We start from the raw sequence: 456,006 nt of genomic DNA, 5'->3' as shown, positions 1-456,006 counted from the left end.
ACCGACCTGGTCTCCATCGAGCGCTACAAGACGATCCGTCAGGCCCTCACCCTCGCCCTGCGCTCCGGCTTCTCCCGGATCCCGGTCACCGGCGAGAACGAGGACGACATCGTCGGGATCGTCTACCTCAAGGACCTGGTCCGCAAGACCCACATCAACCGCGAGTCCGAGGCCGACCCGGTCTCCACCGCGATGCGCCCCGCCGCCTTCGTCCCCGACACCAAGAACGCCGGGGACCTGCTGCGCGAGATGCAGCGGGACCGCAGCCATGTCGCCGTCGTCATCGACGAGTACGGCGGCACGGCGGGCATCGTCACGATCGAGGACATCCTGGAGGAGATCGTCGGCGAGATCACCGACGAGTACGACCGCGAGCTGCCGCCCGTCCAGGAGCTGGAGAACGGCTGCTACCGGGTGACCGCCCGCCTCGACATCGGGGACCTCGGCGACCTCTTCGGACTCGACGAGTACGACGACGAGGACGTCGAGACCGTCGGCGGACTGCTCGCCAAGGCGCTCGGCCGGGTCCCGATCGCCGGTGCGTCGGCCGTCGTCGACCTGCCCGACAGCCGCAAGCTCCGGCTCACCGCCGAGTCCCCGGCCGGCCGCCGGAACAAGATCGTCACGGTGCTGGTGGAGCCCCAGGAGAAGGAAGCGGAGACGGAGGCGGTATGACGCCCGAGCGGCTGCGCGCCTTCTGCCTGGAGTTCAACGCGAGCGTGGAGGAGTTCCCCTTCGGCCCGGAGACCTCGGTCTTCAAGGTGCTCGGCAAGCTGTTCGCGCTCACCACGCTGGACGCCCGGCCGCTGACGGTCAACCTCAAGTGCGACCCGGACGAGGCGATCCGCCTGCGCGAGGAGTACCCGGCGGCCGTCGCGCCCGGCTGGCACATGAACAAGCGCCACTGGAACACGGTGACCGTCTCCGGCGTCCCGGACAAGCTGCTGCGCGAGCTGATCGAGGACTCCTACGACCTGGTCGTCGCCGGCCTCCCGAAGGCGGAGCGGCTCCGGCTGGACCGGCCGTAGGACGTACGCGTACGAGAGGGGCCGGGGCGCTTGGTCCCGGCCACCCGGCCGCTTCGTATGCTCGTGCCATGACCGACACCACCAACGCCGCCGGCCTCGACGCCGAGGACCGCAAGATCGTCACCCTGGCGCGCAGCGCCCGCGCCCGCAACGGGGTGGCCGAGGGCGCCGCCGTACGCGACGAGACGGGACGTACGTATGTGGCGGGCACCGTGGAGCTGGAGTCGCTGAAGCTGAGCGCCCTGCGGACCGCCGTCGCGATGGCCGTCGCCAGCGGCGCCACCTCGCTGGAGGCCGCCGCCGTGGTCTCCGCCGCCGAGACCCCGGCCGACGAGGACCGTGCCGCCGTACGGGACCTGGGCGGGCCGGAGACCCCGGTGTTCCTCGCGGGCCCGGACGGCACGCTGCGGCTGCGGGTCACGGCGGGCTGACGGGACGGGTCCGGGGGACGATTCCGTACGGCCTCGCGGCGCGCGCCGCGGCCGGACCCTTCCGGCGTGCCCCCGGCGTGCCTTCCGGCGCCTTCGCAGGGCCCTTCCGCCCGCCCCTCCGGCCCGCCCGGGCGGACCGCTGTACGGGAGCGCCGCCGCGATCGGGGAGAATGGTCGCCATGAGCGCTCGCCCGAACCAAGAATCCGCTGCCCCGCAAGCGGAGACCACCTCCCCCCACCGGGCCGGCTTCGCCTGCTTCGTGGGCCGCCCCAACGCGGGCAAGTCCACCCTCACGAACGCTCTGGTCGGTCAGAAGGTGGCGATCACCTCCAACCGCCCCCAGACCACCCGGCACACCGTGCGCGGCATCGTGCACCGTGACGACGCGCAGCTGATCCTGGTCGACACCCCCGGCCTCCACAAGCCGCGCACGCTCCTCGGCGAGCGGCTGAACGACGTGGTGCGCACCACCTGGGCCGAGGTCGACGTCATCGGCTTCTGCCTGCCCGCCGACCAGAAGCTGGGTCCGGGCGACAAGTACATCGTGAAGGAGCTCGCGGGGATCAAGAAAACCCCCAAGATCGCCATCATCACCAAGACCGACCTGGTCGAGTCGAAGGCGCTGGCCGAACAGCTCCTCGCCGTCTCCGCCCTCGCCGACGAGCTGGGCTTCGAGTGGGCCGAGATCATCCCGGTCTCGGCGGTCGAGAAGGAACAAGCGGCGGGACGCAGTCCCTCGGACAAGGGCGGCGGTGGGCGAGGGGCAGGCCAGGTGAGCCTGCTCGCCGACCTCATCGCCCCGCTGCTCCCGGAGAGCCCGCCGCTCTACCCGGAGGGCGACCTCACCGACGAGCCGGAGATGGTCATGGTCGCGGAGCTGATCCGCGAGGCCGCGCTGGAGGGCGTACGCGACGAGCTGCCGCACTCCATCGCCGTCGTGGTCGAGGAGATGCTGCCGCGCACGGACCGTCCGGCGGACAAGCCGCTGCTGGACATCCACGCCAACGTCTACATCGAACGCCCCAGCCAGAAGGGCATCATCATCGGCCCGAAGGGCAAGCGGCTGAAGGAAGTCGGCACGAAGTCGCGCAAGCACATCGAGGCGCTGCTCGGCACGCCCGTCTTCCTGGACCTGCATGTGAAGGTCGCCAAGGACTGGCAGCGCGACCCGAAGCAGCTGCGGAAGCTGGGCTTCTAGCCGCGCCCGGACAAGTGCGCCGGTCTCACGCGCCCTCCTTGAGGACGCGTGAGACCAGCGTGCGCTGGGCCCCGGTCAGATCGGGGTCAGCGCAGTACACGGTGCGGTCCCCGACCGTGATCCGGTAGCGGAACCCGTCCGGCACCCCGGACGGCGGCGCGTCCGGGGTGGTGGCGAGGACCTCCTCGGCGAGCGACTCCCACTCCACCGCGTCCTGACTGCCGTCGGTGTCGACCTCGTGGTGGCGGGAGATGCCGGCGAAGCCGCCGGTGCGGGTGACCTGAATACGCATGGGGTCCTGTCTGGCCGGGGGCGGTCGAACGCTGGGGGCCTGCCTCGTGGGCCTGCCCGCCTACGCGATGAGCCTGCCCTCCTCCGTGGTGGCCACGCCCCCTACTCCGTCTCCACCCCCACCTCGGACCAGGCCTTCAGCACGGCCTCCTTCTCGCCGCGCTCCCCGAAGCGGTCGCCGGCCGCCGCGACCGTCAGCCTGGCGAACTCCGCGAAGTCCGCGGTGGCCGTCAGCACGCCGCCGGTCAGCACGTCGAACCAGATCTGCCCGGCCCGCTCCCAGGCGTTGCCGCCCAGTGCGGTGGCCAGGAGGTAGAAGGCGCGGTTGGGGATGCCGGAGTTGATGTGGACCCCGCCGTTGTCCTCCTCCGTCTCGACGTAGTCCTCCATCGACGCGGGCTGCGGGTCCTTGCCGAGCACATCGTCGTCGTACGCCGTGCCCGGGGCCTTCATCGACCGCAGGGCGTCCCCGCTGACGCGCGGGGCCAGCAGCCCGGCGCCGATCAGCCAGTCGGCCTGCTCGGCGCTCTGGCCGAGCGAGAACTGCTTGACCAGAGCGCCGAAGACGTCGGAGACGGACTCGTTGAGCGCGCCCGACTGGCCTTCGTAGCGCAGGTTGGCGGTGTACTGGGTGAGGCCGTGGGCCAGTTCGTGGGCGATGACGTCGATGGCGTAGGTGAAGTCGAGGAAGATCTCTCCGTCACCGTCGCCGAAGACCATCTGCTCGCCGTCGAAGAACGCGTTGTTGTACTCGTGGCCGTAGTGGACGGAGCCGATGAGCGGCAGGCCCTTGCCGTCGATCGAACTGCGGCCGTAGGCGGAGAGCAGCAGTTCGAAGGTGGCGCCGAGTCCGGCGTACGCGCGGTTGACGCTGGCGTCCGAGGTGGGCTTGTCGCCCTCGTCGCGGACCTTGGTGCCCGGCAGGGATGTGCCGTTCTCGCAGTCGTACAGGGTGCGGTGGGGCTTGGTGGGGACCGCGCCCGCCGTGGGGGTGGCGGGCGCGGCGGCGAGGGCCGTCAGCCGACGGCGGTTGCGGCGGAGGCCGTCGGCCTCCAGGGTGCGGCGGGCCGGATCGGCGAGCCGGGCGTCGCCGGAGTGCGACAGCTTGTCGAGGACGTGGGGCGGCACGATGGTGCAGAAGACGGGGTGGGGCCCGTCACCGTTGGTTCGAGGGTGCATGAAACGACTGTGGCACTCCGTCACCGCACTGTCACCGGTTGCGACGATGATTGACGAAATGGAGTGATGAGTCATCGTTTTCCCCTCATCGATGCCCGGTCCCGCATACTGATACGGACCGACACCCCGGGCCACCCTCGGCTAGGCTCGTCGCATCATGCGTTTCGGGCTGCTTCTCCTTAGCTGCCGCGGCGAGGGTCTGTAGTCGTAGGCCGACCCCCTCCCCGCGGAGTCTGGTGTTGCCACGACACCGTCGGCCGACCCCATGTCGGACCCCGAGGAGCCTTACGTCATGACCGCCGTGAACCCCGCGAGCAACGCTGTGGGCCGCCCCACCCCCATCACCAACGCGACGCAGCTCCAGAAGCCGTCCGGGATGCCGGTCCACAAGTACCGCGGTTACGAGGCCGTGGACATCGCCGACCGCACCTGGCCGGACAACCGGATCACCGTGGCGCCCCGCTGGCTGTCCACCGATCTGCGCGACGGCAACCAGGCGCTGATCGACCCGATGTCGCCGGCCCGCAAGCGCGAGATGTTCGACCTGCTCGTACGCATGGGCTACAAGGAGATCGAGGTCGGCTTCCCGTCCTCCGGCGAGACCGACTTCGCCTTCGTCCGCTCCATCATCGAAGAGGGCGCGATCCCCGAGGACGTGACGATCTCCGTCCTGACGCAGGCCCGCGAGGAGCTGATCGAGAGGACCGTGGAGTCGCTGGTCGGCGCCCGCCGGGCCACCGTCCACCTGTACAACGCCACCGCCCCCACCTTCCGCCGCGTCGTCTTCAGGGGCTCGCGCGAGCAGGTCAAGCAGATCGCGGTGGACGGTACGCGGCTGGTCATGGAGTACGCCGAGAAGATCCTGGGCCCCGAGACGGTCTTCGGCTACCAGTACAGCCCGGAGATCTTCACCGACACCGAGCTGGACTTCGCCCTGGAGGTCTGCGAGGCGGTCTGTGACGTCTGGCAGCCCGAGGAGGGCCGCGAGATCATCCTGAACCTGCCCGCCACCGTGGAGCGCTCCACGCCCTCCACCCACGCGGACCGCTTCGAGTGGATGTCGCGCAACCTGACCCGCCGCGAGCACATCTGCCTGTCGGTCCACCCGCACAACGACCGGGGTACGGCGGTGGCGGCGGCCGAGCTGGCGATCATGGCCGGTGCCGACCGCATCGAGGGCTGCCTGTTCGGCCAGGGCGAGCGCACCGGCAACGTCGACCTGGTCACCCTGGGGATGAACCTGTTCTCGCAGGGCGTGGACCCGCAGATCGACTTCTCGCAGATCGACGAGATCCGCCGCACCAGCGAATACTGCAACCAGATGGAGATCCACCCGCGCCACCCGTACGCGGGCGACCTGGTCTACACCGCCTTCTCCGGCTCCCACCAGGACGCCATCAAGAAGGGGTTCGACGCGATGGAGAAGGACGCGGCGGCCCAGGGGAGGACGGTCGACGAGATCGAGTGGGCCGTGCCGTACCTGCCGATCGACCCGAAGGACGTCGGCCGCTCCTACGAGGCCGTCATCCGCGTCAACTCGCAGTCCGGCAAGGGCGGTATCGCGTACGTCCTGAAGAACGACCACAAGCTGGACCTGCCGCGCCGGATGCAGATCGAGTTCTCCCGGATCATTCAGGCCAAGACCGACGCCGAGGGCGGCGAGGTCACCCCGACGCAGATCTGGTCCACCTTCCAGGACGAGTACCTCCCGAACGCCGGGAACGCCTGGGGCCGCATCCAGCTCCGCTCCGGCCAGACCACGACCGACACCGACGGCACGGACACCCTGACCGTCGAGGCCACCGTCGACGGCGTGGACACCGTCCTGACCGGATCGGGCAACGGCCCGATCTCCGCGTTCTTCGAAGCGCTCCAGGCCACCGGCATCGACGCCCGGCTGCTGGACTACAGCGAGCACACGATGAGCGAGGGGGCCAGCGCCCAGGCCGCCTCGTACATCGAGTGCGCGATCGACGGCAAGGTGCTGTGGGGCATCGGCATCGACGCCAACACCACCCGCGCCTCGCTCAAGGCGGTCGTCTCGGCGGTCAACCGCGCCTCGCGCTGATCCGGCCGGACGCCCCCGTCGTACGGAGGTCCGCTTCGACCCCGTACGGCAGCAGTCCCGGAACCCCGACCGTCCGCTCCGGGCGGTCGGGGTTCGGCCATATTCCGAGGGTTGTGGCCTCCGGGCTACTGACGCCGCATCGTGGATGTGGCTAACATCACGTCCAACACACGGCAATGTTGCCGGAGCGTTACGGAGGTGTGCGACGTGCGGTCAGCCAAAGGACAACGCGCTCTGAGGCCGGTCTTCTGCGGCATCCGCACGGTCTGGGACGCCGTCGGCGACGGCGCTTTCTTCTGCCCCGGCTGCGGCGGCGACCGCAACTACCGCCGCCTGACCGGCCGCCGACGGCTCACCGTCCTCGGCATCCCGCTGGCCCGCCGGGGCGAGACCGGGCCCGTCGTGGAGTGCGCCGCCTGCCGCGCCCGCTTCGCCCCTGACGCCCTGGACCACCCCACCACCACCCGGTTCTCCTCGATGCTCCGGGAGGCCGTCCACACCGTCACCCTGGCCGTCCTCGCGGCCGGCGGGACCACCTCCCGTACGGTCCTGGACACCGCCGTCGGGGTCGTACGGGACGCCGGACTCGACGACTGCACCCAGGAGCAGCTGTACACCGTGGTGGAGGTGCTCGCCGCCGACACCGGCTACGGCTCCGGGTCCGACCCGGCGGCCGAGGCGTGCGGCCCGACCCTCGCCATCGAACTCCACGAGGTCCTGGCCCCGCTCGCCCCGCACCTGGCCACCGCCGGCCGCGAGTCGGTCCTCCTCCAGGGCGCCAGGATCGCGCTCGCCGACGGCCCCTACAGCCCGGCCGAGCGCGAGGTCCTGACGACGGTGGGCGGTGCCCTGAAGCTCCCGTCCGACGACACCGCCCGCCTGCTCGCCGCAGCGGCCCGCACGCCCTCCTAGGGGCTCCTGAAGGCGAACGGCCGTCCGGGTGTGCGCGACAATGGCCCCATGAGCTTGTTCCGGGACGACGGCGTCGTGCTGCGTACGCAGAAACTGGGCGAGGCCGACCGGATCATCACGATCCTGACCCGGGGCCACGGCCGGGTCCGCGCTGTCGCCCGGGGGGTGCGCCGCACCAAGTCCAAGTTCGGCGCCCGCCTGGAGCCCTTCTCCCACGTCGACGTGCAGTTCTTCGCCCGGGGCAGCGAGCTGATCGGCCGGGGCCTGCCGCTCTGCACCCAGAGCGAGACCATCGCCCCGTACGGCGGCGGGATCGTCGCCGACTACGCCCGCTACACGGCGGGCACCGCGATGCTGGAGACCGCCGAGCGGTTCACCGACCACGAGGGCGAACCGGCCGTCCAGCAGTATCTGCTCCTCGTCGGCGGCCTGCGCACCCTCGCCCGGGGCGAGCACGCGCCCCATCTGATCCTGGACGCGTTCCTGCTGCGCTCGCTCGCGGTGAACGGGTACGCGCCGAGCTTCGAGGACTGCGCCAAGTGCGGAATGCCGGGTCCCAACCGGTTCTTCTCCGTCGCGGCGGGGGGCGTCATATGCGGTGACTGCCGGGTCCCCGGCAGCGTCGTACCCTCGGCACAGGCACTCGAACTGCTGAGCGCGCTGCTCAGCGGCGACTGGGCGACGGCGGACGCGTGCGAGGCGCGTCATGTCAGGGAGGGGAGCGGGCTGGTGTCCGCCTATCTGCACTGGCATCTGGAGCGCGGCCTGCGCTCGCTGCGGTACGTGGAGAAGTGACGCGGGCCCTGAAGCACGTCAAGCGGCGACGCGGTTCGTAAAGAAGTGACACAGGGAGACTGAGAACCTCATGGCAGTACGCGGGATCCTCGGCGGCCGTAACCGGCGCACGTACAAGACCCCCGAGCCGCACCCCTCGGGCGCGACGCCTCCGAAGATCCCCGGCGAGCTGGTGCCCCAGCACGTCGCCGTCGTGATGGACGGCAACGGCCGCTGGGCCAAGGAGCGGGGTCTGCCCCGCACCGAGGGCCACAAGGTCGGTGAGGGCGTCGTCATGGACGTCCTCAAGGGGTGCATCGAGATGGGCGTCAAGAACCTCTCGCTCTACGCCTTCTCCACGGAGAACTGGAAGCGCTCGCCGGACGAGGTGAAGTTCCTGATGAACTTCAACCGCGACGTGATCCGCCGCCGCCGCGACGAGATGGACGAGCTCGGCATCCGGATCCGCTGGGTGGGCCGCATGCCCAAGCTGTGGAAGTCGGTCGTCCAGGAGCTCCAGGTCGCCCAGGAGCAGACCAAGGACAACGACAAGATGACGCTGTACTTCTGCGTCAACTACGGCGGCCGCGCCGAGATCGCGGACGCCGCGCAGCGCCTCGCGCAGGACGTGGCGGCCGGGAAGCTGGACCCGTCCAAGGTCAACGAGAAGACGTTCCAGAAGTACATCTACTACCCGGACATGCCGGACGTGGACCTCTTCGTGCGCCCCAGCGGCGAGCAGCGCACCTCGAACTACCTGATCTGGCAGAGCGCGTACGCCGAGATGGTCTTCCAGGACGTTCTGTGGCCGGATTTCGACCGCCGGGACCTGTGGCGGGCCTGCCTGGAGTACGCCCAGCGCGACCGCCGCTTCGGCGGGGCGGAGGCGGTGGAGGCCGGCGGGAAGTGACGTGGAAGGAGGGCGGTCCGGTACACGTACCGGACCGCCCTCCTCCTACGTTCGCGCGTTTACTTCTTGCTCGCGGCGCACTCCGCACAGGTGCCGAAGATCTCGACGGTGTGCGCGACGTTCACATAGCCGTGCTGGGCGGCGATCATCTCGGCCCACTGTTCGACCGCGGGCCCTTCGACCTCCACCGCCTTGCCGCAGAGCCGGCAGACCAGGTGGTGGTGATGGTCACCGGTGGAGCACCGCCGGTAGACGGCCTCGCCCTCGGTGGTGCGCAGGACGTCGACCTCACCCGCGTCCGCGAGGGACTGGAGGGTCCGGTAGACCGTGGTCAGGCCCACGGAGTCGCCGCGGTGCTTGAGAACGTCGTGCAGCTCCTGGGCGCTGCGGAACTCGTCCACCTCGTCGAGGGCCGCCGCCACCGCCGCCCGCTGCCGGGTGGACCGGCCGCGTACCGGCGCTGCGTTCGTGCCACTGATCGGCGCCGTGGCCACAGGTGCCTCCTCGTGTCGCCCGTACATGTGTCGGGCCATTGTGCCAGCCCGCCCGGGCGCCGCACTCAAACGCGCACGTCACCCGAGGACCGGCGGGCCGCCGGTACCTCCAGGGTGCACTCGGCCCCCTTCGCCTCGCTCGCCCGGGCCCGCCGTTTCGCCAGCGGGGCGGCGAGCGCGGTCAGCGCGACGAACACCGCGATGGCCAGCAGCACGATGGTCGCGCCCGGCGGGACGTCCTGGTAGTACGAGGTCACCGTGCCGGTCAGGGTCACCGCCGTGCCGATCACCACGGAAAGCACGAACGTCACCTTGAAGGACTTGGTGATCTGCTGCGCGGCCGCCACCGGCACCACCATCAGCGCGCTGACCAGCAGCAGCCCGACGACCCGCATCGCGACGGTCACCGTCACGGCCGCCGTGACCGCGACCAGCAGGTTCAGCACCCGCACCGGCAGCCCGGTCACCCGGGCGAACTCCTCGTCCTGGCTGACCGCGAACAGCTGCCGCCGCAGCCCCACGGTGACCAGCACCACGAAGGCCGCCAGCACGCAGATCGCGATGACGTCGGAATCGGAGACGGTGGAGAGCGAGCCGAAGAGGTACGAGGTCAGGTTGGCGTTCGACCCCGTGTCGGAGAGGTTGATCAGCATCACGCCGCCCGCCATGCCCCCGTAGAAGAGCATCGCCAGGGCGAGGTCGCCGCGCGTGTGCCCGTACCAGCGGATCAGCTCCATGACGACCGCACCGGCCACCGCGACGGCGGTGGCCATCCAGACGGGGCTGGTGGAGAGCAGGAAGCCGAGGCCGACGCCGGTCATCGCGATGTGCCCGATGCCGTCGCCCATCAGGGCCTGGCGGCGCTGCACCAGGTAGATGCCGATGGCGGGCGCGGTGATGCCGACCAGGACGGCCGCGACGAGCGCCCGCTGCATGAAGGGAGGGTTCAGGAATTCGAGGAACATCAGGTCAGCAGTCCCGTCCGTACGGGCTCGGCGGCCGCGTGGGGGTGTACGTGGTCGTGGCCGGGCAGCGCGTGCTGGCCGAGCGCCTCGGGCGGCGGCCCGTCGTGCGTCACGCAGCCGTCGCGCAGGACCACGGCCCGGTCGATCAGCGGCTCCAGCGGGCCCAGCTCGTGCAGCACGAGGAGCACGGAGGTGTTCAGGGCCACCTGCTCGCGCAGGGTCGCCGCCAGGATCTCCTGGCTGGCCAGGTCCACCCCGGCCATCGGCTCGTCCATGATCAGCAGCTCCGGCTCGGCGGCCAGGGCGCGGGCGATCAGGACCCGCTGGTGCTGCCCGCCCGACAGGGCGCTCACGGAGTCCTTGGCGCGGTCGGACAGGCCCACCAACGCGATGGCCCGGTCCACGGCCGCCCGGTCCGCCTTCCCGGGCCACCGCAGCCGCGTACGGGCCAGCCGGCCCGAGGCGACGACCTCGCGGATGGTGGCGGGCACCCCGCCTGCGGCCGTGGTGCGCTGGGGCACGTAACCGATCCGGCCCCACTGGCGGAAGCGCCGCAGCTCGGTGCCGAACAGTTCGACGGAGCCGCCGGTGAGCGGGACCTGGCCGATGGCGGACCGTACGGCGGTGGACTTGCCGGACCCGTTGGCGCCGAGCAGGGCGACGACCTCGCCGCGGCGCACGGTCAGGTCCACCCCGCGCAGCACGGGACGCGCCCCGAGGGTGGCCGTGGCGCCACGCAGGCTGACGACGGCCTCGCGGGCGCCCGCAGGGCCGCCAGGGGTGCCCGCGGGCACAGGCCCGCGGGTGGTGCCCGCAGGGCCGCCAGTGGTGCTCTCACGCTCCGGCATGAGCGCCTCCGATCCGAACTTCACAAGTGGTGCGGGTCACTTCGCGCCGAGTGCCTTCTGCAACGCGGCGAGGTTGGACTCCATGACCTCGATGTAGTCAGCGCCCTTGGACTTCTTCGTGATTCCCTCCAGCGGGTCCAGGACGTCCGTCTTGAGACCGGTGTCCTTCGCGAGGGTCTTCGCCGTCCTGTCGCTGGCGAGCGTCTCGAAGAAGACCGTGGTGGCCTTCTCCTTCTCCGCGACGGTGTGGAGCTCCTGGATCCGGGCGGGGGTCGGCTCGGCCTCGGGGTCGATGCCCGCGATGCCCTGCTGGGTGAGCCCGTAGCGCTCGGCGAGGTAGCCGAAGGCGGAGTGGGTGGTGATGAAGGTCTTGGTGGCGGTGTTCTTCAGCCCGGCCTCGTACGCCGTGTTCAGCTTGTCCAGCTCGCCGACGAGGGCCTCGGTGTTCTTCTTGTAGTCGGCGGCGTGGTCGGGGTCGGCCTTCTCCAGGGACTTCCCGACACCCTTGGCGACCTCGGCGTACTTCACCGGGTCCAGCCAGATGTGGGGGTCGGCGCCGCCGTCCTCGCCGTGGTTGTGGCCGTCGCCCTCTTCGTGGGCCTCTTCCTCGTGGCCGTGCTCGTCCCCGTGCTCGTCCTCGTGCTCATGGTCGTGGCCGCTGACCTCGGCGCCGTGGTTCTCCAGCGTGGTGAGGGTCGCGGCGTCGACGGTGTTCTTCACACCGGACTGCTTGATCGCGTCGTCCACGGCGGGCTGGACGCCCTTGAGGTACAGCACGTAGTCGGACTCGCTGATGGAGCCGATCTGGCGGGGGGTGAGCTCCAGGTCGTGCGGCTCCACGCCCGGCTTGGTGAGGCTGGTGACGGCGACGTGCTCGCCGCCGATCCGCTCGGCCAGGAACTGCATCGGGTAGAACGACGCGGTCACCTTGAGCTTGTCGCCGTTGCCTCCGTCCGCTGCGTCGGAGGTGGAGCAGGCGGAGAGAGCGGTCAGACCGAGGACGACTGCTCCGGCGACGGCGGTGGTGGGTATGAGGCGGCGTACGTTCATGACAGTCATTTTCAACAAAAGTGGAAACGATTGTCAACAAGGCTGATGAGATGCCCGGAAGATCACATAGCGGCTGCCGGGCGGCTCCTCGCGCCCGCACCGATTTGATCCAGGGGGTGCGCGCGCCGGTAACCTGAATCATTCGCCGTTCGTCATCGTCGTATGAAGAGAGCACCGTGGCCGCCGACAAGATCGACACCATCGTCAGCCTGAGCAAGCGCCGTGGCTTCGTCTACCCCTCCAGTGAGATCTACGGTGGCCAGCGCGCCGCCTGGGACTACGGGCCGCTGGGCGTCGAGATGAAGGAGAACCTGAAGCGCCAGTGGTGGCGCTACATGGTCACTTCGCGCGAGGACGTGGTCGGTCTCGACTCGTCGGTCATCCTGGCCCCGGACGTCTGGGTCGCCTCGGGCCATGTCGCCACCTTCTCGGACCCGCTGACCGAGTGCACCTCCTGTCACAAGCGCTACCGCGCCGACCACCTGGAGGAGGCGTACGAGGAGAAGCACGGCAAGCCGCCGGTCAACGGCCTCGCCGACCTCAACTGCCCCAACTGCGGCAACAAGGGCACCTTCACGGAGCCCAAGGAGTTCTCGGGCCTGCTCTCCACCCACCTCGGCCCCACCCAGGACTCCGGCTCCATCGCCTACCTGCGCCCCGAGACCGCCCAGGGCATCTTCACCAACTTCGGCCAGGTGCAGCAGACCTCGCGCAAGAAGCCGCCGTTCGGCATCGCGCAGGTCGGCAAGTCCTTCCGGAACGAGATCACTCCGGGCAACTTCATCTTCCGGACCCGTGAGTTCGAGCAGATGGAGATGGAGTTCTTCGTCAAGCCGGGCGAGGACGAGGAGTGGCAGCAGTACTGGATGGACCAGCGCTGGAACTGGTACACGGACCTCGGCATGCGCGAGGAGAACATGCGCTGGTTCGAGCACCCGAAGGAGAAGCTCTCCCACTACTCCAAGCGCACCGCGGACATCGAGTACCGCTTCCGCTTCGGCGGCAGCGAGTGGGGCGAGCTGGAGGGCGTGGCCAACCGCACCGACTACGACCTCAAGGCCCACTCCAAGGCCTCGGGCACCGACCTCCAGTTCTACGACCAGGAGGCCGGCGAGCGCTGGACGCCGTACGTCATCGAGCCCGCGGCCGGTGTCGGCCGCGCGATGCTGGCGTTCCTGCTGGACGCCTACATCGAGGACGAGGCGCCCAACGCCAAGGGCGTCATGGAGAAGCGCACCGTGATGCGCCTCGACCCGCGCCTGGCGCCGGTCAAGGTCGCGGTCCTGCCGCTCTCCCGCAACCCGCAGCTCTCGCCGAAGGCCAAGGGCCTGGCGACGGACCTGCGCAAGAACTGGAACATCGAGTTCGACGACGCGGGCGCCATCGGCCGCCGCTACCGCCGCCAGGACGAGATCGGCACCCCGTTCTGCGTGACCGTCGACTTCGACACCCTGGACGACAACGCGGTGACCGTGCGCGAGCGCGACACGATGAAGCAGGAGCGCGTCTCCCTGGACCAGATCCAGGCCTACCTCGGCGCCCGCCTGGTCGGCTGCTGACGCTCCCGTACGCCTCTGTAGGCGCGTGAGGCCCCCGGTTCCGGGTACGGAACCGGGGGCTTCGTCGTACAGTCCACCGGAGCCCCCGCCGCCGTCCCGGGAGGTACGCGATGCCGTCGATCACCACCAGCAAGGTCACCAGATGGGACCAGCACGGCCGTGAACACGTCGTGCAGGTACGGAAGTCGGGCATGTCGCGCGAGCTGACGTGCTCCACCTGCGGCTGGCGCCGCTCCGCGCAGTTCCTGCCCTGGCTGAAGGCCCAGGAGCACCTGACCGAGGCCCACCAGGCGACGGTCGACCCGACCGCCTGAAAATCTGGTGCGGGGTGCTCCGGCAGCGGGGTACCGTTCCGGCATGTCTTCGTTCTTCCAGATCTACGAGTGAGAGCGCGGCGGGGGTCCGACCACCCGCCGCCCACCGGACCGGCGGATCGACCGGATCGATCTCGATCACCCGATCACTTCCTTCCTCACTTCTCACCACGAACGGGAGAACGCCGTGGCCAAGAGCCGCAACAACCTTCTCGGCGTCGGCGGACAGCGCAAGAAGCTGTCCCGCGCCGAACAGCAGGGCGCGGGTTCCGCGCGAGGGGCCGACCGCAAGGCGGCCGAGGACAAGAAGCAGGAGCTCGTACGCAAGATGCGCGAGCGCGCCGAGGCCCAGGCGGCCACGACGGCCGCCGAGCCGGGCGGGCAGGACACGCCGCCCGCGCAGAGCTGACGCCTGAGCGGTAGTTCGTACGAAGGTGGGCCCGGATCACGGATGATCCGGGCCCACCGCCGTACGGGCCGCCGCGCGCTTGAGCGCCCCGTCACTCGTACCGGTACTTCAGCGAGTCCGCCTCCACCTGTTCGATGTCGGCGATCGTCAGCTCCGGCATCCGCAGCTGGGCCAGTGTGACCTCGGCCGAGGTCGGCTGGGCGTCCGCGGGCAGCCACTGCTCCGGCTTCCAAGCCCCGCTGCGCAGAAGGGACTTGGGGCAGTGGGGGTAGACCTCCTCGATCCCGACCACCAGCGCACTGGCCGGCGGCTTGCCCACGGCGGTCAGCTGGGAGAGCAGCTCCGGCCGGGTGGAGACGCAGGCCCGGCCGTTCACCCGGAGCGTGGTCGTGCGCCCGGGGATGAGGAACAGCAGCCCGGCCCGTCCGGTGGCGATGACGTTCTGCAAGGTGTCGAGGCGCTTGTTGCCGGTCGCGTCCGGTATCGCCACCGTCCGCGCGTCCAGGACGGAGACGAACCCGGCGGGGCCGCCGCGCGGGGAGACGTCGCAGTTGCCCTCGGCGTCCGCGCTGGCGACCAGGACCAGCGACGAGCAGCCGATCAACCGCTGCGTCTGCTCGGTGAGTTCGGTCATCTGCTTGCGTACGGCCGCGGCGCCGGGAAGCTCGTACGCCTGGCGCAGCGCCTCCTGGTCGCGCATGGCGTCGTGGCGGAGCGAGTCGAAGGCGCTGCCGGTAAGGGATGTCGTCATACGTGTGACCCTAACGAGCCGTCCGGTGATCGAGGCGGACCCCTGCCTCCGGCCACCGGCGGCACGCCTTCGGCGCCGGTCTGTACGGAGCGCTGGGCATCGCCCCCGAGGACCACACGGTCCGCGCGGCCCACGACGCGGAGTGCCTGGGCTTCTACGGGGTGCCGCAGGCCGACCAACGCGGAGTGGGCGTCGTGGGGATCTCTTTCGGTTGCGCCGATGGCCAAGATCCACTTTCGCGACAGGGTCTAGCCGGTCGTGCCGTCAAGCATCTCGCGCAGGATGTCCAGATGGCCGTTGTGGCGGGCCGTCTCCTCGGTGAGGTGGAGGAGGATCCAGCGCAGGTCGACGTGGAGGCCGTCGCGGATGGTTCCCACGGCCCGCTCGTCCAGGTCGTGTGCGGCGACCAGTTCGCGGTAGCGGGCGCTCTGTTCCGCGTACTCCTCCAGCAGCTGCGTGAGCGGGAAGCCGACGGCGACGCGCATCTCGCGGTCGGGGTCCTCGTCCGTCATGGGGGACCGGTCCTCCTCGCCGAGGAAGACCACCTCGAACCAGTAGTTCTCGACCCAGCGGAGGTGGTTGATCACTCCGCTCATGGTCATCAGCGGTGAGCCCGGCAGGAGCGCCTTGCGTTCGTTCTCCGGGGAGACGCCGGCGCACTTGGCGCGGGCGGTCTCCCGCGCGTAGTCGAGAAACGTGGTGAGCTGGGTGCGATCGTCCCACGCGGGCGGTGTGTCATCGATTCCGGTCATCGCGCGAAGCGTCCCCGATCACCGCGCCCGCTGTCGAAGTTTTTACCGCCGGACCCCGGCCTAACCCGCCCCGCCCCCTTCCCTGCGCTCGGGGAACAGATGGGGGTGCTGCTCCGCGAGGACCCGCATGATCGCTTCGTCGGTGGGGTCGGTGACCTCCCAGCTGTGCCCGGACGGGTGCCGGGCGAAGAGTCCGCACGCCTCGCCACGGGAGTCGAGGGCGGTACACCAGGGGAGGGGCACCAGTTCGGTGCGTTCGGTGTTCCACCGCGCCCAGACGGCGCCGCCGTGCCGACCGCCCTCCTCCCACAGCATCGCCGCGTGATCGGTGTCCTCGTGGTCCTGGTGGTTTTCGTGGCCCTGGTGTTCCTCGCCGAGTTCGCAGAGGAGGTGTCCGGGTTCGGGGCGGTGTCCGGGGATCGACAGGGCGATCACGTGGTCCGGGGGCGGGAGCAACACAACGGCGGTGCACTGGTTCATGGTTGGGGCCGCTCTCGGGGATCGTCGTTCACGTCGCCGGAGGTGACCGGTCCGGCGAGCAGGTCGCCGAGCGGGTCGGTCACGTCCCAGGAGTGGGGTGCGGTGTGGCGGTCGAAGAACGCGCACTGCAACACGGAGTCGGTGGCGAAGGTGCGGAGTACGGCGGGGCACCAGGGCACGGCCGCGATCCGGTGGACGCGGTCGGTGCCGCTGCCGGTCCAGAAGAACCAGAGGGCGGGCCGGTGGGGCGCCTCGGCCGGTGAGAGGAGTGCGGCGTGCTCGGTGTGGGTGTCGTGTTCTGCGAGTTCGCACAGGAGGTGGTGGTCCGGGGTGAAGACGCTTGGCGGGTCGTCGGGCCCGCCGTCCATGGTGACGAGGGCGGTCAGCACGTCGCTGAGGGGAGCCCGGGTCACGGCGGTGCATTGCAGCACGTCGGTCTCTTCCGTGGAGGGCCTACAGATGGTCGGCCAGGCGGCCGCGCCACCCGGCGAGGGTCAGGCTGAGCCCGACCGCCGGGTCGACGACGGTGAGCAGCAGGGGGAATCCGGCTTCGAGGGCCCGTATCGCGTCGTCCTGGCGGGGGCCGTCGGTGGCCCAGAACCGCAGCCTTTCGGGTGCGTCGGAGCCGTGGAAGCGGACGGGCCGTACGTCGCCGGGTGAGGCGTCCCGTACGGCACTTCCGTGTCCGTCGGCGAGGCGGAGGGCCTGTCTGCGGAGCCAGAGGAGGGCGAGCCGCCGGTTGCGTACGGTGACTCCGCCGAGCGAGGCGAACCGCTGCCCGACGGTCACGGTGATCTCGGCGGCGTAACTCGCGCGCCTCACGCGGCACGCTCGTGGTCGCCGTGCCGGATCAGGGCCTTGAGCCGTTCGGTCGCCGCCTCGATCTCCTCCACCATGGCGGTGCGGGCCGCGAACCGGTCGTGGAGCGCCGCGTCCAACTCGGCGCAGAACAGGGCCCGGTAGGCGGGGTCGGACTCGATGCGTACGAGTTCGGCGAAGGGGGTTTCCCGAACGGCCGGGCGCCGGGTGAGCGCCCACATGAGCCGGGGGAGCCGGAGCCGCAGATGTACCTCTGCGGCCCCCAGGGCGAGGGCGAGCCGAACCCGTGACCGGGCGAGGGGCCTGCTCACAGCACCTCACCCCGACTGCGGGCGTTGGCCCGCGCGGTACGGGCGCGGAGCAGCTCTATGGGAAGCGCGGGGCGTACGTGCCGGGGCTCCACCTCCCACTCGCGCCCGCCGCCGACGGGGCGCAGGGACCAGTAGAGGCCGGCGACCCCTCGGAACTCGCCGACGCGGTTGCTGCGGCTGGTGTCGGCCAGGAGGGTGCCGGGGGCGGGCAGGTCAGGGGGTGGTTCCTCGGGAATCGGACGAGCGTTCACGCCGTACATCATTCGCGCCTCTCTGTAGCTGAACGGCTACCGGGGCGATTCAGAGTGACCTACCGTGAAGAACCCTTCAACTGACTGAAGTTGAAGGAAGGGACAGGGGGCGCGGCATGGCCAACATCAAGCAACTGAACCCCGAGAGCAGCCCGCAGGCTGCCTTCGGTGCCCGTATCCGGCGATACCGGGAGGAGCGGGGGTGGAGCCAGGATGTGCTGGCCCCGAAGATCGGGTACTCCAGTCAGCACATTTCGGCCGTGGAAACTGTTCGCAAACCGCCGACTCTGCGGTTTTCGAGGAAGTCTGACCAGGCATTTGGTACGACAGGCACGGCGGATTCCTTCGAGCGCGAGTGGGCCGAAATGCGCAACGGCTCGCTGCTGGAGGGCTTCCCGGAGTACGTGGGGTACGAGGGCCGGGCAGTGGAGATCAGGTTGTTCGATGTCGGTCTCGTTCCTGGGCTGTTGCAGACGCCGGACTACGCTCGGGCTGTGGCCTACGGGCACGTGGAACGAGGCTCCATCACCTACGAACAGGCAGACGAGCGAGTCGCGTTCCTGGAACAGCGGCAGGCGGCCCTGGTGCGCTCGCAGCCGCCGATGATGTTCGTCGTCATGGACGAGAGCTGCCTCCATCAGGCGGTCGGCGGTCCGGAGGTCATGAACGCTCAGCTCCGACGGCTGGAGGAGATGTCCGCGCGGCCCAACTGGATCATCCAGGTGGCGCCGTTCAGCCTCGGCGAGCGCAGGGCGTTCTACCTGCCGGTCAACCTGCTGACCATGGCCGACCGGTCCATCGTCGCGTACGCCGAATCGCAGGCGCAGGGCTACGTCGAGCGTGAAACATCGGTAGTGGCACCCATGTTCACGACCTACCATCAACTTCAGGGCGAGGCGCTGTCGAAGACGGCGTCTGTGGCCAAGATCAGCAAGCTGCGAAAGGGCACCCCGTGAAGACCGAATCCCCCCGTTGGTTCAAGTCCTCGTACAGCGACAACGGCGGCAACTGCATCGAGGTGGCCGCCAACCTCGTCGCCTCGCGGGGCATCGTCCCGGTTCGCGACTCCAAGGACGTGGATGGCCCGGTCCTCGACGTCCGTACCGCCGCCTTCTCCGCGTTCGTCGCGGGCGTGCAGGCCGGGAAGTTCGACGCCGCCTGACCCCTGCCGGTCCAGCGCCGCCCCACCGTGCCGAGCATGGTGGGGCGTTCTGCTGTCCGGGGAGGACCGGAGTCCCGCCGAACCCCTGACTTTCGGAGGTCGGAAATGGACCCGTCCCGCCGTAGCGTGCTGGGGGTTGCCCTGTTCTCGGTCGTGCTCACCGTGCCAGACCGGCCGGAGGCAGTGGGCCCGTATGGAAGCCGTGCAGCGCGGAGTCCGTACGCGCATCGGCTGCTCCGACGTGCACACGGTCGCCGCGATGACTGAGCAACTCTCGGCGATGGACGACCGGTTCGGAGTTCGCACTGCCCGCCCGCTCGCCGCTGCGTTTCTGGTGAACACGGCCGTGCCGTTCCTGCGGACCAGCGGGCCGGAGGACGTACGCGAGGCGAAGATGTCGGCGGCGTCGGACCTCTGCTGCCTCACGGGTCACATGGCGGTCGACGAAGGACCGCACGGGCTCGCGCGGCGCCAGTGCCTTCGGGCGCTGGAGTTGGCCGGAGCGTCGGAGGATCACCTGACGTTCTGCACCACGCTCCGAGGGGTGAGCGTGCAGGCTGTGGCCCTGGGACAAGGGCCGGTGGCCCTGCGTCTCCCGGATGCCGCAGCGGCGGCGTCGCGGAATCCAGCGACTGGCGTACGAGCAGTGGGGGTCCGGACGCTCTGTCTGGGAGGCCGAATTCGGAACCGGGACCAGGTGGAGGTGCGCGAAGGTGCTGCCTCCGAGAACGTGACGAGGACGCTCGGCCTGGAGGAGGGGGAGAGCGCGTGCATCAGGAGCCGGAGATTCGTACTGGACGGCAAGCCGGTGCTGCTGGCGACCTCGTACCTCCCCGCCTCCCTGGTCGCGGGCTCGGCCATCACCCAGCGGGACACCGGTCCGGGAGGCCCTCTGGCGCCCGCCTCGCCGGGTCGTCCATGGTGGGGCTTCCTGCTACGGAAGGGGCACCCCGTGAAGACCGAATCTCCCCGTTGGTTCACGTCCTCGTACAGCGCGAACGGCGGCAACTGCGTCGAGGTGGCCGCCAACCTCGCCGCCTCCCGCGGCATCGTCCCGGTCCGTGACTCCAAGCGCGTGGACGGCCCGGTCATCGACGTTTCCGCCGGCGCGTTCAGCGCGTTCGTGGCGGGCGTACAGGACGGGAAGCTCGGCACCGTCTGACCGTTGCCGGTCCAGCGACGCCCCACCGTGCGCGGCATGGTGGGGCGTCCTGCTGTCCGGGTACCACCAGCGTTCCGCCACGCCCCGGAGGGCGGCTCCCGACGGTGCCGCGCTCGCCGGGTACGTCGGGAAGTCCGTTCCGGTTGGGGAGGTTCTCGTGGTCCCGGCGGCTGACCGTCCCGGTGGGGCTAACGTCATGCGCGGGTCCAGTGCTTGTTGAGCGGTGACACCGCTCGGCGGACCAGGGCCTGCTCCTCCGTACGTGTTCCGCACCCAGAACCGACGACGCAAGGGGAATCGATTCCATGACGGTCACAGCAGCACGCCGCACCATGTCACCGCGTCGCTCCGCCGCCCGCGCGGCGGCCGTGGCGGTCCTGTCCGCCGCCGCGCTCCTCGGCAGCGGTCTCACGGCCCAGGCCGCCGCACCCGCCCGGACGACGGGCGGGGCCGTGGAGCTCGCGCCGGCCGGTGTGCTCGCCACCCAGTGCTACTACAGGGTCAACGCCAGCGGCGGCCTGCTGATCCGCAGCGGTCCCGGCACCAGTTACTCGGTCGTCGGGTCCTACGCCAACGGCGCCACGATCCTCGCGGAGGTGTCCACCACCAACGGCTTCCGCAAGGTGGGTACCAACCGCTGGGTCTCCGCGGCCTACACCGCCCGTGTCGGCGGCCTTCCCTGCGAGTCCTGACAGGGGGACCCGCGCCGAGGACATCGTTTCCCCGGCCATTCGACGGGCCGTCGTCCGCCGGAAATCCCTCCGGCGGCCCGCTTGTCTTCCGGGCTGCGACCAGGGGGCGGCGCTGACCTGAAACCGGGGTGGAGCGAGACCTTTCGCTCCACCCCGGAAGTCGCTCCGTACGTCTGCCGGAGCGGCGCGCGGAGGGCTCTTGCCCCGAGGGTCCGCCCCGAAGACTCCTGCGGAACACCTCCCGCGATTGGTCCAGACCAAATAGGGTGTGGCTGGCTTTCTCCCCGATCGCCCCTCCCTCCCGCCCGAGGAGACACCGGTGTTCACCAGACGTGCCGCGCTCGCCGTCGCCCTCGCAGCCCTCGGCTCCGGCGCCCTGCCGACCGCCACCGCCGCCGCTCACCCTCGCTCCCCGGCCACCGCGCCCGTCGCCGTACTGCCGCGTCCCACCGGCCGGCACTCCGTCTCCACCCGGTCCCTGCCGCTCACCGACTTCGGGCGCCCGGACCCGTTCGCCTCGCGGCCCGGGCCGCGCAAGCTCATGGTCCAGCTCTGGTACCCCACCGGCTCCCCGGCTCCCGCGCCCCACCCCCGTAACCCCGCCGTCCCCTACACCGACCCGGGCACCGCCGCAGCACTGGAGGCCGACTGGGGGATGCGGCCGGGTGTGCTCAAGGGGGTCGGGACCCACGCACGGGCAGGAGGCCGACCCGCCCCCGGGACCCGGTCCGCCGTGGTGCTGAGCCACGGGCGCGGCGCCTCGCGCATCCTCACCAGCGGTCTGGCCGAGGAACTCGCCTCCCACGGGCACCTCGTCGCCGCCGTCGACCACACCTACGACGCCGCCGCCGTCCGCTTCCCCGACGGCCGCCTGGTGCTCGGCGCCCTGCCGGCCGAACCGGACGACTGGGACGCCCAGGACCGGCTGGAGGTCGCCGTGCGCGCCGCCGACCTGCGCTGTGTCGCCGATGCGCTGGGCCGTCGCCGCCGCCCTCTCGCCGGGGTCGCCGTCCACCGCATCGGGCTGCTCGGCCACTCCCTGGGCGGGGCCGCCGCTGCCGAGGCCATGCGGACCGACCGGCGCTTCGTCGCGGGGCTGGACCTGGACGGCGGCCTGTTCGGCACCACCGTGCCCGAGACCGGACTCGACCGGCCCTTCCTGCTGCTCACCTCCTCGCCGGACCACGAGACATGGGCGAAGTGGCGGGCCCACCACCGCAGTTGGGGCCGACACCTGCACCTCGCGGGCGGCGGTCACCTCTCGGCCACCGACGTACCCGCACTCGCGGACGCCGCCGGGCTCCGGGAGCGGTGGCCCGAGCCGCTGTTCAGCGACTACCTCGGCACGATCGCCCCGCACCGCGCCGCGACAGTCACCCGCGCCTGCACCACCGCGTTCTTCGACCGGTTCCTGCTGGGACTCCACCGCCCGCTTCTGGACGCGCCCGGCCACCGCCACCCCGAGCTCCGGTTCCTCTGGACGCGGGGGACCTGAACCGGCCGGGAGCCGACGCAGGGGCACAGGGCGAGGGGTTTCTTGGCCGTATGCGGTGGGCGGGTCAGACTGTGGGCGGCCTCCCACCCGCCCTCGGGCCTCCCGCACCCCTCCCCGTCAGGAAACGCCGTGTCCCACACCTCCGCCGACCCTCGGGAAATCAGCCCCGCCCCGCGCACCGGCTCCCACCGGTTCTCCCCGGTGATCAGCCGCATCGCCGAGGAGATGGCCGCCCTGACCGACCACGGCACCCCGGCCGACTACATACCGATGCTCGCCGGTGCCGACCCCCGGCGGTTCGGCATGGCCGTCGCGGAGCCGGACGGGACCGTCTACGGGGTCGGCGACTGGCAGCAGCCGTTCTCGACGCAGTCCATCTCCAAGGTCTTCGCCCTGGCCCTGGCGCTCTCCCTGGACGGCGAGCAGCTCTGGCGGGGCGTGGGCCGCGAACCCTCGGGCAACCCCTTCAACTCCCTGGTGCAGCTGGAGTACGAGAACGGTATCCCCCGTAACCCGTTCATCAACGCCGGTGCCCTGGTGGTGACCGACCGGCTCCAGGCCCTGACCGGGGACGCGGCGGGCCAGGTGCGGGAGCTGCTGCGCGCGGAGAGCGGCAACCCCGCCATCGACTTCATGCCGGAGGTCGCCGCCTCCGAAGCGGCCTTCGGGGACCGCAACGCCGCGCTCGCCCACTTCATGGCCTCCTACGGCAACATCACGCTCCCGGTCCCCACCCTGCTCGCCGCCTACTTCCGCCAGTGCTCCATCGAGGCCTCGTGCGCGGACCTGGCCCTCGCCTCGGGGTTCCTGGCCCGGCACGGCGTCCGGACCGACGGCTCCGCGCTGCTGACCCGCAGCCAGGCCAAGCAGGTCAACGCGGTCATGCTCACCTGCGGGACGTACGACGCGGCAGGCGAGTTCGCCTACCGGGTGGGGCTGCCGGGCAAGAGCGGCGTCGGCGGCGGGATCATCGCCATCGTGCCCGGGGTGTGCACCCTGTGCGTCTGGAGCCCGGGCCTCGACAGGCGCGGCAACTCGGTCGCGGGCGTCTCGGCCCTCGACCGCTTCACCACACTCACCGGGCTGTCCGTCTTCTGACGCGCCTTCTGCCGTGCTGCCGGCGCCTACCTGGTCCAGAACTGGCGCGGTGCGAAGCCCTTCCACCGTAGCCAGCGCTCCGTACAGACGGTCCGCTCGGCCTCGATCACGACTTCAAGGCGACGAGACGGTACCGCGGGTCCGGGCGGGGCGTGTCCTGGTCCGGTAGGGCGGCGAGGCGACGGCGTACACCGGCCACCTGGTCCGGGGGCGCGTGGGTGCACCAGGAGACGTAGCCCGCGTCGATCGCCTCGCGCCACCTGCGGGGGCTGCGGCCCTGCCCGATGCCGGGGAACACCGTCCGGCCGGCCACCGCCGGTCCCCGCTCCGTCGCCCAACGGAGCACCCGGGGGGAGCTGTCGGGCACCTGGGGTGCGTACCGGTGCCGTAGGTCCGCCGTCACTCGGGCGATGTCGCTGTCCTCGGCGAAGTATCCGTCGTTCTTGTCGACGGTGGTGATCAGCACCCCGCCCGGCCGCAGCACCCTGGCCGCCTCGGTCAGCACCGCTTCCGGGTCCGGCAGCAGATGCAGCAGCCAGACGGTCACGACGGCGTCCACCGCGTCCGCCGCGGCCCGGGCTCTCGGTTCGCCGCCTCGGGACGCGTCGTAGTGCCGGGCCTCGTCGTCGTAGCTGAGCATCCCTCCTCTGTCCCGGCGCTTGCCGGGCGCCGCCGGTGGCCGCCGGGCTCCTCCCACCGCGGACCGTCGCGGTTTTGAACCGCCCTCCGGGGGCACCCGGCCGCCATGGAAACCAACGGCCCCACCGAAGAAGCGACGGTGACCCAGGGGGACGAGCACCATGTCCTCCTCAGCGCGGACACCAACGGCGACGGGAAGCCCGACGTGTGGATGACGGACACGACCGGTGACGGCGTCGCGGATCTCTACCAGTTCGACACCACCGGTGACGGGAAGATCGACGTGACGGTGGTCGAAGGGGCGGAGGAGCCCGGCACCGACCGGCTCGTGGTCGAGGGCGACGGCGGCCACCCCCAGGAGGCCTAGGCCGCACAGCGGGCGGAAGCTGAACGGCGGGTGCCGCTCTCGCCGTGCTCTGCCCCTCCCGCCCAACCTGACGGCCCGTCTTCTCCCGTACTCAGCAGGCCACTTGAGCGTGCCGGGCCCATACCGGGGCAGCAGTCGGATGAAGCGACCGGCAAGATGCCCGGCCTCGGGCCGGGGGAGAGTGAGGAGACGTACCCGTGAGCGAAGTGTGGGGGTTCGGAGAAGGCAGCGGCTATGCCGCGGATCTGCCGCTGGCGGGTTTCGACGTCGAGGCCGCCGACGGTGTCATAGGGCATGTGGAACGCCAGGACGACACACCCGGTATGCAGCACCTGGTGGTCGACACCGGGGTCTGGAAGTTTGGCCGGAGCGTGCTGATCCCGGCCGGTGCGGTGACCGCCGTCGACGCCGAGGCGCGGACGGTGAAGGTCGCGCCGTCCCGGGACGAGATCAAGGCGGCCCCGCGGTTCACCACCGACAGCGAGACGACCGACCACGGCTATCTCTCCGAGGTCGGCGCGTACTACCTCTCCCTGCGCGACTGAGAGGTCCCTGCGTGCCCGAGGCTTCCTGCGCGTCTGAGCGCGGAGGGCGGGGATGACAACACGAAGCGGTGCGGCCCCCGGTGGCGGGGAGGGCCGCACCGCTGTCGTCGTACGGTGACGGCGGGCCTCAGAGCCTCTCGATCCAGATGGTGCGGAACCTCGGGTTCTCACCGGGGTCTCCGTGGTCCTGCAACATGATGTGACCCGGTGCGGGGCCCTCCGGGCGGCCCGCACCCGTGGGACCGGCGATGGCCACGTCGTCGTGGACCAGCTCGCCGTTCCACCGCAGCGTCACCCGGGCGTCCTCCGTCTTCCTGCCGTCGCTGTCGAAGCGAGCGGCCCGGAACTCGATGTCGTAGCTCTGCCAGGTGCCGGGCGGGGTCGCCGCGTTGACGTCCGGGGCCTTGCGCAGATAGATCGCCCCGGCATCGTCCTTGGCGGGTACGTCGACCCCGAAGGACTCCAGCACCTGGAGCTCGTAGCGCTCCTGGATGTAGACCCCGCTGTTGCCCCGGGCCTGCCCGGTGACGTCCGGCGGGTAGTCCGGCTGGTACCACTCGGCGTGCATCCGGAAGTCGCCGAACTTCTCCTTCGTCCGGATGTCCCCGCCGAGCGACTCCATGGAGCCGTCCGCCACCGGCCACCTCGCCGGACCGCCGTCCTTCGACTCCCAGGCGCCGAGGTCCGAGCCGTCGAAGAGAGTGGTGCGCTCCGTCGGGGTGACGGTCAGGTTGTCGAGGTTCACATGGCCGTCGTCCTCGGGCTCGTACGCGTAGGTGATCGTGTTGGCACCCTTGCGCAGCGGCACCGACTCGACGTGCGTCGCCCAGGTGTTCCAGGTGACGGTGGAGTCCAGCCAGATCTGCTGCCGCCGCTCACCGTTGACGTAAAGGGTCATCGACCGCGGCTTCGGCTCGGGGTCGGCGTTCTGCCCGTTCGCGTAGCGCAGCGCCAGATCGTGCTTCCCCTCCTTGCCGGCCCGTACGGCGAAGGTGGTGCGGGAGCCCGGCTCCCAGTTGTTGTCGACGAAGCCCGTGCCGGAGTACCCGGAGTGGTTGTCGTTGAACTTGGTGCCACCGGCCAGCGAGGCGGACTCCGCCTCGTACACCGGCGGCGCCTTCGAGCCGTCGGGCAGCGTGTTGAGGCTGTACCACGCCTCGGTGCTCCACAGCTCCTCGCCGCTCGTAGCCGCGAACGGGCGCGGTGACCGCACATGCACCACGTGGCCGGGGCGCAGGCCGTCCATCTTCAGCGTCACGGTCCTCCGGTCCCCGGAGAGCGTCGCCGAGGTGACGTCGAGGGTCTTCTCGTCGGCCTTCGGGCCGCCGTACCTCGGGGTGGCCACGTAACGCCACTGCTGCGCCTGGTACTTGGCCGCCAGATCCTCGGCGGTCTCCTCCGACAGCGGCTGCGTGTATTCGATCTCGAAGCCGCCCTCCACCGCGCGCATGGCCCGCATGTCGAAGGCCTGGTCACCGGTGAGCGACAGCTTCTGGAGGCCGAACTTGAGCTTGCCCTCCTGGCCCCAGTTCCCCGAGTCGCCGATGCCACCGGCGTAGATCGCCCCGTCCGGTCCGAGACTGATCCGGTTGACCCCGGCCTCCAGGCCCTGCGTCATGCGGAACACCGCGCCCTGGTACTCGCCGCCGACCTTCTCCAGGTACGCCCGCTGGAGGCCGCCGTAGGTCACGTCGCCGAACACCATCTGCCCGGCGAAGGGCCCTTCGGGCAGGAGGAGGGGATTGCTCGGAGAGTTGGAGATCTCACCGTGCGGCAGCCACAGCACGGGCTCGGTCACCGGCTGGTCGTCGTGGACGCCGTCCGGGTTCGTGTGGTGGTTGTAGAAGGCGCCCTGCTCGATCCGGACCAGCTTCGACGTCGGCACGTACGCGCCCTGGTTGTCGGTGGCGAAGATCTCGCCCTCGGGGCCCCAGCCGAGGCCGTTCGGCGTGCGCAGCCCCCCGGCCACGTAGGACACCTCGCCGGTCTCCTTGTCGATCTTCAGGGTGGAGCCGCGGTCGGGCACGTTCTGCGGGTCCTGGGTCGCGCCGCCGGGGACCATGGCGATGCCCGTGCTGACGTAGAAGTTCCCCTTCTCGTACAGCAGCCCGAACGCGAACTCGTGGTAGTTGCCGCCGAACGGCCAGGTCGCGATCTTGCGGTACTCGTCGGTGACCTCGTCACCGTCCTCGTCGACCAGCGCGGTCAGGCCGTCCTTCTCGGAGACGTAGAGGGTGCCGTCCACGTACTTGAGGCCCATCGGTTCCAGCAGGTTCTCGGCGACCAGCTTCGTGGTGACCTTCGACGGGTCGGTGGCACCGGTGACGTTGTCGAGAAGGTGGACCTGCCCCAGCCGGCTCTCCCGGCTGCCGCCCCAGGTGCTGACGGCCAGTCGGCCGTCGGGCAGCCAGTCCATGCCGGTGACCTGCGGTTCGAAACCGGCGGGCCGCAGGTCGGTCAGCGTGTAGTCGGGGTGGACCCCGGCCAGCGGCAGGCCGTCGCCCGGTGACTCGTCGATGCCTTCGCAGAGCTTGCGGCCCGGCGAGGTGACCCGGGTGACGTCGGCGTCGGTGCTCAGCACCGAGGTGGGCACGACGGAGAACGCGCTCGCTCCGGGGGGCCGCCACTCCAGCAGGAGGCGCTGGTCGTACTCGCCGTCCCAGTGGTCGATCCGCAGGGCGTGGTGACCCTCGGTCAGCTCGGCCGAGCCCTCCTTGGGCCGGGCGCCGTGCTTGCCCCCGTTGTCGATGATCTCCGCACCGTCGATGATCAGCCGGGACCCGTCGTCGCTGGTGATGCGGAAGTCATGCTTCCCGGCCGACTCGACGTCGAGGTACGCGGTGACCTCGGTGACGAACTTCCCGTCCATGCCGAAGTCCTCGGCGGTGGTCCAGTCGATCGTCGGCTTCAACTCGTCGACGTTGGGCGTCTGTCCGGGCTTGAGCGTGCAGAAGTCCTCCAGAACCATCTGTACGTCGAACACCCGCATGGTCACGCCCGGTTCCTGCGGCGGTAGGTCGGGGGGCTGAGCGGCTGCCTGGCCCGGGGCGAGGGACACGAGCAACAGGGCGGAGACGAGTACGGCCAAACGCCGCATGGGCCTTCCTCCTTGAGGACGGAGGCAGCCGGCTGTCCGGTGGCCGACGGGCTGCCGTTCACAGTGAAGGGCAGCCCCGACGGAAAAGGCAACAGGTGGGTAAGCGCTTTCTGTTTTATCGTTGCAAAGATGATGAAGGTGATGGGGATTCGATCATCAGCAGGTGCGTCGGGGCAGTCCCGTCCGAGGTGAAGCGGTGCTGGGCAGGCGGACAGAAAGCGCTGTCCTTCCAATCCGCTTCCGTCACGCTCACGCCACCGTGCGCGGCAGCCGCAGGCTCAGCCCGGTCGTCAGCGCCACCGCCGCCAGCTGCACCAGCAGGGTCACGACCAGCGCGTCCCGCATGCCCAGGCCCGGCACCAGCGCCAGGAACAGGGTGCCGAGCGTGGCCACCCCCAGAGCCAGCGCCGCCTGCTGCGTCGTCGTCATCACGCCGCCGCCCACCCCGGCCTTCTCCGGCGGTACGTCGGAGAGCACGATCCGGAAGAGTACGGGGAGTTGGAGACCCTGGCCGAGGCCGGCGACGGCCACCCCGGGCAGCAGACCCCACAGGCCGAGCCCCTGCCACTCGTAGCGCACCGTGAGCACCAGCACCACCACGCCCACCGCCTGGATCAGCCCGCCCGCCGTGACGACCCGGGTGCCGTAGCGGCGGATCAGGCGGGGACCGGCGAGCGAGGCCCCGAAGAACGCCAGCGCCATCGGGGCGAGCGAGAGGCCGGCCGCCGCCGGGCCCATCCGCAACCCCTGCTGGAGCGCCACCGCGATCACGAACATGAAACCGCCGAACCCGATCGAGAACGGCACCACCAGCGCCAGCCCCCGCCGCAGCGAGTCCAGCCGCAGCAGGCTCGGCGGCACCAGCGGTACGCGGCCCAGCCGGTCGGCCCGCCGCTCCACCCGGTAGAAGGCGTACGCGGAGAAGGGGAACAGCCCCAGCGACACCCAGGTCCACAGCGGCCACCCCGCCGCCCGCCCCTCCGTGAGCGGGGCCAGCAACGTCACCAGGGACAGCGCCAGGAGTAGCGTTCCGGGTACGTCGACGGGGGCGGGGCGCTCCGACCGGGTCTCCGGCACCGCGCGGACGGCCAGGACCAGGCCCACCACCGCCACCGGCACGTTCACCAGGAACACCGACCGCCAGCCCGCGCTCTCGCCGAACACCGAGGACATCGGGGCTGCGGCGATCAGCACCCCGCCCAGGATCTGGCCCGCGACCATGGAAAGCCCGGCCGTCGCCCCGTACAGGCTCATCGCCCGGGCCCGGCGCCGGCCCCGCGTCGCCGCCTGGATCGTGGCCAGCACCTGCGGCAGCATCAGCGCGGCGGCGGCGCCCTGGGCCACCCGGGCGCCGACCAGCGTCCAGGCGTCGGGGGCGAGCCCGCAGGCCAGCGAGGTGATCCCGAAGGCCGCCATCCCGATCAGGAACAGCCGGCGGCGGCCCATCATGTCGCCGAGCCGGCCGCCGAGGACGAGGAGGACGGCGTACGCGAGGCCGTACCCCGCGACGACGAGTTCGAGCAGGGCCGGGCCCGCGTTCAGATCGCGGTCGATCGTGGGCAGGGCCACGTTGACGATGAAGAAGTCGATGAGCGGGAGCGCGGCGCCCAGCAGCACGGTGAACAGGCCCAGTGTGCCGAGCGCGGGGGAGGGGTGGTCGTGGTGGCGGACGGGGGCCGTCGTCCGGGCCGCCGTACCGAGGGATGTGTGTACGGATGATTCACTCACGCTGTCGACTGTGCCGCCCATCCCAGCCTGGTACCAGAGTCTGTTTATCCTGGTACCAGCGCTACCTGGCAACAGGCCGGGAGACCCGGCACGCTGGAGGCATGACGACCATGGCAGCCGAGTCCCTGCTCGCACCGGACAGCACGCGGACCGCGTCCGGGAGCGGTGCCGCGTCCGCCGCCGAGATCCGGCGGCACGAGCTGGCCGCCTTCCTGCGCAGCCGCCGCGAGCGCATCACGCCCGAGCAGGTCGGTCTCGTACGCGGCCGTCGGCGCCGTACGCCCGGGCTGCGCCGCGAGGAGGTCGCCCAGCTCTCGGCCGTCGGCGTCACCTGGTACACCTGGCTGGAACAGGCCCGGGACATCCAGGTCTCCGCCCAGGTGCTGGACGCCCTCGCCCGCGCGCTGCTCCTGGACCCCAGCGAACGCGCCCACCTCTTCGCGCTCGCCGCCGCCCCCGACCCGGCCCCCGGCACGGAGTGCCCCACGGTCACCCCGGCGCTGCGGACCATGCTGGAGCAGCTGGACCCCATTCCGGCCTGCGTCCAGAACAGCCGGTACGACGTCCTCGCGTACAACCGCACCTACTCCCGGCTGCTCTGCGACCTGGACGCGCTGCCGCCCGAGGACCGCAACTGCCTGCTGCTCGCCTTCACCCACGACGACTGGCGGGCCTCGATCGTCGACCTGCCCGAGGTCACGCGGATGATGGCCGCCAAGTTCCGCGCCTCGATGGCCGGGCACCTGGCCGAGCCCGCCTGGAAGGCGCTGCTGCACCGGCTGGAGACGCGGTCGCCGGAGTTCCGGGAGGTGTGGGGGCGCCACGAGGTGGTCGACCAGCGGGGGAGGACCAAGTACATCCGCAACGCGCGCGTGGGGCTGCTGCACGTGGAGCACACCAACCTCTGGCTCGGCCCGGCGAGCGGGCCGCGCCTGGTCAGCTATCCGCCGGTGGACGAGGAGACCCGCACCCGGCTGGAACGGCTGCACCGGATCGCCCTCGCCGCGGGCTAGAGCTAGCGCCGTCTGGGACTCGTACGGCTGGGGTTTGGGCCGCCCCGGGACTCGTGCGGCTACAACTCGCCCCGCCCCGAACTCGTACGCCCAGAACCTGCCCCGCCCCGAACTCGTACGCCTAGAACTTGTCCAGCCACACCACGATCCCCGTGTGGCCGCTCAGCACCGCCGCCGTCCCCGCCCGCACGGCGGCCGCGCACCGGGGGCCGGTGAAGGAGGCGGGGTCGTACGTCGAGGACGCGCCGAGGCCCTCCCCGCGGAACGACGCCCCCGACCAGTCCACCGCCGTCACGTTCTCGGTGGGTTCGGCGAGTTCCGCCCCCACGATCAGGAACTGCTGGGCGAGATGGCTCGGGGTGACGGTCGCCAGGGGGTCGATCAGGTCGTTGCCCGCGCTGATGACGAGGTCCGGGCGCATGTCCATCGCCCTGACCACGGCGGGGAGAAGGTCGGCGGGGCCGGACGCGGTCACGGTCCGCAGGGCCACGTCCTCGTCCTCCGCCCACTCCTCCACCGCCGTCACCAGCGTCTTCGTCGGCCGGTCGCCGCCCGCCGTGAGCAGGACGACGCGCATGCCGGGCGAGGGGCGGACCCCCGCCCACGAGCCGGGGCGGGGCGTGACCGTCGACTCGGGCGCCGGTGACGCCTTCGTACCGATGAACTCCGCGCCCAGGGCACCGACGGCGGACGGGCTGGGGCGCGGCTTCGACCAGTCGTCACCCGAAGAGCATCCGGTGAGCAGGGCGGCGGCCACCACCAGAGCGGCGGCGGCCAGGGGCTGGCGGTGCAAGGCGATCGTCCTCCGGGAAGGGAGCCGCGGCGGGGCGGGTCACTCCATCCTGCTCCTGAGTCCCCGGCGATCTCCATCGCTCCGCCCGGCATCGAACGTTTGTTTCTCCACACTTCGTTGAGCCGTCGTCACCGGTTCATCCGCGACCAGGACGGTGCACGGGCAACCTCAAGGAGCCCCATGTCGCCTCGTGTCCGCCGACCGCTGCTCGCACTCGCCGCAGCGGTCCTCGTCCTTCTCGGCCTGGTCCGGCCCGCCGCCGCCCATGGCTTCACCTCCACCGTGTACGCGCACGTCACCTCCGTAGGCGACAGTTCGCTGAGGACCGAACTGAAACTGGAGTACGACCTTCTCGTCGTCTCGGCCGCCGACGCCGGGTCGAACGACCCGCTCTTCCGCACCGGAACCGACGCGTTCGAAGCCGGGGACGCCGACGCCCAGGCCGCGGCCCTGAACGCCCACCGCACCACAGCCGTCGGCTACGTCACCGAACGCCTCGCGGTCACCGCGGGCGGCGCCGCCTGCGAACCCGCCCCCGCCGGAACGTTCCGGATGGGCGAGGAGGAGGGCGTGCCCTACGCGCTGCTGGCCCTCGACTGGGCCTGCCCCGAACAGCACACCCCGGGGCAGTACGAGATCCGCAGCGGACTCTTCCCCGACTCCGAGGGCTATGTCACCGGTACGAAGACCATCGCGACCTACGCCGTCGACGGCCGCACGGGAAGCGCCGCACTCGACGCCGGCCACCCGTCCTTCTCGATCGGCCAGTCCTGGCCGGAGCGCTTCTGGGGATTCTTCCGGCTCGGCGCCGAGCATCTGCTGACCGGGACCGACCACATCCTCTTCCTGCTCGCCCTCATCGCGGGATCCCGGCGGACCCGCGAAGTCGTCCTCGCCGCCACCGCTTTCACCCTGGCCCACTCCGTGACGTTCATGCTGGCCGCACTGGGGCTGGTCGACGTCCCGGCGGACCTGGTGGAGCCCGTCATCGCGCTGTCCATCGCCGTGGTCGCCGGCTGGCACCTCTGGCGGATCCGCGGGCGCGGCACCGACGCCACGGAGCTCCGGGCGAGGGAGGGGAACGCGGGGCTCCGCGCACCGGAGGGGGACCGGGGCGGGCTGGACCGCGCAGGCTGGATCCGGCTCGGCGTCGTCTTCGGCTTCGGCCTGGTGCACGGTCTCGGCTTCGCCGACGCGCTCGGCATCGAGGCGGCCTGGTCGTGGACGCTGCTGTGGTCGCTGCTGGTCTTCAACATCGGCATCGAAGCGGTCCAACTCGCCGTCATCGCTGTGCTGTTCCCCCTCCTCCTGCTGCTGCGGCGCCGCTCGGAGCGGGCCGCCCTGTGGGCCACCGGCGCGCTGTCGGCCGGGGTCGCCGTCATGGGGCTCATCTGGTTCGTGCAGCGGGTGACGGAATCGTAGAAGCCGCAGGCGGCACTGGTGTTCAGCCCCGACCGGGCTCACATTCGGGCGGCGTTCACCTGGCTCCGAGATCGTGGCGTCCTTCCCACGCATGTGTATGGCACACATGCACCGTTCCTCCACAGAAGAATCGACACTTCATGAGATCGAACTCTTCCCGGCCGGCCCGAGGGTCCGCGCGGCACCGGATGGCCACCGCCACCACCGCCGCGTTCCTCGGACTGACCCTCGCCCTCTCCGGCGGACAGGTCACGCCCGCCGCCGCGGCCGAGTCCTCCACCCTCACCGGCATCGTCCTGGGCGTCGGCGCCAACGAGACCCAGCGCACCGTCAGCTGGTACTCCTCCGCCGACACCGCCCAGAAGGTCCAGCTCGCCCCCACCGCGCAGCTCTCCGGGGGCGCGTTCCCCGCCGACTCCGCGACCTTCGACGCCCTGGGCGCCAAGAACATCCCCGGCAGCGGCGGCTACAACCACCGCGCCACCCTCACCGGGCTCAAGGAGAACACGGCCTACTCCTACCGGGTCGGCTCCGAGGGCAACTGGTCCCCGGCGTACTCCTTCGCGACGCAGGACTTCGAGGGCGAGTACGACTTCCTCTTCCTCGGCGACCCGCAGATCGGCTCCTCCGGCGACCTGGCACAGGACCAGGCCGGCTGGCAGGCCACGCTGGACGTGGCCACCAAGGCCAACCCGAAGGCCGAGATCCTGGTCTCCGGCGGCGACCAGGTCGAGAAGGCCGGCAACGAGGCCGAGTGGAACGCCTTCCTCGCGCCCGACCAGCTGCGCCAGTACCCGTGGGCGGCCACCATCGGCAACCACGACGTCGGCAGCAAGGCGTACGACCAGCACTTCGCGACGCCGAACACGGACCGCTCCGCCGCGCTGTACGCCAACGGCAACCCGGCCTCCGACACCTCCGGCGGCAACTACTGGTACATCTACAAGGATGTGCTGTTCATCGACCTCAACAGCAACAGCTACGCCACCTCCCAGGGCGGCGGGGGCGACGAGGCGCACACCAAGTACGTCACCGACGTCATCGACCAGCACGGTTCCGAGGCCAAGTGGAAGGTGCTGGTCTACCACCACTCGATCTACTCCCCGGCCGCGCACGCCAAGGACAAGGACAACAAGGTCCGCCGGGTCGACTTCCCGACGACCTTCTCCAAGCTGGGCGTCGACATGGTCCTCCAGGGCCATGACCACAGCTACTCCCGCAGCTACCTCATCAAGAACGGGCAGAAGGCCGACCCGAAGGAGCAGCCCGGCGCGGCCGACGTCTACCCCGGCCCCGGCGGCGTCCTCTACGTCACGGCCAACTCGGCCTCCGGCTCGAAGTATTACGACATCACCGCGCCCGACTCCAGCGGCACCAGCGGCGAGGGCAACGGCGCCGACCCGCTGAACCCGGGCAGCTACTGGTACAACTCGGTCCAGAACCAGGAGCACGTCCGCAGCTACGTCAAGGTCCAGGTCCGCAACGACAAGCTCGTCGTGGAGAACATCCGCAGCGGCACCTGCGCGGCCCCCAACTCCCAGGTCTCCAAGGGCGACTGGTGCAAGAACACCACCGCAGCCCAGCCCGTCGGCTCCGTCGTCGACAAGGTGAGCGTCCACCCGTACAACGGTGACGGCCAGTCCCTCCAGGTCAACGTGCCGAAGCCTGCTCCGGGCGAGTTCGGCTGGACCATCGACGGCTACAACGGCCTGGTGGACCTCGGGACCGCCAAGGAGGAGAACGGCGACCACTTCACCGCCTCCGGCAAGATCAACCCCATCCTCGTCTCGGACACCCGCCGCTCGCTCTCCCCGTGGGCCGTCTCGGCCGACGTGAGCCAGTTCAAGGACGCCCAGAAGACGTTCGCGGGCTCCTACCTCGGCTGGACGCCGTACGTCCTCGACGAGGGCGCGGGCGCCAAGGCCGGTGCGCCGGTCCCCTCCGGCTACGACGGCAAGGGTGAGGGCCTGGCGGTCTCCCGCGGCCTCGGCTCCGCTCCCCAGGGGCACGCCCGCGGCACGGCCAAGCTGGGCGCCGACCTCGATCTGAAGATCCCGGACTCCGTCCAGAAGGGCGGCTACCGCGCGACCCTCACGATCACCGCGCTGAGCAGCTGACCCTCCCCGCTCCACCGGTGTGGCAGGCCCCGGTCCGCCGGAGCCTGCCACACCCCCGTTCCGAGAGAGACCCCAGATGTACGCACCGGCACCCCTTCCCCGTACCGCCCCCACCTCCCTCGCCGCGTCCCTTCTCCGCGCCGTGGCCCTCGCCCTGCTCGGGGCCCTGGCGTTCACCTGCGCGTCCACCGGACCGGCCCGGGCGGCGGAGGGCGAGGTCACCTGGACGGTACGGACGGCGTCGAACGGCTTCGGGGACGACCGGCCGAGCTTCAGCCACAGCGTCAACCCGGGCGGTGAGATCGAGGACGCCATGGTCGTCGCCAACCACGGCACCGAGCCTCTGCGACTGGCGGTCTACGCGGCCGACGGCTACACCACCGGGAAGGGACAACTGGACCTCCTCACCCGGGAGAAGAAGTCCTCCTCCGTGGGCGCCTGGGTCCACACCGAGAACAGCAGCGTGGTGATCGCCCCCGGCAAGAGCGCCGAGATCCCGTTCACGGTCAAGATCCCGCGCAACGCCACCCCCGGTGACCACGTGGGCGGCATCCTGACCTCGCTCAAGCAGCCCGGCGACGCCGAGGGCATCGCGGTCGACCGCCGCCTCGGCATCCGGATCAAGCTGCGCGTCAGCGGAGCCCTGAAGCCCACCCTGGCCATCGAGGACGCGCACGTCGCCTACGACGGCTCCGCCAACCCCTTCGGCCGGGGCGACGCCACGGTGACCTACACCCTCCACAACACCGGCAACGTCCTGCTCTCCGGCGCCCAGAAGGCCACCCTCACGGGCCCGTTCGGGATGCTGAGCACCGACGCCCCGGCCATCGCGGCACCGCCGGAGCTGCTGCCCGGCGAGCGGTGGAAGGTCACGGTCCCCGTCCACGACGTCACCCCGGCGTTCCGCCTCACCGCCGATGTCACCGTCACCCCGCTCATCACCGACGCCGCCGGCTCCACCACCCCTCGCGACCCGGTCCGGGCCACGGCCACCGGCTGGGCCGTCCCCTGGGCCCTGCTCCTGCTCGTGCTCCTCGTCCTGGCCGCGGCCACGGCGGCGTACGTCCTCATCCGCCGCGCCCGCGCCCGGCGCGGCCGCCAGGAGGACCGGCGGGTACGGGAAGCCGTGGAGCAGGCCCTGCGCGAGAAGGCGGGCCGACCGGCCTGACCGGAACGGCCGCACCACATCGCCGCGATCGCCGGGCCGCCGTGTCAGCGGGGAACTTCGGGGCACCCGAGGAACAGGCCGGTCCACATCGGGATCGGGTCTCGGAGCGACCGTCCCGAAGGAGTGGCAGATGACTACGCAGTACGGCAACCAGCCGACCGGTCAGCAGCACCCCGGCGCGCCTCGGCGCGGGGCGAGCGGCAACGTGTTCAGCATCATCGCGATCGTCCTCGGCGTGATCGGGTTCATCGTCCTGCCGATCGTCTTCGCCCTGGCCGGCCTCGTGATGGCCATCATCGCCAAGACCGTCCGGCACGAGCGGCTCGCCACGGTCGCCATCGTCGTGAGCGCCGTCGGACTGGTGGGCGGCATGGTCTTGGGCGCGATCTTCGCCAACATGTGAACGAGCTGAACGACGCGGAGGAGCCCGAGGCGGACAGCGCCTCGGGCTCCTGGTGTGCTCGGCCTCAGGAGGCCGTCCGGGTGCGGGGAGTGGCAGGGTGGTGCCCATGTCCAGCGACCGCCTCATGCGCATCCACAGCCCCGAGTTCCAGGCCATGGCCGACCGGGTCCTCCGCGTCACCGAGCTGACCTCCCGGCTGAACGTCCTGCCGTTCGAGGACGAGGAGGGCAAGGCAGCCCTGTTCGCGCAGATCCTCGGCAGGCCGCTGCCGCCGAGGGTCACGGTCCACCCGCCCTTCTTCACGGACCACGGCCTCCATCTCGACCTGGCCGAGCGGGTGTTCATCAACCAGAACTGCACGTTCCTGGACTACGCGGGAATCCGGCTGGACGAGCGCGTGATGGTCGGCCCGAAGGCCACGTTCATCACGAGCGGCCACCCGGTGGACCCGGAGGAGCGCCGCCACTACCTCACGGGCGGGCCCATCCACGTCGAGGAGAACGCCTGGATCGGCGCCGGCGCCACGATCCTGCCCGGGGTCACCATCGGCAAGGACGCGGTGATCGCGGCGGGCGCGGTGGTGGCCGAGGACGTCCCGGCGGCAACCTTGGTGACCGGCCCGAAGGCCACGGTGAACCGCCGGTGGTGAGGGGCCTCCAGGCTCGGGGGACGCCGCCCTCGGCGCTTCCGTACGGGCCGGGCACTGTGCGGCACCGGACCTGAGGCGATCACTCCTCCGGTGATCGCAACGACGCCTCAGGGGCGGTGGGGCCGGACGTACTCCACGCGGACCGTGCCCGGCGCGTACGGCAACTGCTGCTTACCGGTGAGCAGGGCGTCGGCGGAGGTGTCGTTCAGGAGGTAGCGCCGGAAGAAGGCGGTCGTGTAGGCGGTGGTGATGCGGCGTTGGGCCGCCTCGTCCAGCCCGCGGTGTTCCTGCTCCTTGCCGTCCTGGGAGAGGCAGTGTCCGGGGCGCCCGGGGACGGCGTCGTTCTTCGCGCCGACCTGTCCGCTGCGCGGGGACCACTGGGTGTTGACGTAGTTGTGGTTGCCGCCGGTCAGGGTGATGCCGTGCAGAGGTGCCCGGTTCTTCGTCCTGTTCCAGTCGATGTACCTGCCGGTGTTGACCTGGTCGCAGGTGCCCCACAGGACGGCGAGCGGAACCTTGGTGACAGGTTCGTTGTCCCAGGTCGCGGTGGGGGCGAGGCCGAGAGCGGCCTTCACCTTGACGCCCTTGGGCCAGGAGGCGTGCCGGCCGTCGGAAGCGTGCTGCATCACCCCGCCGCCGCCCATGGAGTGGCCGAGGGTGCCGACCCGGCCGAGGTCCACACGGCCGGTGAACTCCGCACGGCTCACCTTGCCAGTCCGCGTGTCCTTGAGCTTGCCCTTCAAAGGCCCTTTCCCCAGGGAGAGTTGCCGCCACAGCTCCAAGTGCTTGTCGATCAGGGCGGCGCGGGCCTCGTACACCGAGGGGGCTTGGCCGCCGCTGGTCGCGTTGATTCCGTTGGCGCCCATGGAGACGACGACGAAGCCCTGCCGGGCGAGGGTCCTGGCCAGGTAGTCGTAGCCGGAACTGCTGGGCAGGGGAGCGACTTTGCCCCGGCAGGGCCAGGACCACAGGGGGTCGGCCGCCTTCTCCACGAGCCTCTGCCGGCGTGCCACCTCCGCCTCGTCACCGGCCTTCTCGGCTTCGGCCAGCGCCTTCTCCGCGGCTTTCAGCCGGGCCTGCGCCTTGGCGTCCGCGCAGGTGTGCCACAGGCCGTGCTGCATCACGATCAGGGGGTGCTCACCGCGTCCGAGATCCTTCGGATAGTGGACGACGGCGGCGAGTTCGGTACGGCCCTTGTAAGGAGCGGGCGGGGTGAAGGCCCGTTGGCCGAGGTCGTACCGGACCTCGCCCACCTTCCGGGCTGCCGGACGGGCCGTCTCCTGACCGGGCCGGGGGCTGGGAGCTGCTTCTCCTGCCGATGCCGCCAGGGGCGCGACCGCTGCCGCCGCGACCGCCGCCACGGCGGCGATCCCGGCGGTGCGGGCTCTGCGGCCGGGCTTCGCGGAGAAGAGCGGCCTGCGGTGTTTCACCGTCATTCGGTGTCCTGCCTTTCGGGTCGTCTCCGGTCGTCGCGGGCGGGTCGGCACATGGCCGGCACGCCGTCCCGGACGCCTGAGGCTCGCCATTGTCGTCATCGCATGTCAGCGACCTGTCAGGACGCTGTCGGAAGGTTGTCCGCTCTCCTGGCCGCCGCTCGTCCGCCAGGGCCAGGCGCCGGTCGTGCTGGTGGACGGCCGCAAGGTCCTGGTCCTGGACCGGCTCGGTGAACGCCTGTTGCCGTACCCGAGCTGCCCGCCCGGTGGTGCGTGGGTGCCCGGCGCGGATGCTCAGCGGCGGCGTCGGACGCCTCGTCCTCGCAGCCTGGTCCTGGCGGTCCATACGGCCGCTGCCATGAGGAGAACGCCTGCTGCCCCGATGCCGAGAGGCAGCAGACGGCCATGTCCTTCGCCGCTCCGGGGCACCGCCTGGGGTGTGCGCGGTTCGTCCGCGGCGCGGGTGGCGGGTGATCCGGTCGGTTCGGACGGCGGCGTGGCACTGCGGCCGGCCGGGGGGACCGGAGGTGCGGATGCGCCGGACTTCCGGAAGGCGTCGTCGACGAAGGCCAGCACCTGGTCGTGCAGGCGTGCCCCGGCAGTGCCGTCCTCCATCATGTCGACGCCGTGCACATGGCTGTCGAGGACGTGGATCTGCTTGTCCTTCGCGCCGGACGCCTTGTGCAGGGCCCGTACTTCGTCGACGAAGGTCTGGTCGCCCGTGGCGGCGGCGAAGAAGGAGGGCACCGTCACCTCGGCCAGGCCCGGGAGCGGGTTCATCGCCGGGAGTGCGCGGGGCGAGGACAGGATGAGCAGGCCGACGAGGCCGGGGATCCCGGGGGCGGCGGTCGCGGTCGCGGTACCGCCCATGGAGGCTCCGCCCGCGAGGATGTGTGTCGCGCCCCGGTCCCTGAGCTGCTGGACCGCGGCTCGGACGTCCCGGTCGAAGTGCAGGTTGTCGGCCCTGCCGCCGCGCTCGGAAGCCCCGCCGCGCACATTGCGCTGGTCGTAGACGATGACCTGGTGGCCGGTGGCGGCGAGCTCCTTCGCGAACGCCAGCCAGCTGCATATGTTCCAGCCGTTCTCGTGCGAGAGGACCACGCCCCGCGGCCCGCTGCCCAGAACGAGACCGGACAGCCGGACGCCGTCCGCAGCCGTGAAGCTGACCGCCTTGCCGTGCAGCCGCTTCGGTACGCACGCGTTGACGGGAACCTCCTTCCGCGACGGGCTCTGCTTCAGGAGGGCGGGGCCGACCGGGTGTGTCCACCGCTGGGGAGCGGACTGCGCTGCCGCGGAGGCCGGAGTGCCGGGCAGGGCGAGCGGGCCGGCCAGACCGAGCAACAGGGTCAGCGAGAGGGCACCGGGCGCGCGGCGGGCCCGGCGGGCGGAAGGAGCGATGGTCATGGCTCCTTGGTAGTCGAGTCGTGTCAGGGAGTCGTCAGGGTCCTGCCTGATTCCGGTAGGGAGGACGTCAGCAGCAGGGGCATAGCGGGAGGAACCGGATAGGTAGTGGTTTCTTCTGACTTACGATCGTCACCATGCGTGCACACATCCTGGTCGCCGAGGACGACCGAAAACAGGCCGAGCTGCTGACCCGCTATCTGGAGCGCGAGGGGCACACCGTCCGGACCGTCCATGACGGCCGGGAGGCACTCGACCAGGTCCGCCGGCGGGAGCCCGACCTCGCCGTCCTCGACTGGATGATGCCGCGGGTCGACGGGCTGGACGTGCTGCGCGTCCTGCGCGCCGAGGACCGTGAGCTGCCGGTCCTGCTGCTGACCGCCCGGTCGACCGAGGACGATCTGCTGCTCGGCCTCGACCTCGGTGCGGACGACTACATCACCAAGCCGTACAGCCCGCGGGAGCTCGTGGCCCGCGTACGTACGCTGCTGCGCCGAACGGCACGGGGCGGTCCGTCGCCCGCCGACGAGAGCGACCTGCGCGTGGGAGCGCTGCGGGTCAGCCCCGAGCGGCACGAGGTCACGGTGAACGACCGCCCCGTCGAGTGCACGCCCGGAGAGTTCCGGCTGCTCGCCGCGATGGCCGCCCGGCCGGGGCAGGTCTTCACCCGGGACCGGCTCCTCGACGTGCTGGACGGCTTCGGCCACTACACCACCTCCCGCGCGGTGGACATGCACATCATGAACCTGCGCAGAAAGACCGAGGACGACCCCCGCAGCCCACGTCGGCTGGTCACCGTCTTCGGGGTCGGCTACAAACTCCTGCCGCCTGACGGCACCGAGCAGCCCGGCAAGGCCGCGTCGGCGCGTCCGGTCGAAGAACAGGCATCGGCCCGTCCGATCGGAGCACAGGACGGGGAAACCAGCGGTGAGAGCGTTGCGGGAGCCACGCGTGCCGAATCCTGAACCGTCCGGCCGAGTGCCCCTGCACAGGAGGCTGCTGTTCCGGCTGTTCCTGGTCTCCGCCGTGGTCGGGGCGTGCAGCGTGGCGGCCACGGCCTGGCTGACCGCGCGGACGGCGACCGGGGCGATCGAGAGGGAGCAGGGGCAGATCGCCGCCGACGACGCCCGGATCCGCGACCGGCTCCTGGGGTACGCGGCCACGCACACATCCTGGGACGGCGCCGGCCCCGACGTGCGCCGCCTGTCCGAGGAGACCGGCCGGCACATCGTCCTGGCCTCACTCGACCAACAGCTCCTCGCCGACTCCGCGCCGCACACCTCCCCTCCTCCCGCACGATCGGCGGCCGTGCTGGACCCGCTCGCCCTCGACACCGCCCCCCTCGACGCGGCCTCGCCCGGCACACACGGCACCGGGGACCGGATCGACCCCCGCGCGGTGGGGCCCTACCGCCTTACCGAGGCCGAACGCACCCGTCTGGCCCGCTACGCCGAACAAGAAGTGGCGTGCCTGGAGAAGAACGGGATCAAGGCCGCCGTCGACACCGCCCCCAACGGCCGCCCCACCATCCGTCACCTCGGCCGCTCCACCACCCCCGGCCCGGCCCCCCTGTGCGAACGGGTCCTGGAACGGACCACGACCGACACGGAACGCAGGGCCCTGGACCAGCTGGACACCCTCGTGGCCGCGTGCCTGCGCGGGACCGGCATCTCCGGCATCCGCGTCGGCCCCGACTTCTCCTGGTCCACGACGGCGACCGGCACGACGGCGGCGAACAGCGACGACATCACCTCCTGCGTCGCGCAGAGCCGCCGCGAACAGCTCAGGGCCCACGTCGCCCCACCCGCCAGACTGTCCCTGGGGCCGACCACCGGAGCCGAACGCACCGCCTTCGGCCTCTCCTCCCGCAGCACCGCCGAAGTCGCCGGCCTGGCGGCCCTGGTGTTCGCCCTCTCCATGGGCGCCGCACTCCTCGCCGCCTCGCCGGTGGTCCGGCCACTGCGCCGCCTGACCCGCGCGGCCCAGCAGCTGAAGACCGCCGACAGCGGCGCGCCCGTACCCGTCCGCGGCCACGACGAGATCGGCAGGCTGACCGCGGCCTTCAACGACCTCTCCGAACACCGTGCGCGGCTGGAGAGCCAGCGCAAGGCCATGATCAGCGACATCGCCCACGAACTGCGTACGCCGCTCAGCAACATCCGCGGGTGGCTGGAAGCAGCCCAGGACGGCGTCGCCACGGCGGACGCCGCGTACATCGACTCCCTCCACGACGAGGCCCTTCTGCTCCAGCACGTCATCGACGACCTGCGCGACCTCGCCGCCCTGGACGACGGCCGGCTCACCCTCCACACCGAGCCGACCCTCCTACGCCCTCTCCTCGACCAGGTCGCCGCGGGCCACCAGGCCCGCGCGCAGGCCGAGCGGATCACCCTCGTCGTCGACGCGGACGAGGACCTGTGGCTCGACGCCGACCCCGCACGGCTGCGCCAGGCGGTCGGCAACCTCGTGACCAACGCGATCCGGCACACACCCGTGGGCGGCACGGTCACCCTCACCGGTCACCCCGCCGACCAGGATGAGACAGCTCCCGGCACCGGCGCGGGCGTCCGCATCGAGGTGCGCGACACCGGCCCCGGGATCGCGGAGGACGGCCTGCCGCACGTCTTCGACCGCTTCTGGCGCGCGGACAAGTCCCGCACCCGGCAGTCCGGCGGCAGCGGACTCGGCCTCGCCATCGTGCGCGACCTCACCGAGCTGCACGGCGGCTCGGTGAGCGCGACCAGCGAACCAGGACACGGCGCCCTGTTCGGACTGTGGCTGCCCAGCAGGGACGAAAGCCGGAACCGGGCATAGCCCGAAGGGACGGCGCCTACGGGGCCGGAGGGTTCCGGTGAATTGTTTTCCCGCCAGAGCGACAACCGTCACAACCACGTTGCCTGCTGGCGTCATGAGTAATTTCCAGGGAGTGGCGGGGGCCCGAACTCAACGTCTCACGGCCCCCACTGTCCTTGGTGTGATGAAGCGGCCGGTGTCGGGGGCGTAGTGGCGGGCCGCGAAGTGGTAGAGGCCGGTGGGACCCCGGCAGCCGCCTGGCGAAATATGGATACGATATGCGCGGAAATCAGCCCCACTCGCTGCGGAATGCATATGAATCCAAGGCTATGGGGCTTATCTCTGCAAGGCCTGCAAACTCATCCGAAATGGAGAATCGGCAACGCCGTCCACGTCTGTTGCGATCAGGCCCGTCCGCCCTTCCCCCTCTGGATGAAAAAATACCCCACCATCGAGATGCATGCGATAATCGCCAGGAGTCCCCACCCTCCGCTATTTCCCGAGATAATCAGAAAGATCGAAAAGGCTACACCCAGAACTGCAAAAACGGCCGCAATCTGCACATACCGCTTGACGGCAGCCCGCTGCTCCATCGTCCATCCGACATGCGGCTCCGACATGCTGAATCCCTTTCCGTTGCCGGGCGGGAGAGGGGACCCTCTCCCGCCCGGAACTTTATCTATCCGCTGACAGCGGTAGATGCTATTTTTCCTGCGCTCAGTCCGGTGGGGTCCTGTCAGCCGCCGACGAAGCGGTAGGGCTGGAAGGCCCGTTCACTCGTCGTAGCGCGCAGCGCACCGCGCGAGCTGTGTGCATACAGCTATCCGGCTTGGCTCTGAAATGAGGTCTGTAGCCTCACTTTTTCAGAATTGACCGAGCTTTGTAGAGCACTAGGCCGATGGCGATCGCTCCGCCGGCGATCATTGCCGCAGTGCGAAGTCCCGGGTGTGCGTCACCCGCGATGACACTCACAACTACCGAGGCGACCAGGAACAGCACCGCCACGGGCACATAGAATGGTGGGGCGCCTTGCTCGGCCATATCTTCTCCCCTTGTCCGTCAGCAGTTCTCTGAGAAACCGCAGCCGACTGCCACAGCCAGCCCCGTCTGAGCCCCGACAAGCCCCACGGCAGTGAGGACTGTCAGAGACGCTCCGCCTGTGGGGATAGCGGCAGCCAAACCGACGACGGCGATCGTGGTGTTGATGGTGTCCATGACCGACCACAGCCCGGTGGGGTCGATGCGGTTGACCGGGTCGCCTTCGGCGTAGAGGTAGGGGTTCTTTTCCTGGCCGGAGGGGTCGGGGGTGGTGAAGCGGCCGATGTTGGGGTCGTAGTAGCGGGCCGCGAAGTGGTAGAGGCCGGTGGGGTCCTGGTAGCCGCCGGCGAAGCGGTAGGGCTGGGGGACCTGTTCGCTCGTGGTGGCGCGTTGGACGCCGCGCGGGCTGTAGGCGTACGTGTTGACCTTCGTGCCCGCCTCGTCGGCCAGGGCGACGACCGAGCCGAGTGCGTCGGTCAGGTAGTAGTGGTTCTTGCCCCCGCGGGTCATGGAGTTCAGCGTGCCCCCGGGTTCGCGGTTGAATCCGGTGTCCACTCCGGCCGTTGAGGTGGCGGAGAGGCCCAGCGGCCCGTTGTGGAAGAACGTGTCACCGAGCTTGATGCGTTCGGACTGGTCGGTGGAGCCGTACTGGCCCGCGTACGTCTTCCCGCCGGTCGTGATCGACGTCATCTGGGAGTGGTCGGTCCACTTGATGCCGGTGCGGGTGGTCTCGGGGGTGGAGGCGGCGGCGGTCTCGTTGCCGATCTGATCGTAGGACCAGTTGGCGGTTGAGCCGTCCTTCGCGGTGATCTGCTGGGCGTCGTTGATCGTGTACGTGGTGCCGCGCGGGCAGCCCTTGTCGACACCCTGGGAGGTCAGGTTCCCGGCGAGGTCATAGCAGTACTGCCAGGAGGCGTTGAGCGTGGAGCCCTTGTTCTCCGCCGCGTACGAGAAGCGGCCCGCGCTGTCGTACTCGTAGCTCGTCCTCGTCCCCGCGACCGCGTCCGTCGTGGTGCGGATCTTGCCGCCGTCGGTCGCGCCGCCGGTTCCGTAGCCGTAGGTGTAGGCCAGGTCGACCAGGGTGCCCTTGGGGCTGGTGGCCTTGATCTTCTCCGGGCGGCCGGACTTGTCCGGGGTGACCGTGTGCACCGTGTTGCCGGGGTACGTGGTCTTCGTGCGGACGTCGTTCTTGTTGTACTCGTACTTCGTGACCTTGCCCTGGGGGTCCTTCAGCTCGGCGAGCTTGTTGACCTTGTTCCAGGTGTAGTCGGTCAGGCCGGCCGGGTCCTGGTAGGTGTCGACGTTACCCGCCGGGGTGTAGGCCAGGACCGTCTGCGAGCCGTTCTGCAAGGTGCGGACCGTCTCGCGGGAGAGCGGGTCGAAGGCGTACTTGATCACGCCCGCGCCGTCCGAGCGCTGGACGAGGTTGCCGTCGCCGTCGTACTCGTAGATGACGGCCTGGTAGTTGGAGGAGTCGGCCTTCTTGACCCGGTCCCGGTGGTCGTAGGTGTAGACGACCGTGACGCCGCGGGCGTCCTCCACCGTCTCGGGGCGGCCCAGTGCGTCGTAGGTGTACGTGGTCGTGCCCAGCGGGGCCGGGGCCTTGACCGTCGTCAGGTTGCCCTTGGCGTCGTAGGTGAAGCTGGTGGCGACCGACTTGGACGCGGTCATCTTCGTGGTGACCTTGCAGACCTGGCCCTCGAAGCCGCCGCAGGTGGGGGTGGCGGGGTTGCGGTCGAAGGACTGGTTGCCGCCGCCCGTGCCCTGGACGGCGACGGACTTGGTGTTGCCCGCCGTGTCGTAGGTGTAGTTGGTCTTCTCGTTGTCCGCCGTCGTCATGCTGCCGGGCAGGTCCGTGCCGGCGATCGTCTGGTAGCCCGTGACGATCGCGGTCGCCCCGGTGGGGAGGGTGGAGCCGGTCGGGTTGTTGCGGGAGTCCCAGCCGTACTTCGTGACATTGCCCGGGGTGCTGCCCACGCCCAGGGCGTCGGTCGCCGTGTCGATGTTGTGGTTCGCGTCATACGTCCTGGAACGCGTCTGCCCCAGCGCGTCGGTGACCTTCGTGACCCGTCCGTCCGCGTCGTGCTCGTACTTCGTGGACTGCTGCTCCGGGTCGGTGACCGCCGTCGTACCGGCGGTGTCGTGCGAGGTGGCGGAGTGGGCGTAGGTCCAGGTCGGGCCGGTGTGGCCGGAGCCGTTCAGCTCGGTGGCCCGGAGCATCGAGGTGACGCGGTTCTCACCGTCGTAGGTGAAGACCGTCACCCGGCCGTCGGGGGTGGTGATCTTCGTGAGGCGGTTCGAGGAGTCGTAGCCGAAGAGCGTGGACTTGCCCTCGGTGTCCGTCGTCTTCGCCAGGTCACCGGCCGCGTTGAGGTCGAAGACAGCGGTACGGCCCGTGTGGTCCTTGGCCTGCCACTGGTTCGGGTACGTCTTGACCAGGTCCACCCACCGCCCGGAGCGGCTCTCCGTGATCTTGAAACCCTTGTGTTCCGCGCCCTCGTCGTGCTGGGTGACGGTGATGGCGCCCTTGTTGCGGTCGGTGACCTTCGTCAGCGTGCCGTACTGGTCGTAGGTGTCCTTGGAGCCGGACTTGCGGTCGGTCAGCGTGTACGTGCCGTCCGCGTTCTTCTTCAGGTCCTTGGAGTACCCCTTCGGCGTGGTGAAGGTGCCGTCGGTGTTCTTCGTGAAGGACGCCGCGTCCCCGGTGGCGCCGAAGAGCACCACTTCGTTCGCGTACAGGTCGAGGTAGCGCTCGTACTCCTGCCACCACCGCTGCGAGACCTTCCCCCACGGGGCGTCCAGCGAGTTGTACGTACGTGCCAGCCGCAGCTTCTGGCCGACCCCCGCGACCTCGAAGTCGGTCGCGGCGAGCATCAGGTTGCCGTTCGACAGGTCGATCCTCGCCACCAGCGAGTCCGTGACCCGGACGTCGGAGATCTGGTGCCAGGGCACCGCCCCCTGTCCGCGCGGCACCCAACTGCGTACACCGACCGACGAACGCGCCGTGGACGGCGACCCGCTGTCACCGGCCCCGGCCCGCTCCTTCTGCGCGGCTTGCCAAGCGGCCTCCGCCGCTGACGGAGCGGATGGCTCCTCGTTGCCCGGGGGCCTGTTGGTGCCGACCTTGACCGGTGGTACGGGCTCCGGATCGGCCTTCTTGCCCCAGACCGAGACCGCTGCCGGGGCCGGAGCGGGGTCCTCGCCCGGCGCGGCCAGCGCCGGCAGCGCGGAGGCCCCCAGCGCGGCCACCACCAAAGCCGCCGTCAGGGCGGTTCTGTGAGATGTACGAGATGTACGGGCACGCCGAAACGGCGTGCCGGAAGCACGCGAAACCATGCGATCCCCCCGCGGGATTCGTGGACGCGGTGACCGTTGCGATCACCGGAGCGGCACACGCTGCCACGCGGTCTTCACGCGACACGAACAATTTCTCGACGGGAAACGCGTAAACGGGGCAGAACAAGCCGACTTCGGTGTCCGGTTCATCCCTGAACGGGGTCGCGCCCGGCATCTCTTTCCATGTGGCAACTGTTTCGGCATCAATGAAACGGGGCCGAAAACCGACCACGCGCACGACCGTTTCTCGCGTTCGAACGCATGAGCAATCAAGGTCGGGCGGAGCAGCAGAGGCGAGAGCGCAAGGTGAGAGCGCGTGGTGGGACGGGGGATCATGGAACAGGGCGGATCGAAGGTGAGACCCGGGTGTCGCAGAACCGACCGCGCCGCCCGTTTGGCCCGGACCTCTCTCTGCTGGGCGCATGCCATCGCCATGGCCCTCACCGCGGCCGAGCTCGTGTTCCGGCCGCCGGCCGCGTGGTGGCCCACCGTGTGGATGGCCCCCTGGGTGCTGACCGGTGTGCTGCTCGTCGCGTGGGCGCTCCTGCGGGCCGCCCAGAAGCCCCGGCTCCGGCACATCGACCGGCCCGACTGCTGCGACGGACCCGGTGGCAGCGACGACTGCGACGACCCGCCCGGAGACCATGCCGAGGGCTACGGCCGCGCCGCGTGACCACGACCCCCGGACGCCACGGCGGCCACCCCTCCGGCGTACGCGACAATGGAGCAATGACCACGCTCGCCCCCGCCCTCCCGCAGCTCCGTATCGGCCCGCACACCGTGCAGCCGCCGGTGGTGCTCGCGCCCATGGCCGGTATCACCAACGCCCCGTTCCGGACGCTGTGCCGGGAGTTCTCCGGGGGCAAGGGGCTCTTCGTCAGCGAGATGATCACCACGCGGGCGCTGGTGGAGCGCAACGAGAAGACCATGCAGCTCATCCACTTCGACGCGACCGAGACCCCGCGGTCGATCCAGCTGTACGGAGTGGACCCGGTCACCGTCGGCAAGGCCGTCCGCATGATCGTCGACGAGAACCTGGCCGACCACATCGACCTCAACTTCGGCTGCCCCGTCCCCAAGGTCACCCGCAAGGGCGGCGGCTCCGCGCTGCCGTACAAGCGGCCCCTGCTGCGGGCCATCCTCAAGGAGGCCGTCACCGGCGCCGGGGACCTCCCCGTCACCATCAAGATGCGCAAGGGCATCGACGACGACCACCTCACCTTCCTGGACGCGGGGCGTATCGCCGTCGAGGAGGGCGTGACCGCCGTTGCCCTGCACGGCAGGACCACCGCCCAGCACTACGGCGGCACCGCCGACTGGGACGCGATCGCCCGGCTCAAGGAGCACGTCCCCGAGATTCCCGTCCTCGGCAACGGGGACATCTGGTGCGCCGATGACGCCCTGCGGATGATGCGCGAGACCGGGTGCGACGGTGTCGTCGTCGGGCGCGGATGCCTGGGGCGGCCCTGGCTCTTCGCCGATCTCGTGAACGCCATGGAGGGCAGCGCGACCCGGCACGCGCCCACCCTGCGCGAGGTGGCGGACGTCATGGTGCGGCACGCGACGCTGCTGGGGGAGTGGATCGGCGACGAGGCCCGTGGCGTCATCGACTTCCGTAAGCACGTGGCCTGGTACCTCAAGGGCTTCGCGGTCGGCTCCGAGATGCGCAAGAAGCTGGCCATCACCTCCTCGCTGGAGGAGCTGGCCGGTCAGCTGCACGAGCTGGACCTCGACCAGCCCTGGCCGGACGGCGCCGACGGGCCGCGCGGGCGCACCTCGGGCAACAACCGGGTCGTCCTGCCGGACGGCTGGCTCAAGGACCCGTACGACTGCGCCGGTGTCAGCGCCGACGCGGAGCTGGACACCTCCGGCGGCTGAGCCGGTACGCGTACGGGAGAGCTCAGCCCGCACGCGGCAGGGCTCAGCCCCGCACGTCCGGCCCCGCCCTGCGCTCCAGCGGCGCCGCCCCCGCCGAGTTCATCACGTTGAAGACCACGCTGCCCGCCCGGTAGCGGTCGTCCGTCCACTCGATGGCCCGGCCCGCCGCCGTGTACGTCAGGTGGCGCTGGCGCAGCAGCGGGCTGGCCCGGCGGACCTGGAGCAGGCGCGCGTCCTCGCTGCCCGCCGCGACCGCGTCGATCAGGTGCTCGCCGTGGTGCGCGACGATGTCCGCCCGCTCCGCGATGCTGTCCATGATCGAGACGCAGTCCTCCGGCAGCGCCAGGACGGCCGGGGCCACCCAGTCCGCGTACACCGTCCGCTCCACCATCACCGGCTCCCCGTCCAGCCACCGCAGCCGCAGGACGTACAGGACCTCGCTGCCCGGCTCCGCGTCCATGCGCTCGGCCTCCTCGTCGGTGGCGGGCCGCACGGTGCGGGTCAGGATGCGGCTGGCCACCTCGCACCCCATGGCCTGCGCCCACTGCGCGAAGCTGTTGAGCTGCTGGAAGCTCTGGCGTCGCTCCTGGCGCAGGACGACCCGGCGCGCCCCTTGGCGGGAGCCGATCAGGCCCTCCGACGCGAGCAGCGCCACCGCCTGGCGGACCGTGCCGCGCGAGACCTCCCAGCGGGCGGAGAGGTCGCTCTCGGACGGCAGCCGGGAGCCGAGCGGGTAGGTGCCGGTGCGGATGGCGTGCCGCAGCGACTCGGCGATCTCCCGGTAGCGCGTAGCGCCCACACGTCCCCCTCGGCCGTCCATGCGCAGGATGCGCTGTGTACAGGTCCGCTCTTCGGTGACGGTCCTGCCGCTCACTCTAGCGTCGTCGCAGCCCGTTTCGATGCGAGGTCGTTATCTACCAGAACCCCTGGATAGTGCGCTTTTCTCTTCCCGCCCTCTTGCGGCGGTAGACATGGGACGTTAACTTCCCGGACACCTGGCCCGGGCGAACTGGTGCCAGCTTGTATGAACAAGTGGCCCTCACGCTTCGCTTCTGGGAGACCTACCGTGCGCAGAGCTCGACCCCGTCCCCGTATTCGTGCCAACAGCCGTGCCGTTGCCGCCCTCGCCCTCTCCACCGCCGCCCTCACCGCCCTCACCGCCTGCGGTGCCGCGCCCGAGGAGAAGGCCGAGACCGGCGCGAACGGGGTGAAGTCCACCGAGGCCACCTCGGCCGCCGACTTCGGCGGGCTGGAGAAGCTGGTCGCGGCCGCCGAGAAGGAGGGCGAGCTCAATGTGATCGCGCTGCCGCCGGACTGGGCCAACTACGGTGAGATCATCAAGAGCTTCCAGGCCAAGTACAAGGTCAAGATCAAGAGCGAGAACCCCGACGGCTCCAGCTCCGACGAGATAGCCGCCGTCAAGTCCCGCAAGGGCCAGAAGCGTGCCCCCGACGTCCTCGACCTCGGTATCGCCTTCGCCCGCAGCGGCGCCTCCGAGAACCTCTTCGCCCCGTACAAGGTCGAGTCCTGGGACAAGATCCCCGACAGCCAGAAGGACGCGGACGGCCGCTGGTACAACGACTACGGCGGTTACGTCTCCATCGGCTGCGACGCCGCCCGTATCAAGACCTGCCCCGAGACCTTCGCGGACCTGCTGAAGCCCGAGTACAAGGGCAAGGTCGCCCTCAACGGCAACCCGACCAAGTCCGGCTCCGCGTTCGGCGGCGTGTACGCGGCGTCCCTGGCCAACAAGGGCTCGTTCGGGGACATCCAGCCCGGCATCGACTTCTTCGGCAAGCTGAAGAAGAGCGGCAACTTCATCCCCGTCGAGTCCACCCCGGCCACCGTCGAAAAGGGCGAGACGCCGATCAGCATCGACTGGGACTACCTGAACGCCGGGTACGCCGACCAGTTCAAGGGCAAGGGCGTCGACTGGAAGGTCTCCGTGCCCTCCGACGGCGTCTACGCCCAGTTCTACTCGCAGGCCATCAACAAGGACGCCCCGCACCCCGCGGCCGCCCGCCTGTGGATGGAGTACCTGTACAGCGCCGAGGGCCAGAACCTCTGGCTGAAGGGGTACGCCCGCCCGGTGCTGCTGCCCGCCATGACCGAGGACGGCACGGCCGACAAGACCTTCGTCACCAAGCTCCCCAAGGTCGAGGGCACCCCGTCCTTCCCGAGCTCCGAGGAACTCGACAAGGCCAACGCCACGCTCTCCGAGAACTGGGACAAGGCCGTCTCCTGATGACCCCTTCCCACCCGACCGCCGCCCCGGGACCCGGGGCGGCCGCTGTGAAGGCCGGTGGCCGTACGCGCCGCCGCCGGCCGCCCCGCGCCTGGCTCGGGGCCCTCCCGCTGCTCGTCTTCGCCGGACTCTGCTTCGGACTGCCCGCCGGCGCCCTGCTGTACGGGGCGATCACCCGTACCGACGCGGTCTCCGGCACCACCGAGTTCACCGGCGAGCACCTGACGCGCTCGCTCCAGGGCCCCTACCTCACCTCGCTCACCGGCAGCGTCCAGCTCTCCGCCCTGACCGCGGCCATCGCCACCGTCTTCGGCGTGCTGATCGCCCAGGCCGTCGTCACCTCCCGGCGCGGCTCGCTGCGCGGGGCCGTGCTCACCGCCTCCGGCGTCCTCGCCAACTTCGGCGGCATCCCGCTGGCCTTCGCCTTCGTCGCCACCCTCGGCATCTCCGGTGTGGTCACGCAGCTCGGCCACCTGGACGCGCTCGGCTGGAACCTCTACTCCTTCACCGGACTCACCGTCATCTACCTCTACTTCCTCATCCCGCTCATGGTGATCGTCGTCGTCCCGGCGCTGGACGGGCTGCGCCCCCAGTGGCGCGAGGCCGCCCGCAACAACGGCGCCACCGCCTGGCAGTTCTGGCGGTACGTCGGACTGCCGGTGCTGGCACCCTCGCTGCTCGGCGGGTTCGTCCTCCTCTTCGGCAGCGCCTTCGCCGCGCACGCCACGGCCGCCGCCCTCGTCGGCGGCTCCGTACCGCTGGTCACCCTGAAGATCGCCGACGCGCTCTCCGGGAACGTCCTGGTCGGCCAGGAGAACGTGGCCCTGGCGCTGAGCCTCGACATGATCGTGATCGCCGGACTGGTGATGGCGGTCTATCTGCCCCTCCAGCGACGGAGCTCCCGATGGCTGCACTGACCACCGCCGCCCCCGAGGCCTCCGTCCCGGCGCCCGCGCCGGTGAAGGCCCGCCGCACGCGCCCCCGCTACTGGCGCGGAGCCGTACTGGCCGTCGCCGGGCTCTACTTCGTCACCCCGCTGCTCTCCTCGTTCGTCTTCACGGTTCACGTACCGAACCAGGGCCTCACCTTCGAGGCGTACAGCGGCATCCTGTCGGCCGACGGCTTCACCGAGAGCCTGTTCCTCTCGCTCTCCCTCGCCGCCGCCACGATCGCGCTCGCCCTGCTGCTCGTCGTCCCCGCGCTCGTCGCGGTGCGGCTCGGGCCGCCCCGGCTGCGGGCCGTCGTCGAGATCGTCTGCATGATGCCGCTGGTGGTGCCGCCGATCGCCCTGGTCACCGGGATCGCCACCGTGCTGCGCTGGGGGCCCGACCACTTCTCGCGCACCCCGCTCTACCAGACCTTCCTGGCCGTGCAGAACGAGTCGTTCCCGGTGGTGCTGGTCCTCGCCTACACCGTGCTGGCGCTGCCGTTCGTGCACCGCTCGCTGGACGCGGGGCTCCGTGCCGTCGACGTACCCACGCTGGTGGAGGCGGCCCGCAACTGCGGGGCCGGCCGGTTGCAGGTGATCGTGAGCGTCATCCTGCCCAACCTGCGCTCCTCGCTCGCCGGGGCCTCCTTCCTCACCCTGGCGCTGGTGCTCGGCGAGTACACCGTCGCCTCGCTGCTGGGGTTCCGGCCCTTCGCGGTGTGGATCGTCACCGTCTCCGGCGCCGAGGCCCGGATGTCGGTCGCCGTCTCGCTGCTCTCCCTGCTCATCACCTGGGCCCTGCTGCTCATCCTCTCGCGCGCCGGAACCGGGTCCTCCGCCTCGGCCACCGCGATCCCGGCCGGTCCGGCCACGGTGACCCCGGCCGTCGACACCCAGAGCGGAACCGGACCCGCCGCCCCCACCTCCGTACCCGGCAAGGAGTAGCCACCCATGTCAGCCCTGCCCACCGCCGCCCCCCGCCCCGAGCCGGCCGAAGCCGCCGCGCGGGAAGGACGGGACGTCACCGGAGCCCGGGTGGAGTTCCGCTCCCTGCGCCGGGCGTTCGGCCCCACCGTGGCCCTCGACGGCCTCGACCTCACCGCCGAACCCGGCGAACTCCTCGCACTGCTGGGCCCCTCCGGCTGCGGCAAGACCACCGCGCTGCGGGTCCTCGCCGGGTTCGAGCAGCCCGACTCGGGCGAGGTCCTGGTCGACGGCGAGGACATCACCCCGGTCCCCGCCAACCGGCGCGACGCCGGGATGGTCTTCCAGTCCTACAGCCTCTTCCCGCACCTCAACGCCCGCGACAACGTCGCCTTCGGCCCCCGGATGAAGGGCGTGGCCACCGCCGAACGTCACGCCACCGCCAACGAACTCCTCGAACTCGTCGGCCTCCCCGCCCACGGCGACCGCTTCCCGCACCAGATGTCCGGCGGCCAGCAGCAGCGCGTCGCCCTGGCCCGCGCGCTCGCCCTGCGCCCCCGGGTCCTGCTCCTGGACGAGCCGCTCTCGGCACTCGATGCCAAGGTCCGGCTCACCCTGCGCGAGGAGATCCGCCGCCTCCAGCTGGCGCTCGGGATCACCACCATCTTCGTCACCCACGACCAGGAGGAAGCCCTCTCCATGGCCGACCGGGTCGCCGTCCTCAACGCGGGCCGCCTGGAGCAGTGCGCGCCCCCGGCCGAGCTGTACGAGCGCCCCGCCACGCCCTTCGTCGCCGAGTTCGTCGGCACCATGAACCGGGTGCCGGGGCAGCTGACCGGCGACGGTTCGGTGGCCGTCGCGGGTGCCACCCTCCCGGTCGACGGGGACATCCCGGCGGGCCGGGGGCCGGTCGACGTCCTCATCCGGCCCGAGAACATCGGTGTCACGGCCGACGCGGACGGTACGGCCACGGTCGTCTCCGCCTCCTTCCTCGGCTCGGTCACCCGGGTCCTCCTCGACCTGCCCGACGGCGCCGCGATCAAGGCCGACCTGCCGTCGCGGGACGCCACGGAGCTGGCTCCCGGGGTACGGGCCCGGGTCACCCCGGTCCGCCGCCCGGTGCTGGTCGTGCCCGTACGGGAGACGGCTGCGGAAGCCGCGACCTCCGGCGACAAGGTGGACGCGTGAGGACGACCGCCCCCGCCGCCGTCCTCTTCGACATGGACGGCACCCTCGTCGACACCGAGGTGCTCTGGTGGGAGACGGCCCGCGAGGTCGCCGCAGGCCTCGGCCACCGGCTGAGCGACGCGGACGGCCCGGAGGTCGTCGGCCGGGCCGTCGCCGACACCGCCGCTCATCTGATCGAGGTGACCGGCGGCGACTCCTCCGCGCTCGCCGACACGGCCGCCGAGCTGACCGACTCCTTCTTCCGGAAGGTCGACGCGGGCGCCCCGCTGCGCCCCGGGGCCGCCGCCCTGCTCGCCTCCCTCGAAGGCGCCGGGGTGCCGTTCGCCCTGGTCAGCGCCTCGCCCAGGAGTGTCGTGGACGCGGTGGTGGCCGGGGCGCTGGCCGGGGTGGACTTCGCCTTCACGCTCTCGGCCGACGACACCGTACGGACCAAGCCGCATCCGGACCCGTACCGGGCCGCGGCCGAGCGGTTCGCGGCCGACCCCGCCGCCTGTGTGGCGGTGGAGGACTCCCCGGACGGCACCGCCTCCGCCGATGCCGCCGGGTGCGCGGTGCTGGTGGTTCCGTCGCTGCTCCCGGTCGCCCCAGGGCGGGGTCGGACGTTCGCCCGTAGCCTGGAAGAGGTGGACCTCGCGGTGCTGAGTGACTGCCTGGGACGTCCCTGAGGCGTCCGAATCCTGAAATTCAGGGTCCGAAACCAGCGTGATTCGCGCCACCCTTGATCGGGGGTGCGCTCAGATGAGCGTTATGGCGGTGGCTGCACTTCTGGAAGACCTGGCACTCAGTGCCACGTAACAGCCTTCGAGAAGTGTACTCAGGTGCGGAATGGTCCGCTCATATGAGAGCTGAGGGTCAAGAAATGGCCATGCTGCCTTCAGGAGCTGAACGGAGAGCCGCAGCCCGCCCGCCGGTGAGTTTCTTTAGATCTGCTGGCGGACGGGTGGTTGCGGCCGCATGACGACCAAGTGGACGTACCCATACACCTTAGATCTGGGTATGTTCCTGGCCGTCAGGGCAGCCACCGCGTCCTCGAGGAGTCGAGACCCGTGTCGGAAAACAAAGATCCCCAGAAGTTCGTCTACGACTTCACCGAGGGCAACAAGGATCTGAAGGATCTTCTGGGCGGCAAGGGTGCCAACCTCGCCGAGATGACCAACCTCGGGTTGCCCGTCCCTCCGGGCTTCACCATCACCACCGAGGCGTGCAAGGTCTACCTGGAGAGCGGGCAGGCACCGAAGGCGCTGCGCGACGAGGTGAGTGCGCACCTCGCCGCGCTGGAGACCCAGATGGGCAAGCAGCTCGGCCAGGCCGACGACCCGCTGCTGGTCTCCGTCCGCTCCGGCGCCAAGTTCTCCATGCCCGGCATGATGGACACGGTCCTCAACATCGGCCTCTCCGACGCCTCGGTGGCCGGCCTCGCCACCCAGTCCGGTGACGAGCGCTTCGCCTGGGACTCCTACCGGCGCCTCATCCAGATGTTCGGCAAGACCGTCCTGGGTGTCGACGGCGACCTCTTCGAGGAGGCCTTGGAGGACGCCAAGTCGGCCAAGAAGGTCACGGTCGACACGGACCTGGCCGCGGCCGACCTGAAGAAGCTCGTCAAGCAGTTCAAGAAGATCGTCCAGGACCAGGCCGGACGCGAGTTCCCGCAGAACGCCCGGGAGCAGATGGACCTGGCCATAAACGCGGTCTTCGACTCGTGGAACACCGACCGCGCCAAGCTCTACCGCCGCCAGGAGCGCATCCCCGGCGACCTCGGCACAGCGGTCAACGTCTGTTCGATGGTCTTCGGCAACCTCGGCCCCGACTCCGGTACGGGCGTCGCCTTCACCCGCGACCCGGCCAGCGGCCACCAGGGCGTCTACGGCGACTACCTCCAGAACGCGCAGGGCGAGGACGTCGTCGCCGGTATCCGCAACACGGTGCCGCTCGCCGACCTGGAGTCGATCGACAAGAAGTCGTACGACCAGCTCATGCAGATCATGGAGACCCTGGAGAACCACTACAAGGATCTCTGCGACATCGAGTTCACCATCGAGCGCGGCCAGCTCTGGATGCTCCAGACCCGGGTCGGCAAGCGCACCGCCGGTGCCGCCTTCCGGATCGCCACCCAGCTCGTCGACCAGGGCCTGATCGACGAGGCCGAGGCCCTCCAGCGCGTCAACGGCGCCCAGCTCGCCCAGCTGATGTTCCCGCGCTTCGACGACGAGGCGAAGACCCAGCTGCTCGGCCGGGGCATCGCCGCCTCGCCGGGTGCCGCCGTCGGCAAGGCCGTCTTCGACTCGTACACCGCGATCAAGTGGTCCCGCTCCGGCGAGAAGGTCATCCTGATCCGCCGCGAGACCAACCCCGACGACCTCGAAGGCATGATCGCCGCCGAGGGCATCCTGACCTCGCGCGGCGGCAAGACCTCGCACGCGGCGGTCGTGGCGCGCGGCATGGGCAAGACCTGTGTCTGCGGCGCCGAGGAGCTGGAGGTCGACACCAAGCGCCGCCGGATGACGGTGGGCGGCAAGGTGATCGAGGAGGGCGACCTCGTCTCGATCGACGGCTCCACCGGCAAGGTCTACCTGGGCGAGGTACCCGTCGTACCGTCGCCGGTCGTCGAATACTTCGAGGGCCGGATGCACGCGGGCGCCGACGACGCCGACGAGCTGGTCGCCGCCGTGCACCGGATCATGGCGTACGCGGACCGGGTGCGCCGGCTGCGGGTGCGGGCCAACGCGGACAACGCCGAGGACGCGCTGCGGGCCCGCCGCTTCGGCGCCCAGGGCATCGGGCTCTGCCGCACCGAGCACATGTTCCTCGGTGAGCGCCGCGAGATGGTCGAGAAGCTGATCCTGGCGGACACCGACGACGAACGCGAGAGCGCGCTCGCCGCCCTCCTCCCGCTCCAGAAGGCCGACTTCATCGAGTTGTTCGAGTCGATGGACGGGCTGCCCGTCACCGTACGGCTCCTCGACCCGCCGCTCCACGAGTTCCTGCCCGACATCACCGAGCTGTCGGTACGTGTCGCGCTCGCGGAGTCCCGCAAGGACGCCAACGAGAACGACCTGCGCCTCCTCCAGGCGGTGCACAAGCTGCACGAGCAGAACCCGATGCTGGGTCTGCGCGGGGTGCGCCTGGGTCTCGTCATCCCCGGCCTGTTCGCCATGCAGGTACGGGCCATCGCCGAGGCCGCCGCCCAGCGCAAGAACGCCAAGGGCGACCCGCGCCCCGAGATCATGATCCCGCTCGTCGGTACGGTCCAGGAGCTGGAGATCGTCCGCGAGGAGGCCGACCGGGTCATCGCCGAGGTCCAGGCGGCCACCGGCACCGACCTGAAGCTGACCATCGGCACGATGATCGAACTGCCGCGCGCCGCGCTGACGGCGGGCCAGATCGCCGAGGCCGCCCAGTTCTTCTCGTTCGGCACCAACGACCTGACCCAGACGGTGTGGGGCTTCTCCCGCGACGACGTGGAGGCCTCGTTCTTCACCGCGTACCTGGAGAAGGGCATCTTCGGGGTCTCCCCGTTCGAGACGATCGACAAGGACGGCGTCGGCTCGCTCGTACGCAGCGCCGTGGAGGCCGGCCGGGCCACCCGCCCGGACCTCAAGCTCGGTGTCTGCGGCGAGCACGGCGGTGACCCGGAGTCGGTGCACTTCTTCCACGAGGTGGGCCTGGACTACGTCTCCTGCTCGCCGTTCCGCATCCCGGTGGCCCGGCTCGAAGCGGGCCGGGCGGCGGCGCAGTCGCGCGGGAGTGACAGCCGCTGATGCGGTACGTATGACCAACTCCGGTGATTTCCAAGGGAATTGGGCCGAGTCCCTCACCGTCCCGCCACCCTCGTGAGATCTCCGGAACGCCGAGAAGCGGCGGCACCCTGTGCGGGGGTGCCGCCGCTTCGCCTTGCCTGCGGAATATGTGGTGGCCATCGCCCGGGAGCGGAACCGGAGGAGAGGCGAGGCGGAACCGGAGTCGGGGCCGGAGCGGAATGCGCGCTACCGATGTGTCCTGGCACACATTGCTTCGTTTAATGCGCAAAGAAGTGTGGGTAGCCATCCGGTGGACCGGGGTGCGGTCCATGGATCCCCACCCATGGACCGCACCCGGCTTACCCCCGTCGGGTACGGAGCCGCACCGTCGCCCGCCGCCGCCGAACACACAAAGCCCCCCACGGCCTTCACGTGCTCATCCGGCGGGCACCGGATGCGTACCCGACGTCGTACAGCTTTTCGGGTGAAGCGGAACGGGGCGAGACGTTTCACTTCTGGCCGAAACCCCGTGGTGACCTCCTGTGACGGTCCGCATACCCTTCGGTGGGGGCAATTGCGGATGCAACAGGTGGGGGAGCGGTGCTGCGTATCCATGTGTCCAGGCTGGACCTTTCGCGGGTGCGGATGGCCACGAGACCGGACGCGTTGTGGGAAACGATTCTCAGTTTTCACCGGCTGAGGGACCGGCGGGCTTCGACGGTGTTCGGGAAATGGCGGACCGAAACACGGGCTCGGTTGAATGGTGAAGCACAACTGCTGGCGGCGGTCGTCCCGCCCCGCGGCTATTTCCCGGATTTCCTGACGCCCTCGCAGGAAGGCGCCGAGCCTTTCGGACTCGACGTCGGAATGGAGGCCCTGCGCGACACCCCCGCCGACCGCATCCGCCGCGAGCTGGACCTGATGGCGGCCGGACGGCGGCGGCAGCGGGGCGTACGGGGACCCGGCGGCCCCGACGCGGGCGCAGGGCGGATCACGGCCGCTCTGCCCGCCGCGCTCTCCGAGGGCCGCGCCGAGCCGCTGGCCCGGCTCATCAGCGCCCTGCGCAGCTACCACGACGCCGCCGTGGAGCCGTACTGGCCGCACATCCGCGCCTCCATCGAGGCCGACCGGGCGGTGCGGGGCCGCGCGCTCCTGGACGGCGGGGCCGACGGGCTGCTGGCCACCCTCCCGCCGATGATCCGGTGGCGGGCACCCGTGCTGGAGGCGGACTACCCGGTCGACCGCGACCTCTATCTCGACGGGCGCGGGCTGCTGCTCCAGCCCTCGTTCTTCTGCCGGGGCACCCCCGTCGTCTACCGCGACCCGTCGCTCCCGCCCGTCCTCGTCTACCCGGTCACCCACCCCGGCGCCCCGGAGTTCGCCGAGCCCGGACCCTGGCTCGGCCGCCTCGTCGGCCACACCCGCTCCGCCGTCCTCCAGTCCATAGGCAACGGCTGCACGACCAGCGAACTGGCCCGCCGGGCCGGGGTGTCGCTCGCCTCCGCGAGCCAGCACGCCTCCGTCCTGCGCGAAGCGGGCCTGGTCCTGACCCTGCGCCACGGCAGCTCGGTGCTTCACACGCTGACCCCGCTGGGCGGCTCGCTGCTCCGGGGCGGTGCCCCGCTCGCGCTGTCCTGAGTGCGGGGCCGCCCGGCACCGGTGAGAACTTGTTCGCGGTACGGCGATGAGTTCCGGGCGGCCCCGCCGTCTACCTCTTCGAAAGCGCCGGACGGACCACTGCGGCGCACGACGGAACGCAGGAAGAGGAAACGACCATGGCTCAGATGATTTTCGTGAATCTGCCGGTGAAGGACCTGGAGACCACGAGGGGTTTCTTCGAGAAGCTCGGCTATGCCATCAATCCGCAGTTCAGCGACGACAAGACCGCGTGTGTGGTCATCAGCGACACGATCTTCGTCATGCTGCTGACGGAGCCGCGCTTCAAGGAGTTCACCAAGAAGGATGTCGCGGACGCGTCGAAGACGACCGAGGTCATCCTCGCCCTGAGCGCCGACAGCCGCGAGAAGGTCGACGAACTCGCCGACGCGGCGCTGGCGGCCGGCGGGTTCCCGGCGGGCGAGACGCAGGACCTGGGCTTCATGTACGGCCGCTCGTTCCAGGACCCCGACCACCACATCTGGGAGGTCATCTGGATGGACCCGGCCGCCGCCGAGGGCGAGGGCTGAGCCGGAAGGCGTGCGCCGGGGCCGGCGGGGGAGCCCCGGCGCACACCGGACGTCAGCTGCGGAACGGGCCCGTCACCTCGTACGTGATGCCACCGGACGAGCTGCCGCTGGTGCCGCGCTGCGAGGAGAAGTAGAGCCGCCTGCCGTCCGGGGAGAACGCCGGACCGGTGATCTCCGAACCGGACTGGCCGGTGATCCGCAGGAACGGGGCCACCGTATCGTTCGGCGTGATCAGGCAGATCTCCATGTTTCCGCCGTCCTCCGCCACGTACAGATCGCCGGAGCCGGCCCGGGTGACGTTGTCGACCCCGGTGAGCGGGGCCGAGCCGCCCGTCACCAGCGAGGCGTCGTACGTCAGGGAGATCGACGAGGTGTTCGCGTTGTACGCCCACACCCGGTTGTCGCCCTTGGTGGTGAACCAGCAGGTGCCCGCCGCGTAGAAGCAGCCCTCGCCGCCGTTGAAGACCTTGGCGCCGGAGACCTGGTGGCGGGTCTGGGTCGAGGAGGCGGCCGGGTCCGGAACGTTGGCCCAGGTCACCGGGCCCGAGGTGGCCGTACCCGCCACCAGGACCTGGAGCGTGCCGCTGGACAGGTTGCCCCAGGTGGTGGGGCGGAAGCGGTAGAAACGGCCGTCGGTCTCGTCCTCGGTGAGGTAGATGTAGCCGTGGTCGGGGTCCGCCGCTGCCGCCTCGTGCTTGAACCGGCCGAGCGCGGGCCGCTGCACGGCCGCGTTCACGCCCCACGGGTCGGTCTCGTAGACGTACCCCCGGGTGACCTCCTCGCAGGAGAGCCAGGTGTTCCACGGGGTGGAGCCGCCCGCGCAGTTGTTGTTCGTCCCCGACAGGATGCGGTACGCGGACGTCACCGTGCCCGAGGAGTTGAACCGCACGGCGCTCGCCCCGCCGCCGCTGCCCGAGGAGACCTCGGCGTTGGAGACGTAGATCCAGCCCGAGCCGTCGGCGTAGGTCGCCCCGCCGTCGGGGGCGCTGTGCCACCGGTACGACGTGCCCGACACGGTCTGCCCCGACCGGGCGATGATGCGGCTGGTGAAGCCGCTCGGCAGCTGGATGCCGTTGCCGTTGGCCGCCTGTAGCGCGCCGTACGGGCCGGGGGCCGGCTGGGCGGGTGCGGCGGAGGCGGCGCCGCGCCACAGGGTGCCGCCGAAGGCCGCCGCCGAGGTGCCGACCACCGCCGTGCGCAAGAAGGTCCGACGTTCCACGATCACTCCACGGATGAGTGAGGGCCCGCCGCTCCGGACGGACCGGCGGGTCGCGCGTCAGGACTGTAGGAGTACGCAGTTGACGGGGCGTCAATTCCGGGTGAACGGCAGGGGGATGGGGATGGGCCGCCCGGTCGCCCGACCCGGGTGCGGGCCGGCCGGTCGTGCGGCCTCGTCCGGGCCGACCGGTCGTGCGGCCCGCACCGGGACCGGCCCGCACGGGTCACTCCACCCGCACCGCGTACACCGGCACCGAGACCTCCTCGTCGTCCAGGCGCATCCCCGTCGCCAGGTCGAAGCGCTGCTTCGGCAGGGGCGAGGCCACGAACGGCCGCCCGCCCGCCGAGCCGAGCAGCCCGCGGGAGAGGACGTACGCCCCGGTGAACGGGTCCCGGTTGCCGATCGCGCGCACCACCCCCGACCGGTCCCTGAACAGGGCGGCCGGACCGCCGTCCGGCAGCAGCACCGCGACGCCGCGCCCGGGCTCAGCCGGTCCAGGCCGCAGGCGGTGAGCCAGCCATGACGACCCGGGCCCCCGGCGGCCGGGGTCAGCCCGCGCGCGGCCAGGGACTCCAGGAACGGCCGGCCGACCATGCCGTGCCCGACGAGGACGAAGACAGGGGCGGGGGTCGGGGGTGGGGGCGGTCGGGATGGTGGTGGCGTCCCGCATCTCAGTGGCCTCCGTCGTCGGCGAGCAGGGGGGAGCGGATGGAGTAAGGGGAGCGGACGGAGCATGGGCGGGGGGTGGAGCAGGGGCGTGGGCCGAGCGTGGGCGGCGGGTGTTACCCGGCCGCATCCCGCCGGTTTCCCGGGCGGAACCGTGCGCTCAGCGCGCGGCGGGGGCGCCTGTGATGACCACGGGCGGCGCGGAGGCGGCCTCTGCGCACACACCACCGGCGGGCGGGAGGCGGCCTCTTGAGGACCACCGGTAGACGGCCCGTGGTGCGGACAACGGCCGTCGTGAGAACCGCCGGCGGGCGCCCGTCGTACGGGCCACGGACCCCGTGGGAACCACCGCCGACCCGCCCCTTAGTGTCAAGAACATGCCCGACATCACCCTCACCACCCTGGTCCTCCTCTGCCTGGCCGCGGCCGCCGCAGGCTGGATCGACGCGGTGGTGGGCGGCGGCGGGCTGCTGCTCCTGCCCGCCCTGCTGCTCGGCCTGCCGAACGTGCCGGCCGCCCATGTCCTCGGCACCAACAAGGCCGTCGCGATCGTCGGCACCTCGGGCGCCGCGATCACCTATGCGCGGAGGGCCCCGGTACAGGTGGGGCTGGCGGTACGGGTGGGGCTGATGGCGCTCACCGGGTCGATGGCCGGGGCGTTCTTCGCCGCCGGGATCAGCAGCGAGGTGCTACGCCCGGTGATCATGGTGGCGCTGCTCGGGGTCGCCGCCTTCGTCCTGCTGCGCCCGTCGTTCGGCACGGCGGCGGCGGGCGACACCGACGCCCGCCCGGTCACCCGGGCCCGGATCGTCACCGCGATCGTGCTGGTCGGCGGCGGGATCGGCTTCTACGACGGCCTGTTCGGGCCGGGCACCGGCACCTTCCTGGTCCTGGCCCTCACCGCCGTGCTCCACCTGGACCTGGTGACCGCCTCCGCCACCGCCAAGATCGTCAACGTGTGCACGAACGCGGGGGCGCTGGCGATGTTCGCGTACCAGGGCACGGTCCTGTGGCAGCTGGCCGCCCTGATGGCCCTCTTCAACCTGGCGGGCGCGATGGCGGGGGCGCGGATGGCGCTGAGCCGGGGGAGCGGCTTCGTCCGGGCGGTGCTGCTGACGGTGGTGTTCTCGCTGGTGGCGAAGTTGGGCTACGACCAGTGGACGGCGTAGGAACGTGCCTCGGGCTCACCGCACATCGGTGAGATGGGCGTAGGCCACCACATTGCCCTGGTAGCCGGTCTCCTTGGAGAACCCGCCGCCGCAGGTGATCAGGCGTAGCGAGGCGTGCGGGGAGTCGCCGTAGACGCGCTGGTCGGGGAAGTCCTTGTTCTCGTACACCTCGATGGCGTCGATCGAGAAGACGGCGGTGCGCCCGTCCTCGCGGACGACCTCGACGCGGGTGCCCTTGGTGAGGGCGCCGAGCGCGTAGAAGACGGAGGGCCCCTCGGCGTTGTCGACATGCCCGGCGACGATGGCGGTGCCCTTGGCGCCGGGCGGGACGCCGTCGGCGTACCAGCCCGCGAGGTTGCGGTTCTCGTCCGGCGGGACGTCCAGGCTGCCGTCGGCCCCGAGCCCCAGCCGCATCATCGGCGCGTCCACCTCGATGCTCGGGATGCGGATGCGGACCGGGTCGGAGGGGTGCAGCGGTTCGGCGACCGGGGAGCCGGGCTGGAGCTGGGGCCCGGCGGCGAAGGCCTGGGCGCTGGAGGGCTGCGGCGGGATCAGCTGGTCGCCGGAGCCGTTCTGGACGAGCCAGACACCGCACAGCACGGCGATGCCCACCAGCCAGCCCCTGGCTTTCTGCGCGCTCTGGGACACGTCGTCGTCCTCGTAAGCCTGGTGAGTCTCGGATCGGGGGCGATGCATCGGTGCCGATGGATCGAGGGTGATGGATCGGTGCCGATGGATCGCGGGCCATGGAGCGAAGGCGGGCCGGGCGCGCTCGGGGACGCGCCCGGCCCGGTCGGTGCGAGGGCGCGGCAGGGCTCCCTCGGTGTCCGTGAGCCCGTGAGCCCGTGAGCCTGTGGGGCCGTGGACCCGTGAGCCCATGAGCCCGTGGGCTCAGCTGCCCTCGGTGGACTCGGTCCGGCGGCGCAGCAGCCACAGACCGCCGACGGCCGCCATGCCGATCACGCCGACGCCGAGGGCGACCTGCGTGGAGTTCGGCTCCACGCTGCCGCCGACCCCGGTCCGCACATGGCCGGACGGGCGGTCGTGGTCGGGCCTGTCGTGCTTGCCGCCGCCGATCACCTTGAGGTCCCCGACGGCGTCCTTGCCGTTGTCGCAGGAGACGACGATCTCGTAGACGCCGGGCCGGGTGTCGTGCGGCACGGTGAACTGGCCGACGAGCACCTCCTTGTGCGTCCCCTTGCGGACCTCGAAGTCCCCGGCGTCCAGGGAGTTCGCGTCACCGATGCCCGAGCCCTTGGGGCCGCAGGCGGTGGTGTTCACGGTGACCTTGGCGCCGGGGGGAGCGGTCGCGGGGGTGATCTCCAGCCGGCCGAAGTCATCGCCTGCGTACGCGGACGGGGCGGCGGTGAGACCGAGCGCTATGACGGTGACCGCGGCGGTGGCGGTACCGGTCACGAGGCGGGCAGGACTGCGCATGGGGATCCTCCGGGCAGACGGCGCGAGCGGTTGTGTCCTGCCCCTGACCTAACGGGCGGTCGCCGCCGCATGCCTTCTGACGCCAGGTCAGCTTTCACCCGTACGGACCGGCGCGGCACCCTTGCCGCTGGAGATCACCGCAGGTCACGGCGGTGCGGCTGGGCCGTTCGGTCCGTACTGCCGGGCCGGGTGCCGATCGGGTGAGCCGTGAAAGAGAAATGTGACTCAGATCACATGTATGGCTTTCCGGGGTCCGGGCACACGAGAAGACATCCCCCCCACGGGACGGATCCCCGCCCCCCACGGCACCCGCCCTCACCGGCCTCCCCCCCCGGCCGGTGGGGGCGGTGTCGGATCCGGCGGGACAAGGTCAACCAGCGTCCGTCGCACTCCAGGAGATCGCCGGCGGACGCACCCGCGCGCACAACGGCTGCCCCTTGGTGTCGGTCAGCCCCAGCCTCCCGGTGAGATGCCCGGAGCGCGCGGCGGCTTCGAGAACCTCGGGTTCGATGTCGCTGAACATCAGCTTGGCACGCCGGAACATGCTGAAGAGCCCGGCCTCGTCCACGGTCCCCCAGGACAGATAGACGAACCGCCCGCCGAGCCGGTTCTGGATGTACGGCCCCGAGACCTCGACCCCGTCCGCCGTCTCCTTCGCCGTGCACTCCAGGGTCCAGGAGGCGGTCGGGGCGTCCCCGGGGTGCAGACCGAGCAGCTCGTCGGGCCGGTCCTTGCGCTGGATGCCGACGTGGATGTTCTCGACCCCGGGAAAGTCGGAGTCCGGCCCGCAACTGCGGCCGGGGAGCGCTGAGGCCTCGATATGGATCTGCATGCTCCCCATGGTCCGTCACGGCGCCGGAGCGGAGGCGCCACGGTCGGTTTTCAGCCAGGGTCGCCTACCGGCCCGGGCCGAAGCCGCCTGCTCAAGCCCAGGTCCGAAGCCGCCTACCGGCCCAGATCAGAGGAGTTCGGCTGACGCACCCCCGTAAACAGTCTCCAGCAGCCTCATCACCCCCTCCATCTCCTTCTCACCGCTCCCGAACTCCACCGCATCGATCCGCCGCACCGACGCGATCCCCTGCGAGTTGCAGATGAACGCGCCCCGGAACGCGCCCAGCCCGTCCAGCGTCACCGTCCGCCGGACCGACGGCTCCCCGCCCGCTGCGAGGCCGCGTTCCAGCAGCGCCATGGTGATGCCCAGGAGCGCGGGGGCGTCCGGCCACACCACCGAAGTCCCGTCCCAGAAGCCGATGTTGGTGATGGCCCCCTCGGTCACCACCCCGCCCGGCGCGGTCAGCAGGGCCTCGTCGAACCCGGCCCGCGCGGCGAGCATCCCGTAGTACGTCTGCCCGAACTCGCCCGGCCGCTTGATGTGCGGCACGGCCCGGGCGTACGGCACCGACATCAGGCTCCGGGCCCCGGGCGCCATCGTGGCGGCCTCGCGGACGGTGACCATGACCCGCGTACGGCTCTCCCCGGGCGGCAGGAACCCCTGCACCCGCACGGAGGCATCCCGCAGCCCGGCCCGGTCCAGGGCGCACCGGATCAACTCCCGCACCAAGCCGCCGTCCAGCGGCAGTTGGAACAGCTCCCGGTTCGCCGCGTCCAGCCGTTCGAGGTGCAGCCCGAGCCCCCGCACCGCCCGGTCCCGGACCTGGAGGGCCGTGAAGTGCCCGAACCCGAAGAGGGCGGGGACGCGGAGGTCGTCCTCGGTGGCGGGGTGGCCGTCCATCTCGACGTGGGGGAGGGGGAAGGGGGCTGCGCTCGTCATGGGCCAACCGTAGAGCGCGACTTCCTCCGGCGGCGACTTGACCTCAACCAAGCTTGAGGCTGAAAGCTCGGCACCATGGACACCACATCCGCACCCACGACATCCCCCGCCCCCCTCAAGGTCGCCGTCATCCTCGGCAGCAACCGGGAAGGCCGCTTCGGGCCGGTCATCGCCGACTGGTTCCTCGACCGGGCCGCCCGGTACGACGGCATCGAGACCGAGCTCGTCGACGTCGTCACCGCCCGCCTCCCCGACGCACTCTCCTTCAGCCCGTCGCCCGAGGACGCCGCCCGGGTCGCGGCGGTCTCAACGCAACTGGCGGCGGCCGACGCGTTCGTCGTGCTCACCCCCGAGTACAACCACTCCTTCCCCGCCCCGCTGAAGAACCTCATCGACTGGCACCGCGCCGAGTGGCAGGCGAAACCCGTCGGCTTCGTCTCGTACGGCGGCAGGTCCGGCGGGTTGCGGGCCGTCGAACAGCTCCGCCAGGTCTTCGCCGAGATGCATACGGTCTCCGTCCGCGACACCGTCTCCTTCCACAACGCGGGCGCCCTCTTCGACGACGAGGGGAACCACCGGGACCCGGCGGACGTCGACGCGGCGGCCAAGGCGCTCCTGGACCAGCTGGTCTGGTGGGGCAACGCCCTGCGCGACGCGCGAAACCGGCATCCGTACAGCGCCTGACCCCCTCCGGGCCGACAATCGGTGCACGGGCGGGAGCAGCCCGCCGTCCGGGCGGGAGCCCGCCGTACTCCGAGGAGACCGACGATGACAGCGCCGCCAGCATGGCTGACCGTACTGACCACGACCGACAGCGAGGAGAAGGCCCACGAGCTGGCCCAGGGGGCGGTGGAGGCCCGGCTGGCAGCCTGTGCGCAGATCTCCGCGCCCGTCACCTCGGTCTACCGGTGGCAGAACGCCATCGAGTCGTCCGAGGAGTGGCAGGTGCTGTTCAAGACGGCCGCCGAGCGCTACGAGGAGCTGGAGGAGTACCTCCAGACGGCACACGACTACGACACCCCCGAGATCATCGCCATCCCGGTCATCCGGGGCAGCGCCCGCTACCTCGGCTGGGTCACGGCGGAGACGGCCCCCGCAGCCGCCCTGTGACGGCGGCCATGAGCACCCTGGACCCCGGCTGCCCGCCCACCGGTGAGCTGCCGTTCTTCGTGTACGGCACGCTGCTCCCCGGCGAACCCAACCACGACCTGTTCCTCCGGGGCCGTACGTCGGGGGAGCGGGCGGCCGTCCTGCCCCGGGCCCTGCTGTACGACGGGCCCGGATACCCGTACGCCATCGACGGCCACGGCCGCGTCCACGGCACCCTGCTCACCGCCGCGCCAGGGGTGTACGGCGAGCTGCTCGGGCTCCTGGACCACCTGGAGGAGTACCTCGGGCCCGGCCACCCGCGCAATCTCTACGAGCGGGTCGTCCGCGAGGTGGAGCTGCCGGGGGAGAGGCAAGCGGAGGAAGGGGCGCCGGAGGACGAGCCTTCGGTGACCCGGGCCTGGGTCTACCTCGCCGCTGCCGCCGTCACCCGGTCGCTCCGTACCGGCGGCAGCGTCATCGCCGAGGGGCGGTGGACCACCGGCCGGCCTCCCGGCGGACCGGGCACACCATGAACCCCGGCGCGCCGAGTCCCGTTGACCGCCCGCACCCTGAACCCCGGCACGCCGAGGCCCACCGGCCGACCGCACCCCGAACCCCGGCCGGACCGCCGAAGCCCGCTGACTGGAGGCGCGGGTCACGGCGTTGCCGACGCCAGCGCCTCCGTCACGCCCGCCTCCTGCGGCCCCAGGAAGTGCGGGTCGGGGCGGAGCAGGGCGTCCAGGGCGGCCTTCCCCGACGCGGCCAGCTCCCGGGCACCGCCGTAGTACCAGGTCGCGTCCCGGGGCTCGTCGACCCCGACCCCGTACGCATCGATTCCCGCGGAGCGGCACAGCGTGGTCGCCCGGTGGATGTGGAAACCCTGGCTCACCAGCACCGCCCGGTCGACCCCGAATATCTTCTTGGCCCGCACGCATGAGTCCCAGCTGTCGAACCCGGCGTAGTCGCTGACGATCCGGTCGTCGGGCACCCCGCGCTCGGTGAGATACGTGCGCATCGCGTCCGGCTCGTCGTACTCCACCCGGCTGTTGTCGCCGGTGACCAGGACGACCTTCACCTTCCCCGTCCGGTACAGCTCGGCCGCCGCGTCCAGGCGGTGGGCGAGATACGGGGTCGGCCGGCCCTTCCAGAGCCCGGCGCCGAACACCATGGCGACCTCCCGGGCCGGGGCGTCCGCCGTGGTCCCCACCCGTGTGTCGGCGCCCATCCGCATCCAGGTCGCGGGCAGCAGCGCCAGCACGCAGAGAGCCATCAGGCCCTGCACGGCGAGCCGTCGGCCCCGGCGGGAGCGCGGCAGCCGGAGCGCGCAGAGCCGGGGCAGCCGCAGCCACCCCCAGGGTCTGTGCTTCTTCGCCCCGGCCTCCGACGCCCCTTTCACCGCACCCTCCGACGCCCCCTTCACCGCATCCCCCGAAGCCTCCGACGCCGCCCGCGCCTCTCGGCCCCCTCGGATCCATCGCATCCCTCGCACGGGAGCCCCCCTCCTGTCCGTACCGTCCGTCGTCCGGTCCCACCTCACCTGACGAGCGAAACGTCCGAAAGGTTCGCCGAACGGCAGAAACGGGTGCAGGCCCCCGCCCCGCACACCGGCCACCCCCCGACCGTGAGGGGGTGGAAAACCTCCGTGACCCTCGCGCAACGGCCCGGCAACCTCCGCCCGGCACCATCGGTCCATGACGGAGCCGTCCACGCAGCAGCCCCGCCGGTCACCGCTTCCGCCCACCGACACCCACAGCGGCGGCCGCTCCACCGTGCCCCTCGACACCACCGCGCAGCTCCTCACCCGCGTCACCGCCCAGCTCTCCACCCAGCTCAGCCTCGTCTCCCGGAACGGAACCCGCAGGCCCATGCCCCGCACCCGGCCACCCGCCCCGCTCCGGCTGCCCACCGCCCCGCCCACTCTCGTCGTCGTCGCCCACGGCAGCCGCGACCCGCAGGCCCTGCGGACCGTCCTCGCGCTCCTGGACCGGGTCCGCGACCTGCGCCCCGGCCTCGACGTCCGCCTCGGCCACATCGAGTTGAACCGGCCGCTGCTCCCCGACACCCTGGACGGCCTGCGCGGGGCCGACGCCGTCCTCGTACCGCTGCTCCTGGGGCGCGGCCACCACGTCAAGCACGACCTGCCCGCCGCAGCGGCCGCCGCCCCCGCCGTACGCACCCGGATCGCCGCCCCCCTCGGGCCGCACCCGCTGCTGGTGGAGGCGGTGTACGGGCGGCTCGTGGAGGCGGGCTGGGACCCCGCCGACCAGGGGAGCCACCGGACCGCCGTGGTCCTCGCCGCCGCCGGGTCCCGCGACCCCGACTCCGCCCAGGACACCCGTCGTACGGCCCGGATGCTCGCCGAGCGGCTCGGCGGGGTGCCCGTCGTCCCGGCGTACTCCTCCGCCACGACCCCCACCGTCCCCGCCGCGCTGCGCGCCCTGGCCGCCCGGGGCCGGCACCGTACCTTCGTCGCCTCGTACTTCACCGCCCCCGGCCGCTTCGCGAGCGCCGCCGCGAGCGCCGCGCCGGGCACCGCCGCCCTTCCGCTCGGCGCCCACCCGGCGATGGCCCGCCTCCTCCTCCACCGCTACGACCAGGCACTGTCCGCCACCGCACCCTCCGAGATGGTGAGCTTGCTCGCTTCCGCCTGACTCCCCGGCCCGCTCACGGCACGTTGTCCGTCCCGGTCGCTACTGTCGGGACCATGGACGGCACACAGGGCGCACGCGGGGCAGATCAGACACACGGCACATCAGGCACACCAGCCGCACACAGTGAGCGGGGCACCGGGAGCAGCTACGGACCGACCGACACCGAGCGCTTCGACACCGAGGAGGACAAGCGCCCCGGCCGCACCGCCTTCCAGCGCGACCGGGCCCGGGTGCTGCACTCCGCCGCGCTGCGCCGGCTCGCGGGCAAGACCCAGGTGGTCACGCCCGGCACGCGTTCGCTCGTCTGGGACGCCAGCCCCCGCACCCGGCTCACCCACTCCCTGGAGTGCGCGCAGGTCGGCCGTGAGCTGGGCGCCGTCCTCGGCTGCGACCCGGACCTGGTGGAGACGGCCTGCCTCTCCCACGACATGGGCCACCCCCCGTTCGGCCACAACGGCGAACAGGCGCTCAACGACTTCGCATCCGACTGCGGCGGCTTCGAGGGCAACGCCCAGTCGCTGCGGCTGCTGACCCGCCTGGAGCCCAAGCGGTTCGTCCGCGACCCGCGCACCGGCGAGCTGGTCAGCGTCGGCCTCAATCTGACCCGGGCAGCCCTGGACGCCGCCACCAAGTACCCCTGGCCGCGCGGCGCGCACCCCACCGACCCGCACTCGGTGAAGTTCGGGGTGTACGCGGACGACCTGCCGGTCTTCGAGTGGGCGCGGAAGGGGGCACCCGAGGACCGCACCTGCTTCGAGGCCCAGGTGATGGACTGGTCCGACGACGTGGCGTACTCGGTGCACGACTTCGAGGACGGGCTGCACGCCGGGCACATCGACCCCAACTGCCTCTATGCCGAGCCGGAGCGCGAGGAGATCTTCGCCGTCGCCATCGGTCGCTACGTCCCCGTGGACACCGACCCGCAGGAGCTGTCCGAGGCGCTGGACCGGCTGATCGACCAGGAGTGGTGGCCGCACGGGTACGACGGCTCCGCCGTGGCCCAGGCCCGGCTGAAGGACGCCACCAGCCAGCTCATCGGCCGCTTCTGCACCGAGGCCGAGACCGCCACCCGCGAGGTCTACGGGCCTGGCCGCCTCACCCGGTACGGGGCGGAGCTCGTCGTTCCGCGCACGGTCCGCAACGAGTGCGCGGTGCTCAAGGCGGTCGCCGACCGTTACGTGATGCAGCGCGCCGAGCAGGAGACCCTCCGCGCCGACCAGCGCATCGTCATCGCCGAACTGGCCGCCGCCCTCACCGCCCGCGCCCCCGAGGGCCTGGAGCCGCACTTCCGGGCCCTGTTCGACCAGGCGCCCGACGACCACACCCGCAAGCGCGTCCTGGTCGACCAGATCGCGGCCCTCACCGACGCCTCCGCACGATCCCTGCACGCCGCACTCACCGCGCGCCGCGGCTGAGGGGCAGACTGGAGAGGACCGGAGAAATGACCACTGGGTGTGACCTCTCCCGGGCACACCCTCTTTCGCCATCACGCTGCGTGCGGGACGCTCGCAGCCGGGGGCGCCGCGCAGCACAGCACTGAGGAGGCATCAAGTGGTCGACGCACATCGGACATTCGTCATCGTCGGAGCGGGACTCGCAGGGGCGAAGGCGGCCGAGACGCTCCGCGCGGAAGGGTTCACCGGCCGGGTGATCCTCATCGGGGACGAGCGCGACCACCCCTATGAGCGGCCACCGCTCTCCAAGGGCTACCTCGGCGGCAAGGAGGAACGCGAGAGCGTCTTCGTCCACGAGACCGCCTGGTACGCGGGCGCCGACATCGAACTGCACCTCGGCCAGCCCGTCACGGCCCTCGACCGGTACGCGAAGACCGTGCAGCTCGGCGACAACACCGTCATCCGCTACGACAAGCTGCTGCTCGCCACCGGCTCCGAACCGCGCCGCCTCGACGTCCCCGGCACCGACCTGGTGGGCGTCCACCACCTGCGCCGCCTCGCCCACGCCGACCGGCTGCGCAACGTCCTGGCCGCCCTCGGCCGCGACAACGGCCACCTGGTGATCGCCGGAGGCGGCTGGATCGGCCTGGAGGTCGCCGCCGCCGCCCGGGGGTACGGGGCCGAGGTCACCGTCGTCGAGTCGGAGGCCACCCCGCTGCACCAGGTCGTCGGCCCCGAACTGGGCCAGATCTTCACCGAACTGCACAGCTCGCACGGCGTCCGCTTCCACTTCGGCGTCCGCCTCACCGAGATCGTCGGCCAGGACGGCATGGTGCTGGCCGCCCGCACCGACGACGGCGAGGAGCACCCCGCCCACGACGTCCTCGCCGCGATCGGCGCCGCCCCGCGCTCCGCCCTCGCCGAGGCCGCGGGCCTGGAGATGGCCGACCGGGCGCACGGCGGCGGCATCGCCGTGGACGCCTCGCTGCGCACCTCCGACCCGCACATCTACGCCGCCGGGGACGTCGCCGCCGCCGCCCACCCGCTGCTCAACACCCGGCTGCGCGTCGAACACTGGGCCAACGCCCTCAACAGCGGACCGGCCGCCGCCCGCGCCATGCTCGGCCAGGACGTGACGTACGACCGCGTGCCGTACTTCTTCTCCGACCAGTACGACCTGGGCCTCGAATACTCCGGCTGGGCGCCGCCCGGCTCCTACGACGAGGTGATCATCCGGGGGGACGCGGGGAAGCGGGAGTTCATCGCGTTCTGGCTCAAGGACCGCCGCGTCCTGGCCGGGATGAACGTCAACGTGTGGGACGTGACGGAGACCATCCAGGAGCTGATCCGGGCCGGCCAGCAGCACGACCCGGAGGCCCTGGCCGATCCGTCGGTGGAGCTGGCGTCCCTGCTCTGACCACCGCCCGGGGCGCGGGGACGGGCGACCGCGCCCCGGGAAGCACCGCTTTGCGAGCCGGGCATACGGTGTTGCGCATGGAGCACAGCACCGACGAGCTGGACGGGCTCGTACGCAAACGCATCCGCGCCCTGCGGGTGGCCCAGGGCTGGTCCCTGGAGGAGCTGGCCGGCCGGGCGAACCTCAGCCAGTCCTCGCTCAGCCGCATCGAGAACGGGCAGCGGCGGCTCGCCCTCGACCAGCTCGTCACGCTGGCCCGGGCCCTGGACACCACCCTCGACCAGCTGGTGGAGACCGCCTCCGACGACGTCGTCATCAGCCCGATGATCGACGGCGCCCACGGGCTGATGCGCTGGCCCGTGAAGGGCGACCCCGGCATGACCGTCGTACGGCAGCGGATGACCGAGCCGCCGCCGGACAACCCCGCCCGGATGCGCGCGCACCCCGGCCGGGAGTGGCTGGTCGTCCTCTCCGGCACCGCGGTCCTCATGCTGGGCCACCGCCGCTTCCGGGTGGAGACCAACCAGGCCGCCGAGTTCCCCACGATGCTGCCGCACGCGATCGGCGCCGAGGGCGGCCCCTGCGAGATCCTCGGGATCTTCGACCGCGACGCCCGCCGCGGCCATCTGCGCGACAACCGGAGCACGGGGAAGGACTGCGCACCGGACCTGCCGCACACGACGTGACGGTCTGGCCGTCCGCGTACGGGATGAGACGCCCCTCCGCGTACGTGCTCCGCTTGCGCGCCCGGCATCGGCAGCGGCCACCTTCTTGCCGATACCGGGAGAGGCCGTGCTCTTCCGGCATGGCCGCCCTAGCGTGGGATCCATGACGCACGCACCTACCCACAGCCACGCCCACTCCCACGACCACCACGGCGAGGCGGAGATCCTCGACCTCGACGCCCAGGTCCTCGCCGAACACCTCACCGCCCTCACCGAGTGGCTCCCCGTCCAGGCGCAGCCCCGCCGGATCGTCGACCTCGGCTGCGGTACGGGAACGGGCACCTTCGCCCTCCTCGACCGCTTCCCCGAGGCGCACATCACCGCCGTTGACACCTCCGCCGCCCACCTCCAGCGCCTGCGGGAGAAGGCGTGCGCCCGGGGCGCGGAGGGGCGCGTACGGACCGTGCAGGCCGACCTCGACGCCGCCGACTGGCCCGATCTCGGCACCCCGGACCTGGTCTGGGCGTCAGCCTCGATGCACCACATGGCTGACCCCGGCCGGGCCCTGCGCCAGGTCCACGACCTGCTCGCCCCCGGCGGGCTGTTCGCCGTGGTGGAGCTGTCCGGCTTCCCCCGCTTCCTGCCCGCCGACGCCCCCGAGGAGCGGCCCGGCCTGGAGGAGCGCTGCCACGAGGCGAGCGACCGCTTCCACGCCGAACACGTACCCCACCGCGGCGCCGACTGGGGCCCGAAACTGACGGAGGCCGGATTCACCGTTGAGGCGGAGCGGGCCATCACCGTGAACACCGCCGACACCGACCCCTCCCGCAGCGAGGCCGTCGGCGCCTACGCCCTCGGCAGCCTCCGCCGCCTGCGCCACAGCGTGGCCGACGCGCTCGCCCCCGAAGACCTCGCCGCCCTCGACCGGCTCCTCGACACCGGGGGCCCCGGCTCCCTCCTGCGCCGCGACGACCTCGCCGTACGCACCGAACGCACCGTCTGGGCCGCCCGCCGCACCGGCTGACCCCGCACCGGCCGGGGCAGAGCCCTGCGGGCGTCGGGTTGTCCTTGCCCACCCGTAGACTTCATCCGTGGCCGGCAGGATCAATGACGACGACGTGAAGGCGGTACGGGACGCGGTCCCGATCGACTCCGTCGTGTCCGAATACCTCCAACTGCGCAGCGCGGGCGGCGGAAACCTCAAGGGACTCTGCCCCTTCCACGACGAGAAGTCCCCCTCCTTCCAGGTCAGCCCGGGCAAGGGCCTGTTCCACTGCTTCGGCTGCCAGGAGGGCGGCGACACCATCGCGTTCGTGATGAAGATCGACCACCTCTCCTTCTCGGAGACGGTCGAGCGCCTCGCCGCCAAGGCGGGCATCACCCTGCGGTACGAGGAGGGCGGCTACAACCCCTCCCACCAGCGCGGCGAGCGCATCCGGCTGATCGAGGCCCACCAGGCCGCCGCCGACTTCTACGTCCGCGCGCTGGAGAGCCCCGAGGCCGAGATCGGCCGGAAGTTCCTCGCCGAGCGCGGCTTCGACCAGGACGCCGCGACCCACTTCCGGGTCGGCTACAGCCCGGCAGGCTGGGACCACCTCACCCGCTATCTGCGCGGCAAGGGCTTCAGCGACAAGGAGCTGATCACCTCCGGCCTCTCCCAGGACGGCCGCCGCGGCCCCATCGACCGCTTCCGCGGCCGGCTGATGTGGCCGATCAGCGACACCGCCGGGGAGATCGTCGGCTTCGGCGCCCGCAAGCTCCGCGACGACGACAACGGCCCGAAGTACCTGAATACCCCCGAGACCCCGATCTACAAGAAGTCCCAGGTGCTGTACGGCATCGACCTGGCCAAGAAGGACATCGCCAAGGCCAGCCGTGCCGTCGTCGTCGAGGGCTACACCGACGTCATGGCCTGCCATCTCGCCGGGGTCACCACCGCCATCGCCACCTGCGGCACCGCCTTCGGCAACGACCACATCAAGATCCTGCGCCGCCTCCTCATGGACAACGGCAGCGCCCGCGTGATCTTCACCTTCGACGGCGACTCGGCCGGCCAGAAGGCGGCTCTGCGCGCCTTCGAGGACGACCAGAAGTTCGCCGCCGAGACCTACATCGCCATCGCCCCGGACAACATGGACCCGTGCGACCTGCGCCTGGCCAAGGGCGACGACGCCGTACGGGACCTGGTGGAGCCGCGCACCCCGCTCTTCGAGTTCGCGCTGCGCCAGATCGTCGGCCGCTACGACCTGGAGACCCCGGCGGGCCGCGCGGCCGCCCTCGACGAGGCCGCAGCCGTCGTCGCCAAGATCAAGACCAGCAGTGTGCAGCGCGAGGTCGCCGTCCAGCTCGCCGGGCTCGTCGGCATCCTCGACCAGGAGTTCGTCGTCCACCGCGTCGCCCAGCTCGCCCGCTGGGCCCGCGACAAGGGCGGCGACGGCCGGGGCGACGCACGCGGCGGCCGGGGACCGGGCGGCCCCCAGGACCGGCGCGGCGGCGCACCCCAGCAGGCCGCCGTCCAGGCCCCCGCCGCCCCCTCCGGCCCCGCGCTGAACCTCCGCAGCCCCGCCCACCGCACCGAGCGCGAGCTGCTCAAGCTCGCCCTCCAGAAGCCCGCCCTGGTCTCCCCGGCCTTCGACGCGTACGGCGTGGACGAGTTCACCGCCCCGCCCTACGCGGCGGTCCGCCAGTGCATCGCGGAGGCGGGCGGCGCCGAGCGGGGCCTCGGCGACGACCGCGAGTATCTGGTCGCCGTCATGGATGCGGCCCCCAACAACACCGTGCGCTCCCTCGTCACCGAGCTGGCCGTCGAGGTCTTCATGGGCAGGACGATCGACGAGACGTACGCAGGCATGCAGCTCGTCCACGTCCGGCTGCGCGCCGTCGACCGCCGCATCAACGAGGTGCAGGGCAGCCTCGCCCGCCTCGGCAGCAACGTGGCCCCCGACGACCTGGCGGCCGCGCAGAACGAGGTCTGGGTCCTCCAGCAGTACGCACAGTCCCTGCGGGCCAAGGGCGCCGACGCGCTCTGAGCGCCGAGCACACAGGGGCCGATGGAGCCGGGAGCAGTAACCGGCCGGTGACCGACCGGAATCAGAAAGTCCCCGCACGCCCCTCGTGGCAACCCTGTGCCGTGCCCCACACTGGGGCTGCCAGAGTCATCCGGCAGCGATCACCTGGAGGTCGCCCCCGTGCAGACCCGGACCGTGACGACCACGACCGAGCACATGTCGGCGATTCCCGTGCAGAACCGGGCCGTCCACCACCCGGAGAACCGCTCGGAGGACCCCCCGGAGACCGCGGCCCACCCGCGAGCGAGCGCAGCCGAGGCCGTCATGGAGGAAGCGGAGCACGTCCCCGAGCCCCGTGAGGCGCGGAGCCGGGCGGACAGCGGCGGGCCCACCTCCGACCTGTTCCGGCAGTATCTGCGGGAGATCGGCCGCATCCCGCTGCTCACCGCCGCCGAGGAGGTGGAGCTGGCCCGCCGCGTGGAGGCCGGACTCTTCGCCGAGGAGCGCCTCTCCAGCCACCCGGACCTGGACTCCCGGCTCGCCGGTGACCTGGACCGGCTCGTGGTCATGGGCCGCACCGCCAAGCGCCGGCTCATCGAGGCCAACCTCCGCCTGGTCGTCTCCGTCGCCAAGCGGTACGTGGGGCGGGGCCTCACCATGCTGGACCTGGTCCAGGAGGGGAACCTCGGGCTGATCCGGGCGGTGGAGAAGTTCGACTACGCCCGGGGCTACAAGTTCTCGACGTACGCGACCTGGTGGATCCGCCAGGCGATGTCCCGCGCCCTGGCCGACCAGGCCCGCACCATCCGCGTCCCCGTCCACGTCGTGGAGCTGATCAACCGCGTGGTCCGCGTCCAGCGCCGGATGCTCCAGGAGCGGGGGTACGAGCCGACCGCAGAAGAGGTCGCGGCCCAACTCGACCTGACCCCGGAGCGCGTCACCGAAGTGCTGCGCCTGGCCCAGGAGCCCGTCTCCCTCCACGCCCCCGTCGGCGAGGAGGACGACGTCTCCTTCGGCGACCTCATCGAGGACGGCGACGCCGCCTCACCCGTGGAGTCCGCCGCCTTCCTGCTGCTGCGCGAACACCTGGAGGCGGTCCTCTCCACCCTCGGCGAACGCGAACGCAAGGTCGTCCAGCTCCGCTACGGCCTGGACGACGGGCGGCCCCGCACCCTGGAGGAGATCGGCCGGATCTTCGGCGTGACACGCGAACGCATCCGCCAGATCGAGTCCAAGACCCTCAGCAGGCTGCGGGACCACGCCTTCGCCGACCAGCTCCGCGGCTACCTCGACTGACCCCGGGTCGGCGCCCCCGCCTCAGTCCACCTCCGCCAGCGCCTCCGCGAACTGAGCGGCGTACAACCTGGCATACGCGCCCCCGGCCGCCAACAGCTCGTCGTGCGTGCCCTGTTCCACGATCGACCCGTTCTCCATCACCAGGATCACGTCGGCGTCCCGGATCGTGGAGAGCCGGTGCGCGATCACGAACGACGTACGCCCATGGGCCAGACGCGCCATCGCCTTCTGGATCAGCACCTCGGTCCGGGTGTCCACCGAGCTTGTCGCCTCGTCCAGGACCAGGATCACCGGGTCGGAGAGGAACGCCCGCGCGATGGTGATCAGCTGCTTCTCGCCCGCGCTGACCCCGGAACCCTCGTCGTCGATCACCGAGTCGTACCCGTCGGGCAGCGTCCGGATGAAGCGGTCCGCGTGCGCCGCCCGGGCCGCCTCCTCGATCTCTTCCCGGGTGACCGCGCGCGCAGCGCCGTACGCGATGTTCTCCGCTATGGAACCGCCGAACAGCCAGGTGTCCTGGAGCACCATCCCGATCCGCGACCGCAGATCGTCCCGGGACATCTTCGCCACATCGACCCCGTCGAGAGCGATCCGCCCGCCGGTCACCTCGTAGAACCGCATCAGCAGATTGACCAGCGTGGTCTTGCCCGCGCCGGTCGGGCCGACGATCGCGACCGTCTGCCCCGGCTCCACGCTCAGCGACAGATCCTCGATGAGCGGCTTCTCCGGCTCGTAGCGGAAGGACACCTTCTCCAGCGAGACCCGTCCCGTGAGCTCCTCCGGACGCTCGCCGTCCACCGGGTCCGCGCCCTGCTCCTCGGCGTCCAGCAGCTCGAAGACCCGCTCGGCCGACGCGATCCCGGACTGCACCAGGTTCGCCATCGAGGCCACCTGCGTCAGCGGCATCGAGAACTGCCGCGAATACTGGATGAACGCCTGTACGTCACCGATCGACAGGGTGCCCGAGGCGACCCGCAGACCACCGACGACGGCCACCAGCACATAGTTCAGGTTCGAGATGAACATCATCAGCGGCTGCATGATCCCGCTGGCGAACTGCGCCTTGAACCCGGCCTCGTACAGCGCGTCGTTCTGCTCGGCGAAGTCCTTCGCCGACTCCTCCTGCCTCCCGAAGACCTTCACCAGGTTGTGCCCGGTGTACATCTCCTCGATATGGGCGTTGAGCTTCCCCGTCACCCGCCACTGCTGCACGAACTGCGGCTGCGACAGCTTGCCGACCCGCGTCGCCACGACCACCGAGAGCGGGATCGTCACCAGCGCGACCAGCGCCAGCAGCGGCGAGATCCAGACCATCATGATCAGTACGCCGATGATGGTCAGCAGGGAGTTGATGAGCTGGCCCATCGTCTGCTGGAGCGTCTGCGAGATGTTGTCGATGTCGTTGGTGGCCCGGCTGAGCACCTCACCGCGCTTGGCCCGGTCGAAGTACGACAGCGGCAGCCGCGCCAGCTTCGTCTGGAGGTCCTCCCGCAGCTGGAAGACGATCCGGTTGATCACCCGGATCGACAGCCGCGTGGAGACCAGCATCAGCAGCCCGGCGCCGACATAGACCACCAGGACCGCCAGCAGCACGCTGCCCACCGCACCGAAGTCGATGCCCTGGCCCGGGGTGAAGTCCACCCCCGAGAGCATGTCGGCCATCGAACCGCTGCCCTCCGCCCGCAGCCCCTCGATCGCCTCCGCCTTGGTGGTGCCCTCCCGCATCTGCCGGCCGACCACCCCGGCGAAGATCAGGTCGGTCGCCTTCCCGAGGATCTTCGGCCCGGCCACCGACAGCGCCACGCTGACGGTCACCGCGCCCAGCATCAGATACAGCGAGGCCTTCTCCTGGCCGAACCGCCTCAGCAGCCGCTTGCTGGACCCCTTGAAATCCATGGACCGCTCGGTGGGCGCGCCCCCGGCCATCATCCGTCCGCCCGGACCGGCCATTACGCGGCCTCCGCTTCCGTCAGCTGGGAGAGCACGATCTCCCGGTACGTTTCATTGCCGTCCATCAGCTCGTGATGGGTACCGCTGCCCACGACCCGCCCCTCGTCCAGCACCAGGATCCGGTCGGCGTCGCGGATGGTGGAGACCCGCTGCGCGACGATCACCACGGTCGCCCCGGCCGTCTCATGGGCCAGCGCCGCCCGCAGCGCGGCGTCGGTCGCGTAGTCCAGCGCCGAGAACGAGTCGTCGAAGAGATAGATCTCCGGCCGCTGCACCAGCGTCCGGGCGATGGAGAGCCGCTGCCGCTGACCGCCCGAGACATTGGTGCCGCCCTGCGCGATCGGCGCGTCGAGTCCGTGCTCCAAGCCCTCCACGAACCCCTTGGCCTGCGCCACCTCCAGCGCGTGCCACAGCTCCTCGTCGGTGGCGTCCGGATTCCCGTACCGCAGGTTCGTCGCGACCGTCCCCGAGAAGAGGTACGGCTTCTGCGGCACCAGGCTCACCGTCTTCGCCAGCAGCACCGGATCCAGCGTCCGCACGTCCTCGCCGTCGACCAGCACCTCGCCGTCCGTCACATCGAACAGCCGGGGTACGAGGCCGAGCAGCGTGGACTTCCCGCTCCCCGTCGACCCGATGATCGCGGTGGTCTCACCGGGCCGGGCCACCAGATCCACGGCCCGCAGGACCGGCTCCTCGGCACCCGGGTAACGGAACTCCGCGCCCCGCACCTCCAGATGCCCGTGCCGGCGCAGTTCGGTGACGGGCGCGGTGGGCGGTACGACGCTCGAATCGGTGTCCAGCACCTCCTGGATGCGCTCGGCGCACACCTCGGCGCGCGGCACCATCATGAACATGAAGGTGGCCATCATCACGGCCATCACGATCTGCATCAGATAGGCGAGGAACGCGGTCAGCGCACCGATCTGCATTCCGCCGCTGTCGATGCGGTGCGCGCCGAACCACACCACGGCGACGGACGACAGGTTGACCACCGTCATCACCGTCGGGAACATCAGCGCCATCAGCCGCCCGGTCGCCAGCGACACATCGGTCAGCTCGGTGTTGGCGCCCCGGAACCGCTTCTCCTCGTACCCGTCGCGGACGAACGCCCGGATCACCCGGTTGCCGGTGATCTGCTCGCGCAGTACCCGGTTCACCGTGTCCAGCCGCTCCTGCATCGTCCGGAACAGCGGCCGCATCTTCGTCACGATGATGCTCACCGAGATCCCGAGCACCGGCACCACCGCGAGCAGCACAGCGGAGAGTGGGACGTCCTGGCCGAGCGCCATGACGATGCCGCCGACACACATGATCGGCGCCGACACCATGAGCGTGAACGTCATCAGCACCAGCATCTGGATCTGCTGGACGTCATTGGTGGTCCGGGTGATCAGCGAGGGCGCCCCGAACCGCCCGAGCTCCCGGGCCGAGAACGACTGCACCCGGTCGAAGACCGCGCCCCGCACATCCCGCCCGAGCGCCGACGCGGTCCGGGCCCCGTAGAAGACGGCCCCCACGTTGCAGAGCACCTGGAGCACACTGACGGCGATCATGAGACCGCCGAACTCCAGGATGTAGCCGGTATCGCCCTGCACGACACCGTTGTCGATGATGTCCGCGTTGAGGCTGGGCAGATACAGGGTGGCGCAGGTCTGGAGCAGCTGGAGGAGGACCAGCAGCGCGATGGGTTTCTTGTACGGGCCCAGATGGGCCCGCAGGAGTTTTATGAGCACGCGTGTCTCTCGGAGTCGGCGGAGGGCAGAGGCCGACTCAGTTTCGCGTACGCCGTACTCGGAGGGCGAACCGTTTTCCCCAAACTCCGGTCAAGGCTGGGGGACCGGTCCGAAGCCGAAGCGCGCGTACGGGCGGGCGCGCGCGGGTGTGCACGCGCGCCACCAGTGCAGGGGGCCTCCTACTGGCCGCCACCGAACGCGCCGGGATGGATCTGATCCCGAGTGGCCCCGTACTGCTGACGCACCGCCCGCCCGACCGCCAGCTCCTCGCCCGGCTCCAGCACCTGGGCGGCCGCGCCCTGCCAGGCCGGGGGAGTGCGCGGGTCGAGGGTGCCCTGCGAGACCCCGAGCGCCCAGGCCGCCTGCCGGGCCGCGCCGAGCGCCGCGTACTGGGCGGGCTGCGGTACGACGACCTGCGTACCGAACACCGCCGGAGCCAGCGCCTGTACGGCGGGCAGCTCGGCGGCGGCACCGAGCAGGAACACCCGGCGCACCTCCACCCCCCGCCCGCGCAGCACGTCCAGGGCGTCGGCCAGCGAGCAGAGCATCCCCTCGAACGCGGCCCGCGCCAGGTGCTCCGGCTTCATCGACTCGCGCCGCATCCCGCTGAGGGTGCCGGCGGTGTGCGGGAGCTGCGGGGTGCGCTCGCCCTCCAGATACGGCAGCAGTACGAGCCCGGAGGCGCCGGGCGTGGACTTCAGGGCGAGGGCCGACAGCTCCTCCAGCCCGTCCAGGCCGAGCATCTCGGTGGTCCCGCGCAACGCCCGTACGGCGTTGGAGACATGGACCACCGGCAGGTGCATCCCGGTGGCGTCGGCGAAGGAGGTGATCATCCCGTGCGGGTCGGCGAGCGCCTCGTGGTGCACCGCCATCACGGACCCGGAGGCCCCCAGCGAGACCACCGCGTCGCCCACCGCGACCCCGAGCCCGAAGGCCGCGGCCATGGTCTCGCCGGTCCCGGCGGAGATCAGGAGCCCCTCGGGCGTGGTCCCGGCGGACTCGGCGGGCCCGAGCACCTCGGGCAGGGCGGCGGGGTGCCCGAGGGCCAGCTCCACCAGGTCGGGCCGGTAGGCGGCGGACCCGGCCGACCAGTAACCGGTCCCTGATGCGGCGCCCCGGTCCGTGGTCCGCCGGGCGGGCCGCCCGAGGAGCTGCCACACGAGCCAGTCGTGCGGCTGCATGACGGCGGCGACCCGCTGGGCGTTCTCCGGCTCGGTCCGCGCCAGCCACCGCAGCTTCGCCACGGGCTGCGAGGCCTGCGGTACGGCCCCGACCGCCTCGGCCCAGGCCTGCCGGCCCCCCAGCGCGTCGACGAGATCGGCCGCGGCCACCTGGGCCCGCCGGTCGTTGCCGAGGAGGGCGGGACGTACGAGATTGCCCTGCCGGTCCAGCGGTACGAGCCCGTGCTGCTGGGCCGAGACACCGATGGCCTGCACACCTTCGAGCAGCCCGCCGGAGGCCGCCTCACCGAGGGAGAGCAGCCAGGCCTGCGGATCGACCTCGGTGGCCTTGGCCTCGACCGGGTGGGCGGCGTACCCCTCCCGGAGCACGGCGCCCGAGTCCGCGTCGCAGACGACGATGTGAGTGAAGGCGGAAGAACTGTCCAGCCCCGCGACTATGCCCATACGCAGATTCTGCCGCACCGCGGGACTTTCCCGTAACAGCCGCCCACCACCCGACCTCAGGTGTTGGTGGTCCCCCAGTCGTCCTCGGCGCCACCGTTCTGGCTGCTGCGGTCCTTGAGCGACCGGACGCGCTCGGCGACGGAGGCGGGCACCTTGTCCCCCACCTTGTCGCTGACCGAGTGGTACGCCTTGCCGGCGATGTCCCGGCCGCTGTGCGCGGCACTCTCGGCGGCGTTGCGCACGGCGGGGTTCTCCGTGAACTGCCGGGCCGACTTCTTCAACTGCTCGTAACGCTCGCGCCCGGCTCGCGTGCCGAGCACGTAACCGAGGGCCACTCCGGCGATGAACGTGAGCCGGTACCGCATGGCTGCCACCCTTCCTACGCTTGGTGCGACGTGTGCAGCCCGCCTACCCGCGAGCACCCGAGATCACCCCGGGCGATACCGATTGGCGGAGCACCCCCCTGCTTGCGCTAATGTATGTGTCGCAGCGAACGCGCGCCGCCCGGCAGCCGCCAGGCAGGTACGATTTCGAAGCAACGCAGCAATCCCCTGTAGCTCAATTGGCAGAGCAGCCGGCTGTTAACCGGCAGGTTACTGGTTCGAGTCCAGTCGGGGGAGCGCGATCCCCTGTAGCTCAATTGGCAGAGCATTCGGCTGTTAACCGGAGGGTTACTGGTTCGAGTCCAGTCGGGGGAGCGGAACGGAAGAGGGCCCTTCGGGGTCCTCTTTCGCGTGCCCGGCCGGTGCCGCTCCGGGGCGCCGGCCGGGCCCCGGAACGACTCTTTCGGGTGTCCTTGATCTCTCCTGCAACCGGGCAGCACGCAGCGCCGTCCTCAAGATCAGGCGAAGTCGACCATCCGAAGCGAGAGATCGTATGACCGGCTATGCTGCGGCAGACGGTGCGCACACTTGTACGCGCCACGCCGAGACGGGGCGGTAGCTCAGCCGGTTAGAGCAGCGGACTCATAATCCGTCGGCCGTGGGTTCGAGTCCCACCCGCCCCACCGAGCGTCCCCAGGCAGAATCGTTCTGGCCTGGGGATACGCGTTCTGTGGTTCGGTCTCCCCGGCCTGTCTCGTGCGAACGACGTGTGAGCCCATGGTGGCCAGCTGGACGTCATGTTTCGTGAGGTTTGGGGGACGCGGCTTCCATCACCCACGGCATGCCCATCAGGCGGCAACGGCCTTCTTCTTGCTCTTGGTGCTCTTGTTCGGTGCCTTGGGCGCGAGCTGGGCAATGCGTTGGTGTGTGACGCCGAGCATGCGACCGGCCTCGGCCTGCGTCAGCCCGAGGCCGGCGAGTGTCTGGGCTGCTCGTGTCATCGCCACGCGGCGGCGCTTCTCCGCCTCTTGTACGGCAGCGTCGGCTTCTTCGGTCTCCTGCACGACCTCGAACATCGCCGGGTCGGCCGGGACGAGGTCGACGGTGTAGGCGGCTTGATCGTCCTCGGTCTCCAGAACGAGACTGACCAGCTCCCGCGCGTTCTCGTGGGCCTCGGTCCAGGTGAGGTCCTGTGTGACGTTCTGCTCTCCTTCAGGAAGGCCGTCGATGCTCACGACCCAGAAGCGTCCCTGACGCTCTGCTGTTGCCTTGTGGGTGGTCATTCAGCGCGCCCCTTTTTCGCTCAGTTCGATCGTGTGGAGACGGTAGGCCCTGACGGCCGAGAGGGCGTACGCCCTCTCGGCCGTCAGGGTGATCGATGCGGCTGCGCGATGCGCCCCAGGCCCCCAGGGAGCGGCGACGGAAGACCATGGCGATAACCATCCGTCCGCTTGGCGGGCCCGTCCTGCCCCGTGCGGATACGTCCATGCCGGGGCACTGGCGACTGCCCTCAGGTACCGCTGCGCTGGTGCTCGGGCAGCTCCTCGTACCGCTCGCGCGGGGCCTTTCCTCGAACCTGCGGTGGGGTGGCATTGCCACTCGGCCCTGGCGGATCTCCGTGCCGTCGACGGATCGGGTGCCGTTGAGAGGGGATGCCACCCTCGGGGTGCACATAGTCCTGTGCCGGCTGCCCGCTGCAAGTCTCCGCTCCACGTGGCCGGTCAGGGGAGAGGGGCCGGCGGAACCGCCGTGGCGTGTGCCCAGGCTGCGTCGAACTGGCGTAGAGCGGCGTCGTAGAGAATACCGGGTGCTCGGGCGTACAGACATGGGGAGTTTCTGCCGTGTGCTGACGCACTGTAGAAAGTGAGGTAGGCAGCTCGGTCCGTGGCGATCACTCGGCAGTTGTTCGGCAGATTGAAGGTGCGTAGCTCAATTCCGTCTCGTGCCTGCGCCACCCTGGACAAGTAGTCGATGTTCGTCCGGACTTGGCCTCTGAGGAATTCAGAGGTGAAGCCTGGGTCGAAGCGAGATACTTCCTGGGAGCGCCGATCCAGCCAAGACTCTCTCCGGGATCCGGGGTCCGGTAACAGAATCTGGACGGACTGCGGGGCAGGCTCAGCCGACCACAGGGGGGAGAAGACCTCTCGGGTGAGCACATTTCCTCGTCCTGCCAGGACTTTGACCCAGCGGGCTCGTCGTAAATCGCGAGCGAGGTCCCGCTCGGTCGTGGCCTGGTGGGCGTATACGCGGCCGAGTCCGGTCTTCGTGTACCGGGAGCAGGCGGCTACCAGCCACCACATGGGACGGGCGCCCCGCAGCAAGCCGAGAACGAGGAGGATGGTGCTGGCTGCCAGCGAGCCGAGAATCCCTATCAGAAACTCGTTCATGTGGAGCCCTCTTCCGGTGTCGGGGCGCATTCGGCAGGGGCATCGATGGCCTCAGGACAGGAAGGGCAGCATGAGCCGCAGAACATGGGCGGCGTTTCTGGCTGCGAGCTCGTGGTGTGCGTGCCCCTTTTCCTCGTCGGCGTTGTCGGAAACGCCACGGATGACAATCCACCCCGGGTTCATGGCGTCGTGGATGGAGTTCTCCTGCCAGTACTGGCTCAGGCCGCCCGCCTCCATGTCTACCGCCAGTACCTTTTCGTTGTAATCCGCGAGATACCGGCGGATGTCGCTGTTCCGGTCGGCTACGACTGCTTCACCGGAGCCGATCAGCCCCGGATGCACCTCGTACTCCTGTGAGGATCGCGAGGCGAGCTGACCGTGAATGCGGGCGGGGCTGCCGTACTCGGCGAAGAAGGCGTTCACGGCGTGCACCACCGGGGCGGGGGCCTGCCGGTGTTCGCCACGCCTTCGGACGTCGCCGAGCGGATTGACCTTGCGGTTCTCGTAGTAGACGACCTCCGTGGAGACGATGACGTTCCCGATGCGCGCATAGTCGTCGTGGATACCTCCTCCCACACCGACGAGCGCCCACAGGCGTGGCCTGTAGAGGCGTCGCAGATTCTCCAAAGCGGCCATGGTGGACCGTTGTCCCTGGCTCTGGGTCTGAGTAGCGACGATGCGGACGGTTGAGTCCGGCGTGGAGTGTTCGCCACGGTAGAAGTAGAGGCCGCCTAGTTCCTTGTGCCGCTCAAGTTTCAACTCGTCGCACAACGAGCGCAGTTCCTCACTGAGGATGGTGACGATTCCGATGTCCCACCTGCCCTGATTCGGCGGCTCTGCGGAGTTGGTCGCCGGTGCGCCGATTCGTTCTTCGGGAGGTGCCGCGATGACTCGTGCATGGTCGCCCACTGCGTTGTTACTGATGGTGTTGCCGTTTCCGTGAGAGCTGATTCCTCGGTTGGTGTTCACGGTTTTCCTCCATTGTCGGGGGTGTCGGTACCCTGGGCAGAGGTCGTCGGTGCGCCTACTTGGGCGGAATCACCTACAGCGTTGTTGCTGATGGTGTTGTTGTCGCCGAAGTTGAAGATCCCGCTATTGATGATCTTGAGTGCCCGATTGTTGAACTCTGACGCGTCCACTTCCTTGGTCAGCAGGAAATCGCCTGCTGCGCGAAGTAGACGTTGTTCGATCGTCTTCATTCGGCCAAGAATGTCGGTCTTCTCCAACTGCACTTTGGACCATGCCTGGGCCGACTGCTCCCGGATGCTCACGCGGCTGCCGACGAGGACGTTGCGTATGGGCGCGGACGTAAGGTCCGGTGGGAGGGCTGCGGCTTTGATCAGAGCGCGCAGATACAGGACGATCCGCCACGATTGCTGGACCTGCCGAGGGAGAGTGGACAGCTCGCGGAACGCGGACCAGATGACCGCGATGAGGCCGTGCTGGCCGAACTCGGCTGTTCGTTGGAAGGACCTGGGCGTGTGAGCGAGTACGCATGCCGCCGTAGAAATGATGAGAGTCCGGCCCCGTACGCTGACGTGGAGCAGGACGGTCGCTACGTACTCCGCACCCTCCAGTGGTGTCGTGACCTCGAGAAAATGGTGGCCCCTCGACCCTGGCGTGTTGATGATTTCCCGCAGATCCACGTCGGTGAGCTTCTGAGGCAGCAAGGAACGATCGGTTGCCACGTCGGTCTCGGACACGTAGACACGATCGGTGACCTGGGCCGGCAGGCGCACGTCGTGGCTGTCGGTGTTCAGGAGATGCACAGCGTTGCGAAGGTGGTCGACGAGCTCGTGTGCCTGGAACGGGGGGACGGGGTGCTCTCGTTCGTGCAGGGGCGCGTCATCGTCCTCGACAGGACGCAGAAGTTGGACACTCATCGGCGGATTCCACTGGTAGACGATCTCCCCGGCGCCGATGAAGGGTGACTCCTCCCCGAAGAGGGTGAAGACAGTCAGATCGTCGTCGGTTGTTTCCTCGTCCTGGCTGTGGCGGGGGCGGCGGTAGACCGTGTGCACGTCTCTCTGCTGTACGTCCGCCACTTGCTGTCGGGGGGACAATCGGCGGGGGCGCAGGGCCGGTGCCCGATGGATCCGGTTGAGTTGCAACTGACGTAACGCCCCTATGGTGAGGCACACGAGGGCGATGCCCGACCCCAGGTGGAGGGCCGTAGTGGCCTGGTCGGGGTGGGTGAGTCCGATGGCGACGCAGGTTGCCACCAGGCCGAGCGCAATGCCTCCGATGCGCTGTAGTGCCTGAGACTTCTCCGATCTTCGTCGCGGAAGGATCCGTTGGAGAAGGCGTCGGTGACGATGCTGCAGGTTCTTGCCGCGGCGCCTGGCCTCTCGGCCGCTGCGGGGTTCGCGGTCGCCCCGGTGGATGAGCAGGGCCAGGCGGAGCAGCCAGAGGAGCGCGAGACCGCATGCCACGAGGATGCTCGCGGGCAAGGCACCTGCGCATGCCGGCGCGATCACGCATCCCAGCAGTGTGACCCGCAAGCCGGCTGTAAGGGCGGCGGCCCGCCACGCGTGGCGCATGACGGGGACTATGTCGAAGCCGTAGGACGGGGCGACTCTGCGGTGTGGTGATGTGCAGACCTTGTCGATCACAAGGTCGCGGAAGCGTTCGTCCACGTATGGGCCCGCGCATAAGTGGCGTGTCGCGGCTGTGAGTTCGCCGCCGTATGCCTTCGCTGGTGGTACGGGGGGAGTGCGCATGCCCTGCCCTCGCCTCCTATGTTTAAGGTCTGTGTGACCATAAGTGGCGACGGTGTTTAAGTCAATGTGACCTTTAGGGGTTCTCGTGGATGAGTGGCTGAAAGACTCCGATGAGGTCGAGGCCTCGTGGGTGACGGTGGACCTGGCGATTTTCACACTGCGGGAAGATCGCCTGGTGGTGCTCCTGATCGATCGGGGGGTGGAGCCCTTCCGCGGTCGGCCTGCACTTCCCGGCGGGTATGTCCAGAAGGGCGAGACCTTGCGAGAGGGGGCGCTGCGTGAGCTGAGGGAGGAAGCCGGCATCGACGGCCGGCTGCTGCACCTGGAACAGTTGGGTGCTTACGGTGATCCGGGTCGGGACCCGAGAGGTCGAGTGGTGACCGTCGCATACCTGGCCCTAGGGCCCGACCTGCCCGTTCCGGTGGGTGGCACTGATGCGGAACACGCCTACTGGGCGCCTGTGGAGGAGCTGGACCGGGACCGGACCAGGTTGGCGTTCGATCATTTCGAGATCCTGGCCGAGGCCCTGGAGGAGGTCCGGTCCCAACTTGAGCACACCCCTGTTGCCACAGCTTTCTGCGCCTCGGAGTTCACCCTGAGCGAGTTGCGAACGGTCTACGAAGTCGTCTGGGGGCAGGCGTTGGATCCGAGCAACTTTCGGCGCAAGGTGCTGAAGACGCCGGGATTCGTGGAAGCCACGGGCAAGCAGCGGACGCCCTCGACGGGGCGCCCCGCCGCGCTCTACCGCAAAGGTGGCGCCTGGGTGTTGAGCCCGCCGTTGCTGCGCGCCGGTGGGCAGCCTTCTTAGCTGGCTGATTCCGGCCTGCTGATCCGCCCCTCCGAGGCATGACCGCCGGTGCCCCCGGCTCCGGCCGCTTGCAGCGGTCAGTACGCCGTGGCTCCAGCAATGAGGCGGGTTGCGTGCCTGCTGCGCGGCGGGGATCTGCCCCCCATGGCCTGAGGAGTGAGCCGACGCGCGAGGAGGCCTCGTTGCCGGCCTGCCACTCGGTTCGCCCCGGATGCCGGGGACGTTCACGATCCCCGTCGCCACATAGCTGGATCCGTCGAACTCCGGACACAAGTGCCGGCCGCAGCCGATGATGAGCCTCATCACGCAACGCCCTGGGGGGACCATGCACATCCGCACCACCGCCGCACTCATCGTGGTCGGCCTGCTCGCCACACTCGCCGCCTGCGCCGAGGACGACACCGCGGCCAAAGCCAGTGCCCCGCCGACACTGACCGAAGAACAGCACGCCGGCGCCCGTGCCGCCGCAGGCATCCCGGCCGAGCCCAGCATTACTGCCCGCGACAAGTACCTCGAGGCCCTGAATGGCATCGACCGGCGCATCGTGGACGGCAAGGACGACAAGGCCGTGAGTCGAGGCCTCAATCAGTGCAGCTCCATCAAGTCGTTCGGAGGCAACAGGGAGAAACTGGTGGAACTGGCCCTCGGCCGCTTCACCATCGACACACGTCTCCCGGAGATCGCCACTCCAGAGATCGGCGGCAAGATTCTTGACGCCGTCCACAAGAACCTCTGCCCCGACTTCTGACTCGTTCATGGACGAGACGCCGAAGACCTATCCATGTTGTGCCATCCCGCTGTTCCTGCTGCTGATCCTCGTCATCGTCGGCAGCTGCGCCGGAGGTTCGGACGACGCTGAGGACACGCCACCGCCGACCGTCCCAACCATCAGAGACCCCGGGTACAGCGACAGCCTCTGCGAAGGCGACGACTACCTCATATACGACGACTGTCGCTGACCCATCCACACACAGGCCCGGCCGCGCACACTGCGAGGCCGGGCCTCGGCACACCAGGGCAGGCCTCAGACTCCTCGACCGCGTCGGTGTAGTCGGTGTTGAGACTCTTCATGGCCGCCTGGTCGTCTCCCCCGGAGTTGAGGGCCTGGACCACCGTGCAGAGGTCCCGCTCCGGGCGGCCCGACGGCCTGCAGGGAAAGGTGGTCCAGCCGACAGGGGCCGTCCCGGTGTGAACGAAGCGGCCGTCCTCCGGCATCGTCCCGTTGTCCGTGTCGGCGTACCCCGGCGCCCGTTGCAGCAGACCGTTCCGCCGTTCGGCTTCGAGGTGGACGATGAGATGGAGTCGCTGCGGGGAAGCGCGATCTTCACCAGCGCGGGGTCCGGCGATCCCGCACGGCGACGTGGGCACGGTGTAGGCCTTCCTGGGCGGTTGGTCGCCGGAGCACGCCGACGCCGATACCCGTGCCGATGCCGTCCCCCCCCCCGGACAGCCCGTCGCACGCGCGAGGGCGGCGCCCGAGTGGCGCCGCCCTCGCGTGGTTCAGGGGGGTGGGGGATCAGGCGAAGCTCTTGACCGCCTCGTCCTCGTCGTCGTACACGTCGAAGACCGTGATCAGCTGGGTGATCGCGAGGATGTCGGTGATCTTCGAGGGCAGGTTCACCAGCTTGAGCTTTCCGCCCCGGTTGGTGACCGACGTGTAGATGGAGACGAGCTCGCCGATGCCCGAGCTGTCGATCGCGGTGACGCCCCCGAAGTCGAGGAGCAGCTTCTTCGAACCGATTTCGAGCTCTTCCTGCACGGCGTTGCGCAGTGCCACGTCGCCCACCCCGATGGTGACCTTTCCGGATACGGCGAGGATGGTGACGTCGTCGACGGGACGGCGGGTGATCTGAGCCATGAGTGCCTGCCTCTATGTGGTGGTGCGGAAGACCAGGACCACGTCGGTTCCCGGTGGGTCGTCGCGGTGCGCGACGGTGTAGCTGTCCGTGAGGTGGTCGATCAGGACGAGGCCGCGGCCGGAGGGGGTCAGGTTGAGCTCTCCGGTGGGTGGGGGAGGCGTGAAGCCGGTGCCCTCGTCGCCTACCGTGATGCGCACCCGGTTCTCCTGGGTCTCCCAGTCGAGGCGGACGCGCTTGTCGGGGTGCTCCTGGTTGCCGTGCAGGACGGCGTTGGCCGCCGCTTCTCTGACGGCCAGGCAGATCCTGTACCGGTCGTCCTCGCCGAGCCCGCAGCTCCGGGCGATCGTGTCCGCCCAGGCGTCGGCCTCGTCGATGTGCCCTACGTCGGACGGCAGCTCCACCGCGTTCCCACCCATGTGCGCCCTCCGCCCGGTGCTCGGTCGGCAACCTCGGCGAGGCTATGCGGGGCCCTGGCGCGGATTCCGGGGATATCTCACCGTTCACACGGATGGGCCGGCCATTTCCGGACATGGCCCCTATGCGCTGTCCGGGTGGTGGGCCGCCCGGATGGCCCGGGAAGAGGCGTGGCTACCATCCTCTGTGACCGAAACGAGCGAACCACCTGTACACCGCACCCGCATATTCGCCGACCTCACCCCGCTGCGGTCCTCGCCCGACTACCGGCGGCTCTGGTTCGGGAACACCGTGTCCTGGATCGGGCAGGGGATGACGGCCCTCGCCGTCTCGCTCCAGGTCTACGACATCACCGGGTCCGCGTTCTCCGTGGGGCTCATCGGGTTCTGTTCGCTCGTGCCGCTCGTCGTGTTCGGGCTCTACGGCGGGGCCGTCGCCGACACCGTCGACCGGCGCAAGCTCGGCCTCTTCAGCGCCTCGGGGTCCTTCTCCCTGGCCCTCGTCCTGATGGCCGCCACCTTCGCCGGCGTCGAGAACGTCGGCCTGCTGTACGCCATCGTCGCCCTCCAGGCCGTCTGCTTCGCCCTCAACGCACCCGCCCGCTCCTCGATGATCGCCCGGCTGCTGCCGCCCGAACAGCTGCCCGCCGCCAACGCGTTGAGCTCCATGACCAGTACGACGGGCGCCCTCGTCGGGCCGATGCTGGGCGGGCTGATCGTCGGCTGGTGGGGGTACCGCGCCGCGTACACCGTCGACGCCCTCACCTTCACCGCCTCCCTCTACGCGATGTGGCGGCTGCCCTCGATGCTGCCCGACCGGGAGGAAGGGGCGGGCAAACGGGCCTCCGTCCTGGACGGGCTGCGGTTCCTGGTGGGCCGGCCCAACCTCCGTATGACCTTCCTGACCGACCTGTGCGCGATGGTCCTCGCCCACCCCCGGGCGCTCTTCCCGGTCGTCGCGATTCTCTGGTACGGAGGTGACGCCCGGACCACCGGCATGCTCGTCGCCGCCCCCGCGCTCGGGGCGCTCCTCGGCGGGGTCTTCTCCGGCTGGCTCGGCCGCATCCGGCTGCACGGCCTCGCCGTCCTGCTGGCCGTCGGCAGCTGGGGCGCCGCCATCGCCGTCTTCGGGCTCACCCGGCACCTCTGGCTCGGGCTGCTCTTCCTCGCCCTCGCCGGGTGCGCCGACACCGTGTCCATGGTCTTCCGCAACACCATGCTCCAGGCGGCCGTCCCCGACGAGATGCGCGGCCGGCTCCAGGGCGTCTTCATCGTCGTCGTCGCGGGCGGGCCGCGGCTCGGCGACTTCCTGGCCGGCTCGGTCGCCGACCTCACCTCGCCCGCCGTGGCCGTCGTCGGCGGCGGCACCGCCTGTGTCGTCGCCGTCTCCCTGCTCGCCCTGAAGTGGCGCGGCTTCGCCCGCTACGACGCCCGGGACCCGCAGCCGTAGCGTACGAACCGCGCCATCAGGCCGACTTACGGCGCCGTCAGGCCGCGTACCCGCCGTCCACCGCCAGCGAGGTGCCGGTGATCCACCGGGCGTCCGGGCCCGCCAGGAAGGCCACGGCCCCCGCGATGTCGGCACCGCTGCCCATGACCTTCGCGGCCGTCCTCAGGCGCTCCGCCTCCGCCACCTCCGTACCCTCCGGGTTCATGTCGCTGACCGTGGGGCCGGGGTCCACGATGTTCGCCGTGATCCCCTTGGGCGCCAGGTCGTGAGCGACGCCCTTGGTGAAGCCGGTCAGCGCCGACTTGCTCATCGCGTACAGCGTCACGTTCGGCACGGGCACGCGGGTGGCCCAGCAGCTCCCGATGCTGATGACGCGGCCGCCCTGCCCCATGTGGGGGACGGCGGCCTGGGTGGCGAGGAAGACGGCCCGCACGTGGACGGCGAGCATGCGGTCGATCTCCGCGAGGGTCACGTCCTCGATCGGGCCGTGCGAGAAGATCCCGGCGTTGTTCACCAGGATGTCCAGGCGCCCGAACGTGCCCGCCGCCTCCTCGACCGAGCGCACGACGGCCTCCGGGTCCGCGCTGTCCGCCTGGATGGCCAGGGCCTTGCGCCCCAACGCCTCGACCCCCGCCACGACTTCCTTCGCCTCGTCGGCCGCGCTCACGTACGTCAGCGCCACATCGGCTCCCTCCTCGGCCAGGCGGAGGGCGATCGCGGCACCTATGCCGCGGCTTCCTCCGGTCACCAGCGCCACCTTGCCCGCTAACTGAGACATGTTGTTCCTTCCGCTCCCGCGTTGAGCTATTTTTAGGTCGGACGATCCAGAAATACTAAACAGGTGGGGCGGGCACGAGGCAACCCCCTTTGGAGGAGGCGGAGATGAGCGGACGAGGGCGGCCGCGTGCGTTCGACCGGGGAGCGGCGCTGCGCGGTGCGATGGAGACGTTCTGGGAGTACGGGTACGAGGGCGCCAAGCTCACCGATCTGACGGCCGCCATGGGCATCAACTCCGCCAGCCTCTACAACACCTTCGGCTCGAAGGAGGAGTTGTTCCGGGAGGCTGTAGCCCTCTACGGCGCCACCGCGGGGTCGTCGACCGGCCGCGCCCTGCGCGAGGAGCCGACGGCACGGGGTGCCGTCGAGGCCATGCTGCGCGGCAACATCGCCATCTTCGCCGACCCGGGCACCCCCAGCGGCTGCATGATCGTCCTAGCCGCCACCAACTGCTCCCAGCAGAACCGAGAGGTCGCCGAGCATCTGGCCGGGTGTCGCAGGGCGGCGGTCGCGGAGCTGGAGGTGCGGTTGGAACGGGCGGTCCAGGAAGGGGAGTTGGGGATCGACACCGACGTCCGCTCCGTCGCCGCCTTCTACGCGACCATCCTCCACGGACTCTCCGTCGAGGCGCGCGACGGCGTCCCCCTGGAGCGCCTCACCTCCACCGTGGACCAGGCCGTCGCCCTCTGGGACACCCTGGTGCGGAAGCCGACGCCCACGTCAGGATGAGTGTGGCTGTGCGCCCTGCGCTTCCTACGTCACGATGGAGCGGGCGATGCCCAGTTCCACCAAGTCCTGCGGCCGCAGGCGGAGCTGGTCGGCGGTGGCGCCCGTCTCCTCCGGAGGCCGCTTGAGGATCGCCGCCGCCAGCTCGGGGGCGATGACGGAGAAGTAACTGTCCGCCGTGACATGGGTGTTGCCCGGAGCCGCGAGGGCCAGCGCACCGCCCGAGCCGCCCTCGCCGATCACCAGCGTCGTCACCGGGACCCGGGCCGCCGCGATCGCCGCGAAGGTGTCCGCGATGGCCGCGCCCGCGCCCGCCCGCTCCGCCTCGGCGTCGTTGGCGGCGCCCGGGGTGTCGACCAGGGTGAGGACGGGGACGCCGAGCCGGTCCGCGAGCCGGATCGTACGGGCCGCCGCCCGGTACCCGGCCGGGCGGGTCGGGGTCCCGCACTGGGCGACGTACGCGACCGGCTGCCCGTCCGCGCGCAGCCCGAAGCCGGTCAGCAACCCGGGATCGCTGCCGCCGCACCGGTCCCCGCGGAGGGGGAGCCGTACGGCGAAGTAGTCGGCCAGATACGCCTCCGCGCGCGGCCGTTGCGCGGAACGGGCCCGCTCCACCGCCTCCCGGCCGGTCGTCGGCAGCCCGGAGGCGGTGGACGCCTGGGCCCGGGGGAGGGGCGCGGCGGCGGGCCCGTCCCCGCCCGGCGTTCCCCCGCCCCCGCCCGGTGCCCGGCCGTCCGTGCCTGGTGCCCGGCCGTCCGTGCCTGGTGTCCCGCCGCCTGTGCCTGGTGCCCGGCCGTCCCCGCCCGGCGTCCCGCCGCCCATGCCTGCCGTCCCGCCACCCCCGCCCGGCGTTCCCCCGCCCCCGCCCGGCGCCCCCAGCGCCCGCAGCCACAGCCCCACCGTGTCCCGTAGCTCCCCAGCCGGGATCACCGTGTCCACCTGGCCCGCCGCGAACTGGCCCTCGGCGCCGTACGCGTACGGGTCCGCGTCCGGCGGGCGTACCCGGGATCCGGCGAACCCGATCTGGGCGCCCGGCAGGGCCAGCACCACATCCGCGCCCGCTCCCACCGTGGCCCAGCCGCCGCCGGTCGTGGGGTCGCGGACCACCGCGATCTGCGGGAGCCCCGCCGCCCGCAGCCGGGTGGAGGCGGCCGCCACCCGCTGGAGCTGGGTGAGCGCGACCATGCCCTCCTGCATCCGGCTGCCACCCGTGGCGACGAGCGCGACCAGCGGGAGGCGCCGGGAGAGTGCCAGTCCGTACGCGGCTTCCAGGCGGTCGCCCGTCAGCTGGCCCAACGAGCCGCCCAGGAAGCCGAATTCGAAGGCGAGGAGGACGCATGCGCGGTCGCCGACGACCCCGGTCCCGTACACGACCGACTCGTCCTCGCCCGTGCGCTCCGCCGCCCGCTCCCGTGCCGCGTCGTACCCCGCCCAGCCGAGCGGACCATCCGGCGGCAGCGTGCGCGGCGGCGGGCGGTGCTCGGTGAAGCCGGCCGTGCCGGTGAGCAGCGCGATCGCCTCGCGGGCCGTCATGCGCGAGGACGGGTCAGCGGACATGGAGCGACCTCTTCATGATCTTGCCCAGGTCGTTACGGGGCAGCGCGTCCAGGAAGTGCACCGTGCGCGGGCGCTTGTGCGGGGCCAGCTGGGCCGCCACATGGTCAGCCAACTCTTCGGCCAGGGGTGGAGAGTCCGGGTCGGACGCGACCACCCAGGCCACGACCCGCTCACCGAGGTCCGGGTCCTCCTCCCCGGTCACGGCCGCCTCCCGGACTCCGGGGTGGCCGAGGAGCACGTTCTCGATCTCGCCCGCGCCGATCTTGTAGCCGCCGCTCTTGATGAGGTCGGTGGCCTTGCGCCCGACGATCCGTACGTATCCGTCACCGTCCACCGTGCCGACATCGCCCGTACGGAACCAGCCGTCGGCCGTGTGCGCGGCGGCGGTGGCGTCGGGCCGGTTCAGATAGCCGGTGAAGAGGTTCGGGCCCCGCACCTGGATCTCGCCGATCGCCTCCGTCCCCTCCAGTACCGTGCCGTCCTCCTCCACCAGGCGCAGCTCCACCCCCGCGAGCGGCGGGCCGACCGTGCCCGGGCGCGGAACGCCGTCCGCCCGGATCCCCGTGTTCATCAGGGTCTCCGTCATCCCGTACCGTTCGATCACCCGCCGCCCGGTCGCCGCCGCGATGCGCTCGTGGTCGTGCACGGGGAGCGCCGCCGAACCGGAGACCAGCAGCCGCGCCCCGGCCAGAGCCCCGGCGAGAGCGTCCCGCTCGGCACCGCCCGCCGGCGCGTCCAGCACCTCCGCCAGCCGGTGGTACATCGTCGGTACGCCGAACAGCATCGTGCCCCCGGACCCCAGCTCCCGGGCCACCCCCTCGGTGGAGAACTTCCCCAGGTGGCGCAGGGAACCGCCCCGGCGCAACGGGCCGAGCACGCCCAGGATCAGCCCGTGGACGTGGAACAGCGGCAGCGCGTGGACCAGGACGTCGTCGCCGGTCCACCCCCAGGCGTCCTCCAGCGCGTCCAGCGACGCGGCGATCGCCCGGCGGGGCAGGACGGCCCCCTTGGGCGGGCCGGTGGTGCCGGAGGTGTAGACGATCAGGGCGGGGGACTCGGGCGCTTCCTCGGCCGGCGCGTCTCCCTCCGTATGCTCAGGTGCCCGCGCGTCGACCGTCACCCGGCGCAGTTTCTCCAGCGCCGGGGGCAGCGCGTCGTCCGGGCCCGCCAGTACGGCGGTGGGCTCGCTGTCGGCCAGGATGTGCGCCAACTCGCGTTCGCCCGTACGGGGGTTGAGGGGCACGGCCGGGACTCCGGCCCGGAGTGCCGCCACCACCGCGATCACCGTCTCCGGTGTCGGGGCGGCCCAGACGGCGACCCGGCCCGCGTCCGCCATCCGGGCGGCGAGGGCGGTGGAGGCGGCGGCCAGTTCGCCGTAGGTCAGGGAGAGGTCGCCGAAGCGGACGGCCTCCCGGGAGGCTGCCGGGCCGGTCGGGGACTGGAGCGCGGGAAGAAGGGGGGTCACGCCGGGAAGCCTAGGGGCTCGGTGCGGGCCTCGCCGGGAGCCGGATGCCGATGAGGGCAGCGTCACCATCGGGCGGGGGCGGCCGCCGCCGGGGACCGGCCGTCCAGGGGCCGCCCGGCGCACCCCCGCCACATCGCTGCACAGAGCACCGAACCGTAATTTTGACACGACCTTGACAAATTAATTTTGCGTTGCCAGCATGCAAAAAGCCTGCCCCACAAGGGCGTTGGAGCGCTCTCCGAAAGTAAAAAGCCGCCTGCGCCCCGGGCTCCTGCACGTCGCAAAGCGCGACAGCGCCTTGCCTGACAGACCCCACGTACCGTCAGGAAGGAACACCCGCACCCATGTCACCCGCACCCCCACGCTGGTCCAGATACGCCACCGCGCTCGCCGCCCTGCTGGCCACCGCCCTGGCCGTCCCCACCGCCACGGCCGCCGACCCCGACGCCCCCGCCCCACGCGCCGCGGCCGACATCCCCGCCGCCGACTACCAGCAGGTCCAGCTGGCCGTCGGGCCCGCCGAGCTGGGCGAGGCCATGTCCCTCGCCGTGCTGCCCGACCGGTCCGTCCTGCACACCGCCCGCGACGGCACGCTCCGCCTCACCGACGCGGCCGGGGCGACGAGGACGGCGGGGAAACTCGACGTCTACACGCATGACGAGGAAGGCCTCCAAGGCGTCGCCGTCGACCCGGACTTCGCGGTCAACCGGTACGTCTACCTCTACTACTCGCCCGCCCTGGACACCCCGCCCGGCGACGCCCCCACCACCGGGTCCGCCGCCGATTTCGAAGCGTGGAAGGGGCACCTCAACCTCTCCCGCTTCGTGCTCAAGGCCGACGGAACGCTGGACACCGCCAGCGAGAAGGTCGTCCTCGAAGTCGAGAGCGACCGGGGCCAGTGCTGCCACGTCGGCGGGGACATCGACTTCGACGCCGCCGGGAATCTGTATCTGACCACCGGTGACGACACCAACCCCTTCGAGTCCAGCGGCTACGCGCCCATCGACGAACGCACCGACCGCAACCCGCAGTTCGACGCCCAGCGCTCCTCCGGCAACACCGACGACCTGCGCGGCAAGCTCCTGCGGATCAAGCCGACGGCCGACGGCGGCTACACCGTCCCGGCGGGCAACCTCTTCGCCCCCGGCACCGCGAACACCCGCCCCGAGATCTACGCGATGGGCTTCCGCAACCCGTTCCGGATGTCCGTCGACCAGAAGACCGGGGCCGTCTACATCGGCGACTACGGGCCCGACGCCGGAACCACCGACCCGGACCGGGGCCCCAGCGGCCAGGTCGAGTTCAACCGCGTCACCGAGCCCGGCAACTTCGGCTGGCCGTACTGCACCGGCACCAACACGCCGACGGAGACGTACGGCGAGTACACCTTCCCCAGCGGCCCCGCCGGAGCCGAGTACGACTGCGCCGGCGGCCCGGCCAACAACTCCTTCCGCAACACCGGCCTCGCCACCCTGCCCCCGGCCCAGCCCGCCTGGATCCGGTACGCCGGTGACGCGGGCTCCCCGCCGGAGTTCGGCGGCGGCTCGGAGTCCCCGATGGCCGGACCCGTATACAACTTCGATCCGGACCTCGACTCGGCCGTGAAGCTCCCGGCCTCCCTCGACGGCCGGTTCTTCGCCACCGAGTACGGCCGCCAGTGGATCAAGCCCGTGGAGGTGCGGGCCGACGGGTCGCCGGGCACCATCGACACCTTCCCGTGGACCGGCACCCAGGTGATGGACTCCGCGTTCGGACCCGACGGGGCGCTGTACGTCCTCGACTACGGGACCGGCGCGGGCAACCAGGCCCTCTACCGCATCGAGTACCTCGCGGGCAGCAACCGCTCCCCGGTCGCCCGGGCCGCCGCCGACAGGACCTCCGGGCCCACGCCCCTCGCGGTCTCCTTCTCCTCGGCCGGAAGCAACGACCCCGAGGGCGGAAACCTCACCTACGCCTGGGACTTCGGCGACGGAGCCACCTCCACCGACGCCGACCCGAGCCACACCTACACCACCGCCGGGACCTACACCCCGACCCTCACCGTCACCGACCCCGAAGGGCTCACCGGCACCGCGAGCCTGGTCGTGACGGCGGGCAACACCGCGCCCACGGTCACCCTCGACACCCCGGCGGACGGCACCCTGTTCTCCTTCGGCGACTCCGTCCCGTTCACCGTGACCGTCAGCGACCCCGAGGACGGCACGGTCGACTGCTCCAAGGTCAAGGTCACCTACCTCCTCGGCCATGACAGCCACCGCCACCAGATCACCTCGAAGAACGGCTGCTCCGGCACCATCGACGTCCCCGTCGACGGCGAGCACGACAGCGCGGCCAACATCTACGGGGTCTTCGACGCCGAGTACACCGACGCGGGCGGGCTGACCACCCACAGCGACTCCATCCTCCAGCCCCGCCACCGCCAGGGCGAGCACTTCTCCGCCCAGTCCGGCATCGAGATCGCCCCGCACGGGCCCGCCGAGGGCGGCGCCACCGTCGGCTACACCGACGACGGCGACTGGATCTCCTTCGAGCCGTACGTCCTGGCCAACGCCACCTCCGTCACCGCACGGGTCGCCTCGGGCGGCGCGGGCGGCACCCTGGAGCTGCGGGCGGGCTCACCCACCGGCACCCTCCTGTCCACGCTCACCGTCGACCCGACCGGCGGCTGGGAGGACTTCGTCGATGTCTCGGCGGACGTGGGCAACGCCCCCGCCGGGCCCATCGAACTCTTCCTCGTCTTCAAGGGCCCGACGGGTCAGGGCAGCCTCTTCGACCTGGACGCGTTCACGTTCAGTACCCGGCCGACGGAGGTGGAAGGCCGATGAGGACACCCCGCATCCGCCGCCTGGCCTGCGCCGTCGCCCTCGCCCTGGGGGCCGCGTTCCTCTCCCCGGGCGCCCCCAGCGCGGCAGCGGCCGCCGATCCGTACCAGGTCCTGGTCTTCTCCAAGACCGCCGGGTTCCGCCACGACTCCATCCCGGCGGGCATCACCGCCATCCAACAGCTGGGCGCGGCCAACGACTTCACCGTCACCGCCACCGAGGACGCGACCGCCTTCACCCCGCAGAACCTTGCCGAGTACGAGGCCGTCGTCTTCCTCTCCACCACCGGCGACATCCTGGACGACACCCAGCAGAACGCCCTCAAGGGGTACGTCGACGGCGGCGGCGGCTTCGTCGGCGTCCACGCGGCGGCCGACACCGAGTACGACTGGCCGGAGTACGAGGACCTGGTGGGCGCCTGGTTCAAGAGCCACCCGGCGATCCAGGAGGCCCGCCTCACCACCGAGGACCACGTCCACCCGGCCACCGCCCACCTGGACGACACCTGGACGCGGACCGACGAGTGGTACAACTACCGCTCCAACCCGCGCGAGAACGTCCACGTACTCCAGTCGCTGGACGAATCCAGCTACAGCGGCGGCGAGATGGACGGCGACCACCCCATCACCTGGTGCCACCCGCAGCAGGACGGCCGCTCCTTCTACACCGGGCTCGGCCACACCATCGAGTCCTTCGCCGACCCGGACTTCCGCCAACTCCTCCTGGGCGGCATCCAGTACGCGGCCGGAGCCGTCGAGGCCGACTGCGGTGACGGCAGTCCCGGCCCTGGCCCCGGCCCGGGCGGGGACAGCGCCGAGGCGGAGGCGTACACCTCCTCCTCCGGCGTCCAGATCGCCCCGCACGCGGCGGCCAGCGGCGGCGCCACCCTCGGCTACATCGACGACGGCGACTGGGCGGGCTACGCCACCCTCGACCCGGCCGGGGCCACCGCCTTCACCGCCACCGTCTCCTCGGCCGGCGCGGGCGGCACCATCGAGGTCCGCGCAGGCTCCGCCACCGGGCAGCTCCTCGGCTCGGTGGACGTGGCCCCGACCGGCGGCTGGGACACCTTCACCGAGGTCACCACCGCCCTGACGGCCGCCGCACCGGGCGCGGGCCCGCTGTTCCTGCGGTTCACCGGGGGAGCGGGCGCCCTCTTCGACGTCGACCGCCTCACCCTCACCCGCGCCCCGGCCACCGAGGCCGGCGGCTCGTCCAACGTCCACCTCTTCTACTACCCCTGGTACGGCACCCCGGAAGGCCCGGCGGGGAGCTGGCGCCACTGGCAGCAGGGCGGCCGCACCCCGCCCGACTCCATCGGCGCCGACCTCTACCCCAAGCTCGGCCCCTACGACTCCGGCGACATCGCCGGGGCGGTGGACCAGCACATGGAGTGGGTCCAGCGGTCCGGCGCGGGCGTCATCGTCTACAGCTGGTGGGGGCAAGGGGGTTACGAGGACTCGCTCGCCGGTGACGTCCTGGACGCCGCCGCCCGCCACGGCATCGAGGTCGCCTGGCACATAGAGCCGTACAGCGGCCGTACCGCCGCTTCCGTCGTCGACGACATCGCCTACCTGGAAGGGAAGTTCGGCGACCATCCGGCGTTCTACCGGGACGCGGCACACGGCGACCGCAACGCCTACTACATCTTCGAGAGCCTGAAGATCCAGGACTGGTCGGCGCTGGACGCCGTCAAGGACACCGCCATCGTCCTCGCCCAGACCACCGACACCACCAAGGTCGGCCACTTCGGCGGGATCTACACCTACGACGGCATCGCGGGCGCCACCGCCCCCGGCTGGAAGCAGGCGGGCGACTACGCCAAGGCCAACGGCCTCGTCTGGGCCCCCTCGGTCGCCCCCGGCTACATCGACGACCGGGCCGTCCCCGGCAACACCACCCCCACCCTGGGCCGCGAGGACGGCGCCTCCTACGACCTGGAGTGGAACAACGCACTGGACCCGGCCATCGGCGGCGACCCCACCTGGGTCTCCGTCACCTCGTTCAACGAGTGGCACGAGGGCAGCTCCATCGAACCGGCCTCCTCCACCCCGCCCCCGGGCCACGGCTACGAGACCTTCGAGGGGGCCTACGGCAAGACCGGGGAGGCCGCCGAGACGGCGTACCTGGACCGGACCGCGTACTGGGCGGACCGGTTCGAACAGCAGCGCCGCCAGCCCAGGTAGTCCTACCCGGGCCCACACACGAACGGCCGCGTTCCGGCGGGAACGCGGCCGTTCTCCTGCCCCCGTACGCCTCACCCGTCGCGCTGGATGTTCCGCATCCGCCCGTACGCGTACACGCACCCGGCCAGCGCCAGGTCCGACAGGAGCATGAACCCGATCGCGTACGAGTCCTTGGCGCTGTAGATCGCCCCCATCACCAGCGGCGGTACGAAGCCGCCGAGCCCGCCCATCGCGCCGACGATGCCCGTCACACTGCCCACCTTCGGCTGCGGGGTCACCTGCGAGACCAGGGCGAAGACGCTGCCGCTCGCCGTGCCGAGTCCGGCCGCCATGGCCAGCAGAGCGATCGTGCCGACCGGGTTCAGCGGCGGCTCGAAGGCCTGGACGACCGCCATCAGGGCCGCCAGCAGCAGCGCGCCCGAGGTCACCGGCGCCGGGTGGATCCGGTCCGAGAGCCAGCCGCCGATCGGCCGGAACACCACCGTGACCAGCGCGAACCCGGCCGCCTTGGTACCCGCCTCGGTCGGTGACATCTCGTACCAGGTCTTCAGGTACGTCGGCAGATAGACCCCGAACGCCACGATCCCGCCGAAGCCGATCGCGTACAGCGCCGACAGCTCCCAGGTCACCCGCAGCTTCCCGGCGTCGCCCAGCCGGTGCACCAACGTGTCCGTGGGCACTTTCCGGTCGGGGTGGTCGCTGACCAGGACGGCGGCGAGCAGCGCGTACACGACCAGCGCGCCCGCGACCACGAGGAACGGCAGGTTGTCGCCGTGCTTGGCGATGCGCGGGGTGAAGTACCCGGAGAGCGCCACCCCGCCCATGCCCATCCCGAACACGCCGAGCGCGAACCCCCGCTTGGCGGGCGGGAACCACGAGTTGACCAGCGGGACACCGATCGCGAAGGTCGTCCCGCCGAGCCCCAGCAGGAAGCCGACCGCGATCATCGCCCCGTACGAGTTCTTCGCCGGGATCAGCAGCAGCACCGGCACGATCGTCAGCGCCGACACCAGCGGGAACATCAGCTTCGCGCCGTACTTGTCCGTCAGCGCGCCCACCGGGATCCGGCCGAGCGACCCGACGAGCACCGGCACGGCCACCAGGAACGACTGCTGGAACGAGCTGAGTCCCAGCCGGTCCTTGTAGTCCCCGGACATCGGCGCGATCAGGTTCCACGCCCAGAAGGTGAGGGCGAAGCCGATCGTGGCCATGACGAGATTGCGGTACGCGGCCGGGGAGGGCGCGGCGGCCGCCGGAGCGGGGGCGTCCGGAGGCTCGGGGGACTGTTTGACAGCGGTGTTCACACGGCAAGTCAAGGGCGCGGGGGAGCGCACGGCCCGCCGGGCTGCGCCGACCGGGCGACGGTGCGTGTCCTCGTCCGGTACGCGCTCTCCTCGGCCGATATCGCCGCAAGCTGGGACAATCGTGGTATGGATCGGCTGGACAGGGAAATCCTCAGCATTCTCCAGGAGGACGCGCGGATCTCGTACCGGGATCTGGGCGTACGCGTGGGGCTCAGCGCCAACGCGGCGGGCGACCGGGTCCGCCGTATGCGCAAGGACGGGGTGATCCGCGGCTTCACCGTCATCGTCGACCCGGCCGCCGACACCCGTTCGGGCCTGGTCGTCTTCATCGATGTGACGCTGCGCCTCGACACGACGAACGAGGAGTTCGAACGTTCGGTGCTGATGCTGCCCGGGATCACGGAGGTGGTGCATGTGACCGGCGGCCACGACTATCTGATCCGCGCCACGGCGGCCGACCCGGTGGCGCTGGACTCGCTGCTGCGGAGGCTGAAACGCGAGGCGGGCGTGGCCCACTCCACCACCCGGATCGCGCTGCGGGCGGCCCCGAAGCACTGACGGCCGGCGCTCAGGCCGGTCCGGCGGGCCTCACAGCGGCGCCTGCCAGGTCACCGTCGTCGACCGGCCGCCCTCCTCGTCCCGCCCGTCGTCCGCCACCACGAGACGCACCGCGCTCCGCCCGTCCGGCAGCCGCACCGTCGCGTCCACCGCCACATCGATCGCCGAGACGCCGGGCCTGCGGTGGGCGGCGGCCAGCGCCCCGCGCAGCGCGGCCAGCAGCTCCCGGCCCGCCTCCTCGCCCACCAGCGCGTCCACCGCCCCCGTGAAGTGCACCGACGGCGGAAAGCCCAGCAGCGCCGCCGCGCCCCCGGTCTCCCGCAGGACCCGGCCCCGGAAGGTGCTCGGGGCCTCGGCGGGCGGCTGCTGGAGGGCGAAGATCGCGGTGCGGACCTCCTGGATGGTGGAGTCCAGCTCGTCCACGGCCCGGCCGAGCAGCTCACCTGCCCCCTCCTCGTCCACCCTCTCGCCCGTGGCCCGCCGCCGCGTCGACTCCAGCATCATCTCGGTCGCGAAGAGCCGCTGGACCACCAGATCGTGCAGGTCACGGGCGATCCGGTCGCGGTCCTCGTACACCGCCAGCTGCTCCCGGTCCGCCTGCGCGTCGGCCATCACCAGCGCCAGGGCGGCCTGCGAGGCGAACTGGGTCGCGAGCAGCCGGTCGACCGCCGTGTACGGGGGTGCGCCGCGCCGCCGGGGCAGGGCGAGGGTGCCGATGAGCCGGCCGCCGCTCTGTAGCGGCAGCATCATGCTGGGCCCGAACCGGGACCGTACGTCGGTGGTCATCCGGGGGTCGGTGGCGGAGTCGTCGATGAAGACCGGTTCGCCGCCCAGGAGCTGGACCAGGACGGGGGAGCCCGGCGCGATGGTCGTGCCGACGATGCCCGCCGGGTCGTCGAGGGTGGAGGCGGTCACGATCTCCATCCCGCCCGCCTCGGTCGGCTGGAGGATCACCCCGGCCGAGGCCCCGGCGAGCACCCGGGCGCGTTCGGCCACGGTCATCAGGGCGTCGGCCGCGTCGGTCCCGGTCAGCAGGGCCGTGGTGACGGCGGCCGCCCCCTCGATCCACCGCTCGCGCTGCCGGGCGCTCTCGTAGAGCCGGGCGTTGCCGATCGCGATGCCCGCCTGGGAGGCGAGGACGTGCAGCAGGGCCCGGTCCGTCTCGCTGAAGGGGCCCGAACTCTTCTCGGTGAGGCAGAGGTGGCCGAAGAGTTCGGTGTGCACCTGGATCGGGGCGATGAGGAAGGCCCGCTCCGGCAGCCCGTCCGGCTCCCGGCCGCCGCCCTCGTACGGGAGCCCGGCCCGGCTCTCCGGGAGGAGGCGGCCGATGCGCTGCCGCTCCGCCTCGGTCATCCCGGTCGTGTAGAGCGCCTCGGTCCGGTCCTGGTCGGGCTCCAGCACGCCGAGCGCCCCGCAGCGGGCCCCGGTCAGCGCGGTCGCGGTGTCCACGATCTGCTGGAGGGTGGCCCGGAGCCCGAGGTCGCTGCCGATGCTGAGGACGGCCTCCAGCAGGAGCGGCAGCCGGTCGACGGGGGACAACGACCCTAGCTCGCCAGTGGGTTGAGGGTCATCGGCTGGATCTTGCCGTCCAGCATCGCGCCCAGGCCGAGCACCGAGCACACGTCCGGGCGGTCGGCGATGTGCACCGGCATGCCGGTCGCGTCGCGGAGCATCTCGTCGAGGCCCGGCAGCAGCGCGCTACCGCCCACCATCATGATCCCGCGGTCCGCGAGGTCGGCCACCAGATCGGGCGGGCACTCGCGGAGCACCTTGCCGACCCCGTCGAGTACGGCGGTGAGCGGGGTGTGGATGGCCTGCCGTACGGCGGCGGTGTCGACCTGTACCGAGCGGGCCAGGCCGGTCGCCACGTCCCGGCCGTGGATCTCGGTCAGGGCGGGCCCGGTGAGCTGGAGGCCGTTGCCGTGCAGCGCCAGCTGGAGCGGGCGCACGGACTGGCTCGGCAGCATCAGCTCGTGGTGCTGGCGCAGGTGCTGGATGACCGCTTCGTCGATGGCGTTGCCGCCGACGGGGATGCGGACGGCCGTCACGATGGAGCCGAGCGAGAGCACGGCGATCTGCGTGGTGGCCGCGCCGCACACCATGATCATGGTGGCGGTCGGCTGCTCCACCGGCAGCCCGCAGCCGACGGCCGCCGCGATCAGCGTGTCCACCAGCTCGACCCGCCGGGCGCCGAGCCCGACGAGGGTCTCCACCGTGGCGCGCTGGGCCAGCGGGTCGGCCTCGTGCGGGGTGCAGGCGGCGGCCCGCAGCCGCGGCTTGCGGCGCAGCTGGCGGCGGAGCTTGTCGCCGAGGAGGTGGCGCAGCATCCGCTGGGCCATCTCGATGTCGACGACGGTCCCGCCGGAGACCGGGCGGACCACCCGGATGTACTCGGGGGTGCGGCCGGTCATCTGCTCGGCGAGGACGCCGACCGCGATGAGCGATCCGGTACGGGTGTTGACTGCGGCGACGCTCGGTTCGTCGACGACGAGCCCGAGCCCCTTGACGTACACACGGGTCCTCGCGGCCCCGAGATCGACGGCGATGTGGCAACGCTGCAACTGCTCAAGGCTGACGGTCACGGCAGGTTCTCCCGAGAGCGCGGATGGGGGTACCGGCGGGAGCCGGCCTCTCATCGCATCGTCGCGTTCCCGGCCGGGTCGCGCGCGCTGGGATGCGCCGTACGAGGGGAGGAAGCTGACGCCGTGCCAGGACCCCGGGGCCTTATGGGCCTCACCCGGGCAGCAGTCGCTGGAACAGCCCCCAGGTGAACTCGGCGACGTACGGCTCGCCGCTGTCCGGGTCGGTGAGGGCCAGCGCCCACCGGGTCGGCGCGCTGCCCTCCATCGGCCGCGCCGGGGGGAACGCCCGGGCCACCTCGTCCACGGTGCACGACCAGGGCTCCAGAGAAGGTACGGAGGCGAGCTCGGGGCCCGCCGCCCCCGGGGCCCGGACCAGCCACTCGTTCCACACGGCCCCGCCCGGCCCGGCCATCACCTCGAACCGGAGGTCCGGCCAGAGCGGCACCGGCCAGAGCAGCGCCTCGCACTCCAGGTCGCCCACCCGCCGCTTCAGCGTCAGCTCCGGCTCACCGAGCACCGAGCGGTAGCGCCGCAGCGACCCGCGCCCCCGGGGCGCGCGGACCATCGCCTGCCAGCGGCGGTTGGCCTCTCGCATATCGGCGAGCGAGGCGCTCATCTCCTGCCGGGCGTCCTCGACGAGACCGGGCTGGTGGTCGGCCATCCTGCGGAGCAGGACGAGCTGGAACTCGCGGGGGCCGAAGGGGGTGGGAGCGGTCATGCCGCCCATCTTCCCGCAGGTCAGGCGTATCGGACCGGCTGTTCGCGGAATCCGCCGTTCCTCACAGGATCCTCACCTGGTCCGCTTCCTCCGTTGAACTGTGCACGTCTAATCTGCGGGCGCCATGGATTACTGCCACCCGTGCCGACGGCATCTCAACGGAGCCCTGGCCTGCGCCGGGTGCGGAACTCCCGCCGAGGCACTGGGCCCCTTCGCGGTGCCCGCGCCGACGCCCGCGGGCCAGGCGCAGGACGCCCCCGAGGGAGCCGCCGCGCCCGCCCCCGCCACCCGTTCCCGCCGGCGTGCGCGGGGCAGCCACCGCAGACGCGGCCGTACGGCGCTGCTCGCGGTGGGCGGTCTGGTCCTGGCGGCGGGTGCGCTGAGCCTGGCGGAGCTGGCCATGGAGCCGGGCGGCCGGGACGACACCGCCGCCGACTTCGTACAGGACGCACCGCGCGGCCCCGGCGAGACCGTGCCGGACTCCGCGTCCGGCGGTGGTGCGCCGCAGGATCCGGGCCCGGTCACCTCCGGCCTGGGCAAGCCCGTGGACCCGTCGCCGTCGGGCAGCTCCCCGGCGTCCGGCCCCTCCGACTCGCCCACCCCCGACGCCTCCGCCGCGCCCACGACGTCCTCGGCCCCGGACCCGGACGAGGCGACCGCCTCACCCGGCTCCACCCCGGACCCCTCCGACAGCCCGCCCGCCGACCCGCCGGGCCCGGGCGAGCCGGAGGAGCCGCCGACGGCACCGGCGCCCCCGCCGCCGGACGGCCCGACCGAGGCCCCGACGCCCACGCCGACACCGTCGCCGACCTGCACGCCGTTCCTCTGGTGGTGCCGGTAGGGGCGGCGCTTACGCCTCGCCCAGCATCCGCCGCAGCAGATCCCGTAGCACCGTCCGCTCCGCCTCCGACAGCTCGGCCAGCGGCTCGCGGGCGAAGTTCAGCGAGTCCCGCAGCTGCCGGGCCGTCCGCACGCCCGTCTCCGTCGCGGCGGCCACCTTCACGCGGCGGTCGACCGGGTCGGGCCGGCGTTCGACCAGGCCGCGGGTCTCCAGGCGGTCGACGATGCCGGTCACGTTCGACGGCTCGCACTTCAGCTTGACGGCGATCTTCCGCATCGGGGTGGGCTCCAGCGCGAGCAGCCCGAGGACCCGCGCCTGTGCCCCGGTGAGGGAGTGCTCGGCGGCGGCCCGGTCGTACTCCTCGTGGTAGCGCGCCACGACGGTGCCGATGAGGTCGACGACCTCAAGGGTCAGGGGGTCTGTGCGGGTGGCCATGGAGACCAGCGTACCGATTTACTTGACAATATGAAATATTCAGGTGCACGGTTGTTTCATGTCATGAAGCTTTTCCGTAAGGCTTCCCCCGTAGGACATTGAGGAGAACCCGAGCCCATGTCTGCTGCACTTCCCACGTCCAGCCGCGAATGGCACCTCGTCGCCCGCCCCCACGGCTGGCCCAAGGCCGAGGACTTCGCGCTGCGTGAGGCCGCCGTGGCCGCTCCGGCCGAAGGCCGCATCCTCGTCCGCAACAAGTTCTTCTCGGTCGACCCGTACATGCGCGGCCGGATGAACGACGTGAAGTCGTACACCCCGCCCTTCAAGCTGGACCACCCCATGGACGGCGGCGCGGTCGGCGAGGTCATCGCCTCGAACGCCGAGGGCTTCGCCGTCGGCGACCACGTCCTGCACGGCCTCGGCTGGCGCGAGATCGCCGATGTGCCCGCCAAGCACGCGGTGAAGGTCGACCCCGACCTCGCCCCGCTCTCCGCCTACCTCGGCGTGCTCGGCATGACCGGACTCACCGCCTACGCGGGCCTGTTCGACGTCGCCTCCTTCAAGGAGGGCGACGCGGTCTTCGTCTCCGGCGCCGCCGGTGCCGTCGGCAGCCAGGTCGGCCAGCTCGCCAAGCTCAAGGGCGCCTCCCGGGTCATCGGCTCCGCCGGCTCCGACGAGAAGGTCAAGCTCCTCACCGAGGAGTACGGCTTCGACGCCGCCTTCAACTACAAGAACGGGCCGGTCCGCGACCAGCTCAAGGAAGCCGCCCCCGACGGCATCGACGTCTACTTCGACAACGTCGGCGGCGACCACCTCGAAGCCGCGATCGGCGCGCTCAACGTGCACGGCCGCGCCACCATCTGCGGCATGATCGCCCAGTACAACGCGACCGAGCCGACCCCCGGCCCGCGCAACATGGCGCTGATCATCGGCAAGCGGCTGCGCCTCCAGGGCATGCTCGTCGGCGACCACGCCGACCTCCAGCCGAAGTTCGTCGAGGAGGTCGCCGGCTGGCTGGCCTCCGGCGAGCTGAAGTACCGCGAGACCAAGGTCGAGGGCATCGAGAACGGCTACGACGCGTTTGTCGGCCTCCTGCGCGGTGAGAACACCGGGAAGATGATCGTTTCGCTCGTCTGACCCGCCCCCGGCCCGCCCCGGTCACGCGTTAGGCTCACCCCAGGCCGTCGCGATCGTGGGCGCGAGTCGCGGCGCACCAACAGGAGGAATCCTCACATCATGACCATCCAGAAGATCGACGTCGCGTACACCGCTGTCGCCACCGCCGAGAACGGCCGCGACGGCCGCGTCTCCTCGGACGACGGCCAGCTGGACGTCGTCGTCAACCCGCCGAAGGCCCTCGGCGGCAGCGGCGCGGGCACCAACCCCGAGCAGCTCTTCGCGGCCGGGTACAGCGCCTGCTTCCAGGGCGCGCTGGGCGTCGTCGCCCGCCAGGAGAAGGCCGACATCTCCGGCTCCACGGTCACCGCCTCGGTCTCCATCGGCAAGACCGAGGCCGGCGGCTTCGGCCTGGAGGTCGCCATCAGCGCGACCATCCCCAACGTCGACGCCGCCACCGCCCAGTCGCTCATCGAGAAGGCCCACCAGGTCTGCCCGTACTCGAACGCGACCCGCGGCAACATCAAGGTCGAGCTCTCCGTCGCCTGACGGCCCCGCCTCGGCACGAGGACCGCACCCCGCTCCGGGGTGCGGTCCTCGCCGTTTTCCGTACTGCTTCCGTACGCCAGTACGCTGACGCCCATGAACGATCTCGGGGCGGGCTTCGGCTACTTGGTGAAGGGGCAGCGCTGGGTCCTCGGGCACGGCCGCTGGTTCGGCTTCGGGCTGCTGCCCGGACTCATCACCCTCGTCGTGTACGCCGGTGCCCTGGTGGGACTCGGCTACGGCGCCGACGACCTCGCCGCCTGGGCCACCCCGTTCGCCGACGACTGGTCCTCGCCCTGGCTCGGCCTGCTCCGCACCACGCTGACCGCGTTCGTCTTCGTCTTCGGCCTCTTCCTCGCGGTCATCACCTTCACCGCCGTCACCCTGCTGGTCGGCCAGCCGTTCTACGAGTCGCTCTCCGAGGAGGTCGAACGGAGCGAGGGCGGCGAGGTCCACGAGTCCGGGCTGCCGCTCTGGCGCGAACTGTGGATCTCCGCCCGGGACTCCGTACGCATCCTGCTGCGCGTCGCCCTCTTCGGGATCGCCCTCTTCGCCTGCGGCTTCATCCCGGTCGTCGGCCAGACCGTCGTCCCCGCGATCGGCCTCTGCGTCTCCGGCTTCTTCCTGGCGGAGGAGCTGACCGGGGTGGCGCTCCAGCGCCGGGGGCTGGTCCTGAAGAAGCGCCTGGGCCTGCTGCGCGGCCGCCGGCTGCTGGTGCTCGGCTTCGGCGTCCCGCTCGCCGCCTCGTTCCTGGTCCCGTTCGTCGCGGTGTTCCTGATGCCGGGAGCGGTCGCCGGGGCCACCCTCCTCGCCCGCGACCTGGTCGACCCGGCAGGCAGCGGCGACGCGGCCGCCCCGAAGGAGCGGGCCGCGTGACCGGGCTGCCGACGGTCGCCGCCATCACCGTCCTCGCGGCGGGCGTCCTGGCCCATGTCACGTCTCGGTTCTGGCCGGCCTCGGCGTCACCCTGGGCCTGACGCCCTGAGGCTTACGGGGCCTCCGGTCCGTCCGCGCCCCGGAGCAGCCCCAGGAAGTCCCCGAACGCCCCCGGCATGTCCACCGCATCCGGGTCCAGCAGCCACTGGTACTGCAACCCGTCCATCACCGCCACCAGCAGCACCGCCGCCCGCTCCGGGGTCAGCCCGCCCGGCAGCGTGTCGCCGTACTCGGCGCGCAGGGTGGCGGCCATGCCCGCCCGGACCTGGGTGTAGCGGCGGGTGAAGAACTCGCGGGCCGGGTGGTCCTCCGTCACGCTCTCGCCGAGCAGCGCCGAGAAGGTCTGCACGATCACCGGCCGCATCGCGTTGTACTCCACCAGCGAGCCCAGCAGCTCCAGCCGCCAGGCCCCGTCCTCGCCGCCGCCCCCGCCGGTGTCCCACCGGTCCCGGTCCTCCAGCACCGCCACCAGCAGCGCTTCCTTCGTCGGGAAGTAGTGCAGCAGCCCCTGCTGGGTCAGGCCCACCCGCTCGGCCACCGCCCCCAGCGTCGCACCCCGGTAGCCGCGCTCGGCGATCACTTCGAGGGTGGCCCGCAGGATCTCGGCCCGCCGCTCCTCGCTCCTGGCCCGTGCCATCGCCGGCCCCTTCCCTGCCGCCCGGTCCCACACCGGTCACGCTCACCAGAACCGTACGTCTTCACCGGACCCGCCACCGATGGCGTAACGAACACGTAACGAAAACTACCGTGCTACCGGTAAGCGCGTCACCATGGAGGTGTCCACCGGACTCGACCAGGAGGTACGGCCGTGGCAGCCGCGTCCAGCACCAGCAACCCCAAGGCCCTCCGCCGGGAGGCCGTCGACGCGGCCCTCGCCGCCCTCGGCCTCGACGACAAGGCGCGCCTCCTGGCCGGCCAGGACCTGTGGTCGCTGCCCGCCCTGCCCGCGATCGGCCTGCGCTCCCTGGTGATGTCGGACGGCCCGATCGGCGTCCGAGGCGTCCGCTGGACCGCCGCCGACCCCTCGATCGCCCTGCCCTCACCCACCGCCCTCGCCGCCGCCTGGGACCCGGAGCTGGCCCGCCGCGCGGGGCGGCTGCTCGCCCAGGAGGCCCGCCGCAAGGGCGTCCACGTGCTGCTCGCCCCCACGGTCAACCTGCACCGCACCCCGCTCGGCGGCCGCCACTTCGAGGCGTACAGCGAGGACCCTTACCTCACCGGCGAGATCGGCACCGGTTACGTCCGGGGCGTCCAGGACGGCGGCGTCGGCACCACCGTCAAGCACTTCGTGGCCAACGACGCCGAGACCGACCGCTTCACCGTGAACAACGTGGTCGCCCCGCGCCCCCTGCGCGAGCTGTACCTCGCCCCCTTCGAGCGGATCGTCAGGAACGCCCACCCCTGGGGCATCATGGCCGCCTACAACCAGGTCAACGGCTCCACGATGACCGAGCACCGCTACCTCCAGAACGCCGTGCTGCGCGGCGAATGGGGCTTCGACGGCTTCATCGTCTCCGACTGGCTCGCCGCCCGGACCACCGTCGGCGCCATCACCGGCGGCCTGGACGCCGCGATGCCCGGCCCGCGCACGGTCTACGGCGAGGCGCTGGCCGACGCCGTCCGAGCGGGCGAGGTGGACGAGAAGATCGTCGACATCGCCGTACGGAACATCCTGCTGCTCGCCGCCCGCACCGGCGCCCTGGAGCCGGCCCCGCCCGTGGTGCCCGCCGCCGACCTCCCCGCACCCGTGGACGGCGAGGCGCTGGCCCGCGAGATCGCCCGCCGCTCCTTCGTCCTCGTACGCAACGAGGTACGCGACGGGGCCGCCGCCCTCCCGCTCGCCCCCGGCACCACCGTCGCCCTCTCCGGCGCACTGGCCCGGGACGCCCGGGTGCTCGGCGGCGGCTCGGCCCTGGTCTTCCCCGACCATGTGGTCTCCCCGCTGGACGGGCTGACCGCCGCCCTTCCCGAGGGCGCGCTGACGTACGCGGTCGGCGCCGACCCCAGCGACGAACTGGCCATCGCGGAAGCCGGGTTCGACCTCACCGCCGTCTGCCGTGACGCGGAGGGGACCGTCCTCGCCACCGTCCCGCTGCCCAGCGGCCAGATCCAGTGGATCGGCGCCGACCTGCCCGACGGCGTCACCCACGACACCCTGGACACCGTCGAGATCACCGGCACCTTCACCCCCCGCGAGAGCGGCGAGCACACCTTCGGCACCCGGGGCACCGGCTCCTTCGCCCTCACCGTCGACGACCGCCCCCTCTTCGAGGGCACCCAGGACCGCGCCCCCGGCACCGACCCGCTCGGCGCCTTCTTCAACGAGCCCGTCGAACGCGGCCGCCTCCCCCTCACCGCGCACACCCCCGTCCGGGTCTCCCTCAACCACCGCCCCGGCCCCGGAACCGGCCACCCCCTCAAGGGCGCCGCCTTCTCGCTCGTCCACCTCGCCCCGCTCCGCGACCCGGACGAGCTGATCGCCGAAGCCGTCGAGGCGGCCCGCACGGCGGACACCGCGATCGTGGTCGTCGGCACCACCGAACGCGTCGAGTCCGAGGGCTTCGACCGCACCGACCTCAAGCTCCCCGGCCACCAGGACGCCCTGGTCCACGCGGTCGCCGCCGCCAACCCCCGTACGGTCGTCGTCGTCAACTCCGGCTCCCCGGTGGAGCTGCCCTGGCGCGACGAGGTGGCCGCGGTCCTGCTGACCTGGTTCCCCGGCCAGGAGGCGGGCCACGCGCTCGCCGACGTCCTGTGCGGGGAGGAGGAGCCCGGCGGTCGCCTCCCCACCACCTGGCCGGTCACCCTGGCCGACGTCCCGGTCTCCGCCACCACCCCCACGGGCGGCGAACTCCCGTACAGCGAAGGCGTCTTCATCGGCTACCGCGCCTGGGAGAAGGCGGGCACGACCCCCGCGTACGCCTTCGGACACGGCCTCGGCTACACCACCTGGGAGTACGACACCGTCACGGCCACCCCCGAGTCGGTCACCGTCCACGTCCGCAACACCGGCCCCCGCCCCGGCAGCGACACCGTCCAGATCTACCTGGCGCCGGAAACGGTTTCCGGCGCCCCCGAGCGCCCGGCCCGCTGGCTCGCCGGCTTCGCCCGGGTCACCGCGGCCCCCGGCGAGAGCGTGGAGGTCACGGTCCCCGTCGAGACGCGCGCGTACCAGGTCTGGGACGAGGAGGCGTACGGCTGGCGGACGGTCCCCGGCACGTACGAGGTCCAGGCCGCCCGCTCCCTGGCGGACATCCGGGCGACCACGACGGTGGAGGTCACCGGGGATCAGTCGAAGTAGGACTCCAGCGTCCCGCGCCGCCGCACGTCCAGCGTCGCGCAGTGGAAGGAGCCGCCGAACGGCGCGTAGTGCATCAGGTCGCAGGGGATCGGCTCGAACCCCCACCGTTCGAGCGCCCGCAGCATCCCGGTGTGGTGGCGCTCCGCGATGACCCGCGTCTCGTCGACCATGAGGATGTTCATGCTCAGCCACTTGCCGCACATCGAGGTGGTCCGGAGCACAAGGTCCTTGACCGGCTCCGGCTCGGGGGCGACCAGGATGTCCCAGGAGTCCAGGACGGCGGGCAGCCGGTCGACATCGATGTAGTCGGGGTTGACCAGCGCCTTGCCGGGCGCCAGCACGAGGAACGTGGTGTCGATGTGCATGGGCGTACGGCAGCGGCTCTCGATCTCGTGGATGCGGTAGCCGGGGCCGAGGTGGCGGCGCAGCCACTCGATGCCCATGGCGTTGGTGACGTTGGAGCGCGTCACGAACAGATCGCGCCCGGCCCGGACGAAGTCGGCGGCGTCGAAGACCGGCTCGAACTCGGTGAGGATGTACCGCATGGGCTCATCGGCCCGGGGCGTACGGAAGTCCTTCTCGAAGAGTTCGTCCGTCAGCTGCGGTTTCGGCGCGGCCGTCCAGCGGGCCCCGCGCCGGAAGTAGTCCTTGAGGATCCGGCGGTAGGAGTGCGTCTCGAAGTACCGGCACGGCCACGCCATCGGGGTCTCGATGATCTCGTCGCCGATCACCAGCATGCTGTCGCGCGGGCAGGTGTTGCAGAAGCCCCGCGAGGACCAGTCGGGGGTGGCGAACCGCTTCCGGTGGTCGAACGCGTCCGGGCGGGTGACGGTGATCCCGAGCGACTGGAGCAGCGAGACGAACCCGTCCAGCTCCTCCTGGGCCGGTTCGATCAGCCGGCGCGGGTATTTGCAGCCCGCCGCCAGTCCCTGGAGGCGAGCGGCCCATGGCGGGATGTTGCAGGAGACCACCGGATGGCTGGAAGGGATCGTCGCGTCGTCCAGCCGCCCGACGATGATCTCCTCCAACGGGTCCCACTCGTTGTGGGAACTGACCGGCGAGATGAGCGGGGCGGTGTCCTCGGCGGCCGGAATGCGGGGCCTCCGCTCCACTGTCGTCATGATCAACCACCCTCGGTCGCCGACGGGCACATCACGCTACCCATGGTGAACGGGGAGAGCGGGTTCGCGCCACCGGTAGGGCCCGCCCGGGCGTCAGCGGACCGAGAACGCGTACTCCGTACGGGAGGTGAACTCCTCGCCGGGCCGCAGCACGGTGCTGGGGAACTCCGGCCGGTTCGGGGAGTCCGGGAAGTGCTGGGTCTCCAGCGCGATCCCGGCACACGGCACGAACGGCCGCCCGTCGAAGTGGTCGGCCGTGTAGAGCTGGAGCCCCGGCTCGGTGGTCCGCACGGTCAGCACCCGCCCGGACCCGGCGTCGTACAGCTCGGCGGCGAAACGTTCCGCGCCCGCCTCCCCGTCCCCGTCCAGCACGAAGTTCTGGTCGTACCCGGCCTCCACCGCCCGCCCCTGCCGGAAGTCGAACCGGGTCCCCGCCACCGGTGCGAACTCCCCGGTCGGCACCGCGTCCGCGCCCACCGGCGTGATGTGCCCGGCCGCGATCCGCAGCTCCTGCCCCAGCGCGCTCCCACTCAGCGCTCCCGCCAGGTTCCAGTACAGATGGGAGGTCGGGTTGAGCACGGTCGGCGCGTCGGTCACCGCCCGGTAGCCGATCCGCAGCACCCCGCCCGGCCCCAGGGTGTACGTCACCGAGAAGTCGACCCGCCCCGGATAGCCCTCCTCACCGTCCTCGGCCACCAGGGACAGCCGCACCCCGCCCGGGACCGGCTCCGCCTCCCACACCCGCTTGTCGAAGCCCCGCACCCCGCCGTGCAGATGGACGCGGCCCTCGTTGGGCGTCAGGCGGTACGTCCGGCCGTCCAGCACGAAGGAGGCGCCCCCGATCCGGTTCGCGTACCGCCCGACCACCGCACCGAAATAGGGCGCCGGGAACTCCTCGTACCCCGCCACCTCCGGCAGCCCCAGCGCCACGGCTCCCCGCACACCGTCGCGCCCCGGCACCTCCACGGACTGCACGATCGCGCCGTACGTCAGCACGCGGACGCGGACCGCGTCCCGCTCCAGCGTCCACCGGCGTACGGGCGAACCGTCCGCGAGGGTGCCGAAGTCTTCCGCGTACGTGGATGTCGTCGTCCCCATGCTCATAGGGCTGGACCCTACGCGGGGGGTTCGGCGGCCGTGATGTTGCGGTAGGCGATCTCCGCCAGCCGGGCCTGGCCGTCGCGGCTGGGGTGGAACCAGTCCCACTGGCTGAGCTGCGCCCCGGTGAAGCGGAAGCCGAAGACCGCGCCGCCGTCGTACCGGCAGTGCCGGTCCTTCGCGCAGACGTCCCGCAGCACCTCGTTGTACGCCACCACCCGGTCCTGCACCGCGTCCCGCCGCGCCACGGCCGCGGGCCCCAGGTCGTCCGCGTCCGCCAGCATCGACCGGCAGATGCCGAGGCTCCAGATCTTCTTGCCGGTCTCGTTGAGCCGCCCGGTCGACCAGAGCCGCTTCAGGTCCGGCACGCTGGACACGTACACCTGCGCCTTGGGCGCCCCGGCCCGCAGCTGCCCCATCGCCGTCTCGAACGACGCCCGGAAGTCCGCCACGGGCGTCATCAGCCGCACCGAGTCCCGGCAGGCGTCGTTGGCGCCCATCATCACCGTGACCAGCTCCGGCCGCTCCTTCGCCGCCAGCGCCATCTGCTCCGGCAGCTGCACCATCCGGGCCCCCGACACCGCGTGGTTCCAGCTCCGGTCCGCCGCCTTCTTCTCACCCAGCAGCCGGACGGCCAGGCTCCGCACCAGCCGGTCGCTCCCGGTCGCCCAGGAGACCTCGGGGCAGTCCGCCAGCACCGAGCAGGCGTCGAAGCCCCGGGTGATGGAGTCCCCGACCGCCGCGACGGACCCCGGGTTCGGGTTCCAGCCGGAGGCGGGGGAGGGCGACGGCGAGGCGGAAGGTGAGGAGGAGGCGGTGGCGGGCGCGTTCTGTGACACGCCGTCACCCGAGCCCTCACCGCTGCATCCGGCCAGCGCGGCGACACCGACGAACGAGAGCGCCGTCAGCGCGGCCCCGGCGGTACGCATTCGAGGGCGTGTCGCACGCTCCGGCATCTGTGGTTCCCCTCCGGTCCAAGCCCTGGTCTATGCCTCTGGTCATGCCCCCGGCAAGCCCATGATCCCCAGGTCGTGGGCGTGCGCGCCCTGCCGGGTGAAAGCCGGCGAATCAGGGGGCCCGGACCGACGGTACGTCACACGGACGGCCCCCGCGCACGGTAGCTTTTCCCCGTCGAACCAGTGGCACCGCTCGCGCCCCCGCCACGGCGGGTGGCTCCGGTACATTACGTCACGTCACACACTGTCCCTTTTCAGGAGATTAACTCCCGATGCTGTTTACTGATGACAACCTCGGGATCCGGCCGAAAAGAGGCGGTGCGGGCGCGAGGCCGCTGGGGAAGGCGTACCTCGTCCCACACGGGAGGTTCCGGTGACGACACGTGGAGTCCTGTACGTTCACTCCGCACCGCGCGCGCTGTGCCCACATGTCGAATGGGCAGTGGCGGGCGTCCTCGGTGTGCGGGTCCAGCTGGACTGGATCAGACAGCCGGCCGCGCCCGGCACCTGGCGGTCCGAATTCTCCTGGAAGGGCCGCGCCGGCACCGCGTCGCAGCTCGCCTCCGCGCTGCGCGGCTGGGACATGCTGCGCTTCGAGGTGACCGCCGAGCCGTGCCCCACCGCCGAGGGCGAGCGCTACAGCTCCACCCCCGGCCTCGGCATCTTCCACGCCGTCACCGGCATGCACGGTGACATCCTGATCCCCGAGGACCGCCTGCGCGCGGCCCTGGCCCGCTCCACGCGCGGCGAGAGCGACCTGGAGGCGGAGATCGCCTCCCTGCTCGGCAAGCCGTGGGACGACGAGCTGGAGTCCTTCCGCCACGCGGGCGAGGGCGCGCCGGTCCGCTGGCTGCACCAGGTGGTGTAGGCCCTTCCGTTTCCCCTCTTCACCTCTCCGGTGATCGAGGAGCGGGGTCCGGGGCAGCGCCCCGAAACGCACGGAAGCCCGCTCCCCAGAACACCGGGAAGCGGGCTTCACCCGTAAAGCGCAGGGTCACACGGACCGGAACGCCAGCACCACGTTGTGCCCACCGAACCCGAACGAGTTGTTGATCGCCGCGATCGGCCCCTCGGGCAGCACCCGGGGCTCACCGCGCACGATGTCCGCGTCGATCGCCTCGTCGAGGTCGTCGACGTTGATGGTCGGCGGAGCGGTCCGGTGGTGCAGCGCGAGCACGGTCGCGACCGTCTCGATACCGCCCGCGCCACCCAGCAGATGACCCGTCATCGACTTCGTCGCCGAGATCGCGACATGGTCCAGGTCGTCGCCCAGGACCTTCCGCAGCGCCTTGATCTCCGCGATGTCACCCTGCGGCGTCGACGTGGCGTGCGCGTTGAGGTGGACCACCTCGGACGGCTTGAGGTCGCTGGAGTCCAGCAGGTTCTGCATGGCGGCCGCGATGCCCCGGCCGGTCGGCTCGGGCTGCGCGATGTGGTGGGCGTCGGCCGACAGGCCCTGGCCCAGCACCTCGCAGTAGACCTTGGCGCCCCGCTTGGCGGCGTGCTCGGCCGACTCCAGGATGACGACGCCCGCGCCCTCGCCGAGGACGAAGCCGTCACGGGCCGTGTCGTACGGGCGCGAGGCCTTCTCCGGCTCGTCGTTGCTCTTGGACATCGCCATCATGTTGGCGAAGGCCGCGATCGGCAGTGGGTGGATCGCCGCCTCCGTGCCGCCCGCGACGACCACGTCGGCTCGGCCGGTGCGGATCATCTCGACGGCGTACCCGATGGCCTCGGCGCCGGACGCGCAGGCGGAGACCGGCGTGTGCACACCGGCCTGGGCGTTGACCTCCAGGCCGACGTTGGCCGCCGGGCCGTTGGGCATGAGCATGGGAACGGTGTGCGGGGAGACGCGGCGTACGCCCTTCTCCTTCAGCACGTCGTACTGGTCGAGCAGGGTGATCACGCCGCCGATGCCGGAGGCGATGACCGAGCCGAGCCGCTCGGGGGCGATGGACCCGTCCTCGCCGGCCTTGGCGGTGAAGCCCGCGTCCGCCCAGGCCTCGCGGGCCGCGATCAGCGCGAACTGCGCCGAGCGGTCCAGCTTCCGGGCGAGCGGGCGGGGCAGTACGTCGTTCGGGTCGACGGCCGCGAGGGCGGCGATCCGGACGGGCAGTTCGGCGAAGCGCTCGCCTTCGAGAGGCTTGACGCCGGACCGGCCGGCCATCAGACCTTCCCAGGTCGATGCGGAGTCGCCACCCAGCGGAGTGGTTGCGCCGATACCGGTGACGACCACGGTGCGATTGGTCGAGTTCACTGGAAAATCTTCTCCACGTGTAGAGGGTCGTGAATCAGCGGCGCCACCGCCGGGTGGCGACACAGCCGGGCTGGGATCAGCCCTGGTGCTTCAGGATGTAGTCGGCAGCGTCGCCGACCGTCTTGAGGTTCTTGACGTCCTCGTCGGGGATCTTGACGTCGAAGCGCTCCTCGGCGGCGACGACGACCTCGACCATGGACAGCGAGTCGACGTCCAGGTCGTCGGTGAAGGACTTGTCCAGCTGGACGTCCTCGACCGGGATACCGGCGATCTCGTTGACGATCTCGGCGAGACCGGTGACGATCTCTTCCTGCGTGGCGGCCATCTTGGCGCTCCTTCGGTGGGTTTCTTCAGGGGTCGTGCATACGGACCGAAAGGTCCGGTGTGCCTAGGGGAGGGTAACGACCGTCGCGGCGTAGACGAGACCCGCCCCGAAGCCGATGACGAGCGCGGTGTCGCCGCTCTTCGCCTGACCGGTCGCCAGGAGCCGCTCCATCGCGAGCGGGATCGAGGCGGCGGACGTGTTGCCGGTGGACTCGATGTCACGGGCGACCGTGACGTGTTCCGGCAGCTTGAGGGTCTTCACCATCGAGTCGATGATCCGCATGTTGGCCTGGTGCGGGATGAAGACGTCCAGGTCTTCGGGGGAGACCCCGGCCGCGTCCAGCGCCTGCTGGGCGACCTTCGCCATCTCGTAGACGGCCCAGCGGAAGACCGCCTGGCCCTCCTGGGTGATGGCCGGGAACTTGATCTCGCCCTTGGAGTCGAGAGGCAGCTTGGAGACGTCGCCGATGTGCAGGTCGTTCCAGGACACCGTCTGCTTGATGGTCTCGGACTTGTCGCCCTCGGAGCCCCACACGGTCGGGCCGATGGCCGGCTCCTGGGAGGGGCCGACGACGACCGCGCCCGCGCCGTCACCGAACAGGAAGGCCGTCGCGCGGTCCTCCAGGTCGGTCAGGTCGCTGAGCCGCTCCACGCCGATGACGAGGACGTACTCCGCCGAACCCTCGACGATCATGCCCTTGGCCAGGGTCAGGCCGTAGCCGAAGCCCGCGCAGCCGGCCGAGATGTCGAAGGCGGCCGGCTTGCCCGCGCCGATCTTGTGGGCGATCTCGGTGGCGACGGCCGGGGTCTGCTTGAAGTGCGAGACGGTCGAGACGACGACCGCGCCGATCTGCTCGGGCGCGATGCCCGCGTCGGCGATGGCCTTGCCGGACGCCTCGATCGACATCGCCGCCACGGTCTCCTCCTCGGAGGCCCAGTGGCGGGTGACGATGCCGGAGCGGGAGCGGATCCACTCGTCGGAGGAGTCGATCGTCTCGAGGATCACCTCGTTGGGCACGACCCGGGTCGGGCGGTAGCCGCCGACCCCGAGGATGCGCGCGTACGGGGCGCCCTTGCTGGGCTTGATCTTCGACATGCTCTCGGGCTCCTTAGGCGCCTGCGTGCTCGGAGATGAGCGCGCGGGCGGCGTCGAGGTCGTCGGGGGTCTTGAGCGCGAGCGTCTTCACACCGGGCAGCGCCCGCTTGGCGAGCCCGGTGAGGGTGCCCCCGGGGCTCAACTCGACCAGCGCGGTCACGCCGAGCTCCTGGAAGGTCTCCATGCACAGGTCCCAGCGGACCGGGTTGGCGACCTGGCCGACCAGCCGGGCGATGACCTCGGTGCCGGTGGCGACCGTGTGGCCGTCGGCGTTGGACACGTACCGCACGGTCGGGTCGGTGACCGTGAGGTCCCCGACGGCCGCGCGCAGCTTCTCCACGGCCGGGGCCATGTGGTGCGTGTGGAACGCGCCGGCCACCTTCAGCGCGACGACCCGGCGTACGCCCTCGGGCTTGTCGGCCTCCAGGGCGGCGATCTGGGCCGCGGTGCCGGCGGCGACGATCTGGCCGCCCCCGTTGACGTTGGCGGGGGTCAGGCCGAGCTTCTCCAGGTGCGGGACCGTCACGGCGGGGTCGCCGCCGAGCAGGGCCGCCATACCGGTCTCGGTGACCGCGGCGGCCTCGGCCATGCCGAGCCCGCGGGTACGGACGAAGCGGAGCGCCGCCTCGTCGTCGATGACACCGGCGATCGCGGCGGCGGTGATCTCACCGACGCTGTGACCCGCGACGACATCGGGGGAGACCGCGTCCAGGGCGGCGGCCGAGAGCAGGCCCGCGGCGACCAGGAGCGGCTGGGCGACGGCCGTGTCGCGGATCTCGTCCGCGTCGGCCTTAGTGCCGTAGTGGGCAAGGTCGAGCCCGATGGCGTCGGACCAGGCCGCGATGCGGTCGGCGGCACCGGGGAGGTCGAGCCAGGGAGTCAGGAAGCCGGGCGTCTGAGCGCCTTGGCCGGGAGCGACGAGTACGAGCACCCTCACACTCTCTCTTGTGGACGGCTCGGAACGCCCGTGGGGACAGGGACGAAGAACCGTCAGGGGAATTGTTGGAGTCCGACAAAAGTCTAGGACTGAGGATCCGCCGCGGCCAAGCGCCCCAGGATGAGGGCGATCCGGAGGGTGAACGCGGAGCGCACATCGGAGGGTGACCAGCCGGTGACGTCGGTCACACGTCGTAGCCGGTAGCGCACGGTGTTGGGGTGGACGAAAAGCATCCGTGCGGCCCCCTCCAGACTGCTCGCCTGTTCGAGATAGACACTCAGCGTTTCCAGAAGCGCCGAACCGGCTTCTTCCAGCGGTCTGTAGATCTCCTCCACCAACTGGTCCCGCGCGGCAGGGTCCCCGGCCATCGCGCGCTCGGGCAGGAGATCGTCCGCGAGCACCGGGCGGGGCGCGTCCTGCCATGCCAGGCAGGCCTTCAGCCCGGCCGCCGCGGCCTGCGCGGACCGGGTGGCCGCCAGCAGGTCCGGCACCACGGGCCCGGCGACGACCGGCCCGGCCGCGTACGGCCCGATCAGGCCCTTGGCGACCTGGAGCGGGTTGTCGCTGCCGCCCGCGATGACGACGAGCCGGTTGCCGAGGACCCCGGTGAGGACCTGGAGCTTCGCGTGCCGGGCGGCCCGCCGGATCGCCTCCACGGTCAGCTCGCTGTCCCCGTCGGGCGCGGTGCCGAGGATGACGCAGACGTGCTCGGGTGAGTTCCACCCGAGCGCGGCGGCCCGGGAGACGGCCCCTTCGTCGGCCTCCCCGGACAGCACCGCGTTGACGACCAGCGACTCCAGACGCGCGTCCCACGCCCCCCGGGCCTCGGCGGCCTGGGCGTAGACCTGGGCGGTGGCGAAGGCGATCTCCCGCGCGTAGACGAGCAGCGCCTCCCGCAGCACGGACTCGTCGCCGGGCGCGGCCACCTCCTCGATCGCGGCCTCCATGACCTCGATCGTGGTCCGCACCATCTCGACGGTCTGCCGCAGCGTGATCGCCCGGGTCAGCTCGCGCGGGGCGGTGCCGAACACATCGGTCGAGATGGCCTGCGGGGTCTCCGGATGCCGGAACCACTCGGTGAACGCCGCGATACCGGCCTGGGCGACCAGGCCGATCCAGGACCGGTTCTCCGGGGGCATCGCCCGGTACCACGGCAGCGATTCGTCCATGCGGGCAATCGCGTTCGCGGCCAGCCGGCCGGATGACTGCTCCAGCCGTTTCAGGGTCGCGGCATGCAGGTGGGCGTCGTGGGCGGCGGAATGCTCAGGATCGGGTCGGGGCACGAGGACAAGACTGCCTTATCGGGCCGGTGGATCGGTGGGGTGGGGCGATGGTCTTGCCTACCGGTCGGTACGGGGGTGTGCGGGGCGGTCGGGTACGGGAGCTTCCGGCCCGCTGCGTACGGGTGCACCGACCCGATCCGTACGGGAGCACCCGGCCCGGTGGCCGCCGCTCCCTGAAAGGGGGCCACCGGGCTACCGTGGCCAGGTGATTTCCGTACACCGGTCCGATGACCGCTACCGGGGCGGCGACCCGGACGCCGGTATCGAGACCCGGCACGCCCTCTCCTTCGGCCCCTTCTACGACCCCGACAACCTCCGCTTCGGCCCGATCCTGGCCTGCAACGAGGAACACCTGGCAGCGGGCGCCGGATTCGACGAGCACCCGCACAGCCATACGGAGATCGTCACCTGGGTGGTGGAGGGCGAGCTGACCCACCGCGACTCGGCCGGCCACTCCACCGTCGTACGGGCCGGGGACGTCGCCCACCTCAGCGCCGCCGCCGGAGTCCGCCACGTCGAACGCAACGACGGCGAGCGGCCGTTGACCTTCCTCCAGATGTGGCTGGCCCCCCTGGAGTCCGGCGGCGAACCCTCGTACACGGTCGTCCCCGGCATCGCCGACTCGACCCCGTACGCCCTGCCGCAGGCCGGCGCGATGCTGCACGCGCGCCGCCTGACCGAGGGCGAGCGCACGGCGCTGCCGGACGCGGTGCGCCTGTATGTGCATGTGGTACGGGGCCGAGTCGCCCTGGAGGGTGAGGAGTTGGGCCCCGGTGACGCGGCCCGGATCACGGGTGCGGAAGGGTTGGAGGCGGCCGCGGTGGCGGAGGCGGCGGAGCTGCTGGTGTGGGAGCTGCGCTGACCCGTCGGGCCGCACCCTCAGCGGTGTGACCCAGATGTCAGGGCTCGGTGCCCCGTCATGACGTGCTGTATGGGTGTCTACACCCATCTTTCATGAAGATCATCGACACATTGCAATGGTTATGTAAAGGTCCCCGGCGGGGGTGAGACCTTCTCATGCCCTTTGTGAAGGAGTCGGCATGACGCACCCACCGCGAAGACACATACAGGCGGAAGCGGGGGGTGTCGACGAACCCCCCATGACCCGGGTGTCACCGATGCGGCGTCTGCGTCCGGTTGCGGTGGCGGTGTCCCTGCTGATGGCGGTCGAGGCCGCGGTCGTGGTGTCGACGTCCGGTCAGGCGGTCGCGCTGCCCGGGGAAGCGGTGCCGAAGGTGGCCGAGGCCGCCGGGGCGGCGAAGGAACTCGGTCCGGCCACCGCCGACTCGGAGTCGGCCGCCCGGTTGAAGGCCCGGATGCAGGACCGGCGGATCGAGGTGCTCGGGGCACGTACCGAGACGTCGACGGTGTACGTGAACCCCAACGGCACGGTGACCGAGGAGGCTTACGCCGGTCCCGTCCGGTTCGAGGACGACAGAGGCCAGTGGCAGACGGTCGACCCGTCGCTGAGGGAGGCTCCGGACGGCTCGCTGGAGGCGGTCGGGCATCCGCACGACCTCAAGGTGGGCGGCAGGCATGCCGCGCCCAAGGGCTCGAAGGGCCAGGCCGGCAAGGCTGGTGGAGTGTCGGTGCCGCTGGTCTCCCTGGAGGACGGCACGGGCCGCAGCATGGAGCTGGGCTGGTTCGGCGCGCTGCCCGCGCCGGTCGTCGAGGGCGAGGAGGACACCATCGCCCGGTACAAGGACGCGCTTCCGGCGACGGACCTGCTGATCGAGTCGACACGTACCGGTTTCGAGCAGTTCCTTGAGCTCAAGAACCGTTCCGCCGTGGACGCCAACGGGGAGGTGTCCTACAGCCTGACGGCGAAGGGGCTGACCGCGAAGGCGAGCAAGGACGGTTCGGTCACCTTCACCGATGCCAAGGGCGGGGTGGCCGGTGTGCTGCCCTCGCCGGTGATGTGGGACGCGCGCGTCGACGAGCGCTCCGGGGAGCACACCCACCGGGCGAAGGTGGGCGTGAAGGTGGCCCAGGACGGCGACACGGTCACCCTGACCATGACGCCCGACGCGGGATTCCTGGCCGCGAAGGACACCGAGTTCCCGGTCACGGTCGACCCGGCGATCAACATCGGGGCGACCTTCGACACGTTCGTCCAGCAGGGGTACGGCACCGACCAGTCGGCGGCCACCGAGCTGAAGATCGGCAACAACGGCTCGGGGCAGATCGCCCGGTCGTTCCTGTCGTTCCCGATGAAGAACATCACGGGCAAGCAGATCACCGCGGCCAAGCTGAACCTGTACTCCTTCCACTCGTGGTCCTGCACGCCCAAGGGCTGGGACGTATGGACCGCGGGCCAGGCCGGCACGGGGACGCGCTGGACGAACCAGCCCTCCTGGGGCTCCAAGCAGGCCACCAGCACCCAGACCAAGGGCTTCTCCAGCGCGTGCAACGACGGCTGGGTCAACGCCGATGTGACGGCCATGGTCAAGTCCTGGGCAGCCAACGGTAACGGCTCCAACCACCTGGGGCTGCGCGCCGCGGACGAGGGCGACCCGTACGGCTGGAAGCGCTTCAACTCCGGTAACGCCGCCTCCAGGACGCCGTACCTCTCGGTCACCTACAACTCGATCCCGGGTGTCCCGACGCTGGTCGCCCCCGCCCATCAGGCCGCCACGAACGACACGACACCGACGCTGTCGGCGAAGGCGATCGACGGGGACGGCGGCCAGGTCCGGCTGGACCACGAGGTGTGGCTGAACAACGGCACCGCGGCGCTGCGCACCGGCTCCACCGCCAACGTGGCCTCCGGAGCCCCGGGCACCTGGACGCCGGCCGCACTGCCGGAGGGCGTCTACAAGTGGCGTTCGCGGGCGGGCGACGGTTCGGCCAACAGCGCCTGGTCCGCCTTCCGTACGCTGACTGTGGACACCAAGGCACCCGCCGTCTCGAAGATCGCGTCCGGTGACTTCCCGGCCGGGCAGTGGTCCGGCACCCCGGACGGCAAGGGCGACTTCACCGGCGCCTTCACCCTGACACCGCCTGCCACGGACGTCCGGAGCGTGCAGTGGAAGATCGACTCGGGCGCGTGGCAGGAGACCGCCACCACAGGCGCCGCCGTGACCGTCAGGCCGGTCTTCCGCGCGGGCAAGCACACCCTGACCGCGCGCACCAAGGACGCGGCGGGCAACGTCTCCGCACAGAGCACGCACATCTTCTACGCCGGGTCCGGTGCCGCGCTGCTGGCTCCTGGGGACGGTGACCGCCCGGCTCGCCGCAGCGAGTTGTCGGCGCAGGGCAAGACGACCGACACCGGGGTCCGCTTCCAGTACCGCCGCGGTGAGACGGACACCTGGAAGGACGTTCCGGTCGCCCATGTGCGCCGCAAGGGCGACGGCTCCACTCCGACCGCCTGGCCCGCCGGTGTCACCGCAGGCCTGTCCGAGGCGCTGACCTGGAACGTCACCGACACGCTCACCGAGGACGGAGCGGTCGAGGTACGTGCGCTGTTCACCGACGGCACCCTCACCGACGCCTCCCCGGCCAACGGCATCACCGTGGACCGCAACGCAGGCCAGGCCCCCAGCGAGGAGGCCGGCCCCGGCACGGTCAACCTGCTCACCGGTGACTTCGGCCTGTCGGCCACCGACGCCTCCGGGTTCGACCTGTCGGCCACGCGTTCCTTCTCCTCCCGCCGCCCGGCGGCCGGATCCCAGCAGGATGGCCAGGCAGCCATCTTCGGCCCGCAGTGGACCGGCGGAACCGTCGCCGAACTCACCGAGAGCGACTGGGTCTCCCTGCGCCGCACGTCGGCGTCCTCCGTCGCCCTCGTGGACGTGGACGGGGACGAGGTCTGGTTCACCGCCGCTCCGGGCGGCACCTGGAAGGCGGAGACCGGGGCCGAGGCCTTGGCCCTGACCGGCTCGCTGACCGACTCGTTCACGCTGAAGGAGTCCGACGGTGCCGCCTCGGTGTTCACCAAGGTGGACCCCGCCGCCACCACCTGGCAGCTGAGCCACACCTCCCTCCCCACGGGCAACTCCACCACCACGGTGATCTCGGAGAAGACCACCGTGGCCGGGAAAATCCTGGCCCGGCCCAAGTACGTGATCGCCCCCACCTCGGCCGCCACCGCGACGACGTGCGCGGGCACGCCGTCCACCAAGGGCTGCCGGATCATGGAGTACCAGTACGCCACGGCGACCACCGCCACGGGCTCCACGCTCGGTGACGTCACCGGGCAGGTGAACCGCATCCGCCTGTGGACCACCGTTCCGGGCGCGGCGACCGCGACGGCGACCGTGGTCTCCCAGTACGCGTACGACGCCTCGGGGCGCCTGCGCGAACAGTGGGACCCGCGGATCTCGCCCGCGCTGAAGACGGCCTACACCTACGACGCCGTCGGCCGTGTCACGACGCTGACGCCTTCCGGCGAGCTGCCGTGGACGTTCCGGTACGGCAAGGCCGGGGCCAGCAGCGTGGCCGGCGAGGGCATGCTCCTGGAGGTTTCCCGGCCGACGCTGAAGGCCGGCAGCCGCGACGAGCAGGACGGGGGCAAGGCGGCCACCTCGATCGTCTACGACGTGCCGCTGTCCGGTGCGAAGGCACCGCACCAGATGCGGCCCGCGGATGTCTCCGCCTGGAGTCAGGAGGAAGCTCCCTCGGACGCCACCGCCGTCTTCCCCGCCGACCAGGTTCCGGCTTCCCACGACGGCGGTGCCCTGAGCGCCACCGACTACAGGAAGGCCACCATCACCTACGCGGACGTCTCCGGGCGTGAGGTCAACTCCGGGCTGCCCGGGCTGCACCTGACCACCACCCAGTACGACCGGTTCGGCAACACCGTCTTCCAACTGGACGCCACCAACCGTGAACTCGCCCTGGGCAGCGAGGCCTACCAGGTCAACACCCAGAGCGAACTGGGAATCCTCTCCGACTCACCGGCCGAGCGCGCCCGCAAGCTGTCCACCGTGTCGGTGTACTCGGACGACGGCAAGCGGAAGCTGGAGGAGTCCGGACCGCTGCACCTGGTCACCCTGACCAAGCAGCTCGCCGGTGACTCCGACAGCCCGGACGTGCCGACCGGTACCCAGGTCGCGGCCCGTACCCGCACCGTCAACCGCTACGACGAGGGGCGTCCTGCCGACGCCACCGTCACCGATCAGGTCACCACCACGCTCGTGGGCGCCCAGGTCGACGGCTACCCGGCGGACGGGGACGTGCGGACCTCCACCACCGCCTACGACTGGGCCAAGGGCCTGCCCACCAGAGCGGTCACCGACCCGGCCGGCCTCAAGCTGACCCGTACCACCGAGTACGACACCCAGGGTCGGATCGTGAAGGTCGCCCTCCCCAAGTCCACCGGAACCGACGCGGGTGCCACGGTGACCCGCTACTGGTCCGCGACCGGCACCGGCGCGTGCGCCGGACGGCCGGAGTGGGCCGACCTGGCCTGCTCCACCGGCCCCGCCGGGAAGATTACCGGAGGGGGTGGCAACCCGGACGAACTGCCGCTCAGGACCACCGAGTACGACCGATGGGGCAACCCCACCAAGGTGACGGAGGTGGCCAACGGGCTGACCCGCACCACGACCACCACCTACGACGCGGCCGGACGCTCGCTCACGGTCCACACCACCGGCGGCCAGGGGACCGCGACTCCCGCGCAGACCACCACCTACGCCCCGGAGAGCGGCGCCGTGGCCACCGTCTCCGACGGCACCACGACCATCCGCCACACCTACGACGTACTCGGCCGCACCATCGCGTACGACGACGGTGCCGGGAACGTCACCCGCACCCAGTACGACCTGCGCGACCGCAAGATCCGTGTCGCCGACTCCGTACCGTCCGAAAGCACGTACACCTACGACAACCCGGCGGGCCTGCCGACCCGGGTGCGCGACTCGGTGATGGGCACCATCGGTGAGGTCACCGGCTTCTACGACTCCGACGGCCGCCTCTACAAGCAGAAGCTGCCGTGGAACATGGACGTCGAGTTCAACTACGACCCCACCGGCACCGAGACCTCCCGCTACTGGCACTGGGAGTCCGGCTGGACCGTCCAGGGAGAGGCGGCCGAGTATTCGATTCATGACCAGGTCGTCGCCCACACCGGCTACACCGGCGGTGGTTCCTCCATGGAGTACACCTACGACGCGGCGGCCCGCCTCACCAAGACCGACGGCTGGCAGGCCGGCGCCACCAGCCACCGCGCGTACACCTTCGACAACAACACCAACCGCACGTCCCTGACGACCACGGTGGACGACGTCGACAGCGGCGCCCCTGAGGTCACGACCGTCAACTCCGCCTACGACAGCGCCGACCGGCTCATCGCGCCCGGCACCGTCTACGACGCCTTCGGCCGTACCACCCAGCAGGCCGGCGGCGCCCAGAACGCCTACTACGCCAACGACCTGGTCCGCCAGATCACTGCCGACGGCGATCGCGCCACCTGGATGCTGGACGCGGCCGGACGCCTTGCCTCCTGGAAGACCGAGGCGCAGGCAGAGGACGGCACCTGGGGTGCTGCTGTCACCACCACTGCCCACTACGGAGGCACCGATGACAGCCCCGACTGGACCAGCGAGCCGGGAGGCAGGATCAGCCGCAACGTGGAGGACCTCGCCGGCAATCTGATCGCGACCACCAGCGCCACCGGGGACGTCGCTCTGACACTCACCAACCTGCACGGTGACGTCACGACCCTGATCCCTCTGGTCAGCGGCACGACCCCGGTGGTCAACGCCTATGACGAGTACGGCACCCTGCGGCCCGGTACCGACCCCGCCCGATACGGCTGGCTCGGCGGCAAGCAGCGCTCCGCCGAGACTCCCAGCGGCGTCGTCCTCATGGGCGTTCGCCTCTACGACCCCACCATCGGCCGGTTCCTCTCCGTCGACCCGGTCTACGGCGGCAACGCCAACGCGTACGACTACACCTTCGCGGATCCGCTCAACCAGTACGACCTCGACGGAAAGTGGGCCCTGGTGAAGAATCAGTGGAACCGGGCCAGGAACAAGGCGACGCGCATCGGGCGCAATCCGAACTGGCGCTCTGTGTACCACTCGGGGAAGTTCGCCATCAGCGCGGGAGCGCTCATCCACCCCGTAGGCCGTGTCAGGACTGTCAGGGGACTCTGGAGAGCCGCGCGCAGTCCGAAGAAGACCTTCAAGCGATGTGGCGGCTCGGCCGGCAACTTCTGGACCTGCGCGGGGGCGGGGTGGGGCGTTCAAACCGTGAAGAACGACTTCAGGAACTGGAACAACAATCGAAAATTCCGGAACGCGTGGAACGATTCGCTGACGCACACAGGGCGTCGTTCGGTCTGCCGTAAGTACACAGGAAAGAACAGCTGCCGGTAGGCCGACGGCCAGGAGGCTTATATGGGCAAGTACAAGATTTCCCCCCTCGTCTTCTTCATCCCTTTCATGCTGGCGAGCGGATTCGCACACCTTCGGGCCGGCGGCTGGACCACTCTGTGGGGTGTCTGTGAGGTCGCTCTCGGCGTCTTGGGAATCCTCGTCACCGTCAAGGGAGTCAGAGACATCAGGAGGAAAAGAGAGGGGGAAAGCCGGTGAGCGGTGGTCCGACCGCGGCCAAGAGGCGGGCATTCGCCGAGACGCCCGCATTCGTCGTGCTGCTGGGTATCTCCGGTATCTGGGGAGCGGCGAGTTCTGGATATCCGGTCTACACCCGGGTGTTCGGAGGGGTGATGGGAGCGCTGTGTGCGGCGTTCCTGGTCGGCGAGTTTGTCAAACGGCGGCGGAAGCGGGCGGCCGCGGAAGGCGGTGACAGCGAGGCCTGATGCCTGAAAAGCAGCAGCGGCGGTACGGAGGATGACTCGCCTCCGTACCGCCGCCGCTGTTGCTCGGTGAACGCGACGCCTCAGCGCAGCCCGTCCACGAACGCCTGCCAGGCGGGGGCGCCGATGGTGATGGCGGGGCCGGTGGGCTTCTTGCTGTCCCGGACGGGGACGGAGCCGCAGGGGGCGGCGGCCATCTCGACGCAGTCGCCGCCGTTAGGGCCGCTGTACGGGGACTTGCGCCACTCTGCGCCTGTGAGGTCATGGCCGGTTCCCATAGCGTTCCTCCATCACACGAGTGATCGTCGTTGCCGAATCCTCGGGGGAGAGGGCTGTGGCTTGCAGCCGAGCGCAGCCGACCGAACTTTCCTTGATCACGGACGGGTTGGCCGTCATATGGCCCTGGTCGTAGCTCTCCGCGTAGAAGCAGGTCCGGGTCGTCGTCGAACCGGAGGAGGGTGAACGACCCCAGCATGGCCGGGTACTGGCCAGCAGTGAACGGCAGTACCTGGATGTTGACCCACGGGTTGTCCCGGAACTCCAACAGCCGGGCCAGTTGTTCGCGCATCACGTCCGGCCCGCCGACCTCCTGGTGCAGTACGGCCTCGCTCAGGATGACCCACAGCACGGGCGGGTCCTCCCGTTCCAGGACCCGCTGGCGTTCCAGCCGGGCCGCCACCATCTCGTCCACCTGGTGCGGGTGCTCCATGCCGATCAGGGCTCGCGCGTACGCCTCCGTCTGCAACAGCCCATAGGCCACATGCGATTGGAACGTGGAGATGTACGTCGCCTTCGCCTCCATGTCCGCGTACGGACGAAACCAGCTCGGCAGTTGGCTTCGCAGGACCAGGCTCACCAGCCGGGAGAAATGCCCGTCCATGCGGAGAGCCTGGTCCAACGCCTCGGCGAACTCGCGGGTCGGGATCTTCTTCGTCGTCTCGATCTGGCCGATCAGCGAGCCCGTGCAGTAGAGCATCGCGCCCAACCGAGCCTGTTTCAGGCCGAGTGCCTCGCGTACGCGGCGCAGTTCCGCGCCGAAGTGGTCGAGCGGGGAAGCGCTCGGGTCGAGCGTCTGGATGTTGGCCGCAGCGCGGACCTCCGGTGGGCAACGCCTTACGGCCGAATTGATCCAGGGGAACCCGTCTACCGCGCCGACCTCGCCATGGGGGAGCACTCCGCCCGCCATCTGCGCCGCATCATGCGGATCTACCTCACCAGTTGGGACCCTGCTCGAACTCGCCCCGGCGGCGGAGCTCGCGCTCACCGAGCTGATCGCCAATGTGGTGCGGCATGCGCCCGGGCGCCGCTGCCAGACCTTCATCTTCCGGCTGCCGACCGGGGACGGCGTACGCGTGGAGGTCGCGGACAACAGCCCGGCGATCCCGCTCGCGATCAAGCGCGACGAACTCGACGACGGCGGGCGAGGGCTGATTCTGGTCAATGCCGTCACCGACGACGGGGGCGTGGTGAAGCGCTGGGACGGCACGGGGAAGACCGTGTGGTTCGAGTGCGTCGACCGGAAGAAGGCGACGGGCGACCGCGCCCGGTTCAGCCCGCGACCTCCGACAGGACCGCGTCCGTGAACGGGGTCCACGCCTCCGACGCCCACGGCCCGAAGGCCCGGTCCGTCAGCGCCACGCAGGCGACCCCGGCCACCGGGTCGATCCACAGGAACGTTCCCGACTGGCCGAAGTGGCCGAAGGTCGCCGGGGAGGAGGAAGCGCCCGTCCAGTGCGGGGACTTGGAGTCGCGGATCTCGAAGCCGAGGCCCCAGTCGTTCGGGCTCTGGTGGCCGTAGCCCGGCAGGACGCCCTTGAGGCCCGGGTGGACGACGCTCTGGGCTTCCAGGACCGTACGGGGGTCGAGGAGGCGGGGGGCCTGGACCTCGGCGGCGAAGCGGACCAGGTCGTCCACCGTGGAGACGCCGTCGCGGGCGGGGGAGCCGTCCAGACTGGTGGACGTCATGGCCAGCGGCTCCAGGACCGCCTGGCGCAGGTACTCCGCGAACGGGATGCCGGACGCCTTCGCGATGTGGTCGCCCAGCACCTCGAAGCCCGCGTTGGAGTAGAGGCGGCGCTCGCCGGGCGGGGCCGTCACCCGGTGCTCGTCGAAGGCGAGGCCGCTGGTGTGGGCCAGGAGGTGGCGGACCGTGGACCCCTCGGGTCCGGCCGGTTCGTCCAGCTCCACGGCCCCCTCCTCGTACGCCACCAGCGCCGCGTAGGCCGCGAGCGGCTTGGTGACCGAGGCGAGGGGGAAGCGGTGGGCGGTCGGGCCGTGCGTGCCGAGGACGGTGCCGTCCGCCCGTACGACGGCGGCCGCCGCGGTCGGGACGGGCCAGGTGTCGATGATCCGCAAGCTCTCCATGGACCCGAGCCTAACGTTCACCGCAGCGGCTCCCGCACCGCGTCCGAAAGGTGACGAAGTCGCCAACTCCCGCCGCCCCGGCCGACTACTGTGCGGAGGCGAAGCGCTGCGGACCGCAGCCGTACGAGGAGGCTTCCGTGTCAACTGTGTCATCGGCCTACGGCCCCCAGCACGCTCCCGCCGGCGATGTGGGCGCGGCACTCATGCTGATCGACTCCCGGCTCCGGAGCATCCACGCGGGCAACGCGGAGGCCGACGCCGAGCAGCAGGAGTTGATGGCGCAGTTCACCGAGTCGCTGGGTCCCGACGGGGCCGAGGACCTGCTGGACGGCGTCTGCACGCTGATCTACATGTTCATGACCTGGCTGCGGAAGGCCCACGAGGACCACGACAAGGACGTCATCGAGTACGTGGTCCCGACCCTGGTGGCCTCGATGCGCATGATGCCCAAGAGCATCCGCCCGGAGGCCGTCCCCACCATGGCGGGCCTGGTCATCGCCGCGGGCACCGGCCTGAGCCCCAGCCTCTGGCGCAAGCAGTACGGCGACTGGACGCACGCGGAGATGACTCCCCTGGAGGCCACCGCCTTCCTGCTCGCCGAGCACATCAACCGCATCGCCGACGACCCCGACTTCGCCACCCGGGTGATCACCGACGCGCTGTCCAGGGCGGAGGACGAACTCTGACGTCCGGCTCCCGCCGATTCCTGCCCCTGTTTCCTGTCGGCTTCGCTTGCTTCGAGTGCACTCCAAGGATTTAGCGTGGAGGGCATGACGGTGATCGACGGAACCTCCCGGAGCACTCCCGCGACCGCGACCAGCAGGCCACGACAGCCGCAGCCCTCCTCGGGGGTGCACGCCTGTACGGCTCTCCCCAAGCCGCACCCCCGGCCCGCGGGCAAGGACAGCTACACGATCAGCGAGGTCGTCGCCTTCACCGGGCTCACCGCGCACACCCTGCGCTGGTACGAACGGATCGGGCTGATGCCCCACGTCGACCGCTCGCACACCGGCCAGCGCCGCTTCTCCAACCGTGACCTGGACTGGCTGGTCTTCGTCGGCAAGCTGCGGCTGACCGGGATGCCCGTCGCCGACATGGTGCGGTACGCGGAGCTGCTGCGCGAGGGCGAGTCCACCTTCGAGGCACGCCAGGAGCTGCTGGAGTCGACCCGCCGCGATGTGATCACCCGGATCGCGGAGCTCCACGACACCCTCGCCGTCCTCGACCACAAGATCGAGTTCTACGCGGGCGCCCGCACGGCGCCGGAGAGGCACAGCGCCTGATGACTGACAACGACAGCAAGACCATCGCCACCGTCGAGCTGGGCGGAGAGGGCGGCCCGGAGGTCGGCGTCCAAGGCCTCGGCTGCATGGGCATGAGCGAGTTCTACGGCGACACCGACGAGCTCTCCGCCCGGGACACCCTCGACGCCGCACTGGAGGCGGGTGTCACGCTCTTCGACACCGCCGACGCCTACGGGCGCGGGGCCAACGAGGAGTTCCTCGCCCCCTTCGTCGGCGCCCACCGCGACGAGATCACCCTCGCCACCAAGTTCGCGCTGGTCCGCTCCGACGACCCCGGCTACCGGGCTGTGAGCAACGACCCCGCCTACATCCGCACCTCCGTCGAAGCGAGCCTCCGTCGGCTGAACACCGACGTCATCGACCTCTACTACATGCACCGCCACGACCCGGCCGTCCCGTTCGCCGAGTCGATCGGCGCGATGGCGGAGCTGATCCAGCAGGGCAAGATCAAGCAGATCGGGCTGAGCGAGGTGACCGGCCCCGAGCTCCGCGAGGCGTACGCCGTGCACCCGATCGCCGCCCTCCAGTCGGAGTGGTCCCTCTTCAGCCGGGACGTCGAGAAGAGCGCGCTCGGCGCCGCGGTGGAGCTCGGCGTCACGCTCGTGCCGTACTCGCCGCTCGGCCGTGGCTTCCTCACCGGGTCCTTCACCGACGCGGGCAAGGACCTGTCCGAGGGCGACTTCCGTAAGCACCAGCCCCGCTTCACCGGTGACAACGCCCGTACCAACGCGGCCCTGTTGGAGCCGGTCCACAAGATCGCCGCCGCTCGCGGGGTGACGGCCGCACAGGTGGCCCTCGCCTGGGTGCAGCAGCGGGCCCAGGTGCACGGCCTGACGGTGGTCCCGATCCCCGGCACCCGTAAGCGCAGCCGCCTCCTGGAGAACGTCGCGGCGACCCGGCTGACGCTGACGGCGGACGAACTGGCCCTGCTGGAGCCGATCGCGGCCCAGGTGGCAGGAGACCGCTACCCGGACATGAGCTCCACCTCGGCGGCGCGGGAGTAGGTGCGGCTCGGGGGCGGCGAGGGGGCCGCGATGGCCGGCTACGTGGTCATCGCGTGGTTCATGAAGTTCATCACGACCAAGGGCCCGGCTCATCATGGCCAAGGGCCCGGCCCCCTCACGCCAGCCCCAGCGCGAACACCGCGAACCCTGCCGCCAGCACCCCCGCCAGCGCGCGGCGGGCGTTCGCGGCGCGGGTGCCCGTCTGCCACGGGGCGTCGAAGCGGCGGGTGTACCGGGCTATCAGCACCAGCAGCCCGGCGAACACCGGCAGCCACGCGATCCGGGCCGGCACCCAGCCCAACGAGTCCGGCCCGGTCGTCAGCCCCGCCACCGCCGCCGTGCCCCCGTCCAGCAGTGAGGCCGGAACGGCGGCGGCCAGCATCGCGCTCTGGTGCCAGCACAGGATGGTCATCGCCGACAGGTTGACCACGACGACCGGCGCCCACAGCAGCGGCCTGCGCAACGCCCGCCCCAGCCGGTCCCGCAGCAGGATCGCCGCCCCGCTCTGGGTCGCCGCCAGCGCCACCACCAGCAGTGACGGCGGGTGGGAGTTGGTCCGCACCTCGCCCGGCACCCCGACCATCGACGCCGGGTAGTGGAAGGCCAGCAGCAGTACCGCGAAGAGCACCCCGCCCCCGACCAGCAGCAGCCGCGCACCCCGCTTCCCTATTCGCCCCTCGCCCCACGAGACGCCGAGCTGATAGGCGAAGAGCCACCCCGGCAGGATGTTGAGCACGCTCAGCCAGGACGGCATCCCCTCGGCGAACGGCCCGTACCGCAGGAAGTCCACCACCGCGACCGACCCCAGCAGCGGCAGCGCCGCCCATCCGCCGAGCTTCCGCGCCAGGCGTATGCAGAGCGGGGTGAGCGCGGTGACCAGGGTGTACACCCCGACGAACCAGAGCGGCTGGATCACCAGCGTCGACCCCGTACGCAGGGTGTCGCCCGGCACGCCGAGCCAGGACAGCACGGCCAGCAGCACCGCCCACACGGCGGTCACCCCGAGCACCGGCCTGCCGAGCCGGACCAGCCGCCCGCGCAGCCAGGCGGCCGTGGTCGATGGGCGGCGGTGGTAGGAGAGGACCGAGGCGTATCCGCCGACCAGGAAGAAGATCCCCAGCATCTGGAGCACCCAGCTGAGCGGGGCGAACGCGCCGAACGTCGAGAGCGGGCTCGCGTTGTGCAGCCCGTCCGCGTCGAGACGGAAGCCGCCGAGCATCCAGTGCCCGAGCGGCACGGCGAGCAGCGCGAGCGCGCGCAGGCCGTCGACGGCCCGGTCCCGGTGGGCGGGGGTGGCGGCCTCGACGCGGGCGGCGAGCTGGTGTGCACGGGCGCGGGCAGGAGTGTGCGTGCGGGTGGTGTGTGCACGTGTACCGGTGTGCGTACGGGTCTTCATCGGGACACACCTCCCACCGACGTTCCCCGTGCGATCGCCGCGAAGGCCCGGAGCGAGTCCGTGCCCGGGGCGAAGTAGCCGGTGTGGCCCCGGGCTTCGTCGGCCGGTATGCGACGGGCCCCGAACGTCGGGTCCGTGGGGTCGGGGCCGTGGCCGAGCCCGGCGAACCGCACGCTCGGCACATCGTCGATCCAGTCGGTCGGGTCCTTCGCCGCCCACACCGTCGCCCGGGTCCGCAGTCCGTCCACGTCGTCGGCCCGCATCCCGGGGGAGCCGAGGACCACCAGGTCGGTGGCGGGCAGGCGGTGCGCGGCGAGCCCGCAGACGACGGAGCCGTAACTGTGGCAGAAGACGGCAGGCTCGGGCAGCCCGTCGGCGACCAGCCCCTCCACGAACCGGGTCAGCCGCCCCGCGCCCGCCTCCGCGAGCCGCCCGGTCGCGGCGTCGATGCCGACGCCGACGGGAGTGGTGTACCCGGTCCACGCGATGACGGCGGTGTCCGAACCCGCCTCCGCATACAGGGACTTGGCCATACCGGCGGGCGTTCCATGGGTGTCGCCCTCGCGGTCGAAGGTCCCCGCGTCGTTGTCGGAGCCGGGCACCACCACGGAGACCCGGCGCGCCGAGCGCAGCTCCCCGAAGACCTCGGCGACCTGGCCGCGCCCGCGCGGGTCGAACGCGATGATCCGGCGGCCGGGGGCGGCGAGCGAGCGGTAGCGGGGGTCGTCGGAGGCGGCCAGGGCGAGGGAGTTGGCGCGGTAACGCAGCTCAAGGGGGGCGCCGTCGAGGTTGCCGACGACGGACGGGTGGCGGAGGAGCAGCAGTTGTTGTTCGTCCGTGCTCAAACCGTCGAAGAACGCCGCGACTTCCGTGGGAGTCGCGCGTGCCGGATCGGGCAGCTCCGACCCCAGCACCCGGTCCGCCCGCCACGACGTGCTGCCCGGCGGCGGCCCGGTGAGCGCCTGCTGCGCATCCCCCGAAACCCACCCCGCACTCCCCGTCACCACGCTCGTAGCCAGTGCGAACGCGACCATGGTCCGCGCGTATCGGCGCATCGTGCCCTCCCTCTCCGCTGCCGCACCGACCGGCGCGACCGAGAGGAAGGTAGGAAGAAGGTGGGTGAGGGGGCGTCACACCGGGGGGCCAACTGCGGGGTGCTACTGGGGTAGGGGGTGGGGGAGAGGGCTCCGAACCGAGAACGCTCCGAACCGAGAACGGCTCCGAACGGACGAGGCGAGCGCGACCCCGAGCCCGAGGTCAGGCCCCCGAGTCCCCCGGCGTCACCAGCCCCGACTCGTACGCGAAGATCACCGCTTGCGCCCGGTCCCGCAGGTCCAGCTTGGCCAGCACCCGCCCGATGTGCGTCTTCACGGTCTGCTCGGCCAGCACCAGCCGCCCCGCGATCTCCTGGTTCGACAGCCCCCGGGCGATCAGCTCCAGCACCTCCGTCTCGCGCGGGGTCAACCCGTTCAGCCGCAGGGCCTGGCCGCCGCGCGTCGCCCCCGAGGGCCGCTGCGCCGCGAAGTCCGCGATCAGCCGCCGCGTCACCGAGGGCGCCAGCAGCGCGTCGCCCGCCGCCACCACCCGTACCGCCGCGATCAGATCGGCGGGCGGGGCGTCCTTCAGCAGGAACCCGGAGGCCCCGGCGCGGAGCGCCTCGTACACGTAGTCGTCCACGTCGAACGTGGTCAGCATCAGCACCTTCGGCCGGTGCACCACCCCGATCGGCGGGTTCAACAGCTCGCGGGCGGCGGCCAGTCCGTCCATCTCCGGCATCCGCACATCCATCAGGACCACATCCGGGTGCTGATGGCGGCTGACCTCCACGCCCTGCCGGCCGTCCGCCGCCTCGCCGACCACGTCGATGTCGCTCTGCGCCGACAGCAGCGCCGCGAACCCCGCCCGCACCATGGCCTGGTCGTCGACGATGATCACGCGGATGGTCACAGGTCCTCCGGAGGCAGGGGAACGGGTGGTGCGGCGGGCGGCGCGGTGGCCGGGGGCAGCGGCATCCGGGCCGCGACCCGGAACCCGCCGTCGGGCAGCGGACCGGTGTCCAGCGTGCCGCCGGTCAACCGTACGCGCTCGCGCATCCCGACCAGCCCGTGCCCGGTCCCGCTCGTCTCCAGCGGCGAACTGCGGCTGGCAGCGGGCCCGTTGACGACGAGCACGAGGAGGTGGCCGTTGTCCGGCGCGACGAGGACACGGGTGCGGGCCCCCGGCGCGTGCCGCACGACATTGGCCAGGGCCTCCTGCACGATCCGGTACGCCGACAGATCCACCGCCGGGGGCACCTCGCCCCGCCCGGAGCTCAGCTCCTTGCTGAGCGCCAGCTCCGCAGGCAGTCCCGCCCGCACGGTCGCCTCCACCAGCTGCTGGAGCCGGTCCAGGCCGGGCTGCGGCGCCCGGTCGCCCTCCGCCCCCTCGCTGCGCAGCACCGACAGCAGCCGCCGCATCTCGCCCAGCGACTCCCGCGCCGCCGCCGCGATGGCCGCGAACTCCTCCTCGGCGGCCTTCGGCAGCCCGCTGATCCGGTACGGAGCCGAGTCCGCCTGCACGGTGATCACCGACATGTGGTGGGCGACCACGTCGTGCAGCTCGCGCGCGATCCGGGTCCGCTCCTCCAGCAGCGTGCGCTGGGCCCGCTCGGCCTCGCTGATCGTCTCCTGCTCGGCGAGCCGGCGCTGGGCCACACCCCGCTCCCGTACCGCCCCGCCGATCACCAGCACCACCCCGCCGAGGATGGTCAGGAGCAGGGCGCTGCCACTGCTGCGGTCCGGAGCGATCAGGTGCAGCACGGCTCCGGCGGCGCCCGTCACCGCCCAGACGGCGATCACGGTCCGCCGGGTCTCCCGCAGCCCGAGCGTCAGCAGCAGGAACAGATAGGCGACGATCACCGGCGGGGTCCACGGCCAGCCGTCGTGCGGACCGGCGGGCCGCGCCAGCAGCACCAGCGCACCCAGGACGTCGGCGGGGAAGATGATCCACCACGCCTGGAGGGGCCGGTGGGCCAGCATCAGCAGCGGTGCCGCCTGGGCCACGCCGAGCGCCCCCGCCAGCGCGCCGGGCACGCCGTACTGCATGGTCAGGTTGGTGATGGTGACCGGGACGAAGGTCGCGACCAGCGCGAGGACCACGACGTACGGAAGGAGCCGCTGCCACGGTTTGGGAGCGTGGGCCAGCAACGGTGTGGACGGATGGGACGCGTGGGACAGCCCGAGGGCGAGCTCGCGCAGATTGCGGCGGGCGGCGCTCAGCAGGCCGTCGGCGGGCGGCTGGGGCCCGGCGGGGGAAGTGGACATGGCCGGGCCAGCCTAGGAGGGCGACCGCCGCCGAGGCGTCATACCGGAGTGCCGAACGCCCGCCCGCTTCCTGATACCCCAGTACGGGGTGTCAGGGGGAGGAGATCTCAGGAATGCGGGTTTCACAGCTCCGCGAGCAGCTGCGCCTTCTTCGCGCTGTACTCGTCGTCCGTCACCAGCCCCGCCTGATGCAGTTCGCCGAGGTGATGTATCCGCTCGGCGATGTCGGCGGGGTCGCGCCGCCCGGCGTTGACCAGGACCGGGGCGGGGACGGCCGGTGCGCTCTGGGTCCGGCGTACGGATTCCAGTACGGCGGCGGCGAAGGGCAGCGACTCGTGCACCGGCCCGTAGCCGAGGCCGAAAAGCACCGCCGCCGGATCCTGGTCCGCCGGGGCGCGGCTCACGGTGGCCGGGGCGCCGTCCACGGCGACGCCCGCCGTATCGAGACCAGGGGTGACAGGGCCGTGCAGGTCGCCGAGGCTGCCGCCCGTGCGGTGGTCCGCCGGGGCGGCCGCGCGGGGCAGCAGGCGGAGATAGCCGTCCAGGCCCTCGGGGGAGCGCCACTCAATTCCGGCCAGTTCGCTCACGCGGTACGTCTGGTCGCCGGCCTTCCACTTCGCGCTGGAGGCCCCCGTCCAGAACCACCGGAAGGAGACCCGCTCGCCGTCGAAGGAGGCCCGCCCGTCGTACGCCTTGAACTGCATCGGCGCCTCCGGGGCGGCGACCAGGAAGCGGTCGGCGGGCTCGTCGGACGCGGGGCCCAGACAGGACCGCAGCTCGTCCGCGTAATACTCCGCGAGCAGCTCACGCTCCGCCGGAAGCACCAGGCGGTAGGGGTCGCACCCCTCCTTCAGCTGCCCCGCGGCAGCCTCCCAGAGCGGGTCGGCACCCGGTCTCGGGACGACACGCAGCACCACCGTGTCCCGCTTGCCCGGGGTCAGCGTCACCGACGACATCGCAGCGTGCGGGATGCGGCGCTCCCGCAGGCTTTGCAGGAGCTTCGGTGTGCGGATACCCCGTTCGAAGCGGATGAGCACGGAGTCGGCGTCGAACTCCCAGGTGGCATGAATTCCGGCCAGCACATCACCCATGTGCCTCATCGTATGCGGCACAGGCTCGCACGTCCCCCCTCGGCGTAAGTCGCAATTAATCGGCTTGTCACGCTGCTCTACGCGCGTCAGCCCTCCCGTTCACCGGAAATACCACTGTGGCAAGCGCCATCGGCCGTTGCGCAGCTGACCGATCCATATGCGCCGACGCCGATCGCGGCGAAGTTGCCGAGGCTCTCGGTGCCGGGTTCGAAGTAGCCGCTGTGGCCCGAGGCCCCGGCCGCCGAGACCAGCCGGGCGCCGAAGGCCGGGTCGACCGGGTCGGCGCCGTGGCCGATGCCGCCGAACTCCAGGTGCGGTACGTCCCGGATCCAGTCGTCCCGGTCGCGCATCGCCCAGATCCGGGCGTCGGTGTCCAGCCGTGCGGCGTTCTCCGCCCGCATGCCGGGGGATCCGGCGACCGCGATGTCGGCCACCCGGTCGGGGGCCTGGTCGGCGGCCACCCCGCACACCACGGAGCCGTAACTGTGGCAGAACAGCGAGACCGTGGAGGTCCCGGGCAACGCCCCCACCAGCGCGTTCAGCCGCAGGGCCCCCTCCGCAGCGAGCCCGCCGAGCGCCGCGTCCATGCCGAGACCGGCCGGGGCGGTGTAGTCGGCCCAGGCGATGACGGCGGTACGGGTCCCCGGGGAGGCCGCGCGCTCCGCCCCGTACAGGGACTTCGCCATGCCGACGGGCGCGGAGTTGACGCGGCGGCTCCGCTCCAGCGTGAGGAGGTTGGTGTCGACGCCCGGGACGACCACGGAGACCCGGGAGGCCCGGTCGAGGTCGCCGAACACCTCGGCGGCACGGCCCCGCCCGGACGGGTCGAAGGCCAGGATCTGGCGGTCCCCGGCGAGCAGCGACCGGAAGCGGGCCACCCGCTGGGCCGCCTCGCCCCGGCCGGCCGCCGAGAGCCCCTCGTCGTACGTCCGCCGCTTCTCCACGGCCGCCGCCTGCTTCAGAGCCAGCCGGTTGGCGTGGTAGCGCAGGGTGACCGGCACCCCGTTCAGATTCCCCACGACCGAGGGGTACTTGTCGGCCAGCGCGATCTGCTGTCCCGAGGTGAGCGTGGCGAAGAAGTGGGCCATCCGATAGGCCGGAGCCCCGACGTCCGGCAGTGAACGGCTCGCTATCCGGTCCCGCGCCCAGGAGGCGAGGGCCAGCTCACGCTCCCCGTCGGCGTGGTGGTCCCGTACGGCGGACCAGCCCGTCGTCGCCAGCATCACGAACACGACCGCCACGGCGAGCAGCGCGCGCCACGCGGTCAGGGTGGGGGAGGAGTCGAAAGAAGTCACTGCGCCACACCCTAGGAGACGTGTGTGCAGGACCGTGATCCAGGTGAGGGACATCACCCGGCTGCTGAGGATTCAACCGAATTTCTTCACACAGGGTCATGTCCGGCCGCTGTCCGTCTGCTACGGCCGGTCACCGTGTTGGCGCCAGTCGCCCGCCAGCGCCGGGACGAGCTGGTCCAGATACTCCTCCGTGAGGTCGCGCAGCGCCTCCACGCTCGAATCGTGCCCCTGGCCCCACAGCTGGCCGGTCACCCGCATCACCCCGGAGAAGGCGGCGACGGCCACCCGTGGCCTGGGGTCCCTCGTGACGTCGAGGCCCTCGCGCTCCGCGATCAGCTGGGCGATCTGGTTCTCCAGGGCGACCCCGCGCCGCATATGGGCGGCGAGCAGGGAGGGGGTCGACTCGATCATCTGGTACGTGCGCATATGGAGGTCGACCGTGATGACCTCCTCGATCGCCTCGCCGATGCTGTTCCAGGCGGAGAGGACGGCCCGGCGCATCGCCTCGAACGGGGCTTCGCCGGGCGGGCGGCCGCGCAGCTCCGCGATGAAGCGGGACTCGACCATCTCCTGTACCGCGAACGTGATGTCCTCCTTGCTCGCGAAGTAGCGGAAGAAGGTGCGCTGCGAGACGTCGACCGCCTCGACGATCTCGTCGACGGTGGTCTGTTCGTACCCCTGGGTGGTGAAGAGTTCGAGGGCGGCGCGCAACAGGGCGTCACGGGTGCGCTGTTTCTTGCGCTCCCGTAGTCCGGGCCGGGTCGCGGCTCTCTGCCCGTGGGTCACGTACCGGTCCTCTTTTCCCTCGTTTGTCCAGGTCAGCTTACCTGTGAGCTACGCGACAGCTACTGTCTCGTGAATGCGTTTGTCAACTGTCAGCGGCTGTCACTAGTCTCCGCGTATGACTAGTCAGACCACCGTCGAGAAGGCGCCGCGGGACCCGGAAGACGGCCCCGTACCCGCTGCGGCCAAGGGGCTTCGCGGCCACCCCTGGCTGACCCTGTTCGCCGTCGCCATCGGCGTGATGATGGTCGCGCTCGACGGCACGATCGTCGCCATCGCGAACCCCGCGATCCAGCGGGACCTCGGCGCCACGCTCGCCGACGTCCAGTGGATCACCAACGGCTATCTGCTCGCCCTGGCCGTCGCCCTGATCACCGCGGGCAAGCTCGGTGACCGCTTCGGCCACCGCCAGACCTTCCTGATCGGCATCGCGGGCTTCGCCGCCTCCTCCGCCGCGATCGGCTTCTCCAAGGAGATCGGCCTGGTCGTCCTTTTCCGTGTGCTCCAGGGCCTCTTCGGCGCCCTGCTGATGCCTGCCGCGCTCGGCCTGCTGCGGGCCACCTTCCCCGCCGAGAAGCTGAACATGGCCATCGGCATCTGGGGCATGGTCATCGGCGCGTCCACCGCGGGCGGCCCCATCGTCGGCGGTCTGCTCGTGGAGCACGTCAGCTGGCAGTCGGTCTTCTTCATCAATGTGCCCGTCGGCGTCATCGCGCTCGTCTTCGGCCTGGTGATCCTCAAGGACCACCGCGCCGCCAACGCGCCGCGCTCCTTCGACATCCTGGGCATCGTGCTGCTCTCGGGCGCGATGTTCTCCCTCATCTGGGGCATCATCAAGGCCGGTGAGTCCTGGGGCTGGGGCGGCGCCTGGACCTGGTTCTTCCTCGGCCTCGCGATCGCCCTCTTCCTCGCCTTCGGCCTCTGGCAGACCCGGGTACGCGAGCCGCTCGTCCCGCTGGCGATGTTCCGCTCCATCCCGTTGACGGCCGGCGCCATCCTCATGGTGCTGATGGCGTTCGCCTTCATGGGCGGCCTCTTCTTCGTGACGTTCTTCCTCCAGGGCGTCCACGGCCTCAGCCCCGTCGACAGCGGACTGCACCTGCTGCCGCTGACGGCCATGATGATCGTCTCCTCTCCAATCGCCGGGCTGCTGATCACCAAGTTCGGCCCCCGCGTCCCGCTGGTCGGCGGCATGGTCTGCACCGCCACCGCGATGTTCGGCATGACGACGCTCAGCGAGTCCACCAGCACCTTCGCGATGTCCCTCTGGTTCGCCCTGCTCGGCTGCGGTCTCGCCCCGGTCATGGTCGGCGCCACCGAGGTCATCGTCGGCAACGCGCCCCTGGAGCTCTCCGGCGTGGCCGGCGGCCTCCAGCAGGCCGCCATGCAGGTCGGTGGCGCTCTCGGCACCGCCGTCCTCGGCGCGGTCATGTCCTCCAAGGTCAGCGCGGAGTTCGCGGGCAACTGGACCGACGCGGGCCTGCCCGGCACACCCGACCCGGGGCTGGAGAAGGCCGCCGAGTTCGGCATGGTCCCGGTCGACGCGCTCTCCCAGGCGCCCGGCATGACGCCCGAGGTCGTCGCCACCATCGGCAAGGTCATCCACGACACGTTCATGTCCGGCATGGGCCTCGCCTTCACCGTCGCGGGCTGCGTCGCCGTCGTCGCGGCCTTCGTCGCCACCCTCACCAAGCGCGGTGCGAACGCCGAGGCGGGCGCCGGAGTCGGCCACATCTGACCCCGGCCCAGGCCCCGGGCATGGGGACATCCGTCAACACAGCGCACGTCACAGCCCCGCCGAATCCTTTCGGCGGGGCTGTCGCCTATCAGGGTGGCGTGGGCCGTCCTCCTCTTCCCCGGGCCCCGCCGCGCCGGTCAGGGTGGTCGGGACAGCGCAGCGCGCCACGACATGGCGCGGCGCACGACCACGGGGGTTGATCCACCATGCGTACGACCATGCGCAAGAACCGCACGACCGCTCTCGCCGCAGGCCTGGCCGTCACCGCACTCACCGCGTTCATCCCGCAGGCGCTCGCCCAGGACCGTTCCCGGGAGAGCGTGAACCCGGCCTCGGACGTCCGGCTCGGCACCTGCGAGGCGGGGCGGCTCTGCCTCTGGAAGAAGCCCGACTTCGCCGGCGCCCGCCAGACGTACGAGCTCTCCACCGTCGACATCGAGAGCTGCACCCCGCTCCCCAAGGGCGGCGACGCCCAGTCCCTCGCCAACCGCACCGGGCGGCCTGTCACCACCTACCAGTCGGCCGAATGCCGGGAGACGGGCGAGTTCGAGACGTACCCGGGCGGCGGGACCTGGCTGCCCCGCTCCCCGTACCAGGTGCGGGCCTTCAAGATCTGGGAGAACTAGAAGCCTGGGTGTGCCGAAGGGCGGCGACGCACCCGCGTCACCGCCCCTCGGACCCGTACAGCAGCTCTACGGCTACGCGTCGCCGCCCGCCGCGCCCGGATCGGCCGCGGCCACGTCCAGGAGGTCGTAGCGGTCCAGCGCCGTCTTCAGGGCCGACCGGTCGATCTTCCCCTCCTTCGCGAGCTCGGTGAGCACCGCGAGGACGATCGACTGCGCGTCGATGTGGAAGAACCGGCGGGCCGCACCACGGGTGTCGGCGAAGCCGAAGCCGTCCGCGCCCAGCGACTGGTACGCACCGGGCACCCAGCGCGCGATCTGGTCCGGCACCGAACGCATCCAGTCCGAGACCGCCACGAACGGGCCCTCGGCCCCTTCGAGCTTCTTCGTCACGTACGGGACGCGCTGCTCCTCCTCCGGGTGGAGCAGGTTGTACCGCTCCACGTCCACGGCCTCGCGCCGCAGCTCGTTCCAGGAGGTGGCCGACCAGACGTCCGCCTTGACGTTCCACTCCTCGGCGAGGATCTTCTGCGCCTCGACGGCCCACGGGACCGCCACACCGGACGCCAGGATCTGCGCCGGGATCTCGCCCGCCTCGCCCTGCTTGAAGCGGTAGACACCCTTGAGGATGCCGTCCACGTCGACGTTCTCGGGCTCGGCCGGGTGCTGGATCGGCTCGTTGTAGACGGTGAGGTAGTAGAAGACGTCCTCGTTGGCCTCGCCGTACATCCGGCGGAGCCCGTCCTGCATGATGTGCGCGATCTCGTACCCGAAGGCCGGGTCGTAGGCGACACAGCCCGGGTTGGTCGAGGCGAGCAGCTGCGAGTGGCCGTCCGCGTGCTGGAGCCCCTCACCGGTCAGCGTCGTACGCCCGGCGGTCGCGCCCAGCACGAAACCGCGCGAGAGCTGGTCGGCCATCTGCCAGAACTGGTCACCGGTGCGCTGGAACCCGAACATCGAGTAGAAGACGTACACCGGGATCAGCGGCTCGCCGTGCGTCGCGTACGCCGAACCGGCGGCGATCAGCGAGGCGGTACAGCCCGCCTCGGAGATGCCGTCGTGCAGCATCTGGCCCGTCGGCGACTCCTTGTACGCGAGCAGCAGATCGCGGTCCACCGCCTCGTACTGCTGGCCAAGCGGGTTGTAGATCTTCGCGCTCGGGAAGAACGCGTCCATGCCGAACGTGCGGTACTCGTCGGGGGCGATCAGCACGAACCGCTTGCCGATCTCCTTGTCCCGCATGAGGTCCTTCAGGATGCGGACGAACGCCATGGTGGTGGCGATCGACTGCGTACCCGAACCCTTCTTCGCAGCCGCGTACGTCTTCTCCTCGGGCTGCGGCAGGGGCTTCGCACGCACCACCCGGGTCGGCACATAGCCGCCCAGACTGTTGCGGCGGTCGTGCATGTACTGGATCTCCTCCGAGTCGCGGCCCGGGTGGTAGTAGGGCGGGTAGCCCTCGTCCAGCTGCTTGTCGGTGATCGGGATGTGCAGCCGGTCGCGGAACCGCTTGAGGTCCTCGACCGTGAGCTTCTTCATCTGGTGGGTCGCGTTGCGGCCCTCGAAGTTCGGCCCCAGCGTCCAGCCCTTGACCGTCTGCGCGAGGATCACGGTCGGCTGGCCCTTGTGCGCCTTGGCCGCCGCGTAGGCCGCGTAGACCTTCTTGTGGTCGTGCCCGCCGCGCCCCAGGTGCAGGATCTGCTGGTCGGTCATGTCCTTGACCATGTCGCGCAGCCGCGGGTCGTCACCGAAGAAGTGCTCGCGGATGTACGAGCCGGTCTCGGTGGCGTACGTCTGGAACTGGCCGTCCGGCGTGGTGTTCAGCTTGTTGACCAGGATGCCCGTGCGGTCCTGCGCCAGCAGCGGGTCCCAGGAGCGGTCCCAGACCAGTTTGATGACGTTCCAGCCGGCGCCCCGGAACTGCGACTCCAGCTCCTGGATGATCTTGCCGTTGCCGCGGACCGGGCCGTCCAGCCGCTGGAGGTTGCAGTTGACGACGAAGGTCAGGTTGTCCAGGCCCTCACGGGCGGCGATGGAGAGCTGCCCCAGCGACTCCGGCTCGTCCATCTCGCCGTCGCCCAGATAGGCCCACACATGCGACTTGGAGGTGTCGGCGATGCCGCGCGCCTCCATGTAGCGGTTCATCCGCGCCTGGTAGATCGCGCCGAGCGGGCCGAGGCCCATCGAGACGGTCGGGAACTCCCAGAAGTCCGGCATCAGCCGCGGGTGCGGGTAGCTGGAGAGCCCGTTGGGCGCCTTCGACTTCTCCTGGCGGAAGGCGTCCAGCTGGGCCTCGCTCAGCCGGTCCAGCAGGAACGCCCGGGCGTAGATCCCGGGGGACGCGTGCCCCTGGAAGAAGATCTGGTCGCCGCCGTCGCCCTGGTCCTTGCCGCGGAAGAAGTGGTTGAAGCCCACGTCGTACAGCGAGGCTGAGGAGGCGAAGGTGGCGATGTGGCCGCCGACACCGATCCCGGGGCGCTGCGCCCGCGAGACCATCACGGCCGCGTTCCAGCGGGTCGCGTTGAGGACCTTGCGCTCGATCTCCTCGTCGCCGGGGAAGAACGGCTCGTCCTTCGTGGCGATCGTGTTCACGTAGTCCGTGCTGCGCATCTCCGGCACCGCGACACGCTTCTCACGCGCGCGTTCGATGAGCCGGAGCATCAGGTAGCGGGCCCGCTCACGGCCTCGCTCGTCGACGGCGGCGTCGAGGGAGTCGAGCCATTCCTGGGTCTCCTCCGGATCAAAATCCGGGACCTGGCTCGGAAGGCCGCCAATGATGATCGGGTTGCGATCGGATCCGGAAGCCACACTGTTCCTTCGCTGTTCGGTGGTGCTCTGCGGGGTCTGTTACGGGGAACGTACCCCCGGGACAACTGTGTGCGCGCCGCCTCCATCGTGCTACCGCGAGGGCCCGAACGTCATCTCTACCGTGGGGTAACCCCGAGGTTCCGAAATTTCTCCGGCGGGGCACGAGTATGGGCAGTACGCGGCGGGGTACGGGCAAACCGCAACCTTACGCCCAAGCCGTCCAAGCGTTCCCAAAGGCCGTTCGAATCCGATTGGCGGAGCGAAACGGCATAAGCTGAGGAAGGACGTAAACGGATGGGGTGACCTTGCGGAACCCCGGAGGGACCGGCCCAGGCCCCGGGAGAGAGCTGCCGGAGCCTGCGGTGACGTGGCAGGGAACGTCACCGTTTAGGCGGTCTCGTACGCCGGGTACTTGCGCGATTCGCCGGGCCCGTGTGGACTACGGCCTACGCCCCGCGCACGCGCGTGGCTGCAGCATTTTCCGAAGACATGATCAGGAGGCAACCCGTGAGCGCGACCGCGGACCACGCGGAGGAGCGGACCAACCCGGCGACACGCCTGGGGTTCGAGCCCGGACAGGTGGTCCAGGAGATCGGCTACGACGACGACGTCGAGCTGGAGCTCCGTGAGGGCATTGAGGCCATTACCGGCCAGGAACTCGTCGACGAGGAGTATGACGATGTCGCAGACGTCGTCGTCCTCTGGTTCCGCGACGAGGACGGCGACCTTACGGACGCGCTGGTGGATGCCATTGGTCTGCTCGAGGACGGCGGTACGGTCTGGCTGATGACGCCGAAGACCGGCCGTGACGGCTACGTCGAACCGAGCGACATCAATGAGGCTGCCCAGACGGCCGGTCTCGCCCAGACCAAGAGCATCAGCGCGGGCAAGGACTGGACGGGCAGCCGTCTGGTCACCCCCAAGGGGGCCAAGGCCAAGCGCTGAACCACTCGCTACACCACCCGGGGCCCCCGATGGCGCTTACGCGCTGCCGGGGGCCTTCGTACGTGCTCCGCCGGCCGTGCGTAGGGTGGGAGTCACCCGGACGGCCGGACCCACCCGTACGAGTACGGAGAGGTGCGGAGGCGGGCCGGGGAAGTGAGAAGCGGCGGAAGGGATACCTGTTCCATGGCGATCGAGGTCGGCACCGAGGCCCCCGATTTTGAACTCAAGGACAACCACGGGCGGACCGTCCGGCTCTCGGACTTCCGGGGCGAGAAGAACGTGGTGCTGCTCTTCTACCCGTTCGCCTTCACCGGCGTCTGCACGGGTGAGCTGTGCGCGCTCCGCGACGAGCTGCCCCGCTTCGAGAACGACGACACCCAGTTGCTCGCCGTCTCCAACGACTCCATCCACACCCTGCGCGTCTTCGCCGAGCAGGAGGGCCTGGAGTATCCGCTGCTCTCCGACTTCTGGCCGCACGGGCAGGCCTCGCGCGCCTACGGGGTCTTCGACGAGGACAAGGGCTGCGCGGTGCGCGGCACCTTCATCATCGACAAGGCCGGCACCGTCCGCTGGAGCGTCGTCAACGGCCTGCCGGACGCGCGTGACCTGAACGACTACGTCAAGGCGCTCGAAGCGCTCTGAGACGATCTCCTGGTGGCGCCCCGCCAAAAGCCTGTTTTGGCCGGGAACCGGTCACTAGGATCCAATCGTTGATCCGATGCCAACGAACGACGGGGACGCTGGTGTCTGCCGGCCCCTGAGAAAACTACTGGAGGACTCGTGGGAGTCAGCCTCAGCAAGGGCGGCAACGTCTCGCTGACCAAGGCCGCGCCCAACCTGACCGCGGTCATCGTCGGTCTGGGCTGGGACGCCCGCACCACCACCGGCGGCGACTTCGACCTCGACGCCAGCGCGCTGCTGACGAACGTCGAGGGCAAGGTCGCGGCGGACGGCAATTTCGTCTTCTTCAACAACCTGAAGAGCCCCGACGGCTCCGTCGAGCACACCGGGGACAACACCACCGGTGAGGGCGAGGGCGACGACGAGGTCATCAAGGTGAACCTCGCCGGTGTCCCGGCCGACGTCGACAAGATCGTCTTCCCGGTCTCGATCTACGAGGCCGAGACCCGTCAGCAGAGCTTCGGCCAGGTCCGCAACGCGTACATCCGCGTGGTGAACCAGGCCGACAACAGCGAGCTCGCCCGCTACGACCTGAGCGAGGACGCCTCGACGGAGACCGCGATGGTCTTCGGCGAGCTCTACCGCAACGGTGCGGAGTGGAAGTTCCGCGCCATCGGCCAGGGCTACGCCTCGGGCCTGCGCGGCATCGCGCAGGACTTCGGCGTCAACGTCTGAGGACACGCAGGACCGGGCGCGTCGGCCTCCGGGGCCGTCCCGTCCCAGCACGACCGGGGGCGGCGACGTCCGAGGGCGTCACGCCCAGCACGACCGGGCGCACGCAGCGCCCGCGCACCACTCGTCCGGCGCCGCATCCTGTGCGGCGCCGGACGCGCTCAACCGGGCGCTTTCGGACGCCCGAGCACGGGCGCCCGAAAGCGCCCGGCAGCGTTTCCACGACTCGGGGAGGACACACATGGGCGTCACGCTCGCCAAGGGAGGCAATGTCTCCCTCTCCAAGGTCGCACCCAACCTCACCCAGGTGCTGGTCGGGCTCGGCTGGGACGCACGCTCCACCACCGGAGCCGATTTCGACCTCGACGCCAGCGCGCTGCTGTGCCAGTCGGGCCGGGTGCTCGGTGACGAGTGGTTCGTCTTCTACAACAATCTCACCAGTCCCGACGGCTCCGTGGAGCACACCGGTGACAACCTGACGGGTGAGGGCGAGGGCGACGACGAGTCGGTCATCGTCCGACTCGACCAGGTCCCCGCCCACTGCGACAAGATCGTCTTTCCGGTCTCCATCCATGAGGCGGAGAACCGGGGCCAGGCGTTCGGCCAGGTCAGCAACGCCTTCATCCGGGTGGTCAACCAGGCCGACGGCCAGGAGCTGGCGCGCTACGACCTCAGTGAGGACGCCTCCACGGAGACCGCGATGATCTTCGGCGAGCTCTACCGCTACCAGGGCGAGTGGAAATTCCGTGCAGTAGGCCAGGGGTACGCGTCGGGGCTGCGCGGCATCGCTCTAGACTTCGGCGTCAACGTTTCGTAACGCCGCGCACGGCGCGGGGAGCCCCGTACACACCGGGGGAGATCCTCACATAACACGATGGGGTAGCAGTGGTTCTGAAAACCTTCGGCTGGTCGTTCGCGGTCACCGCGCTCGGCCTGGTCGCAGCCTTCTTCTACGGGGGGTGGCAAGCCTTCGGTATCGTCGCGATCCTGACGATCCTGGAGATCTCGCTCTCCTTCGACAACGCGGTGATCAACGCCGGAATCCTGAAGAAGATGAATGCCTTCTGGCAGAAAATCTTCCTCACCGTCGGCATCCTCATCGCCGTGTTCGGTATGCGGCTGGTGTTCCCCGTCGTGATCGTGGCCGTGAGCGCCCAGCTCGGGCCCATCGAGGCCATCGACCTCTCCTTCAACGACCCCGACAGGTACAAGGAACTGGTGACGGACGCCCATCCGGCGATCGCCGCCTTCGGTGGCATGTTCCTGTTGATGATCTTCCTCGACTTCATCTTCGAGGACCGTGACATCCAGTGGCTCCGCTGGATCGAGCGCCCGCTCGCCAAGCTCGGCAAGGTCGACATGCTGTCGGTCTGCGTCGCGCTCGTCGTGCTGCTGATCACCGCCCTGACCTTCGCGACCCAGGCCCACCAGCACGGTGGCGCGCACGTGGACAAGGCGTCGACCGTCATGCTCTCGGGGATCGCGGGTCTGATCACCTACCTCGTCGTCGGCGGGCTCTCCGGATTCTTCGAGGGCAAGCTCGAAGAGGAGGAGGAGCGCGAGCACGAGGCCGAGGAAGAGGCCAGGAAGAAGGGCAAGCCCGTCACCGGGGTCGCCCTGGCCGGAAAGGCCGCGTTCTTCCTCTTCCTCTACCTGGAAGTCCTGGACGCCTCCTTCTCGTTCGACGGCGTCATCGGCGCCTTCGCCATCACCAACGAGATCGTGCTGATGGCCCTCGGCCTCGGTATCGGCGCCATGTACGTCCGTTCGCTCACCGTCTACCTGGTCCGCCAGGGCACGCTGGACGACTACGTCTACCTGGAGCACGGCGCGCACTACGCGATCGGCGCGCTCTCGGTCATCCTGCTGGTCACCATCCGGTACGAGATCAACGAGATCATCACCGGCCTGATCGGCGTCGTCCTCATCGCCCTCTCCTTCTGGTCCTCGGTCCGCCGCAACCGGGCCATCGCCGCGTCGGGCGGAGGCGACGGGGACACCGGAGGAAGTCCGGGTTCCAAGGCCGAAGTCCACTCCGGGGTGTGACCCGGTAGGGATTGAGGAACGCTCTCTGCGGGGCGGCCCACACGGCGACGGCTCTCCGGGACTCTCCCGGACCCGGCCCGGCGGCCGCCCCGCAGTGGTGTGCGGGCCCGTGACAGCGGGCGACAGGGCGACAGCGCGAACAGGTGGGGGTTGGGATGGGATTCTTCGACGGCCTGTGGCCGGGGCGCGCGGCACAGTTCGACTCGGGCAACGGCACATCGAGTGCCATCGTGCTGTCGAAACGCAATGCCACGGTCTCGCTCAGCAAACAGGGCGCCCTCTCGGGCAACCTCAGGGTCAATCTGTCCTGGCGGATGCGCACCTCGGACATCGAGGGCCGCTCGCGCCAGAGCGGCCGGCTGCGGCGCCCCCTCAAGCTCTTCCAGCCGGAGGTGGTCCAGGCGCACACCCAGGGCGTCGTCAACGTCGACCTGGACCTCGGCTGCATGTACGAGCTGACGGACGGTACCAAGGGGGTCGTGCAGCCCCTGGGCAACCTGCTCGGCGATCTGAACGGCCCGCCCTACATCAGGCTCAGCGGGGACGACCGCTTCGGCGCTCCTTCGGGGGAGACGGTGTACGTCAACCTCGACCAGCGCGACCAGTTCAAGCGGCTGCTGTTCTTCGTCTACATCTACGACCGGACGCCCGCGTTCGACCGTACGCACGCCAAGATCACTCTCTACCCGGGCAACGGGCCCCGGGTCGAGATCGAACTGGACGAGCGCGCGCCGCAGGCCCGTTCCTGTGCGGTGTTCACCATGGAGAACATCAAGGACGAGCTGATCGTGCGGCGCGAGGTGAAGTTCGTCTACGGATTCCAGTCCGAGCTGGACCGGCTCTACGGCTACGGCATGCAGTGGGGGCGGGGCTACAAGTCCCGGACCTGAGCGCCCGGGTTCCGGACCGCTGCGGTCGTGGCTCAGGCCGTCAGGACCACCGGAACTTCCAGGACCACCGGGACCCTCAGGACCGGGTCAGGCTTCAGGACCGGATGAACTGCGGGCCCTGCGGAGGCAGGACGAAGTGCGGGTCGGGCGCGTGGGCGGCGGCCGCCGCGGGCTGCGGATAGCCGTACGCGGGCGGCGCACCGGCCCCCTGCGGATAGCCGTACGCGGGCTGCGGCGCGGGTGCGGCGGGCACCGGAGGTACGGCCGGGGGCGCGACGGGCGGCGGGTAGCCGTAGGCGGGCTGCCGGTGCAGGACCGTGGCCTGGGAGTCGGGGCCCGGCGCGGAAGCGGCGTGGGCGGGCGCGGCGGCATCAGGGGCGGCGTGCGCGGGCTCGGTGACGGCGTGCGCGGGCGCCTGTGCGGCCGCGGCCGGCTCCTCCGCCGTACCCCCGTTTCCGTTCCCGGCCCCGTCCCCGGACTCCGAATCGTCGACGGAGATCCCGAAGGCGGTGGCGAGACCGATCAGCCCGGTCGGATAGCCCTGGCCGACCGCCCGGAACTTCCACCCCTCACCGCGCCGGTAGAGCTCCCCGCAGATGATCGCGGTCTCCTCCCCGGTCTCCGGCCGCACATCGAAGACGGCCAGCGGCTCCCCGTCGGCGAACGCGGCATCGAAGAGGAGTATCCGCAGGTCCGGCACCTGCTGGAAGGCGTCGCCGTCGGACGAGGCGGCGATGACCACCTGGTCCACCGATGCGTCGAGGCCGCCGAGATCCGCCTCGATCGTGTCCGTGAGCCCCTCGGCGACACTGCGCTTCGGCAGCCGCCGGACCAGGCCGGAGGGGTGGCGCGGCTGGTTGTAGAAGACGAAGTCCTCGTCGGACCGCACACGGCCGGAGGAACCGAGCAGCAGGGCGGAGGCGTCCACATCGGGAACGCCGGCGCCCGGGGTCCAGCGCAGCACGGCCCGTACGGCCACGGCGTCGACCGGGACGTTCGAGCCCTTCAGCATCGTGTGCGTCATGGGCGTCATCCTGCCTGCTGGCAGCACGGGCGGACAACGCGGGGGCGGCAAAGACCTGGCCTGTCGCGTCTGTGCCGGGCCGGAGAGGGGGAAGGAGGAGGGCCGAACGGTAGCGCGAGAAGTGGCCTGGTGAAGGGTGGGTAACCGGAAATTCATGTACATCGGGAACTGTTGACACTCGTCCGTACGTACTATTACCGGCCATACGTTGTCCGGCCCGTCAGGCAGTTCGGGGGAAACTCATGCGTCACTTCGGGTATATGTCGCCCGCTGCCCGGGAGGGCCTGTTCTTCCGGGAGCCGTGTGAGTTCGACGCGGCCTCGCCCGCGAGCCTGCTCTCCGTCGCCCTGGGCGCCACGCTCTACTCCCCGGCGACCCGGACCACCCTGGCCGACGACGTGCTGAAGCAGGCCAGGCGCGGCGTCGTCTCCATGGTGCTGTGCCTGGAGGATTCGATCGACGACGCCGAGGTGGTCGGCGCCGAGGCCAACCTGGTCAGGCAGTTCGCGGCACTCGCGGAACGGGAGGCGGCGGGCGCCGCGCTGCCGCTCCTGTTCGTCCGGGTCCGCGAACCGGGCCAGATCACCGACCTGGTCCAACGGCTCGGCGCCTCGGTCCGGACATTGTCCGGTTTTGTACTTCCCAAATTCACCGAAGAGCGCGGGTCCCTCTTTCTGGAGGCCCTGGCGGAGGCCGAAGCGGCCTCCGGGCAACGGCTGTTCGCCATGCCCGTCCTCGAATCGCCCGAGCTGCTCCATCTGGAGACGCGCGGTGAGGTCCTCCAGGGAATCGCGCGCTCCGTCGACAAGTACCGGGACCGGGTGCTCGCCCTGCGGCTCGGCGTCACCGACTTCTGCTCGGCCTACGGACTGCGCCGCGCGCCCGACATGACGGCGTACGACGTCCAGATCGTCGGCTCCGTCATCGCCGACGTGGTCAACGTGCTGGGCCGGGCCGACAACACCGGCTTCACGATCACCGGCCCGGTGTGGGAGTACTTCCGCCGCCAGGAGCGCATGTTCAAGCCCCAGCTGCGCCGCAGCCCCTTCCTGGAGGGCAGCGCCGAGGAGCTGCGTACGGCACTGATCGAACACGACCTGGACGGCCTGCTGCGGGAGATCGAACTCGACCGGGCCAACGGCCTGCTCGGCAAGACCTGCATCCACCCGTCGCATGTGGCACCCGTCCACGCACTGTCCGTGGTCAGCCACGAGGAGTTCACCGACGCGCAGGACATCCTGCGGCCCGAGCGCGGGGGCGGCGGGGTGCTGCGCTCGGCGTATACGAACAAGATGAACGAAGTGAAGCCCCACCGGGCCTGGGCCGAGCGCACGCTCCGGCGGGCCGAGGTCTTCGGGGTGGCGAGCGAGGACGTCGGCTTCGTGGACCTCCTGGCCGCCGGCCTGACGAAGTGAGCGCGCGCAGGTGAGTGAACAAGGTGAGCGCGCGTCGGTGAACGGGCGAAGTGAGCGCGTATCGATGAGCGGGCGCGCGAGGAGAGAAGAGGCCGTGGACGTGGTGTGGTCGGGCGACTGGGTGGCCGAGCGGCTGGGAGTGGCCCTGGAGGGCGACGGGGAGCTCCAGCAGCTGCTGGGCCTCGCCCTGCGGCGTAACCCCAAGCGGGCCCACCTGCTCGTCTCCAACGTGCTGGGCAAGCATGTGCCCCAGAAGCCCTCCGTCGTGTACGGAGTCGGGTACGGGCTCGGCGAGCGCGTACGGGCGCTCCTCGGCGAGCAGGACGCCCGCCGCGCGGTCGTCCTCGGGTACGCGGAGACGGCCACCGGCCTCGGCCACGCCGTCGCGGACGGCCTGCGGGACGCCCCGTACCTCCACTCCACCCGGCGGCCCGTCGCGGGCGTCGCGCAGGCGGGCGGCTTCGAGGAGGCCCACTCGCACGCCACCTCGCACCTGCTGCTGCCGGAGGACCCGGAGCTGCTGGCGGGGGGAGCGGAGGCGTCCACTCTCGTGCTGGTCGACGACGAGTTCTCCACCGGCAACACCGTGCTCAACACCATCCGCGCGCTCCACGAAACGCACCCGCGCGAGCGGTACGTCATCGTCGCGCTGGTCGACATGCGCTCGGCGGACGACCGCGACCGGCTGACCGCCTTCGCCGCCGAGATCGGCGCCCGCGTCGACCTGGTGACCCGCTCCTCGGGCACGGTCACACTCCCCGAAGGCGTACTGGAACGGGGTCAGGCCCTGGTCGCGGCCCAGGAGGCGGAGCAGGCGGACCAAGCCGACGAGGCCGTCGACGAAGGTGCCGCCCCCGTCACCCGGGTCGGCCTGGACTGGCCGGCGGAGGTCCCCGACGGCGGCCGGCACGGCTTCACCCCGGCGCACCGGGCGGCGCTCGAAGCGGCGCTCCCGGGCATGGCGGAGCGGATCGCGGACGCGCTGGACAGCAACGTCCGCCGGGTGCTCGTCCTCGGCTTCGAAGAGCTGATGTACGCGCCGCTGCGCCTGGGCACCGCCCTGGAGGCGGTGCTCGGAGCCGACGCCGAGGTCCGCTACTCCACCACCACCCGCTCGCCCGTCCTCGCCGTCGACGACCCCGGCTACGCGATACGCACCCGCCTGGTCTTCCCGGCCCACGACGACCCGGCGGACGGGTCCGGCGACCGGTACGCGTACAACGTGGCGGGAGCGGGGTTCGACGCGGTGGTCGCCGTCGTCGACTCCATCGCCGACACCCCCGAACTCCACGCCCCCGACGGACTGCTGGCCCGCCTGGCGGCCCACACCGGCCAGGTCCTCCTCGCGGTCGTCCCCTCGTACACCCCCGCACCCGTTCCCCACCGGCAGGAGCCCGCCGTGCTGCCCGAGCCCCTCCGAGGCCCCGACTTCTCCAGTTACGCCCCCGAGGACGTCGGCTGGCTGCTCCAGGACCTCTCGGACACCGAGCTGGAGGCGCCCACCGAGGAGCGCGAAGAGGCGATCCAGAGCGGCGGCGCGCACTACGCGGAGTCGCTGCCCGTGGAGTACCAGCCGAGCGCCGAGTACCAGGCCCTGTTCACGGCCGCGCTGGACGCCTCCGCCGCGCGCATCGCCCGCGCGGTGGGCACCGTCACCGAGACGGTCCTCGCCGAACGCGGCCCGCGCCCGGTCCTCGTCTCGCTCGCCCGCGCCGGAACGCCCGTCGGGGTGCTGATGCGCCACTGGGCCCGCCACCGGCACGGCCTGGACCTGCCGCACTACGCCATCTCCATCGTCCGGGGCCGGGGCATCGACGCCACCGCCCTGCGCTGGCTCGCCGCCCACCACGACCCGGCCGACGTGGTGTTCGTCGACGGCTGGACGGGGAAGGGCGCGATCACCCGCGAACTGGCGGCGGCCATCGCCGAGTTCGAGGCATCGGGCGGACCTGCCGGCTTCGACCCGGAGATCGCGGTGCTCGCCGACCCGGGCGGCTGCGTCCGTACGTACGGCACCCGCGAGGACTTCCTGATCCCCTCGGCCTGCCTCAACTCCACGGTCTCCGGCCTCATTTCCCGTACGGTGCTCCGCGCCGACCTCGTCGGCCCCGACGACTTCCACGGCGGGAAGTTCTACCGCGAGCTGGCGGACTCCGACGTCTCCGGCGACTTCCTGGCCGCGGTCGGGGCGCGCTTCGACGAGGTGGCGGAACAGGTGGAGGCGGAGACCAAGGAGTTGCTCGCCGCCGACCGGGCCCCGACCTGGGAGGGCTGGGCCGCCGTGGAGCGGATCAGCGAGGAGTACGGCATCCACGACGTCAACCTGGTCAAGCCGGGCGTCGGCGAGACCACCCGGGTCCTGCTCCGCCGGGTCCCCTGGAAGATCCTCGCCAAGCGCGGCGCGGGCGCGGACCTGACCCACATCCGGCTGCTGGCCGAACAGCGCGGCGTCCCGGTGGAGGAGGTCGACGACCTCCCGTACAGCTGTGTCGGTCTGATCCACCCCCGCTTCACCCGGGGCGCGACGGGCGCGGACGGCAGGGCGGTGCAGGGCGCATGAGCACCGCTTCACCGACGGCCTCGCCGGTCACGCTGGTGGCGAGCGACCTCGACCGCACGCTCATCTACTCGGCGGCCGCACTGGACCTGTCGATGCCGGACGCGGAGGCGCCCCGGCTCCTCTGCGTCGAGGTGTACGGCCACAAGCCCCTCTCGTACATGACGGAGACGGCCGCCGCCCTCCTCACCGAGGTGGCCGGCTCCACGGTCTTCGTCCCCACCACCACCCGCACCCGCGAGCAGTACCACCGCATCCACCTCCCCGGCCCCGCCCCCCGGTACGCGATCTGCGCCAACGGCGGGCACATCCTGGTCGACGGGGTATCCGACCGGGACTGGCAGCAGCAGGTCGAGGCGCGCATCGCGGACGAGTGCGCCCCCCTCACCGAGATCCGCGCCCACCTCGCGACCAACGCCGACCCGGCCTGGCTCCTCAAGGAGCGGGTCGCCGAGAACCTCTTCGCCTACCTGGTCGTCGAACGCTCCCTGCTCCCCGAGGAGTGGGTGAAGGAGCTGGCGGTCTGGGCGCAGGAGCGCGGCTGGACGGTCTCGCTCCAGGGCCGCAAGATCTACGCCGTCCCCGTGCCGCTCACCAAGAGCGCCGCGATGAACGAGGTGGCCCGCCGCTCCGGCGCCACCCGCACCCTCGCCGCCGGGGACTCCCTCCTCGACGCGGACCTGCTGCTCGCCGCCGACCTCGGCTGGCGCCCCGGCCACGGCGAACTGGCCGAGAACGACTGGCGGGCCCCGCACGTCGTGGCGCTGGAGGAGCGGGGCGGGGCGGCGGGGGAGGAGATCCTGCGCCGGTTCCTGGCGGCTTCGGCTGCCTGAGTGCGGCTGCGTGAATTCGGCTGCGCGAGGGGACGGGCTGGGGAAGGCTGGGAGCATGACCAAGGGCAACGAGACCACGATCACTCCCGAGCTGTACGCGTACATGCTGGCCCACAACCCGCCGCTGGACCCGGTCCAGCGGGGGCTGGTGGAGACCACGTACGCGAAGTTCCCCGACCACGCGGGCATGGTGTCGGCCGAGGAGCAGGCCCCGCTGCTCGCCTTCCTCGTCCGGCTGGTGGGGGCCCGGCACGTGGTGGAGGTCGGCACGTTCACCGGGTTCAGCGCGCTGGCGATGGCCCAGGCGCTGCCCGCCGACGGAACGCTGATCGCCTGCGACATCTCGGAGGAGTGGACGGCGTACGGCCGTGAGGCGTGGGAGAAGGCGGGCGTCGCGGACCGGATCGACCTGCGCATCGCCCCGGCCCTGGACACCCTGCGCGCGATGCCCGCCGAGCCGCACATCGACTTCGCCTACCTGGACGCGGACAAGGGCGGCTACATCGGGTACTGGGAGGAGCTGGTGCCCCGGATGCGGCAGGGCGGCGTGATCGCCGTGGACAACGTGCTCTTCCACGGCGGTGTCACGGATCCGCAGGCGACCGGGTCGGCGGCGGCGATCAAGGAGTTCAACGACCATGTGAGCGCCGACGCCCGGATGGACAGCGTGCTGCTGGCGGTGGCGGACGGACTGACGCTCGCGCGCAAGAAGTAGCGCGCGAGCCTTTCACTGACCGCGCTCTGCTTACGCGCTCCGCCTACGTGGCCGTGGGCTCAGCCGCAGCAACCGCCGCCGCAGCAGCCTCCGCCCCCACCGCCGGACGGTGCGGGTGCGGACGCGGCGGCGCCGCCCACGGCCACGGCGGAGAGCAGCTTGACGGTGTCGTCGTGACCGGCGGGGCAGGAGGCCGGGTCCGAGGACTGGGCCATGGGACGGCTGAGTTCGAACGTGTCTCCGCAGGTACGGCAGCGGAATTCATAGCGAGGCATGGCCTCAGGCTAGAGCCATCGCGGCCCGGCGGCTACGGCCACCTGAGCAGCGGGGCTCGGGCCAGGGGGAACAGCGTGCCCGCGACCATCCAGGGCAGCGGGCCGCGACCACGTGGGACAGCGCGGCTCCGACTGCCTGGGGCAGCAGGCCGCGACCACGTGGGGCGGCGCGGCTCCGGCCGCGTAGGACAGCGGGCCGCGACCACGGTAGGGCAGCTGAGGCTCCGGCCACCGGGGCAGCGCGGCTCCGGCTACCTGGGGCAGTGGGCCGCGACCACGGCAGGGCAGCTGCTGCTCCGGCCGCCTGGCAGGCCGTGGACTCAGGTCCGGGACTCAGGCGCCGCTGCCGCGTTCCTCGCGGATGTCGGAGACGACCCGGGCGGCGGTCTGCCGTACGGCCTCGGTCTCGGTCAGGAAGTGCCAGTAGTCGGGGTGGCGGCCCTCCAGACCGGCGATGGCGCGGTCCAGCCGCGCCACGGAGTCGTCCAGCGGCCGGGCGTGCCGGGGATCGGGCGTGTGGCGGCCGGCCATGGCGAGGCGCTGTGCGTCCCGTACGGCGAACCGGGTCCGCTCGATCTCCTGCTGCGGGTCCTTCGCCACGGCGTCCAGCCGTTGCAGCCGGTCCCCGGCGGCGGAGACGGCCTCGTCCACCGCGTTGAGCAGGGCGCGGACCGTGGAGAGCCGCGACGTGGCATCCGCCCAGCGCTGCTCGTCCCGGGCCTTCGCCGCCTCCGCGAGCTTCACCTCGGCCTGCCGCACGTTGACGGCGGCCTGCTCCGGCACCTGCTGGAGGTCCTGCCAGCAGGCGGCCGAGAAGCGCCGCCGCAGCTCGCTGAGGACCGGCTCCACCGAGCCCGCCCGCGTCGTCAGGGCCTGGGCGCGGGTCCGCAGCGACACCAGCCGCCGGTCGATCTCGGCGGCCCGCTCCGGCAGCCGCTCCGCCTCCGTCCGCAGGGCCTCCGCATCGCGCAGGACCACGTCGGCCCGCTGGAGGGTCTCGGCGACGCCGTGCTTTCCCGCGCCCTGGTTCAGCTTGGTCAGCTCCGGGGCGAGGGCGGCGAGCCGGGCCGCCAGCTCATCGGCGCGCAGCCCCGCCGCCCGTACGGCATCGAGTGCGTTGCTCGCCCCGAGCAGCGCCTGCCGGGCCCGCTCCACGGCGGGGGCCAGCCGGGCGAGCTGGGTCTCCGCACTGCCCAGCAACGTCCCGAGCCCCTGCCCGAACCGGTCCAGCTCGCCCTTGACCCGTACGAGATCGTCCTTGGCCCGGGTCAGCTCGGTGCGGGCGCTGGCGGCGACGGAGGGCTCCAGATCGTCCCGGTCCAGATCATGGCTGTCGACGGCGGTGATGTAGGCGTGGCTGACCTCGTCGATCCGCCGCCCCAGCGCGGCGAAGTCCTCGGCCGCCTTGCGGCCGCGCGGGGAGTTGTCGACGGCGTTGATCGTCTCGATGGAGATCTTGAGGTCACGCTGGGCGGTGTCCAGCTCGTAGAAGGCTTCGGCGGCCGCGTCCCTTGCTGCCTGGGCCTCGGCCCGCTGGCTCTCCCCACGCCCGCCGAACCACCGCCGCGTACCGCCCCCGGCGAAGGCGGCGGGCAGCGTGGCGGCGAGCAGGGGCACGGGCAGCAGCGCGAGGGCCAGAACGTCCCGGAACCCCCGGCCCGCCTGCCGCCTGCCCCGGGCCTGCCGCTCGCCCCCGCCTCGTTCGCCCTGTCCGTCCCGGGCACCGGAAACGCTCTCGACGGCGGAACTCCCACCCGCTCCTGCTTCTGGCCGCGTGTGTGTCGCCGTCACATCCCTCTCCCGTGCTGTTCCGCCCCTGCCGGTACATTCTCCCACCAGGTAAGGACGAACACACGGGCCCGTTAGTTCGCGGTTCGAACCTTCACTTCCCCGTTGTCGCTGCGGGCCTTCACCACATGGGTGCTGGCGTCGCTCCGCGGCACCCCGATGCTGACGCTCCCGTTGTCGGCGCTCGCGTTCACGGCGTACTCTTGTCCGCCCTGCGGCAGATCGATGACGATGCTCCCGTTGTCGCTGACGGTGTTCACCAGATCGGGCACGCCGCTGAACCCCAGCCGGATCTCCCCGTTGTCCGCGCGGGCCACCACGGACTTGGTGTCTATCCGCTCGGCGAGGACGGACCCGTTGTCGCTCTTGAGGTCCAGCGGCCCGCCCGAATCCCGGACGACGATGTCGCCGTTGTCGGCGGAGAGCCGCAGCGGGGTGTCGAACCCGGCCGCGCTGACCCGGCCGTTGCCCGCGTCGGCCTTCACGGTCACGCCGCGGGGCACCTTCACCTCATGGCGCGCGGCACAGTTGTTGATCATGGCGTCGCACTTCACCCGGAGCGTCAGGGTGTCGTTCTCCATCTTCCAGACGGGATCGGGCCCGCTCCCCAGCACGACCCACCCGTCGACCTGCCGCGCGACCTCGACCTCGTCCACATCGGCCGGCACGAGGGTCACGGTCGAGTCCTCGGCGTCGATGGTCAGCGTCTTCCCCGCCAACGCGAACGACTTGCGCTCCACGGGCGCGTCATCGACATCGGCGCTGCCGCACCCGGTGAGACCGAGAGCGAGCAGCGCGGCCCCGCTCCCCACGGCGAGCACCCGGCCGGGGGCCCTGCGGCGCTTGCGGGTCGGTGCGCTGGTACGGATGTCCACGATGATCGGTCCCCCAGGAAATACAGCCGGACGGTGCCACCGGTCGTCGCTGCCGGTGTACCGCAAACCGTATGCACCGGGGCGGGGGCAGGGGCATCCGGACGGCTACCGTCTCCGGGGTGGGGTTAACCCCCGCCTCGCCCCGGCGCTCGCGGGCCCGGGCCGCCCCGATCGGTTCCTCATCGGGTTCCCCAGCGGTTCCCGATCCGGTTTATGACCAGGGGGTCCGGCCCATGTACGCTGTTGCCTCATCCACGGGTGCGTAGCTCAGGGGTAGAGCGCTGCTCTTACAAAGCAGATGTCGGCGGTTCGAAACCGTCCGCGCCCACCAGCACAAAGACCCCCAGCCGATCATGGCTGGGGGTCTTTGACATCCACCTCTGACATCAACGGGCGCGGTCACCCACGGTCGGGCCGCTGCCGCCTCAGCATGCGGTCGAGGTGACTCACGGCCTCGCGCTGCGTGTCCTGGACGACGTGGGCATAGATGTTCATCGTCACTGCGATCTGACTGTGCCCGAGGATCTCCATCACGACGCGGGGAGCGACCCCGGCGGCGGTCAGCAGGGTCGCGCAGCCGTGGCGGGCATCGTGCAGCCGGATCACACGAAGCCCTGCGGTCCCGGCGACCCGGGTGAACGAGCGGTACAGGTTGCGCGGCTCAATCGGCCGGCCGGATCGCGTGGTGAAGACGTAGCCCGTCTCCTCCCACTGATCACCGGCAGCCTCCCGCAGGGCCGCTTGCCGCAGACGTTCCCAGCGGAGCGGAGCGACGCACAGGGCAGGCAGGGGAAGCGTCTGCTTCCTGCGGCGTCCCTTGGGATCGTCCTCGTACGCCTCACTGCGGACACGCTGCCGCTGAGTGCGGACCCGGATCTCCCGCTTGTCGAGGTCCACGTTCTCCCATCGAAGGCCGACGATCTCCCCACGGCGGAAGCCGAGCGCGATGGCGAGGACGAAGGCCGCGTAGAGCGGGTCCTTCCGGGCGGCGGTGAGGAAGGTCAAGGTCTCGTCGAGCGACCAGGGGGAGAGGTCTCGCGCTTCTGCCGAGGGCGGTTCCACGAGGGTCGCCACGTTCCGCATGACGAGTTCCTCCCGGCAGGCAGCCGTCAACGCTGTACGCAGGACGCGGTGGGACTCCTTGGCGGTCGCTGCGGTGGTCTGCTGCTCCAGCCGGACCAGGAAGCGCCGGACGTCAGCGACGCTCAACGATTCGAGGCGCTTCGAGCCGAGCATGGGCACGAGGTAGAGGCGGATGTGCGTCTCGTACTTCGCGTAGGTCGTGCGCTTGCGGCGCGGCTTGATGATGTTCTCCAGCCAGTAGGGCAGCCACTCGGCGAGCTTGGCCGACCGCGTGGGCACGGGTACTCCCTGGTCCACCTTGGCGAGCAGGTCACGGCGCTTGGCATCGCATTCGGCCCAGGTCTTGCCGTAGGCGAACTTGCGGGCGCGGGTACCGTCCGGCTGGAGGACGTAGACCGCGGCTTGATAGCGGCCGTCCTTGCGCTTGGTGATGGTGCCCGCGCCGTTGGGGTTGCGCTTGCGCTGGGGAGGCATCAGGCGGCTTCCTCGATCTCGTTGACGATGAAGTCCCGTACGGCGTCGGCGGGGATGCGGCGGGACCGGCCGATGGTGATGGAGGTCAGTCGGCGGGAGCGGATCAGGTCGTAGACGGTGGAGCGTCCGAGCTTCAGCCGCGCCATGACCTCGGGCACGGTGAGGAGTTCGGCGGTGGCGGTGGTCACGGTGCGGCTCCTTCCAGAGCGAGTTGGTCTTGCAGCTCGGCGCGGTGTTCGCGGGCGGTTTCGCGGTTGTGTTGGATGTCGCGGTGGATGTTGGCGGCGAGCCAGGATTCGCCGGGGGTGTGGCCGTTGCCGGCGTAGGCCCAGTGCGCGAGAGTGAGCGTGGTGGCCTCCGGATGGTCGTCCGGGTCGGGGAGGCCGAGGGCGGCGCGTTGTTCGGCGGCGCGGTAGTCGGCGCGGACCTGCCGGAGGGCCCCGAGGGTCGTGGAGTAGGCCCGGGACTTGGTGGAGAAGTGGCCCCGGAAGCCGAGCATGTGGGCCCAGTCGCGGAGCTTGCGTTCCGGGTAGGCGTGGTGCAGGTCGAGGCACGCCTCGATCAGCCGCCGGGGGTGCTCGGGCACGTCGAGGAGGACGAGCGCTTCTTTGTTGCCGACCCGGTGGTCGACGGTCCCGGTGGTCTCGGCCGCCTTGGTGGCGTATTTGGCGACGTAGGAGGCGACGGCCTGTTCGGTGAGGTCCTCACCGTTGCCGAACGCCCCGATGGGCTGCACATCGAGCTGCGTGCCCCACCGCAGCGTCCACCCCTGGGTGATCCCCGCTTCCGGAACGGCCGGCACAACCACTTCGACCCGTGCGGCGGCGGCGCGGATCGCGTCGTCTAGCAGATCGAGGGTGGCCCAGGCCGGGGGCGAGGTGTCCGGCCCCTCGGGTCCGTCGAAGCGGATGACCGCGTGGAAGTGGACGGCTCCGCGCTTCTGGTACTCCGCGACCTTCCCGAAGGACACCTTGGACTGTTCGCGGGCGGCTTTCTGGGTGAGTCCGGCGCGGCGGGCGATTTCGCGGCGGAGGTAGATCGTGAAGTAGCGCCAGAGGTCGGATGCGTGGTTGTTCCACAGCACCGCCCCCGCGTAGTCGTACGTCTCCGGGTCGAGCGGCGTGCCCAGCTCCGGGGCGTCCTCGGTGTGGCGGGTGCCGCAGCGGCAGGTGCGGTTGCCGGGCCGGTTGTGGACCGGGCCGAAGGAGGGGGCTGTCAGGGTGGCGAAGACGCGGGGGTGGTCGCGGATGGTGGTGGGGGTGCCTTTGTCGGGGTCGCCGGTGAGTCCGGCGCGGATGAGGCGGTAGGTGTCGCCTGCGTAGGTCCAGGCGCAGGCGGGGCAGCGGGTGGCGCGGCGGTTGCCGCAGGCGATCCGCAACCGTCCACCCGGTTCGGTGTCGGTGGAGTAGTGGTGCAGCAGGGTGCCGGTTGCCCGGTCGATGGTCTTGCTGGCGCCGGTGAGGTGGATGGGCTGGGAGCAGCCTCCGGTGCGGCGGAGTTGTTCGGTGAGGCGGTCGAAGCCGGGAGACCCGACTACCCGGAGCAGATCGCCCAGGGTGGCCGGGTCCAGGCCCGCCATGGTGGCGGTGTCGCTCACGCGGCCACCTCCAGGGCGGTGGGGGTGAGCACGCTGGTGAGGACGGTGGTGGCCAGGAGCGGGGGAACGGCGTTGCCGACCTGCTCGAACTGCTTGGTCTTGGTTCCCTGGAAGGGGTAGCCGGGCGGGAAGCTCTGGAGTGCGGCGGCTTCGGTGACCGTGATCCGTACGGATTCGGGTGTGTCGGGGCTGCGTGTCCAGGTGATGCGGGCGGAGTTGTGGCCGAAGGCGACGGTCGGGGCGGGCTCGTGGATGCCCCGGACGGTGGCGTTGGGCTGGTTGCCGTTGCGCAGGGCCCACGCGCCCCGTTCCTGCTCTGCCAGGAGTGCGTTGCGGGCTGCGGTGGGGAAGGGTTCGGGACCGCCGCTTTTGCCGCCGCCGGCGGTGACGGTGGGGGCGGTGCGGTCTGTTGCTCCCCAGCCGAGGGCATCGGCCATCGAGACCCAGGGAAGCCGTCCGGGGCCGAAGAGGCTTTCGGGTTCGGCGGTGCGGGCGTGGGTGGCTTCGGGCGGGGTGACGGTGTGGTGGCGGGAGGCCAGGAGGAAGGCGCGGCGGCGGGTCTGGGGGACTCCGTAGTCGGCGGCGTTGAGGATTCCGGCCCAGGTGGAGTATCCGGCGGTCCGCAGGAGTGCGGCGGTGTGGCGGAAGAGGGGCAGGGCTGCCGGGACTTCCTCCAGGGCGACCCATTGCGGGTGGAGGTCCAGCGCGTAGCGCAGGGGTTCGGCGACCAGGAGCGATCGGGGGTCCGAGCACCTGGCCCGGAGGAGGTGGCGGGTGTCCTTTCCTCGGGCGAGGTCGTCCAGGGCCTGGTGGCACAGGTCCATGTCGTCGTGTCCCGCACCGAGGCCGGCCGCGCTGAACGGCTGGCACGGGGCCGACCCGATCAGTCCGGCAATCTTCCCGGCCAGCGGCGCGGTGGGGTAGGCGGCGACATCGGTACGGATTGTGAGGTGACCGGCCGCCTGGCGGGTGGCACAGGCGGCTGCGTCGATCTCCAGCCCGATGTCCCGGACCCCCAGGGCGCGTAATCCCTGGGACCAGCCACCCGGACCGGCGAACAAGTCCAGCACGTGAGCTGAAACGGTACTCATCGGCGTGCACCCCCGTTGCGGTGGGCCGGGCCGTGGTTCGCGGTGTAGCCCTCGACCAGGGCCTTGACCTGGCTGTCCCCGGTGGCGGTGGCCGAGGCCCCGCAGTGGCAGACGGCCGAGCCGGTCGCCGGGGCGTTCGGGGAAGGCTTGCTGACGTGGAGGCCGGGGCGGTCCGGGGTGGGGGTCAGGTCGGCCATGGCGCTCACGCCCCGATCCGCGTGTGGGCGCGGGCGCGGGCGGGGGCGGTGTGGCCGGTGCCGTGGCAGGCGGGGCAGTTCGCGGTGATGGTCTGGCGCTGCCCGTCGGGGGTGCGGGTGCCGGTGGTGATGGTGACGGTGGGGAAGCCGTCGCAGTGGCCGCAGATCGGTCGGGGCAGGGTGTGCTGGGGCATGATGGGATCTCCCTTTCGGGTCCGTTGGATCTGGAAGTGGTGGGCACCCGGGGCGGCGGAAACTTGGCGGTGGAAGCCGCCCCGGGGGCTGTCAGCGGTTGTTCGGGCGGTTGAGCAGCGAGCGCAGGACCACGGCGCACACGGCGACCGAGGCGGCGGTGATCGCGGTCGCCAGGAGCATTGAGACCAGGACCGTCCCGACGACGAGGACCAAGGCGGTCCCGCCGGCGGCGGCGACGAGCAGCGAGCCCGGGGCGAACCGAACAGCCTGACCAGCGGGCGGAGCAGCCGGAACCGGGGCCGGGGTGGTCGGGGTGTGGTGGCAGGTGCAGGCCGGAGGGTGCACGAGGCCGGTGAGCGGCGGGACCAGGGACGTGCCGGGGGTGGGTGCGGTGTCCGGGGGCGGAATCTTCGGGGTGAACACGGGCGGAGCCTCCTGTCAGGGGTTGCAGCGGTGGGTGCGGGCGGCCAGTTCGGCGGCGGCGCGGCCGTCGTAGTCCGCGGAGAAGTCACAGCGGGGCGCGGTGCAGGCTGCGACGTGCTTGGTGCGTCCCCGGCCGTCGTAGTAGGTGCCGACCTGAACGGGACCGAAGCGGACCACGTTCGTGAAGCGATTCGGACGCGGCATGACCAGAACCTCCATATGGGTTAGGCGAGTTGGGCGGCAATGGCGTCAGCGAGGGGCGCGGGGACGCCGAGGCGGGCGCGCAGGGTGTCCGAGTCGATCCGGGCACCGGTCGTGGCGTGGTGGGCGTCGGAGAGCTTCCGGGCGTGGTCGAGCAGCGCTGGCGGAACAGCCGCCGGGGCAGGAGCCGGAACAGGCACCGGGGCGGGGTCGGCGGCCGGTGCCGACGGGAGTTCCGGAGCCGGTTCGGGAGCCCGTTCCACCGTCACCTCCGGGACCGGCTCAGCGGCCGGAGCAGCCAGCGGTGCGGCAGTCGGCGCGGGGTCCGGTTCGGCGGGCGCGGTGGTGGGGGCGTGGACGAGGAGGGTGCCGCCGAGGAAGGCGAGGGCGGGCCAGCCAGCGACGAGGATGCGCAACCAGGCCGGGACGTCGTTGAGGTCGAGGAGCCCGGCGGTGGCGACGTTCGCGCCGAGGGACGCGGCCAGGGCGATGACGAACCACGCCCAGGCGGCCCGGTTGTCGGCGGTGGCACGCATGCGACGCCAGGCCGCGACCAGCAGGAGGTCGACGCTGACGGGGTAGGCCCAGGCTTTCCAGCCATCCTGCCCAGCCGCCTCCGCCAGATCGTGCAGGTGCGCGAAGGACAGGGCACCGGCGATCACAGCTTGGATGAGTACGGCGTCGATTCGGATGCGGGACACAGGGGTTCACCTCCTTTCAGGGGTGGGGCCGGTGCCAGGCGGGGAACAGGGCCGCCGCCCGGCACCGGGGCTCGGGGGTGGTCAGGCGTCGGGGGCGAGGCCGGAGCCGAGGCAGTTGAGGCAGAGGCCGTCCTGCTGGCCGACCGGGCGGCGCTTGCGACCGACGCGGACCGTGGCGGCGACCATCCCGGACCCGTCGCACGGCGAGCAGACAACCGGGGCGGGCGGGGTGTTCTTCGAGGGCTTGGTGGTGGTCCGTTTGGTGGCCATGGCGGTGGTTCCTTCCGGTTCCGGGCATGGGCGGGGTAAGGACCCGGCGCGAAGCAGTCACGCCAACTGGACTTGCAGGAAGGGGTGTTAGCTGGTTGCCGGGCTGGGCTTGAGGAGCGGGGAGCCCGGGGCCGGGGCGGCAGAAACGGTCGGCCGGAAGGGTGCCAGAGCGGCGAGGTGCGGGGTGAGGTGCGCGAACTCGGCGCAGACCGCGACGGCTTCGGCTGGGGTCATGGCGGGGGTGCGGATGCGGGACCAGCCGCCGGAGGAGTCGCCGGCCACCGCGACGCCGGGGCGGTCCGGGGGGATGGTGGTGGCGGCGAAGACGGCTTCGGGGGCGATGTCGCCGAGTGCCATTTCGGCGGTCTGCTTGTCGTTGACCCGGTGCACCACACGCCCGGTGAGCTGTGCGCGCAGGGCGGTCGCGCCCTTGCCGAGGTCGGAGCCGAAACGCTGTCCGCAGACCTCCAGGAAGATCCCGACCGCGCGGGCCATCTGCGCGAGCCGGATCATCCGCATCACCATCCGGTCCCGCCGCTCCTCGTCCTTCTTCGCGGCGACGAGGAACAGCTCAGCGACCTCGTCGACCAGGACGACCAGCGGCACCGGCCGCACCTTCGTCGGCAGGCCCCACAGGTCCGAGACACCATGAGAGCTGAGGATGTCGAAGCGTTCCTCCATCTCGCCCACGAGGGCTTCCAGCAGGCCGTCAGCCTCGTCCGGGGTGATCGCGAGGGCGGAGAGGCGGGGTGCGTAGCCGCGCTGTTCGACACCCCGTTTGCAGTCGATGCCGACCAGGCCGACCGGGAGCTTGGCCAGGCCGGAGATGAGGTTGCGCTGATACATCGACTTGCCCGACTGGTTCGCACCGACCGTCAGGGCGTGCGGGACCTTCTGGTAGTCCCGGACGAACGCCGTACCGTCCTCCCGCAGCGCCACCGGCACGACCAGCGGACCGGCGGTGGTGTTGCGCGGGAGCCGGCGGGGCATCTTCACGCGACGCAGGACGTCGTAGCCGGTCATCCGCAGTTCCACGAACCCGGGCTTCACCTCGACCACATGGACGGAGTGGACGCCCCAGGCGTGGCGGAGCCGTTCGGAGGCGGCGGACACGTCAGCCGGTTCCAGACCGGCGGGAAGGCGAAGCGTCGCCCGCATGCCCGTGGTGGAGTAGCGGACGCGGCGAACCTGCGGGGGAACGGGCTGGACTTCCTGGCGGGCGACGTTGCGGACCATGAACGCCCGCAGGCGGGACGGCTGGACCGTCAGCCCGCACACATCCATCGTCGCCCGGTACGTGACCGAGAAGCGGACCCGGGCGACCGGGGCGCCGACCAGCGACCAGAACACCCGAGGGGAGCGGGCCTTCGCGTAGCCGAGGCCACCGGCGGCCGATAAGGCCCCCGCAACCTCGATCACCGTGGACAGGTCCGACATGATCAGGCCCCCAGCGGCGTCACAGCGACCGCGCGGAACGAAATGCCGTGCCGGGTCTGGCCGTTGAAGGTGTTCTCCCAGTCCCGGGCCTTGAGGCCGACGACCGTGACCGGGGTGCCGGGGGCCAGGTTCTCCGGGACGCCCGTGTTCGGCACGGTCACCTGGTAGAGGTTGCCCTCTCCCTCGTCCGCGACCAGCAGGCCCACCGTCGCGAGCGGGGCACCGGTCTCCCGGTCGATCGCGATCTCACCGGTCTGCTTGCTCACGAGCTTCGGCGTCGGAGGCGTCGCCACGAACACGACAGCGGTCGAAACGTCGATCTTGAAGGACGGCATCTGATACTCCCTGGATTGAGTGGAGCAGCCCAAAGAGGGCCCTCAACGTTCGCTGTCCTGGGACTGCGAACCGCTAAGCAAGACTATGGACCGCAGTCCTGGGACTGTCAACAGTCCTGGGACTGTGTTTGACTTAGCTCCGACGAGAGGAGTTCGGGATGACGCCCAAGTGGCGAGAGCTGGCAGACAAGCTGGCTGATCAGATCAAGGCAGGTGAGTACGGTCCGGGCGCGCAGCTCCCGCATATTCGGGACTTGGTTGACGCCGGCGAGGGCTCTAAGTCCACGGTTCACGCCGCCTATAAGGCTCTTGAAGCCGAAGGTCTGGTCACGTCATCCCGAGGACACGGCACGGTGGTACGCCAGCAGGTACCGCTCAAGCGGTTGGGTATCGCCCGGTACGACAAGGCCAAGTGGCGCGACGGTGACGAGGTGGCGTTCATCGCGGACCGCGTGGCATCCGGACGCACCTATCGGCGCAATGAACAGACGCAGACGGTGAGTCTTGTTGAGGCCCCGCCTTCCGTGGCGGCAGCACACGGCCTCTCGGAGGGAGCGGAGGTCTACGCCCGAGCCCGGTTGGTGAAGGAGGGGGAGCAGCCGACGCACACCTTGACCAGTTACTACCGGCCTGAGCATGTCGAAGGCACCCGCTTGGTCGATCCGACGCCTGGCCCGGCCGGCCGGGGCGGTGGGTTCCGTGTGCTCTACGACGCGGGGTACGAGATCGACCACATGAAGGAAGAGATCTTCGCCCGCGCTGCTACCTCAGGCGAGGTGAAGATCTTGCAACTACCGCCGGGCGAACCCGTTGTCGAGCTGCATCGAACCACCTACACCGCCGATGGCACGGTGGTGGAGTTCGCCATCGGTGTACACGCAGCTTCGCGCTTCGCCTGGGAATACGACTTCAAGGTTCCGGACTCAGCGAGGGAAGCGGAAGCGGAGTGATGATCTCAGAGCAGGTGTGGGGCGATACGCGGGTCCTGTGGGACTACCACCAGATGGGGCACGCGCTTCGTCCGTGCTCGGTGGCGATCGGGCTGGGCAGCCACGACCTAGGTGTGGCAGACACAGCGGTGGCCGCGTACCACAAGGGCACAGTTCCACTGCTCTTGTTCACCGGAGCGAGCAGCCCCACGACTCGGGAGCGCATGCCGCGCGGCGAAGCGGTCCACTACAGGGAAAGAGCCCTGGAGCTGGGTGTTCCCGCATCTGCCGTGCTCGTTGAGCCGAAAGCGCGCAACACCGGCGAGAACATTCGCTTCTCTAAGGCTGTGCTCGAAGAGGCCCGGGTCGAGGTGTCGAGCGTTCTGTTGATCAGCAAGCCGTACGAGGAAAGGCGTGCGTACGCCACGGCGCGCAAGCTCTGGCCCGAGGTCGAGATCGTCAGCGCGTCGTCTCCAATGTCGCTGAGCCAGTACGTGGACTCGATCGGGGACGCCCGTCTGGTGATTGACATGCTTGTGGGCGCACTCCAGCGGTTGCTCATCTATCCGGCCCAGGGGTTCATGATTCACGAGCCGGTCCCGGGCGATGTGCTGGAAGCTTATGAGCGCCTGTGTCTAGCAGGGTTCACGAGCCGACTCCTCCCTTCTGACTGACGCGGCCCCATCAGGAGTCATGCTGGAGGCCGTTCCGTCAGACTGCGTCAGTCCAGGAACGCTGATCGCGAGCCACGGCATACACAGCGTCGACTTGTTCCGGACTCAAAACACCAGTCAGAGGGCTCAGTGCGGACAGTTCTCGATTCTCGATGGCCCGCACGTCTTGCAATGAGGGTTGCACGGTAAGTTTGGCTGGCTTGACGAAGACAAGCACGGGGGCCACTTCGACTGCGAACCCGCACCCGCGATGGAGCACCTTCTTGACGACGGCTGCCTCACGCCGACTGCTACGAGGGTAGGGCCGACCCTTCCCGTGATTGATCCGGGCGACATGGTCACCGACCCATACGGTCTTGCCACGGTGGTGCTTCGTGTTGATCGAGAAGACTCCGCCAGGCCCAATGAGCAGATGATCGATATCCCATGTTGGGGACAGCGGTATGGAGTGAAGTGTGCGCCAGCCGTGCCGGCGGAGTCGTGTCAGCTCGCGACTGACTATGCGTTCGCCACGTAGTCCCGTCCTCCAGGATGCATTCTCGGGGCGACGCAACGCCCACGCGAGAGAGCGTTGGATCAGGCTCGGGCAATCTGCCCTGATCTTGTCTCTCAACGCCTGGCCAGGACGACGTGAAGCTAGGTCGTAGTCGGAGGGTGGGGGAGTCCGCAGCGTCGATGCAGCACCACTAGCCGAAGCGGCCGACCGGATCATGTACGGGGTCAAGGCTTCCAAGATCTGCTGTCGCAGCATCTCGTCAACGACCTCAATGTGTCCCGTGCGCCTGTCGAACCACGCAACAGCTTTGCCATCGGGTGCGTTCACGTAGAGCCGATCCAGACCGTGCCGCTTCCACTCCGACACCCGTAACGCAACCATGCTCGCCCCCACCGATCAGGTACACCAGGCCCCCATAGGAGCAGGAGCGAACCCAACGCCACAAGGTCGCCTAGCTGTCGAGCCATGCAGGGTTGTTACAGGTTTCTCTACCTCATCAAGGCACCCGGCTGCGCTCCGCTCCGCCGGGCGCGCTTCCCGGCTCTGGCTGCGCCCGCGCTCCTGCCTTCGGCCCGCTCGGCGCTGCCGCCGCCGACGCGCGCCCACAACTGGATAGGCCCGGGGGCATGAGTCGAGAACCGAGCCCGCGCTTCAAGAGGATGCCTCCGGCGGGGGCGCTCAGACTCCGGGATGGACGGGGCGCCGTTCGCGAGTGCCGGCCGGAGCGGGGCGAGCGTCGTGGTGGCTCCCATCCCGACCACCTTCGACCCAGGCAGAGCCGAGCAGTCGCGGCCCAGGGCGTCAAGGTCGTTCGTACAGTGGCGCGCTCCACCTTGACGCCCTGAACCACGACCGCTCCACGACGTGTGGGTCGAAGGCGGACGGGATGGGAGCCGGGATGGGCCTTGGTGGCGCGTCACTTGACGGGGACTCAGCGGCGGGTGGCGCACTGGTTTGCTTGATCAAAAAGCGTCTACCTTTTCGAAAGGTTCGAAAAACTTCGTGCAGCAAGCGTGATATAGTTCCATGCTGCGTAGCGCATTATCTCCTTAATTTTCCAGTGGATGGGAAAAGCTGTGGACACCAGGCTGGCTGAGATCAAAAAGGCCCTAGGGGAGCCGTATTACGAGGCTTCGGATACTCTTCTGTATCACGGTGACAGCCTGGATCTCCTGAAATCAATTCCCTCTCAGATCTTCGATCTCACCGTGACCAGCCCTCCCTACAACATCGGCAAAGAGTACGAAAATGTACTGACCGTTGATGGTTATGTTTCATGGTGTGAAGCGTGGATGACGCATGTACACGAGGTTACTCGCGAGGGCGGGGCATTTTGGCTTAATGTAGGGTATATTCCGGTGCCTGGCCAGGGGAAAGCTGTTCCAATTCCCTACCTCCTGTGGAATAAGAGCCCTTTCTACATGATCCAGGAAGTTGTTTGGAATTACGGTGCCGGAGTCGCTTCGCGGAAGTCTTTCTCTCCTCGGAATGAAAAGTTCCTCTGGTATGTAAGAGACCCCGAGAACTACTATTTCGATCTTGACTCTGTGCGAGACCCGAACGTCAAGTATCCTAATCAAAAGAAGAACGGGAAACTTAAGTGCAATCCACTGGGAAAGAATCCCACCGACGTGTGGCAGTTCCCGAAGGTTACGTCGGGGGCTAAGCGTTCGAGCGTCGAGCGCACCGCGCACCCGGCCCAATTTCCCGTTGCTGTAATTGAGCGCATTATTAAGGCCTGCAGCCCGTCGGATGGTCTAGTGTTCGACCCATTTCTTGGCTCGGGGACAACGGCAGTTGTAGCTCGCGCGCAAGGCCGCTGTAGTGTAGGCATTGAAATGCGAGAAGACTACCTCGATATTGCAGCGAGTCGACTAGAGTCGGGCGCTCCTTCTCTCTTCTAATAAGTAAGCCCCCAACTCGAATTAACGAGTTGGGGGCGCGGCTTAAATCTCCCGAGGGTATATCGTGAGAAGCTGATTGTTAGCTACAACGGCGGGCAGTGACGATTGCTGCCCTGTCTGGGATCTTTGAGCTACCCAATCCGTGTGGTCCAGCCACCCGTAGCGAATCAGCCTAATGCGGGGTAGTCTCCCGCGTGCATCGCTCCACTTTTCGAAATTGACAGCCACGTAGTAGCCATCCTTGGCCTTTTTTCCTCTTCCCGGATTATCGACGCCGAAACTACGGTTTCCGAAAATTTGATCCTTATGGGACGAGGTTTTGATTTCAATAGAAAAACTCTGATCTGGTACGTAGACGAGATCCTTTTCGCTTGAGTCCAAGTCGGCCCGCCAGCCAGGATCGCCCTTGGCGAGTTCAAGAGGGATAAGCGCGTGAAGGAAGAATCCCATGATTTGTGGCGTCGGCTCAATTTCTCGGCCGATGTGAAATCCACTTCCTAGCCGTGACTCAAAGATGGAGTCCCACGATGAGAGCACTGCGTTGACGAGGGTCTCACCACTGAGTGGCTGCGCCGCGAGGAGACTCCGCGTTACGTCCGACCAATCAGCAATCTCTACCCCAAAATATGGCGAATCGGGCAATTTCGTGCGCATGGCTGCGCTGCCGGCTCGTCGGCCGCTTCTGGCTTCACGTACCCACGTGGGGAACTCTGCGTCGATCACGCCGCCAGGGAACCACAATCTCGGCCCCGTTGACCCCTGAATCGCAAAGCGGTGCTCAGGTTTGCGAGCCTAGGTCGTAGGTCAGTCTTGGTGCCGCAGGTGCTCCTGACATCGACAATTGACATCAACCGCAGCAGACTTCAGCGCACGGGCACGGCCTGTCATAGATCGCAACTGCTCAGAGTTTCCTCCAGTTGCATCCCCCAGCCACTCGCGTGTTCGAACTTACAAAGCAGATGTCGGCGGTTCGAAACCGTCCGCGCCCACCGTGTGAAGTGCCAAGGCCCCGACCGTCACGGTCGGGGCCTTCGCATGTGCGCGGCGGACTCCCACCGCCTCTTTTCCCGTCCGCCGGGCCGCCGTGGTGAGCGAGTGCCCGGGTGGGGCGCACACTGGGGGCATGGCCCTACCCAGAACGCATCACTGCTCGGCCTGTTCGGACGGCTCCGCAACCGACGTAACCCTTCACGAGGACCTGGTGATCGGGGCGCCGCTGTCCATGGAGGAGCTGACCGACGCGCAGCGTCTCGACCGGTTCGCGCTCAAGTACGCCCACGACGGCTGCCAGGTCAGAGAGGTCCGGCAGGTCCCGCACGACACCCTCAGTGGTTACGCGTGGTCCGTCCGCTTCAGCGAGCGTCCGTAGCGACCGTCGGCGAGGACCTTGGGGGACGGCCGTAGGGGTGTGGCCCGGAATGGCCGCTCCCGGTCCGGCGTTGTGGAGTCGATGACCGAGAACACCGGCGATGATCCGTACGTACCGCCCGAGCACCGGGCGGTACGGCGACGGCTCATGGCCGATCACGCGGACACGAGCGAGCGGATGGCGGCGCTGAGCCGTGACTTCGAGGCCATCGTCGAGGCGAACGCCCTGGTGGCCGTCGACGACGAGCATGACCCCGAGGGGTCCAGTACGGCTTTCGAGCGGGCCCATGTCGCCGCCCTGCTGGCGCAGGCGCGTGAGCACCTGGCCGAGCTGGACCTGGCCGTGGACCGGCTGGAGAACGGGGACTACGGGCGCTGCGAGGTGTGCGGAGAGCCCATTCCGGCCGCTCGCCTGGAGGTGCGGCCGGCGGCCACGACCTGTGTCGGCTGCGCGGGCGCGGAGCGTCGCATGTGAGGGTTGCGGTCGGCAGGACGGGTGCCGTCCGTCGGGCGGAAGACGGAACGGGGAGGGGCACGATCATGGGGCAGACCCTTGCGGAGATCCTGGACGGGGCGGCGCGCGGCCGGTTTCCGGCGCCCGACGGGAGCACCACCGTGGTGGAGGCGCCGAGCGGGCGGGACAGCGGCGTGATCGCCTTCACCGCGCACTCGGTGGTGTTCACCGACGAGGACCCCGCGTGGGTCCGCGCGACCCTGGCGTCCCTCGACTGCGATGCGCTGGCGGCCACGATGCACCCGGGCTTCCTGCACGCGTTCGTGGAGCGGACCGGACGGACCACCGACACGATCGACCTCCTCACGGTCGCGCCCGCTCTGCCCGGTGAACCTCCGCTGGAGCTGCGGGAGGTCACCGATCCGGTTCACCCCCGGGTGGTGAGCGCGCGCAGGAGGCGTGACGGGGTGCGGATGTGGGCGGTCGACGGCGGGGTGCTGGTCCTGGGGCGTGGCGTGGCCGGGCGCTGGGAAGTGGCCGTCGAACTGGACGAGGACGCCCGGCACCGGGGCCTCGGCCGCGCCCTGGCCACCGCCGCTCGCCATCTGGTGCCCGACGGCGAGCCCCTCTGGTCCCAGCAGGCCGCGGGCAACGCGCGCAGCATCAGGGCGTTCCAGGCCGCCGGGTTCCGGCCGGTGGGCTCGGAGGCGTTGCTGGTCGGCCGGTAGGGGCGCGCCTCCGGGCCCCCGACCGGTCTCCTCCCGGGATGCGCTCCCGCGACCCCCAAGGCACCGTGGAGACATGGCCGCGCATCCACCTGTGATCGTCCACCCGCCCTCCGCCACCGGAGCGCGGCGGGTGACCGTGCACGGGCAGATCGTGGGGCTGGCGCACGGGCGGGGCGAGGTGGCCGCGCTGCTGCGGGCCGCGGGGTTCGCCCCCGGGCCGGACGAGGCCGTCGAGTTGGACCGGCCGGGGCTGATCGAATGGCGCGGCGGTGACCTCGACACCTGGAGCCCGGCCGTGAACCCGTGAAGCACCTGGGTGCGGTCCCGTGAGGCGTCACCCGAACGGGTGCGTCCAAGTGGCTGGCCGGACCGGCCGCAGGGAACGTCGGAGCTGATCTGCACGCACCATCAGCGCAGGTCAGGACCGCAGGCGCCCGCGTCTGCCCCGGCCAAGGAGTCCGCATGTCCCAGTCCAGTACACCGACGCCCGGCACCTCCCGCCCCGCCGCGTCCTCCTCGGACAGTGGCTCCGTCAACCCGTGGGCCGGCGGCGGAACGCTGTTCGCCGGTTTCCTGCTCCTCGTCGACGGTGTCCTCGGGGTGATCAAGGGGGTCGCGGGCATCGCCACCAACGATGTGTACGCGGCGGTCGACGACTACGTCTTCAAGTTCAACGTCACCACATGGGGGTGGATCCACCTCATCCTCGGCGTCGTCCTGATCTTCGTCGGCTGGGGCATCCTCAAGGGCGCCACCTGGGCCCGGGCCGTGGGCATCGCCCTCGTCGCCCTGAACCTGATCGCCAACTTCATGTGGCTGCCGTACACGCCGATCTGGGCCATCGTCACCATCGCCATCGACATCTTCATCATCTGGGCCCTGTGCACCGACCGCTCCGAGCCGGTGGTCTGACGTGGCCGACAGCACCGGGACGGGGACCGACAGCACCGGCACGGAGCCCGACGGCACCAGGACGGATCTCGTGGACCTCGCCGCCGAGGCGTACATCTACGGATACCCCCTGGTCTACGACCTCTCCATGGTCGGAACCTCGCTCCACCAGGGGTTCGGAGGGATGGCGGCCACCCCCTTCAACCGGTTCGCCCACTCCGAGCACCTCGCCGACCACCGTACGGAGTTCGTCTCCGTCAACAACGACACCGTCTACTCCATCGCCCAACTCGACCTGTCCGGCGGGCCGCTGCGCCTCCATGTCCCCGACACCGGCGGCGCGTACCACGTGCTCCAGTTCATCGACGCCTGGACGAACAACTTCGCGTACGTCGGCCGACGGGCCACCGGTACCGGCGAGGGCGAGTGGCTGATCGTGCCGCCCGGCTGGGCGGGCAGCGTCCCCGACGGCGTACGCGGGGTCATCGACGCGCCCACCTCCGTGGTGACCGTCGCCGGGCGCAACGCCTGTGACGGCCCCGACGACCTGCCGCGCGTCCGGGCGCTCCAGGAGCGGCTCACCCTCACCCCTCTCGACGGCAGGCCCCACCGCACCGGGCTGCCCGCGCCCGAGCCCGGCGTACCGGAGGAGCTGCGCTTCTTCGAGGAGCTGCGGGTGTGGATGGCCGATTTCCCGCCGTCCGCGGCCGACCAGGCGTACCAGGACCGGTTCCAGCCGCTCGGGCTGCTGGAGGAGGGCCCCTCGCCGTACGTCACCGCCGACCCGGCCCTCGTCGACGCGCTGGTCAAGGGGCAGGAGCGGGGGCGCGCCCGGGTCGAGGGGGTCAGCCGCGCCGGGACGGGCGGCGGGGGCGGGAAGCCGGGGAGCTGGGCCGCGAACCCGCATCTCTTCGACTACAACCTGGACCACTTCGGCGTGGGCACGGTCGACTCGCCCCGGTGGAAGGCCGCCGACCGGGAGGGCTCCTACCTCGGCCGCGCGGTGGCGGCCCGGGTCGCGCTGTGGGGGAACCACGGGTACGAGGCGGTGTACGCGCAGACCTTCCAGGACAGCGAGGGGCGGCAGCTGAACGGGGCGCACTCCTACGTCCTGCGCTTCCCGGAGCCGCCGCCCGTCGAGTCGTTCTGGTCGGTGACGATGTACGGCACCCCGGACTACTACCTCGTCGAGAACCCGGCCGGCCGGTACTCGATCGGGGACCGTACGCCCGGTCTCGTCCACGCGGACGACGGCTCGCTCACCCTGTACCTCTCCCACGACCGGCCCGCCGACCCCGCCCGGGCGGCGAACTGGCTCCCCGCCCCCGCCGGGGACTTCCGGCCCATGCTGCGGCTGTACACACCGGGGGCCGCCGTCCTCGACGGGAGTTACGAGATCCCCGTCATCGTGCGGGACGGCTGACGGGCCGGGGGCGGGCACCGGTCGTCAGGCGGGACGGTGGGGGGCGACGCCGGGCCGTTGTCAGTGGTGCGGTCCACACTGGAGACATGTGCCGCAGCATCAAGACCCTTCGACCGCCCGCCCTCCCCGAAGAGGCCACCGAGGAGGACATGAGGGCCGCAGCCCTTCAGTACGTACGGAAGGTGTCCGGCTTCCGCGCGCCCGCCGCGCACAACCGGGAGGTGTTCGACCGTGCCGTCGACGAGATCACCGAGGCCACGATGAAGCTGCTGGACGGCCTGGAGATACGGGGAGCGGCCGCCCGGAGCACCGTCGAGAGCTGAGCCCGCACGGTGAACGGCCCGGGGAGGAGGACGGCTCGGGGAGCGGACCGCCGGACAGCCGGGAACGGCTCAGGGGGAGACCGGCGCCGGGGACGTGACGGGTGATGTGACCGGTGCGGGGCCGTTCGGCTGGCTGGGGACGTTGCCGGGCGCGATGCCGGAGACGGCGTCGTGGGCGGAATCCTGGCGGGCCGTCCGGGACTTGGCGGCCGGGGTGGGCACGGCTGCCGGTGCGGAGGAGTTCTGGAGCGCCTCCGCCGTGGCCGCCGCCTTCCGCGCGGCGGCCGGGCGCTTCACGACGAACGCGGCCAGCGCGCCCGCCATGAACAGGGCCAGCACCGAGACGGCCGTCCCGAACCAGGTCGACCCGAGCCACCGGCCCCCGAAGTAGCCGAGCCCCACGCTGTAACCCGCCCAGGCCAGGCCCGCCAGGGCCGACCACGGCAGGAAGTCCCGCACCCTGCGGTGGGCGGCGCCCGCCCCGATGGAGACCACCGACCGGCCGGCGGGGGCGAACCGGGCGATGACGACGAGCGCCCCACCGCCCCGGCTCAGCGCCGCGCCGAGACGTTCCTGCGCCTTGGTGAGACGGCGTGAGCGCGCGATCGCCCGGTCCAGCCGGTCGCCACCGCGCCAGGCCAGGCGGTACGCGACGAGGTCGCCGAGCACCGAGGCGGTGGCCGCACAGAGGATGAGGACGACGAGGGAGGGCACTTCACCGGACGGGTTGCCGGCGCCGTTGACGCCGGTGGAGCCGGCGGCGGCCGCGGTGGCGGCGGTGATCACGAGGACACCACTGGGCAGCAGGGGGAGGAAGACGTCCAGCAGCACCGAGACGGCGACCACCACGTAGATCCATGGGCTGCTGGTCAGTGCGGCCACACTCTCAAGCACCCGTCGACTCCCCGATCGTGTCAACGCCGCGACGTCGCAGGGGAGCGGCATGGGCGGCAGGTTCAGCTGTACAGCGTACGCGTGAGGGCTCCGCGCAGATCGCCCAGGGTCGGGTGATGTTGTGCGGGTCATGTACACCTCGCGGGCGGTACGGGCGTTAGGCAGGCCGCAACGACCGGCACGAGCGAGGAGCGGCAGCGCATGGCAGCAGCACAGGTGGGCCCGGACGCGGAGACGGCAGCGGCGGCGGAGGTGGCCGGGGCGGAGCGGGCGTCCCGCGCGCCCGGGACCGTACGGAGGAGGGTGCTGGTGGGGGCGGCGGCCCTGGTGATGCTCACCGGCGGTGTCTCCCTCGCCCATGGCGCGGCGGACGAGTCGGGCGGCGCGCCCGCTCCGGACGGCGGAGGCCACGCGGCCCACAGCACCGGCGCCGGAGAGGCGAGCGGCGCCGAAGAGGCAGGCATGGTCGGCGGCGCCTCGCGGAGCGGCGGGTTCTGGATGCGGGCCGACGGGGTGTTCTCGCCGCCCGGCTCCTTCGTCCCGTCCGACGCGCTGACGTACGACACCGCGCTCGTGCCGGCGTCCGCGCGGATCGAGATCACGCAGTTCGCCGACCGGACCAGCCACCGCGTCGGCACCCGGCTGCGCGGCCTCGTCCCGAACCGTGCGTACGGGATGCACGTGCACACCTCGCCCTGTGCGGCCGATCCCGCGTCGGCGGGGCCGCACTACCAGCACCGCACCTCGGCCACCGCAGACCCGCTCAACGAGGTGTGGCTGGACTTCCGCACCGACGGCAAGGGCAACGGCGAGGCGGAGGCCCGGCACGAATGGGGGTTCCGGGACGGCGGTGCCCGGTCGGTGATCGTCCACGACGCCCAGGGGGGTGCGGGGAAGCGGGTGGCCTGCTTCACGGTGCCGTTCGCGTCCTAGCCGTACTCCCGTACCGAGGCGCGCCCTGGCCGTACTCCCGTACCGAGGTGCGTCCTGGGCGTGGTCCCGCACCGGGGCGCGGGAGTACGGCGGTGCCCCGCCCCTTCGCGACCGTCGCGCGGGGAGCGGGGCACCGTACCGTCCGGGTCCCGGCTACCGGGTCGGCACCGGTGGGGGTGTGCCGGGCCCGGAGCGCCGGGTGTGCCGGCCGATCCCGGGCGTACCCGGGTGTCAGACCGAGACGGCCGTGGCGGGCTCGCGGCGGGACTCCTCGGCGGGGACGCGCTCGGTGCCCGACCCGAAGAACCGGTCCAGGGCCACGGCGCCCGGGCCGGTGAAGACCAGCAGCAGGAACGCCCAGCAGAAGAGGGCCGAGGCCTCGCCGCCGTTGCCGACCGGGGTGAGCGCCTCGGGCTGGTGGACCACGAAGTACGCGTAGGCCATCGACCCGGAGGCGAGGAAGGCGGCGATACGGGTGCCGAGGCCGAGGGCGACCAGGGTGCCGCAGACCAGCTGGATCAGGGCCGCGTACCAGCCCGGCCAGGCTCCGACCTCCGGCTCACGGCCGCCGAAGATGCCGAAGATGCTGGAGGCGCCGTGGATGGCGAAGATCAGGCCGATGACGAAGCGGAAGAGGCCGAGCGCATAGGGCTGGGCCCCGTTCAGGCGACTGGACATGGGGGGTGGGCTCCTTCGGTCTGGGTGGGGACGTGAACCGACTGAGCGCCTCAGGTTAGGGAAACCTCACCATTACTTGCAAGTTCAACATTCTGGCGCCTGGCTGAAAACTGACTACGACTCCTGGGTGAGTGAACGCTCAAGAACACTCACCAGCTGGTTGTCGCCGCCGATCGACTTGGCCTGGACCAATGCCAGCGCAGAGTTCCGGCCATGCAGCGTCAACGTCATGAGCTGGTTGCCGAACCAGGGGCCGCCCGCCCTGCTCCAGGTGACCGGTGACGGTTCCGTACGCCCGTGGCGGGTCAGCAGTCGGCCGATGCGCCGGCCCGCCCTGCTCCAGCCGAACCGGAATCCCATCCGGATGGACCGGGGGACCGAGTTGTGCACGGGGGAACACGTCAGCTGGAGAACGCGGGCCTCCGGGGCGCCGCCGGGGGTGGCGTCGGGCCAGTGCGGCTCGGCGATGTAGGCGTGGTGCACGTCCCCGGACAGCACACATACCGTCGCCGGGGCGTCCGGCCCGCTCCCGGCGCGGCGGAGCAACTCCGTGAACCGGCCGAAGGATTCGGGGAACGCGGCCCAGTGCTCCAGATCGGCCGCCCGGCGCACCTTCTCGCCGAAGCGCGCCCAGCGCCCGCCGCGAACTCCCGCGCACAGGGCCGCGTTCCAGGTCTCCACATCGTGGACGAGCGGCGGCAGCAGCCACGGCAACGAGCTGCCGATCAGCAGATGGTCGTACGCGGAGGGGTCCTCCAGCACCTTCTCCCGGAGCCAGCGGGCCTCGCCGTCGTCCAGCATCGCCCGCCGCCCCTCGGCCAGGACGCGGGCCGCCCGGGTGTCCACCATGAGCAGTTGTACTCGGCCGAAAATGCGCTGGTAGCTCCAGCGGGTCCGGGCCGGATCGGCGTCGGTCTCCGCGGCGAAGCGGCGCAGGGTCTCGGTGCCGTCGGGAGCGGCCCGCACCGCGGCGTACAGGGGATCTTCCGCCAGCTCGGCCGGGGAGAGGTTGCCCAGGTGCTGGTAGACCCAGTACGACATCAGTCCGCTGACGATCCGCTCGTGCCACCAGGGCGTGGCGCGCATCCGCTCCTGCCAGGCGGCGCTGGTGTTCCAGTCGTCGATGACGTCGTGGTCGTCGAAGATGGCGCAGCTCGGCACGGTGGAGAGCAGCCAGCGCACCTCGGGGTCGCGCCACGATTCGTCGTACAGGCAGGTGTACTCCTCGTAGTCCGCGACCTCCGCGCCCGGCGGCTCCCGCAGATCGCGCCGGGCCGCCAGCCTCCGCCGCGTCGCCGCCGACGTCTCGTCCGCGTACACCTGGTCGCCGAGCAGGAGGAGGACATCGGGGCGCTCGGCGGCCGGGTCGGCGGCGAGATGGGCGGCCAGGGTGACCAGCGCGTCCGGGCCCGCCGGGTCGTGCCCGTCGCCGGGGGCGGCGGCCCAGCGGCACGAGCCGAACGAGATCCGGACCCCGGGCCCCTCCGCCGCGGCCGGCCCGACCGGGGGCGTGGTGATGGTGCTCGGCGGGAGGCGGGAGTTCTCGGGCGGCCACACCCGCCGCTCCCCGATCACCACCTCGTACGCTGTCGTGGTGCCGGGCGTCAGCCCCTCCACGACCACCAGCGCGTAGTGGTGCCCGCCCACCGAGAAGGTCGGGGACACCCCCGAGGCGCCGTCCGCGCACCGGACCTCCACGGTGCACGGACGGCTCGCCTCGACCCAGACGGTCGCGGTGGACCCCGACTCCCAGTCGACGTACCGCAGCAGTGGCCCCAGACGCAGTCCGGCCATGTCGTGCCCTCCTCGCGCCTATGTCACGGACGGGCTCCGTAACGTACAGAACGAAGGGGGAGGGTGCACGCGTTCCGGGGGGTCATGGCTGGTGGGCGTCTCTCAGCAGCCGTTCAGGGCTGTTTGCAGGGCGCTCTTCTCGGCCGAGTCCACGCTCAGGCCGTAGTAGTGCTTCACGTGCACCCAGGCGCGGATGTAGGTGCACTTGTACGCCGCGCGCGGGGGCAGCCACTTGGCCGGGTCCTTGTCGCCCTTGGCCTGGTTGACGTTGTCGGTGACCGCGATGAGCTGGGGGCGGGTCAGGTCGTTGGCGAAGGACTGGCGCCGGGCGTTGGTCCAGCTGCTCGCACCGGAGCGCCAGGCCTCGGCGAGCGGGACCATGTGGTCGATGTCGACGTCGGACGCGGCGCTCCAGGTGGCGCCGTCGTACTGCGAGTACCAGCTGCCGCTGACGGCGGCGCAGGAGGCGTCCTGCTGGACGTTGGTGCCGTCGCGCTTGAGGACCACCTCGCGGGTGTTGCAGGTGCCCGACTGGGTGATCCAGTGCGGGAACTTGTCGCGGCTGTAGCCGCTGGACGAGCCCTCGGCGCTGACCGTGAGCTGGCCGAGGTAGGTACGGGCCGTCGCCGCGCTGACCGGGGTGGGGAGGGCGGCCTGGGCGGTCGGGGCGGTGAGCAGGACGGAGGTGGCGGCGAGGGTGGCGGTCGCGGCGGCGACGGCCGAGCGACGCGCGTAGATACCGAACATGCGAACTCCCTTTGTGTGGGGGGTGCTTGGGCGGGCGGCATGTGAAGCCCGGCCAGCGTGTCGGCGCCAGGTTTCTGGGGGGTGGGCACCAGGTAACAGGGTGACGACATGTTCACGTCACATCAAGAGGTGTGACGGGGCGTGTGGGAGTGAACCGACGGCCCGGCGTGTGAAGGGAGTTGCGCGCACAGGCGGCGGTCGGGGTGTTTGCGGTGTGGTGCCGTGGCCGGCCGGAGGGGTGGCGGGCGGATCTATCGTTGCCTCGTGCTGCTTCCGGTCACGCCGGCCCTCGGGGTCGTCCTCGTCGTCCTGTTGGCCCTCGCCGCCGCCGTCGCCGCGTGGGCCCGGCTGGGCCACTCGCGCGAGATCCTGGTGGCCGGGGTGCGGGCCACGGCCCAACTCGCCGCCGTTTCCCTGCTCATCGGCTGGGTGGCCCGACGGATCGGACCGCTGCTCGGATTCCTGGTGCTGATGTTCGCCGTGGCCGCCTGGACGGCGGGGCGCCGCATCACCCGTAACCGCACCTGGTGGTGGGCGGCCGTGCCGATCGCGGCGGGCGCCTTCCCGGTGATCGGGCTGCTGCTGGTGACGGGGCTCGTGCCGGTCCGGGGGCTGGTGCTCATCCCGGTGGCGGGCATCCTCATCGGCGGGGCGCTCACCGCGACCGTGCTCGGTGGGCGGCGCGCGCTGGACGAACTCGCCACCCGTTACGGGGAGGTGGAGGCGGGCATGGCCCTCGGGCTGCCCGACCGGGACGCCCGGCTGGAGATCGTGCGGCCCGCGGCCGCGGACGCGCTGCTGCCGGGGCTGGACCAGACGCGGACGGTGGGACTCGTCACGTTGCCGGGGGCGTTCGTGGGCATGCTGCTGGGCGGCGCCTCACCGGTGGAGGCGGGTGCCGTGCAGCTCTTCGTCCTGGTGGCGTTGATCGCGGTGCAGGTGGTGGCCGTCGCGGTGGTGCTGGAGCTGGTGGCGCGGGGGTGGCTGCACCGGGGGTGAGTGCGGTGTCCCGGGGGCTCGGGCCGGGGGAGTGGGCAGCGGTGCCCGAAAGGCTCGGCCGCTGACCGCGAGGCTCAGGCCGCGCTGATGTGCAGGCGGATCGTGCCGTCGCCGGCCGCCTCCACCCGTACCTGCGTCAGGTCCTCGACGTGCGCGTCCGGCGACAGGGCCGCCGCGCGCGGGCCGACGCCCACCACGCGCATCCCGGCCGCCCGGCCCGCCGCGATGCCCGCCTCGGAGTCCTCGAACACGATGCAGTCGGCCGGGTCGAAGCCCAGCTCCGCCGCGCCCTTGAGGAAGCCTTCCGGGTCCGGCTTGCTGGCGCCGACCTGCTCGGCGGTGACGCGGACGGCGGGCATCGGCAGTGCGGCCGCCCCCATCCGGGCCGTCGCCAGCGCGCTGTCGGCCGAGGTCACCAGGGCGTGCGGGAGGTCGGCGATCGCGGCCATGAACGCGGCGGCGCCACCGATCGGGACCACGCCGTCGACATCGGCGGTCTCCTCGGCGAGCATCACGCGGTTGTCCGCGTAGTTCTCCTCGACGGGGCGGTCCGGGAGCAGGACGGCCATCGTGGCGTAGCCCTGGCGGCCGTGGACCACCTTGAGGGCGGCCTCGGGGTCCAGTCCGTGCTTCAGGGCCCACCGGCGCCAGCAGCGCTCCACCACCGCGTCGGAGTTCACGAGGGTGCCGTCCATGTCCAGAAGGAGGGCGCTTGTGGTGAGGACGGTGGCCGACATCGGCTGGCTCCAGGGCGCGGGGGATGGTCGTGCGGTACAAGAGCAGCCCCGCCCGCCGGTCAGGGAGTGCGGGCGGGAGCTACTTTGTTCCACGAAGATACAAAAACCTGGGGCGGAAAGCCAATCCCGCAGGTCCGGCCCTGCCCGGGGGCCCGTACGGCCGGTCAGTCGCGCCCCTGCCCGGTCGTCTCCGCCTCCAGCGCGCGCCGGGTGTTCGGCCCGTACACACCGGCCGGGTCGCCCTGGATCGCCTTGTACGACTGGTAGATCCGTACGGCGTTCTCCACCCGGTCGTTGAAGTTCCCGTCCGCGTCGCCGTGGTAGAGCCACACCTCCTTGAGCCGGTTCTGCAACACGGCCACCTGTGGGCCCTGGTCGCCCCGCCGCAGCGAGGAGGGGGCCAGCTCCGCGGGCGGCGCGGCGGACGGCGGGACCTCGCCGCCGGTCGCCGACGCGGACGGGGCGCCGGGGGTCGGCGCCGCCGGGGCGGAGGCGGCCGGACTCGGCTCGGCGCTCTCCGAGGGGGTGGGCGATGCGGACGGGGACGCGGAGGCCGAGGGGGTGGGCGAGGCCGATGCCGTACGGGAGGGAGCGGCCGAGGGGGAGGGGGACGGGGCGACGGAGGCCGCCGCCGGTTCGTCCGCGGTGTCCGGGGCGCTCGTGGTCGCCTCCGGCAACGCCTCGTCCTGGCTCCCGTCCCGGTCGAAGAGCCCCCCGGCGAAGGCCGCCGTGCCGACCACCGCCGCCACGGCCGCCCCCACGGCCAGCGCCGCGAAGGGGCGCCTGCGGCGCGGCTGCACGGGGTCGGGGGCGGCGGCCCCGGGGGCGCCCGGGCCCGCGTCGGCACCCCCGGCCCCGGGGGCGCCCGAGGCCGCCCCGAAGACCGGCCCCGCGCCGAAAGCCGCGCCCTGGGCCGCGGTGCGCCGCCTGCTCTCGTCGGCCGCCGGGGGAGCGCCGACGGCGGACGATGGGGCCGCACCCGCGCCCGTACGGGAGTCAGCTCCCGCGCCCACCCCCGTACGGGAACCGTCCCCCGCGCCCGTACGGGAGTCAGCTCCCGCGCCCACCCCCGTACGGGAACCGTCCCCCGCGCCCGTACGGGAGTCAGCCCCCGCACCCACGCCCGTACGGGAATCCGCGCCGGAGCCGTCAACCGGCCCCGACCCCGTAACCGTGCCCGCCCCCGGCCCCCCGCCCAGGTGCAGCGGCATCGTGGCGGCCGCGTCGTCCGCCGTCTCCCGCGCGGGCCCACCGGCATCGGCACCGGCATCGGCACCGGCACCGCCACCGGTACCGCCACCGGCATCCCCGCCCCCAGGCGCGGCACCGTCCCCCAGCGTCACGTACGGCCTGATCCGCAGTGGGTCGAAGTCCTCCGCCGCCGCCATCTCCGCCGAGCGGGCGGCGCGCAGCTCGTCCCCCGTGAGCGGTGTCGCGCCCGTGTCCGTACCGCACCGGCAGGGCACCCGGTGCTCCGTGCCGGGCTCGCCTGCCGTCCGTCTGCCGCACTCCGGGCATGCGTGTCCGGTCATCGTGGGTCCCCTCCCCTTGAACTGCCTGCGATTATGCAGCCCGCTCCGGCGAAGCCCAATGCCCCGCCGGTGCCCGACAGGCCATAACAGGGCGGAACGGCCAGGATGGGGGTGTAGTGGATCAGCGCGGATCGAGGAGACGCCCATGGCCCAGCAGTTGAGCCCGCCCATGGTGCCCGGCGAGGGGCAGTCCCGCCGGACCGTCCTGGTGGCGATCGGCGCACTGCTCCTCGGCATGCTGCTCGCGGCACTCGATCAGACCATCGTCTCCACGGCGCTGCCCACGATCGTCAGCGAACTCGGCGGCCTCGACCACCTCTCCTGGGTGGTCACCGCCTATCTGCTCGCGGCGACGGCGGCGACACCGCTCTGGGGAAAGCTCGGCGACCAGTACGGCCGCAAGAAGCTCTTCCAGACCGCGATCGTCATCTTCCTGATCGGCTCCGCCCTCTGCGGCATGGCCCAGAACATGCCCCAGCTCATCGGCTTCCGCGCTCTCCAGGGCCTCGGCGGCGGCGGGCTCATGGTGCTCTCGATGGCGATCGTCGGAGACATCGTCACGCCGCGCGAACGCGGCAAGTACCAGGGCCTGTTCGGCGCGGTCTTCGGGGTGACGAGCGTGCTCGGGCCGCTGCTCGGCGGGTTCTTCACCGAGACCCTCAGCTGGCGCTGGGTCTTCTACATCAACCTGCCGATCGGCGTCGTCGCGCTGCTCGTCATCGCGGCCGTGCTGCACATCCCGGTCCACCGCGAGAAGCACACCATCGACTACCTCGGCACCTTCCTCATCGCCTCCGTCGCCACCTGTCTGATCCTCGTGGCGTCCCTCGGCGGCACCACCTGGGACTGGGGATCGGTGCAGATCATCGCGCTGGCGGTGCTCGCCGTGGTGCTGCTGGTCGCGTTCGTCGCCGTGGAGCGGCGGGCGGCGGAACCGGTGCTGCCCCTGAAGCTCTTCCGGATCAGGACCTTCAGCCTCGTCGCCGTGATCAGCTTCATCGTCGGCTTCGCGATGTTCGGCGCGATGACCTACCTGCCCACGTTCCTCCAGGTGGTCCACGGCATCACACCGACCATGTCCGGTGTGCACATGCTGCCGATGGTCTTCGGCATGCTGATCACCTCGACCGGCTCCGGGCAGATCGTCAGCCGCACCGGCCGCTGGAAGGTCTTCCCCCTCGCGGGCACCGCCCTCACCGCCATCGGCCTGCTCCTGCTCCACCGGCTGGACCCGGCCAGCTCCACCTGGGTGATGAGCGTCTTCTTCTTCGTCTTCGGCGCCGGGCTCGGCCTGGTCATGCAGGTGCTCGTCCTCGTCGTGCAGAACGCCGTCTCCTACCGGGACCTCGGCGTCGCCACCTCCGGAGCGACGTTCTTCCGCTCCATCGGCGCCTCGTTCGGCGTGGCCATCTTCGGCACCGTCTTCACCAACCGGCTCACCGGCCAACTCGACAGCGCCCTCGCGGGCCGGCCCCTGCCGCAGGGCGTCGACGCCGACCGGCTGGCCGCCGACCCCCGGTCCATCCAGATGCTCCCGGCCGACCTGCGCCCCTCGATCCTCGACGCGTACTCCACCTCCATCACGGACGTCTTCCTGTACGCGGCACCCGTCGTCCTCATCGCCTTCGTGCTGGCCTGGTTCCTCCGGGAGGACAAGCTCCGCGGCTCGGTCACCGCCCCCGACACCAGCCAGACGCTCGCCTCGAACCCGGTGGAGCGCTCCTCGTACGACGAGTGCGCCCGCGCACTCTCGGTGCTCGCCACCCGGGAGGGGCGCCGCGAGATCTACGAGAAGATCACCGCGCGCGCCGGGTACGACCTGCTGCCCGCCGCGAGCTGGCTGCTGCTGCGGATCAAGCGGCACGGCACCGTCGAACCCGCCCGGCTCGCCGAGGTGGCCCCCGTACCGCTACGGGTGATCACCGAGGCGGCCCGGCAGGTGGAGGAGCGCGGACTGGCCCGCCGCGAGGGGCTCCAGATGATCCTCACCGACGCGGGGGCCGAGGCCGTCGTCCGGCTCTCCCAGGCCCGGGAGGACTCCCTCGCCGAACTGCTGGGGGACTGGTGGGGGCCCGAGCGCCCCACCGACCTGGTCAAGCTCGTCGCCGAGCTGACCGCCGAGGTCAGCGGGTCCAGCAAGGAACGCCCGCACATGCCCGCGCCGCCCCGCGACCACGCGGCGGACCGGCACCACGACATCGACCACCCGGACCACCGGGGGCACAGGGACCACCGGAGCCGTGGGGACGACCCGGACCACCGGCCCTGACCGACTCGGGCCGCGCTCCGGGAGTCACAGCTCCTTCGCGAACCACACCTCCGCGTACGGGCTGCGCCGGTGGAAGGCCGGCACCTCCGCGTAGCCGTGCTTCGCATACAGCCCGCGCGCCTCGACCAGGTCGAGACGGGTGTCCAGCCGGAGCAGCCGCACCCCGAGCGCCCGCGCCTCCTCCTCGATCGCGGCAAGCAGCAGCCCGCCGCCGCCCGTGGACCGGAACGCCGGCCGTACGTACACCCGCGTCAGCTCCGCCGAACCCGGCGCCGCCTCCTCCGTCAGCACCAGCCCGGCGCAGCTCGCGGCCTTGCCCTCGTGGCGGCCGACGACGAACCGACCGGTCGGCGGCGCCAGCAGCTCGGCGCCGTCGTCGGCGAGCCCCTCCGCTATCTCCGCCTCCGTGGCGGGCCGCTGCCAGTAGCGGCTCGCGACCTCGTCGTAGTAGTCGCGGCGCAGCGCGGTGGCGTCGGGGGAGTCGAATCGTTCGGCGGCCACGGTCCAGGTCATGTGGGGCATTCTTGCTCCCTCACGTCCGAAGGACGACGTGATTTATCCGCAGGGGGCAGCCATGAACCGACCCGTCACCGACGCCACGACGAGGGCCCGGGCCGTCCAGCACCTCGCCGACCGCTGGATACGCGACGCCCTGGCCACCGGGAAGCAGGCCGACGGCGGCAGCTTCGTCTGCTCGCCCGCCGGGCTGTGGCTGGCGCTCGCCGCCGTGGCCGCGGGGGCGCGCGGCGGGACCGCCCGGGAGCTGCGGGCGCTGCTCGGTACGGCGGACCGGGAGGCGGCGCCCGCCGTGACGGCGGCGGCCCGAGAGCTGGCGCTGACCGGTGCGCTGGGGGTGGCGACCCGGGTGTGGAGCCGGGTGCCGGTGAGCGACGCGTACCGCGAGGGGCTGCCTGACGTCCGGTTCGACGACGTGCTGGACCCGGCCGCCGCCGACGCCTGGGTGCGCGAGGCCACGGGCGGGCTGATCGAAGCGCTGCCGCTGGAGGTCACCGACGAGACCCTGCTCGCCCTCGTCAACGTCCTGGCGCTGAAGGCCCGCTGGGAGAAGCCGTTCGAGGGCCGGCTGACCCGCGACCGGCCGTTCACCGACGCGTCCGGGACGACCCGCCCGGCGGCGACCATGACGAAGGCGGTGCCGCTCACCGATGCCTGGGCGGTGGACGGCACGTACGTCGTCGAACTGCCCTGCACCGGAGGGGAGGGCGGCGGGGACGGCGCCCGGGTCAGGTTCGTCCTCGGGGAGCCGGGCGCGGGCGCCGGCCGGGTGCTGCCCGCCGGATGGGCGGACCGGAGCACCGGGGTCCGGCCGGAGGCGGACCTGGTGACCATCGCCCTGCCGCGCCTCACCCTCCGTACGCGCATCGACGTCACCGGACAGCTGCCCGCCCTCGGGATCCGGCTGGCCACCTCCGGCGCGGCGGACTTCTCCGGACTCTCGCCCGAGCCGCTCACCCTCTCCGCCGTGGTCCAGGAGGCCGTGCTGAAGGTCGCCGAGGAGGGGGTGGAGGCCGCGGCGGTGACGGTGGTCGCGACACGGGCCGCGGGTGCGGCCCCGCCGCTGCGGCGGCTCCTGCACCTCGCCTTCGACCGTCCGTTCGGCATCGTCGTGCTGCCCGCCGACGGCGAGGTCCCGCTCTTCGCGGCCTGGCAGGCGGACATCCCCTCCGACCTGCCGGAACGCTGACAGATCCCTGCGGACCGACCCCGAACCGGCCCCGGCCCGGCATTCTTCCGGACGAAAGCATGATGACAGTCAGGCAAAGAGGGGGTTGATTGTGTCTACCTCGTAGGGCAATGCGAGGCTTCATCCGGCACTGCCCCGAGTCGAAGGGGCGGGGCATGGAACGGTGGGAGGGTCGGCGCAGCGTGGCAAATGCGGATCACAGTGTGCGCGGTGACGCGGTGGCGGATGCGGTGGCGGACGCGGAGACGAGGACCGGGCTGACCCGGGCCCTGCTCTGGCTGGTCGTGGCCGTGCTGGCGGTACGGCAGATGGCGGTGGTGCTACGGCAGCCGCCCGGGGAACGGCTCACCGATCTGGAGACCTGGATCGGGGAGAACGGGGTCCTCCATGTGTCCGGCTCGCTGTACGAGAGCGGCCGGTTCACCGGGACGCCCTTCGCCGGTCTGGTGCTCAAGCCGCTCACCGCCTCGGCCGAGGCAGCCCTCGGCATCGCGTGGACCTTCGGCTCCCTGCTCCTCGTGGCCGCCCTCGGAGTCGTCGCCGCCCGGGCCCTGCCCGCACCCGTCGGCCGGCGTACGTCGCTGCTCGCGGTCCCCGTCGCGATCACCCTGCTCATGCTGTCGCTGCCGGTCCGCAACACCCTCCACCTCGGCCAGACCAGCATCCTGCCGGTCCTCCTGGTGCTGCTGGCCTGCTTCGCCGCCCGGGACCACCGGCTGCGAGGCGTGCTCGTCGGCCTCGCGGCCGCCCTGCAACCGGCGCTCCTGCTCTTCGCCGCGCTGTTCTGGCTGACCGGGAAGCGCCGGGCCTCGGCGGTCTCCCTGGCCACCTTCGCCTTCTGCACGGCCGCCGCCTGGGCCGCGGTGCCGAAGGACTCATGGGCGTACTGGGTGCACCATGCCGCGGGCGCCGGGCTCGGTGAGCGGCCGGACAGCCTCGCCAATCAGTCCCTGCACGGCGCGCTGCTCCGGCTCGGCTTCGAGGGACCGGCGGAGATCGCCCTGTTCCTCGTCCTCGCCGCCGCGGTCACCGTCATCGGCGTACGCCGCGCGGTCCGCTACGCCCAGGACGGGCAGCTGCTCCTCGCCGTCGCCGTGACCGGGTGCGTCGTCGTGGCCGTCTCGCCGACCGCCTGGCAGCACCAGCTCCTGTGGGTGCTCCTGGCCGTCGTCGGCAAGGTCGGCAGACGCGCCTCCGACCGGCTGGTCTGGCCCGCCGTCGTGGTGCTCGTCGTCACGCTCCCCGCCAAGATGCTGCTCCCCAACGTCGGCCTGGTCATCCCCGTACGGGACAACGTGCTGCTCCTCGTGGCGCTCGGCGCGGCCTGCTTCGCCCCGTTCCTGCTGCGCACCTCGCCGTACTGGCAGCGGCCGGTCCCCACCGACTACGCGCAACCGGTCGCCGCCCGCTTCAGACGCGTCCCGCTCCTGCCCTTCTGGCGCCGGGTGCTCCACCGCCCCAACCTCCTGCTGGAGCTCCTGCTCATCCGCGTCGTCTACTCCGCGTACGCACAGGTCCGCCTCGCCGCCACCGCCGGCCGCCCGCTCGCCGAGGAGCACGGCCGGCAGATCCACGCCATCGAGCAGTGGCTGCACATCGACATAGAGCTGTGGGTCAACCACACGGTCGTGCAGATCACCTGGCTGCGGGAGTTCTTCGACTACTACTACCTGACCTTCCACTTCATCGTCCCGCTGACGATCCTCGGGGTGCTGTACGCGCGCCGCCCCGCCGACTACCGCTGGGTCCGCTCCTCCATCGGCTTCGCCACCGTGCTGGCGCTCGTCGGCTTCTGGCTCTACCCGCTGGCCCCGCCCCGGCTCATGCCCGGGCTCGGCTTCATCGACACCGTCCACGGGGTGCAGGACTTCGCGAAGCCCGACTACGGGACGCTGACCACGGTCACCAACCAGTACGCGGCGATGCCGTCCCTGCACTTCGGCTGGTCCCTGTGGTGCGGGGTGGTCATCGTGATGCTGGCCCCGAAGCTGTGGATGAAGGCGCTCGGCCTGCTCCACCCGCTCTTCACCATCGCGGCGATCGTGGCGACCGCCAACCACTGGGTGCTGGACGCGGCCGGCGGGGCGCTGGTCGTCTCGCTGGGCTTCGGGCTGACGTATCTGCTGTCGGGCCCGCGGAAGTTGGTGACCGGGGAGAAGAAGACGGCTGCGGAACCGGCGGGGCAGGCGGCGGAACCCGCACCCGAACCCGAACCCGTACGCGCTGAGGCGGTCGGCAAGTAACGGACGGCCCGAAGGGGTGCCGGGACCACGTCGTACACCGTCCCGGCACCCCTTCGGCATGGATCGCCGCGTCCTTACATGGTCCGCCCGCCGCGCCCGCCCCGCCACTCGGGCGGCCGGTGTCACGAAACGGCGGACGCACTCACCTGAAGCTGCTTGATCCCGTTCAGCCAGGCCGAGCGCAGCCGCCGCGGGTCCTCCAGCAGCCGCAGATCGGGCAGCACATCGGCGATCGCGTTGAAGATCAGGTCGATCTCCATCACGGCCAGCGACTTGCCGAGGCAGAAGTGCGGGCCACCGCCCCCGAAGCCGAGGTGCGGGTTGGGGTCGCGGGTGATGTCGAAGGCCTCCGGGGCGTCGAAGACCTCGGGGTCGTTGTTGGCCGAGGAGTAGAACAGCCCGACCCGCTCGCCCTTACGGATGCGCTGACCGCCCAGCTCCAGATCCTGGGTGGCGGTCCGCTGGAAGGAGACCACGGGGGTCGCCCAGCGCACGATCTCCTCGGCCGTCGTCTTCGGGCGCTCCCTCTTGTAGAGCTCCCACTGCTCGGGGTGGGTGAGGAAGGCGTGCATGCCGTGGCTGATCGCGTTACGGGTGGTCTCGTTGCCGGCCACCGCGAGCAGGATCACGAAGAACCCGAACTCGTCGGAGGACAGGTTGCCTTCGCCCTCCGCCGCCACCAGCTGGCTCACGATGTCCTGGGCCGGGCACTCCTTGCGGGCCGCCGCCAGGTTCATCGAGTACGCCACGATCTCCATCGCCGCCTCGGCGCCTACCTCCTCGGTGATCGCGTACTCGGGATCGTCGTACGCGGCCATCTTGTTGGACCAGTCGAAGATCTTGGACCGGTCCTCCTGCGGTACGCCGATGAGTTCGGCGATCGCCTGGAGCGGCAGCTCCACCGCGATGTTCGTGACGAAGTCGAACGATCCGTCGGCCCCGGCCGCCGTCGCGTGAGCGGTCTCCACGATGGAGCGGGCCCGCGCCCGGAGCGCCTGCTCCAGGGAGCGCACCGCGCGCGGGGTGAAGCCGCGCTGGACGATCTGGCGGACCCGGGTGTGTTCGGGCGGGTCCATGTTGAGCATGATGAGTTTCTGGACCTCGATCTGGTCGCGGCTGATCGTCTCGTTGAAGCGGATGACCGCGGTGTTGGTGTTCGAGGAGAACAACTCAGGATGCGTGGAAACGTACTTGACGTCCGCGTGGCGGGTGACGGCCCAGTACCCCTCGTCGCCGAAGCCGGAGATGTTGGCGGGCTGGGTGCACCACCACACCGGTGCGGTCTGCCGCATCAGCGCGAACTCCGGGTGCGGGACCCGGGCTTGGAGGAGGTCGGGGTCGGTGAAGTCGAACCCGTCGGGCAGATGGGGGCAGCGCATGGGCACCTCTCCACTCCGAGCCTGTGTCTGATCCGGGCCTGTGTCTGACGGTCCATCAGAATCTGTCCGCAAGGTAGTAACGAGTTCTACAAGTCGCAAGGGTCCTGGCCGGATCCGTTCCCCGCCGGGGCCGCGCGCAGTCGACACCGCGGAAGTGGGGGCGTGCGCAAGGGGTGTACGCGTTCGGTGCGCGCCCCTTGCGCAGCCGGTCCCGCGTCATGAGACTGCTTGCAGAACTAGAACGCGTACTAGTTCCTTCCGTGGGCGCCGGGACGCCCCGACGGAAGTGCGAGGAGAGGACGAGCTCATGGCCGCGGAACCCGTCATCGTCGAAGCCGTACGCACCCCGATCGGCAAGCGTGGAGGCGCGCTCGCCAACCTGCACCCCGCCTACCTGCTGGGCGAGACCTACCGTGAACTTCTCGGCCGCACCGGCATCCAGGCCGACTGCGTCGAACAGATCGTCGGCGGCACCGTCACCCACGCCGGGGAGCAGTCCATGAACCCGGCCCGCAACGCCTGGCTGGCCGTCGGCCTGCCGTACGAGACCGCCGCGACCACCGTGGACTGCCAGTGCGGCTCCTCGCAGCAGGCCTCGCACATGGTCGCCAACATGGTCGCCGCCGGAGTCATCGACGTGGGCATCAGCTGCGGCGTCGAGGCGATGTCGCGGGTGCCGCTGGGCAGCGGCTCCAAACACGGGCCGGGCAAGCCCTGGCCCGACGAGTGGAACGTGGACCTGCCCAACCAGTTCGAGGCCGCCGAGCGCATCGCCCGCAAACGCGGCCTCACCCGCGAGCGGGTCGACGCGCTCGGCCTCCTCTCGCAGCAGCGGGCGGCCGCCGCCTGGGCCGAGGAGCGCTTCAAGCGTGAGACGTACGCCGTCCAGGTCCCCACCACCGAGGAGGAGCAGGCGGCCGGCCAGGGCATGTGGCGGCTCGTCGACCGGGACGAGGGGCTGCGGGACACCTCCATGGAGGCGCTCGCAGGCCTGAAGGCGGTCATGCCGAAGGCCGTCCACACGGCAGGCAACTCCTCCCAGATATCCGACGGGGCCGCCGCCATCCTCTGGTCCTCGAAGCGGATGGCCCGCGCCCTGAAGCTCAAGCCCAGGGCCCGGATCGTGGCCCAGGCCCTCGTCGGCTCCGACCCGCACTTCCACCTGGACGGACCGATCGACGCCACCCGGGCGGTGCTCGGCAAGGCGGGTATGTCGCTGAAGGACATCGACGTCGTCGAGATCAACGAGGCGTTCGCGTCGGTGGTGCTGAGCTGGGCCCAGGAGTTCGAGGCGGACCTCGACGGCCTGGAGAAGGTCAACGTCAACGGCGGCGCGATCGCGCTAGGCCACCCGGTCGGGGCGACGGGCGCCCGCCTGATCACGACGGCCCTGCACGAACTGGAACGCCGGGACAAGGAGTTCGCGCTCATCACGATGTGCGCGGGCGGGGCGCTGGCCACGGGGACGATCATCCAGCGGCTCTAGTGGCGAGCCCGGCCAGGGGCCCATGGGCCAGGAGCCCCGGAGCCCAGGGGGCCGAGGGCCGGGAGCACAGGAGCCCAGGGGGCCGTTCACCCCGCGGGTCTCCAGGATCTACGGCTCCTCGAACCCCACCCGCGCGTCGAACGCCGCCCGCCGGGTCGCCCGGCGCAGCGCCTTCAGCAGCGTCGGGCCGATCGTCAGCGTCAGGACGACCGTGAGCGCCGCCCGCCCCAGGTCCCACCCCAGCGAGGTCGCCGCGCAGTAGGCGAGGAACCGCACCAAGTTCTCGTGGAGCGGATCGCCCGCGACGAACGAGATGCCCGAGCCCAGCCCCGGGATGATCGTCCACCCGTACAGATTCATGATCGTGCCGTACGCGAACGCCGCCACGGACCCGTAGACCGCGAGCATCGCCAACTCGGCCCGGCCGCGCAGCCGGTCCGCGCCCGGCAGCAGCCCCGCGCCCATCGTGAACCAGCCCATCGACAGCATCTGGAACGGCATCCACGGCCCCACCCCGCCCGTGAGCAGGGCGGACGCGAACATCGTCACCGAGCCGAGCACGAAGCCGAAGCCGGGCCCCAGCACCCGCCCGCTCAGCACCATCAGGAAGAACATCGGCTCCAGGCCCGCCGTCCCCGCCCCCAGCGGGCGCAGCGCGGCCCCGACCGCCGCCAGCACGCCGAGCATCGCGACGGCCTTGGCGTCCATCCCGGACTCCGAGATCGTCGCCACCACCACCGCGACCAGCAACGGCAGCAGCGCCGCGAACAGCCACGGCGCGTCCTGGGCGTGCGCGAGCCCGGACCCGGCACCGGCGAGCAGCGGCCACCCGAAGGCGACCACCCCGACCGCACTCACCAGCACCAGCGCGGCCACCGACTTCGGCCCGAGCCGCACGGGCCGGGGAGCCCGCACCCGCTCCCGTACCGCCGTCGCGTCGCTCATCGCCCCGCCCTCCGCCGCATGGGCCGGGCAGCCCGCACCCTCTCCGTAACCCTCACGCGCCCGCCTCCAGGGCGCCGCGCACCTGGGAGACGGTCAGCCACTCCTGCGGCGCCAGGATCTTCGCGGTCTGCGGGGCGAAGGCGGGGGAGGAGACCACCACGCGCCCGGTCGGGCCGTCCGCGACGACCTCCCCGTCGGCGAGGATCACCACCCGGTGGGCCAGCTCCGCCGCCAGCTCCACATCGTGCGTGGCCAGGACGATGGCATGCCCCTCGGCCGCCAGCGACCGCAGGACGCCGACGAGCCGCCCCTTCGCCGCGTAGTCCAGCCCCCGGGTCGGCTCGTCCAGGAGCAGCAGCGGCGGGCGGGCGGTGAGCACCAGCGCGAGCGCCAGGGCGAGCCGCTGCCCCTCGGAGAGGTCGCGCGGATGCGTGCCGTCCTCGACGCCCGGGAGCAGCTCGGTGACCAGCGCCCGGCAGGTGCCCTCATCCGCGCCCGCGTCCCGGTCGGCGGCGGCGCACTCGGCGGCCACCGTGTCCGCGTACAGCAGGTCGCGCGGCTCCTGCGGGACGAGGCCGACACGGCGGATCATGGCGCGCGGATCGGTACGGGCGGGGGCCAGGCCTCCGACGCGTACGGAACCCGAGGTGGGCTCCACCATGCCGACGAGCGCGCTGAGCAGGGTGGACTTCCCGGCCCCGTTACGGCCCATCAGCGCCACGGTCTCGCCCGGGGCGACGGTGAGCGTGACCCGCCGCAACGCCTCGATCCGCCCGCGCCGCACGCTGAGGGATTCGACGCGGGTGACGGGGTCGGCGGGACCGGGTGCTTCCACGGCTTTCGTACGGCCCAGCAGCCGGGCGAGACGCCCAAGGCGCTGACCACTCGGTACGGGCGGGCCCGCGACGGACACGTCGGCAGCAAGCTCCGACGGCGCGGACGGCTTCGACGGGGTGGACAGTTCCGACGGGGTGGGCATCTCCGACGGCGCGGGCGGCGAGGCCGATGCCAGCCGGGCCCGCAGGCCGCCCGCCCCGCGCCGGGCGTCCCGTACCGAGAGCGGCAGCGGGTCCCAGCCCGCCAGCAGCCCCAGCTCGGCGACCGGTGGCCGGACCGGCGAGACGGCCATGATGTCGGCGGGCGCACCCATCATCGGGGCGGCGCCCGGCGCGGGCAGCAGGACGACCTGGTCCGCGTACTGCACCACCCGCTCCAGCCGGTGCTCGGCCATCAGCACGGTCGTCCCGAGATCGTGGACCAGCCGTTGCAGCACGGCGAGGACCTCCTCGGCCGCCGCCGGGTCCAACGCGGACGTCGGCTCGTCGAGGACCAGCACCTTGGGGTGCGGGGTCAGCACCGAACCGATCGCCACCCGCTGCTGCTGGCCGCCCGAGAGCGTCGCGATCGGCCGGTCCCGCAGCTCGGCCAGCCCCAGCAGATCCAGCGTCTCCTCCACGCGTCGGCGCATCACATCAGGCGCCAGGCCCAACGACTCCATGCCGTAGGCGAGTTCGTCCTCGACCGTGTCCGTGACGAAGTGGGCCTGCGGGTCCTGCCCCACCGTGCCCACCAGATCGGCCAGTTCACGCGGCTTGTGGGTGCGGGTGTCCCGCCCGTCCACCGTGACCCGGCCGCTCAGCACCCCGCCCGTGAAGTGCGGCACGAGCCCCGAGACCGTCCCCAGCAGTGTCGACTTGCCGACCCCCGACGGCCCGACCAGCAGCACCAACTCCCCTTCCGGCACCGCGAGATCGACGCCGGAGAGCGTGGGCCGGTCCGTCCCGTCGTACCGCACGGAGACCTGCTCGAACCTGATCACGCCTGCTCCTTGCTGCGACGGTCGTGTTCTTCGAAGCCCGGGGCCGACGACGGCGGTACGGGGGCGACCAGCGCGGGCAGCAGCCCGACCAGTACGGCCGCCGCGGGCCAGAGCGGCAGCACGGGCGCGGTCAGCGGTACGACGCCGGGGTGCAGCGCCTCCGGATCGACCGAGCCCGCCCAGATCATCGCGGCCGCCACCACCGCACCCGACCCCGCCACCAGCCAGGCCCGTACGCCCCACCGGTCGGGCCGGTAGCGGGTGCGCACCGAGCGCCGCCCGCCCAGCCGCAGCCCCGCCATCGCCGCGACGAGCCCCGCCAGCAGAACGGGCAGCCCGTACACGGCCCCTTGCGCGGCGAGCAGCCCGTACGTCCCGGCGCACACCCCGAGCAGCCCGCCGAGGGTGAGCACGTTGGTGGTGTGGCGGACGGCGGGCGGGACCTGGGCGGTACGCCCGTACCCCCGCGCGTCCATCGACGCTGCGACCGCCACCGACCGCTCCAACGCCCCTTCCAGCACCGGCAGTCCGATCTGCGCGATCGCCTTGACGCCACCGGTCGGCCGCCCCCGCAGCCGCCGCGCGGTCCGCAGCCGGACCACATCGGCGACCATGTTCGGGGCGAACGTCATCGCGACGACGACGGCGACCCCGACCTCGTACAGCGCACCCGGCAGGGACTTCAGCAGCCGGGCCGGGTTGGCGAGCGAGTTCGCGGCTCCGACGCAGATCAGCAGGGTGGCCAGCTTCATCCCGTCGTAGAGCGAGAAGACCAGCTGCTCCGCCGTGACCCGGCCGCCGATCCGCACCCCCTGCGCCCAGTCGGGCATCGGCACCTCGGGGAGCGTCAGCACGGTGTGCGAGCCCGGGATCTGCGAGCCGAGGAAGACGGAGAAGACCAGGCGCAGGGCCACGACGAAGAGCCCGAGCTTGATGAACGCCCCGTAGGAGCGGGCCCAGGGCGCGTCCGTACGCCGGGCCGCCACCACATAGCCCGCCACCCCGACCAGCAGGCCGAGCAGCAGGGGGTTGGTGGTCCGGGAGGCGGCGGTGGCCAGCCCCAGCGCCCACAGCCACCACGCCCCGGCGGGCAGCGCGTTGGAGCGGCCCGCCTCGGGCGCGTGCAGGGCACGGCGGAGCAGCCGGGCCGTCCCCGGGGCGTACGTCATCGGCGCCGGCGGGCCTGGAACACGGCGGCGACGCCGAGGAGCAGGACGGCACCGATACCGAGGAGGAGACCGGCCGAGGGCCCGCCGCTGCCGCCGTCATCCGCTGCCGGGGCCGAGGAGGGGGAGGAGGCGTCGGTCGGCTTCACGCCGCCGTCCTTCTTGCTGCCGTCCCCCGACACCTGCTCGCCGCAGCCCGTCTTCGGGTAGCCCGAGATCGCGCAGATCATCGCGCTGCTGTCGTACCGCAGCGGCTTCGCCACCGAGGCGAGCGCCTCCGCGCTGCTGGCGTCCGGCGCGACCTGGGCACAGGCGGTGCGCAGCGCGGGCGGCTCCTCCCCGTCCGGGGCGTCCTCCGCCGTACCCGGGTCGATCACCAGGGCCACCCGCTTGGCGCCGTCCTTCGCCGGGGTGGACGCGCAGACCGCCCCGAAGTCGGGGGCGTGGCGCGGCCGGTGGGCGTCGGCGGAGTCCTCGCTCACGGCGAACCGGAAGCCCTGGACCGTACCGTCGTCGGGGCGCACGAGGGACGGCCCCTGGGTGGCGTACGCCCAGCTCTTGCCGTCGCCCTGCCAGAAGGACCAGTAGCGGTACCCGGCGGCCTCGGCGGCGCCCGCCCCGAGCAGGACGGCCGAGGCGGCGAGCAGGGTGGTGAGGAGAGCGGCGATCGGGGCCCGGAGCAGTGCTCCGGACCGCGCACGCCGCTCACCGACGGCTCCCGTACGGGCCACGGTCGCAACCGCCTCCGTACGCGGTACGCCGCCTCCCGACGACGTACGCATCACGGCTGCTGCTTCTTCCGGCGCATGCTCAGCAGGAAGCCGATGCCCGCGCCGAAGAGCAGACCGATGCCGACCAGCCACCACAGGCCGAGCCCGCCGTCGTCGCTCTCGGTGCCGCTGGAGGGCTGCGGACCGCTCGGCGTCGGGGAGGGGACGGCGGTCGCCGCGGGGGCGGGGCCGGTCGCGTTGAGCTGCTTGACCAGGTCGACCCCGCCGAAGCTGCGGGCGTCGGTGCCCGTGGCGTGCGCGGCGAAGATCAGCTGCGCGGTGGCGGCGGGCCCGCCCTGCTGCGCCCAGGTCTTGGAGTTCTTCTCCAGCCACGCCACCGAGGCGGCGGCCTTGTCCTTGTGCCCGGAGGCGGCGAGGGAGACGACGGCGTCCGCCGTGTTGCCGAAGTCGGGCTGCGGCTCGCTCTCCTCGGCGCCCGGCATCGGGGGCTGTTCAAGATAGGGGGAGGCGGCCAGGGTCGCGGCGAGGTAGTGGGCGCCGTTCTGCGCGCTCTGCTCGGCGGTGAGTCCGTCGCCCTTGGTGCAGACCGGGTCCTTCACCGCGTTGGCGTTGCCGACGGCCATGCCCTTGCCGAGCAGCCCGAGCACGGCGGCGGCCGAGGCGTCGGTGTTGGCGACGAGCTCGCCCTTCTTGCCGGGCTGGTAGGCGAAGGCGCCGCCGTCCTTCTTCCCGCACGGGATGGCGAGGGCCTGGAGCGCGGTGTACGGGGTCTTGCCGTCGGCGGTGGTGAGCTCGCCGATCGGGACGCCCGTACGGGCGAGGGCGCCGATCACGACGGCCGTGGAGTTGGCGTCGCTGGGGCTGCCCGGGTTGTACCCCCAGCCGCCGTCCTCGTTCTGGACGGACTTCAGCCAGTCGGCCCCGTTGTCGGCGGCGTCACGGTGCTGGCCCAGCTCCACGATGGCCTGGACGGCGGCGGCCGTGGCGTTGGTGTCCATCACGGTCGAGGCGTCGCACGGCACGGAGGCGTCGGGCCGGAACGAGGTGAACGCGCCGCTGTCGCACTGCTGCTCCACCAGCCAGTCCACGGACTGCTTCGACGGCGTGACGAGCTCGATCTTCTGCGCGAGGAAGGCCAGCGACTGCCGCCACACCCCGTCGTACGTGGGGTCCGTCGTCCCGTAGAGCCCGAGCGGCAGCTGGGCCGAGGGGGACGGGCTCGGTGCGGCGACCGCGACGGGGGAGACCGCGACGGGTGCGGCCGCGCCCAGAAGAACGGCGGTGGTCGCGAGCGCGGCTGCGCTGCGGCGTACGGTCATGACGGGCTGTGCCTCTCCTGCGGGGGCCGGCGCTCCCGGGCGCACGAGGGCACCGGGCTCCGGCCCCGTATACCTCGACGGTGCCGGCCACCGGGGTTCCGGTGACCCTGGGCCACCGGGTTCCCGATGGCCCTGGGGCCCGTGGTCACACTGCCCCTGGCCGCTCACGCTCCGCGGACAGGGCGCTCCGGCTGCCGCCGCGCGGACGGCTCGGACGGTTCACGGCCGGGGCCGGTTCGCACCGGCTTCCCCCTGTACGGGCATGATGACGACCTGCCCACTCTACCGGGCCGTAGCACTCGGGCCGGGGGCGGCAGACCGCTCGCGTCGTCCGGAGGGAGCAGCGCGCGGACACTCCCTGCGCGCTGCGTCGCGATGTACGTGACCGGGTACGGGTCACACCGCGATGTACGTGACCGGGTCGCTGCCGGCCACGGCCTCCGCGCGCCCGAGTTTCACCAGCCGCCGCAGATGCGACTCGGCCTCCGAGACGGCGATGGACCGCGAACCGTGCGGGATCTGCTCCCAGGGCCGGTTCCACTCCATCCGCTCGGCCAGCTGCCACGGGGTGAGCGGCGTGGAGAGCAGGGCAAGCAGCCCGGTGAGCCGCTCCTCGTGGTGGTCCAGCAGCTCCTGTACGCGCCCGCCCGCATCGGTGAACGCGTGCTGGTGGGCGGGGAGCACCTCGGCCACCCCGAGCCGCCCGATCCGCTCCAGGGAGGCGAGGTAGTCGCCGAGCGGATCGGTGACGGCGGTGTCGTCCGGGTCCTCGTACAGCCCGATGTGCGGGCTGATCCCGGGCAGCAGATGGTCCCCGGAGAACAGCCGCCCGTGCCCCGGCAGGTTCGCCGGATGCCGCTCCTCCAGATGGAGGCAGACGTGGCCCGGGGTGTGGCCGGGGGTCCAGACGGCCCGCAGCCGCCGCCCGGCGAGGGGGAGGAGTTCGCCGGGCACGATCTCCCGGTCCGGCAGGGCGGCGCGCAGCCCGGGCAGGGTCCGCAGCCGGCCGCTGGTGCGGGCGGCGATCAGCGGGGCGAGGTGGTCACCGGGGGCGCCGACGGCGGCGAGCTTGCGGGTGAGGTAGCCGAGCCAGGTGCCGGGTTCGGCCTCCCGGGTACGCCGGACGATCGCGGTGTCCGCCTCGTGCATCGCGATCCAGGCCCCGGACGCCTCGCGGACCTGGCCGGAGAGGCCGTGGTGGTCGGGGTGGTGGTGGGTGATGACGACGCCGTGGATGTCGGTGACGGAGATGGAGAGGGCGGTGAGCCCGGCGACGAGCGTGTCCCAGGAGGCGGGGTCGTCCCAGCCGGTGTCGATGAGGACGGGGCCCCGGTCGGTGTCGAGGAGGTGGACCAGGGTGTGGCCGAGGGGGTTGTCCGGGATGGGGACCTTGATGCTGTGGACGCCCCCGCCGTGGTCGGCCACTCGGGCCACCTGCGTCACCTGAGTCATGGGCTCCCCATCTCTGCTCGGCGGGCGGCGCGAACTGCCTCCACTCTAACGAGAACTCGTTCCATTGGTAGCCCAGGCCAACCAAATCGACGCTTCCTGGGTACGGTCCACGCCGTGGACTCCTGGAACAGGAACTGGTATCAGTTCTGACGAGCAGTCAGTTACGGTGCACGGGTTCGCTTCGCGGGAGGCAACGGCCATGACGGAACGTACGGATCTGGTGGAACACGGACAGCTGTTCATCGGCGGCGAGTTCACCGATCCGCTCGGCACCGAGGTCATCGAGGTGATCTCCCCGCACACCGAACAGGTCATCGGCCGCGTACCGCACGCCTCCGAGGCCGACGTGGACCGCGCGGTCGCCGCGGCCCGCCGCGCCTTCGACGAGGGCCCGTGGCCCCGGATGACGCTGGACGAGCGGATCGCGGTGATCACCCGGATCAAGGACGCCTTCGCCGTGCGGCACGAGGAGTTCGCGCGCCTGATCAGCGCCCAGAACGGCACCCCGTACAGCGCGAGCGTGATGGTGCAGGCGCTGGCCGCGATGATGGTCTGGGACTCGGCGATCACGGTGGCGCGCACGTTCCCGTACGAGGAGCGCCGCGACGGAGTGCTGGGCCCTCTCCTGGTCCGCCGCGAACCGGTCGGGGTGGTGGCGGCGGTCGTCCCGTGGAACGTCCCGCAGTTCACGGCGGCAGCGAAACTGGCCCCCGCCTTGCTGGCAGGCTGCACGGCAGTCCTGAAGGTCTCCCCGGAAACCCCCCTGGACGCCTACCTCCTGGCGGAGATAGCGGCGGAGGCGGGCCTGCCGCCCGGGGTCCTCTCCATCCTCCCGGCGGACCGGGAGGTGAGCGAGTACCTGGTGGGCCACCCGGGCATCGACAAGGTCTCCTTCACGGGCTCGGTAGCCGCCGGCCGCCGCGTGATGGAGGTGGCCTCCCGCAACCTGACCCGCGTCACCCTCGAACTCGGCGGCAAGTCGGCGGCGGTGATCCTCCCCGACGCGGACCTGGAGGCGGCGGTGGCGGGCATCGTCCCCTTCGCCTGGATGATCAACGGCCAGGCGTGCGTGGCCCAGACGCGCATCCTGGCCCCGCGCTCCCGCTACGACGAGACAGCGGAGGCGTTCGCGGCAGCGGCGGGCGCCTTGCGGGTGGGCGACCCCTTGGACCCGACCACCGAACTGGGCCCCTTGGTGGCACAACGCCAACAGCAACGCTCGCTCGACTACATCAAGTTGGGCCAGGAGGAAGGCGCCAAGATCCTCACGGGCGGCAGCCGCCCCGCCTCCCAGGAACGCGGCTGGTACGTAGAACCCACCCTCTTCGGCTCGGTCGACAACTCCATGCGCATCGCCCGCGAGGAGATCTTCGGCCCGGTGATCTGCCTGATCCCGTACGGAGACGAGGCCGAGGCCGTCCGCATAGCCGACGACTCCCCGTACGGCCTCAGTGGCAGCGTCTGGACGGCGGACACGGAACGCGGCATCGACGTGGCCCGCCGCGTCCGCACGGGCACGTACAGCGTGAACACCTTCAGTCTCGACATGCTCGGCCCGTTCGGCGGCTACAAGAACTCCGGCCTGGGCCGCGAGTTCGGCCCTGAGGGCTACGGTGAGTTCTTCGAGCACAAGATGATCCACCTCCCCGCCGGCTACCGGGAGGCATGATGGGCGACCGCTGGCACGTGGAGGTCGACCGCTCCGTCTGCATCGGCTCCGGCATGTGCGTCAACCACGCCCCGGACGCCTTCCACCTGGACACGGCCCGCCAGTCCCACCCCCTGGCCGAGGACCGCGACGCCGCGGAGCAGATCCTCGCGGCGGCGGAGGGCTGCCCGGTCGAGGCGATCACGCTGACGCTGGCGGGGTCGGGGGAGGCGGTGTTTCCGCCGGAGGAGTAGGAGGCCAAGGGGTTTCGGACGGGCGCCAGTGCCAGATCAGGTGTACGCGAGATCGCCGCCAAGGCCGACAAAATCCAGAATATTCTTTCGGGCCTGCTCGCCTTCCAGTGGAACCCCTCCGTCACTGAGGGTTCGGAAGATTTCCGGATAGCTCTCCGAATTGCAGAAGAGTACGAATCCGGATTTCGGGTGACCATTGAGAGGGATCAGCGGGATCAGGTTGTTCGCGACGCATGATCTCACGTAGAGAGATACGATCTCCCTACGCTGAAGTTCCAGCTCCACACTGTTTTGAAAGTCCCTGGAGAGGGAGAAATGATGAGCCATCAATTGCGCTGTGGACAACCATGAATCTCGTGACTCCTCATAATCTCCGAGCGCTATGGCGAAGCCGGTACTCCGTACACGGAGGGCGTCGATCAGGTGCTCAGCCTCGGATTCACCATTGGTCAGTGCTCGGTATCTCTCCTCGAAGAATGGCATTCCCTGGAAAAGTTTGCGAGCAATCCGTTTCGTCGATCGGAGCATGAGGGTGTTGTTGTCACCTGACTCTTCTTGATCGCTCTGCTCCGGGCAGCACCTTGCTGACCACGTGAAAATGCTCCTCTGCGTGAGGCGCGGTAGCAGTTCAGCCCAGACCTCCTTCTCGCTCAAGGGATCACAAAAGATCCAAATAGCCCCCGTGTTCTCGAAATCTCCCTCCAGTGAGGAGACGAATGATCCAACACTCTGGGAATCCCAGAAGGCCTGCCCCGATGCCGTCCATCGAACTGATTCGCGAAGGTTTTCGCCAGTCATTTTCCTACTCGCCTTTCATGCCGTACTTCGAGTTCATGTCTCCGTAGTAAATGTGTTCACCTCTGGGGCCATGGTAGTGCGGCAGTGCCCATTGCTCCTTGTCCTTGAAGTAGTGACCGTTTGCGTGATGGTGAAATTCGATTTCTCGCCCGCGAGAGTCGATCCCGGTGATTACCTCCCAGGGCTCGTTCTTGGGCCCCGTCAAGTTTGGGTTCTTTCCCCAGGTCGGGGTGCGCTCCAGCCATGAGGGATCCTCGATCTCATACCGTTTCATAACTTCCCTCAGTGCATCATCGTGACTGGGGAAGTGGACATCTCCGCGAGCGGCATCCAACGGAACATGATTCTCGGGGCCGCCGATTGGGCAAGGCCCCAATCCGAGTGGATCCGACCAGGCGAGCGGGTTGTAGACGTACGTTGACGGATTGGGGGCCGGCAGCAACCCTAGAGGATCCGGAGTGAGGTATCGGGCGGTTTCGGGGTCGTAATGTCGGTAAAAGTTGTGATGAAGTCCGGTCTCCGGGTCAAAGTACTGTCCGGGAAAGCGGAGCGGAATGTAGGCGGTGTTGCCGGTAGCCCACGCAGTGGTGCCCCATAGTGTGCGTCGGGTGTGCCAGGCTGTAGCGCCTGACTCGTCGACAAGTTCGGTCGGAGCACCGACCAGGTCAGTGACAATCGCGAAGAACCGGTCCTCGACCGAATCTTGTGACTCGCAAGGCGACAGCACTCGCTCCGTCTGAGTGAGAGGTCGCAGGCCGGCATAGTCCCAGGTGAGGGCGATCGGGTTGGTGAAATCCGCAGCCTTTGTGACCTGCTCGCACAACAGAGTCCCGTCCCAAGTGAACTGGACTTCTTCTGCGATCGCGTCGCCGTCGGTCAGCCGCTGCTTGGCGATCCGGCGACCAAGAGGGTCATAGAGATAGCGCCAATGGCTGCCGTCCGGTGTTCTGGCCGATGTCAGATGATCTTCGGCATCCCATGTGAAACGCCAGGTGTCCGGCGCGCGGGACGGGCGTGGCTTCTGGCGCATGGTGATGCGGCCGACGGCATCGTGTTCATAGCGGACGTGACCGGCGCGGTCGATGCGTGTGCCCGTGTAAAGGCGCTCCCCTACTGCTTCCCGACCAGGGTGGGATGTCGGCCATGAAGCGAGAGTCTGGTTACCGGCTTCATCGTAGGAGTAGGTCTCGGTCCAGCTTTCACCGCTGACCCGGGTCACCCTGCCGACGATGTCAAGGTCGAAGTGACGGGGACCAGTCATTGAATCCTGGATGTCGGTCAGATGGCCGTCGGCCCGATACGTATAGGCGCGGAATCGCGTGGGCCGCTCGGGCGTCGACACCTGCTCGTCGGTGATGCGGCTTACCATGTCGAAGCCACGGCTGACGCTGACTTCCTCCCCCAGCTGCTGAAGGGTCTGACGCCCTGCGGCGTCGTAGAAGAAGTTCACGGTTCGGCCAGAGCTTGTCAGCGCGGTTCGTTGGCCGACGGCATCGTATGACCAAGTGCTTTCGGCGCCAGAAGGGGTCGTACGGGAGGTATTTCTTCCAAGGGCATCGTGCCGGTAAGTGAGAGTGCGACCATTGACGGTCTCGGACCTGAGCCGCCCCTCGTGGTCGCGCAATCGGGTGAGCTCGGCATCGGGGCCCACTGCGCGGGCAAGTTCATCAAAAATATCGTATTCGAAAGTTGTGACCGATCCGTCTGCGTCTTTGCGGACCAATTGCCCGAGTGCATTGTGTTCGTACCAAACGGTTTGCCCCATGTTGTTGGTGCGAGTGAGCAGACGCCCTGCATCATCGTAGCTGTATGAGATGGTGTGACCGTTGAAGTCCGTTTCCGAGGCCAGTTTCCCCCTGGAATCATAGGCATAGGTCCACTTCAGGCCTTGAGGATTGACTACCTCCGTCAATTGAAGGTTGGAGTCGTATGCATACTGAAAACGAGATTCGTCGGGTCCGATTCTGCAGAGAGGCATGTCGAAGTCGGTGTACTCGAAACGACTGACTGCCCCTATGGCGTCGGTGTAGGTGAGACAATTGCCTTCGCCGTCATAAGTCCACGATTCTTCTGTTCCATCGGGACGGATCCGCGACAGCAGCCGACCTTCGACCGTCCATCGGCAATAGGTTGTATTGCCCAAGGCGTCTATGACAACAACGGGGCGTCCGAATGCGTCGCGCTCACAGCGGGTCGTCGTTCCGAGCGGCGTCGTGATCTCGACCGGTAGCCCAGCCGGGTCATTCCGCACGACTGTGGTGTTGCCAAGCGCGTCGACAACGGAGACGACGTGGCCTGCTTCGTCGTATGTGAAGAGGTTGATCGTGCTCGAACCGCGGGAAACTGCTACCCGGTTTCCGCGCTGGTCATAGGTCTGATGAACCACCCTTCCATCCGTCCCCGCGACTTTCGCTGGGAGGCCGAGCCTGTTGTATTCAGCGGTGGACCGCCGGCCGTCGGGGCGGATGGTGACCGTTGCTCGGCCGGATTCATCGTATTCGTAACGGCTGACATGCCCCAAGGGGCTGGTCCGCGACAGCAGCAGACCGAACCTGTCGTATTCAGAACGAGTGATCGCACCCAACGCGTCGATCTCGGCGACGATCTGTGCACGCGCATTGATGACAAAACGCCGTGTATGGCCCAGGCCATTGGTCATGGACGTCATACGCAGCCCTGATTCAGGGTCTGTGCCATCCCAGGTGAAATGAGCTTCAAGGCGACCGCTCGCGCCGCACTGGTAGACGCAGCGGTCGAGGTCGTCGTAGACGTACTCGTACCGGCTGCCGTTGGTGTCCGTCCACGCGGTGATGCGGCCCAGGTCGTCGCAGTCGAAGCGCAGAGGCCGGCCGGAGGAGTTGGTGACCGTCGTGAGGTGGCCGTCCGTGTAGCCGTAGCGCAGGATTTCCTGGTCGGTTCCGTCCGGTGCGGCGCCCGCCAAATGCAGGGCGGTGACCCGGCCTTCGGCCGTAGTGAGCTTCAGGTGGTATCCGCCGTGATGGACGATGGACGTCGGCGCGCCCGCCTCGTCGTACTCGAAAGTGATCCAACGCCCGTTACGGTCATCGATCTGGACCAGGAGCGCCAGATCGGCGTTCCGGTCGGCGAAACGCAGGATTCGGCCGGTATCCGGGTCGGTGATGGTGTAGCCGTCGGCCGCTCGGTCGAGAGGCCAGCGTCGGCCGTGCGTGGGCATGACGGGAACACCGGGCGCGGGGTGCGGATAGGCCAGCAGGCTTCCTTGGTCGCAGCTGAACACGACGCCTTCCGCGTCGATCTCCAGCCGTTGATCGATGGTGCTCGACCAGCCAGTGCCGAACCACCGGCCATTCCGGTAGGAGGAGTCGAATACGCGCGAGAATATGAGGGGCAAGGATCCCGGAAGTGTGATGTCCGTCTGCGGCATGAGCATGCGCCCGGTCGCGACGTCGATCGGATCGCCCTCGCACTCGACTTGGCTGCACTTCTTGCTGTTGGAATCGGGCGCCTTCTCATGCCCTTCCCGCGCGGGCCCCGGCGGCTTCGGCGGCCCCTCATGCCCCGCCCCCTTCCGGAGCCCCGCCCGCAGGCCGCCCTTCAGTGTTCCGGCACCCTTCGTTCCTACCGCCTCAGGGAGCAGGCGCCCGACGAATTCCCCCGGGTCGCTCTTCGCCGCATCCCACGCGTCCTTGAGAGCCCGGTCGGGGTTGGCGGCGGTCCTGGCGAGCCCGGAGAGCGTCATGTTGACGCCCTTGTACATCTCCGCCGGGTGGGTCAGGTTGTACGGGTCGATCGGGTTCGTCTGGCGGAGGAAGCCCACCAGGCCGCCCGTGCCCTTCAGGATGCCCCCGCCGAGATGAGCGATCTCGACCCCCTGGGAAAGGCCGTGGTCGTACAGCTCGTCCTTGAACCGGTCCCGGCCCGTCGGCTCCTTCGGGGCGTGCGCCATCGCCGCTGTGACCGCGCTCTTGGCCCGCTCGCCGGCCTCGTTCCGGGACCTCCGGGCGTCCTCCAGATCGTCCTGGGCCCGCTTCCGCTTGGACACCCCCGGGTCCGAGAAGGTGCCGGGATGGGGGAGAGGCTGGTCGCTGGTGCGGGCCGCGTTGTACGCGTCGACCTTCTTGTTGAACGCCGAGACCGCCTTCTCGGAGTCCTGCGTGCCCTCCTTGTACAGCGCGATCGCCGCTCGTGCCTTGCCCTGGGCGCTCGTGACGGCCGACGCGTACGTCTCCAGCGCCTTCGCCGCGTCCTCGAACGCGTCCGCCGCGCGCAGCCAGTCGGTGGGCAGGGCCTGGAACTTCGACCGGAAGGTGTCGGCCGCCTCCCCGCGCCAGTGACCGGAGTCCAGCTTCTTCAGCCCGCCGCCGACGAGGCCGAAGGCCTTCTGGAAGTCCCGCAGGTTCTTCACCGCCGCGGTGATCTTCTCCGGCTTCCCGTGGATCAGCTCATCGGCCTCCTCGCTCTGCCCGAGCTGCTTCTCCCCGACTTCCGCCCCGAGCGAGGACGCGGTCGCATCGCCCCAGTCCTCGACCTTGTCGGCCCAATCGTGCGCCCCGACCCTTTCCAGTCCGGCGCCGATCTTGTCCGTCGCCTTGTCGACGCCCTCGCCCAGGAGCTCCTTGCCCTTGTCCAGGCCCCGTACGGTCCCGTCGACGACCTTGTCGAACGCCCCACCCAAGTCCACCATCAGCGACTCTCCCCCCAGCGAGGCTCCTCGGCCTGTGCCACGGTCTCCGGGGAGGGCTTGAGGTGCTCCTTGCCCCACGCGTCGATCTCTTCACGCTGCGCCTCGTCGACACCCGAGGCGTCCAGCAGCGCGTCCCCCACGTCGTAACCGGTGTCCTTCCACTGCTGCTTCACCTCGCTGTGCGCGTCCTTGAAGGAATCCACGCCCCAGTCCGGATTGTCGAAGGCCCGCTGGGTGCTGATCGTGTCCCAGCTCATGTCCTTGACCTCGTCCTCCGACAGATACGGGTTCCCGTTTGCGGAGTTCACCACGATCTTGAGCGAGTCCTTGACGTACCGCTCCTGCTCCGCGAACGAGCCCGCCGACAGACCGAGCCCCGCAGCGAGGTCGTTGCCCCGCTGGGACAGTGTCCGCACCCCCCACTCCCACCGCTTGCAGAACGTCTCGAACTCCGACGTCAGACCGCCGTGCCCCAACTCCAGCCCGGACAGGGCGAGATCCGAGAAACCCCGCCCCGCCGACGCCCTGCCGATGGAGCCGAGGTCCTTCAACTCGGCGTGTGCCAGATCGATGCCCTTCGCTATCTGCGCCAGAGCCGCCGCCGACACATCCAGATCCGCGCTGTCCCCGCTCATCCCGTCTCCCCCAGATCGACCGCCACATGGTCGGGCACGATGCCCGCGACCGGCGGGAACAGCACGCCGTCCGTGCTCCCCGCATCCAGTGCGACTCCCGCCGGGCCCGACAGCATCGGCACCATCACGTCCAGCAGGCGCGCACCGAGGATCGTGCGGTACGTCCACTCCCGTGCGCCGTCCCCCTGTGCGAGCGCGAACCGGGCCAGCGCCTCTTCGTCCGAGAACGCACAGATCCACCGGACGCCGTTTTGGTCCGCCGTCCACAGACTCCCGTGTTCGTCGAACGGCACCAGCACCGCCGTACGACGGAACTCGCCCAGCAGTCTCGCGAACTCGCGCCGCGCGACCGACAGCTGATCCGCTGGATTCTCGGAAGGCGCCGGTTCGGATGCCCGTGGCGTGTCGGCCTCCCGCCCTTCGGATACGGTCCAGTCGGCCAGATCGGCGAGCCTGGACCGGCGGCCGGGCTCAGGTATGTCGTCCCCGTGGTCAGTCACGTACGGGATGGTGTCATGGCGTTCTTCACGGCAGCAATGTGGAAAGCGGTCAGGTCGCCCCCGGAGCGCAAACGACCGCTCCCCTCCGGCGGGGTGGTCATTCCGCCGGAGGGGAGCAGGGTGGGTGGTGCTCAGGGGGCCGGTTCGGTCACCGGGAATGCCCGAGGGGTCAGACGACCTTGAGGGTCTTGGGCCAGCCCTTGGCCGAGGACTTGGCGAACAGGGACTTGATGTGGGCCGGCTTCAGCTTGATGCAGGCCAGGGACTTGTAGTCGCCGTTGCCGTCCCAGCGCCACGGGGAGTCCTTGCCCTTCTTCGGGCCCTGCTTGCCGTTCTTCTGCATCTCGCTGTGGATGAAGAGTTCCGTGCGCTTGGTGCCGTTGCTGCACTTCTTGTCCTGCAACTTGATGACGTAGCCCTTGATCGCGCTCCCGTTGAAGTTCTTCTTGTGGAACTCGATCTTGTACGAGCCGTTGGGGAGCCAACCCGCGTTCGGCTTGCAGGCGTTCGTCGAACCGTTGCCCGAGCCGGCCCGCCAGGTGGCGACGGGCTTCTTCTTGCCCGCTGTCATCAGGTGCAGCTTGGAGTTGCTCGGGTTCTTCTTGTTCTTGACGAACTTGAGGTACTGCTTCGGCTTCGCCTGCTTCTTGCCCGCCGCCGCGAACGCCGGTGCCGCTTCGGCCGGCTGGGCGGCGGCCGGCTGGGCGGTGGCCACGGACATGCCGGTGCTCAGGAGTACCACGGCCAGGGCGGCCGGTGCGAAGCGGGTGCGGAGGGTCTGATTGGTCATGGTCATGGAGCAAGTCCCCGTTCTTCTCTGGCTGGTGGAGTGGGGAGTCTCGGCTCCGCCACTCGCTGGGCCAGACCTTGCCCGTCCCGTCGGCCCGGCGTCCACACGGATCGGGGTGATGGGAAAAGGTGGGACGGCCACCTCTCTGAGCTGGCGATATACCGTCATCCATGAAGCTGTGGGGGGACGTCCCAGGGGTGGGACGGGATGTCCCGCGCGGGGTAGCCGGGTGGGGGCGACCGAGGCGGCACAGGCTGCATAACGCCGCATAGGCGTAATTATCAGCCTTCTTTGCGTGGCTGCGTGTGGCAGTGGAATATTCTGAGCAGCCCCTCCAGGGGAGGAAGCGGGGCGAAGTCCTACTGGTACGTGGTGGGTTGCCGGTGCCGGTGATGTTGCAGGGCAGGAAAGAGGGGAAGCGCTATGCCGCGGGGGCGGGAGCTGCCGGAGTCCTTGAGCGGGTCGGCCGCCGAGCTGGTCGTGGAGCTGCGGACGGTGAAGAGCCGCAGCGGGCTGACCCTGGTGGCGCTGGAGCGGAAGACGGCGTACAGCAAGTCCTCCTGGGAGCGGTATCTGAACGGCCGCAGCCTTCCTTCGGCGGACGCGGTACGGGCGTTGTGCACCGTGGCGGGGTGCGACCCGGTGCCGTTGCTCGCCCTGCGTGAAGTGGCGGCTGCGGATGCGGCCGCGCGGAAGGAGCGGGGCGAGAGTGAGGAGGGGGTGGGGCAGGGCGTCGTATCGCGTACGGCTGGTGCGGTGCCCGACCCAGACCCGAACCCGGATCCAGACCCGAACCCCAACCCCAACCCCGACCCTGTGCCCCGTACCGCTGACGCCCCCGGTCCCTGGTGGCGGCGGTGGCCCGCGCTCGTCGTTCTGGGGGCCGGGGTCGCCGTCGGAGGTGGGGTGCTGGTCGCCGAGCCGTGGCAGTCGGAGAGCAGGGCCGCCGCCCCGCGGTCCCCGTTCACCAGCGCCCACGACGGGCCTTACGTCTGGGGGCGCGAGACCTCCTACCCCTGCCGCATCCAGCAGCACGGCGGCCGTACCTACGCCGGGCACAGTGGTACGCACCGCACCGTCCTCGCCCACAACTCCACCAGCTGGGACGTCGTCGAGGCCCAGTGCCTGTTGCGTGAGGCGGGCTTCGACCCGGGGGCCGTCGACGGGGTCTACGGCCCCAACACCGAGCAGGCCGTCAAGCGGTTGCAGGCCAAGGCGGGCATCGAGGACGACGGGCTGGTCGGGCCCGACACCTGGAAGGTGTTACGCGGATGAGCCTCCCGCCCCTGGAGCGGACCGCCGAGGAGAGCGCCTGCGCCGAGGCCCTGCGGGTCCTCCGGTCGCGAAGCGGGCTCTCGCTGAAGGAGCTCGCGGCCCAGACCCCGTACAGCAAGTCGTCCTGGGAGCGTTACCTCAACGGGAAGGCCCACCCGCCGCGCGCCGCGGTCGTGGCCCTGTGCCGCCTCGCCCGGCAGTCTCCCGCGCGGCCGCTGGCCCTGTGGGAGCGTGCCGAGACGGCGAGGAACCGGCCCCCGCGCCCGGTCGCGGCTGTAACTGTAGCTGTGCCTGAGCGCTTACCCGCACCCGCGCCCCTGTCCGCACCCGCACCCGTATCCGTACCCGAAGAGATTCCCGTACGCGAAGAACCCCGGCGTCCCGCCCTCCGTCACGCGCGCACCGCCGCCGTCCTCGCCGCCGCACTCCTGTGCACCGCCTGGCTGGTCGTGGCAGGCCCCTGGCGGTCGGAGAGCGCCGATGCCCCGGCCGATGCCCCGGTCTCCTCCGAGCCCGAGTTCGCCTGTCACGGGGAGCCGTGTACGGGGCGGGACGTCATCGCCACCCGGTGCGGCATGCACCCGGCCACGGTCAGCACCCACCGGCCCCTCCCCGGCCTCCGCATCGACCTGCGGTACGAAGTCGGGTGCGGCGCCGGGTGGGTGCGGGTCTGGGGGCAGCGCATCGGGGACGTCTTCACCGTCTCGGCGGCGGGCGGGGAGCCGCAGACGGTCACCGTGCCGGACAAGTACGCGACCGGGGTGCGCCTCCACACGCCCATGGTCGCCACGGACAGCCCGGAGGCCCTGCGCGTCTGCGTCAGCCTCGCCCCGGACGGGCCCCGGAAGTGCTATCCCGCCGCGTCGGCAGCAACTGGCTGACGAGCATCAGGAGCACCCCGCCGAGCAGCAGGGCGTTCCCGCCGAGGAAGCGGGCCTCCCAGGAAAGGCCCGGCAGGGCCCCGAAGTACATGAGGCTCTGGAGGACGAGGGAGGCCCCCATGAGCAGGGCGCCGCATCCGTATAGTCGGGGCCTCGTGACGTGGCGGCGTGCTGTGGGCACGATCCACCCTGTCCGGAGCGCTGCCGATCCCATGGCGATCAGCAGCAGCCCCAGGAGCAGGTTTGTCCCCACTACCCAGGCCATGGGGCCGCTTCGCTCTCCTGGGTCAGGTCGATCAGGCGGCAGACCGTCTCGATGTCGATCTTGACCTGGGCGATCGACGCCCGGCCCGACAGCCAGGTGATCAGTGCCGAGTGCCAGGTGTGTTCGATGACCCGGACCGCCGAGAGCTGCTCCGGGGTCGGGTGTTCCAGGCCCATCGCGTCCAGGATGATCGCCGTCGTGAGGCGGGAGACCGTGTCCACCTCGGGGCTCACGCTGCGGTCCGCGAAGGTGAGGGCGCGGACCATGGCGTCCGCCAGGTGCGGTTCGCGCTGGAGGGCGCGGAAGGCGCGCATCAGGGTCTCGGCGACCCGCTGGGCCGCGTCGTCCCCGGCCGGGGGGCGCTTGCGGAGCGTGGTGTGCATGTGCTGGAGCTGGTCCTGCATGGTGGCGACCAGCAGGTGGATCTTGGAGGGGAAGTAGCGGTAGAGGGTGCCCAGGGCGACCCCGGCCGCCTCCGCCACCTCACGCATCTGCACCGCCTCGAACCCGCCGCGGCTGGCGAGCTGCGCGCTGGCGTGCAGGATGCGGCGGCGGCGGGCCTCCTGCCGCTCGGTGAGCGGCGGCGTCGCGCGGTCCGTCGGCGGATGCGCTGCCGGTCTGGCGTCCGCGGTCATGCTGTCACCATCCGCCGTCCATACGCGGTCATGCTGTCCCCGATCCGCGATCCGTGCGTGGTCATGCCGTCCCCGTTCACGATCTCCGTGATCCGCGATCCACGGTTCGATCCGCGACCCCGGTCCGATCCGCGACCCCCGGTTCGTTCCCTGCGTTCCGCACCGGGCGCGCACAGCATGCCAGGGCGTCCGCCGTGGCGCGAATCACCTGATCCGGACCTCACACCGACGCTACCTGCCGGTAGATTCGATGCACGTCGAACGATCAAGTCTGAAACTTGTTCTAGATTAGCGCTACCGGTTACGCTCCGGCGAACACGCAGTCAGAAGGGGGCCGAGTGTGACCGCTGAGGCCATAGAGACGGGCCCCCGCACGGGCGACAGCAGCTCCTCCGCCGGGGCCGGCGACCGGCCGCTGCGCATCGCGCTCCTCACGTACAAGGGCAACCCGTTCTGCGGCGGCCAGGGTGTGTACGTCCGCCACCTCGGGCGTGAGCTCGCGCGGCTGGGCCACAGCGTCGAGGTCATCGGCGCGCAGCCCTACCCCGTGCTGGACGAGGGCGTTCCGCTCACCGAGCTCCCCAGCCTCGACCTCTACCGGCAGCCCGACCCGTTCCGTACGCCGAAGTGGGGCGAGTACCGGAACTGGGTCGACCTCGCCGAGGTCGCCACCATGTGGACCGGCGGCTTCCCCGAACCGCTCACCTTCAGCCTCCGCGCCCGCCGCCATCTCCTGGCCCGGCGCGGCGAGTTCGACGTCGTCCACGACAACCAGACCCTCGGCTACGGGCTCCTCGGCGACCTCGGGGCCCCGCTCGTGACGACGATCCACCACCCCATCACCGTGGACCGCAGACTCGACCTGGCGGCCGCCGCCGGCCGCCGTAGGCGCGCCTCCGTACGCCGCTGGTACGCCTTCACCCGGATGCAGAAGCGGGTCGCCCGCAAGCTGGACACCGTCCTCACCGTCTCAGGCTCCTCCCGCGACGAGATCGTCGAGGACCTCGGCGTACGCGCGGACCGGATCAGCGTCGTCCACATCGGCGCCGACACCGACCTGTGGTCGCCCGACCCCTCCGTCGCCGAGGTGCCCGGCCGCATCGTCACCACCTCCAGCGCCGACGTCCCCCTCAAGGGCCTGATCCACCTCGTCGACGCGCTCGCCAAGCTCCGTACGGAGAACCCCGCCGCCCACCTCGTGGTGGTCGGCAAGCGCGCCGAGGACGGGCCGGTCGCCCGGGCCATAGAGCGGCACGGGCTCACCGACGCCGTCGAGTTCGTCAAGGGCATCAGCGACGCCGAGCTGGTCGACCTCGTGCGCAGCGCCCAGGTCTCCTGTGTGCCTTCGCTGTACGAAGGGTTCTCGCTGCCCGCCGCCGAGGCCATGGCCACCGGCACCCCCCTCGTCGCCACCACCGGCGGCGCGATCCCCGAGGTCTCCGGCCGCGACGGGGAGACCTGCCTCGCCGTGTCACCCGGTGATCCGGACGCGCTGGCCGGGGCGCTCGCCCGGCTGCTCGCCGATCCGGAGCTGCGTGTCCGGCTCGGCGCGGCGGGCCGGGAGCGGGTGCTGGCCAACTTCACCTGGGCCCGGGCGGCCGCCGGAACGGCCGAGCTGTACCGTCAGGCGATCGCCGTGCGCGGAGCCCGCCGGTGACCGCACCGTATCCGCCGGTGGCAGCGTCGTACCCGCCGGTGACGGCGATCCCGTTCACCGGCACCCGTAACCCGCTTTCCTGAACCCGTAACTCCGACCTCGAAGGCAGGCCCTCGTGCTGACCGTCGACTTCACCCGCTTCCCGCTCGCCGCAGGCGACCGAGTGCTCGACCTGGGCTGCGGTGCCGGCCGGCATGCCTTCGAGTGTTACCGGCGCGGCGCGCAGGTGGTGGCCCTCGACCAGAACGCCGAGGAGATCCGCGAGGTCGCCAAGTGGTTCGCCGCCATGAAGGAGGCCGGGGAGGCCCCCGAGGGCGCCACCGCCACCGCGATGGAGGGCGACGCTCTCAACCTGCCCTTCCCCGACGACTCCTTCGACGTCGTGATCATCTCCGAGGTCATGGAGCACATCCCGGACGACAAGGGCGTCCTCGCCGAGATGGTCCGGGTCCTCAAGCCGGGCGGCCGGATCGCCATCACCGTCCCGCGCTACGGCCCCGAGAAGATCTGCTGGACCCTCTCCGACGCGTACCACGAGGTCGAGGGCGGCCACATCCGCATCTACAAGGCCGACCAGCTTCTCGCCCGCATCCGCGAGGCCGGACTCAAGCCGTACGGCACCCACCACGCCCACGCCCTGCACTCGCCCTACTGGTGGCTGAAGTGCGCGTTCGGCGTCGACAACGACAAGGCGCTGCCGGTGCGGGCGTACCACAAGCTGCTCGTCTGGGACATCATGAAGAAGCCGCTCGCCACCCGGGTCGCCGAGCAGCTGCTCAACCCGGTCGTCGGCAAGAGCTTCGTCGCGTACGCCACCAAGCCGCACCTTCCGAAGGCCGAGGCGTGAGCACTCCCGAACAGACCGAGCACCTTGTCCTTCCCGGGGTCCTGACCGCCGCCGAGGCCGCCGAGACCGTGACCGCGCTCCTCGCCGTCCAGCGCGAGGACGGGGCGCTGCCCTGGTTCCGGGGCCACCACCTCGACCCGTGGGACCACACCGAGGCCGCCATGGCGCTGGACGCGGCGGGCGAACACGAGGCGGCCGAGCGCGCCTACGACTGGCTGGCCCGCCACCAGAACGGCGACGGCTCCTGGTACGCCGCCTACCACGACGGTGACCCGCAGCAGCCGACCGACCTCAACCGCGAGACCAACTTCTGCGCGTACGTGGCCGTCGGCGTCTGGCACCACTATCTCGCCACCGGGGACGACGCGTTCGTCGACCGGATGTGGCCCACGGTCTTCGCGGCGATCGAGTTCGTGCTCCAACTCCAGCAGCCCGGCGGCCAGATCGGCTGGAAGAGGGAGGCGGACGGCACGGCGGTGAACGACGCGCTGCTGACCGGTTCGTCCTCCGTCCACCAGGCGCTGCGCTGTGCGCTCGCCATCGCGGAGCGGCGCGAAGAGCCGCAGCCCGACTGGGAGTTGGCGACCGGGGCACTGGCCCACGCGATCCGCAACCACCCCGAGCGCTTCCTCGACAAGAACCGCTACTCGATGGACTGGTACTACCCGGTCCTCGGCGGCGCCGTCACCGGGGCCGAGGCCACCGCCCGCATCCAGGAGGGCTGGGACCGCTTCGTCGTCCCCGGCCTCGGGGTGCGCTGTGTGCTGCCCAACCCCTGGGTCACCGGCGGCGAGAGCTGCGAACTCGCCCTCGCCCTCTGGGTGACGGGGGAGTCCGACCGTGCCCTGGAGATCCTCCAGTCGATCCAGCACCTGCGCGCCGAGGGCGGGCTGTACTGGACGGGGTACGTCTTCGAGGGCAACAAGGCCTTCTGGCCCGAGGAGCTCACCACCTGGACGGCGGGCTCCCTGCTGCTGGCGGTGGCCGCACTCGGGGGGGACGAGGCGACCACCGCGGTCTTCTCCGGGGAGCGGCTGCCGGTCGGCCTGGAGCCGGACTGCTGCCGGTAGGCGCTGACCGTTCGTGCGGCCGGTCCGCCGTCAGCGGCGGATCCGGCCCGCGATCGCGTGCCCGATGAACAGGTAGACCACGGCCGCGAGACCGTAACCGGCCACCACCCGCGCCCATGCCGCGTCGAACGTGAACAGGTCGTACGACCAGCCCGCCAGCCACGTGGCCGCGTCGTGCACCCACTGCACGAAGTCGTTGCCCCGGTTGGCGTCCAGCAGGTACATCAGGATCCAGAGAATGATGATGAAGGCCAGGATGTCGGCCACGACGGCGATGATCCTCGCCGCTGAACTGCTGCCTGAAGAACGGGTTCTGTAGGACATGGGGTCCTGGTTACCGCTTTACCCTGAGTGAAACCCGAATGGCGGTACCGGGTGGCGGGCCGTGCGGGGCCGGGCGAGTCTGGCCGGGAGTGCCGAGCGCCGTCACTCACCGTGATGCGCCCCGCCGGGAGGCCGCCGTGACCCGTTCCGTACCGCTCCGCCGGCTGCTGGTGGCGCTGCTGCTGTCGTGCGCCGTGCTGGTCTCCGCCACCGCGTGCGGCGACTCCGGGGACTCGGGCAGCGCGACCGGCACCGCGGCGAGCGCCTCCGCCTCCGCGTCCGCCTCCGTCAGCCCGTCCGCCTCCACCGAGAAGCAGCGGCTGGCCAAGACCCGGTTCGTGGCCAACGCGGGGCTCGCGGCCGGGGCGACGTACCAGTGGATCGTGAAGCCGTACCGGGCCGGGACCTTCAAGAAGGGGGCCGAGGGGCGCCGCTTCGCCCTCGTCAAGGCGGGGCTCGCGGGCGGGTTCGCGTACAACCGGCTCAAGGCGGCCGCGGAGAACGCCAAGGGCGACCCGTTGCTGTCGAAGGCCGTCGCCCCGCTGACCGCCGGGATCGAGTCGCTCCAGGGGATGGCCACCAAGCTCCGCAACGGTGAGGCGGGCGAGGGCGACATCGGGGCGTTCGAGAGCGTCATCGACAGCATCAAGAGCGCCGGGAAGGGCGCGGGCGCCGAGGTGAAGGACAAGGTCCCCTCGACCTCGCAGCTGACCGGATAGCGATTGCCCGGTGGCTGTTCCGGCGCGGCCGGATATTGGGGTGATCGGCTTCCGCGGCCCGGTTAGGGTCCCCGGCATGACGCTTCTTCCGTACGACCGCTACTGCGACGAGATCCTCGCCCAGACCGACGCCCTGCGCGCGACGCTCAAGGGCGCGGACCTCACCGCCACCGTCCCCACCTGCCCCGACTGGAACCTGCGGCAGCTCGCCGTGCATGTCGGCGGCGCCCACCGCTGGGTCGGCGAGATCGTGCGCGGGCGGGCCGCCGAGGACGTACCGGAGGAGAAGGTGCCGGGGGCCGCGGGGCCCGGGACCGACGACCCGGCCGCGCTGGACGCCTGGCTCGCCGAGGGGGCGGCCGTGACCGTCGAGGCGTTGCGAGAGGCGGGGCCGGACGCCGAGGTGTGGACCTGGGCGTGGGAGCGGCGTACGGCGTTCTGGGCGCGGCGCATGACGCACGAGACGGTGGTGCACCGGGCGGACGCGGCGCTCGCCGCGCGGGTCCCGTACACGGTCGACCCCGAGGTGGCCGCCGACACCATCGACGAGTGGCTGCGGATCGTCTCCTTCGCCCAGGAGGGCGGCGACCCGGAGGCGGCCGAACTGCGCGGCGGCGGGCGCTCGTTGCACCTGCACGCCACGGACGTACCGGGTGCGGAGTGGCTCATCGAGTTCGGCGAGGACCGCTTCACCTGGCGGCACGCGCACGAGAAGGCGACGGTCGCGCTGCGCGGCTCGCTGACCGACCTGATGCTCGTCTTCAACCGCCGCCTGGAGCCGGTGAGTCAGCGGGTGGAGGTGCTCGGCGACGCGGAGCTGCTGGATTTCTGGCTGGACCGGTCGTCGTTCGGGTGAGCCTGTCCGTCGGGCGGTGAGCGCGTCCGGCAGGCGGTGAGCGTGTCCGTCGGGCGGTGATCCCGTCCGTCGGGCCGTGATCCCGTCCGTCGGGCGGTGGGCACGTCGGTCAGGTGGGTGGGCCCGCTCGTCAGGTCGCGAGCACGTCGGGCAGGTGGTGGCCCCGCTCGTCATGTCGCGAGCCGGCCCGTCAGCTGCTGAGTCCGTCCGTCAGCCGCTGAGCCCGTCCGTCAGTTGTTCAGTTCCGCCAGGACCCGCAGCGTGTGCGGGTCCGGGGCGGTGACCAGCAGGTCCGTCACCGGGCCCTTGCGCCACTCCGCCAGCTTCTCCGCGATCCGGGCGCGCGGGCCGATCAGGGAGATCTCGTCGGCGAAGGTGTCCGGGACCGCGTGCACCGCCTCCTCCTTGCGGCCCTGGAGGAAGAGGTCCTGGATGCGCCGGGCCTCCTCCTCGAACCCCATCCGCCCCATCAGGTCCGCGTGGAAGTTGCGGGCGGCGTGGCCCATCCCGCCGATGTAGAAGCCGAGCATCGCCTTCACCGGCAGCAGCCCCTCCGCCACGTCGTCGCAGACGTGCGCGCGGGCCATCGGCGCGATCATGAAGTCCTCGCGGAGGCCGGCGAGCGAGGCCTCGTACACGTCCGTGCGGTGCGGGGACCAGTACAGCGGCAGCCAGCCGTCCGCGATCTCCACCGTCTGCGCGATGTTCTTCGGGCCCTCCGCGCCCAGCAGGACGGGGAGCGAGGACCGCAGCGGGTGCGTGATGGGCTTGAGCGGTTTGCCGAGGCCGGTGGCGTCCGGGCCGCTGTACGGGTGGGAGTGGAAGCGGCCCGCCACCTCCACCGGGCCCTGCCGGGCCAGCACCTGGCGGATCACCTCGACGTACTCGCGGGTCGCGGTGAGGGGGCTCTTCGGGAACGGGCGGCCGTACCACCCCTCCACCACCTGCGGCCCGGACAGGCCGAGGCCGAGCAGCAGCCGGCCGCCCGAGAGGTGGTCCAGGGTCAGCGCGTGCATGGCCGTGGCCGTCGGCGTACGGGCCGCCATCTGCGCGATCCCCGTACCCAGCCGGATCCGCGAGGTGTGGGCCGCGATCCAGGTCAGCGGGGTGAACGCGTCCGAGCCCCACGCCTCCGCCGTCCACACCGAACCGTAGCCGAGCCGCTCCGCCTCCTGGGCGAGGGCGAGATGGCCGGGGTCCGGGCCGCGGCCCCAGTATCCGAGTGCCAGTCCGAGCCGCATTCCGTTGCCTCCGGCCGTAAGTGACGAACCGTCAGATGATGGCGGTGCGGGACGGACTGTACGACAACGGCCCCCCGCCCGGAAGGGCGAGGGGCCGCAGGCGTCACGCGTACGGGATCAGCCGCGCTGGATGCCCGTCGTGTCCTGGAGCACACCGCGACGGCCGTCCTGCGTCTGGGCGATGAGGCCCTGGCCGCGCTGCTCCACCGCGAGGTACCAGGTGCCCGGCGCCAGCTCGGCGATCGGGTTCGGCGCGCCGTCCTCGCCGTACAGCGGGCGGGCCACCGGAACGGCGAACCAGAACGGGGTGAAGTCGCCCGCCGGAGCCGCGCCGTCCTGCGGGGCGGACTGCTGGGCCTGGGCGGCCTGCGCCTGGGCCTGCGCCGGGTCGGCCTGACCCGGCTGACCCTGCTGGCCACCGGGGTAGCCGTACCCCTGGCTCGGCTGGGCACCGTAAGGCTGCTGCTGGGCGCCCGGGTAGCCGTAGCCCTGGCCCGGCTGGCCACCGTACGGAGGCTGCACACCCTGCGGCGGCTTCGGGGCGCCGACGATCGGCGCCTTGAGCGCGGGGACCAGCGGACCGGCGATCGCACCCGCGGCGAGCACGATGGTCGCCAGCAGGCCGAGGATCAGCCCGGCGCCGGCGTCGCTGATGTCGATGGTCGTCCAGAAGGCGGTCCACAGCGCGAAGACGGTGAGCGCGACCCCGAACTGGCCGATGTCCAGCCCCGCGACCTTGCGGCCGGGCGTCAGACGGCCGACGACCACCAGAGCCGCAGCGATGATGCCCGCCAGGAAGATGCTCATCAGGAGCCCGAGCGAGTCCCAGGCGTTAGGGCTGTTGTACCGGGAGCAGTCCACACCGGAGGGGCAGTTGAAACCGGAGAGGTCGAGGAAAGAGGCGATGAACAGCACGACCGCTGCTCCGATCACCACGCCGTCGCCTCGAGTGAGGGAGCGGATATTCACGTGAAGGTCCTTAGTCGGTCGTCTCGTCGGGGCGGTCGTCGCTGCCGCCTGGTCGGCGGGCACGGCATGAAGCTCGGGGGTGGCTCCCCATCGTACGGATGAATCTATCGTCTGACCGGGCGGGTTGCGCCCGTGCCCGCTTCCTGAACAGTTATCCCCCCAATATCCCCGCAGACCCCCCCTTCCCCGTCGGCCCCTTCCCCGCCGGGCAGGCCTACCCCTTCAGGTGGTCGGCGATGCCGTCCGCCATCCCCTGGGCCGCCTTCTGGCGCCACCCCGCGTCGGTGAGCAGGGCCGCGTCCTTCGGGTCACGCATATTGCCGCATTCCACGAAGACTTTGGGCACGGTCGACAGATTCAGTCCGCCGAGATCATCACGGGTGTCCAGTCCGGTCCCGCCGCCGATGTAATTGGAAGGCGCGCTTCCGGTCGTGCGGACGAAATTTCCGGCGATACGGGCTCCGAGATCGGCCGAACTCTTCACGATCTTCGAGGTGTCCGCCCCGCCGCCCTTCACCGCCGCGGGGAGGATCACATGGAAGCCCCGGTTGCCCACCGCCGAGCCGTCCGCGTGCACCGAGACCACCGCGTCGGCCTTCGCCTCGTTGCCGATCCGGGCCCGCTCGTCGATGCAGGGCCCGAAGGGGCGGTCGTCGTCGTGCGTCAGCAGGACCCGGGCCCCCTGCGCCTGAAGCAGGTCCCTGAGCCGGTGCGACACATCGAGGGTGAACAGGGCCTCCGCGTAACCGGCGTTCGTGGACGTACCGGTCGTATCGCACTCCTTGTGGCCCGTGCCGATGTCGACCTGTTCGTTGATCTCCGCGGTGTGCTCGCGGTTACGGGGGTTGTGGCCCGGGTCGATCACCACGGTCCGGCCCGTCAGGGGGCCCTGGGGGAGCGGTGCGGTGGGGGAGGGGGACGCCTTCGTGGTGGGCGTCGCGGAAACGGAACCGGAAGGGGAACTGGAACCGGAAGGGGAACCGGAAGCCTCCGAGCCCTTCCCGTCCGTCGTGTCCGGGGAGCCACCGCATCCGGTGGCGGTCGTCAGGCAGAGCGCGGCCAGTGCGGCGGCCACGAGGAGCGGCCGGGCGCGGCGGGTGGGGGGAACGCTGTCGTCGTACGGCACGCGGCGATGCTATCCGTACGGGGGTGGCGCGCCCGGGTACGCCTCAGACCCCCGCGCCCGTGCGCCGCAGCACACGCAGCGAGTCCGTCACGGAGACCTCGGTGAACGCGCCCGAGGCCAGCGCCCGCCGGTACACCCGGTACGGGGCCTGCCCGCCGTCGGCCGGGTCGGGGAACACATCGTGGATCACCAGGAGGCCGCCCTCGGCGACATGCGGGGCCCAGCCCTCGTAATCGGCGTTCGCGTGCTCGTCGGTGTGCCCGCCGTCGATGAAGACCAGGCCCAGCGGCCCGGCCCATACCGCGGCGACCTGCGGGGAGCGGCCGACTAGTGCCACCACGTGCTCCTCCAGCCCGGCCCGGTGCAGGGTGCGGCGGAACGTCGGCAGGGTGTCCATCAGCCCGACCTCCGGGTCCACCACGCTCGGGTCGTGGTACTCCCAGCCCGGCTGCTGCTCCTCGCTGCCCCGGTGGTGGTCCACGGTGAGCGCGCCGACCCCGGCCGTCCGGGCCGCGTCGGCCAGCAGGATCGTGGAGCGCCCGCAGTAGGTGCCCACCTCCAGCAGGGGCAGGCCCAGCGCCCCGGCCTCGGTGGCGGCCGCGTAGAGGGCGAGCCCCTCGTGGACCGGCATGAAGCCCTTGGCGGCCTCGAACGCGGCGAGCACTTCCGGAGCGGGAGCGGGCGCGGTCACGGGGGTCCTCCAGGTGGGGCGGGTCTGCGTACGACGGCGGGTCTGCTTACGACGGCGCTCCATCGTGCCGTACGGTCCGGCCCGCGCTTTCGGCGGGGGCGGGAGCAGGCACCGGGTCCGCGCTGCTCGCCAGCAGCACCGGGTGCCCCGACGGCCGCTGCGAGGGCAGGAACGCCGCCAGCACCAGACCCACCAGCACCGCCCCCGTGGCGATCAGGAACGAGATCCGGAACCCCTCCATCGACGGCACCTGCACCGAGCCCATCGTCACCGAGGTGTTGGCCAGCACCATGCCGATGACCGCACTCGACACCGACGTACCGATGGACCGCATCAGGGTGTTGAGGCCGTTGGCCGCACCGGTCTCCGACGGGTCGACCGCCCCGATGATCAGGGCGGGCAGCGAGGAGTAGGCGAGCCCGATCCCGGCGCCGAGGACGACGGCGATGAGCACGGTCTGCCAGGGGGCGCTGAGCAGCCCGAGCCCGGCCCCGTAACCGACCGCGATGACCAGCATGCCGAGCATCAGTGTGGTCTTGGGGCCCCGGCGGGCCGAGATCCGGGCGTAGAGCGGGGCGACGAACATCATCGTCACGCCCAGCGGGGCCACGCAGAGCCCGGCGACCACCATGGACTGGCCGAGGCCGTAACCGGTGGAGGCGGGGAGCTGGAGCAGTTGCGGCAGGACCAGGGAGACCGCGTAGAAGGCGACCCCGACCATGATCGAGGCGAGGTTGGTGAGCAGCACCTCGCGGCGGGCGGTGGTGCGCAGGTCGACCAGGGGCGCCGGGGTGCGCAGTTCGAACAGGCCCCATGCCACCAGGACCGTGACGGACGCGGTGAGCAGCCCGAGGGTGGGGGCCGAGGACCAGCCCCAGTCGCCGCCCTTGGTGACCGGCAGGAGAAGGAGGACCAGGCCGAGCGAGAGCCCGAGGGCGCCGGTGAAGTCGAAGGTGCCGGGTGCGCGCAGCGGCGGCTCGGGGACCAGGGTGTACGTGAGCACCATCGCGAGCACGCCGAGCCCGGCCGAGCCGAGGAAGAGCGCGTGCCAGTCGGCGTGCTGGGCGACCAGTGCGGCGGCGGGCAGCGCGAGGCCGCCGCCCACCCCGATCGACGAGCTCATCAGGGCCATCGCGGAGCCGAGCTTCTCGCGCGGCAGCTCGTCGCGCATGATCCCGATGCCGAGCGGGATGGCGCCCATGGCGAAGCCCTGGAGCGCGCGCCCGGTGATCATCACGACCAGTTCGTCGGTGGACGCGCAGATCAGCGAGCCGATCACCATGACGGCGAGCGAGGCGAGCAGCATCCGGCGCTTGCCGTAGAGGTCGCCGAGCCGGCCCATGATCGGGGTCGAGACGGCGCCCGCGAGCAGGGTCGCCGTCATCACCCAGGTGGCGTTGGCCGGGTCGGTGCTCAGCAGGACCGGCAGGTCCTTGATGACCGGGACGAGCAGGGTCTGCATGACCGCGACGGTGATCCCCGCGAAGGCGAGGACGGGCACGATGGGGCCGGAGCGCGTCTTCGGCGGCTCGGGGAGCTCCCCTGTGTGCCGTGTCTGTTTCGTACGTCGCATCCTTGGGGCCTCCGGGCAGCCTCGACCACCCGGGCTCCCCCCAAGTGTGTGCATGGTGAACGCTTTCGGGCCGGGGCCTATTCCGGCTCGGGACCGCCGGTCTGCTGACCCTCCGTCAGCTCTTCCGTCGGATTGGAACGTGTTCTACTCTTGCGCCGTTCCAGTGGCTGCGACCGGCGAGGTTCCGCATGCGCATCGGCACGGGTATCGGCATCACCGAAGAACACCGCGCGCTGGCGCACTCCGTACGGGGGTGGCTGGCGCGGGACGTCCCGCCCGGCGAGGTGCGCAAGCTCCTCGACGCGGGGAGCCCGGCCGTCCCGGGGGTGCGCCCCGCGTACTGGGAGGCGCTCGCCGGGCAGGGGCTGACCGGAATCCATCTGCCCGAGGAGTACGGGGGCGGGGGCGGCGGCCTCCTGGACCTCGCCGTGGTCCTGGAGGAGGCCGCTTACGGGTCGCTGCCGGGGCCGTACCTCGCGACCGCGCTGGTGGGGGCGGCGGTGCGGCGGGCGCCCGGGACCGGTGGCCTGCTCCGGGCCCTCGCCGCCGGGGACCGGACCGCCGCCGTCGCCCTCACCCCCGGCACCCTCACCGCCACCCCGGCCGAGGGCGGCCACCGCCTCGACGGGACCGCCCCGCCCGTCCTCTCCGGCGAGGCGGCCGACCTGCTGCTCCTGCCCGCCGCCGACCCGTCCGGCGGCGGTGAGCGCTGGTTCCTGGTGGACGCCGGGGCCGACGGGCTCGCCGTGCGGCCGCACCGCAGCGTCGACCCGACCCGGCCGACGGCGGAGGTGCGGGCCGACGCCGTCCTCGTACCGGCGCACCGGGCCCTGCCCCTGGACTCCGCGCTCGTCCGCGACCTGGCCGCCGTCCTCCTCGCCGCCGACGCCTGCGGGACGGCCGCCCGCAGCCTGGACACGGCCGTCGAACACGCCACCGTACGCGAGCAGTTCGGGCGGCCCATCGGGGCGTTCCAGGCGGTCAAGCACCTCTGCGCCGACATGCTCGTCCGCCTCGAACAGGCCCGCGCCCTCACCTGGGACGCGGCCCGCGCCGCCGAGGAGGAGGCGGATGGCTCAGGGAGCCGTGCCGCCGACGAGGAGACCGCCGCTTCAGGAGGCGGCGACGTGCGCGCGCTCACCGCCGCCCTCGCCGCCGCCACCGCGCCGGAGGCCGCGTACAGCTGCGCCAAGGACGCCATCCAGATCCTCGGCGGCATCGGCTTCACCTGGGAGCACGACGCCCACCTCTCCTTACGCCGGGCCGTCCTCGCCCGCCAGCTCCTCGGTACCGCCGACACCCACCGGCTGCGCGCCGCCCGCCTCGCCGAGGCAGGGGCCCGCCGTGAACTCGCCCTGGAACTCCCGCCCGAGGCCGCCCGCCACCGCGCCGAAGCCCGCCCCCACCTCGCCGCCGCCCGGGGCCTGCCACCCCACGAGGCCCGCCGCGCCCTCGCCGCCACCGGCTACGCGGCCCCGCACCTGCCACCCCCGTACGGACTGGGTGCGGGCCCCGTACAACAGCTCGCCATCCAGCAGGAGTTGCGGGAACAGTCCATCCGGCTCAGCGACCTCTCCATCGCCACCTGGGTCGTGCCCTCGCTCATCGCGTACGGGACCGAGGCGCAGCGCGAGCGCTATCTGCCGGCCACCCTGCGCGGCGACCTCCAGTGGTGCCAGCTCTTCTCCGAACCCGGCGCCGGATCCGACCTGGCAGCGCTGCGCACCCGTGCCGTACGGACCGGCGAGGGGTGGCGGATCACCGGGCAGAAGGTCTGGACGAGCGCCGCCCGCACCGCCGACCACGGCATCCTGCTCGCCCGCACGGACCCGGACGCGCCCAGGCACCGGGGGCTGACCTACTTCCTGGTCGACATGAAGAACGCCGAAGGCGTCGACATCCGCCCGCTGAAGGAGATCACCGGCGAATCCCTCTTCAACGAGGTCTACTTCGACGACGTGCTCCTCCCCGCCGACGCCGTCGTCGGCGAGATCGGCGGCGGCTGGCGCGTCGCCCGCAACACGCTCGGCAACGAACGCGTCCACATGGCCGACCAGATGACCTTCGACAGCGGTCTTGAGGCTCTGATCGCGCGCTCCGACGGACTCGACGACGCGACCCGGGCGCGTATCGGAGCCCTCGCCGCCGAGGCCCACGCCCTCGCGTGCATCGGGCTGCGCACCACGCTCCAGCAGGTCTCCGGCCTCGAACCGGGCGCCGGGGCCTCGGTGCGCAAGCTCGTCCAGACCGTCCACCAGCAGAAGGTCGCCGAACTCACCCTCGAACTCCTCGGCCCGGCAGGCGCGGTGGACGAACCGGAGGCGGGGGAGCGGGCCCTGCACGGCTTCCTGATGTCCCGCTGCCTCACCATCGCGGGCGGCACCACCCAGATCCAGCTCAACGTCGTCGCCGAGCGGATTCTCGGCCTCCCCCGGGACCGAACCACGGGAACGTAGAAGAGGAGTCGGAAGATGAAGGCGTACATCGTCGGCGTCGGCATGACGAAGTTCGAGAAGCCCGAGACCCGCGACTGGAGTTACGGCGACATGGTCCGCGAGGCGGGCACCGCCGCGCTGGAGGACGCGGGCGTCCGCTACGACCAGGTCGAACAGGCCCCCGTCGGCTACTGCTTCCAGCCCTCCACCGCCGGACAGCGGGCCGTCTACGAGCTGGGGCTCACCGGCATCCCCGTCTACAACGTCAACAACAACTGCGCCACCGGCTCCACCGCCCTCATGCTGGCCCGGCAGTTCGTCGAGGGCGGCACCAGCGACTGCGTCCTCGCCGTCGGCTTCGAGAAGATGGCGCGCGGCTCGCTGGGCGGGGGCACGGAAGGCGGCGGCGACTTCGCCTCCTCGCCCGTCGCCCGGCACTACGGGATCATGGCCGCCGCCCACGGCTTCGAGATGTCGCCGCCCACCGCGCAGATCTTCGGCAACGCGGCCCGCGAGCACATGCGGCGGTACGGGACCACGCCCGCGCAGCTCGCGGCGGTCGGGGCCAAGAACCACCGGCACTCGGTGCACAACCCGTACGCCCAGTTCCAGGACCCGTACACGGTGGAGGAGGTCCTCGCCGCCCGTACCGTCCACGACCCCCTCACCAAGCTCCAGTGCTCACCCACCTCCGACGGGGCGGCGGCGGCCGTGGTGGCCTCCGAGCGGTTCGTCGAGGCGCAGGGCCTGGGGGAGCGGGCCGTGGAGATCGCCGCCCAGGCCATGACCACCGACACCGAGGCCTCCTTCGCCTCCGGCACCTGCATCGACGCGGTCGGCACCCCGATGTCCCGGGCCGCCGCCCGGCAGGTCTACGAGAGCTCCGGCCTCGGCCCCGGCGACCTCGACGTGATCGAACTGCACGACTGCTTCTCCATCAACGAGCTCCTCACCTACGAGGCGCTCGGCCTCTGCGGCGAGGGGGAGTCGGGCAAGCTCGTGGAGTCGGGGGCGACCACGTACGGCGGGCGGTGGGTGGTGAACCCGTCGGGCGGGCTGATCTCCAAGGGGCACCCGCTGGGCGCGACCGGGATCGCCCAGGCCGCCGAGCTGACGTGGCAGCTGCGCGGCGAGGCGGGCCCGCGCCAGGTCCCGGGCGCCCGCACCGGCCTCGCCCACAACATCGGGCTGGGCGGGGCGGCGGTGGTGACGCTGCTGCGGAAGTGAGGCGCCCGGGAGCCAGGGCTGCGGCGGTGAGGCACCCGGGGACCAGGACCTCCGTCGCAGTACCCCCGCAGTACCCCGGCCCCGGGATCTCCGACGAATACCCGATGTACGGGGCATCCGGCACCTGCGACCATGACCGGCATGGCAGACGTCCCGGCCCCCGCGCCCACCCGTACCTCCCGCTCCCGCATACCCACCGGCGCGTGGGCCGTCGTGCTCGCCGCCTGCACCGGCCAGTTCCTCGTCGTCCTCGACGTCTCCGTGGTCAACGTGGCGCTGCCCTCCATGCGCGCCGACCTCGGGCTGAGCCACGGCGCGCTCCAGTGGGTCGTCAACGCCTACTCGATCGCGTTCGCCGGGTTCATGCTGCTGGGCGGGCGGGCCGCCGACATCTACGGGCGCAAGCGGATGTTCCTCGTCGGGCTGGGCGTCTTCACCGCCGCCTCCCTCGCGGGCGGCCTCGCGCTGGAGGGCTGGCAGCTCCTCGCCGCCCGGGCCGCGCAAGGCCTCGGGGCCGCCGTCCTGGCCCCCGCCACGCTCACCATCCTCACCGCCGCCGTGCCCGAGGGGCCTGCCCGGACCAAGGCGATAGCGACCTGGATGGCGGTCGGCGCGGGCGGCGGCGCGGCCGGCGGGCTCATCGGCGGGGTCCTCACCGACGCCCTCTCCTGGCGCTGGGTCCTCCTCATCAACGTGCCCGTCGGCGCCCTCGTCCTGGTCGCCGCCGCCCTGTGGATCACCGAGGGCCGGGCGGGCGACCGCCGCCGCATCGACCTGCTGGGCGCCGTCCTCGTCACCGCGGGCCTGGCCACCGTCGCGTACGGCATCGTCCAGACCGAGGCCGTCGGCTGGACGGCCGCCGCCACCCTCGTACCGCTGCTCTCGGGGGCGGTGCTGCTGGCCGCGTTCGTCCTGGTCGAGGCGCGGACGGCGGTCCCGCTGATCCCGCTGCGGGTGTTCGGCGCACGGGCCGTCTCCTCGGCCAACGTGTCGATGTTCCTCATGGGGTCGGCGACCTTCTCCATGTGGTACTTCATGACCGTCTACGCCCAGAACGTGCTGGGCTACACGCCGTTGCAGGCCGGGCTCGCCCTGATGCCGACCTCGGCCGCCGTCATCATCGGCTCCAAGATCGCGCCCCGGATCATGGCGCGTACGGGGGCCAAGAGCCTCGCCGTCGCCGGGGTGCTGATCACCGCCGCCGGGTTCGGCTGGCAGTCCACCATGGGCGTCGACGGCTCCTACCTCACCGCGATCATGTTCCCCGGCATCCTGATGATGGCCGGTGCCGGACTCGCCTCCACCCCGCTGGCCACCCTCGCCACCTCCGGCGCGGCCACCGGGGACGCCGGACTCGTCTCCGGCCTGGTCAACACCTCCCGCACCATGGGCGGCGCGCTCGGCCTCGCGGTGCTCTCCACGGTCGCCGCCGCCCGCACGGCGGGTTCCGTCGACGCGGCCGAGGTCACCGCCGGGTACGCGACGGCCTTCCGTACGGCGTGCGGGGTGCTGCTCCTCGGGGTCGTGGTGATGCTGGTGTGGCTGCCCAACCACCGGCCGCCCCGCGTACGGGAGGAGCAGGCGGCCGAGGTGAAGGCGCAGGAGCGGGTCTGACCAACCGCGTGCGGGAGCAGCGCATCTGACGTGGCGTCAGCGGTCTTCCCAACTTCCGGGGGCTGCGTTATACATGGGCCATCGGCTAGAACGCGTTCTAGAACGGCGCGCCCTGCCGGTCCCCGCGCGGCCTCGGTGCGGTCGGCGGTGCGGACAGCCGCACCGAGGTCTCCACCGTCGGTCTCCCACCGTCAAGGAGCGGCTTCGCCATGCCCATCGATGCCCCAGCGGCCCTCGCCGCCGACCCCCGCCGAGCCGAGATCGCCTGGAACCACAAGGACGTCCAGCTCTACCACCTGGGCCTGGGCGCGGGGATCCCCGCCACCGACCCCGACGAGCTGCGCTACACCCTGGAGTCCCGGCTCCAGGTGCTGCCGAGCTTCGCCACCGTCGCGGGCGCCGGAACCGCCGCGTTCGGCGGGATGGGCGCGGCCGGGATCGACGTGGACCTCGCCGCCGTCCTGCACGGCGCCCAGTCCGTACGCGTGCACCGGCCGATCCCCGTCACCGGGCGGGCCGTACAGACCTCGAAGGTCGCGGCGGTGTACGACAAGGGCAAGGCCGCCGTCATCGTGCTGCGGACCGAGGCGAGCGACGACGACGGTCCGCTCTGGACCAACGACGCCCAGATCTTCGTACGGGGAGAGGGCGGCTTCGGCGGTGAACGCGGCCCCTCCGACCGGCTCACCGTCCCCGACCGGGCCCCCGACCGCACGGTGGAGCGCCCGATCCGCGAGGACCAGGCGCTGCTCTACCGGCTCTCCGGGGACTGGAACCCGCTCCACGCGGACCCGGCCTTCGCCAAGCAGGCCGGGTTCGACCGGCCGATCCTGCACGGGCTGTGCACGTACGGCATGACCCTGAAGGCCGTCACCGACACCCTGCTGGACGGCGACGTCTCCCGTATCACCGCCTACCGCACCCGCTTCGCCGGAGTGGTCTTCCCCGGCGAGACCCTCCGCATCCGGATGTGGACGGGGGAGGGCAACCGGGTCCAGGTGACGGTCACCGCCGCCGAGCGGGACGACGCCCCGGTCCTCGCGGACACGCTCGTCGAACACTCCTGAACGCATCAACGCCCTGCCGTGGCAGTCGATCTGAGGGGAGCCCCACCCATGCGCGCAGCCGTACTGCACGAGATAGGCCAGGAGAAGCTGGAAGTCCTCGACGACGTCGAGGCGGTGGGGTTCGGCCCCGGAAAGGTCAAGCTCCGCATCCGGGCCACCGGGCTCTGCCACTCCGACGTCTCCGCGATGAGCGGCATCCTCCCGCAGCCCGCCCCCTTCATCCCCGGCCACGAGGGCGCGGGCGAGGTCGTCGACGTCGGTGACGGCGTGAGCGGCCTCAGCGCCGGCGACCGGGTCCTCGTCTGCTGGCTGCCCGCCTGCGGGGCCTGTCCGTCCTGCAAGCGCGGCCAGACCCAGCTCTGCCTCGCGGGCTTCATGAACGCGGGCACCCCCAACTTCAAGCGCCCCGGCGGCGATGTCTTCGGCTTCGCGGGCACCGGCACCTTCACCGAGGAGGTCGTCGTCGGCGCGGGCTGCGCGGTGCCGATCCCCGACGACGTACCGTTCGAGATCGCCGCCCTCATCGGCTGCGGGGTCACCACCGGCCTCGGCGCGGCCATCAACACGGCGAAGGTGGAGGCGGGTTCGTCGGTCGCGGTCATCGGCTGCGGCGGCGTCGGCATCTCCACCATCCAGGGCGCCCGCGTCCAGGGCGCCGCCCAGATCCTCGCCGTCGACCCAGTTGCCTCCCGCCGCGAGGCCGCCCTCCGCTTCGGCGCCACCGAGGCCGTCGCACCCGGTGAACTGGCCGACGCGCAGCAGCGCATCACCGGCGGTGAGGGCTTCGACTACGTCTTCGAGGTCGTCGGCAAGTCCGCCACCGCCCGCACCGCCTACGAGCACACCCGGCGCGGCGGCACCCTCTGCGTCGTCGGCGCCGGGGCGATGGACGACCACTTCCAGGTCAACATGTTCGAGCTGTTCTTCGACGAGAAGCGCATCCTCCCCTCGATGTACGGCGGTGGGGACGTGCTCCGCTCCTACGAACGGGCCATCGCGCTCTGGCGGGCGGGCCGGATCGACCTGGAGTCGATGATCACCCACCGGGTCCGGCTGGAGGAGGTCAACGACGCCCTGGACCAGATGCGGACCGGTGAGTCGCTGCGTACCTGCATCGAACTCTGAACCCCGCCCGCATCGAAGGAAGCCGAGGACTGTCATGTCACTTCCCCTCCCGCTGGACGGGCTGTCCGCGATCGTCACCGGCGCCGGCCGGGGCCTCGGCCGCGCCGAGGCGCTCGAACTGGCCCGGCTCGGCGCGGCCGTCGTCGTCAACGACTACGGGCAGCCCGGCCGCGACGGCTCGGGCGAGGCGTCGGCCGCGCCCGCCGAGGAGGTCGCCGCCGAGATCCGCGCGGCGGGCGGCCGGGCGACCGCCCACCTCGGAGACGTGTCCGACCATGAACAGGCCCGCGTACTGGTGGAGTTGGCGGTCTCCACCTACGGAAAGCTGGACATCCTGGTCAACAACGCGGGCATCCTGCGCGACCGGATGATCTTCTCGATGAGCGAGGACGAGTGGGACGCGGTCATCCGCGTCCACCTCAAGGGCCACTTCAACACCACGCACTTCGCCGCCGCCCACTGGCGCTCCCGCTCCAAGGAGGCGGGCAGCCCGGTGTACGGGCGGATCGTCAACACCTCGTCGGAGGCGTACCTCGCGGGCTCCGCCGGGCAGCCCAACTACGCGGCGGCCAAAGGCGGCATCGTGGGGCTCACCACCTCCACCGCACTCGCCCTCGCCAAGTACGGCGTCACCGCCAACGCCATCTGCCCGCGCGCCCGGACCCGGATGACCGAGGACGTGTTCGCGGGCTTCCAGGAACCGGCCGACGGCACCCTCGACGCACTGGCCCCCGAGCATGTCTCCCCGCTCGTCGGCTATCTCGCCTCACCCGCCGCCGCCGGGGTCAACGGGCAGCTGCTCGTCGTCCACGGGGGCATGGTCGCGATCGTCGAACGGCCCAGGGTGGCGGCCAAGTTCGACGCGGCGAAGGAGACGTTCACCTTCGCCGAGCTGGACGAGCTGATCACCCCGTACTACGCGGACCGGCCGCGCGGCGAGACGTTCGCGGCGGCCGAAGTGCTGGGCCTCAAGCGGGAGTAGGCGCGGCAAGGGGGCCGGTACAGCCGTGCTCGCTGTACCGGCCCCCTTGCCGCGCTGCCGCTCAGGCCGCCCGGGATTCCTCCTGGGCGGGCCGGCGGTGGCGCCCGTGCGGCTGCACCGAGGTGTTCTCCATCGACGCACCCCCTCGGTGCTTTCCGGAACCGCCGGTCCCGGCCCCCTCCGCGTCGCCCCCCGGCGTACGCGGCATGGTCGTGTCGGTGCGGGTTTCAGACATGTGGGAAGTCACCCCGTTGTGATCGCTTACCTGTGTCGCACGTACGTGTACGTGTGTCGCGTGTTCGTCTCCGCGGGCCCCGCATGCGCGCCGTCCGACGCGGTCACCGTCGGCGTCCGCCCGGTACGGCTGCGTAGCCCAGGCACCGAGTTTAGTCAGGCGACGCCGCCCGGTGCAGAGGCGCCTGCCCCAACGGAACCGGCTTACACACGACAGGAGGGGTGACGGCCCCGGACGGTTCCGTTCCGCCTGTTCCAGCCGTCTCCGGAGGCGGTTCCTCGTCGCCCGGCGCCTCGTACAGCGCCACACCGCAGGGCGTCGAGGCGTTCGCGTACGGCAGGTGCAGCACTCCGTCCCGGCTCCAGTAACCGGCCCCCGCCGACCAGCCCTCCGGCGCCGCGAACTGGTGCAGCCGCCGCCCCTGCGGACGCCAGATCCCCACCCAGCTCCCGGCCGCCCCGTCGATCCGCAGCGCGACGGCGCAGCTCTCCGGCATCAGCATCTGCCCCGGCTGGACGGCGAACGGTGTCACCGCCACATCCGCCGGCCGCAGGCACTCCGGGAAGCGCACCGGCAGGCAGCTGCCGAGGACGCCCCAGCCGAGCCGGTCGTGGCCCGGCGCGTTCGAGCGGAGCAGGAGCAGGCCGCTGTCCGCGTCGGCCAGCAGCAGCCGGTCGTCGCTCTCCGGGGTGATCTGGAGCAGCGGGGTCACCTCACCGTTCCGCTCCAGGTCCACGGCGACCGCCTTGACCGGCCCGCCGCCCGGCAGCTGCCGGTCCAGGGCCAGCATCCGGCCCGCCCGGTCCAGCCAGACCCCGCCCGAGCAGTGCCCGGGGACCTCCGCGACCAGCTCCGGCCCGAAGGCGCCGCCGGCCACCAGCCACAGCAGCGAGGAGTGGTCGCCGGGGGAGAGGGCGTACACGCTGGTGCCGTCCGGTGAGGGCGGCAGCAGCTCCATCCCGTCGCACTCGACCGCGCCGAGGGCCAGCTCGCCGGTGGCGGGCCCGGTCGGGTAGAGCAGCGAGAACATCTGGCGCTCCGCCACCTGCCGCCGGATCAGCACCCGCCCGTCGGCGAGCGGGACCACCTGGGCGTCGGGCTCCTCGGGCTGGTTGAGCGGCAGCGGTACGGCGTAGGGCTCGGGCCCGTCCAGCGTCCAGCGCTCCGGGTACCAGGCCCGCTGCCCACCGGGCGCACCGGGCGCCGCCGTCAGCCGGGCCCCGTACGCACCGTCCGCGGTGAGCGTGAAGGCCCCGGGGGCGCGGGGGGCGCTCCAAGGCGCGGCGGACGCGGCGGAACTGGCGGAACCGGCGGACGCGGCCGGAACCGTCCCGCCGCTCGGAGCCGCCCCGGCCGGTCGCTTCGGCTCGCCCGGAATCATCCCGGCCGGTTCTCCAGGCTCGGCCGGGACCGCCCCGACGGGTTCCTCCGGCTCGCCGGACTCTTCAGGACCGGGGTCCGCCGTCGTGGCGGCCCCGGCGGTTCCGCCCTCGATGGCACAGGCAGTCATGGACTCGTCACCTCCGGCTACGAAAGCTAGTTTTCGCACGTCCAGCCGGACAACACGTGCCACCTCACTTCACACATAAGGGTGGCGATGCCCGGATTCTCCTGAGGTGGAGGGGGTGGGTGTGCTGGCGAGGGTGGCCGCGCCTAGGGTTAGGCCGCCCTAACCCAACAGGCGTGCCCCACGCACGTACGCGCAGCAGCAGGAGCAAGTGATGTCCCTTCGGCCCCGCGGTACCGCCGCAGTCGCCCTGGCGGTCGCCGCCGCCCTCTCCCTCTCGGCCTGCGGGAGCGGCGACGGCGGGGACGCGGACGGGAAGGGTGCGGGCGGTGACAAGAAGGCGGCCGTCGCCACCGGTGGCAAGGACTTCGCGGACGCGGCGAAGAAGACGGCGGCGTACGGCACCGAGGTCGAGCCCGGTGAGTTCCCCCGCACCGTCACCCACGCCATGGGGAAGACCGAGATCGAGGCGGCCCCGAAGCGCGTGGTCGTCCTCGACGTCGGGGAGTTCGACAACGTTGTTTCGCTCGGCCTGAAGCCCGTCGGCTACGCGCCCAGCGAGGGCGACGCGGCCATCCCCTCGTACCTGGAGAAGGGCGCGGGAAGCCCGAAGAGCGTCGGCACGATCAACAGCCTCAACCTGGAGGCGATCGCGGGTCTCAAGCCCGACCTGATCCTCGGCAGCCAGCTGCGCGCGGCCGACAAGTACGACGAGCTGTCCAAGATCGCCCCGACCGTGTTCTCCATCCGCCCGGGCTTCACCTGGAAGGAGAACTACCTCCTCAACGCGGCCGCCCTGGACCGCACCGAGCGGGCCCACTCGGCACTGGCCGCGTACCAGGCGAAGGCGGAGAAGCTCGGTGAGGACATCGGTGCCGACAAGCCGACCGTCTCGATGGTCCGCTACATGCCCGACCGCCTGCGCCTCTACGCCAGGGCGTCGTTCATCGGCACGATCCTGGAGGACGTCGGCCTGCCCCGCCCGAAGAACCAGCAGATCGACGACCTCGCCACCGAGATCAGCCCGGAGCGGATCGACGAGGCGGACGCCGACTGGATCTTCACCGGCGTCTACGGCGACGCGAAGGCGACCCAGCGCGACACCGCCCAGTCCAACCCGCTGTGGAAGAAGCTGGACGCGGTCAAGGAGGGCCGGGCCAAGGACGTCTCCGACGAGACCTGGTACCTGGGCCTCGGCGTCACCGCCGCCGGCCTGGTCCTCGACGACCTCCGCGCGGACCTGGTGAAGTGACGAAGAGGGCAGGTGAAGTAACGATTCGTGTCCGGCCGCCGGTCCAGGCGTACAGGTCCGGCGGCCCGGGGCATCGGACCACGCCGGACAGGTAGCCTTTCCCCCGTGCCCCGTCTGTCTGAAGTCATCGCCGCCCTCGACGCCCTCTGGCCCCCCGAGCGGGCCGAGGGATGGGACGCGGTCGGCACGGTCTGCGGCGACCCGGACGCCGAGGTCGACCGGGTGCTGTTCGCGGTCGACCCCGTCCACGCGATCGCCGACGAGGCCCTGAAGCTCGGCGCCCAGCTGATCGTCACCCACCACCCGCTCTATCTGCGCGGGACGACGACGGTCGCCGCCGACACCTTCAAGGGCAAGGTCGTCCACACCCTCATCAAGCACGGCATCGCGCTCCACGTCGCGCACACCAACGCCGACACCGCCGACCCCGGTGTCTCCGACGCCCTCGCCGGCGCCCTGGACCTGCGCGTCACCGGGCCCCTCGTACCGGACCCCACCGACCCCCACGGGCGGCGCGGACTGGGCCGGATCTGCGAGCTCGACCACCCCGAGACCCTGGCCGCCTTCGCCGCCCGGGCCGCCGCCCGGCTCCCCGCCACCGCGCAGGGCATCCGGCTGGCCGGCGACCCGGAGGCGCTCGTGCGCACCGTCGCCGTCAGCGGCGGCTCCGGCGACAGCCTCTTCGACGCCGTACGCGCCGCAGGCGTCGATGCCTTCCTCACCGCCGACCTGCGCCACCACCCGGCGTCCGAGGCCGTGCAGCACTCGCCGCTCGGCCTGGTCGACGCCGCGCACTGGGCCACCGAGTGGCCCTGGTGCGAGCAGGCGGCCGCGCAACTCGACGCGCTTTCCGACCGCCACGGATGGGACCTGCGGGTCCACGTCTCGACGCAGGTCACCGACCCCTGGACCACCCACCATTCCTCTGGAGCCCCCAACTGAACGCCGCGCCCGCCGACCAGATCCGACTCCTCGACGTCCAGGCCCTCGACGTACGTCTCTCCCAGCTCTCCCACAAGAGCAACTCGCTGCCGGAGCACGCCGAGATCGAGCAGCTCAGCAGCGACCTCGCCCAGCTGCGTGACCTGCTGGTCGCCTCCACCACCGAGGAGAGCGACACCACCCGCGAGCAGACCAAGGCCGAGCAGGACGTCGACCAGGTGCGCCAGCGCGCCGTCCGCGACCAGCAGCGGCTGGACTCCGGCGCGGTCTCCTCGCCCAAGGACCTGGAGAGCCTCCAGCGCGAGCTCACCTCGCTCGCCAAGCGCCAGGGAGACCTGGAGGACGTCGTCCTGGAGATCATGGAGCGCCGCGAGGCCGCCCAGGAGCGGGTCGCCGAGCTGACCCAGCGGGTCGCCGCCGTCCAGGCCAAGGTCGACGACGCCACCGCCCGCCGGGACGCCGCCACCGCCGAACTGGACGCCGAGATCGCCACGGTGACCAAGGACCGCCAGGTCGTCGCCGAGGTCATCCCCGCCGACCTGATGAAGCTGTACGACAAGCTCCGCGCCCAGCAGGGCGGCGTCGGCGCCGCCCGGCTCTACCAGCGCCGCTGCGAGGGCTGCCGCCTGGAGCTGAACATCACCGAGGTCAACGACGTGAAGTCCGCGTCCCCCGACACGGTGCTGCGCTGCGAGAACTGCCACCGCATCCTGGTCCGCACCTCGGAGTCGGGCCTGTAATGAGCGCTGTCCGCCGACTGGTGGTGGAGGCCGACGGCGGCTCCCGGGGCAACCCGGGGCCCGCCGGTTACGGTGCGGTCGTCATCGACGCGGCCACCGGCGAGACCCTCGCCGAGGCCGCCGAGTACATCGGCGTCGCGACCAACAACGTCGCCGAGTACCGGGGCCTGATCGCCGGTCTGACGGCCGCGAAGGCGCTGTTCCCGGACGAGGCCTTGGACGTCCGCGTCCGGATGGACTCCAAGCTGGTGGTGGAGCAGATGTCGGGGCGCTGGAAGATCAAGCACCCCGACATGAAGCCGCTGGCGGCCCGGGCCGCCGCTCTCCTGCCGCCGTCCTCCGTGACGTACGAGTGGATCCCGCGCGCGCAGAACAAGCACGCGGACCGGCTCGCCAACGAGGCGATGGACGCGGGCCGCGACGGCCGCCAGTGGGAGGCGTCGGCCTCCACGGCCGAGCTGGACGCGCCCGCGCGCACCCCGCTGCCCGACCGGGGCCCGCCCGGCGACGCGGCGGCGGGCGCGGCGAAGGCCCGGGCGGCGCTGGCGGCGGCGCGGGGCGGGTCGGACGCCGGGACGCTGTTCGAGGTCGACACTCCGGCAGAACCTCAGCCCACGGACGCCACCGCCGTCGCCGAGGCGCCCGATGCCACCGCTGTCGGAGAGGCGGCCGACGCCACGGGCGTCACAGCGGCTCCGCAGGTCGGCTGGGCCGCCGCCCCCGACCTCGGCGCGCCCGCCACCTTCGTCCTGCTGCGGCACGGCGAGACGCTGCTCACCCCCGAGAAGCGGTTCTCCGGCAGCGGCGGCACCGACCCCGAACTCTCGGCCGCCGGCCGCGACCAGGCCGCCCGGGCCGCCGCGCACTTCGCCGCGCTCGGCACGGTCCAGGAGATCGTCAGCTCACCGCTGCGCCGCTGCCGCGAGACGGCGGCGGCCGTCGCCGACCGCCTCGGCCTGGACGTCCGCATCGAGGACGGCCTGCGCGAGACGGACTTCGGCGCGTGGGAGGGGCTGACCTTCGGTGAGGTACGTGAGCGGTACGGGGACGACCTGACCGCCTGGCTCGCAGACCCGGGGACCGCGCCGACGGGCGGCGGCGAGAGCTTCGCCGCGGTCGCCGAGCGGGTCGCGGCCGCCCGGGACCGGCTGACCGCCCGGTACGCGGGCCGCACGGTCGTGCTCGTCACCCACGTGACCCCGATCAAGACGCTGGTCCGGCTGGCGCTGGAGGCTCCGGCGCAGGCGATGTTCCGGATGGAGCTGTCGGCGGCCTCGATCTCGACCGTCGCGTACTACGGGGACGGCAACGCCTCCGTACGCCTGCTGAACGACACCTCGCACCTGCGCTAGCGGGAACGAAGACCTGGCATGGACTGGCCGACCGGGCTGCTCGGGTTCGCCGCCGGGCTGCTGATCTCGGTGGCGACCGCCCCGGTCGGGGTGTCGGGCGCGGTGTTCCTGCTGCCGGTCCAGGTCAGCGTGCTCGGGGTGCCGAGCCCCGCGGTCACCCCGACCAACCTGCTCTACAACGTGGTCGCGGGCCCCGGGGCTCTGCTGCGCCACCACAGGAGCGGCGGGCTGCGCGGCCCCCTGACCCGGCTGCTGGTCCTCGGCACCGTTCCCGGGGTCGTCGTCGGCGCGGTGATCCGGGTCTTCGCGGTGCCGGGTCCCTCGGTGTTCCGGCTGCTGATCACGGTGCTGCTGCTCCCGCTGGGCGGCTGGCTCTGCCTGCGTACGCTGCACCGCGCCGCGCGCACGGTCCCCGCCCGGGAGCCCTCTTCCCGGGCCATCACCCGCCTCGCCATGGCCGTCGGTGTCGCCGGGGGCATCTACGGGATCGGCGGCGGCTCGCTGCTCGGCCCGATCCTGGTCGGGCGCGGGATGCCGGTCGCGAAGGTGGCCCCGGCCGCGCTGGCCGCCACCTTCGTGACCTCGGTCGTGGGCGCGGGGACGTACGCCCTGCTCTCCCTCACCACGACCGGCGACATCGCCCCGTACTGGTCGCTCGGTCTGGCCTGCGGCCTGGGCGGACTGTGTGGGGGGTACCTGGGCGCGCGTCTCCAGCCTCGTATGCCGGAGACGGCGTTGCGGCTGCTGCTGGGGGTGCTGGCACTGGGCATCGGCGGGCTGTACGCGGTACAGACAGTGAGCTGAGGGCTTTACGACCCGAGCGCGGCCGCCTCCGCCGCCAGCCGGGCCACCCGGTCCCAGTCCTTCGCCGCGATCGCGTCGCCCGGCACCATCCAACTGCCGCCCACGCACGCGACGTTCGGCAGGGCGAGGTACGAGGGCGCGGAGGTGAGCGAGATGCCGCCGGTCGGGCAGAAGCGGGCCTGGGGGAGCGGGGCGGAGAGCGCCTTGAGATAGGCGGTGCCGCCCGCGGCCTCGGCCGGGAAGAACTTCATGTCGCTCACCCCGTGCTCCAGCAGGGCCACCACCTCGGAGGTGGTCGACACGCCGGGCAGGAACGGCACCCCGGACTCCTTCATCGCCTCCAGCAGCGCGTCCGTCCACCCCGGGCTGACCAGGAACCTGGCCCCCGCGTCGACGGTGTCCCGCACGTGCTGCGGCGAGATGACCGTGCCCGCGCCGACGACCGCGCCCGGCACCTCGGCGGCGATGGCCCGGATCGACTCCAGCGCGGCCGCTGTCCGCAGGGTCACCTCTATCGCCGGGAGCCCGCCCGCCACCAGCGCCCGCGCCAGCGGCACCGCGTCGGCCGCGTCGTGCAGGACGACGACGGGGATGACGGGGGCGAGATCCAGTACGGAGGTGGCGGAGGGCGCGGCGGGCGGCGGCGAGGAGGAGGTCATGGGACCCATCCTGCCGCGCCGCCAGCGATATCTGCAACGCCCGTTGCGCAGGGTGCAACGAGGCTAGTGGATCTCCGTCACCACCACATCGAGTGACCACGGCCGCCCGGCCCGCGCAGGGGCCTCGGCCTCGACCACGTACCCGAGGTCCCGCAGCGCATCCACCAGCCGCTCCGGGTCCTTCGGCCGCGCCCCCGCCATCAGCAGGTCCCGCACCATCCGCCCCTTGGTCGCCTTGTTGAAGTGGCTGACGACGGACCGCTTCTCCACCCCGTCCACGATCTGCGACTGGAGCACCCGCACACTCGCCGTACGCGCGGCCACCTCGCCCTTCGGCTTCCAGGCCGCCGCATAGGCGGAGGACCGCAGGTCCAGGACGAGCCCGTCCCCGGCGGCCTCGGGCATGACGGCCTCCATGGGCTTACGCCAGTACGCGCCGAGCGCTCCGAGGCCGGGGAGCTTCACGCCCATCGAACAGCGGTACGGCGGAATCCGGTCGCCGATCCGCACCGCGCCCCAGAGCCCGGAGAAGACCAGCAGCGACTTCGCGGCGCGGCGACGGGCGTCGGCGTCCAGGGAGGCCAGGTCGAGGGCGTCGTACAGGACCCCCGTGTACAGCTCCCCGGCCGGCCGGGTCCCGGCGGTCCGCAGCTCGGCGTTCTTCCCGACCTCGCCCCGCAGACCCACGCTCAGCCCGAGCACCTCACGGGCCTTCTCCTCGTCCGCCTGGCAGAGGCCGACCAGCTCCTCCAGGACCGCCGCCCGGGCCTCGGCGAGCCCCGGCAGCGACAGCGACTCCGGCTTCAGGGGAGCCCCGCGCCCCGAGGCGGCCTTTCCTTCGGAGGGCGGCAACAGCACGAGCACGGCGGTTCTCCTTCGTACGCACGACGAGCGGCCCCGGCGGGCATGCGGGCACTCCGGGTCCTCGGCAAGGGTACGGGGGCGGGGCGGGGGTTCCCGTACGGTGCCGGGGAGGGGCTGGGGTCGTACGGTGCCGGGGCGGGGCCGGGGCGTACGGTGCCGGGGGCGCGCCACTCGTACGGCGCCGGGGGCGGGCGCCGGAGGGGCCGTTGCTCGCACGGCGCCGAGGGCGTGCGCAGGCTGTACGGTGCCGGAGGGGTGGCTGCTCGCACGGCGCCGAGGGCGTGTGCAGGCTGTACGGCGCCGCCGGGCCCTAGCTGTCCGCACGGCGACCGGTACGGGCCCGCCCCCGGATGCCGCCCGCCCCCTCCCGGCCTACGCTCGGTCCATGCCCCGCCGCCACCTGCGTATGACCGGCGCCGCCGACTGCTCGCTCGGGGCCGCCCTGCGCGCCCTGCGCACCGAACTCGGCCTCCTCGCCGGCTTCCCGGCCGAGGTGCTGGCCGAGGCGGCGGAGGCGGTGCGGGAGCCGGAGCTGTCGGCCCACGAGGACGCCACGGACCTGCCCTTCCTCACCATCGACCCGGCCGCCTCCACGGACCTGGACCAGGCGATGCACCTGGAGCGCCGCCACCACGGCTACCGGGTGCACTACGCCATCGCGGACGTCGCCGCCTTCGTCCGTCCGGGCGGCGCACTCGACGCCGAGGCCCACCGCCGGGTCACCACCCTCTACTTCCCCGACGGCCGGATCCCCCTCCACCCCACCGTCCTCTCCGAGGGCGCCGCCAGCCTCCTTCCCGGCGCCACCCGCCCCGCCGCGCTCTGGCGGATCGACCTGGACAGCGACGGCCGTACGGTCGCCACCGACGTACGCCGGGCCCTGGTCCGCAGCCGCGCGAAACTCGACTACGCGGGCGTCCAACGGCAGATCGACACGGGCACGGCCGAAGAACCGCTCGCCCTGCTCCGGGACATCGGACGGCTCCGCGAGGAGCAGGAACTCGCGCGCGGCGGCATCTCGCTGAACGTTCCCGAGCAGGAGATCACCGAGCACGACGGCTCCTACGGCCTCGCCTACCGAGCCCCGCTCCCCGCCGAGGACTGGAACGCCCAGGTCTCCCTGCTCACCGGCATGGCCGCCGCCCACCTGATGGCCGAGACGGGCACCGGCATCCTCCGCACCCTGCCGATCGCCCCGGACGGAGCCGTCGCCCGGCTGCGGCGCTCCGCCCACGCCCTGCGCATCGACTGGCCGCACCACGTCCCGTACGCCGAGGTCGTCCGCTCCCTCGACCCGACCAAGGGCAACCACGCGGCGTTCCTCCAGGAGTGCACCACCCTGCTGCGCGGCGCCGGCTACACCGCCTTCGACCACGGCGAACTCCCCGACCCCGCCGTCCACGCGGCCGTCGCCGACCTCTACACGCACTGCACGGCACCGCTGCGCCGCCTGGTCGACCGGTACGCCTCCGAGCTCTGCCTGGCGGCCACCGCCGGGAAGGAGCCCCCGGAGTGGGTACGGGAGGCGCTCCCCGCGCTCCCGAAGGAGATGGCCGAGGGAACGCGCCGCGCGGGCGCCGTGGAGCGGGCCTGCGTCGACCTGGTCGAGGCGGTGCTGCTGGAGGACCGGGTGGGCGAGCTCTTCGACGCGTACGTCGTCGACATCCAGGAGCGGAACCCCACCGTCGGCACGGTCCACCTCCGGGACCCGGCGATCGTGGGCCGGATCGAGGGCGGCACGGCCGCGCTCCCGCTGGGGGAGCGGCTACGGGTCCGGCTCACGCAGGCAGGTCCGGCGGCGAAGACGGTGCTGTTCGCTCCGGCGTGAGCGGGGGAGGCACCGGCCCGCGCGTGAGCGCGGCGACGGCCGTCCGTGGATCGTCCGCGTGGAACCGGAGCGTACGGGCGCTCCCGCGCCGCCCCAGCGGGCGTACGAACTCCACCGGCTCCGTCAGCTCCACGGTCACCGTCGTCTGACTCCCCACCGCCAGATCGACCACCCCGTCCCCGCCGACCCGCACGAGCCCGCCGCCGTCCGGAAAGCGCCGCTCCACCCGGGCGGAGGCGACGAGGGCGGCGGGCACCCGCAGATCGAACAGGGCGCCGTAGCGCAGCCGCAGCGAACCGTCGGCCCCCACCACATGCGGCCGGGTCACGCAGGTCGCGTGCAGGGCGACGATGAGCACCGTCCCGTACACGCCCACCACGAGCAGGATCAGGTGGACCAGCGGCCAGGGGATCACCAGGGCCAGCACCACGGTCTCCAGGACGGAGGCGAAGAGGAACGCCCACATCGTCCCGGTCTGCGGTTCCGTGTAGGGGACGGGCAGCGCCCCTTCCGGCAGCCGGTGGCGACGGCGTACGACCCACAGCCCGAGACTGTGCACCGCCCGGAACTCGTGGACCACCAACCGCCGCACGACCACCGGCACCACCCGCTCCACCACGGCCCGCAGCCCTGCCCGCTTCTCGGTACTCACGAAGTCTCCCCTCGGGTTCGGCGCATCCGCTCGCCCATCGCCTCCATCACCCGGCGCACCACCTCGCGCTGCGCGGGCGGATAGTCGTCCAGCAGCGCCCGCCCGACCCCCGTAGCCAGCGACGCGCCCTCCGGGATCACCGCAAGGACCTCATCCGGTACGGCGGCGGCGAGATCGGCGGCCAGCGGCGCGATCCGGGGATCGTCCTCCCCGGCCCCGGCCAGCTCGTCCAGCCGCTCGTACAGAGCCGTGACACCGGGGTTCTCGGCCAGCGGTCGCAGCGCCGCGAACACCTCGGACCCGCCCGCACCCCCCGCCGCATCCAGCAACGCCAGATGCTCGCGGTCCTTGGCGGCCGCCGGGGACGCGGTGGCGGGCGCACTCTCCAGCAGCGCGGCCAGGGCGGGGGAGAGCGGCCCGTCCGAGGTGAGCGGCGCCTCCAGCAGCGCGGCCAGCACCCGCCGCCGCTCCCGGATCTCCCGCTCCTGCCGGGCCAGATCCGCGTCCAGCTCCCCCAGCACCTCGACCAGCTCCCGCCCCGCGTCATCCGCCAGCACGTCCCGCACCTCGTCGAGGGCGAGCCCGATCTCGGTCAGCCGCCGGATCCGGGCCAGCAGCACGGCATCGCGGACGGTGTACGCCCGGTACCCGTTGGCCCGCCGGGCGGGCTCGGGCAGCAGCCCGATGTGGTGGTAGTGCCGGATCGCCCGGGAGGTGACTCCGACGAGCGCGGCGATCTCTCCGATACGCATGCGGCCAGTAGAAACCCTGCCGCTGCGGCAAGGTCAAGTGTCACCTTCGGCCTGGAGGCGGGCGATTGACCGGGGACCGACCAGCGCTGAGCGGGGCTGACCGGGACTTCGGCTGAGCTGCCGGTACGGCCCGGTAGGATGGCGGATACGGCAGACGAGTCGGCCGGACGGCCGCGTGGGGATCCTCGGATCCCCCCGAGGAACGTCCGGGCTCCACAGGGCAGGGTGGTGGCTAACGGCCACCCGGGGTGACCCGCGGGACAGTGCCACAGAAAACAGACCGCCCGGGGCCTCGGCCCCGGGTAAGGGTGAAACGGTGGTGTAAGAGACCACCAGCGCCTGAGGTGACTCAGGCGGCTAGGTAAACCCCACCCGGAGCAAGGTCAAGAGGGGTCGTTCCAGCGATGGGACGGCCCTGCGTGAACGTTCGAGGGCTGCTCGTCCGAGTTCACGGGTAGACCGCACGAGGCCGGCAGCAATGCCGGTCCTAGATGGATGGCCGTCTCCCCGGCCGCCGCGAGGCGACCGGGCGACAGAACCCGGCGTAGAGGCCGGCTCGTTCTGCCGTAGGGGCCTCTGAACAGCGGATTCGCTGTTCAGAGGCTCTTTTTGACGAATGGGTGGCCCCTGGTGAACCCGGCGATGCGGTCAGGCGATGTTCTCGTAGGGGTCGCGGATCGTGTGACGGGCGGCGGCCGTGGCCAGAACGTCCTGCGGGTAGCGGGGGCCGGGTACGTAGTGGCGGCCTTTGGTATTGCCGACGGGGGTCAGGAGGTCCCTGCGCATCAGGTGCTGCATATCGCGCTGGGCCTGTTGTTCGCTGATCCCTTCCGCCTTCTCGTAGCGGGAGCGGCGCACCCGGCCGGTCACGGCGACCTCGTGCAACGCGGTGATCTGACGCTCGGTGGCGCCGAGTGCGTCCCGTTGCTCATCCAGCTGGATCCAGCACCTGTTGGAGCGATCCACGCGGTGCTGCACACGCTGGGTCTGCTCGTGATAGGCACGCAGGTTGAACCGTATCCACGCTGACGTGTCCCGCTTCGGGCTGTAGACGGGACCGCCGACCTCGCGCAGCACCCTGTAGTAGTCCCAGGTGTGACCGGGCATGCCCAGCCAGGCCTCGATGGAGGAGAACTCGGGGGCGAGGACACCTTCTCGGGCGATCAGGAGGGTCTGCAAGGAGCGGGACATGCGGCCGTTGCCATCGGCCCACGGGTGGATCTTGACGAGGTTGAAGTGGGCCATCGCGGCGCGGACGAGTGGGTCGGAGTCGAGGTCGCCGGTGTTGAGCCAGTCGACCAACTCGCCCATCAGGGCGGCCACGTCGTCTTCGTGGGGGCCCTCGTACTCGGTTGCATGGGGGTCGCCGGCGGCGGTGATGAAGACCGGGCCGCGCCGCCACTGCCCGGCAGGCTTGTGCGTGTGGTGGTGCCCCTGCAACATCCAGTGCAGTGCGTTGAGCAGGCCCTTGCTGTACTCGAAATCGCGGACGTCGTGCAGTGACTGGATGTAGGTCATGACCTGCTGATAGGCGACGGTCTCCGCGCGGTTCGCCTCGGTGACGTCCACCTTCTCCTGTGCGTCGTCCATGAGGTCGGCGACATCGCGGGCATCGACTTCGTAGCCCTCGATGGTGTTGGACGCTGCGATGGCCGATGCGGTCAGATGGCGGCGCAGATCGAGAGTCCACTTGGTGGGAGCTTGCTGTACGGCGTGGCGCAGGGCGCTACGCATGTCGGCGACCTCGGCCAGGATGTGGTGGTCGGTGGTGGAGAGCCTGGGCGTTTCGTACAGCATGACGCAATGATACCCACAGGGTGTCATCCTGTCGAAGCTGTGCCTGAGTGGCGCTTCTCTTCAGGGGTTCCTGCGTGAGGTGTGGGCCGAGAGGGCGCTGTCACCGAGAAACCGGCCGTCTCGTAGGTTCACCTGATGACCTACGACATCATGCTGGTGCGCATACCGGCGGACTCGACGCTCCACGAGGCGGTGGATCGTCTCAACGCCGGCTTCGACCCGGACGCCGACCTGCCCCTGCTCCGGCTGACCGACGCGCAGCGGGCCGCATGGGACCGGATCCTGGACCGGGTCTCGGGGGAGGTCGGGGCGGTCGGGTCGGCGGAGTACCTGTACAGCCTGACGTTCGAGACGGTCGGCCCGCCGGGACGCGTGCAGTTCGACTACTGCGGGGACACCGCCGGTATCGAGGTCGCCTACCGCTACTCGGGGGCGGACGCGTCGGCCGTGATGGAAGTGGCCTATCGCATCGCCCGCATCGCGGAGGAGGAGAGCGGTCTGACCGGCTACGACTTCGAGGTGGACCAGCCCACCCGGACCGGCGACCCGGCCAAGGCCGCCGCCCGGCTGAGCGGTGTCTCCGACTGGGCGCAGCATCACCTGAGCTAGGGGTGCCGTCGGATCCGCGACGGGGCGCGGGCTACGTGGTGGTGGGCGGGTCCGTCGGCCAGCGGTCCGTCAGCTCCTCCGCGTACACCTGCGAGAGCGGCTGCGGGCCCACGTACTGCTGGCAGTTGCACTGGCCGACCTCGTAGCGCAGCGGCTTCTTGTTCTCGTCCCAGGCCGTCGGCACCTCTACCTGCTCATGGCAGCGGCCCTGCTTGTCGTGCTTGGCGAGGTGGTGGGTGCAGCCGCACACCGGCTCCGGCGACTTGTGTGCGGCCTCCAGTGCGAGGCGCTCCTGCTTCGCCGCCTCCAGCAGTTCCAGTTTCCGTTCGTGCCGGTTGCGCAGGGCGGTGCGGGCGGTGTCGGCCGCCCAGGCGAAGCCACCGGTCCAGAAAAGGATCAGAATCCACCAGATCCAGTGCATCGCGATCTTCCTCCCCGTGTGCCCCCTGGCCTCCCGGCGCACGGTATTTCACCTGCGCCCCGGCCCCCGGCATGATCTGCTGCCCGTAACCATTGTTCCCCACCTGTACGGGCGAGGACATAGCGGCCCGAGACCGGGAGTCGCACCGCGGTCCGGGTCGCCGAGCAGGAGGAGGGCGAGCCGGACGTCCTCCACCGCTGGAGCCCGGCGTAGCAGCGGGTCAGATGACCGGCGGGCGGCCCAGCTTCGTCATCCGCCATACCGTCGACCACCGCATCGGGCGCCGCTCGCCGCACGGGGTGCGCACGCCCTCCGCGAAGCCGCCCGCCCAGGCGCGCAGGCCCTTCGCGTCGCGGGTGCGGGCCAGGGTGAGCAGGGTCCAGGTGGAGAGGTAGGCCGGGATCAGGGGGAGGGGCAGGTTGCGGCGGGCGAGCCAGACGCGGTTGCGGGCCGTCATCCGGTAGTAGACCGCGTGCCGGGCCGGGCTCGTCTTCGGGTGCTGGAGCAGCAGCTCGGGGTCGTACTCCACCTTCCAGCCCGCGTCCAGCGCCCGCCAGGCGAGGTCCGTCTCCTCGTGCGTGAAGAAGAACTCGGCCGGCCACAGGCCCGTCTGCTCCAGCATCTTCATCGAGAACGCGTGGCCGCCGCCGAGGAAGGCCGTCACCGGGCCGCCCCGCATCGGGTCGCCCGCCCGCAGGCGCGGTACGTGGCGGCGCTGCGTCTCGCCGGTCTCGTCGGCGATCCGGAAGCCGACGATGCCGAGCCGGTCGTCGGCGGCGAAGTGGTCCCGGACCCGGCGGAAGACGTCCTTGTCGACCAGGAGCCCGTCGTCGTCCAGTTCGATCACCACGTCCACGTCACCGATCTCGGCGAGCCTGCGCAGCCCCTCGTTCCGGCCGCCCGGGCAGCCCAGGTTCTCGGGCAGCTCAATGGTGGTCACCCCGCCGTCGAGGTCCTCCAGCCCGGGGGTGGCGGTGTAGTCGGGGAGCTCCGTCCCGTTGCCGATGATCACGAGGCGGGTGGGCCGGACGTCCTGCATCGCCACCGACGCCAGCAGCGCCTCGACCGCCTGCGGGCGGTCCCCCATGGTCACGATGGATACGCCGATGCGTGGTGCGGACAAGTTCGGTACTCCTGGAGCTCGGCTGCCGTGCGGCTGCTGGTCGGCAGCGGTGCCCGCGATCGTAACGCCTCGGTGTTCAGTCCGTGGTTACCGCCCGGCCATCCACCGGTCCGTCGCTGTTCAGCAGCCCGTACACGGCCATGTCGCGCCGCTCGTCCCCCACCTGCTGCCAGCCGCGCAGCAGCCCCTCGCGCCGGAAGCCGACGTCCTCGGCGATCCGTGCGGACGCGGTGTTCCACGGCTCGATGAAGAGCTGGAGGCGGGGGACGCCCAGGTCGTGCAGGGCCCACTCCGTCACCGTACGCAGGGCGGCGCGGGTGACCCCCTGGCCGCGGCCGGCGGCGACCATCCAGTAGCCGATCGAGGCCCGGCCCTCCGGCAGCTCCCGCAGCCAGAGCCCGATGGAGCCCACCGGGCGCCGGTCCCGGGAGCGGACGATGGCGAACGGGTACCCGGCACCCGTGGCCGCCCGCTCCCACTGCCTGCGGACGAACGCCTCGGCGGCCCTGTCCGAGTAGCGGGACGGGATCGTCGTGATGAGCGGGATGTACGGGTCCTGCGCGGCCTCGCGGACCAGGGGCAGGTCGCTCATCTCCCAGGGGCGCAGCCCGAAGTCCGGGCCCGCGGACATGCTGGGGACGGTCAGCGGCCGGGGGCCGGGCGGGGCGGGTGGGTCGGCGTCCGGCTCGGGGTCTGTCTGCGTGTTTGCCTGTGACTGTGCCTGCGCGTTCGTCTGCGTCTGCGCGTTCGCCTCTGAGTGCCCGTCGGTGCCGGAGTCGGGGCCGGGGCCGGGGCCGGGGCTCGCGTCGGGCCTGGGCCTGGGCCCTGACGTGGGCTCGGGCTGTGACCCGGAAAAGGACAGGGGCGGGGGATCGGTGTCGGGTTCGGGCCGGGGGTCAGGCTCGGGGGCAGCCATGCCCGTATCCTCTCGCTGTCGGACCGCTTCCGCCCCCCGACCCGCCCTGCGGCTCCTGGATGGGGGAGCCTCATCCCGCGCTCAGCGTCCGGTCCGGGGCCCGGGCCCGGCTCCGCTGCCGTCCCGCAAGAAGCGTCCCGCGAGCAGCGCGCCCGCCAGGACCAGCGCCGCGTTCACGAGGATCGCCGTGGAGACGCCGGACAGGACCGCGTCCGGGCCGGTCAGGCCGCCCATCCGGGCGGTGACGACCGTGCTCATCACCGGGATGCCGAGGGCGATGCCCACCTGCTGGGTCATCGTCGCCAGTCCGGTCGCCCGGCCCTGCTCCTCGTCCGGCAGGCCCGACGTGGCCGTGACCATGAAGCCGACGATCATCAGCATGTTGCCCACGCCTCCGACGAAGGTTGCCGTCAGCAGCAGCCAGATCCAGGCACCGGAGGTGCCGAGTGCCACCAGCGAGAGGGTGGCGGCGGCCTGCACGGCCCCGCCGGTCACGATCGCGCGCCGGTTGCCGAACCGGCCCACCGCTCGTCCGCCGAGGACCCCGCCGACGACCGTGCCCAAGCCGAGGACGCCGAAGGCGAGGCCGGTGGCGAGCGGGGAGTAGCCGAGGACTTCCTGGAGGTAGAGGGTGAGCAGGAAGACCAGCGAGGTCTCCGTCACGAAGGCGATCAGCCCGGCCGCGTTGCCCCAGACCACGCTGCGCCGCTTCAGGATGTGGACCGGGACGAGCGGGGCCGCCGCCCGCCGTTCGATGCGGACGAAGGCCGTCAGGAGCGCGGCGCCGGCGGCCAGGGAAGCCAGCGTGGTGGGGGTGGTCCAGCCGGCCTCGCCGGCCTGGGTGAGTCCGAGGACGAGCAGCAGCAGCCCGCCGGTGACGGTGACCGCGCCGGGCACGTCCAGCTTCGGGCGCAACCCCGGCCGGGAATCGGTGATCACGGACGGGGCCAGGACCACGACCAGGGCCGCGACCGGTACGTTGATGAAGAAGGCCCAGCGCCAGGAGAGCAGGTCCGTCAGGAGGCCCCCGAGGATCGCCCCGGCGGTGAACCCGGCCGACATCAGGGCCCCGTTGAGCCCCAGCGCCCGTTCCCGCAGCGGCCCCTCCCGGAACGCGGTGGTCAGCAGCGCGAGTCCGGCCGGGGTGACCGCCGCGGTGGCCAGGCCTTGCAGGACCCGTGCGGTGAGCAGGATCTCGGGGGAGGCGGCGAGGCCGCCGAGCGCGGAGGAGAGGCCCAGGACGGCCATGCCGCCGATGAACAGGTTCTTCCGGCCGACGAGGTCGGCGACGCGGCCGAAGAGCAGGGTGAACCCGGCGGCGGCGAGCGCGAAGGACGTGGCGATCCACTGGAGGTGGGCGAGGGAGAAGCCGAGCCCCTCCCCGACGACCGGCAGTGCCACGTTCAGGATCGAGAAGTCCACCGCGATCATGAACTGGGAGCCGAGCAGCAGCGCCAGGACGAGTCGCTGGCGACGCGTCATACGCGTGCCGGACGCCGGGGGTGAGAGGGGGGTGGGTGCCGGAGAGGTATCTGGTGAGGACATGGCAGGGGTGCCTTCCTGAGCACAGGCGGGGTCATGGACGGGAAGCAGCCATGGGCGGTGTCATGGACGGGACCATGGGCGGGAGCCATGGAGGGGACGCCATGGACGGGGCCATGGGCGAGGAGCGCGGACGCCGAGCATGGACGCCGAGCACCGACGCACTAACGGTTCTGTAGTTCCGTTAAGGTGGCGTCACCGTAACAGGAAGAGCGAACTAATGGAACTGGAGACCCGTTATGGCGTCTGTGCCTGCACCTGTACCCGCCTCCGAAGGTGCTGACGGCTCCCCCGGCGCCGACTGCGGGGAGCCGGGCACCGTCCGCCCCGGCGGCCGGACCGCCCGGGTGCGGGAAGCGGTGCTGCGGGCGGCCGGGGACGCACTGGCCGAGCACGGCTTCGGCGGGCTCGACCTGGCCGAGGTCGCCCGCCGCGCCGAGGTCGGCAAGACGACCGTCTACCGGCGCTGGTCCACCCCCGCCGGACTGGTGGCCGATCTGCTCGCGGACATGGCCGAGCAGTCGCTGCCCCGCACGGACACCGGGTCGCTGGCCGGGGATCTGCGGGCCAACGCCCGCCTCGTCGTCCGGACGCTGACGGACCCCCGCCAAGGGCCCCTCTTCGCGGCCGTGATCGCCGCCGCCGCCGGCGACCCGAAGACCGCCGAAGCCCTTCACCGCTTCTACGCGGTACGCATCGGGGAGTGGTCCGGCTGTGTGGAGGCGGCCGTCGCACGCGGTGAAGTGTCAGAGGGTACGGACCCGAGGGAGGTGGTCGCGGCCGTGTCGGCGCCCCTGTACTACCGGCTGCTCGCCAGCGGTGCCCCGCTGGACGAGGCCGCCGCCGACCGCGCGGCCGGAGCGGCGGTCGCCGCCGCCCGGGCCGGAGTCTTCGTGCGGTGAGGGGCGGGTGCGGGGCCCATGCCCTGGACCGGCTCGGCGGTGTCCGAAGGGGCGTCGATAAAGTGCTGGAATGATATTCAGCAAGGCCGGGTTCGGGGGAGCGGTCGCGGACTTCGAGGCCGCGGTGGTGGCCCAGGACGCGAAACGGTCCGGCAAGGCGTTCGTCCGGTTGCAGGAGACCTTCGGGCAGGCCAAGGAGACGGAGCTGCTGAACGGCGGCCCGCGCCTCGCCGCCGTACTGGAACAGGTCCCGCCCGGCCCTCGTGCCGTCGTCGCCGTCCTCGTCGGGGCCTGCGTGGAGCGCGGGGCGGACGCCGAGCGGTGCGCCCCGGGCGTACGGGCCGGGCTGCGGGCGGCACTTGAGGGGGCCGCCGCGTTCGCCGAGGCGTGGGCGGCGACCGGCGGCGGCGCGTTCCCCGTGCCGGACGCCGGTGAGCCGGGTGAGGAGATCGTCGGGAGGACCGGGTTCGACGCGGCGGTCGGCTGGTGGACGCTGCGGCAGTGGGAGATGGCGGCCGTCGCGCTGCTGAACCACCGTGCCGTACGCGCCGGGGTCGGCGGCGGCGACCGGGAGGAGCTGCTGCGGCTGCTCGCCACCGTGGAAGAGGCGTCAGGCCAACAGTTCCGGTCCCTCGGCTACGCCCTCCAGGTCCTGGACGACGAACCCCTCATCGCCCTCCACCGCACGAGCGGCACCGGCTACGCCCTGCGCTTCTTCGGCATCGGCGACAACTTCCAGCTGCACACCCTGCTCGCCGACGCCCTCATAGGCGGTGGCCATGTGGCGGGCTACGCCCCCTCGCCGCAGGAGGCCGCCGTCTGCCGGGAGACCCCGGGGCAGGTGGACACCGTCGGCTCCTTCGACCTGACCGCGCCGGACGGTGCGCGGATCTGGAACGAGGGCAACCCCGCCGAGATCCCTGTCGTCGACGGCGTACGCCTGCTGGTGCTGGACGAGCCGTCCTACCGGCGGTCCTGGCCCGCGGGCCGCTTCTTCCCGGGCATGCGCGGTGACGTCATCCTGGAACGCGCCCTCGAACCGGAGGAGGCCGAGCGCTGGTTCGCCCACGTCGCCCCGGCCAAGGAGCTCACCGGCTGACCCCGCCGCCCTGCCCGGTCCTCAAGGAGCTCACCGGCCGGCCCCGGCGCCGCCCCCGGTCCGCAAAGGAACTCACCCGTTCCGTACGACTCGGCCGGTCAGCCGATCCTGGTTCCCGTCCCGCTGACCCTGACCCGGCCGTCCCCGGCGCGCAGCTCCACCGTGAGGGTGCCGGGGCGGCCCATGTCCGCGCCCTGGTGGAGGGTGAGCGCGGCCGTGTCCGGGACGAGCCCCAGTTCCCGTACGTACGCGCCGAACGCGGCCGCCGCCGCTCCGGTCGCCGGGTCCTCGACCACCCCGCCCACCGGGAACGGGTCCCGGACGTGGAAGACCTCCGGCGCCTCGCGCCACACCAGTTGCAGCGTCGTCAGGTCGAGTCGGCGCATCAGCGCTTCCAGCCGGGCGAAGTCGTACGCCAGCTCCGCCAGCCGCTCACGGGTCGCGGCGGCCAGCACCAGGTGCCGGGCGCCCGCGTAGGCGATCCGGGGCGGCAGGGCGGGGTCCAGATCGGCGGCCGGCCAGTCCAGGGCCGCCAGCGCCTCCGCGAGGTCCGCCGCGTCGACCTCCGTGACGTACGGGACCACGCTGGTCAGGGTGGCCCGCAGCTCGCCGCCCTCCCGGACCACGGTGACCGGCACCTGACCCGCGGCCGTGGCGAACTCCAGCGCGCCCGGCCCGTCCCGCTCGGCCAGCGCGATGGCCGTGGCGACCGTGGCGTGGCCGCAGAACGGCACCTCGGCCTTGGGGCTGAAGTAGCGGATCGTGTACGCGCCTTCGCCGGTCCGCTCCGTCAGGAACGCCGTCTCGCTGTAGCCCAGCTCCGCCGCGACGGCGAGCATCCGCTCCTCGTCCAGCCCCGACGCGTCCAGGACGACCCCGGCCGGGTTTCCGCCCTCGGGGTCGGCGGAGAAGGCGGTGTAGCGCAGGACCTCGGGGCCGTGGCCGTGATCACGTGTCATGGAGCGTCCAACCCCGGCGCCGCCCCCGCCATTCCCGCCCGGCTCCTCGCCGTAAGGCTGCCGCAGTCCCCCCGAACCGCGGCAGCCCCATCGGCACGGTGACCGTCAGTGGCAGTTCTTGATGCCCTTGTTCGCCGCGGTCGACTTCCCCCAGGAGCAGGAGTCCTGGAGCTTGCCGTTGGGCTTGATCAGCCGGGCCTTGTCGCCGGTGTTGTTCCAGACGTACGAGCCCCGGTTCCAGTGCACGGTGCCCGAGACGTTCTTGCCCTTGCCGGTGCGGAGCTTGACGGTCTTGCCCGCGCCGATGGTGTAGCTGCCGAAGGTGTAGGTGTAGCCGGTGTTGTCCTTCACCGTGTAGCCCTTGAGCTGGACCTTCTTCTTGCCGTTGTTGTGGATGTTCACCCACTCGGCGTTCAGGGACTTCTGCGACCGGTCGTCCTTGCCGGGGCCGTCGTACTGGATGGTGCCGAAGTGCAGCCCGCCCTGGTGGGCGGCCGCCGAGGCCGGTGCTGCCGTGGCGAGGAGCGAGCCGGCCAGTGCGGTGGCGGCGGCCAGGGCGATCGGCGCAGCGGTGCGTATGCGCATGCGGTGTTCCTTCTGTGTCGTTCTGGTGAAGGCGTGACGAGATGCGATCATACGGTCAGTACGCGCTTGCTCACCCCGGAGTGAGGAAATCCGCAAAATCGGTCGCCTGGCGCCAAGTTCGGACAGGAACGGTCACACCCGAAGCGTCGCTTGGTGGTACCGCCTCAGCCCCGCCCCACGTACGGCATGTTCGTCGCCATCACCGTCAGGAACGGGATGTTCGCCTCCAGCGGCAGCTCCGCCATGTGCACCACGGTCCGCGCCACATCGGCCGCCGCCATCACCGGCTCCACCGCCAGCTCCCCGTTCGCCTGGAGGATGCCGGTCCGCATCCGCTCGGTCATCTCGGTCGCCGCGTTGCCGATGTCGATCTGGCCGCAGGCGATCCGGTACGGCCGCCCGTCCAGCGACAGCGACTTCGTCAGCCCGGTGATCGCGTGCTTGGTCGCCGTGTAGGCGACCGAGTCCGGGCGCGGCGCGTGGGCGGAGATGGAGCCGTTGTTGATGATCCGGCCGCCCTGCGGGTCCTGCTCCTTCATCAGCCGGTACGCCGCCTGCGCGCAGAGGAACGCCCCCGTCAGGTTCACGTCCACCACCGCCCGCCAGTCCGCCGCCGCGAGGTCCTCCAGCGGTACGCCGCCGGGGCCGAAGGTGCCCGCGTTGTTGAACAGCAGGTCCAGCCGGCCGAACCGCTCCCGTACGGCGGCGAAGAGCGCGGCCACCTCGTCCTCGTCGGTCACGTCCGTGGTGACGCACAGCGCCTCCGGGGCCCCGGAGGCGGCGGCCGTCTCCGCCAGCGGCTCCGCCCGCCGCCCCGCCAGGGCGAGCGACCACCCCGCACTCGCGAGGGCGAGCGCGACGGCCCGCCCGATTCCCGAACCGGCACCCGTGACAACAGCGACTCGTCGATCAGTGTCCATGGCCCGGCAGCGTACGGGAGAGGCCGGTGCAGGGGGCACGCGGTGCTCATCGACCCGCCATGCGGATGTTGTGCACGCGACAACGGCGCGTCGCGCGTCGGCGGTGGCCTGGATTCCGACAGCATCCGGCAGCATCCGGCAAGCGAGGGGCATATGACAGCCGCACAGAACTTCATGGCGCCCGGCCAGGGTGTCCGATCCGCTCAGAACGTCCGCGCCACTGAAACCGCCATCCCCACCACCCGGTTATCCCGTCCGGGAGGTCTCGACCGCCGCCGTCTGCTCACCGGGGCGGGAGCCGTCGCCGCGCTCGCCTTCTCGATGAACCTGCCCGCCGCCGGCACGGCCAGCGCCGCCGAGCTGGACGCCCGCAGGATCACCGAGAACCCCTTCACCCTCGGCGTCGCCTCCGGTGACCCGCTCCCCGGGTCCGTCCTCATCTGGACCCGGCTCGCCCCCCGCCCGTACGAGCCCGCGGGCGGGCTCCCGGCGGCCCGCGTCCAGGTGAGCTGGGAGCTCGCCCACGACGAGGCCTTCCGCCGCATCGTGCGGCGCGGCTCGGTCACCGCCCACGCGGAGTTCGCCCACAGCGTCCGCGCCGACGTCCAGGGCCTCGACTCCGGCCGCGCCTACTACTACCGCTTCCGCACCGGCAGCTGGACCAGCCCGACCGGCCGCACCCGCACCGCCCCCGCCGCCGGGACCCGTAACAGCTCCCTCACCCTGGCCGCCGTCTCCTGCCAGGCGTACCACGACGGGTACTTCACCGCCCACCGCCACCTCGCCGCCGAGGACGTCGACGTGGTCTTCCACCTCGGGGACTACCTCTACGAGTACGCCGTCAACGCCACCGGCGGCGCCCGCAACTACACCGACCGCAGCCTCCCCGCGCACTACAACCGCGAGACCATGACCCTGGAGGACTACCGGCTGCGCTACGCCCTCTACAAGTCCGACCCGGACCTGCGCGCCGCCCACGCCGCCCACCCCTTCGTCGTCACCTGGGACGACCACGAGACCGAGAACAACTACGCGGGCGACATCCCCGAGAACGACGTGCCGCCGGAGGAGTTCCTGCTGCGCCGGGCCGCCGCGTACCGCGCGTACTGGGAGAACCAGCCCCTGCGCACCCCGCAGCGCCCCACCGGCCCCGACATGCGGCTCTACCGCCGCCTCACCTTCGGGCGGCTCGCCCAGTTCGACATCCTCGACACCCGCCAGTACCGCAGCGACCAGGCGTACGGGGACGGCTGGCGCACCCCCGGCCCGGAGTCCGAGGACCCCGCGCGCACGATGACCGGGGCCGCCCAGGAACGCTGGCTGATCGACGGCTGGCGCGCCTCCGGCGCCACCTGGAACGTCGTCCCGCAGCAGGTCACCTTCGCTCAGCGACGGGACGTCCCCACCACCGCCTACAAGCTCTCCATGGACGCCTGGGACGGCTACACGGCCTCCCGGCAGCGGGTGCTGGCCGGGGCCGAGTCCGCCGGGGTGCAGAACCTGATGGTCCTCACCGGTGACGTGCACGTCAGTTACGCCTTCGACCTGAAGAAGGACTTCGACGACCCGTCTTCCCGGACCGTCGGCACGGAGATCGTCACCACGTCGATCTCCAGCGGCAAGGACGGCGCGGAGCGGCCCGCCAACTGGCAGAACCAGACCCGCGCCAACCCGCACATGAAGCACTACAACGGGCGGCGCGGCTACGCGGTGGTCACCCTCACGGAGAAGGAGGCCCGCGCCGACTTCCGTACGGTGTCGGCCGTCACCACCCCCGGAGCGCCGGTCACCACCGCCGCCTCCTTCGTCACCGAGGCGGGGAACCCTGGGCTCAAGCCCGCGTAACGGCAGCCGTAGAGGCAGCCGTAGAGGCAGGTCAGCTGTCCGCCGGGTAGCGGACGCCGATGCGGTCCCGTACCGCGTCGAGCGTCCGCATCACCGCGAGCGTGCCCTCCAGCGGTACGAGCGGGGACTCCGTCTCACCCGCCCGGACCGCGCGCGCCACCTCGGCCGCCTCGTACTGCATGCCCGACAGGCCCTGCGGCCCGGGCCCCGAGGTGACCGTCTCCGGCTCCCTGCCCGGGCGGTGCAGCACGAAGTGGTCCGGGTGGAAGAAGTCGCGCGGGAGGTCGATCCGGCCCTCCGTGCCGATGACGGTGGCCGCCGTCGGGTGGTGGCCCACGATGGAGCAGGAGAGCAGCGCGGTGGCGCCCGACTCCCAGCCCAGCAGCATCCCCGTGTTCAGGTCGACGCCCTCGGGGGAGAGCAGCGCGTCGGCCTGGACGCGGTCCGGCTCGCCCAGCAGCAGGTGCGCGAAGGAGACCGGGTAGACGCCGAGGTCCAGCAGAGCGCCGCCGCCGAGGTCCGGGTCGCGCAGCCGGTGGCCGGGGGCGAAGTCGCCCGCGAAGCCGAAGTCCGCCTGTACGGTACGGATCTCGCCGATCGCCCCGTCCCGCACCAGCTCGGTCAGCCGGCGGACCACCGGGTTGAGGTAGGTCCACATGGCCTCCATCAGGAAGAGGTCATGGTCCCGGGCGAGCGCCACCAGCTCCCGCGCCTCCCGGCTGTTGAGCGTGAACGCCTTCTCGCACAGCACATGCTTTCCGGCCTTCAGCGCGAGCGCCGTAGCCGCGTGGTGCGCCGAGTGCGGGGTGGCCACGTACACCACGTCCACCGCGTCGTCGGCGACCAGCTCCGCCCAGCTCCCGTAGGCCCGGGCGATCCCGTGGCGCTCGGCGAAGGCCCGCGCCGACGCCTCCGTACGCGAGGCGACGGCCACCACCTCGGCGTCGGGCAGCGCCTGTACGTCCGCCGTGAAGGTCGCGGCGATACCGCCCGTCGCCAGAACACCCCAGCGCACCGTCCCGCCCATGCCCGCCACCCCAACCAGCCCGAAATAGGTATCGACCACTGCGGCCGAGCTGAGAGCATAGATGCGGATTCAACGATGTGGAGACGAGAATGCCGGACAGCGGCGGCAGCCGGGCCCAGCGAGAACACATACCCACCTCCGGGACCGGTCCCGGAACCGACAGCGCGCCGCTCCCCCCGCACGGGGACGCCGGCGCCCTCTCCGTCGACCCGGGCGCCCCGCAGGTCACCGCCCCGGCCGGCCTTCCGACGGCCCCTGGAAGCCCAGGCGCCCCACAGGCGGCCGGTCTCACCGCCCCCGCCGCCAAGGCGGCCCGGCGCACCGGGTTCCTGGTCACCATGGTCCTCGGCGGGCTCACCGCCCTGCCGCCGCTCTCCATGGACATGTACCTCCCGGCGCTCCCGGCCGTCACCGACTCCCTCTCCGCCCCCGCCGCCACCATCCAGCTCACGCTGACCGCGTGCCTGGCCGGGATGGCGCTCGGCCAGCTGGTCGTCGGACCGATGAGCGACCGGTGGGGCCGCCGCAGGCCGCTGCTCCTCGGCATGGTCGTCTACGTCATCGCCACCGCGATCTGCGCCCTCGCCCCCTCCGCCGAACTCCTCATCGGCTTCCGCCTCCTCCAGGGGCTCGCGGGCGCGGCGGGCATCGTGATCGCCCGGGCGGTGGTGCGCGACCTCTACGACGGCGTGGAGATGGCCCGGTTCTTCTCCACCCTGATGCTGATCTCCGGGGTCGCCCCGATCATCGCCCCGCTGATCGGCGGGCAGGTCATGCGCTTCACCGACTGGCGCGGCATCTTCGTCGTCCTGACCGGCGTCGGCATCGTGCTCACCCTCGTCGTCTGGAAGTGGCTGCACGAGACCCTGCCGCCCGGCAGCCGCCACACCGGCGGCGTCGGCGAGGCCCTGCGCACGATGCGCGGACTGCTCGCGGACCGGGTCTTCACCGGCTACATGATCACCGGCGGGCTCGCCTTCGCCGTCCTGTTCGCGTACATCTCCGCCTCCCCCTTCGTCGTTCAGGAGATCTACGGGGCCTCCCCGCAGACCTTCAGCCTGCTGTTCGGCCTCAACTCGATCGGCCTGATCGCCGTCGGCCAGATCAACGGCAAGCTGCTGGTGGGCCGGATCAGCCTGGACAAGGTGCTCGGCTTCGGCCTCGCCGTCATCGTGCTGGCGGCGGTGGCGCTGCTGCTGATGACCACGGGCGTGTTCGGCGAGGTGGGGCTCCTGCCCATCGCGGCCGGGCTCTTCGTGCTGATGTCGGCGATGGGTGTCGCGATGCCCAACACCAACGCCCAGGCCCTGATGCGCACCAAGCACGCGGCAGGCTCGGCCTCCGCGCTGCTCGGCACGTCCTCGTTCCTGATCGGGGCGATCGCCTCGCCGCTGGTCGGGATCGCGGGGGAGGACACGGCCGTCCCGATGGCGGTCGTGCAGGTGGTGTGCGCGGTGGCGGCGGTGGGCTGCTTCCTGGGGCTGTGCAGGCCGTGGCAGCGGATGGGTCAGGGAACTCTCTAGGCGCTTCCCGGGGCTCAGCCGGTACGCGGATACCCGCTTTTCTGGGGTCAGCCGGTACGCGGATACCCGCTTTCCTGGGCTCAGTCGGTACGCGGATACCCGATCAGATGCGTCCGCTCCTGCCGGTCCGTCCAGCGGAACACCCCGACCCCCGTCGTCTCCATCCCCGGCAGCAGGGCGTTGCGCGACAGCTGCTCGGTCGTCCAGTTCGCGAGATCCACCGCGACCGGCAGCCCGCCCCCGGAGAGCGCCTCCGAGGCGTCGCGCGCGTTCTCGGCCCCGTACGCGATGCCGTCGTCCGTCACCGTGGCCAGCGTCAGATGGCTGGAGCCGTCCGCCGCCTCGAAGCAGTGGCCCTGGGCCGCCGCCAGGTCGAAGGCCAGGTTCCCGGCGATCAGGTGGTCGCCCGAGGGGGAGAGGACCGCCTGCGGGTAGCGGCCGGGCTTTATGGCGGGCCGGTGGCACTCCACCGAGACCAGCGGCTTGCCGGTCGCCGCGTCGTGCACCGTCCACAGCTCATGGGTGGCCGCCCGCTCGGACTTCTTCGCCAGGGCCCACTTCGCCAGCACCCGGTCCGCCGTCACCGACGTCACCACGCCGCTGCCCTTGTCGGTGCCCTTGGGCGCCACGTTCCGGCTGAACCAGCCGCCGCGCACCCAGAACTCCCGCGCCCCGCCGACGAGCAGCCCGGCCGCCGTCTGCCCGTACACCTCGGTGAGCTGCTTGCAGGCCGGGCAGCCCTTGGGGTACTTCAGCTCGTCCGCGCTCAGTTCGGAGACCGTGCCGGTGACCGGGTCGACCAGGGTGCTGTTGGCCTTGCCGTCGCTGATCACGATCTCCGGGCCGCTCGTGATGACGTTCGGGGCGCCGGACCACGGCACCTCGACGCGGTGCCGGGAGCCGTCCGTCACGTCGTACACGTCGAGGGAGACGAAGGTGGACGCCGGGGTCATCCCGTCGCCGACCTTCCCGTACGACCAGGTCACGAAGAACTGCCGGTCGTCGGCGGTGACCGTGGCGAGCCTCGGGTAGTGCAGCGGGTCCGGCGGCCGCCAGGCCTGACCGCGCCAGCCCAGCTTCCCGGTGGCGGTGTCGACGGTGCGCAGGCGGTAGCGGTTGCCGTTCAGCCGCTCCAGGTAGGCGAGTCGGCCCGTGGCGTGGGAGACGGCGACCTCGGGGGAGGAGCCGATGATCTCCCAGCCCCGGTCGGTGGTGTACTCCGGCGGAACGGTGAGCCGGGTCACCGCTCCCGCGCTCGGCATCACCCGCTTCGCCGGGGTGGGGGAGGCGCCTTTGCCGCTCGGGCTGTCCGGGCTGCCGCCGCAGGTCGCCAGAAGGAGGAGCAGGGCGAGGAAGACCACCCCGCCGACCAGGGCCAGCCGCACGACCTTCTGTCTCATGGCTCCCCCGATGGACCGAACCCGGTCTCGTGCCGTGCGCCGCGCGCCTCGTCCCGCTTCCCGATCTCGCGCGGGCCAGCGTAGCAATCACCTTCCGACCGCGTGGAGTTCGCGGAAAACCTGTTCCGGACCGGTTACGCGGACCTCACCGCGGGGACCCCGTACCCTCTCCGGCCCCGGCCAAGCGGAATGCGCCCGAGGGTTCCCCCTCCGCCTACAATTCGGCGGTGAACGCCACCCTCCCCACCGCCCAGTCCCTGCGCGCGGCACTGGCCGGTCTCCTCGACGGGCTGCCGCCGAAGCAGGCCACGCAGGCCGTCGACCGGCTGATCGCCAGCTACCGCGGGGAGACCCCGACCAACGCCCCGATCCTGCGGGACCGCTCCGACGTCGTCGCGTACGCCGCGTACCGGATGCCCGCCACCTTCGAGGCCGTACGCTCCGCCCTCGACGCCCTCGTGGAGGCCGCGCCGGACTGGTCACCCGCCACCCACACGGATGTCGGCGGCGGCACGGGAGCGGCGAGCTGGGCGGTGGCCGGGGCCTGGGAGGGGGCGGCGACGACCGTCCTGGACTGGGCCGAGCCCGCCCTCGCGCTCGGCCGCGAACTGGCCGAGGCGTCCGGGGTGCCGGGGCTGCGGGAGGCGCGCTGGGAGCGGGCCCGGATCGGTGCGGCGCTGGAGCTGGCCCCGGCGGACCTGGTCACCGTCAGCTACGTACTCAAGGAGCTGACCGCGCAGGCCAGGACCGAGCTGGTCGACGCGGCGGCAGCGGCCGGGCAGGCCGTCGTCATCGTGGAGCCGGGCACCCCCGACGGCTACGCGCGGATCATCGAGGCCCGGGGCCGGCTGATCGCCGCCGGGCTGAGCATCGCCGCCCCCTGCCCGCACGACGAGGCCTGCCCGATCGCCCCCGGCACCGACTGGTGCCATTTCTCGGCCCGGGTCAGCCGCTCCTCGCTGCACCGCCAGGTCAAGGGCGGCTCGCTCAGCCACGAGGACGAGAAGTTCAGCTACGTCGTCGCCACCCGCTTCCCCGCCACCCCGGCCCCCGCCCGCATCACCCGCAGGCCCCAGATCCGCAAGGGCCAGGTCCTGCTGGAGCTCTGCACCCGCGACGAGGGCCTGTCCCGCTCCACGGTCACCAAGCGCCACGGCGAGCTGTACCGGGCGGCCAGGGACATCGCCTGGGGCGACCCCTGGCCGCCGGAGGGCAGCGGCTGACCGCGGACGGACCTCTCAGCCCATCGGCCACAGGTGAGTCACACGGCGGTTTCTGCCGAGATCTTCAGGCGTTCCGTCCCGGAGGCGGAATCGACATGATCCGTCACTTTCCACCCCGCGGCCTCAAGAATGCTGCGCAGGGCGGGGTGCATGGCCTGCCGGGCGGCGGAGCCGAGCGCCACGGCCCGAGGGTCCGGTCCCTCGGGCCGTGTGACCTGCTGGACCAAGGCAGGGCTGGACATCCAGTGGACGTACACACCCGCTGAATCGTCGCTGTACGGATCATGGGAGACGACTGCTCCGGATGCGCCTGCGCCGAGCAGGCCGACATAGACCGCCGGCATCCCCGCATACCGCAGAACGTCGCACACGGCGAGAGCGATGTGCATGAGCCGGATCTCCTCAGAAGGCGTACATCTTCCAGGGGCTCCACCGAGGTCATCGTCGCTCGTTCCCTTCTCCATATTTCCTCCCCGCTCGATCTTTCTGTCCATCGTCAATTTTCCGTTCGCATGGGCGGAAGTCCGCGTCGTGCACGCGCTTGGTTGATCCACTGACCGAGTGTTTCCGTCCATATCTGGTTCATGAATTTTCCGTCGGGGGTCGACGGGTCGGCGTAGGGCATGGAGAACGATATGTTCGCACCCTTGGAGCGAGGATCGGATGCCAGTGCAGGCGTACACCGCTTGGGGCAGGGTTCGCGTTCCGTATACAGATCGACGACCTTGTCCTTGGCATCGAGCTGGCTGAGTATGTGCTCTTCGGCATGACGGGTGTCGCTGCTGAACCCGTGTACCAGCCGTGGCTTGCCGTCAGGGCCCTTGACCCGCGCGACGGCGATATTGCGACTGGCTGCCCAGAAGCCGGCGTCCAGACGTGCTTGGAATGCTTCCGTGGCCAAATCGCCGCTGTCGTAGCCGATTTTGCAGAGCTTGGCCAGGATCGGCTCCGCTGCCAGGGCGAACCCCACGGAACGGGCACCGGTGGTGGGGCGAACGGTTACGGCGTTTCGGTTTCCGGCCTGGACCCAGGTGCCACTGCCGGTTCGGATCCATGAGTTCTGTGCGAGCGTGCCGACAACCGTCTGCTGTCGGCTGCCCGGCGACCGGACGGACCGCGCTTCCACAGCCGCGAGGGGATCCGTCCCGCTTGCCTTGGCACCCGCTCCTGCCGTGGCCGCGCCGATGTGCCGGACACTCGACTTCTTGCCCGTCCCCTTCGTGCCATCCGCCAGGCAGGAGGTGGCTGCCTGGATCTTCTCCAGCGCCTCCTCGTATTTCTTCAGGTGCTTGCGCGCCTCTCCTGCCCTGTCGAGGAACGTGTTGATACCCGCGATGGCTTTCGCGATCTTCGGCAGCTTGCTGGTGACCTTGAGTGCCTTGGCAGGCCCGAGGTTCTGGACAACGGCCCAGAGGCAGGTGGGGATGTCAGGATCGTCGATGCACGCTTTGATGTCCTCGAAGAAGAGTTCGACCAGTAGCTCGGCTCCGTTCTCCATCAGGTAGTCGAGGAGATTCCCGCCTGCCACGGCCAGCGCTTCTTGGTACGCCTCTGAGGAGAGCCCTGCCTCCGCGAGTGCCTTCTTCATCTGGTCGTCGCGGACGGGGTCTGCCTGCCGTTCCTTGGCGGCCTCGGCCCTTTCCTTGCGCTCCTGCTCGCGCTGGTACTCCTCGGCCCGCTTCGCCGCCGCGTCCGCCTCCTCGGCGTGTGAAGCGGCGTTCTTGGCCGCCTTCTCCGCCGACTTGGCGTGCTCCTCTGCGGAGGAGGCCAGTTTGGCGGCGTCGGCGGCGTCCTTGTCCGCCTGCGCCGCCGCGGTCTGCGCAGTGGCCGCTTCCTTCTCCGCGAACGTCGCGGCGCTGTTGGCGGCCGCCGCCTGATTCTCCGCGTCGGTCGCGGCGCCACGGGCCCGCTTCGCCTCGGCCTCGGCCTGTGCGGCGGCGGTACGTGCCGCCGCCGCGTTCTTGAACGCCTGGTCGGCGGCCGCGCGAGCCTGCTTTGCGTCGGCCTGTGCCTGGGCGTCGGCCTCGTCGGCACGCGCGGCGGCGGCCCTGGCCTTGACACCGTCCTCCGCCGCGGCCGCGGCAGACTTCATCGCGGCCACTGACGAGCGCGCTGCGTCCGCGGAGGAACGCGCCGCCGCGGCAGCCGCCTTGAACGCCGGGGCGACCTGGGCGTTCGCCCGCGCCGCCGCCGCTTCGGCGGCGTCGGCCGCCTTGGCCGCGTCGGCGGCCTTGGCCTCCGCCGAGGCGAGCTGTTCCTTGCCGACGACGAGTGCCGCGGCCGCGACCGCCGCCGCGAAGTCCGCGTCGACGTCCTTGCCCGCGAAGGGCGCGGTGAGCCTGATCGCCGTGTCGGCGGGGTCGGCGATGGCTGCCGCCGTCGTACGGGCCGCTGCCGCGGCGTCGCTCGCCACCCCTGCCTGGACCCGGGCCATGGCGGCCTCCTGGGTCGCCCCGTCGGCCTCCTCACGGGTGCGGTTGGCCGCCTGGAGCGACTGGTTGGCCTGGATCGCGGAGAGCCCCGCCAGCCGCGACGCCTCGTGCGCGGCGGTGCCCGCCCGCGCCTCTTGCGCGGTCGCCTCGGCCGCCTTGGCGTTGGCCCGCTGCGTCGCCGCCCGGGTGCGGGCCGCCTCCGTCTCCGCCTTGTTCGCCGCCGCGTCCGCGCGGAACGCCGCCGCTTCGGCCTTGTTCGCCGCCGCGTCGGCCTTCGCGGCGTGTGCGGTGGCCTCGGTGGCCGCCGCCCTCGCCCGTGCGGCCGCCCCGGCCGACTCGATCGCCGCCTTGCGCGACCGTACGGACGCACCGGTCGCCGCGTCGGCGGCGCTGCGCGCCTGGCCGGCCGCCGTCCCGGCCGCGTTCGCCGCGCCCCGGGCCTCGGTGGCCGCCGCCCGTGCGGTGTCCGCGTGCTCGCCGCCCCGGGCGGCCGCGGCCAGCGCCTCCATGGCGCGGGCCCGGGCGTCCTCGGTGCGGTGCAGCCGCTCCGCCTCGACGGCCTTGTTCCGCGCCTGGCGCGCCCGGGATTCCTCGCCCCGGGCCTTCTCGTCAGCCTCGGACGCGATGCCCTCCTGGGTCGCCGCCCGGGCGCGCAGCCCTGCCGCGGTGGCGGCGGCGGCCTGCGCCTCGGCCCGCTTCGCGGAGGCGGTGCGCTGCTCCGCCTCGGCCCGCGCCCGTGCCGCATCGGCCTTGTCCCGCTCCTGCTCGGCACGGATCCGCGCGGCCTCCGCCAGGGCGCGCTCCTGCTCTGCGATGACCCGCTGCGCGGCCGCGACCTTCGCCTGACGCTGTGCCTCCACCCGCGCCTCGCGGGTCTTCTGGGCGTGTGCCCAGGCCGACTTCTCGGCCTTCTCCGCGTCGATCCGGGCCTGCCGGCTCTTGGCGGCGGCGGCCTCGGCGATCTTCGCCTGCTTGGCGACGGCCGTCGCCAGACCGGCCGCGGCCTTGGCGTGCTGCTCGGCGTTGGCCCGCCAGCTCCTGGCCTGCTGCTCGTGCAGCTGGGCCTGGTTCTGGGAGTTGAGCCCCGCCGCGTTGGCCGCGCTGGCGTCGACGGCATGCCGGGCGGTGGAAGCGGCCTTGAACGCTGCCTCGGCCGCCGCCGCGATGCCCGCGGCGACGTCCGACCACTGGGTGCCGTGCGGCAGCCCGGTCTCCATCAGCACGTCCGCCTGGACCTTGGCCCGGGCGGCGGCCACCTGCGACTGCCGGGACGCGTCCTCGGCGATGCCGAGCTGGCGGACGACCTCGGCCTTGACGGGGCCGTAGTCGGAGAGGCTCTTCCCGGCACGGTCGGCGGCGAGCATCCGGTCGGCCTCCCGCGAGGCCGCCGCCGCGGCGTTCATCGCGTTCGACGCGGTCTTCAACGCCTTGACGGCATCGCCGTGCGCGGCGATCAGCTTGGTCCGCGCCCCCGCCGCGCGCGCGGCGTTCTCGGCCAGCTTCCGCAGCCGCTCGGCCGCCTCCAGCGCTTCCTTCTGCGCCCTCTCATGGGCCGCCCGGTCGTCCGCGTCCTGCTGTGCGGCCAGGAGATAGCCCTTCTCCAGGTACTGGGCGATCACCTGGTTGTCGCCGGTGGCCAGCGCCTCCGCCGCGGTCCGCTTCACCTCCGGGCCGCCGACCGCGACGAGCATCTCCACCCGCTTGCGGTTCTCCGCCGCGCGCTGCTGCTCGTTCTGCTCCGTCGCCCTGTCCCGCTGCCGGGCGATCTCGGCCCCGAACGCCAGGAAATCGGCGCGATCCCGCGCCGTCCCCTTCAGGACCCGCTCGACCTCCGCGTTGAAGTGAGGACCGCCCGTGCCCCGCAGCGCCTCGATCTTCTGCCGGTTGGTGACATCCGTGCCGTCCCGCTTGTCCTTGGCACGCTGCCGCGCCTCGGCCTCGCCGCGCTCCAGGAACTCCCGGATCGCCTGGGGGTCCGTGCTCTCCAGCGCCTTCCTGGCCGCCTCCCGGACTTCCTCCTCGTCATCGAACTCCGCGAAGTCCTCGACCAGTTGGCGGTCCTGGTCCGCGCTGATCCGATCGAGCGCGGTGCGTACGGGCGGTGCCGGGGGCGGCGGCAGCTGTGCCAGGGCCGAGAGCAGCCGGGCCCGGTCGGCCGGGCCGTTCGCGTACGTACGCTCCTCGGCGGAGGCCTGTCCCGCCAGACCGCCCAGGAGCGCCACGGCCAGTGCCGCGCACACCGCCTTCCGTACCGCGCCGGGCACCCGGGCCCGCGGCGTGTTTCTTCCGGCCCTTGGCCAGAATCCGTCTATCACTGGATAAACCTCTCGATAAAGGGGAGAAAAGACCCCTGCCCTCGGTGGACGGGCAGGGGTGACACACCGGGCGAGCAGACGTGCTCGCCCGGTGGAGGTACGTGACCGCCGGGCGGACGGCGGCCACGTACGGGAATCAGCTCTTCACACGGGTCGCGCTCTCGCGGGCCCGGTCGGCCATGTCCTTCCAGAACGAGGCCGCCTCGCTCGCCTCGGCCTGTTCCGCGGCCCAGTCGCCCTGACGTGCCTCCGCCGGGGCGGTGATGTTCTTCCAGACGGAGTCCGCGCTCTCCCTGGACAACTGGGCGACGGTCCGCCAGCTCTCCGCCTGGGCGCGGGCCGCGGCCTGCTCCGCGAGCCAGGCCGTGCGGGCGCTCTCCGCGTGCTCGGCCACCGCCCGCCAGGTCCGTTCGGCCTCGGCCCGGGCGCGTGCCGCGTCCGCCCCGGTCAGCAACTCCCGCTCGGCTTCGGCGGCCTGGGCGATCAGCCGGGTCAGCAGATGATGACGGCGTACTTCCGCGTCCGCGACCCGCAGCCGGTAGGCCTCCAGGTCCAGGGCCGCGCCGTTCGCCCAGCCGTAGCCGAAGAACTCCGCGACGTCCGCGTCGGTGGAGCCGGGGCGAACCGCCCACCCGGCCGCCGCCCGGACGTGCTCGCCCGGGTCGTTCACGGCCATCGCCCGGACGAACTCCCGGTCCTTCGCGGCGATCTCCTGCCGGTGCCGGCCGTCCGCCTCCCGGGCCGCCCGGTCGCGCTTCTGCGCCTCGGCGTACCCGGTTCTCACGAAGGCGGCCCGGTCGGCGTCGCTGCCCTTCAGGGCCCGCTCGGCGGCGGCCCGCACCTCCGGTGAGAAGCCCACGGTGTGGGTGCGTACGACCTGCTCACAGTACGCGCGGTTGCGCGAACGGGCGTCGCGCAACCGCTGCTTGGCCGCGTCGTAACCGCCGCCGGGCATCAGCCACTCCTCGATCGCGGCGTCCCCGCGCGTACTGCGCAGGGCGTTCCACGCCGAGGTGCGGATCTCGGCCGGCAGGTTCGACTTGGCCAGCCGCAGCACCCGGTCCCGGGCCGCGTCGGCCGCCGACGCGGTGATGGCGGAGAGCGCGTCGGCGGGGCCGTCGGCCACGGCGGAGCGGGGAGCGACGACGACCGGCGGGGCGGCGGCCTGGGCCGCCTGGGCCGTGGCCGTGCCGGAGGCCAGTGCGGTGGCGGCGACGGCGGTGGCGAGGGCCGCCCTGATACGCCGGGACATCATCGGAACCTTTCGTACGGAGCGAGGAGAGACCGGGAGGACAGGGGTCAGCTCTCCAGCGGCGGCGCGATCTTCCACGTCGATTCCCGGTGGCCCTTCTCAGTGCCGTAGTCCTGGCTGACGTAGAGAGCCTGGCCCATGTCCCGCAGCAAGCGGGCCGGTGACCCGACTCCCCACTGGAAGGTCGTGCCCGAGCCGGCCTGGCCCTTGACCGGGCACCATGTGGCGGTCTCGCGGAACGCCGCGCTGCGGTCGTCGAGGGCGATGTTGACCTTGAGGCTCTGCCGGTCGGCCTTGAGGTAGTGGCCGGGGCTGCGCACCGACTCCAGGGAGTAGCAGCCGGCCCGGCCCGCGAGCGCGGGCACGATGACCCAGGTGGCATCCTGGCGGTCGGCCTGCTTGCTCGTGGCGCTCAACGGGGCGTTGACGACCTTGCCGCCGTCCGCGGACGTGTGGCGGACGTACTGGCCGGCCAGCTTGGGGTCCCAGGGCTGGATCGACTGGCGCCGCGCCCGGTAGAGGTTGTCCTCCTTGAGGAACTCCGCGACGGCGTCGTCCGTGCCGGCCAACGCCTTCTTGGCGGCGGCGACGAGGTTGGGGTTCACCCCGCCGTTCGTGGCGGCGGCCTGGATCCGAAGGGCCAGCTTGCGGTTGGCCTCCGCGAGCTTCTTGCGCCGGTTCTCGTCGTCTCGTTTGAAGGCGGCGTCGGCACCGGAGTGGATGTACCACGTCCAGACCTGCGGGAAGGGACTCTGCACCACGCGCTGCGCCTCGGCGTACAGCTCAGAGCCGCGCAGGTCCGCGGGGGCCACGCGGAGCAGCTCACGGATGAAGTTGTCGTCGCTCAGCGCGAACTGCGCCTCGGTGGGCGTGATCCGGAACAGGGCCGCCGCGTTGGCGCGGGCGGCGCGCTCCTTCTTGAGCTCGGCCTCCTTGCGGTCCCGCTCCTCCAACTCCTTCAGCTCCCTGGCCACATCCTTCTTGTGGGCCTCACGGGCACCGTTGACGATGAACTCCCGCCAGTCGTCGGGTTCACCGGCCAGCGCGGCCAGCGCGGCGGCCCGCACCTCGGGGCCGGACGCGGAGTGCCGGGCGACGGCCCGGACGAAGTTGTCGTCGCTCAGCGCCAGCAGTTCGGGCGTGCTGGGAATCCCGACGGCCAGCAGCGCCTGGGACTTGGCCAGCTTCGCCGCCCGCTCGGCCTCGGCACGGTCGCGCTCCCGCTGCTGGTCCAGCCGGTACGCCTCGTGGACGCCCGTCACGATGAACGCCACGTGATCCTCGGCCAGTGTGCTGGCCATGGCCTCCTCGGCGGCCGTACGCACAGCTTCGAGCGGTTCCCCCGCGTCCCGGGCCTTCTGCCACAGGGCGTGGACGAAGTCGTAGTCACTGAGCAGCAGGACGTCCGGGGCCGGATCGAGGCGAACCACGGCCGAGGCCTCGACGCGCTGCGTGTCGGTGGTTCCGACCCCCGCGGCCCTGGCCGCGATATCCGGTGCCGAGGGGGCCGCGGCCGCGCTGCCCGGTGCGAGGGTACCGGTGACGGCAGCCAGTGTGGTTGCCGTCACGATGCCGCGGGTGAGGACGGTTCGCATCCGTGCGGAAGTTCTGTGTCCGGTGTTCATGCTGATTCGAGTCACTCCTCTGCCGCCGCGAAGGGCAGCGCTGAATGGATGCGAAACAGAGGGGAGGCGAAAAGGCCCGTGGGGAAAGAGATTTTGGGCAGGGAAAGCCCCGACCGGTGCAATGCGATAGGCGGCGCCGATCGTCCGCATCCTCGTCGACCGAGCCGGGTCAAGGCCGGGACGAGGTTCCTTCCCAGAGGATCCGGCTGGTCAGAGCCGGAACGCTCGCGGGCGTTCGCCGCAGGTCATGGCGGCGGTCATGAACGACGTGGCGGTGTCCGCACATACGGGTTCATGGTTACGGTCCCCCCGATTCCACTTCACATGAAGAACTCCGGCGCATGCGCGGTTCGGTGGAGTGGAAGTCACTCCACCGATCCCCTCCGGCATGCTTGCCGGTCAAACTGGTCACCGAACCTTAACCGCAGATCGCTGGAATGGCCAACGTGTGGATCAAGGAGGATCACGTCAATACAATGGATTCCGCCCGCATGTGACGCGGCGTCCGCGAATGGGCGCCGTTCCTCAGAGGAATACGGCGTCCATTCGCGGCGGGAAAAGTAACCGAGAGAGCTTCCTCGGCCGGGGCGCTCGCGCCTAACCCCGCAGCTCCTGCGTGCAGCACTTCACGCTGCCGCCGCCCTTGAGCAGCTCGCCCAGGTCCATCGGGACCGGCTCGAAGCCCCGGTCCCGCAGGGGGTCGAGGAGGCCCGTCGCCGCCTGGGGGAGCAGGACGTGGCGGCCGTCGCTCACCGAGTTGAGGCCGAACGCCGCCGCGTCCGCCTCCCGGGCCAGCAGCGCGTCCGGGAAGAGGCGGCGGAGCACGGCCCGGCTGCCGGGGGAGAAGGCGTCCGGGTAGTACATGATCTCGTCGGCCGCCGCGTCCAGCACGCACAGCGCCGTGTCCAGGTGGTAGTAGCGCGGGTCCACCAGGTCCAGGCCGATGACCGGCAGGCCGAAGAACTCCTGGGCCTCGTCGTGCGAGAGCGGGCTGGAGCGGAAGCCGCGGCCGGCCAGGAGGTAGGAGGCGGTGACCGCGAAGTCGCCCTCGCCCTCGTTGACGTGGTCCGGCTCCCGGATGTCGGTGAAGCCGTTGTCCCGGAACCACTCGCGGTGGGCCTCGGCCTCCTCGTACCGCTCCCGGTAGGCGAACAGGGCGCCGAGCACCCGTCCGCCGATCACCGTGGCGCCGTTGGCCGCGAAGACCATGTCCGGCAGGTCCGGGCGGGGGGTGAGCAGTTCCACGGTGTGGCCGAGGGAGCGGTAGCGGTCGCGCAGGTCCTCCCACTGGGTCTGGGCCAGCGGCAGGTCGACGGGTTTGGACGGGTCCATCCACGGGTTGATGGAGTAGGTCACCCGGAAGTGCGTCGGGGCGCACATCAGGTAGCGACGAGGGGTGGCGTCACGGTTCAACTGGGGCTCCTCGCGAACGGCGGCCGGGGCTGCGGAACGGTGGGATGCGCACGGTCTGTGCGTGAGCCCATGGTGCGCCGTGCGGGCGGGATCCGCAGTGGACCGATCGGGTGGTTGACCGGATCGTCCTACCGCGGCCATCTTCCGGCCGCCCGCGTAGAGGCACCCCGCGCGCGGGGTGCCCGCCCGTGTAGAGGACGCCGGCGCGTGGGATGCCCGCCCGCGCAGAGGCCGCCCGCGCGTGGGATGCCCGCCCGCGCTGAGAACTCCCGCGCGCGGGATGCGGAGTGCGGGATGTCGGCAAGACGATACGTATCGGCTTGTCCGGCGCTAGATTGGCCGCATGGCACCCCACAAGGCCCCCGACTCCAGCCGTCGCAGCGACCGCTCCCGCCGGGCCATCTACGACGCGGCCCTCGCCCTCGTCGGCGAGAGCGGCTACCGGCGTACGACGATCGAGGGTATCGCCGCCCGTGCCGGGGTCGGCAAGCAGACGATCTACCGCTGGTGGCCCTCCAAGGCGGCCGTCCTGATGGAGGCCTTCCTGGACCTGGCCGCCCGGGCCGCCGAGGAGGCCGCCCCGGAGGGCGGCGCGGCCGGGTACGGCATCCCCGACACCGGAGACCTGGCCGCCGACCTCAAGCTCGTCCTGCGCGCCACCGTCGACGAGCTGAACGACCCCCTGATGGAGGCCCCCACCCGGGCGCTGACCGCCGAGGGCATCGTCGACGCGAAACTGGGCGCCGAATTCGTCGAGAAGCTCCTGGACCCGCAGCTCGCGTTGTATGTCACACGGCTGGAGGCCGCCCGGGAGGCCGGGCAGCTCAGGGCCGACGCCGATCCGCGGATCGCCCTGGAGCTCCTGATCGCGCCACTCACCCACCGCTGGCTGCTGCGGACCCTCCCGCTCACCCATGCGTACGCCGACGCGATCGTCGACCACGCCCTCGGCGGGCTGACCCCGCGACCTTGATCCTTATCCGTTATGTGGTGACATCGGGCGTGATGGTGCTCACTCGGTGCAGTGGTACACGGCCCCGCTGGTGAACTCTGGCCACCTCAACCGCAGGATGGTGCGACCATGGACAGGCAACGCTGAGGTGAAATGCTGAGGTGAGGGGATAGATGGGCGCCGATTCCGGCCGTTTCCGCGGCACAGAGAGCAGGATCTCCCAGTGGCTGCGGCGACGTCCCAAATCACCGGGGGCCGAAGCCGACGGCACGGCCCGGGTGGAGCTGCTCCTGGCGGTCGCCGACGCGGGCATGCCCATCGCCCCCGCCGCCCACCCCCTCGGCTACCGATGTTCGTGCGAACGCATCGGCTGTCCCACCCCCGCCCGGCACCCCATCTCCTTCGCCTGGCAGACGCAGTCGACCACCGACCGCGCCCAGATCGAGCGCTGGGCCCGCAGCCAGCCCTTGGCCAACTTCATCACCGCGACCGGCATGATCCACGACGTGCTGGACGTCCCACTCACCGCCGGCCGCAGCGCCCTGGAGCGGCTTCTCGCGGCGGGCATCGACGTCGGCCCGGTCGCCCAGTCCGGCGAGGACCGGATGCTCTTCTTCACCGCCACCCGCGGCACCCCCGAGGACGAGGACGAGTGGTGGCCCTGCGAGCTGGACTGCCACCCCGAGACCATGGACGCCCACCCGGGCCTGCGCTGGCACTGCCGCGGCAGCTACGTCCTCCTGCCGCCCGCCCGGCTCCCCGGTGAAGTGGACGTCCACTGGGTGCGCGGCCCCGAGCACGAGCTGCCCGACCCGCTGACGCTGCTGGAGACGCTCACCGACGCCTGCGCGCGATACGCGGGCAGCGCCGAGCAGAGCGAGCTGGACCACGACTCGATCGCCTGGCCGCTGAGCCGCTGAGGTTACGGGGAGGGGCACGAGGCCCCTTCCCCTCTACTCGCCCTTCGCCGCCACCAGGCCCGGCAGCCGGTTCAGCAGCCGCACCCGTCCGGCGGAGGCCGAGGAGCCCTCCCCCCGGGCGGGCACGTGGACCAGCTGGCTGGAGATCCGCTCCTTGGTGAGGCTGTTGGTGACCTCGCCGGTCATCAGCGCCTTCACATCCGCGTTGACCTCCGGCTTCAGCCCCTCCGCCGTGACCTGCCGCTCGAAGTGCTTGCTGCTGAAGAAGACCAGCGCCCCGCCGTCCTCGGTGCGCAGCCCGAGCGGCCCGAACGCGCCGCCGGACAGCGGCTGGTCGATGTACTGGAAGGAGAACCCGGGCCGCCGGGTGGTGCGGCGCGCCTCGCGCCACCCCGAGGTCGCGGTGCCCGGGGCGAACACATCCGGGGTGCCCCGCTGTAGATACTGGGTGTACGCGGTGCTCAAGTCGGCCGGGGAGACGGTCAGTTCACTGCTCTGCGGTTCGACCGGCGTGGCGAACCCGTCCTTGTCCAGGGTGAATTCCGGCACCTGGGAGGTCGGGAGGACCGCGAGATAGGACGCCTTCCACAGCGCGTCGGGGCCGCTCCGTTCGAACGCCACCAGCCAGCGGTTGTCCAGCTTCCCGCCGTCCTGGTCCCGGTTGGAGTCGGTGTCCGCCAGGAACCAGCGCGGCCAGCCCGCCTTCTTCGGGATGATGTAGGTGACGTCCGTCAACTCCAGCGGCTTGTGCGCCTTGTTGCCGTCCGGGCTGTACGTCTGCCGCGCCTTCAGCCCGGCCTGGTTGATCGCGCCGAGCGACCCCGCCACCCGGTCCGCGTCCAGCGCCGGATCGTACGCCTTGTCCGCCGCGTTGTAGGCGTCGGTGAAGTCCCTCAGCGCCTGGGCGGCCTCGGACTCCGTCGCCCCCGGCAGCACTTCCAGCTCACCGTGGACCGTCACACAGCCGCTCGCCGTCACGCACAGCACCGTCACCGTCGCGAGCCCCGTGGTCAGTCGACGCAGCCTAGGGCCTGTCGTCGAACTGCCGTCTGCCGTGCGACGCCTGGCACGCGCTCGCCCAAGCTCTCGGCTTCGCCCGAGCAGGGAGGGGCCCCCTCCCGCGTGGTCGTCGATCACCATGGCTCCGCCATGCCTCAATCCTCCGCCTTGCGGCTGCACGCACCGGACCCCGCTCCCTGATCCGGCCTGATCCACACGAAAGACCCTGGTCATCCGTTGCTTCTGCGCCTTCTGCATCCGTCGCCCGCCCTGACCGTCGAAACCCTACCGGGGCGCCGAGCGCCGTGCGGGCACGGACCGGCTACAGCGTCCACACCGTGACCTGGCGGCCCCAGGGCCGGGGTTGGGGCTCAGTGGCGTACGGGAACGACCAGCGGTGCCCCCGTGCGCGGATGCGGGAACACCTCCACCGGCTGCCGGTACACCTCGCCCAGCAGCTCGTCGCTGAAGATCTCCCCGGGCGGGCCCACCTCCGCGATCCGTCCCTCGTGCAGCACGGCGACCCGGTCCGCGTACGCCGCAGCAAGACCCAGATCGTGCAGGACCACCACCACCGCGTCCCCGGCGGCGGCCCGTTCCCGGCAGATCCGCAGCACCAGCTCCTGGTGGCGCAGGTCCAGGGCGGCCGTCGGCTCGTCCAGCAGCATCAGCGGGGCCCGCTGCGCCAGCACCCGGGCCAGCGCCACCCGGGCCTTCTCGCCGCCCGACAGCGCGGAGAAGGGCCGTCCGGCGAACCGCGTCACCTCGGTGGCCGCCATCGCCGCCGCCACCGCCGTGTCGTCCTCGTCCTCCAGCTCCGTACCGGCCCAGGGCGCCCGCCCCATCCGTACGACGTCCTCCACCGGGAACGGGAAGGAGAGCACGGCGGACTGCGGCAGCACCGAACGGCGCAGGGCCAGTTCGGGCGCGGTCCAGGCGGTGGCCGGGCGGCCGCCGATCAGCACCTCGCCGCTCCCCGGCGCCAGATCGGCGGCGAGCGCGGCCAGGAGCGTCGACTTGCCGGCCCCGTTGGGACCGACCAGCGCGACCACCTCGCCCGCGTGCGCGGTGATGTCGACCGAGTCCAGCACCTGCCGGCCGCCCAGCCGGACCGAGAGCCCGGCGGCCTCGACGGCGGGGGAGCCGGGGGCGACGGGCGAGGGCAGCTCCCGGGTGCGTACCGCGAACAGGTCTCTCAGCGTCCTCATGCCCAACCACCTTGCTTACGACGGGTCCTGCGCAGCAGCCAGAAGAAGAACGGGCTGCCGAAGAGCGCGGTCAGCACCCCGAGCGGCAGCTCGGCGGGGGCGGCCACGGTCCGGGCCGCGAGGTCGCCCGCCACCAGCACCAGGGCGCCGCCCAGGGCGCTGCCGGGGACGAGGAAGCGGTGGCCGGGGCCGTTCGCCATCCGCAGCAGGTGCGGCACGAGCAGCCCGACGAACGAGATGATCCCGGCCACGGCGACCGCGGCGGCCGTCAGCAGCGCCACGACCAGGACCAGCGTGATCCGCAGCCGCTCCACGTCCACGCCGAGGTGGCGGGCGGGGCGTTCACCGAGGGCCAGCAGGTCCAGCTTGCGGGCGTAGAACGGGGCGATGAGCAGACCGGCCAGCGCGCACGGCAGGACGGCCAGCACCTTGGGCCAGGTCGCCTGGGAGAGCGAACCGAGCTGCCAGAAGGTGATCTGGGTGATCTGCGCGTTGTCCGCGAAGAAGATGAACAGCCCGATCAGCGCACCCGCGAAGGCGTTGACGGCGATACCGGTGAGGATCAGCGTCACCACCTCGGTCCGGCCGCCCGAGCGCGAGAGCGTATAGACGAGCAGCACGGTGGCGAGACCGGCGATGAACGCGAAGACCGTGATGGTCCAGTTGCCGAAGAACGTCAGCCCCAGCGCGATCGAGGCGACCGCGCCGACCGCCGCGCCCGCCGAGATCCCGATGACGCCGGGCTCGGCCAGCGGGTTGCCGAACACGCCCTGCATCAGGGCGCCCGCGCAGCCGAGCGAGGCGCCGACGAGGAGGGCGAGGACGACGCGGGGGAGCCGGACGTTCCACAGGACGCTCTCGCCGACCCGGTCCAGCGGCTGGCCGCCGAGCCCCATCCGGTGCTGGAACGAGGAGAGGACGTCCCCGATGGGGATGGAGTACGCGCCGATCGCGGCGGAGAGCAGACACCCGGCGAGCAGGGCGAGCGAGAGCCCCACGGTGAGCACGAACGCCTTGCTGCGGGGGGACTTGGGGGCGGCGGCCTTCAGATCGGCCGCACCGGAGGGGTCCTCCTTGGAGAGCGGCTCCCCGGTGCGTTCCTCGTACGACGTCGTCACCGGCCCTTGCCACCCTCCGGGTACAGCTGCTCCACGATCTCGGCGAGCACCCGGTCGGTGCGCGGGCCGTAGTTCAGCAGCACGCCGTCGTCGACCGAGACGACCCGGCGGTCCATCCCGGCGGGCGTCTCCGCGATGCCGGGGATCTTCACCAGGCCGTCCATGCCGCCCACCGAGTCGAGGCCCTTGCTCATCAGGAGGATCGCGTCGGGCGCGGCCTTGGCGAGCGCCTCGCTGGTGATGGCGGTGAAGTCCTTGTTCAGCCCGGACGCCTTGCCCGCGTCGACCGCGCCCGCCGCCTCCAGCAGCGAACTCGCCCCGGACTCCGCGCCGCCCAGCAGATAGACGGAGGCCGAACCGCGCAGATAGAGGAAGGCCACCCGGGGCTTCTTGCCGTCCGCGTGGTCCGGGATGGTCTTCTGCACGGCCGCGATACGCGACTCGGTGCGCTCCTTCAGCTCGGTGCCGGCGGCCGGTACGCCGAGCGCCTCGGCGACCGTGTCGATCCGGCGGCCGACATCGGCGAGCCCCTTGGCGGGCTCCACGACGACCAAGGGGATGCCCGCGTCGCGGATCTGGTCGATCGCCTCGCTCGGCCCGGTCGTGGTGTCGGCGAGGACGACGGTCGGCTTCAGCGAGAGGACGCTCTCCGCCGAGACGTCGTGGGCACGGGTCACCACCGGGAGCTTCTCGGCCTGTTCGAAGGTGGCGGTGATGTCCCGGGCGACGACCTGCTTCCCGAAGCCGAGGGTGAAGACGATCTCGCTCAGCGATCCGGTCAGCGGCACGATCCGGTCGGTGGAGGCGACCGTGACCTTCTTGCCGTCCGCCGAGTCCACCGTCACCGGCAGCTTCGGGGCGGGCGCGGCGGCCAGCGGCTCCACCCGGTCCGCGTCGGCGGAGCTCTTGGCGCCCTTCGGCCCCGCCGATGCGGAATCGTTGCCTCCGCCGCAGCCCGTCAGAAGCAGGGCGAGGGCCATCGCGGCAGTGAGGGCGGCGCCCGCCCGGCCGCGGACCGGCCGACGGCCGAAGGGCCGCCTGGTGTCCGAGCCCTGAGGGGCGAAGTCCTGCGTGATGCGCACTGGGCACCGTCCTGTCGTTCTGCGGCGTGCGATGGGTGGTGAGGGGTGGTTGATTCGGATGTGACGGATGTGTCAGTTGTGTGGAGGTGGCGGAGGGGTTCCGGCAGGGGCTGCGAATACCTTAGGTTAGCCTTACCTGCACATCCAGCCCTCGGAGGGGTCCCTCATGCTGTCGTCCAGATCCGCCCGCGCGCTCGCCGTCGCGCTCCTCGCGGTGCTGCTGGGGGCCATGCTCCCCGCCGCCACCGCGCAAGCGGCCAGCCGCACGGTGCAGGGCGGACGGCTGGACTGGGGCATCAAGTCCTCCTTCCAGAGTTACGTCACCGGCCCTATCGCCCAGGGCAGTTGGAGCCTGACCGGCGGCGCCGCCACGGTCGGCGGCAGCCAGTTCCGCTTCCACTCCGCCAACGGCTCCTACGACCCGGCGACCGGCGCCTTCAGCTCCGGCTTCTCCGGCGGGGTGCACTTCACCGGCCACAAGAAGGCCGACGGGACCAACGAGCTGGACCTCGTCATCAGCCGCCCCACCGTCAGGATCAACGGCGGCAGCGGCACGCTCTTCGCCGACATGGTCAGCAAGGAGCGGGGGACCGGCAAGGTCACCAACCGCTCCCAGGTGCCGCTCGCCACGCTCGGCCTCGGCGGGATCAACATGAAGGGCGGCTCCACCCCCATCGCCCTCACCAACGTCCCCACCACGCTGACCGCGCAGGGCGCTTCCGCCTTCGCCGGCTACTACACCGCCGGTACGCCCCTCGACCCGATCAGCCTCTCCGTGGACACCAAGGGCGCCCCGGCCGAGCCGAAGCCGTCCCCGTCCGAGAAGAAGAAGGACGAGGACGCCGAGAAGGACAAGGCGAAGAAGAAGGCCGAGCAGGAGAAGGCGGGCCGCTTCGAGGACGCCGCCGTCGACTGGGGCGTCCGCCGCACCTTCCGCGAGTACGTCACCGGCTCCATCGGCCAGGGCAAGTGGACGCTCGCCGACGGCGCCCAGGACGGCGGGGCACTCTTCCGCTTCCCGCAGGGCAAGGGCACGTACGACGCGAAGAAGCAGACGCTGGACGCCGACTTCGGCGGCAGCATCCACTTCACCGGCGCCCATGACCTCGACCTGAAGTTCTCCGGTGTCACGGTCGCCGTGGCCAAGGGCGAGGGCACCCTCTCCGCCGACGTCACCAGCGCGGGCACCACCCGCAAGGACGTCCCCCTGATCACCTTCGCCGCCAAGGACTTCGCGCCCGAGGGCGGCCTCGCCGTCCTCACCGAGGTGCCCGCCACCCTCACCGAGGACGGGGCCAAGGCCTTCGGCTCCATGTACAAGGCGGGCACCGAGATGGACCCGGTCTCGCTCGCCGTCGCCGTCGACGCCAAGGCCCAGCTGCCCGCGCTGCCCGACCTCGGCAGCGAGCCCACGGCCGCCGCCGAGCCCACCGCGAAGCCCTCGGCCGAGCCCTCCGCCGAACCGGTCGCCGCCGCCTCCGACTCGGGCCCGGGCGCCGGAACGTACGCCGCGATCGGCGGCGGGGTGCTGCTGCTCGCCGCAGCCGGAGCGTTCTTCGCGCTGCGCCGCCGAAAGGCCTCCGGTATCGACGCCGCCTCCACGGGCTCCGACGCCCCCCAGACCTCCTGACGCCCCCCATGAGCGCCTTATGGTTCCTCATCCCCTCCCCCCACGCCTCCCTTCCTCCCCCCGTTGTCCTAGGAGACCCACCGACATGGCAGCAAACCGCCGCCCCATAGCCCTGGCAGCAGCCGTCGCCACGGCCGCCGCCCTGGGCGCCACCTTCGCCCTCCCCGCCTTCGCGGCCGACAACGCGCCCGCCGGCCGTGCGGCCGCGGCCGACGCCCCGGCGGCGATCCAGCTGGAGTCGGGCACCCTGGACTGGGGTGTCCGGGCGTCCTTCCGCGCGATGATCGACCGCATGGGCGGCACCGCCACCCTCGCCGACGGCGCCACCAAGAACGCGGACGGAACGTACAAGTTCCCCTTGGTGCAGGGTGAGTACGACCTCGGCACCCACAGCGTCACGACCGGCTTCAAGGGCAGCGTCCACTACGAGGCCCACGGCGGCGTCCTCGACATCAAGCTGGCCGACTTCAAGGTCGTCACCGCCGGCAAGAGCGGCAAGATCACCGTCGACGTCACCACCAAGTCCCCGGGCAAGGACGCGGTCGTCAGCGACGACCTGGAGATGGCCAAGCTGGACCTCACCGACGTCGCGCCCTCGAACGGCGCCGCCGGCATGACGTTCGCGGACATCCCCGCCACCTTCACCAAGGAGGGCGCCGCGGTCTTCGGCACCGCCTACAAGGAGGGTGACGTCATCGACCCGGCCACCCTGACGGTCAAGCCGGCCACCCCGACCACGCCGCCCACCACGCCGCCGCCCACCACGGCGCCTCCGACCACGCCCCCGACCACCCCGCCGGTCACGCCCCCGGTCGACCCGAAGCCGACCGGGACGGCCAAGCCGACCCCCACCGAGAGCGCCAAGCCGGTCAGCGGCCCGGTCGTCGACGGCACCCTGGACTGGGGTCTCAAGAAGTCCTTCCGCTCGTACGTCGTCGGCCCGATCGCCCACGGCAAGATCGAGACGAGCGACGGCGCCACCGCCAACGCCGACGGCTACCGCTTCACCAAGGCCACCGGCACCCTCGACGCCGACAAGAACACGCTCAACGCCCAGTTCAAGGGCAAGGTGCGCTTCCTCGGCCACGAGACCAACGGCGACTACGAGCTGGACCTCTCCCTCAGCAACCTGAAGGTCGACGTCCAGGGCACCACCGGCAAGCTCCTCGCCGACGTCTCCACCAAGGACCGCGCCTCCGGCAAGGTCAACACCTACACCGGGCTGGCCTTCGCCGACCTGAAGGTGCCCGCCGGCGCGCTCGCCGCCAAGGAAGGCGTCGTCACCCTCAAGGGCATCCCGGCGACGCTCACCGAGGACGGCTCCAAGGCCTTCAGCGGCATGTACCAGAAGGGTGAGGAGCTGGACGCCCTGAACGCCGCCGTCTCCCTCGACAAGGACGCCACGCTGCCTCCGGGCGGTTCGACGGGCGGCTCGTCGGGCTCCACCGGAGGCTCCGGCTCCACCGGCGGCTCGGGCTCCACGGGCGGCTCCACCGCGGGTGGTTCCACCACCGGCGGCGGCACGGTCGGCGGCTCCACCGGCGGTTCCGTCGGCGGCTCCGGCGCCCTGGCCTCCACCGGCTCCGACGTCCCGACCGGTGCCCTGATCGGCGCCTCCGGCCTCGTCGTGGCGGCCGGTGCCGGTGTCATGATCGCGGCGCGCCGCCGTCGTAACGCCACCGCCTGATCCACCCCGCACCACCCGCAGGGCCGTACCGGAAGGTACGGCCCTGCGGTCGTCGCAGGCCTCTCAACCCCCGCCCAGGCGCCGGGTGATGCTTGAATGCGCACGTGAACCACTACGACGTACCCCGGGGCATCGACGTCCTGCGGGTGTTCTGCGGACCCGACGGACGCCACGGCAACGCCCTCGGCGTCGTACGGGACGGACGCAGCCACCCCGACGAGGCCTCCCGGCAACGGCTGACCCGCCAACTGGGCTTCAGCGAGACCGTGTTCGTCGACGACCCGGAGCGCGGCCGGGTGGACATCCATACCCCCGGGCTGCGGCTGCCGTTCGCCGGGCACCCGCTCGTCGGCACCGCCTGGCTGCTGGACCTGGAGATCCTGGAACTGGCCGTCGGGGACGTGTTCGCCCGCCAGGACGGGGAGTTCACCTGGATCACCGCACGCCCCGAGTGGGCCCCGCCGCGCCTGTTCCAGCAGTACGCCGCGGCGGACGAGGTCGAGGCGCTGACGGGGCCGCCGCCCGGAGAGGGTTGGCTCTACGTCTGGGCCTGGGAGGACGAGGCCGCCGGGCGGGTGCGCGCGCGGGCCTTCCCGAGGCGCGGCGAGGGCATCGTCGAGGACGAGGCGACGGGCGCCGCGGCCATGCTGCTCAGCGCGCACCTCGGCCGGGCTCTGAACATCACACAAGGACGCGGCTCCCAGATCCTCACTGCACCCGCGCCGGACGGCACGGTGGAGGTGGGGGGCCGCGTCCTGATGGCCGCCCGGGCTCAACCCCGGGCGGCCGCAAGCGATATGACCGTCACTACGCGCTGAGCGGGAACACCTCGCCCAGCTCCCGGAAGACCGCGGTGTTCAGCGCGAAGGCGCGCTTGCACTCCTCGACGATCCGCTGCTTCTCCAGGTCGTCCGCGTTCACGCCGTCCAGCAGCTCGCGGTAGGACCGCTTGAAGGCGGCGGGGTTGGTGATCTCCTCGAAGACGTAGAACCGCACGCCGTCGCCCTTGCGCTCGAAGCCCCAGGTCTTCTCCGCCTTGTCGCGGATGATCTGTCCGCCCGAGAGGTCGCCGAGGTAGCGGGTGTAGTGGTGCGCGATATAACCGGCGGGCCAGGTGCGCGCGCACTCGGTGACCCGGGCGGCATACGCGGCGGTCGCGGGCAGCGGCTCCAGACCCTCGCGCCAGTTCTCCCCGCGCAGGTGGGCCAGGTCGCGCTCCAGCTCGGTGGAGCGCATCAGCTCGGGCTGTATGAAGGGCCCGGCCACCGGGTCGTTCCGCAGGGCCTCCGCGCCTTCCTCCAGCGCCCGGTAGACGAACCACAGCTGCTCGGTGTAGCGCGTGTACGCGTCGACACCCAGCCGCCCGCCGAGCAGGTCACCCATGAAGGTCGAGGTCTCGGCCTCGGTGTGCTGTTCGTGCGACGCGGTGCGGATGAGCGTCGAGAAGGGAGTGACGGTGGCGGTTGCGTCCAAGGCGGGCCTCCGGGGCCGAGGGGGACGGGAAGTCCAGAAACAGACGGAAATATCGGCAGGCGGCCGCCGCGACGCTGCGGCGGCGCGTGCCGGTACGCCGATCCTCCTACTTAGGTTTACCTAAGTCAACTGGTTCCCGACTGCTTGTCGGTAAAAAAATACGCGACAAGAGGTGGGGTGGCCCCTTGTGGGTGTTTTGTCCTGGTTACGGCAGGGTGAGGATCTCCGCGCCGGTCTCCGTGACCACCAGCGTCTCCTCGAACTGGGCGGTCCGCTTGCGGTCCTTCGTCACCACGGTCCAGCCGTCCTCCCACATGTCGTACTCGTGGGTGCCCAGCGTCAGCATCGGTTCGATGGTGAACGTCATGCCCGGCTGCATCACGGTGGTCGCATGGGGGCTGTCGTAGTGCGGGATGATCAGGCCGGAGTGGAACGAGGAGTTGATCCCGTGCCCGGTGAAGTCGCGCACGACCCCGTACCCGAACCGCTTCGCGTACGACTCGATGACCCGGCCGATGACGTTGATCTGCCGCCCCGGCTTGACCGCCTTGATGGCCCGGTTCAGCGACTCCCGGGTCCGCTCCACGAGCAGCCGGGACTCCTCGTCGACGTCACCGCAGAGGTAGGTGGCGTTGTTGTCGCCGTGCACCCCGTTGATGTACGCGGTGACGTCCAGGTTCACGATGTCCCCGTCGCGCAGCACGGTGGAGTCGGGGATGCCGTGGCAGATGACCTCGTTGAGCGAGCTGCACAGCGACTTCGGGAAGCCCCGGTAGCCGAGGGTGGAGGGGTACGCGCCGTGGTCGATCATGAACTCGTGCGCGACCCGGTCGAGTTCGTCCGTGGTGACGCCCGGCGCGATGTGCTTGGCGGCCTCCTCCATCGCCTGCGCGGCGATGCGGCCCGCGATGCGCATCCGCTCCACGGTGTCGGCGTCCTGGATCTCCGGGCCGGTGTACGGCGTCGGGGCCGGCTTCCCCACGTACTCGGGACGCCGGATGTTTCCGGGTACGGAACGGACGGGAGTGATCTCCCCTGGTACGAGAAGCGACTGGCCAGACATGCCAGCGAGTCTAACCAGCGCCCTCGGGGCACCATGGCGATAAGGAAAGGAGCCGACGATGGCCCTGTTCAAGAAGCGCACGGTCGGCAAACCGGGCGAATGGTACTACTGCCTGGAGCACAAGAAGGTCGAGGAGGGCCCGGAGTGCCCTGCCCAGAACCGGTTCGGCCCCTACACCTCCCGCGAGGCGGCCCAGCACGCGATGGACACGGCCCGCGACCGGAACCTGGAGTGGGACACGGACCCGAAGTGGCACGACGAGGACAAGGGCAAACCAGGCCCCTCCGGCGCTTGAGGAGCGGGGCCCGGTGCGGAGTCCCGGAGGCCCGGCCACCCGGCCGGGCCCGGGTCACCCCTCCACCCGGGCCTCCCGCCTGCGCACCGCGTCCTCATCCGTCTCGGAGTCGTACCGCACCAGCTTCGGCAGCGCGGCCGTCAGCAGCGCCACCGACGCCACGCACGCCACCCCGCCCGTCCAGATCGCCGACCGGGTCCCGGTCCACCCCGCCATCGCCCCGGCCCGCACCTGCCCCAGCTGCGGACCCACGCTGTACGAGAGCACCTCGATGCCCGCCAGCCGCCCCCGCAGCTCCTCCGGAATGGTCTGGTTCCAGATGGTGGAGCGCCCCAGCCCGCTGAGCATGTCGCCCGCCCCGGCCACGCCCAGGCAGAGCAGCACCACCCACACGCTGGAGAACCAGCCCGCCGCCGCGATCGCCAGCCCCCACACCGCCGCCCCGAACACCACGAACAGCCCGTGCCTGCGCACCCGGGACGTCCAGCCGCTGGTCAGCCCGAGCGCCAGCGAACCGACCGAGCCCGCCGCGTACATCAGCCCCAGCGACCACTCCGCGTCCAGCTCGTCCGCCAGGAACGGGAAGATCGTGTTCGGGAAGGCGAAGAACATCGCCGCCAGGTCGATCGCGTACGTCCCCAGCAGCACCGGCCGGCTCCAGGCGTACCGGGCCCCCTCCACGATCCCGCGCAGCGACGGCTTCGCCGCCTCCTTGGCGGGCGGCGCGGGGGAGAGCCGCAGGCAGAGCACGACGGAGACGGCGAACGTGCAGACCGTCACCGCGTACGCCGTGCCGTGACCGGCGTACGCCACCACCAGGCCGGCCAGCGCCGGGCCCGCGATCGCCCCGATCTGCCAGCGCAGCGAGTTCAGGGCGGCCGCCGCCGTCTGCTGGGCGTGGGGCACGATCCGGGCCATCAGGGAGTCCAGCGCGGGCCGTTGGAGCCCGGCCAGGGCGGCGACCCCGCCGGCGACGACGTACAGCGGCCACAGCAGCGGCTCCGGCAGGAGCGCGTTCACCAGCAGGATCGCGGCGAGCACCCCGAGCCCCGCCTCGGTGAGCAGGATGACCCGGCGCCGGTCCACCGCGTCGGCGAGCGCCCCGCCGTACAGCCCGAAGACCACCAGCGGCACCAGCTCCACCGCCCCCATCGCCCCGACCGCGAGCGGCGAGCCGGTGAGGTGCTTGATCTGGAGCGGCAGCGCGATGAGCGCCATGAAGCTGCCGAAGTACGTGATCAGCCCCTGGATCCACAGCAGCCGGAAGTCCGGCGAGGAGTGCCACGGGGCCAGGTCCGGCAGCAGGGCGCGGAGCCGGGACGAGGGAGGGGGCGGGGTGGCAGGGGGAGCTTCGGTCACGAGGGGCCATGATCGGTACTCCGGGGCGCTCCGGGCAAACCGATTTCCCACCGGACCCCGACGGCCCTCCGCACCACCGCCCCGACGGCCCCCTCACCACCGCCCCGGCGGCGGCTCCGTCAGCCGGTCCGCGAGACGGGAGAGCCGGTCCCGAAACGTCCGGCCGCCGCGCGCCACCGGCCTGCTGTTCTCCCCGGCCGCCGCGCTCACCAGGTGCTGCACGATGTCCAGGTCCACCTCGTCGTCCCCGCCGACCACCAGCGACTCGTGGGCCAGCCCGCCGACCTCCGGGTCACCGCCGCCCAGGGCGAGCACCCGCGCCCCGGCCCGCCGCGCGTCGTGCACCCGCTCCAGCAGCCCGCCGTCCGGCCGCTCCGGCGCGACCAGCAGCACGGTCTGACCCCGCCCGGCCGCCTCGATCCGGCCCAGCCCCACCGCCAGATGCGCGGGATCGCCCGGCTCCACCCGGTGCCGCACCAGGGTGGGCGTCAGCTCCGGCAGCCCGGACCAGGTGGACTCGTCGGCCAGGTGGGCGGCCAGATGCCACGGCTCGTACGCCTCGGTCCCCACCAGCAGCAGCCCGCCGCCCCTCGGTACGAGGGACGAGCGCAGCGCCAGCGCGAACCGGCGGGCCGAGGCGGGCCACGGGGTCCCGGCCAGTACGTCACGGAGCAGGGCGACACGTACGGCATCCATGGCCCGGCATCCTGCCCCCGCACCCCGCCCGGCGGCCTCCGCACGCCTCCCCGTCACCCGAACGGAGGACCGTACGGCGGTTGGGCGGTGGCCGGAGGGCGGGGGAGCCCACGAGGCCCCGGGACGGGATTCCGGGCCCTACCTGGCAGTAGGGTCGGCCCATGACTACACAGGACAGCGGCAGCGCGCCCAAGCCCCCCGCCAAGGACCCCTGGGACCTCCCCGACGTCTCCGCCCTGAGCGTCGGCGTACTCGGCGGGACCGGCCCCCAGGGGCGCGGCCTCGCCTACCGGCTCGCCCGCGCCGGACAGCGGGTCACCCTCGGCTCCCGGGACGCCGGACGCGCGGCCGAGGCGGCCGCCGAGCTCGGCCACGGTGTCGAGGGCACGGACAACGCGGAGTGCGCCCGGCGCAGCGACATCGTGATCGTCGCCGTGCCGTGGGACGGCCACGCCAAGACCCTGGAGTCCCTGCGCGAGGAGCTGGCGGGCAAGCTCGTCATCGACTGCGTCAACCCGCTCGGCTTCGACAAGAAGGGCGCCTACGCCCTCAAGCCGGAGGAGGGCAGCGCCGCCGAGCAGGCCGCCGCCCTGCTGCCGGACTCCCGCGTCACCGCCGCCTTCCACCACCTCTCGGCGGTGCTGCTCCAGGACGAGTCCATCGAGGAGATCGACACCGACGTCCTGGTGCTGGGCGAGGCGCGGGCCGACACGGACATCGTGCAGGCGCTGGCGGGCCGCATCCCGGGGATGCGCGGCATCTTCGCGGGCCGGCTCCGCAACGCCCACCAGGTCGAGTCCCTGGTCGCGAACCTGATCTCGGTCAACCGCCGCTACAAGGCCCACGCCGGACTCCGCACCACCGACGTCTGAGCCACCCGCTCCCGCTCGCCGACCCGGGGGCCCGGGCCAGAGGCGGGGCACAACGGGGCATGGGGGACACTGGACGGGACCGCGACCGTTCCCCGACAGGAGCCGACCCCCATGCCCCGCCTCGCTCTCTACGCCCTCGTCGTCTGCGTCCTCGCCGTCACAGCGGCCGTGGTCTCCTTCGTCCAGGGCAGCCTGCTCGGGATCGTCTGGGTGCTGATCGCGGGGCTCTCCTCCAACATGGTCTGGTTCTACGTGCGCAAGCAGCGCATGGAAGCCGCCGCCGAGGCCCGCTGAACCCTCCCCGGCCCTCCCCGCACCACCCCTCGTGGCCCCTGAGCCGTTCGGGTCGAGGGCCGTCCCTCGTGGGCGCGCCCCGGAGACCGGACGCCGCCCGGGGCCGACCATGTGACGGCCTCGCCACGGCCGTGGCCAGGCCGACCGAGGGAGGACCGCGTGGCAGACGCGAGGGACGACGGGTACGGATCCGGATCGACCGCACGGACGGGCGACGGGGGCCGGGGCTTCCTGGGGGAGGTGCGCGACGCCGTCTCCACCCGGTCGGCGCTCGTCATGCTCGGGGTGCTCCTGCTCCAACTGGGCTTCGCCCTCTCCTACATGGGCGCCTTCCACGCGCCCAAGCCGCACCAGGTGCCGATCACCGTCGTCGCGCCGCCCGCCGTCGGGAAGGACCTGGTCGCCCGCCTCGACGCGCTCCCCGGCGACCCGCTCCACGTCACCGCCGTCGCGAGCCGCGCCGAGGCACGGGCCCGGCTGCTGGACCGGAGCACCGACGCCGCCCTGGTCATGGACCCGGCCGGGCGCACCGACACCCTGATCGTCGCCTCGGCGGGCGGTCCGTCGGCCACCACGGCGGCCACGGAGATCCTCCAGGAGGTCGCACGGGCGGAGAACCGCACGATCGTCGTACGGGACATCCGCCCGCCCGCCGCCGGTGACTCGCGGGGCCTGTCGTCCTTCTACCTGGTCCTCAGCTGGACCATCGGCGGCTACCTCGCCGCCTCGGCCCTGAACATGGCGGCCGGCTCCAAGAAGCCCACCCTGCGCCGCACCCTGGTCCGGCTGGCGGCGATGCTCCCGTACGGCTTCGTCTCGGGCATCGGCGGCGCGATCATCGTGGGCCCGGTGCTGAACTGCCTGCCGGGCGCGTTCTGGGAGCTGGCCGGGATCGGGACCCTGGTGGTGTTCGCCTCCGGGGCGGTGGGCGTCGCCCTCCAGTCGGTGGCGGGGACGGTCGGCCTGGGCCTCACCATCCTGATCTTCACGATCCTGGGCAACCCCAGCTCCGGCGGGGTCTACCCGTCCTCGCTGCTGCCGCCGTTCTGGGCCGCGATCGGCCAGGCGCTGCCACCGGGGGCCGGGACGACCGTGGTGCGCAACACCGTCTACTTCGACGGCAACGCCACCACCGGCGCCCTGTGGATCCTCGGCGCCTGGGCGTTCGGCGGTGTCGCCGTGGCGATCCTCGCCGCGGCCCTGCGCGAGGGCCGGCGGCGCCGAGGACCCCGTACGGAGCCCGCGTCCGCCGCCGTGTGAGGACGGACGGGCCGCGCGGTCGTCACACCGCGCACACCGGGTTCTGCTCGCCGAAGAACGCCCGCCAGAAGCGGTAGAGGTCGTAGCCGCAGTACCGCTGGAGGTCGTCCACGCCCAGCACGCCCAGCAGCGTGTCGATCCCGTCGAAGAAGGCGATGTTCACCCCGGGGATCCACAGGATGGCGAAGACCGCGATGAGCCCGAACGGCGCGATCGGCTCCACCTGGCGGCGGATCCTGTACGACAGCCAGGGCTCGATCACGCCGTAGCCGTCCAGCCCCGGGATCGGCAGGGAGTTCAGGATCGCGGCCGTCACCTGGAGCATCGCCAGGAACGCCAGCGCGTACTGGAAGGAGAGCGGGACCCCGTCCAGCGCGTCCAGCCAGAAGGGGGCCGTGCACACGATCGCGAACGCCACGTTCGTCAGCGGGCCCGCCGCCGAGATCAGGCTGTGCTTCCAGCGGCCGTGGATCCGGGCCCTCTCGATGTAGACCGCGCCGCCGGGCAGGCCGATCCCGCCCAGGACCACGAAGAGGACCGGCAGCACGACGCTGAGCAGGGCGTGCGTGTACTTCAGCGGGTTGAGCGTCAGATAGCCCTTCGCCCCCACCGACAGGTCCCCGCTGTGCAGCGCGGTGCGGGCGTGGGCGTACTCGTGGAGGCAGAGCGAGACGATCCAGGCCCCGGTGACGAAGAGGAAGACCGCGAAGCCGGTGGCGCCCGCGAACCCCGTCCAGACGGCCCAGCCCGCGACGGCGGTGACGGCGGCGATCCCGAGGAAGACCGGACTGATCCTCCGGTCCCCGCGGGTGGCTGCGGTGGTCATCGGCACACAACTCCTGGGGGTGGGGGGAACGGCGGCCACATCGTACGTACGCCGATGAGCACGCCGGTACGGCGGGAACAGCGACACCGTACGCACGCCGGTACGGCGGGAACGACGGCGCCCCGGTCAGGAGTTCCACCCGGTCGCCCCCGTCACCGCGCCCGTCGATGACAATGGGCCCGTGCGCTACTGCATCCTCGGCACCACCCGGGCACTCCGCGACGACGGTACGGCCGTCGCCCTCGGCGGGGCGCGGCTGCGCGCCCTGCTCACCGTCCTCGCCCAGCACCCCGGACGGACCGTGCCCGCCGGGGTCCTCGTGGACGAGGTGTGGGACGGCGACCCGCCCGCCGACGCGGCCGGCGCGCTCCAGGCGCTGGTCGGGCGGCTGCGGCGGGCGCTGGGCCGGAGCGCCGTCGAGTCGGTGGAGAGCGGCTACCGGCTCGCCGCCGAGCCGGACGCCGTGGACCTGCACCGGTTCGAGCGGCTGGCGGGGGAGGGGAGCCGGGCCCTGGAGCAGGGCGACGCGGAGAAAGCCGTCACCGTCCTGGACGAGGCCCTCGCGCTCTGGGGCGGGCCGCCGCTGGACGACCTGCCCGACCGTACGGCGCCCGCCGCCCGCCTGGAGTCCCGCCGACTCGCCGCCCGGCGGGCCCGGCTGGAGGCGCTGCGCCTCCTCGGGCGGGCGGACGAGGCCCTGTGGGAGCTGACCGCGCTCTGCGCCGCCCACCCGCTGGACGAACCCCTCCAGGCCCTGCGCATCAGGGCCCTGCGGGACGCCGGGCGCACGGCCGAGGCGCTGGCGGCGTACGACGAGGTGCGCACCGTACTCTCCGAACGCCTCGGCACCGACCCCGGCCCCGAACTGCGCGGCCTGTACGCCGAACTCCTCCACCAGGGACCGGCCGCGCCCGCTCCCCAGGAGCCGCCCGCCGCCCCGAAGCCCCGGCCCGCCCACGGCAACCTCCGGGCCCGGCTCACCAGCTTCGTCGGCCGGGACGGCGACATCGCGGCCCTGCGCGAGGACCTCGCCCACGCCCGGCTCGTCACCCTCCTCGGCCCCGGCGGCGCGGGCAAGACGCGGCTGTCCCAGGAGACCGCGGAGGCGGCCGCCGACGCCTGGCCCGACGGCGTCTGGCTGGCGGAGCTGGCCCCCGTCGACGACCCGGACGCCGTGCCCGAGGCGGTCCTGAGCGCGCTCGGCGCCCGCGAGACCGTGCTGCGGGGGGCCGGTGCCGAGGAGCTGCGGGCCGTCGACCGCACCGGCGACGACCCCCTCGTACGCCTCACCGAGCACTGCGCCCCGCGCCGGATGCTGCTGCTCCTGGACAACTGCGAGCACGTCGTCGGGGCGGCGGCCGCCCTCACCGACCACCTCCTCACCCACTGCCCGCAGCTCACGGTCCTCGCCACCAGCCGCGAACCCCTCGGCGTACCGGGCGAGTTCGTCCGCCCTGTCGACCCGCTGCCCGACCCGATGGCGCTGCGCCTGCTCGCCGAGCGCGGGGCGGCGGCCCGGCCCGGGTTCCGTACCGACGCCGACGAGGAGACCGCGGCCGCCTGCGCCGAGATCTGCCGCCGCCTCGACGGGCTGCCGCTCGCCATCGAACTGGCCGCCGCCCGGCTGCGGATGCTCACCCCGCGCCAGATCGCCGACCGGCTGGACGACCGCTTCCGCCTCCTCACCAACGGCAGCCGCACCGTGCTGCCCCGCCAGCAGACGCTGCGCGCGGTCGTCGACTGGTCCTGGGAGCTGCTGGACGCAGGAGAACGGGCCGTGCTGCGCCGCCTGGCCGTCTTCGCCGGAGGCTGCCCCCTCACCGCCGCCGAGGAGGTCTGCGCCCTGCCCGGGCCGGACGGGAGCGTCGCCGTGGACTCCCTCGACATCGCGGGCCTGCTCGGCTCGCTGGTCGACAAGTCCCTCGTCGTGGCGGCGCCCGGCGACGACGGCCGGATGCGCTACCGGCTGCTGGAGACGGTCGGGGAGTACGCCGCCGAGCGCCTGGACGAGGCCGCCGAGCGGGATGCGGTCGCCCGCCGCCACCTGGTCCACTTCCGGGAGCTGGCCCGGATCACCGGCCCGAAGGTGCGCGGCGCCGGACAGCGGGACGCCATCGCGCTCTTCCAGCGCGAGTACGAGAACCTGCGCACCGCGTTCCGCCACGCCGTCGCCGTACGGGACGAGCACGAGGCGCTGTGCATGGTGCTGTCGATGTCCTGGTACTGGATGCTGCGCGACCTGCGCGCGGACGCCCGGCAGTGGGGCGAGGCCGCCTCATCGCTGGGCCCCGACCCCTTCGCCCCGCCCGGTGTCCGGGCCCCCTCGCTGCTGGAGCGGGCCACCGACCGGCCGCCGCCGATGGACGGCGAACAGCTCGCGGAGGCGCGGCGCGGGGTGGCGCTGATCCAGCTGGCCGGTGTGGACAACGCGATCAGCGAATGGTCGACCCCCGAGGGCAAGGAGCGCCTGAGGATCATCGCCGAGACCTACAGGCCCGGGCAGCCGCAGACCTGCCGCATGCCCGGAACACTGTGGATGTTCGCGATCCTGCTCGGCGGCGACATGGACCGGGTCTACGAACTGCTGGACGCCACGGTCGAGACCTGCCGGACGCTCGGGTACGAGTGGGAGCTCGGCTCGGCCCTCCACACCCGCGCCAACTTCCGGGCCAACGACCCCGCGCAGGTGGGCGAGGCACGCGCCGACGCCGACGAGAGCCTGGAGATCTACACCCGGCTCGGCGACGACTGGGGCGCCGCTGAAGCGCTCTCCTCGCGTGGCGAGACCGACGAGCGGGCCGGTGACTTCGCCGCGGCGCTGAAGGACTACGGGGCGGCCGTGGCGTACGCGCAGAAGATCGGCGCCCAGAGCCAGGTGGCGCTGCTGCGCGCCCGGTACGCCGGGGCCCTCATCGAACTCGGCCGCCTCCCGGAGGCCGAGGCCATCCTGCGCGAAATCACCGAGAACGGGCGGCAGTCGGGCCATGAGGCGACCCCGATGGCCCGGATGCACCTGGGATACGTCCTCGGGCTCCAGGGGCGGGTGGACGAGGCCCGCAGGGAGACGAACCTGGTCCACGAGGACTTCAGGTCGCGCGATGCCGCCATCTTCGGCGGCTTCGTCTACGGCGTGCTGGCCTGGCTGGACAACCTCGACGGCGCGTACGCCTCCGCCCTGTCCAACGCGCTGACCGCGCTGGACAGTTCGCGGGACCGGCTGTCGATGATGGTGGCCCCGCAGCTGCCGTCGTCCCATCTGACGGCCGCCGCCCGCGCGCTCGCCGGCCTCGACGCCCCCGGGGCCGCCGAGGCCGGCGCCCGGCTGCTGGCACTCCAGGCGGCCCTCCTGCCGAAGGGGCACGTGCCGAGCATGGTGGAGCGCCGCAACCTGGCCCAGGCCGAGGAGGCCGTCCGGGCGCGCCTCGACGACGCGGTGTTCACGGCGGCGTACGAACAGGGCGGCGGCCTCACCCTCGATGAGGCCACCGCCCTGGCGGAGGCGTACCGCTGACACCACGGGCGTCCCGGCCGCTCAGGCCTTCTTGCGGAACTTGGACACCGCCAGCGGAGCCATCACCAGCGTGATGCCCGCGGCCCAGGCCAGCGTCGTCCAGACGGAGGAGGCGACCGGACCGCCCATCATCAGACCCCGCACCGCGTCCGCCAGATTGGACAGCGGGTTGTAGTCGGTGAAGGTCTGGAGCCAGCCCGGCATGGTCTGCGGCGGGGCGAAGATGGACGAGCCGAACTGCAACGGCATCAGCACCAGCATCCCCATTCCCTGGACGGCCTGGGCCGTCTTCATGGACAGCCCGAGCACGATGAAGATCCACATGATGGCGGCGCCGAACACCGCCGCCAGCGCGACGGCCTCCAGCAGCCCGAGCACGGACGTCCCCAGCGTCATACCGAGGGCGAAGCCCATCGCGAGCAGGATGACGATGGCGACCATCATCCGGCCCAGCTCCACCACGATCTTGGCGATGAGCACCGAGGAGCGGGCGATCGGCATCGTCCGGAACCGGTCCATGACCCCCTTGCGGAAGTCGTCGTTGACCCCGGTGCCGACGGCCATGGCGATGTTCATGCCCATCATCGCCATCAGTCCCGGGACCAGGTAGTTCAGATAGTCCTGCCGGTCGCCGCCGAGGCTGCCGCCGACCGAGCCGCCGAAGACGTACACGAACAGCAGCGTGAAGATGACCGGCATCAGAAGGACGTCGAACATCGACTCCGGGTCCTTCTTGATCTGGAGCAGATTGCGGCGGGCCAGGGCCCCGATGTGCCGCAGGTTGGCCCGCAGCCCGATCCGGCCCTCCTCGGCCGCCCGCGCCTTCGTGGGGGCGGTGCCCGCGGGCCCGGCGGGTGCGGGGGTCAGGGTGGTGGTGCTCATGCGGCGACCTCCTGGGGAGCGGCGTCGGTGAGGGGAGCGGCCTTGTCGCCGGTGATCGCGAGGAAGACCTCGTCCAGGCTGGGCAGCGCGGTGGCGACATGGGCCAGGGAGAAGCCCCGTACGCCCAGCAGCCCGATGACGGCGGTCAGCTGCTCGTCGCTGAGGATGGGGACGTACAGCAGCCCCTCGTCCGGTACGGCCTGCGCCCCGGCGACCCCGTCGAGTCCGGCCTCCCGGATCGCCTGGGCCATCGCGGCCAGCTCCGCCGGGTCCGAGGGCCGGATGTGCAGGGTGCGGCCGCCGACCTTGGCCTTCAGCTCGTCGACCCCGCCCCGGGCGATGATCTTCCCCTTGTCGATGACCGTCAGCTCCTTGGCGAGCTGCTCGGCCTCTTCCATGTACTGGGTGGTCAGCAGGACGGTGGCGCCCTCGGCGACCATCCGCTGCACCTCGTCCCAGACCTCGTTACGGGTCCGGGGGTCGAGGCCGGTCGTCGGCTCGTCCAGGTACAGCACGGACGGGCTGCCGATCATCGAGGCGGCCAGGTCGAGGCGGCGGCGCATCCCGCCGCTGTACTCCATGCAGGCCCGCTTGGCGGCCTCGGTGAGCGAGAACCGCTCGAGGAGCTCGTCCGCCCGGGCCCGCGCCTGCTTGCGGGGCAGATCGAGGAGCCGCCCGATCATGTAGAGGTTCTCCCAGCCGGAGAGCTTCTCGTCGACCGAGGCGTACTGCCCGGTCAGGCCTATCCGGCGGCGCAGCTCGCGCGGCTGCTTCACCACGTCGAAGCCCGCGACGACCGCGTGTCCGGCGTCGGGGGTGATCAGCGTGGAGAGGCAGCGTACGAGGGTGGTCTTGCCGGCGCCGTTGGGGCCGAGCACGCCGAGGACGGTGCCTTCGCGGACGTCGAGGTCCACGCCGTCCAGTGCCTTGGTCTCGCCGTAGTGCTTGACCAGCCCCCGTACCTCGACGGCGTTCGTGCCGCTCCTGGGGTTCGTGTCGATGCGTTCCATGTCCACCATGGGACCACCGCCCGCCGACAGCTCACCGACAGCCGGCCGACACGGGCCGGCACCCGCTCCCGGACGCGCGACAGCCCGCCGATGGGGGATGTCGGCGGGCTGTCGGTGGTGCGGGAAATGGCTGATGGGGCCCCGGGGCCGGTGGATCAGTGGAAGGTGTGCTCCGGCGCGGGGAACGTACCGCCCACGACCTCCTCGGCGAACTCCTTCGCCGCGTCCCCGAGCACCTGGCGCAGGTTCGCGTACTGCTTGGTGAAGCGCGGCACCTTGCCGCCGGTCAGCCCGACCATGTCGGTGTAGACGAGCACCTGCGCGTCGGTGGCCGCACCGGCGCCGATACCGACGGTCGGGATGTGCAGGGTGCGGGTGACCTCGGCGGCCAGCTCCTCGGGTACGAGCTCCAGCACGACGGCGAACGCGCCCGCGTCCTGGACCGCCTTGGCGTCGCGCAGCAGCTGGTGCGCCGCCTCCTCGCCGCGGCCCTGCACCCGGTAGCCCATGGCGTTGACGGACTGCGGGGTCAGGCCGATGTGGGCCATGACCGGGATGCCCGCCTCGACCAGCAGCCGGATCTGCTCGTGGGACCGCTCGCCGCCCTCCAGCTTGACCGCGCCGACACCGGACTCCTTGATCAGCCGGGTGGCGTTGCGGAGCGCCTGGACGGGGCCTTCCTGGTACGAGCCGAAGGGCAGGTCGGCCACGATGAGGGCGCGCCTGGTGCCGCGTACGACGGCGGCGGAGAGCATGGCGATCTCGTCCATCGTGACGGGCACGGTGGTCTCGTAGCCGAGGTGGACGTTGCCCATCGAGTCCCCGACGAGCATGACGGGGATGCCCGCCTCGTCGAAGACGGACGCGGTCATCGCGTCGTAGGCGGTGAGCATGGGCCACTTCTCGCCGCGCTCGGTGGCGGCGGCGATGTCGTGGACGGTGATGCGGCGGGTGGACTTCCCTCCGTACAGCGCCTTGCTGCTGTCGGGGGAGGCACCTGCGGGGGAGGGCGCGGCCGGGGCCGACGGGTTCTGTGCAGACGGATTCTGTGCAGCCGGAAGTGACATGGCTGGTGAACTCCTTCGTCATCTCGAGGCGCCCTGACGGCGTCCCCGGATCCCTTCCATGGTGGCATCCCGCCCGGGCAAACGGGAAGTGGGCCCGCACGACCCCGGCCGTCCGGCTCCCGTTGGGCAAAGTTTTAACAATACGAGACGGTCTCGTATCGAAACGAGGTTAGGCTCGTCCCCATGTCCGCACCCTCCCCCTCCGCGCCCGCCGCCGAGCCCCGCATACCCGAGGCGGTCCACCGCCGCCGCTGGTGGATCCTCACCGTCCTCATGTTCAGCCTGCTCATCGTGGTGCTGGACAACTCGATCCTCAACGTCGCGGTCAAGACGATCGCCAGCCCCGCGCCCACCGGCATCGGCGCCACCCAGAGCGAGCTGGAGTGGGCGATCAACTCCTACACGCTCGTCTTCGCCGGGCTCCTGTTCACCGCCGGGCTCCTGGGCGACCGCATCGGCCGCAAGAAGGTCCTCCTCTTCGGCATCCTCGTCTTCGGCATCGGCTCCGCCCTGGCCGCGATGTCCGCGTCGCCCGGCGAACTCATCACCTGGCGAGCCCTGATGGGCTTCGGCGCGGCCTTCGTGATGCCCGCCACCCTCGCGGTCCTGATGAACGTCTTCGAGCGCGACGAGCAGCCCAAGGCCATCGGCATCTGGGCCGGCAGCGTCGGCCTCGGCATCGCGATCGGCCCGATCACCGGCGGACTGCTCCTGGAGCACTTCTGGTGGGGTTCGATCTTCCTGGTGAACGTCCCCGTGGTCGTGCTCGCCCTCATCGCCATGGTGATCCTGGTCCCCGACTCCCGTGACCCGAAGCCCGGCAAGGTCGACCCGCTGGGCGTCGCGCTCTCCATCGTCGGCCTGGTCCTGCTGGTCTACGGGATCATCCGGGGCGGCGAGCTCGCCGACTTCACGGACACCACCGTGCTGCTCCCCATCGTCGGCGGACTGCTGGTGCTGGCCGGATTCGTCTGGCACGAGAAGCGCAGCAGCCACCCGGCGATCGACATCACGTACTTCAGGAAGCCCGCGTTCTCCGCCGCCGTCGCCGCCATAGCGCTGGTCTTCTTCGCGCTGATGGGCGTGACGTTCTTCTCCGCCTTCTACCTCCAGAGCGTGCGCGGCTACAGCGCCCTCCAGTCGGGCCTGCTGATCCTTCCGCTCGCCGCCGCCCAGATGATCTTCGCGCCCCGGGCCCGGCTGGTCGTGGACCGCTTCGGCGCCCGCGCGGTCTGCACGGTGGGCATGCTGCTGGTCGCGGCCGGACTGGCCTGCTTCGCCCTGTTCGACGCCGGTACGCCGGTGTGGGTGCTGTGCCTCGTCTTCTTCGTCCAGGGCACCGGGATGGCGCACATCATGCCGCCGGTCACCGTCGCCGTGATGCAGGCGCTGCCCCGCGAGAAGGCCGGTTCCGGATCGGCTATCAACAACACCTTCCGCCAGGTCGGCGGCGCGCTCGGGATCGCGGTCCTCGGCTCGGTGCTCTCCACGGTCTACCGGGGTGACATCGAGGGCCACCTCGGCGCGGTCCCGGCCGGGGCCAGGGCGGTGGCGGGCGAGTCCATCGAGGCCACGCTCGGGGTCGCCGCGAAGCTCGGCCCGGTGGCCGGAAAGCCGCTGGTCGCCGCCGCCAACGACGCCTTCATCAGCGCCATGCACGTCACCGCGCTCGGTTCGGCGGCCGTCGCCCTGATCGGCGCGCTCGTGGTCGGCCTGTACCTGCCGGGCCGGCCCCCCGTGGTGACGGAGGAGCCGGAGACCCGCTCCACGAAGGAGCCGGTGGGCCGCTGACGGACCGACCCGGAGGGCCGCGGCCTCCCGTCCCCTCCGGGTCGGCGAGAATCGGGGCGAGGGTCGGACGACGGCAGGGCGAGAGGCGGCTTCAGGTGCGGGACCAGAACGACGGCGAGCGGGACAGCGCTCGGTCCGGCGAGGAGGACCGGCACGGTGCGGCGGATGGCGGCGCGGCGGATGACGCGGACGTCGGCGCTGCGGATGGCGGCGCGGCGCAAGGCAGTGCGGCTGAAAGCGGCGCGGGCGTCGGTGCGGCGGAGAGCGGCGCGGGGCGAGGTCGCGCGGACATCGGCGCTGCACAAGGCGGCGCTGCACAAGGCGGCGCGGACGACGGCGCGACGGCGAGCGGCGCTGACACCGGCGCGGCCCACGGTGGTGCCGACCGCTGCCCGGCGGACCCCTGCGCCGCGCCGGGCGACGGGGCGGCCGACCCGGAGCCCCGCCGCGGCCGCCCCCGCTCCGCCGCCGCCGAACGCGCGATCCTGGACGCCGTCATCGCCCTCCTGGAGGCCGGCGAACCCCTGGCCGGCCTCTCCATCGAACGCATCGCCCGTACGGCGGGCGTCGGCAAGGCCACGATCTACCGCCGCTGGACGGGAAAGGAAGAGCTCTTCGTCGACGTCGTACGGGACATGGAACCCGTCGACCCGCCCGTCTCCGGCACCGAAGGCCTCGCCGACCTGCGCATCATGCTGGAGTCCCTGCGCACCCGGGGCCTCGCCCAGCGCTCCTCGGTGCTGCTGCACAACATCTTCGCCCAGATGAAGAGCCACCCCAAGCTCTGGGACGAGTACTTCGGCACGGTGATCGCCCCCCGCCGCGCCGCCGTACTGGCGGCCGTACGCCGGGCCGTCGCCGCCGGAGAGCTGCGCGACGACCTCGACGTGGAGCTGATCGACGACCTCTTCGTCGGCGCGGTGCTCGTCCGTACCGTCCACCGCCCCGACGCCCCCCTCCCCGACGACCTCGTCGACCGCATCATCACGACGCTGCTCCAGGGCCTGGCCCCGGCGGCGGCCGCGTCCTCGGCGGGGCGCGCCTGACGCGCCGGAGCCGGGCCGAGTGTGATCGTTCTGTCACAAGCCCCCACCGGCCGGGCCCGGACCGGAACCTCCCGTCCCGCTCCGCTCGTCCTGCTCACGGAGAGCCGTCGGCGGCAAGAGAGAAGTCGACGGCGGGAAAGACGCCACCCATCACCTAGGGTCGAGGGGCGCGGCGATGTGTACGGCAAGGCAGTGAGGACGACGCGATGGTGCAGGCGTACGGGGCGGACACGGGCAACGGCAGCGCGGAGCGGCCGCAGCCCGAAGGAAACCGCTTCCGGAGCCTGCTGAACAGAGCGGCCCGGGACCGGGGGATCTGGCGGCGCGGGATCGTGCTGGCCCTCTGCTCGGTGGTGCTGACCCTGGTGATGGTCGTCCACGCGCGGATCCCGAACCGGGTCGGCAACCTCGGCAGCCTCATCGAGACGTTCCTGCCGTGGATAGCGCTGTTCATCCCCCTCCTGCTGCTTCTGGCCCTGCTGCGGCGCTCCGCCACCGCGCTGATCGCCCTGCTGCTCCCCGCCGTGGTCTGGCTCAACATGTTCGGCGGCCTGATCACCGACAAGTCCGGCACCGGCGGCGACCTCACCGTCGCCACCCACAACGTCAACGCCGGCAACCCCGACCCCGCGGGCACCGCCCAGCAGGTCGCGGGCTCCGGCGCCGATGTGGTGGCCCTCCAGGAGCTGCCGGGCGGGGCGGTGTCCACGTACGAGAAGTCGCTGGCCGCCCGCTACCCGTACCACTCGGTCCAGGGCACCGTCGGCCTGTGGAGCAAGTACCCGCTCAGCAACACCAGGCCGGTCGACATCAAGATGGGCTGGACCCGGGCCATGCGCTCCACGGTCAAGGCGCCGCAGGGCGAGGTCGCGGTGTACGTCGCCCACCTCCCGTCGGTCCGGGTCAAGCTGCACGCCGGGTTCACCGCCAACCAGCGCGACAACAGCGCCGACGCCCTCGGCGAGGCCATCGCCGACGAACCGGTCAAGCGCGTCGTCCTGCTCGGCGACCTCAACGGCACGATGAACGACCGCTCGCTGAACGCGGTCACCTCCCAGATGCGCTCCACCCAGGGCGCGGCGGGCGACGGCTTCGGCTTCAGCTGGCCCGCCTCGTTCCCGATGGCCCGGATCGACCAGATCATGGTCAAGGGCGTGGAGCCGAAGTCCTCGTGGACCCTGGCGGCGACGGACAGCGACCACCTGCCGATAGCGGCCCGAGTGGAGCTGTGACAGCGATCAGGCAACCGGCCGTTCACCTCCCGGCATAAAACGTCTGCGACAATTTGTTCCAGTCGCATACATAAAGAAGACTGAGCCGTCGCCTCGGCATGGATGCCGAGGCGACGGTTCTTCGTTCTGCTGCCCCCCGCCCCGAGATTGCGAAGGTTTCCCATGCCCCTGGCCCTGCTCGCCCTGGCCGTGAGCGCCTTCGGCATAGGCACGACCGAGTTCGTCATGATGGGCCTGCTGCCCAACGTGGCGGACGACCTCGGAACCTCCGTGCCGACCGCCGGCTACCTCGTATCGGCGTACGCGATCGGCGTCGTCCTGGGTGCACCGCTGCTCACCGGTCTCGGCTCCCGCGTCCCGCGCAAGAAGATGCTGCTGCTCCTGATGGCGCTGTTCACCGTCGGCAACCTCGCCTCGGCGCTCGCCCCCGACTTCGGCTGGCTGCTCGCGGGCCGCGTCCTCGCCGGGCTCCCGCACGGCGCGTTCTTCGGCGTCGGAGCGGTCGTGGCCGCCCGGCTGGTCGCCGAGGGCCGGCAGGCGCGGGCGGTGGCGACGATGTTCCTCGGCCTGACGGTCGCCAACATCGTCGGCGTACCCGCCGCGACCCTGCTCGGCCAGCACCTCGGCTGGCGGGCCACCTTCCTGGTCGTCGCGGTGATCGGCCTGACCGCGATGGCGGCCCTGGCCCGCCTGGTGCCCACGATTCCGGTCGAGGCCCACCAGGACGTACGCCGCGAACTCCGCGCCCTCGGCAACCGTCAGGTGCTCCTCGGCCTGCTCACGGCGGTCTTCGGCTTCGCCGGGGTCTTCGCCGTGTACTCGTATCTCTCGGCGATGACCACGGAGGCGATGGGCTTCGGCGAGTCCTCGGTCACCATCGTCCTGGCCCTCTTCGGCATCGGCATGACCCTGGGCGCCCTGGCGGCGGGTCCCCTCACGGACCGCGCCCTGCGCCCGACCTTGTACGGCTCGCTCGGCGCGCTGGCGGTGGTCCTGGTGGCGTTCCCGTTCACGGTGCACGTGCAGTGGGCGGCGCTGGTGATGGTGGTGCTGCTGGGCGGCGTCGGCTTCATGACGACGACCCCGCTCCAGATGCTGGTCATGAACAAGGCGAAGGACGCCCCGACCCTGGCCTCCGCCTCCAACCACTCGGCCTTCAACCTGGCCAACGCGGGCGGCGCCTGGCTGGGCGGCGTGGCGATCGCGGCCGGCTGGGGCTGGACGTCCCCGGCGTTCGTGGGCGCGGTCCTGGCGGTGCTGGGCCTGGCGATAGCGGCAACGGCGGGCTACCTGGACAGGGGCCAGGGAAAGGCGTCGAGGGTGGTGGCGTCCCACCAAGCCCGTCCGGCGTTCGAGGACGGAACCGTTGCGCCGGATGAGCCCGGGGTCAGGTAGGCCCCGGGCTGGTCGGCCTATCCCAGCCCGACCGGCACGGCTTCCAGCCCGACCGGCACCCCTTCCAGCCCGTCCGGCGTTTGAGGACGGAAGCCTTACGCCGGATGAGCCCGCAGCCGCATAGACCCCGGGCCCGTCGGCCCATCCCAGCCCGTCCGGCGCTTGAGGACAAAGGCGGCCACCGGACGCCCCCGGTGACCGCCCCCCGCTAAGACGACTCGCGCCACCGATTCGTGATCGGCAACCGCCGATCCTTCCCGAACCCCTTCGGCGAAATCTTCGTCCCCGGCGGATACTGCCGCCGCTTGTACTCGGCGGTATCCACCATCCGCAACGTCTTCGCCACCAGCCCCGCCTCGAACCCGGCCGCCACGATGGCATCGAGACCCTGATCCCGGTCCACGTACAGCTCCAGGATCGCGTCCAGCACGTCGTAGTCCGGCAGCGAGTCCGTGTCGACCTGCCCCGGCCGCAGCTCCGCACTCGGCGGCTTGGTGATCGAGGCCTCGGGGATCGGCGGCGTCTGCCCCCGCTCCTCCGCCGCCCGGTTGCGCCACTTCGCCAGCCGGAACACCGACGACTTGTACACGTCCTTGATCGGCCCGTACGCGCCCACCGCGTCCCCGTACAGCGTCGAGTAACCGACCGCCAGCTCCGACTTGTTGCCGGGCGCCAGCACGATCTGCCCCTCCTGGTTGGAGATGGCCATCAGCGTCGTACCGCGCAGCCGCGCCTGGAGGTTCTCCTCCGCCAGCCCGGTGAGCCCCAGCGACGCCATGTACGCGTCGAACATCGGCGCGATCGGCACCGTACGGAAGTTGAGCCCGGTCCGCCGCGCCAGCTCGGCCGCGTCGCCCTTGGAGTGGTCCGAGGAGTACTTGGACGGCATGGACACGCCGTACACGTTCTGCGCCCCCACCGCATCGCACGCGATGGCCGCGCACAGCGCCGAGTCGATGCCCCCGGAGAGCCCGAGCAGCACACTGCTGAAACCGTTCTTCGCAGCGTACGCACGCAGCCCCACGACCAGCGCCGAGTAGACCTCCTCGTCGTCGTCCAGCCGTTCCGCGTACCCGCCCGCGAGCTCCGGCTCGTACGCGTCGACCGGCCGGTCGGACAGCACCACATGGTCGATGCGCAGCCCGTCGTCCACGACCCCCGAGGGCGCCACGGCCGCCGCGGCGGGCAGCTCCAGATCGAGGATCACGCTGCCCTCGGAGAACTGCGGGGCGCGGGCGATGACCTCGCCCTCCTTGTCGACGACGATCGAGTCCCCGTCGAAGACCAGCTCGTCCTGCCCGCCGATCATCGCCAGGTACGCGGTCGTGCAGCCGGCCTCCTGGGCCCGCTTGCGGACCAGGTCGAGGCGCGTGTCGTCCTTGTCCCGCTCGTACGGCGAGGCGTTGATCGACAGCAGCAGCCCGGCCCCGGCCGACCGGGCGGCCGGGACGCGCCCGCCGTCCTGCCAGAGGTCCTCGCAGATCGCGAGGGCCACATCGATGCCGTGGACCCGTACGACGGGCATCGAGTCGCCCGGCACGAAGTACCGGAACTCGTCGAACACCCCGTAGTTCGGCAGGTGGTGCTTGGCGAAGTTGAGCGCGATACCGCCCCGGTGCAGCACAGCCGCCGCGTTACGCGGGGACCCGGCGGGCTGCCCGTACCGCGCGGCGGCGTGCTCGGAGCGGTCGAGGTAGCCGACGACGACCGGCAGCTCGCCGAAGCCCTCCGCGTCGAGGCGGGCGGCCAGCGCGCGCAGCGCCTGCCGTGAGGCCTCGACGAAGGACGACCGCAGGGCCAGGTCCTCGACGGGGTATCCGGTCAGCACCATCTCGGGGAACGCCACGAGGTGGGCGCCCTGCTCGGCGGCGTGCCGGGTCCAGTGGACGATCGCCTCGGAGTTGCCGGCGAGGTCGCCGACGGTCGAGTCGATCTGATTCAGTGCGAGGCGTAGTTGAGGCACGTCCGCCAGTGTAATCGTCTTTCTGACGCGATGTCCCGGCGGCCCGGGCAAAATCTGCCCGGGCCCACCGAAACCGCAGGTGGGAGCAGCTACCAGCCCCGACCCGCTGGGGCCCTGGGGCTCAGATCCGGTACCCGAGGACCGTCATCATCCCGGCCTCCGCGTGATAGACGTTGTGGCAGTGGACCATCCACAGCCCCGGGTTGTCGGCGTCGAACTCCACGGTCAGCGACCGGTGCGGCAGGACGATCGCGGTGTCCTTACGGGCCCCGGCGGCGTTCCCGCCCAGCGCGAACGTGTGCCCGTGCAGATGTAGCGGGTGCCACATGGCCGTCCCGTTGTCGAAGACGACCCGCACCCGCTCGCCCGCCTCCACCGGCCGCCGCTGCTCCGCGTCGTACGGCTGCCCGTCGAAGGCCCAGTCGTAGTCGGCCATCCCACCGGTGAGCCGCATCCGGATGGTCCGGTCCGGCGCACGCCCGGCCAACGCCACCGACGGATCCGGCACCAGCCGCCCCGCCTCCACCAGCTCCCCGTCCAGTTCCCCGGGCCGTACGGAGGCGCCGGGCGCCGCACCGCTCCCGGTCCGCAGCACGGCGAGGGCGGCCGCCTCCTTCCCCTCCGCCAGGGCGACGAGCGGGAAGGCCCCGTCCCCGGCGGTCACGAGGACGTCGTACCGCTCGCCCATCCCCAGCAGCAGCGCGTCCCCCTGGGCGTGCCGGACGGGGAAGCCGTCGGTGTGGGTGACGGTCAGCCGGTGCCCGCCGAGCGCGACCCGGAAGGCGGTGTCGCCCCCGGCGTTGATGATCCGCAGCCGGATACGGTCACCGGCCCGCGCCCGGAACACCTCCGGATCGTCCGCCACCCGCCCGTTGACCAGGTAGTACGGATAGGCGACATCACCGGCATCCCCACCGAGCAGCTCACTGCGCGCGCCCATCATCATCCGCGACGGCCCACCACCGTCCGGATCGTCCTCACCGGAACCGGAACCGGACATGGAGTGCGCGCCATGATCCATCCCGCCGCCGTCCGCCATCCCCCCGGACAGCTCCTTCAGCACGGCATCGGGCGTCGACCCCGCCACCCCGTCCACCCAGTCGTCGAGGACGACGACCCACTCCTTGTCGTACGCCAACGGCTCCTTCGGGTCCTCCACGATCAGCGGCGCGTACAGCCCCCGGTCCTGCTGGACGCCGGAGTGCGGGTGGAACCAGTACGTCCCCGGATGCGGGACCGCGAACCGGTACCGGAAGTCGGCCCCCGGCGCGACGTTCCGCTGGGTGAGCCCGGGAACCCCGTCCATGTCGTTGCGCAGGGCGAGGCCGTGCCAGTGCATCGAGGTGGGTTGCGGAAGGTGGTTGGCCAGGGTGAGGTCGAGGGTGTCCCCGGCGCTCACCCGCACCTCACGCCCGGGCAGCCGGTCCCCGTAGGCCCAGGAGGCGACGGTGGTGGAGCCGCCCAGATCGAGCCGGGTACGGGTGGCGGTGAGGGAGACCTTGCGTACGGGGCCGGAGCCGCGCGCCTTCTCGGCCGCCGCGACCTCCTTGCCGCCGGGGGAGACGTACGTACCGGAGTCCTGGGCGCCACCGGGGGCGTGGGAGCCGCCGTGGCCGCTGCCGCCGTCGGAGCAGGCGGCGAGGGCTCCCGTACCGGCGACGGCGAGAGCGGCGCCGAGTACGGCGCGTCGGGTGGGTCGGTGCATGGGCATGCTGAAGACACCTCTGGAGTGCTGTGGTTCGGGTGAAGGGGCGGAGGTGAGACGCCCACTCCTAAATACGCAGCACCGAGACGCTGGCGAGCACCGATATCGGGGGCGGCGGATTGGGCCGCAGCACCCGCAGAAGTCCCGCACCCACCGGCGTACCGAGGGGCCGCCCGTCCGCGCGCAGCCCGAGCAGCCAGGCACCGACGAGGGCGAGCCCCCAGGCGCCGAGGACGGCGAGGCAGACGGAGAGCGGATCCATGCCGCTCATGGGGGAGTGGTCGGGGGAGGGGTGCGAGGAATGCGCCGCATCGGAGGCGGCTTCAGCCATGGGCACGGCCGCGGGCGCCGAAGGCGAGGAGGGGGCATGCTCAGCCGGATGCCCGACGGTATGCATGGTGACGATGCCGAAGAGCAGCGCGGCGAGCAGCAGGAGCTGCCCGTACATCACGCTCCCGCTCCGGACCCCGCCGACCGTGCCAGCCATGCCGCCCACCCTACCCCCGGTGGGTATACGGACGAACGGCGGCCCGGCACCCCAGGGGCACCGGGCCACTCACGGACATCGGCTTTCTCAGCTGCGGGAGTAGACCTTCTCCGCCCAGGCCGCGATCTGCTCCTCCGTGAGGTGCTGCGCGAGATCGGCCTCACTGATCATGCCGACGAGCTTCTTGTTCTCGACGACGGGGAGCCGGCGGATGCGGTGGTTCTGCATCTCCTCCAGGACCGCGTTCACATCGGCGTCCGCCTCGATCCAGCGGGGCGTGCCCTGGGCGAGGTCGCCCGCGGTCACCTTCGACGGGTCGTGGCCCTTGGCCACACAGCCGACGACGATGTCCCGGTCGGTGATGATGCCGACCATCCGGTCCGAGTCACCGTTGGCGGAGACGGGCAGCGCGCCCACGTTGTGCTCACGCATCAGCTGCGCCGCACGGTCGAGGGTCTCGTGGGCGGGGATCCAGCGGGCCCCGCTGTGCATGATGTCTTTGGCGGTCGTCATGGGGGATTTCCTCCTGCGTGCCGATGGCACTGCCGTACGGCCCCGAGCGCAACCCATCGTCATCGGCCCGCCCGCCCCGCGCGACCGCAATCACCCGTTCGGGTGCGCCGGTACGGGGCCGAGGGCTGACGCGGACCCTGATCAGGTACGGGGCTTCGCCCCACGCGCGGCCAGCATGTCGCGCATGAGCCCCAACTCCGACTGCTGCCCTTCCACCATGCCCCGGGCGAGCCGCTTCTCCGCCTCCACGGCACAGAGCGACGCGCACGCCCCGGCCATGGAGACGCCGCCCTTGTGGTGATCGGTCATCAACTGGAGGAAGAAGACCTCGGCCTGCTTCCCGTTGAGGCCCCCGAGCCGCTTGAGCTCGTCCTTGGTGGCCATCCCCGGCATGAGCCCGCCGCCACCGCCGCCCCCATGCCCGGCCACATGACCGCCGTGCCCGTCCTCATCCCCCATCCACGCCATGGGCCCGGCTCCATCCGGGGCGGCCTTGGGCAGCTCCCACAGGTCGAGCCAGCCGAGCAGCATGCCGCGCTGGTTGGCCTGGGTGTTGGCGATGTCGTAGGCGAGACGGCGTACGTCCTCGTCGTCCGTACGGTCGCGGACGATGAAGGACATCTCCACGGCCTGCTGGTGGTGGACGGCCATGTCCCGGGCGAACCCGGCATCGGCGGAATCGACGGCGGGAACACCGCTCTCCCCGTCCCCGCGCGCGGAGGCGAAGGCGGCGGCCCCGGCGAGGACCAGAGCGAGAACCACGGCACCCCCGGCCACCCACCGCACACGACGGGTCCGGCCCCGCCCCTCGCTGTCGGCGGTCACTGAGGCACCGTCTCCAGCCCGCCGGTGCAGGGGGCGCCGGGCTCGGGGGTCTGCGGCCCCTGGACGTACTGCGCGAGGAACTGGTCCACGCGCCGGTCGTCGGCACTGTCCACCGTGACCTGCTTGCCCCAGGCGCTGAGCACGATGGCGCCTTCCTGGTCGGCGTACGGGCTCATGAGGGTGAACGGGGTGCTCCGGACCCGCTCGGCGAGCTCGGCCACCTCCCCATCGGCGGCCTTGGTGCTGTACGTGACCCAGACGGCGCCGTGCTCCAGGGAGTGGACCGCGTTGACGTTCGGGACGGCCTTTTCGTATACGTCGCCGTCGCAGTTGAGCCAGGACGGATGGTGGTCGCCGCCGACGGGAGGCGTCATCGGATAGTCCACGTCGCCGGCGGAGTGGTTGCGTCCGAGCTCAGCGGCATCCCAGGACTTGAGCCCCGCGATGGCCCCACCGGTACCGCCGCTGTCTCTGCCGGACGGCTTGTCGTCCTGCCCGGAGGAACCGCTGCTCCGGTTCTCCTTGGCCTCGGACGTCTCCAGCACCATGTACGTACCGAAGACGGCCAGACCGGCCACGACGGCGCCGCTGAGCCCTATGGCGATGGCCCGGTTACGGGCGGACCGGGCACCGTCGGAGGGCTGCTGGGGCGGGGTGGCGTACAGGGGATCGCTGGGGCCGAAACTCATGGCGTCGAGTCCTTCTGCGAAGGGGCGGGAGGGGGGAAGGCCGGTCCGGCGGCCGACGCGCGCAGGCGGGCGGGAGAGCCGCCACGGCCCCCGCACGCCACGGTCGCCGATCGTAGTGGGTGGCCGAGTGCTCTCTCTCACACCGTGTGCGTAATCTGGGGGAAATCCCGGGTCGCGATACTGAAGTGTCCCCCTACCCCGGGCGGTGGTGCACGGACCGTCTGAACTGCAAGGATGTGGCAATGGACAAGCAGCAGGAATTCGTCCTCAGGACCCTTGAGGAGCGCGACATCCGCTTCGTGCGGCTGTGGTTCACCGACGTCCTCGGGTTCCTCAAGTCCGTCGCCGTGGCCCCGGCCGAGCTGGAGCAGGCCTTCGACGAGGGCATCGGCTTCGACGGCTCGGCGATCGAGGGCTTCGCCCGGGTGTACGAATCGGACATGATCGCCAAGCCGGACCCGGGCACCTTCCAGATCCTGCCCTGGCGCGCGGAGGCCCCCGGCACCGCGCGGATGTTCTGCGACATCCTGATGCCGGACGGCTCCCCGTCCTTCGCGGACCCGCGCTACGTGCTGAAGCGCATCCTGGCGAAGACGTCGGACCTCGGCTTCACGTTCTACACGCACCCCGAGATCGAGTTCTTCCTCCTGAAGAACAAGCCGGTCGACGGCACCCGCCCGACCCCGGCGGACAGCTCGGGCTACTTCGACCACACCCCGCAGAACGTGGGCATGGACTTCCGCCGCCAGGCAATCACGATGCTCGAATCGATGGGCATCTCGGTCGAGTTCAGCCACCACGAGGGCGCCCCCGGCCAGCAGGAGATCGACCTCCGTTACGCGGACGCGCTCTCCACGGCGGACAACATCATGACGTTCCGTCTGGTGATGAAGCAGGTGGCGCTGGAGCAGGGCGTGCAGGCCACGTTCATGCCCAAGCCCTTCTCGGAGTACCCGGGTTCGGGCATGCACACCCACCTCTCCCTCTTCGAGGGCGACCGCAACGCGTTCTACGAGTCGGGCGCGGAGTACCAGCTCTCCAAGGTGGGCCGCTCCTTCATCGCGGGCCTTCTGACGCACGCGGCGGAGATCTCCGCCGTCACCAACCAGTGGGTCAACTCCTACAAGCGCATCTGGGGCGGCTCCTCCCGCGCCGCCGGAGCGGGCGGCGAGGCCCCCTCGTACATCTGCTGGGGCCACAACAACCGCTCCGCCCTGATCCGCGTCCCGATGTACAAGCCCGGCAAGACCGGCTCGGCCCGCGTCGAGGTCCGCTCCATCGACTCCGGCGCCAACCCGTACCTCACCTACGCGGTCCTCCTCGCCGCAGGCCTCAAGGGCATCGAGGAGGGCTACGAACTCCCGGCCGGCGCCGACGACGACGTCTGGGCCCTCTCCGACGCGGAACGCCGAGCCATGGGCATCGAACCGCTCCCGCAGAACCTGGGCGAGGCGATCTCCCTGATGGAGAAGAGCGAACTGGTCGCCGAAACGCTGGGCGAGCACGTCTTCGACTTCTTCCTCCGCAACAAGAAGCAGGAGTGGGAGGAGTACCGCAGCGAGGTCACGGCCTTCGAGCTGAAGAACCTGCTGCCGGTGCTGTAGGAGACCGGCCGGCGGCGCAGAGCTCGCATGAACGGCTTCGGGCCCCGACGGTATGCGCCGTCGGGGCCCGAAGCCGTTGAGGCGAGAGCCAGGGCCCGGGTCGACACGGCGGTGCCTCCGGTGGGGGCATACGCGTACCCGGTCGTCTGTCCTGGCGCTCGTGACGTTGCGCGGACCGTCGGCTGTAGGCTGCGCCGGTAGCCGCGACCACCCGAGGAACGTCATGGAGTGCTCACCAACGACACTCAACCGTCTGGGGAACAGCGGCCTCGGAGCCGTTCCGGCGGTTGCCGGCATCGCGTACGCGGTGCAAGCCGACCGCGGCGTGCTGCGGCTCGCGGCAGGTCTGGCCGTGATCGCGTTCTCCGTGCTGGCAGTGCGGGGATACCGGCTCGGTGTGACGTGTGAGCACTCACGGATGATGGTCCGTGGCTATCTGCGCACGCGGGTGATCGACCGGGAGCGCATCTCGGAGATTACGGACTTTCCCGCAGTGAGGTGGACGGCTCGCACCGGACGTCAGCGATGGACCCCGCTCATGGCGCTCAGGACGAGTCCCGGCGAATTCTCTTCAATCCGCCGTCATAAGGAACGTGCTGTCGGCGGGCTGCGACGGTGGGCACGGCGAGGGCACGGCTGACGAGGTCGTGCCAAGAGCGCCAGGTCGCGGCGCACGGGCTTGGTGAGCGAGACGCCCCCCCCGCCGCTGCGGTCGTGGGCGCAGGAGTGGGCCGACGACATCGCCGGATGTTCCCGGAGGAGGCCTCACCCGAAGGGTGGTGGACGGGGCCCGCGCCCGTCGTGAGCCGGAGCGGATCCGAGGCGCGCTACACCGGGGGTGTTCCTGGTGGTGAAGGTGCCGGTGGTGGGTTGGGGAGCGGTGGGCCCGGGTCGGGTGGGGGCGGGCCCGGGTTGCCTCGGTGTTTGCCATCCGGCCGGACCTTGCGGGCCGGCAGGCCGTAGATCCCGAACGGCGGGAACAGGTCCACGCGGCGCGGGTAGTCGCCCGCCGCGCACTCCTCGCAGAGCAGGTCACGGCCGGTCTCCGTGTGGCGGGCCGCCGTGACCGGGGCGGTCCAGCAGGCCTCGCAGGTGCGGACGTCCGTCGGGGACAGGGCGATCATCGGTGCCTCCCGGGCGGGGCCAGGAGTAAGGCGTGAGGGGCGGGCGTGCGCATGTGGTGCCTCCGTCTCTCTGGGGGAGTGGGCGAGCTGTGCCGGTCGGCAGGGGGCGCCCTTATGCGCGCGTCTCGCGCCAGGTGCGGACGAGCTTGGCCGCGGTGGAGCAGACCGCTCCGGCTCGGCAGGTTCCGCACGTCGTCGTGTGGGCGAGCAGGTCGCGGTAGGCCGCGTCGGGGAAATCGGTCGTGGTCACGGTCGCCTCTCTGCTGATCTCGGCCCAGACGAATTCGGCGGTGCGGGTGAGGGTGTGCCCGAAGTGGTCGGCCGTGGCCAGGGCGGCGAGTACCGCCGTGTGCTCGGCCTCGGTGAGTTCGGTGGGGAGGTCCGCTTCGACGCGGATGCCGGCCTCGGTGTCGGCTACGCGCGGCTCGGTGCCGATGGCGGCGGTGAGCATGCCGGTCAGTGCCGCTGCCCGCGCTTGTGCTGAGCGCACACTTCTCCCCTGGTGAAGTCGATGTCACTCCATGTAATGCTGAGTGCTCAGCTTCAACCTGATGGGTTAGCTTTGTCAATATCGAGCCCTGAACGCCGCACCCTCACGGAGCCGCCGAAATGCCTCGCGATACCCCGTACTTGCAGGTGGCCGACAAGATCCGTACCCGGGTGCTGTCGGGTGAATGGGCCGTCGGTGACAAGCTGCCGTCCCGCGCCCGGTTCGCCGAGGAGTACGGCGTCGGCCACTCCGTCGCCCAGCGGGCCATGGAACGTCTGATCATCGAGGGCATCCTCGAAGGCCGTGCCGGTTCCGGTACGTACGTCCGCAAAGCCCGCCAGCGCCTCAGGATGGTCCGCTCACGCCTCCGTCAGGAGCGGACCGGCTCCCCGTTCCGCGCCGGCCTGAAGGACCACGGCGGCGATGGCACCTGGGAGTGCAACAGCCGGGCGCGGGTTCCCGCCACGGAGGACATCGCCGCCCGGCTGGCGATCGAGCCCGGCGACCTCTGCGTCATGACCCACTACGAGTTCCTCGCGGACGGTCAGCCGGCGCAACTCGCCACGAGCTGGGAGCCGATGGCCATCACCGGCGGTACGGAGGTGCTGCTCCCGGAGATGGGGCCGCGGGGCAAGATCGGCGTGGTCGCCCGTATGCGCTCCATCAACGTGAACATCTCCACCGCCCTCGAAATGCCACGACCGGCCCGCGCCACGCGCGAGCAGGCCAACTTCCTCAACATCTCCGTGGGCGACCTGGTCACACAACTGGAGCGCATCTACTTCGACTCGGAGGGCCGTCCGGTCGAGACCGCCGACATCATCGTCCCGGACATCCGCTGGGAGATCGCGTACGAGATCGACGTCGACGACTCCCGGTTCTGAGTACGGCCTGGTCCTGAGGGCGGCTTCCGCGCAACGGTGCGGTGAGCCGCCTTCGGGCCGTCAGGCCGTGATGACCGACGGGCCCGTGAAGTCGGTGGCCAGCGTGTCCATCAGAATCTCGTCGCAGACCGTTCCGAGCCAGTAGCCCGCCTCCCGCAGGGTTCCGGCGGTCCGGAAGCCGGCTTTCTCGTAGGCACGCCGCCCTGCCTTGTTGGGGGCCAGGACCTTCAGCCAGACCATGCGCAGGTTGGTGATGTGGAACGCGTAGTCCAACACCAGCCGGGTGGCGGCCGTGCCCAGGCCGCGTCCGCGTGCCTCGGGGGCCAGCATCACGACGTACTCCGCCGTGCGGACGGACGGGTCGGGCAGCAGCGTCGCCACCCCGGCCGGGACCGGGACGCCGGTGGCGAGGTCGTGCACCGTGAAGCGGATGTTGTCCCCGCGCAGTTGATGGGCCATGCCCTCCGTGCGCGCCTCCAGGGACTCCGGCTGCTGGCGTCCGTAGCCGACCAGGAGCGCGGGGTCCTGCTCCCAGCGCCAGTACGTCTCCACCAGGTCCGCCCGGTAGGGGCCGAGCGCGCAGGTTTCTGTGCCGAGCCAGAGGATGGGGTCGGAGTCAGAGGTGGTGCTGATGGCGGGCTCCGAAGGGGAGAGGAGGCGGTCAGAGTTTTACCCGAACCCCCGCCCCATCTCGTCCAGCACCTCGTCGATCACCGCCGCCGGCTCCCGGGCCAGGTCCTCCTCGATCCACATCCGCATCGCGATCCTGAGCGAGGCCAGGAACCCCGCCGCCAGCACGATCGGGCGGACCGGGGCCGAGGTCGGGCCCGGGCGGGCGGCCACCGCTTCGGCCAGGTCGCGTTCCAGGGCCGCGTGGTTGGCCAACTGGCGGGCCAGGAGGGAGGGGTGGCGCATCGCCAGGCGGGTGCGGACCGCCCAGTCGCGCTCCGGAGGAGCCACGCGTTCCGAGAACTGCGCCACCGCCGCGCGCAGGGCCGGCCAGGCCGGTTCGTCGGCGGGGCGGTCCCGGACCGTGCGGACCAGGGCCCTGATCTGCTGCTCCTCGCCGTAGAGGAGAGCGTCCTCCTTGTTGGTGAAGTAGTTCGAGAACGTCCGGCGGGAGATCCCGGCCGCGTCCGCCACCGCCTCGACCGTCACATGGTCGAAGCCGTGCTCCACGGTCAGGCGCAGGGTCGCCTCGTGCACGGCCTGCCGGGTGGCTTCCTTCTTGCGCTCCCGGAGTCCCGGTCCCGCGGTGCTGCTGTCCATGGGGGCATTATCCCCCGGGGTTCGGATTGTTGCTCAGTGGGCAAAATTGCTCAGTGTGCATGTATGGTGAAGCCTTATCCCCTACGTACGAACCTTCCGGAGGTTGCGCGTGAGCGCAGCACACACCACCGCCGCCCCGGCCGGGGCCCCCGCCCCCGCCCCCGCACCGATGGACCACCGGCACGTCCTGCGGGCCCTCAGCGGGCTGCTCATCGTGCTGTTCGTCGCCATGATCAGCACCACCGTGGTCTCGGTCGCGCTCCCGCAGATCATCGGGTCCCTCGACGGCACCCAGTCGCAGTACACCTGGGTCGTCACCGCGACGCTGCTGGCCTCCACCGCCTCCACCCCGATCTGGGGCAAGCTCGCCGACCTCTTCAGCAAGAAGCTGCTGCTCCAGATAGCCATCGGGCTCTTCGTCGTCTCGTCGATCGCCTGCGGCTTCGCTCAGTCCACCGAGCAGCTCATCGCCTTCCGCGCCGTCCAGGGGCTCGGCATGGGGGCGCTCCAGGTCCTCGTCCAGGTGATCATCGCCGCGATGATCAGCCCCAAGGAGCGCGGCCGCTACAACGGTTACCTCGGTGGCGTCATGGCCGTCGCCACCGTCGGCGGGCCGCTGCTCGGCGGGTTCATCACCGACGCCTCCTGGCTCGGCTGGCGCTGGTGCTTCTTCATCGCCGTGCCCTTCACGCTGCTCGCCTCCGTGATGCTCGCCCGCACCCTGCACCTCGCCGAGGTCCGCCGCTCCGACACCAAGGTCGACTACCTCGGCGCCTCGCTCATCGCCGCCGGGGTCAGCCTCCTGCTCCTCTGGGTCACCTTCGTCGGCGGCGACTTCGACTGGATCTCCTGGCAGACCGGCCTCATGGTCGGCGGGAGCGTGCTCATCCTCGGCGCGGCCGTCTTCGTCGAGGCCAGGGTCAAGGAGCCCGTCGTCCCCCTGCACGTCGTCCGGCGCCGCGACCCCGCCCTCGCCATCGTCGCGAGCCTCGCGGTCGGCATGGCGATGTTCGGCGGCGCGGTCTTCCTCGGCCAGTACTTCCAGATTGGGCGCGGCTACTCGCCGACCGAGGCCGGGCTGCTCACCATCCCGCTCATGGCGGGCGTGCTCGTCTCCTCCACCGTCGCCGGACGCCTCGTCTCCAAGACCGGCAAGGTCAAGCCGTACATCGTCACCGGTGTCGTCATCCTCGCCCTCGGCTTCCTCGGGCTCTCCTTCATCGACCACGAAACGCCCCTCGTCGCCGTGGCGTTGGGGATGCTCGGGGTCGGTGTGGGTGTCGGTATGTCGATGCAGAACCTGGTGCTCGTCCTCCAGAACACCGTGCCCCTCAGCGAGATCGGCGCGGCCAGCGGGGCCATCACCTTCTTCCGCTCCCTCGGCGGCACCATGGGCGTCTCCGTCCTCGGCGCGGTCCTCGCCCACCAGGTCGCGAACAAGATCGCCCACGGGCTGGCGGAGCTGGGCATCGACCCGGCCGCCTCCGGCTCCGGCGGATCCACCCTGAACGTCGCCGCCATGCCGCCGCAAATCCAGGAGGTCGTCCGGGCCGCCTACGGGGACGCCACCGGGCACATCTTCCTCATCTCGGCCTGCATCGCGGTCGTCGGTGTCATCGCTTCGCTGTTCCTCACACCGACCAAGCTGCGTGACAGCGTCGACCTGTAGACGGCCGGACGACAGCCCGCGCCCCCGTGGCGCGGGCTGTTGTAGTGTTACGACCCCCCGTGCACCGGTACGGGGACGGACCGGGGAGGTGAGACCCATTACCGCTGGATCAGGCCGGGTGCTCACCTCGCACGATCGCGTCGCACGACCGGTAACGGTGTAGGACGGCCGGACGGTTCGGACCGATCGCGAGCGCCCATCGGATTTCCCGGAAGGCGTTCCCCCGCATGTCGGTTCACCCCTTGAGTTCCTTCTCCGCCACCGTCGCCACCCTGCGTCGCGCCGGTTGCGTCTTCGCCGAGGACGAGGCCTCCCTCCTCCATGAGGCCGCCGCGTCCCCGGACCACCTCGCCTCGCTCGTCGAGGACCGTGTCGCCGGGCTTCCGCTCGAACATGTCCTGGGCTGGGCCGAGTTCTGCGGCCGGCGCCTGGCCGTGGACGCCGGGGTCTTCGTACCCCGTCGGCGTACCGAGTTCCTGGTGGCGCAGGCCGCCGCCCTCGCCCCGGAGCGGGCCGTCGTCGTCGACCTCTGCTGCGGTTCGGGTGCGCTCGGCGTCGCCCTCGCCGCCGAAGCGGCCGCCGCCCGGGGCCGGGTCGACCTGCACGCCTGTGACGTCGAACCCGCCGCCGTACGCTGCGCCCGGCGCAACGTCGGCGGTCTCGGGCAGGTCTACGAGGGCGACCTGTTCGAGCCCCTGCCCGCCGGTCTGCGCGGTCGCGTCGACGTACTGCTGGCCAACGTTCCGTACGTTCCGACCGCCGATGTCGCGTTGCTCCCCGCCGAGGCCCGCGTCCATGAACCCCGGGTCGCCCTCGACGGCGGCGGCGACGGCCTCGACGTCATGCGCCGGGTCGCCGCCGAGGCGCCCGAGTGGCTCGCCCCGGGCGGCAGCCTGCTGGTGGAGGCCAGTGAGCGGCAGCGGGACGCGGCGGTGGAGGTCCTGCGCGGCGCCGGGCTGGTGGTGCGCGTGGTGGTCTCCGAGGAGCTGTACGCCACCGTCGTCATCGGTACGGCAGGGGCGCGGATCACGTGAAGCGGTAGCGCGTCTGGCTGTACGGCTCCCCCTTGCCGAAGCCGAACACCGTACGGGGGCGGACCGCGAACACGTGCGCCTGGCCCGCCTCCGGCTGGACGAAGCTGCCGTCCTCGACGTCGAAGTGCCAGTCGGCGCCGTACTTCGCCTCCCACTCCCGGGCCAGCGCCGTCAGCCGCCCGTGGTCCGTCACCCGGTCCGCCCGGCCCTCGACCACCACGTCGAAGCCCGCGTCGAGGGCGTTGGCGCCCGTCGTCAGGACCACCTCGGGGTTGCCCGCCAGGTTGCGCGCCTTGCGTTCCGCCGGGCCCGTACAGAAGTGGAGGGCGCCCTGCGACCAGACGCCGATGAGCGGGGTGACATGGGGGCGGCCGTCGGGGCGGGCCGTGGAGAGCCAGTACAGCGGGGCGTCGGTGAGCACGGCGGCCGTCTCCGGCCAGGGGCGGGCGGTCGCTCCCTCGCTGCTGTAGCGGGCGTCCAGCTCGGTGGCCGGGGGCTGGTCCGTCGTGGTCATGGTTCCTCCGAGGTGGCGTGAAGGGGGTGCTGTCAGGTGCTTTCCCTGTGGGTGGACTCCGCCGCCGCCCCGAATTCATCGGCACAGGACTAGGCTCGGAGAGCTGTGACGCGGCGAGGGCGCGGCCGAGCAGTTACGCAGATGAGCAGTTACGCAGATCGGTTCGGGCGGCGGGAGAGCGTGCAATGACGACGGTGCCGGGGCGCAGGAGCAGCACGTTCACCCGACTGCTGCGGCACGGATTCACCGACCCGTCCGCCGCCGAGCAGCTCCTGGAGCTGGACGACCTCGCCTCCGTACGGTCCGATCCCGTCCTCCTGGAGGCGCTCGGCGCCACCGCCGACCCCGATCTGGCCCTGCGCGGCCTCGTCCGGCTCGTGGAGGCCGAGGCGGAGGGCGAGCGTCAGGTGCTGCTGGACACCCTCGTCACCGCCAAGCCCCTGCGCGACCGGCTCCTCGGGGTCCTCGGCGCCTCCGAGGCGCTCGGCGACCATCTGGCCCGGCACCCGCGCGACTGGCAGGCGCTCGTCACGTACGAGGCGGCCGACCTGCACCCCGGGGTCGCCGAGTTCGAGCGCGGGCTCGCCGAGGCCGTCGACCCGGACTCGCTCCGCGTCGCCTACCGCCGCTGCCTGCTCACCCTCGCCGCCCGCGACGTCTGCGGGACCACCGACCTCGCCCAGACCGCCGCCGAACTGGCCGATCTCGCCACCGCCACCCTCCGTGCCGCCCTCGCCGTCGCCCGCACGGCGGCCCCCGAGGACGCGGCGCAGTGCCGGCTCGCCGTCGTCGCGATGGGCAAGTGCGGCGGGCACGAGCTGAACTACGTCTCCGACGTCGACGTGATCTTCGTGGCCGAGGCGCGCGACGGGGTCGACGAGAACAAGGCCATGCAGGCGGCCACCCGGCTCGCCGCCCACATGATGCGGATCTGCTCCGAGAACACCGCCGAGGGCACCATCTGGGAGGTCGACGCCAACCTCCGCCCCGAGGGCCGCAACGGGCCCCTCGTGCGCACCCTCACCTCCCACCTCGCCTACTACCAGCGGTGGGCGAAGACCTGGGAGTTCCAGGCGCTGCTGAAGGCGCGCGCGGTCGCCGGCGACCCGGAGCTGGGCGCGGAGTACGTCGACGCCGTATCCCCGCTCGTCTGGCAGGCCGCCGACCGGGAGAACTTCGTCCCCGACGTGCAGAAGATGCGCCGCCGCGTCGTCGACAACATCCCCGCCGACCGGATCGAGAGGGAGCTGAAGCTCGGGCCCGGCGGGCTGCGGGACGTCGAATTCGCCGTGCAGCTCCTCCAGTTGGTGCACGGGCGCAGTGATGCCTCGCTGCACAGCGGGACCACGCTGGAGGCCCTGCGGGCGCTCGCCGAAGGCGGGTACGTGGGGCGCGCGGACGCGGCCCAGCTGGACGAGGCGTACCGCTTCCTGCGCTCCATGGAGCACCGCATCCAGCTCTACCGGCTGCGCCGCACCCACCTGGTCCCCGAGGACGAGGCGGACCTGCGGCGGCTCGGGCGGTCGCTCGGGATGCGGACCGACCCGGTCGCCGAGCTGAACAAGGCGTGGCGGCGGCACGCCTCGGTGGTGCGGCGGCTGCACGAGAAGATCTTCTACCGGCCGCTGCTGGACGCCGTGGCGCAGCTGGCCCCCGCCGAGTCCCGGCTCAGCCCGAAGGCCGCCGCGATCCGGCTGGAGGCGCTCGGTTACGCGGACCCCGGCGCGGCCCTGCGCCACCTGGAGGCCCTCTCCTCCGGGGTCTCCCGCAAGGCGGCGATCCAGCGCACGCTGCTGCCGGTGCTGCTCGGCTGGTTCGCGGACTCCGCCGACCCGGACGCCGGGCTCCTCGGCTTCCGCAAGGTGTCCGACGCGCTGGGCAAGACCCCGTGGTACCTGCGGCTCCTGCGCGACGAGGGGGCGGCGGCGGAGAACCTCGCCCGGGTCCTCTCCGCCGGGCGCCTCGCCCCCGACCTGCTGCTGCGGGCCCCGGAGGCGGTGGCGATCCTGGGCGACCCGGAGGGGTTGAAGCCGCGCACCCGGGAGCACCTGGAGCAGGAAGTGCTGGCCGCGGTGGGGCGCGCGGGGGACGCCGAGTCGGCGGTCGCGGTGGTGCGCGGGGTGCGGCGGCGGGAGCTGTTCCGTACGACGGCCGCCGACATCATCGGCTCCTACGGCACCGAGGACAGCCCGGCCGAGCAGGACCACGGGGCCCTCGTCGACCGGGTCGGCTCCGCCGTCACCGACCTCAACGCCGCCACCATCGCGGGTGCGCTGCGGGCCGCCGTACGCGAGCGGTGGGGCGACACCCTGCCGACCCGGTTCGCCGTCATCGGCATGGGCCGCTTCGGCGGGCACGAGCTGAGTTACGGCTCCGACGCCGATGTCCTCTTCGTGCACCGGCCGCGCGAGGGCGTGAGCGACGAGGAGGCGGCGCGGGCGGCCAACGCGGTGGTGGGGGAGATGCGGAGACTGCTGCAACTGCCCACCGCCGACCCGCCGTTGCTCATCGATGCCGACCTGCGGCCCGAGGGCAAGACCGGGCCGATGGTGCGGACGCTGAAGTCGTACGAGGCGTACTACCGGCGCTGGTCGCTGGTCTGGGAGAGCCAGGCGCTGCTGCGGGCCGAACACATGGCGGGCGACGCGGAGTTGGGGGCCGAGTTCCTTGAGCTGGTGGACCCGTTGCGGTATCCGATGGAGGGGCTCGGTGAGGACGCCGTACGCGAGATTCGCCGGCTGAAGGCCCGGATGGAGTCCGAGCGGATGCCGCGCGGCGCGGACCCCACGCTCCACGCGAAGCTGGGGCGGGGCGGGCTGAGCGATGTCGAGTGGACCGTGCAGCTGATGCAGATGCAGCACGGGTGGGCGGAGCCGGGGCTGCGGACGACGCGTACGCGCGAGGCGCTGGCGGCGGCGTGCGCGGCGGGGCTGATCCCGGGTGAGGACGCGGAGATGCTGGACGAGGCGTGGGTGCTGGCGACGCGGGTCCGGAACGCGGTGATGCTGGTGCGGGGGCGGGCGGGGGACACGTTTCCGTCCGACCCTCGGGAGATGACGGCCGTGGGGCGGTACCTGGGGTACGAGCCGGGGCATGTCGGGGACATGTTGGACGACTACCGGCGGATTACGCGGCGGGCTCGGGCGGTGGTGGAGGAGCGGTTCTACGGGGCGGTGGTGTAGGGCCGTCCTCGCGGGGCGCCGCCCCCGGGCCCCGGTCGGGGCGCTGCCCCGGGCCCCGCTCCTCAAGCGCCGGAGGGGCTGGATTTCGGGCCTCCGCCGGGGGCAGGCGCCCACGTGCGCGGGCGGAAAAGATGTCCTCAAGCGCCGGACGGGCTGGTTGTGGTGCGGGTGAGGGTCGGGGGAGGTGTCCTCAAGCGCCGGACCGGCTGAAGTGGCGGCAGTGTTCCACGAACGCCCCCAGCGCCAGCTCGAACGCCGCGTCCGCCCGGGACGGAGGCGTTGCCGCCAAGGCCTGCGCCAGGTTTGCCGTCCCCGGGGAGTCCTCGGGCAGCTCCCACATCGTCTCCGGGGCCGCCAGGTCCAGGGCTGAGCCCAGGACCAGGTTCTCCAGGGCCGTGATCACCGTCATCACCTCGGCCATCGGGAAGCCCACCTCCAGGAGCAGCCGTACCGCGTGCTCGTACTGCTCCAGCACCTTCGGGGCCCGTACCGGTGACGTCATGAGCAGCGGGATCGCGTGCGGGTGGGCGGCGAAGGCGGCCCGGTAGGAGCGGGCCCAGGCGGTCAGGGCCGTGTCCCAGGGGCGCAGGTCCAGCGTGGCCGTGTCGATGGAAGCGCTGACACGTTCGCGTACCAGCTCCACGACCCCCGCCCGGCCGTCCACATGGTGGTACACCGAACCCGTCTGCACCCCCAGCCTCCGGGCCACCTGCGGGACGCTGAACTCGCCCTGCTCGTCGATGAGTTCGAGTGCCGTGGCGCCGATGCGCTCCCGGTCGAGCAGCGGTGTGCGCGGCCGTCCCATGTGTGCGTCTCCTGATCTGCGTCGGCGAAAGGTCTTCCCCGATGACCTGTGGTGAGGCTACATTCCCCAAAACCGAAAGCCTTTAGGTTTATCCGTGGCCCGGGTGAAACCGGGGCACGGGGCCGCCGCCCGCTCGCCGCAGAAGGGCCCTCCTCAACATGTCTGCGCCCACCCTCAGGAAAGGCACACTCGGCACCGCCGACATCGCCTTCTTCGTCATCTCCGCCGCCGCCCCGCTCACCGTCATGGCAGGCGTCGCCCCCATCGCCCTCCTGCTCGGCGGCATCGGCGCCCCCGTCGGGTACCTGGTCGCCGGGGTCACCCTCGCGATCTTCGCCGTCGGGTTCACCACGATGAGCCGCCACGTCCGCAGCGCCGGGGCCTTCTACGCGTACATCACGCGCGGGCTCGGCAAGCCCCTCGGGATCGCCGCCGCCCTCATCGCCATGCTCGGCTACAACGGCATGGAGATCGGCGTCTACGGGCTCCTCGGCTCCGCCACCGCCGACACCGCCCACGCCCTGTGGGGCCTCGACGTGCCCTGGCTGCCCGTCTCCCTCCTCGGGCTGGTGCTCATCTGGTACGGCGGCTTCCGCTCCATCGACTTCGGCGCCAAGGTGCTCGGCGTCCTGCTCCTCGCCGAGACCGGGATCCTCGTCCTGCTCGCGGGGGGCGTCCTCCTCGATGGAGGCGCCTCGGGGCTCTCCCTGGCCTCCTTCTCCGCCGGCAACGTCTTCGTGCCCGGCATGGCCGCCGTCCTGGCCTGCGCCTTCGCCGCCTTCACCGGGTTCGAGTCCACCGTCATCTACCGCCGCGAGGCCCGGCACCCGGAACGGACCGTCCCCCGCGCCACCTACATCGCCGTCGCCTTCCTCGGCCTCTTCTACGCCTTCATCGTCTGGACCGTCATCCAGGCGTTCGGGGACGACAAGGTGATCCAGGCCGCCGCCCACAATCCCGGCGGGCTCTTCTTCTCCGCCATCACCACCTACGTCGGGCCCTGGGCCGCCGACCTGATGCACATCCTCATCGTCACCAGCGTCCTCGCCTCGCTGCTCGCCTTCCACAACGCGATCAACCGGTACGGGCTCGCCCTCGCCGAGGAAGGCGTCCTGCCCCCGCTCCTCGGCCGCGTCCACCCGCGCCACCGCTCCCCGTACGTCGCCGGGGCCGCGCAGACCGTGCTCGGGGCCCTCGTCGTCATCGGGTTCGCCGCCGCCGGGGCCGACCCGTACGCGCAGCTCCTGCTCTGGGTCAACACCCCGGGCATGATCGGGCTCATGGTCCTCCAACTGCTCGCCGCACTGGCTGTGTTCCTGTTCTTCCGGCGCGTCCCGCACCAGGAGGGCGTGCTGCGGACCGTCGTCGCCCCGCTGGTGGCGGCCGTGCTGCTGACCGGGGCCATCGGGCTCGTCTCGTACAACGTGGACCTGTTCACCGGCGCCTCGACCGGCGTGAACGTCCTCCTCGTCGCGCTCGTGCCCGGCGTCTTCCTGCTCGGGCTCCTCCTCGCCCGCCGTCTCCGGCGCCTCCGGCCCGAGGTGTACGCCGCCTTCGCCGCCGAGCCGCCTGAGGACCCGGCCGAACCTTCAAAGCCCCTCTCCGCCTCCGTAACCCTCTGACGACCACCCAAGGAGCCATCACCGTGCCCGCAGCCGACCTCCTCATCACCGGAGCCCGCGTCCGCACCCTCGATCCGGGACGGCCCGAAGCCACCGCCGTCGCCGTCAAGGGCGGGACGATCATCGGGGTCGGGGACGCCGACGAGCTACGTGAGCTGCGCGGACCCGGTACCGAGCACCTCGACCTCGCCGGTGCCACCCTCACCCCCGGGTTGACCGACGCCCACAGCCACCCCGTGTGGGGGCTGGAGATGGCCACCGGCACCGACCTCACCGCCGTCCGCGACCTCGACCAGCTCAGGGCCGCCCTCGCCGCCGCCCCGCGCACCGAGGGGTGGGTGATCGGGTGGGGGCTGGACCACAACGCCTTCGGCGACCTCCCCGTCAGCCACAGCCACATCGAGGACGCCCTCGGTGGTGCGCCCGCCTTCCTCCGTCTCTACGACGGGCACTCCGCCCTCGCCTCGGCCGCCGCCCTCCAGCGGGCGGGCATCACCGGGCCCCGTACCTTCGCCCAGCGGTCCGAGGTCGTCTGCGACCGGGACGGGCGGCCCACCGGGCACCTCGTGGAGCACGCCGCCATGGACCTCCTCGCCCCGTTCCTGCCCCGGCCCTCCCTGGCCGAGCGCCGCGCCGGGCTGGTGGAGCTGCTCTCCGCGATGGCCGCCACCGGGCTGACCGGGGCGCATGTGATGGACCTGGGGGACGGTTCCGTGCCCGGGTTCCTGGCCGCCGTGGAGGAGGACACCGACCTGCCCGTACGGCTCCGGCTCGCACCCTGGTGCATGCCGGGCGCGGACAAGGAGGCGCTGGAGGAGCTGGTACGTCTCCAGAGCGAGGCCGGGCGGCTGTGGCGGGTCGGCGGGGTCAAGTTCTTCATGGACGGGACCGTCGAGGGCGGCACCGCCTGGCTGGAGGAGGCCGACTGCCACGGCCAGGGCACCGAGGCGTTCTGGCCGGACCCGGCCGCGTACACCGAAGCGGTCACCCATCTCCACCGCGCCGGCGTCCGCACCGCCACCCACGCCATCGGGGACGCGGCCGTGCGGCACGTCCTGGACACCGTGGAAGGGCTGGGGGAGAGCGGCCGGCTCCGCCACCGGATCGAACACATCGAGTCGATCCCGCACGAGATGGCCGAGCGGTTCGTCCGGCTCGGGGTGATCGCCTCCATGCAGCCCACCCACACCGCGTACACCCGCGCCGACCACACCGACGCCTGGTCCCGGCGGCTCGGCGGCGAGCGCGCCGCCCGCGCCTGGCGCTGCCGTGACCTGCGCGACGCGGGGGCCTACCTGGCGCTGGGCTCGGACTGGCCGATCGCCCACTTCGACGTACGGCAGGTGCTGGCCACCGCACGGCTGCGGCGGCTTCCGGGGGCGTACGACACCGAGCCCGTCGCCCCGGAACAGGCGCTGACCGGGCTGATGGCCCTGGAGGGCTGCACCTCGCACGCGGCCGTCGCGGCGGGGGAGCAGGAGGTGGCGGGGCGGATCGCGCCCGGCTTCCGGGCCGACCTGACCGCCTTCGGGGTGGACCCGGTGGAGGCCCCGGCGGACGAGCTGGGGGAGGCGCCGGTCCGGCTCACGGTCACGGGCGGCCGGATCGTGCACCGCAGCTGAGACGCGGAAACAGTGGTGCGGGCGGACATCGCGTCCGCCCGCACCACTGTGTGCCTACGGTCTCCGTGCCCCCGCCGTCTCCGGCTCGGGCTCCGGCTCCGCCGCCGGTCGTGGCAGCCGGGCCGCCGCCCGCACCCCCGTCAGCCGGCCGCTCCGCTTCCCCGGCACCCACTTCGGCAGGTGCTGCGGCAGCGAGCCGTACCAGGCGCGGGAGACCGCGTAGCCGAAGGCGAGGCAGGCCATGCCGCCCACCGCGTCCAGCCAGAAGTGGTTGGCGGTGGCCACGATGACGACCAGGGTGAGCGTCGGGTAGAGCAGGCCCAGGATGCGGGCCCAGGGCGCCGAGGCCAGGGCGAATATCGTCAGGCCGCACCAGAGGGACCAGCCGATGTGCATCGACGGCATCGCCGCGTACTGGTTCGACATGTTCTTGAAGTTGCCCGAGGCCATGGAGCCCCAGGTCTCGTGCACGAGCACGGTGTCGATGAAGTCGGCGCCGTTCATCAGGCGGGGTGGCGCCAGCGGATACAGGTAGTAGCCGAGCAGGGCCACCGCCGTCGTCGCGAAGAGGACGAGGCGGGTCGCCGCGTACCGGCCGGGGTGGCGGCGGAAGAGCCAGACGAGGACGCCGATGGTCACGATGAAGTGCAGGGTCGCGTAGTAGTAGTTCATCGACACGATCAGCCATGTCACGGAATTGACCGCGTGATTGACCGTTTCCTCGAAGGCGAGGCCCAGGGACTTCTCCGCCGACCAGATCCAGTCCGCGTTCTTCAGGGCCTGGGTCTTCTGCTCCGGCACGGCGTTGCGCACGAGCGAGTACAGCCAGTAACTGACCGCGATGAGCAGGATCTCGAACCAGAGCCGGGGGCGGCGGGGCGATCGCAGGGATCGGAAGCGGTCCGACCAGCCGGTCTTCCCGTCTTCCTGCGCTGTCACGTCCGTCTCACCCATAGGCAGAGAGTCTTCCATAGAGATTCCCCTGCCTTCGATCATCCTCCGGTCGGGTTCCGGTCGCACATTCTGCACCTCAAGGACGAGGGTGGGACCCTGTGCCACCTACGGGACCCGTACCGGGACCGGCGGCCGTCGTCCCGCGCACCACCAGCTCCGGCATGAAGACGAACTCGCTGTGCGGAGCCGGGGTTCCGCCGATCTCCTCCAGCAGCGTGCGCACCGCGGCCTGGCCCATCGCCGTCACCGGCTGCCGGATGGTGGTCAGCGGGGGATCGGTGAACGCTATGAGCGGCGAGTCGTCGTAGCCGACCACGGAGAGGTCCCGGGGGACTTCGCGGGAGAGCCTGCGGGCCGCCCGGATCGCCCCGAGCGCCATCATGTCGCTCGCGCAGACGACCGCCGTGCAGCCGCGCTCCATCAGGGCGGAGGCGGCGGCCTGGCCGCCCTCCAGTGTGTACAGGGAGTGCTGGATCAGCTCCTCGACCTCGTCCGGGGCCAGGCCCAGCTGCTCCTGCATCGTGGCGTGGAAGCCCTCGATCTTGCGGAGCACCGGCACGAAGCGCTTGGGGCCGACCGCGAGGCCGATCCGGGTGTGGCCGAGCGCCACCAGGTGGGTCACCGCCAGCCGCATCGCCGCCCGGTCGTCGGGCGAGATGAAGGGGGCCTGCACCTTGGCGGAGAAGCCGTTGACCAGGACGAAGGGGACACCCTGCCCGCGCAGTTGCTCGTAGCGCTGCATGTCGGCCGAGGTGTCGGCGTGCAGCCCGGAGACGAAGATGATGCCCGAGACGCCCCGGTCCACCAGCATTTCGGTGAGTTCGTCCTCGGTGGAGCCGCCGGGGGTCTGGGTGGCGAGGACCGGGGTGTACCCCTGCCGGGTCAGCGCCTGGCCGATGACCTGGGCCAGCGCCGGGAAGATCGGGTTCTCCAGCTCGGGGGTGATCAGTCCGACCAGGCCCGCGCTGCGCCGGCGCAGCCGTACGGGGCGTTCGTAGCCCAGGACGTCGAGGGCCGCGAGAACGGATTCGCGGGTGGTCGCCGCGACCCCGGGCTTGCCGTTCAGGACTCGGCTGACCGTCGCTTCGCTGACCCCCGCCTGAGTTGCGATATCGGCAAGCCGTGCGGTCATGTCAGTGGACTGTACCGGCCAGGTGTCGGATTGCCCACTGTGCGTCGTACGGGCGCGCGCACCCCCGTACCGGCCCCGTCCGGGCCCTGCGCCCCGGCAAGGTCTTGCAAGCTCTTGCGGTCTTCCGCTGCGGGCTGCGGTCGGATCGTCGCACTGCGGATATGCCGTACGTGGCCTGGCCCTGCCAGGGGTCCGCCGGTTCCGTCAAGGGGCTTGACGGCAACCTTGAGGACACGCGAATGTAACGATCAACAGGGCTTGCAGAAATCTTCCGCAAGGTCTTTCGGTGGTCTTTCATCCTTGTTACGTTCACGTCGACCCGGCGCCGCGACGGAGCGGTACGGCAGTTGAAGGAGTTCAGATGCGACGTGGCATAACGGCCACCGCCCTGGTCGCGGCCCTGGCGCTCGCGGCGACCGCCTGCGGTAGCGGCGACAAGTCCGACGGCGGCAAGAGCTCGGGTGAGCTCTCCGGCACCGTGACCTGGTGGGACACCTCCAGCGTCGGCAGCGAGGACAAGGTCTTCAAGAAACTGGCCGAAGGCTTCGAGAAGAAGCACCCGAAGGTCGACGTCAAGTACGTCAGCGTCCCCTTCGGTGACGCGCAGAACAAGTTCAAGAACGCGGCCCAGGCCGGCAGCTCCGCCCCCGACGTGATCCGCTCCGAGGTCGCCTGGACGCCGGACTTCGCCTCCCTCGGCTACCTGGCCCCGCTGGACGGCACCCCCGCCCTGAAGAACCAGGACGACTTCCTGCCGCAGGCCGTCGCGTCCACCAGGTTCGAGGACAAGACCTTCGCGGTTCCGCAGGTCATCGACTCCATGGGCATCTTCTACAACAAGAAGCTGATGGAGAAGGCGGGCGTGGAGCCGCCCGCCAACCTGGAAGAGCTGAAGGCCTCCGCCAAGAAGATCAAGGACAAGACCGGCAAGACCGGCCTCTACCTGCGCGGCGACGACCCGTACTTCTTCCTCTCCTTCCTCTACGGCGAGGGCGGCGACCTGGTCGACGCCGAGACCAAGACCGTCACCGTGGACAAGCCCGAGGGCGTCAAGGCGTTCAAGGCGGTCAAGGCCCTGGTCGACGACGGCACCGCGAAGACGGATGCCTCGGACGGCTGGGAGAACATGATGCAGGCGTTCAAGAACGGCGACGTCGCGATGATGATCAACGGCCCCTGGGCCGTCGCCGACACGCTGACCGGCAAGGAGTTCACGGACAAGGACAACCTGGGCATCGCCACGGTCCCGGCCGGCTCCGCCGCCCACGGCGCCCCGCAGGGCGGCCACAACCTCGCGGTCTACGCCGGTTCGAAGAACCTGGAGGCCTCCTACGCCTTCGTCGAGTACATGACCTCCGTGGAGTCCCAGGCCACCACCGCCGGTGAGCTGAACCTCCTGCCGACGCGCACCTCCGCGTACGCCAAGAAGGAGGCCGTCAACAGCGAGATCGTCGGCTTCTTCAAGCCGGTCGTCGAGACCGCCGTGGAGCGCCCCTGGATCCCCGAGGGCGGCAGCCTCTTCGCCCCGCTCGGCATCGAGTACACCAAGGTCCTCACCGGCCAGACCACGCCGGAGAAGGCCGCGAAGACCACCGGCGACGCGTACCGCAAGCTCCTGAAGGACTGGAAGTAACAGGAAGGTTGGCCGACTGATGGCTGTCCACACCAGCCAGTCGGTGGTGAAGGCCGCGGGCGATGACGTCGCCCGCGGCCGGAGCCGCGGTACTGGCACCCCACCACCGGCCCCCGGCCGTTTCCGGCGCGGCCTGTCGACCCACTGGTACGCCTGGACCATGGTCGCCCCGGTCGTCGTCGTGATCAGCGTGATCATCGGCTACCCGCTGCTGCGCGGGATCTACCTGTCGATGACCGACGCCAACGAGCGCAACGTCGCCCGCACGATCGGCGTCAACGAACTGCCCGCCACCTACAAGTTCGTCGGTGCCGACAACTACATCGACGCGCTGACCGGCTCGCAGTTCCTCGGCACGCTCGGCTGGACGCTGGTGTGGACGGTCTCCTGCGTGAGCATCACGTTCGCGCTCGGCATGGCGCTCGCCAACATCCTCAACCGCCGTATCGCCGGCCGTTCCGCCTACCGCATGGCCCTGATCCTGCCCTGGGCCATCCCCGGCTTCGTCTCGGTCTTCGCCTGGCGCTTCCTCTACAACGAGGAGCGCGGCCTGCTCAACACCGTCCTCGGCGGTGTCGGCATCGACGGCATCCCGTGGCTGAACGACCCGACCTGGGCCAAGTTCGCGGTCATCGCCGTCAACGTCTGGCTCGGCGTCCCCTTCATGATGGTCGCCCTGCTCGGCGGATTGCAGTCCATCCCCTCGGAGCAGTACGAGGCCGCCGAGATGGACGGGGCCACCGCCTGGCAGCGGTTCCGCCACATCACGCTGCCCGGCCTGCGCCCGGTCTCCACCACGGTGATCCTGCTCTCCACCATCTGGACCTTCAACATGTTCCCGGTGATCTTCCTGCTGACCCGCGGCGGACCCGGTGAGGCCACCCAGATCCTCGTCACCCAGGCGTACAAGTTCTCCTTCGAGATCAGCCCGCGCGACTTCGCGCAGTCCTCCACCTGGGGCGTGCTGATCCTCGTACTCCTGATGCTCTTCGCCGTGGTCTACCGGCGAGTCCTGCGCTCCCAGGGAGACAACTGGTGACCACCGTTACCGACACCTCCGCACGCCGCACCGGGCGCAAGGTCCGCCTCCGCGGCGACCGTTCGCCGCTCGCCTCGGTCGCGCTGCACCTCACCCTGATCGTCACCTCGGTGATCGCGGTCTTCCCGGTGCTGTGGGTCCTGCTGACCTCGCTCAAGCCCGCCAAGTACGCGACCACCACGGACTTCTTCCGCGAGACCACGTTCGTCAACTACACGAACCTGATCCGCGACACCGAGTTCCTCACCTGGTTCGCCAACTCCGCGATCATCGCCGGGCTCTCCACCGTCATCGGTGTCTTCGTCGCCGCCACCACCGGCTACGCGGTGAGCCGCTTCCGCTTCCCCGGCAAGCGCGGGCTGATGTGGACCCTGCTGATCACCCAGATGTTCCCGGTCGCCGTCCTCATCGTGCCGATCTACAACATCATGGCGAGCCTGGGCCTGCTCAACCAGCCCGCCGGTCTCGTCATCACCTACCTCACCATCTCGGTGCCGTTCTGCGCCTGGATGATGAAGGGCTTCTTCGACACCATCCCGCGCGAGATCGACGAGTCGGGCCAGGTCGACGGCCTCACCCCGTTCGGCACCTTCTGGCGCCTGATCCTGCCGCTCGCCAAGCCGGGCCTCGCGGTCACCGCGTTCTACTCCTTCATCACCGCCTGGGGCGAGGTGGCGTACGCCTCCGCCTTCCTGGTCGGTGACGAGAACCTGACGCTCGCCGGCGGACTCCAGAAGTTCGTCAACCAGTACGGCGCCCAGTGGGGCCCCATGACGGCGGCCTCCGTGCTCATCGCCATCCCGGCCGCCCTGGTCTTCCTGTTCGCACAGAAGCACCTGGTCACCGGCATGTCCGCCGGAGCCGTCAAGGGCTGAGAGACCCCTCCTGGACCACCAGAACCCGCACGCATCACCGCAGTTGTCACGGCGGCGCCGGAAACCCCGACCCGGCCACCGGCGCCGCTCCCCACCCAGACACCCCAGGGACGACATGACCCAGCACCTCGCTGCCCCCTCCACCGGCACGTCCGACGACGCCCCGGGCCACCGCACCGGCTGGTGGCAGGACGCGGTGATCTACCAGGTCTATCCGCGGAGCTTCGCCGACGGCAACGGCGACGGCATGGGCGACCTCGCCGGCGTCACCGCCCGCCTGCCCTACCTGCGGGACCTCGGTGTCGACGCGGTGTGGCTCTCCCCCTTCTACGCCTCCCCGCAGGCCGACGCCGGGTACGACGTCGCCGACTACCGGGCCATCGACCCGATGTTCGGCACCCTGCTGGACGCCGACGCCCTGATCCGCGAGGCGCACGGCCTGGGCCTGCGCATCATCGTCGACCTGGTCCCCAACCACTCCTCCGACCAGCACGAGTGGTTCAAGCGCGCCCTGGCCGAGGGCCCCGGCTCCGCCCTGCGCGAGCGCTACCACTTCCGCCCCGGCAAGGGGGCGAACGGCGAACTCCCGCCCAACGACTGGGAGTCCATCTTCGGCGGCCCCGCCTGGACCCGCACGGTGAACCCGGACGGCACCCCCGGCGACTGGTACCTCCACCTCTTCGCCCCCGAGCAGCCCGACTTCAACTGGGAACACCCGGCCGTCGCCGACGAGTTCCGCTCCATCCTGCGCTTCTGGCTGGACATGGGCGTCGACGGCTTCCGGGTCGATGTCGCCCACGGTCTCGTCAAGGCGGAGGGCCTGCCCGACCTCGGCTCGCACGACCAGCTCAAGCTGCTCGGCAACGACGTGATGCCCTTCTTCGACCAGGACGGCGTGCACGAGATCTACCGCAGCTGGCGCACCATCCTCGACGAGTACCCCGGCGAGAGGATCGCCGTCGCCGAGGCGTGGACCCCGACCGTGGAGCGCACCGCCAACTACGTGCGCCCCGACGAGATGCACCAGGCGTTCAACTTCCAGTACCTGGCGACCGCCTGGGACGCGGAGGAGCTGCGCAAGGTCATCGACACCTCCCTCGACGCCATGCGCCCGGTCGGCGCCCCCACCACCTGGGTGCTCTCCAACCACGACGTCACCCGGCACGCCACCCGCTTCGCCAACCCGGCGGGCCTGGGCACCCAGATCCGTACCCCCGGCGACCGCGAACTCGGCCTGCGCCGGGCCCGCGCCGCCACCCTCCTGATGCTCGCCCTCCCCGGCTCCGCCTACGTCTACCAGGGCGAGGAGCTGGGCCTGCCCGACGTCACCGACCTGCCCGACGAGGCCCGCCAGGACCCCTCGTTCTTCCGCGCCGATGGCCAGGACGGCTTCCGCGACGGCTGCCGCGTCCCGATCCCGTGGAACCGCGAGGGCACGTCGTACGGGTTCGGCGAAGGCGGCAGCTGGCTCCCGCAGCCCGCCGGCTGGGGCGAGCTGTCCGTGGAGGCGCAGACCGGCGTGGAGGGCTCCACGCTGGAGCTGTACCGGGCCGCGATCGCCGCCCGCCGCGACCACCCGGGCCTCGGCGCGGGCACGGACGTGGAGTGGCTGGACGGCCCGGAGGGCGTCCTCGTCCTCGCCCGCCCCGGCTTCGTCTGCACCGTCAACACCACCGGCGCCCCGGTCCGCGTCACCGCCCGCGGCCGGGTGCTCCTCGCCAGCTCCCCGGTCACCGTGGACGGGGCCGAGGCCGTGCTCCCCGCCGACACCACGGTGTGGTGGACGGTGTGACACTGCCCGCACCCAGGACCACGGCCGCGCCCCGCCTCTCCGACATCGCCGGCCAGGCGGCGGTCAGCGAGGCGACGGTCAGCCGGGTCCTGAACGGGAAGCAGGGCGTCGCGGACACCACGCGTCAGCGGGTGCTCGCGGCCCTCGACATCCTGGGCTACGAACGGCCCGTACGGCTGCGGCAGCGCAGCGCCGGACTGATCGGCCTGGTGACACCCGAACTCACCAACCCGATCTTCCCGGCGTTCGCGCAGTCCGTGGAGCAGGTGCTCGCCGGGCACGGCTACACGCCCGTGCTCTGCACCCAACTCCCGGGCGGGGCAACCGAGGACGAGCTGGTCGAACAGCTCGTGGAGCGCGGCGTCGGCGGCATCGTCTTCCTCTCCGGGCTGCACGCCGACACCTCGGCCGACCCGGCACGGTACGCCGCGCTCACCGAGCGCGGTGTGCCGTTCGTCCTGATCAACGGCTACAACGAGCGCATCAGCGCCCCGTTCGTCTCGCCCGATGACAACGCTGCCGTACGGATGGCCGTCGGCCACCTCGCCGACCTCGGCCACCGCCGGGTCGGCCTGGCCATCGGCCCGCAGCGGTACGTTCCCTCGCGGCGCAAGCGGGACGGGTTCGTGGAGGCGGCGATCTCGCTGCTCGGAATGGACCGGGCGGAGGCCGAAGGGCTCGTCTGCTCCACCCTGTTCAGCGTCGAGGGCGGCCAGGTGGCGGCGGGCGCCCTGCTGGACGCGGGGTGCACCGGCATCGTCTGCGGCAGCGACCTGATGGCCCTGGGCGTCGTGCGGACGGCCCGGGGGAGGGGACTCGACGTACCGCGTGACGTCTCGGTCGTCGGCTTCGACGACTCGCAGCTCATCGCCTTCACCGACCCGCCGCTGACGACGGTGCGCCAGCCCGTGCAGGCGATGGCGGCGGCCGCGGTGGGGGCCCTGCTGGAGGAGATCGGCGGGAGCCCGGTGCAGCGCACCGAGTACGTCTTCCAGCCGGAGCTGGTCGTACGGGGTTCGACGGCGGCGGTACGGAGCGGCTGACCCGAAGACGGCTGACCGGGACACCGGGGACACGTCCAGGCACCTCCCGGAAGACCTCCAAAGGCGGGTTCCGAGCGGAGTGCGTGCTTGCTGGGATCGAGGTTCGCCAGGACCTGGACGAAGTCGTGTAGGCCTGGCTGGACAGCAGGCAGGCCGACAAGCCCGCAGGTTGACGTGCTGGCACGTCAGCGGCAGGTCCACGGCTCACGGTGCCCTGTAGCGGGCGGCTCAGGTACTCAGGGCGCGATTCGTATCAAGGGGTACGGACCACTGCACCGGAGCTGAACCACTGCACGAGGGCGGCTGCGAGGTGGACGCCGGCCCGCGCGGCCTCCAGTGTCTCGGGCACGGTCGGGGTCTGCTTGCCGTGCCGGGAAGTCTGTCCGTCCCACAGTGCACGCATCATCGCTTCCATTGGGGCGATCGGGTCCCCGCTCGGGGGAGTGGAGATGGCCGTGGTGAACTTCGCTCGTGCGTTCCCGACCTCGCCCAGCATGGTGCCGAGAGTGGCCCGGCCGTGGTTTGGCTGGATGACCGAGTGCGCCGCGCATTCGACGGCCTTGATCGCCTCGCTGTACGCCCGCACCGGATCCGGGTGGAGCCCGTACGCAGCTCGCCAGGCGGTGGACAGGTGCTCGGCCGCTGACCCGGCGGTGGGTTCGGCCTCCGCATCGGAGACGGCTTGGCTCACCGCTTCGCGGACGCCTGGAGTGATGCGTTCCTCCAGGCCGTCACCTTGGTTGTTGACCTGGTAAGCAGATCCGGCCATGTCCAACAGCCGCGCCAATGGTCGGTCGTCATCTCGGCCATCCCAACCATGCTCATCCGCATAGCCGAGGATGGTGTCTACGATGTCGAGGAGTTCCCAGCCATCAGTGGCGACGAGTCTGCTGCGTGCGCTCTGGTTCGGCGGCACGCCAATACGCATCTGTAGACAGATCGCGGTGGCGTCGGGGTCGTAGTCGGTGAAGTTGGTCCCCACCCAGTGGCGCAAGGGCCCCAGGAGGTGCTCCGGGACGCCGTCGTACGGAGTCTCCTCGACGGCCTTGGAGATTCCGAGTCGTACGGAGAAGCGGGGGCGGGGTGCGGTTGTCATGCCCGAGAGGGTATCGGTGAACCGGCTTGGACAAGATGCGATATCCGAGGCAGTAAAACGGACATAACCCTTGGCCTCGTCGGCGGCGGCTGCGTCCCGATCGCGCTGGCGGGCAACGATAGGCACAGTGGCGACACGTACAGGAGAGGCGTCCAGGAGTCGGCCCAGGAAGGGCCGGCGGGGAGTTGTGCGACTCCTGGACGCCTCTCTTGTCGTGACCGGCCCGGCCGGCCGGGCGCGTGGAGTCCGGGACCGCGAGCGGTCCCGGAACCCTCGGCCGACCGGACCGGAGTCGGATGAAACGTAACAGGCCCGCAATATCTTGCGAAAGACCTTGCAGCAAGAAACCGCGAAGAAAACTGGCTTGTTTCGTGGATGTGAGCGGGGGATGTCCAAAGGGTTGACCAGTCCCTGACGGGCTCGTACGGTCTGGTCCGCGGCAAGGTTTGCATTCTTGCAGCAAGAACCTTCAGGAGCCTTGAGGGCATGGCGCGTTGCCGGCTGAGGCTGCACCGTCACCCGCGTTTCCCCCACCCCCGCAGGAGGAAAGACATGGCACGCAGACCCCTGTCTGCCGCGCTCGCCCTCGTGGCCGGCGCCGCTGCCGCCCTTGTCATCCCCACCGGATTCGGCGCCGCGCCCGCGCGGGCCGCCGCTCCGGGCGACAAGGACGTCACCGCCGTGCTGTTCGAGTGGAAGTTCGCCTCCATAGCCAAGGCCTGCACGGACACCCTCGGTCCGGCGGGCTACGGCTACGTCCAGGTCTCACCGCCCCAGGAGCACATCCAGGGCGGCCAGTGGTGGACGTCGTACCAGCCCGTCAGCTACAAGATCACCGGTCGTCTCGGTGACCGGGCCGCCTTCTCCGCCATGGTCAACACGTGTCACTCGGCCGGGGTCAAGGTCGTCGTGGACTCCGTCATCAACCACATGTCGGCAGGCAGCGGCACCGGCACCGGCGGCTCGTCGTACACCAAGTACGACTACCCGGGGCTCTACTCGGTCAACGACCTCAACCACTGCCAGACGCCCATCACCAACTACAACGACCGCGCCAACGTCCAGAACTGCGAACTCGTCGGCCTCGCCGACCTGGACACGGGCGAGGAGTACGTACGCGGCAAGATCGCCGGCTACCTCAACGACCTGCTCTCCCTCGGGGTCGACGGCTTCCGGATCGACGCGGCCAAGCACATGCCCGCCGCCGACCTCGCCAACATCAAGTCCCGGCTGACCAACCCGAACGCCTACTGGAAGCAGGAGGCGATCTACGGGGCGGGCGAGGCCGTCTCGCCCTCCGAGTACCTCGGCACCGGGGACGTCCAGGAGTTCCGGTACGCGCGCAGCCTCAAGCAGGTCTTCCTCAACGAGAACCTCGCCAACCTGAAGAACTTCGGCGAGGGCTGGGGCTTCATGGAGTCCGGCAAGTCGGCCGTCTTCGTCGACAACCACGACACCGAGCGCGGCGGCGACACCCTCAGCTACAAGAACGGCTCCGCCTACACCCTGGCCAACGTCTTCATGCTGGCCTGGCCCTACGGCTCCCCGGACGTCCACTCCGGCTACGAGTTCAGCGACCACGACGCCGGACCTCCCAACAACGGTCAGGTGAACGCCTGTTACGCCGACGGCTGGAAGTGCCAGCACGACTGGCGCGAGGTCTCCTCCATGGTCGGCTTCCGCAACGCGGCCCGCGGCCAGGCCGTCACCAACTGGTGGGACAACGGGGGCGACCAGATCGCCTTCGGCCGGGGGAACAAGGCGTACGTGGCCATCAACCACGAGTCCTCCCCGCTGACCCGGACCTTCCAGACCTCCCTGCCCGCCGGTGACTACTGCGACGTGCAGAGCGGCCGGGGCGTCACGGTGAACGGCTCCGGCCAGTTCACCGCCACGCTCGGCGCCGGTACGGCCGTGGCCCTGCACGCCAATGCCCGTACGTGCTCCGGTGGCGGCGGCTCCAACCCGGGCCCCGGCAACGGCCAGTCCGGCGCCTCCTTCGGCGTCAACGCCACCACCCAGCTCGGCCAGAACATCTACGTCACCGGCGACCAGGCCGCCCTCGGCAACTGGAACCCGGCGGCCGCCCTGAAACTCGACCCGGCCACGTACCCCGTCTGGAAGCTGGACGTGAGTCTGCCCGCCGGGACGTCCTTCGCGTACAAGTACCTCCGCAAGGACGGACAGGGCAACGTCACCTGGGAGAGCGGCGCCAACCGCACCGCCACCGTCCCGTCCTCCGGAAAGGTCACGCTGACCGCCGACGTCTGGCGCAGCTGACCCGTAACTCCCCGTGGGCCGGAGGCGTGCTGCCTCCGGCCCACGGCCAACCCTCCTGACACCAGCCGAGGAGCACCCCTCTCGTGTCCAGAACCACCCTCAGACGAGGGGTCGTTGCCGCGCTCTGCGTGGCGCTGCTGCCCGTCGTCCCGGCGGCCACCGCCGCCGCATCGCCCCGACCACCCGCACCGCCCTCCGACGCCCGGCTGGCGCGCGAGTCGGCCCGGCACGACCTCACCCGTGAGCAGTTCTACTTCGTGCTGCCGGACCGCTTCGCCAACGGCTCCACCGCCAACGACCGGGGCGGGCTGAAGGGTTCACGCCTGGAGCACGGCTTCGACCCCGCCGACAAGGGGTTCTACCAGGGCGGCGACCTCAAGGGCCTCACCCAGAAGCTGGACTACATCAAGGGCCTCGGCACCACCGCGATCTGGCTCGCCCCGATCTTCAAGAACCGGCCCGTCCAGGGCACCGGCCAGGACGCCTCGGCCGGCTACCACGGTTACTGGATCACCGACTTCACCCAGGTCGACCCGCACTTCGGCACCAACGCCGACCTGGAGAAGCTGATCGACAAGGCCCACGCCAAGGGCATGAAGGTCTTCTTCGACGTCATCACCAACCACACCGCCGACACCGTCGACTACGCGGAGAAGGCCTACGGCTACAAGCCCAAGGGTGCCTTCCCCTACCTCGACAAGGGCGGCCGCCCCTTCGACGACCGGGACGGCATCAAGAAGGTCGACCAGGACTCCTTCCCGTACACCCCGGTCCAGGCGCCCGGCACGGAGAAGAAGGTCCCGTCCTGGCTCAACGACCCGACGATGTACCACAACCGGGGCGACTCGACGTGGGCCGGCGAGTCCAACGAGTACGGCGACTTCTCCGGCCTCGACGACCTGTGGACCGAGCGTCCCGAGGTCGTGAAGGGGATGCAGAAGATCTACGAGAAGTGGGTCCGCGACTTCCGCATAGATGGGTTCCGCATCGACACCGTCAAACACGTCGACCTGGACTTCTGGACCCAGTGGGCCACCGCGCTGGACGCGTACGCCGCCAAGCAGGGGCGGAAGAACTTCTTCATGTTCGGTGAGGTCTACTCCGCCGACCCGGCGATCACCTCGCCGTACGTCACGCGGGGGCAGCTGGACTCGACGCTGGACTTCCCCTTCCAGGAGGCCGCCCGGCAGTTCGCCTCCCAGGGCGCCCCGGCCGACCGGCTCGCCTCGGTGTACGGCGACGACTACCGCTACACCACGGACAAGGCCAACGCCTACGAGCAGGTCACCTTCCTCGGCAACCACGACATGGGCCGCATCGGGACCTTCCTCAAGCAGGACAACCCCAAGGCCGATGACGCGGAGCTGCTGAAGCGGGCCCGGCTCGCCAACGAGCTGATGTTCCTCGGCCGGGGCAACCCGGTGATCTACTACGGCGACGAGCAGGGCTTCACCGGCGCGGGCGGCGACAAGGACGCCCGCCAGACCCTCTTCGCCTCGAAGACCGCCGACTACCTGGACGACGACCAGCTCGACACCGACCGCACCCACGCCTCGGACGCGTACGACACCAAGCACCCCATCTACCGCTCCATCGCCGGGCTTTCGAAGCTCACCAAGGAGCACCCGGCGCTGCGGGACGGGGTGCAGCGCGAGCGGTACGCGGAAGGGTCGGTGTACGCCACCTCGCGCATCGAGACCAAGCGGCCGTACGAGTACCTGGTGGCCTCCAACAACGCCACCACGCCGAAGAAGGTCCAGCTGGCGGTGGAGTCGGCGGGGGTCGACTTCCGTACGATCTACGGTGGTTCCGGCACCGTCCGCAGCGGTGCGGACACGAAGGTGACCGTCACCGTGCCCGCCCTCTCCAGCATCGTGCTGCGGGCGGAGAAGCCGCTCGGCGCACCCGCCGCCAAGCCCGCCATCACCCTGAAGGCCCCGGCCGCCGGAGCCACCGGCACCGTCGAGATCGCCGCCGATGTGGACGGCGGACAGCTCAACCGGGTCGTCTTCGCCGCCCAGGTGGGCAACGGGAAGTGGCAGACGCTCGGTTCGGCCGACCACGCCCCGTACAAGGTCACGCAGTATCTTGACGAGACCGTCAAGGCCGGAACGCCCCTGCGCTACAAGGCCGTTGCCGTCGACCGGACGGGCCGCACCTCCAGCGCTCTCGCCACGACCACCGCCGGGCAGACCCCGCCGGTGCCGAAGCCCGTCGCCGTCGAGCGTGACCGGGCCGTCGTGCACTACCAGCGCGCGGACGGCGACTACGAGGGATGGCAGCTCAAGTCCGGTGACAAGAGCGCCGAGTTCATCGGGTGGGACGCGTACGGCGCGTTCGCCTGGATCGACCTGGAGAAGGGCACGGACTCCGTCCCGTACACCGTCGAGAAGAACGGCACGGCGGACGGGCCGCAGCGGAGCATCGACCTCGGGGTGACCGGGCAGGTCTGGATCCAGCAGGGCAAGGACGAGCAGGCGGTCGAAGCCCCGGAGGCGCCGCCGCAGGACACGACGAAAGCCGTCCTCAACTACCACCGGTCCGACGGGAATTACGACGGCTGGGGGTTGCACACCTGGACCGGCGCCAAGGAGCCCACCGACTGGGCCAAGCCGCTGATGCCGGTGAAGAAGGACGCGTACGGAGTCACCTTCGAGGTGCCGCTCGTCGAAGGGGCCACCTCGCTCAGCTACATCCTGCACAAGGGTGACGAGAAGGACCTCCCCAGCGACCAGTCCCTCGACCTCGCCACGTACGGCCACGAGGTCTGGATGATCGGCGGCAAGCCCGGCTATCTGCTTCCGCAGGTCGGCGGGGGCGCGGCCCCCGATCTGACCAAGGCCGAGGCGCAGTGGATCGACGCGGACACCGTCGTCTGGAAGGTGAAGACGACCGACGCCACCAGCCAGCAGCTCGTGTACGCCAAGAAGGGCGGCATCTCCGTCGTGGACGGGGCGCTCTCCGACGAGGGCCAGTGGCTGCGGCTCAACCAGGCCGCGCTCAGCGACGCGCAGAAGGCCAAGTTCCCGCACCTGAAGGAGTATCCGGCCTTCACCGTCGACCCCCGCGACCGGGACCGCGTCCGTGAGTCCCTGCGTGGTCAGCTCATCGCCACGCAGCGGGCCGCGAATGGCGCGTTGCTCGCCGCAACCGGCGTACAGACGGCGGGCATCCTGGACGACCTGTACGGGAAGAAGGCGGCCGACGCGTCCCTCGGCCCGGTCTTCCGTGGCGGCACGCCCACGCTCTCCGTGTGGGCCCCGACCGCCCAGGCCGTGGCCCTCGAACTCGACGGCCGTACACACCCGATGAAGCGCGACGACCGCACCGGCGTCTGGTCGGTCACCGGCAAGAAGGACTGGCAGGGCAAGCCCTACCGGTACGCCGTCACCGTCTGGGCGCCCACCGTCCAGAAACTGGTCACCAACAAGGTCACCGACCCCTACTCCACCGCCCTGACCGCCGACTCCGCCCGCAGCCTCGTCGTCGACCTCACCGACCCGAAGCTGGCGCCGCGCGGCTGGTCCGGCCTGAAGAAGCCCGCCGCCACCCCGCTGCGGGACGCCCAGATCCAGGAGCTGCACGTCCGGGACTTCTCCATCACGGACCGCACGGCGACCCACCCCGGTGAGTACCTGGCCTTCACCGACACCCGGTCCAAGGGCATGCGGCACCTGAAGAAGCTCGCGGACTCCGGCGCCAGCTACGTCCACCTGCTGCCCGTCTTCGACATCGGGACCATCCCCGAGAAGAAGAAGGACCAGGCCAAGCCCGCGTGCGACCTGCACGTCTACGCCCCCGACTCCGAGGAGCAGCAGGCCTGCGTGAGCAAGGCCGCCGCCAAGGACGGGTTCAACTGGGGCTACGACCCGTTCCACTACACCGTCCCCGAAGGCTCGTACGCCTCCGACCCCGACGGCACCAAGCGCACGGTCGAGTTCCGGCAGATGGTCCAGGGCCTCAACCAGGCCGGGCTGCGCACGGTCATGGACGTCGTCTACAACCACACCGTCGCCTCCGGCCAGGACGACAAGTCGGTCCTCGACCGCATCGTGCCCGGCTACTACCAGCGGCTCCTGGAGGACGGCACCGTCGCCACCTCCACCTGCTGCGCCAACACCGCGCCCGAGAACACCATGATGGGCAAGCTCGTCGTCGACTCCATCGTCACCTGGGCGAAGGAGTACAAGGTCGACGGCTTCCGCTTCGACCTGATGGGCCACCACCCCAAGGAGAACATCCTGGAGGTCCGCAAGGCGCTGGACCGGCTCACGCCCGCCAAGGACGGCGTCGACGGGAAGAAGATCATCCTGTACGGGGAGGGCTGGAACTTCGGCGAGATCGCCGACGACGCCCGCTTCGTCCAGGCCACCCAGAAGAACATGGCCGGCACCGGCATCGCCACCTTCTCCGACCGGGCCCGTGACGCCGTGCGCGGCGGCGGCCCCTTCGACGAGGACCCCGGCGTCCAGGGCTTCGCCACCGGCCTCTACACCGACCCCAACTCCTCACCCGCCAACGGCAGCCGCGTCGAGCAGAAGGCCCGGCTGCTGCACTACCAGGACCTGATCAAGGTCGGCCTCACCGGCAACCTCGCCGACTACACCTTCACCGACACCTCCGGGCGTACGGTCAAGGGCTCGGACGTCGACTACAACGGGGCGCCCGCCGGATACGCGGCCGTCCCCGGTGACGCGCTGGCCTACTCCGACGCCCACGACAACGAAACCCTCTTCGACACCCTCGCCTTCAAGCTCCCGGCGGGGACGAGTGCCGCCGAGCGGGCCAGGGCCCAGGTGGTCGCGATGGGCGCCTCCGTCCTGTCGCAGGGCCCCTCGCTCTCCCAGGCGGGCTCGGACCTGCTGCGCTCCAAGTCGCTGGACCGCAACTCCTACGACAGCGGCGACTGGTTCAACGCCCTGCACTGGGACTGCCGCGACGGCAACGGCTTCGGCCGGGGCCTGCCGCCCGCCGCCGACAACCAGGACAAGTGGTCGTACGCCAAGCCGCTGCTGACGGCCTCCGCCACGATCGCCCCCCAGTGCGCCCAGATCGACGGCGCCTCGGCCGCCTACCGCGACCTGCTCACCATCCGTACGACCGAGAAGGAGTTCTCCCTCACCACCACCGGGCAGGTGCAGTCCGCCCTGTCCTTCCCGCTCTCCGGCAAGGACGAGACCCCCGGCGTGATCACCATGCGCCTGGGCAAGCTCGCCGTCGTCCTCAACGCCACCCCGGACACCGCCACCCAGCGGCTCGCCGCCCCGGCGGGGAAGTCGTACGCCCTGCACCCGGTCCAGGCCAAGGGTGCGGATCTTACGGTCAAACGAGCCAGGTACGACGCGAAATCAGCCAGTTTCACCGTACCGGGACGCACGGTGGCGGTCTTCGTCCTGCGCTGACAGCCACCGGCACTACGGTGACGGCAGACGTCGGCGAAGGAGCCGCGCAAGCCGTCCTGGTCCACCCGGCCGGTCCCGCCCCCTCTGCCCGGGGGCGGGACCGGCCCGGTTCGTGCGGCAGGAGTTCCGCCCGGCGCGGTCGGCTCACCGGCGCCCTCTGCCCCAGCGTGCCGGACGGTGATGATGACCAAGGTGGGATTCCTTCCCGAGGAGACGAGCAGCTTCGTCGGGAGGCGGGCCGAACTGGCCCGGCTGGACACCGCGTTGACCACGCGGCGGATGACCACCCTGATCGGTCCCGGCGGTGTCGGCAAGACCCGGCTCGCCGTCCGGGCGGCCCGCGCGGCCGCCGACCGCTACCCGGACGGCGCCTGGTGGGCCGACCTCTCCCCGCTCTACGACGACGCGCTCCTGCTCCCCACCGTCTCCGACGCGGTCGGGCTCGCCGACCACACCCTGCGGATGCCCGTCGAGGCGCTCTGCGAATGGCTCAGCGACAAGCGCCTCCTGCTCGTCCTGGACTCCGCCGAGCACCTGCGCGCCCCCTGCTCCCATCTGCTGGCCGAGCTGCTCACCACCTCGCCCGGCCTGACCGTCCTGGTCACCAGCAGGCAGCCGCTCGCCACCCGGGGCGAGCACGTCGTCCGCATCCAGCCGCTCCCCGTCGACGGCGCCCCCGACGCGCTCCAGCTCTTCGAGGACCGGCTGCGCGCGGGCGACCCGCACGCGGGGCTGGACGCGCCGGGCGACCGGGCGGCCGCCGCCGACATCTGCCGCCGCCTCGAAGGCATCCCGCTCGCCATCGAACTGGCCGCCGCGGGCATCGGCCGCCACACCGTGGCCCAGCTCGCCACCCGTATCGGGACCCGCTTCGACGCCCCGGTCGACGCCGAGGACCTCACCGCATCGCGCCTCGACCTCCTCGCCGACGACTCCCTCTGGCCCCGCCGCCACCGCACCCTGCGCACGACGATCGGCTGGAGCCACGAGCTGTGCACCCCGCTGGAGCGGCTGCTGTGGGCACGGCTCACCCTGCTGCGTACGGACTTCGACGAGGAGGTCGCGCGCGAGGTGTGCACCGGGGGGCCGCTCACCCCGGACGAGGTGGACCGGGCGCTGCAAGGGCTCGTCGCCCAGTCCGTCGTGCAGTGGGACGGCACCCGCTACCGGATGCTGGACACCCTGCGCGAGTACGGCCGCATGTGGCTCACCGAGCTGGGCGAGGAGCGGGCCGCCGCCGACCGGCACGCCGCCTGCTTCCTCGGCCTCGCCCGCCGCGCCCACGACGGCTGGACCGGCCCCGACCAGGTCTCCTGGTACCACAGGGTCGCCGACGCCCACCTGGACCTGTGCGCCGCCCTGGACCACCTGCTCGCCCACGATGTGGCGGGGGCCCAGGAGATGGCGGGCCGGGTCGGCTTCTTCTGGGCCTGCTGCGGCCATCTGTCGGAGGCCCGAGGTTACGCCCAACGGGCCCTGGAATCGGGCCCGGTGGAGGGCACGCACCGGACCCGGTTGCAGTGGGTGCTCGGGGTCGCGGCCCTGCTCCAGGGGGACTTCGCGACCGCCGAGAAGTACGGGGCGCTCTGCACGGCCATCGCGCTCCACGACCGGGACGACGAGGGGATGCTCGGCGCCACCTACCTCTCGGGGCTCACCCAGCTGATGAACGGTGAGCCCGCGGCGGCGCTGGAGGCGGCGGAACGGGTGCTGCGGATGACGGAGACGGCTCCTTCGGACGGGGGGTCCGCTGAACAGCGGGTCACGGCAGCCTCCGAGGCCGGTGGGGGCACTGTCCCGGTGGAGTCCGCCCACCGGCTGCGCTGCCGCCTCGTCACCGTCTTCGCGCTCACCGCGCTGGGCCGGCTCACCGAGTCGGGGCGGGCGGCCGCCGCGCTGCGGAGGGCCTGCGAGCGGGGCGGTGAGCACTGGACCCGCTCCTACGCGGACTACCAGCTCGCCCTGATCGCCCTGCTCCAGGGCCGCCCGGAGGCCTCCGCCACGCACGCCCGGGCCATGCTCGCGGGCAAGCACCGGCTCCGCGACAGCTTCGGCATCGCGCTGGGCCTGGACATCCTGGCCGCCGCGATCGCCGCCCAGGGTGCGGGGGCCCAGGCCGCCCGGGTGTACGGCACGGGGCACGCGTACTGGCGGATGGTCGGCCACCCCCAGCGCGGTACGCCGGAGCTGGGCGCGGTCCGCGAGACCTGCGAGCTCCAGGCGCGGGCGGCGGTGGGCGACGAGGCGTACCAGCGCGCCTTCGAACGCGGCCAGGCGGACAACGCGGAGGTCGGCCTGGCGGCGGCGCTACAGAGCGAGCTCCAGCTCTAGGAGGCCCGGGAGTGCGCCCCGGGGGAGTGATGTGGAAGGACGGATTCTGACGGCGGACTACCCCGACCCGTGCATCGTGAGTTAGGTTAGGCATACCTAAGTGACCGCTTGGGTTTCCTGACCGCCTCTGGAGAACTCGGATGCGTCCTTTCAGCGCCCGTGCCACGCAGCCGACCCGCGCCGAGCGCGTCCGGTCGATCCTCGTCGTCGCCCACTCGATGACGGTGGTGAGCGACGGGGTGCAGACCGAAGTCCGCCGCCTGGACGGCACGGGGGCGATGGGCCACATCCACCTGCACGCCCCCGCCGAGGGCGGCCACGCCCCGGCCGGGCAGCGGGTCCCGGCGCGCCTGGAGTTCACGGACATCGCCCCCACTCCCGTACGCGACCGGCTCCGCGCCCGGGTCACGGTGACCGGTCTGCTGGCCGCCCCGTACAGCACGGACACCGAGGCCTCCACCTGCATGGAGTTCGGCCAGGCGGTCCTGGAGGACGCCGAGGGCCGTACGTTCGTCACGCTGGAGGAGCTGGAGCGGACGGAGACGGACCCGGTCGCCGCGTGCGAGGCGGGCATGCTGACGCACCTGGTCGACGACCACAGCGAACTCGTGCCCCTGCTGCTGCGCCTGGTCCGCCCGCACCCGGACCGGGGGATGGTGCGGGCCGTACCGCTGGCGATGGACCGCTACGGGGTGACGCTGCGCCTGGAGTACCCGCGCAGCCACCGGGACGTGCGGCTGCCGTTCCCCAAGCCGGTGACCGACATCGACCAGGCGGGCCCGCAGATCCACGCCCTGCTGGCCGCCGCCCGCCGCGTCTCCCACCGCAACGGCCTTCCGGCGTAGGGGCGTTGTCGGGCCAGGGCTTTCGTCCCGCGCGGCAACGGCCCCTGGCCCAGGGGCTTCGCGCGCCAACGGCCCGTCGGCTCAGGGGCTTTCGTCCCGTGGCAGCCGCTGTGCCGGGACGGCCGGTACGGCGGGGGCGAGGGCGGAGAGCCGGGCCAGCAGGTCCCCGAACGGCCCTTCCGTAGGCTCCTGGGAGAGCACCCGCAGCACGATGCCCGCCATCTCCTGGTCGTACGCGGCGCTGACGGCCGCCAGCGCGGCGAAGTCGTGGACGAGCTGGATCTCCAGCTCCTCGCGCGGGATGCGCCGCCCGTCCAGCCAGATCAGGGCGGTCGACTCGGCCAGCGAGACCCAGGAGCGGACCACCAACTCCAGCCGGGCGGGCGGGTCTTCCACCCCCAGATGCGTGATGATCTGCTCGTACGCGGCCTGCCGCACCCCGTCGATCATGGCGTTGGCCGTGGACGAGCCGACGGCCGGACCGCCGCGCATCAGCGCCGAGAAGCCCGGCCCGTGCTCGTCGACGAAGTCGAAGAACCGCCCCATCACCCGCAACAGCCTTGCACCCAGCGGCCCTTCGGGCGGCTCCAGGAAACGGGCGGCCAGCTCGTCGGCCGCCCGGCGCAGCGCCGCCTCGTACAGGCTCTGCTTCCCCGGGAAGTAGTGGTAGACCAGCGGCCGTGAGATGCCCGCGGCGGCGGCGATCTCGTCGATCGACACATCCTCGGGGGAGCGCCGGCTGAACAAGTCCAGCGCGACGCCGATCAGTTGCTGCCTGCGCTCGTCGACGCCCATCCTGCGCCGTACCCCGGTCGTCATCCGGACAGCCTAACCGGGGCGCGGCCGCGTGGCCTCTACAGGTCCAGGACGAGCCGCGCTCCCCGGCAGCGCGAGACGCAGATCAGCATCGAATCGGCGCGCTCGTCGTCGGTCAGCAGCTCGTCGCGGTGGTCGATCTCACCTTCCAGGACGCGCTGTTGGCAGGTCCCGCAGAAGCCCTGCTCGCAGGAGTACGAGACATGGGGCAGCTCCTCACGGACGGCGGCCAGCACCGACTGCCCGGCGGCGACCTGCACGGTCCGCCCGCTGCGGTGCAGCTCCACCTCGAAGGCACCGGAGTCCGCCGCGCCCACCGCGTCGGCGCTCGCCGGGGAGAACCGCTCCAGATGCAGGGTGCAGCCCTCGGGGAGCGCGGCGGTGACGGCGTCCATGAGGGGCTCGGGGCCACAGCAGTAGACGGCCGTACCAGGGGCGATGCCCGCCAGCACTGCACCGGTGTCCGGATGCCCCGCTTCGTCCTGCGCGACCACGGTCACCCGCCCACCCTCGGCGCCGAGCTTCTCGATCTCGTCCAGGAACGGCATCGAGGCCCGGGACCGACCCCCGTACAGCAGACGCCAGTCGGCCCCCCGTGCGGCCAGCGAGCGCAGCATCGGCAGGATCGGGGTGATCCCGATCCCGCCCGCGACGAAGACGTACGCTTCCGCCTCCACCAGCGGGAACCGGTTGCGCGGCCCGCGCACCTCGATCTCCGCCCCCTCCTGGAGCTGCTCGTGCACCTCACGGGACCCGCCCCGCCCGCCCTCCACCAGCCGGGTCGCGACCGTATAGGTACCCGGGTCGTCCGGATCACCGCAGAGCGAGTACTGCCGCACGAGCCCGGAGGGCAGCACGAGATCCAGATGGGCCCCCGGCTGCCAGCGAGGCAACGCGGCCCCCTCCAGCCGTAGTTGTACGACGCCATCGGCGACGGCGACACGCTCGGTGATGAGCAGCCGCCGGATGCTGGTCGCCCGCCGCTGCGAGTGACCGGAGATCGGCTCCGCCAGCGCGGGCATCGGCCACAGCGGGGACCGGGCGATCCGGCGGCGGAGCGCCCGCCGGGTGAGCAGGGCGGTACCGGCGACGAGGGCGACGGTGCGCAGACGGGGCAGGGCCATGGGTCAGGACGTTCCCGTCGTACGGGCCTCGGCGGCGAGCGCCGCGGGCGAGTGGGCGAGGTAGTCGACGGCCTGGGCCGTGCTGCCCTCCTGGGAGGGGTGGTACGAGCGGCTGAGGTAGCTGGGTATGGACCGCAGGATCGCGCCGGTGCTGGGCAGCGTCCCTTCCTTCCCGCTGGTGTGGAACGCCTTGAACGAGGCCTTGCCGTCCAGCAGACTCGGATCGTTCTCCATGAAGAACCGGGTCCCGCGCTGCCAGAGGAAGACCAGCGCCGAGAAGGCCGCCGCCCACGTCCGCACCCGCCTGCGGTAGCCGCCGTCGACATGCATGAACACCTCGAACGCCACCGACCGGTGCTCCACCTCCTCCGCCCCGTGCCAGCGCAGCAGGTCCAGCATGGTCGGATCGGCGCCCTTGCGGTCCAGCGCCTCGGCGTTGAGGATCCAGTCGCCGAGGAAGGCCGTGTAGTGCTCGATCGCCGCGATCATGGCCACCCGCTCCATCAGCCACCACTGCGACGGCCGCCCCGGCGGCAGCGTCCGGTCCCCGAGCAGCTTCTCGAAGAACCAGTCGACCTGCGCGGTGTACGGGGTCGGGTCCAGCCCCAACTCCCGCAGATGCGGCAGCACATCGTCATGGGCCTGCGAGTGCACGGCCTCCTGCCCGATGAACCCGATGACGTCCTCGCGGAGTTGCTCGTCATGGATGTACGGGAGGACCTGCCGGTACACATGGATGAACCACCGCTCCCCGGCCGGAAGCAGCAGGTGGAGCACGTTGATGGTGTGCGTGGTGAACGGGTCGCCCGGCACCCAGTGCAAGGGGGTCTTCTCCCAGGCGAAGGAGACCTTGCGGGCCTTGAGGGGCGTCCGCTCGGACGCGACCGCCGCTGGCTGCGTGTTAGACATGGTGTCAATGTACTGACGGGTACCCGGGGGGACCAGAGGCGTGCAGGGATTTCCCGCCCGCCGTGCGGGAGGCGGCTCGGCCATGATGGAGGGATGACGACGAACTCAGCCCGCGCCCGCTCGTTCGACGCGGTGGCCGCCTCCTATGCCGCCCACCGGCCCTCCTACCCGCCCGCCCTGCTGGACGCGGTCGAGGAGCTCTCCGGCCGCCCCCTGGCCGGAGCCCGGGTCGCGGACGTGGGGGCCGGGACCGGGATCGCCACCGCCCTGCTGGACGGCCGGGGCGCCAGGGTCACGGCGGTGGAGCCCGGTGACGGAATGGCCGGGCAGCTCCGCCGGGGGCTGCCGCACGTGCCCGTGGTGCGGGGTGACGGCAATCGACTCCCGCTGCGGACCGGGTCGCTGGACCTGATCACGTACGCCCAGTCCTGGCACTGGACCGACCCCGCCCGCTCGGTCCCCGAGGCGCGTCGCGTGCTGCGGCCGGGCGGGGCGCTCGCCCTGTGGTGGAACGACTCCGACCCGCGCGTGGCGTGGATCGGCGACCAGAAGCGACGGGTGCTGGACGCCTTCGGCGAGGGGCAGGAGGACCAGCACGTGGCGGCGTACGACCCCGACGCCCGGCTTCGGGCCGAGCTCCCCGCCGGGGTCGACTTCCGCACCCGGCAGGTGGAGTGGAGCCGGGAGGTGTCCCTCGACGTCCACCTCGCCAACCTCGCCAGCCATTCCATCTTCCTGGTCGCGGACCGGGCGGTGGCGGAGCCTGTGTTGGAGCGGGAACGCGAGCTTCTGGCTGCCGCGTTCCCCGGCGGCACGGTCCGGGAGGCCTATGTGACGAGCCTGGCCGTCACCCGTACCTGAGGCCGGTTTTGGGTGCAGGATGGGCCGATGGCGACAGAACCGGAATGGCGACGCGGAGCCGGCACCCGGGCCGCTGGCACCCTCCTGGCAGCACTGCTGCTCCTGAGCGGGTGCACCGCGGACGGCAAACAGAACACGGCCGACGGCGCCGGGAACGACCGTCCCTCGGCGCCGCCGACCGCGACGGGAACCCTGGAGCAGCTGGCCGAGAAGGCCGGCTGCGAACCCAACGTACAGACCGACGCCCAGGAGCTCCGGCAGGCCAACTGCAAGACGTCGACCGGGCGTTATGTGCTGACCACCTTCGCCACCGACCGCGGCCAGCGCGAGTGGATCAACGAGGCGAAGGACTACGGCGGTTCGTACCTCGTCGGCCGGCGCTGGGTCGCCGTCGGTGACGCGAAGGTGGTCGCGGTGCTGCGCGGCCGGCTCGGGGGGACGGTGGAGACCGCCTCGCCGCACCACTCGGGGGAGAGCGGTGGTGGGGGGAGCGAGGAAGGGCACTCCGGTCACCACGGGAGCTGACCGCGCAGGTCGAGGGGGACGGGCGTCACGGGGGCCGGTGCCGGTGCCGAATCACCGGCACCGGCCCTCTCGGTGCCGCAGGTGCCGGATCAGCGGCACCTGCGCCCGTCGTTGATGCACCGCACCATCTTCTTCATCAGCTGCTTGTCGAAGACGTTGATGAAGTCGCCGTGGTCGGTGATCGGCTTGTGGAGCTGCTCGGGGAAGGAGTCGACGGCGAACCCCGGCCCCGGCGGCACGTCGTACACGATCCGCTGGACGAGCTGCGGCACCGCCCGGAACCCGCTCGGGCAACGGCCGTTGGGCTGCGCGAACGCCACATGGGTGCGGTGGTTGGCACTGTCGGTGTTCTGCCCGTCCCAGCAGTTCTGGAAGGCGAACGTACGCACCACCTGACTGCCCTCGGGACAGATCGGGTACTTGTCCTTCAGCTGGCGGTCCTCGAAGCCGGTGCAGCTCCAGGAGGCGTTGGCGTTGGCGTCGCCGTTGGTGAACGCCTTCGCGTCCCCGGTGATGATCCGCAGGAAGCGCGGCATGGCCGTGACCCTGCCGACGGGGGAGCCGACGAACTTCAGGGTCACCTGGGACGGCGTCTGGATCTCGCCGACGTTCTGGTCCTTGCCGCCGCCGTCGTCGTTCACGTCGGCCGCGTTCTGCCCGTTCTGGAGGCGCAGCACGGGCCAGTAATAGGTCGACCGGTCGCCCTGGTTGCGGCAGGTGGTGGCGCCGTTCGCCAGATCGTCGTCGCTGGCGAAGGCGTCGTTGGCCTGGTTGCCGATGTAGTCGTGCATATGGTGCGCGCCGTTGCTCACGCCGGGCGCGACGATGACGTTGTCCGGGTTGAACTTCCCGTTCTCGTTACGGCCGCAGTCGGTGGTGAAGGTGCCCCGGGAGGCGCCGCGGCGCTGGCGGGGGCGCTGGACATTGGGCTGGACGGACTGGATGTCGACAAAATCGGACGGCTCGGGACCGTTGCCGCCCTGGCCCTGGCCTGGACCCTGACCGCCGTCGCCCGGTTGCTGGCCGTCGCCTTGGCCTTGGTTGCCACCCTGGCCCTGGTTGTCGCCTTGGCCCTGGTCATCGCCCTGGCCTTGATTCTGGCCCTGGTCCTGCCCTTGGCCGTTGTCCTGGCCGCCGTCGCCATTGCCGCCGTTGCCGCCGCCGCCCGTGTCGCCCGGGTTGCCGGAGGCGCTGTCGTCGGCGCGCAGGCTGCACGCGGCGAGACCTTCGATCCCCTGGGGCCGCTCTCCGACGCGCCCGATCGCGATGCCGATGCGGTCGAGACTCGCCGTCCGCTTGTTCCGCAACGGGCCGAGCACGGCGTTCTCGGCGAGCCCGGGATCCTGGGATATCTGCTCCTTCCGGTCGGCGAACTGGCGGTAGGCATCGGTGATCTGGGTATCCATCGCGGCGAGTTCGCGGTCGACCTCGGGGCGTGCCCGCTCGGGCACGTCGGGCAGTTCGTTACCGGCATCGGGACAGTCGATGGTGGACATCTGGCGACCCGCGTTCTGGGTCCGGGTGTCGGGCGCCGAACCGGACGGCCCTTCCCCCGCAGAGGCGTAGACATTGACCGCCACCAGCCCGCCCCCGCCCAGGATCAGGGCGGCGGAGGCGGCTATGGCCCGGTTGGCCAGGCTGGAGCGTTTCTTGCGGGACGTACGGGGTGTACGTGCTGTGCGTCGCATGGGACTCCTCTGCTTCGAGGGAGAAGCGTGACGTCCCATACGCGCGGACCCGGCGCCCTGTTCAGCCTCCCGGCCGATTCGTACGAAGCTCCAGCGGGAAAGCGCCCCGAATGCCCAACTGCCGTGCGAACAAGGTCAATGCGGCACCAACCGGCGCTCACCCCCGGTCCAGATAAGCAAGCACCGCCAGCACACGGCGGTTGTCGTCGTCCGAGGGCGGCAGGCCGAGCTTGCCGAAGATGTTCGACGTGTGCTTGGCGATCGCCCGTTCCGTGATCACCAGCTGAGCGGCGATCGCCGTGTTGGACCGGCCCTGGGCCACCAGCTCCATCACCTCCCGCTCGCGCGGGGTGAGGCCGCCCATCGGCTCGTCCTGCGAACGGCGCGACAGGAGCTGCGAGATCACCTGCGGGTCCATCGCTGTGCCGCCCGCCGCCACCCGTCGTACGGCGTCGATGAACTGGTCGGCGTCGAAGACCCGGTCCTTGAGCAGATAGCCGATGCCCCCGTTCCCGTCGGCCAGCAACTCCCGGGCGTACAGCTGCTCCACGTGCTGCGAGAGCACCAGCACCGGCAGTCCCGGCCGCGCCCGCCGGGCGGCCAGGGCGCATTGCAGGCCCTCGTCCGTGTGGGACGGTGGGAGCCGGACGTCGACGACCGCGACGTCCGGCTCCGACTCGGCCAGCGCCTTGGTCAGTTCGGGCCCGGTCTCCACCGCTGCGGCGATCTCGAACCCGTACGCCTCCAGCATGCGCACCAGCCCGTCGCGCAGCAGGAAGAGGTCTTCGGCTAGGACAACACGCAAGGCAGCTCCATGGTGACCATGGTGGGACCGCCCGCGGGGCTGCTGACGGCCAGGACGCCGTCGAATGTACCGAGCCGCCGTTCGACTCCGCTCAGCCCGGAGCCCGATCCGATCCGCGCACCGCCCCCGCCGTTGTCCGTCACGGAGATCCGGAGCATCCCGTCGCCGTGGTGCAGGTCCACCCAGATCCGGTCGCCCCCGGAGTGCTTCACCGCATTGGTCAGGACCTCGCTCACCGCGAAGTACGCCGCCGACTCCACCGCCGCCTCCGCCCGCCCCGGCAGCTCCACCGTCACCTCCGTGGCGACCGGCAGCCGCAGGGCCAGCGCCTTGACCGCGTCGCCCAGCCCCCGCTCGGCGAGGACCGGCGGGTGGATGCCCCGGACCAGGTCGCGCAGCTCGGTCAGCGCCTCCGCCGACGACTCCCGGGCCATCGCCAGCATCTTCTTCGCCTGCGCCGGGTCCTTCTCGATGAGCGCCTCGATCGTGCCCAGGTTCATCCCCATCGCGACCAGCCGCGCCTGCGCCCCGTCGTGCAGGTCCCTCTCGATGCGCCGCAGCTCGGAGGCGGCGGTGTCCACCGCCTCGTGCCGGGTCTCGGTGAGCCGGTCCACGCGCTGCGCCAGCGTCTGCTCCGGGGTGGGCGCCAGCAGCGGGCGGGCGATCACGAAGTGCAGCCGTAGCAGCGGCGCCGCGGCCTTCAGACCGACGGCGAGGACCACAGCCCCGAGCGCCAGTGCGGCCAGCCCCGTCGCCTGGCTGTCCACGGGCACGAACCCGTACCAGTACGGGCTGCCGTCCTGGAACACGCGCCACAGCCCCGCCGCCAGAACCAGCCCCTCGACCGGGTAGATCAGCAGAGCGGCGGCGAGTATCGCCACGACCGGGCCGACCGTCATGTCGACCAGCAGCCACTGGAGGTCCCGCCAGGTCGCCGGGTCCTTGAGCAGCAGCGTGGTCCGCTCCACCTGCCCGGTGACCCCCCGGCGCAGGTCCGGGGGGAACGGGCGGTACGGGACCGGAATCCGTACACCGGACCAGTCGGCCGCCCACAGCCGCCGCTGGTTCGCGTGGCGGCGCACCCCCTCCAGCACCAGCGGCGTGGTGAACACCCCGATGCCCAGCAGGATGAAGGTGATCGAGAGCACCGCGAGGACGAACAGGATGATGGAGACCGCCAGCCCGTAGACCGACAGGACGAGCCCTCGTCCCGCCGCCAGCATCGGCGGCCGTACCCGTGTCGCGAGTGCGTTCATGGTGCTCCCTCTCCCCTCACGGGACCCGAGCCGGCCCCCGTTCCGCTGCAAGTCTCGCCTCCGACCGCCCCGCGGCGGCAGCCGGTACGCCACCCACCCGGGGGTGTGGCTGGCACCACCCCCGACCCTCGTGCCGGCCCCTCGCGACCGGGGGGTCCGGCGGCTGGGGCGGACGGGCCCCCGGTTCCTAGATTCGAAGCGTTCCGACGGACGTACGTACGCGTCCGGCACTCATCTCTGGCATATCGAACATCTCTGTTATCTCTGACAATTTCTGGCATTTCTGGGGGCGACATCGCATGAAGCGCAACCGCGCGAGGCACAACCTCGCGGCACGCATCGGTGTGTGGAGCACACACCACCGCAAGACGGCCGTTCTCGGCTGGTTGCTCTTCGTCTTGCTCGCCGCGGGCATCGGCGGCGCGGCCGGCATGGTCGAGATGTCCGACGCGGAGAACGGGGCCGGCGACTCCGCCCGCGCCGAGCAGATCCTCCAGGACGCCGGTCTCGCCAAGCCCGCCGGCGAACTGGTCATGGTCTCCGCCCCCGCCCCCGGCGACTGGAAGGCGGCTGCCACAGCACTGACCGATGCCGTACGGGCGACCGGCGAGGTGCAGGACCTGGCCGCGCCCCTCCCCTCCGAGGACGGCAAGGACGCCCTGATCACCTTCGCGATGCGCGGCGACGCACGGACCGCCCCCGACCGGGTCCAGCCGGTGCTGGACGCCGTGGCGGCCGTGGCGAAGGACCACCCGGGCGTCGAGGTCCACCAGTTCGGCGAGGCCAGCGCGGGCAAGTGGCTGGGCGACCTGCTGGCCGACGACTTCCGGCGGGCCGAGTTCACCGCCGTACCGCTCGCCCTCGGCATCCTGCTCGTCGCCTTCGGCGCCGCCGTCGCCGCCCTCCTCCCGGTCGGCCTCGCCCTCACCGCGTGCCTGGCAGCCTTCGGCCTGCTCTCCCTCGCCAGCCACCAACTGCACCTGTTCCAGACGACGTACTCCGTGATGTTCCTGATGGGCTTCGCCGTCGGCGTCGACTACTGCCTCTTCTACCTGCGCCGCGAACGCGACGAGCGGGCGGCGGGCCGGGACGCCGAGACCGCCCTGCGGATCGCCGCCGCCACCAGCGGCCGGGCGGTGCTCGTCTCCGGGCTGACCGTGATGGTCGCGATGGGCGGCATGTTCCTCTCCGGGCTCCTGCTGTTCAAGGGCTTCGCCCTCGCCACGATCATCGTCGTCTTCATCGCCATGCTCGGCTCGGTGACCGTCCTGCCCGCGCTGCTCTCCTGGCTCGGCGACCGCGTCGACGCGGGCCGCATCCCGTTCCTCAACCGCCGCGCCCGCCACACCTCCCCGGGCAGCGGCCGCATCGTGGGCCGGGTCCTCGGCCCCGTCCTCGCCCGCCCCCGCCTCTTCGCCGTCGCCGCCACCGTCCTCCTCCTCGGCCTGGCCGCTCCCGCGCTCGGCATGAAGACCGAAACCCTGGGCCTGGAGGAGCAGTTCGGCTCCGACTCACAGCTCTCCGTCGCCCACCGCACCATCACCGGGAGCTTCCCCGGCGGCCCGGCCCCCGCCCTGGTCGTCGTCGAGGCGGCCGACATCACGGCCCCGGACATCGGCAAGGCCTTCGCGGGCTTCGAGAACGTCACCGTCCACCGCGCCGCCAACGTCGCCGAGATCGAGGTCCCCCTCCCGGACGGCACCGCCGGCCTCACCGAACTGCGCGAGCGGCGGCTGCCCGCCGCCTTCGACGGGACGGGAGCGCGGGCGTACGTCACCGGGGAGACCGCCGGGTCCGTCGACTTCAACGACCAGCTGCGGCGCGGCATCGCCCCGGTCTTCGCGTTCATCACCGCGGTGACGTTCCTGCTGATGCTGTTCTGCTTCCGGTCGTACGTCATCGCCGTCACCTCCATCGTCCTCAACCTGCTCTCCGTGGCCGCCGCCTACGGGGTGATGACCGCCGTCTTCCAGCGCGGCTGGGGCGCCTCGCTGATCGGTTCGGAGGGGGTCGGCGCGATCGAGGCGTGGATGCCGCTCTTCGTCCTGGTGGTCCTGTTCGGCCTCTCCATGGACTACCACGTGTTCGTGGTCTCCCGGATCCGTGAGGCCCGAGGCGAGGGCCTGGACAACCGGGCGGCGATCGCCACCGGCATCCGCCGCACGGCCGGGGCGGTCACCGGGGCGGCCGCGATCATGGTGGCGGTCTTCGCGGTGTTCGGGACGCTCTCCATGCAGGACATGCAGCAGATGGGCGTCGGCCTCGCCGTGGCGGTGCTGCTGGACGCCACCGTCGTGCGGATGGTGCTGCTGCCCTCCGTGATGCTGCTCCTCGGCGAGCGCAACTGGCGTACGCCGAAGGGCCTTTCCCGGCTGCCGAGCCTGGAGGGCGACGAGCCGGCCCCGCGCGTGGACGCCACCCCCGTACGTCAGAAGGTGTGACACACGGGGGCGGCCCCGGGCCACGGTGCGGAACCGTGGTCCGGGGCCGCCGGACGTGCGGGGCGATCGGGCCGGTCAGGGCGTGTACTTGTACCCCACCCGGCGGACCGTCTGGATCGAACGCCGGTGCTCCGCACCGAGCTTGCGGCGCAGCCGGGCGACATGGACGTCGACGGTGCGCCCGTCGCCCACGTGCCCGTACCCCCACACCGTCGTCACCAGCTGGTCGCGGGTGTGCACCCGGTGCGGGTGCGCCACCAGGTGGGCCAGCAGCTCGAACTCCAGGTACGTGAGGTCGAGGGTGACCCCGTCGACGGAGGCCGTACGCCGCGTCGAGTCGATCCGGACCGGGCCGGGCGACGGCGCCTCCTCGACCGGCTCCGGCGCCAACTGCTGGCCGAAGGGCGCGCGGCCCTGCCGGTCGGGCTGGCGGGTGTGCTGGGAGGCCTGCTGGGAGGCGGCGACCGCACCGGCGAGCGCGGGCTGCTGGTCGGCCGGGACGAGCACCAGGTAACCGATCATCGGCGGCTGGCCCGGCAGGGCGGGAAGCGTGTGCTGGGGAGCGGGCAGCCAGGTCGCGCCCGGCGGCAGGAAGTCGGCCACGTCGGAGAGCCGGGCGACCTCGTCACGGTCGACGGCGCGCAGGCGGTGCCGGTTGGGGGAGAGGGAGCGGGCGGTGGGGTTGGCCGCAGCGGGCGCCGGGGAGGCTGCGGTGGCAGCGGAAGCGGCGGAGAAAGTACGAGTGTTCGCCATGGAGGGTCAGCTCTTTCGCGCGAGGAGTCGTCGAGGACGGACTTACGTCGTGCGCGCGGACCGAAGGCCGGGGTGAGCGGCTTTAGAGGGCCTGCGCGTTCCACGCGCGGCAACACACCCGGTCGAAATCATGGTGCTGACGGGAAGGCCAGAACGGCTCGAGGTCGCTGCGACCCGACGCGATGTACTGGAAGCTGGCCATGGCTCCATTGAAGCAGACATTGCGGCAATGCATCAGACTCCTCTCACCCGTCGATACGGACTCTTGGCGTTACCTTCCTCACGCTGCGCTTTTTCTTGCTCACTTTTCCTTCCTCCGGTCTCGAACGAGCGGGGAACGAGTAAGGGAACGAGTGGGGAAAGGACAAGGGGAGGGGCCCGCCGGCGAACCGGCGGGCCCCTCCCCGTATGCGTCCTGGTGCCGGGATCAGACCTGGTCGGCCTTCTCCAGCGCGGTGCAGCAGGTGTCGACGATCAGCCGCGTGACGACGTACGGGTCGACGTTGGCGTTGGGACGGCGGTCCTCGATGTAGCCCTTCTGGTCCTGCTCCACCTGCCAGGGGATACGGACCGAGGCGCCGCGGTTGGAGACGCCGTAGCTGTACTCGTTCCACGGGGCGGTCTCGTGCAGGCCGGTGAGCCGGTCGTCGATGCCCGCGCCGTAGTTCTTCACGTGGTCCAGCGGCTTGGAGCCCTCACCCAGCGACTCGCAGGCGGTGATGATCGCCTCGTACCCCTCGCGCATCGCCCTGGTGGAGAAGTTGGTGTGCGCGCCCGCGCCGTTCCAGTCGCCCTTGACCGGCTTCGGGTCCAGCGTCGCGGAGACGTTGAAGTCCTCGGCGGTGCGGTAGAGCAGCCAACGGGCCACCCACAGCTGGTCGGAGACGTCCAGCGGGGAGAGCGGGCCCACCTGGAACTCCCACTGACCGGGCATGACCTCGGCGTTGATGCCGGAGATCCCGAGCCCGGCGGCCAGGCAGTTGTCGAGGTGCTTCTCCACGATCTGGCGGCCGAAGATCTCGTCCGCGCCGACCCCGCAGTAGTAGCCGCCCTGCGCGGCCGGGAAGCCGCCCTCGGGGAAGCCGAGCGGCCGGTGGCCGTCGAAGAACGTGTACTCCTGCTCGATGCCGAAGATCGGGGCCTGGCCCGCGAACTGCTCGGCGACCGGACGCAGCGCGGCCCGGGTGTTGGACTCGTGCGGCGTCATGTCGATGTTGAAGACCTCGCACAGCACGAGGACGTCGTCGCCGCCGCGGATCGGGTCCGGACAGGTGAAGACGGGCTTCAGCACGCGGTCGGAGGCGTGGCCCTCGGCCTGGTTGGTGCTGGAACCGTCGAATCCCCAGATCGGGAGATCCGCCACGTCGCCCGACGGCGTGCCGTCCATGATCTTCGTCTTGGAGCGAAGCTTGGCGGTCGGCTCGGTGCCGTCTATCCAGATGTACTCAGCCTTGAACGTCACGGACGCCATCCTTTGCGGGTGCAGCGGTCTATGCCGCGCAGCTTGGCAAGGTGCGATTTCCCGTCCGTTGCCCGAGTGTGAACCCCGTGTTACCGAGGCTTCCTGCGTTAAAAGGGCGCCTTGTCGGGACTCGTCCCGCAAGGGTTTGCACTGTAGGTACGCGTCCCGCAGAGGTTCACCCTGTAGGTACGCGTCATACGTTGCCCTTGAGGAGCTCCGAGAACCCGGCGGCGCGGATCCGCCGCACCAGCTCCTCCCGGCTTGACCCCAGCGTCGCGGCCGCCCGGGACAGCTCCCACTCCGCGCCCGCGAGGACGTGCAGCAGATAGCCGCGCCGGATCTGGGCGTCGGAGAGCCGGAACGTCTTGAGGTAGGCGACCTGTCCCTTGTGGTCGGTGATCGTCTCCCCGATGTGCTGACCGCCGCCGTCCCGGACGAACGGCGGCAGGAACCGCCACAGCGTGAACGACCCCATCCGGTACACCCGGTCGAACCCGTACGAGGAGTCCAGCAGCTCCCGCGCGAACAGCGCCTCGTGCGCCTCCTCCCACGCCCGCTCCTGCCCGCGCGCCGCCGCCCGGAGATCGGCGAGCGTACGGATGTGCGCCCCGTCCCCGAGGCGTGCCCCGAACTCCGCGACCGGGGCCCCGTACAGCGCGTACTGGTGCACCAGTTCCCCGTACAGGTCCTCCACCAGCGAGGCGTGCAGCAGCCGGTAGTCCTCCGGGTGCGGCACCACGAAGGCGGCGGCGAGCGCGTCGGCGACGTACACCATCACCCCGCACTGGTCCGGGTGGATCTCGAAGATCCGCAGCGCGTCCCCGAGCCCCCGCACCGACCACCCGAGGTACGCGTCCTCCGCGCGCGGCGACAGCCCGTCGCGCAGCGCCCGCCGCGACCACTCCTCCCAGGCGGTCGACGGTCCGCCGAAGTGCAGTGCGAGGTAGCCCTCCAGAGCCAGGTGGAGCGGCAGGAACCGGAGCCGGTCGCCGGGGCGGCGCTTGGCCATGCGGTGGAGGGGCGGGCGCGGCAGCCGAAGGGTACGGGGCGCGTCCGGCCCGCCGAACTGGGTGCCGTACGCGGCCGACTGCCCGCCCTGCCCTTCGGCGCCCTCCCCGTCCCCGGACCAGTCGGCGACCAGCCCGTGCGGGATGTAGGAGACGTACCGCGTACGGGGCCCGACCTCGACGGCCCCCGCCCCGAGCCGCTCGTACACCTCCCGGTGCAGCCGGAGCCCGTCCACCGGGGCCTCACGCACCAGCGGTACGAGCCGGACGCCGCCCCACACCTGCGAGGGCCGGGTGGTGAGCCCGGTCAGCTCCAGCCGGTTCACGAGACTGCCTCCTCCTCTTCCTGCTTTTCCTGTCGGTGGCCCTCTCCCAGGAAGAGGGCCACGCGCCGGTCCAGATACGCGTGCAGCTCCGCCGCCCCGGTCCGGCCTTCCGCGAACCGGGCGATCTCCACCAGCGCGGGCAGATCCTCCGCGTCCCGGATCCCGGCCGTCGGAACCCCCGCCGCGAGCCGCCGCACATCGAAACCGCCCGCGTCGTATACGGGGTTGACGTGCACCACCGCCGTCCGCCGCCCCGGATCCAGCCGCGAGCGCCACACCCGCAGCACCTCGCCCGCCAGCCCCGCCGGGGCGTTGTCCCAGCCGTCCGAAACGATCACCAGCCGGTCCGGGGCCGCACCACCCTGCCCGGGCTCCAGCGCGTCCAGGACCCGCATCCCCAGCGGGGTCGGCCCCCACGGACGTACGAGCAGGGCATCGCCCCGGCCCGAGGTCCACAGCCCCCGGTACGCGCCCGGCGCGGCGAGCACCTCCAGCAGGTGATGGCAGGCCAGGGCCACGGCGAGCGGCCGGCGCCGCTTCTGCCCCGACCCGGACGAGGAGAAGCTGTCGTCCAGCACCGCGTGCACCCGGCCCCAGCTCCCGGCGTGCCGGCCCGCGGCCCGGCGGGCGGCGGTGCGCAGGGCACCGGTCAGCTCGGTACGGCGGGCGACCCGTTCCTCGAAGGGGAGCGCGAGGACGTACAGGGCCAGCCGGGTCAGCGGCATCACGGTCAGATCGACGTCCGGTCGGCGGTCGCCCACCGCCCGCTGCTCCAGGGTCCGCAGCCGCTCCAGCCGGGTCATCCGGGGCGCGGCCCGCTTCAGGAACGCCTCGCGCTTCATCCCGTGCCGGGCCGCGAACCCCTCCGCCACGGTGAACGGCAGCTCGGCCACGGCCCCCTGCTCGTAGTGCGCGCGCCGCCACGCGTCCAGCAGCGGGTGCTCGTACCGCGGCAGCTTCCCCGGCCGGAACAGGAACGCCCCGACCTCCGCCCCGGCCCCTTCGGCGCAGCGCAGATGGATGTGCCGGGCGGCCGTCTTCACCCCGCTGCGGTACTTCACCGCGTCGTGCCCCAGGTCCGGCCGGGCCGCCAGCCAGTTCCGCATGATCGCCCGGGTACGCCGGTTGTTGATCCCGGCCCGGCGCACCTCGCCGAAGAGCCGGTAGACCCGCTGCGGAGGCAGCAGCGCCAGCCGGGCGGCGATGAGCCGGCCCTCGGTGCGCCGCTCATCGGCGCTCGCCTCACCGGCGGTCTCCAGGAGGCCGAGCACGATACGGGCGGCGTTGTGGTCGTTGATGTCGAGGGCCAGCGAAGCGGCGTACACACGGCGGTAATTGACCCGGACGTACGTATGCAGGAAGTCCAGCGAGAGTTGCTGATCGAGGGCGCCCGAACGGAACTCGCGCTGTCCGGTCGCGGTGATCGCCGCATTCGCGAAGAGCAGGACGTCTTCGGCGGCGACGAGATCGGCAAGGGTCTCGCGGAGATCGGCAAGGGGCTCGGGCGGCGTGTTCATGGACTTCCCCCGGTGAGGACTGCGGATGCCGGCCGGGGAATGGAGGCGCGAACAACGAAATCATCGCTTCACAGGCAAGTCTCGGAAGTCGCAGCCGAAGTCCCGCGGCCGGCCCCGAAAACGTAACGGCCCACGCCCGCCCCGCGCCACCACATTCCGCCGCCCTGGGTCCGGGCACCCCCACACCCGGCACTCGCCCCCGGCACCAGGCACTCCGGCCCCCGCACCGGGCACACTGACCCCCATGACGACACCCGCCGACACCACCAGCCCCAACAGCTCCACCAGCCCCACCCCCACCCCCCTGCGCATCGGCCTCCTCGGTACCGGCCCCTGGGCGCGCAACACGCAGGCCCCAGCGCTCGCCGCCCACCCCGGCGTCGAGTTGAGCGGGGTGTGGGGCCGGCGCGCCGAGGCGGCGGAGGCCCTGGCCGCCGCCCACGGGACCCGGGCGTACACGGGGGAGGCCGGGATCGACGAGCTCCTGGAGACGAGCGACGCGGTGGCCTTCGCGCTGCCGCCGGACATCCAGGCGCCGCTCGCGGTCCGGGCGGCGGAGGCGGGCTGTCACCTCCTGATGGACAAGCCGGTCGCCACGACGGTGGAGGGGGCCCGCGCGGTCGCGGAGGCGGCGGCGAAGGCAGGGGTGGCCTCCGTCGTCTTCTGCACGCTCCGCTTCGCGCCCGAGACCGCCGCGTGGATCGCCGAACAGGCGGCGGTGGACGGCTGGTTCACCGCCCGCGCCCAGTGGCTCGGCTCGCTCTACGCCGAGGGGTCCACCAGCGAGTACGCGGACTCCCCGTGGCGGCGCGAGAAGGGCGGCCTGTGGGACGTCGGCCCGCACGCGCTGTCGGTGCTGATCCCGGTGCTGGGGGAGGTCACCGAGCTGACCGCCGCGCGCGGCCCCGCCGACACCACGCACCTGATCCTGCGCCACACCTCCGGCGCCTCCAGCACGGTGACCCTCGGCCTGAGCGCCCCGCCGGCCGCGGCGGGCATGGACATCGAGGTGCGGGGCGAGCACGGGACGGCCGCGATCCCGGGCTGGGACGGCGCGGAGGCGGCGTTCCGGGGAGCGGTGGACGCGCTGTCCGAAGCGGTACGTACGGGGGTGCCGCACCCCTGCGACGCCCGCTTCGGCCTCCGGCTGACGGAGCTGCTGGCGGAGGCGGAGAGCCAGGCGGCGACCGCCCGGTGACCGGGGGCTCGGCCGGGCCCGGATGACGGCACGAGCGATCGGTGGCCGGGGGCTCGGCCGGGCGCGAGCGACGGCACGAGCGATCGGTGGCCGGGGGCTCGGCCGGGCGCGAGCGGTGGGCACGAGCGTACGGTGACCGGGGGCTGGGCCGGGCGCGTGCGATGGGCACGGGCGGCCGGTGACCGGGGCTCGGCCCGGCGCGGGCGACGGCACGAGCGGCCTGACCGGCCCGGTCCGGTGCGGGCGGCGACCGCCCGGCACCCGGGATGGCTCACCCCGGCGGCGGAAGGGCCCGGCACAGGGCCTCCAACGCCTCCGGGTAGGCGTGTTCGGCGGGGGTGGCGTACCCCACGACGAGCCCGTCCCGCTCGCCCTCCGCCCGCGCTGCCCGCTCCGCCCCCGGATGCCGGTAGTCGGCGAGCCCCTCCACCGCGAGCCCCTGCCAGGCCGCCGCCCGCACCACCGACCGCTCGGTGCCGGGCGGCAGCTCCACCACCGCGTGCAGCCCCGCCGCGATCCCGGTGACCCGGACGTGCGGCGCCCGCTGCTCCAGCGCCGCCACCAACTGGTCCCGGCGCCGCCGGTGGCGCTGCCGCATCCGGCGTACATGACGGTCGTACGCCCCCGAGTCGACGAAGTCCGCGAGCGTGAGCTGATCGGTGGCGCCGGAGAACTGCTCGCGCTCGCCCTTCGTCGCGACGACAGGCGCCACCAGCCGCTCGGGCAGCACCATCCAGCCGATCCGCAGGGCGGGGGAGAGGCTCTTGCTCACCGACCCCAGCAGCACCACATGCTCGGGATCGAGTCCTTGAACGGCCCCCACGGGCTGCCGGTCGTAGCGGAACTCCCCGTCGTAGTCGTCCTCCACGACGAGCCCGCCCGTGGACCGCGCCCAGTCGACCACCGCCGCCCGCCGCGCCGGGTGCAGGGGCCCGCCGGTCGGGAACTGGTGGGCGGGCGTGAGGAGTACGGCCCGGTCGTGGCGGGTCAGCTCATCGACCCGGGCCCCGTCCCGGTCGACACCCACCGGCCGGGTGCCGACACCGTGCGAGGCGAGCAGCTCGCGGTGGAACGGCAGCCCGTACGCCTCCGCCGCCCACGGGCCGCCCACCACCTCCGCCAGGAGCCGCAGCCCGTGCGCGGCGCCCGAGCAGAGGACGATGCGCTCCGGGGAGGCCCGCACCCCGCGCACCCGGGCCAGATAGCCGGCCAGCGCCTGCCGCAGCTCGGGCCGCCCGTGCGGATCGCCGGGCCCGAACGCGTCGTTGGGGGCGGCGGTGAGCGCCCGCCGGGCGGAGGCCAGCCAGGCGGTGCGCGGGAAAGCGGCGGGGTCCGGCTGCCCCTGGACCAGGTCGTGGACGGGGCGGGAGGGGCGTTCCGGGGTGCGGGGGCGGTGGGCCGGAGTGACGGGCGCGGCGCGCTCGGCGACCCGGGTGCCGGAGCCCTGGCGGGCGGCGAGCCAGCCCTCCGCGACCAGCTCCGCGTAGGCGTCGGCGACGGTGTTACGGGCGAGCCCGAGGTCGGCGGCGAGCGAACGGTACGGCGGCAGCCGCGTACCCGGGGAGAGCCGCCCGCTGCGCACGGCCTCGCGGAGGGCGCCCATCAGGACGGCCCGGCGGTTCCCCGTACCGGAGAGCTCCAACGGCAGATCACTGCCCAGGATCTCCGCCGAATTGACCCACGATTCAGCCATCGGAATGCACCCCACAACCGGTCGCCTGCGCCCATAGATTCGTACCCATGACGACGACGGAGATCAAGCCGCAGAACCGCACCGCCACCCCCGCCCCCACCGCCCGGCTCAATTTCGCGAAGGCCGCCCCGAGGGTGTTCCGGGCGGTGATCGGCCTGGACGCGGCGGCCCGCGAGGACCTGGACCCCACGCTGGTGGAGCTGGTCCAGATCCGCTCCTCGCACCTGAACCACTGCGCGTACTGCCTCCACATGCACACGACGGACGCGCGGAAGGCGGGGGAGAGCGAGGAGCGGCTGCACATGGTGGCGGTCTGGCGGGAGGCGCCCCACTTCTTCACGGAACGGGAACAGGCGGCCCTGGCCCTGACGGACGCGGTCACGCGAATCGGTGACGCCGGGGTCCCGGACGCGATCTACGCCAGAGCGGCGGACCACTTCGCCGAGCAGGAACTGGCCCAGCTCCTCGCCCTGATCCTCACGATCAACACCTGGAACCGCATAGCCCTCGCCACGGCGAAGCGAGCGGGCACGGACGAACGCTGAAAACCGGTCTTACCGCCCCAAAGCATCCCGCACGGCTTCCTCACTCCGCGCCACAACAGCCGTACCGTCATCGGCGGTGATGATGGGCCGCTGGATCAGCTTGGGGTGCTCGGACAGGGCGGTGACCCACCGCTCCCGCGAACCGGCGTCCCGCGGCCACTCCTTGAGCCCGAGCTCCTTGGCCACCGCCTCCTGCGTCCGCGTGATGTCCCACGGCTCAAGGCCGAGCCGGTCGAGAACGGCCCGGATCTCCTCGGGCGAGGGCACGTCCTCCAGGTAGCGCCGGACGGTGTAGTCGGCCCCTTCGGCGTCCAGCAGACTGACCGCGCTACGGCACTTGGAACAGGCCGGATTGATCCAGATCTCCATGGGGCCAAGGTTACGCGAGGGACTGCCGAAAACGCCTCTGGCCAGGGGCGATTGTCAGTGGGGGGCAGTAAAATGGAGGGAGTTCGTGAGGGTTCCACCACCCTGCCAGGAGGATGCCGATGGCCGTTGCCGCAGCCACGACCGAGCCGCTCGACCGACAGCTCCCGATGCCCTTCCACCCGCCGCTTCCCACCCCGCCGACGAAGAAGCGCCTGCCCGCGGGCCGCCCCCGCGAGTGGTACGTGTCGCACAACCGCCGCCTCAAGGCCATGCGCCTCGCGATCGCCCTGCTGGACAGCGGGGTCTACCAGCCGGCCAGCGCCGGAAACCACAAGATACGGACCACCGCCGAACGCCTGGGCATGCACCCGCCGTCCGACACCACCTGCCGCATGGTCCGCGCCCTGATCCGCTACGGCCGCTGACAGCGCTGTGCCCCCGGTTCCGAACGGTCCGGGGGGCACAGTCATGCCTACGCGCCCGCCGGGGCCACCCCGGCTGCCTGGGCTGCCGCCTGGCGGGCCGGAGGGCGCGGTCGCCCGAAAAGGCGCCGAACACGGTGCCGGTCGCCTCTACTGTGACCGGATGACGACCGAGGCGACCACGCCGAACAACGGACCCGGACATGGACCCGGGGGAGCGCGATGAGCGACCTGTGGACCGGCGAGCGGATACGCCTCCGAGGCATCGAACCCGCCGACTGGGAGGGCTTCCCCGCCCTGGCCCTGCACACCGTGGACACCCGCAACGCCGACGTGGTCGACCCTCCGCGCTCCGACGAGAGCTTCCGCGCCTGGGCCACCGAACGCGCCGCCCGCACCCCGAACCCCGCCGCGTACCACCTGGTCATCGAGACCCGCTTCGAGCACGCCTTCAACGACGCTTCCCTGGCCCTGTACCGCAGCCTCGGCTTCACGGAGGAGGGCCGCCTGCGCCAACACGAGTTCTTCGCGGGCGCCCACCACGACGTGGTCCTGCTGGGCATCACGGCGGACGAGTGGTGGGCAGGACGGGCGCGGCCTTCGTTGCGGTGAGGGTGGGCCGGCTTCCGGTCGCCCGAGGCCTGCACGAGCGAGGGCCGCCACCCCCGGAAGGAGGTGGCGGCCCTCGGTGCCTCAGGCATCAGGAGTCAGGCGCTCAGCGAGCGCGACCCGCGGCTTAGATGTCGAAGTACAGCTCGAACTCGTGCGGGTGCGGGCGCAGCTGGATCGGGGCGATCTCGTTCGTGCGCTTGTAGTCGATCCACGTCTCGATCAGGTCGGACGTGAAGACGCCGCCCGCCTGGAGGTATTCGTTGTCCGCCTCCAGGGCCTCCAGCACGGCCGGGAGGGACGTCGGGACCTGCTGGACGTTGGCGTGCTCCTCGGGAGCCAGCTCGTAGAGGTCCTTGTCGATCGGCTCGGCCGGCTCGATCTTGTTCTTGACGCCGTCCAGGCCCGCCATCAGCAGCGCGGAGAACGCGAGGTACGGGTTGGAGGACGGGTCCGGGGCGCGGAACTCGACGCGCTTGGCCTTCGGGTTCGAGCCGGTGATCGGGATGCGCATCGCGGCGGAGCGGTTGCGCTGCGAGTACACCATGTTGACCGGGGCCTCGAAGCCGGGGACCAGGCGGTGGTACGAGTTCACCGTCGGGTTGGTGAACGCCAGCAGCGACGGGGCGTGCTTCAGGATGCCGCCGATGTAGTAGCGCGCCATGTCCGACAGGCCGGCGTAACCCTGCTCGTCGTAGAAGAGCGGCGTGCCGCCCTGCCACAGCGACTGGTGCACGTGCATGCCCGAGCCGTTGTCGCCGAAGATCGGCTTCGGCATGAAGGTCGCGGTCTTGCCGTTGCGCCAGGCGACGTTCTTCACGATGTACTTGAAGAGCATCAGGTCGTCGGCCGCGGCGAGCAGCGTGTTGAACTTGTAGTTGATCTCGGCCTGGCCGGCGGTGCCGACCTCGTGGTGCTGGCGCTCGACCTGGAGGCCGTTCTTGTCCAGCTCCAGGGAGATCTCGGCACGCAGGTCGGCGAAGTGGTCCACCGGCGGGACCGGGAAGTAGCCGCCCTTGTAGCGGACCTTGTAGCCGCGGTTGTTCTCCTCCGACCCGGTGTTCCAGGCGCCGGCCTCGGAGTCGATGTGGTAGAAGCTCTCGTTCGCCGACGTCTGGAAACGGACGTTGTCGAAGACGTAGAACTCGGCCTCCGGGCCGAAGTACGCGGTGTCCGCGAAGCCGGTCGAGGCGAGGTAGGCCTCGGCCTTCTTGGCGATGTTGCGCGGGTCACGGCTGTACTGCTCGCCCGTGATCGGGTCGTGGATGAAGAAGTTGATGTTGACGGTCTTGTCGCGGCGGAAGGGGTCCACCCGAGCCGTCGACAGGTCCGCGCGCAGCGCCATGTCGGACTCGTGGATCGCCTGGAAACCGCGGATCGACGAGCCGTCGAAGGCGAGTTCCTCGGCCGGGTCGAAGGTCGCTGCCGGGATCGTGAAGTGCTGCATCACCCCGGGCAGGTCGCAGAACCGGACATCGATGAACTTGACGTCGTTGTCCGCTACGTACTTCTGCACTTCGTCGGCGTTCTGGAACATCCAACTCCTCCTACTCCCGGCCCGGGAGGGACGGGGTTGTAGCTCGTGGTGCGGCCAGTGCGGTGGCACACGCTGGACCCGACCATAGGCAGGCGTGATTTCTCAAGCATGACCCATTTGTTTCGCCCAAGTTAACCGGGGCGAGGGTGGGCGGCATCTCAGCGGCTGTCTCCGCGCGGCTGTTTCCGTGCCCCGCCCGGTCGGGCCCAAACCTGGGCGCAGTACCGTGGACGGGTGGACAACAGGCAAGCAATCGGATCGTGGCTCTCGGGGCCCCGCGCGGCCGCCGAAGAGATGGGTGCCGACTTCGGCTACCGCGGCAAGCGGCTCGGGCTGCCCGAGGAGGGGCCGGGGGCCATCGCCCCGCTCGGCCGCCGTTTCGGCGCCATCTTCATCGACTGGTCGGTCTGCATGGTGATCGCATACGGGCTGCTCGCTCGCGGTGACCAGCAGGCGGCGGGGAACTGGGCGCTCGGCGTCTTCCTCCTCATGAGCGCCCTCACCGTCGGCACCATCGGCTGCACCCCCGGCAAGCGCCTCCTCGGGCTGCGCGTGGTCTCCGAGGACGGCGGCCGCCTCGGCTTCGGGCGCGTTCTCGTACGTACCGTCCTGCTCCTGCTCGTCATTCCCGCCCTCGTCTGGGACCGCGACGGGCGCGGCCTCCACGACCGCCTCGGCCGCGCCGTACAGGTTCGGATGTAGACGCCCGTACACCCGCAGAACGCGGCGGCCCCGGACCATTCCTCGGTCCGGGGCCGTCCTGCGTACGCGTGCTCAGCGCATCTTTCCGCCGCGCGGCATCCGCATGCCCTTCGGCATCGGGCCCTTCGGCAGCGGCATGTTGCTCATCAGGTCGCCCATCGCGCGCAGCCGGTCGTTGGTGGTGGTCACCTGGGGGCCGGTCAGGACGCGGGGGAGCTTCAGCATCTTGGTGCGGACCTTCTTCAGGGGCACCTGGCCCTCGCCGTTGCCGACGATGATGTCGTGGACCGGGACGTCCACCACGATGCGGGCCATCTTCTTCTTCTCGGCCGCCAGGAGGCCCTTCACCCGGTTCGGGTTGCCCTCGGCGACCAGGACGATGCCGGCCTTGCCGACGGACCGGTGCACGACATCCTGGCTGCGGTTCATCGCCACAGCGGGGGTCGTGGTCCAGCCGCGTCCGATCCGGTCCAGGACGGCGGCCGCCGCACCGGGCTGGCCCTCCATCTGCCCGAAGGCCGCTCGTTCGGCACGTCGTCCGAAGATGATCGCCATCGCGAGGACGGCCAGGACGAAGCCCAGGATGCCCAGGTAGACCGGGTGGCCGATCACGAAGCCGATGCCGAGGAGGACACCGAACGTGGCGATTCCCACGCCCGCGACGATGAACCCGATCTTGCTGTCGGACCGCCTGGTCATCTTGTAGGTCAGGGCGATCTGCTTGAGCCGCCCTGCGTTCTCGGCGCTGTCCGCGCCTTCGGTTTTTGCCTTCCTCGCCATGTACCGAAGTTTACGTGGCGTGGAAGCGACCTAGGAACGGTGGTCGGCCACCGCGTCCGGCACGTAAGGGGACTCCACCCGGTCCTTGGCCCGGCGGCGGTCCTCCAGGACGGCCGTCCAGGCGTTGCGGCGGGCGGTGCGCTGGCCGCTGCTCAGCAGCAGCGACTCGACGGCGCGCAGGGCGGTGGTGACGGACGGAATGGCGTGGGCGCGGACCGGTGCGGCCTGCATGGTGTTCCCCCTCGGAGTGAATGCGCCACCCGGGGCGCGGACTGAGTACGGGAAGCAGTGACGGCGGCGGCCGTGGGAGCTGCCGCTGCACGTGTACCTAGGGTCACTGCTTGGTGTTACCAGTGCGTGACCGGGCGGTCAAACACCAATGAACCCTTCATTCCGGTGCTCCGCACGCCGAAGCGGCCCATCCGCGCCCCTCACCTGCGGGGAGCGCACGAGCCGCTTCGTTCCTGCGGTTACTGCTCGGTAGTCCGGGTGAGCGGACTCACACGGTTGCTCACACGGCCTGGGCGGCCGGCACGCTTCCGGTGGCCGCGCCACGGGCCTCCATCGCCTGCTGGAAGAGACGGCCCGCGCGGTACGAGGAACGCACCAGCGGCCCCGACATCACGCCGGAGTAGCCGATCGCGTCGGCCTCGTCCTTCAGCTCCACGAACTCCATCGGCTTCACCCAGCGTTCCACCGGGTGGTGGCGCACGGTGGGCCGCAGGTACTGCGTAATCGTGATGAGCTCGCAACCCGCGTCGTACAGGTCCTGGAGCGCCTCGCTGACCTCTTCACGGGTCTCGCCCATGCCGAGGATCAGGTTCGACTTGGTCACCAGACCGGCCTCGCGGGCCCGCGTGATGACTTCCAGGGACCGCTCGTAGCGGAAGCCGGGGCGGATGCGCTTGAAGATGCGCGGCACCGTCTCCACGTTGTGCGCGAGCACCTCGGGGCGCGAGGAGAAGACCTCGGCGAGCTGCTCGGGCTCGGCGTTGAAGTCGGGGATCAGCAGCTCGACCTTGGTCGCGCCCGCCTCCCGCTCCGCCGTCAGCGTGTGGATCTGGCGGACGGTCTCGGCGTACAGCCAGGATCCGCCGTCCTCCAGGTCGTCGCGGGCGACGCCGGTGATGGTGGCGTAGTTCAGGTCCATCTTGACGACGGACTCGCCGACCCGGCGGGGCTCGTCACGGTCCAGCGCCTGCGGCTTGCCCGTGTCGATCTGGCAGAAGTCGCAGCGCCGCGTGCACTGGTCGCCGCCGATGAGGAAGGTGGCCTCGCGGTCCTCCCAGCACTCGAAGATGTTGGGGCAGCCCGCCTCCTGGCAGACCGTGTGCAGCCCCTCGCCCTTCACGAGATTTTGCAGCTGCTTGTACTCGGGGCCCATCTTCGCCCGCGTTTTGATCCACTCGGGCTTGCGCTCGATGGGGGTCTGGCTGTTTCGGACCTCCAGGCGCAGCATCTTGCGCCCGTCGGGTGCGACAGCGGACACTCCGGCTCCCCTTTGCTTTCTGCTGCGTGGGATTCGCATGGGATTCTTCGGCGAACACCAGGGTACGCCCGTAAATCAAACGGCCTTACGTCTGGCCAACCTGCGGCCGACGGGGCCTATTCCCCGGCCGGTGACGGTGGTCGGGGCTACTGGCCGGTACTACGCCGGGGCCGCGGCCTTCGGCTGCTCGGCCGACTGCTCGGCCGGCCGGTCGATGGTGCGGGGCGCCAGCTCCGCGTTCTCCAGGATGTCCCGCAGGTGCTTCTCGGCGACCGGCAGCACCTCCTCGATGGTGATCTCGCGGCCCAGCTCGTTCGAGAGGGACGTCACCCCCGCGTCACGGATGCCGCACGGCACGATCTTGTCGAACCAGGTGTTGTCCGGGTTCACGTTGAGCGCGAAGCCGTGCATCGTCACACCCTTGGCGACCCGGATCCCGATCGCGGCCAGCTTGCGGTCCTCGCGGCGCTGGCCCGCGTTGGACGGGGCGTACTCCGGGCCGTTGAGCCGCGGGTCGAACTCCTCGTCCTGGAGTCTGGGGTCGAAGTCCAGCGAGAGCCCGCCGAGCGCCTGGCGCTGTTCGACCGGGTCGCCGAGCACCCAGACACCGCTGCGGCCCTCGACCCGCGAGGTCTCCACCCCGAAGTCGGCGGCCGTACGGATCAGCGCGTCCTCCAGGCGGCGGACGTGCGCGACGACGTCGACCGGGCGCGGCAGCTTCTGGATCGGGTAGCCGACGAGCTGCCCCGGGCCGTGCCAGGTGATCTTTCCGCCCCGGTCCACATCGATGACCGGGGTGCCGTCCAGCGGTCGCTCGCTGTCGGCGGTACGACGGCCCGCCGTGTAGACGGGCGGGTGCTCCAGGAGCAGACAGGTGTCCGGCACCAGGTCCTCGAACCGGGCCGCGTGCACCTCGCGCTGCTTCTGCCAGGCCTCCGTGTACTCGACGGCCTCGTCACCGAAGCCCAGACGGACGAACCGCAGCTCGCTCACGACAGATGCCTCCCTACGTCGGGCGCCGTGTGCCCGAAGGGGTGTCCCCGGGATGACGGCACCCTGCACTGATCGCGCCCGCAACCACTGTACGACCGTCACCCGGCCGGCCCACCGGCAGGTGGATGAGGTGCTTCCCGACGTGAGGGAGGTCCGGTCCCTTCTGTCAGCTCTGTCCACAATCCTCACACGATCGGATGAACGTGGAGCAAAGGGTGTCTCCGACCGCCCCGGCGGACGCTAAATTCGCGCCGTTCCCCAGGGGCTGCCCGGGCCCCCGAAGGCAGGAGACCGTACAGCTGATGTCGGAACGACCCCCGCAGCGCACGCCCAACCGCCGCCTCGCCTCTCTCATCGCGGAAGCCGGGTTCTCCCACGCGGGCCTCGCCCGCCGGGTCGATCAGCTCGGCCTCGAACACGGACTGGACCTGCGGTACGACAAGACCTCGGTCACCCGCTGGCTGCGGGGACAGCAGCCCCGTGGCACCACCCCCGCCCTGATCGCCGAGGTCTTCACCCGGCGCCTCGGCCGCCGGCTCTCGGCCCAGGACCTGGGTCTCGACGCCTGCGCACCCGTCTACGCGGGGCTGGAGTTCGCGGCCACCCCCGCCGAGGCCGTCGACATCGTGAGCGGCCTGTGGCGCAAGGACTCGGGTACGCACACCGAGCTGCGCAAGATCGCCTTCACCCCCGCCGGTCTCGTCGTCCCCAGCCGCGACTGGCTGATCGGCCGCGCCGACGAGTGGGTGGCCCGCGACGGCGGGGCGGCCCAGCCGCCCGCCCCGCACCGCAGGGGAGGTGCCGGGGCCGCCGGTGGAGCCCCGGCACCGGGCCGTACGGAGTCGCCGGGCCTGGGACGTACGGCCGAGGCACCCGGCATGGGCCGCACGGAGGCGTCAGGCCCGGGCCGTACGGACGCTTCAGGGCTGAGTCGTACGGACGGGGGGCTGCGCACCGATCTCCGCGGCCTGCCCCGGCCCGGCGGACCTGTGCGGCCCGTCGGTCGGCCCGCTCCTTCCGTCGGCCACCACGCCCCGGCCGGTGGCCAGCCGCCCGGGGCGGACCCGTCCGGAACGGCCCAGCCCGGTCCCGGCGGCCGACCAGGGGTGGGGCCCCTGCCCGGGCCTCTGCCCGGCTCCGGAGCCGCTTCCGGTACGGGTACGGGTACGGAGTCGCTCCCCGTGGTCCCGCGACAGCGGCAGACCGAGCGCGGGCCCGGCCTGCGGGTGGGCCACGGTGACGTCGCGGCGCTGCGGTCGGTCGGTGAGCTCTTCCGCACCCTCGACCACACCTACGGCGGCGGCCACGCCCGCCAGGCCCTCGTGCGGTATCTGGAGCACGAGGCCGAGCCGATGCTCCGCGGGAGTTACGGCGAGACCACCGGGCGCCGCCTCTTCGCCGCGGTCGCCGACCTGACCCGGCTGGCCGGGTGGACCTCGTTCGACATCGCCGCCCACGGCCTGGCCCAGCGGTACTTCGTCCAGGCCCTGCGGCTCGCCCAGGCCGCCGGGGACCGCGGCTACGGGGCGTACGTCCTGATCACCATGAGCCGCCAGGCCGTCCACCTCGGCCACGGCAGGGAGGCCGTCCAGCTCGCCCGCGTCTCCCAGCAGGGCATCGGCTCCTCCGCCCCGCCCCTCGTCCAGGCACTGCTGCACTCGGTCGAGGCGCGCGGCCACGGCATCCTCGGCGAGGCGCGGGCCTGCACCGCCGCGCTGACCCGGGCGGAGCACGCCCTGGAGATCGCGCGCCCCGGGGACGAGGCGCCGCCGTGGGCCCGCCCCTTCGACGAGGCCCAGCTCGCCCATGAGCTAGGCCACTGTCACCGCGACCTCCAGCAGTACCGGGCCGCCGCCCAGCACGCGGAGCGCTCGCTCCAGCTCCGTGCCCCGGCGTACGCCCGTAGCCGGCTGTTCTGCCGGGTGGTGCTGGCCTCCGCCCGGCTGGGCCTCGGCGAGCTGGAGCAGGCGTGCCAGCTGGGGGCCGAGGCCGCCCAGCAGGCCTCGGAGATGCGCTCGGTCCGGGCCGCCGAGTACGTACGCGCTTTCGAGCGCAGCCTGGAGCCGTACCGGGACGCCGCGCCCGTACGCGGTTACCGCGACCGGGTGGCGGCGCTGGGCTGACACCACGCGGGCTCTGCCTTCCGGCCCCCAGCTTCCGGCTGGCCGGGAAGGCGGAAGGCCGGAACCCGGAAGCCGGAAGGCCGGAACCCGGAAGCCGGGGCTGCCGGAAGCCGGAGAGGCCGGAAGGCGAGCCCGCGTACGCCCGTGCGTTGCTACGCCGCTTCCGGCAGCCCCACGCCCCCCAGGTGCGCCGGAGCCACCCCCAGGTCCGTCAGGATCGCCTCGGCCGCCCGGCGCCCCGAGTGCAGCGCCCCCTGGACCGAGCTGGTGTCGCGGTGGTCGCCGCACACGTACAGCCCGGCCAGCACCCGCACCGGCCGGCGCGGGTCGTGCGGGGCCTCCATCGCGGGCACCGCCTCCGGGTCGTGGTGGGCGGCCAGCAGCTCCCAGCCGTCCGTCGGGGTCCCGTACAGCGACGCCAGATGCGTCCGTACGGAACGGTCCAGGTCCGGCGGCGGCGTCCCGAGCACCGTCGACGTGATCAGCGTCCGGCCCTCCGGCGCGCGCGAGGGGTCGACCTCGCTCATCACCGCCGTGTACGCCACCGGCCCCGACCGGTCACCGTCCAGCACCAGCGACCTGCCGGTCGGCGGCGGCGCGGGCGCGGTGTGGTGAAGGACCGTCACCGGGCGGAAGGCGGGCACCCGCAGCCCGGGCAGCAGCTCGGCCGCCGCCCCCGCACCGGTGGCCAACAGCAGGGAGCGGCACCCCAGTTCGCCATGTTCCTTGGTGCGTACGGTGGTGATGTCGGCGGCCGTGACATGCACCCCGGTCCGTACCGTGCCCGGCGGCAGCGCGGCCGCCAGCAGATCCGGCAGCGTCCCCGAACCGCCCGCCGGGACGCAGAGCCCGCCCCGCGCGTAGTCCCGCAGGACCAGATCCGCGCACCGGCTGGACGTGGTGAGGCCGGGGTCGCCGAGCAGCGCGGAGAGCAGCGGACGAAGGACGCCGTCCACCGTACGGGCGGGCATCTGGCCCGCCCTCAACGCGGCGAGCGCCGTCCGCTCGGGGCGGGCCAGGAGCCGGGCCGTCGGGGTGGCGGCCAGCCGGGAGAGCGCCGCGCCGAGCCGGGCCCGGTCGATCGCCTCGGAGACGGTGGCGCTGCTCCTGAGGCCGGAGGTCCTGAGTCCTGTGCCTATGAGGCCGGTCCCTTTGAGTCCTGTGCCTATGAGCCCGGTCCCCTTGAAGCCTGTGCCTTTGGCGCCGAGGCTGCCCCGGGAGACGACGCGCAGGTGGTCCTCGTATCCGCCCGGCGAGCCCTGGGGGGCGCTCGACCGGGTGCGTACGGCTCTGAGTGCGCCCCTCGCGCTCCGTATGTCGGCGGTCCGGTGGCGGCGGCCCTCGCTGTGCACCAGCACCCCGGGCGCGAACTCCCGCAGCTCCGGGGCGCCGAGCCCCGGGATGGCGGTCAGCTCCGGCCAGGAGGTGCAGAGCAGGGGGCCGAGCTGGTCGAGACGGAAGCCGTCCACCTCATGGGTGGCCAGCCGGCCGCCCACGGTGGAGGCCGCCTCCAGAACACTGACGCCGACTCCGGCGCCGGTCAGCAGATGGGCCGCTGAGAGGCCGGCGATCCCGGCCCCGATGATGATCACGTCCGCATGGTGTGCCGTGCTGCGCACAAGCCCCTCCCCGAGTCGGTGCGACTGGTGGGGGGCTCTTGCCCCCAACAGGTCCCCGGAATGCCGGAGTTCGCATCGAGGTTAGGAGGATGGCTGATAGTGGGTCAGACGCGCGTGGCCGGGAGCACCGGGGCACGGGGTCGCACACGGGGCCGCCGTGTCGGGGTGCGGCTCGGCTCGGGGCCGCGCGTCTCCCCGCGTCACGCTCAGCGCAGGGCCGCGCGGATCGCCGCGTCGATGCCGGGGAACGCGAACGAGAAGCCGGAGTCCAGCAGCCGGCCGGGGATCACCCGCTGGCTGCCCAGCACATCCCCGGCGAACTCCCCGAGCGCGACCCGCAGGGCGGGCGCGGGGGCGGTGAAGAGGGTCGGGCGGCGCAGCACCCGGCCCATCGCGGCGGTCACCTCGGCGTTGGTCACCGGGTCGGGGCCGGTCAGGTTCACCGGGCCGGTCAGCGACTCGGTGTCCAGGATGTGGCGCAGGGCGGCGACATGGTCGTGCAGGGCGATGAAGCTCCAATACTGGCGGCCGTTGCCCATCCGACCGCCGAGCCCCGCCTTGAACAGGGGGAACAGCCGCCCCCACGCCCCGCCCTCACGGGCCACCACCAGCCCGGTGCGGGCGTGCACCGTGCGGATGCCCCGCTCCTCGGCGGCGGCCGTCGCGGCCTCCCACTCCTCGCAGACGGAGGGCAGGAAGCCGGCCCCGGGCGGCGCGCTCTCGTCCACGGCACGGTCGCCCGTATCGCCGTAGAAGCCGATGGCCGAGCCGGAGAGCAGCACCTTCGGCGGGGTGTCGAGTGAGGCGACGGCCTCGGCGATCGCGGCTGTGCCCAGCACCCGGCTGTCGCGGATCTCCCGCTTGTACTCGTCGGTCCAGCGGTGGTCGCCGACCCCGGCCCCGGCGAGGTGGACGACCGCGTCGCAGCCCACGAGCCCGGCCACGTCCACGTAACCCCGCTTGGGGTCCCACGCGACCTCGTCCCCGGACCTGGCGGGCCGCCGCACCAGGCGGGCCACCTCGTGCCCGTCGGCACGCAGCGAGCGCACGAGCGCCGCTCCGATGAGTCCGGACGATCCAGTGACGGCGATACGGGAGGTCGGCATGGTGCCATCCTGCCCCACGGACTGGGGGAAACACGGCAGTGGATACGGGGGAAAACACCATGGAGTGCGAAGAACCCGGCATGGGACAGTGACGTCATGTCCGCAACCACCACCCTCCACTCCGTCTCCGTCCGCCCCGCCCTGCCGGCCGACGAGGAAGCCCTCGGGGCACTGGACCGGTCCACCTGGTCGACGCTGCACGCGGTCGTCCCGCAGCCCCGGCCCCCGTACGACCCGTTCTTCGACGAGCGCCACCGTCCCGAGGACCTCTTGGTGGCCGAGGCCGCGACGGAGGGCGAGGCCGAGCCCGGATCCGGTTCCGGGGCTGCGGCCGAGGCCGGTGCGACGCGCATCGCCGGGTACATACGCCTGGTCCCGCCCACGCCCCTCGCCTGCAACGCCCATGTGCGCCAGATACAGGGCCTCGCCGTGGCGGCCTGGGCGCGCGGGGCCGGGGTCGGGCGGACCCTGCTGCGGGCCGCGTGCGCCGAGGCGCGGCGGCAGGGGGCCAACCGGATCACGCTGCGGGTGCTCGGGCACAACACCCCCGCCCGGGCGCTCTACGCCTCCGAGGGGTTCGCCGTGGAAGGGGTGCTGAGCGGGGAGTTCTTCCTGCACGGGCGCTATGTCGACGATGTGCTGATGGGCCGCTCGCTGGCGCCCTGATCCGCGTCGGCCCGCTCAGCGGGGGGCGAAGCGGTCCCAGAGCTCCGGGTAGCGGGCCGCCAGCGCCTCGTCGTCCTCGAAGTCGACCGGGGAGCCCGGCGGCTCGGTGGGCTGCGGCGGCAGGCCCAGGTCGGGTGCGACCACGCCCGTGAGCTGCTCGTACGCCTCGTCGGCCGCGTAGCCCAGCTCCTCACCGTCCCCGTCGATCTCCTCGTCGAACTCCTCCAGCAGCTCCGCCAGGTCGTCCGGGTCGTGCAGCGCGCCCTCGAAGACCTCCCGGCCCTGGCCGATCAGCCAGCACCGGAAGTAGTCGAAGGCGTCGTCGCTCGCCCCGCCGAGCAGCACGGCGGCCGCGCCCCACAGGTCCCAGCGGTAGGCGCGGTTGTAGCGGGCCTCGAAGTGCCGGGCGAAGTCCAGCACGGAATCGGGGTCGAGTTGTACCAGCCGTTCCACGAGCAGGTCGGCCTGCTCCTCGGGGTCGCCCTCGGCTCCCTCGCGGCTGCTGTCGATGATCTCCCAGAATTCCGTCTCGTCCATCACGGGTCCAGCATCCAGCCTGCCGGGACCCCCCGCACGCCCAGACGGCGAAAAGAAGCCTTTCAGCGATATAGATCACTCAGGCGTTCGACCGTCTCGGCGAACCGGCTCCGCAACTCCTCCGGTGCCACGACCTCCAACTCGGGACCCAGCGAAAGGAGCTGGCTGTATGCCACGTCCAGTGACTCCACGGGCAGGACGACCGTGCGCCACCCGTCCGGACCGGCCGGAGGGGCCTCGGAGAGGGCCGTGGCGGCGGCCGCCCGGTCGCCCGCGTGCGCGAGCTGCCGGGCACCGCTCTCGGACACCCGTACGGTCACCTCGGTACGGAGGAGGGACCGGGCGAACTCGGCGGCCCGCTCCTCCCAGAACGCGGGCAGGTCGAAGCTCTCGTCCCGGTCGAAGCGCTCGTCGCACGGCTCCACGGAGGTGAACCGGTCGATCCGGTAGACCCGGAAGTCGTCCCCCGCCCTGGCGCAGAGGTACCAGACCCCGGCCTTGAGGACGAGGCCGTACGGAGCGAGCTCCCGCGCCACCTCCGTACCCTCGCGTCCGTGCTCGCGGCCTCCGCCTCTGCGGTAGCGGGCCCGGAGCAGGCGGTCGTCCCAGACGGCGTCGGCGACGGCGGGCAGGAGGTCCGGGGGCTCCGGCTCGTGGTACCAGGACGGGGCGTCCAGGTGGAAGCGCTGGGCGGCGGAGGCGGAGGCGTCGCGTACGGAGGGCAGCAGTGCGGCCGAGACCTTGAGCCGGGCCGCCGACGCCGCGTCCTCCAGGCCCATCTCGCGCAGCGCCGAGGGCAGCCCGGAGAGGAAGAGGGCCTCCGCCTCGTTCCGGGCGAGGCCGGTCAGCCGGGTGCGGTAGCCGCCGATGAGCCGGTAGCCGCCCGCCCGGCCGCGTTCCGCGTACACCGGGACGCCCGCCTCGGAGAGCGCCTGCGCGTCGCGGGTGACCGTACGCTCCGACACCTCCAGCTCGGCCGCCAGCTCTGCGGCGGTCATGGCGGGGCGGGACTGGAGCAGCAGCACCATCTTGATCAGCCGGGCAGCACGCATGCGCCCATTGTGGCGGCAGCGAAAACCCCCGGCCGCCTGGACCGAGCCCCCGGCCGCCCGGGCCCAGCCCCCGGCCGCCGCCTGCGCCGAACCCCTGACCCCACACGCCGAAACCCCCGGTCGCCGAGGCGGGCGCGTTGTCGGACGCGTCTGCCCCGGCGGCCGGGGGTCAGGTCAGGGTGGTGGATCAGAGGCCGTACCGCTCCCGGGCCTCCTTGACCGCCGAGGCCGGGACCTCGCCGCGCTTGGCGAGCTGGGCCAGCGACGCCACCACGATCGACTGGGTGTCGACCCCGAAGTGGCGGCGGGCCGCCTCGCGGGTGTCGGAGAGGCCGAAGCCGTCCGTGCCGAGCGAGGACCAGTCCTGCTCCACCCACTGGCTGATCTGGTCCGGCACCTGGCGCATCCAGTCGCTGACCGCGAGCACCGGGCCCGGCGCACCGGAGAGCGCCTGGGTCACGTACGGCACCTGCACCTCACCGCGGAGGAGCGCCTCGTCGGCCTCCAGCGCGTCGCGGCGCAGCTCGCCCCACGAGGTGGCCGACCAGACGTCGGCCGTGACACCCCAGTCGGCGGCCAGCAGCTCCTGGGCCTCCAGGGCCCAGTGGATCGCCGTGCCGGAGGCCAGCAGCTGGAGGCGCGGCGCGTCCGCCTTGGCGGGCGTGCCCTCCTTGAAGCGGTACAGGCCCTTGACGATGCCCTCCTCGACGCCCTCGGGCATCGTGGGCTGGGGCTTCGGCTCGTTGTAGACCGTCAGGTAGTAGAAGACGTTCTCGGCCTCGGGGCCGTACATCCGGCGCAGACCGTCCTTGACGATCACCGCGACCTCGTACGCGAACGCCGGGTCGTAGTTGAGCGAGGCCGGGTTGGTGGCCGCGATCAGGTGCGAGTGGCCGTCCGCGTGCTGGAGGCCCTCACCCGTCAGGGTCGTACGACCGGCCGTGGCGCCGACGATGAAGCCCTTGCCGAGCTGGTCGGCGAGCTGCCACATCTGGTCGCCGGTCCGCTGCCAGCCGAACATCGAGTAGAAGATGTAGAACGGGATCATCGTCTCGCCGTGCGTCGCGTACGACGTGGCGGCGGCGATGAAGTCGGCCATGGCCCCAGCCTCGGTGATCCCCTCGTTGAGGATCTGGCCGTCCTTGGCCTCCTTGTAGTACATCAGCTGGTCGCGGTCGACCGGCTCGTACGTCTGGCCCAGCGGCGAGTAGATGCCGGCCGAGGGGAAGAGGGACTCCATACCGAAGGTGCGGGCCTCGTCCGGGACGATCGGGACCCAGCGTTTGCCGGTCTCCTTGTCCCGCATCAGGTCCTTCACCAGGCGGACGAAGGCCATGGTGGTGGCCATCTCCTGCTTGCCGGACCCCTTGTAGAGGGCCTTGAACGCGCGCTCCTCGGGCTGCGGCAGCGGAGCGGAGGCGTGCATCCGGCGGGCCGGGGCGGGACCGCCGAGCGCGGCGCGGCGCTCCTGGAGGTAGCGGACCTCGGGGGAGTCGGCGCCCGGGTGGCCGTAGGGGACCAGGCCGTCCTCGAAGGCGCTGTCGGGGATCGGGAGGCCGAGCAGCTCGCGCATGCCCTTGAACTCGTCGATCGACAGCTTCTTCATCTGGTGGTTGGCGTTCTTGGACTCGAAGCCCTTGCCGAGCGTGTAGCCCTTGACCGTCTGGGCCAGGATCACGGTCGGCGCGCCCTTGTGCTCCACGGCCGCCTTGTACGCCGCGTACACTTTGCGGGCCTCGTGGCCGCCGCGCGAGGTGTAGAAACACTCGGCGATCTTCGCGTCGGTGAGCAGCTTCGCCAGCTCCACGAGGGCGGGCTCGGCGCCGAAGAAGTGCTCGCGGATGTAGGCGACGTCACGGGTGGCGTACGTCTGGAACTGCGCGTCCGGGACCTCCCGCAGGCGGCGCAGCAGCGCGCCCGTGGTGTCCAGCTGGAACAGCTCGTCCCAGGCGTTGCCCCAGAGCGTCTTGACGACGTTCCAGCCGGCCCCGCGGAACTGCGCCTCCAGCTCCTGGACCACGCGGAAGTTGGCGCGGACCGGACCGTCGAGGCGCTGGAGGTTGCAGTTGATGACGAAGGTCAGGTTGTCCAGCTGCTCCCGGGCCGCCAGCGCGAGGGCCGCGGTCGACTCGGGCTCGTCCATCTCGCCGTCGCCCAGGAAGGCCCAGACGTGCGAGTTGGCGGTGTCCTTGATGGAGCGGTTGGTCAGATAGCGGTTGAAGCGCGCCTGGTAGATCGCCGAGAGCGGGCCGAGGCCCATCGACACGGTGGGGAACTCCCACAGCCAGGGCAGCCGCCGCGGGTGCGGGTAGGAGGGCAGGCCCTCGCCACCGGACTCCTGGCGGAAGTTGTCCAGCTGCTGTTCGCTGAGGCGGCCGTCGAGGAAGGCGCGGGCGTAGATGCCGGGGGAGGCGTGGCCCTGGATGTAGAGCTGGTCGCCGGAGCCGTCCCCCTCCTTGCCGCGGAAGAAGTGGTTGAAGCCGGTCTCGTAGAGCCAGGCCGCCGAGGCGAAGGTGGCGATGTGGCCGCCCACCCCGTACCGGGCGCCACGGGTCACCATCGCGGCCGCGTTCCAGCGGTTCCACGCGGTGATCCTCGACTCCATCTCCAGGTCGCCGTCGAACGCGGGCTCGGCGGCGGTCGGGATGGAGTTGACGTAATCGGTCTCCAGCAGCTTGGGCAGCGCGAGACCGGCACCCTCGGCGTGCTGGAGCGAGCGGCGCATCAGGTACGCGGCGCGGTGCGGGCCGGCGGCCTTGGTGACGGCGTCCAGGGAGGCCGCCCATTCGGCGGTCTCCTCGGGGTCACGGTCCGGGAGCTGGTCGAGCTCGCTCGGAAGCTTTCCTACGGGGTCGGTCATGATCGCCGCCTTCCGGAGAGGAGGGGGGTGGAGAAGGCCCTGGCTGGCAGGACAGGGCGATGGGGCCGGTGGGCCCGCGAAGTGAACTGTAAGGCGCTGATCGATGATCGATCAAAGGATTGAAGGCAAAACTTCTCGATACGAAGAAAAGTGGCATGCGGTGCCTCGAAACGGGGCACGGAGTGACGCGAAAAAGCGCGCAAAAGGGGTGCTGACCTGCACGGACGAGCAGGCCGCACGCCAAATGATCCAGTGGCTCAGGCCCGTGGCGCGCAGCCCAGCACATGTGCCTTCACCAAGGCGCCGATCTGCGGGTCCCCGGCGAGGAACGCGTCGATGAGCGCCTGGTGCTCCTCCGCGTACGACTTCTGGACCGTGCCCAGCCAGCGGATGGAGAGGGCCGTGAACACCTCGATGCCGAGCCCCTCCCAGGTGTGCAGCAGCACCGCGTTCCCGGCGGCCCGGACCATCTCCCGGTGGAAGCCCACCGTGTGCCGCACCTGCGCCTCGCCGTCGGCCAGCCGGTCCGCCTCGTACAGCGCCGCCACGTGCGGGGCCAGCGCCGAGCAGTCCTGGCCGAGCAGCGGGGCCGCCAGCTCGGCGGCGATCTGCTCCAGACCGGCCCGTACCGGGTAGCTCTCCTCCAGGTCGGCGGCCGTCAGATTGCGGACCCGCACGCCCTTGTTGGGGGCCGACTCGATCAGCCGCAGGGTCTCCAGCTCGCGCAGCGCCTCCCGTACGGGCGTCTGGCTGACCTCCAGCTCCGTGGCGATCCGGCGCTCCACGATCCGCTCGCCCGGCTTCCAGCGCCCGCTGACGATCCCCTCCACGATGTGCTCGCGGATCTGTTCGCGCAGCGAGTGGACGACGGGCGGGGTCATGAGGTGCTCCTTCGGGGGCAGACCGGTGGTGCCTACATCATCACGGTGGCGGTCGCTGCCCGTGGTGTTTAGACAATACGGCGGCGCCCCCGCCCGGAAGAGTTCCGGACGGGGGCGCCGCTGGTGAGGCTGGTTACAGCCGGAGCGTTCAGAGGCCGAGCTCGACCTCGAACTCACCGGCCTCCAGGATCGCCTTGACCGACGTCAGGTAACGGGCGGCGTCCGCGCCGTCCACCAGGCGGTGGTCGTAGGAGAGCGCGAGGTACGTCATGTCGCGCACCGCGATGGTCTCGCCGAGGTCCGGGTGGTCGATGACCACCGGGCGGCGGACCGTGGCGCCGATGCCCAGGATGGCTGCCTGGTTCGGCGGCACGATGACGGTGTCGAACAGCGCACCGCGCGAACCGGTGTTGCTGATGGTGAAGGTGGCACCGGACATGTCGTCCGGGGTCAGGCCGCCACCGCGGGCCTTGCCGGCCAGCTCGGCGGTCTTCTTGGAGATGCCGGCGATGTTCAGGTCGCCCGCACCCTTGATGACCGGGGTCATCAGACCCTTCTCGGCGTCCACGGCGATGCCGATGTTCTCCGAGTCGAAGTACGTGATGGTGCCCTCGTCCTCGTTGATCCGGGCGTTGATGACCGGGTGGGCCTTCAGCGCCTGGGCCGCCGCCTTCACGAAGAACGGCATCGGGGACAGCTTGACGCCCTCACGGGCGGCGAACGCGGCCTTCGCCTGGTTGCGCAGCTTCATCAGCTTGGTGATGTCGACCTCGACGACCGAGGTCAGCTGGGCCTGCGAGTGCAGCGCCTTCATCATGTTGTCGCCGATGACCTTGCGCATGCGGGTCATCTTGACCGTCTGACCGCGCAGCGGGGAGGCCTCCAGCTTCGGCGCGGCCTTGGCGGCGGCATGGCCTCCGGCAGTCGCGGCGGGTGCCGGGGCAGCGGCGGCGGCCTTGGCGGCCTCCGCGGCGGCGACGACGTCCTGCTTGCGGATACGGCCACCGACGCCGGTGCCCTTGACCGAGCTCAGGTCCACGTTGTTCTCGGACGCGAGCTTGCGGACCAGCGGCGTGACGTACGCGCCGTCGTCACCGGTGGGCGCGGCGGCCGGGGCGGCGGCCGGTGCCGGGGCGGCGGGGGCGGGCTGCGCCGGGGCCGGAGCCGCCGGGGCCGGAGCCGCCGGAGCCGGGGCGGCCGGTGCCGGGGCGGGAGCCGCGGGGGCCTCCTGCTTCGGCGCCTCGGCCTTGGGGGCCTCGGCCTTCGGAGCCTCCTGCTGGGGAGCCTCCTGCTTCGGGGCCTCCGCCTTGGGCGCCTCGGCCTTCGGGGCCTCCTGCTTCGGGGCGGCGCCCGGAGCACCGATGACGGCGAGCTTGGCGCCGACCTCGGCGGTCTCGTCCTCGCCGACCACGATCTCCAGCAGCACACCGGCGACCGGGGCGGGGATCTCGGTGTCGACCTTGTCCGTGGAGACCTCGAGCAGGGGCTCGTCCTCCGCGACCTCCTCGCCGACCTCCTTCAGCCAGCGGGTGACGGTGCCCTCGGTGACGCTCTCGCCGAGCGCCGGGAGGGTGACGTCGGTGCCCTCGGCGGACGAACCGCCGGTGGCGGCCTCGGCGGTCGGGGCCTCGGCCGGAGCCTCGGTCTCGGTCGACGGGGCGGTGGGTGCCTCTTCGGCGGCCGGGGCCGGGGTGGCGGCCGGCTCGGTGGACTCGGCCTGGGCCGGAGCCTCGGCCTCGGCCGGTGCGCCGGAGCCGTCGTCGATGACGGCCAGCTCGGCGCCGACCTCGACGGTCTCGTCCTCGGCGACCTTGATGGACGACAGAACGCCGGACGCGGGGGCCGGGATCTCGGTGTCGACCTTGTCGGTCGAGACCTCGAGCAACGGCTCGTCGGCCTCGACGCGCTCGCCCTCGGCCTTCAGCCAACGGGTGACAGTGCCCTCGGTGACGCTCTCGCCGAGCGCCGGAAGGGTTACGGAAACCGACATGGTTTCAGTTGCTCCTTACGAAAATGCGGAAGTGGTCGGTCGTCGCGCCCGGGACCGGGGGATCAGTCGTGCGAGTGGAGGGGCTTGCCGGCCAGCGCCAGGTGAGCCTCGCCCATCGCCTCGTTCTGCGTCGGGTGGGCGTGGATGAGCTGGGCGACCTCGGACGGCAGCGCCTCCCAGTTGTAGATCAGCTGGGCTTCGCCGACCTGCTCGCCCATGCGGTCGCCCACCATGTGGACGCCGACCACGGCACCGTCCTTGACCTGGACGAGCTTGATCTCGCCCGCGGTCTTCAGGATCTTGCTCTTGCCGTTGCCCGCGAGGTTGTACTTGAGGGCGACGACCTTGTCCGCGCCGTAGATCTCCTTGGCCTTGGCCTCGGTGATACCCACGGAGGCGACCTCGGGGTGGCAGTACGTCACCTTCGGCACGCCGTCGTAGTCGATCGGGACGGTCTTGAGACCGGCGAGACGCTCCGCCACCAGGATGCCCTCGGCGAAGCCGACGTGGGCGAGCTGGAGGGTCGGGACGAGGTCGCCCACGGCCGAGATCGTCGGCACGTTGGTCTGCATGTACTCGTCGACCAGGACATAGCCGCGGTCCATCGCGACCCCGGCCTCCTCGTAGCCCAGGCCCTGCGAGACCGGGCCGCGGCCGATCGCGACGAGCAGCAGCTCCGCCTCGAAGGTCTTGCCGTCGGCGAGGGTGACGCGGACGCCGTCCTGCGTGTACTCGGCCTTCTCGAAGAACGTACCGAGGTTGAACTTGATGCCGCGCTTGCGGAACGCGCGCTCAAGAAGCTTCGAGCTGTTCTCGTCCTCGACCGGGACGAGGTGCTTCAGGCCCTCGACGATGGTGATCTCGGTGCCGAAGGACTTCCACGCCGAGGCGAACTCGACGCCGATGACGCCGCCGCCCAGCACGATCGCCGACTTCGGGACGCGGTCCATCTTCAGCGCGTGGTCCGAGGAGATGATCCGGTTGCCGTCGATCTCCAGGCCCGGCAGCGACTTCGGCACGGAGCCGGTCGCCAGCAGCACGTGGCGGCCCTGGATGCGCTGGCCGTTCACGTCGACGGAGGTGGGGGAGGAGAGCTTGCCCTCACCCTCGATGTAGTGGACCTTGCGCGAGGCGATGAGACCCTGGAGACCCTTGTACAGGCCCGAGATCACCTCGTCCTTGAACTTGTTGACGGCCTCCATGTCGATGCCCTCGAAGGTCGCCTTCACGCCGAACTGGGCCGACTCACGGGCCTGGTCCGCGATCTCGCCCGCGTGCAGCAGCGCCTTCGTGGGGATGCAGCCGTTGTGCAGGCAGGTGCCGCCGACCTTGCCCTTCTCGATCAGGGCGACGTCCAGGCCCAGCTGCGCTCCGCGCAGGGCCGCGGCGTACCCGCCACTGCCACCGCCGAGGATCACTAGGTCGAAAACGGTGCTGGCGTCGTTCGCCACGTCACGTCCTCCATGCATGTGCGCCGTACGCCGGGCCCCGTCGCTGGGGTGTGACCGGCCGGTCGGCTGGTGTTCGGCCGCTTTGTCTTCGGCCCTGTGGTGGGGGCCCTGTCCTGCCGAGAACCCATCTTCGCACTTGTCGACGGTGGGCGGGACGCGGGGCCCGGGTCCGGGACGGATGATCGTCCGTTCCGGAGGGTTACTGCTGCGTAGATACCTACGGATTCGGCCGGTGTTCGTCGAGAGCGAAACCCGGTCTCCTCCTTACCGGTTCCGCCCGGACAACACGTACGGCCCCGGACCTATGCCCGGGGCCGTACGGATCGGTCACTCAGCCCAGGTCGCCGTCGGCGGTGCGCTCGGCGAGGCGCACCAGGGTGCGGACGGCGGAGCCGGTGCCGCCCTTGGGCGTGTAGCCGTAGGGAGCGCCCTCGTGGAAGGCCGGGCCCGCGATGTCCAGGTGGGCCCAGGCGATGCCTTCGCCCACGAACTCCTTGAGGAAGAGGCCGGCCACCAGGCCGCCGCCCATGCGCTCGCCCATGTTGGCGATGTCGGCGGTGGGGGAGTCCATGCCCTTGCGCAGGTCGGCGGGGAGCGGCATCGGCCAGGAGGCCTCGCCGACCTCCTCGGCGATCTCGTGGATCGACGTACGGAAGGCGTCGTCGTTGGCCATGATCCCGAAGGTGCGGTTGCCCAGCGCCAGCACCATCGCGCCGGTCAGGGTCGCCACGTCGACGATCGCGTCGGGCTTCTCCTCCGAGGCGCGGGTGAGCGCGTCGCCCAGGACGAGCCGGCCCTCGGCGTCGGTGTTGAGGACCTCGACGGTCTTGCCGCTGTACATGCGCAGCACGTCACCGGGGCGGGTGGCGTTGCCGGAGGGCATGTTCTCGGCGAGCGCCAGCCAGCCGGTGACGTTGACCTTCAGGCCGAGGCGGGCGGCCGCGACGACGGCGGCGAACACGGCGGCGGCGCCGCTCATGTCGCACTTCATCGTCTCGTTGTGGCCGGCCGGCTTGAGCGAGATGCCGCCCGAGTCGTAGGTGATGCCCTTGCCGACGAGGGCCAGGGTCTTCTCCGCCTTCGGGTGGGTGTAGGCGAGCTTCACCAGGCGCGGGCCGTTGGCGGAGCCCTGGCCGACACCGAGGATGCCGCCGAAGCCGCCCTTGACGAGGGCCTTCTCGTCCAGGACCTGGACCTTGATGCCGTGCTCCTTGCCCGCGGCGGTGGCCACGGCGGCGAAGGACTCGGGGTAGAGGTCGTTGGGCGGGGTGTTGATCAGGTCGCGGGCGCGGTTGATCTCCTCGGCCAGCGCGAGGGCGCGCTCGACGGCCGCCTTGTACGCCTTGTCGCGCGGCTTGGCGCCGACCAGGGTGATCTCGGCGAGCGGGAGCTTGGGGCCGCTGTCCTTGGCCTTGGCGTCCTTGGGGGCGAGCTTGTTCTCGCCGCCCTGGTAGGCGGTGAAGGCGTAGGCGCCGAGCAGGGCGCCCTCGGCGACGGCCGCGGCGTCCTCGACGGAGCCGGCGGGCAGCGCGAAGCCGGCCTTCTTGAAGCCGGACAGCGCACGGGCGGCGGTACCGGCCGCGCGGCGCAGCGCCTCCGCGTCGTACGCGTCCTCCTTGTCCGGGACCGGACCGAGGCCGACCGCGATGACGACCGGGACCTTGAGGCCGGACGGCGCGGGCAGCTTGGTCAGTTCGCCCTCGGCACCCACGGCCCCCAGGGTCGCGAGAACGGTGGCGAGCTTTCCGTCGAACGCCTTGTCCACGGCCTCGGCGCCGGGCGCGAGGACCAGGTTCCCCGACTTGGACGCAGCGCCCTTCGCGACGCCGACGACGAGTGCGTCGGCGCGCAGCGTCGCGGCACCGGCAGTGCTGAGAGTGAGAGCAGTCACGGTGGTGAAATCTCGCTTCCGTTGAGTTCGAGTTCGGTCGAGGGGTGGGCCGACCGTGCCCGGCGCATCGTAGACGCCTCCGCAACGCACCGGGAACGAGCCTACGCGCGCGGTTCGCCGGGGGTTACGGCGGCGGGCCGTTCCGGACCGGTAAGGCGGTCGGTTCCGGCGGTACGAGGCAGGGTCCCGACCGGTCGTACGGAGGTCAGGGGCCGAGCGCCAGCACCACCAGGGCCGCCGTCGCCGCCGTCTCCGCCACCCCGCCGAACACGTCCCCGGTCACCCCGCCGAACCGCCGCACGCAGTGGCGCAGCAGCACCTCGGCGGCGGCCAGGGCGCCCAGCACGGCGAGCGCGTGGTGCACCGCCCCGTACCCGCCGAACACCGCACCCGCCGCCGCGCACACCGCCACCGCCACGCCCGCCACAAGCACCGCCCGCCCCACCGGGACCGTGGCCGCCACCACCGCGCCGAGCCCCTCCGGCCGGGCCGCCGGGACGCCCTGACGGGACGCCAGGGTGAGCGCGAGCCGGGCGGCGACCGCCGCGACGAGCGCCCCGAGCGCCCCGTGCGCCCACCCCTGCCCGTACAGCTCGAAGAGGACCGCGACCTGGGCCAGCAGTACCAGGAGCAGGGTGATGACACCGAACGGCCCAATGTCGGACTGCTTCATGATCCGCAGCGCGTCCTCGGCCGGCTTCCCGCTGCCCAGCCCGTCCGCCGTGTCGGCGAGGCCGTCCAGATGCAGCCCCCGGGTGAGGGCGGCGGGCACCGCGACCGAGGCGACCGCCGCGAGCAGCGGCCCCGATCCGGCCAGCAGCGACAGCGTGCCGAGCGCGGCGGCGAGCAGGCCGACGACGAACCCGGCGAGGGGGGCGCAGACCATGCCGGCCCTGGCGGTTTCGCGGTCCCAGCGGGTCACGCGGACGGGCAGCACGGTGAGGGTGCCGAAGGCGAAGCGCAGGCCGTGGCTGTTCAGGGAGGTCACCGCGGGCAGGTTAGCCGCTCCCGTGCGCGGATAGATTGGCGGAAACGTCGGAAAAGCCGCAGAACTGGGTGTATCGGGAGTGGGTGGCATGGGCAACTGGTGGCACACCAACATCGCCGAACCGGGCAAGCTCCCGCTGCTCCTCGCGCTGGCCGCCTTCGTCCTCACCTTCGCGATCACCCGCACGATCACGCGGATGATCCGCGCGGGGAAGGGCCCGTTCCGCAACATCACCCCGGGCGGCATCCACATCCACCACGTGGTGCCCGGGGTCGTGCTGACGGTGGTCGGCGGCTTCGGCGCGGTGGCCGCCGGGCGGCACGGCGTGGCCGCCGGGATCTGCGCGGTGATCTTCGGGGTCGGGGCCGGGCTGGTGCTGGACGAGTTCGCGCTGATCCTGCATCTGGACGATGTGTACTGGACCGAGGAGGGCCGCCAGAGCGTGGAGGTGGTCGTGCTGACGGCCTCGCTGGTGGCACTGGTCCTGGCGGGGTTCTCACCGCTCGGCGTGGATGACGTGAGCGACGAGGAGCAGCAGAGCAGGCTCGGCGTCATCACCTCGTACGCCATCAACTTCTGCTTCGTCCTGGTCGCGCTGTTCAAGGGCAAGACCCGGATGGCCGTGCTCGGCACCCTCGTCCCGTTCGTCGCGCTGATCGGCGCGCTCCGGCTGGCCCGCCCCACCTCGCCGTGGGCCAAGCGGTTCTACCGCGACCGCCATCGGGCCCGCTCCAAGGCGGTGCTGCGCGCCTACCACCACGATGTGCGGTGGGCGGGGCCCCGCCGGAAGTTTCAGGACCTCATCGGCGGCGCCCCCGACCGGGTCCCGCTGCCGCCCGCCCGCAAGCCCTGACCGCCGTCCGTCCGCCGCCGCCCGAGCCACTCCCGTACGGCACAGACCACCAGGACGGCGGCGATGGACGCCAGATGTTCCCGGCCCGCCAGGTTGTCCTTGACCAGGACCTCCACCATCATCGCGACCACCACCAGCACCCCGGTGAACCAGGCCCGGTAGGCGTGGCAGACGTACACCGCGAGCCCCACCACCGCCGCCGAGGGCCCGGTGTCCACCACCTGCGCGTCCGAGGCCGGCAGCCCCAGGAACGCGTCCGGGCCGAGGGCGATCCCGGCCCGGGCGTACAGGGTCCCCGCCAGCGTGGCCACGTACGCGATCGCGAGGGTGCGCCACCGCCCCAGGCACACCTCCGCGATGCCGAACACCAGCAGGATCTGCGCCAGCGCACCCCACACCGGCAGGTCGAGGGCGGGGACGAAGAGGGACAGCGGGGTACGCAGCAGAGCCAGCCACACCGGGTCCTCGGCCCGCACCGCCCCCAGGTTCTGCACCGGGCCGTAACCCCACGCCTGGTTCTGGACCAGCTGGACGGCCGCGGTCAGCGCCACCGCGGTGAGGGTCAGCGCGAGCGCCCGTACGCCGTGGTCGTGGAGCCTCGTCCGTACGGTGGTGGCGAGCGGGCCCCACTCCCGCCGCGCGGCCCGGCGCAGCGCCGGGAAGCGGCTCATCTAGGGGCGCCGAGACGCGCGCGGTGCAGCCACTTCGGCAGCCCCGGCGCTTCCAGGAACCCTTCGGCGCGGCCCGCCGCGATGGAGATGCGCGCCAGGTCGGCGCTCTTCTCGAACAACATGAAACGTGGCTCCCAGATCGGTCGGTACTTGGCGTTCGCCCGGTAGAGCGACTCGATCTGCCACCAGCGCGAGAAGAAGCTCAGCAGCGCACGCCACAGCCTCAGCACCGGTCCCGCGCCGAGCCGCGATCCCCTCTCGAAGACGGAGCGGAACATGGCGAAGTTGAGCGAGACCTGAGTGATCCCGATCTCGCCGGAGCGCTGGAGGAGCTGGATGACCATGAACTCCATCAGGCCGTTCTCCGCCTCGCGGTCACGGCGCATCAGGTCCAGGGAGAGGCCGTGGGGGCCCCAGGGGACGAAGCTGAGGACCGCGCGGAGTTCGCCGGGTTCGGCGGCGGTGTCCGTCTGCCCCTTGGCGTCCGGCTTCCCTCGGGGGTCCGCCTTCCCTTGGGCGTCAGCCTTCCCGGCCTCGCCCCCGTTCCGGCACTCCAGCATCACGCACTGTCCGTCCGCCGGGTCGCCGAGGCGGCCGAGCGCCATGGAGAAGCCGCGCTCGGTCTCCCCGTCGCGCCAGTCGTCCGCGCGCCGGACCAGCTCGGCCATCTCGCCCTCGGGGATGTCCGCGTGGCGCCGGATCGTCACCTCGTAACCGGCGCGCTTGACCCGGTTGTAGGCCTGGCGGACCCCGCGCATCGCCCGCCCGTCCAGGGTGAAGTCCGCCGTCTCCACGATCGCCTCGTCACCCAGCTCCAGCGCGTCCATCCCGTGCCGGGCGTAGACCGTGCCCGCCTCCTCGCTCGCGCCCATCACGGCGGGGATCCAGCCGTGCTCGCGGGCCTCGGCGAGCCACGGTTCGATCGCGCCCGGCCAGGCCTCCGGGTCGCCGATCGGGTCGCCGGAGGCCAGCGAGACCCCGCTGACCACGCGGTAGACCACGGCCGCCTTCCCGGTCGGGGACCACACGGCGCTCTTCTCGCGGCGCAGCGCGAAGTAGCCGAGCGAGTCCCGGTCGCCGTGCTTGTCCAGCAGGGCGCGCAGCTTCGCCTCGTCCTCGGGGGAGAGCGGGTCGACGGCCCGGCGGGAGCGGAACGCGGCGTACACGACGGCGATCAGCAGCAGCGTGGAGAGGATGTTGATGACGACGTTGACCCACCCCGGGGTGGTGATCCCGGGGAAGCGTGAGTCGTCGGCGGCCACCGAGATCAGCCGCAGGGCGCCGTAGCGCCAGCGGTCCAGGAAGGTGGAGCGGTACTCGTCGTGGGCGGTGTTGGCGACGGTGACCAGGGCCGTCGCGATGAGCGAGGTGACCAGCAGCCCCACCACGGCGACCAGGGCCGCCAGCTTGGGGTTGGAGCGGTCGCCCTTGGCGTAGAACTCCCGCCGCCCCAGCAGCAGGGCCACGACGAAGGCGGCCGTCAGCCCCAGCGAGACCCAGTTCTGGGCGTGCTGCCGGATCTCCGCGAAGAAGAACGCGAGGACCAGCGCGACCAGGACCAGTCCGCCCAGGACCATGTTCACGATCCACGCGGCCCGCTTGCGCCGCCGCATGGTGACCGCCAGGAACAGGGCGATCACCCCGGAGGAGAACCCGGCCGTGAGCAGGTACGGCGTGAAGTAGTTCTCGGTGTTGTGGCGGCGCAGGTCCTGGCCGAGGGTGACCCAGACGGCGCTCAGGAAATTGATGAACGAGACGATGCGCAGGTACCAGATGGCGAACGCCGCGCTGCGCCGGGACCGGGCGGTGCTGCGCCGGGCTGCCTCTTCGGCCGATCGAACCTCTCCCATGAGAGGTGATCATATGGCGCATTACGGACATAGGGGCGGTGGGGGCCGCCCGGGGGCGGGGGGTGCGGGCCGGCTCGTGCGCCCGCACCGCCCCCGGCCGCTCAGGTGGCGTCCAGTGCCTTCACGTCGTCCTCGGCGGGGGTCTCCTCGTCGTGGTCCTCGTCCTCCGCCACCGGCGTACGCTCCGGCAGCTCGGCGGCGAACGCGGCCGCCGCCTGCACCAGCGGCAGGGCCAGCAGCGCCCCCGTGCCCTCGCCCACCGTGACCCCGTGGTCCAGCAGCGGGGTCAGCGCCATCCGGTCCAGCGCCTTCGACTGCGCGGGCTCCCCGCTGACCTGCCCGGCCAGCCACCAGTCCGGCGCCCGGAACGCCGCCCGCTGCGCCACCAGCGCACAGGCCGCCGCGACGACCCCGTCCAGGATCACCGGCATCCGGCGCACCGCCGACTGGAGCAGGAACCCGGTCATCGCCGCCAGATCCGCCCCGCCCACCGTGGCCAGCAGCTCCAGCTGGTCGCCGAGCACCGGCCGGGCCCGGCGCAGCGCGTCCCGGATCGCGGCGCACTTGCGCATCCAGGCCAGGTCGTCGATGCCGGCACCGCCGCGCCCGGTCACCACGGAGGCGTCCGTACCGCAGAGGGCGGCGATGAGGGTGGCGGCGGCCGTGGTCCCGCCGACGCTCAGGTCGCCCAGCACCACCAGATCGGTGCCGGAGTCGGCCTCCTCGTCGGCGATGGCCATGCCCAGGCGGACGGCCTGCTCGGCCTCCTCGGCGGTCAGGGCGTCCTCGATGTCGATGCGCCCCGATCCCCGCCGCACCCGGTGGCGTACGACGGACTCGGGCAGCAGCTCCGGGTCGCAGTCGACCCCGGCGTCCACGATCCGCAGCGGCACCGAGAAGCGCCGGGCCAGCACCGCCACCGGGCTCGCCCCGTCGAGGGCGGCCCGCACCAGCTCATGGGTGGTGCCCGCCGCGCGCCCCGAAACGCCCAGCTCCGCAACCCCGTGGTCACCGGCGAAGAGCACCACGCGCGGCTGCGCGACGGCCCTGACCGGTACGGACTGCTGCGCGGAGCTGAGCCACTCGCCCAGCTCGTCCAGCCGGCCCAGGGCCCCCGGCGGGACGATCAGCCGCTCCCGCCGTTCCTCGGCGTCGCGCCGTACACCCCCGTCGGGGCGTTCGATCAGGTCGGAGAAGTCGTCCAGGTTCACGGAGGTCTGCCTCGCGGGTCGTCACGTCGGTTTCCGGTCCGGGCACCCGGCGGCGGGCCCCTGCCGGGAACAGTACCGGTCGGCCCGCAGGAGCCGGGGCCCCGCGTACGGACGCCTCCTCACCCCGCGACGCCCGGCCCCGGCTCACCTCCTCACCCCGCGGCACCCCGCCCCGGCCGACCTCCTCACCCGGCAACGCCCCGCCTGATCTCCTCACCCGGCGGCACCCCGTCCCGGCCGACCTCCTCAGCCCACGACACCCCACCCGGCCGACCTCATCACCCCGGCGAGACCCCGCCCCGGCCGGCCTCCTCACCCCCGCAACACCACCCCCTGCCCCGCCACCACCAGCAGCACCTCCTCGCACTCGGCCGCCACCGCCGCGTTCAGCCGCCCCAGCTCGTCCCGGAACCGCCGTCCCGCCGGGGTCGCCGGGACCACCCCCGCACCCACCTCGTTGGTCACCAGCACCACCTGGCGCCGGGTCGCGCGGACCGCCGCCACCAGCTCCGCGACCCGCGCCCGCAACGCCTCCTGGCCGCCGTGCCGCCACCGCACGTCCTCCCAGGCCTCCACCCGGTCCATCGCGTCGGTCAGCCACAGCGACAGGCAGTCCACCAGCAGCGGCGGCCCGTCCGCGCCCAGCAGCTCCGCCACCTCGCAGGTCTCCTCGGTCCGCCACGCGCCCGGCCTGCGCTCCCGGTGCAGCCCCACCCGCGCCGCCCACTCCGGGTCCCCCTCGCGCCGCCCGCCGGTCGCCACGTACACCACCTCGGGGAACGTCTCAAGACGCCGCTCAGCCTCCAGCGACTTCCCCGAGCGGGCGCCCCCCGTCACCAGCACCCGGCGCGGCACGTCCGGCACCACCGGGTACTCGCCCACCACCAGCGTCGTCCCGTCCGGCACCGCCCGCGCCCCGGCCGCCGCGAGGCGCCGGTCCAGCGCCGCACCCGGCGGGGCGTCGTGGTCCAGATGGACCGCGATCACCTCGGTGGCCGGGCCGACCGCGCCGACCGCCCGCAGCCGCGCCACCGCGTCGGGGCGCCCGACCACATCGCAGACGACCAGGTCGTACGGCTTCTCCGGCCGCCCGTCGAGACCGGCGGGCGCGGCCCCCGGCGGCAGGTAGAGCAGCCGCTCGCCCTCCGGGGAGCCCACCTCGTAACCGGTCCCCGGCGCGTCCATCGGCACCGCCCGCACCCGGTGCCCGCTGATCAGCGTCAGCACCTGGCCGTCCGGCACCCGTCCGGCCGGCGGCAGGGTGGGCGGCAGCTCCACGGCGGGCCCGTCGTGCGGATGGGTCAGCAGCACCTGGCGCACCGCGCCCAGCGAACGGCCCGCGCGGGCCGCGGCGAACACCGCTCCCGGGGTCAGGTCGAGGAGCAGCGCGTCGTCGACCAGCAGGGCGGTCGCGGCGCGCGCCCACGGGCCGCGGGCCGTCGCGCAGGCGGCGCAGGGGCAGGAGGGGCGCGGCAGCCCGTCGGGGGCTCCGGTGCCGAGCAGAGTCAGTTCCACACCTTGATCCTCCCGTGTCCCCCCGCGAGGTGCGCGCCCGGCTAGGCTTCGGGCAGCAACGCGACCCAGGAGGCGGACATGGCGTGGACGTGGCGGTTCGAGAAGTCCGACGGTACGGAGACGGAGCCGGCGTTGCAGCCGGAGGAGTTCACCACCCAGGGCGACGCGGAGTCCTGGATCGGTGAGTTCTGGAAGGAGCTCCTGGAGGGCGGTGCCGCCCAGGTGACGCTCTTCGAGGACTCGACCAAGATCTACGGCCCGATGAGCCTTCAGGCCGACGGCGCCTGAGGACTGTGCGGAGGGGCGGTACGGGGGCTCCCGTACCGCCCCTCCCGTATGCGGGTCTCAGATCTCCCCGAGCGTGACCTCGGCCGTCCGGCTGTCGCCGTCCCGCGTGTACGTCACGGTCGCCTCGTCGCCCGGCTTGCCGCCCGCCAGCGCCTCGGAGAGCGAGGTGATGGTGGTGACGGCGGTGTCGCCGATCTTCGTGATGATGTCCCCGGGCCGCAGCCCCGCCTCGTCCGCCGCCCCGCCCCGCTCCACGCTCACCAGCGCCACCCCGGCCGGCCGGTAGGAGTCGTCGACGACCGTACGGCCGGTGATGTTCAGCGCGGCCCGGCCCGAGTCGGTGACCCGGCCGTCCTTGATGATCTGGTCGGCGACCGTCCGCACCATCGAGACGGGGATCGCGAAGCCGATGCCCGGCGCCGCGCTGTCGCCCATCTGCGGGTCGGTCGCCGCGAGGGTCGGGATGCCGATCACCTCGCTGTTCAGGTTGACCAGCGCCCCGCCGCTGTTGCCCGGGTTGATCGCCGCCGAGGTCTGCACCATGTTGGCGATCGTCGCGCCCGTGCCACCGCCCGCCCGGCTCTCGCTGACGGTCCGGCCGAGCGCCGAGACGATGCCCTGGGTGACGCTGCTGGAGAGGCCGAGCGGCGAGCCCATCGCCATCACGATCTGCCCCACCTCGACCTTCTCCGCGTCGCCGAACTTCGCGGCCCTCAGCCCGTCGGGCACATCGTCCAGCTTGATGACCGCCAGGTCCTGCTCCGGGTAGGAGGAGACCAGCGAGGCGTTCAGCACCGCCTCCCCGGTGGCGACGGTGACCTTGAACTTCTTCTCGTCGCCGATCACATGGGCATTGGTGACGATATGGCCCTTGTCGTCGTAGACGATCCCGGAACCGAGGCTGTTCGACGCGTCGATCTGCACCACCGAGGGCAGCACATCGTTGATGACCGCCTGGTAGGCGCTTTGCAGATCGTCGGTGTCACGGGTCGCGGAGCCCTGGGCCGTGGCGGAGGGGCTGGCCTCCGGCGCGGGGGCCGCCGCCGGGTTCGTGCCGGAGCAGCCGGCCGCCAGGGCGAGCGCGCAGACACCCGCGGACAGGGGGAGCAGCAGGCGCCGCACGGAGCGGTGGGAGGGGGATGCGTCCATATCCGGAGTCTGGTGGACCCGCCCTTTCGGGTGCCTGTGCTGATGGGCCGAACGAGGGACCGCCCCCGCCCGCCTGCTAGCCGCGCACTCCGCACAGGTGGAGCAGCGCCGCGACACCCCGGTACGGGTCGGTCCGCCCGGCCCGGTCCTCCAGGGCCAGCACCCGCTCCAGCTCGTCGGCGGGCAGCTCGGTGCCGTCGGCCGTGTTGTCGGTGAAGACCCGCACGCCGTACCAGGCGTGCAGCGGGGCGGCGATCCCCGCCAGGGTGGCCCGCAGCGCTTCGAGGCGGTCGGCCCGCACGGTGAGGCCGAGGTCGTTCGTGTACGTCGCGGAGTCGAAGGCCTCCAGAGCCGCGCCGAAGTCGCCGCCGAGCCCGGGGCGCATCGCCAGGGCGTCCGCGTTCCGTACGAGCAGCGAGAGCAGTCCGCCCGGCGCCAGCATCCGGGCCAGCCCGGCGAGCATCGGGTCGGGCTCCTCGACGTACATCAGGACCCCGTGGCAGAGCACCACGTCGAAGCTGCCCGGCAGGAAGTGCACACCGGTCTCCCGGCCGTCCCCCTCGATCAGCTTCATCCGCTCCCGGATGCCCTCGGGCTCGGTCGCCAGGGCCTCGCGGGCCGCGCGCAGCAGCTCGGCGTCCGACTCCAGACCGGTCACCGAGTGACCGGCCCGCGCCAGACGCAGCGCCTGCACCCCCCGGCCCATGCCGACGTCCAGGATGCGCAGCCGCTGGCCGACCGGGAACCGCCCGGCTATCTGCTCGTCCAGCTGCCGGGCGACCAGCTCCTGGCGGACGGTCTCGCGTACGCCGCCGGGGGCGCGCACTGCGTCCGGGCCCGCCGGAGAGACGCCGGTGGAGCCGGAGGTCTCCGTGCTCAGGGCCGCTCTCCGCGCTTGACCTGCGGCTTCGGGAGCCGCAGACGACGCATCTGGAGCGTGCGCATCAGACCGTAGGCGACGGCTCCGCGCTTGGGGGTGTCCGGGAAACGCTCCCGCAGCTGCTTCTTCAGGCGGATCGACAGACTGATCGAGTCCAGCACGATCAGGATGATCACACCCATCCAGAGCATCAGCGAGATGGTCTGGATGTTCTGCACCTGGATCACGCTGAGGATCAGGATGACCACGGCGAGCGGCAGGAACCACTCGGCGACGCAGAAGCGCGAGTCCACGAAGTCACGGACGAAGCGCCGCACCGGGCCCTTGTCGCGGACCGGGAGGTAGCGCTCGTCGCCCGACGCGAGCGCCTCACGCTGGCGGGCCAGGTCGGCGCGGCGCGCTTCGCGCTGGCGCTTCACGGCCGCCTTGCGGTCGGTCGGCGCGCTGGACGCGGCGCGTCGGCGCTGCGTCTGGGCCTCGCTGCGCTTGGGGGTGGGGCGACCCTTGGGAGCCTGCGGGTCGCGGGGCTGCTTGGAGAGGTCCGCCGTCACCTTGTCGGTGGGGGCCTTCTCTGTCTTGGCACGGCTACGGAACACAAAACCCAAGGGTACGGGGTCGGGATACGGGCTCGTGGACCCGGGCGGGAACGATCCGGCAACGGACGGCGTCCCTGTAAGCACCCCGACAGGGGCAGAAGGGGCGTTTACCACGGGTTTCCCTGACCGTCGTCTACACCCTGGGCGGGAGCGGCGGCAGGGGGCAGTCGTCCTTGGGGAGGAGCACATCGGGACTCGAACAGTGCGGTAATAGAGGCAGGACCCGTACTGTGGGTTCTATCGGGAGTGCTGGAGCTCAGTCCGTCAGAAGGGGGCGCGCGAAGCCCATGAGCGGTGTCATGAAGCGTATGGGGATGCTTTTCCGCGCGAAGGCAAACAAGGCCCTTGACCGGGCCGAGGATCCGCGCGAGACCCTGGATTACTCGTACCAGAAGCAGCTGGAGCTGCTTCAGAAGGTGCGCCGCGGCGTCGCGGACGTCGCGACGTCCCGCAAGCGGCTGGAGTTGCAGCTGAACCAGTTGCAGGGCCAGTCGTCCAAGCTGGAGGACCAGGGCCGCAAGGCGCTGGCGCTCGGCCGTGAGGACCTGGCGCGCGAGGCGCTGTCCCGGCGCGCCGCCCTCCAGCAGCAGGTCACCGACCTGGAGACGCAGCACACCACGCTGCAGGGCGAGGAGGAGAAGCTCACCCTCGCGGCCCAGCGGCTCCAGGCCAAGGTGGATGCCTTCCGCACCAAGAAGGAGACCATCAAGGCCACCTACACGGCGGCCCAGGCGCAGACCCGGATCGGCGAGGCCTTCTCCGGCATCTCCGAGGAGATGGGCGACGTCGGCCTGGCGATCCAGCGGGCCGAGGACAAGACGCAGCAGCTCCAGGCGCGGGCCGGCGCCATCGACGAGCTGCTCGCCTCCGGTGCCCTGGACGACCCGACCGGCACGGCGAAGGACGACATCGCCGCCGAGCTGGACCGGATCTCCGGCGGTTCGGACGTGGAGCTGGAGCTGCAACGCATGAAGGCCGAGCTGGCCGGCGGCTCCTCGTCCTCGCAGCAGGCGATCGAGGGCGGTGCCCAGGACGGCACACAGCAGTCGCAGCAGTCCCCGCACAAGTTCGACAAGCAGTAGTGAGGGCGGCGTCATGATCGTACGGATCATGGGGGAGGGCCAGGTCAAGCTGGCCGACAGTCACTTCGCGGAGCTGAACGAGCTGGACGATCTCCTGCTCAAGGAGATGGACAGCGGGGACGGCCCCGGCTTCCGCACCACGCTCCACGCACTCCTCGACAAGGTGCGTGAGCTCGGCACTCCGCTCCCCGACGACTCCCTGGAGCCGTCGGAGCTGATCCTGCCGGCGCCCGACGCGACCCTCGAAGAGGTGCGCGCCATGCTCAGCGACGACGGGCTCATCCCGAACTAGACGTACCTGCTCCACCAGCACTCACGCAGCTGTGCCCCGCGTCCGGCCCGCCCGGTGCGGGGCACAGTGCTGTACACGCCCGCCCCCGGCGTACGGTTCCGTGGTCGTATCGGCACCCCGCGGAGACGGATCCGTGGGCGGCACGCCGTACCGTTGCTGGACGTGACCACCCTTCCCTCCGGGTTCGCGCGCGCCCGCCGCTGGCTGCGGGACCACCCCCTCGCGTTCGACGCCACCCTGGCGTTCTGTGTCCTCGTGGCGATGATCTGCGGCTCGTTCGCGGACCCGGGCAAGGGGCACGGGCCGACGTTCGGGACCCGCACCCCCGGGGCGTTCAGCGTGCTGCTGATGGTGCTGGCGGCCTCGGCCCTCGTCCTGCGCCGACGCCACCCCATGGCGGTCCTCGCGGTGACCGGGGTGTTCACGGCCACCGAGTACATCTTCACGGACCCGCCGGCCCCGGTCGTGATGAGCACCGTCATCGCGCTCTACACCGTCGCCTCGCGCACCGACCGCCCCACCACCTGGCGGGTCGGCCTGCTGACCATGGGGATCCTGACGGTCGCCGCGATGGCCTTCGGCTCCACGCCCTGGTACAGCCAGGAGAACCTCGGCGTCTTCGCCTGGACCGGGATGGCGTCGGCCGCCGGGGACGCCGTACGCAGCCGCCGCGCCTTCGTCGACGCGATCCGGGAGCGCGCGGAGCGGGCCGAGCGCACCCGCGAGGAGGAGGCCCGCCGCCGCGTCGCCGAGGAGCGGCTGCGGATCGCCCGGGACCTCCACGACGTCGTCGCCCACCACATCGCCCTGGTCAACGTGCAGGCCGGGGTCGCCGCCCACGTCATGGACAAGCGCCCCGACCAGGCCAAGGAGGCGCTCGCCCACGTACGGGATGCCAGCCGCTCGGCGCTCAACGAACTCCGGGTCACCGTCGGGCTGCTGCGCCAGTCCGGCGACCCCGAGGCGCCCACCGAACCGGCCCCCGGCCTCGCGGTCCTGGACGGGCTGGTGGACACCTTCCGCAACGCCGGGCTCCCCGTAGAGGTGGCCGGCGCCGACCGGGGCCCGAAGCTCCCCGCCGCCGTCGACCTGGCCGCGTACCGGGTCATCCAGGAGGCGCTGACCAACGTACGCAAACACGCGGGCGCCGGAGCGAGGGCCGAGGTGAGCGTCGTACGGGTCGGAGCCACCGCCGAGATCACGGTCCTGGACAACGGCCGGGGGAGCGCGGCCGGTCGCCCGGGCCCGGGCAGCGGCGGCCACCCGGCGGACGGCACCGGCGCCCCGGACGGCACCGGCACCGGCAACAGCACCGACGCCCAAGGCGCCCCCGACGGCGGCGGCCACGGTCTCCTCGGCATGCGCGAACGCGTCACCGCCCTCGGCGGCGCCCTCACGGCGGGACCTCGCTACGGGGGCGGGTTCCGGGTCCATGCGATCCTGCCCATCGAGGCCCGCACGGGTGAACCGGAACCGCCAGGACCGGCGGCCACGACGGGGGAGCGCCGATGACCCAGTCCGCAACCACCTCCGAGCCGCCCATCAAGGTGCTGCTCGCGGACGACCAGGCCCTGCTGCGCAGCGCGTTCCGGGTGCTGGTGGACTCCGAACCCGACATGGAGGTCGTCGGCGAGGCGGCCGACGGCGCGCAGGCCGTGGAGCTGGCCCGCGCGACCGGCGCCGACGTGGTGCTGATGGACATCCGGATGCCGGGCACGGACGGGCTCGCCGCCACCCGCATGATCAGCGCCGACCCGGCGCTGGCCGCGGTGCGGGTGGTCATGCTCACCACGTTCGAGGTCGACGAGTACGTGGTCCAGGCCCTGCGCGCCGGAGCCTCCGGCTTCCTCGGCAAGGGCGCCGAGCCGGAGGAGCTGCTCAGCGCGATCCGGATCGCGGCGGCGGGCGAGGCGCTGCTCTCCCCGGCGGCGACCAAGGGGCTCATCGCCACCTTCCTGGCGCAGGGCGGGAGTTCGGGGGAGGGGCCGGACAGCGCGGAGTACGGGGAGCGGCTGGCCGCGCTCACCGTGCGCGAGCGGGAGGTGCTCGTCCTGGTGGCGGGCGGCCACTCCAACGACCGGATCGCCGAGCGGCTCCAGGTCAGCCCGCTCACCGTCAAGACCCATGTGAACCGGGCGATGGCCAAGGTCGCGGCCCGGGACCGGGCCCAACTGGTCGTCATCGCGTACGAGTCGGGCCTGGTACGCCCCCGGGTGGAGTGAGGCGGAGCCGCAGGGCGCGGAGGGTGGAGAGACGGCGTACTCCACCTGCGGTATGCGCGGCATAAGAAAGCAGCCCGGGGACCGACGTCCGGGCGATCCGGGTCGGAGATCGTATAAGCGGGCGGGCTTGTCCCCCGCGCGGACCCCCGGAACGGACCCCATCACGGGCCCCGGACCCCAGGTCCCCGCTCTCCCGCCCGTCCGTCTCGCACGCCACAGAAGAGAGACCCACCCATGTCCTGGCTGTCCAGATTCAGCCTCGCGCAGCGGGCCCTGATCGGGCTGATCTCGGTCGTCGCGCTCGTCTTCGGCGCGATTGCGATCCCGCAGCTCAAGCAACAGCTGCTGCCCACCATCGAACTCCCGATGGTCTCGGTGCTCGCCCCCTACCCGGGTGCGTCCCCCGATGTGGTGGAGAAGCAGGTCGTCGAACCCCTGGAGAACTCCCTCAAGGCCGTCGACGGCGTCGAGGGCATCACCTCCACCGCCAGCGAGGGCAACGCCCTCATCATGGCGACCTTCGACTTCGGCGACGAGGGCACCAAGCAGCTCGTCGCCGACATCCAGCAGGCGGTGAACCGGGCCCGCGCCCAGCTGCCCCCGACGGTCGACCCGCAGGTCATCGCCGGTTCCACGGACGACATCCCGACCGTGGTCCTCGCCGTCACCTCCGACAAGGACCAGCAGGCGCTCGCCGACCAGCTGGACCGCACGGTCGTCCCCGCCCTCCAGGACATCGACGGCGTCGGCCAGGTCACGGTGGACGGCGTCCAGGAGCTCCAGGTCTCCGTCGTCCCCGACGACAGGAAGCTCGCCGCGGCCGGCCTGAACGCGGGCACGCTCGCCCAGGCCCTCCAGGCGGGCGGCGCCACGCTCCCGGCCGGCTCCTTCTCCGAGGCCGGCAAGAACCGCACCATCCAGGTCGGCGGCGGCTACACCTCGCTGAAGCAGATCGAGGACCTCCAGGTCGTCGCCAAGGACCCGGCGGGCGGTTCGGACGCACCGGCCGGGCCGGTCCGGCTCGGTGACGTCGCCGAGGTGAAGCAGGAGCCGTCCACCGCGGTCTCCATCACCCGGACCAACGGCCGGCCCAGCCTCGCCGTGATGGCCACGATGGACAAGGACGGCAGCGCCGTCGCCATCTCCGACGCCGTCCAGGACAAGCTTCCCGACCTCCGTAAGGACCTCGGCGCGGGTGCCGAGCTGACCGTCGTCTCCGACCAGGGCCCGGCCGTCTCCAAGTCGATCTCCGGTCTCACCACCGAGGGCGCGCTCGGCCTGGTCTTCGCCGTCCTGGTGATCCTGGTCTTCCTCGCCTCGATCCGCTCCACCCTGGTCACCGCGGTCTCCATCCCGCTCTCGGTGGTCCTCGCGCTGATCGTGCTGTGGACCCGCGACCTGTCGCTGAACATGCTGACGCTCGGCGCGCTGACCATCGCGATCGGCCGGGTCGTCGACGACTCGATCGTGGTCCTGGAGAACATCAAGCGGCACCTCGGCTACGGCGAGGAGCGCCACGAGGCGATCATCACCGCGGTCAAGGAGGTGGCCGGAGCGGTCACCTCCGCCACGCTCACCACCGTCGCCGTCTTCCTGCCCATCGGTCTGGTCGGCGGCATGGTCGGCCAGCTCTTCGGCTCGTTCTCGCTGACCGTCACCGCCGCGCTCCTGGCCTCGCTGCTGGTCTCGCTCACGGTGGTCCCGGTCCTCTCCTACTGGTTCCTGCGCGCCCCCAAGGGCACCCCCGAGGACGCGGCGGAGGCCCGGCGCCTCGCGGAGGAGAAGGAGGCGGCGAGCAAGCTCCAGCGCCTGTACGTCCCCGTCCTGCGCTTCGCGACCCGCCGCCGGGTCACCAGCCTGGTCATCGCCGTCGCCGTGCTCATCGCCACCTTCGGCATGCTCCCCCTCCTCAAGACCAACTTCTTCGACGCGGGCGAGCAGGAAGTCCTCACCGTCAAGCAGAAGCTGGAACCCGGCACCAGCCTCCAGGCCGCCGACGAGGCGGCCCGCAAGGTCGAGAAGGTCCTCACCGACGACAAGGGCGTCAAGGACTACCAGGTCACCGTCGGCTCCTCCGGCTTCATGGCGGCCTTCGGCGGCGGTACGGGCTCCAACCAGGCGTCCTACCAGGTCACGCTGAAGGACGCGGCGGACTACGAGGACGCCCAGGACCGCATCTCCGAAGCCCTCGGCAAGCTGGACGGCATCGGCGACACCACCATCGCGGCGGGCGACGGCTTCGGCTCCCAGGACCTCAGCGTCGTGGTCAAGGCGTCCGACGCCGAGGTCCTGAAGAAGGCGGCGGAAGCGGTCCGTACGGAGGTCGCCACGATCAAGGACGTCACCGACGTCCAGAGCGACCTGGCGCAGAGCGTCCCGCGCATCTCCGTCACGGCCGACGAGAAGGCGGCCGCCGCCGGATTCGACTCCACAACCCTGGGCGGCATCGTCGCCGGAGCCGTACGCGGCACTCCGGCCGGCACCGCGATGCTGGACGACACCGAGCGCGACGTCGTCATCAGGTCCGCCCGCCCGACGGCCACCATGGCCGAACTGAAGGCCCTGCCGCTCGGCCCGGTCAAGCTCGGCGACATCGCCACGGTGGAGCTGGTCCCCGGCCCGGTCTCGATGACCCGCATCGACGGCCAGCGGGCGGCGACCATCACCGCCAAGCCCGTCGGCGACAACACCGGCGCGATCAGCACCACCCTCGCCTCGAAGATCGACGCGCTGGACCTCCCCGAGGGCGCCACCGCCACCATCGGCGGCGTCACCGAGGACCAGAACGAGGCCTTCGCCAAGCTCGGCCTCGCCATGCTGGCGGCCATCGCGATCGTCTTCATGCTGCTGGTGGCCACCTTCCGGTCGCTCATCCAGCCGCTGATCCTGCTGGTCTCGGTCCCGTTCGCGGCGACCGGCGCCATCGGCCTCCTGCTCATCACGGGCACCCCGCTGGGCGTCCCCGCGATGATCGGCATGCTGATGCTCATCGGCATCGTGGTCACCAACGCGATCGTGCTGATCGACCTGATCAACCAGTACCGCTCGCGCGGCCTCGGCATCGTCGAAGCCGTCATCGAGGGCGGCCGCCACCGCTTCCGCCCGATCCTGATGACGGCGCTCGCGACCATCTTCGCCCTGCTCCCGATGGCGCTCGGCGTCACCGGCGAGGGCGGCTTCATCTCGCAGCCGCTGGGCGTCGTGGTGATCGGCGGCCTGATCAGCTCCACGCTGCTGACGCTGCTGCTCGTCCCGACGCTGTACGCGATCGTCGAACTCCGCAAGGAGCGCCGCGCCGACAAGAAGGCCGCCAAGCGCGCGGCCAAGGCGGGCGTCCCGGCGCAGCCGGAGCCGGAGGAGACGAAGGAGGCCGAGCCCGCGAAGGCCTGACGGCAAGGGGAAGGGGCCCGTCCCACGCACGCACGCGCGTGGGACGGGCCCCTTCGGGTTCCCGGCCTACGTGACCGAGGAGACGAACGCGCTCCAGGCGGCGGCCCGGAGGACGGGCGCGGGTCCGGTGGGGTTCTTGCTGTCGCGTACGGGGAAGTCGTCGCTGACCTGGACGCATTCGCCGCCGGTGGAGTTGCTGGCGGAATCCGTGGTGGGGGAGCGGGAGCTGCGGTTCGCCGGCGCCCGGCCCGCCGAGTCGCTGGGGGACACCCTGCGGATCGCGGCGAGCCGGGGCGGGCGGCTGGAGGGCGCCGGCTGAACGGTGAGCGGGGTCAGGCGTCCCCGCCGAGGGCCCGGATGATCCGGCGCAGCGTCTCACCGTGCCGCTCGGGGTGGCGGACGCCGACGGCGACGGTCTCCTTCAGCAGGCGGATACGGGTCTCCTCGTCGGACATGTGCCGGAGCGCGGCCAGGTCGTCGGGGTCGAAGCCCTCGCTCTCGCCCGAGAGCACCAGGGCCACCTGGGCATGGGTGAGGGAGGAGAGGCGGTCGCCGAAGACCTGGCCCTCGATGCCTCCGCCGTGCATCAGCGCGTTGCCGTCGCCGGCCTCCAACGACCGGTCCACGTAAGCCTGGAGGGCCTCCCGGTCCGCCACCAGGCGGTATGCCGCGTCCAGGCCCTCCGCGCGGCCGATGTCGAGCATGGCGACGTGGGCCAGCGGGGTGTCCTCCGGCGGCGTCACGGTCAGGAGGCGCGGGTGCTCCTCCAGGTAGGCGCGGGACTCCGTCCAGTCCGCGCACTCCAGCCACTCCGCCAGCTGCTCCGACAGGATCAGCGGATCGTAGGCGGCGGTCACCCCGTGCACGAGTACGGCGTCGCGGAGCGCGGCGTGCCGCCCTGCGCCCTGCGGGTCCAGGACCGCCAGCTCGTCCAGGGCCGTCGCCGCCGCCTCGCCGCTCAGCACCTCCGCGTTCTCGGACCAGAAGTCCCGTGACCGGGGCCAGTTGGGCGCGAACATCCAGGCGCTGACCAGCTCCAGGGTCTCCGGCCGCAGCGCGAGCCAGTCCGGCACGGGCGTGAAGGTCTCCTCCTCCCACGCCGTGCGCACCGCCGCCGTGTCACCGTACGAACGCAGCGCCTGCCGGGCCCGTACGGTCACGGTGTCCGCGCCCCCGCCGCCCTCCGCTTCACGGTCCAGCCACGCCACCAGTTCGGTCATCCCGTTCCCGGGCCACGGCTCGGGGCAGCGCAGCAGGAAGATGTCCCGCTCCACGCGCAGGCGCCGGGCGGTCGCCGGGTCGGCCTCCTCGAACTCCTTGACGGTCTCCTCGAACTCGTCGATGGCCGCCATATGCTCACCGGTCCGCGCCAGCGCCCGGGCCAGGTCGTCCAGCGCCGAGACCAGGGCGGTGACCGAGGCGGCGCAGGCGCCCGGCCCCTCCTCCAGCGCCAGGGCCCGGTGGAGCGCCACCGCCTCCCAGAACGCCTCCACCGCCCCCTCGGTGTCACCGTTCAGCTCCACGTACGTACCGAGCACCTGGAGGCAGTCGGCCAGCTCCGGCAGGAAGGCGTCCCCCAGCCCCCGCCACAGGTCGACGGCCTCCCGCACCGGCGGCAGCGCACCCACCGGGTCCCCGGTGGAGGCCAGGCACCGGGCCAGGGTGAGCAGGGCGGCGGCGAGGCCGGGTCGGTCCTGTGCGGCCGACTCGCGGTGGAGGGCCACGGCCTCCTCCGCCGCCCGCCGGCCCTCCGCCGGGTCGCCCGCCTTGCTGAGGTGACCGGCGAGGCCGTCGAGTGCCGTGGCCAGCTCCGGGCGGAAGGCGTCCGGCCGCCGACCGGTGAGTTCGCGGAGGACGCCGCACGCCTCCTGGGCCGCCTCGACCGCCCCTGACACGTCGCTCACCGCCGCCCGGTGGCCGCCCAGCGCGTGAAGGGCGGCGGCGAGCCTGGGCCGGAACGCCTCCGGGTCCTCGGCGGCGAGGCTCCGGAGATGGCCGACCGCCTCCTCGGCCCGGGGCACCGCTTCCACCGGCTCTCCGGCGGCCGCCAGATGCCGGGCGTAGTTCAGCAGGTACTCCACGAGCGCCGGTACGGACGCGTCGGGGTGCTTCTCCTCCACCAGCTCCCGCTCCAGCCGTACGGCCTGCTTCCCGAACGGCACGGGGGTCGTCCGGTCCCCGGTGTCGGCGATCCGGTCACCCAGGGCGTTCATGGCCTCGGCCAGCTCGGACTGGTAGCGGTCCGGGCGCTTCATGCCGAGGTCGGCGTACAGCTTCGCGGCCTCCTTCGCCGGGGGCAGGGCGGCGGTGTGGTCGCCGATGGCGGAGATCCGGTCCGAGAGCCGGCGCAGGGCCCCGGCCAGCGTGGGTACGAAGCCGTCCTCGGGGTTCTCGCTGAGCAACCGGTAGATCTCGACCGCCTCCCGGGCCGGAGCCACCGCCCCTTCCCGGTCCCCGGCCTCGGCACGGAGCGCGGAGAGGGCGCCCAGCGCGGCCGCCAGCCCGGGCCGGCCGGCGGCGGGGTCGCCCTCGGCCGCGGCACGCCGACTCCGTACCTCCTCCTCGGCCTGAGGGAGGCCGCCCGGGCCGGTCGTCTCCGTCTGCGCACGGCTGCCCGGATCGGCAGCTACCGCCCGCGCGTCGGGACCCCCCGCCCCCCGCGCCTCGTCGCCCGCACCCGTCCCACGGTCCTCGTAACTCATGCCCGCCCCACCGCTCTCGCCGTTCCATCAGGTCAGTCCCGCGCGCGCCACGGCCCGCTGCGGTGAGTAGCAGCGTAGTTACGGGGAGGTGGGGCCGGGTGCCGTATGGAGAAGATTCAGCCTGCGCGCGGAAGGGGGCGGAAAGGGGCGGAAAGGGGCGTCCGGCAGCGAAAAGCCCCGGTACGCCGACCTGCGGCGTACCGGGGCCTCCGGGGCTTCCGGCAGTGGATACGGCTCCCGGTTACGGCAGCGCCAGCATCCGCTCCAGGGCGAGCTTCGCGTACTTCTCCGTCTCCGGGTCGACCTCGATCCGGTTGACCAGCTTGCCCTCGGCCAGCGACTCCAGCGTCCAGACCAGGTGCGGCAGGTCGATCCGGTTCATCGTGGAGCAGAAGCAGACCGTCTTGTCGAGGAAGACGATCTCCTTGTCCTCGGAGGCGAAACGGTTCGCCAGGCGGCGGACCAGGTTCAGCTCCGTACCGATGGCCCACTTCGAGCCGGCCGGGGCCGCCTCCAGGGCCTTGATGATGTACTCCGTCGAACCGACGTAGTCCGCCGCCGCCACGACCTCGTGCTTGCACTCCGGGTGCACCAGCACGTTGACGCCGGGGATGCGGGCCCGGACGTCCTCGACCGACTCGACCGAGAAGCGGCCGTGGACCGAGCAGTGGCCGCGCCACAGGATCATCTTCGCGTCCCGCAGCTGCTCGGCGGTGAGGCCGCCGTTCGGCTTGTGCGGGTTGTACAGGACGCAGTCCTCCAGGCTCATCCCCATGTCCCGCACGGCGGTATTGCGGCCCAGGTGCTGGTCGGGGAGGAAGAGGATCTTCTCGCCCTGCTCGAAGGCCCACTCCAGGGCCCGTTTCGCGTTGGACGAGGTGCAGATCGTGCCGCCGTGCTTGCCGGTGAAGGCCTTGATGTCGGCGGAGGAGTTCATGTACGAGACGGGGACCACCTGGTCGGCGACCCCGGCCTCCGTCAGCACGTCCCAGCACTCGGCGACCTGCTCGGCGGTGGCCATGTCGGCCATCGAACAGCCCGCCGCCAGGTCCGGCAGCACGACCGCCTGGGCGTCCGTGGTGAGGATGTCGGCGGACTCGGCCATGAAGTGCACACCGCAGAAGACGATGTACTCCGCCTCCGGGCGCGCGGCCGCGTCACGGGCGAGCTTGAAGGAGTCGCCGGTCACGTCCGCGAACTGGATGACCTCGTCGCGCTGGTAGTGGTGGCCGAGGACGAAGACCTTGTCCCCGAGCTTCTCCTTCGCCGCGCGGGCGCGCGCGACCAGGTCCGGGTCGGAGGGGGAGGGGAGGTCGCCGGGGCATTCGACGCCTCGCTCGCTCCTCGGGTCGGCCTCGCGGCCGAGCAGCAGCAGCGCGAGGGGTGTCGGCTGTACGTCCAGGGGCTGGGCCGTGGTCACGTCACGCACCCTTTCTTCTCTGCGTTCTGCTCTGCGCTTCTGCGAACGCGCCTTTTCGTCTATTTGACGCTATCTATCATAGCTCCTTCGTGTCACTTTGACGATGCCGATAGCGTCGATGTGACGCATCCCCCGGGCGGCCGGGTGTGCGAGCATGAAAAGGAACAGACAAGCGCTTGGCCCGGAATGAATCCGCGGCTGAGACGGTTGAACCGTCGGCAAGCAGTCCGTACAACCCGGGAGAGAAGCAGATGTCCGTATCGGACGAGACCACCACCGTGAGCGACGGCATCCTCCTGTCCGACGCCGCCGCAGCCAAGGTCAAGGGCCTGCTGGAGCAGGAAGGCCGCGAGGACCTGGCGCTGCGCGTCGCCGTCCAGCCCGGCGGTTGCTCGGGCCTGCGCTATCAGCTCTTCTTCGACGAGCGTTCGCTCGACGGCGATGTCGTCAAGGACTTCGACGGTGTCAAGGTCGTCACCGACCGCATGAGCGCCCCGTACCTGGGCGGCGCCTCCATCGACTTCGTCGACACCATCGAGAAGCAGGGCTTCACGATCGACAACCCGAACGCCACCGGCTCCTGCGCCTGCGGCGACTCGTTCAGCTGAGCGCTGCGAGAACACGCACGTACGAGGGCGGCCCCGGGAATCACTCCCGGGGCCGCCCTCGTAGGTTCACCCCACGCTCAGCTGCGCGGCACCGTCGCTCCGCTCTCCGCGTCGATCACCGTCCGGTCGCCCAGCGGCTCCTTCAGCGTCACGGTCCGCTTCAGCTCCTTGGCGATCATGATGCAGGCGCCGTCCTTCTGCTTCTTCTCCGCGATGGTGATCCGCACCTGCCCCGGGCTCTCCTCGGCGCTCGCCGTGTAGGTGGAGCAGACCCCGCCCCAGAAGGTGACCTCCAGGGTCCGGCCGTCGGCCGCGTACGAGGTCGCCTTGCGGTCGCCCGAGGGCGTCGGCTCCGTGGGCTTCTCGACGAACTCCGGCGCCACCGCGATCTGCGTGACCGTGCTCTCCGGCCCGCCCGGCGCCTGCCGGACGTGGAACAGCCAGGACGGTACGAGGGTCTGCCGGCCGTCGACGTACTGGAGGGCCAGGCCGAACACCGCGTCCTCGACCGTCTGCGTGACCGGCGCCCGCTTGCCGTTCGACGGCACGCACTGGAGGTCCGTGGGCTTGGGCTCACCCTCCAGCGGTACGGGGGTGGCGCAGCCGCCGATGTCCTTGCCCCCGTCCCCCTTGGCCCTGCTCGCCTCGTTGAGCTGCTTGAGCGCCTCCTCGGCCCCGACCACCGGGTAGGTGTCGCCCTTCTCCAGCGCCTTCAGCTGCCCGCTGCCCCCGGCCACCTTGCCGTCCGGGCCGATCTGCACCCCGGTCGACCAGCCGTACGTCGGCAGCCCGTCCACCTTGGGATCCGCGTTCACCACGCGTACGTCGCCCATGAGCTGGCCCGCGTTCAGCGCCGCGTCGTCCTGGCCGACGGCCTTGAGCACCGGCACCGCGGCGGCCTTCGCGGCCTTCTCGCTCACCGGCTGCCCGTCGGCCTCCGGCGGGCTCTGGTTCGCGCACATCTTCCCCGGCTCGCAGGGCTTCGTCGGGGTGGTGCGGGCGAACGTCCAGGTGCCCGGGGCCTGCTTGGTGACCTTCAGGAGCGCACCGGGCCCGTCCTCGTCACCCACCACCCAGGACGCGTCCACGGTCCGCGGGGTCCCCGGGATGCCGAGCGCCTTCGCCAGCCGGGCGACCTCCGCCGAGGCGACCGTGCCCGTGGCGCGGTGGACCGCCGCCTTGTCCGGACCGTCGGGGAGCTGGCCCGCCGCCCGGTAGACCACGGGCGGACCGTTCGGGTCCGGTTCACCGGGGGCGATGCCCGGGGGCGGGGTGCTCGGGTCGCCGGGCGTGGCCTCCCGGCCCGCCTCGGCGGCGTCCAGGGCCAGCACGGGGGCCTTGACGCGGGAGGCGCTGCCACCGCTGTCCGCCGCGCCGTCGCCGGAGGCGGTGGCGGCCCAGTAGGCGCCGCCGCCCCCGGCCAGCAGCACCGCTGCCGCCACCGAGGCCACCGCGAGCGGCGGACGCCGCCGCCGGGGGCCGGTCACGTCGTTGTCGGGTCGCTCGGTGCTCACCGGATCGCTCCTTCGACTGCGTTGCCGTCGCGTTCACTACCGCGTGCCCCCGGACGGGGACACCGGTGGGACGGAGCGGAGGAGGATGCGGTTCCCGTACGACGGCGAACCGGGCGTGGGGCCCGTACAGTTCCGGCCGAAAAGAGTGCCGAAGTGGTCAGTCCCCGTACTCGGACATCGCGTCGATCAGCCGCGCCGACGCGGGCGGCACCGTCACCCCGTGGATCAGCGACGGCTTCACCGGCGCGGTGACGGTCTTCACGGGGGCGGCCCAGTGCGGAGCCATGCGCGCACAGTCCCCGCGCAACTCGGCCAGGCTCACTTCGGACTCTCGCGATGCGGTGTGGTTCGACATATCCGCACCGTAACCACGGTCACGCTCAGGTAGAAAGCCCTACTATCGGGTAGTTTTCCCTTTTCCCGCCCGGAGAGCTCACCCGGTAGCGTGAACTGTCACGCCGTCCCGGAGGGCGCACCTCGGCCCTTCGCCTTCCGCAGGAGAAGCCTCCCCGTGCGTATCGCAGTCACCGGCTCCATCGCCACCGATCACCTCATGACCTTCCCCGGCCGCTTCGCCGACCAGCTGGTCGCGGATCAGCTGCACACGGTCTCCCTCTCCTTCCTGGTCGACAACCTCGATGTGCGCCGGGGCGGTGTCGCCGCCAACATCTGCTTCGGCATGGGGCTGCTCGGCACCAAGCCGATCCTCGTGGGCGCCGCGGGCTCCGACTTCGACGAGTACCGCGCCTGGCTGGACCGGCACGGTGTGGAGACCGGCTCGGTCCGGATCTCCGAGGTGCTGCACACCGCCCGCTTCGTCTGCACCACCGACGCCGACCACAACCAGATCGGCTCCTTCTACACGGGCGCGATGAGCGAGGCCCGCCTCATCGAGCTGAAGAGCGTCGCGGACCGCGTCGGCGGCCTCGACCTCGTCTCGATCGGCGCGGACGACCCGGAGGCGATGCTCCGCCACACCGAGGAGTGCCGCTCGCGGAAGATCCCCTTCGCCGCGGACTTCTCGCAGCAGATCGCGCGGATGAACGGCGAGGAGATCCGCATCCTGCTGGAGGGCGCCACCTACCTCTTCTCCAACGAGTACGAGAAGGGGCTCATCGAGTCCAAGACCGGCTGGAGCGACGAGGAGATCCTGTCCAAGGTCGGCCACCGGGTGACCACGCTCGGCTCGCGCGGTGTGCGCATCGAGAAGGCCGGCGAGCCCGTCATCGAGGTCGGCTGCCCCGAGGAGGACACCAAGGCCGACCCGACCGGCGTCGGCGACGCCTTCCGGGCCGGGTTCCTCTCCGGTCTCGCCTGGGGCGTCGGCCTGGAGCGCGCCGCCCAGGTCGGCTGCATGCTCGCCACCCTGGTCATCGAGACGGTCGGCACCCAGGAGTACACCCTGCGCCGCACCCACTTCATGGACCGCTTCACCAAGGCGTACGGCCACGACGCCGCCGCCGAGGTCCAGCAGCACCTGGCGTGATCAGCTGAGCCGGCGGACCACATAGGCCGAGCCGCGGTCCGCCGGCTCCTCGCCCACGTACTCCTGCTCCCGCATCTCGCACCAGGCGGGGATGTCCAGCCGCGCCGCCTCGTCGTCGGCGAGCACCGTCACCGTGGCGCCCACCGGTACCTCCCCGATCACCTTTGCGAGCTCGATCACCGGGATCGGGCAGCGCCGGCCGAGCGCGTCCACCACCAGGGAGGCGGCGGGCGCGGGGGAGGGCGGCGAGGAGACCGGGGCGCCGAGCCGCTCCCGTACCTCCGCGACCACCCCGGGCACCACCTCCAGGAACCGCTCCACATCGGCCTCCGCCGTGCCCGGCGGCAGCGACACCCGGACGTTCCCCTCCGACAGCACGCCCATCGCCTTGAGCACATGGCTCGGCTCCAGCGTGCTGCTTGTGCAGGACGAACCGGACGATACGGAGAAACCGTGCCGGTCCAGTTCGTGCAGCAGAGTCTCCCCGTCGACATAGAGACAGGAGAAGGTGACCAGATGCGGCAGCCGCCGCTCCGGATCACCGACCACCTCCACATCGCCCACCCGCTCGGCCACGACCGACCGGATCCGGCCGACCAGCGCCCGCAGCCGCACCGCCTCGGCCGCCGCCTCCTCCCGTACCGCACGGAGCGAGGCCGCCGCCGCCACGATCGCCGGCAGGTTCTCGAACCCCGGCGCCCGGCCCGACTCCCGCTCCCCGGCCGGGCCTTGCGGGGCGAACCGCACCCCCTTGCGTACCGCCAGCAGCCCCACCCCGGCCGGCCCGCCCCACTTGTGCGCGCTCGCCGTCAGCAGCGACCAGCCGCCCGCCACCGGACCCCACCCCAGCGACTGCGCGGCGTCCACCAGCAGCGGCACTCCCGCCTCGGCGCAGAGCGCGGCCACCTCGGCCACCGGCTGTTCGGTCCCCACCTCGTGGTTGGCCGACTGGAGGCAGGCCAGCGCGGTGTCGGGTCGCAGCGCTCCGGCGTACGCCGCCGGGTCCACCGCCCCCGACCGCCCCACCGGCACCTCGGTGAAGGAGCCGCCCGCCGCCTCGTGGGCCGCCGCCGAATGGAGCACCGAGGAGTGTTCGACCGCCGAGAGGGCCAGATGGCGGCCGACACGCCGACGCCCCGAAAGAGCTCCGGCAATTCCGGCGTGGACGGCGGTGGTCCCCGAAGAGGTGAAGACCAGCTCGTCCGGACGGCAGCCGACGGCGTCCGCGGCGGCCTCCCGGGCGGCGTCCAGCAGCAGCCGGGCGCGCCGCCCCTCGCGGTACAGGCGGGCGGGGTCGGCCCAGCCCTCGTCCAGCGCGGCAAGCAGCGCCTGGCGTGCGACGGGGTGCAGGGGGGCGGCGGAGGCGGCGTCGAAGTAGGGCACGCCGCCACGCTAGCCCGCACCGCTCCCCGCCCCGGCGCCCGCCTGCCCGCACGGGCCGGGAGAGAGGCCGTCAGATGGGCGCCGGAGGCCCGGATTCCACCCCTTCGGGGAGTCGGGCGGCGCGTTGGGCACCCTCCCCGCGCGACCCCAAATAGCGTCCAGTAGGGTTTGGTCCGCATAAACATCCAAACCCCTGCCCGCGACAGGGACGGCGACCGACCAGAGAGACGGGCGCGCCGACCGTGCGGGCGAGACTCTCGGGAAGGCGCTACGTGAGTCCCAACGGCTCCGACCGCTCGTCGCGGCGCCCGATGCGGCGGAAGCTGCCGCAGGTGCTGACTGCGGGCCTGGTCCTGGCGACGGCCTCCGGTTGTTCATACAACTGGGAGGATTTTCCCCGCCTCGGTATGCCCACCCCGGTAACGGAAGAGGCCCCTCGGATCCTCTCCCTCTGGCAAGGCTCGTGGGCGGCAGCGCTCGTCACGGGTGTCCTTGTCTGGGGGCTGATCCTCTGGAGCGTCATCTTCCACCGGCGTAGCCGGACCAAGGTGGAGGTACCTCCGCAGACCAGGTACAACATGCCCATCGAGGCGTTGTACACAGTGGTTCCCCTCATCATCGTCTCGGTGCTCTTCTACTTCACCGCGCGTGATGAGTCGAAGCTCCTCGAGCTCTCCGACAAGCCGGCCCACACGGTCAACGTGGTCGGCTACCAGTGGAGCTGGGGCTTCAACTACATCGAGAAGGTGGAAGGCCAGCCCGCTGCGGGCGGCGAGGTTCCCAAGGAGCTCGCGGCCATCCCCGAAAAGTTCCAGAAGGACTTCCCCGCGGACGCCACCGGCGTCTACGACGCGGGCATCCCCGGGACGCGCAACCCCCAGAACGGCAACCCGGGCCCGACCCTGTGGCTGCCGAAGGGGGAGAAGGTCCGCTTCGTCCTCACTTCGCGTGACGTCATCCACTCCTTCTGGGTGGTGCCGTTCCTCATGAAGCAGGACGTCATCCCGGGCCACACCAACGTCTTCGAGGTGACTCCCAACCGGGAGGGCACCTTCATGGGCAAGTGCGCCGAGCTCTGCGGCGTCGACCACTCCCGGATGCTCTTCAACGTCAAGGTCGTCTCCCCGGAGCGGTACCAGCAGCACCTCAAGGAGCTGGCTGAGAAGGGTCAGACGGGCTACATGCCGGCAGGCATCGAGCAGACCGACCCGGCCAGGAATTCGGAGAAGAAGCAACTGTGAGCATCCTCAACGAACCTCAGGGTGCGGCACCGGCAGACGACTCGTACGAGGACGAGCTGCCCGTGCGCCGCAAGGAGCCGGGAAACGTCGTCATCAAGTGGCTGACCACCACTGACCACAAGACGATCGGCTCGCTCTACCTGGTCACGTCGTTCGCCTTCTTCATCATCGGCGGACTCATGGCGCTCTTCATGCGCGCCGAGCTCGCTCGTCCCGGCACGCAGATCATGTCGAACGAGCAGTTCAACCAGGCGTTCACGATGCACGGCACGATCATGCTGCTGATGTTCGCGACGCCGCTGTTCGCCGGATTCGCGAACTGGATCATGCCGCTCCAGATCGGCGCGCCCGATGTGGCGTTCCCGCGGCTGAACATGTTCGCGTACTGGCTGTACCTCTTCGGCTCGCTCATCGCGGTGGCCGGCTTCCTCACCCCGCAGGGCGCAGCCGACTTCGGCTGGTTCGCCTACGCGCCGCTGAACGACGCCGTCCGCTCGCCGGGCATCGGCGCCGACATGTGGATCATGGGTCTGGCCTTCTCCGGCTTCGGCACGATCCTCGGCTCGGTCAACTTCATCACCACGATCATCTGCATGCGCGCCCCCGGCATGACGATGTTCCGCATGCCGATCTTCACCTGGAACGTCCTGCTGACCGGTGTCCTGGTCCTGCTGGCCTTCCCCGTTCTCGCCGCCGCGCTCTTCGCGCTGGAGGCGGATCGGAAATTCGGTGCGCATATCTTCGACTCCGCCAACGGCGGCGCGTTGCTGTGGCAACACCTCTTCTGGTTCTTCGGACACCCAGAGGTGTACATCATCGCCCTGCCGTTCTTCGGAATCATTTCCGAGGTCATCCCGGTATTCAGCCGCAAGCCGATGTTCGGCTACATCGGCCTGATCGCCGCGACGATCGCCATCGCCGGCCTTTCGGTGACGGTGTGGGCGCACCACATGTATGTGACGGGCGGCGTGCTGTTGCCGTTCTTCTCCTTCATGACGTTCCTCATCGCGGTGCCGACGGGTGTGAAGTTCTTCAACTGGATCGGCACCATGTGGAAGGGCTCGTTGTCCTTCGAGACACCGATGCTCTGGGCCGTCGGCTTCCTGATCACCTTCACCTTCGGTGGTCTGACCGGCGTCATCCTGGCCTCGCCGCCGATGGACTTCCACGTCTCCGACTCGTACTTCGTCGTCGCGCACTTCCACTACGTCATCTTCGGCACCGTGGTCTTCGCGATGTTCTCCGGATTCCACTTCTGGTGGCCGAAGTTCACCGGCAAGATGCTGGACGAGCGGCTCGGGAAGATCACCTTCTGGACGCTGTTCGTCGGCTTCCACGGCACGTTCCTGGTGCAGCACTGGCTCGGTGCCGAGGGAATGCCGCGTCGCTACGCGGACTACCTCGCCGCCGACGGCTTCACCGCGCTGAACACGATCTCCACGATCGCGTCCTTCGTGCTCGGCCTGTCGATGCTCCCGTTCTTCTACAACGTCTGGAAGACCGCGAAGTACGGCAAGAAGGTCGAGGTCGACGACCCCTGGGGTTACGGCCGTTCGCTGGAGTGGGCGACCTCCTGCCCGCCCCCGCGGCACAACTTCCTCACCCTGCCGCGGATCCGTTCCGAATCCCCGGCGTTCGACCTGCACCACCCGGAGATCGCGGCGCTCGAACAGCTTGAGCACCACTCCGAGTCGGACAAGGCCCTCGCCGGCGGCAAGGAGGCAGGCAAGTGAAGATCCAGGGACAGATGTTCATCTGGCTGAGCGTCTTCATCCTCGGCATGGCCGTCGTGTACGGCGTGTGGTCGAAGGAGCCGGTCGGCACCACGGCGCTCTTCCTGGCCTTCGGGCTCTCGGTCATGATCGGCTTCTACCTGGCCTTCACGGCCAACCGGGTCGACGCCATGGCCCAGGACAACAAGGAGGCGGACGTCGCCGACGAGGCGGGCGAGCTGGGGTTCTTCTCCCCGCACAGCTGGCAGCCGCTCTCCCTGGCCGTCGGTGGCGCCTTCGCCTTCCTGGGCGTCGTCTTCGGCTGGTGGCTGCTGTACTTCTCGGCCCCGCTGCTCCTGATCGGCCTCTTCGGCTGGGTCTTCGAGTACTACCGGGGTGAGAACCGCACCCAGTGACCCGTTCTCCAGGGTGCCAAGAGTGACACCGCACTACCCCACGAGGGGCTCGCGTCGCAAGCAAGCGACGCGGGCCCCTCGCTCGTTCGGAGTCATTGAACGCGCTGGATCGGATGAATCTTCTTAGCGTGGCTTCATGAACCACACGCCGCGCATCCGCACCGTAGTGAGCTGCACTCTGCTGGTCGTGACCCTTGGCGCGGGTGCGACCGCCTGTGGCGAGCCCGACGGACACCCGCTGTCGACGAAGCCGTACGACGCCGGGGACCAGGTCTCCTTCAACGGTCCCTCCAAGAACCAGAAGGCCGACCCCGACAAGCCGCTCGAAGTCACCGTCAAGGGTGACGACGGCCGCATCACCGACGTCAGCGCCGTCGACACCGGCGGCCGCCACCTGGCGGGCGAGCTCTCCGCCGACGGCCGGAGGTGGCGCTCCACGGCCCCGCTGGCCGCCGGCACCGGATACACCGTCAGGGTCTCCACCGAGAACGGGGACGGCGCTCCCGGCACCCGTACGCTCTCCTTCGACACCTCCGCGCCCAAGAAGCTGCTGAAGGTCGCCTTCGGCCCGGAGGCGGGCACCTACGGCGTCGGACAGCCCATCACGGCGGAACTCAGCGCTCCGGTCACCGACAAGGCCTCCAGGGCCACCGTGGAGCGCGCCCTGAAGGTCCGCTCCACCCCGGCCGCCACCGGCTCCTGGTACTGGGTCGACGACAAGAAGCTGCACTACCGGCCCCAGGAGTTCTGGCCCACCAACGCCACCATCGAGGTCCGCTCCAACCTGGCCGGCATCAAGGTGACCAACGCCCTGTACGGGGCCGAGGCCAAGCCCCTGAAGATCACCACCGGCGACCGGATCGAAGCCCTCACCGACGCCTCGACCCACACCATGACGGTCCTGCGCAACGGAGAAGTGATCAACACCATTCCGGTCACCACCGGCAAGCCCGGCTTCTCCACCCGCAACGGCATCAAGGTGGTCCTCGCCAAGGAGCAGTTCGTCCGGATGCGCGGGGAGAGCATCGGCATCGCGGCCGGCTCCTCGGAGTCGTACGACCTGCCCGTCTACTGGGCCACCCGGGTGACCTGGAGCGGCGAGTACGTCCACGCCGCGCCCTGGTCCGTCGGCTCCCAGGGCAGCGCCAACGTCAGCCACGGCTGCACCGGGATGTCCACCGGCAACGCCGAGTGGTTCTTCGACACCGTGCGCCAGGGCGACATCGTCAAGGTCGTCGGCAGCGCGGGGGAGACCATGACCCCGTTCGACAACGGGTTCGGTGACTGGAACCTCTCCTGGGAGAAGTGGCAGAAGGGCAGCGCCCTCAACGAAGGCGTGCCGGACAGCCCGCAGACGCTCCAGGCGGCCCGGCTGCGCCCCCATGTCTGACCGGACACAACAGGAGCGCCCCGCACCGCGGGGCGCTCCTGGCGGGCCTGAGGGGCCCTCTCAGGCCTCCACGGCGAGCCGGGCGCGCAGCAGTGCCGCCAGCGCGTCGGCGAACTCCACCGGGTCCACCGGCAGCGTCACAGCGGCCTCCGCCCGGCTCCAGGTGGCCAGCCAGGCGTCCTGGGGTCGGCCGATCAGCAGGAGGACCGGGGGGCAGTGGAAGATCTCGTCCTTGATCTGACGGCAGACGCCCATGCCGCCGATGGGAGCCGTCTCGCCGTCCAGGACGCAGACGTCGATCCCGCCGCCGTCCAGCGCAGCCAGCACGGCCGGAAGCGTCGCGCACTCCAGGAACTTCACCGGTGGCACGTCGGCGGCAGGCCTGCGACCGGCTGCCAGCTTCACCTGCTCGCGGATGTTGGCGTCGTCGCTGTAGACCAGGACCGTGGCGGTCGCCTGCATTGTTCCTCCGTGACATCTGTGTCTTCGGGGCTCTCGGGGCATGAACCGATGCGCGGATCGTACTCCGACCGACCGGCCGTCAGCACCGGTAAGGACACCGATTCGATGGGCCGTTCGGGCAGGACACACGCCACTGACACACCGAACGGCACCCCCCGGAGTGAGGGCGGGATAAGCGACCGACATAATGTCGGTCGTGGCGACAGCAACGACAGTAGAAACCGGGCACGCGCACCCGTCGGTCAATCGGCCGAACCTCACCAGCGTCGGAACCATCATCTGGTTGAGTTCCGAGCTGATGTTCTTCGCGGCCCTCTTCGCGATGTACTTCACCCTGCGATCGGTGATGGGACCCGAGTACTGGAAGGAGATGGCCGGTCATCTGAACTTCCCGTTCTCGGCCACGAACACCACGATCCTGGTGCTTTCCTCACTCACCTGCCAGCTCGGCGTGTTCGCCGCCGAGCGGGGCGATGTGAAGAAGCTCCGCACCTGGTTCATCGTGACGTTCGTGATGGGTTCGATCTTCATCGGCGGCCAGGTCCTGGAGTACACCGAGCTGGTCAAGGACGCGGGGCTCTCCCTCTCGTCCGACCCGTACGGCTCGGTGTTCTACCTGACCACCGGCTTCCACGGTCTGCACGTGACGGGCGGTCTCATCGCCTTCCTGCTGGTTCTCGGCAGGACGTACGCGGCCAAGAGGTTCACCCATGACCAGGCCACCGCGGCCATCGTCGTGTCCTACTACTGGCACTTCGTGGACGTGGTGTGGATCGGTCTGTTCGCAACGATCTACATGATCAAGTAACCGGGGCTCGCACCCGCCCACCATCGACGCAGAAGATCCTGACACCGGGGTAATCCGTGAAAAAGCTCTCCGCACGACGACGCCATCCGCTGGCGGCGGTCGTCGTACTACTCCTCGCGCTGGCGGCTACCGGGGGGCTGTACGCCGCGTTTGCGCCTGCGGGCAAGGCGCAGGCCGATGAAACCGCCCAGTCCCTCGCCATCGACGAGGGCAAGAAGCTCTACACCGTAGGCTGCGCCAGCTGCCACGGAACCGGCGGTCAGGGCACCACCGACGGGCCGTCCCTCGTGGGCGTGGGCTCCGCCGCCGTCGACTTCCAGGTCGGTACGGGCCGTATGCCCGCGCAGCAGCCGGGCGCCCAGGTACCGAAGAAGAAGGTCATCTACACCCAGGCGGAGATCGACCAGCTCGCGGCGTACGTCGCGTCGCTCGGCGCCGGTCCCATCACGCCGACCGACAAGCAGGTCGACCCGGCCGGTGCGGACGTCGCCAAGGGTGGCGAACTGTTCCGCAACAACTGCGCCCAGTGCCACAACTTCACGGGCAAGGGCGGCGCCCTCACCAAGGGCAAGTACGCCCCGGACCTCGAAGGCGTGAGCCCGAAGCACATCTACGAGGCCATGCAGACCGGCCCGCAGAGCATGCCCTCCTTCCCCGACACGACGATGCCGGAGCAGGAGAAGAAGGACATCATCGCGTACATCAAGTCCGTGAACGGTGACGAGACGGCGAGCCCCGGTGGCCTCTCCCTCGGCGGTCTGGGCCCGGTCAGCGAAGGCCTCTTCGCCTGGATCTTCGGGCTCGGCGCCCTCGTCGCAACCGCCGTCTGGGTCGCGGCCCACACCGCTAAGGCCAAGAAGTCATGAGTAGCCAACAGATTCCAGAAGACAACCTGCCCGTCGTGCAGGAGACCGCGCACGGCGCGGTGGAGGGTACGGACGACCCGTTCGCCGACCCGGGGCTGCCGGCCCACAAGCCGCGCATCCAGGACCTCGACGAACGCGCCGCGAACCGCTCCGAGCGGGCCGTCGCCTTCATGTTCACCCTTTCGATGCTGTCGACGGTGGGCTTCATCGCCTCCTACGTCATCTTCCCGGTGGACAAGATCGTCTACATCTGGCCCTTCGGCCATGTGAGCGCGCTCAACTTCTCCCTGGGACTGACGCTCGGCTTCGCGCTCTTCTTCATCGGCGCGGGTGCCGTCCACTGGGCGCGCACCCTGATGTCCGACGTCGAGGTTCCGGCCGAACGCCACCCGATCGAGGCGCCCCCCGAGGTCAAGGCCCAGGTCCTCGCCGACTTCAAGGCCGGTGCCGAGGAGTCCGCGATCGGCCGTCGCAAGCTGATCCGCACCACCCTCTTCGGCGCGCTGGCCCTGGTGCCGCTCTCCGGTGTGGTGCTGCTGCGCGACCTCGGTCCGCTCCCGGAGAAGAAGCTCCGCACCACGATGTGGGCCAAGGGCAAGCTGCTCGTCAACATGAACACGATGCAGCCGCTGCGCCCCGAGCACGTCGCCGTGGGCTCGCTCACCTTCGCCATGCCCGAGGGCCTGGAGGAGGACGCGCACGACTTCCAGTCGCAGATCGCCAAGGCCGCCCTGATGATCGTCCGCATCGAGCCGGACGACATCAAGGACAAGCGCCAGCGCGACTGGGCCCACGAGGGCATCGTCGCCTTCTCCAAGATCTGCACCCACGTCGGCTGCCCCATCAGCCTGTACGAGCAGCAGACACACCACGTGCTCTGCCCGTGCCACCAGTCCACCTTCGACCTCTCCGACGGCGCCCGCGTCATCTTCGGTCCGGCCGGCCACCCCCTTCCGCAGCTGCGGATCGGTGTGAACAGCGAGGGCAACCTCGAGGCGCTCGGTGACTTCGACGAGCCCGTCGGCCCTTCCTTCTGGGAGCGCGGATGAGTACTGCGACAACCAACCCGCCCGCCGACCAGGCGGGACAGCGCAAGGCACCCGCGGGCGAGCGGGTCGCCGACTGGGCGGACGGCCGGCTGGGCATCTACGGCCTGGCCAAGGCCAACATGCGCAAGATCTTCCCGGACCACTGGTCCTTCATGCTCGGTGAGGTCGCGCTCTACAGCTTCATCATCATCATCCTCACGGGTGTGTATCTGACGCTGTTCTTCCAGCCGAGCATGAACGAGGTCGTCTACCACGGCCCGTACGAGCCCATGCAGGGCATCCGCATGTCGGAGGCGTACGCCTCCACGCTGAAGATCAGCTTCGAGGTCCGCGGCGGTCTGCTCGTCCGGCAGATCCACCACTGGGCCGCGCTGATCTTCCTGGCCGGCATGTTCGTGCACATGATGCGCGTCTTCTTCACGGGCGCCTTCCGCAAGCCGCGCGAGATCAACTGGCTCTTCGGCTTCCTGCTGTTCGTGCTGGGCATGTTCACCGGCTTCACCGGCTACTCCCTCCCGGACGACCTGCTCTCCGGTACGGGTGTCCGCTTCACCCAGGGCGCGATCCTGTCCGTGCCGATCGTCGGTACGTACATCTCGATGTTCCTGTTCGGCGGCGAGTTCCCCGGCCACGACTTCGTGGCCCGGTTCTACTCGATCCACATCCTGCTGCTGCCGGGCATCATGCTCGGGCTGCTGGTGGCCCACCTGATCCTGGTCTTCTACCACAAGCACACGCAGTTCGCGGGTCCCGGCAAGACGAACAAGAACGTCGTCGGCATGCCGCTGCTGCCGGTCTACATGGCGAAGGCCGGAGGCTTCTTCTTCCTGGTCTTCGGCATCATCGCCATCATCTCGGCGATCGCCACGATCAACCCGATCTGGGCGCTCGGCCCGTACCGCCCGGACCAGGTGTCCACCGGCGCCCAGCCCGACTGGTACATGGGCTTCGCCGAGGGTCTGGTCCGTGTCATGCCGGGCTGGGAGATCGTCTTCTGGGGCCACACGCTCAACCTGGGCGTGTTCATCCCGCTGGTCCTCTTCGGGCTGGTGCTCTCGCTGCCCGCGGTGTACCCGTTCATCGAGTCCTGGATCACCGGGGACAAGCGCGAGCACCACATCCTGGACCGCCCGCGCAACGCCCCGACCCGTACGGCGCTCGGCGTCGCCTGGATCACGGCGTACTTCATCGGCCTCGTCGGCGGTGGCAACGACCTGTGGGCCACGCACTTCCATCTGTCGCTGAACGCCATCTCGTGGTTCGTCCGGATCTTCTTCTTCGCCGGACCGGTCATCGCGTTCATCGTCACGAAGCGGATCTGCCTGGGCCTCCAGCGCCGCGACCGGGACAAGGTGCTGCACGGTCGCGAGACCGGCATCATCAAGCGCCTGCCGCACGGTGAGTTCGTCGAGATCCACGAGCCGCTCTCCCCGGGGCAGCTGCACACGCTCACCGCGCACGAGCAGTACAAGCCGGTCGAACTCGGCCCCGAGGTCGACGAGAACGGCGTCAAGCGCAAGATCTCCCCGGTCCAGAAGCTGCGCGCCAAGCTCAGCAAGGGCTACTACGGCGAGAACAACCAGATCGCCAAGCCCACCGCGGAGGAGTACAAGGAGATCACCGAGGGCCACGGCCACCACTGATCACCTGACCTGATCGCCACAGCGGGAGCCCCGTCCATTCGATGGACGGGGCTCTTCGCGGTCCCGGTGGCTGGATAGGGTGGAGCCGGACTCTTTACCGGCTGTGGACCCCCTGGAGCGGACCATGAACGTTGTGACCCCGAGCGGCGGCGACAGCGTGGCGGACCGTTCCTGGCCCGGCCTGCTGAACCCCCTGCTGCGCGGCGAGAACCTCTCATCGGAGGAGACCGCCTGGGCGATGGACCGCATCATGAGCGGCGAGGCGACCGACGCGCAGATCGCCGGCTTCGCGGTCGCGCTGCGGGCCAAGGGCGAGACCGTCGAGGAGGTCACCGGCCTGGTGCGCGCGATGTACGCGCACGCCAACACCATCCACGTACCCGGCCGCACCGTCGACATCGTCGGCACCGGCGGCGACCTCGCCAAGACGGTCAACATCTCGACCATGTCCGCGATCGTCATCGCCGGGACCGGCGCCAAGGTCGTCAAGCACGGAAACCGGGCCGCCTCATCGGCGAGCGGCTCCTCCGACGTACTGGAGAAGCTCGGCGTCAACCTGGAGCTGACCCCGCAACGGGTGGTCGAGGTCGCCGAGGCCGCGGGCATCACCTTCTGCTTCGCCGTCAAGTTCCACCCCGCCCTGCGGTACGCCGCCAAGGCCCGCCGGGAGCTGGGCGCGCAGACCACGTTCAACATCCTGGGCCCCCTCACCAACCCGGCCCAGGTGCGCTCCCAGGCCATCGGGGTGGCTGACGCCCGGATGGCGCCCATCGTCGCGGGCGTCCTCGCGGAGCGGGGCAACTCGGCGCTCGTCTTCCGCGGCGACGACGGCCTCGACGAGCTGACCACCACCGCCACCTCGCGGGTCTGGGTGGTCCGGGACGGCACGGTCCGCGAGGAGCCCTTCGACCCGCGCGACGTCGGCCTCCCGCTGGTCCCCGTCGAGGCGCTGCGCGGCGCCGACGCCTCGTACAACGCCGATGTGGCCCGCCGCCTGCTGGACGGCGAGGGCGGCGCGGTACGGGAGGCGGTGCTGCTCAACTCGGCGGCGGCGCTGGTCGCCCTCGACCCGGGCCCCGGCACGCTGACCGAGCAGATCGCGGCGAAGATCGCGGTGGCGGCCGAGGCCATCGACTCCGGGGCCGCCAAGCGCGCGCTGGAGCGGTGGGTCGCGGCCAGCAACGCCTGACGGTAGCCACGGTGTGACGTAGGGCGCAGTCCGGATGCCGGACTGCGCCCTTGCGCGTGCGCATACATATGGCAAGATGCTGCGCAGGTCATGAGTGACAGCGACTACGGCCCCGGCCCGCTGTCCGGCAACCCTCCGTCCGTGGCGGGGTGCCCCGGGTGAAGACCAGGCCGTAGGCAGCGAGGTCTGCGGCAAGCGCGGGCCCCTCGGCGTCCAGTGGACGTCAGCCCCCGGGGTCCTGGTCCCTAGGGAGCCTCTTGTGAGCAAGCGAATGCGTTAGGGCTCGTCCCAGGGCTTCTCATGTCCTGGGCTGAACGCCCTCCTTCAGCGCACCTTCTTCTCCTTCCTTCTCCGCGCCGTCGCGTATCCGCAGGCGCGTTGATTTCGCCTGCCTTTTACGGGAGTTCGCCATGTCTGTCTCCACCGCTGCCATCGACCCGTCGGTTTGTGCCCCGCTGCCCGTTTTGGGGCAGGATGTCACTGTTCCGCTCGTCACCGGCGGTGAAGTCACCTACGCCGCACTCGACTACGCCGCCAGCGCCCCGGCCCTCCAGCGGGTCTGGGACGACGTCGCCGCGTACGCCCCGTACTACGGCAGCGTCCACCGCGGTGCCGGATACCTCTCGCAGCTCTCCACCGACCTCTTCGAGAACAGCCGCCGCACGGTCGCGGAGTTCCTCGGCTGCCGCGCCGAGGACCAGGTCGTCTTCACCCGCTCCACCACCGACTCCCTCAACCTGCTGGCCGCCGCGATCCCCGCGAACTGCCAGGTGTTCGTGTACGAGACCGAGCACCACGCCTCGCTGCTGCCCTGGCGCGACGCCCAGGTCACCTACCTCAACGCGCCCCGCACGCCGGGCCAGGCGGTGGAGACCCTGGAGCGGGCCCTCGCCGACCGCGACCCCTACGGCCCCGCCCTCGTCTGCGTCACCGGCGCCTCCAACGTGACCGGTGAGCTGTGGCCGGTGAAGGAGCTGGCCGCCGCCGCCCACGCGCACGGCGCCCGGATCGTCCTCGACGCCGCCCAGCTCGCCCCGCACCACCCCGTCGACATCGCCGAACTGGACGTCGACTGGGTCGCGTTCTCCGGCCACAAGCTGTACGCGCCCTTCGGCTCCGGGGTCCTCGCCGGCCGCGCCGACTGGCTCCAGGCGGCCGAGCCGTACCTCGCCGGCGGCGGAGCCTCCCGCAAGGTCGCCCGGCGCGCCGACGGCGGCGTGGACGTCGACTGGCACACCACCGCCGCCCGCCACGAGGCCGGTTCGCCCAACGTCATCGGGGTCTACTCCATCGCCTCCGCCTGCAAGGCCCTCACCGAGGCGGGCTTCGACAACCTGGTCGCCCGGGAACAGGAGCTGGTGAGCCGGGTACGCGAAGGGCTCGCCGAGGTCCCCGAGGTCCAGGTGCTGTCGCTCTTCGGCGACGACGCGCCCCGGGTCGGCGTCATCTCCTTCGTGGTGCGCGGCTGGAACAGCTCGCACTTCGCCGCCGCGCTCTCCGCCGAATACGGCATCGGCGTCCGCGACGGCCTCTTCTGCGCCCATCCGCTGGTCCGCACCCTCCTCGGCAGCGACCCGCAGGACCCGGGCGAGTGCGGCGCCCCCGAGGCCGAGCCGGGCGAGCGCTCGCTCAACGCCATCCGCGTCAGCTTCGGGGCCGGTACGCCGGACGAGCACATCGACCGGTTCCTGCGCGCGGTCACCGAGCTGGTCCGCGAGGGCGCCCAGTGGAAGTACCGCACCGAGGACGGCCGTTGCGTCCCGGACCGGGGCGAGGCCGCACAGATCTGAGGCTGGCAAACACTTCGGCCGGGGACAGGCAGCGCGCCTGTCCCCGGCCGAAAAGCTACGTCCTACGCGTCCAGGCCGATGGCGAACGCCGCTTCCAGGTCGTGCTGGGAGTACGTACGGAACGCCACATGCGTGTCGGTGCCCTCGACGCCCGGGATCTTGCTGATCCGGCCGGGGATGACATCGGCGAGGTCGTCGTGGCGGGCGACCCGGACCATGGCGATCAGGTCGTAGGTGCCGGTGACGGAGAAGACCTCGCTGACGCTGTCCAGCGCGGCGATGGCCTCGGCGATCTCCGGAATCCGGTCCACGCTGGTCTTGATGAGCACGATCGCGGTGATCACGGCTGGCTGTCTCCCTCGGTGGCCGTGGCTGGAACCTTCACTCTAGTCCTTCGCCCGTAGCGTCCCCAGGCGTAGAGGAACCCGGCCGCGAACCCCGCCACATGCGCCAGATACGCCACCCCCGGCCCCGCGTCCGCCGCCTGGGCCGCCGCCCACTGGAGCCCGAACCAGAAGACCAGCACGATCCAGGCGGGGAACCGCAGCGGCAGGAAGAAGAGGAACGGGAACAGGCTGGTCACCCGGGCCTTGGGGAACAGGTAAAGGAAGGCCCCGAGCACCGCCGAGATCGCGCCCGACGCGCCGACCAGGGTCTGCTCGGAGTCCGCGTGCACCGCCGCGTAGCAGACCAGCGCCAGGTAGCCGCACCCCACGTAGAAGAGGGCGAACCGCACCCGGCCCATCCGCTCCTCGGCCATCGCCCCGAACACGTACAGGAAGAGCAGGTTGCCCAGCAGGTGCAGCCAGCTGCCGTGGACGAACAGCGCGGTGAACGGGGTGGCCAGGGCGCGCGGCGAGCCCTCCCACAGCTCGGCCGGGATCACCCCCCACCGCTCGAAGTACCCGGCCTGCGCGGCGAGCAGCGCGTCCTGGCTGCCGTAGGCGGCGCCGCCGAACCCGGAGAGCGGGCTGATCAGGAAGATCGTGCAGCACAGGGCGATCAGCCCGTACGTCACCGGCGCCCCGCCCGCCGTGCTGCCCCGGATCCTCCTGGTCGTGGCCCGCCAGTCGATCCGCCGCACGTCGATCATGTACAGAGCATGACGTACCGGGGGAGATCGGGACGGAGCGCCTCGCCGTGCCGATGCCTATACGCGAGGCCGTAGGGTTACGCCAGGACTTCCGCAGTTCGACGGCGCACCGCGAGATCCTTGACGTAGGACAGGAAGCGACGCGGCGGCACGCCCGGCGCGCGCTGTCGGAGACGACGAAAGAGGACGCAACGATGACGACGGTTCCCCTGCCGACCGACGGGACCCGCTGGCGCTGCACCCTGTGCGGCAATCTCACGCGCTTCGACGTGACGCGGTCCTCCAAGGTCGTGGAGTACGTGCACCTCGACCTGGCCGGTGAGTCCAGTGTCGAGGAGCGGGAGGTGGTCAGTGAGACCATCGAGTCGGTCCGCTGTCGTTGGTGCAACGCGGTGGACCAGATCGAACTGGTGGACAGGCCGGGTGCCGCCTCCTGAGGGAGCGCACCGACAGACATATCTATGGGGTGACGGACGGTGGATCAGCCGACCAGCGGCGCCGAACCGGCCGATGCGGCCGACGGCGGTGCCGAGGCGCTCGACCGCCCGCTGCCCGAAGGCGTACGGCGGCGGGTCATCGCCCTGGTCGCGGACGCCTTCGGCGGGCTGACCGTCGCCGAACTGCCCGCCCAGTTGCGGCAGTATGCCCGGTTCACCCCGACTCGGCGGGCCAAGTTCGCCGGGAACGCGATGGCCGCCGCCCTGGAGAGCGAGCCGCTCTTCCGGCAGCGCATCGGTGAGCGGCTGAGCCAGGCCCAGCCGGAGCTGGCCGGTGCGCTGGAGGCCGGTTCGCCGCCCGCCGCCGCCGACCCCGTCGATGTGGCCGCGGCCGCCTATGTGCTGCGCCCGGTGGGCTGGGTCAAGCTGGTCGAGGCGGCCGGCGAGGAGGTCCAGCGGGCCGACGCGGAGCGGGTGGACGAGGAGACCCGGCGCGAACTGGTCCAGCTGCGCGAGGAGCTGGAGCGGGCCCGCGCCCACACCCGCAGCGAGACCGAGCGGCTCCGCGCCGAGCTGGACGCTGCCCGCAAGGAGTCCGAGTCCCTCCAGCGCAAGCTGCGCTCCGCGCTGAGCGAGGTGAAGCGCGGCGAGGCCGCCCTGCGCCGCAGCGCCGCCGAGGCCGATGCCCAGCGCGCCGAGGCCGCCGCACAGCTCTCCGCCGCAGAGAGCGAGTCGCGCCGGCTCAAGCACCGGCTCGGCGAGGCGGAGGCGGCCGTGGAGGCGGGCCGCCGGGCCTCCCGCGAGGGGCGGTCGATGGAGGACATGCGGCTGCGGCTGCTCCTGGACACCGTGCTGGACGCGGCCTCCGGGCTCCGGCGTGAGCTGGCCCTGCCGCCGGTGACGGCGCGCCCGGCCGACAGCGTGGACGCGGTGGAGCCGGGCCGGATGTCGCCCAAGGACATTGCCGCCAGGGCGCTTTCCGATACGGACCCGGCGCTGCTGGACCAGCTCCTCGCGCTGCCGCAGGCGCATCTCATCGTGGACGGCTACAACGTCACCAAGACCGGCTATCCCCAGATGCCGCTGGAGAAGCAGCGGTTGCGGCTGCTGGGCGGCCTCTCGGTGCTCGCCGCGCAGACCGGCGCCGAGATGACCTGCGTCTTCGACGGCGCCGAACTGGCCGCCCCGGTGCTGCTCGCGCCGCCGCGCGGGGTGCGGGTGCTCTTCAGCAAGGCGGGGGTCACCGCGGACGAGCTGATCCGTCAACTGGCCCGCGCGGAACCGCCGGGACGGCCCGTGGTGGTGGTCTCCACCGACCGCGAGGTCGCGGACGGGGTGGCCAAGGCCGGCGCCAGACCCGTCGCGTCCGTCTTGCTCCTGAAGCGCCTTTCGCGCGTCTAGGCACAGATGTGCGACATGTGTGGCATGCCGGTTTTTTGGGAACGTACCGTCAAGTCGCCACTACACGTGGTGGAGTGAGAGTAAAGAAGTGCCTGATGTGACAAGAAAAATCCTGTGAGGATTTGAACTGATCACAAGAGGGTCACTAGGGTCAGGCCTCGAACCTTCGCACGGTTGATCACCCATCCGGGGTGGCAGCGAAGGAACCGCCTAGTCCGTCATGTGCACGGAGCCGGGGATCCCATCCCCCACAAGCCCGGTAGGCGGCTCGAGGAAGAAGGAGCTCGCCTTCGTGGCGTCCCACCGTCGTCCCAAGCAGCCGAGCCGCACCCGCGTGACCGTGCTCACCGCGACCGCCGCTGCGGCCGTGGCCCTGACCTCCCAGGCCGCCCACGCCGACCCCAAGCCGACCAAGAACGAGGTCAAGGCGAAGGTCGACAAGCTCTACCACGAGGCCGAGGCCGCCACCGAGAAGTACAACGGGGCCAAGGAGCAGCAGGACAAGCTCAAGAAGCAGGTCGACGCGCTCCAGGACAAGGTCGCCCGCGGCCAGGACGAGCTCAACGACCTGCGCGGCGAGCTGGGTTCGATCGCCACCGCGCAGTACCGCTCCGGCGGCATCGACCCCTCGGTCGCCCTCTTCCTCGCCTCGGACCCGGACAGCTTCCTCGACCAGGCCTCCGCACTCGACCAGCTGACGGTCAAGCAGACGGAGTCCCTGCAGAAGATCCAGGCCAAGCAGCGCACCCTCGCCCAGCAGCGCAAGGAAGCCCAGGACAAGCTCGGCGACCTCGCCGACGTCCGCAAGCAGCTCGGCGAGAACAAGAAGAAGTACCAGGCCAAGCTGGCCGACGCGCAGCGGCTGCTCAACAGCCTGACCGCCGCCGAGCGGGCGAAGATCGCCCAGGAGGAAGAGGCGAAGGACCGCGCCAGCCGCGCCACCAGCGAGCGCGTCCAGCTCGGCAACGAGGCCCCCGCCTCCAACCGTGGCGCCGCCGCCCTCTCCGCCGCCGCCACCCAGCTCGGCAAGCCGTACGTCTCCGGCGGCTCGGGCCCCAACTCCTACGACTGCTCCGGGCTGACCCAGTGGGCCTTCGCCCAGGCCGGTGTCAACATCAGCCGGACCACGTACACCCAGCAGAACGACGGAGTGAAGATCGGCCGGGGTCAGCTCAAGCCGGGCGACCTGGTCTTCTTCAACGGCCTGTCGCACGTCGGCTTCTACGCCGGCAACAACCAGATCCTGCACGCCCCGAAGCCGGGCACCGTCGTCCGCTACGAGTCGATGGACTACATGGGCACCTTCCAGTTCGGCGTCCGCATCTGACGCCACGCCCGCCCGGAGCGACGCCCGAACGAGGGAATCGCCCCACCCCACGCTGACGCCCTGCCCCGCCCGGAGACCGAGGTCACCGGCGGGGCAGCGCTGTTCGACGCCCCTTCCGCCACCGGCGAGGTCTTTGGCCGCCCGGTAGTCGTCCGATTACTGTCTGGCTGCTGTGCGGCTCCCGCCCATCGGTCCGCCCGTCCCGGGCGGCAGGGCGCCGCGCGTTCCTGCGTCAACTGCGTCAGCGGAAGGAAGTGCGGCTTCCTGTGGTGTCCCATCGCCGTCCCACCCAGTCCGGCCTCCATCGGGGCGTCCGCGCCACGGTCGTCACGGCGGCCGCCGCCACCGCGGCCGCGACCCTGACCGGAGCCCCGGCGAGCGCCGACCCGAAGGACACCCGCGAGAGCGCCAAGGCGGCCGTCGACCGGCTCTACGGCGAGGCCGAGAAGGCCACCGAGCTCTACAACGAGGCCGGCGAGCGGGTGGAGCGGCTGCGCGGCGAGGCGGACCGCGCCCAGGACGCCACCGCCCGCGGCCAGGAGGCCATCAACCGGATGCGCAACTCCCTGGGCGCGATGGCGGGCGCCCAGTACCGCACCGGCTCCATCGACCCGGCGCTCGCCCTGCTGCTCTCCTCCGACCCGGACACCTACCTGGAGCGGGCCGCCGCCCTCGACCGGGCCGGCGTCCGCCAGGCGCTCACCCTGGACAAGCTCCGCCGCGCCCAGCGAGGCGTCGCCCAGACCCGCGCCGAGGCCAACCGCGCCCTCGCCGAGCTGGAGCGCAACCGGGCCGCCGTCACCCGCCACAAGAGATCCGTCGAGGCCAAGCTCCGCCAGGCCCGGCAGCTGCTGAACTCCCTGCCCGCCGAGGACCGCGCCTCCTTCGACCGGGTCTCCCGCTCCGGCCGCGACGGCGCCCCCGACCTCTCCGGCGTCGCCCCCGGCTCGGCCCGCGCGATGTCCGCCGTGGCCGCCGTACGCCAGGCGCTCGGCAAGCCGTACGTGTGGGGCGCCAACGGGCCCTCCGGATTCGACTGTTCCGGCCTCATGCAGTGGGCCTACGCCCAGGCCGGGGTGAGCCTGCCCCGCACCTCGCAGGCCCAGCGGTACGCGGGCCGCATGGTCCCCCTCTCCCAGGCCCAGCCCGGCGACCTGGTCGCCTACCGCGCCGACGCCAGCCACATCGCCATGTACGTGGGCAACGGCCAGGTCATCCACGCCCCCTACCCGGGCGCCGCGATCCGCTACGACCCCGTCGGGATGATGCCCGTCTCCTCAGTCACCCGGATCTGACCACCGCCCGGATCCGGCCGCCGGGCCGACCGCCCGCCCGGAACTGACCGTACGATCGGCAGGGTGGCCGTACGAGGACGTGGTGCGCGAGGGAGACGCCCTCGGCGGTGTCGGCGTGCGGCGGGCCTGGTGCTCGCCGCCCTGCTCACCGCCTCCGCCTGCGTGGCCCCGGCCGGCCACCGGGACGCCGCCGCCTCCCTCACCGTCCGCGAGATCGACGCCACCCTGGAGCGCCGCGCCGCCGCCCTCCTCGCCCGGGACCCGGTGGGCTACCTCGACACCCTCGCCCCCGACGCCGCGAAGCTGCGGGCCGCCCAGCGCACGGAACTGGCCAACCTCGCCGACGTACCCCTGAAGTCGTGGACGTACGAGGTGAAGGGCATCACCGAGGAGGACGGCGACTGGGCCACCGCCGAGGTGGAGCTGCGCTACCGGATCGCCGGGTACGACACCGCGCCCGTCACCACCCGCCGCACCCTGGAGCTGATGCGGGACGGCGAGCGGTGGTACGTCAGCGCCGACCGGCCCGCGAAGGGCGCATCCGACCAGCTCTGGCACCAGGGGGAGGTGGAGGTGGTCCGGGGCGCCCACAGCCTCGTCCTGGGCGTCGGAAGGCCGCAGGAGGAGCTGCGCCAGGTCGCCGACACCGTGGACCTCGCCGTACCGGCCGTCTCCGACGCCTGGCCGCAGTCCTGGGCGCGCCGGGTGGTCGTCCTCGTCCCGGACTCCGTGGAGTCCATGGCGGGGCTGCTGGGCTCCACGGAGTCCAGCTACCGGGGGATCGCCGCCGTCACCACCGGCGACGCGGGCACCACCGGGAAGCGGCCCGCCCTCGCGGACCGGGTGATCGTCAACCCGCAGGCGTACGCCTCACTCGGCAGCTTCGGCCAGCGGGTCGTCCTGACCCATGAGACGACCCATGTCGCCACCCGGACCAGCACCTCCGCGTCCACCCCCGTCTGGCTCTCCGAGGGCTTCGCCGACTGGGCCGCCTACCGGGGCGAGGACCGCACCCCCGACCTCGTCGCCCCCGAGCTGACGGGCGCGGTCCGGGCCGGTGACGTACCCGCCGAACTCCCCGTCGACAAGGACTTCGGTTTCGACGGCGACCCGGCCGAGCTGGCACGGGCCTACGAGAGCGCCTGGATGGCCTGCGAGCTGATCGCGGAGCGGTGGGGCAAGGAGAAGCTCACCGCCTTCTACGCGGCCGTGGGGGCCCATCCAGGGCGGGACGGGGCGGTGGAGCAGGCGCTGGGCTCGGTCCTCGACACGACGCCCGAGCAGTTCACCGCCGACTGGCGCGACTACCTGAGCACCCGGCTCGGCTGATCCCCGCGGGCCGGGGCCGCCCCGGACCGCGCCCCGGGCACCGTCTCCCGCCACAGCCGCCGCGCGGCCAGCAGCGAGGCGGCCACCAGCAGCCCGTTCCGTACGAACAGGAGCGCCACGCCCCACGCGTCGCTCGCCACCACCTCGGCGAAGTACAGGGGGAACTCCAGCACCGTCACCCCGGCCGCCACCAGCACCAGCACGGCGGGCCGCACCATCCCGCCGCCCCGGAACGCCAGGTAGACCGCAGCCAGTCCGACCAGCCACACCACGTACTGCGGGCTGATCACCCGGCTCGTCGTGGTGAAGAGCAGCACCGCCGTGAACGCGGCCTGCGCCGGGGTGTGGGCGGCGAACGTCCGGGCCCGCAGCCGCCACACCAGCAGCCAGCCCAGCGCGAGCGCGGCCAGCCCCAGCGCCAGCGTGGAGACCAGCTCCACCTGCGGGCCGAGGAACTCCATGGAGCCGTAGTGCAGCTCCACCCGCCCCTCCCAGCCGACGTGCCGGGCGAGGTGGAAGTAGAGCGCCCCCAGCGACTCGATCTCCAGGCCCCGGTCCCGCTGGAAGGCCAGGAACGCGTACGCCCCCGGCATCCACAGCGCGAAGCCCGCACCGAGACCGGCCGCCGTCAGCGCCGCCGCCGACCAGGCCGCCCGGGTCGGCCGCCCCCGCCGGACCCCCACCAGCACCAGCGCCGGCCACACCTTCAGCAGCGCCCCGAACGCGGCCAGCACCCCCAGCACCTTCGGGTGGCGCACCCCCGCCAGCAGCGCCGCCACCGCGACCGCCGTCACCATCAGGTCGTAGCGGGCGTACACGGTCGGCCCCAGCAGCGGCACCCCCACCACCCACACCCACGCCCCCGCCGCCCTCATCCCCGGCCGCCGCCCCGCGTACAGCAGCAGCCCGAACACGAGGGCGTCGCAGAGCAGCACGAGGGCGTAGAAGGCGCTCGCGTACTCCCAGAAGGGCAGCAGGGCGGGGGAGAGGATCGCGAGGGCGGCGCCGGGCGGGTACTGCCAGGTGACGTCGTCCAGGGGGTAGGTGCCGGTGAGCAGCGTCTCGTGCCAGCCCCGGTAGATCACCGACACGTCCACCGTGACATCCAGGCCGCCCATGCTGAGCACCCCGAACACACAGAGCAGCAGCGCCGCCCGGGTCAGCGCCCAGACCGCGCACGGCAGGAGTCCGTACGGCAGCGGCCGTACGCCGGTGGGTGTCCGTCGTCCCGTCATCCGGGTGCTCGTCCCGTCATCGCCGCCCTCATCGTCCGGGGCCCTCCCGATCGCCGTGTCGGCGGCCCATGATGCCGGGGGGTGAGGGCGTGGGCCGTGAAGCGCGGCCGTTCGGTACTGTCAGCCGCGATGGACAAGACCCTGATCGTGACCAACGACTTCCCGCCCCGCCCCGGCGGCATCCAGGCGTTCCTGCACAACATGGCGCTGCGCCTGGACCCCGACCGGGTCGTCGTCTACGCCTCCACCTGGAAGCGCGGCGAGGAGGGTGCGGCGGCCACCGCCGCCTTCGACGCCGAGCAGCCCTTCACCGTGGTCCGCGACCGGACGACGATGCTGCTGCCGACCCCGCGCGTCACCCGCCGGGCCACCGACCTGCTGCGCGAACACGGCTGCACCTCCGTCTGGTTCGGCGCCGCCGCCCCGCTCGGCCTGATGGCCCCGGCGCTGCGCCGCGCGGGCGCGAGGCGGCTGGTGGCCACCACCCATGGCCACGAGGCCGGGTGGGCCCAGCTGCCCGCCTCCCGGCAGCTGCTGCGGCGGATCGGGGAAGGCACGGACACGATCACCTATCTGGGCGAGTACACCCGCTCCCGGATCGCCGCCGCCCTCACCCCGGAGGCGGCCGCCCGCATGGTGCAACTGCCGCCGGGCGTCGACGAGAAGACCTTCCACCCGGCCTCCGGCGGGGACCGGGTCCGCGCCCGCCTCGGGCTCTCGGACCGCCCGGTCGTCGTCTGCGTCTCGCGCCTGGTCCCGCGCAAGGGCCAGGACACGCTGATCCTGGCCATGCCCGCGATCCTGGCGCAGATCCCGGACGCGGTGCTGCTGATCGTCGGCGGCGGCCCGTACGCCAAGGACCTGAAGCGGCTCGCGGTGGAGACCGGGGTGCAGGACTCGGTGCGGTTCACCGGGCCCGTGCCGTGGGCGGAGCTGCCCGCGCACTACGGGGCCGGGGACGTCTTCGCCATGCCGTGCCGGACCCGGCGGGGCGGGCTGGACGTGGAGGGGCTCGGGATCGTCTACCTGGAGGCGTCCGCGACCGGGCTGCCGGTGGTGGCCGGGGACTCGGGCGGCGCGCCGGACGCGGTGCTGGACGGCGAGACCGGGTGGGTGGTGCGCGGCGGCAGCGCCGAGGAGTCGGCGGACCGGATCGTGACGCTGCTCGGCGACCCGGAGCTGCGGCAGCGCATGGGGGAGCGGGGCCGCGCCTGGGTCGAGGAGAAGTGGCGCTGGGACCTGCTGGCGGAGAAGCTCAAGACGCTGTTGTGAGTACGGAGAAGGGGCCCGCGCCTGGTCGAAAAGCGCGGGCCCCTTCGTACACGTAACACCGCTCAGGCGCGGTAGATCGACTCCACCTCGTCCGCGAAGTCCTTCGCCACCACGTTCCGCTTCAGCTTCAGCGACGGTGTGATGTGGCCCGCCTCCTCGGTGAACTGGGCGGGCAGGATCCGGAACTTGCGTACGGACTCGGCCTTGGAGACCGCCGCGTTGCCGTCGTCCACCGCCCGCTGCACCTCGGCCAGCAGCTCCGCGTCCTCGCGCAGCGACAGGGCCGTCGAACCGGTCGGCTTGCCGTGCTCCTCGGCCCAGCGGCTCAGGAACTCCTCGTCCAACGTGACCAGCGCGCCGACGAACGGGCGGCCGTCGCCGACCACCATGCACTCGGCGACCAGGGCGTGGGCGCGGATGCGGTCCTCGATCACCGCCGGGGCGACGTTCTTGCCGCCCGCCGTGACGATGATCTCCTTCTTGCGGCCGGTGATCGCGAGGTAGCCGTCCTCGTCGAGGGTGCCGATGTCGCCCGTGTGGAACCAGCCGTCGGCCAGCGCCTCGGCGGAGGCCGACTCGTTCTTCCAGTACCCGGTGAACAGGTGCTCGCCGTGGAGCAGCACCTCACCGTCGTCCGCGATCCGGACCACCGAGCCGGGCAGCGGCTGGCCGACCGTGCCGATCTTCTGCCGGTCCCACGGGTTGAACGCGGTTGCCGCACAGGTCTCGGTCAGGCCGTAGCCCTCCAGGACCGTGAAGCCGATGCCCCGGTAGAAGTGGCCGAGCCGCTCGCCCAGCGGAGCACCGCCGGAGATCGCGAACTCGCCCTTGCCGCCCAGGACCGCGCGCAGCTTGCCGAAGACCAGCTTGTCGAAGAGCTTGTGCTTGAGCTTCAGCCCCAGCGAGGGGCCCTGCGGGGTGGACAGCGCCCGGCTGTAGGCGATCGCCGTGTCGGCGGCCCGGTCGAAGATCTTGCCCTTGCCGTCCGCCTGCGCCTTGGCGCGGGCCGCGTTGTAGACCTTCTCGAAGACCCGGGGGACACCCAGGATCAGCGTCGGCCGGAACGAGGCCAGCTCGTCGGTGAGGTTCTTGATGTCGGGGACGCAGCCGAGCTTGATCGGGGCCATCACCGAGGCCACCTCGACCAGCCGGCCGAAGACGTGCGCGGCGGGCAGGAACAGCAGCACCGAGCACTCGCCCGTACGGAACAGCGGCTTCAGCCGCTCCACCACGTTGCCGCACTCCGCGAAGAAGCTGCGGTGGGTGAGCACACAGCCCTTGGGGCGGCCCGTGGTGCCGGAGGTGTAGACGATGGTCGCCGGGTCGTCCGCCTTGGCGCTGACCATGCGCATGTCCATGGTCTCGTCGGAGACCTCGGCACCCGCCTCGCCCAGCGCCTCGACCGCGCCCGCGTCGATCTGCCACACGTGCTCCAGCTCCGGCAGCGTGTCCCGCACCGAGGCCACCGAGGCCGCGTGCGCGTCGCTCTCCACGAGCACCGCCACCGCACCGGAGTCACCCAGGATCCACTGGACCTGCTCGGCGGAGCTGGTCTCGTACACCGGCACGGTCACCGCGCCCGCGCTCCAGATCGCGAAGTCCAGCAGCACCCACTCGAAGCGGGTGCGCGACATCAGGGCGACCCGGTCGCCGGGCTGCACGCCCGAGGCGATCAGACCTTTGGCGGCGGCTCTCACCTCGGCCAGGAACTGGGTGGCGCTGACATCGGTCCAGGCACCGGCCACCTTGCGGCTCATCACCGCGACTTCGGGATGCTGAGCGGCGTTGCGGCGGATGAGATCCGTCAGATTGCCGTCCGTCGGGACCTCGTACAGGGCCGGAAGGCTGAACTCGCGCAAGACTGCTGCTCCTCATCGGGCTCCGGTGCCACGGCTCTGTGTGACGCACCGGCTGCGGTCCAAGAATGGCGGGTGCTCAGTGGAGGTGAGCACGACTGGACTGCCCGGACGTTACCCACCGGTACCAGGTTCCCGATAGGGGGTTCCGGCCAGATGTCTTATGCATCACACATATAAATGGCCCTTACCGCGCACAGTAGTCCACCGGCGCGACGACTCGGAAGTAACCGCAGGTCCGGCCGGTCTACCCCGGCGCGGGCGGGCGCTTTAGGGTGATCCGCATGCGAGGCAGCGAAGCGGACGGGCCGACGGCGGGCGCACGGCGCTCCACCCGGATCCACGTGGTCAGCGATGTGCACGGCAACACCGAGGCCCTGGCCCGTGCCGGGGACGGCGCCGACGCCCTCATCTGCCTCGGTGACCTGGTGCTCTTCCTCGACTACGCCGACCACTCGCGCGGCATCTTCCCCGATCTGTTCGGCAAGGAGAACGCCACCCGCATCGTCGCGCTGCGCACCGCCCGCCGCTACGAGGAGGCCCGCGCCTTCGGCCGTGAGCTGTGGGCGGGCCGCGACCGCAACACCGAGATCATCGGCGCGGTACGCAAGCAGTACGCCGAACTCTTCGCCGCCTTCCCCACCCCGACGTACGCCACCTACGGCAACGTCGACGTCCCCCGCCTGTGGCCCGAGTACGCCCACCCCGGCACCACCGTGCTGGACGGGGAGCGGGTCGAGATCGGCGGCCGGGTCTTCGGGTTCGTCGGCGGCGGCCTCAAGACCCCGATGAACACCCCGTACGAGATCAGCGACGAGGAGTACGCCGCCAAGGTCGAGGCGCTCGGCCCGGTCGACGTGCTCTGCTCGCACATCCCGCCCGAGGTCCCCGAGCTGACGTACGACACCGTCGCCCGCCGCTTCGAACGCGGCTCCACCGCCCTGCTGGAGGCCATCCGCACCACCCGCCCCCGGTACGCGCTTTTCGGCCATGTTCACCAGCCGTTGGTCCGCCGGATGCGCATAGGCGACACCGAGTGCGTCAACGTCGGCCACTTCGCCTCCACCGGGACGCCCTGGGCGCTGACCTGGTGACCGGAAGCCCCCGGGCCGTGGACGGGAGCGCGGCGGGCACGCGATAGCCTGCACAGCGGCAGGCTTCTGCCGAACGCGACCGGTTACACCGCACTGGAGGGCCACGGCGATGGCTGAACACACCAGCTCGAGCATCACGATCGAGGCGGCACCGGCCGACGTCATGGCGGTGATCGCCGACTTCGCCCGCTACCCGGAGTGGACCGGCGAGGTCAAGGAGGCCGAGGTGCTGGCCGTGAACGACCAGGGCCGCGCCGAGCAGGTCCGCCTCGTCCTGGACGCCGGAGCCATCAAGGACGACCACGTCCTGAAGTACACCTGGCTCGGCGACAAGGAAGTCAGCTGGACCCTCGTCAAGTCCCAGATGCTGCGCTCCCTGGACGGCACCTACGCCCTCGCGTCGATGGCCGGCGGGGTGCGCACCGAGGTCACCTACAAGCTCGCCGTCGACGTCAAGATCCCGCTCCTGGGCATGATCAAGCGCAAGGCCGAGAAGGTCATCATCGACCGCGCGCTGGCCGGCCTGAAGAAGCGCGTCGAATCCATCCCGCAGGGCTGAGAGCGATGCGTACGGTCCTGGTCACCGGCCCCGGCGGCGCAGGCCGTACCACCCTCGCCGCGGCGAGTGCCCTGACCGCCGCCGCGCACGGCCGCCGCACCCTCCTGGTCTCCGCCGAGCCCATACCCGGCTTCCCCGAGGGCCCGGAACCCACCGAGGTCACCGACCGCCTCGATCACGCCCGGATCGACTCCGGCGCCCACTTCCGCGCCGAACTCACCGAACTCCAGCAGCGCGCGTCCGGCGTCCTGGACCTGGTCGGCGCCGGGCGCCTGGACGGCGAGGAGCTGACCGAACTCCCCGGCTCCCCGCAGCTCGCCCTCCTGCACACCCTGCACCGCGCCGCCGCCGGCGACTGGTCCACCGGCGGCTACGACACCCTCGTCGTCGACCTCCCGCCGCTTGACCAAGCCCTCGCCCTGCTGGCCCTGCCCGAGCAGCTCCGCCGCTATCTGCGCCGCCTGCTCCCCGCCGAACGCCAGGCCGCCCGCGCCCTGCGCCCCGTCCTCGCCCAGCTCGCCGGGGTCCCGATGCCCGCGCAGTGGCTGTACGAGGCCGCCGCCCGCAAGGATGCCGAGCTGGCCGCCGTACAAGCCCTGCTGGAAGACAGCTCCACCACCCTGCGCCTGGTCGCCGAGCCCGGGCCCGCCGCCGAGGACGCCCTGCGCACCGCCCGCACCGGCCTCGCCCTCTACGGGCTCCGCGCCGACCTGCTGGTGGCCAACCGGGTGCTGCCGCGCCACTCCTCCGACCCCTGGTTCGCCGATCTCGCCGCCGGGCAGGAGAAGTGCCTGGGCCACTGGCACGAGGAGTGGGCCCCTGGTGTCCCGGTCCACGAGGCCGCCCACCTCGGCCGCGACCCCCGGTCCGCCGACGACCTGGCCGCGCTCGCCGTCCCCGCGCCGGACGAGCGTGAGTCCGGCCGCGCCGACGACCCCTGGTGGATCGAGGAGGAGCCGGGCGAGGAGGGCCGCCCGTCCGTGCTGGCCTGGTGCCTGCCGCTGCCCGGCGCGGCCAAGGAGGACCTGCGCCTGGTCCGGCGGGGCGAGGAACTGCTCCTGACCGTGGGCCCGTTCCACCGGATCGTCCGGGTCGCCTCGGCCCTGCGCCGCTGCACCGTCTCCGGCGCGGCCCTGACCGACGGCGTCCTGCGGGTCCGCTTCACCCCGGACCCGGCGCTCTGGCCGCGCACTTCCTGACCCCGTACGTCCCGGTTCCTGAACGGGCCGCAGCCATTCGGGTAACGTCGGTAGTACGAGTCACGAGCCCCGCCGGCCGCCCGTCGGCGGCCGGCACCCGCGTCGCAGGAGTCCGCCATGAGTGAAGCCACCGATCGTCCCGTCGACGGCGACGCGTGGGCCGACGCCTGCGCCGAGGACCTCGCGGCGGAGAAGGCCCGCCGCCGCGCCGAGTACGGACCGCAGCCCGGCTCAGCCGCCGAGGAGCTGCGCAAGCTCGTCGACGCGGTCGCCGACAAGGTCTCCTCGCTCCAGTCGCCGCTGCTCGGCGTCGCCGCCCAGGGCGCGGTCCAGCAGGCCATCCGCCAGGCGAAGTCCGTCGTGGAGCCGGTCATCGAGCGCAACCCGCAGGTCTTCGACCACCTCGCCGCCGCGGGCAGCGAGCTGCTGGCCGCCTACCGCTCGGCGGTGGAGGGCCAGGAGAGCCGCTGGACCCGCACGGCCGCCGACCGCGCCGAGGCCGCTCCCACGGAGAAGGCCGCCGACGACCCGTCCGACCCCCGTGACGAAGGCCGCGGCGAAGGCCCCTCCGGCACCGAACGCATCGACCTGGACTGACCGGACGCACCCCCCGGCACCCCGCCCCACATCGGCCGGGACCGACCGGTCCCGGCCAGGCCGGGCGCTGCCTCGGGTACGGTTGCCCCTAGCGGGGCTCGACCGAAACTGAGGGATTCATGGGACTCACCATCGGCGTCGATATCGGCGGCACGAAGATCGCGGCTGGAGTGGTCGACGAAGAGGGCCGGATCCTCTCGACGTTCAAGGTGGCGACGCCCCCGACGGCCGAAGGCATCGTCGACGCGATCTGCGCGGCGGTGGCCGGGGCGAGCGAGGGCCACGAGGTGGAGGCCGTCGGCATCGGCGCCGCCGGTTACGTCGACGACAAGCGCGCCACCGTGCTGTTCGCGCCCAACATCAACTGGCGCCACGAACCGCTCAAGGACAAGGTCGAACAGCGCGTCGGCCTGCCCGTCGTCGTCGAGAACGACGCCAACGCGGCCGCCTGGGGCGAGTACCGCTTCGGCGCCGGCCAGGGCCACGACGACGTCATCTGCATCACGCTCGGCACCGGCCTCGGCGGCGGCATCATCATCGGCAACAAGCTGCGCCGCGGACGCTTCGGCGTGGCCGCCGAGTTCGGCCACATCCGGGTCGTCCCGGACGGTCTGCTCTGCGGCTGCGGCAGCCAGGGCTGCTGGGAGCAGTACGCCTCCGGCCGCGCGCTCGTGCGGTACGCCAAGCAGCGCGCCAACGCCACCCCCGAGAACGCCGCCATACTGCTGGGCCTCGGCGACGGCACGGTGGACGGCATCGAGGGCAAGCACATCAGCGAGGCCGCCCGCCAGGGCGACCCGGTGGCCATCGACTCGTTCCGTGAGCTGGCCCGCTGGGCCGGCGCCGGACTGGCCGACCTCGCCTCGCTGTTCGACCCGTCCGCGTTCATCGTCGGCGGCGGCGTCTCGGACGAGGGCGAGCTGGTCCTCGACCCGATCCGCAAGTCGTTCCGGCGCTGGCTGATCGGCGGCGAGTGGCGCCCGCACGCCCAGGTGCTCGCCGCCCAACTCGGCGGCAAGGCAGGGCTCGTGGGGGCGGCCGACCTGGCCCGCCAGGGCTAGGGGGCGCCCGGCGGCTCATGACCGGGGTCACGGCGCCTGGCACGGCACCTCGCGGCGTTGCCGAAACGCCCGAATCGCTCCGCGACGAGGACGCTCCGGCGCCTTGCGACGCACCGCACCGGACGCCGCGCCCTGTCCGGCCCTGATCCACCGGACACCCCCAGCCCGACCCCGTACGACGCACAAGGCGCCCGTCGCCGCCCTCCGGGGCAGCGGCGGGCGTCCGCCGTATCGTGGCCCGCATGGTCCTGACGCCCCTGCCCGACTCCCGTACAGAGCCGGACGGTTCAGCCGTGATCCGGGTGCTGAGCTACAACGTCCGCTCCCTGCACGACGACACCGAGGCCCTGGCCCGGGTCATCCGCGCCTGCGCCCCCGACCTCGTCCTCGTCCAGGAGGCGCCGCGCTTCTTCCGCTGGCGCAAGGCGGCCGCCAGGCTGGCCAGGAGCAGCGGACTCGTGGTCCTCGGCGGAGGTGCCACCGCCGCCGGACCGCTGCTGCTCTGTTCGCTGCGGGCGGCCGTCGAGAGCACCGAGGACGTCCTGCTGCCGCTCACCCCGGGCCTGCACCGCAGGGGCTTCGCCACCGCCGTCGTACGGATCGGCGGGGTCCGGCTCGGTGTGCTGAGCTGCCATCTGAGCCTCCAGCGCGACGAACGCCTCGCCCAGGCCGGCCTGCTCCTTGAGCAACTGGCCTCCATGGGCGTCCAGCACGCCGTGGCGGGCGGCGACCTCAACGACGTACCCACCGGGAAGGCCTTCCAGCACCTGGCCGGTCACCTCCAGGACTGCCGGGCCGTCGCCCCCTGGGGCGGCGAGCTCACCTTCACCCCCGACGACCCCCGTAAACGCATCGACGCGGTCTTCGCGACGCCGGGCATCGAGGTGCTGGGCTGCGGGGTCCCGGACGGGCTTCCCGGGGTGAGCGGGGAAGACCTGAGGGCGGCCACGGACCATCTGCCGGTCCTGGCCGCCCTCGGAGTCCCCGCCGGGTGATGCGTCACACGACCGCGCCGCGCCCCGGGTCGCCGTAGGTGTCGTCATCGTCGTCGTGCGGCATCCGGGCCACCAGGGTGACGAAGCCGCCCAGGAAGCCGCCGACGCAGATCGTGGTGAGCCACCACGTCATGTGCCACTGGAGCAGCACCGCCAGCAGCATCAGGACCGGCCCGCCGATCACCGCGAGCCAGGCGAACTTCGCCGTGGTGTCGGCCTCCGGCAGCGGCGGCGGCTCCGGGGGCACGAAGTGGCCCTCCTCGCCGTCGTCCGGCACGTCGATGCCGTCGTCCTTGGACTCGGGCAGCTCGTAGTCGCGGGGACCGGCCACACCGGGCGCGAAGACCACGGAGCTGCCGAGCGGCTTCTTCTCCGGCGGCTTCGGGGGCGTCTTGCCCGACCCCTTGTCCGCCGGGTCACCGGCCCGGCCGCTGTCCGGCCCCACCACGTTGCGCTGGTCGTCCTCCAGCAGGGCGAGGTCCTCGACCGACTTGAACGGCTTGGCGCCCGGCGGGTCCGGCGGCTCCTCCCCGTACCCCGCGACGATCGCGGCCCAGGCCGCGTCCTCGTCGATCGCCCGCTCCTCGTCGGCCCTCTTCTCGGGCCCCGTGCCCTCCGCTCCCTCCGCGCCTTCCGGAACGGCGGCCTTCGCCGCCTCCGGGACGGCCGCGCTCTCCGTGGGGCGCGGTTCGCGCTCCTCGTCGCTGCCTGTGCGTTCCGCGTCGTGCTCAGCCACCGGACGTGCTCCCCTTCATCCCGACGTTCGGTGCGAGACGGCCGATGAACCGGTAGCTCTCATCGAAGATCCGCTCCGCATCATGGTCCAACGTCGCCACGTGGTAGCTCTGTTCCAACAGGATCTCCGTGACGTCCGTGGAGGAGATCCGGCTCAGGATCCGCACGCTGTCCGCGGGCGGTACGACATGGTCCTGCGGGCTGTGCAGCAGCACCACCGGCTGGGTCACCTGGGGCAGCTCTCCGTCAACCAGCTTGAAGAACTTCCGCACCGAGTGGGCGGCGTGCAGCGGCACCTTGTCGTAGCCCACCTCGTGCGAGCCGGGGAGCGCGATGTCGTCGGCCAGCCCCTTCGTCGTACGCACCAGGTGGCGAGCGATCGGCAGCGCGTACGCCGAGAGGCCGTGCACCTTGTTGGCCGGGTTGACCAGCACCAGACCGCTGACCGCGTCCCCGTGCCTGGCCGCCAGCCGCAGGGACAGCGCACCGCCCATGGAGAGGCCGAAGACGAAGACCCGCTCGCACTTCTCGCGCAGCACCCGCAGCTCGCGGTCCACCTCCGCGTACCAGTCCTGCCAGCCGGTGACCGCCATGTCCTCCCAGCGGGTGCCGTGGCCCGGCAGCAGCGGCAGGGAGACGGTGAGCCCGCGCTCGGCGAGGAAGTCGGCCCAGGGGCGCAGGGACTGCGGCGAGCCGGTGAAGCCATGACAGAGGAGGACGCCGACCTCTCCGCCCTCGTGGCGGAACGGCTCGGCTCCAGGGAGGACCGGCACCGGGGTCTCCTGTTCGTGAGGTGGGGCGGGGGCGGGGCGCACCGGGGGGAGTGCTTGACGGATGACTTCACCGTACGCGACCGGACCGACACCGACCAGGGCCGTCACGGACCCCGCGTACGCCCCGGGATACGGACCCCGCGTACGCCCCGGGATAAGGTCTGAGCCACAGCACACAGGAGGCAGAGCAGTTGATCTACGGCGCAATGAAGTTCTCCATCGGCGGCTCCTTGAAGCTCGCCTTCCGGCCGTGGGTGGAGGGCCTGGAGAACATCCCCGAGCGGGGGCCGGCGATCCTCGCGAGCAACCATCTCTCCTTCTCCGACTCGTTCTTCCTCCCCGCCGTCCTGGACCGCAAGGTCACGTTCATCGCCAAGGCCGAGTACTTCACGGCCCCCGGGGTGAAGGGCAAGCTCACCGCCGCCTTCTTCAAGGGCGTCGGCCAGCTCCCCGTGGACCGTTCCGGAGCCCGTGGCGCCGGTGAGGCAGCCATCAAGGCGGGCATCCAGGTCGTCGAGAGCGGCGGCCTCTTCGGCATCTACCCCGAGGGCACCCGCTCGCCCGACGGCCGCCTCTACCGCGGCAAGCCCGGCGGCCTGGCCCGCGTCGCGCTGGCCACCGGCGCCCCCGTCATCCCGGTCGCGATGATCGACACCGAGAAGATCCAGCCGCCCGGCCAGGTGATGCCCAAGCTGATGCGCCCCGGTATCAAGATCGGCAAGCCGCTGGACTTCAGCCGCTACCAGGGCATGGACGGCGACCGCTTCATCCTGCGCTCGGTGACCGACGAGGTCATGTACGAGATCATGAAGCTCTCCGGCCAGGAGTACGTGGACATCTACGCCACCGCCGCCAAGCGCCAGATTGCCGACGAGGCGAAGGCCAAGGCGGAGGAGGCCAAGCGGGAGCGGAAGCAGGCACAGGCGGCGGCCGACGAGAACGGAACGGAACGGTCCGGCGCGTAGGAGCGTCATGGACCGTCGGGGGGTGGGGCCAGATGGCCAAGCGTGAGCGGGTCGTACGGATGTCGGTCGAGCAGCCGCTGTGGCGTGCGCTGACGGGCTACCGCGTACTGACGATGGTCTACGCGGTGCTGCTCGCGGTCTTCGGGAAGGACCACCTCGGCCGGGAGAGGTTCGAGCGGCCCTGGGTGGCCTTCGCCTACCTCGCGTTCCTCGCCGTGTGGACGCTCGCCACCCTGCCCAAGGTCCGCTCGGCGGCGAGCTGCACCAAACGCTTCCTCGGCGCCGACCTCGTCGTCGCGCTGACCGGGATCATGCTCACCCCGGTCGCCGACATCCACTCCCAGACCTTCGACGGCCCGACGCTCCCCTCGATCTGGACGGCCGGAGCGGTCCTCGCCTTCGCGATCAAGGGCGGCTGGCGGTGGGCGGCCTTCGCCTCCACCTTCGTCGCCATCGCCAACATCATCCAGCGCGGCGACCCCAGCCGGGACACCTTCCACAACGTCCTGCTGGTCTGGGTCGCCTCCATCGCCATCGGGTACGTCGTCGAGGTCGCCCGCGCCAGTGAACGCACCCTGGCCCGCGCCCTGGAGATCGAGGCGGCGACCCGGGAACGCGAGCGGCTGGCCCGCGACATCCACGACAGCGTCCTCCAGGTCCTGGCCATGGTGCAGCGCCGGGGCACCGCGATCGGCGGCGAGGCGGCCGAGCTGGGCCGGATGGCCGGGGAGCAGGAGGTCGCCCTGCGGACCCTGGTCTCCAGCGGCCTGGTCCCGCCCACCCGGGTCTCCGAGGACGCCGCCGAGGGCGCGGTCGTCCGCACGGTCGACGTGGACGAGGAGAGCCCGGACGGCGGGGCCACCTGCGACCTGCGCGCCCTGCTCACCCCGTACGCCGGCTCCCGCACCAGCCTCGCGGAGCCCGGCGCCCCCGTGGTCCTCCCGGCGGAGGCCGCCCGCGAGCTGGCCGCCGCCGTCAGCGCCGCCCTGGACAATGTGCGGGTGCACGCCGGGGCGGAGGCCCAGGCGTGGATCCTGGTCGAGGACGAGCCCGGCGAGGTCATCGTCACCGTCCGGGACGACGGCCCCGGCATCCCGGAGGGCCGTCTCGCCCAGGCGGAGGGGGAGGGGCGGATGGGGGTCGCGCTCTCCATCCGCGGCCGGCTGCGCGATCTCGGCGGTACGGCCGAGGTGATCTCGGTGCCGGGGCAGGGCACCGAGGTCGAGTTGAAGGTTCCGAAAGCACAGGTTTCCCGGGGGAAGGCAGGATCGGCCCGATGAGCACGCAGAACGCACCGCAGGACGCACCGAAGCAGGACGGTACGGAGGCCGCGGACCGGCCGATCAAGGTCATGGTGGTCGACGACCACCCCATGTGGCGCGACGCCGTCGCCCGCGACCTCGCCGAGTCCGGCTTCGACGTCGTCGCGACCGCCGGGGACGGCCCGCAGGCGGTCCGCCGGGCCAAGGCCGCCAACCCCGACGTCCTGGTCCTCGACCTGAACCTGCCCGGTATGCCCGGCGTCCAGGTCTGCAAGGAGCTGGTCCCCTCCCACCCCGGCCTGCGCGTCCTGGTCCTCTCCGCCAGCGGCGAGCACGCCGACGTCCTGGAGGCGGTCAAGTCCGGTGCCACCGGCTATCTGCTGAAGTCCGCCTCCACCCAGGAGCTGACCGACGCCGTCCGCTCCACCGCCGACGGCGACCCGGTCTTCACCCCGGGCCTCGCGGGCCTGGTCCTCGGCGAGTACCGCAGGCTCGCCTCCGACCCCGTACCCGCCGCGTCGAACGAGCCCAAGGCCCCGCAGCTCACCGACCGGGAGACCGAGGTGCTGCGCCTGGTCGCCAAGGGGCTCTCGTACAAGCAGATCGCCGAACGCCTGGTCATCTCGCACCGCACCGTCCAGAACCATGTGCAGAACACCCTGGGCAAGCTCCAGCTGCACAACCGGGTGGAGCTCGTGCGGTACGCGATCGAACGCGGCCTCGACGACGTCTGATCCGGCCCCGGGGCCGGATCAGTGGCCGGGACCTGTGGCCGGGAGGGCAGGGCCGTCCGGCCCCTGCGCGCCCGGGGGCGGAGCCGTATATTCGCGCTATGGAGATCCTGGCGTTCGGCGTGCAGTCAGATGAGAAGCCCCTGATCGAGAAGGCCTTCGCGGGGCTGCACGACGTCCGCTGCCTGGACGTCTTCCTGAACCGGGACACCGCCCCCATCGCCGCCGGGTACGAGATCATCTCCACCAGCGTCAACGCCGACCTCGACGCCAAGGTCCTCCAGACCCTGGCCACCGGCGGCACGCAGATGATCGCCCAGCGCTCCACCGGCTTCAACAACATCGACCTGGACGTGGCCGAGCGGCTCGCCCTGCGCGTCGCCCGGGTCTCGTACTACTCGCCGTACTCGGTCGCCGAATTCGCCTGGACCCTGGCCATGGCGGTCAACCGGCGCGTCATCCGGGCCGCGGGCCGCACCCGCGACTTCGACTTCCGCCTCGACGGGCTGCTCGGCCGCGACATGCACGGGCGGACCGTCGGTGTGGTCGGCACCGGCAAGATCGGCGAGGCGTTCACCCGGATCGCCCACGGCTTCGGGATGAAGCTGCTCGGCTGGGACGTCGTGGAGAACCCGGCCTGCCTGGAGCTGGGCATGGAGTACGTGGAAAAGGAGCGGCTCTTCGCCGAGGCCGACCTCATCAGCCTCCACGTCCCGCTGCTCCCCGCCACCCAGCACATCATCAACGAGGCCGCCCTGAAGTCGATGAAGGACGACGCGATCCTCGTCAACTCCAGCCGCGGCGGCCTCATCGACACCGCCGCCCTGGTCACCGAGTTGCGCGCGGGCCGCTTCCTCGGCGTCGGACTCGACGTGTACGAGGCGGAGGCCGGGCTCTTCTTCCTGGACAAGTCACTGGAGGGCGTCGACGACGACACCCTGGCCCGGCTCGTCACCTTCCCCAACGTGATCGTCACCTCGCACCAGGCGTACTACACCGAGGACGCGGTGGGCCAGATCATCGACGCGACGGTACGGAACGTCACCGACTACCTGGCCGGACGGCACAGCGAGAACGTCCTGGTCCCGCCGCCGCCCACGCGCTAGGCAGTGTCTTCAAATGATCATCGCTGGTGGATCATGGTGTCGTGATACGTCGCCATGAACTGTCCGATGCTGAGTGGGAGTTCGTCCGGCCGTTGCTGCCCGTGTCGTTGCGGGGGCGGAAGCGGCTGGACGACCGCAGGGTCCTGAACGGGATCGTGTGGAAGTTCCGGACCGGGACGGCCTGGCGGGACGTGCCCGAGCGCTATGGTCCGTGGGCCACGCTGCATACCCGTTTCCGCAGGTGGGCGGCGGACGGAACGTTCGACCGAATGCTGCGGGCCGCCCAGGCGGAAGCGGACGCGGCGGGCGACATCGAGTGGCTGGTGTCGGTCGATTCCACGATCGTCCGGGCCCACCAGCATGGGGCGGGGGCTCGAAAAGGGGGCTCCGCGACCCGGCCCTCGGGCGGTCCAGGGGCGGCCTGACCAGCAAGATTCATCTTGCCTGTGACGGCAGAGGCCGTCCGCTCGGCTTCGTCGTCACGGGCGGCAACACCAACGACTGCACCCGGTTCACCGCCGTGATGGAAGCGATCCGGGTGCCCCGGATCGGACCGGGGCGACCCCGCACCCGGCCCGATCACGTCCTGGGCGACAAGGGCTACAGCTCGAAAGCGATCCGCGCCTGGCTTCGCCGCCGCGGCATCCCTCACACGATTCCCGAGCGTGCCGACCAGGTCGGCAACCGGGCCAGGCGGGGCAGTCGCGGTGGCCGCCCGCCGGCCTTCGACCGCGAGGCCTACAAGCACCGCAACGTCGTGGAACGGTGCTTCAACCGCCTGAAGCAGTGGCGCGGCATCGCCACCCGCTACGACAAAACCGCCCAGTCCTACGAAGCGGCCGTCACGCTCGCGTCACTCCTGATGTGGGCGTGACATTTGACGACAGGACCTAGGGGCGGGCGGCGGCGGGAAGCGGAAGGGCTCAGCTCAGCACCGGCAGCCCCGCCAGCAGCTCCGTCACGATCGCCGCACCCCGCACGGTCAGCACCGACTCCGGGTGGAACTGCACCGCCGCGAAGCCGGGCCCCCGCAGCGCGTGCAGCTCACCGCTCTCCTCGTCCCGGCTCACCCCGATCCCGTGCGCGGCCAGCTCGGCGGCGGCCGGTCCGTCGCACCGGGCAGTGAAGCTGTTGTAGAAGCCGACCGTCTCCGGCCGCCCGAACAGTTCGATCCTGGTCTGCGCGCCTTGGTACGGCACCGCCTTGCGCACGATCTCCAGCCCCAGTTCGGCCGCGATCAGCTCATGGCCGAGGCAGACGCCGAGCAGCCCGTACCGGTGCTCCCGCACCAGCTCGGCCGTCAGCTCCCGCAGCAGCCGCATCTTCGGGTCCGCGAGATCGCCCGGATTCCCGGGGCCGGGGCCCAGCACGACCGGCCCCGCGTGCGCCCGCACCACCTCACGCAGCCCCGGCTCGTCGAACCGGCGCACCGAGACCTCCAGCCCGGACGAGCGCAGCAGATGGGCCAGCATCGCGGTGAACGTGTCCTCGCCGTCCACCACCAGCGCGTGCCCGGCCAGCTCCCGGGTGCGCTCCCGCATCCGCAGCCAGAACGGGGCGAGAGAGCCCCGCCGGTCGTCCAGCGCCGCCTGCACCCGGGGGTCGGCGGCCAGCAGCGGACGGTCCGCCTCCGCCTCCGGCCGCCCCGGTCGTACCCCGAGCGCCGCCAGCACCCCGGCCGCCTTGGCGTGGGTCTCGGCGACCTCGCTCTCCGGGTCCGAGTGGCGTACGAGGGTGGCGCCGACCGGCACCTTCAGCGAACCGGCGGGGCCGATGTCGGCGGTCCGGATCAGGATCGGGGAGTCCAGCGTCTGCGCCCCGTTGGCGTCCCGCCCCAGCAGGGCCAGCGCGCCCGCGTAGTAGCCGCGCCCGCCCTGCTCGTACCGTTCGATCACCCGGCAGGCGTTCTGCACCGGGGAGCCGGTGACGGTGGCCGCGAACATGGTCTCGCGCAGGACGTCCCGTACATCCAGCGAGGAACGGCCCCGCAGCTCGTACTCGGTATGGGCGAGGTGGGCCATCTCCTTGAGCCGGGGCCCCACCACCACCCCGCCCATGTCGCCGACCGTGCACATCATCTTCAGCTCCTCGTCGACCACCATGGACAGCTCCTCGCTCTCCTTGCGGTCCCCGAGGAAGGCGAGCAGGCTAGTCGCGCTCGGCCCCTCGGCCGGGTAGCGGTAGGTCCCGCTGATCGGGTTCATCACAACGGTCCCGCCGGACATCCGTACGTGGACCTCGGGACTGGCCCCCACCAGCGTCCTGCCCCCGGTGTGGACGACGAAGGTCCAGTACGCGCCCCGCTCACCCGCCAGCAGCCGCCGGAACAGCGCCAGCGCGTCCGCCCGCCCGAACCCCGGGATCTCACCCCGGAACGTCCGCCGGATCACGAAGTTCGCGCCCTCGCCCTGCCCGATCTCGTCCCGGATCACCCGCCGCACGATCTCCGCGTACTCCCCGTCCGCCACATCGAAGCCCCGGTCCTCCACCACCACGTCATGGGCGGGCAGCGCGGCCAGCACCTCCGCCAGCTCCAGCTCGTGGCTCTCGTCCGCGACCAGCACGCTCAGCGGCGTCCCGTCGTCCCGTACGTCGAAGCCGCGCTCGGCGATCTGCCGGAACGGCACCAGGGCCAGCGCGGGCGCCGCGCCCACCGGCAGATCGGCCAGCCGTTCCACCTCCCGCACCGGGCCGATCAGCACCTCCACGTGATCGTGGTCACGGCCGGGCGTACGCCTGCGCAGCAGGGCGAAGGGCGGGGCGTCCTCGGCCAGCAGCCGGCGGACGAGGTCAAAGGCGGTGCGGGACATGGGAGCGGGTTCCTTCCGGACGGACCGTACGAGGGCCTCGTACGGGATTCACGGGGGAGAGGAACGGCTCCGCAACGCAGGAAAGGCCGCCCCTCGGGCGGCCTTCGCGAAGTGTGTCAGCGCGATGATTCAGCGGGCCGCCGGATGAGCGGTCCACCACCAGTTCTGGATCGAGATCTGGATCTGTTGCGTCGACATGCTCAGACCCTAGCGGACGTGCCGGGCATCGGAGCGGGTGTCTCAACTATTGAGCGCTCGGATGGACGCCTCCCGCGACCCCGTAATGTTGTCCACGTGACCGTGAACGCCAATACCTCCGTCGCCGGTGGCAACACCTGGCGAGACCTTCCCGCGGCGCAGCAGCCCGAGTACCCCGACTCCGAGGCCCTGCGCGATGTACTCGCGGACCTCGCGTCGTATCCGCCGCTCGTCTTCGCGGGCGAGTGCGACCAGCTGCGCGCCCGCCTGGGAGCCGTCGCCAAGGGCGAGGCGTTCCTGCTCCAGGGCGGCGACTGCGCCGAGGCCTTCGACGCCGTGTCCGCCGAGCACATCCGGGCCAAGCTGAAGACGCTGCTCCAGATGAGCGCCGTGCTGACCTACGCGGCCTCCGTGCCCGTGGTGAAGGTCGGCCGCATCGCGGGCCAGTACAGCAAGCCGCGCTCCAAGTCGACCGAGACCCGCGACGGCGTGACCCTGCCGACCTACCGGGGCGACTCGGTGAACGGCTTCGCCTTCACCGAAGAGGCCCGGATCCCGGACCCGGCGCGGCTCAAGCAGATGTACCACGCGTCCTCCTCCACGCTGAACCTGGTCCGCGCCTTCACCACCGGCGGTTACGCCGACCTGCGCCAGGTGCACGCCTGGAACCAGGACTTCGTGAAGTCGTCCCCCGCGGGCCAGCGCTACGAGGCCCTGGCCCGCGAGATCGACAACGCGCTCAACTTCATGAAGGCGTGCGGCACCGACCCGGCCGAGTTCAAGGCGGTCGAGTTCTACGCCTCGCACGAGGCGCTGCTGCTGGACTACGAGACGGCGCTGACCCGCACCGACTCGCGCACCGGCGAGCTGTACGACACCTCCGGCCACATGGTCTG

The 456,006-nt window shown here is 71.4% G+C and carries 406 protein-coding genes, 4 tRNA genes, 1 other RNA gene, 5 pseudogenes and 1 riboswitch (2 of these 417 only partly in view); of the genes and pseudogenes, 210 read left to right on the top strand and 206 right to left on the bottom strand.

The window, feature by feature from the left end; genetic code table 11:
- The 4 genes from GTY67_RS09225 to GTY67_RS09210 all read left to right on the top strand — a co-directional run.
- Positions 1-675, top strand: the 3' portion of a protein-coding gene (locus tag GTY67_RS09225; RefSeq protein ID WP_093693288.1) for a hemolysin family protein. The gene continues 621 nt to the left of window position 1, outside the view; the window shows 675 of its 1,296 coding nt (coding positions 622-1,296); the start codon falls outside the window, past its left edge; it ends in the stop codon at positions 673-675.
- Positions 672-1,028, top strand: a complete 357-nt coding sequence (locus GTY67_RS09220; protein WP_161278348.1) for an MmcQ/YjbR family DNA-binding protein — start codon at positions 672-674, stop codon at positions 1,026-1,028. The genes GTY67_RS09225 and GTY67_RS09220 overlap by 4 nt, the downstream gene beginning before the upstream one ends.
- Before the next feature lie 68 nt (positions 1,029-1,096).
- Positions 1,097-1,459 carry a cytidine deaminase gene (locus GTY67_RS09215; RefSeq protein WP_093693290.1) on the top strand — a complete coding sequence of 121 codons (363 nt, stop codon included), beginning with the start codon at positions 1,097-1,099 and terminating at the stop codon, positions 1,457-1,459.
- A gap of 179 nt (positions 1,460-1,638) precedes the next feature.
- Positions 1,639-2,658, top strand: coding sequence for a GTPase Era (locus tag GTY67_RS09210; protein WP_093693358.1), 1,020 nt, complete (start codon positions 1,639-1,641; stop codon positions 2,656-2,658).
- Between the two features lie 25 nt (positions 2,659-2,683).
- On the opposite strand, the gene GTY67_RS09205 is transcribed toward GTY67_RS09210, so the two are convergent.
- Both GTY67_RS09205 and GTY67_RS09200 read right to left on the bottom strand, forming a co-directional pair.
- A complete protein-coding gene (locus GTY67_RS09205; protein ID WP_093693291.1) occupies positions 2,684-2,950 on the bottom strand; it encodes a protealysin inhibitor emfourin in 267 nt (88 codons plus the stop codon).
- A 101-nt stretch (positions 2,951-3,051) separates the two neighbouring features.
- Entirely contained in the window at positions 3,052-4,128 is a 1,077-nt protein-coding gene (locus GTY67_RS09200; protein ID WP_093693292.1) for a M4 family metallopeptidase, read from the bottom strand.
- Positions 4,129-4,420: 292 nt separating this feature from the next.
- Between GTY67_RS09200 and leuA the strand changes: the two genes are divergently transcribed.
- From leuA to GTY67_RS09180, 4 genes are all read left to right on the top strand, one after another.
- Complete coding sequence (gene leuA / locus GTY67_RS09195) at positions 4,421-6,196, top strand: 2-isopropylmalate synthase (RefSeq protein ID WP_093693359.1); 1,776 nt, start codon at positions 4,421-4,423, stop codon at positions 6,194-6,196.
- 207 nt (positions 6,197-6,403) lie between these two features.
- The gene (locus tag GTY67_RS09190) at positions 6,404-7,108 is read left to right on the top strand and encodes a TerB family tellurite resistance protein (protein WP_093693293.1); all 705 of its coding nucleotides are present in this window, start codon (positions 6,404-6,406) and stop codon (positions 7,106-7,108) included.
- Between the two features lie 48 nt (positions 7,109-7,156).
- Entirely contained in the window at positions 7,157-7,903 is a 747-nt protein-coding gene (recO, locus tag GTY67_RS09185) for a DNA repair protein RecO (protein WP_026241394.1), read from the top strand.
- A 70-nt stretch (positions 7,904-7,973) separates the two neighbouring features.
- Positions 7,974-8,792, top strand: coding sequence for an isoprenyl transferase (locus GTY67_RS09180; RefSeq protein WP_093693294.1), 819 nt, complete (start codon positions 7,974-7,976; stop codon positions 8,790-8,792).
- Positions 8,793-8,851: 59 nt separating this feature from the next.
- Here GTY67_RS09180 and GTY67_RS09175 read toward each other — a convergent pair whose 3' ends face one another.
- The 4 genes from GTY67_RS09175 to GTY67_RS09160 form a co-directional block, all read right to left on the bottom strand.
- Positions 8,852-9,286: a transcriptional repressor gene (locus GTY67_RS09175; RefSeq protein ID WP_030563397.1), complete on the bottom strand. Its 435-nt coding sequence runs from the start codon at positions 9,284-9,286 to the stop codon at positions 8,852-8,854.
- A gap of 65 nt (positions 9,287-9,351) precedes the next feature.
- Complete coding sequence (locus GTY67_RS09170; RefSeq protein WP_161278347.1) at positions 9,352-10,251, bottom strand: metal ABC transporter permease; 900 nt, start codon at positions 10,249-10,251, stop codon at positions 9,352-9,354.
- Positions 10,251-11,123: a metal ABC transporter ATP-binding protein gene (locus GTY67_RS09165; protein WP_343238656.1), complete on the bottom strand. Its 873-nt coding sequence runs from the start codon at positions 11,121-11,123 to the stop codon at positions 10,251-10,253. Before GTY67_RS09165 ends, GTY67_RS09170 begins: the two co-directional genes overlap by 1 nt.
- Before the next feature lie 12 nt (positions 11,124-11,135).
- Positions 11,136-12,149, bottom strand: coding sequence for a metal ABC transporter substrate-binding protein (locus tag GTY67_RS09160; RefSeq protein ID WP_161278346.1), 1,014 nt, complete (start codon positions 12,147-12,149; stop codon positions 11,136-11,138).
- A gap of 176 nt (positions 12,150-12,325) precedes the next feature.
- Between GTY67_RS09160 and GTY67_RS09155 the strand changes: the two genes are divergently transcribed.
- The 3 genes from GTY67_RS09155 to GTY67_RS09145 all read left to right on the top strand — a co-directional run bounded on the left by GTY67_RS09155 (position 12,326) and on the right by GTY67_RS09145 (position 14,431).
- Complete coding sequence (locus GTY67_RS09155; protein ID WP_093693297.1) at positions 12,326-13,708, top strand: glycine--tRNA ligase; 1,383 nt, start codon at positions 12,326-12,328, stop codon at positions 13,706-13,708.
- 110 nt (positions 13,709-13,818) lie between these two features.
- Complete coding sequence (locus GTY67_RS09150) at positions 13,819-14,022, top strand: hypothetical protein (protein ID WP_093693298.1); 204 nt, start codon at positions 13,819-13,821, stop codon at positions 14,020-14,022.
- A 187-nt stretch (positions 14,023-14,209) separates the two neighbouring features.
- Complete coding sequence (locus GTY67_RS09145) at positions 14,210-14,431, top strand: DUF6243 family protein (protein WP_161278345.1); 222 nt, start codon at positions 14,210-14,212, stop codon at positions 14,429-14,431.
- A 91-nt stretch (positions 14,432-14,522) separates the two neighbouring features.
- On the opposite strand, the gene GTY67_RS09140 is transcribed toward GTY67_RS09145, so the two are convergent.
- The 7 genes from GTY67_RS09140 to GTY67_RS09110 all read right to left on the bottom strand — a co-directional run bounded on the left by GTY67_RS09140 (position 14,523) and on the right by GTY67_RS09110 (position 17,804).
- Positions 14,523-15,182, bottom strand: coding sequence for an MSMEG_1061 family FMN-dependent PPOX-type flavoprotein (locus GTY67_RS09140; RefSeq protein WP_161278344.1), 660 nt, complete (start codon positions 15,180-15,182; stop codon positions 14,523-14,525).
- 248 nt (positions 15,183-15,430) lie between these two features.
- Positions 15,431-15,934 carry a DinB family protein gene (locus GTY67_RS09135; RefSeq protein ID WP_161278343.1) on the bottom strand — a complete coding sequence of 168 codons (504 nt, stop codon included), beginning with the start codon at positions 15,932-15,934 and terminating at the stop codon, positions 15,431-15,433.
- A 60-nt stretch (positions 15,935-15,994) separates the two neighbouring features.
- Positions 15,995-16,414: a hypothetical protein gene (locus tag GTY67_RS09130; protein ID WP_161278342.1), complete on the bottom strand. Its 420-nt coding sequence runs from the start codon at positions 16,412-16,414 to the stop codon at positions 15,995-15,997.
- The gene (locus tag GTY67_RS09125) at positions 16,411-16,845 is read right to left on the bottom strand and encodes a hypothetical protein (protein ID WP_161278341.1); all 435 of its coding nucleotides are present in this window, start codon (positions 16,843-16,845) and stop codon (positions 16,411-16,413) included. Before GTY67_RS09125 ends, GTY67_RS09130 begins: the two co-directional genes overlap by 4 nt.
- 22 nt (positions 16,846-16,867) lie before the next feature.
- Positions 16,868-17,236 carry a hypothetical protein gene (locus tag GTY67_RS09120; RefSeq protein ID WP_161278340.1) on the bottom strand — a complete coding sequence of 123 codons (369 nt, stop codon included), beginning with the start codon at positions 17,234-17,236 and terminating at the stop codon, positions 16,868-16,870.
- Entirely contained in the window at positions 17,233-17,544 is a 312-nt protein-coding gene (locus GTY67_RS09115) for a hypothetical protein (RefSeq protein ID WP_161278339.1), read from the bottom strand. Before GTY67_RS09115 ends, GTY67_RS09120 begins: the two co-directional genes overlap by 4 nt.
- Entirely contained in the window at positions 17,541-17,804 is a 264-nt protein-coding gene (locus GTY67_RS09110) for a hypothetical protein (protein ID WP_161280010.1), read from the bottom strand. Before GTY67_RS09110 ends, GTY67_RS09115 begins: the two co-directional genes overlap by 4 nt.
- Positions 17,805-17,911: 107 nt before the next feature.
- Here GTY67_RS09110 and GTY67_RS09105 point away from each other — a divergent pair, with 107 nt between their 5' ends.
- The 8 genes and pseudogenes from GTY67_RS09105 to GTY67_RS09075 all read left to right on the top strand — a co-directional run bounded on the left by GTY67_RS09105 (position 17,912) and on the right by GTY67_RS09075 (position 23,404).
- Positions 17,912-18,751 (top strand): helix-turn-helix transcriptional regulator, encoded by an 840-nt coding sequence (locus GTY67_RS09105; protein WP_161278338.1) that lies wholly within the window; start codon positions 17,912-17,914, stop codon positions 18,749-18,751.
- A complete protein-coding gene (locus GTY67_RS09100; RefSeq protein WP_161278337.1) occupies positions 18,748-18,957 on the top strand; it encodes a DUF397 domain-containing protein in 210 nt (69 codons plus the stop codon). The genes GTY67_RS09105 and GTY67_RS09100 overlap by 4 nt, the downstream gene beginning before the upstream one ends.
- Positions 18,958-18,993: 36 nt before the next feature.
- Positions 18,994-19,576 (top strand): annotated as a pseudogene (locus GTY67_RS34830) (tetratricopeptide repeat protein); the annotation flags it as partial.
- A pseudogene (locus GTY67_RS09095) lies at positions 19,569-19,846 on the top strand (UTRA domain-containing protein); the annotation flags it as partial. The pseudogenes GTY67_RS34830 and GTY67_RS09095, both read left to right, overlap by 8 nt.
- Positions 19,847-19,909: 63 nt before the next feature.
- On the top strand, positions 19,910-20,119 hold the full coding sequence (locus tag GTY67_RS09090) for a DUF397 domain-containing protein (protein WP_161280009.1): 210 nt from the start codon (positions 19,910-19,912) through the stop codon (positions 20,117-20,119).
- Positions 20,120-20,424: 305 nt separating this feature from the next.
- Entirely contained in the window at positions 20,425-20,811 is a 387-nt protein-coding gene (locus GTY67_RS09085; protein WP_093693307.1) for an SH3 domain-containing protein, read from the top strand.
- A 319-nt stretch (positions 20,812-21,130) separates the two neighbouring features.
- Positions 21,131-22,306: an alpha/beta hydrolase gene (locus tag GTY67_RS09080; protein WP_161278336.1), complete on the top strand. Its 1,176-nt coding sequence runs from the start codon at positions 21,131-21,133 to the stop codon at positions 22,304-22,306.
- A 129-nt stretch (positions 22,307-22,435) separates the two neighbouring features.
- The gene (locus GTY67_RS09075; RefSeq protein WP_161278335.1) at positions 22,436-23,404 is read left to right on the top strand and encodes a glutaminase; all 969 of its coding nucleotides are present in this window, start codon (positions 22,436-22,438) and stop codon (positions 23,402-23,404) included.
- Positions 23,405-23,510: 106 nt separating this feature from the next.
- Here the strand turns inward: GTY67_RS09075 and GTY67_RS09070 are convergent, their stop codons facing one another.
- The gene (locus GTY67_RS09070) at positions 23,511-24,044 is read right to left on the bottom strand and encodes a methyltransferase domain-containing protein (protein ID WP_161278334.1); all 534 of its coding nucleotides are present in this window, start codon (positions 24,042-24,044) and stop codon (positions 23,511-23,513) included.
- 105 nt (positions 24,045-24,149) lie between these two features.
- Between GTY67_RS09070 and GTY67_RS09065 the strand changes: the two genes are divergently transcribed.
- Both GTY67_RS09065 and GTY67_RS09060 read left to right on the top strand, forming a co-directional pair.
- Positions 24,150-24,410: a hypothetical protein gene (locus GTY67_RS09065; protein WP_093693311.1), complete on the top strand. Its 261-nt coding sequence runs from the start codon at positions 24,150-24,152 to the stop codon at positions 24,408-24,410.
- A gap of 197 nt (positions 24,411-24,607) precedes the next feature.
- Positions 24,608-24,955 (top strand): hypothetical protein, encoded by a 348-nt coding sequence (locus GTY67_RS09060; protein ID WP_093693312.1) that lies wholly within the window; start codon positions 24,608-24,610, stop codon positions 24,953-24,955.
- Between the two features lie 127 nt (positions 24,956-25,082).
- Here the strand turns inward: GTY67_RS09060 and GTY67_RS09055 are convergent, their stop codons facing one another.
- Positions 25,083-28,052 carry a family 16 glycoside hydrolase gene (locus GTY67_RS09055; RefSeq protein WP_161278333.1) on the bottom strand — a complete coding sequence of 990 codons (2,970 nt, stop codon included), beginning with the start codon at positions 28,050-28,052 and terminating at the stop codon, positions 25,083-25,085.
- A 249-nt stretch (positions 28,053-28,301) separates the two neighbouring features.
- Positions 28,302-29,780, bottom strand: a complete 1,479-nt coding sequence (locus tag GTY67_RS09050) for an MFS transporter (protein WP_343238655.1) — start codon at positions 29,778-29,780, stop codon at positions 28,302-28,304.
- Positions 29,781-29,881: 101 nt separating this feature from the next.
- Between GTY67_RS09050 and GTY67_RS09045 the strand changes: the two genes are divergently transcribed.
- On the top strand, positions 29,882-30,793 hold the full coding sequence (locus GTY67_RS09045; RefSeq protein ID WP_202461388.1) for a helix-turn-helix domain-containing protein: 912 nt from the start codon (positions 29,882-29,884) through the stop codon (positions 30,791-30,793).
- Between the two features lie 121 nt (positions 30,794-30,914).
- Here the strand turns inward: GTY67_RS09045 and GTY67_RS09040 are convergent, their stop codons facing one another.
- Positions 30,915-31,586, bottom strand: a complete 672-nt coding sequence (locus GTY67_RS09040) for a hypothetical protein (RefSeq protein WP_093693315.1) — start codon at positions 31,584-31,586, stop codon at positions 30,915-30,917.
- Between the two features lie 180 nt (positions 31,587-31,766).
- On the opposite strand from GTY67_RS09040, the gene GTY67_RS09035 reads away from it, so the two are divergent.
- The 5 genes from GTY67_RS09035 (at position 31,767) to GTY67_RS09015 (ending at position 37,345) form a co-directional block, all read left to right on the top strand.
- On the top strand, positions 31,767-33,008 hold the full coding sequence (locus GTY67_RS09035; RefSeq protein ID WP_161278332.1) for a HupE/UreJ family protein: 1,242 nt from the start codon (positions 31,767-31,769) through the stop codon (positions 33,006-33,008).
- A 140-nt stretch (positions 33,009-33,148) separates the two neighbouring features.
- Positions 33,149-35,125 carry a metallophosphoesterase family protein gene (locus tag GTY67_RS09030; protein WP_161278331.1) on the top strand — a complete coding sequence of 659 codons (1,977 nt, stop codon included), beginning with the start codon at positions 33,149-33,151 and terminating at the stop codon, positions 35,123-35,125.
- A 76-nt stretch (positions 35,126-35,201) separates the two neighbouring features.
- On the top strand, positions 35,202-36,293 hold the full coding sequence (locus tag GTY67_RS09025; RefSeq protein WP_161278330.1) for a DUF916 domain-containing protein: 1,092 nt from the start codon (positions 35,202-35,204) through the stop codon (positions 36,291-36,293).
- Positions 36,294-36,423: 130 nt separating this feature from the next.
- On the top strand, positions 36,424-36,696 hold the full coding sequence (locus GTY67_RS09020; RefSeq protein ID WP_093693319.1) for a hypothetical protein: 273 nt from the start codon (positions 36,424-36,426) through the stop codon (positions 36,694-36,696).
- 106 nt (positions 36,697-36,802) lie between these two features.
- Positions 36,803-37,345 (top strand): DapH/DapD/GlmU-related protein, encoded by a 543-nt coding sequence (locus GTY67_RS09015; protein WP_161278329.1) that lies wholly within the window; start codon positions 36,803-36,805, stop codon positions 37,343-37,345.
- Between the two features lie 107 nt (positions 37,346-37,452).
- Here the strand turns inward: GTY67_RS09015 and GTY67_RS09010 are convergent, their stop codons facing one another.
- Together GTY67_RS09010 and GTY67_RS09005 are read right to left on the bottom strand one after the other, a co-directional pair.
- Positions 37,453-38,781 carry an alpha/beta hydrolase gene (locus tag GTY67_RS09010; RefSeq protein ID WP_161278328.1) on the bottom strand — a complete coding sequence of 443 codons (1,329 nt, stop codon included), beginning with the start codon at positions 38,779-38,781 and terminating at the stop codon, positions 37,453-37,455.
- 291 nt (positions 38,782-39,072) lie between these two features.
- A complete protein-coding gene (locus GTY67_RS09005; protein WP_161278327.1) occupies positions 39,073-40,182 on the bottom strand; it encodes an alpha/beta fold hydrolase in 1,110 nt (369 codons plus the stop codon).
- A gap of 134 nt (positions 40,183-40,316) precedes the next feature.
- On the opposite strand from GTY67_RS09005, the gene GTY67_RS09000 reads away from it, so the two are divergent.
- Together GTY67_RS09000 and GTY67_RS08995 are read left to right on the top strand one after the other, a co-directional pair.
- Positions 40,317-41,144, top strand: coding sequence for a response regulator transcription factor (locus tag GTY67_RS09000; protein ID WP_202461387.1), 828 nt, complete (start codon positions 40,317-40,319; stop codon positions 41,142-41,144).
- Positions 41,145-41,157: 13 nt separating this feature from the next.
- Positions 41,158-42,993, top strand: a complete 1,836-nt coding sequence (locus tag GTY67_RS08995) for a HAMP domain-containing sensor histidine kinase (protein ID WP_343238654.1) — start codon at positions 41,158-41,160, stop codon at positions 42,991-42,993.
- Between the two features lie 834 nt (positions 42,994-43,827).
- On the opposite strand, the gene GTY67_RS08990 is transcribed toward GTY67_RS08995, so the two are convergent.
- Together GTY67_RS08990 and GTY67_RS08985 are read right to left on the bottom strand one after the other, a co-directional pair.
- On the bottom strand, positions 43,828-44,013 hold the full coding sequence (locus GTY67_RS08990; RefSeq protein WP_141712300.1) for a hypothetical protein: 186 nt from the start codon (positions 44,011-44,013) through the stop codon (positions 43,828-43,830).
- Positions 44,014-44,031: 18 nt separating this feature from the next.
- The gene (locus GTY67_RS08985; RefSeq protein ID WP_161278325.1) at positions 44,032-47,262 is read right to left on the bottom strand and encodes an RHS repeat-associated core domain-containing protein; all 3,231 of its coding nucleotides are present in this window, start codon (positions 47,260-47,262) and stop codon (positions 44,032-44,034) included.
- 517 nt (positions 47,263-47,779) lie between these two features.
- Here GTY67_RS08985 and GTY67_RS08980 point away from each other — a divergent pair.
- Positions 47,780-48,019, top strand: coding sequence for a hypothetical protein (locus GTY67_RS08980; RefSeq protein ID WP_093693326.1), 240 nt, complete (start codon positions 47,780-47,782; stop codon positions 48,017-48,019).
- A gap of 56 nt (positions 48,020-48,075) precedes the next feature.
- Complete coding sequence (gene dusB / locus GTY67_RS08975; RefSeq protein WP_093693327.1) at positions 48,076-49,224, top strand: tRNA dihydrouridine synthase DusB; 1,149 nt, start codon at positions 48,076-48,078, stop codon at positions 49,222-49,224.
- Positions 49,225-49,267: 43 nt separating this feature from the next.
- Here dusB and GTY67_RS08970 read toward each other — a convergent pair whose 3' ends face one another.
- Positions 49,268-50,023 carry a GntR family transcriptional regulator gene (locus GTY67_RS08970; protein ID WP_161278324.1) on the bottom strand — a complete coding sequence of 252 codons (756 nt, stop codon included), beginning with the start codon at positions 50,021-50,023 and terminating at the stop codon, positions 49,268-49,270.
- Positions 50,024-50,290: 267 nt separating this feature from the next.
- Here GTY67_RS08970 and GTY67_RS08965 point away from each other — a divergent pair, with 267 nt between their 5' ends.
- From GTY67_RS08965 to GTY67_RS08930, 8 genes are all read left to right on the top strand, one after another.
- On the top strand, positions 50,291-51,469 hold the full coding sequence (locus GTY67_RS08965) for an extracellular solute-binding protein (protein WP_093693329.1): 1,179 nt from the start codon (positions 50,291-50,293) through the stop codon (positions 51,467-51,469).
- Positions 51,469-52,386, top strand: a complete 918-nt coding sequence (locus GTY67_RS08960) for an ABC transporter permease subunit (RefSeq protein WP_176727578.1) — start codon at positions 51,469-51,471, stop codon at positions 52,384-52,386. The genes GTY67_RS08965 and GTY67_RS08960 overlap by 1 nt, the downstream gene beginning before the upstream one ends.
- Positions 52,374-53,342: an ABC transporter permease subunit gene (locus GTY67_RS08955; RefSeq protein ID WP_237502565.1), complete on the top strand. Its 969-nt coding sequence runs from the start codon at positions 52,374-52,376 to the stop codon at positions 53,340-53,342. Before GTY67_RS08960 ends, GTY67_RS08955 begins: the two co-directional genes overlap by 13 nt.
- A gap of 6 nt (positions 53,343-53,348) precedes the next feature.
- Positions 53,349-54,509, top strand: coding sequence for an ABC transporter ATP-binding protein (locus tag GTY67_RS08950; RefSeq protein ID WP_202461382.1), 1,161 nt, complete (start codon positions 53,349-53,351; stop codon positions 54,507-54,509).
- A gap of 32 nt (positions 54,510-54,541) precedes the next feature.
- Complete coding sequence (locus GTY67_RS08945) at positions 54,542-55,174, top strand: HAD family phosphatase (protein WP_161280004.1); 633 nt, start codon at positions 54,542-54,544, stop codon at positions 55,172-55,174.
- 381 nt (positions 55,175-55,555) lie between these two features.
- Positions 55,556-58,267 (top strand): pyruvate, phosphate dikinase, encoded by a 2,712-nt coding sequence (ppdK, locus tag GTY67_RS08940; RefSeq protein WP_093693331.1) that lies wholly within the window; start codon positions 55,556-55,558, stop codon positions 58,265-58,267.
- A 579-nt stretch (positions 58,268-58,846) separates the two neighbouring features.
- Positions 58,847-59,884: a winged helix-turn-helix domain-containing protein gene (locus tag GTY67_RS08935; protein ID WP_161278323.1), complete on the top strand. Its 1,038-nt coding sequence runs from the start codon at positions 58,847-58,849 to the stop codon at positions 59,882-59,884.
- 137 nt (positions 59,885-60,021) lie between these two features.
- Positions 60,022-60,432, top strand: a complete 411-nt coding sequence (locus GTY67_RS08930; protein ID WP_161278322.1) for a VOC family protein — start codon at positions 60,022-60,024, stop codon at positions 60,430-60,432.
- A 52-nt stretch (positions 60,433-60,484) separates the two neighbouring features.
- Here GTY67_RS08930 and GTY67_RS08925 read toward each other — a convergent pair whose 3' ends face one another.
- Positions 60,485-61,651: an alkaline phosphatase PhoX gene (locus GTY67_RS08925; RefSeq protein ID WP_093693366.1), complete on the bottom strand. Its 1,167-nt coding sequence runs from the start codon at positions 61,649-61,651 to the stop codon at positions 60,485-60,487.
- 223 nt (positions 61,652-61,874) lie between these two features.
- Positions 61,875-62,203, bottom strand: a pseudogene (locus GTY67_RS08920) (nitrite reductase (NAD(P)H) small subunit).
- 491 nt (positions 62,204-62,694) lie between these two features.
- On the opposite strand from GTY67_RS08920, the gene GTY67_RS08915 reads away from it, so the two are divergent.
- A complete protein-coding gene (locus GTY67_RS08915) occupies positions 62,695-63,486 on the top strand; it encodes a TSUP family transporter (protein ID WP_161278321.1) in 792 nt (263 codons plus the stop codon).
- A gap of 15 nt (positions 63,487-63,501) precedes the next feature.
- On the opposite strand, the gene GTY67_RS08910 is transcribed toward GTY67_RS08915, so the two are convergent.
- The 4 genes from GTY67_RS08910 to GTY67_RS08895 form a co-directional block, all read right to left on the bottom strand.
- Complete coding sequence (locus GTY67_RS08910; RefSeq protein ID WP_093693336.1) at positions 63,502-64,134, bottom strand: class F sortase; 633 nt, start codon at positions 64,132-64,134, stop codon at positions 63,502-63,504.
- A gap of 243 nt (positions 64,135-64,377) precedes the next feature.
- Positions 64,378-64,923 carry a hypothetical protein gene (locus GTY67_RS08905; protein ID WP_093693337.1) on the bottom strand — a complete coding sequence of 182 codons (546 nt, stop codon included), beginning with the start codon at positions 64,921-64,923 and terminating at the stop codon, positions 64,378-64,380.
- A 370-nt stretch (positions 64,924-65,293) separates the two neighbouring features.
- Entirely contained in the window at positions 65,294-65,755 is a 462-nt protein-coding gene (locus GTY67_RS08900; RefSeq protein WP_161278320.1) for a DUF5990 family protein, read from the bottom strand.
- A gap of 126 nt (positions 65,756-65,881) precedes the next feature.
- Positions 65,882-66,694 carry an aminotransferase class IV gene (locus GTY67_RS08895; protein ID WP_161278319.1) on the bottom strand — a complete coding sequence of 271 codons (813 nt, stop codon included), beginning with the start codon at positions 66,692-66,694 and terminating at the stop codon, positions 65,882-65,884.
- A 75-nt stretch (positions 66,695-66,769) separates the two neighbouring features.
- Between GTY67_RS08895 and GTY67_RS08890 the strand changes: the two genes are divergently transcribed.
- The 3 genes from GTY67_RS08890 (at position 66,770) to GTY67_RS08880 (ending at position 68,316) form a co-directional block, all read left to right on the top strand.
- Entirely contained in the window at positions 66,770-67,378 is a 609-nt protein-coding gene (locus GTY67_RS08890; protein WP_093693340.1) for an NAD(P)H-dependent oxidoreductase, read from the top strand.
- 84 nt (positions 67,379-67,462) lie between these two features.
- A complete protein-coding gene (cutA, locus tag GTY67_RS08885) occupies positions 67,463-67,804 on the top strand; it encodes a divalent-cation tolerance protein CutA (protein ID WP_093693341.1) in 342 nt (113 codons plus the stop codon).
- Between the two features lie 8 nt (positions 67,805-67,812).
- A complete protein-coding gene (locus GTY67_RS08880; RefSeq protein ID WP_161278318.1) occupies positions 67,813-68,316 on the top strand; it encodes a gamma-glutamylcyclotransferase family protein in 504 nt (167 codons plus the stop codon).
- A 122-nt stretch (positions 68,317-68,438) separates the two neighbouring features.
- On the opposite strand, the gene GTY67_RS08875 is transcribed toward GTY67_RS08880, so the two are convergent.
- Positions 68,439-69,128 carry an ElyC/SanA/YdcF family protein gene (locus GTY67_RS08875; RefSeq protein ID WP_161280002.1) on the bottom strand — a complete coding sequence of 230 codons (690 nt, stop codon included), beginning with the start codon at positions 69,126-69,128 and terminating at the stop codon, positions 68,439-68,441.
- Between the two features lie 346 nt (positions 69,129-69,474).
- On the opposite strand from GTY67_RS08875, the gene GTY67_RS08870 reads away from it, so the two are divergent.
- The 7 genes from GTY67_RS08870 (at position 69,475) to GTY67_RS08840 (ending at position 78,214) form a co-directional block, all read left to right on the top strand.
- Complete coding sequence (locus GTY67_RS08870) at positions 69,475-70,434, top strand: sirohydrochlorin chelatase (RefSeq protein ID WP_161278317.1); 960 nt, start codon at positions 69,475-69,477, stop codon at positions 70,432-70,434.
- Positions 70,435-70,487: 53 nt separating this feature from the next.
- Positions 70,488-71,849 carry a deoxyguanosinetriphosphate triphosphohydrolase gene (locus GTY67_RS08865; protein ID WP_161278316.1) on the top strand — a complete coding sequence of 454 codons (1,362 nt, stop codon included), beginning with the start codon at positions 70,488-70,490 and terminating at the stop codon, positions 71,847-71,849.
- 136 nt (positions 71,850-71,985) lie between these two features.
- On the top strand, positions 71,986-73,245 hold the full coding sequence (locus GTY67_RS08860) for an FAD-dependent oxidoreductase (RefSeq protein ID WP_093693344.1): 1,260 nt from the start codon (positions 71,986-71,988) through the stop codon (positions 73,243-73,245).
- A 77-nt stretch (positions 73,246-73,322) separates the two neighbouring features.
- The gene (locus GTY67_RS08855) at positions 73,323-73,931 is read left to right on the top strand and encodes an XRE family transcriptional regulator (protein ID WP_161278315.1); all 609 of its coding nucleotides are present in this window, start codon (positions 73,323-73,325) and stop codon (positions 73,929-73,931) included.
- A gap of 142 nt (positions 73,932-74,073) precedes the next feature.
- On the top strand, positions 74,074-74,934 hold the full coding sequence (locus GTY67_RS08850) for a class I SAM-dependent methyltransferase (RefSeq protein WP_161278314.1): 861 nt from the start codon (positions 74,074-74,076) through the stop codon (positions 74,932-74,934).
- 67 nt (positions 74,935-75,001) lie between these two features.
- Complete coding sequence (dnaG, locus tag GTY67_RS08845; protein ID WP_093693346.1) at positions 75,002-76,939, top strand: DNA primase; 1,938 nt, start codon at positions 75,002-75,004, stop codon at positions 76,937-76,939.
- A gap of 159 nt (positions 76,940-77,098) precedes the next feature.
- Entirely contained in the window at positions 77,099-78,214 is a 1,116-nt protein-coding gene (locus GTY67_RS08840) for an RNA polymerase sigma factor (RefSeq protein ID WP_093693347.1), read from the top strand.
- A gap of 21 nt (positions 78,215-78,235) precedes the next feature.
- Here GTY67_RS08840 and GTY67_RS08835 read toward each other — a convergent pair whose 3' ends face one another.
- From GTY67_RS08835 to GTY67_RS08820, 4 genes are all read right to left on the bottom strand, one after another.
- Positions 78,236-80,164 (bottom strand): ABC transporter ATP-binding protein, encoded by a 1,929-nt coding sequence (locus GTY67_RS08835; RefSeq protein WP_161278313.1) that lies wholly within the window; start codon positions 80,162-80,164, stop codon positions 78,236-78,238.
- Positions 80,164-81,897, bottom strand: coding sequence for an ABC transporter ATP-binding protein (locus tag GTY67_RS08830; RefSeq protein WP_161278312.1), 1,734 nt, complete (start codon positions 81,895-81,897; stop codon positions 80,164-80,166). The genes GTY67_RS08835 and GTY67_RS08830 overlap by 1 nt, the downstream gene beginning before the upstream one ends.
- 179 nt (positions 81,898-82,076) lie before the next feature.
- Complete coding sequence (locus GTY67_RS08825; protein WP_161278311.1) at positions 82,077-83,522, bottom strand: FGGY family carbohydrate kinase; 1,446 nt, start codon at positions 83,520-83,522, stop codon at positions 82,077-82,079.
- A gap of 56 nt (positions 83,523-83,578) precedes the next feature.
- A complete protein-coding gene (locus GTY67_RS08820) occupies positions 83,579-83,887 on the bottom strand; it encodes a hypothetical protein (RefSeq protein ID WP_093693351.1) in 309 nt (102 codons plus the stop codon).
- A gap of 182 nt (positions 83,888-84,069) precedes the next feature.
- Between GTY67_RS08820 and GTY67_RS08815 the strand changes: the two genes are divergently transcribed.
- The 3 genes from GTY67_RS08815 (at position 84,070) to GTY67_RS08805 (ending at position 84,528) form a co-directional block, all read left to right on the top strand.
- Positions 84,070-84,142 (top strand) — tRNA-Asn (locus tag GTY67_RS08815).
- Between the two features lie 5 nt (positions 84,143-84,147).
- A tRNA-Asn gene (locus GTY67_RS08810) sits at positions 84,148-84,220 on the top strand.
- A gap of 234 nt (positions 84,221-84,454) precedes the next feature.
- Positions 84,455-84,528, top strand: a tRNA-Ile gene (locus GTY67_RS08805).
- Positions 84,529-84,693: 165 nt separating this feature from the next.
- On the opposite strand, the gene GTY67_RS34480 is transcribed toward GTY67_RS08805, so the two are convergent.
- The 3 genes from GTY67_RS34480 to GTY67_RS08790 all read right to left on the bottom strand — a co-directional run bounded on the left by GTY67_RS34480 (position 84,694) and on the right by GTY67_RS08790 (position 88,868).
- On the bottom strand, positions 84,694-85,128 hold the full coding sequence (locus GTY67_RS34480; RefSeq protein ID WP_202461378.1) for a type II toxin-antitoxin system HicB family antitoxin: 435 nt from the start codon (positions 85,126-85,128) through the stop codon (positions 84,694-84,696).
- Between the two features lie 1,155 nt (positions 85,129-86,283).
- Positions 86,284-87,201 (bottom strand): 5'-methylthioadenosine/S-adenosylhomocysteine nucleosidase, encoded by a 918-nt coding sequence (locus tag GTY67_RS08795; RefSeq protein ID WP_161278310.1) that lies wholly within the window; start codon positions 87,199-87,201, stop codon positions 86,284-86,286.
- On the bottom strand, positions 87,198-88,868 hold the full coding sequence (locus GTY67_RS08790; RefSeq protein WP_161278309.1) for a hypothetical protein: 1,671 nt from the start codon (positions 88,866-88,868) through the stop codon (positions 87,198-87,200). Before GTY67_RS08790 ends, GTY67_RS08795 begins: the two co-directional genes overlap by 4 nt.
- 169 nt (positions 88,869-89,037) lie before the next feature.
- Between GTY67_RS08790 and GTY67_RS08785 the strand changes: the two genes are divergently transcribed.
- The 3 genes from GTY67_RS08785 to GTY67_RS08775 all read left to right on the top strand — a co-directional run bounded on the left by GTY67_RS08785 (position 89,038) and on the right by GTY67_RS08775 (position 90,719).
- On the top strand, positions 89,038-89,760 hold the full coding sequence (locus GTY67_RS08785) for an NUDIX hydrolase (RefSeq protein ID WP_161278308.1): 723 nt from the start codon (positions 89,038-89,040) through the stop codon (positions 89,758-89,760).
- Positions 89,761-90,085: 325 nt separating this feature from the next.
- Complete coding sequence (locus GTY67_RS08780) at positions 90,086-90,508, top strand: hypothetical protein (protein ID WP_161278307.1); 423 nt, start codon at positions 90,086-90,088, stop codon at positions 90,506-90,508.
- Between the two features lie 7 nt (positions 90,509-90,515).
- Complete coding sequence (locus tag GTY67_RS08775; protein WP_161278306.1) at positions 90,516-90,719, top strand: hypothetical protein; 204 nt, start codon at positions 90,516-90,518, stop codon at positions 90,717-90,719.
- Between the two features lie 557 nt (positions 90,720-91,276).
- On the opposite strand, the gene GTY67_RS08770 is transcribed toward GTY67_RS08775, so the two are convergent.
- Both GTY67_RS08770 and GTY67_RS08765 read right to left on the bottom strand, forming a co-directional pair.
- Positions 91,277-91,618: an STAS domain-containing protein gene (locus GTY67_RS08770; protein WP_161278305.1), complete on the bottom strand. Its 342-nt coding sequence runs from the start codon at positions 91,616-91,618 to the stop codon at positions 91,277-91,279.
- 12 nt (positions 91,619-91,630) lie between these two features.
- Positions 91,631-92,035: an ATP-binding protein gene (locus GTY67_RS08765; RefSeq protein ID WP_161278304.1), complete on the bottom strand. Its 405-nt coding sequence runs from the start codon at positions 92,033-92,035 to the stop codon at positions 91,631-91,633.
- A 184-nt stretch (positions 92,036-92,219) separates the two neighbouring features.
- On the opposite strand from GTY67_RS08765, the gene GTY67_RS08760 reads away from it, so the two are divergent.
- Positions 92,220-93,482 (top strand): MFS transporter, encoded by a 1,263-nt coding sequence (locus GTY67_RS08760; protein WP_161278303.1) that lies wholly within the window; start codon positions 92,220-92,222, stop codon positions 93,480-93,482.
- Positions 93,483-93,519: 37 nt separating this feature from the next.
- Here the strand turns inward: GTY67_RS08760 and GTY67_RS08755 are convergent, their stop codons facing one another.
- Entirely contained in the window at positions 93,520-94,260 is a 741-nt protein-coding gene (locus GTY67_RS08755; RefSeq protein ID WP_093693353.1) for a 3-oxoacyl-ACP reductase family protein, read from the bottom strand.
- Between the two features lie 104 nt (positions 94,261-94,364).
- On the opposite strand from GTY67_RS08755, the gene GTY67_RS08750 reads away from it, so the two are divergent.
- The gene (locus GTY67_RS08750) at positions 94,365-94,988 is read left to right on the top strand and encodes a TetR/AcrR family transcriptional regulator (protein ID WP_093693354.1); all 624 of its coding nucleotides are present in this window, start codon (positions 94,365-94,367) and stop codon (positions 94,986-94,988) included.
- Between the two features lie 24 nt (positions 94,989-95,012).
- Here GTY67_RS08750 and GTY67_RS08745 read toward each other — a convergent pair whose 3' ends face one another.
- Together GTY67_RS08745 and GTY67_RS08740 are read right to left on the bottom strand one after the other, a co-directional pair.
- Complete coding sequence (locus GTY67_RS08745; protein WP_161278302.1) at positions 95,013-96,542, bottom strand: carboxyl transferase domain-containing protein; 1,530 nt, start codon at positions 96,540-96,542, stop codon at positions 95,013-95,015.
- Positions 96,532-98,007, bottom strand: a complete 1,476-nt coding sequence (locus tag GTY67_RS08740) for an acyl-CoA synthetase (RefSeq protein ID WP_161278301.1) — start codon at positions 98,005-98,007, stop codon at positions 96,532-96,534. Before GTY67_RS08740 ends, GTY67_RS08745 begins: the two co-directional genes overlap by 11 nt.
- 344 nt (positions 98,008-98,351) lie before the next feature.
- Between GTY67_RS08740 and GTY67_RS08735 the strand changes: the two genes are divergently transcribed.
- Both GTY67_RS08735 and GTY67_RS08730 read left to right on the top strand, forming a co-directional pair.
- Positions 98,352-100,832 (top strand): PQQ-dependent sugar dehydrogenase, encoded by a 2,481-nt coding sequence (locus GTY67_RS08735; protein ID WP_161278300.1) that lies wholly within the window; start codon positions 98,352-98,354, stop codon positions 100,830-100,832.
- Positions 100,829-103,015, top strand: a complete 2,187-nt coding sequence (locus tag GTY67_RS08730) for a ThuA domain-containing protein (protein WP_161278299.1) — start codon at positions 100,829-100,831, stop codon at positions 103,013-103,015. The genes GTY67_RS08735 and GTY67_RS08730 overlap by 4 nt, the downstream gene beginning before the upstream one ends.
- 71 nt (positions 103,016-103,086) lie before the next feature.
- On the opposite strand, the gene GTY67_RS08725 is transcribed toward GTY67_RS08730, so the two are convergent.
- On the bottom strand, positions 103,087-104,319 hold the full coding sequence (locus tag GTY67_RS08725) for a NarK/NasA family nitrate transporter (RefSeq protein ID WP_161278298.1): 1,233 nt from the start codon (positions 104,317-104,319) through the stop codon (positions 103,087-103,089).
- 126 nt (positions 104,320-104,445) lie between these two features.
- Here GTY67_RS08725 and GTY67_RS08720 point away from each other — a divergent pair, with 126 nt between their 5' ends.
- Positions 104,446-104,877 carry an Lrp/AsnC family transcriptional regulator gene (locus tag GTY67_RS08720; protein ID WP_093693884.1) on the top strand — a complete coding sequence of 144 codons (432 nt, stop codon included), beginning with the start codon at positions 104,446-104,448 and terminating at the stop codon, positions 104,875-104,877.
- Between the two features lie 30 nt (positions 104,878-104,907).
- On the opposite strand, the gene GTY67_RS08715 is transcribed toward GTY67_RS08720, so the two are convergent.
- The 3 genes from GTY67_RS08715 to GTY67_RS08705 all read right to left on the bottom strand — a co-directional run bounded on the left by GTY67_RS08715 (position 104,908) and on the right by GTY67_RS08705 (position 108,177).
- Positions 104,908-106,416 carry a GAF domain-containing protein gene (locus tag GTY67_RS08715; protein ID WP_093693885.1) on the bottom strand — a complete coding sequence of 503 codons (1,509 nt, stop codon included), beginning with the start codon at positions 106,414-106,416 and terminating at the stop codon, positions 104,908-104,910.
- A gap of 5 nt (positions 106,417-106,421) precedes the next feature.
- On the bottom strand, positions 106,422-107,459 hold the full coding sequence (locus GTY67_RS08710) for a rod shape-determining protein (protein WP_093693886.1): 1,038 nt from the start codon (positions 107,457-107,459) through the stop codon (positions 106,422-106,424).
- A 151-nt stretch (positions 107,460-107,610) separates the two neighbouring features.
- Positions 107,611-108,177, bottom strand: coding sequence for a hypothetical protein (locus tag GTY67_RS08705; protein ID WP_202461373.1), 567 nt, complete (start codon positions 108,175-108,177; stop codon positions 107,611-107,613).
- A gap of 124 nt (positions 108,178-108,301) precedes the next feature.
- On the opposite strand from GTY67_RS08705, the gene GTY67_RS08700 reads away from it, so the two are divergent.
- Positions 108,302-109,018 carry a hypothetical protein gene (locus GTY67_RS08700; protein ID WP_202461372.1) on the top strand — a complete coding sequence of 239 codons (717 nt, stop codon included), beginning with the start codon at positions 108,302-108,304 and terminating at the stop codon, positions 109,016-109,018.
- A gap of 9 nt (positions 109,019-109,027) precedes the next feature.
- Here GTY67_RS08700 and GTY67_RS08695 read toward each other — a convergent pair whose 3' ends face one another.
- Complete coding sequence (locus GTY67_RS08695; protein ID WP_093693889.1) at positions 109,028-109,453, bottom strand: MarR family transcriptional regulator; 426 nt, start codon at positions 109,451-109,453, stop codon at positions 109,028-109,030.
- A gap of 117 nt (positions 109,454-109,570) precedes the next feature.
- Between GTY67_RS08695 and GTY67_RS08690 the strand changes: the two genes are divergently transcribed.
- The 3 genes from GTY67_RS08690 to GTY67_RS08680 all read left to right on the top strand — a co-directional run bounded on the left by GTY67_RS08690 (position 109,571) and on the right by GTY67_RS08680 (position 111,991).
- Positions 109,571-110,590 (top strand): NADP-dependent oxidoreductase, encoded by a 1,020-nt coding sequence (locus GTY67_RS08690; protein WP_161278296.1) that lies wholly within the window; start codon positions 109,571-109,573, stop codon positions 110,588-110,590.
- A gap of 99 nt (positions 110,591-110,689) precedes the next feature.
- A complete protein-coding gene (locus tag GTY67_RS08685; protein WP_030564702.1) occupies positions 110,690-111,118 on the top strand; it encodes an organic hydroperoxide resistance protein in 429 nt (142 codons plus the stop codon).
- Positions 111,119-111,211: 93 nt separating this feature from the next.
- Positions 111,212-111,991, top strand: a complete 780-nt coding sequence (locus GTY67_RS08680; protein ID WP_161278295.1) for an EI24 domain-containing protein — start codon at positions 111,212-111,214, stop codon at positions 111,989-111,991.
- A 112-nt stretch (positions 111,992-112,103) separates the two neighbouring features.
- On the opposite strand, the gene GTY67_RS08675 is transcribed toward GTY67_RS08680, so the two are convergent.
- The gene (locus GTY67_RS08675; protein ID WP_161278294.1) at positions 112,104-112,688 is read right to left on the bottom strand and encodes a TetR/AcrR family transcriptional regulator; all 585 of its coding nucleotides are present in this window, start codon (positions 112,686-112,688) and stop codon (positions 112,104-112,106) included.
- Positions 112,689-112,859: 171 nt separating this feature from the next.
- On the opposite strand from GTY67_RS08675, the gene GTY67_RS08670 reads away from it, so the two are divergent.
- Positions 112,860-115,352, top strand: a complete 2,493-nt coding sequence (locus GTY67_RS08670; protein ID WP_161278293.1) for a glycoside hydrolase family 3 C-terminal domain-containing protein — start codon at positions 112,860-112,862, stop codon at positions 115,350-115,352.
- Here GTY67_RS08670 and GTY67_RS08665 read toward each other — a convergent pair.
- The 3 genes from GTY67_RS08665 to GTY67_RS08655 form a co-directional block, all read right to left on the bottom strand.
- The gene (locus tag GTY67_RS08665; protein ID WP_093693893.1) at positions 115,340-116,473 is read right to left on the bottom strand and encodes an amidinotransferase; all 1,134 of its coding nucleotides are present in this window, start codon (positions 116,471-116,473) and stop codon (positions 115,340-115,342) included. The genes GTY67_RS08670 and GTY67_RS08665 overlap by 13 nt on opposite strands.
- A 93-nt stretch (positions 116,474-116,566) precedes the next feature.
- Complete coding sequence (locus GTY67_RS08660; protein WP_161278292.1) at positions 116,567-117,577, bottom strand: aldose epimerase family protein; 1,011 nt, start codon at positions 117,575-117,577, stop codon at positions 116,567-116,569.
- Between the two features lie 11 nt (positions 117,578-117,588).
- Entirely contained in the window at positions 117,589-118,500 is a 912-nt protein-coding gene (locus GTY67_RS08655; protein WP_202461371.1) for an SGNH/GDSL hydrolase family protein, read from the bottom strand.
- Between the two features lie 400 nt (positions 118,501-118,900).
- On the opposite strand from GTY67_RS08655, the gene GTY67_RS08650 reads away from it, so the two are divergent.
- On the top strand, positions 118,901-119,395 hold the full coding sequence (locus tag GTY67_RS08650) for a DUF3145 domain-containing protein (RefSeq protein ID WP_053561392.1): 495 nt from the start codon (positions 118,901-118,903) through the stop codon (positions 119,393-119,395).
- 126 nt (positions 119,396-119,521) lie between these two features.
- On the opposite strand, the gene fabF is transcribed toward GTY67_RS08650, so the two are convergent.
- The 5 genes from fabF to GTY67_RS08625 form a co-directional block, all read right to left on the bottom strand.
- Complete coding sequence (fabF, locus tag GTY67_RS08645) at positions 119,522-120,784, bottom strand: beta-ketoacyl-ACP synthase II (RefSeq protein ID WP_161278290.1); 1,263 nt, start codon at positions 120,782-120,784, stop codon at positions 119,522-119,524.
- A gap of 76 nt (positions 120,785-120,860) precedes the next feature.
- Complete coding sequence (locus GTY67_RS08640; protein WP_014045780.1) at positions 120,861-121,109, bottom strand: acyl carrier protein; 249 nt, start codon at positions 121,107-121,109, stop codon at positions 120,861-120,863.
- A gap of 63 nt (positions 121,110-121,172) precedes the next feature.
- Positions 121,173-122,204: a ketoacyl-ACP synthase III gene (locus tag GTY67_RS08635; RefSeq protein ID WP_093693897.1), complete on the bottom strand. Its 1,032-nt coding sequence runs from the start codon at positions 122,202-122,204 to the stop codon at positions 121,173-121,175.
- 13 nt (positions 122,205-122,217) lie between these two features.
- A complete protein-coding gene (locus tag GTY67_RS08630; RefSeq protein ID WP_161278289.1) occupies positions 122,218-123,135 on the bottom strand; it encodes an ACP S-malonyltransferase in 918 nt (305 codons plus the stop codon).
- A gap of 89 nt (positions 123,136-123,224) precedes the next feature.
- Positions 123,225-124,424 (bottom strand): helix-turn-helix domain-containing protein, encoded by a 1,200-nt coding sequence (locus GTY67_RS08625; RefSeq protein ID WP_015608300.1) that lies wholly within the window; start codon positions 124,422-124,424, stop codon positions 123,225-123,227.
- A gap of 205 nt (positions 124,425-124,629) precedes the next feature.
- On the opposite strand from GTY67_RS08625, the gene GTY67_RS08620 reads away from it, so the two are divergent.
- The 4 genes from GTY67_RS08620 (at position 124,630) to GTY67_RS34475 (ending at position 132,192) form a co-directional block, all read left to right on the top strand.
- A complete protein-coding gene (locus GTY67_RS08620) occupies positions 124,630-125,286 on the top strand; it encodes a pirin family protein (RefSeq protein WP_161278288.1) in 657 nt (218 codons plus the stop codon).
- 256 nt (positions 125,287-125,542) lie between these two features.
- Entirely contained in the window at positions 125,543-131,749 is a 6,207-nt protein-coding gene (locus GTY67_RS35295; RefSeq protein WP_272925750.1) for a DNRLRE domain-containing protein, read from the top strand.
- Positions 131,750-131,770: 21 nt separating this feature from the next.
- Positions 131,771-131,965: a hypothetical protein gene (locus GTY67_RS08610; RefSeq protein WP_161278287.1), complete on the top strand. Its 195-nt coding sequence runs from the start codon at positions 131,771-131,773 to the stop codon at positions 131,963-131,965.
- The gene (locus tag GTY67_RS34475) at positions 131,962-132,192 is read left to right on the top strand and encodes a hypothetical protein (RefSeq protein ID WP_202462318.1); all 231 of its coding nucleotides are present in this window, start codon (positions 131,962-131,964) and stop codon (positions 132,190-132,192) included. Before GTY67_RS08610 ends, GTY67_RS34475 begins: the two co-directional genes overlap by 4 nt.
- An 80-nt stretch (positions 132,193-132,272) precedes the next feature.
- On the opposite strand, the gene GTY67_RS08605 is transcribed toward GTY67_RS34475, so the two are convergent.
- Together GTY67_RS08605 and GTY67_RS08600 are read right to left on the bottom strand one after the other, a co-directional pair.
- Positions 132,273-132,467: a DUF397 domain-containing protein gene (locus tag GTY67_RS08605; protein WP_161278286.1), complete on the bottom strand. Its 195-nt coding sequence runs from the start codon at positions 132,465-132,467 to the stop codon at positions 132,273-132,275.
- Positions 132,451-133,375, bottom strand: a pseudogene (locus tag GTY67_RS08600) (helix-turn-helix transcriptional regulator). Before GTY67_RS08600 ends, GTY67_RS08605 begins: the two are co-directional and overlap by 17 nt.
- Before the next feature lie 97 nt (positions 133,376-133,472).
- Between GTY67_RS08600 and GTY67_RS08595 the strand changes: the two are divergent.
- Positions 133,473-133,772, top strand: coding sequence for an ATP-binding protein (locus GTY67_RS08595; protein WP_343238653.1), 300 nt, complete (start codon positions 133,473-133,475; stop codon positions 133,770-133,772).
- On the opposite strand, the gene GTY67_RS08590 is transcribed toward GTY67_RS08595, so the two are convergent.
- Complete coding sequence (locus GTY67_RS08590) at positions 133,738-134,553, bottom strand: serine hydrolase domain-containing protein (RefSeq protein ID WP_161278285.1); 816 nt, start codon at positions 134,551-134,553, stop codon at positions 133,738-133,740. The genes GTY67_RS08595 and GTY67_RS08590 overlap by 35 nt on opposite strands.
- 146 nt (positions 134,554-134,699) lie before the next feature.
- On the opposite strand from GTY67_RS08590, the gene GTY67_RS08585 reads away from it, so the two are divergent.
- From GTY67_RS08585 to GTY67_RS08575, 3 genes are all read left to right on the top strand, one after another.
- Positions 134,700-135,239, top strand: coding sequence for a hypothetical protein (locus tag GTY67_RS08585; protein WP_161279999.1), 540 nt, complete (start codon positions 134,700-134,702; stop codon positions 135,237-135,239).
- An 84-nt stretch (positions 135,240-135,323) separates the two neighbouring features.
- Positions 135,324-135,836: a MerR family transcriptional regulator gene (locus GTY67_RS08580; RefSeq protein WP_093693955.1), complete on the top strand. Its 513-nt coding sequence runs from the start codon at positions 135,324-135,326 to the stop codon at positions 135,834-135,836.
- On the top strand, positions 135,836-136,861 hold the full coding sequence (locus GTY67_RS08575; protein ID WP_161278284.1) for an aldo/keto reductase: 1,026 nt from the start codon (positions 135,836-135,838) through the stop codon (positions 136,859-136,861). Before GTY67_RS08580 ends, GTY67_RS08575 begins: the two co-directional genes overlap by 1 nt.
- A gap of 115 nt (positions 136,862-136,976) precedes the next feature.
- On the opposite strand, the gene GTY67_RS08570 is transcribed toward GTY67_RS08575, so the two are convergent.
- From GTY67_RS08570 to GTY67_RS08540, 7 genes are all read right to left on the bottom strand, one after another.
- Positions 136,977-138,257: an acyltransferase gene (locus GTY67_RS08570; protein ID WP_161278283.1), complete on the bottom strand. Its 1,281-nt coding sequence runs from the start codon at positions 138,255-138,257 to the stop codon at positions 136,977-136,979.
- Complete coding sequence (locus GTY67_RS08565; RefSeq protein WP_161278282.1) at positions 138,254-139,312, bottom strand: alpha/beta hydrolase; 1,059 nt, start codon at positions 139,310-139,312, stop codon at positions 138,254-138,256. Before GTY67_RS08565 ends, GTY67_RS08570 begins: the two co-directional genes overlap by 4 nt.
- A gap of 202 nt (positions 139,313-139,514) precedes the next feature.
- Positions 139,515-140,204: a response regulator transcription factor gene (locus tag GTY67_RS08560; RefSeq protein ID WP_093693910.1), complete on the bottom strand. Its 690-nt coding sequence runs from the start codon at positions 140,202-140,204 to the stop codon at positions 139,515-139,517.
- Entirely contained in the window at positions 140,201-141,559 is a 1,359-nt protein-coding gene (locus GTY67_RS08555) for a histidine kinase (RefSeq protein WP_161278281.1), read from the bottom strand. Before GTY67_RS08555 ends, GTY67_RS08560 begins: the two co-directional genes overlap by 4 nt.
- Positions 141,560-141,681: 122 nt before the next feature.
- Positions 141,682-142,650, bottom strand: a complete 969-nt coding sequence (locus GTY67_RS08550; protein WP_093693912.1) for a DUF4429 domain-containing protein — start codon at positions 142,648-142,650, stop codon at positions 141,682-141,684.
- Between the two features lie 86 nt (positions 142,651-142,736).
- Positions 142,737-143,945: an alpha/beta hydrolase gene (locus GTY67_RS08545; RefSeq protein WP_161278280.1), complete on the bottom strand. Its 1,209-nt coding sequence runs from the start codon at positions 143,943-143,945 to the stop codon at positions 142,737-142,739.
- Positions 143,946-144,065: 120 nt separating this feature from the next.
- Complete coding sequence (locus GTY67_RS08540) at positions 144,066-144,731, bottom strand: TetR family transcriptional regulator (RefSeq protein ID WP_093693914.1); 666 nt, start codon at positions 144,729-144,731, stop codon at positions 144,066-144,068.
- 115 nt (positions 144,732-144,846) lie between these two features.
- On the opposite strand from GTY67_RS08540, the gene GTY67_RS08535 reads away from it, so the two are divergent.
- Complete coding sequence (locus GTY67_RS08535) at positions 144,847-146,466, top strand: MFS transporter (RefSeq protein ID WP_161278279.1); 1,620 nt, start codon at positions 144,847-144,849, stop codon at positions 146,464-146,466.
- A gap of 206 nt (positions 146,467-146,672) precedes the next feature.
- Positions 146,673-147,092 (top strand): peptidase inhibitor family I36 protein, encoded by a 420-nt coding sequence (locus GTY67_RS08530; RefSeq protein WP_161278278.1) that lies wholly within the window; start codon positions 146,673-146,675, stop codon positions 147,090-147,092.
- A 72-nt stretch (positions 147,093-147,164) separates the two neighbouring features.
- Here GTY67_RS08530 and aceE (GTY67_RS08525) read toward each other — a convergent pair whose 3' ends face one another.
- The gene (aceE, locus tag GTY67_RS08525; protein WP_093693917.1) at positions 147,165-149,897 is read right to left on the bottom strand and encodes a pyruvate dehydrogenase (acetyl-transferring), homodimeric type; all 2,733 of its coding nucleotides are present in this window, start codon (positions 149,895-149,897) and stop codon (positions 147,165-147,167) included.
- A gap of 507 nt (positions 149,898-150,404) precedes the next feature.
- Between aceE (GTY67_RS08525) and GTY67_RS08520 the strand changes: the two genes are divergently transcribed.
- The 6 genes from GTY67_RS08520 to GTY67_RS08495 all read left to right on the top strand — a co-directional run bounded on the left by GTY67_RS08520 (position 150,405) and on the right by GTY67_RS08495 (position 155,131).
- Positions 150,405-150,842 (top strand): DUF3052 domain-containing protein, encoded by a 438-nt coding sequence (locus GTY67_RS08520; protein ID WP_093693918.1) that lies wholly within the window; start codon positions 150,405-150,407, stop codon positions 150,840-150,842.
- 183 nt (positions 150,843-151,025) lie between these two features.
- Complete coding sequence (locus GTY67_RS08515; protein ID WP_093693919.1) at positions 151,026-151,484, top strand: peroxiredoxin; 459 nt, start codon at positions 151,026-151,028, stop codon at positions 151,482-151,484.
- Positions 151,485-151,622: 138 nt separating this feature from the next.
- Complete coding sequence (locus tag GTY67_RS08510) at positions 151,623-152,198, top strand: TerD family protein (RefSeq protein ID WP_093693920.1); 576 nt, start codon at positions 151,623-151,625, stop codon at positions 152,196-152,198.
- 238 nt (positions 152,199-152,436) lie between these two features.
- A complete protein-coding gene (locus tag GTY67_RS08505; RefSeq protein WP_093693921.1) occupies positions 152,437-153,012 on the top strand; it encodes a TerD family protein in 576 nt (191 codons plus the stop codon).
- A gap of 68 nt (positions 153,013-153,080) precedes the next feature.
- Positions 153,081-154,241 (top strand): DUF475 domain-containing protein, encoded by a 1,161-nt coding sequence (locus GTY67_RS08500; RefSeq protein ID WP_093693922.1) that lies wholly within the window; start codon positions 153,081-153,083, stop codon positions 154,239-154,241.
- A 155-nt stretch (positions 154,242-154,396) separates the two neighbouring features.
- On the top strand, positions 154,397-155,131 hold the full coding sequence (locus tag GTY67_RS08495) for a Tellurium resistance (protein ID WP_093693923.1): 735 nt from the start codon (positions 154,397-154,399) through the stop codon (positions 155,129-155,131).
- Positions 155,132-155,225: 94 nt separating this feature from the next.
- On the opposite strand, the gene GTY67_RS08490 is transcribed toward GTY67_RS08495, so the two are convergent.
- Positions 155,226-156,164, bottom strand: coding sequence for a TerD family protein (locus GTY67_RS08490; protein ID WP_161278277.1), 939 nt, complete (start codon positions 156,162-156,164; stop codon positions 155,226-155,228).
- 233 nt (positions 156,165-156,397) lie between these two features.
- On the opposite strand from GTY67_RS08490, the gene GTY67_RS08485 reads away from it, so the two are divergent.
- The 4 genes from GTY67_RS08485 (at position 156,398) to GTY67_RS08470 (ending at position 161,675) form a co-directional block, all read left to right on the top strand.
- Positions 156,398-157,570, top strand: a complete 1,173-nt coding sequence (locus GTY67_RS08485) for an HpcH/HpaI aldolase/citrate lyase family protein (RefSeq protein WP_161278276.1) — start codon at positions 156,398-156,400, stop codon at positions 157,568-157,570.
- Positions 157,571-157,634: 64 nt separating this feature from the next.
- Positions 157,635-160,130 carry a phosphoribosyltransferase gene (locus GTY67_RS08480; protein WP_161278275.1) on the top strand — a complete coding sequence of 832 codons (2,496 nt, stop codon included), beginning with the start codon at positions 157,635-157,637 and terminating at the stop codon, positions 160,128-160,130.
- Positions 160,127-160,960: an HAD family hydrolase gene (locus GTY67_RS08475; protein WP_161278274.1), complete on the top strand. Its 834-nt coding sequence runs from the start codon at positions 160,127-160,129 to the stop codon at positions 160,958-160,960. The genes GTY67_RS08480 and GTY67_RS08475 overlap by 4 nt, the downstream gene beginning before the upstream one ends.
- A 55-nt stretch (positions 160,961-161,015) precedes the next feature.
- Positions 161,016-161,675 carry a class I SAM-dependent methyltransferase gene (locus GTY67_RS08470; RefSeq protein WP_093693928.1) on the top strand — a complete coding sequence of 220 codons (660 nt, stop codon included), beginning with the start codon at positions 161,016-161,018 and terminating at the stop codon, positions 161,673-161,675.
- Positions 161,676-161,734: 59 nt separating this feature from the next.
- On the opposite strand, the gene GTY67_RS08465 is transcribed toward GTY67_RS08470, so the two are convergent.
- The 3 genes from GTY67_RS08465 to GTY67_RS08455 all read right to left on the bottom strand — a co-directional run bounded on the left by GTY67_RS08465 (position 161,735) and on the right by GTY67_RS08455 (position 164,613).
- On the bottom strand, positions 161,735-161,950 hold the full coding sequence (locus tag GTY67_RS08465) for a zinc ribbon domain-containing protein (RefSeq protein ID WP_093693929.1): 216 nt from the start codon (positions 161,948-161,950) through the stop codon (positions 161,735-161,737).
- Between the two features lie 333 nt (positions 161,951-162,283).
- On the bottom strand, positions 162,284-163,588 hold the full coding sequence (locus GTY67_RS08460; protein ID WP_161279998.1) for a hypothetical protein: 1,305 nt from the start codon (positions 163,586-163,588) through the stop codon (positions 162,284-162,286).
- A gap of 224 nt (positions 163,589-163,812) precedes the next feature.
- Entirely contained in the window at positions 163,813-164,613 is an 801-nt protein-coding gene (locus tag GTY67_RS08455) for a DUF4097 family beta strand repeat-containing protein (RefSeq protein ID WP_161278273.1), read from the bottom strand.
- A gap of 256 nt (positions 164,614-164,869) precedes the next feature.
- On the opposite strand from GTY67_RS08455, the gene GTY67_RS08450 reads away from it, so the two are divergent.
- Positions 164,870-164,944, top strand: a tRNA-Val gene (locus GTY67_RS08450).
- 68 nt (positions 164,945-165,012) lie between these two features.
- Here GTY67_RS08450 and GTY67_RS08445 read toward each other — a convergent pair.
- The 12 genes from GTY67_RS08445 to GTY67_RS08390 all read right to left on the bottom strand — a co-directional run bounded on the left by GTY67_RS08445 (position 165,013) and on the right by GTY67_RS08390 (position 172,617).
- The gene (locus tag GTY67_RS08445) at positions 165,013-166,170 is read right to left on the bottom strand and encodes a site-specific integrase (protein ID WP_161278272.1); all 1,158 of its coding nucleotides are present in this window, start codon (positions 166,168-166,170) and stop codon (positions 165,013-165,015) included.
- Positions 166,170-166,358, bottom strand: coding sequence for a helix-turn-helix domain-containing protein (locus GTY67_RS08440; protein ID WP_030075792.1), 189 nt, complete (start codon positions 166,356-166,358; stop codon positions 166,170-166,172). The genes GTY67_RS08445 and GTY67_RS08440 overlap by 1 nt, the downstream gene beginning before the upstream one ends.
- Positions 166,355-167,767 (bottom strand): replication initiator protein RepSA, encoded by a 1,413-nt coding sequence (repSA, locus tag GTY67_RS08435; RefSeq protein ID WP_161278271.1) that lies wholly within the window; start codon positions 167,765-167,767, stop codon positions 166,355-166,357. The genes GTY67_RS08440 and repSA overlap by 4 nt, the downstream gene beginning before the upstream one ends.
- On the bottom strand, positions 167,764-168,858 hold the full coding sequence (locus GTY67_RS08430; protein WP_161278270.1) for a DNA cytosine methyltransferase: 1,095 nt from the start codon (positions 168,856-168,858) through the stop codon (positions 167,764-167,766). Before GTY67_RS08430 ends, repSA begins: the two co-directional genes overlap by 4 nt.
- Positions 168,855-169,055: a hypothetical protein gene (locus GTY67_RS08425; RefSeq protein WP_161279997.1), complete on the bottom strand. Its 201-nt coding sequence runs from the start codon at positions 169,053-169,055 to the stop codon at positions 168,855-168,857. The genes GTY67_RS08430 and GTY67_RS08425 overlap by 4 nt, the downstream gene beginning before the upstream one ends.
- A 5-nt stretch (positions 169,056-169,060) precedes the next feature.
- Positions 169,061-169,249: a hypothetical protein gene (locus tag GTY67_RS08420; protein ID WP_161278269.1), complete on the bottom strand. Its 189-nt coding sequence runs from the start codon at positions 169,247-169,249 to the stop codon at positions 169,061-169,063.
- A 91-nt stretch (positions 169,250-169,340) separates the two neighbouring features.
- Positions 169,341-169,673 (bottom strand): SpdD protein, encoded by a 333-nt coding sequence (locus GTY67_RS08415; RefSeq protein ID WP_161278268.1) that lies wholly within the window; start codon positions 169,671-169,673, stop codon positions 169,341-169,343.
- 15 nt (positions 169,674-169,688) lie between these two features.
- Entirely contained in the window at positions 169,689-169,877 is a 189-nt protein-coding gene (locus GTY67_RS08410) for a mobile element transfer protein (protein ID WP_161278267.1), read from the bottom strand.
- A gap of 20 nt (positions 169,878-169,897) precedes the next feature.
- On the bottom strand, positions 169,898-170,575 hold the full coding sequence (locus tag GTY67_RS08405) for a DUF2637 domain-containing protein (protein WP_161278266.1): 678 nt from the start codon (positions 170,573-170,575) through the stop codon (positions 169,898-169,900).
- Positions 170,576-170,656: 81 nt separating this feature from the next.
- A complete protein-coding gene (locus GTY67_RS08400) occupies positions 170,657-170,845 on the bottom strand; it encodes a hypothetical protein (RefSeq protein WP_161278265.1) in 189 nt (62 codons plus the stop codon).
- 87 nt (positions 170,846-170,932) lie between these two features.
- Complete coding sequence (locus GTY67_RS08395) at positions 170,933-172,282, bottom strand: FtsK/SpoIIIE domain-containing protein (RefSeq protein ID WP_161278264.1); 1,350 nt, start codon at positions 172,280-172,282, stop codon at positions 170,933-170,935.
- Between the two features lie 2 nt (positions 172,283-172,284).
- Positions 172,285-172,617 (bottom strand): hypothetical protein, encoded by a 333-nt coding sequence (locus GTY67_RS08390; RefSeq protein WP_007452857.1) that lies wholly within the window; start codon positions 172,615-172,617, stop codon positions 172,285-172,287.
- Between the two features lie 158 nt (positions 172,618-172,775).
- Here GTY67_RS08390 and GTY67_RS08385 point away from each other — a divergent pair, with 158 nt between their 5' ends.
- Together GTY67_RS08385 and GTY67_RS08380 are read left to right on the top strand one after the other, a co-directional pair.
- Complete coding sequence (locus tag GTY67_RS08385; RefSeq protein ID WP_161278263.1) at positions 172,776-173,567, top strand: GntR family transcriptional regulator; 792 nt, start codon at positions 172,776-172,778, stop codon at positions 173,565-173,567.
- Positions 173,567-174,220 carry a YdcF family protein gene (locus tag GTY67_RS08380; RefSeq protein WP_161278262.1) on the top strand — a complete coding sequence of 218 codons (654 nt, stop codon included), beginning with the start codon at positions 173,567-173,569 and terminating at the stop codon, positions 174,218-174,220. Before GTY67_RS08385 ends, GTY67_RS08380 begins: the two co-directional genes overlap by 1 nt.
- 37 nt (positions 174,221-174,257) lie before the next feature.
- On the opposite strand, the gene GTY67_RS08375 is transcribed toward GTY67_RS08380, so the two are convergent.
- Positions 174,258-174,932, bottom strand: a complete 675-nt coding sequence (locus GTY67_RS08375) for a nuclease-related domain-containing protein (protein ID WP_237502726.1) — start codon at positions 174,930-174,932, stop codon at positions 174,258-174,260.
- A gap of 860 nt (positions 174,933-175,792) precedes the next feature.
- On the opposite strand from GTY67_RS08375, the gene GTY67_RS08370 reads away from it, so the two are divergent.
- A complete protein-coding gene (locus GTY67_RS08370; protein ID WP_202461367.1) occupies positions 175,793-176,620 on the top strand; it encodes a site-specific DNA-methyltransferase in 828 nt (275 codons plus the stop codon).
- A gap of 42 nt (positions 176,621-176,662) precedes the next feature.
- Here the strand turns inward: GTY67_RS08370 and GTY67_RS08365 are convergent, their stop codons facing one another.
- Positions 176,663-177,343, bottom strand: a complete 681-nt coding sequence (locus tag GTY67_RS08365) for a ScaI family restriction endonuclease (RefSeq protein WP_202461366.1) — start codon at positions 177,341-177,343, stop codon at positions 176,663-176,665.
- Positions 177,344-177,743: 400 nt separating this feature from the next.
- Between GTY67_RS08365 and GTY67_RS08360 the strand changes: the two genes are divergently transcribed.
- The 7 genes from GTY67_RS08360 to GTY67_RS08330 all read left to right on the top strand — a co-directional run bounded on the left by GTY67_RS08360 (position 177,744) and on the right by GTY67_RS08330 (position 181,807).
- Entirely contained in the window at positions 177,744-177,989 is a 246-nt protein-coding gene (locus tag GTY67_RS08360; protein ID WP_202461365.1) for a hypothetical protein, read from the top strand.
- Positions 177,990-178,070: 81 nt separating this feature from the next.
- Positions 178,071-178,463 carry a TraR/DksA C4-type zinc finger protein gene (locus GTY67_RS08355; RefSeq protein WP_176727605.1) on the top strand — a complete coding sequence of 131 codons (393 nt, stop codon included), beginning with the start codon at positions 178,071-178,073 and terminating at the stop codon, positions 178,461-178,463.
- A gap of 65 nt (positions 178,464-178,528) precedes the next feature.
- The gene (locus GTY67_RS08350; protein ID WP_161278259.1) at positions 178,529-179,170 is read left to right on the top strand and encodes a GNAT family N-acetyltransferase; all 642 of its coding nucleotides are present in this window, start codon (positions 178,529-178,531) and stop codon (positions 179,168-179,170) included.
- A 73-nt stretch (positions 179,171-179,243) separates the two neighbouring features.
- Complete coding sequence (locus GTY67_RS08345; protein ID WP_093693945.1) at positions 179,244-179,477, top strand: hypothetical protein; 234 nt, start codon at positions 179,244-179,246, stop codon at positions 179,475-179,477.
- A gap of 155 nt (positions 179,478-179,632) precedes the next feature.
- Positions 179,633-180,082: a hypothetical protein gene (locus GTY67_RS08340; RefSeq protein WP_161278258.1), complete on the top strand. Its 450-nt coding sequence runs from the start codon at positions 179,633-179,635 to the stop codon at positions 180,080-180,082.
- 70 nt (positions 180,083-180,152) lie between these two features.
- Entirely contained in the window at positions 180,153-181,484 is a 1,332-nt protein-coding gene (locus GTY67_RS08335) for a DUF1254 domain-containing protein (protein ID WP_161279995.1), read from the top strand.
- Between the two features lie 86 nt (positions 181,485-181,570).
- Positions 181,571-181,807: a DUF2277 domain-containing protein gene (locus GTY67_RS08330; RefSeq protein ID WP_161278257.1), complete on the top strand. Its 237-nt coding sequence runs from the start codon at positions 181,571-181,573 to the stop codon at positions 181,805-181,807.
- A gap of 69 nt (positions 181,808-181,876) precedes the next feature.
- On the opposite strand, the gene GTY67_RS08325 is transcribed toward GTY67_RS08330, so the two are convergent.
- Positions 181,877-182,701 carry a VTT domain-containing protein gene (locus GTY67_RS08325; RefSeq protein ID WP_161278256.1) on the bottom strand — a complete coding sequence of 275 codons (825 nt, stop codon included), beginning with the start codon at positions 182,699-182,701 and terminating at the stop codon, positions 181,877-181,879.
- 309 nt (positions 182,702-183,010) lie between these two features.
- Here GTY67_RS08325 and GTY67_RS08320 point away from each other — a divergent pair, with 309 nt between their 5' ends.
- Entirely contained in the window at positions 183,011-183,634 is a 624-nt protein-coding gene (locus GTY67_RS08320; protein WP_161279994.1) for a superoxide dismutase family protein, read from the top strand.
- A gap of 231 nt (positions 183,635-183,865) precedes the next feature.
- On the opposite strand, the gene GTY67_RS08315 is transcribed toward GTY67_RS08320, so the two are convergent.
- The 3 genes from GTY67_RS08315 to GTY67_RS08305 form a co-directional block, all read right to left on the bottom strand.
- A complete protein-coding gene (locus tag GTY67_RS08315) occupies positions 183,866-184,312 on the bottom strand; it encodes a DoxX family protein (RefSeq protein WP_093693949.1) in 447 nt (148 codons plus the stop codon).
- A 114-nt stretch (positions 184,313-184,426) separates the two neighbouring features.
- Complete coding sequence (locus GTY67_RS08310) at positions 184,427-186,106, bottom strand: alkaline phosphatase D family protein (RefSeq protein WP_161278255.1); 1,680 nt, start codon at positions 186,104-186,106, stop codon at positions 184,427-184,429.
- A gap of 102 nt (positions 186,107-186,208) precedes the next feature.
- Positions 186,209-186,853, bottom strand: a complete 645-nt coding sequence (locus GTY67_RS08305) for an HNH endonuclease family protein (RefSeq protein ID WP_161278254.1) — start codon at positions 186,851-186,853, stop codon at positions 186,209-186,211.
- 264 nt (positions 186,854-187,117) lie between these two features.
- Here GTY67_RS08305 and GTY67_RS08300 point away from each other — a divergent pair, with 264 nt between their 5' ends.
- Positions 187,118-187,852 (top strand): ABC transporter permease, encoded by a 735-nt coding sequence (locus tag GTY67_RS08300; RefSeq protein ID WP_161278253.1) that lies wholly within the window; start codon positions 187,118-187,120, stop codon positions 187,850-187,852.
- A 74-nt stretch (positions 187,853-187,926) separates the two neighbouring features.
- Here GTY67_RS08300 and GTY67_RS08295 read toward each other — a convergent pair whose 3' ends face one another.
- Both GTY67_RS08295 and GTY67_RS08290 read right to left on the bottom strand, forming a co-directional pair.
- On the bottom strand, positions 187,927-188,589 hold the full coding sequence (locus tag GTY67_RS08295) for an HAD-IA family hydrolase (RefSeq protein WP_161278252.1): 663 nt from the start codon (positions 188,587-188,589) through the stop codon (positions 187,927-187,929).
- A 164-nt stretch (positions 188,590-188,753) separates the two neighbouring features.
- A complete protein-coding gene (locus tag GTY67_RS08290; RefSeq protein ID WP_161278251.1) occupies positions 188,754-190,121 on the bottom strand; it encodes a peptidoglycan-binding domain-containing protein in 1,368 nt (455 codons plus the stop codon).
- A gap of 145 nt (positions 190,122-190,266) precedes the next feature.
- On the opposite strand from GTY67_RS08290, the gene GTY67_RS08285 reads away from it, so the two are divergent.
- Positions 190,267-192,390, top strand: a complete 2,124-nt coding sequence (locus GTY67_RS08285) for an MFS transporter (RefSeq protein ID WP_161278250.1) — start codon at positions 190,267-190,269, stop codon at positions 192,388-192,390.
- A 24-nt stretch (positions 192,391-192,414) separates the two neighbouring features.
- On the opposite strand, the gene GTY67_RS08280 is transcribed toward GTY67_RS08285, so the two are convergent.
- The gene (locus tag GTY67_RS08280; RefSeq protein WP_161278249.1) at positions 192,415-192,903 is read right to left on the bottom strand and encodes a GNAT family N-acetyltransferase; all 489 of its coding nucleotides are present in this window, start codon (positions 192,901-192,903) and stop codon (positions 192,415-192,417) included.
- Positions 192,904-192,964: 61 nt separating this feature from the next.
- On the opposite strand from GTY67_RS08280, the gene GTY67_RS08275 reads away from it, so the two are divergent.
- Both GTY67_RS08275 and GTY67_RS08270 read left to right on the top strand, forming a co-directional pair.
- Entirely contained in the window at positions 192,965-194,095 is a 1,131-nt protein-coding gene (locus GTY67_RS08275) for a serpin family protein (RefSeq protein ID WP_161278248.1), read from the top strand.
- A gap of 155 nt (positions 194,096-194,250) precedes the next feature.
- Positions 194,251-196,338, top strand: coding sequence for a bifunctional glycosyltransferase 87/phosphatase PAP2 family protein (locus GTY67_RS08270; protein WP_161278247.1), 2,088 nt, complete (start codon positions 194,251-194,253; stop codon positions 196,336-196,338).
- 122 nt (positions 196,339-196,460) lie between these two features.
- On the opposite strand, the gene GTY67_RS08265 is transcribed toward GTY67_RS08270, so the two are convergent.
- Positions 196,461-197,717, bottom strand: a complete 1,257-nt coding sequence (locus tag GTY67_RS08265; protein WP_161278246.1) for a cytochrome P450 — start codon at positions 197,715-197,717, stop codon at positions 196,461-196,463.
- A 307-nt stretch (positions 197,718-198,024) separates the two neighbouring features.
- Between GTY67_RS08265 and GTY67_RS08260 the strand changes: the two genes are divergently transcribed.
- Entirely contained in the window at positions 198,025-199,203 is a 1,179-nt protein-coding gene (locus tag GTY67_RS08260; protein WP_161278245.1) for a steroid 3-ketoacyl-CoA thiolase, read from the top strand.
- A 108-nt stretch (positions 199,204-199,311) separates the two neighbouring features.
- Here GTY67_RS08260 and GTY67_RS08255 read toward each other — a convergent pair whose 3' ends face one another.
- From GTY67_RS08255 to GTY67_RS08230, 6 genes are all read right to left on the bottom strand, one after another.
- Entirely contained in the window at positions 199,312-200,148 is an 837-nt protein-coding gene (locus tag GTY67_RS08255) for an ECF transporter S component (RefSeq protein ID WP_161278244.1), read from the bottom strand.
- 52 nt (positions 200,149-200,200) lie between these two features.
- On the bottom strand, positions 200,201-201,967 hold the full coding sequence (locus GTY67_RS08250) for an ABC transporter ATP-binding protein (RefSeq protein WP_161278243.1): 1,767 nt from the start codon (positions 201,965-201,967) through the stop codon (positions 200,201-200,203).
- Positions 201,964-203,136, bottom strand: coding sequence for an energy-coupling factor transporter transmembrane protein EcfT (locus GTY67_RS08245; RefSeq protein WP_093689098.1), 1,173 nt, complete (start codon positions 203,134-203,136; stop codon positions 201,964-201,966). Before GTY67_RS08245 ends, GTY67_RS08250 begins: the two co-directional genes overlap by 4 nt.
- Entirely contained in the window at positions 203,133-203,915 is a 783-nt protein-coding gene (locus GTY67_RS08240; protein ID WP_237502562.1) for an SCO2322 family protein, read from the bottom strand. Before GTY67_RS08240 ends, GTY67_RS08245 begins: the two co-directional genes overlap by 4 nt.
- Positions 203,915-205,183 (bottom strand): prenyltransferase/squalene oxidase repeat-containing protein, encoded by a 1,269-nt coding sequence (locus tag GTY67_RS08235; protein WP_161278242.1) that lies wholly within the window; start codon positions 205,181-205,183, stop codon positions 203,915-203,917. Before GTY67_RS08235 ends, GTY67_RS08240 begins: the two co-directional genes overlap by 1 nt.
- Before the next feature lie 396 nt (positions 205,184-205,579).
- Positions 205,580-206,635 (bottom strand): MBL fold metallo-hydrolase, encoded by a 1,056-nt coding sequence (locus GTY67_RS08230; RefSeq protein WP_202461364.1) that lies wholly within the window; start codon positions 206,633-206,635, stop codon positions 205,580-205,582.
- A 199-nt stretch (positions 206,636-206,834) separates the two neighbouring features.
- On the opposite strand from GTY67_RS08230, the gene GTY67_RS08225 reads away from it, so the two are divergent.
- Together GTY67_RS08225 and GTY67_RS08220 are read left to right on the top strand one after the other, a co-directional pair.
- On the top strand, positions 206,835-208,304 hold the full coding sequence (locus tag GTY67_RS08225) for an aldehyde dehydrogenase (RefSeq protein ID WP_161278241.1): 1,470 nt from the start codon (positions 206,835-206,837) through the stop codon (positions 208,302-208,304).
- Complete coding sequence (locus tag GTY67_RS08220; protein ID WP_093689090.1) at positions 208,304-208,537, top strand: ferredoxin; 234 nt, start codon at positions 208,304-208,306, stop codon at positions 208,535-208,537. The genes GTY67_RS08225 and GTY67_RS08220 overlap by 1 nt, the downstream gene beginning before the upstream one ends.
- A 36-nt stretch (positions 208,538-208,573) precedes the next feature.
- Here the strand turns inward: GTY67_RS08220 and GTY67_RS08215 are convergent, their stop codons facing one another.
- The 5 genes from GTY67_RS08215 to GTY67_RS08195 form a co-directional block, all read right to left on the bottom strand.
- Positions 208,574-209,335 (bottom strand): hypothetical protein, encoded by a 762-nt coding sequence (locus GTY67_RS08215; protein ID WP_161278240.1) that lies wholly within the window; start codon positions 209,333-209,335, stop codon positions 208,574-208,576.
- 4 nt (positions 209,336-209,339) lie between these two features.
- Positions 209,340-214,001, bottom strand: a complete 4,662-nt coding sequence (locus GTY67_RS08210) for a putative T7SS-secreted protein (RefSeq protein WP_161278239.1) — start codon at positions 213,999-214,001, stop codon at positions 209,340-209,342.
- On the bottom strand, positions 214,001-214,636 hold the full coding sequence (locus GTY67_RS08205; RefSeq protein WP_161278238.1) for a hypothetical protein: 636 nt from the start codon (positions 214,634-214,636) through the stop codon (positions 214,001-214,003). The genes GTY67_RS08210 and GTY67_RS08205 overlap by 1 nt, the downstream gene beginning before the upstream one ends.
- Positions 214,633-215,136: an SseB family protein gene (locus GTY67_RS08200; RefSeq protein ID WP_343238652.1), complete on the bottom strand. Its 504-nt coding sequence runs from the start codon at positions 215,134-215,136 to the stop codon at positions 214,633-214,635. Before GTY67_RS08200 ends, GTY67_RS08205 begins: the two co-directional genes overlap by 4 nt.
- Before the next feature lie 169 nt (positions 215,137-215,305).
- Positions 215,306-215,932: a hypothetical protein gene (locus GTY67_RS08195; protein WP_237502561.1), complete on the bottom strand. Its 627-nt coding sequence runs from the start codon at positions 215,930-215,932 to the stop codon at positions 215,306-215,308.
- Between the two features lie 417 nt (positions 215,933-216,349).
- On the opposite strand from GTY67_RS08195, the gene GTY67_RS08190 reads away from it, so the two are divergent.
- Positions 216,350-217,201: a peptidoglycan-binding protein gene (locus tag GTY67_RS08190; protein WP_161278237.1), complete on the top strand. Its 852-nt coding sequence runs from the start codon at positions 216,350-216,352 to the stop codon at positions 217,199-217,201.
- Positions 217,198-218,082: an XRE family transcriptional regulator gene (locus GTY67_RS08185; protein WP_161278236.1), complete on the top strand. Its 885-nt coding sequence runs from the start codon at positions 217,198-217,200 to the stop codon at positions 218,080-218,082. Before GTY67_RS08190 ends, GTY67_RS08185 begins: the two co-directional genes overlap by 4 nt.
- 252 nt (positions 218,083-218,334) lie before the next feature.
- Here GTY67_RS08185 and GTY67_RS08180 read toward each other — a convergent pair whose 3' ends face one another.
- Positions 218,335-218,982: a TetR family transcriptional regulator gene (locus GTY67_RS08180; protein WP_093689080.1), complete on the bottom strand. Its 648-nt coding sequence runs from the start codon at positions 218,980-218,982 to the stop codon at positions 218,335-218,337.
- A 340-nt stretch (positions 218,983-219,322) separates the two neighbouring features.
- Here GTY67_RS08180 and GTY67_RS08175 point away from each other — a divergent pair, with 340 nt between their 5' ends.
- From GTY67_RS08175 to GTY67_RS08165, 3 genes are all read left to right on the top strand, one after another.
- The gene (locus tag GTY67_RS08175) at positions 219,323-220,639 is read left to right on the top strand and encodes a glycosyltransferase family 4 protein (RefSeq protein ID WP_161278235.1); all 1,317 of its coding nucleotides are present in this window, start codon (positions 219,323-219,325) and stop codon (positions 220,637-220,639) included.
- Between the two features lie 115 nt (positions 220,640-220,754).
- On the top strand, positions 220,755-221,486 hold the full coding sequence (locus tag GTY67_RS08170) for a class I SAM-dependent methyltransferase (RefSeq protein ID WP_030707898.1): 732 nt from the start codon (positions 220,755-220,757) through the stop codon (positions 221,484-221,486).
- A complete protein-coding gene (locus GTY67_RS08165; RefSeq protein ID WP_093689074.1) occupies positions 221,483-222,556 on the top strand; it encodes a prenyltransferase in 1,074 nt (357 codons plus the stop codon). The genes GTY67_RS08170 and GTY67_RS08165 overlap by 4 nt, the downstream gene beginning before the upstream one ends.
- A gap of 30 nt (positions 222,557-222,586) precedes the next feature.
- Here GTY67_RS08165 and GTY67_RS08160 read toward each other — a convergent pair whose 3' ends face one another.
- Positions 222,587-222,880, bottom strand: a complete 294-nt coding sequence (locus GTY67_RS08160) for a hypothetical protein (RefSeq protein ID WP_015608233.1) — start codon at positions 222,878-222,880, stop codon at positions 222,587-222,589.
- Between the two features lie 137 nt (positions 222,881-223,017).
- Here GTY67_RS08160 and GTY67_RS08155 point away from each other — a divergent pair, with 137 nt between their 5' ends.
- The gene (locus GTY67_RS08155; protein ID WP_161278234.1) at positions 223,018-223,599 is read left to right on the top strand and encodes a hypothetical protein; all 582 of its coding nucleotides are present in this window, start codon (positions 223,018-223,020) and stop codon (positions 223,597-223,599) included.
- A 76-nt stretch (positions 223,600-223,675) separates the two neighbouring features.
- The gene (locus GTY67_RS08150) at positions 223,676-224,455 is read left to right on the top strand and encodes a maleylpyruvate isomerase family mycothiol-dependent enzyme (RefSeq protein ID WP_161278233.1); all 780 of its coding nucleotides are present in this window, start codon (positions 223,676-223,678) and stop codon (positions 224,453-224,455) included.
- A 230-nt stretch (positions 224,456-224,685) separates the two neighbouring features.
- On the opposite strand, the gene GTY67_RS08145 is transcribed toward GTY67_RS08150, so the two are convergent.
- The 5 genes from GTY67_RS08145 to GTY67_RS08125 all read right to left on the bottom strand — a co-directional run bounded on the left by GTY67_RS08145 (position 224,686) and on the right by GTY67_RS08125 (position 230,055).
- Complete coding sequence (locus GTY67_RS08145) at positions 224,686-225,696, bottom strand: LLM class F420-dependent oxidoreductase (RefSeq protein ID WP_161278232.1); 1,011 nt, start codon at positions 225,694-225,696, stop codon at positions 224,686-224,688.
- Between the two features lie 117 nt (positions 225,697-225,813).
- The gene (locus tag GTY67_RS08140; protein ID WP_161278231.1) at positions 225,814-226,665 is read right to left on the bottom strand and encodes a DUF5336 domain-containing protein; all 852 of its coding nucleotides are present in this window, start codon (positions 226,663-226,665) and stop codon (positions 225,814-225,816) included.
- Between the two features lie 214 nt (positions 226,666-226,879).
- A complete protein-coding gene (locus GTY67_RS08135) occupies positions 226,880-227,791 on the bottom strand; it encodes an N-acetylmuramoyl-L-alanine amidase (RefSeq protein WP_161278230.1) in 912 nt (303 codons plus the stop codon).
- Positions 227,792-227,834: 43 nt separating this feature from the next.
- A complete protein-coding gene (locus GTY67_RS08130; protein WP_202461832.1) occupies positions 227,835-228,422 on the bottom strand; it encodes a class I SAM-dependent methyltransferase in 588 nt (195 codons plus the stop codon).
- A gap of 106 nt (positions 228,423-228,528) precedes the next feature.
- On the bottom strand, positions 228,529-230,055 hold the full coding sequence (locus GTY67_RS08125; protein ID WP_093689060.1) for an MFS transporter: 1,527 nt from the start codon (positions 230,053-230,055) through the stop codon (positions 228,529-228,531).
- A gap of 188 nt (positions 230,056-230,243) precedes the next feature.
- On the opposite strand from GTY67_RS08125, the gene GTY67_RS08120 reads away from it, so the two are divergent.
- The 6 genes from GTY67_RS08120 to GTY67_RS08095 all read left to right on the top strand — a co-directional run bounded on the left by GTY67_RS08120 (position 230,244) and on the right by GTY67_RS08095 (position 238,505).
- Complete coding sequence (locus GTY67_RS08120; protein ID WP_161278229.1) at positions 230,244-232,511, top strand: acyl-CoA dehydrogenase; 2,268 nt, start codon at positions 230,244-230,246, stop codon at positions 232,509-232,511.
- A gap of 15 nt (positions 232,512-232,526) precedes the next feature.
- Positions 232,527-233,717 (top strand): lipid-transfer protein, encoded by a 1,191-nt coding sequence (locus tag GTY67_RS08115; protein ID WP_161278228.1) that lies wholly within the window; start codon positions 232,527-232,529, stop codon positions 233,715-233,717.
- A 132-nt stretch (positions 233,718-233,849) separates the two neighbouring features.
- Positions 233,850-235,331, top strand: coding sequence for a DHA2 family efflux MFS transporter permease subunit (locus GTY67_RS08110; protein ID WP_161278227.1), 1,482 nt, complete (start codon positions 233,850-233,852; stop codon positions 235,329-235,331).
- 209 nt (positions 235,332-235,540) lie between these two features.
- Complete coding sequence (locus tag GTY67_RS08105) at positions 235,541-236,398, top strand: MaoC/PaaZ C-terminal domain-containing protein (RefSeq protein WP_161278226.1); 858 nt, start codon at positions 235,541-235,543, stop codon at positions 236,396-236,398.
- 48 nt (positions 236,399-236,446) lie between these two features.
- Positions 236,447-237,523: a Zn-dependent alcohol dehydrogenase gene (locus GTY67_RS08100; protein WP_161278225.1), complete on the top strand. Its 1,077-nt coding sequence runs from the start codon at positions 236,447-236,449 to the stop codon at positions 237,521-237,523.
- A 34-nt stretch (positions 237,524-237,557) separates the two neighbouring features.
- Positions 237,558-238,505 carry a 3-oxoacyl-ACP reductase gene (locus tag GTY67_RS08095; RefSeq protein WP_161278224.1) on the top strand — a complete coding sequence of 316 codons (948 nt, stop codon included), beginning with the start codon at positions 237,558-237,560 and terminating at the stop codon, positions 238,503-238,505.
- A 61-nt stretch (positions 238,506-238,566) separates the two neighbouring features.
- Here GTY67_RS08095 and GTY67_RS34470 read toward each other — a convergent pair whose 3' ends face one another.
- Together GTY67_RS34470 and GTY67_RS08090 are read right to left on the bottom strand one after the other, a co-directional pair.
- Positions 238,567-238,740 carry a hypothetical protein gene (locus tag GTY67_RS34470; protein WP_202461363.1) on the bottom strand — a complete coding sequence of 58 codons (174 nt, stop codon included), beginning with the start codon at positions 238,738-238,740 and terminating at the stop codon, positions 238,567-238,569.
- A 151-nt stretch (positions 238,741-238,891) separates the two neighbouring features.
- Positions 238,892-240,250: a hypothetical protein gene (locus GTY67_RS08090; RefSeq protein ID WP_161278223.1), complete on the bottom strand. Its 1,359-nt coding sequence runs from the start codon at positions 240,248-240,250 to the stop codon at positions 238,892-238,894.
- Between the two features lie 211 nt (positions 240,251-240,461).
- Between GTY67_RS08090 and GTY67_RS08085 the strand changes: the two genes are divergently transcribed.
- The 5 genes from GTY67_RS08085 (at position 240,462) to GTY67_RS08065 (ending at position 245,337) form a co-directional block, all read left to right on the top strand.
- Positions 240,462-241,499, top strand: a complete 1,038-nt coding sequence (locus tag GTY67_RS08085; protein WP_161278222.1) for an iron-siderophore ABC transporter substrate-binding protein — start codon at positions 240,462-240,464, stop codon at positions 241,497-241,499.
- 105 nt (positions 241,500-241,604) lie between these two features.
- Positions 241,605-242,441 (top strand): Nif3-like dinuclear metal center hexameric protein, encoded by an 837-nt coding sequence (locus tag GTY67_RS08080; protein ID WP_093689044.1) that lies wholly within the window; start codon positions 241,605-241,607, stop codon positions 242,439-242,441.
- A complete protein-coding gene (locus GTY67_RS08075) occupies positions 242,438-243,181 on the top strand; it encodes a C4-type zinc ribbon domain-containing protein (RefSeq protein WP_202461831.1) in 744 nt (247 codons plus the stop codon). The genes GTY67_RS08080 and GTY67_RS08075 overlap by 4 nt, the downstream gene beginning before the upstream one ends.
- Entirely contained in the window at positions 243,181-244,533 is a 1,353-nt protein-coding gene (locus tag GTY67_RS08070) for a bifunctional RNase H/acid phosphatase (RefSeq protein WP_161278221.1), read from the top strand. Before GTY67_RS08075 ends, GTY67_RS08070 begins: the two co-directional genes overlap by 1 nt.
- Before the next feature lie 18 nt (positions 244,534-244,551).
- The gene (locus GTY67_RS08065) at positions 244,552-245,337 is read left to right on the top strand and encodes a sulfite exporter TauE/SafE family protein (RefSeq protein WP_161278220.1); all 786 of its coding nucleotides are present in this window, start codon (positions 244,552-244,554) and stop codon (positions 245,335-245,337) included.
- A gap of 5 nt (positions 245,338-245,342) precedes the next feature.
- Here GTY67_RS08065 and eda read toward each other — a convergent pair whose 3' ends face one another.
- Both eda and yaaA read right to left on the bottom strand, forming a co-directional pair.
- Positions 245,343-245,996: a bifunctional 4-hydroxy-2-oxoglutarate aldolase/2-dehydro-3-deoxy-phosphogluconate aldolase gene (gene eda / locus GTY67_RS08060; RefSeq protein ID WP_161278219.1), complete on the bottom strand. Its 654-nt coding sequence runs from the start codon at positions 245,994-245,996 to the stop codon at positions 245,343-245,345.
- Positions 245,997-246,059: 63 nt separating this feature from the next.
- Positions 246,060-246,860 carry a peroxide stress protein YaaA gene (yaaA, locus tag GTY67_RS08055; RefSeq protein WP_161278218.1) on the bottom strand — a complete coding sequence of 267 codons (801 nt, stop codon included), beginning with the start codon at positions 246,858-246,860 and terminating at the stop codon, positions 246,060-246,062.
- A gap of 385 nt (positions 246,861-247,245) precedes the next feature.
- Here yaaA and GTY67_RS08050 point away from each other — a divergent pair, with 385 nt between their 5' ends.
- Positions 247,246-248,688: an RNB domain-containing ribonuclease gene (locus GTY67_RS08050; RefSeq protein ID WP_237502560.1), complete on the top strand. Its 1,443-nt coding sequence runs from the start codon at positions 247,246-247,248 to the stop codon at positions 248,686-248,688.
- Here the strand turns inward: GTY67_RS08050 and GTY67_RS08045 are convergent.
- Entirely contained in the window at positions 248,639-249,340 is a 702-nt protein-coding gene (locus GTY67_RS08045) for a hypothetical protein (protein ID WP_343238651.1), read from the bottom strand. The two genes, GTY67_RS08050 and GTY67_RS08045, sit on opposite strands and share 50 nt — an antisense overlap.
- On the bottom strand, positions 249,337-250,092 hold the full coding sequence (locus GTY67_RS08040) for a MerR family transcriptional regulator (protein ID WP_161278217.1): 756 nt from the start codon (positions 250,090-250,092) through the stop codon (positions 249,337-249,339). Before GTY67_RS08040 ends, GTY67_RS08045 begins: the two co-directional genes overlap by 4 nt.
- 155 nt (positions 250,093-250,247) lie before the next feature.
- Here GTY67_RS08040 and rnpB point away from each other — a divergent pair.
- An RNA gene (gene rnpB, locus GTY67_RS08035) (RNase P RNA component class A) lies at positions 250,248-250,655 on the top strand.
- A gap of 85 nt (positions 250,656-250,740) precedes the next feature.
- Here the strand turns inward: rnpB and GTY67_RS08030 are convergent.
- Positions 250,741-251,889, bottom strand: a complete 1,149-nt coding sequence (locus tag GTY67_RS08030; RefSeq protein ID WP_093689032.1) for a Fic family protein — start codon at positions 251,887-251,889, stop codon at positions 250,741-250,743.
- A 135-nt stretch (positions 251,890-252,024) separates the two neighbouring features.
- On the opposite strand from GTY67_RS08030, the gene GTY67_RS08025 reads away from it, so the two are divergent.
- Positions 252,025-252,498, top strand: a complete 474-nt coding sequence (locus GTY67_RS08025) for a hypothetical protein (protein WP_093689030.1) — start codon at positions 252,025-252,027, stop codon at positions 252,496-252,498.
- Positions 252,499-252,529: 31 nt separating this feature from the next.
- On the opposite strand, the gene GTY67_RS08020 is transcribed toward GTY67_RS08025, so the two are convergent.
- From GTY67_RS08020 to GTY67_RS08005, 4 genes are all read right to left on the bottom strand, one after another.
- A complete protein-coding gene (locus GTY67_RS08020; protein ID WP_161278216.1) occupies positions 252,530-252,919 on the bottom strand; it encodes a hypothetical protein in 390 nt (129 codons plus the stop codon).
- A gap of 220 nt (positions 252,920-253,139) precedes the next feature.
- The gene (locus tag GTY67_RS08015) at positions 253,140-254,042 is read right to left on the bottom strand and encodes a glycosyltransferase (protein WP_093689026.1); all 903 of its coding nucleotides are present in this window, start codon (positions 254,040-254,042) and stop codon (positions 253,140-253,142) included.
- A 76-nt stretch (positions 254,043-254,118) separates the two neighbouring features.
- Entirely contained in the window at positions 254,119-254,673 is a 555-nt protein-coding gene (locus GTY67_RS08010; protein WP_093689024.1) for a GNAT family N-acetyltransferase, read from the bottom strand.
- Positions 254,674-255,039: 366 nt separating this feature from the next.
- Entirely contained in the window at positions 255,040-256,503 is a 1,464-nt protein-coding gene (locus tag GTY67_RS08005; protein WP_161278215.1) for an MFS transporter, read from the bottom strand.
- A gap of 236 nt (positions 256,504-256,739) precedes the next feature.
- On the opposite strand from GTY67_RS08005, the gene GTY67_RS08000 reads away from it, so the two are divergent.
- The gene (locus GTY67_RS08000) at positions 256,740-257,402 is read left to right on the top strand and encodes a TetR/AcrR family transcriptional regulator (RefSeq protein WP_202461362.1); all 663 of its coding nucleotides are present in this window, start codon (positions 256,740-256,742) and stop codon (positions 257,400-257,402) included.
- A 70-nt stretch (positions 257,403-257,472) separates the two neighbouring features.
- Positions 257,473-258,501, top strand: a complete 1,029-nt coding sequence (locus GTY67_RS07995) for a hypothetical protein (RefSeq protein ID WP_161278214.1) — start codon at positions 257,473-257,475, stop codon at positions 258,499-258,501.
- Positions 258,502-258,599: 98 nt separating this feature from the next.
- Here the strand turns inward: GTY67_RS07995 and GTY67_RS07990 are convergent, their stop codons facing one another.
- From GTY67_RS07990 to GTY67_RS07980, 3 genes are all read right to left on the bottom strand, one after another.
- Positions 258,600-259,460, bottom strand: coding sequence for a PhzF family phenazine biosynthesis isomerase (locus tag GTY67_RS07990; protein ID WP_161278213.1), 861 nt, complete (start codon positions 259,458-259,460; stop codon positions 258,600-258,602).
- A gap of 105 nt (positions 259,461-259,565) precedes the next feature.
- Positions 259,566-260,045: a lamin tail domain-containing protein gene (locus GTY67_RS07985; protein ID WP_093689016.1), complete on the bottom strand. Its 480-nt coding sequence runs from the start codon at positions 260,043-260,045 to the stop codon at positions 259,566-259,568.
- Positions 260,046-260,209: 164 nt separating this feature from the next.
- Positions 260,210-260,965: an SDR family oxidoreductase gene (locus GTY67_RS07980; protein ID WP_161278212.1), complete on the bottom strand. Its 756-nt coding sequence runs from the start codon at positions 260,963-260,965 to the stop codon at positions 260,210-260,212.
- Between the two features lie 153 nt (positions 260,966-261,118).
- Here GTY67_RS07980 and GTY67_RS07975 point away from each other — a divergent pair, with 153 nt between their 5' ends.
- Entirely contained in the window at positions 261,119-262,810 is a 1,692-nt protein-coding gene (locus GTY67_RS07975) for an alkaline phosphatase D family protein (protein WP_161278211.1), read from the top strand.
- A 31-nt stretch (positions 262,811-262,841) separates the two neighbouring features.
- On the opposite strand, the gene GTY67_RS07970 is transcribed toward GTY67_RS07975, so the two are convergent.
- Positions 262,842-263,837, bottom strand: coding sequence for a Gfo/Idh/MocA family oxidoreductase (locus tag GTY67_RS07970; RefSeq protein ID WP_161278210.1), 996 nt, complete (start codon positions 263,835-263,837; stop codon positions 262,842-262,844).
- A gap of 89 nt (positions 263,838-263,926) precedes the next feature.
- Here GTY67_RS07970 and GTY67_RS07965 point away from each other — a divergent pair, with 89 nt between their 5' ends.
- Positions 263,927-265,360, top strand: coding sequence for a multidrug effflux MFS transporter (locus GTY67_RS07965; protein WP_161278209.1), 1,434 nt, complete (start codon positions 263,927-263,929; stop codon positions 265,358-265,360).
- A gap of 80 nt (positions 265,361-265,440) precedes the next feature.
- On the opposite strand, the gene GTY67_RS07960 is transcribed toward GTY67_RS07965, so the two are convergent.
- Complete coding sequence (locus GTY67_RS07960) at positions 265,441-266,760, bottom strand: hypothetical protein (protein ID WP_093689006.1); 1,320 nt, start codon at positions 266,758-266,760, stop codon at positions 265,441-265,443.
- A 227-nt stretch (positions 266,761-266,987) separates the two neighbouring features.
- Between GTY67_RS07960 and GTY67_RS07955 the strand changes: the two genes are divergently transcribed.
- Complete coding sequence (locus tag GTY67_RS07955; protein ID WP_161278208.1) at positions 266,988-267,983, top strand: small ribosomal subunit Rsm22 family protein; 996 nt, start codon at positions 266,988-266,990, stop codon at positions 267,981-267,983.
- A 38-nt stretch (positions 267,984-268,021) separates the two neighbouring features.
- Here the strand turns inward: GTY67_RS07955 and GTY67_RS07950 are convergent, their stop codons facing one another.
- From GTY67_RS07950 to ddaH, 5 genes are all read right to left on the bottom strand, one after another.
- Complete coding sequence (locus GTY67_RS07950; protein WP_161278207.1) at positions 268,022-268,477, bottom strand: hypothetical protein; 456 nt, start codon at positions 268,475-268,477, stop codon at positions 268,022-268,024.
- A gap of 2 nt (positions 268,478-268,479) precedes the next feature.
- Positions 268,480-272,655: a hypothetical protein gene (locus tag GTY67_RS07945; RefSeq protein WP_202461361.1), complete on the bottom strand. Its 4,176-nt coding sequence runs from the start codon at positions 272,653-272,655 to the stop codon at positions 268,480-268,482.
- A 211-nt stretch (positions 272,656-272,866) separates the two neighbouring features.
- On the bottom strand, positions 272,867-273,982 hold the full coding sequence (locus tag GTY67_RS07940) for an ALF repeat-containing protein (protein ID WP_237502559.1): 1,116 nt from the start codon (positions 273,980-273,982) through the stop codon (positions 272,867-272,869).
- A gap of 47 nt (positions 273,983-274,029) precedes the next feature.
- Positions 274,030-275,550 (bottom strand): AbfB domain-containing protein, encoded by a 1,521-nt coding sequence (locus tag GTY67_RS07935; RefSeq protein WP_343238650.1) that lies wholly within the window; start codon positions 275,548-275,550, stop codon positions 274,030-274,032.
- Between the two features lie 654 nt (positions 275,551-276,204).
- Positions 276,205-277,161, bottom strand: coding sequence for a dimethylargininase (gene ddaH, locus GTY67_RS07930; RefSeq protein ID WP_343238649.1), 957 nt, complete (start codon positions 277,159-277,161; stop codon positions 276,205-276,207).
- Positions 277,162-277,363: 202 nt separating this feature from the next.
- On the opposite strand from ddaH, the gene GTY67_RS07925 reads away from it, so the two are divergent.
- On the top strand, positions 277,364-277,993 hold the full coding sequence (locus GTY67_RS07925) for a TetR/AcrR family transcriptional regulator (RefSeq protein WP_161278204.1): 630 nt from the start codon (positions 277,364-277,366) through the stop codon (positions 277,991-277,993).
- A gap of 152 nt (positions 277,994-278,145) precedes the next feature.
- Positions 278,146-278,892, top strand: a complete 747-nt coding sequence (locus GTY67_RS07920) for a bifunctional DNA primase/polymerase (RefSeq protein ID WP_161278203.1) — start codon at positions 278,146-278,148, stop codon at positions 278,890-278,892.
- A 33-nt stretch (positions 278,893-278,925) separates the two neighbouring features.
- Here the strand turns inward: GTY67_RS07920 and GTY67_RS07915 are convergent, their stop codons facing one another.
- The 4 genes from GTY67_RS07915 to GTY67_RS07900 all read right to left on the bottom strand — a co-directional run bounded on the left by GTY67_RS07915 (position 278,926) and on the right by GTY67_RS07900 (position 283,299).
- Positions 278,926-279,870 (bottom strand): hypothetical protein, encoded by a 945-nt coding sequence (locus GTY67_RS07915; protein WP_343238648.1) that lies wholly within the window; start codon positions 279,868-279,870, stop codon positions 278,926-278,928.
- Positions 279,871-280,262: 392 nt separating this feature from the next.
- Complete coding sequence (locus tag GTY67_RS07910; RefSeq protein WP_093688998.1) at positions 280,263-281,099, bottom strand: heme ABC transporter ATP-binding protein; 837 nt, start codon at positions 281,097-281,099, stop codon at positions 280,263-280,265.
- On the bottom strand, positions 281,096-282,217 hold the full coding sequence (locus GTY67_RS07905; protein WP_093688996.1) for an iron ABC transporter permease: 1,122 nt from the start codon (positions 282,215-282,217) through the stop codon (positions 281,096-281,098). Before GTY67_RS07905 ends, GTY67_RS07910 begins: the two co-directional genes overlap by 4 nt.
- On the bottom strand, positions 282,214-283,299 hold the full coding sequence (locus GTY67_RS07900; RefSeq protein ID WP_093688994.1) for an ABC transporter substrate-binding protein: 1,086 nt from the start codon (positions 283,297-283,299) through the stop codon (positions 282,214-282,216). The genes GTY67_RS07905 and GTY67_RS07900 overlap by 4 nt, the downstream gene beginning before the upstream one ends.
- A gap of 166 nt (positions 283,300-283,465) precedes the next feature.
- On the opposite strand from GTY67_RS07900, the gene GTY67_RS07895 reads away from it, so the two are divergent.
- The 3 genes from GTY67_RS07895 (at position 283,466) to GTY67_RS07885 (ending at position 287,434) form a co-directional block, all read left to right on the top strand.
- Positions 283,466-284,929 carry an HtaA domain-containing protein gene (locus tag GTY67_RS07895; RefSeq protein WP_161278202.1) on the top strand — a complete coding sequence of 488 codons (1,464 nt, stop codon included), beginning with the start codon at positions 283,466-283,468 and terminating at the stop codon, positions 284,927-284,929.
- A gap of 85 nt (positions 284,930-285,014) precedes the next feature.
- Complete coding sequence (locus tag GTY67_RS07890) at positions 285,015-286,616, top strand: HtaA domain-containing protein (RefSeq protein WP_093688990.1); 1,602 nt, start codon at positions 285,015-285,017, stop codon at positions 286,614-286,616.
- A gap of 104 nt (positions 286,617-286,720) precedes the next feature.
- Positions 286,721-287,434: a PhzF family phenazine biosynthesis protein gene (locus GTY67_RS07885; RefSeq protein ID WP_093688988.1), complete on the top strand. Its 714-nt coding sequence runs from the start codon at positions 286,721-286,723 to the stop codon at positions 287,432-287,434.
- On the opposite strand, the gene GTY67_RS07880 is transcribed toward GTY67_RS07885, so the two are convergent.
- A complete protein-coding gene (locus tag GTY67_RS07880; RefSeq protein WP_161278201.1) occupies positions 287,424-288,089 on the bottom strand; it encodes a biliverdin-producing heme oxygenase in 666 nt (221 codons plus the stop codon). The genes GTY67_RS07885 and GTY67_RS07880 overlap by 11 nt on opposite strands.
- Positions 288,090-288,294: 205 nt before the next feature.
- Positions 288,295-289,152, bottom strand: a complete 858-nt coding sequence (gene map / locus GTY67_RS07875; RefSeq protein WP_093688984.1) for a type I methionyl aminopeptidase — start codon at positions 289,150-289,152, stop codon at positions 288,295-288,297.
- Between the two features lie 58 nt (positions 289,153-289,210).
- Between map and GTY67_RS07870 the strand changes: the two genes are divergently transcribed.
- Positions 289,211-289,447, top strand: a complete 237-nt coding sequence (locus tag GTY67_RS07870; RefSeq protein WP_161278200.1) for a hypothetical protein — start codon at positions 289,211-289,213, stop codon at positions 289,445-289,447.
- A 54-nt stretch (positions 289,448-289,501) separates the two neighbouring features.
- On the opposite strand, the gene GTY67_RS07865 is transcribed toward GTY67_RS07870, so the two are convergent.
- Together GTY67_RS07865 and GTY67_RS07860 are read right to left on the bottom strand one after the other, a co-directional pair.
- A complete protein-coding gene (locus GTY67_RS07865; RefSeq protein ID WP_161278199.1) occupies positions 289,502-290,806 on the bottom strand; it encodes an MFS transporter in 1,305 nt (434 codons plus the stop codon).
- 93 nt (positions 290,807-290,899) lie between these two features.
- Positions 290,900-291,502, bottom strand: coding sequence for a hypothetical protein (locus GTY67_RS07860; RefSeq protein WP_093688978.1), 603 nt, complete (start codon positions 291,500-291,502; stop codon positions 290,900-290,902).
- Between the two features lie 161 nt (positions 291,503-291,663).
- Here GTY67_RS07860 and npdG point away from each other — a divergent pair, with 161 nt between their 5' ends.
- From npdG to GTY67_RS07845, 3 genes are all read left to right on the top strand, one after another.
- A complete protein-coding gene (npdG, locus tag GTY67_RS07855; protein WP_018511810.1) occupies positions 291,664-292,374 on the top strand; it encodes an NADPH-dependent F420 reductase in 711 nt (236 codons plus the stop codon).
- 111 nt (positions 292,375-292,485) lie between these two features.
- On the top strand, positions 292,486-292,668 hold the full coding sequence (locus GTY67_RS07850) for a hypothetical protein (RefSeq protein WP_093688974.1): 183 nt from the start codon (positions 292,486-292,488) through the stop codon (positions 292,666-292,668).
- A 159-nt stretch (positions 292,669-292,827) separates the two neighbouring features.
- The gene (locus GTY67_RS07845; RefSeq protein WP_343238647.1) at positions 292,828-293,928 is read left to right on the top strand and encodes a DUF3533 domain-containing protein; all 1,101 of its coding nucleotides are present in this window, start codon (positions 292,828-292,830) and stop codon (positions 293,926-293,928) included.
- A 22-nt stretch (positions 293,929-293,950) separates the two neighbouring features.
- Here GTY67_RS07845 and GTY67_RS07840 read toward each other — a convergent pair whose 3' ends face one another.
- Positions 293,951-294,754 (bottom strand): site-2 protease family protein, encoded by an 804-nt coding sequence (locus tag GTY67_RS07840; RefSeq protein WP_161278198.1) that lies wholly within the window; start codon positions 294,752-294,754, stop codon positions 293,951-293,953.
- Between the two features lie 181 nt (positions 294,755-294,935).
- Here GTY67_RS07840 and GTY67_RS07835 point away from each other — a divergent pair, with 181 nt between their 5' ends.
- The gene (locus GTY67_RS07835) at positions 294,936-298,265 is read left to right on the top strand and encodes a BTAD domain-containing putative transcriptional regulator (protein WP_161278197.1); all 3,330 of its coding nucleotides are present in this window, start codon (positions 294,936-294,938) and stop codon (positions 298,263-298,265) included.
- A gap of 21 nt (positions 298,266-298,286) precedes the next feature.
- Here GTY67_RS07835 and GTY67_RS07830 read toward each other — a convergent pair whose 3' ends face one another.
- The 3 genes from GTY67_RS07830 to panB all read right to left on the bottom strand — a co-directional run bounded on the left by GTY67_RS07830 (position 298,287) and on the right by panB (position 301,224).
- Complete coding sequence (locus GTY67_RS07830; protein WP_093688968.1) at positions 298,287-299,147, bottom strand: ABC transporter permease; 861 nt, start codon at positions 299,145-299,147, stop codon at positions 298,287-298,289.
- Positions 299,144-300,166, bottom strand: a complete 1,023-nt coding sequence (locus GTY67_RS07825) for an ATP-binding cassette domain-containing protein (RefSeq protein ID WP_093688966.1) — start codon at positions 300,164-300,166, stop codon at positions 299,144-299,146. Before GTY67_RS07825 ends, GTY67_RS07830 begins: the two co-directional genes overlap by 4 nt.
- A 146-nt stretch (positions 300,167-300,312) precedes the next feature.
- Complete coding sequence (panB, locus tag GTY67_RS07820) at positions 300,313-301,224, bottom strand: 3-methyl-2-oxobutanoate hydroxymethyltransferase (protein ID WP_161278196.1); 912 nt, start codon at positions 301,222-301,224, stop codon at positions 300,313-300,315.
- 183 nt (positions 301,225-301,407) lie between these two features.
- On the opposite strand from panB, the gene GTY67_RS07815 reads away from it, so the two are divergent.
- The 4 genes from GTY67_RS07815 to GTY67_RS07800 all read left to right on the top strand — a co-directional run bounded on the left by GTY67_RS07815 (position 301,408) and on the right by GTY67_RS07800 (position 306,688).
- Complete coding sequence (locus tag GTY67_RS07815) at positions 301,408-303,015, top strand: MFS transporter (RefSeq protein ID WP_161278195.1); 1,608 nt, start codon at positions 301,408-301,410, stop codon at positions 303,013-303,015.
- A 290-nt stretch (positions 303,016-303,305) separates the two neighbouring features.
- Positions 303,306-304,061 carry a TetR/AcrR family transcriptional regulator gene (locus GTY67_RS07810; protein ID WP_161279984.1) on the top strand — a complete coding sequence of 252 codons (756 nt, stop codon included), beginning with the start codon at positions 303,306-303,308 and terminating at the stop codon, positions 304,059-304,061.
- Positions 304,062-304,267: 206 nt separating this feature from the next.
- Positions 304,268-305,293 (top strand): endonuclease/exonuclease/phosphatase family protein, encoded by a 1,026-nt coding sequence (locus GTY67_RS07805; RefSeq protein WP_093691838.1) that lies wholly within the window; start codon positions 304,268-304,270, stop codon positions 305,291-305,293.
- Positions 305,294-305,455: 162 nt separating this feature from the next.
- Positions 305,456-306,688, top strand: a complete 1,233-nt coding sequence (locus GTY67_RS07800) for an MFS transporter (protein ID WP_161278194.1) — start codon at positions 305,456-305,458, stop codon at positions 306,686-306,688.
- A 208-nt stretch (positions 306,689-306,896) separates the two neighbouring features.
- Here the strand turns inward: GTY67_RS07800 and GTY67_RS07795 are convergent, their stop codons facing one another.
- From GTY67_RS07795 to GTY67_RS07770, 6 genes are all read right to left on the bottom strand, one after another.
- Positions 306,897-308,651: an NAD+ synthase gene (locus GTY67_RS07795; RefSeq protein ID WP_161278193.1), complete on the bottom strand. Its 1,755-nt coding sequence runs from the start codon at positions 308,649-308,651 to the stop codon at positions 306,897-306,899.
- Between the two features lie 121 nt (positions 308,652-308,772).
- Positions 308,773-310,362: a multicopper oxidase family protein gene (locus tag GTY67_RS07790; protein WP_161278192.1), complete on the bottom strand. Its 1,590-nt coding sequence runs from the start codon at positions 310,360-310,362 to the stop codon at positions 308,773-308,775.
- A 61-nt stretch (positions 310,363-310,423) separates the two neighbouring features.
- A complete protein-coding gene (locus tag GTY67_RS07785) occupies positions 310,424-310,843 on the bottom strand; it encodes a DUF6153 family protein (protein WP_161278191.1) in 420 nt (139 codons plus the stop codon).
- An 87-nt stretch (positions 310,844-310,930) separates the two neighbouring features.
- Entirely contained in the window at positions 310,931-311,356 is a 426-nt protein-coding gene (locus GTY67_RS07780) for a CBS domain-containing protein (RefSeq protein ID WP_030564417.1), read from the bottom strand.
- 141 nt (positions 311,357-311,497) lie between these two features.
- A complete protein-coding gene (locus tag GTY67_RS07775; protein WP_161278190.1) occupies positions 311,498-312,181 on the bottom strand; it encodes a DUF305 domain-containing protein in 684 nt (227 codons plus the stop codon).
- Entirely contained in the window at positions 312,178-312,870 is a 693-nt protein-coding gene (locus GTY67_RS07770) for a DUF3105 domain-containing protein (RefSeq protein WP_161278189.1), read from the bottom strand. Before GTY67_RS07770 ends, GTY67_RS07775 begins: the two co-directional genes overlap by 4 nt.
- A 242-nt stretch (positions 312,871-313,112) precedes the next feature.
- Between GTY67_RS07770 and glnA (GTY67_RS07765) the strand changes: the two genes are divergently transcribed.
- A complete protein-coding gene (gene glnA, locus GTY67_RS07765) occupies positions 313,113-314,474 on the top strand; it encodes a type I glutamate--ammonia ligase (RefSeq protein WP_003969536.1) in 1,362 nt (453 codons plus the stop codon).
- A gap of 827 nt (positions 314,475-315,301) precedes the next feature.
- On the opposite strand, the gene GTY67_RS07760 is transcribed toward glnA (GTY67_RS07765), so the two are convergent.
- On the bottom strand, positions 315,302-315,598 hold the full coding sequence (locus GTY67_RS07760) for a hypothetical protein (RefSeq protein WP_093691820.1): 297 nt from the start codon (positions 315,596-315,598) through the stop codon (positions 315,302-315,304).
- Between the two features lie 112 nt (positions 315,599-315,710).
- Positions 315,711-316,049, bottom strand: a complete 339-nt coding sequence (locus tag GTY67_RS07755) for a hypothetical protein (protein WP_161279983.1) — start codon at positions 316,047-316,049, stop codon at positions 315,711-315,713.
- A 158-nt stretch (positions 316,050-316,207) separates the two neighbouring features.
- Here GTY67_RS07755 and GTY67_RS07750 point away from each other — a divergent pair, with 158 nt between their 5' ends.
- Positions 316,208-316,972 carry a GntR family transcriptional regulator gene (locus GTY67_RS07750; protein WP_093691816.1) on the top strand — a complete coding sequence of 255 codons (765 nt, stop codon included), beginning with the start codon at positions 316,208-316,210 and terminating at the stop codon, positions 316,970-316,972.
- Between the two features lie 60 nt (positions 316,973-317,032).
- On the opposite strand, the gene GTY67_RS07745 is transcribed toward GTY67_RS07750, so the two are convergent.
- Both GTY67_RS07745 and GTY67_RS07740 read right to left on the bottom strand, forming a co-directional pair.
- Positions 317,033-317,578 carry a GNAT family protein gene (locus tag GTY67_RS07745; protein WP_161279982.1) on the bottom strand — a complete coding sequence of 182 codons (546 nt, stop codon included), beginning with the start codon at positions 317,576-317,578 and terminating at the stop codon, positions 317,033-317,035.
- A gap of 63 nt (positions 317,579-317,641) precedes the next feature.
- Complete coding sequence (locus GTY67_RS07740) at positions 317,642-318,241, bottom strand: TetR family transcriptional regulator (protein WP_161278188.1); 600 nt, start codon at positions 318,239-318,241, stop codon at positions 317,642-317,644.
- A gap of 169 nt (positions 318,242-318,410) precedes the next feature.
- Between GTY67_RS07740 and GTY67_RS07735 the strand changes: the two genes are divergently transcribed.
- Both GTY67_RS07735 and GTY67_RS07730 read left to right on the top strand, forming a co-directional pair.
- Positions 318,411-319,910, top strand: coding sequence for an MFS transporter (locus GTY67_RS07735; RefSeq protein ID WP_093691848.1), 1,500 nt, complete (start codon positions 318,411-318,413; stop codon positions 319,908-319,910).
- A gap of 227 nt (positions 319,911-320,137) precedes the next feature.
- On the top strand, positions 320,138-320,944 hold the full coding sequence (locus tag GTY67_RS07730) for a putative protein N(5)-glutamine methyltransferase (protein ID WP_161278187.1): 807 nt from the start codon (positions 320,138-320,140) through the stop codon (positions 320,942-320,944).
- Here the strand turns inward: GTY67_RS07730 and GTY67_RS07725 are convergent.
- Positions 320,937-321,458: a pyridoxamine 5'-phosphate oxidase family protein gene (locus GTY67_RS07725; protein ID WP_161278186.1), complete on the bottom strand. Its 522-nt coding sequence runs from the start codon at positions 321,456-321,458 to the stop codon at positions 320,937-320,939. The genes GTY67_RS07730 and GTY67_RS07725 overlap by 8 nt on opposite strands.
- Before the next feature lie 185 nt (positions 321,459-321,643).
- Here GTY67_RS07725 and GTY67_RS07720 point away from each other — a divergent pair, with 185 nt between their 5' ends.
- Positions 321,644-324,640, top strand: coding sequence for a bifunctional [glutamine synthetase] adenylyltransferase/[glutamine synthetase]-adenylyl-L-tyrosine phosphorylase (locus GTY67_RS07720; protein ID WP_093691806.1), 2,997 nt, complete (start codon positions 321,644-321,646; stop codon positions 324,638-324,640).
- Positions 324,641-324,830: 190 nt separating this feature from the next.
- On the opposite strand, the gene GTY67_RS07715 is transcribed toward GTY67_RS07720, so the two are convergent.
- The gene (locus GTY67_RS07715) at positions 324,831-325,445 is read right to left on the bottom strand and encodes a TetR/AcrR family transcriptional regulator C-terminal domain-containing protein (RefSeq protein WP_161278185.1); all 615 of its coding nucleotides are present in this window, start codon (positions 325,443-325,445) and stop codon (positions 324,831-324,833) included.
- Between the two features lie 158 nt (positions 325,446-325,603).
- Here GTY67_RS07715 and GTY67_RS07710 point away from each other — a divergent pair, with 158 nt between their 5' ends.
- Both GTY67_RS07710 and GTY67_RS07705 read left to right on the top strand, forming a co-directional pair.
- The gene (locus GTY67_RS07710; protein WP_161278184.1) at positions 325,604-327,067 is read left to right on the top strand and encodes an APC family permease; all 1,464 of its coding nucleotides are present in this window, start codon (positions 325,604-325,606) and stop codon (positions 327,065-327,067) included.
- A 23-nt stretch (positions 327,068-327,090) separates the two neighbouring features.
- Positions 327,091-328,689 (top strand): amidohydrolase, encoded by a 1,599-nt coding sequence (locus GTY67_RS07705; protein ID WP_161278183.1) that lies wholly within the window; start codon positions 327,091-327,093, stop codon positions 328,687-328,689.
- 54 nt (positions 328,690-328,743) lie between these two features.
- Here GTY67_RS07705 and GTY67_RS07700 read toward each other — a convergent pair whose 3' ends face one another.
- Positions 328,744-329,643, bottom strand: a complete 900-nt coding sequence (locus GTY67_RS07700; protein WP_093691798.1) for a phosphatase PAP2 family protein — start codon at positions 329,641-329,643, stop codon at positions 328,744-328,746.
- Positions 329,644-329,719: 76 nt separating this feature from the next.
- The gene (locus GTY67_RS07695) at positions 329,720-330,775 is read right to left on the bottom strand and encodes a LacI family DNA-binding transcriptional regulator (RefSeq protein ID WP_093691796.1); all 1,056 of its coding nucleotides are present in this window, start codon (positions 330,773-330,775) and stop codon (positions 329,720-329,722) included.
- Between the two features lie 361 nt (positions 330,776-331,136).
- Here GTY67_RS07695 and GTY67_RS07690 point away from each other — a divergent pair, with 361 nt between their 5' ends.
- The 5 genes from GTY67_RS07690 to GTY67_RS07670 all read left to right on the top strand — a co-directional run bounded on the left by GTY67_RS07690 (position 331,137) and on the right by GTY67_RS07670 (position 337,157).
- A complete protein-coding gene (locus tag GTY67_RS07690) occupies positions 331,137-332,408 on the top strand; it encodes an extracellular solute-binding protein (protein WP_161278182.1) in 1,272 nt (423 codons plus the stop codon).
- 19 nt (positions 332,409-332,427) lie between these two features.
- Complete coding sequence (locus GTY67_RS07685; protein WP_093691792.1) at positions 332,428-333,447, top strand: sugar ABC transporter permease; 1,020 nt, start codon at positions 332,428-332,430, stop codon at positions 333,445-333,447.
- A complete protein-coding gene (locus GTY67_RS07680) occupies positions 333,444-334,322 on the top strand; it encodes a carbohydrate ABC transporter permease (protein WP_161278181.1) in 879 nt (292 codons plus the stop codon). The genes GTY67_RS07685 and GTY67_RS07680 overlap by 4 nt, the downstream gene beginning before the upstream one ends.
- A 115-nt stretch (positions 334,323-334,437) precedes the next feature.
- A complete protein-coding gene (locus GTY67_RS07675) occupies positions 334,438-336,114 on the top strand; it encodes a glycoside hydrolase family 13 protein (RefSeq protein WP_161278180.1) in 1,677 nt (558 codons plus the stop codon).
- On the top strand, positions 336,099-337,157 hold the full coding sequence (locus GTY67_RS07670) for a LacI family DNA-binding transcriptional regulator (protein WP_176727508.1): 1,059 nt from the start codon (positions 336,099-336,101) through the stop codon (positions 337,155-337,157). The genes GTY67_RS07675 and GTY67_RS07670 overlap by 16 nt, the downstream gene beginning before the upstream one ends.
- A gap of 253 nt (positions 337,158-337,410) precedes the next feature.
- Here GTY67_RS07670 and GTY67_RS34465 read toward each other — a convergent pair whose 3' ends face one another.
- Positions 337,411-338,253 carry a hypothetical protein gene (locus GTY67_RS34465; protein WP_202461358.1) on the bottom strand — a complete coding sequence of 281 codons (843 nt, stop codon included), beginning with the start codon at positions 338,251-338,253 and terminating at the stop codon, positions 337,411-337,413.
- Positions 338,254-338,805: 552 nt separating this feature from the next.
- On the opposite strand from GTY67_RS34465, the gene GTY67_RS07660 reads away from it, so the two are divergent.
- The 4 genes from GTY67_RS07660 to GTY67_RS07645 all read left to right on the top strand — a co-directional run bounded on the left by GTY67_RS07660 (position 338,806) and on the right by GTY67_RS07645 (position 349,111).
- On the top strand, positions 338,806-340,533 hold the full coding sequence (locus tag GTY67_RS07660) for a carbohydrate-binding module family 20 domain-containing protein (protein WP_161278179.1): 1,728 nt from the start codon (positions 338,806-338,808) through the stop codon (positions 340,531-340,533).
- Between the two features lie 83 nt (positions 340,534-340,616).
- Complete coding sequence (gene pulA / locus GTY67_RS07655; RefSeq protein WP_161278178.1) at positions 340,617-345,935, top strand: pullulanase-type alpha-1,6-glucosidase; 5,319 nt, start codon at positions 340,617-340,619, stop codon at positions 345,933-345,935.
- A gap of 180 nt (positions 345,936-346,115) precedes the next feature.
- Complete coding sequence (locus GTY67_RS07650; protein ID WP_161279980.1) at positions 346,116-348,266, top strand: NB-ARC domain-containing protein; 2,151 nt, start codon at positions 346,116-346,118, stop codon at positions 348,264-348,266.
- Positions 348,267-348,406: 140 nt separating this feature from the next.
- Positions 348,407-349,111, top strand: a complete 705-nt coding sequence (locus GTY67_RS07645; protein WP_093691780.1) for a DUF2470 domain-containing protein — start codon at positions 348,407-348,409, stop codon at positions 349,109-349,111.
- Positions 349,112-349,192: 81 nt separating this feature from the next.
- On the opposite strand, the gene GTY67_RS07640 is transcribed toward GTY67_RS07645, so the two are convergent.
- The 3 genes from GTY67_RS07640 to GTY67_RS07630 are packed head-to-tail and all read right to left on the bottom strand — an operon-like array spanning position 349,193 to position 351,960.
- Positions 349,193-349,930 carry a TetR/AcrR family transcriptional regulator gene (locus GTY67_RS07640; RefSeq protein ID WP_161278177.1) on the bottom strand — a complete coding sequence of 246 codons (738 nt, stop codon included), beginning with the start codon at positions 349,928-349,930 and terminating at the stop codon, positions 349,193-349,195.
- 35 nt (positions 349,931-349,965) lie between these two features.
- Entirely contained in the window at positions 349,966-351,051 is a 1,086-nt protein-coding gene (locus tag GTY67_RS07635; protein ID WP_161278176.1) for a PDR/VanB family oxidoreductase, read from the bottom strand.
- A gap of 3 nt (positions 351,052-351,054) precedes the next feature.
- A complete protein-coding gene (locus GTY67_RS07630; RefSeq protein WP_093691774.1) occupies positions 351,055-351,960 on the bottom strand; it encodes a metal-dependent hydrolase in 906 nt (301 codons plus the stop codon).
- A 93-nt stretch (positions 351,961-352,053) separates the two neighbouring features.
- On the opposite strand from GTY67_RS07630, the gene GTY67_RS07625 reads away from it, so the two are divergent.
- Both GTY67_RS07625 and GTY67_RS07620 read left to right on the top strand, forming a co-directional pair.
- Positions 352,054-352,821: a class I SAM-dependent methyltransferase gene (locus tag GTY67_RS07625; protein ID WP_161278175.1), complete on the top strand. Its 768-nt coding sequence runs from the start codon at positions 352,054-352,056 to the stop codon at positions 352,819-352,821.
- Between the two features lie 27 nt (positions 352,822-352,848).
- Positions 352,849-353,346, top strand: a complete 498-nt coding sequence (locus tag GTY67_RS07620; protein WP_161278174.1) for a hypothetical protein — start codon at positions 352,849-352,851, stop codon at positions 353,344-353,346.
- Positions 353,347-353,435: 89 nt separating this feature from the next.
- Here GTY67_RS07620 and GTY67_RS07615 read toward each other — a convergent pair whose 3' ends face one another.
- The 3 genes from GTY67_RS07615 to GTY67_RS07605 form a co-directional block, all read right to left on the bottom strand.
- Positions 353,436-355,034: a DUF1996 domain-containing protein gene (locus GTY67_RS07615; RefSeq protein ID WP_161278173.1), complete on the bottom strand. Its 1,599-nt coding sequence runs from the start codon at positions 355,032-355,034 to the stop codon at positions 353,436-353,438.
- A gap of 157 nt (positions 355,035-355,191) precedes the next feature.
- A complete protein-coding gene (locus GTY67_RS07610) occupies positions 355,192-355,839 on the bottom strand; it encodes a response regulator transcription factor (protein ID WP_093691766.1) in 648 nt (215 codons plus the stop codon).
- Entirely contained in the window at positions 355,824-357,095 is a 1,272-nt protein-coding gene (locus tag GTY67_RS07605; RefSeq protein ID WP_161278172.1) for a sensor histidine kinase, read from the bottom strand. Before GTY67_RS07605 ends, GTY67_RS07610 begins: the two co-directional genes overlap by 16 nt.
- A gap of 299 nt (positions 357,096-357,394) precedes the next feature.
- On the opposite strand from GTY67_RS07605, the gene GTY67_RS07600 reads away from it, so the two are divergent.
- On the top strand, positions 357,395-359,536 hold the full coding sequence (locus GTY67_RS07600; RefSeq protein WP_202461357.1) for an MMPL family transporter: 2,142 nt from the start codon (positions 357,395-357,397) through the stop codon (positions 359,534-359,536).
- A 75-nt stretch (positions 359,537-359,611) separates the two neighbouring features.
- On the opposite strand, the gene GTY67_RS07595 is transcribed toward GTY67_RS07600, so the two are convergent.
- The 4 genes from GTY67_RS07595 to GTY67_RS07580 all read right to left on the bottom strand — a co-directional run bounded on the left by GTY67_RS07595 (position 359,612) and on the right by GTY67_RS07580 (position 364,601).
- On the bottom strand, positions 359,612-360,289 hold the full coding sequence (locus GTY67_RS07595; RefSeq protein WP_093691762.1) for a winged helix-turn-helix domain-containing protein: 678 nt from the start codon (positions 360,287-360,289) through the stop codon (positions 359,612-359,614).
- 427 nt (positions 360,290-360,716) lie between these two features.
- Positions 360,717-361,751, bottom strand: coding sequence for a glutamine synthetase (gene glnII, locus GTY67_RS07590; RefSeq protein ID WP_093691760.1), 1,035 nt, complete (start codon positions 361,749-361,751; stop codon positions 360,717-360,719).
- Between the two features lie 193 nt (positions 361,752-361,944).
- Positions 361,945-363,084: a hypothetical protein gene (locus GTY67_RS07585; RefSeq protein WP_161278171.1), complete on the bottom strand. Its 1,140-nt coding sequence runs from the start codon at positions 363,082-363,084 to the stop codon at positions 361,945-361,947.
- On the bottom strand, positions 363,081-364,601 hold the full coding sequence (locus GTY67_RS07580; protein WP_161278170.1) for a hypothetical protein: 1,521 nt from the start codon (positions 364,599-364,601) through the stop codon (positions 363,081-363,083). The genes GTY67_RS07585 and GTY67_RS07580 overlap by 4 nt, the downstream gene beginning before the upstream one ends.
- A 244-nt stretch (positions 364,602-364,845) precedes the next feature.
- Between GTY67_RS07580 and GTY67_RS07575 the strand changes: the two genes are divergently transcribed.
- Positions 364,846-365,799, top strand: coding sequence for a Gfo/Idh/MocA family oxidoreductase (locus GTY67_RS07575; protein WP_161278169.1), 954 nt, complete (start codon positions 364,846-364,848; stop codon positions 365,797-365,799).
- A 271-nt stretch (positions 365,800-366,070) separates the two neighbouring features.
- Here GTY67_RS07575 and GTY67_RS07570 read toward each other — a convergent pair whose 3' ends face one another.
- Positions 366,071-367,492: a PLP-dependent aminotransferase family protein gene (locus GTY67_RS07570; protein ID WP_161278168.1), complete on the bottom strand. Its 1,422-nt coding sequence runs from the start codon at positions 367,490-367,492 to the stop codon at positions 366,071-366,073.
- A gap of 47 nt (positions 367,493-367,539) precedes the next feature.
- On the opposite strand from GTY67_RS07570, the gene GTY67_RS07565 reads away from it, so the two are divergent.
- Positions 367,540-368,037, top strand: coding sequence for a carboxymuconolactone decarboxylase family protein (locus GTY67_RS07565; protein ID WP_161278167.1), 498 nt, complete (start codon positions 367,540-367,542; stop codon positions 368,035-368,037).
- Positions 368,038-368,046: 9 nt separating this feature from the next.
- Here the strand turns inward: GTY67_RS07565 and GTY67_RS07560 are convergent, their stop codons facing one another.
- Entirely contained in the window at positions 368,047-368,406 is a 360-nt protein-coding gene (locus GTY67_RS07560) for an arsenate reductase family protein (RefSeq protein WP_093686081.1), read from the bottom strand.
- A 119-nt stretch (positions 368,407-368,525) separates the two neighbouring features.
- Here GTY67_RS07560 and GTY67_RS07555 point away from each other — a divergent pair, with 119 nt between their 5' ends.
- Complete coding sequence (locus GTY67_RS07555) at positions 368,526-368,831, top strand: hypothetical protein (protein ID WP_161278166.1); 306 nt, start codon at positions 368,526-368,528, stop codon at positions 368,829-368,831.
- Between the two features lie 219 nt (positions 368,832-369,050).
- Complete coding sequence (locus GTY67_RS07550) at positions 369,051-369,440, top strand: GNAT family protein (RefSeq protein ID WP_161278165.1); 390 nt, start codon at positions 369,051-369,053, stop codon at positions 369,438-369,440.
- A gap of 124 nt (positions 369,441-369,564) precedes the next feature.
- Here GTY67_RS07550 and glnA (GTY67_RS07545) read toward each other — a convergent pair whose 3' ends face one another.
- Complete coding sequence (glnA, locus tag GTY67_RS07545) at positions 369,565-370,974, bottom strand: type I glutamate--ammonia ligase (protein WP_161278164.1); 1,410 nt, start codon at positions 370,972-370,974, stop codon at positions 369,565-369,567.
- A 294-nt stretch (positions 370,975-371,268) separates the two neighbouring features.
- Here glnA (GTY67_RS07545) and GTY67_RS07540 point away from each other — a divergent pair, with 294 nt between their 5' ends.
- Positions 371,269-371,676 carry an RDD family protein gene (locus GTY67_RS07540; protein WP_176727340.1) on the top strand — a complete coding sequence of 136 codons (408 nt, stop codon included), beginning with the start codon at positions 371,269-371,271 and terminating at the stop codon, positions 371,674-371,676.
- Positions 371,677-371,748: 72 nt separating this feature from the next.
- Here the strand turns inward: GTY67_RS07540 and GTY67_RS07535 are convergent, their stop codons facing one another.
- From GTY67_RS07535 to lipB, 4 genes are all read right to left on the bottom strand, one after another.
- A complete protein-coding gene (locus GTY67_RS07535) occupies positions 371,749-372,456 on the bottom strand; it encodes a DUF4191 domain-containing protein (protein ID WP_030564325.1) in 708 nt (235 codons plus the stop codon).
- Between the two features lie 30 nt (positions 372,457-372,486).
- On the bottom strand, positions 372,487-372,687 hold the full coding sequence (locus GTY67_RS07530; protein WP_093686094.1) for a hypothetical protein: 201 nt from the start codon (positions 372,685-372,687) through the stop codon (positions 372,487-372,489).
- Between the two features lie 280 nt (positions 372,688-372,967).
- Positions 372,968-373,945, bottom strand: a complete 978-nt coding sequence (lipA, locus tag GTY67_RS07525; RefSeq protein WP_093686095.1) for a lipoyl synthase — start codon at positions 373,943-373,945, stop codon at positions 372,968-372,970.
- 159 nt (positions 373,946-374,104) lie between these two features.
- Positions 374,105-374,938 (bottom strand): lipoyl(octanoyl) transferase LipB, encoded by an 834-nt coding sequence (gene lipB, locus GTY67_RS07520; RefSeq protein WP_093686096.1) that lies wholly within the window; start codon positions 374,936-374,938, stop codon positions 374,105-374,107.
- Between the two features lie 302 nt (positions 374,939-375,240).
- Here lipB and GTY67_RS07515 point away from each other — a divergent pair, with 302 nt between their 5' ends.
- Positions 375,241-377,061 carry a regulator gene (locus tag GTY67_RS07515; protein WP_161278163.1) on the top strand — a complete coding sequence of 607 codons (1,821 nt, stop codon included), beginning with the start codon at positions 375,241-375,243 and terminating at the stop codon, positions 377,059-377,061.
- Positions 377,062-377,213: 152 nt separating this feature from the next.
- Here the strand turns inward: GTY67_RS07515 and GTY67_RS07510 are convergent, their stop codons facing one another.
- Together GTY67_RS07510 and GTY67_RS07505 are read right to left on the bottom strand one after the other, a co-directional pair.
- Positions 377,214-378,680, bottom strand: a complete 1,467-nt coding sequence (locus GTY67_RS07510) for an FAD-dependent oxidoreductase (RefSeq protein WP_161278162.1) — start codon at positions 378,678-378,680, stop codon at positions 377,214-377,216.
- A gap of 206 nt (positions 378,681-378,886) precedes the next feature.
- Positions 378,887-379,786 carry a TIGR01777 family oxidoreductase gene (locus tag GTY67_RS07505; RefSeq protein WP_093686099.1) on the bottom strand — a complete coding sequence of 300 codons (900 nt, stop codon included), beginning with the start codon at positions 379,784-379,786 and terminating at the stop codon, positions 378,887-378,889.
- 96 nt (positions 379,787-379,882) lie between these two features.
- Here GTY67_RS07505 and GTY67_RS07500 point away from each other — a divergent pair, with 96 nt between their 5' ends.
- Complete coding sequence (locus GTY67_RS07500) at positions 379,883-380,452, top strand: GNAT family N-acetyltransferase (protein ID WP_161278161.1); 570 nt, start codon at positions 379,883-379,885, stop codon at positions 380,450-380,452.
- 15 nt (positions 380,453-380,467) lie between these two features.
- Here GTY67_RS07500 and GTY67_RS07495 read toward each other — a convergent pair whose 3' ends face one another.
- From GTY67_RS07495 to GTY67_RS07460, 8 genes are all read right to left on the bottom strand, one after another.
- Complete coding sequence (locus tag GTY67_RS07495) at positions 380,468-380,989, bottom strand: DUF4240 domain-containing protein (RefSeq protein ID WP_161278160.1); 522 nt, start codon at positions 380,987-380,989, stop codon at positions 380,468-380,470.
- Positions 380,990-381,051: 62 nt separating this feature from the next.
- Positions 381,052-382,041 (bottom strand): WYL domain-containing protein, encoded by a 990-nt coding sequence (locus GTY67_RS07490; RefSeq protein ID WP_161278159.1) that lies wholly within the window; start codon positions 382,039-382,041, stop codon positions 381,052-381,054.
- A gap of 187 nt (positions 382,042-382,228) precedes the next feature.
- Positions 382,229-384,901 carry a pyruvate dehydrogenase (acetyl-transferring), homodimeric type gene (gene aceE, locus GTY67_RS07485; protein ID WP_161278158.1) on the bottom strand — a complete coding sequence of 891 codons (2,673 nt, stop codon included), beginning with the start codon at positions 384,899-384,901 and terminating at the stop codon, positions 382,229-382,231.
- A gap of 257 nt (positions 384,902-385,158) precedes the next feature.
- Positions 385,159-385,782 (bottom strand): GntR family transcriptional regulator, encoded by a 624-nt coding sequence (locus GTY67_RS07480; RefSeq protein WP_015608089.1) that lies wholly within the window; start codon positions 385,780-385,782, stop codon positions 385,159-385,161.
- Positions 385,783-385,930: 148 nt separating this feature from the next.
- Positions 385,931-387,772, bottom strand: coding sequence for a 2-oxoglutarate dehydrogenase, E2 component, dihydrolipoamide succinyltransferase (sucB, locus tag GTY67_RS07475; RefSeq protein ID WP_161278157.1), 1,842 nt, complete (start codon positions 387,770-387,772; stop codon positions 385,931-385,933).
- A 62-nt stretch (positions 387,773-387,834) separates the two neighbouring features.
- Positions 387,835-389,223 (bottom strand): dihydrolipoyl dehydrogenase, encoded by a 1,389-nt coding sequence (gene lpdA / locus GTY67_RS07470; RefSeq protein ID WP_161278156.1) that lies wholly within the window; start codon positions 389,221-389,223, stop codon positions 387,835-387,837.
- 331 nt (positions 389,224-389,554) lie between these two features.
- On the bottom strand, positions 389,555-391,114 hold the full coding sequence (locus tag GTY67_RS07465; RefSeq protein WP_161278155.1) for a leucyl aminopeptidase: 1,560 nt from the start codon (positions 391,112-391,114) through the stop codon (positions 389,555-389,557).
- A gap of 205 nt (positions 391,115-391,319) precedes the next feature.
- Positions 391,320-392,102, bottom strand: coding sequence for an adenosylcobinamide-GDP ribazoletransferase (locus GTY67_RS07460; RefSeq protein WP_161278154.1), 783 nt, complete (start codon positions 392,100-392,102; stop codon positions 391,320-391,322).
- Positions 392,103-392,190: 88 nt separating this feature from the next.
- On the opposite strand from GTY67_RS07460, the gene GTY67_RS07455 reads away from it, so the two are divergent.
- On the top strand, positions 392,191-392,955 hold the full coding sequence (locus tag GTY67_RS07455; protein ID WP_093693015.1) for a hypothetical protein: 765 nt from the start codon (positions 392,191-392,193) through the stop codon (positions 392,953-392,955).
- Here the strand turns inward: GTY67_RS07455 and GTY67_RS07450 are convergent.
- The 4 genes from GTY67_RS07450 to GTY67_RS07435 all read right to left on the bottom strand — a co-directional run bounded on the left by GTY67_RS07450 (position 392,895) and on the right by GTY67_RS07435 (position 398,202).
- A complete protein-coding gene (locus GTY67_RS07450; RefSeq protein WP_161278153.1) occupies positions 392,895-393,626 on the bottom strand; it encodes a hypothetical protein in 732 nt (243 codons plus the stop codon). The two genes, GTY67_RS07455 and GTY67_RS07450, sit on opposite strands and share 61 nt — an antisense overlap.
- Complete coding sequence (locus tag GTY67_RS07445; RefSeq protein WP_161278152.1) at positions 393,623-395,476, bottom strand: phosphatidylglycerol lysyltransferase domain-containing protein; 1,854 nt, start codon at positions 395,474-395,476, stop codon at positions 393,623-393,625. The genes GTY67_RS07450 and GTY67_RS07445 overlap by 4 nt, the downstream gene beginning before the upstream one ends.
- A gap of 101 nt (positions 395,477-395,577) precedes the next feature.
- Positions 395,578-396,687: a nicotinate-nucleotide--dimethylbenzimidazole phosphoribosyltransferase gene (gene cobT / locus GTY67_RS07440; RefSeq protein WP_161278151.1), complete on the bottom strand. Its 1,110-nt coding sequence runs from the start codon at positions 396,685-396,687 to the stop codon at positions 395,578-395,580.
- A 312-nt stretch (positions 396,688-396,999) separates the two neighbouring features.
- Positions 397,000-398,202 carry a bifunctional adenosylcobinamide kinase/adenosylcobinamide-phosphate guanylyltransferase gene (locus tag GTY67_RS07435; RefSeq protein WP_093693012.1) on the bottom strand — a complete coding sequence of 401 codons (1,203 nt, stop codon included), beginning with the start codon at positions 398,200-398,202 and terminating at the stop codon, positions 397,000-397,002.
- A gap of 78 nt (positions 398,203-398,280) precedes the next feature.
- Between GTY67_RS07435 and GTY67_RS07430 the strand changes: the two genes are divergently transcribed.
- Complete coding sequence (locus tag GTY67_RS07430) at positions 398,281-398,490, top strand: hypothetical protein (RefSeq protein ID WP_003969611.1); 210 nt, start codon at positions 398,281-398,283, stop codon at positions 398,488-398,490.
- 57 nt (positions 398,491-398,547) lie between these two features.
- On the opposite strand, the gene GTY67_RS07425 is transcribed toward GTY67_RS07430, so the two are convergent.
- From GTY67_RS07425 to GTY67_RS07415, 3 genes are all read right to left on the bottom strand, one after another.
- Positions 398,548-399,639: a trypsin-like peptidase domain-containing protein gene (locus GTY67_RS07425; protein ID WP_161278150.1), complete on the bottom strand. Its 1,092-nt coding sequence runs from the start codon at positions 399,637-399,639 to the stop codon at positions 398,548-398,550.
- 76 nt (positions 399,640-399,715) lie between these two features.
- On the bottom strand, positions 399,716-400,423 hold the full coding sequence (locus tag GTY67_RS07420; RefSeq protein ID WP_161279978.1) for a methyltransferase domain-containing protein: 708 nt from the start codon (positions 400,421-400,423) through the stop codon (positions 399,716-399,718).
- Between the two features lie 92 nt (positions 400,424-400,515).
- The gene (locus GTY67_RS07415; protein WP_093693010.1) at positions 400,516-401,115 is read right to left on the bottom strand and encodes a DUF3043 domain-containing protein; all 600 of its coding nucleotides are present in this window, start codon (positions 401,113-401,115) and stop codon (positions 400,516-400,518) included.
- Between the two features lie 299 nt (positions 401,116-401,414).
- Between GTY67_RS07415 and GTY67_RS07410 the strand changes: the two genes are divergently transcribed.
- The 5 genes from GTY67_RS07410 (at position 401,415) to GTY67_RS07390 (ending at position 408,101) form a co-directional block, all read left to right on the top strand.
- A complete protein-coding gene (locus GTY67_RS07410; protein WP_018511919.1) occupies positions 401,415-402,197 on the top strand; it encodes a PspA/IM30 family protein in 783 nt (260 codons plus the stop codon).
- A gap of 13 nt (positions 402,198-402,210) precedes the next feature.
- Entirely contained in the window at positions 402,211-402,489 is a 279-nt protein-coding gene (locus tag GTY67_RS07405) for a hypothetical protein (protein WP_093693009.1), read from the top strand.
- Between the two features lie 162 nt (positions 402,490-402,651).
- Positions 402,652-404,001 (top strand): sensor histidine kinase, encoded by a 1,350-nt coding sequence (locus GTY67_RS07400; RefSeq protein WP_161278149.1) that lies wholly within the window; start codon positions 402,652-402,654, stop codon positions 403,999-404,001.
- Positions 403,998-404,711, top strand: a complete 714-nt coding sequence (locus tag GTY67_RS07395; protein ID WP_161278148.1) for a response regulator transcription factor — start codon at positions 403,998-404,000, stop codon at positions 404,709-404,711. The genes GTY67_RS07400 and GTY67_RS07395 overlap by 4 nt, the downstream gene beginning before the upstream one ends.
- Before the next feature lie 234 nt (positions 404,712-404,945).
- Positions 404,946-408,101 carry an efflux RND transporter permease subunit gene (locus GTY67_RS07390; RefSeq protein WP_161278147.1) on the top strand — a complete coding sequence of 1,052 codons (3,156 nt, stop codon included), beginning with the start codon at positions 404,946-404,948 and terminating at the stop codon, positions 408,099-408,101.
- Between the two features lie 66 nt (positions 408,102-408,167).
- Here GTY67_RS07390 and GTY67_RS35455 read toward each other — a convergent pair.
- Positions 408,168-408,245: pseudogene (locus GTY67_RS35455) on the bottom strand (DUF397 domain-containing protein); the annotation flags it as partial.
- Here GTY67_RS35455 and GTY67_RS35450 point away from each other — a divergent pair.
- The gene (locus GTY67_RS35450; protein WP_343238744.1) at positions 408,229-408,420 is read left to right on the top strand and encodes a hypothetical protein; all 192 of its coding nucleotides are present in this window, start codon (positions 408,229-408,231) and stop codon (positions 408,418-408,420) included. The pseudogene GTY67_RS35455 and the gene GTY67_RS35450 sit on opposite strands and share 17 nt — an antisense overlap.
- Before the next feature lie 13 nt (positions 408,421-408,433).
- Here the strand turns inward: GTY67_RS35450 and GTY67_RS07380 are convergent, their stop codons facing one another.
- Positions 408,434-410,803 (bottom strand): tetratricopeptide repeat protein, encoded by a 2,370-nt coding sequence (locus GTY67_RS07380; RefSeq protein ID WP_161278145.1) that lies wholly within the window; start codon positions 410,801-410,803, stop codon positions 408,434-408,436.
- Between the two features lie 241 nt (positions 410,804-411,044).
- Entirely contained in the window at positions 411,045-412,223 is a 1,179-nt protein-coding gene (gene nadA, locus GTY67_RS07375; RefSeq protein ID WP_093693005.1) for a quinolinate synthase NadA, read from the bottom strand.
- Positions 412,224-412,474: 251 nt separating this feature from the next.
- On the opposite strand from nadA, the gene GTY67_RS07370 reads away from it, so the two are divergent.
- Positions 412,475-412,831, top strand: a complete 357-nt coding sequence (locus tag GTY67_RS07370) for an iron-sulfur cluster assembly accessory protein (RefSeq protein ID WP_003969624.1) — start codon at positions 412,475-412,477, stop codon at positions 412,829-412,831.
- A 77-nt stretch (positions 412,832-412,908) separates the two neighbouring features.
- Here GTY67_RS07370 and GTY67_RS07365 read toward each other — a convergent pair whose 3' ends face one another.
- Positions 412,909-414,345, bottom strand: coding sequence for a hypothetical protein (locus tag GTY67_RS07365; RefSeq protein WP_161278144.1), 1,437 nt, complete (start codon positions 414,343-414,345; stop codon positions 412,909-412,911).
- A 157-nt stretch (positions 414,346-414,502) separates the two neighbouring features.
- Positions 414,503-414,700, bottom strand: a complete 198-nt coding sequence (locus GTY67_RS07360) for a hypothetical protein (protein ID WP_093693003.1) — start codon at positions 414,698-414,700, stop codon at positions 414,503-414,505.
- Between the two features lie 156 nt (positions 414,701-414,856).
- Here GTY67_RS07360 and GTY67_RS07355 point away from each other — a divergent pair, with 156 nt between their 5' ends.
- Complete coding sequence (locus GTY67_RS07355) at positions 414,857-415,831, top strand: carbohydrate kinase family protein (RefSeq protein WP_093693002.1); 975 nt, start codon at positions 414,857-414,859, stop codon at positions 415,829-415,831.
- On the opposite strand, the gene GTY67_RS07350 is transcribed toward GTY67_RS07355, so the two are convergent.
- Positions 415,832-417,214: a cysteine desulfurase/sulfurtransferase TusA family protein gene (locus tag GTY67_RS07350; protein WP_161278143.1), complete on the bottom strand. Its 1,383-nt coding sequence runs from the start codon at positions 417,212-417,214 to the stop codon at positions 415,832-415,834. It lies immediately after the preceding gene.
- Between the two features lie 272 nt (positions 417,215-417,486).
- Between GTY67_RS07350 and coxB the strand changes: the two genes are divergently transcribed.
- The 4 genes from coxB to GTY67_RS07330 all read left to right on the top strand — a co-directional run bounded on the left by coxB (position 417,487) and on the right by GTY67_RS07330 (position 421,973).
- Entirely contained in the window at positions 417,487-418,455 is a 969-nt protein-coding gene (coxB, locus tag GTY67_RS07345; RefSeq protein ID WP_093693000.1) for a cytochrome c oxidase subunit II, read from the top strand.
- Complete coding sequence (ctaD, locus tag GTY67_RS07340; RefSeq protein WP_093692999.1) at positions 418,452-420,188, top strand: cytochrome c oxidase subunit I; 1,737 nt, start codon at positions 418,452-418,454, stop codon at positions 420,186-420,188. The genes coxB and ctaD overlap by 4 nt, the downstream gene beginning before the upstream one ends.
- The gene (locus GTY67_RS07335) at positions 420,185-420,583 is read left to right on the top strand and encodes a cytochrome c oxidase subunit 4 (protein ID WP_093692998.1); all 399 of its coding nucleotides are present in this window, start codon (positions 420,185-420,187) and stop codon (positions 420,581-420,583) included. The genes ctaD and GTY67_RS07335 overlap by 4 nt, the downstream gene beginning before the upstream one ends.
- A 136-nt stretch (positions 420,584-420,719) precedes the next feature.
- Positions 420,720-421,973 (top strand): Ig-like domain-containing protein, encoded by a 1,254-nt coding sequence (locus GTY67_RS07330; protein WP_093692997.1) that lies wholly within the window; start codon positions 420,720-420,722, stop codon positions 421,971-421,973.
- A 60-nt stretch (positions 421,974-422,033) separates the two neighbouring features.
- On the opposite strand, the gene GTY67_RS07325 is transcribed toward GTY67_RS07330, so the two are convergent.
- On the bottom strand, positions 422,034-422,435 hold the full coding sequence (locus tag GTY67_RS07325) for a response regulator transcription factor (protein ID WP_030564241.1): 402 nt from the start codon (positions 422,433-422,435) through the stop codon (positions 422,034-422,036).
- A 187-nt stretch (positions 422,436-422,622) separates the two neighbouring features.
- Between GTY67_RS07325 and GTY67_RS07320 the strand changes: the two genes are divergently transcribed.
- The 6 genes from GTY67_RS07320 (at position 422,623) to GTY67_RS07295 (ending at position 429,780) form a co-directional block, all read left to right on the top strand.
- The gene (locus GTY67_RS07320) at positions 422,623-423,243 is read left to right on the top strand and encodes a heme-copper oxidase subunit III (protein WP_093692996.1); all 621 of its coding nucleotides are present in this window, start codon (positions 422,623-422,625) and stop codon (positions 423,241-423,243) included.
- Positions 423,244-423,299: 56 nt separating this feature from the next.
- On the top strand, positions 423,300-424,109 hold the full coding sequence (locus GTY67_RS07315; protein WP_093692995.1) for a c-type cytochrome: 810 nt from the start codon (positions 423,300-423,302) through the stop codon (positions 424,107-424,109).
- The gene (locus GTY67_RS07310; RefSeq protein ID WP_093692994.1) at positions 424,106-425,158 is read left to right on the top strand and encodes a Rieske 2Fe-2S domain-containing protein; all 1,053 of its coding nucleotides are present in this window, start codon (positions 424,106-424,108) and stop codon (positions 425,156-425,158) included. Before GTY67_RS07315 ends, GTY67_RS07310 begins: the two co-directional genes overlap by 4 nt.
- Positions 425,155-426,801, top strand: coding sequence for a cytochrome bc complex cytochrome b subunit (locus GTY67_RS07305; protein WP_093692993.1), 1,647 nt, complete (start codon positions 425,155-425,157; stop codon positions 426,799-426,801). Before GTY67_RS07310 ends, GTY67_RS07305 begins: the two co-directional genes overlap by 4 nt.
- 124 nt (positions 426,802-426,925) lie before the next feature.
- Entirely contained in the window at positions 426,926-427,990 is a 1,065-nt protein-coding gene (gene trpD, locus GTY67_RS07300) for an anthranilate phosphoribosyltransferase (RefSeq protein WP_093693021.1), read from the top strand.
- A gap of 86 nt (positions 427,991-428,076) precedes the next feature.
- Positions 428,077-428,194: riboswitch (SAM riboswitch) on the top strand.
- A 206-nt stretch (positions 428,195-428,400) separates the two neighbouring features.
- Positions 428,401-429,780, top strand: a complete 1,380-nt coding sequence (locus tag GTY67_RS07295; protein WP_161278142.1) for an aminotransferase class V-fold PLP-dependent enzyme — start codon at positions 428,401-428,403, stop codon at positions 429,778-429,780.
- Positions 429,781-429,842: 62 nt separating this feature from the next.
- On the opposite strand, the gene GTY67_RS07290 is transcribed toward GTY67_RS07295, so the two are convergent.
- Together GTY67_RS07290 and GTY67_RS07285 are read right to left on the bottom strand one after the other, a co-directional pair.
- Entirely contained in the window at positions 429,843-430,124 is a 282-nt protein-coding gene (locus GTY67_RS07290; protein WP_003969641.1) for an Lrp/AsnC ligand binding domain-containing protein, read from the bottom strand.
- Positions 430,121-430,873 (bottom strand): rhomboid family intramembrane serine protease, encoded by a 753-nt coding sequence (locus GTY67_RS07285; RefSeq protein WP_161278141.1) that lies wholly within the window; start codon positions 430,871-430,873, stop codon positions 430,121-430,123. The genes GTY67_RS07290 and GTY67_RS07285 overlap by 4 nt, the downstream gene beginning before the upstream one ends.
- Positions 430,874-431,067: 194 nt before the next feature.
- Between GTY67_RS07285 and GTY67_RS07280 the strand changes: the two genes are divergently transcribed.
- The 5 genes from GTY67_RS07280 (at position 431,068) to GTY67_RS07260 (ending at position 436,662) form a co-directional block, all read left to right on the top strand.
- A complete protein-coding gene (locus GTY67_RS07280; protein WP_015608051.1) occupies positions 431,068-431,310 on the top strand; it encodes a hypothetical protein in 243 nt (80 codons plus the stop codon).
- Between the two features lie 39 nt (positions 431,311-431,349).
- The gene (locus GTY67_RS07275; RefSeq protein ID WP_161278140.1) at positions 431,350-432,711 is read left to right on the top strand and encodes an NYN domain-containing protein; all 1,362 of its coding nucleotides are present in this window, start codon (positions 431,350-431,352) and stop codon (positions 432,709-432,711) included.
- A 292-nt stretch (positions 432,712-433,003) separates the two neighbouring features.
- Positions 433,004-434,038 (top strand): NlpC/P60 family protein, encoded by a 1,035-nt coding sequence (locus GTY67_RS07270; protein WP_093692989.1) that lies wholly within the window; start codon positions 433,004-433,006, stop codon positions 434,036-434,038.
- A gap of 266 nt (positions 434,039-434,304) precedes the next feature.
- On the top strand, positions 434,305-435,333 hold the full coding sequence (locus GTY67_RS07265) for a C40 family peptidase (RefSeq protein WP_093692988.1): 1,029 nt from the start codon (positions 434,305-434,307) through the stop codon (positions 435,331-435,333).
- Between the two features lie 63 nt (positions 435,334-435,396).
- The gene (locus GTY67_RS07260; RefSeq protein WP_161278139.1) at positions 435,397-436,662 is read left to right on the top strand and encodes a hypothetical protein; all 1,266 of its coding nucleotides are present in this window, start codon (positions 435,397-435,399) and stop codon (positions 436,660-436,662) included.
- Here GTY67_RS07260 and GTY67_RS07255 read toward each other — a convergent pair.
- Complete coding sequence (locus GTY67_RS07255) at positions 436,638-437,897, bottom strand: glycosyltransferase family 87 protein (protein ID WP_161278138.1); 1,260 nt, start codon at positions 437,895-437,897, stop codon at positions 436,638-436,640. The two genes, GTY67_RS07260 and GTY67_RS07255, sit on opposite strands and share 25 nt — an antisense overlap.
- A gap of 129 nt (positions 437,898-438,026) precedes the next feature.
- On the opposite strand from GTY67_RS07255, the gene GTY67_RS07250 reads away from it, so the two are divergent.
- Positions 438,027-439,169, top strand: coding sequence for a glycosyltransferase family 4 protein (locus tag GTY67_RS07250; protein WP_093693020.1), 1,143 nt, complete (start codon positions 438,027-438,029; stop codon positions 439,167-439,169).
- A 62-nt stretch (positions 439,170-439,231) separates the two neighbouring features.
- Here GTY67_RS07250 and GTY67_RS07245 read toward each other — a convergent pair whose 3' ends face one another.
- The gene (locus GTY67_RS07245) at positions 439,232-441,028 is read right to left on the bottom strand and encodes an AMP-dependent synthetase/ligase (protein ID WP_161278137.1); all 1,797 of its coding nucleotides are present in this window, start codon (positions 441,026-441,028) and stop codon (positions 439,232-439,234) included.
- A gap of 281 nt (positions 441,029-441,309) precedes the next feature.
- On the opposite strand from GTY67_RS07245, the gene GTY67_RS07240 reads away from it, so the two are divergent.
- The 6 genes from GTY67_RS07240 (at position 441,310) to GTY67_RS07215 (ending at position 446,530) form a co-directional block, all read left to right on the top strand.
- On the top strand, positions 441,310-442,119 hold the full coding sequence (locus GTY67_RS07240) for a metallophosphoesterase (RefSeq protein WP_093692984.1): 810 nt from the start codon (positions 441,310-441,312) through the stop codon (positions 442,117-442,119).
- A 109-nt stretch (positions 442,120-442,228) separates the two neighbouring features.
- Positions 442,229-442,678 carry an SRPBCC family protein gene (locus GTY67_RS07235; protein WP_093692983.1) on the top strand — a complete coding sequence of 150 codons (450 nt, stop codon included), beginning with the start codon at positions 442,229-442,231 and terminating at the stop codon, positions 442,676-442,678.
- 5 nt (positions 442,679-442,683) lie between these two features.
- Positions 442,684-443,877, top strand: a complete 1,194-nt coding sequence (locus tag GTY67_RS07230; protein WP_161278136.1) for an ArsA family ATPase — start codon at positions 442,684-442,686, stop codon at positions 443,875-443,877.
- Between the two features lie 117 nt (positions 443,878-443,994).
- Positions 443,995-444,474 (top strand): DUF5304 domain-containing protein, encoded by a 480-nt coding sequence (locus tag GTY67_RS07225; RefSeq protein ID WP_161278135.1) that lies wholly within the window; start codon positions 443,995-443,997, stop codon positions 444,472-444,474.
- A gap of 119 nt (positions 444,475-444,593) precedes the next feature.
- A complete protein-coding gene (locus GTY67_RS07220; protein WP_076967476.1) occupies positions 444,594-445,535 on the top strand; it encodes an ROK family glucokinase in 942 nt (313 codons plus the stop codon).
- A 242-nt stretch (positions 445,536-445,777) separates the two neighbouring features.
- Entirely contained in the window at positions 445,778-446,530 is a 753-nt protein-coding gene (locus GTY67_RS07215; RefSeq protein ID WP_161278134.1) for an endonuclease/exonuclease/phosphatase family protein, read from the top strand.
- 4 nt (positions 446,531-446,534) lie between these two features.
- On the opposite strand, the gene GTY67_RS07210 is transcribed toward GTY67_RS07215, so the two are convergent.
- Both GTY67_RS07210 and GTY67_RS07205 read right to left on the bottom strand, forming a co-directional pair.
- On the bottom strand, positions 446,535-447,266 hold the full coding sequence (locus GTY67_RS07210; RefSeq protein ID WP_161278133.1) for a hypothetical protein: 732 nt from the start codon (positions 447,264-447,266) through the stop codon (positions 446,535-446,537).
- Positions 447,259-448,038 carry an alpha/beta fold hydrolase gene (locus tag GTY67_RS07205; protein ID WP_161278132.1) on the bottom strand — a complete coding sequence of 260 codons (780 nt, stop codon included), beginning with the start codon at positions 448,036-448,038 and terminating at the stop codon, positions 447,259-447,261. Before GTY67_RS07205 ends, GTY67_RS07210 begins: the two co-directional genes overlap by 8 nt.
- A gap of 206 nt (positions 448,039-448,244) precedes the next feature.
- Here GTY67_RS07205 and GTY67_RS07200 point away from each other — a divergent pair, with 206 nt between their 5' ends.
- From GTY67_RS07200 to GTY67_RS07180, 5 genes are all read left to right on the top strand, one after another.
- Entirely contained in the window at positions 448,245-449,003 is a 759-nt protein-coding gene (locus tag GTY67_RS07200; protein ID WP_176727561.1) for a lysophospholipid acyltransferase family protein, read from the top strand.
- Positions 449,004-449,035: 32 nt separating this feature from the next.
- Positions 449,036-450,283: a DUF5931 domain-containing protein gene (locus GTY67_RS07195; protein ID WP_093692976.1), complete on the top strand. Its 1,248-nt coding sequence runs from the start codon at positions 449,036-449,038 to the stop codon at positions 450,281-450,283.
- A complete protein-coding gene (locus GTY67_RS07190; protein ID WP_202461349.1) occupies positions 450,280-450,999 on the top strand; it encodes a response regulator transcription factor in 720 nt (239 codons plus the stop codon). Before GTY67_RS07195 ends, GTY67_RS07190 begins: the two co-directional genes overlap by 4 nt.
- 98 nt (positions 451,000-451,097) lie before the next feature.
- Positions 451,098-452,102, top strand: coding sequence for a 2-hydroxyacid dehydrogenase (locus GTY67_RS07185; protein ID WP_093692975.1), 1,005 nt, complete (start codon positions 451,098-451,100; stop codon positions 452,100-452,102).
- Positions 452,103-452,146: 44 nt separating this feature from the next.
- Positions 452,147-452,976 (top strand): IS5 family transposase gene (locus tag GTY67_RS07180; protein ID WP_343238740.1). Its coding sequence is split into 2 segments (ribosomal slippage): positions 452,147-452,486 and positions 452,486-452,976, totalling 831 coding nucleotides; the frame shifts between segments, so codons are not numbered across the junction.
- Positions 452,977-453,025: 49 nt separating this feature from the next.
- Here GTY67_RS07180 and GTY67_RS07175 read toward each other — a convergent pair.
- Complete coding sequence (locus GTY67_RS07175; protein ID WP_161278131.1) at positions 453,026-454,912, bottom strand: anthranilate synthase family protein; 1,887 nt, start codon at positions 454,910-454,912, stop codon at positions 453,026-453,028.
- Between the two features lie 300 nt (positions 454,913-455,212).
- On the opposite strand from GTY67_RS07175, the gene GTY67_RS07165 reads away from it, so the two are divergent.
- Positions 455,213-456,006, top strand: the 5' portion of a protein-coding gene (locus tag GTY67_RS07165) for a 3-deoxy-7-phosphoheptulonate synthase class II (RefSeq protein WP_026241475.1). Its footprint extends 553 nt past the window's final position; the window shows 794 of its 1,347 coding nt (coding positions 1-794); the start codon lies at positions 455,213-455,215; its stop codon lies off the right edge, out of view.

This window comes from Streptomyces sp. SID8374 (assembly GCF_009865135.1).
In the GTDB taxonomy this organism is placed as follows: Bacteria; Actinomycetota; Actinomycetes; order Streptomycetales; family Streptomycetaceae; genus Streptomyces.
Note: the sequence above shows the minus strand (reverse complement) of the source record. Positions and strands in the feature narration are given on the sequence as shown.

Bases quoted from the DNA above. Each gene is read 5' to 3' on its own strand.
- GTY67_RS09220 (WP_161278348.1), top strand. From the start codon at position 672: ATGACGCCCGAGCGGCTGCGCGCCTTCTGCCTGGAGTTCAACGCGAGC.
- GTY67_RS09215 (WP_093693290.1), top strand. From the start codon at position 1,097: ATGACCGACACCACCAACGCCGCCGGCCTCGACGCCGAGGACCGCAAG.
- GTY67_RS09210 (WP_093693358.1), top strand. From the start codon at position 1,639: ATGAGCGCTCGCCCGAACCAAGAATCCGCTGCCCCGCAAGCGGAGACC.
- GTY67_RS09205 (WP_093693291.1), bottom strand. From the start codon at position 2,950: ATGCGTATTCAGGTCACCCGCACCGGCGGCTTCGCCGGCATCTCCCGC.
- GTY67_RS09200 (WP_093693292.1), bottom strand. From the start codon at position 4,128: ATGCACCCTCGAACCAACGGTGACGGGCCCCACCCCGTCTTCTGCACC.
- leuA (WP_093693359.1), top strand. From the start codon at position 4,421: ATGACCGCCGTGAACCCCGCGAGCAACGCTGTGGGCCGCCCCACCCCC.
- recO (WP_026241394.1), top strand. From the start codon at position 7,157: ATGAGCTTGTTCCGGGACGACGGCGTCGTGCTGCGTACGCAGAAACTG.
- GTY67_RS09180 (WP_093693294.1), top strand. From the start codon at position 7,974: ATGGCAGTACGCGGGATCCTCGGCGGCCGTAACCGGCGCACGTACAAG.
- GTY67_RS09170 (WP_161278347.1), bottom strand. From the start codon at position 10,251: ATGTTCCTCGAATTCCTGAACCCTCCCTTCATGCAGCGGGCGCTCGTC.
- GTY67_RS09160 (WP_161278346.1), bottom strand. From the start codon at position 12,149: ATGAACGTACGCCGCCTCATACCCACCACCGCCGTCGCCGGAGCAGTC.
- GTY67_RS09150 (WP_093693298.1), top strand. From the start codon at position 13,819: ATGCCGTCGATCACCACCAGCAAGGTCACCAGATGGGACCAGCACGGC.
- GTY67_RS09140 (WP_161278344.1), bottom strand. From the start codon at position 15,182: ATGACGACATCCCTTACCGGCAGCGCCTTCGACTCGCTCCGCCACGAC.
- GTY67_RS09135 (WP_161278343.1), bottom strand. From the start codon at position 15,934: ATGACCGGAATCGATGACACACCGCCCGCGTGGGACGATCGCACCCAG.
- GTY67_RS09130 (WP_161278342.1), bottom strand. From the start codon at position 16,414: ATGAACCAGTGCACCGCCGTTGTGTTGCTCCCGCCCCCGGACCACGTG.
- GTY67_RS09110 (WP_161280010.1), bottom strand. From the start codon at position 17,804: ATGTACGGCGTGAACGCTCGTCCGATTCCCGAGGAACCACCCCCTGAC.
- GTY67_RS09105 (WP_161278338.1), top strand. From the start codon at position 17,912: ATGGCCAACATCAAGCAACTGAACCCCGAGAGCAGCCCGCAGGCTGCC.
- GTY67_RS09085 (WP_093693307.1), top strand. From the start codon at position 20,425: ATGACGGTCACAGCAGCACGCCGCACCATGTCACCGCGTCGCTCCGCC.
- GTY67_RS09070 (WP_161278334.1), bottom strand. From the start codon at position 24,044: ATGCTCAGCTACGACGACGAGGCCCGGCACTACGACGCGTCCCGAGGC.
- GTY67_RS09065 (WP_093693311.1), top strand. From the start codon at position 24,150: ATGGAAACCAACGGCCCCACCGAAGAAGCGACGGTGACCCAGGGGGAC.
- GTY67_RS09055 (WP_161278333.1), bottom strand. From the start codon at position 28,052: ATGCGGCGTTTGGCCGTACTCGTCTCCGCCCTGTTGCTCGTGTCCCTC.
- GTY67_RS09045 (WP_202461388.1), top strand. From the start codon at position 29,882: ATGACGACCATGGCAGCCGAGTCCCTGCTCGCACCGGACAGCACGCGG.
- GTY67_RS09035 (WP_161278332.1), top strand. From the start codon at position 31,767: ATGTCGCCTCGTGTCCGCCGACCGCTGCTCGCACTCGCCGCAGCGGTC.
- GTY67_RS09030 (WP_161278331.1), top strand. From the start codon at position 33,149: ATGAGATCGAACTCTTCCCGGCCGGCCCGAGGGTCCGCGCGGCACCGG.
- GTY67_RS09025 (WP_161278330.1), top strand. From the start codon at position 35,202: ATGTACGCACCGGCACCCCTTCCCCGTACCGCCCCCACCTCCCTCGCC.
- GTY67_RS09020 (WP_093693319.1), top strand. From the start codon at position 36,424: ATGACTACGCAGTACGGCAACCAGCCGACCGGTCAGCAGCACCCCGGC.
- GTY67_RS09015 (WP_161278329.1), top strand. From the start codon at position 36,803: ATGTCCAGCGACCGCCTCATGCGCATCCACAGCCCCGAGTTCCAGGCC.
- GTY67_RS09010 (WP_161278328.1), bottom strand. From the start codon at position 38,781: ATGACGGTGAAACACCGCAGGCCGCTCTTCTCCGCGAAGCCCGGCCGC.
- GTY67_RS09005 (WP_161278327.1), bottom strand. From the start codon at position 40,182: ATGACCATCGCTCCTTCCGCCCGCCGGGCCCGCCGCGCGCCCGGTGCC.
- GTY67_RS09000 (WP_202461387.1), top strand. From the start codon at position 40,317: ATGCGTGCACACATCCTGGTCGCCGAGGACGACCGAAAACAGGCCGAG.
- GTY67_RS08990 (WP_141712300.1), bottom strand. From the start codon at position 44,013: ATGGCCGAGCAAGGCGCCCCACCATTCTATGTGCCCGTGGCGGTGCTG.
- GTY67_RS08980 (WP_093693326.1), top strand. From the start codon at position 47,780: ATGGCCCTCACCGCGGCCGAGCTCGTGTTCCGGCCGCCGGCCGCGTGG.
- dusB (WP_093693327.1), top strand. From the start codon at position 48,076: ATGACCACGCTCGCCCCCGCCCTCCCGCAGCTCCGTATCGGCCCGCAC.
- GTY67_RS08960 (WP_176727578.1), top strand. From the start codon at position 51,469: ATGACCCCTTCCCACCCGACCGCCGCCCCGGGACCCGGGGCGGCCGCT.
- GTY67_RS08955 (WP_237502565.1), top strand. From the start codon at position 52,374: ATGGCTGCACTGACCACCGCCGCCCCCGAGGCCTCCGTCCCGGCGCCC.
- GTY67_RS08950 (WP_202461382.1), top strand. From the start codon at position 53,349: ATGTCAGCCCTGCCCACCGCCGCCCCCCGCCCCGAGCCGGCCGAAGCC.
- GTY67_RS08945 (WP_161280004.1), top strand. From the start codon at position 54,542: ATGGACGGCACCCTCGTCGACACCGAGGTGCTCTGGTGGGAGACGGCC.
- GTY67_RS08930 (WP_161278322.1), top strand. From the start codon at position 60,022: ATGGCTCAGATGATTTTCGTGAATCTGCCGGTGAAGGACCTGGAGACC.
- GTY67_RS08915 (WP_161278321.1), top strand. From the start codon at position 62,695: ATGCCCGACATCACCCTCACCACCCTGGTCCTCCTCTGCCTGGCCGCG.
- GTY67_RS08905 (WP_093693337.1), bottom strand. From the start codon at position 64,923: ATGCGCAGTCCTGCCCGCCTCGTGACCGGTACCGCCACCGCCGCGGTC.
- GTY67_RS08900 (WP_161278320.1), bottom strand. From the start codon at position 65,755: ATGCAGATCCATATCGAGGCCTCAGCGCTCCCCGGCCGCAGTTGCGGG.
- GTY67_RS08895 (WP_161278319.1), bottom strand. From the start codon at position 66,694: ATGACGAGCGCAGCCCCCTTCCCCCTCCCCCACGTCGAGATGGACGGC.
- GTY67_RS08890 (WP_093693340.1), top strand. From the start codon at position 66,770: ATGGACACCACATCCGCACCCACGACATCCCCCGCCCCCCTCAAGGTC.
- cutA (WP_093693341.1), top strand. From the start codon at position 67,463: ATGACAGCGCCGCCAGCATGGCTGACCGTACTGACCACGACCGACAGC.
- GTY67_RS08880 (WP_161278318.1), top strand. From the start codon at position 67,813: ATGAGCACCCTGGACCCCGGCTGCCCGCCCACCGGTGAGCTGCCGTTC.
- GTY67_RS08870 (WP_161278317.1), top strand. From the start codon at position 69,475: ATGACGGAGCCGTCCACGCAGCAGCCCCGCCGGTCACCGCTTCCGCCC.
- GTY67_RS08865 (WP_161278316.1), top strand. From the start codon at position 70,488: ATGGACGGCACACAGGGCGCACGCGGGGCAGATCAGACACACGGCACA.
- GTY67_RS08855 (WP_161278315.1), top strand. From the start codon at position 73,323: ATGGAGCACAGCACCGACGAGCTGGACGGGCTCGTACGCAAACGCATC.
- GTY67_RS08850 (WP_161278314.1), top strand. From the start codon at position 74,074: ATGACGCACGCACCTACCCACAGCCACGCCCACTCCCACGACCACCAC.
- GTY67_RS08835 (WP_161278313.1), bottom strand. From the start codon at position 80,164: ATGGCCGGTCCGGGCGGACGGATGATGGCCGGGGGCGCGCCCACCGAG.
- GTY67_RS08825 (WP_161278311.1), bottom strand. From the start codon at position 83,522: ATGGGCATAGTCGCGGGGCTGGACAGTTCTTCCGCCTTCACTCACATC.
- GTY67_RS08820 (WP_093693351.1), bottom strand. From the start codon at position 83,887: ATGCGGTACCGGCTCACGTTCATCGCCGGAGTGGCCCTCGGTTACGTG.
- GTY67_RS34480 (WP_202461378.1), bottom strand. From the start codon at position 85,128: ATGACCACCCACAAGGCAACAGCAGAGCGTCAGGGACGCTTCTGGGTC.
- GTY67_RS08780 (WP_161278307.1), top strand. From the start codon at position 90,086: ATGCACATCCGCACCACCGCCGCACTCATCGTGGTCGGCCTGCTCGCC.
- GTY67_RS08775 (WP_161278306.1), top strand. From the start codon at position 90,516: ATGGACGAGACGCCGAAGACCTATCCATGTTGTGCCATCCCGCTGTTC.
- GTY67_RS08770 (WP_161278305.1), bottom strand. From the start codon at position 91,618: ATGGCTCAGATCACCCGCCGTCCCGTCGACGACGTCACCATCCTCGCC.
- GTY67_RS08765 (WP_161278304.1), bottom strand. From the start codon at position 92,035: ATGGGTGGGAACGCGGTGGAGCTGCCGTCCGACGTAGGGCACATCGAC.
- GTY67_RS08755 (WP_093693353.1), bottom strand. From the start codon at position 94,260: ATGTCTCAGTTAGCGGGCAAGGTGGCGCTGGTGACCGGAGGAAGCCGC.
- GTY67_RS08750 (WP_093693354.1), top strand. From the start codon at position 94,365: ATGAGCGGACGAGGGCGGCCGCGTGCGTTCGACCGGGGAGCGGCGCTG.
- GTY67_RS08745 (WP_161278302.1), bottom strand. From the start codon at position 96,542: ATGTCCGCTGACCCGTCCTCGCGCATGACGGCCCGCGAGGCGATCGCG.
- GTY67_RS08735 (WP_161278300.1), top strand. From the start codon at position 98,352: ATGTCACCCGCACCCCCACGCTGGTCCAGATACGCCACCGCGCTCGCC.
- GTY67_RS08730 (WP_161278299.1), top strand. From the start codon at position 100,829: ATGAGGACACCCCGCATCCGCCGCCTGGCCTGCGCCGTCGCCCTCGCC.
- GTY67_RS08720 (WP_093693884.1), top strand. From the start codon at position 104,446: ATGGATCGGCTGGACAGGGAAATCCTCAGCATTCTCCAGGAGGACGCG.
- GTY67_RS08705 (WP_202461373.1), bottom strand. From the start codon at position 108,177: ATGACCGCTCCCACCCCCTTCGGCCCCCGCGAGTTCCAGCTCGTCCTG.
- GTY67_RS08700 (WP_202461372.1), top strand. From the start codon at position 108,302: ATGGATTACTGCCACCCGTGCCGACGGCATCTCAACGGAGCCCTGGCC.
- GTY67_RS08695 (WP_093693889.1), bottom strand. From the start codon at position 109,453: ATGGCCACCCGCACAGACCCCCTGACCCTTGAGGTCGTCGACCTCATC.
- GTY67_RS08690 (WP_161278296.1), top strand. From the start codon at position 109,571: ATGTCTGCTGCACTTCCCACGTCCAGCCGCGAATGGCACCTCGTCGCC.
- GTY67_RS08685 (WP_030564702.1), top strand. From the start codon at position 110,690: ATGACCATCCAGAAGATCGACGTCGCGTACACCGCTGTCGCCACCGCC.
- GTY67_RS08680 (WP_161278295.1), top strand. From the start codon at position 111,212: ATGAACGATCTCGGGGCGGGCTTCGGCTACTTGGTGAAGGGGCAGCGC.
- GTY67_RS08675 (WP_161278294.1), bottom strand. From the start codon at position 112,688: ATGGCACGGGCCAGGAGCGAGGAGCGGCGGGCCGAGATCCTGCGGGCC.
- GTY67_RS08665 (WP_093693893.1), bottom strand. From the start codon at position 116,473: ATGACGACAGTGGAGCGGAGGCCCCGCATTCCGGCCGCCGAGGACACC.
- GTY67_RS08660 (WP_161278292.1), bottom strand. From the start codon at position 117,577: ATGAGCATGGGGACGACGACATCCACGTACGCGGAAGACTTCGGCACC.
- GTY67_RS08655 (WP_202461371.1), bottom strand. From the start codon at position 118,500: ATGCGTACCGCCGGGGCCGCGCTGACGGCGCTCTCGTTCGTCGGTGTC.
- GTY67_RS08640 (WP_014045780.1), bottom strand. From the start codon at position 121,109: ATGGCCGCCACGCAGGAAGAGATCGTCACCGGTCTCGCCGAGATCGTC.
- GTY67_RS08635 (WP_093693897.1), bottom strand. From the start codon at position 122,204: ATGTCGAAGATCAAGCCCAGCAAGGGCGCCCCGTACGCGCGCATCCTC.
- GTY67_RS35295 (WP_272925750.1), top strand. From the start codon at position 125,543: ATGCGGCGTCTGCGTCCGGTTGCGGTGGCGGTGTCCCTGCTGATGGCG.
- GTY67_RS08610 (WP_161278287.1), top strand. From the start codon at position 131,771: ATGGGCAAGTACAAGATTTCCCCCCTCGTCTTCTTCATCCCTTTCATG.
- GTY67_RS08605 (WP_161278286.1), bottom strand. From the start codon at position 132,467: ATGGGAACCGGCCATGACCTCACAGGCGCAGAGTGGCGCAAGTCCCCG.
- GTY67_RS08590 (WP_161278285.1), bottom strand. From the start codon at position 134,553: ATGGAGAGCTTGCGGATCATCGACACCTGGCCCGTCCCGACCGCGGCG.
- GTY67_RS08580 (WP_093693955.1), top strand. From the start codon at position 135,324: ATGACGGTGATCGACGGAACCTCCCGGAGCACTCCCGCGACCGCGACC.
- GTY67_RS08575 (WP_161278284.1), top strand. From the start codon at position 135,836: ATGACTGACAACGACAGCAAGACCATCGCCACCGTCGAGCTGGGCGGA.
- GTY67_RS08570 (WP_161278283.1), bottom strand. From the start codon at position 138,257: ATGAAGACCCGTACGCACACCGGTACACGTGCACACACCACCCGCACG.
- GTY67_RS08565 (WP_161278282.1), bottom strand. From the start codon at position 139,312: ATGCGCCGATACGCGCGGACCATGGTCGCGTTCGCACTGGCTACGAGC.
- GTY67_RS08555 (WP_161278281.1), bottom strand. From the start codon at position 141,559: ATGTCCACTTCCCCCGCCGGGCCCCAGCCGCCCGCCGACGGCCTGCTG.
- GTY67_RS08550 (WP_093693912.1), bottom strand. From the start codon at position 142,650: ATGGGTGATGTGCTGGCCGGAATTCATGCCACCTGGGAGTTCGACGCC.
- GTY67_RS08535 (WP_161278279.1), top strand. From the start codon at position 144,847: ATGACTAGTCAGACCACCGTCGAGAAGGCGCCGCGGGACCCGGAAGAC.
- GTY67_RS08530 (WP_161278278.1), top strand. From the start codon at position 146,673: ATGCGTACGACCATGCGCAAGAACCGCACGACCGCTCTCGCCGCAGGC.
- GTY67_RS08515 (WP_093693919.1), top strand. From the start codon at position 151,026: ATGGCGATCGAGGTCGGCACCGAGGCCCCCGATTTTGAACTCAAGGAC.
- GTY67_RS08505 (WP_093693921.1), top strand. From the start codon at position 152,437: ATGGGCGTCACGCTCGCCAAGGGAGGCAATGTCTCCCTCTCCAAGGTC.
- GTY67_RS08495 (WP_093693923.1), top strand. From the start codon at position 154,397: ATGGGATTCTTCGACGGCCTGTGGCCGGGGCGCGCGGCACAGTTCGAC.
- GTY67_RS08490 (WP_161278277.1), bottom strand. From the start codon at position 156,164: ATGACGCCCATGACGCACACGATGCTGAAGGGCTCGAACGTCCCGGTC.
- GTY67_RS08485 (WP_161278276.1), top strand. From the start codon at position 156,398: ATGCGTCACTTCGGGTATATGTCGCCCGCTGCCCGGGAGGGCCTGTTC.
- GTY67_RS08480 (WP_161278275.1), top strand. From the start codon at position 157,635: ATGAGCGGGCGCGCGAGGAGAGAAGAGGCCGTGGACGTGGTGTGGTCG.
- GTY67_RS08475 (WP_161278274.1), top strand. From the start codon at position 160,127: ATGAGCACCGCTTCACCGACGGCCTCGCCGGTCACGCTGGTGGCGAGC.
- GTY67_RS08470 (WP_093693928.1), top strand. From the start codon at position 161,016: ATGACCAAGGGCAACGAGACCACGATCACTCCCGAGCTGTACGCGTAC.
- GTY67_RS08465 (WP_093693929.1), bottom strand. From the start codon at position 161,950: ATGCCTCGCTATGAATTCCGCTGCCGTACCTGCGGAGACACGTTCGAA.
- GTY67_RS08445 (WP_161278272.1), bottom strand. From the start codon at position 166,170: ATGCCTCCCCAGCGCAAGCGCAACCCCAACGGCGCGGGCACCATCACC.
- GTY67_RS08430 (WP_161278270.1), bottom strand. From the start codon at position 168,858: ATGAGTACCGTTTCAGCTCACGTGCTGGACTTGTTCGCCGGTCCGGGT.
- GTY67_RS08425 (WP_161279997.1), bottom strand. From the start codon at position 169,055: ATGGCCGACCTGACCCCCACCCCGGACCGCCCCGGCCTCCACGTCAGC.
- GTY67_RS08420 (WP_161278269.1), bottom strand. From the start codon at position 169,249: ATGCCCCAGCACACCCTGCCCCGACCGATCTGCGGCCACTGCGACGGC.
- GTY67_RS08410 (WP_161278267.1), bottom strand. From the start codon at position 169,877: ATGCCGCGTCCGAATCGCTTCACGAACGTGGTCCGCTTCGGTCCCGTT.
- GTY67_RS08400 (WP_161278265.1), bottom strand. From the start codon at position 170,845: ATGGCCACCAAACGGACCACCACCAAGCCCTCGAAGAACACCCCGCCC.
- GTY67_RS08395 (WP_161278264.1), bottom strand. From the start codon at position 172,282: ATGTCGGACCTGTCCACGGTGATCGAGGTTGCGGGGGCCTTATCGGCC.
- GTY67_RS08390 (WP_007452857.1), bottom strand. From the start codon at position 172,617: ATGCCGTCCTTCAAGATCGACGTTTCGACCGCTGTCGTGTTCGTGGCG.
- GTY67_RS08385 (WP_161278263.1), top strand. From the start codon at position 172,776: ATGACGCCCAAGTGGCGAGAGCTGGCAGACAAGCTGGCTGATCAGATC.
- GTY67_RS08380 (WP_161278262.1), top strand. From the start codon at position 173,567: ATGATCTCAGAGCAGGTGTGGGGCGATACGCGGGTCCTGTGGGACTAC.
- GTY67_RS08375 (WP_237502726.1), bottom strand. From the start codon at position 174,932: ATGATCCGGTCGGCCGCTTCGGCTAGTGGTGCTGCATCGACGCTGCGG.
- GTY67_RS08360 (WP_202461365.1), top strand. From the start codon at position 177,744: ATGGCCCTACCCAGAACGCATCACTGCTCGGCCTGTTCGGACGGCTCC.
- GTY67_RS08355 (WP_176727605.1), top strand. From the start codon at position 178,071: ATGACCGAGAACACCGGCGATGATCCGTACGTACCGCCCGAGCACCGG.
- GTY67_RS08350 (WP_161278259.1), top strand. From the start codon at position 178,529: ATGGGGCAGACCCTTGCGGAGATCCTGGACGGGGCGGCGCGCGGCCGG.
- GTY67_RS08345 (WP_093693945.1), top strand. From the start codon at position 179,244: ATGGCCGCGCATCCACCTGTGATCGTCCACCCGCCCTCCGCCACCGGA.
- GTY67_RS08340 (WP_161278258.1), top strand. From the start codon at position 179,633: ATGTCCCAGTCCAGTACACCGACGCCCGGCACCTCCCGCCCCGCCGCG.
- GTY67_RS08330 (WP_161278257.1), top strand. From the start codon at position 181,571: ATGTGCCGCAGCATCAAGACCCTTCGACCGCCCGCCCTCCCCGAAGAG.
- GTY67_RS08315 (WP_093693949.1), bottom strand. From the start codon at position 184,312: ATGTCCAGTCGCCTGAACGGGGCCCAGCCCTATGCGCTCGGCCTCTTC.
- GTY67_RS08310 (WP_161278255.1), bottom strand. From the start codon at position 186,106: ATGGCCGGACTGCGTCTGGGGCCACTGCTGCGGTACGTCGACTGGGAG.
- GTY67_RS08305 (WP_161278254.1), bottom strand. From the start codon at position 186,853: ATGTTCGGTATCTACGCGCGTCGCTCGGCCGTCGCCGCCGCGACCGCC.
- GTY67_RS08295 (WP_161278252.1), bottom strand. From the start codon at position 188,589: ATGTCGGCCACCGTCCTCACCACAAGCGCCCTCCTTCTGGACATGGAC.
- GTY67_RS08290 (WP_161278251.1), bottom strand. From the start codon at position 190,121: ATGACCGGACACGCATGCCCGGAGTGCGGCAGACGGACGGCAGGCGAG.
- GTY67_RS08285 (WP_161278250.1), top strand. From the start codon at position 190,267: ATGGCCCAGCAGTTGAGCCCGCCCATGGTGCCCGGCGAGGGGCAGTCC.
- GTY67_RS08280 (WP_161278249.1), bottom strand. From the start codon at position 192,903: ATGACCTGGACCGTGGCCGCCGAACGATTCGACTCCCCCGACGCCACC.
- GTY67_RS08275 (WP_161278248.1), top strand. From the start codon at position 192,965: ATGAACCGACCCGTCACCGACGCCACGACGAGGGCCCGGGCCGTCCAG.
- GTY67_RS08270 (WP_161278247.1), top strand. From the start codon at position 194,251: ATGGAACGGTGGGAGGGTCGGCGCAGCGTGGCAAATGCGGATCACAGT.
- GTY67_RS08265 (WP_161278246.1), bottom strand. From the start codon at position 197,717: ATGCGCTGCCCCCATCTGCCCGACGGGTTCGACTTCACCGACCCCGAC.
- GTY67_RS08260 (WP_161278245.1), top strand. From the start codon at position 198,025: ATGGCCGCGGAACCCGTCATCGTCGAAGCCGTACGCACCCCGATCGGC.
- GTY67_RS08255 (WP_161278244.1), bottom strand. From the start codon at position 200,148: ATGAGCGACGCGACGGCGGTACGGGAGCGGGTGCGGGCTCCCCGGCCC.
- GTY67_RS08245 (WP_093689098.1), bottom strand. From the start codon at position 203,136: ATGACGTACGCCCCGGGGACGGCCCGGCTGCTCCGCCGTGCCCTGCAC.
- GTY67_RS08240 (WP_237502562.1), bottom strand. From the start codon at position 203,915: ATGCGTACGTCGTCGGGAGGCGGCGTACCGCGTACGGAGGCGGTTGCG.
- GTY67_RS08235 (WP_161278242.1), bottom strand. From the start codon at position 205,183: ATGACCGTACGCCGCAGCGCAGCCGCGCTCGCGACCACCGCCGTTCTT.
- GTY67_RS08230 (WP_202461364.1), bottom strand. From the start codon at position 206,635: ATGACTCAGGTGACGCAGGTGGCCCGAGTGGCCGACCACGGCGGGGGC.
- GTY67_RS08225 (WP_161278241.1), top strand. From the start codon at position 206,835: ATGACGGAACGTACGGATCTGGTGGAACACGGACAGCTGTTCATCGGC.
- GTY67_RS08220 (WP_093689090.1), top strand. From the start codon at position 208,304: ATGGGCGACCGCTGGCACGTGGAGGTCGACCGCTCCGTCTGCATCGGC.
- GTY67_RS08215 (WP_161278240.1), bottom strand. From the start codon at position 209,335: ATGACTGGCGAAAACCTTCGCGAATCAGTTCGATGGACGGCATCGGGG.
- GTY67_RS08210 (WP_161278239.1), bottom strand. From the start codon at position 214,001: ATGGTGGACTTGGGTGGGGCGTTCGACAAGGTCGTCGACGGGACCGTA.
- GTY67_RS08205 (WP_161278238.1), bottom strand. From the start codon at position 214,636: ATGAGCGGGGACAGCGCGGATCTGGATGTGTCGGCGGCGGCTCTGGCG.
- GTY67_RS08195 (WP_237502561.1), bottom strand. From the start codon at position 215,932: ATGACCATGACCAATCAGACCCTCCGCACCCGCTTCGCACCGGCCGCC.
- GTY67_RS08190 (WP_161278237.1), top strand. From the start codon at position 216,350: ATGCCGCGGGGGCGGGAGCTGCCGGAGTCCTTGAGCGGGTCGGCCGCC.
- GTY67_RS08185 (WP_161278236.1), top strand. From the start codon at position 217,198: ATGAGCCTCCCGCCCCTGGAGCGGACCGCCGAGGAGAGCGCCTGCGCC.
- GTY67_RS08180 (WP_093689080.1), bottom strand. From the start codon at position 218,982: ATGACCGCGGACGCCAGACCGGCAGCGCATCCGCCGACGGACCGCGCG.
- GTY67_RS08160 (WP_015608233.1), bottom strand. From the start codon at position 222,880: ATGTCCTACAGAACCCGTTCTTCAGGCAGCAGTTCAGCGGCGAGGATC.
- GTY67_RS08150 (WP_161278233.1), top strand. From the start codon at position 223,676: ATGACGCTTCTTCCGTACGACCGCTACTGCGACGAGATCCTCGCCCAG.
- GTY67_RS08145 (WP_161278232.1), bottom strand. From the start codon at position 225,696: ATGCGGCTCGGACTGGCACTCGGATACTGGGGCCGCGGCCCGGACCCC.
- GTY67_RS08130 (WP_202461832.1), bottom strand. From the start codon at position 228,422: ATGCCGGTCCACGAGGGGCTCGCCCTCTACGCGGCCGCCACCGAGGCC.
- GTY67_RS08125 (WP_093689060.1), bottom strand. From the start codon at position 230,055: ATGCGACGTACGAAACAGACACGGCACACAGGGGAGCTCCCCGAGCCG.
- GTY67_RS08120 (WP_161278229.1), top strand. From the start codon at position 230,244: ATGCGCATCGGCACGGGTATCGGCATCACCGAAGAACACCGCGCGCTG.
- GTY67_RS08115 (WP_161278228.1), top strand. From the start codon at position 232,527: ATGAAGGCGTACATCGTCGGCGTCGGCATGACGAAGTTCGAGAAGCCC.
- GTY67_RS08110 (WP_161278227.1), top strand. From the start codon at position 233,850: ATGACCGGCATGGCAGACGTCCCGGCCCCCGCGCCCACCCGTACCTCC.
- GTY67_RS08105 (WP_161278226.1), top strand. From the start codon at position 235,541: ATGCCCATCGATGCCCCAGCGGCCCTCGCCGCCGACCCCCGCCGAGCC.
- GTY67_RS08100 (WP_161278225.1), top strand. From the start codon at position 236,447: ATGCGCGCAGCCGTACTGCACGAGATAGGCCAGGAGAAGCTGGAAGTC.
- GTY67_RS08095 (WP_161278224.1), top strand. From the start codon at position 237,558: ATGTCACTTCCCCTCCCGCTGGACGGGCTGTCCGCGATCGTCACCGGC.
- GTY67_RS34470 (WP_202461363.1), bottom strand. From the start codon at position 238,740: ATGTCTGAAACCCGCACCGACACGACCATGCCGCGTACGCCGGGGGGC.
- GTY67_RS08090 (WP_161278223.1), bottom strand. From the start codon at position 240,250: ATGACTGCCTGTGCCATCGAGGGCGGAACCGCCGGGGCCGCCACGACG.
- GTY67_RS08085 (WP_161278222.1), top strand. From the start codon at position 240,462: ATGTCCCTTCGGCCCCGCGGTACCGCCGCAGTCGCCCTGGCGGTCGCC.
- GTY67_RS08070 (WP_161278221.1), top strand. From the start codon at position 243,181: ATGAGCGCTGTCCGCCGACTGGTGGTGGAGGCCGACGGCGGCTCCCGG.
- GTY67_RS08065 (WP_161278220.1), top strand. From the start codon at position 244,552: ATGGACTGGCCGACCGGGCTGCTCGGGTTCGCCGCCGGGCTGCTGATC.
- eda (WP_161278219.1), bottom strand. From the start codon at position 245,996: ATGACCTCCTCCTCGCCGCCGCCCGCCGCGCCCTCCGCCACCTCCGTA.
- GTY67_RS08050 (WP_237502560.1), top strand. From the start codon at position 247,246: ATGCCCCGCCGCCACCTGCGTATGACCGGCGCCGCCGACTGCTCGCTC.
- GTY67_RS08040 (WP_161278217.1), bottom strand. From the start codon at position 250,092: ATGCGTATCGGAGAGATCGCCGCGCTCGTCGGAGTCACCTCCCGGGCG.
- GTY67_RS08030 (WP_093689032.1), bottom strand. From the start codon at position 251,889: ATGCTGTACGAAACGCCCAGGCTCTCCACCACCGACCACCACATCCTG.
- GTY67_RS08025 (WP_093689030.1), top strand. From the start codon at position 252,025: ATGACCTACGACATCATGCTGGTGCGCATACCGGCGGACTCGACGCTC.
- GTY67_RS08020 (WP_161278216.1), bottom strand. From the start codon at position 252,919: ATGCACTGGATCTGGTGGATTCTGATCCTTTTCTGGACCGGTGGCTTC.
- GTY67_RS08010 (WP_093689024.1), bottom strand. From the start codon at position 254,673: ATGTCCGCGGGCCCGGACTTCGGGCTGCGCCCCTGGGAGATGAGCGAC.
- GTY67_RS08005 (WP_161278215.1), bottom strand. From the start codon at position 256,503: ATGTCCTCACCAGATACCTCTCCGGCACCCACCCCCCTCTCACCCCCG.
- GTY67_RS08000 (WP_202461362.1), top strand. From the start codon at position 256,740: ATGGCGTCTGTGCCTGCACCTGTACCCGCCTCCGAAGGTGCTGACGGC.
- GTY67_RS07995 (WP_161278214.1), top strand. From the start codon at position 257,473: ATGATATTCAGCAAGGCCGGGTTCGGGGGAGCGGTCGCGGACTTCGAG.
- GTY67_RS07990 (WP_161278213.1), bottom strand. From the start codon at position 259,460: ATGACACGTGATCACGGCCACGGCCCCGAGGTCCTGCGCTACACCGCC.
- GTY67_RS07985 (WP_093689016.1), bottom strand. From the start codon at position 260,045: ATGCGCATACGCACCGCTGCGCCGATCGCCCTGGCCGCCGCCACCGCA.
- GTY67_RS07980 (WP_161278212.1), bottom strand. From the start codon at position 260,965: ATGGACACTGATCGACGAGTCGCTGTTGTCACGGGTGCCGGTTCGGGA.
- GTY67_RS07975 (WP_161278211.1), top strand. From the start codon at position 261,119: ATGACAGCCGCACAGAACTTCATGGCGCCCGGCCAGGGTGTCCGATCC.
- GTY67_RS07970 (WP_161278210.1), bottom strand. From the start codon at position 263,837: ATGGGCGGGACGGTGCGCTGGGGTGTTCTGGCGACGGGCGGTATCGCC.
- GTY67_RS07965 (WP_161278209.1), top strand. From the start codon at position 263,927: ATGCCGGACAGCGGCGGCAGCCGGGCCCAGCGAGAACACATACCCACC.
- GTY67_RS07960 (WP_093689006.1), bottom strand. From the start codon at position 266,760: ATGAGACAGAAGGTCGTGCGGCTGGCCCTGGTCGGCGGGGTGGTCTTC.
- GTY67_RS07950 (WP_161278207.1), bottom strand. From the start codon at position 268,477: ATGGACAGAAAGATCGAGCGGGGAGGAAATATGGAGAAGGGAACGAGC.
- GTY67_RS07940 (WP_237502559.1), bottom strand. From the start codon at position 273,982: ATGTCCCGGCGTATCAGGGCGGCCCTCGCCACCGCCGTCGCCGCCACC.
- ddaH (WP_343238649.1), bottom strand. From the start codon at position 277,161: ATGGCCGCGGTAGGACGATCCGGTCAACCACCCGATCGGTCCACTGCG.
- GTY67_RS07925 (WP_161278204.1), top strand. From the start codon at position 277,364: ATGGCACCCCACAAGGCCCCCGACTCCAGCCGTCGCAGCGACCGCTCC.
- GTY67_RS07920 (WP_161278203.1), top strand. From the start codon at position 278,146: ATGGGCGCCGATTCCGGCCGTTTCCGCGGCACAGAGAGCAGGATCTCC.
- GTY67_RS07910 (WP_093688998.1), bottom strand. From the start codon at position 281,099: ATGAGGACGCTGAGAGACCTGTTCGCGGTACGCACCCGGGAGCTGCCC.
- GTY67_RS07895 (WP_161278202.1), top strand. From the start codon at position 283,466: ATGCTGTCGTCCAGATCCGCCCGCGCGCTCGCCGTCGCGCTCCTCGCG.
- GTY67_RS07890 (WP_093688990.1), top strand. From the start codon at position 285,015: ATGGCAGCAAACCGCCGCCCCATAGCCCTGGCAGCAGCCGTCGCCACG.
- map (WP_093688984.1), bottom strand. From the start codon at position 289,152: ATGTCTGGCCAGTCGCTTCTCGTACCAGGGGAGATCACTCCCGTCCGT.
- GTY67_RS07870 (WP_161278200.1), top strand. From the start codon at position 289,211: ATGGCCCTGTTCAAGAAGCGCACGGTCGGCAAACCGGGCGAATGGTAC.
- GTY67_RS07860 (WP_093688978.1), bottom strand. From the start codon at position 291,502: ATGGATGCCGTACGTGTCGCCCTGCTCCGTGACGTACTGGCCGGGACC.
- npdG (WP_018511810.1), top strand. From the start codon at position 291,664: ATGACTACACAGGACAGCGGCAGCGCGCCCAAGCCCCCCGCCAAGGAC.
- GTY67_RS07850 (WP_093688974.1), top strand. From the start codon at position 292,486: ATGCCCCGCCTCGCTCTCTACGCCCTCGTCGTCTGCGTCCTCGCCGTC.
- GTY67_RS07840 (WP_161278198.1), bottom strand. From the start codon at position 294,754: ATGACCACCGCAGCCACCCGCGGGGACCGGAGGATCAGTCCGGTCTTC.
- GTY67_RS07830 (WP_093688968.1), bottom strand. From the start codon at position 299,147: ATGAGCACCACCACCCTGACCCCCGCACCCGCCGGGCCCGCGGGCACC.
- GTY67_RS07825 (WP_093688966.1), bottom strand. From the start codon at position 300,166: ATGGTGGACATGGAACGCATCGACACGAACCCCAGGAGCGGCACGAAC.
- panB (WP_161278196.1), bottom strand. From the start codon at position 301,224: ATGTCACTTCCGGCTGCACAGAATCCGTCTGCACAGAACCCGTCGGCC.
- GTY67_RS07815 (WP_161278195.1), top strand. From the start codon at position 301,408: ATGTCCGCACCCTCCCCCTCCGCGCCCGCCGCCGAGCCCCGCATACCC.
- GTY67_RS07805 (WP_093691838.1), top strand. From the start codon at position 304,268: ATGGTGCAGGCGTACGGGGCGGACACGGGCAACGGCAGCGCGGAGCGG.
- GTY67_RS07800 (WP_161278194.1), top strand. From the start codon at position 305,456: ATGCCCCTGGCCCTGCTCGCCCTGGCCGTGAGCGCCTTCGGCATAGGC.
- GTY67_RS07790 (WP_161278192.1), bottom strand. From the start codon at position 310,362: ATGCCCATGCACCGACCCACCCGACGCGCCGTACTCGGCGCCGCTCTC.
- GTY67_RS07785 (WP_161278191.1), bottom strand. From the start codon at position 310,843: ATGGCTGGCACGGTCGGCGGGGTCCGGAGCGGGAGCGTGATGTACGGG.
- GTY67_RS07780 (WP_030564417.1), bottom strand. From the start codon at position 311,356: ATGACGACCGCCAAAGACATCATGCACAGCGGGGCCCGCTGGATCCCC.
- GTY67_RS07770 (WP_161278189.1), bottom strand. From the start codon at position 312,870: ATGAGTTTCGGCCCCAGCGATCCCCTGTACGCCACCCCGCCCCAGCAG.
- glnA (WP_003969536.1), top strand. From the start codon at position 313,113: ATGGACAAGCAGCAGGAATTCGTCCTCAGGACCCTTGAGGAGCGCGAC.
- GTY67_RS07760 (WP_093691820.1), bottom strand. From the start codon at position 315,598: ATGATCGCCCTGTCCCCGACGGACGTCCGCACCTGCGAGGCCTGCTGG.
- GTY67_RS07755 (WP_161279983.1), bottom strand. From the start codon at position 316,049: ATGCTCACCGCCGCCATCGGCACCGAGCCGCGCGTAGCCGACACCGAG.
- GTY67_RS07750 (WP_093691816.1), top strand. From the start codon at position 316,208: ATGCCTCGCGATACCCCGTACTTGCAGGTGGCCGACAAGATCCGTACC.
- GTY67_RS07740 (WP_161278188.1), bottom strand. From the start codon at position 318,241: ATGGACAGCAGCACCGCGGGACCGGGACTCCGGGAGCGCAAGAAGGAA.
- GTY67_RS07735 (WP_093691848.1), top strand. From the start codon at position 318,411: ATGGACCACCGGCACGTCCTGCGGGCCCTCAGCGGGCTGCTCATCGTG.
- GTY67_RS07730 (WP_161278187.1), top strand. From the start codon at position 320,138: ATGTCGGTTCACCCCTTGAGTTCCTTCTCCGCCACCGTCGCCACCCTG.
- GTY67_RS07725 (WP_161278186.1), bottom strand. From the start codon at position 321,458: ATGACCACGACGGACCAGCCCCCGGCCACCGAGCTGGACGCCCGCTAC.
- GTY67_RS07720 (WP_093691806.1), top strand. From the start codon at position 321,644: ATGACGACGGTGCCGGGGCGCAGGAGCAGCACGTTCACCCGACTGCTG.
- GTY67_RS07715 (WP_161278185.1), bottom strand. From the start codon at position 325,445: ATGGGACGGCCGCGCACACCGCTGCTCGACCGGGAGCGCATCGGCGCC.
- GTY67_RS07710 (WP_161278184.1), top strand. From the start codon at position 325,604: ATGTCTGCGCCCACCCTCAGGAAAGGCACACTCGGCACCGCCGACATC.
- GTY67_RS07700 (WP_093691798.1), bottom strand. From the start codon at position 329,643: ATGGGTGAGACGGACGTGACAGCGCAGGAAGACGGGAAGACCGGCTGG.
- GTY67_RS07695 (WP_093691796.1), bottom strand. From the start codon at position 330,775: ATGACCGCACGGCTTGCCGATATCGCAACTCAGGCGGGGGTCAGCGAA.
- GTY67_RS07690 (WP_161278182.1), top strand. From the start codon at position 331,137: ATGCGACGTGGCATAACGGCCACCGCCCTGGTCGCGGCCCTGGCGCTC.
- GTY67_RS07685 (WP_093691792.1), top strand. From the start codon at position 332,428: ATGGCTGTCCACACCAGCCAGTCGGTGGTGAAGGCCGCGGGCGATGAC.
- GTY67_RS07675 (WP_161278180.1), top strand. From the start codon at position 334,438: ATGACCCAGCACCTCGCTGCCCCCTCCACCGGCACGTCCGACGACGCC.
- GTY67_RS34465 (WP_202461358.1), bottom strand. From the start codon at position 338,253: ATGACAACCGCACCCCGCCCCCGCTTCTCCGTACGACTCGGAATCTCC.
- GTY67_RS07660 (WP_161278179.1), top strand. From the start codon at position 338,806: ATGGCACGCAGACCCCTGTCTGCCGCGCTCGCCCTCGTGGCCGGCGCC.
- GTY67_RS07650 (WP_161279980.1), top strand. From the start codon at position 346,116: ATGATGACCAAGGTGGGATTCCTTCCCGAGGAGACGAGCAGCTTCGTC.
- GTY67_RS07645 (WP_093691780.1), top strand. From the start codon at position 348,407: ATGCGTCCTTTCAGCGCCCGTGCCACGCAGCCGACCCGCGCCGAGCGC.
- GTY67_RS07640 (WP_161278177.1), bottom strand. From the start codon at position 349,930: ATGACGACCGGGGTACGGCGCAGGATGGGCGTCGACGAGCGCAGGCAG.
- GTY67_RS07635 (WP_161278176.1), bottom strand. From the start codon at position 351,051: ATGGCCCTGCCCCGTCTGCGCACCGTCGCCCTCGTCGCCGGTACCGCC.
- GTY67_RS07630 (WP_093691774.1), bottom strand. From the start codon at position 351,960: ATGTCTAACACGCAGCCAGCGGCGGTCGCGTCCGAGCGGACGCCCCTC.
- GTY67_RS07625 (WP_161278175.1), top strand. From the start codon at position 352,054: ATGACGACGAACTCAGCCCGCGCCCGCTCGTTCGACGCGGTGGCCGCC.
- GTY67_RS07620 (WP_161278174.1), top strand. From the start codon at position 352,849: ATGGCGACAGAACCGGAATGGCGACGCGGAGCCGGCACCCGGGCCGCT.
- GTY67_RS07615 (WP_161278173.1), bottom strand. From the start codon at position 355,034: ATGCGACGCACAGCACGTACACCCCGTACGTCCCGCAAGAAACGCTCC.
- GTY67_RS07605 (WP_161278172.1), bottom strand. From the start codon at position 357,095: ATGAACGCACTCGCGACACGGGTACGGCCGCCGATGCTGGCGGCGGGA.
- GTY67_RS07600 (WP_202461357.1), top strand. From the start codon at position 357,395: ATGAAGCGCAACCGCGCGAGGCACAACCTCGCGGCACGCATCGGTGTG.
- GTY67_RS07595 (WP_093691762.1), bottom strand. From the start codon at position 360,289: ATGGCGAACACTCGTACTTTCTCCGCCGCTTCCGCTGCCACCGCAGCC.
- GTY67_RS07580 (WP_161278170.1), bottom strand. From the start codon at position 364,601: ATGAACACGCCGCCCGAGCCCCTTGCCGATCTCCGCGAGACCCTTGCC.
- GTY67_RS07575 (WP_161278169.1), top strand. From the start codon at position 364,846: ATGACGACACCCGCCGACACCACCAGCCCCAACAGCTCCACCAGCCCC.
- GTY67_RS07570 (WP_161278168.1), bottom strand. From the start codon at position 367,492: ATGGCTGAATCGTGGGTCAATTCGGCGGAGATCCTGGGCAGTGATCTG.
- GTY67_RS07565 (WP_161278167.1), top strand. From the start codon at position 367,540: ATGACGACGACGGAGATCAAGCCGCAGAACCGCACCGCCACCCCCGCC.
- GTY67_RS07560 (WP_093686081.1), bottom strand. From the start codon at position 368,406: ATGGAGATCTGGATCAATCCGGCCTGTTCCAAGTGCCGTAGCGCGGTC.
- GTY67_RS07555 (WP_161278166.1), top strand. From the start codon at position 368,526: ATGGCCGTTGCCGCAGCCACGACCGAGCCGCTCGACCGACAGCTCCCG.
- GTY67_RS07550 (WP_161278165.1), top strand. From the start codon at position 369,051: ATGAGCGACCTGTGGACCGGCGAGCGGATACGCCTCCGAGGCATCGAA.
- glnA (WP_161278164.1), bottom strand. From the start codon at position 370,974: ATGTTCCAGAACGCCGACGAAGTGCAGAAGTACGTAGCGGACAACGAC.
- GTY67_RS07540 (WP_176727340.1), top strand. From the start codon at position 371,269: ATGGGTGCCGACTTCGGCTACCGCGGCAAGCGGCTCGGGCTGCCCGAG.
- GTY67_RS07535 (WP_030564325.1), bottom strand. From the start codon at position 372,456: ATGGCGAGGAAGGCAAAAACCGAAGGCGCGGACAGCGCCGAGAACGCA.
- GTY67_RS07530 (WP_093686094.1), bottom strand. From the start codon at position 372,687: ATGCAGGCCGCACCGGTCCGCGCCCACGCCATTCCGTCCGTCACCACC.
- GTY67_RS07515 (WP_161278163.1), top strand. From the start codon at position 375,241: ATGTCGGAACGACCCCCGCAGCGCACGCCCAACCGCCGCCTCGCCTCT.
- GTY67_RS07505 (WP_093686099.1), bottom strand. From the start codon at position 379,786: ATGCCGACCTCCCGTATCGCCGTCACTGGATCGTCCGGACTCATCGGA.
- GTY67_RS07500 (WP_161278161.1), top strand. From the start codon at position 379,883: ATGTCCGCAACCACCACCCTCCACTCCGTCTCCGTCCGCCCCGCCCTG.
- GTY67_RS07495 (WP_161278160.1), bottom strand. From the start codon at position 380,989: ATGGACGAGACGGAATTCTGGGAGATCATCGACAGCAGCCGCGAGGGA.
- GTY67_RS07490 (WP_161278159.1), bottom strand. From the start codon at position 382,041: ATGCGTGCTGCCCGGCTGATCAAGATGGTGCTGCTGCTCCAGTCCCGC.
- aceE (WP_161278158.1), bottom strand. From the start codon at position 384,901: ATGACCGACCCCGTAGGAAAGCTTCCGAGCGAGCTCGACCAGCTCCCG.
- GTY67_RS07480 (WP_015608089.1), bottom strand. From the start codon at position 385,782: ATGACCCCGCCCGTCGTCCACTCGCTGCGCGAACAGATCCGCGAGCAC.
- sucB (WP_161278157.1), bottom strand. From the start codon at position 387,772: ATGTCGGTTTCCGTAACCCTTCCGGCGCTCGGCGAGAGCGTCACCGAG.
- GTY67_RS07455 (WP_093693015.1), top strand. From the start codon at position 392,191: ATGGGCAACTGGTGGCACACCAACATCGCCGAACCGGGCAAGCTCCCG.
- GTY67_RS07450 (WP_161278153.1), bottom strand. From the start codon at position 393,626: ATGAGCCGCTTCCCGGCGCTGCGCCGGGCCGCGCGGCGGGAGTGGGGC.
- GTY67_RS07445 (WP_161278152.1), bottom strand. From the start codon at position 395,476: ATGGGAGAGGTTCGATCGGCCGAAGAGGCAGCCCGGCGCAGCACCGCC.
- GTY67_RS07430 (WP_003969611.1), top strand. From the start codon at position 398,281: ATGGCGTGGACGTGGCGGTTCGAGAAGTCCGACGGTACGGAGACGGAG.
- GTY67_RS07425 (WP_161278150.1), bottom strand. From the start codon at position 399,639: ATGGACGCATCCCCCTCCCACCGCTCCGTGCGGCGCCTGCTGCTCCCC.
- GTY67_RS07410 (WP_018511919.1), top strand. From the start codon at position 401,415: ATGAAGCGTATGGGGATGCTTTTCCGCGCGAAGGCAAACAAGGCCCTT.
- GTY67_RS07405 (WP_093693009.1), top strand. From the start codon at position 402,211: ATGATCGTACGGATCATGGGGGAGGGCCAGGTCAAGCTGGCCGACAGT.
- GTY67_RS07395 (WP_161278148.1), top strand. From the start codon at position 403,998: ATGACCCAGTCCGCAACCACCTCCGAGCCGCCCATCAAGGTGCTGCTC.
- GTY67_RS07390 (WP_161278147.1), top strand. From the start codon at position 404,946: ATGTCCTGGCTGTCCAGATTCAGCCTCGCGCAGCGGGCCCTGATCGGG.
- GTY67_RS07380 (WP_161278145.1), bottom strand. From the start codon at position 410,803: ATGAGTTACGAGGACCGTGGGACGGGTGCGGGCGACGAGGCGCGGGGG.
- GTY67_RS07370 (WP_003969624.1), top strand. From the start codon at position 412,475: ATGTCCGTATCGGACGAGACCACCACCGTGAGCGACGGCATCCTCCTG.
- GTY67_RS07360 (WP_093693003.1), bottom strand. From the start codon at position 414,700: ATGTCGAACCACACCGCATCGCGAGAGTCCGAAGTGAGCCTGGCCGAG.
- GTY67_RS07330 (WP_093692997.1), top strand. From the start codon at position 420,720: ATGAACCACACGCCGCGCATCCGCACCGTAGTGAGCTGCACTCTGCTG.
- GTY67_RS07325 (WP_030564241.1), bottom strand. From the start codon at position 422,435: ATGCAGGCGACCGCCACGGTCCTGGTCTACAGCGACGACGCCAACATC.
- GTY67_RS07320 (WP_093692996.1), top strand. From the start codon at position 422,623: ATGTCGGTCGTGGCGACAGCAACGACAGTAGAAACCGGGCACGCGCAC.
- GTY67_RS07310 (WP_093692994.1), top strand. From the start codon at position 424,106: ATGAGTAGCCAACAGATTCCAGAAGACAACCTGCCCGTCGTGCAGGAG.
- GTY67_RS07305 (WP_093692993.1), top strand. From the start codon at position 425,155: ATGAGTACTGCGACAACCAACCCGCCCGCCGACCAGGCGGGACAGCGC.
- trpD (WP_093693021.1), top strand. From the start codon at position 426,926: ATGAACGTTGTGACCCCGAGCGGCGGCGACAGCGTGGCGGACCGTTCC.
- GTY67_RS07295 (WP_161278142.1), top strand. From the start codon at position 428,401: ATGTCTGTCTCCACCGCTGCCATCGACCCGTCGGTTTGTGCCCCGCTG.
- GTY67_RS07285 (WP_161278141.1), bottom strand. From the start codon at position 430,873: ATGATCGACGTGCGGCGGATCGACTGGCGGGCCACGACCAGGAGGATC.
- GTY67_RS07280 (WP_015608051.1), top strand. From the start codon at position 431,068: ATGACGACGGTTCCCCTGCCGACCGACGGGACCCGCTGGCGCTGCACC.
- GTY67_RS07255 (WP_161278138.1), bottom strand. From the start codon at position 437,897: ATGACGGGACGACGGACACCCACCGGCGTACGGCCGCTGCCGTACGGA.
- GTY67_RS07250 (WP_093693020.1), top strand. From the start codon at position 438,027: ATGGACAAGACCCTGATCGTGACCAACGACTTCCCGCCCCGCCCCGGC.
- GTY67_RS07240 (WP_093692984.1), top strand. From the start codon at position 441,310: ATGCGAGGCAGCGAAGCGGACGGGCCGACGGCGGGCGCACGGCGCTCC.
- GTY67_RS07235 (WP_093692983.1), top strand. From the start codon at position 442,229: ATGGCTGAACACACCAGCTCGAGCATCACGATCGAGGCGGCACCGGCC.
- GTY67_RS07230 (WP_161278136.1), top strand. From the start codon at position 442,684: ATGCGTACGGTCCTGGTCACCGGCCCCGGCGGCGCAGGCCGTACCACC.
- GTY67_RS07225 (WP_161278135.1), top strand. From the start codon at position 443,995: ATGAGTGAAGCCACCGATCGTCCCGTCGACGGCGACGCGTGGGCCGAC.
- GTY67_RS07220 (WP_076967476.1), top strand. From the start codon at position 444,594: ATGGGACTCACCATCGGCGTCGATATCGGCGGCACGAAGATCGCGGCT.
- GTY67_RS07215 (WP_161278134.1), top strand. From the start codon at position 445,778: ATGGTCCTGACGCCCCTGCCCGACTCCCGTACAGAGCCGGACGGTTCA.
- GTY67_RS07200 (WP_176727561.1), top strand. From the start codon at position 448,245: ATGAAGTTCTCCATCGGCGGCTCCTTGAAGCTCGCCTTCCGGCCGTGG.
- GTY67_RS07195 (WP_093692976.1), top strand. From the start codon at position 449,036: ATGGCCAAGCGTGAGCGGGTCGTACGGATGTCGGTCGAGCAGCCGCTG.
- GTY67_RS07190 (WP_202461349.1), top strand. From the start codon at position 450,280: ATGAGCACGCAGAACGCACCGCAGGACGCACCGAAGCAGGACGGTACG.
- GTY67_RS07185 (WP_093692975.1), top strand. From the start codon at position 451,098: ATGGAGATCCTGGCGTTCGGCGTGCAGTCAGATGAGAAGCCCCTGATC.
- GTY67_RS07175 (WP_161278131.1), bottom strand. From the start codon at position 454,912: ATGTCCCGCACCGCCTTTGACCTCGTCCGCCGGCTGCTGGCCGAGGAC.